This window comes from Massilia sp. Masssp94, assembly GCF_059491305.1.
Genome location: NZ_CP168501.1, coordinates 1,599,719 through 2,054,072 on the forward strand (window position 1 = coordinate 1,599,719; position 454,354 = coordinate 2,054,072).

At 65.2% G+C, this 454,354-nt stretch carries 402 protein-coding genes, 11 tRNA genes, 12 rRNA genes, 1 other RNA gene, 6 pseudogenes and 1 riboswitch (2 of these 433 cut by a window edge); of the genes and pseudogenes, 177 read left to right on the forward strand and 255 right to left on the reverse strand.

The annotated features are described in order from the left end of the window. Together ACEN9G_RS06870 and ACEN9G_RS06875 are read left to right on the forward strand one after the other, a co-directional pair. Positions 1-184, forward strand: partial view of a type II secretion system F family protein gene (locus ACEN9G_RS06870; protein ID WP_413340978.1) — the final stretch only. Its footprint begins 1,055 nt before the window's first position; only the last 184 of its 1,239 coding nucleotides appear in the window; its start codon lies beyond the left edge, outside the window; the stop codon is at positions 182-184. Between the two features lie 408 nt (positions 185-592). Further along, positions 593-751, forward strand: coding sequence for a hypothetical protein (locus ACEN9G_RS06875; RefSeq protein WP_413340982.1), 159 nt, complete (start codon positions 593-595; stop codon positions 749-751). Here ACEN9G_RS06875 and ACEN9G_RS06880 read toward each other — a convergent pair. Beyond that, entirely contained in the window at positions 714-1,622 is a 909-nt protein-coding gene (locus tag ACEN9G_RS06880; RefSeq protein ID WP_413340983.1) for a LysR family transcriptional regulator, read from the reverse strand. The two genes, ACEN9G_RS06875 and ACEN9G_RS06880, sit on opposite strands and share 38 nt — an antisense overlap. Positions 1,623-1,716: 94 nt before the next feature. On the opposite strand from ACEN9G_RS06880, the gene ACEN9G_RS06885 reads away from it, so the two are divergent. Genes ACEN9G_RS06885 through ACEN9G_RS06895 form a run of 3 tightly spaced genes read left to right on the forward strand, consistent with a single transcriptional unit; the run spans position 1,717 to position 4,667 of the window. Then, on the forward strand, positions 1,717-2,895 hold the full coding sequence (locus ACEN9G_RS06885) for an SGNH/GDSL hydrolase family protein (RefSeq protein WP_413340985.1): 1,179 nt from the start codon (positions 1,717-1,719) through the stop codon (positions 2,893-2,895). A 4-nt stretch (positions 2,896-2,899) separates the two neighbouring features. Beyond that, positions 2,900-3,736 (forward strand): AraC family transcriptional regulator, encoded by an 837-nt coding sequence (locus ACEN9G_RS06890; protein WP_483126520.1) that lies wholly within the window; start codon positions 2,900-2,902, stop codon positions 3,734-3,736. Between the two features lie 34 nt (positions 3,737-3,770). Further along, on the forward strand, positions 3,771-4,667 hold the full coding sequence (locus ACEN9G_RS06895) for a DMT family transporter (protein WP_483126521.1): 897 nt from the start codon (positions 3,771-3,773) through the stop codon (positions 4,665-4,667). On the opposite strand, the gene ACEN9G_RS06900 is transcribed toward ACEN9G_RS06895, so the two are convergent. After that, complete coding sequence (locus ACEN9G_RS06900; protein WP_413345570.1) at positions 4,637-4,942, reverse strand: signal protein; 306 nt, start codon at positions 4,940-4,942, stop codon at positions 4,637-4,639. The genes ACEN9G_RS06895 and ACEN9G_RS06900 overlap by 31 nt on opposite strands. A 137-nt stretch (positions 4,943-5,079) precedes the next feature. Here ACEN9G_RS06900 and ACEN9G_RS06905 point away from each other — a divergent pair, with 137 nt between their 5' ends. From ACEN9G_RS06905 to yidD, 6 genes are all read left to right on the forward strand, one after another. Continuing rightward, positions 5,080-7,251, forward strand: a complete 2,172-nt coding sequence (locus ACEN9G_RS06905) for a bifunctional diguanylate cyclase/phosphodiesterase (protein ID WP_483126522.1) — start codon at positions 5,080-5,082, stop codon at positions 7,249-7,251. Between the two features lie 96 nt (positions 7,252-7,347). Continuing rightward, entirely contained in the window at positions 7,348-8,211 is an 864-nt protein-coding gene (locus ACEN9G_RS06910) for a prepilin peptidase (RefSeq protein WP_413342476.1), read from the forward strand. Positions 8,212-8,235: 24 nt separating this feature from the next. Then, positions 8,236-8,877 (forward strand): dephospho-CoA kinase, encoded by a 642-nt coding sequence (coaE, locus tag ACEN9G_RS06915; protein WP_413342475.1) that lies wholly within the window; start codon positions 8,236-8,238, stop codon positions 8,875-8,877. A 73-nt stretch (positions 8,878-8,950) separates the two neighbouring features. Next, on the forward strand, positions 8,951-9,706 hold the full coding sequence (gene zapD, locus ACEN9G_RS06920; protein WP_413342473.1) for a cell division protein ZapD: 756 nt from the start codon (positions 8,951-8,953) through the stop codon (positions 9,704-9,706). A gap of 9 nt (positions 9,707-9,715) precedes the next feature. Then, complete coding sequence (gene yacG / locus ACEN9G_RS06925; RefSeq protein WP_413342471.1) at positions 9,716-9,898, forward strand: DNA gyrase inhibitor YacG; 183 nt, start codon at positions 9,716-9,718, stop codon at positions 9,896-9,898. A gap of 6 nt (positions 9,899-9,904) precedes the next feature. After that, on the forward strand, positions 9,905-10,462 hold the full coding sequence (gene yidD / locus ACEN9G_RS06930; RefSeq protein ID WP_413342469.1) for a membrane protein insertion efficiency factor YidD: 558 nt from the start codon (positions 9,905-9,907) through the stop codon (positions 10,460-10,462). Here the strand turns inward: yidD and ACEN9G_RS06935 are convergent. The 3 genes from ACEN9G_RS06935 to argJ are packed head-to-tail and all read right to left on the reverse strand — an operon-like array spanning position 10,383 to position 12,937. Further along, positions 10,383-10,796 carry an NUDIX domain-containing protein gene (locus ACEN9G_RS06935; RefSeq protein WP_413342467.1) on the reverse strand — a complete coding sequence of 138 codons (414 nt, stop codon included), beginning with the start codon at positions 10,794-10,796 and terminating at the stop codon, positions 10,383-10,385. The two genes, yidD and ACEN9G_RS06935, sit on opposite strands and share 80 nt — an antisense overlap. After that, positions 10,789-11,694: an ATP-binding protein gene (locus tag ACEN9G_RS06940; RefSeq protein ID WP_413342465.1), complete on the reverse strand. Its 906-nt coding sequence runs from the start codon at positions 11,692-11,694 to the stop codon at positions 10,789-10,791. Before ACEN9G_RS06940 ends, ACEN9G_RS06935 begins: the two co-directional genes overlap by 8 nt. Positions 11,695-11,698: 4 nt before the next feature. After that, positions 11,699-12,937: a bifunctional glutamate N-acetyltransferase/amino-acid acetyltransferase ArgJ gene (gene argJ, locus ACEN9G_RS06945; protein WP_413342463.1), complete on the reverse strand. Its 1,239-nt coding sequence runs from the start codon at positions 12,935-12,937 to the stop codon at positions 11,699-11,701. Positions 12,938-13,110: 173 nt separating this feature from the next. Between argJ and ACEN9G_RS06950 the strand changes: the two genes are divergently transcribed. From ACEN9G_RS06950 to ACEN9G_RS06960, 3 genes are all read left to right on the forward strand, one after another. After that, positions 13,111-14,172, forward strand: coding sequence for an AI-2E family transporter (locus ACEN9G_RS06950; RefSeq protein ID WP_483126523.1), 1,062 nt, complete (start codon positions 13,111-13,113; stop codon positions 14,170-14,172). 56 nt (positions 14,173-14,228) lie between these two features. Then, complete coding sequence (locus ACEN9G_RS06955) at positions 14,229-15,239, forward strand: MerR family transcriptional regulator (RefSeq protein WP_413345625.1); 1,011 nt, start codon at positions 14,229-14,231, stop codon at positions 15,237-15,239. A gap of 178 nt (positions 15,240-15,417) precedes the next feature. Beyond that, complete coding sequence (locus ACEN9G_RS06960) at positions 15,418-16,620, forward strand: ISL3 family transposase (RefSeq protein WP_413346200.1); 1,203 nt, start codon at positions 15,418-15,420, stop codon at positions 16,618-16,620. 27 nt (positions 16,621-16,647) lie between these two features. On the opposite strand, the gene secA is transcribed toward ACEN9G_RS06960, so the two are convergent. Continuing rightward, a complete protein-coding gene (gene secA, locus ACEN9G_RS06965) occupies positions 16,648-19,431 on the reverse strand; it encodes a preprotein translocase subunit SecA (RefSeq protein ID WP_413339109.1) in 2,784 nt (927 codons plus the stop codon). A 245-nt stretch (positions 19,432-19,676) separates the two neighbouring features. Between secA and ACEN9G_RS06970 the strand changes: the two genes are divergently transcribed. Beyond that, positions 19,677-20,177: a DciA family protein gene (locus tag ACEN9G_RS06970; protein ID WP_056122844.1), complete on the forward strand. Its 501-nt coding sequence runs from the start codon at positions 19,677-19,679 to the stop codon at positions 20,175-20,177. Positions 20,178-20,286: 109 nt separating this feature from the next. Here the strand turns inward: ACEN9G_RS06970 and lpxC are convergent, their stop codons facing one another. From lpxC to mraZ, 19 genes are all read right to left on the reverse strand, one after another. Further along, complete coding sequence (gene lpxC, locus ACEN9G_RS06975) at positions 20,287-21,222, reverse strand: UDP-3-O-acyl-N-acetylglucosamine deacetylase (RefSeq protein ID WP_413339107.1); 936 nt, start codon at positions 21,220-21,222, stop codon at positions 20,287-20,289. A gap of 71 nt (positions 21,223-21,293) precedes the next feature. Further along, positions 21,294-22,175: a DMT family transporter gene (locus ACEN9G_RS06980; protein ID WP_413339105.1), complete on the reverse strand. Its 882-nt coding sequence runs from the start codon at positions 22,173-22,175 to the stop codon at positions 21,294-21,296. 10 nt (positions 22,176-22,185) lie between these two features. Next, entirely contained in the window at positions 22,186-22,647 is a 462-nt protein-coding gene (locus tag ACEN9G_RS06985; protein ID WP_413339103.1) for a GNAT family N-acetyltransferase, read from the reverse strand. 7 nt (positions 22,648-22,654) lie between these two features. Next, positions 22,655-23,158 carry a peroxiredoxin gene (locus ACEN9G_RS06990; protein WP_413339101.1) on the reverse strand — a complete coding sequence of 168 codons (504 nt, stop codon included), beginning with the start codon at positions 23,156-23,158 and terminating at the stop codon, positions 22,655-22,657. Positions 23,159-23,369: 211 nt separating this feature from the next. Beyond that, positions 23,370-24,569, reverse strand: coding sequence for a cell division protein FtsZ (ftsZ, locus tag ACEN9G_RS06995; protein WP_056122832.1), 1,200 nt, complete (start codon positions 24,567-24,569; stop codon positions 23,370-23,372). A 217-nt stretch (positions 24,570-24,786) separates the two neighbouring features. Beyond that, the gene (gene ftsA, locus ACEN9G_RS07000; protein ID WP_056122830.1) at positions 24,787-26,019 is read right to left on the reverse strand and encodes a cell division protein FtsA; all 1,233 of its coding nucleotides are present in this window, start codon (positions 26,017-26,019) and stop codon (positions 24,787-24,789) included. 21 nt (positions 26,020-26,040) lie between these two features. After that, on the reverse strand, positions 26,041-26,868 hold the full coding sequence (locus ACEN9G_RS07005) for a cell division protein FtsQ/DivIB (RefSeq protein WP_413339099.1): 828 nt from the start codon (positions 26,866-26,868) through the stop codon (positions 26,041-26,043). A gap of 10 nt (positions 26,869-26,878) precedes the next feature. Then, positions 26,879-27,853 (reverse strand): D-alanine--D-alanine ligase, encoded by a 975-nt coding sequence (locus tag ACEN9G_RS07010; protein ID WP_413339097.1) that lies wholly within the window; start codon positions 27,851-27,853, stop codon positions 26,879-26,881. Next, the gene (gene murC, locus ACEN9G_RS07015) at positions 27,850-29,247 is read right to left on the reverse strand and encodes a UDP-N-acetylmuramate--L-alanine ligase (RefSeq protein ID WP_371768690.1); all 1,398 of its coding nucleotides are present in this window, start codon (positions 29,245-29,247) and stop codon (positions 27,850-27,852) included. The genes ACEN9G_RS07010 and murC overlap by 4 nt, the downstream gene beginning before the upstream one ends. Further along, positions 29,244-30,326: an undecaprenyldiphospho-muramoylpentapeptide beta-N-acetylglucosaminyltransferase gene (gene murG / locus ACEN9G_RS07020; RefSeq protein WP_413339094.1), complete on the reverse strand. Its 1,083-nt coding sequence runs from the start codon at positions 30,324-30,326 to the stop codon at positions 29,244-29,246. The genes murC and murG overlap by 4 nt, the downstream gene beginning before the upstream one ends. Continuing rightward, on the reverse strand, positions 30,323-31,549 hold the full coding sequence (ftsW, locus tag ACEN9G_RS07025) for a putative lipid II flippase FtsW (protein WP_413339092.1): 1,227 nt from the start codon (positions 31,547-31,549) through the stop codon (positions 30,323-30,325). The genes murG and ftsW overlap by 4 nt, the downstream gene beginning before the upstream one ends. Continuing rightward, positions 31,549-33,054: a UDP-N-acetylmuramoyl-L-alanine--D-glutamate ligase gene (gene murD, locus ACEN9G_RS07030; RefSeq protein WP_483126524.1), complete on the reverse strand. Its 1,506-nt coding sequence runs from the start codon at positions 33,052-33,054 to the stop codon at positions 31,549-31,551. Before murD ends, ftsW begins: the two co-directional genes overlap by 1 nt. A 16-nt stretch (positions 33,055-33,070) precedes the next feature. Continuing rightward, positions 33,071-34,240: a phospho-N-acetylmuramoyl-pentapeptide-transferase gene (mraY, locus tag ACEN9G_RS07035; RefSeq protein WP_056122815.1), complete on the reverse strand. Its 1,170-nt coding sequence runs from the start codon at positions 34,238-34,240 to the stop codon at positions 33,071-33,073. A 4-nt stretch (positions 34,241-34,244) separates the two neighbouring features. Next, a complete protein-coding gene (locus ACEN9G_RS07040) occupies positions 34,245-35,711 on the reverse strand; it encodes a UDP-N-acetylmuramoyl-tripeptide--D-alanyl-D-alanine ligase (RefSeq protein WP_413339742.1) in 1,467 nt (488 codons plus the stop codon). After that, entirely contained in the window at positions 35,711-37,276 is a 1,566-nt protein-coding gene (locus ACEN9G_RS07045; protein WP_413339740.1) for a UDP-N-acetylmuramoyl-L-alanyl-D-glutamate--2,6-diaminopimelate ligase, read from the reverse strand. The genes ACEN9G_RS07040 and ACEN9G_RS07045 overlap by 1 nt, the downstream gene beginning before the upstream one ends. After that, a complete protein-coding gene (locus tag ACEN9G_RS07050) occupies positions 37,276-39,045 on the reverse strand; it encodes a peptidoglycan D,D-transpeptidase FtsI family protein (RefSeq protein ID WP_413339739.1) in 1,770 nt (589 codons plus the stop codon). Before ACEN9G_RS07050 ends, ACEN9G_RS07045 begins: the two co-directional genes overlap by 1 nt. Beyond that, positions 39,042-39,314: a cell division protein FtsL gene (ftsL, locus tag ACEN9G_RS07055; RefSeq protein WP_413339737.1), complete on the reverse strand. Its 273-nt coding sequence runs from the start codon at positions 39,312-39,314 to the stop codon at positions 39,042-39,044. Before ftsL ends, ACEN9G_RS07050 begins: the two co-directional genes overlap by 4 nt. Next, the gene (rsmH, locus tag ACEN9G_RS07060; RefSeq protein ID WP_413339735.1) at positions 39,311-40,285 is read right to left on the reverse strand and encodes a 16S rRNA (cytosine(1402)-N(4))-methyltransferase RsmH; all 975 of its coding nucleotides are present in this window, start codon (positions 40,283-40,285) and stop codon (positions 39,311-39,313) included. Before rsmH ends, ftsL begins: the two co-directional genes overlap by 4 nt. Before the next feature lie 8 nt (positions 40,286-40,293). Next, positions 40,294-40,722, reverse strand: coding sequence for a division/cell wall cluster transcriptional repressor MraZ (gene mraZ, locus ACEN9G_RS07065; RefSeq protein ID WP_036229930.1), 429 nt, complete (start codon positions 40,720-40,722; stop codon positions 40,294-40,296). Positions 40,723-41,199: 477 nt separating this feature from the next. Here mraZ and ACEN9G_RS07070 point away from each other — a divergent pair, with 477 nt between their 5' ends. Continuing rightward, positions 41,200-42,150, forward strand: a complete 951-nt coding sequence (locus ACEN9G_RS07070; RefSeq protein WP_413339734.1) for an AAA family ATPase — start codon at positions 41,200-41,202, stop codon at positions 42,148-42,150. 7 nt (positions 42,151-42,157) lie between these two features. Here the strand turns inward: ACEN9G_RS07070 and ACEN9G_RS07075 are convergent, their stop codons facing one another. From ACEN9G_RS07075 to ACEN9G_RS07100, 6 genes are all read right to left on the reverse strand, one after another. Further along, positions 42,158-43,873 (reverse strand): methyl-accepting chemotaxis protein, encoded by a 1,716-nt coding sequence (locus ACEN9G_RS07075; RefSeq protein ID WP_413339733.1) that lies wholly within the window; start codon positions 43,871-43,873, stop codon positions 42,158-42,160. Positions 43,874-43,965: 92 nt separating this feature from the next. After that, positions 43,966-44,394, reverse strand: coding sequence for a YybH family protein (locus ACEN9G_RS07080; RefSeq protein WP_413339731.1), 429 nt, complete (start codon positions 44,392-44,394; stop codon positions 43,966-43,968). 20 nt (positions 44,395-44,414) lie between these two features. Next, positions 44,415-45,836 (reverse strand): MFS transporter, encoded by a 1,422-nt coding sequence (locus ACEN9G_RS07085; RefSeq protein WP_483126525.1) that lies wholly within the window; start codon positions 45,834-45,836, stop codon positions 44,415-44,417. Positions 45,837-45,935: 99 nt separating this feature from the next. Then, the gene (locus ACEN9G_RS07090) at positions 45,936-46,835 is read right to left on the reverse strand and encodes a LysR family transcriptional regulator (RefSeq protein WP_413344182.1); all 900 of its coding nucleotides are present in this window, start codon (positions 46,833-46,835) and stop codon (positions 45,936-45,938) included. Positions 46,836-46,846: 11 nt separating this feature from the next. Then, positions 46,847-47,203 carry a hypothetical protein gene (locus ACEN9G_RS07095; RefSeq protein WP_413344184.1) on the reverse strand — a complete coding sequence of 119 codons (357 nt, stop codon included), beginning with the start codon at positions 47,201-47,203 and terminating at the stop codon, positions 46,847-46,849. A 94-nt stretch (positions 47,204-47,297) separates the two neighbouring features. Then, on the reverse strand, positions 47,298-47,756 hold the full coding sequence (locus ACEN9G_RS07100) for a hypothetical protein (RefSeq protein WP_413344186.1): 459 nt from the start codon (positions 47,754-47,756) through the stop codon (positions 47,298-47,300). A gap of 204 nt (positions 47,757-47,960) precedes the next feature. Here ACEN9G_RS07100 and ACEN9G_RS07105 point away from each other — a divergent pair, with 204 nt between their 5' ends. Next, a complete protein-coding gene (locus ACEN9G_RS07105; protein ID WP_413344188.1) occupies positions 47,961-48,299 on the forward strand; it encodes a helix-turn-helix domain-containing protein in 339 nt (112 codons plus the stop codon). Further along, positions 48,283-49,530 (forward strand): type II toxin-antitoxin system HipA family toxin, encoded by a 1,248-nt coding sequence (locus ACEN9G_RS07110; RefSeq protein ID WP_413344190.1) that lies wholly within the window; start codon positions 48,283-48,285, stop codon positions 49,528-49,530. The genes ACEN9G_RS07105 and ACEN9G_RS07110 overlap by 17 nt, the downstream gene beginning before the upstream one ends. Before the next feature lie 2 nt (positions 49,531-49,532). On the opposite strand, the gene ACEN9G_RS07115 is transcribed toward ACEN9G_RS07110, so the two are convergent. The 3 genes from ACEN9G_RS07115 to rnpB all read right to left on the reverse strand — a co-directional run bounded on the left by ACEN9G_RS07115 (position 49,533) and on the right by rnpB (position 51,981). Next, complete coding sequence (locus tag ACEN9G_RS07115) at positions 49,533-50,036, reverse strand: hypothetical protein (RefSeq protein ID WP_483126526.1); 504 nt, start codon at positions 50,034-50,036, stop codon at positions 49,533-49,535. Positions 50,037-50,117: 81 nt separating this feature from the next. Next, positions 50,118-51,611 (reverse strand): glycerol kinase GlpK, encoded by a 1,494-nt coding sequence (glpK, locus tag ACEN9G_RS07120; RefSeq protein WP_483126527.1) that lies wholly within the window; start codon positions 51,609-51,611, stop codon positions 50,118-50,120. A gap of 30 nt (positions 51,612-51,641) precedes the next feature. Next, an RNA gene (gene rnpB / locus ACEN9G_RS07125) (RNase P RNA component class A) lies at positions 51,642-51,981 on the reverse strand. 125 nt (positions 51,982-52,106) lie between these two features. Between rnpB and ACEN9G_RS07130 the strand changes: the two genes are divergently transcribed. Beyond that, positions 52,107-53,807: a thiamine pyrophosphate-binding protein gene (locus ACEN9G_RS07130; protein WP_413337563.1), complete on the forward strand. Its 1,701-nt coding sequence runs from the start codon at positions 52,107-52,109 to the stop codon at positions 53,805-53,807. Positions 53,808-53,810: 3 nt separating this feature from the next. On the opposite strand, the gene ACEN9G_RS07135 is transcribed toward ACEN9G_RS07130, so the two are convergent. Both ACEN9G_RS07135 and ACEN9G_RS07140 read right to left on the reverse strand, forming a co-directional pair. After that, a complete protein-coding gene (locus tag ACEN9G_RS07135; protein ID WP_413337564.1) occupies positions 53,811-54,512 on the reverse strand; it encodes a YjjG family noncanonical pyrimidine nucleotidase in 702 nt (233 codons plus the stop codon). A 54-nt stretch (positions 54,513-54,566) separates the two neighbouring features. Next, on the reverse strand, positions 54,567-54,812 hold the full coding sequence (locus tag ACEN9G_RS07140; protein WP_483126528.1) for a hypothetical protein: 246 nt from the start codon (positions 54,810-54,812) through the stop codon (positions 54,567-54,569). Positions 54,813-54,979: 167 nt separating this feature from the next. Between ACEN9G_RS07140 and ftsY the strand changes: the two genes are divergently transcribed. The 5 genes from ftsY (at position 54,980) to rpoH (ending at position 59,908) form a co-directional block, all read left to right on the forward strand. After that, positions 54,980-56,134 (forward strand): signal recognition particle-docking protein FtsY, encoded by a 1,155-nt coding sequence (ftsY, locus tag ACEN9G_RS07145; RefSeq protein WP_413337566.1) that lies wholly within the window; start codon positions 54,980-54,982, stop codon positions 56,132-56,134. Between the two features lie 8 nt (positions 56,135-56,142). After that, positions 56,143-56,808 carry a cell division ATP-binding protein FtsE gene (locus ACEN9G_RS07150; protein ID WP_413337567.1) on the forward strand — a complete coding sequence of 222 codons (666 nt, stop codon included), beginning with the start codon at positions 56,143-56,145 and terminating at the stop codon, positions 56,806-56,808. Continuing rightward, positions 56,805-57,725, forward strand: coding sequence for a permease-like cell division protein FtsX (ftsX, locus tag ACEN9G_RS07155; RefSeq protein WP_413337568.1), 921 nt, complete (start codon positions 56,805-56,807; stop codon positions 57,723-57,725). The genes ACEN9G_RS07150 and ftsX overlap by 4 nt, the downstream gene beginning before the upstream one ends. Positions 57,726-57,918: 193 nt before the next feature. Continuing rightward, positions 57,919-58,563, forward strand: coding sequence for a hypothetical protein (locus ACEN9G_RS07160; protein WP_413337569.1), 645 nt, complete (start codon positions 57,919-57,921; stop codon positions 58,561-58,563). Between the two features lie 454 nt (positions 58,564-59,017). Then, entirely contained in the window at positions 59,018-59,908 is an 891-nt protein-coding gene (gene rpoH / locus ACEN9G_RS07165) for an RNA polymerase sigma factor RpoH (RefSeq protein WP_413337570.1), read from the forward strand. A gap of 61 nt (positions 59,909-59,969) precedes the next feature. On the opposite strand, the gene ACEN9G_RS07170 is transcribed toward rpoH, so the two are convergent. The 3 genes from ACEN9G_RS07170 to ACEN9G_RS07180 form a co-directional block, all read right to left on the reverse strand. Then, positions 59,970-60,902, reverse strand: a complete 933-nt coding sequence (locus ACEN9G_RS07170) for an FkbM family methyltransferase (protein ID WP_413337589.1) — start codon at positions 60,900-60,902, stop codon at positions 59,970-59,972. Between the two features lie 97 nt (positions 60,903-60,999). Further along, on the reverse strand, positions 61,000-61,884 hold the full coding sequence (locus tag ACEN9G_RS07175) for a dienelactone hydrolase family protein (RefSeq protein ID WP_483126529.1): 885 nt from the start codon (positions 61,882-61,884) through the stop codon (positions 61,000-61,002). 38 nt (positions 61,885-61,922) lie between these two features. Further along, positions 61,923-63,062 carry an acyltransferase family protein gene (locus tag ACEN9G_RS07180; RefSeq protein ID WP_413337572.1) on the reverse strand — a complete coding sequence of 380 codons (1,140 nt, stop codon included), beginning with the start codon at positions 63,060-63,062 and terminating at the stop codon, positions 61,923-61,925. Positions 63,063-63,195: 133 nt separating this feature from the next. Between ACEN9G_RS07180 and ACEN9G_RS07185 the strand changes: the two genes are divergently transcribed. The 3 genes from ACEN9G_RS07185 (at position 63,196) to ggt (ending at position 66,027) form a co-directional block, all read left to right on the forward strand. Next, a complete protein-coding gene (locus tag ACEN9G_RS07185; RefSeq protein WP_413337573.1) occupies positions 63,196-63,792 on the forward strand; it encodes a glutathione S-transferase in 597 nt (198 codons plus the stop codon). A gap of 79 nt (positions 63,793-63,871) precedes the next feature. Continuing rightward, a complete protein-coding gene (locus ACEN9G_RS07190) occupies positions 63,872-64,276 on the forward strand; it encodes a hypothetical protein (RefSeq protein WP_413337574.1) in 405 nt (134 codons plus the stop codon). Next, positions 64,273-66,027 carry a gamma-glutamyltransferase gene (gene ggt / locus ACEN9G_RS07195; RefSeq protein ID WP_413337575.1) on the forward strand — a complete coding sequence of 585 codons (1,755 nt, stop codon included), beginning with the start codon at positions 64,273-64,275 and terminating at the stop codon, positions 66,025-66,027. Before ACEN9G_RS07190 ends, ggt begins: the two co-directional genes overlap by 4 nt. Here ggt and ACEN9G_RS07200 read toward each other — a convergent pair whose 3' ends face one another. The 7 genes from ACEN9G_RS07200 to ACEN9G_RS07230 form a co-directional block, all read right to left on the reverse strand. After that, entirely contained in the window at positions 66,028-67,455 is a 1,428-nt protein-coding gene (locus tag ACEN9G_RS07200; RefSeq protein ID WP_413337576.1) for a hypothetical protein, read from the reverse strand. After that, on the reverse strand, positions 67,452-68,324 hold the full coding sequence (locus ACEN9G_RS07205; RefSeq protein ID WP_413337577.1) for an ABC transporter ATP-binding protein: 873 nt from the start codon (positions 68,322-68,324) through the stop codon (positions 67,452-67,454). The genes ACEN9G_RS07200 and ACEN9G_RS07205 overlap by 4 nt, the downstream gene beginning before the upstream one ends. After that, positions 68,321-68,713 carry a GntR family transcriptional regulator gene (locus ACEN9G_RS07210; RefSeq protein WP_413337578.1) on the reverse strand — a complete coding sequence of 131 codons (393 nt, stop codon included), beginning with the start codon at positions 68,711-68,713 and terminating at the stop codon, positions 68,321-68,323. Before ACEN9G_RS07210 ends, ACEN9G_RS07205 begins: the two co-directional genes overlap by 4 nt. 173 nt (positions 68,714-68,886) lie before the next feature. Continuing rightward, positions 68,887-69,468: a TerD family protein gene (locus ACEN9G_RS07215; protein WP_413337580.1), complete on the reverse strand. Its 582-nt coding sequence runs from the start codon at positions 69,466-69,468 to the stop codon at positions 68,887-68,889. A 20-nt stretch (positions 69,469-69,488) separates the two neighbouring features. Further along, positions 69,489-70,184 (reverse strand): TIGR00266 family protein, encoded by a 696-nt coding sequence (locus ACEN9G_RS07220; RefSeq protein WP_413337581.1) that lies wholly within the window; start codon positions 70,182-70,184, stop codon positions 69,489-69,491. Positions 70,185-70,215: 31 nt separating this feature from the next. Then, positions 70,216-70,791, reverse strand: coding sequence for a TerD family protein (locus ACEN9G_RS07225; RefSeq protein ID WP_413337582.1), 576 nt, complete (start codon positions 70,789-70,791; stop codon positions 70,216-70,218). Positions 70,792-70,834: 43 nt separating this feature from the next. Then, positions 70,835-71,905: a DUF475 domain-containing protein gene (locus tag ACEN9G_RS07230; protein WP_413337583.1), complete on the reverse strand. Its 1,071-nt coding sequence runs from the start codon at positions 71,903-71,905 to the stop codon at positions 70,835-70,837. Between the two features lie 122 nt (positions 71,906-72,027). Here ACEN9G_RS07230 and ACEN9G_RS07235 point away from each other — a divergent pair, with 122 nt between their 5' ends. Together ACEN9G_RS07235 and ACEN9G_RS07240 are read left to right on the forward strand one after the other, a co-directional pair. Continuing rightward, on the forward strand, positions 72,028-72,942 hold the full coding sequence (locus tag ACEN9G_RS07235) for a LysR family transcriptional regulator (protein ID WP_413337584.1): 915 nt from the start codon (positions 72,028-72,030) through the stop codon (positions 72,940-72,942). Between the two features lie 48 nt (positions 72,943-72,990). Beyond that, positions 72,991-74,337 carry a hemolysin family protein gene (locus ACEN9G_RS07240; protein WP_413337585.1) on the forward strand — a complete coding sequence of 449 codons (1,347 nt, stop codon included), beginning with the start codon at positions 72,991-72,993 and terminating at the stop codon, positions 74,335-74,337. Here the strand turns inward: ACEN9G_RS07240 and ACEN9G_RS07245 are convergent. After that, a complete protein-coding gene (locus ACEN9G_RS07245; protein ID WP_413337586.1) occupies positions 74,291-76,357 on the reverse strand; it encodes an acyltransferase family protein in 2,067 nt (688 codons plus the stop codon). The genes ACEN9G_RS07240 and ACEN9G_RS07245 overlap by 47 nt on opposite strands. A 185-nt stretch (positions 76,358-76,542) precedes the next feature. Next, positions 76,543-77,367, reverse strand: a complete 825-nt coding sequence (locus ACEN9G_RS07250; RefSeq protein WP_413337587.1) for a DUF6597 domain-containing transcriptional factor — start codon at positions 77,365-77,367, stop codon at positions 76,543-76,545. An 85-nt stretch (positions 77,368-77,452) separates the two neighbouring features. Between ACEN9G_RS07250 and ACEN9G_RS07255 the strand changes: the two genes are divergently transcribed. Then, entirely contained in the window at positions 77,453-78,070 is a 618-nt protein-coding gene (locus ACEN9G_RS07255; RefSeq protein ID WP_483126530.1) for a glutathione S-transferase family protein, read from the forward strand. Here ACEN9G_RS07255 and ACEN9G_RS07260 read toward each other — a convergent pair. After that, complete coding sequence (locus ACEN9G_RS07260) at positions 78,003-78,920, reverse strand: DMT family transporter (protein WP_483126531.1); 918 nt, start codon at positions 78,918-78,920, stop codon at positions 78,003-78,005. The genes ACEN9G_RS07255 and ACEN9G_RS07260 overlap by 68 nt on opposite strands. Then, on the reverse strand, positions 78,917-79,960 hold the full coding sequence (locus ACEN9G_RS07265; RefSeq protein WP_483126532.1) for a redoxin family protein: 1,044 nt from the start codon (positions 79,958-79,960) through the stop codon (positions 78,917-78,919). Before ACEN9G_RS07265 ends, ACEN9G_RS07260 begins: the two co-directional genes overlap by 4 nt. Positions 79,961-80,025: 65 nt before the next feature. On the opposite strand from ACEN9G_RS07265, the gene pdxR reads away from it, so the two are divergent. From pdxR to ACEN9G_RS07290, 5 genes are all read left to right on the forward strand, one after another. Continuing rightward, positions 80,026-81,399, forward strand: a complete 1,374-nt coding sequence (gene pdxR / locus ACEN9G_RS07270) for a MocR-like pyridoxine biosynthesis transcription factor PdxR (RefSeq protein ID WP_483126533.1) — start codon at positions 80,026-80,028, stop codon at positions 81,397-81,399. Positions 81,400-81,501: 102 nt separating this feature from the next. After that, a complete protein-coding gene (locus ACEN9G_RS07275; protein ID WP_413338827.1) occupies positions 81,502-81,972 on the forward strand; it encodes a nuclear transport factor 2 family protein in 471 nt (156 codons plus the stop codon). A gap of 11 nt (positions 81,973-81,983) precedes the next feature. After that, positions 81,984-83,048, forward strand: coding sequence for a sensor histidine kinase (locus ACEN9G_RS07280; protein ID WP_483126534.1), 1,065 nt, complete (start codon positions 81,984-81,986; stop codon positions 83,046-83,048). Continuing rightward, positions 83,045-83,773, forward strand: coding sequence for a LytR/AlgR family response regulator transcription factor (locus ACEN9G_RS07285; RefSeq protein ID WP_413338823.1), 729 nt, complete (start codon positions 83,045-83,047; stop codon positions 83,771-83,773). The genes ACEN9G_RS07280 and ACEN9G_RS07285 overlap by 4 nt, the downstream gene beginning before the upstream one ends. Beyond that, a complete protein-coding gene (locus tag ACEN9G_RS07290; RefSeq protein WP_413338821.1) occupies positions 83,770-84,906 on the forward strand; it encodes an acyltransferase family protein in 1,137 nt (378 codons plus the stop codon). The genes ACEN9G_RS07285 and ACEN9G_RS07290 overlap by 4 nt, the downstream gene beginning before the upstream one ends. Positions 84,907-84,994: 88 nt before the next feature. Here ACEN9G_RS07290 and ACEN9G_RS07295 read toward each other — a convergent pair whose 3' ends face one another. The 8 genes from ACEN9G_RS07295 to ACEN9G_RS07330 all read right to left on the reverse strand — a co-directional run bounded on the left by ACEN9G_RS07295 (position 84,995) and on the right by ACEN9G_RS07330 (position 93,367). Then, on the reverse strand, positions 84,995-85,615 hold the full coding sequence (locus ACEN9G_RS07295) for a PEP-CTERM sorting domain-containing protein (protein WP_413338819.1): 621 nt from the start codon (positions 85,613-85,615) through the stop codon (positions 84,995-84,997). A 28-nt stretch (positions 85,616-85,643) separates the two neighbouring features. Then, entirely contained in the window at positions 85,644-88,148 is a 2,505-nt protein-coding gene (locus ACEN9G_RS07300; RefSeq protein ID WP_413338817.1) for a cellulose binding domain-containing protein, read from the reverse strand. A gap of 101 nt (positions 88,149-88,249) precedes the next feature. Further along, positions 88,250-89,320 (reverse strand): AI-2E family transporter, encoded by a 1,071-nt coding sequence (locus tag ACEN9G_RS07305; RefSeq protein ID WP_413338815.1) that lies wholly within the window; start codon positions 89,318-89,320, stop codon positions 88,250-88,252. Between the two features lie 28 nt (positions 89,321-89,348). After that, the gene (locus tag ACEN9G_RS07310; RefSeq protein ID WP_413338829.1) at positions 89,349-89,948 is read right to left on the reverse strand and encodes an SCO family protein; all 600 of its coding nucleotides are present in this window, start codon (positions 89,946-89,948) and stop codon (positions 89,349-89,351) included. Positions 89,949-89,950: 2 nt separating this feature from the next. Further along, positions 89,951-90,856, reverse strand: coding sequence for a heme o synthase (gene cyoE, locus ACEN9G_RS07315; protein ID WP_413338813.1), 906 nt, complete (start codon positions 90,854-90,856; stop codon positions 89,951-89,953). Next, entirely contained in the window at positions 90,853-92,010 is a 1,158-nt protein-coding gene (locus ACEN9G_RS07320; RefSeq protein ID WP_413338811.1) for a COX15/CtaA family protein, read from the reverse strand. The genes cyoE and ACEN9G_RS07320 overlap by 4 nt, the downstream gene beginning before the upstream one ends. Before the next feature lie 6 nt (positions 92,011-92,016). Continuing rightward, positions 92,017-92,646: an SCO family protein gene (locus ACEN9G_RS07325; protein WP_413338809.1), complete on the reverse strand. Its 630-nt coding sequence runs from the start codon at positions 92,644-92,646 to the stop codon at positions 92,017-92,019. Continuing rightward, positions 92,624-93,367: an SURF1 family protein gene (locus ACEN9G_RS07330; RefSeq protein WP_413338807.1), complete on the reverse strand. Its 744-nt coding sequence runs from the start codon at positions 93,365-93,367 to the stop codon at positions 92,624-92,626. Before ACEN9G_RS07330 ends, ACEN9G_RS07325 begins: the two co-directional genes overlap by 23 nt. 41 nt (positions 93,368-93,408) lie before the next feature. Between ACEN9G_RS07330 and ACEN9G_RS07335 the strand changes: the two genes are divergently transcribed. After that, positions 93,409-93,609, forward strand: a complete 201-nt coding sequence (locus ACEN9G_RS07335) for a twin transmembrane helix small protein (RefSeq protein ID WP_036230020.1) — start codon at positions 93,409-93,411, stop codon at positions 93,607-93,609. A gap of 148 nt (positions 93,610-93,757) precedes the next feature. Here the strand turns inward: ACEN9G_RS07335 and ACEN9G_RS07340 are convergent, their stop codons facing one another. The 7 genes from ACEN9G_RS07340 to ACEN9G_RS07370 all read right to left on the reverse strand — a co-directional run bounded on the left by ACEN9G_RS07340 (position 93,758) and on the right by ACEN9G_RS07370 (position 99,834). After that, entirely contained in the window at positions 93,758-94,615 is an 858-nt protein-coding gene (locus ACEN9G_RS07340; RefSeq protein WP_413338806.1) for a cytochrome c oxidase subunit 3, read from the reverse strand. Between the two features lie 76 nt (positions 94,616-94,691). Beyond that, positions 94,692-94,913 (reverse strand): DUF2970 domain-containing protein, encoded by a 222-nt coding sequence (locus ACEN9G_RS07345; RefSeq protein WP_413338804.1) that lies wholly within the window; start codon positions 94,911-94,913, stop codon positions 94,692-94,694. Continuing rightward, complete coding sequence (locus tag ACEN9G_RS07350) at positions 94,913-95,491, reverse strand: cytochrome c oxidase assembly protein (RefSeq protein ID WP_413338802.1); 579 nt, start codon at positions 95,489-95,491, stop codon at positions 94,913-94,915. Before ACEN9G_RS07350 ends, ACEN9G_RS07345 begins: the two co-directional genes overlap by 1 nt. A gap of 7 nt (positions 95,492-95,498) precedes the next feature. Then, positions 95,499-95,618 carry a cytochrome oxidase small assembly protein gene (locus ACEN9G_RS07355; protein WP_229411904.1) on the reverse strand — a complete coding sequence of 40 codons (120 nt, stop codon included), beginning with the start codon at positions 95,616-95,618 and terminating at the stop codon, positions 95,499-95,501. Between the two features lie 7 nt (positions 95,619-95,625). After that, on the reverse strand, positions 95,626-97,221 hold the full coding sequence (gene ctaD / locus ACEN9G_RS07360; RefSeq protein ID WP_413338800.1) for a cytochrome c oxidase subunit I: 1,596 nt from the start codon (positions 97,219-97,221) through the stop codon (positions 95,626-95,628). A 96-nt stretch (positions 97,222-97,317) separates the two neighbouring features. Further along, positions 97,318-98,511: a cytochrome c oxidase subunit II gene (gene coxB / locus ACEN9G_RS07365; RefSeq protein ID WP_413338798.1), complete on the reverse strand. Its 1,194-nt coding sequence runs from the start codon at positions 98,509-98,511 to the stop codon at positions 97,318-97,320. Between the two features lie 402 nt (positions 98,512-98,913). Then, complete coding sequence (locus ACEN9G_RS07370) at positions 98,914-99,834, reverse strand: methyltransferase domain-containing protein (RefSeq protein ID WP_483126535.1); 921 nt, start codon at positions 99,832-99,834, stop codon at positions 98,914-98,916. Between the two features lie 286 nt (positions 99,835-100,120). Here ACEN9G_RS07370 and ACEN9G_RS07375 point away from each other — a divergent pair, with 286 nt between their 5' ends. After that, a complete protein-coding gene (locus ACEN9G_RS07375) occupies positions 100,121-100,717 on the forward strand; it encodes a ComF family protein (protein WP_413337145.1) in 597 nt (198 codons plus the stop codon). A gap of 15 nt (positions 100,718-100,732) precedes the next feature. After that, positions 100,733-101,203, forward strand: coding sequence for a tRNA (uridine(34)/cytosine(34)/5-carboxymethylaminomethyluridine(34)-2'-O)-methyltransferase TrmL (trmL, locus tag ACEN9G_RS07380; RefSeq protein WP_413337144.1), 471 nt, complete (start codon positions 100,733-100,735; stop codon positions 101,201-101,203). Between the two features lie 52 nt (positions 101,204-101,255). Here the strand turns inward: trmL and ACEN9G_RS07385 are convergent, their stop codons facing one another. Then, entirely contained in the window at positions 101,256-101,519 is a 264-nt protein-coding gene (locus tag ACEN9G_RS07385) for a PAAR domain-containing protein (RefSeq protein ID WP_413337143.1), read from the reverse strand. Between the two features lie 45 nt (positions 101,520-101,564). Then, the gene (locus ACEN9G_RS07390) at positions 101,565-102,692 is read right to left on the reverse strand and encodes a hypothetical protein (protein WP_413337142.1); all 1,128 of its coding nucleotides are present in this window, start codon (positions 102,690-102,692) and stop codon (positions 101,565-101,567) included. A 244-nt stretch (positions 102,693-102,936) separates the two neighbouring features. On the opposite strand from ACEN9G_RS07390, the pseudogene ACEN9G_RS07395 reads away from it, so the two are divergent. Beyond that, a pseudogene (locus ACEN9G_RS07395) lies at positions 102,937-103,275 on the forward strand (integrase core domain-containing protein); the annotation flags it as partial. A 63-nt stretch (positions 103,276-103,338) separates the two neighbouring features. Here ACEN9G_RS07395 and ACEN9G_RS07400 read toward each other — a convergent pair. Further along, positions 103,339-104,463 (reverse strand): hypothetical protein, encoded by a 1,125-nt coding sequence (locus ACEN9G_RS07400; RefSeq protein ID WP_413337140.1) that lies wholly within the window; start codon positions 104,461-104,463, stop codon positions 103,339-103,341. A gap of 257 nt (positions 104,464-104,720) precedes the next feature. Between ACEN9G_RS07400 and ACEN9G_RS07405 the strand changes: the two are divergent. Continuing rightward, positions 104,721-105,047: pseudogene (locus tag ACEN9G_RS07405) on the forward strand (integrase core domain-containing protein); the annotation flags it as partial. A gap of 62 nt (positions 105,048-105,109) precedes the next feature. Here the strand turns inward: ACEN9G_RS07405 and ACEN9G_RS07410 are convergent. Then, a complete protein-coding gene (locus ACEN9G_RS07410; RefSeq protein ID WP_413337139.1) occupies positions 105,110-106,234 on the reverse strand; it encodes a hypothetical protein in 1,125 nt (374 codons plus the stop codon). Positions 106,235-106,491: 257 nt separating this feature from the next. On the opposite strand from ACEN9G_RS07410, the pseudogene ACEN9G_RS07415 reads away from it, so the two are divergent. Next, positions 106,492-106,818: pseudogene (locus ACEN9G_RS07415) on the forward strand (integrase core domain-containing protein); the annotation flags it as partial. Between the two features lie 62 nt (positions 106,819-106,880). On the opposite strand, the gene ACEN9G_RS07420 reads toward ACEN9G_RS07415, so the two are convergent. The 5 genes from ACEN9G_RS07420 to ACEN9G_RS07440 form a co-directional block, all read right to left on the reverse strand. After that, entirely contained in the window at positions 106,881-108,005 is a 1,125-nt protein-coding gene (locus ACEN9G_RS07420; RefSeq protein ID WP_413337138.1) for a hypothetical protein, read from the reverse strand. Continuing rightward, on the reverse strand, positions 108,002-109,630 hold the full coding sequence (locus tag ACEN9G_RS07425; RefSeq protein ID WP_413337137.1) for a hypothetical protein: 1,629 nt from the start codon (positions 109,628-109,630) through the stop codon (positions 108,002-108,004). Before ACEN9G_RS07425 ends, ACEN9G_RS07420 begins: the two co-directional genes overlap by 4 nt. Before the next feature lie 41 nt (positions 109,631-109,671). Next, complete coding sequence (locus ACEN9G_RS07430) at positions 109,672-112,476, reverse strand: type VI secretion system Vgr family protein (protein WP_413337136.1); 2,805 nt, start codon at positions 112,474-112,476, stop codon at positions 109,672-109,674. Between the two features lie 1,036 nt (positions 112,477-113,512). Continuing rightward, positions 113,513-113,992: a D-glycero-beta-D-manno-heptose 1-phosphate adenylyltransferase gene (rfaE2, locus tag ACEN9G_RS07435; RefSeq protein WP_413337135.1), complete on the reverse strand. Its 480-nt coding sequence runs from the start codon at positions 113,990-113,992 to the stop codon at positions 113,513-113,515. Between the two features lie 10 nt (positions 113,993-114,002). Further along, complete coding sequence (locus ACEN9G_RS07440) at positions 114,003-115,193, reverse strand: PilT/PilU family type 4a pilus ATPase (protein WP_413337134.1); 1,191 nt, start codon at positions 115,191-115,193, stop codon at positions 114,003-114,005. A 141-nt stretch (positions 115,194-115,334) separates the two neighbouring features. Between ACEN9G_RS07440 and ACEN9G_RS07445 the strand changes: the two genes are divergently transcribed. Next, complete coding sequence (locus ACEN9G_RS07445) at positions 115,335-116,279, forward strand: hydrogen peroxide-inducible genes activator (protein WP_413386827.1); 945 nt, start codon at positions 115,335-115,337, stop codon at positions 116,277-116,279. Here the strand turns inward: ACEN9G_RS07445 and ACEN9G_RS07450 are convergent. Continuing rightward, on the reverse strand, positions 116,257-116,778 hold the full coding sequence (locus ACEN9G_RS07450; RefSeq protein ID WP_483126537.1) for a hypothetical protein: 522 nt from the start codon (positions 116,776-116,778) through the stop codon (positions 116,257-116,259). The genes ACEN9G_RS07445 and ACEN9G_RS07450 overlap by 23 nt on opposite strands. A gap of 167 nt (positions 116,779-116,945) precedes the next feature. On the opposite strand from ACEN9G_RS07450, the gene ubiA reads away from it, so the two are divergent. The 4 genes from ubiA to ACEN9G_RS07470 are packed head-to-tail and all read left to right on the forward strand — an operon-like array spanning position 116,946 to position 118,841. Continuing rightward, positions 116,946-117,800, forward strand: coding sequence for a 4-hydroxybenzoate octaprenyltransferase (gene ubiA, locus ACEN9G_RS07455; protein WP_413337133.1), 855 nt, complete (start codon positions 116,946-116,948; stop codon positions 117,798-117,800). A gap of 39 nt (positions 117,801-117,839) precedes the next feature. Further along, positions 117,840-118,160: an ElaB/YgaM/YqjD family protein gene (locus ACEN9G_RS07460; protein ID WP_413337132.1), complete on the forward strand. Its 321-nt coding sequence runs from the start codon at positions 117,840-117,842 to the stop codon at positions 118,158-118,160. Beyond that, a complete protein-coding gene (locus ACEN9G_RS07465; protein ID WP_413337131.1) occupies positions 118,160-118,561 on the forward strand; it encodes a phage holin family protein in 402 nt (133 codons plus the stop codon). Before ACEN9G_RS07460 ends, ACEN9G_RS07465 begins: the two co-directional genes overlap by 1 nt. Beyond that, the gene (locus ACEN9G_RS07470; protein WP_413337130.1) at positions 118,548-118,841 is read left to right on the forward strand and encodes a hypothetical protein; all 294 of its coding nucleotides are present in this window, start codon (positions 118,548-118,550) and stop codon (positions 118,839-118,841) included. The genes ACEN9G_RS07465 and ACEN9G_RS07470 overlap by 14 nt, the downstream gene beginning before the upstream one ends. Here the strand turns inward: ACEN9G_RS07470 and ACEN9G_RS07475 are convergent. Beyond that, positions 118,838-119,473: a hypothetical protein gene (locus ACEN9G_RS07475; protein WP_413337129.1), complete on the reverse strand. Its 636-nt coding sequence runs from the start codon at positions 119,471-119,473 to the stop codon at positions 118,838-118,840. The genes ACEN9G_RS07470 and ACEN9G_RS07475 overlap by 4 nt on opposite strands. A 389-nt stretch (positions 119,474-119,862) precedes the next feature. Beyond that, a pseudogene (locus ACEN9G_RS07480) lies at positions 119,863-120,432 on the reverse strand (NUDIX domain-containing protein); the annotation flags it as partial. A 73-nt stretch (positions 120,433-120,505) separates the two neighbouring features. Here ACEN9G_RS07480 and ACEN9G_RS07485 point away from each other — a divergent pair. After that, complete coding sequence (locus tag ACEN9G_RS07485; protein WP_483126538.1) at positions 120,506-121,267, forward strand: DeoR/GlpR family DNA-binding transcription regulator; 762 nt, start codon at positions 120,506-120,508, stop codon at positions 121,265-121,267. Here the strand turns inward: ACEN9G_RS07485 and ACEN9G_RS07490 are convergent. Together ACEN9G_RS07490 and ACEN9G_RS07495 are read right to left on the reverse strand one after the other, a co-directional pair. Then, positions 121,264-121,797, reverse strand: a complete 534-nt coding sequence (locus ACEN9G_RS07490; protein WP_413337127.1) for a hypothetical protein — start codon at positions 121,795-121,797, stop codon at positions 121,264-121,266. The genes ACEN9G_RS07485 and ACEN9G_RS07490 overlap by 4 nt on opposite strands. Positions 121,798-121,849: 52 nt before the next feature. Next, entirely contained in the window at positions 121,850-122,257 is a 408-nt protein-coding gene (locus ACEN9G_RS07495; protein ID WP_413337126.1) for a DnaJ-like protein C-terminal domain-containing protein, read from the reverse strand. Between the two features lie 136 nt (positions 122,258-122,393). Between ACEN9G_RS07495 and ACEN9G_RS07500 the strand changes: the two genes are divergently transcribed. Next, positions 122,394-122,945: a DUF488 domain-containing protein gene (locus tag ACEN9G_RS07500; RefSeq protein ID WP_413337125.1), complete on the forward strand. Its 552-nt coding sequence runs from the start codon at positions 122,394-122,396 to the stop codon at positions 122,943-122,945. Here ACEN9G_RS07500 and ACEN9G_RS07505 read toward each other — a convergent pair. Beyond that, positions 122,942-124,282, reverse strand: a complete 1,341-nt coding sequence (locus tag ACEN9G_RS07505; RefSeq protein WP_413337124.1) for an MBL fold metallo-hydrolase — start codon at positions 124,280-124,282, stop codon at positions 122,942-122,944. The two genes, ACEN9G_RS07500 and ACEN9G_RS07505, sit on opposite strands and share 4 nt — an antisense overlap. Beyond that, entirely contained in the window at positions 124,282-124,509 is a 228-nt protein-coding gene (locus ACEN9G_RS07510; RefSeq protein WP_160409665.1) for a hypothetical protein, read from the reverse strand. The genes ACEN9G_RS07505 and ACEN9G_RS07510 overlap by 1 nt, the downstream gene beginning before the upstream one ends. 58 nt (positions 124,510-124,567) lie before the next feature. Here ACEN9G_RS07510 and ACEN9G_RS07515 point away from each other — a divergent pair, with 58 nt between their 5' ends. Further along, positions 124,568-124,951 (forward strand): type II toxin-antitoxin system PemK/MazF family toxin, encoded by a 384-nt coding sequence (locus tag ACEN9G_RS07515; RefSeq protein WP_413337123.1) that lies wholly within the window; start codon positions 124,568-124,570, stop codon positions 124,949-124,951. A gap of 8 nt (positions 124,952-124,959) precedes the next feature. On the opposite strand, the gene ACEN9G_RS07520 is transcribed toward ACEN9G_RS07515, so the two are convergent. Beyond that, a complete protein-coding gene (locus ACEN9G_RS07520) occupies positions 124,960-125,850 on the reverse strand; it encodes an alpha/beta hydrolase (RefSeq protein WP_413337122.1) in 891 nt (296 codons plus the stop codon). A 177-nt stretch (positions 125,851-126,027) separates the two neighbouring features. Here ACEN9G_RS07520 and ACEN9G_RS07525 point away from each other — a divergent pair, with 177 nt between their 5' ends. The 4 genes from ACEN9G_RS07525 to ACEN9G_RS07540 all read left to right on the forward strand — a co-directional run bounded on the left by ACEN9G_RS07525 (position 126,028) and on the right by ACEN9G_RS07540 (position 131,238). Then, on the forward strand, positions 126,028-128,940 hold the full coding sequence (locus ACEN9G_RS07525) for a TIM-barrel domain-containing protein (protein ID WP_413337121.1): 2,913 nt from the start codon (positions 126,028-126,030) through the stop codon (positions 128,938-128,940). A 16-nt stretch (positions 128,941-128,956) separates the two neighbouring features. After that, entirely contained in the window at positions 128,957-129,958 is a 1,002-nt protein-coding gene (locus tag ACEN9G_RS07530; protein WP_413337120.1) for a family 43 glycosylhydrolase, read from the forward strand. 69 nt (positions 129,959-130,027) lie between these two features. Next, positions 130,028-130,411 carry a hypothetical protein gene (locus tag ACEN9G_RS07535; protein WP_413337119.1) on the forward strand — a complete coding sequence of 128 codons (384 nt, stop codon included), beginning with the start codon at positions 130,028-130,030 and terminating at the stop codon, positions 130,409-130,411. After that, positions 130,408-131,238 carry an alpha/beta hydrolase gene (locus ACEN9G_RS07540; protein ID WP_413337118.1) on the forward strand — a complete coding sequence of 277 codons (831 nt, stop codon included), beginning with the start codon at positions 130,408-130,410 and terminating at the stop codon, positions 131,236-131,238. Before ACEN9G_RS07535 ends, ACEN9G_RS07540 begins: the two co-directional genes overlap by 4 nt. Here ACEN9G_RS07540 and ACEN9G_RS07545 read toward each other — a convergent pair. Genes ACEN9G_RS07545 through ACEN9G_RS07555 form a run of 3 tightly spaced genes read right to left on the reverse strand, consistent with a single transcriptional unit; the run spans position 131,235 to position 132,983 of the window. Next, on the reverse strand, positions 131,235-131,411 hold the full coding sequence (locus tag ACEN9G_RS07545) for a hypothetical protein (protein WP_413337117.1): 177 nt from the start codon (positions 131,409-131,411) through the stop codon (positions 131,235-131,237). The two genes, ACEN9G_RS07540 and ACEN9G_RS07545, sit on opposite strands and share 4 nt — an antisense overlap. A 9-nt stretch (positions 131,412-131,420) precedes the next feature. Then, on the reverse strand, positions 131,421-132,239 hold the full coding sequence (gene proC / locus ACEN9G_RS07550) for a pyrroline-5-carboxylate reductase (protein ID WP_413337116.1): 819 nt from the start codon (positions 132,237-132,239) through the stop codon (positions 131,421-131,423). Positions 132,240-132,281: 42 nt separating this feature from the next. Continuing rightward, a complete protein-coding gene (locus tag ACEN9G_RS07555; RefSeq protein ID WP_413337115.1) occupies positions 132,282-132,983 on the reverse strand; it encodes a YggS family pyridoxal phosphate-dependent enzyme in 702 nt (233 codons plus the stop codon). A 176-nt stretch (positions 132,984-133,159) separates the two neighbouring features. Here ACEN9G_RS07555 and ACEN9G_RS07560 point away from each other — a divergent pair, with 176 nt between their 5' ends. Further along, on the forward strand, positions 133,160-134,203 hold the full coding sequence (locus ACEN9G_RS07560) for a type IV pilus twitching motility protein PilT (RefSeq protein WP_056122528.1): 1,044 nt from the start codon (positions 133,160-133,162) through the stop codon (positions 134,201-134,203). Positions 134,204-134,212: 9 nt separating this feature from the next. Next, on the forward strand, positions 134,213-135,349 hold the full coding sequence (locus ACEN9G_RS07565) for a PilT/PilU family type 4a pilus ATPase (protein WP_413337114.1): 1,137 nt from the start codon (positions 134,213-134,215) through the stop codon (positions 135,347-135,349). A gap of 10 nt (positions 135,350-135,359) precedes the next feature. Here the strand turns inward: ACEN9G_RS07565 and ACEN9G_RS07570 are convergent, their stop codons facing one another. Continuing rightward, the gene (locus ACEN9G_RS07570; RefSeq protein ID WP_413337113.1) at positions 135,360-135,791 is read right to left on the reverse strand and encodes a hypothetical protein; all 432 of its coding nucleotides are present in this window, start codon (positions 135,789-135,791) and stop codon (positions 135,360-135,362) included. A gap of 61 nt (positions 135,792-135,852) precedes the next feature. Here ACEN9G_RS07570 and ACEN9G_RS07575 point away from each other — a divergent pair, with 61 nt between their 5' ends. Continuing rightward, positions 135,853-136,335 (forward strand): glutathione peroxidase, encoded by a 483-nt coding sequence (locus ACEN9G_RS07575; protein ID WP_413337112.1) that lies wholly within the window; start codon positions 135,853-135,855, stop codon positions 136,333-136,335. A gap of 10 nt (positions 136,336-136,345) precedes the next feature. Here the strand turns inward: ACEN9G_RS07575 and ACEN9G_RS07580 are convergent, their stop codons facing one another. The 3 genes from ACEN9G_RS07580 to ACEN9G_RS07590 all read right to left on the reverse strand — a co-directional run bounded on the left by ACEN9G_RS07580 (position 136,346) and on the right by ACEN9G_RS07590 (position 140,423). Continuing rightward, positions 136,346-137,341, reverse strand: a complete 996-nt coding sequence (locus tag ACEN9G_RS07580; protein ID WP_413337111.1) for an alpha/beta hydrolase family protein — start codon at positions 137,339-137,341, stop codon at positions 136,346-136,348. Between the two features lie 46 nt (positions 137,342-137,387). Beyond that, positions 137,388-139,430 (reverse strand): glycoside hydrolase family 97 protein, encoded by a 2,043-nt coding sequence (locus ACEN9G_RS07585; protein WP_413337110.1) that lies wholly within the window; start codon positions 139,428-139,430, stop codon positions 137,388-137,390. A gap of 63 nt (positions 139,431-139,493) precedes the next feature. Continuing rightward, positions 139,494-140,423: a LysR family transcriptional regulator gene (locus ACEN9G_RS07590; protein ID WP_413337109.1), complete on the reverse strand. Its 930-nt coding sequence runs from the start codon at positions 140,421-140,423 to the stop codon at positions 139,494-139,496. Positions 140,424-140,483: 60 nt separating this feature from the next. Here ACEN9G_RS07590 and ACEN9G_RS07595 point away from each other — a divergent pair, with 60 nt between their 5' ends. The 5 genes from ACEN9G_RS07595 to ACEN9G_RS07615 all read left to right on the forward strand — a co-directional run bounded on the left by ACEN9G_RS07595 (position 140,484) and on the right by ACEN9G_RS07615 (position 143,608). Further along, complete coding sequence (locus tag ACEN9G_RS07595; protein ID WP_413337108.1) at positions 140,484-141,377, forward strand: NmrA family NAD(P)-binding protein; 894 nt, start codon at positions 140,484-140,486, stop codon at positions 141,375-141,377. Between the two features lie 8 nt (positions 141,378-141,385). Continuing rightward, positions 141,386-141,622 (forward strand): hypothetical protein, encoded by a 237-nt coding sequence (locus ACEN9G_RS07600; RefSeq protein WP_413337107.1) that lies wholly within the window; start codon positions 141,386-141,388, stop codon positions 141,620-141,622. Further along, positions 141,619-142,293, forward strand: coding sequence for a uracil-DNA glycosylase family protein (locus ACEN9G_RS07605; RefSeq protein ID WP_413337106.1), 675 nt, complete (start codon positions 141,619-141,621; stop codon positions 142,291-142,293). The genes ACEN9G_RS07600 and ACEN9G_RS07605 overlap by 4 nt, the downstream gene beginning before the upstream one ends. A gap of 368 nt (positions 142,294-142,661) precedes the next feature. Continuing rightward, a complete protein-coding gene (locus ACEN9G_RS07610; RefSeq protein WP_413337105.1) occupies positions 142,662-143,156 on the forward strand; it encodes an Hcp family type VI secretion system effector in 495 nt (164 codons plus the stop codon). A gap of 26 nt (positions 143,157-143,182) precedes the next feature. Next, positions 143,183-143,608 (forward strand): hypothetical protein, encoded by a 426-nt coding sequence (locus ACEN9G_RS07615; RefSeq protein WP_413337104.1) that lies wholly within the window; start codon positions 143,183-143,185, stop codon positions 143,606-143,608. A 240-nt stretch (positions 143,609-143,848) separates the two neighbouring features. Here the strand turns inward: ACEN9G_RS07615 and ACEN9G_RS07620 are convergent, their stop codons facing one another. From ACEN9G_RS07620 to ACEN9G_RS07655, 8 genes are all read right to left on the reverse strand, one after another. Further along, positions 143,849-144,538: a pentapeptide repeat-containing protein gene (locus ACEN9G_RS07620; protein ID WP_413337103.1), complete on the reverse strand. Its 690-nt coding sequence runs from the start codon at positions 144,536-144,538 to the stop codon at positions 143,849-143,851. Positions 144,539-144,542: 4 nt separating this feature from the next. Then, positions 144,543-144,857: a hypothetical protein gene (locus tag ACEN9G_RS07625; protein WP_413337102.1), complete on the reverse strand. Its 315-nt coding sequence runs from the start codon at positions 144,855-144,857 to the stop codon at positions 144,543-144,545. Positions 144,858-144,913: 56 nt separating this feature from the next. Continuing rightward, positions 144,914-145,714, reverse strand: a complete 801-nt coding sequence (locus tag ACEN9G_RS07630; protein ID WP_440964438.1) for an STAS domain-containing protein — start codon at positions 145,712-145,714, stop codon at positions 144,914-144,916. Positions 145,715-145,811: 97 nt separating this feature from the next. Continuing rightward, positions 145,812-147,461: an ATP-binding protein gene (locus ACEN9G_RS07635; protein ID WP_413339599.1), complete on the reverse strand. Its 1,650-nt coding sequence runs from the start codon at positions 147,459-147,461 to the stop codon at positions 145,812-145,814. Further along, a complete protein-coding gene (locus ACEN9G_RS07640; protein WP_413339601.1) occupies positions 147,454-148,968 on the reverse strand; it encodes an ATPase domain-containing protein in 1,515 nt (504 codons plus the stop codon). Before ACEN9G_RS07640 ends, ACEN9G_RS07635 begins: the two co-directional genes overlap by 8 nt. A 63-nt stretch (positions 148,969-149,031) precedes the next feature. Further along, entirely contained in the window at positions 149,032-150,264 is a 1,233-nt protein-coding gene (glcF, locus tag ACEN9G_RS07645; RefSeq protein ID WP_413339603.1) for a glycolate oxidase subunit GlcF, read from the reverse strand. Positions 150,265-150,270: 6 nt separating this feature from the next. Beyond that, positions 150,271-151,320: a glycolate oxidase subunit GlcE gene (gene glcE, locus ACEN9G_RS07650; protein WP_413339605.1), complete on the reverse strand. Its 1,050-nt coding sequence runs from the start codon at positions 151,318-151,320 to the stop codon at positions 150,271-150,273. A gap of 2 nt (positions 151,321-151,322) precedes the next feature. Then, complete coding sequence (locus tag ACEN9G_RS07655; RefSeq protein ID WP_413339607.1) at positions 151,323-152,804, reverse strand: FAD-linked oxidase C-terminal domain-containing protein; 1,482 nt, start codon at positions 152,802-152,804, stop codon at positions 151,323-151,325. Positions 152,805-152,878: 74 nt separating this feature from the next. Between ACEN9G_RS07655 and ACEN9G_RS07660 the strand changes: the two genes are divergently transcribed. The 3 genes from ACEN9G_RS07660 to ACEN9G_RS07670 are packed head-to-tail and all read left to right on the forward strand — an operon-like array spanning position 152,879 to position 155,149. Next, entirely contained in the window at positions 152,879-153,433 is a 555-nt protein-coding gene (locus ACEN9G_RS07660) for a cob(I)yrinic acid a,c-diamide adenosyltransferase (protein ID WP_413339609.1), read from the forward strand. 10 nt (positions 153,434-153,443) lie between these two features. Next, positions 153,444-154,457, forward strand: a complete 1,014-nt coding sequence (locus ACEN9G_RS07665) for a rhomboid family intramembrane serine protease (protein ID WP_483126539.1) — start codon at positions 153,444-153,446, stop codon at positions 154,455-154,457. Continuing rightward, complete coding sequence (locus ACEN9G_RS07670; RefSeq protein WP_413339615.1) at positions 154,454-155,149, forward strand: 2OG-Fe(II) oxygenase; 696 nt, start codon at positions 154,454-154,456, stop codon at positions 155,147-155,149. The genes ACEN9G_RS07665 and ACEN9G_RS07670 overlap by 4 nt, the downstream gene beginning before the upstream one ends. Here ACEN9G_RS07670 and ACEN9G_RS07675 read toward each other — a convergent pair. From ACEN9G_RS07675 to ACEN9G_RS07690, 4 genes are all read right to left on the reverse strand, one after another. Next, on the reverse strand, positions 155,142-157,061 hold the full coding sequence (locus ACEN9G_RS07675) for a PAS domain-containing hybrid sensor histidine kinase/response regulator (RefSeq protein WP_413339617.1): 1,920 nt from the start codon (positions 157,059-157,061) through the stop codon (positions 155,142-155,144). The genes ACEN9G_RS07670 and ACEN9G_RS07675 overlap by 8 nt on opposite strands. Before the next feature lie 137 nt (positions 157,062-157,198). Next, positions 157,199-159,067 (reverse strand): 1-deoxy-D-xylulose-5-phosphate synthase, encoded by a 1,869-nt coding sequence (gene dxs / locus ACEN9G_RS07680; RefSeq protein WP_413339619.1) that lies wholly within the window; start codon positions 159,065-159,067, stop codon positions 157,199-157,201. After that, positions 159,068-159,964, reverse strand: coding sequence for a polyprenyl synthetase family protein (locus tag ACEN9G_RS07685; protein WP_483126540.1), 897 nt, complete (start codon positions 159,962-159,964; stop codon positions 159,068-159,070). Further along, on the reverse strand, positions 159,961-160,158 hold the full coding sequence (locus tag ACEN9G_RS07690; RefSeq protein ID WP_495605552.1) for an exodeoxyribonuclease VII small subunit: 198 nt from the start codon (positions 160,156-160,158) through the stop codon (positions 159,961-159,963). Before ACEN9G_RS07690 ends, ACEN9G_RS07685 begins: the two co-directional genes overlap by 4 nt. Before the next feature lie 558 nt (positions 160,159-160,716). Between ACEN9G_RS07690 and ACEN9G_RS07695 the strand changes: the two genes are divergently transcribed. The 3 genes from ACEN9G_RS07695 to ACEN9G_RS07705 are packed head-to-tail and all read left to right on the forward strand — an operon-like array spanning position 160,717 to position 163,630. Next, positions 160,717-161,832, forward strand: coding sequence for an aromatic ring-hydroxylating oxygenase subunit alpha (locus ACEN9G_RS07695; protein ID WP_413344744.1), 1,116 nt, complete (start codon positions 160,717-160,719; stop codon positions 161,830-161,832). Positions 161,833-161,845: 13 nt separating this feature from the next. Next, positions 161,846-162,757: a DMT family transporter gene (locus tag ACEN9G_RS07700; RefSeq protein ID WP_413344745.1), complete on the forward strand. Its 912-nt coding sequence runs from the start codon at positions 161,846-161,848 to the stop codon at positions 162,755-162,757. 9 nt (positions 162,758-162,766) lie between these two features. Further along, on the forward strand, positions 162,767-163,630 hold the full coding sequence (locus ACEN9G_RS07705) for a sulfurtransferase (RefSeq protein ID WP_483126541.1): 864 nt from the start codon (positions 162,767-162,769) through the stop codon (positions 163,628-163,630). Positions 163,631-163,636: 6 nt separating this feature from the next. On the opposite strand, the gene ACEN9G_RS07710 is transcribed toward ACEN9G_RS07705, so the two are convergent. From ACEN9G_RS07710 to ACEN9G_RS07725, 4 genes are all read right to left on the reverse strand, one after another. After that, the gene (locus tag ACEN9G_RS07710; RefSeq protein WP_156403652.1) at positions 163,637-163,780 is read right to left on the reverse strand and encodes a hypothetical protein; all 144 of its coding nucleotides are present in this window, start codon (positions 163,778-163,780) and stop codon (positions 163,637-163,639) included. Positions 163,781-163,860: 80 nt separating this feature from the next. Continuing rightward, positions 163,861-164,562 (reverse strand): ZIP family metal transporter, encoded by a 702-nt coding sequence (locus tag ACEN9G_RS07715; protein WP_229411932.1) that lies wholly within the window; start codon positions 164,560-164,562, stop codon positions 163,861-163,863. Between the two features lie 159 nt (positions 164,563-164,721). Next, positions 164,722-165,528 (reverse strand): dienelactone hydrolase family protein, encoded by an 807-nt coding sequence (locus ACEN9G_RS07720; protein ID WP_413339748.1) that lies wholly within the window; start codon positions 165,526-165,528, stop codon positions 164,722-164,724. A gap of 64 nt (positions 165,529-165,592) precedes the next feature. Next, positions 165,593-166,798, reverse strand: a complete 1,206-nt coding sequence (locus tag ACEN9G_RS07725; RefSeq protein WP_413339750.1) for a DUF4382 domain-containing protein — start codon at positions 166,796-166,798, stop codon at positions 165,593-165,595. 212 nt (positions 166,799-167,010) lie between these two features. Here ACEN9G_RS07725 and ACEN9G_RS07730 point away from each other — a divergent pair, with 212 nt between their 5' ends. Continuing rightward, positions 167,011-167,790: an alpha/beta fold hydrolase gene (locus ACEN9G_RS07730; RefSeq protein ID WP_413339752.1), complete on the forward strand. Its 780-nt coding sequence runs from the start codon at positions 167,011-167,013 to the stop codon at positions 167,788-167,790. Here the strand turns inward: ACEN9G_RS07730 and polA are convergent. Next, positions 167,784-170,546 carry a DNA polymerase I gene (gene polA, locus ACEN9G_RS07735; RefSeq protein ID WP_413339753.1) on the reverse strand — a complete coding sequence of 921 codons (2,763 nt, stop codon included), beginning with the start codon at positions 170,544-170,546 and terminating at the stop codon, positions 167,784-167,786. The two genes, ACEN9G_RS07730 and polA, sit on opposite strands and share 7 nt — an antisense overlap. 174 nt (positions 170,547-170,720) lie before the next feature. On the opposite strand from polA, the gene ACEN9G_RS07740 reads away from it, so the two are divergent. From ACEN9G_RS07740 to ACEN9G_RS07750, 3 genes are read left to right on the forward strand one after another with little or no spacing between them, the layout of a single operon-like run. Beyond that, positions 170,721-171,164 carry a DUF2782 domain-containing protein gene (locus ACEN9G_RS07740; RefSeq protein ID WP_413339755.1) on the forward strand — a complete coding sequence of 148 codons (444 nt, stop codon included), beginning with the start codon at positions 170,721-170,723 and terminating at the stop codon, positions 171,162-171,164. 51 nt (positions 171,165-171,215) lie between these two features. Beyond that, the gene (locus ACEN9G_RS07745) at positions 171,216-172,175 is read left to right on the forward strand and encodes a homoserine kinase (protein ID WP_413339757.1); all 960 of its coding nucleotides are present in this window, start codon (positions 171,216-171,218) and stop codon (positions 172,173-172,175) included. Next, the gene (locus tag ACEN9G_RS07750; RefSeq protein ID WP_413339759.1) at positions 172,172-172,939 is read left to right on the forward strand and encodes a BPSS1780 family membrane protein; all 768 of its coding nucleotides are present in this window, start codon (positions 172,172-172,174) and stop codon (positions 172,937-172,939) included. Before ACEN9G_RS07745 ends, ACEN9G_RS07750 begins: the two co-directional genes overlap by 4 nt. A gap of 46 nt (positions 172,940-172,985) precedes the next feature. On the opposite strand, the gene ACEN9G_RS07755 is transcribed toward ACEN9G_RS07750, so the two are convergent. Continuing rightward, entirely contained in the window at positions 172,986-175,304 is a 2,319-nt protein-coding gene (locus ACEN9G_RS07755) for a UvrD-helicase domain-containing protein (protein ID WP_413339761.1), read from the reverse strand. A gap of 213 nt (positions 175,305-175,517) precedes the next feature. Here ACEN9G_RS07755 and ACEN9G_RS07760 point away from each other — a divergent pair, with 213 nt between their 5' ends. Next, on the forward strand, positions 175,518-176,060 hold the full coding sequence (locus ACEN9G_RS07760) for an SRPBCC family protein (protein ID WP_413339763.1): 543 nt from the start codon (positions 175,518-175,520) through the stop codon (positions 176,058-176,060). A gap of 171 nt (positions 176,061-176,231) precedes the next feature. Then, a complete protein-coding gene (locus ACEN9G_RS07765) occupies positions 176,232-176,744 on the forward strand; it encodes a hemerythrin domain-containing protein (protein WP_413339765.1) in 513 nt (170 codons plus the stop codon). Positions 176,745-176,785: 41 nt separating this feature from the next. On the opposite strand, the gene ACEN9G_RS07770 is transcribed toward ACEN9G_RS07765, so the two are convergent. The 5 genes from ACEN9G_RS07770 to ACEN9G_RS07790 are packed head-to-tail and all read right to left on the reverse strand — an operon-like array spanning position 176,786 to position 181,545. Beyond that, positions 176,786-178,858 (reverse strand): M13 family metallopeptidase, encoded by a 2,073-nt coding sequence (locus tag ACEN9G_RS07770; RefSeq protein WP_413344309.1) that lies wholly within the window; start codon positions 178,856-178,858, stop codon positions 176,786-176,788. Between the two features lie 44 nt (positions 178,859-178,902). After that, positions 178,903-179,664: a hypothetical protein gene (locus ACEN9G_RS07775; protein WP_413344311.1), complete on the reverse strand. Its 762-nt coding sequence runs from the start codon at positions 179,662-179,664 to the stop codon at positions 178,903-178,905. A 25-nt stretch (positions 179,665-179,689) separates the two neighbouring features. Further along, positions 179,690-180,451, reverse strand: a complete 762-nt coding sequence (locus ACEN9G_RS07780) for a hypothetical protein (protein WP_413344313.1) — start codon at positions 180,449-180,451, stop codon at positions 179,690-179,692. A 21-nt stretch (positions 180,452-180,472) separates the two neighbouring features. Continuing rightward, a complete protein-coding gene (locus ACEN9G_RS07785; protein WP_483126542.1) occupies positions 180,473-180,967 on the reverse strand; it encodes a hypothetical protein in 495 nt (164 codons plus the stop codon). After that, on the reverse strand, positions 180,964-181,545 hold the full coding sequence (locus ACEN9G_RS07790) for an RNA polymerase sigma factor (RefSeq protein ID WP_483126543.1): 582 nt from the start codon (positions 181,543-181,545) through the stop codon (positions 180,964-180,966). Before ACEN9G_RS07790 ends, ACEN9G_RS07785 begins: the two co-directional genes overlap by 4 nt. Positions 181,546-181,694: 149 nt before the next feature. On the opposite strand from ACEN9G_RS07790, the gene ACEN9G_RS07795 reads away from it, so the two are divergent. Next, a complete protein-coding gene (locus tag ACEN9G_RS07795) occupies positions 181,695-183,302 on the forward strand; it encodes an alpha-amylase family glycosyl hydrolase (RefSeq protein ID WP_483126544.1) in 1,608 nt (535 codons plus the stop codon). A 124-nt stretch (positions 183,303-183,426) separates the two neighbouring features. On the opposite strand, the gene ACEN9G_RS07800 is transcribed toward ACEN9G_RS07795, so the two are convergent. Further along, positions 183,427-184,533: an S-(hydroxymethyl)glutathione dehydrogenase/class III alcohol dehydrogenase gene (locus tag ACEN9G_RS07800; RefSeq protein WP_371766092.1), complete on the reverse strand. Its 1,107-nt coding sequence runs from the start codon at positions 184,531-184,533 to the stop codon at positions 183,427-183,429. 61 nt (positions 184,534-184,594) lie between these two features. Beyond that, a complete protein-coding gene (locus ACEN9G_RS07805) occupies positions 184,595-185,233 on the reverse strand; it encodes an ANTAR domain-containing response regulator (protein ID WP_413341407.1) in 639 nt (212 codons plus the stop codon). A gap of 290 nt (positions 185,234-185,523) precedes the next feature. On the opposite strand from ACEN9G_RS07805, the gene ACEN9G_RS07810 reads away from it, so the two are divergent. The 3 genes from ACEN9G_RS07810 (at position 185,524) to ACEN9G_RS07820 (ending at position 190,633) form a co-directional block, all read left to right on the forward strand. Continuing rightward, entirely contained in the window at positions 185,524-187,098 is a 1,575-nt protein-coding gene (locus tag ACEN9G_RS07810; protein WP_413341409.1) for a S8 family serine peptidase, read from the forward strand. A gap of 122 nt (positions 187,099-187,220) precedes the next feature. Beyond that, positions 187,221-190,031, forward strand: coding sequence for a valine--tRNA ligase (locus ACEN9G_RS07815; protein WP_413341411.1), 2,811 nt, complete (start codon positions 187,221-187,223; stop codon positions 190,029-190,031). Between the two features lie 68 nt (positions 190,032-190,099). Next, on the forward strand, positions 190,100-190,633 hold the full coding sequence (locus ACEN9G_RS07820; protein WP_413341413.1) for a DinB family protein: 534 nt from the start codon (positions 190,100-190,102) through the stop codon (positions 190,631-190,633). A gap of 64 nt (positions 190,634-190,697) precedes the next feature. Here ACEN9G_RS07820 and ACEN9G_RS07825 read toward each other — a convergent pair whose 3' ends face one another. Genes ACEN9G_RS07825 through carA form a run of 3 tightly spaced genes read right to left on the reverse strand, consistent with a single transcriptional unit; the run spans position 190,698 to position 197,451 of the window. Beyond that, on the reverse strand, positions 190,698-192,425 hold the full coding sequence (locus tag ACEN9G_RS07825; RefSeq protein ID WP_413341415.1) for a methyl-accepting chemotaxis protein: 1,728 nt from the start codon (positions 192,423-192,425) through the stop codon (positions 190,698-190,700). Between the two features lie 30 nt (positions 192,426-192,455). Then, positions 192,456-196,289, reverse strand: a complete 3,834-nt coding sequence (gene carB, locus ACEN9G_RS07830) for a carbamoyl-phosphate synthase large subunit (RefSeq protein ID WP_483126545.1) — start codon at positions 196,287-196,289, stop codon at positions 192,456-192,458. Next, a complete protein-coding gene (gene carA, locus ACEN9G_RS07835; RefSeq protein WP_413338747.1) occupies positions 196,273-197,451 on the reverse strand; it encodes a glutamine-hydrolyzing carbamoyl-phosphate synthase small subunit in 1,179 nt (392 codons plus the stop codon). The genes carB and carA overlap by 17 nt, the downstream gene beginning before the upstream one ends. A gap of 297 nt (positions 197,452-197,748) precedes the next feature. On the opposite strand from carA, the gene ACEN9G_RS07840 reads away from it, so the two are divergent. The 3 genes from ACEN9G_RS07840 (at position 197,749) to ACEN9G_RS07850 (ending at position 199,214) form a co-directional block, all read left to right on the forward strand. Continuing rightward, complete coding sequence (locus ACEN9G_RS07840) at positions 197,749-198,180, forward strand: hypothetical protein (protein ID WP_413338749.1); 432 nt, start codon at positions 197,749-197,751, stop codon at positions 198,178-198,180. A gap of 80 nt (positions 198,181-198,260) precedes the next feature. Continuing rightward, complete coding sequence (locus ACEN9G_RS07845; RefSeq protein WP_413338751.1) at positions 198,261-198,713, forward strand: DUF2147 domain-containing protein; 453 nt, start codon at positions 198,261-198,263, stop codon at positions 198,711-198,713. 96 nt (positions 198,714-198,809) lie between these two features. Next, entirely contained in the window at positions 198,810-199,214 is a 405-nt protein-coding gene (locus ACEN9G_RS07850; RefSeq protein WP_413338753.1) for a hypothetical protein, read from the forward strand. A gap of 6 nt (positions 199,215-199,220) precedes the next feature. On the opposite strand, the gene ruvB is transcribed toward ACEN9G_RS07850, so the two are convergent. From ruvB to tyrS, 10 genes are all read right to left on the reverse strand, one after another. After that, positions 199,221-200,288 (reverse strand): Holliday junction branch migration DNA helicase RuvB, encoded by a 1,068-nt coding sequence (gene ruvB / locus ACEN9G_RS07855; RefSeq protein ID WP_413338755.1) that lies wholly within the window; start codon positions 200,286-200,288, stop codon positions 199,221-199,223. A 16-nt stretch (positions 200,289-200,304) separates the two neighbouring features. Continuing rightward, the gene (gene ruvA, locus ACEN9G_RS07860) at positions 200,305-200,883 is read right to left on the reverse strand and encodes a Holliday junction branch migration protein RuvA (RefSeq protein ID WP_036235449.1); all 579 of its coding nucleotides are present in this window, start codon (positions 200,881-200,883) and stop codon (positions 200,305-200,307) included. A gap of 16 nt (positions 200,884-200,899) precedes the next feature. Next, positions 200,900-201,445, reverse strand: a complete 546-nt coding sequence (gene ruvC / locus ACEN9G_RS07865) for a crossover junction endodeoxyribonuclease RuvC (RefSeq protein ID WP_413338757.1) — start codon at positions 201,443-201,445, stop codon at positions 200,900-200,902. Between the two features lie 93 nt (positions 201,446-201,538). Next, positions 201,539-203,125 carry a bifunctional phosphoribosylaminoimidazolecarboxamide formyltransferase/IMP cyclohydrolase gene (purH, locus tag ACEN9G_RS07870; protein ID WP_413338759.1) on the reverse strand — a complete coding sequence of 529 codons (1,587 nt, stop codon included), beginning with the start codon at positions 203,123-203,125 and terminating at the stop codon, positions 201,539-201,541. A gap of 94 nt (positions 203,126-203,219) precedes the next feature. Beyond that, positions 203,220-203,453 carry a helix-turn-helix domain-containing protein gene (locus ACEN9G_RS07875; RefSeq protein WP_036235444.1) on the reverse strand — a complete coding sequence of 78 codons (234 nt, stop codon included), beginning with the start codon at positions 203,451-203,453 and terminating at the stop codon, positions 203,220-203,222. A 194-nt stretch (positions 203,454-203,647) separates the two neighbouring features. Then, positions 203,648-204,673, reverse strand: a complete 1,026-nt coding sequence (gene dusB / locus ACEN9G_RS07880) for a tRNA dihydrouridine synthase DusB (protein ID WP_413338761.1) — start codon at positions 204,671-204,673, stop codon at positions 203,648-203,650. Between the two features lie 132 nt (positions 204,674-204,805). Beyond that, positions 204,806-205,480 carry a histidine phosphatase family protein gene (locus ACEN9G_RS07885; RefSeq protein ID WP_413338763.1) on the reverse strand — a complete coding sequence of 225 codons (675 nt, stop codon included), beginning with the start codon at positions 205,478-205,480 and terminating at the stop codon, positions 204,806-204,808. A 57-nt stretch (positions 205,481-205,537) separates the two neighbouring features. Further along, complete coding sequence (locus ACEN9G_RS07890; protein WP_056122360.1) at positions 205,538-206,212, reverse strand: YbhB/YbcL family Raf kinase inhibitor-like protein; 675 nt, start codon at positions 206,210-206,212, stop codon at positions 205,538-205,540. Positions 206,213-206,270: 58 nt separating this feature from the next. Continuing rightward, positions 206,271-206,729, reverse strand: coding sequence for a D-aminoacyl-tRNA deacylase (gene dtd, locus ACEN9G_RS07895; protein ID WP_413338765.1), 459 nt, complete (start codon positions 206,727-206,729; stop codon positions 206,271-206,273). After that, complete coding sequence (tyrS, locus tag ACEN9G_RS07900) at positions 206,726-208,000, reverse strand: tyrosine--tRNA ligase (protein WP_413338766.1); 1,275 nt, start codon at positions 207,998-208,000, stop codon at positions 206,726-206,728. The genes dtd and tyrS overlap by 4 nt, the downstream gene beginning before the upstream one ends. Positions 208,001-208,169: 169 nt before the next feature. Between tyrS and ACEN9G_RS07905 the strand changes: the two genes are divergently transcribed. Next, positions 208,170-209,528: a M23 family metallopeptidase gene (locus ACEN9G_RS07905; RefSeq protein WP_413338768.1), complete on the forward strand. Its 1,359-nt coding sequence runs from the start codon at positions 208,170-208,172 to the stop codon at positions 209,526-209,528. A 73-nt stretch (positions 209,529-209,601) separates the two neighbouring features. Further along, the gene (locus ACEN9G_RS07910; protein ID WP_483126546.1) at positions 209,602-210,693 is read left to right on the forward strand and encodes an anhydro-N-acetylmuramic acid kinase; all 1,092 of its coding nucleotides are present in this window, start codon (positions 209,602-209,604) and stop codon (positions 210,691-210,693) included. Between the two features lie 4 nt (positions 210,694-210,697). Here the strand turns inward: ACEN9G_RS07910 and ACEN9G_RS07915 are convergent, their stop codons facing one another. Continuing rightward, positions 210,698-211,633, reverse strand: a complete 936-nt coding sequence (locus ACEN9G_RS07915; protein ID WP_413340731.1) for a LysR family transcriptional regulator — start codon at positions 211,631-211,633, stop codon at positions 210,698-210,700. Between the two features lie 73 nt (positions 211,634-211,706). Between ACEN9G_RS07915 and ACEN9G_RS07920 the strand changes: the two genes are divergently transcribed. The 4 genes and pseudogenes from ACEN9G_RS07920 (at position 211,707) to ACEN9G_RS07935 (ending at position 214,175) form a co-directional block, all read left to right on the forward strand. Continuing rightward, entirely contained in the window at positions 211,707-212,342 is a 636-nt protein-coding gene (locus tag ACEN9G_RS07920; protein WP_413340729.1) for an NAD(P)H-dependent oxidoreductase, read from the forward strand. Positions 212,343-212,446: 104 nt separating this feature from the next. Continuing rightward, positions 212,447-212,929, forward strand: coding sequence for a hypothetical protein (locus tag ACEN9G_RS07925; RefSeq protein WP_413340727.1), 483 nt, complete (start codon positions 212,447-212,449; stop codon positions 212,927-212,929). Beyond that, positions 212,929-213,826, forward strand: a pseudogene (locus ACEN9G_RS07930) (DUF2145 domain-containing protein). The gene ACEN9G_RS07925 and the pseudogene ACEN9G_RS07930 overlap by 1 nt, the downstream one beginning before the upstream one ends. 37 nt (positions 213,827-213,863) lie before the next feature. Then, on the forward strand, positions 213,864-214,175 hold the full coding sequence (locus ACEN9G_RS07935; protein ID WP_413340723.1) for a Dabb family protein: 312 nt from the start codon (positions 213,864-213,866) through the stop codon (positions 214,173-214,175). Positions 214,176-214,225: 50 nt separating this feature from the next. Here ACEN9G_RS07935 and ACEN9G_RS07940 read toward each other — a convergent pair whose 3' ends face one another. The 7 genes from ACEN9G_RS07940 to rplM all read right to left on the reverse strand — a co-directional run bounded on the left by ACEN9G_RS07940 (position 214,226) and on the right by rplM (position 221,330). Beyond that, positions 214,226-216,466, reverse strand: coding sequence for a beta-glucosidase family protein (locus tag ACEN9G_RS07940; RefSeq protein ID WP_413340721.1), 2,241 nt, complete (start codon positions 216,464-216,466; stop codon positions 214,226-214,228). Positions 216,467-216,479: 13 nt separating this feature from the next. Continuing rightward, positions 216,480-217,934, reverse strand: a complete 1,455-nt coding sequence (locus tag ACEN9G_RS07945) for a family 8 glycosyl hydrolase (protein ID WP_413340719.1) — start codon at positions 217,932-217,934, stop codon at positions 216,480-216,482. A gap of 194 nt (positions 217,935-218,128) precedes the next feature. Further along, positions 218,129-218,500: an iron-sulfur cluster insertion protein ErpA gene (gene erpA, locus ACEN9G_RS07950; protein ID WP_056122323.1), complete on the reverse strand. Its 372-nt coding sequence runs from the start codon at positions 218,498-218,500 to the stop codon at positions 218,129-218,131. A 54-nt stretch (positions 218,501-218,554) separates the two neighbouring features. Beyond that, positions 218,555-218,968, reverse strand: a complete 414-nt coding sequence (locus ACEN9G_RS07955; RefSeq protein WP_413340718.1) for a bactofilin family protein — start codon at positions 218,966-218,968, stop codon at positions 218,555-218,557. A 108-nt stretch (positions 218,969-219,076) separates the two neighbouring features. Continuing rightward, positions 219,077-220,114, reverse strand: coding sequence for an N-acetyl-gamma-glutamyl-phosphate reductase (argC, locus tag ACEN9G_RS07960; protein ID WP_413340716.1), 1,038 nt, complete (start codon positions 220,112-220,114; stop codon positions 219,077-219,079). A 381-nt stretch (positions 220,115-220,495) separates the two neighbouring features. Next, positions 220,496-220,888, reverse strand: coding sequence for a 30S ribosomal protein S9 (gene rpsI / locus ACEN9G_RS07965; RefSeq protein WP_028102305.1), 393 nt, complete (start codon positions 220,886-220,888; stop codon positions 220,496-220,498). 13 nt (positions 220,889-220,901) lie between these two features. Next, positions 220,902-221,330, reverse strand: a complete 429-nt coding sequence (gene rplM, locus ACEN9G_RS07970; RefSeq protein WP_036235400.1) for a 50S ribosomal protein L13 — start codon at positions 221,328-221,330, stop codon at positions 220,902-220,904. Positions 221,331-221,601: 271 nt separating this feature from the next. Here rplM and ACEN9G_RS07975 point away from each other — a divergent pair, with 271 nt between their 5' ends. The 4 genes from ACEN9G_RS07975 (at position 221,602) to ACEN9G_RS07990 (ending at position 225,466) form a co-directional block, all read left to right on the forward strand. Next, positions 221,602-223,026, forward strand: coding sequence for an alpha/beta hydrolase (locus ACEN9G_RS07975; protein WP_483126547.1), 1,425 nt, complete (start codon positions 221,602-221,604; stop codon positions 223,024-223,026). A gap of 16 nt (positions 223,027-223,042) precedes the next feature. Beyond that, positions 223,043-223,777, forward strand: a complete 735-nt coding sequence (locus ACEN9G_RS07980) for an ABC transporter ATP-binding protein (protein ID WP_413337612.1) — start codon at positions 223,043-223,045, stop codon at positions 223,775-223,777. After that, entirely contained in the window at positions 223,774-224,970 is a 1,197-nt protein-coding gene (locus ACEN9G_RS07985) for an ABC transporter permease (protein ID WP_413337613.1), read from the forward strand. Before ACEN9G_RS07980 ends, ACEN9G_RS07985 begins: the two co-directional genes overlap by 4 nt. Before the next feature lie 73 nt (positions 224,971-225,043). Beyond that, positions 225,044-225,466, forward strand: a complete 423-nt coding sequence (locus tag ACEN9G_RS07990) for an OsmC family protein (protein ID WP_036235392.1) — start codon at positions 225,044-225,046, stop codon at positions 225,464-225,466. 4 nt (positions 225,467-225,470) lie between these two features. Here ACEN9G_RS07990 and coq7 read toward each other — a convergent pair whose 3' ends face one another. Together coq7 and ACEN9G_RS08000 are read right to left on the reverse strand one after the other, a co-directional pair. After that, entirely contained in the window at positions 225,471-226,112 is a 642-nt protein-coding gene (coq7, locus tag ACEN9G_RS07995) for a 2-polyprenyl-3-methyl-6-methoxy-1,4-benzoquinone monooxygenase (protein WP_413337614.1), read from the reverse strand. A gap of 37 nt (positions 226,113-226,149) precedes the next feature. Then, positions 226,150-226,578, reverse strand: a complete 429-nt coding sequence (locus ACEN9G_RS08000) for a hypothetical protein (RefSeq protein ID WP_413337615.1) — start codon at positions 226,576-226,578, stop codon at positions 226,150-226,152. 226 nt (positions 226,579-226,804) lie between these two features. On the opposite strand from ACEN9G_RS08000, the gene ACEN9G_RS08005 reads away from it, so the two are divergent. Genes ACEN9G_RS08005 through ACEN9G_RS08015 form a run of 3 tightly spaced genes read left to right on the forward strand, consistent with a single transcriptional unit; the run spans position 226,805 to position 231,535 of the window. Next, positions 226,805-227,698 (forward strand): ABC transporter ATP-binding protein, encoded by an 894-nt coding sequence (locus tag ACEN9G_RS08005; protein ID WP_413337616.1) that lies wholly within the window; start codon positions 226,805-226,807, stop codon positions 227,696-227,698. Between the two features lie 3 nt (positions 227,699-227,701). Next, positions 227,702-231,283 carry a M1 family aminopeptidase gene (locus ACEN9G_RS08010; RefSeq protein WP_413337617.1) on the forward strand — a complete coding sequence of 1,194 codons (3,582 nt, stop codon included), beginning with the start codon at positions 227,702-227,704 and terminating at the stop codon, positions 231,281-231,283. Between the two features lie 45 nt (positions 231,284-231,328). Next, entirely contained in the window at positions 231,329-231,535 is a 207-nt protein-coding gene (locus ACEN9G_RS08015) for an addiction module protein (protein WP_056122293.1), read from the forward strand. A 182-nt stretch (positions 231,536-231,717) separates the two neighbouring features. Here the strand turns inward: ACEN9G_RS08015 and ACEN9G_RS08020 are convergent, their stop codons facing one another. The 4 genes from ACEN9G_RS08020 to ACEN9G_RS08035 form a co-directional block, all read right to left on the reverse strand. Then, positions 231,718-234,393, reverse strand: a complete 2,676-nt coding sequence (locus ACEN9G_RS08020) for a DNA topoisomerase III (RefSeq protein ID WP_413337618.1) — start codon at positions 234,391-234,393, stop codon at positions 231,718-231,720. A 232-nt stretch (positions 234,394-234,625) separates the two neighbouring features. Further along, complete coding sequence (locus ACEN9G_RS08025; protein WP_413337619.1) at positions 234,626-235,090, reverse strand: Smg family protein; 465 nt, start codon at positions 235,088-235,090, stop codon at positions 234,626-234,628. Positions 235,091-235,162: 72 nt separating this feature from the next. Then, entirely contained in the window at positions 235,163-236,383 is a 1,221-nt protein-coding gene (gene dprA, locus ACEN9G_RS08030; RefSeq protein ID WP_413337620.1) for a DNA-processing protein DprA, read from the reverse strand. A gap of 7 nt (positions 236,384-236,390) precedes the next feature. Beyond that, positions 236,391-237,506 (reverse strand): LysM peptidoglycan-binding domain-containing protein, encoded by a 1,116-nt coding sequence (locus ACEN9G_RS08035; protein WP_413337621.1) that lies wholly within the window; start codon positions 237,504-237,506, stop codon positions 236,391-236,393. 252 nt (positions 237,507-237,758) lie between these two features. Between ACEN9G_RS08035 and def the strand changes: the two genes are divergently transcribed. After that, complete coding sequence (gene def / locus ACEN9G_RS08040; RefSeq protein WP_413337622.1) at positions 237,759-238,286, forward strand: peptide deformylase; 528 nt, start codon at positions 237,759-237,761, stop codon at positions 238,284-238,286. 11 nt (positions 238,287-238,297) lie between these two features. Then, positions 238,298-239,245: a methionyl-tRNA formyltransferase gene (gene fmt, locus ACEN9G_RS08045; protein ID WP_413337629.1), complete on the forward strand. Its 948-nt coding sequence runs from the start codon at positions 238,298-238,300 to the stop codon at positions 239,243-239,245. Between the two features lie 145 nt (positions 239,246-239,390). On the opposite strand, the gene ACEN9G_RS08050 is transcribed toward fmt, so the two are convergent. Continuing rightward, positions 239,391-239,624 (reverse strand): BrnA antitoxin family protein, encoded by a 234-nt coding sequence (locus ACEN9G_RS08050; RefSeq protein ID WP_413337623.1) that lies wholly within the window; start codon positions 239,622-239,624, stop codon positions 239,391-239,393. A gap of 350 nt (positions 239,625-239,974) precedes the next feature. Between ACEN9G_RS08050 and metH the strand changes: the two genes are divergently transcribed. After that, positions 239,975-243,730: a methionine synthase gene (gene metH / locus ACEN9G_RS08055; protein WP_413337630.1), complete on the forward strand. Its 3,756-nt coding sequence runs from the start codon at positions 239,975-239,977 to the stop codon at positions 243,728-243,730. Positions 243,731-243,799: 69 nt separating this feature from the next. Here the strand turns inward: metH and ACEN9G_RS08060 are convergent, their stop codons facing one another. The 8 genes from ACEN9G_RS08060 to rsmB form a co-directional block, all read right to left on the reverse strand. Next, on the reverse strand, positions 243,800-245,080 hold the full coding sequence (locus ACEN9G_RS08060; protein ID WP_413337624.1) for an EAL and HDOD domain-containing protein: 1,281 nt from the start codon (positions 245,078-245,080) through the stop codon (positions 243,800-243,802). A gap of 90 nt (positions 245,081-245,170) precedes the next feature. Next, entirely contained in the window at positions 245,171-245,938 is a 768-nt protein-coding gene (locus ACEN9G_RS08065) for a class II glutamine amidotransferase (protein ID WP_413337625.1), read from the reverse strand. Between the two features lie 152 nt (positions 245,939-246,090). Further along, positions 246,091-246,348, reverse strand: a complete 258-nt coding sequence (locus ACEN9G_RS08070; protein WP_036235350.1) for a BTH_I0359 family protein — start codon at positions 246,346-246,348, stop codon at positions 246,091-246,093. A 169-nt stretch (positions 246,349-246,517) separates the two neighbouring features. After that, positions 246,518-246,925, reverse strand: coding sequence for a GTPase (locus tag ACEN9G_RS08075; RefSeq protein ID WP_413337626.1), 408 nt, complete (start codon positions 246,923-246,925; stop codon positions 246,518-246,520). Next, complete coding sequence (locus ACEN9G_RS08080; protein ID WP_413337627.1) at positions 246,915-247,667, reverse strand: response regulator; 753 nt, start codon at positions 247,665-247,667, stop codon at positions 246,915-246,917. Before ACEN9G_RS08080 ends, ACEN9G_RS08075 begins: the two co-directional genes overlap by 11 nt. 178 nt (positions 247,668-247,845) lie before the next feature. Beyond that, complete coding sequence (locus ACEN9G_RS08085; RefSeq protein WP_483126548.1) at positions 247,846-250,134, reverse strand: sensor histidine kinase; 2,289 nt, start codon at positions 250,132-250,134, stop codon at positions 247,846-247,848. A 3-nt stretch (positions 250,135-250,137) separates the two neighbouring features. Further along, on the reverse strand, positions 250,138-250,701 hold the full coding sequence (locus ACEN9G_RS08090; protein ID WP_413344664.1) for a DUF4390 domain-containing protein: 564 nt from the start codon (positions 250,699-250,701) through the stop codon (positions 250,138-250,140). Positions 250,702-250,737: 36 nt separating this feature from the next. Further along, the gene (rsmB, locus tag ACEN9G_RS08095; RefSeq protein WP_483126549.1) at positions 250,738-252,306 is read right to left on the reverse strand and encodes a 16S rRNA (cytosine(967)-C(5))-methyltransferase RsmB; all 1,569 of its coding nucleotides are present in this window, start codon (positions 252,304-252,306) and stop codon (positions 250,738-250,740) included. 198 nt (positions 252,307-252,504) lie between these two features. Here rsmB and argS point away from each other — a divergent pair, with 198 nt between their 5' ends. Genes argS through ACEN9G_RS08130 form a run of 7 tightly spaced genes read left to right on the forward strand, consistent with a single transcriptional unit; the run spans position 252,505 to position 258,727 of the window. Continuing rightward, a complete protein-coding gene (gene argS, locus ACEN9G_RS08100) occupies positions 252,505-254,232 on the forward strand; it encodes an arginine--tRNA ligase (RefSeq protein ID WP_413345362.1) in 1,728 nt (575 codons plus the stop codon). Between the two features lie 23 nt (positions 254,233-254,255). Next, positions 254,256-254,957 carry an SPOR domain-containing protein gene (locus ACEN9G_RS08105; protein ID WP_483126550.1) on the forward strand — a complete coding sequence of 234 codons (702 nt, stop codon included), beginning with the start codon at positions 254,256-254,258 and terminating at the stop codon, positions 254,955-254,957. Between the two features lie 9 nt (positions 254,958-254,966). Further along, a complete protein-coding gene (locus tag ACEN9G_RS08110) occupies positions 254,967-255,644 on the forward strand; it encodes a thiol:disulfide interchange protein DsbA/DsbL (RefSeq protein ID WP_413346372.1) in 678 nt (225 codons plus the stop codon). Then, a complete protein-coding gene (locus ACEN9G_RS08115; RefSeq protein WP_483126551.1) occupies positions 255,641-256,435 on the forward strand; it encodes an SDR family oxidoreductase in 795 nt (264 codons plus the stop codon). The genes ACEN9G_RS08110 and ACEN9G_RS08115 overlap by 4 nt, the downstream gene beginning before the upstream one ends. Beyond that, the gene (locus ACEN9G_RS08120; protein WP_483126552.1) at positions 256,432-257,196 is read left to right on the forward strand and encodes a biotin--[acetyl-CoA-carboxylase] ligase; all 765 of its coding nucleotides are present in this window, start codon (positions 256,432-256,434) and stop codon (positions 257,194-257,196) included. The genes ACEN9G_RS08115 and ACEN9G_RS08120 overlap by 4 nt, the downstream gene beginning before the upstream one ends. A gap of 15 nt (positions 257,197-257,211) precedes the next feature. After that, entirely contained in the window at positions 257,212-257,964 is a 753-nt protein-coding gene (locus ACEN9G_RS08125; RefSeq protein WP_483126553.1) for a type III pantothenate kinase, read from the forward strand. A gap of 10 nt (positions 257,965-257,974) precedes the next feature. After that, entirely contained in the window at positions 257,975-258,727 is a 753-nt protein-coding gene (locus ACEN9G_RS08130; RefSeq protein ID WP_483126554.1) for an SPOR domain-containing protein, read from the forward strand. On the opposite strand, the gene lpxD is transcribed toward ACEN9G_RS08130, so the two are convergent. The 8 genes from lpxD to ACEN9G_RS08170 all read right to left on the reverse strand — a co-directional run bounded on the left by lpxD (position 258,711) and on the right by ACEN9G_RS08170 (position 270,592). Beyond that, positions 258,711-259,802 carry a UDP-3-O-(3-hydroxymyristoyl)glucosamine N-acyltransferase gene (lpxD, locus tag ACEN9G_RS08135; RefSeq protein WP_413343363.1) on the reverse strand — a complete coding sequence of 364 codons (1,092 nt, stop codon included), beginning with the start codon at positions 259,800-259,802 and terminating at the stop codon, positions 258,711-258,713. The two genes, ACEN9G_RS08130 and lpxD, sit on opposite strands and share 17 nt — an antisense overlap. A 189-nt stretch (positions 259,803-259,991) precedes the next feature. Further along, positions 259,992-263,069 (reverse strand): TonB-dependent receptor, encoded by a 3,078-nt coding sequence (locus ACEN9G_RS08140; protein WP_413343365.1) that lies wholly within the window; start codon positions 263,067-263,069, stop codon positions 259,992-259,994. Between the two features lie 423 nt (positions 263,070-263,492). After that, positions 263,493-264,503 (reverse strand): septal ring lytic transglycosylase RlpA family protein, encoded by a 1,011-nt coding sequence (locus ACEN9G_RS08145; RefSeq protein WP_483126555.1) that lies wholly within the window; start codon positions 264,501-264,503, stop codon positions 263,493-263,495. 52 nt (positions 264,504-264,555) lie between these two features. Beyond that, positions 264,556-265,671, reverse strand: coding sequence for a rod shape-determining protein RodA (gene rodA / locus ACEN9G_RS08150; RefSeq protein WP_413344055.1), 1,116 nt, complete (start codon positions 265,669-265,671; stop codon positions 264,556-264,558). Between the two features lie 3 nt (positions 265,672-265,674). Continuing rightward, positions 265,675-267,654 (reverse strand): penicillin-binding protein 2, encoded by a 1,980-nt coding sequence (mrdA, locus tag ACEN9G_RS08155; protein WP_413344057.1) that lies wholly within the window; start codon positions 267,652-267,654, stop codon positions 265,675-265,677. 24 nt (positions 267,655-267,678) lie between these two features. After that, positions 267,679-268,200, reverse strand: a complete 522-nt coding sequence (gene mreD, locus ACEN9G_RS08160; RefSeq protein WP_413344059.1) for a rod shape-determining protein MreD — start codon at positions 268,198-268,200, stop codon at positions 267,679-267,681. Further along, positions 268,200-269,396: a rod shape-determining protein MreC gene (gene mreC / locus ACEN9G_RS08165; RefSeq protein ID WP_495605534.1), complete on the reverse strand. Its 1,197-nt coding sequence runs from the start codon at positions 269,394-269,396 to the stop codon at positions 268,200-268,202. The genes mreD and mreC overlap by 1 nt, the downstream gene beginning before the upstream one ends. Positions 269,397-269,548: 152 nt before the next feature. Next, positions 269,549-270,592 (reverse strand): rod shape-determining protein, encoded by a 1,044-nt coding sequence (locus tag ACEN9G_RS08170; RefSeq protein WP_025511657.1) that lies wholly within the window; start codon positions 270,590-270,592, stop codon positions 269,549-269,551. A 308-nt stretch (positions 270,593-270,900) separates the two neighbouring features. On the opposite strand from ACEN9G_RS08170, the gene gatC reads away from it, so the two are divergent. The 3 genes from gatC to gatB are packed head-to-tail and all read left to right on the forward strand — an operon-like array spanning position 270,901 to position 274,206. Beyond that, complete coding sequence (gene gatC, locus ACEN9G_RS08175; protein WP_371765932.1) at positions 270,901-271,206, forward strand: Asp-tRNA(Asn)/Glu-tRNA(Gln) amidotransferase subunit GatC; 306 nt, start codon at positions 270,901-270,903, stop codon at positions 271,204-271,206. 25 nt (positions 271,207-271,231) lie between these two features. Beyond that, positions 271,232-272,719 (forward strand): Asp-tRNA(Asn)/Glu-tRNA(Gln) amidotransferase subunit GatA, encoded by a 1,488-nt coding sequence (gene gatA, locus ACEN9G_RS08180; protein WP_483127732.1) that lies wholly within the window; start codon positions 271,232-271,234, stop codon positions 272,717-272,719. A gap of 26 nt (positions 272,720-272,745) precedes the next feature. Then, the gene (gatB, locus tag ACEN9G_RS08185; RefSeq protein WP_413338662.1) at positions 272,746-274,206 is read left to right on the forward strand and encodes an Asp-tRNA(Asn)/Glu-tRNA(Gln) amidotransferase subunit GatB; all 1,461 of its coding nucleotides are present in this window, start codon (positions 272,746-272,748) and stop codon (positions 274,204-274,206) included. Between the two features lie 135 nt (positions 274,207-274,341). Here the strand turns inward: gatB and ACEN9G_RS08190 are convergent, their stop codons facing one another. From ACEN9G_RS08190 to ACEN9G_RS08210, 5 genes are all read right to left on the reverse strand, one after another. Further along, positions 274,342-275,562 carry an ABC transporter permease gene (locus ACEN9G_RS08190; RefSeq protein WP_413338664.1) on the reverse strand — a complete coding sequence of 407 codons (1,221 nt, stop codon included), beginning with the start codon at positions 275,560-275,562 and terminating at the stop codon, positions 274,342-274,344. Then, positions 275,559-276,251 (reverse strand): ABC transporter ATP-binding protein, encoded by a 693-nt coding sequence (locus ACEN9G_RS08195; RefSeq protein WP_413338666.1) that lies wholly within the window; start codon positions 276,249-276,251, stop codon positions 275,559-275,561. The genes ACEN9G_RS08190 and ACEN9G_RS08195 overlap by 4 nt, the downstream gene beginning before the upstream one ends. Next, positions 276,248-277,456 (reverse strand): efflux RND transporter periplasmic adaptor subunit, encoded by a 1,209-nt coding sequence (locus ACEN9G_RS08200; RefSeq protein ID WP_413338668.1) that lies wholly within the window; start codon positions 277,454-277,456, stop codon positions 276,248-276,250. The genes ACEN9G_RS08195 and ACEN9G_RS08200 overlap by 4 nt, the downstream gene beginning before the upstream one ends. 4 nt (positions 277,457-277,460) lie before the next feature. Then, positions 277,461-278,156 (reverse strand): YIP1 family protein, encoded by a 696-nt coding sequence (locus ACEN9G_RS08205; RefSeq protein ID WP_413338670.1) that lies wholly within the window; start codon positions 278,154-278,156, stop codon positions 277,461-277,463. A gap of 131 nt (positions 278,157-278,287) precedes the next feature. Then, positions 278,288-278,869: a TetR/AcrR family transcriptional regulator gene (locus ACEN9G_RS08210; protein ID WP_413338672.1), complete on the reverse strand. Its 582-nt coding sequence runs from the start codon at positions 278,867-278,869 to the stop codon at positions 278,288-278,290. A gap of 106 nt (positions 278,870-278,975) precedes the next feature. Between ACEN9G_RS08210 and ACEN9G_RS08215 the strand changes: the two genes are divergently transcribed. Beyond that, positions 278,976-279,626, forward strand: a complete 651-nt coding sequence (locus ACEN9G_RS08215) for a glutathione S-transferase family protein (RefSeq protein WP_413338674.1) — start codon at positions 278,976-278,978, stop codon at positions 279,624-279,626. A gap of 1 nt (position 279,627) precedes the next feature. Here ACEN9G_RS08215 and ACEN9G_RS08220 read toward each other — a convergent pair whose 3' ends face one another. From ACEN9G_RS08220 to ACEN9G_RS08245, 6 genes and pseudogenes are all read right to left on the reverse strand, one after another. Continuing rightward, a complete protein-coding gene (locus ACEN9G_RS08220; RefSeq protein ID WP_483126557.1) occupies positions 279,628-281,097 on the reverse strand; it encodes a radical SAM protein in 1,470 nt (489 codons plus the stop codon). Beyond that, on the reverse strand, positions 281,094-281,894 hold the full coding sequence (locus tag ACEN9G_RS08225) for a hypothetical protein (RefSeq protein ID WP_483126558.1): 801 nt from the start codon (positions 281,892-281,894) through the stop codon (positions 281,094-281,096). Before ACEN9G_RS08225 ends, ACEN9G_RS08220 begins: the two co-directional genes overlap by 4 nt. Beyond that, complete coding sequence (locus ACEN9G_RS08230; protein WP_413338680.1) at positions 281,891-282,643, reverse strand: prolipoprotein diacylglyceryl transferase; 753 nt, start codon at positions 282,641-282,643, stop codon at positions 281,891-281,893. Before ACEN9G_RS08230 ends, ACEN9G_RS08225 begins: the two co-directional genes overlap by 4 nt. Then, positions 282,640-282,873 carry a hypothetical protein gene (locus tag ACEN9G_RS08235; protein ID WP_413338682.1) on the reverse strand — a complete coding sequence of 78 codons (234 nt, stop codon included), beginning with the start codon at positions 282,871-282,873 and terminating at the stop codon, positions 282,640-282,642. Before ACEN9G_RS08235 ends, ACEN9G_RS08230 begins: the two co-directional genes overlap by 4 nt. Positions 282,874-282,918: 45 nt before the next feature. After that, positions 282,919-283,575 carry an orotate phosphoribosyltransferase gene (pyrE, locus tag ACEN9G_RS08240; protein ID WP_371765968.1) on the reverse strand — a complete coding sequence of 219 codons (657 nt, stop codon included), beginning with the start codon at positions 283,573-283,575 and terminating at the stop codon, positions 282,919-282,921. Between the two features lie 231 nt (positions 283,576-283,806). After that, positions 283,807-284,799 (reverse strand): annotated as a pseudogene (locus ACEN9G_RS08245) (MEDS domain-containing protein); the annotation flags it as partial. A gap of 267 nt (positions 284,800-285,066) precedes the next feature. Between ACEN9G_RS08245 and ACEN9G_RS08250 the strand changes: the two are divergent. Further along, the gene (locus tag ACEN9G_RS08250; RefSeq protein ID WP_413338684.1) at positions 285,067-285,837 is read left to right on the forward strand and encodes an exodeoxyribonuclease III; all 771 of its coding nucleotides are present in this window, start codon (positions 285,067-285,069) and stop codon (positions 285,835-285,837) included. 152 nt (positions 285,838-285,989) lie between these two features. Then, positions 285,990-292,370, forward strand: coding sequence for an Ig-like domain-containing protein (locus tag ACEN9G_RS08255; protein WP_483126559.1), 6,381 nt, complete (start codon positions 285,990-285,992; stop codon positions 292,368-292,370). Positions 292,371-292,377: 7 nt separating this feature from the next. Here the strand turns inward: ACEN9G_RS08255 and ACEN9G_RS08260 are convergent, their stop codons facing one another. The 8 genes from ACEN9G_RS08260 to gshB all read right to left on the reverse strand — a co-directional run bounded on the left by ACEN9G_RS08260 (position 292,378) and on the right by gshB (position 299,584). Further along, positions 292,378-293,319: an RluA family pseudouridine synthase gene (locus ACEN9G_RS08260; RefSeq protein WP_413344407.1), complete on the reverse strand. Its 942-nt coding sequence runs from the start codon at positions 293,317-293,319 to the stop codon at positions 292,378-292,380. Between the two features lie 18 nt (positions 293,320-293,337). After that, positions 293,338-294,267, reverse strand: coding sequence for a M48 family metallopeptidase (locus tag ACEN9G_RS08265; protein ID WP_483126560.1), 930 nt, complete (start codon positions 294,265-294,267; stop codon positions 293,338-293,340). An 86-nt stretch (positions 294,268-294,353) separates the two neighbouring features. Then, positions 294,354-294,971, reverse strand: a complete 618-nt coding sequence (gene metW, locus ACEN9G_RS08270; RefSeq protein ID WP_413343123.1) for a methionine biosynthesis protein MetW — start codon at positions 294,969-294,971, stop codon at positions 294,354-294,356. Then, on the reverse strand, positions 294,968-296,083 hold the full coding sequence (gene metX / locus ACEN9G_RS08275; RefSeq protein ID WP_495605553.1) for a homoserine O-succinyltransferase MetX: 1,116 nt from the start codon (positions 296,081-296,083) through the stop codon (positions 294,968-294,970). Before metX ends, metW begins: the two co-directional genes overlap by 4 nt. 52 nt (positions 296,084-296,135) lie before the next feature. Then, positions 296,136-297,887, reverse strand: a complete 1,752-nt coding sequence (gene ptsP / locus ACEN9G_RS08280; protein ID WP_413343127.1) for a phosphoenolpyruvate--protein phosphotransferase — start codon at positions 297,885-297,887, stop codon at positions 296,136-296,138. Positions 297,888-297,922: 35 nt separating this feature from the next. Further along, positions 297,923-298,192 (reverse strand): HPr family phosphocarrier protein, encoded by a 270-nt coding sequence (locus tag ACEN9G_RS08285; RefSeq protein ID WP_258853052.1) that lies wholly within the window; start codon positions 298,190-298,192, stop codon positions 297,923-297,925. Between the two features lie 35 nt (positions 298,193-298,227). Continuing rightward, complete coding sequence (locus tag ACEN9G_RS08290; RefSeq protein WP_371765950.1) at positions 298,228-298,632, reverse strand: PTS sugar transporter subunit IIA; 405 nt, start codon at positions 298,630-298,632, stop codon at positions 298,228-298,230. Positions 298,633-298,636: 4 nt separating this feature from the next. Beyond that, positions 298,637-299,584, reverse strand: a complete 948-nt coding sequence (gene gshB / locus ACEN9G_RS08295) for a glutathione synthase (protein WP_413343129.1) — start codon at positions 299,582-299,584, stop codon at positions 298,637-298,639. 190 nt (positions 299,585-299,774) lie between these two features. On the opposite strand from gshB, the gene ACEN9G_RS08300 reads away from it, so the two are divergent. Further along, a complete protein-coding gene (locus tag ACEN9G_RS08300; RefSeq protein ID WP_483126561.1) occupies positions 299,775-300,491 on the forward strand; it encodes a class I SAM-dependent methyltransferase in 717 nt (238 codons plus the stop codon). Here ACEN9G_RS08300 and gshA read toward each other — a convergent pair. The 4 genes from gshA to ACEN9G_RS08320 form a co-directional block, all read right to left on the reverse strand. Beyond that, on the reverse strand, positions 300,488-301,789 hold the full coding sequence (gene gshA, locus ACEN9G_RS08305; protein WP_036235279.1) for a glutamate--cysteine ligase: 1,302 nt from the start codon (positions 301,787-301,789) through the stop codon (positions 300,488-300,490). The two genes, ACEN9G_RS08300 and gshA, sit on opposite strands and share 4 nt — an antisense overlap. A 139-nt stretch (positions 301,790-301,928) precedes the next feature. Then, positions 301,929-303,500, reverse strand: a complete 1,572-nt coding sequence (locus ACEN9G_RS08310) for an ammonium transporter (RefSeq protein ID WP_483126562.1) — start codon at positions 303,498-303,500, stop codon at positions 301,929-301,931. Between the two features lie 10 nt (positions 303,501-303,510). After that, entirely contained in the window at positions 303,511-303,849 is a 339-nt protein-coding gene (locus ACEN9G_RS08315) for a P-II family nitrogen regulator (RefSeq protein ID WP_025511601.1), read from the reverse strand. Positions 303,850-303,861: 12 nt separating this feature from the next. After that, complete coding sequence (locus tag ACEN9G_RS08320; protein WP_413342276.1) at positions 303,862-304,608, reverse strand: TorF family putative porin; 747 nt, start codon at positions 304,606-304,608, stop codon at positions 303,862-303,864. Between the two features lie 266 nt (positions 304,609-304,874). Here ACEN9G_RS08320 and ACEN9G_RS08325 point away from each other — a divergent pair, with 266 nt between their 5' ends. Further along, positions 304,875-305,123 (forward strand): accessory factor UbiK family protein, encoded by a 249-nt coding sequence (locus ACEN9G_RS08325; RefSeq protein WP_413342274.1) that lies wholly within the window; start codon positions 304,875-304,877, stop codon positions 305,121-305,123. A gap of 3 nt (positions 305,124-305,126) precedes the next feature. On the opposite strand, the gene ACEN9G_RS08330 is transcribed toward ACEN9G_RS08325, so the two are convergent. Next, positions 305,127-305,486 (reverse strand): hypothetical protein, encoded by a 360-nt coding sequence (locus ACEN9G_RS08330; RefSeq protein WP_413342272.1) that lies wholly within the window; start codon positions 305,484-305,486, stop codon positions 305,127-305,129. A gap of 108 nt (positions 305,487-305,594) precedes the next feature. Here ACEN9G_RS08330 and ACEN9G_RS08335 point away from each other — a divergent pair, with 108 nt between their 5' ends. Next, the gene (locus tag ACEN9G_RS08335; protein ID WP_413342270.1) at positions 305,595-307,121 is read left to right on the forward strand and encodes a YifB family Mg chelatase-like AAA ATPase; all 1,527 of its coding nucleotides are present in this window, start codon (positions 305,595-305,597) and stop codon (positions 307,119-307,121) included. On the opposite strand, the gene ACEN9G_RS08340 is transcribed toward ACEN9G_RS08335, so the two are convergent. After that, complete coding sequence (locus ACEN9G_RS08340) at positions 307,118-307,309, reverse strand: hypothetical protein (protein ID WP_413342268.1); 192 nt, start codon at positions 307,307-307,309, stop codon at positions 307,118-307,120. The genes ACEN9G_RS08335 and ACEN9G_RS08340 overlap by 4 nt on opposite strands. Before the next feature lie 200 nt (positions 307,310-307,509). Further along, complete coding sequence (locus ACEN9G_RS08345; RefSeq protein WP_413342266.1) at positions 307,510-308,469, reverse strand: GlxA family transcriptional regulator; 960 nt, start codon at positions 308,467-308,469, stop codon at positions 307,510-307,512. Positions 308,470-308,731: 262 nt separating this feature from the next. Here ACEN9G_RS08345 and ACEN9G_RS08350 point away from each other — a divergent pair, with 262 nt between their 5' ends. From ACEN9G_RS08350 to ACEN9G_RS08370, 5 genes are all read left to right on the forward strand, one after another. Next, on the forward strand, positions 308,732-309,493 hold the full coding sequence (locus ACEN9G_RS08350; protein ID WP_413342264.1) for an SDR family oxidoreductase: 762 nt from the start codon (positions 308,732-308,734) through the stop codon (positions 309,491-309,493). Between the two features lie 27 nt (positions 309,494-309,520). Continuing rightward, a complete protein-coding gene (locus tag ACEN9G_RS08355) occupies positions 309,521-310,036 on the forward strand; it encodes a hypothetical protein (protein WP_413342262.1) in 516 nt (171 codons plus the stop codon). Position 310,037: 1 nt separating this feature from the next. Then, positions 310,038-310,778, forward strand: a complete 741-nt coding sequence (locus tag ACEN9G_RS08360; protein ID WP_413342260.1) for an ABC transporter ATP-binding protein — start codon at positions 310,038-310,040, stop codon at positions 310,776-310,778. After that, complete coding sequence (locus ACEN9G_RS08365) at positions 310,775-312,310, forward strand: putative ABC transporter permease subunit (RefSeq protein WP_483126563.1); 1,536 nt, start codon at positions 310,775-310,777, stop codon at positions 312,308-312,310. The genes ACEN9G_RS08360 and ACEN9G_RS08365 overlap by 4 nt, the downstream gene beginning before the upstream one ends. 70 nt (positions 312,311-312,380) lie before the next feature. Beyond that, entirely contained in the window at positions 312,381-312,719 is a 339-nt protein-coding gene (locus ACEN9G_RS08370) for a DUF1840 domain-containing protein (RefSeq protein ID WP_413346153.1), read from the forward strand. Between the two features lie 9 nt (positions 312,720-312,728). Here the strand turns inward: ACEN9G_RS08370 and ACEN9G_RS08375 are convergent, their stop codons facing one another. The 10 genes from ACEN9G_RS08375 to ACEN9G_RS08420 form a co-directional block, all read right to left on the reverse strand. Further along, positions 312,729-312,899, reverse strand: a complete 171-nt coding sequence (locus tag ACEN9G_RS08375) for a hypothetical protein (RefSeq protein WP_483126564.1) — start codon at positions 312,897-312,899, stop codon at positions 312,729-312,731. 62 nt (positions 312,900-312,961) lie between these two features. Next, a 5S ribosomal RNA gene (gene rrf / locus ACEN9G_RS08380) occupies positions 312,962-313,074 on the reverse strand. 123 nt (positions 313,075-313,197) lie between these two features. Further along, a 23S ribosomal RNA gene (locus ACEN9G_RS08385) occupies positions 313,198-316,091 on the reverse strand. 206 nt (positions 316,092-316,297) lie between these two features. Beyond that, a tRNA-Ala gene (locus ACEN9G_RS08390) sits at positions 316,298-316,373 on the reverse strand. Positions 316,374-316,385: 12 nt separating this feature from the next. After that, positions 316,386-316,462 (reverse strand) — tRNA-Ile (locus tag ACEN9G_RS08395). A gap of 81 nt (positions 316,463-316,543) precedes the next feature. After that, positions 316,544-318,072 (reverse strand): 16S ribosomal RNA (locus ACEN9G_RS08400). The 16S, 23S and 5S rRNA genes sit together here with 2 tRNA genes alongside, the layout of an rRNA operon. A gap of 378 nt (positions 318,073-318,450) precedes the next feature. Then, entirely contained in the window at positions 318,451-319,296 is an 846-nt protein-coding gene (locus tag ACEN9G_RS08405) for an alpha/beta fold hydrolase (protein ID WP_413341044.1), read from the reverse strand. A gap of 8 nt (positions 319,297-319,304) precedes the next feature. Next, a complete protein-coding gene (locus tag ACEN9G_RS08410; protein WP_413341046.1) occupies positions 319,305-320,222 on the reverse strand; it encodes an AraC family transcriptional regulator in 918 nt (305 codons plus the stop codon). Then, on the reverse strand, positions 320,206-321,636 hold the full coding sequence (locus tag ACEN9G_RS08415; protein WP_413341048.1) for an aldehyde dehydrogenase family protein: 1,431 nt from the start codon (positions 321,634-321,636) through the stop codon (positions 320,206-320,208). Before ACEN9G_RS08415 ends, ACEN9G_RS08410 begins: the two co-directional genes overlap by 17 nt. Positions 321,637-321,741: 105 nt before the next feature. Further along, complete coding sequence (locus tag ACEN9G_RS08420; protein WP_413341049.1) at positions 321,742-322,623, reverse strand: LysR family transcriptional regulator; 882 nt, start codon at positions 322,621-322,623, stop codon at positions 321,742-321,744. A gap of 93 nt (positions 322,624-322,716) precedes the next feature. Between ACEN9G_RS08420 and ACEN9G_RS08425 the strand changes: the two genes are divergently transcribed. Next, positions 322,717-323,724, forward strand: coding sequence for a YeiH family protein (locus ACEN9G_RS08425; protein WP_413341051.1), 1,008 nt, complete (start codon positions 322,717-322,719; stop codon positions 323,722-323,724). Here the strand turns inward: ACEN9G_RS08425 and ACEN9G_RS08430 are convergent. Then, on the reverse strand, positions 323,687-326,602 hold the full coding sequence (locus ACEN9G_RS08430) for a glycosyl hydrolase 115 family protein (protein ID WP_413341053.1): 2,916 nt from the start codon (positions 326,600-326,602) through the stop codon (positions 323,687-323,689). The two genes, ACEN9G_RS08425 and ACEN9G_RS08430, sit on opposite strands and share 38 nt — an antisense overlap. Before the next feature lie 200 nt (positions 326,603-326,802). Between ACEN9G_RS08430 and ACEN9G_RS08435 the strand changes: the two genes are divergently transcribed. Genes ACEN9G_RS08435 through ACEN9G_RS08450 form a run of 4 tightly spaced genes read left to right on the forward strand, consistent with a single transcriptional unit; the run spans position 326,803 to position 329,501 of the window. After that, a complete protein-coding gene (locus ACEN9G_RS08435; RefSeq protein ID WP_413341054.1) occupies positions 326,803-327,249 on the forward strand; it encodes a VOC family protein in 447 nt (148 codons plus the stop codon). Positions 327,250-327,283: 34 nt separating this feature from the next. Further along, positions 327,284-328,141 (forward strand): hypothetical protein, encoded by an 858-nt coding sequence (locus ACEN9G_RS08440; protein WP_495605535.1) that lies wholly within the window; start codon positions 327,284-327,286, stop codon positions 328,139-328,141. Beyond that, the gene (locus ACEN9G_RS08445) at positions 328,138-328,380 is read left to right on the forward strand and encodes a hypothetical protein (protein WP_483126566.1); all 243 of its coding nucleotides are present in this window, start codon (positions 328,138-328,140) and stop codon (positions 328,378-328,380) included. Before ACEN9G_RS08440 ends, ACEN9G_RS08445 begins: the two co-directional genes overlap by 4 nt. Further along, positions 328,368-329,501, forward strand: coding sequence for a reverse transcriptase family protein (locus ACEN9G_RS08450; RefSeq protein ID WP_413342209.1), 1,134 nt, complete (start codon positions 328,368-328,370; stop codon positions 329,499-329,501). Before ACEN9G_RS08445 ends, ACEN9G_RS08450 begins: the two co-directional genes overlap by 13 nt. On the opposite strand, the gene ACEN9G_RS08455 is transcribed toward ACEN9G_RS08450, so the two are convergent. Both ACEN9G_RS08455 and ACEN9G_RS08460 read right to left on the reverse strand, forming a co-directional pair. Continuing rightward, positions 329,458-330,192, reverse strand: a complete 735-nt coding sequence (locus ACEN9G_RS08455) for an SDR family NAD(P)-dependent oxidoreductase (protein WP_413342211.1) — start codon at positions 330,190-330,192, stop codon at positions 329,458-329,460. The two genes, ACEN9G_RS08450 and ACEN9G_RS08455, sit on opposite strands and share 44 nt — an antisense overlap. Then, entirely contained in the window at positions 330,189-331,235 is a 1,047-nt protein-coding gene (locus ACEN9G_RS08460; protein ID WP_413342213.1) for a patatin-like phospholipase family protein, read from the reverse strand. The genes ACEN9G_RS08455 and ACEN9G_RS08460 overlap by 4 nt, the downstream gene beginning before the upstream one ends. A 96-nt stretch (positions 331,236-331,331) precedes the next feature. On the opposite strand from ACEN9G_RS08460, the gene ACEN9G_RS08465 reads away from it, so the two are divergent. Beyond that, entirely contained in the window at positions 331,332-332,489 is a 1,158-nt protein-coding gene (locus ACEN9G_RS08465) for a phosphatase PAP2 family protein (protein WP_495605536.1), read from the forward strand. After that, positions 332,465-333,082, forward strand: a complete 618-nt coding sequence (locus ACEN9G_RS08470) for a CDP-alcohol phosphatidyltransferase family protein (protein WP_413342216.1) — start codon at positions 332,465-332,467, stop codon at positions 333,080-333,082. The genes ACEN9G_RS08465 and ACEN9G_RS08470 overlap by 25 nt, the downstream gene beginning before the upstream one ends. On the opposite strand, the gene ACEN9G_RS08475 is transcribed toward ACEN9G_RS08470, so the two are convergent. From ACEN9G_RS08475 to ACEN9G_RS08505, 7 genes are all read right to left on the reverse strand, one after another. Continuing rightward, positions 333,033-334,826, reverse strand: coding sequence for a bifunctional alpha/beta hydrolase/class I SAM-dependent methyltransferase (locus ACEN9G_RS08475; protein WP_413342218.1), 1,794 nt, complete (start codon positions 334,824-334,826; stop codon positions 333,033-333,035). The genes ACEN9G_RS08470 and ACEN9G_RS08475 overlap by 50 nt on opposite strands. Positions 334,827-334,836: 10 nt before the next feature. Continuing rightward, positions 334,837-335,733: a phosphatidate cytidylyltransferase gene (locus ACEN9G_RS08480; RefSeq protein ID WP_413342220.1), complete on the reverse strand. Its 897-nt coding sequence runs from the start codon at positions 335,731-335,733 to the stop codon at positions 334,837-334,839. A 270-nt stretch (positions 335,734-336,003) separates the two neighbouring features. After that, a 5S ribosomal RNA gene (gene rrf / locus ACEN9G_RS08485) occupies positions 336,004-336,116 on the reverse strand. 125 nt (positions 336,117-336,241) lie between these two features. Further along, positions 336,242-339,134: ribosomal RNA gene (locus tag ACEN9G_RS08490) — 23S ribosomal RNA — on the reverse strand. A 206-nt stretch (positions 339,135-339,340) separates the two neighbouring features. Then, positions 339,341-339,416: transfer RNA gene (locus ACEN9G_RS08495), tRNA-Ala, on the reverse strand. Between the two features lie 9 nt (positions 339,417-339,425). Next, positions 339,426-339,502 (reverse strand) — tRNA-Ile (locus ACEN9G_RS08500). Between the two features lie 82 nt (positions 339,503-339,584). Next, positions 339,585-341,113, reverse strand: a 16S ribosomal RNA gene (locus ACEN9G_RS08505). 585 nt (positions 341,114-341,698) lie between these two features. On the opposite strand from ACEN9G_RS08505, the gene ACEN9G_RS08510 reads away from it, so the two are divergent. After that, positions 341,699-343,642, forward strand: a complete 1,944-nt coding sequence (locus tag ACEN9G_RS08510; RefSeq protein ID WP_413344252.1) for a sigma-54-dependent Fis family transcriptional regulator — start codon at positions 341,699-341,701, stop codon at positions 343,640-343,642. Here ACEN9G_RS08510 and ACEN9G_RS08515 read toward each other — a convergent pair. The 7 genes from ACEN9G_RS08515 to ACEN9G_RS08545 form a co-directional block, all read right to left on the reverse strand. Next, positions 343,639-344,610 (reverse strand): FAD:protein FMN transferase, encoded by a 972-nt coding sequence (locus ACEN9G_RS08515; protein WP_413344254.1) that lies wholly within the window; start codon positions 344,608-344,610, stop codon positions 343,639-343,641. The genes ACEN9G_RS08510 and ACEN9G_RS08515 overlap by 4 nt on opposite strands. Next, on the reverse strand, positions 344,610-346,685 hold the full coding sequence (locus tag ACEN9G_RS08520) for a 4Fe-4S binding protein (protein ID WP_483126568.1): 2,076 nt from the start codon (positions 346,683-346,685) through the stop codon (positions 344,610-344,612). The genes ACEN9G_RS08515 and ACEN9G_RS08520 overlap by 1 nt, the downstream gene beginning before the upstream one ends. Before the next feature lie 7 nt (positions 346,686-346,692). Next, positions 346,693-347,850: a porin gene (locus ACEN9G_RS08525; protein ID WP_413342554.1), complete on the reverse strand. Its 1,158-nt coding sequence runs from the start codon at positions 347,848-347,850 to the stop codon at positions 346,693-346,695. A 287-nt stretch (positions 347,851-348,137) separates the two neighbouring features. Continuing rightward, positions 348,138-349,883, reverse strand: coding sequence for a PQQ-dependent methanol/ethanol family dehydrogenase (locus ACEN9G_RS08530; protein ID WP_413342556.1), 1,746 nt, complete (start codon positions 349,881-349,883; stop codon positions 348,138-348,140). A 65-nt stretch (positions 349,884-349,948) separates the two neighbouring features. Continuing rightward, complete coding sequence (locus tag ACEN9G_RS08535; RefSeq protein WP_105381157.1) at positions 349,949-350,329, reverse strand: DUF779 domain-containing protein; 381 nt, start codon at positions 350,327-350,329, stop codon at positions 349,949-349,951. 16 nt (positions 350,330-350,345) lie between these two features. Beyond that, positions 350,346-351,866 (reverse strand): aldehyde dehydrogenase, encoded by a 1,521-nt coding sequence (gene adh, locus ACEN9G_RS08540; RefSeq protein ID WP_413342558.1) that lies wholly within the window; start codon positions 351,864-351,866, stop codon positions 350,346-350,348. A 166-nt stretch (positions 351,867-352,032) separates the two neighbouring features. Then, entirely contained in the window at positions 352,033-352,974 is a 942-nt protein-coding gene (locus ACEN9G_RS08545) for a beta-propeller fold lactonase family protein (RefSeq protein WP_483126569.1), read from the reverse strand. A gap of 143 nt (positions 352,975-353,117) precedes the next feature. Here ACEN9G_RS08545 and ACEN9G_RS08550 point away from each other — a divergent pair, with 143 nt between their 5' ends. The 3 genes from ACEN9G_RS08550 (at position 353,118) to ACEN9G_RS08560 (ending at position 356,220) form a co-directional block, all read left to right on the forward strand. Beyond that, positions 353,118-355,220: a TonB-dependent receptor family protein gene (locus ACEN9G_RS08550; RefSeq protein WP_413342431.1), complete on the forward strand. Its 2,103-nt coding sequence runs from the start codon at positions 353,118-353,120 to the stop codon at positions 355,218-355,220. Between the two features lie 72 nt (positions 355,221-355,292). After that, entirely contained in the window at positions 355,293-356,024 is a 732-nt protein-coding gene (locus ACEN9G_RS08555; protein WP_413342430.1) for a class II aldolase/adducin family protein, read from the forward strand. A 10-nt stretch (positions 356,025-356,034) separates the two neighbouring features. Continuing rightward, positions 356,035-356,220, forward strand: a complete 186-nt coding sequence (locus ACEN9G_RS08560; protein WP_413342428.1) for a 4-oxalocrotonate tautomerase — start codon at positions 356,035-356,037, stop codon at positions 356,218-356,220. Here ACEN9G_RS08560 and ACEN9G_RS08565 read toward each other — a convergent pair whose 3' ends face one another. From ACEN9G_RS08565 to ACEN9G_RS08620, 12 genes are all read right to left on the reverse strand, one after another. Then, positions 356,221-357,060, reverse strand: a complete 840-nt coding sequence (locus ACEN9G_RS08565; protein ID WP_413342426.1) for a substrate-binding periplasmic protein — start codon at positions 357,058-357,060, stop codon at positions 356,221-356,223. 7 nt (positions 357,061-357,067) lie between these two features. Continuing rightward, positions 357,068-357,541, reverse strand: a complete 474-nt coding sequence (pedF, locus tag ACEN9G_RS08570) for a cytochrome c-550 PedF (RefSeq protein ID WP_413342425.1) — start codon at positions 357,539-357,541, stop codon at positions 357,068-357,070. Between the two features lie 118 nt (positions 357,542-357,659). Next, positions 357,660-359,144: a DUF3482 domain-containing protein gene (locus tag ACEN9G_RS08575; protein ID WP_413342423.1), complete on the reverse strand. Its 1,485-nt coding sequence runs from the start codon at positions 359,142-359,144 to the stop codon at positions 357,660-357,662. After that, the gene (locus ACEN9G_RS08580) at positions 359,141-360,607 is read right to left on the reverse strand and encodes a DUF2868 domain-containing protein (RefSeq protein ID WP_483126572.1); all 1,467 of its coding nucleotides are present in this window, start codon (positions 360,605-360,607) and stop codon (positions 359,141-359,143) included. Before ACEN9G_RS08580 ends, ACEN9G_RS08575 begins: the two co-directional genes overlap by 4 nt. A 31-nt stretch (positions 360,608-360,638) precedes the next feature. Continuing rightward, positions 360,639-361,745 (reverse strand): acetyltransferase domain-containing protein, encoded by a 1,107-nt coding sequence (locus tag ACEN9G_RS08585; protein ID WP_413344160.1) that lies wholly within the window; start codon positions 361,743-361,745, stop codon positions 360,639-360,641. 9 nt (positions 361,746-361,754) lie between these two features. Continuing rightward, the gene (locus ACEN9G_RS08590; protein ID WP_413344159.1) at positions 361,755-363,812 is read right to left on the reverse strand and encodes a TonB-dependent siderophore receptor; all 2,058 of its coding nucleotides are present in this window, start codon (positions 363,810-363,812) and stop codon (positions 361,755-361,757) included. Positions 363,813-363,899: 87 nt separating this feature from the next. Beyond that, entirely contained in the window at positions 363,900-364,229 is a 330-nt protein-coding gene (locus ACEN9G_RS08595) for a DUF2946 family protein (RefSeq protein ID WP_413344158.1), read from the reverse strand. Between the two features lie 104 nt (positions 364,230-364,333). After that, positions 364,334-364,446: ribosomal RNA gene (gene rrf / locus ACEN9G_RS08600) — 5S ribosomal RNA — on the reverse strand. 126 nt (positions 364,447-364,572) lie between these two features. Further along, positions 364,573-367,465 (reverse strand): 23S ribosomal RNA (locus ACEN9G_RS08605). 207 nt (positions 367,466-367,672) lie between these two features. Next, a tRNA-Ala gene (locus ACEN9G_RS08610) sits at positions 367,673-367,748 on the reverse strand. 9 nt (positions 367,749-367,757) lie between these two features. After that, positions 367,758-367,834: transfer RNA gene (locus ACEN9G_RS08615), tRNA-Ile, on the reverse strand. Positions 367,835-367,915: 81 nt separating this feature from the next. Further along, positions 367,916-369,443: ribosomal RNA gene (locus tag ACEN9G_RS08620) — 16S ribosomal RNA — on the reverse strand. Between the two features lie 469 nt (positions 369,444-369,912). Here ACEN9G_RS08620 and cobT point away from each other — a divergent pair. The 14 genes from cobT to ACEN9G_RS08690 all read left to right on the forward strand — a co-directional run bounded on the left by cobT (position 369,913) and on the right by ACEN9G_RS08690 (position 383,519). Continuing rightward, positions 369,913-370,938: a nicotinate-nucleotide--dimethylbenzimidazole phosphoribosyltransferase gene (gene cobT / locus ACEN9G_RS08625; protein ID WP_413343747.1), complete on the forward strand. Its 1,026-nt coding sequence runs from the start codon at positions 369,913-369,915 to the stop codon at positions 370,936-370,938. Continuing rightward, complete coding sequence (locus tag ACEN9G_RS08630) at positions 370,938-371,720, forward strand: adenosylcobinamide-GDP ribazoletransferase (RefSeq protein ID WP_413343749.1); 783 nt, start codon at positions 370,938-370,940, stop codon at positions 371,718-371,720. The genes cobT and ACEN9G_RS08630 overlap by 1 nt, the downstream gene beginning before the upstream one ends. Further along, positions 371,717-372,244, forward strand: a complete 528-nt coding sequence (gene cobC, locus ACEN9G_RS08635; protein WP_413343751.1) for an alpha-ribazole phosphatase family protein — start codon at positions 371,717-371,719, stop codon at positions 372,242-372,244. Before ACEN9G_RS08630 ends, cobC begins: the two co-directional genes overlap by 4 nt. Continuing rightward, positions 372,239-372,472: riboswitch (cobalamin riboswitch) on the forward strand. It overlaps the preceding gene by 6 nt. Before the next feature lie 62 nt (positions 372,473-372,534). Next, entirely contained in the window at positions 372,535-374,379 is a 1,845-nt protein-coding gene (locus tag ACEN9G_RS08640; protein WP_413343753.1) for a TonB-dependent receptor domain-containing protein, read from the forward strand. 33 nt (positions 374,380-374,412) lie between these two features. Then, positions 374,413-375,435 carry a FecCD family ABC transporter permease gene (locus tag ACEN9G_RS08645; RefSeq protein WP_483126573.1) on the forward strand — a complete coding sequence of 341 codons (1,023 nt, stop codon included), beginning with the start codon at positions 374,413-374,415 and terminating at the stop codon, positions 375,433-375,435. Further along, positions 375,432-376,211, forward strand: coding sequence for an ABC transporter ATP-binding protein (locus ACEN9G_RS08650; protein WP_413344173.1), 780 nt, complete (start codon positions 375,432-375,434; stop codon positions 376,209-376,211). The genes ACEN9G_RS08645 and ACEN9G_RS08650 overlap by 4 nt, the downstream gene beginning before the upstream one ends. After that, positions 376,204-376,830, forward strand: a complete 627-nt coding sequence (cobO, locus tag ACEN9G_RS08655; RefSeq protein ID WP_413344175.1) for a cob(I)yrinic acid a,c-diamide adenosyltransferase — start codon at positions 376,204-376,206, stop codon at positions 376,828-376,830. Before ACEN9G_RS08650 ends, cobO begins: the two co-directional genes overlap by 8 nt. Beyond that, entirely contained in the window at positions 376,830-378,128 is a 1,299-nt protein-coding gene (locus ACEN9G_RS08660; protein WP_413344177.1) for a cobyrinic acid a,c-diamide synthase CobB, read from the forward strand. Before cobO ends, ACEN9G_RS08660 begins: the two co-directional genes overlap by 1 nt. After that, positions 378,125-378,685 (forward strand): bifunctional adenosylcobinamide kinase/adenosylcobinamide-phosphate guanylyltransferase, encoded by a 561-nt coding sequence (gene cobU / locus ACEN9G_RS08665; protein WP_413344179.1) that lies wholly within the window; start codon positions 378,125-378,127, stop codon positions 378,683-378,685. Before ACEN9G_RS08660 ends, cobU begins: the two co-directional genes overlap by 4 nt. Continuing rightward, the gene (locus ACEN9G_RS08670) at positions 378,679-379,620 is read left to right on the forward strand and encodes a CobD/CbiB family cobalamin biosynthesis protein (RefSeq protein WP_483126574.1); all 942 of its coding nucleotides are present in this window, start codon (positions 378,679-378,681) and stop codon (positions 379,618-379,620) included. The genes cobU and ACEN9G_RS08670 overlap by 7 nt, the downstream gene beginning before the upstream one ends. Beyond that, the gene (gene cobD, locus ACEN9G_RS08675) at positions 379,613-380,614 is read left to right on the forward strand and encodes a threonine-phosphate decarboxylase CobD (protein ID WP_483126575.1); all 1,002 of its coding nucleotides are present in this window, start codon (positions 379,613-379,615) and stop codon (positions 380,612-380,614) included. The genes ACEN9G_RS08670 and cobD overlap by 8 nt, the downstream gene beginning before the upstream one ends. Further along, positions 380,611-381,489, forward strand: a complete 879-nt coding sequence (locus ACEN9G_RS08680) for a cobalamin-binding protein (RefSeq protein WP_413341969.1) — start codon at positions 380,611-380,613, stop codon at positions 381,487-381,489. The genes cobD and ACEN9G_RS08680 overlap by 4 nt, the downstream gene beginning before the upstream one ends. Continuing rightward, on the forward strand, positions 381,486-382,943 hold the full coding sequence (locus ACEN9G_RS08685; protein WP_413341971.1) for a cobyric acid synthase: 1,458 nt from the start codon (positions 381,486-381,488) through the stop codon (positions 382,941-382,943). The genes ACEN9G_RS08680 and ACEN9G_RS08685 overlap by 4 nt, the downstream gene beginning before the upstream one ends. A gap of 174 nt (positions 382,944-383,117) precedes the next feature. Then, positions 383,118-383,519, forward strand: coding sequence for a DUF2061 domain-containing protein (locus ACEN9G_RS08690; protein WP_413341973.1), 402 nt, complete (start codon positions 383,118-383,120; stop codon positions 383,517-383,519). A gap of 3 nt (positions 383,520-383,522) precedes the next feature. Here ACEN9G_RS08690 and ACEN9G_RS08695 read toward each other — a convergent pair whose 3' ends face one another. From ACEN9G_RS08695 to ACEN9G_RS08735, 9 genes are all read right to left on the reverse strand, one after another. Then, entirely contained in the window at positions 383,523-384,746 is a 1,224-nt protein-coding gene (locus ACEN9G_RS08695; protein WP_483126576.1) for a glycoside hydrolase family 5 protein, read from the reverse strand. Between the two features lie 26 nt (positions 384,747-384,772). Next, positions 384,773-386,815: a beta-galactosidase gene (locus ACEN9G_RS08700; RefSeq protein WP_413341976.1), complete on the reverse strand. Its 2,043-nt coding sequence runs from the start codon at positions 386,813-386,815 to the stop codon at positions 384,773-384,775. A gap of 100 nt (positions 386,816-386,915) precedes the next feature. After that, entirely contained in the window at positions 386,916-388,094 is a 1,179-nt protein-coding gene (locus tag ACEN9G_RS08705) for a helix-turn-helix domain-containing protein (RefSeq protein WP_495605537.1), read from the reverse strand. Positions 388,095-388,285: 191 nt separating this feature from the next. Continuing rightward, positions 388,286-388,398 (reverse strand): 5S ribosomal RNA (rrf, locus tag ACEN9G_RS08710). 125 nt (positions 388,399-388,523) lie between these two features. Next, positions 388,524-391,401: ribosomal RNA gene (locus ACEN9G_RS08715) — 23S ribosomal RNA — on the reverse strand. 207 nt (positions 391,402-391,608) lie between these two features. Further along, positions 391,609-391,684, reverse strand: a tRNA-Ala gene (locus ACEN9G_RS08720). Positions 391,685-391,695: 11 nt separating this feature from the next. Beyond that, positions 391,696-391,772, reverse strand: a tRNA-Ile gene (locus tag ACEN9G_RS08725). A gap of 81 nt (positions 391,773-391,853) precedes the next feature. Further along, positions 391,854-393,381: ribosomal RNA gene (locus tag ACEN9G_RS08730) — 16S ribosomal RNA — on the reverse strand. 380 nt (positions 393,382-393,761) lie between these two features. Beyond that, positions 393,762-394,538 (reverse strand): enoyl-CoA hydratase, encoded by a 777-nt coding sequence (locus tag ACEN9G_RS08735; protein WP_160406459.1) that lies wholly within the window; start codon positions 394,536-394,538, stop codon positions 393,762-393,764. A gap of 91 nt (positions 394,539-394,629) precedes the next feature. Between ACEN9G_RS08735 and ACEN9G_RS08740 the strand changes: the two genes are divergently transcribed. Further along, positions 394,630-395,892: an MFS transporter gene (locus ACEN9G_RS08740; protein WP_413344705.1), complete on the forward strand. Its 1,263-nt coding sequence runs from the start codon at positions 394,630-394,632 to the stop codon at positions 395,890-395,892. A gap of 3 nt (positions 395,893-395,895) precedes the next feature. On the opposite strand, the gene mltA is transcribed toward ACEN9G_RS08740, so the two are convergent. Continuing rightward, on the reverse strand, positions 395,896-397,107 hold the full coding sequence (gene mltA / locus ACEN9G_RS08745; protein ID WP_413386514.1) for a murein transglycosylase A: 1,212 nt from the start codon (positions 397,105-397,107) through the stop codon (positions 395,896-395,898). Positions 397,108-397,129: 22 nt separating this feature from the next. On the opposite strand from mltA, the gene ACEN9G_RS08750 reads away from it, so the two are divergent. Further along, entirely contained in the window at positions 397,130-397,258 is a 129-nt protein-coding gene (locus tag ACEN9G_RS08750; protein WP_267873821.1) for a hypothetical protein, read from the forward strand. Here ACEN9G_RS08750 and apaG read toward each other — a convergent pair whose 3' ends face one another. Further along, positions 397,259-397,633, reverse strand: a complete 375-nt coding sequence (gene apaG / locus ACEN9G_RS08755; RefSeq protein ID WP_413340250.1) for a Co2+/Mg2+ efflux facilitator ApaG/CorD — start codon at positions 397,631-397,633, stop codon at positions 397,259-397,261. A 110-nt stretch (positions 397,634-397,743) separates the two neighbouring features. Between apaG and rpe the strand changes: the two genes are divergently transcribed. The 10 genes from rpe to ACEN9G_RS08805 all read left to right on the forward strand — a co-directional run bounded on the left by rpe (position 397,744) and on the right by ACEN9G_RS08805 (position 406,929). Then, a complete protein-coding gene (gene rpe / locus ACEN9G_RS08760) occupies positions 397,744-398,424 on the forward strand; it encodes a ribulose-phosphate 3-epimerase (protein WP_413340269.1) in 681 nt (226 codons plus the stop codon). Then, positions 398,424-399,122, forward strand: coding sequence for a phosphoglycolate phosphatase (locus tag ACEN9G_RS08765; RefSeq protein WP_413340252.1), 699 nt, complete (start codon positions 398,424-398,426; stop codon positions 399,120-399,122). Before rpe ends, ACEN9G_RS08765 begins: the two co-directional genes overlap by 1 nt. 205 nt (positions 399,123-399,327) lie before the next feature. Continuing rightward, positions 399,328-400,824 carry an anthranilate synthase component I gene (gene trpE, locus ACEN9G_RS08770; protein ID WP_056129359.1) on the forward strand — a complete coding sequence of 499 codons (1,497 nt, stop codon included), beginning with the start codon at positions 399,328-399,330 and terminating at the stop codon, positions 400,822-400,824. Position 400,825: 1 nt separating this feature from the next. Further along, positions 400,826-401,395, forward strand: coding sequence for an anthranilate synthase component II (locus ACEN9G_RS08775; protein ID WP_413340254.1), 570 nt, complete (start codon positions 400,826-400,828; stop codon positions 401,393-401,395). Positions 401,396-401,510: 115 nt separating this feature from the next. Then, positions 401,511-402,545 (forward strand): anthranilate phosphoribosyltransferase, encoded by a 1,035-nt coding sequence (gene trpD / locus ACEN9G_RS08780; protein ID WP_413340256.1) that lies wholly within the window; start codon positions 401,511-401,513, stop codon positions 402,543-402,545. 1 nt (position 402,546) lies between these two features. Continuing rightward, a complete protein-coding gene (locus ACEN9G_RS08785; protein ID WP_413340257.1) occupies positions 402,547-403,185 on the forward strand; it encodes a LysE family translocator in 639 nt (212 codons plus the stop codon). A gap of 8 nt (positions 403,186-403,193) precedes the next feature. Continuing rightward, a complete protein-coding gene (trpC, locus tag ACEN9G_RS08790) occupies positions 403,194-403,994 on the forward strand; it encodes an indole-3-glycerol phosphate synthase TrpC (RefSeq protein ID WP_413340259.1) in 801 nt (266 codons plus the stop codon). A 1-nt stretch (position 403,995) separates the two neighbouring features. Further along, positions 403,996-404,481, forward strand: coding sequence for a TonB family protein (locus ACEN9G_RS08795; protein WP_413340260.1), 486 nt, complete (start codon positions 403,996-403,998; stop codon positions 404,479-404,481). A gap of 76 nt (positions 404,482-404,557) precedes the next feature. Further along, a complete protein-coding gene (locus ACEN9G_RS08800) occupies positions 404,558-405,364 on the forward strand; it encodes an alpha/beta fold hydrolase (RefSeq protein ID WP_413340262.1) in 807 nt (268 codons plus the stop codon). 5 nt (positions 405,365-405,369) lie between these two features. Then, positions 405,370-406,929 (forward strand): hybrid sensor histidine kinase/response regulator, encoded by a 1,560-nt coding sequence (locus ACEN9G_RS08805; protein WP_413340264.1) that lies wholly within the window; start codon positions 405,370-405,372, stop codon positions 406,927-406,929. Here the strand turns inward: ACEN9G_RS08805 and ACEN9G_RS08810 are convergent. The 6 genes from ACEN9G_RS08810 to ACEN9G_RS08835 form a co-directional block, all read right to left on the reverse strand. After that, entirely contained in the window at positions 406,926-408,755 is a 1,830-nt protein-coding gene (locus tag ACEN9G_RS08810; protein WP_413340265.1) for a M61 family metallopeptidase, read from the reverse strand. The two genes, ACEN9G_RS08805 and ACEN9G_RS08810, sit on opposite strands and share 4 nt — an antisense overlap. Before the next feature lie 78 nt (positions 408,756-408,833). Next, positions 408,834-409,424, reverse strand: a complete 591-nt coding sequence (locus ACEN9G_RS08815) for a nucleotidyltransferase family protein (RefSeq protein WP_483127733.1) — start codon at positions 409,422-409,424, stop codon at positions 408,834-408,836. Between the two features lie 2 nt (positions 409,425-409,426). After that, positions 409,427-411,646 carry a xanthine dehydrogenase family protein molybdopterin-binding subunit gene (locus ACEN9G_RS08820; RefSeq protein WP_413338137.1) on the reverse strand — a complete coding sequence of 740 codons (2,220 nt, stop codon included), beginning with the start codon at positions 411,644-411,646 and terminating at the stop codon, positions 409,427-409,429. Positions 411,647-411,656: 10 nt separating this feature from the next. Continuing rightward, positions 411,657-412,115: a (2Fe-2S)-binding protein gene (locus ACEN9G_RS08825; RefSeq protein WP_413338139.1), complete on the reverse strand. Its 459-nt coding sequence runs from the start codon at positions 412,113-412,115 to the stop codon at positions 411,657-411,659. A gap of 66 nt (positions 412,116-412,181) precedes the next feature. Then, positions 412,182-412,904, reverse strand: coding sequence for a DsbC family protein (locus tag ACEN9G_RS08830; protein ID WP_371767897.1), 723 nt, complete (start codon positions 412,902-412,904; stop codon positions 412,182-412,184). A 27-nt stretch (positions 412,905-412,931) separates the two neighbouring features. Beyond that, on the reverse strand, positions 412,932-414,170 hold the full coding sequence (locus ACEN9G_RS08835; RefSeq protein ID WP_413338140.1) for an FAD-dependent monooxygenase: 1,239 nt from the start codon (positions 414,168-414,170) through the stop codon (positions 412,932-412,934). Positions 414,171-414,305: 135 nt separating this feature from the next. Between ACEN9G_RS08835 and ACEN9G_RS08840 the strand changes: the two genes are divergently transcribed. The 4 genes from ACEN9G_RS08840 (at position 414,306) to ACEN9G_RS08855 (ending at position 418,023) form a co-directional block, all read left to right on the forward strand. Beyond that, positions 414,306-414,381: transfer RNA gene (locus tag ACEN9G_RS08840), tRNA-Phe, on the forward strand. Positions 414,382-414,587: 206 nt separating this feature from the next. Continuing rightward, positions 414,588-417,431, forward strand: coding sequence for a UvrD-helicase domain-containing protein (locus tag ACEN9G_RS08845; RefSeq protein ID WP_413338142.1), 2,844 nt, complete (start codon positions 414,588-414,590; stop codon positions 417,429-417,431). Positions 417,432-417,451: 20 nt separating this feature from the next. After that, positions 417,452-417,937 (forward strand): hypothetical protein, encoded by a 486-nt coding sequence (locus tag ACEN9G_RS08850; RefSeq protein WP_413338143.1) that lies wholly within the window; start codon positions 417,452-417,454, stop codon positions 417,935-417,937. Between the two features lie 15 nt (positions 417,938-417,952). Then, positions 417,953-418,023, forward strand: a tRNA-Phe gene (locus tag ACEN9G_RS08855). Between the two features lie 102 nt (positions 418,024-418,125). Here the strand turns inward: ACEN9G_RS08855 and ACEN9G_RS08860 are convergent. Both ACEN9G_RS08860 and ACEN9G_RS08865 read right to left on the reverse strand, forming a co-directional pair. Next, positions 418,126-418,917, reverse strand: coding sequence for a PEP-CTERM sorting domain-containing protein (locus ACEN9G_RS08860; protein WP_413338145.1), 792 nt, complete (start codon positions 418,915-418,917; stop codon positions 418,126-418,128). A gap of 283 nt (positions 418,918-419,200) precedes the next feature. Next, a complete protein-coding gene (locus tag ACEN9G_RS08865) occupies positions 419,201-420,130 on the reverse strand; it encodes an alpha/beta fold hydrolase (RefSeq protein WP_413338147.1) in 930 nt (309 codons plus the stop codon). 137 nt (positions 420,131-420,267) lie between these two features. Between ACEN9G_RS08865 and ACEN9G_RS08870 the strand changes: the two genes are divergently transcribed. Then, positions 420,268-421,101, forward strand: coding sequence for a helix-turn-helix domain-containing protein (locus tag ACEN9G_RS08870; protein ID WP_413338148.1), 834 nt, complete (start codon positions 420,268-420,270; stop codon positions 421,099-421,101). 15 nt (positions 421,102-421,116) lie between these two features. On the opposite strand, the gene ACEN9G_RS08875 is transcribed toward ACEN9G_RS08870, so the two are convergent. Next, positions 421,117-421,989: a hypothetical protein gene (locus tag ACEN9G_RS08875; RefSeq protein ID WP_483126577.1), complete on the reverse strand. Its 873-nt coding sequence runs from the start codon at positions 421,987-421,989 to the stop codon at positions 421,117-421,119. 124 nt (positions 421,990-422,113) lie between these two features. After that, the gene (locus ACEN9G_RS08880; RefSeq protein WP_413338151.1) at positions 422,114-423,640 is read right to left on the reverse strand and encodes a carboxylesterase/lipase family protein; all 1,527 of its coding nucleotides are present in this window, start codon (positions 423,638-423,640) and stop codon (positions 422,114-422,116) included. Between the two features lie 199 nt (positions 423,641-423,839). Here ACEN9G_RS08880 and ACEN9G_RS08885 point away from each other — a divergent pair, with 199 nt between their 5' ends. Then, positions 423,840-424,832 (forward strand): alpha/beta fold hydrolase, encoded by a 993-nt coding sequence (locus ACEN9G_RS08885; RefSeq protein WP_413338153.1) that lies wholly within the window; start codon positions 423,840-423,842, stop codon positions 424,830-424,832. Between the two features lie 34 nt (positions 424,833-424,866). Further along, positions 424,867-425,289, forward strand: coding sequence for an organic hydroperoxide resistance protein (locus ACEN9G_RS08890; protein ID WP_413338155.1), 423 nt, complete (start codon positions 424,867-424,869; stop codon positions 425,287-425,289). A gap of 213 nt (positions 425,290-425,502) precedes the next feature. On the opposite strand, the gene ACEN9G_RS08895 is transcribed toward ACEN9G_RS08890, so the two are convergent. Beyond that, positions 425,503-428,769: a DEAD/DEAH box helicase gene (locus ACEN9G_RS08895; protein ID WP_483126578.1), complete on the reverse strand. Its 3,267-nt coding sequence runs from the start codon at positions 428,767-428,769 to the stop codon at positions 425,503-425,505. 80 nt (positions 428,770-428,849) lie between these two features. Continuing rightward, positions 428,850-429,365: a YgjV family protein gene (locus ACEN9G_RS08900; RefSeq protein ID WP_413338160.1), complete on the reverse strand. Its 516-nt coding sequence runs from the start codon at positions 429,363-429,365 to the stop codon at positions 428,850-428,852. Positions 429,366-429,459: 94 nt separating this feature from the next. On the opposite strand from ACEN9G_RS08900, the gene ACEN9G_RS08905 reads away from it, so the two are divergent. Beyond that, entirely contained in the window at positions 429,460-429,834 is a 375-nt protein-coding gene (locus tag ACEN9G_RS08905; protein WP_413338162.1) for a COG4315 family predicted lipoprotein, read from the forward strand. A 16-nt stretch (positions 429,835-429,850) separates the two neighbouring features. Here ACEN9G_RS08905 and ACEN9G_RS08910 read toward each other — a convergent pair whose 3' ends face one another. Together ACEN9G_RS08910 and ACEN9G_RS08915 are read right to left on the reverse strand one after the other, a co-directional pair. Beyond that, entirely contained in the window at positions 429,851-430,489 is a 639-nt protein-coding gene (locus ACEN9G_RS08910; protein ID WP_483126579.1) for a hypothetical protein, read from the reverse strand. A gap of 7 nt (positions 430,490-430,496) precedes the next feature. Then, positions 430,497-431,642 (reverse strand): branched-chain amino acid ABC transporter substrate-binding protein, encoded by a 1,146-nt coding sequence (locus ACEN9G_RS08915; RefSeq protein WP_413342417.1) that lies wholly within the window; start codon positions 431,640-431,642, stop codon positions 430,497-430,499. A gap of 152 nt (positions 431,643-431,794) precedes the next feature. Here ACEN9G_RS08915 and ACEN9G_RS08920 point away from each other — a divergent pair, with 152 nt between their 5' ends. Then, positions 431,795-432,238 (forward strand): nuclear transport factor 2 family protein, encoded by a 444-nt coding sequence (locus ACEN9G_RS08920; protein WP_413342415.1) that lies wholly within the window; start codon positions 431,795-431,797, stop codon positions 432,236-432,238. A gap of 10 nt (positions 432,239-432,248) precedes the next feature. On the opposite strand, the gene ACEN9G_RS08925 is transcribed toward ACEN9G_RS08920, so the two are convergent. Then, a complete protein-coding gene (locus ACEN9G_RS08925) occupies positions 432,249-432,458 on the reverse strand; it encodes a M13-type metalloendopeptidase (RefSeq protein ID WP_413342413.1) in 210 nt (69 codons plus the stop codon). On the opposite strand from ACEN9G_RS08925, the gene ACEN9G_RS08930 reads away from it, so the two are divergent. From ACEN9G_RS08930 to ACEN9G_RS08945, 4 genes are all read left to right on the forward strand, one after another. Next, positions 432,457-433,299 (forward strand): CAP domain-containing protein, encoded by an 843-nt coding sequence (locus ACEN9G_RS08930; protein WP_483126580.1) that lies wholly within the window; start codon positions 432,457-432,459, stop codon positions 433,297-433,299. The genes ACEN9G_RS08925 and ACEN9G_RS08930 overlap by 2 nt on opposite strands. 75 nt (positions 433,300-433,374) lie before the next feature. Beyond that, a complete protein-coding gene (locus ACEN9G_RS08935; RefSeq protein ID WP_413342409.1) occupies positions 433,375-433,824 on the forward strand; it encodes a MarR family winged helix-turn-helix transcriptional regulator in 450 nt (149 codons plus the stop codon). A gap of 46 nt (positions 433,825-433,870) precedes the next feature. Beyond that, entirely contained in the window at positions 433,871-434,299 is a 429-nt protein-coding gene (locus ACEN9G_RS08940) for an organic hydroperoxide resistance protein (RefSeq protein WP_413342407.1), read from the forward strand. 232 nt (positions 434,300-434,531) lie between these two features. Beyond that, positions 434,532-435,986 carry a catalase gene (locus ACEN9G_RS08945; protein WP_413342405.1) on the forward strand — a complete coding sequence of 485 codons (1,455 nt, stop codon included), beginning with the start codon at positions 434,532-434,534 and terminating at the stop codon, positions 435,984-435,986. Positions 435,987-435,989: 3 nt separating this feature from the next. On the opposite strand, the gene ACEN9G_RS08950 is transcribed toward ACEN9G_RS08945, so the two are convergent. Then, positions 435,990-436,685, reverse strand: coding sequence for an alpha/beta fold hydrolase (locus ACEN9G_RS08950; protein WP_413342403.1), 696 nt, complete (start codon positions 436,683-436,685; stop codon positions 435,990-435,992). A 135-nt stretch (positions 436,686-436,820) separates the two neighbouring features. Here ACEN9G_RS08950 and ACEN9G_RS08955 point away from each other — a divergent pair, with 135 nt between their 5' ends. The 6 genes from ACEN9G_RS08955 (at position 436,821) to ACEN9G_RS08980 (ending at position 442,433) form a co-directional block, all read left to right on the forward strand. Continuing rightward, positions 436,821-438,527, forward strand: a complete 1,707-nt coding sequence (locus tag ACEN9G_RS08955; RefSeq protein WP_483126581.1) for a methyl-accepting chemotaxis protein — start codon at positions 436,821-436,823, stop codon at positions 438,525-438,527. A 78-nt stretch (positions 438,528-438,605) separates the two neighbouring features. Beyond that, entirely contained in the window at positions 438,606-439,091 is a 486-nt protein-coding gene (locus ACEN9G_RS08960; RefSeq protein WP_413344496.1) for an acyl-CoA thioesterase, read from the forward strand. A gap of 36 nt (positions 439,092-439,127) precedes the next feature. Further along, positions 439,128-439,203, forward strand: a tRNA-Phe gene (locus tag ACEN9G_RS08965). A gap of 67 nt (positions 439,204-439,270) precedes the next feature. Further along, the gene (locus ACEN9G_RS08970) at positions 439,271-439,615 is read left to right on the forward strand and encodes a zinc ribbon domain-containing protein YjdM (RefSeq protein ID WP_105380867.1); all 345 of its coding nucleotides are present in this window, start codon (positions 439,271-439,273) and stop codon (positions 439,613-439,615) included. A gap of 105 nt (positions 439,616-439,720) precedes the next feature. Beyond that, positions 439,721-441,400: a GH39 family glycosyl hydrolase gene (locus tag ACEN9G_RS08975; RefSeq protein ID WP_483126582.1), complete on the forward strand. Its 1,680-nt coding sequence runs from the start codon at positions 439,721-439,723 to the stop codon at positions 441,398-441,400. Between the two features lie 301 nt (positions 441,401-441,701). Continuing rightward, a complete protein-coding gene (locus tag ACEN9G_RS08980) occupies positions 441,702-442,433 on the forward strand; it encodes an HAD family hydrolase (protein WP_413386449.1) in 732 nt (243 codons plus the stop codon). On the opposite strand, the gene ACEN9G_RS08985 is transcribed toward ACEN9G_RS08980, so the two are convergent. After that, positions 442,402-442,869: a hypothetical protein gene (locus ACEN9G_RS08985; protein ID WP_413341381.1), complete on the reverse strand. Its 468-nt coding sequence runs from the start codon at positions 442,867-442,869 to the stop codon at positions 442,402-442,404. The two genes, ACEN9G_RS08980 and ACEN9G_RS08985, sit on opposite strands and share 32 nt — an antisense overlap. Then, entirely contained in the window at positions 442,862-444,022 is a 1,161-nt protein-coding gene (locus tag ACEN9G_RS08990; RefSeq protein WP_483127734.1) for an MGDG synthase family glycosyltransferase, read from the reverse strand. Before ACEN9G_RS08990 ends, ACEN9G_RS08985 begins: the two co-directional genes overlap by 8 nt. A gap of 129 nt (positions 444,023-444,151) precedes the next feature. Between ACEN9G_RS08990 and ACEN9G_RS08995 the strand changes: the two genes are divergently transcribed. Further along, the gene (locus ACEN9G_RS08995; protein WP_413341383.1) at positions 444,152-444,592 is read left to right on the forward strand and encodes a hypothetical protein; all 441 of its coding nucleotides are present in this window, start codon (positions 444,152-444,154) and stop codon (positions 444,590-444,592) included. Positions 444,593-444,687: 95 nt separating this feature from the next. On the opposite strand, the gene ACEN9G_RS09000 is transcribed toward ACEN9G_RS08995, so the two are convergent. Continuing rightward, a complete protein-coding gene (locus tag ACEN9G_RS09000; RefSeq protein ID WP_413341386.1) occupies positions 444,688-447,840 on the reverse strand; it encodes a S8 family serine peptidase in 3,153 nt (1,050 codons plus the stop codon). A gap of 18 nt (positions 447,841-447,858) precedes the next feature. Further along, positions 447,859-448,641 (reverse strand): NF038120 family PEP-CTERM protein, encoded by a 783-nt coding sequence (locus tag ACEN9G_RS09005; RefSeq protein ID WP_413341388.1) that lies wholly within the window; start codon positions 448,639-448,641, stop codon positions 447,859-447,861. 494 nt (positions 448,642-449,135) lie between these two features. Here ACEN9G_RS09005 and ACEN9G_RS09010 point away from each other — a divergent pair, with 494 nt between their 5' ends. Beyond that, entirely contained in the window at positions 449,136-451,616 is a 2,481-nt protein-coding gene (locus ACEN9G_RS09010; RefSeq protein WP_483126583.1) for an O-linked N-acetylglucosamine transferase, SPINDLY family protein, read from the forward strand. Here the strand turns inward: ACEN9G_RS09010 and ACEN9G_RS09015 are convergent, their stop codons facing one another. Continuing rightward, positions 451,617-452,201, reverse strand: coding sequence for a GNAT family N-acetyltransferase (locus ACEN9G_RS09015; protein ID WP_413345299.1), 585 nt, complete (start codon positions 452,199-452,201; stop codon positions 451,617-451,619). It lies immediately after the preceding gene. A gap of 224 nt (positions 452,202-452,425) precedes the next feature. Between ACEN9G_RS09015 and ACEN9G_RS09020 the strand changes: the two genes are divergently transcribed. Beyond that, positions 452,426-453,730 carry a bifunctional glycosyltransferase/class I SAM-dependent methyltransferase gene (locus ACEN9G_RS09020; protein WP_483126584.1) on the forward strand — a complete coding sequence of 435 codons (1,305 nt, stop codon included), beginning with the start codon at positions 452,426-452,428 and terminating at the stop codon, positions 453,728-453,730. Between the two features lie 23 nt (positions 453,731-453,753). Next, positions 453,754-454,354: the 5' portion of a WxcM-like domain-containing protein gene (locus ACEN9G_RS09025; RefSeq protein WP_483126585.1), read on the forward strand. 296 nt of this gene lie beyond the right edge of the window; only the first 601 of its 897 coding nucleotides appear in the window; the start codon lies at positions 453,754-453,756; its stop codon lies beyond the right edge, outside the window.

The window sequence follows — 454,354 nt, forward strand, 5'->3', positions numbered from 1 at the left end:
ATCCGGCGCGCTGGACGGCATGCTGGGCAAGGTGGCCGACTTCTACGAGGAAGAAGTGGACGAGGCCGTCAAGACGCTGTCGTCGCTGATGGAGCCGATGATCATGGTCGTGCTGGGGGTGCTGATCGGCGGTCTCGTGATTGCCATGTATCTGCCGATCTTCAAGCTGGGGTCGGTGGTCTGATCGCGGTGCCGACCAGCGTCGTACGCCGCAACCGGACTCGCGTATGCGGCGTCCGGATGCCGGCCACGATGCCCCAGATGGCGGCCCAGCGCAACGCGCGGTCGGTGGACGGCCCGAGCGGCCGCGCCGCCGCCGCACGCTGCAGCGCGAGCGACATGCGTTTCATCGCATAGAGTTTTCGATCGGATACCGGGAGTGCCATGTTTGCAGGTTAGCAAGCGCAACGATGGCTGACCGTGATCTGCCTAACGCACCATGCGTGAGCGCGGATGTGTGCGCCACCGCACGGTCCAGCTCAGCCATGACTGGTATTTTAGTTGACGATTCTTCAACACTCACCGGTATCTCATGGCCTCTTGCCCCGAATGTGGTTCTTCCTACGTACGCCGGATCCCGCGTACGCCCCTCATGCGTATCCTGTGGAGCAGCCAGCACATCCTGTGCAGCGATTGCGGCGAACGCTCCGTCGTCTTCCCGAAGCTCACGACACTGGCCGCAAAGCACCGCGCATCGAGCCGGACCGCGCGCTTCATCCTGAACCGCCTGCAAAGCCAGCAGTCCCACTGAATTGCCCGACCGCGAAGTCGATGAACAGCCGCGTCCGCAGCGGCTGAAACTGCCGCGACGGATACAGCAGCGTTAAATCCTGCGGCCGCGCGGCCCACCCGTCCAGCACCCGCACCAGTTCTCCACTGTCCAGCAGATCCCGGACGAGCCAGTCCGGACACACGCCGATCCCGCCGCCCAGCACCAGCGCCTCCCGTATCGCCAGCGCATTGTTCACCCGGAAGCGGCTCGATGTCGGCACCCGTGCCCGCTCTTCGCCTCGGAACAATTCCACCGTGTTGCCCGGCGTCCAGGCGAAGCGGACGACGTCGTGCGCCGGCAAGTCGTCCGGCACCGACGGCACGCCCCGCCGCGCGAGATACATGGGTGCCGCCACCAGGAAGCGCGGCACGGTCGCCAGGTGCCGGCCGATGGCGTCCGGCGGCAGCGTGCCGCCCAGCCGGAACGCGACGTCGACGCCTTCCTCGACGAGGTCGACGAAGCGATCGTTGAGAATCAGTTCGACGTCGATGGCGGGGTGGTCGGCCAGGAAGCGCTGGACCATCGCATTGATGCGGAACTGGCCCAGCGCGACCGGCGCATTGATGCGCAAGAGTCCCGCCGCCTGCCCCGTCATGCCCTGCACGTCACCCACGGCCGCGTCGAATTGCTCGACGATGCGCTTGGCGTCGGCGTAGAAGCGCTGGCCCTGCTCCGTCGGCGACAGCCCGCGCGTGCTGCGTTCGACCAGGCGTACGCGCAGCTGCCGTTCCAGCTGGGCCAGCCACTTGCTGACGGTGGGCTGCGTGGTGCCGAATTCCCGGGCCGCCGCGGACAGGCTGCCCAGTTCGAGGGTGCGTACGAAGACGCGCAGCGCGTGGAGCGTATCCATCTATTCTAAATTGGAATGAGTGACCTGCGATCCTACCATCTTCATCGCCACTCCAGAATGACCTAACGTGGAGCCCTCAACCAAGGAGCCCACCATGTCCAAACCGATTGCCGCATTCACCCTCTCCCTGCTGCTCGCCGCACCCGACGCGCCGGCGGGCGAGCAGTGGGCCACCTCCTGGTACGCGGCCCCGCAACCCGCCTGGGACGCCAGTTTCACGCTGCCGATGAACGTCCCCACCAGGCTCGACAACGCGACGTTGCGCGAGACCGTCCGCCTGAGCGCGGGCGGGCAGCGCATCCGGCTGGTGTTCTCGAACCGCTACGGCCATGAACCTGTCAGGCTCGGCGCCGTGCGCGTCGGCCCCGCCGACGACCCGCACGCGGTCCGGGCGCTGACGTTTTCCGGGCAATCGGGCGCATCCATCCTGCCGGGCGCCACGGTGACGAGCGATCCGCTCGCCCTCCCCGTGCGGCCGCTGTCCCGGCTGGCCGTGACGACGCGGCTGCCCGCGCCGACGAACGTCGCCAGTTTCCATTGGGGCGCGCAGCAGACCGTGCAGATCGACAGCGCTGATGTCGGCGGCCGTTTGTTCCTGAGCGCCGTCCTGGTCGAGACCGCACAACCCGCGCGCACCATCGTCGCGCTCGGCGATTCGATCACGGACGGCAACGGCTCGACGCCGGACGCGGACCGCCGCTGGCCGGACATCCTGGCCGAACGACTGGCGCCGCACGGCGTCGCCGTCGCCAATGCCGGCATCTCGGGCGGACGGCTGGCGCGCGACGGCATGGGCACGAGCGCCCTCGCCCGCCTCGAGCAGGATGTATTGAGCCAGCCCGGCGTGTCGGATGTCATCGTACTGCTCGGCATTAACGACATCGGCTGGCCCGGCAGTCCGTTCGCGCCGGGCGAGCGTCCCGCCACGCTGGAGGAACTCACGGCCGCGTACCGGCAACTGGTCGCTGCAAGTCACGTCCGTGGCGTACGCGTGACGGCGGCGACATTGCCGCCGTTCGAAGGCGCCCTCGCCGGCACGCCGTACGCCGGCCACTACAGTCCCGCCAAGGAACGCCTGCGCCGGCAGTTGAACGACTGGATCCGCACGGCCGGCGCGTTCGATGCCGTCGTCGACTTCGACGCCGTCCTGCGCGACCCTGCCCGGCCGCGCCGCCTGCGGGCCGGTTTCGATTCGGGCGATCACCTGCATCCGGGGGATGCGGGCTACCGCGCCATGGCCGAGGCGATCGACATCGCTCGGCTGGTACACTGAGCGCATGCCCAAGTCCAGGAAGAGCGCCGATTTCAGGATCGTCCGTGCCGCAGTGCCGGGGGTGCAGGCCGTGGAAGCGCGCAGCGACCACGTCTTCGCACGCCACAGCCATGACCAGTACGGCGTCGGCCTCATGCTGGCCGGCGGCCAGACGTCGAGCAGCGGGCGCGGCCAGGTGGAGGCGCTGGCCGGCGACATCATCACGGTGAATCCGGGCGAAGTGCACGACGGCGCCCCGCTCGGCGGCGCGCCCCGCGCGTGGCGCATGCTGTACCTGCCGCCGCATCTCGCCGATACCGTCGCGGCCGACCTGAGCGAAGGCGCCCGCCGCGATTACGCGTTTCACCTGCCGGTCGCCCACCATGCCGCGCTGGCCGACTGTTTCCGGCGGCTGTACGCGGCCGTCACGGGCGACGCGACCGCCCTCTTGCGCGAGCAATTGCTTCTCGAATTGCTGCATGGCCTGCAAAGCGATGCACGGCCCGACCGGCCCACGTCGGTCACGGCCGCGATCGCGCGGGCGCGGGCGATGATCGACGACGCGCCGGCCGCCGCGCCCAGTCTCGCCGACCTGGCGGCAGCCTGTGGGCTCAGCCGCTTCCAGCTCGTGCGGCAGTTCGCGCGGGCGACGGGGCTGACGCCGCACGCCTACCTGATCCAGCGCCGCATCGACGCGGCCCGTGCATTGCTGGCGCGCGGGTCGACGCTGGCGGACGCGGCCGCCGCCAGCGGTTTTGCCGACCAGAGCCACATGACGCGCCTGTTCATCCGCACCTACGGCATCACGCCCGGCGCGTACGCCTGCAATTTCGTTCAATACCGGCGCGCACACGAGGACTAACCTGCGTTCCCATGTCGATGACGAGGAGAACGCCGTGTCCGCTAAAACCCTGGGTTACCTGTACCTGACGCTGGCCATGGTGCTCGTCGGCAGTACCGTCGTGGCCAGCAAGATCGCCGCCGCCGGCCTGCCGCCATTCACGGCCACCGCGCTGCGCTTCGCGCTCGCGTTGCCCTGTTTTCTCGTGCTGCTGCGCGTCTCCGGCCAGCGCCTGCCGCGGCCGGGCTGGCGCGACGGCGCCCTCCTGCTCGTGCAGGGGCTGGCCGGCACGGCCGGTTACACGGCGCTGCTGATGGCCGGGCTGCGCGCGACGTCGGCGCTCGATGCCGGCGTCATCCTCGGCACCCTGCCCGTCGTGTCGGCCGTCGTGGCCGTGCTCGTGCTCGGCGAGCGGCCGCGGCCCGCGCTGATGGCGACCGTGCTGCTCGCGGGCGTCGGCCTGTACGTGCTGCAGCCGGCGGCCCGCGGCGCGGGGTCGTTGACGGGCAATGCGCTCGTCTTCGGCGCCGTGCTGTGCGAAGCCCTGTTCATCCTGCTCAACAAGCGGGTGCGGATCGCGATGTCTCCGCTCTCCCTGTCGACGCTGATGAGCGCCATCGGCCTCGCCGCGTCGCTACCGTTCGCGTTGGCCGAACGCGGTTCGATGGCGGCCGTGACGCCGGCCGCGCTGCTCGCCGTCGGCTACTATGCGCTGCTGCCGACGGTCGGCGGGTTCCTGCTGTGGTATGCGGGCACGGCCCGCGCCGGCGGGACGGAGGCTGCATTGTTCACAGCGCTGGCACCGGTGGCCGCGCTGCTGCTGGCGGCCCTGCTGCTGGACGAGCCGGTGGGACCGCGGCAATTCGCCGGCATCGCGTTCGTGCTCGCGGCGGTGGGCGTATCGTCATGGCCCGCGACCCGTCAGCCGCAGGTCTTGCCGCCCACGCCGTGATAGCCCTTCGCCCTGGCGTCCGCTTCCGTCATGTACTCGCCCTTCCTGGTCTTGCCGTAGTACTTGCTGCCCTCGCAATGGTAGACCTTGCTGGCGCTGTTCGCCCACACCTTGCCCGCGCCGCCGCTGGACGCTTCTTTCTTCGGCGCGGGCTTGCTGGCCGCGGGCGCGGTCGGCGCGCCCTTGTCCGGTGCCAGCGGGTTCGGCACGGTGGTCTGGGCGAATGCGGTGGCGGCGGCAAGTGCGGCCAACAGCAGGACAAAATGGCGTTTCATGGTGGCTCCAATAGGCCGGATCGAACACCGGCATGTAACTTGCATTGTACGGGTTGGTCCAATACTACGATGGCAACCAGCCCGTTTCAGTGCAAATCGAAACCGCCCGTCCGGTTCTGGTGCACGCCTGACATTACATGCAAAACATCGACATCTCTCTCCTCCATGACGACGCGGGCGACCGCCTGGCCGGACTCGGCCGCTGGTGGGTCGACCGCGCGGGTGGCGGCATCACGCTGTCGGCCGTGGCCGCATCGTTCTTCGGCACCGGCCGGCATCCGGATTGCCTCGCGCGCATCGAGCCGGACGACCGCGCCGCCGTGCATACCACCCTCGACCGCATCAAGAAAGGCGACGCCGGCGCCGAATGCGAATTCCGCGTCCGCACCGATGGACTCGGCCTGCGCTGGCTGCGCCTGCAGCAGATCGACACGTCCGCCACCGGCATCCTCGTCGACGTGACGGCCGCCCGGCAGGCCGCCGCGCGCGAGCGGTTCAATTTCGCGCTCACGCAATACCTGGTGGGCACCGACAGCATCGACGACGCCGTCACCGGCATCCTGCAACTCGTGTGCGAGGAACTGGGCTGGGAATGGGGCGCATTCTGGGCCCTCGACGACCGCACCGGCACGCTGCGCTGCCGTTACGCGTGGCAGGCGCCGCGGCAGGCGCTGGCGCCGTTCCGGGCCGCGAGCGCGCGCCTGACGATGGCGCCCGGCGAAGGCCTGGTCGGCACCGTGTGGGACAGCGGCGAGGCCCGCTGGATCGAGGATGCGAGCGGCACGGCCGACCTGTTGCGGGCGGAGGCGGCGCGCGCGTGCGGCCTGCAGTCGGCGTACTTCTTCCCCGTGACGTTCGTCGCGTCGGACGCGTGCCTGATGCGGCCCGGCGTGCTCGAATTCTTCAGCGTCCAGCAGCGCCAGCCGGACGCGCAGTTGCCGGGCCTGGCGAAATCGATCTCCGCGATGATCGCCCAGGCCGTCGAGCGCATGACGCAGCAGGAGCGCATCCGCGTGCGTGCGCAAACGGACGAGATGACGGGCCTGGCCAACCGCGCCCATTTCTACGACCAGGTCGACCGCCAGTGCCGCGACGCGCGGGCGGGGCAGACATTCGGCGTGCTGTTCGTCGACCTCGACCAGTTCAAGCCCATCAACGACGCCTTCGGCCACGACGCCGGCAACGTCGTGCTGACGACGTTCGCGTCACGCCTGCGCGCGCTGGCGCCGGCCGGCTGGCGCATCGGCCGCCTGGGCGGCGACGAGTTCGCGCTGCTGTCGGCGCCCGGCGTCACGCCGCAGGAACTGGAACGCGTCGCCGAGTCCGTGCTGGACGCGGCGCGGCGCCGCTTCGTCTACGGCGAGCACCGGCTCGCCGTGTCGGCGAGCATCGGCATCAGCACGTATCCCGACCATGGCGGCTGCACGCGCGAACTGCTGCACGCGGCCGATGCCGCCATGTACACCAGCAAGCGGAACGGCCGCAACCTGGCCAGCCGCTTCAGCGGCGACGGCGCGCCGGCCGACGCGGGCCATCGCATCGGCCTGCTGACCGACCTGCATTCCGCGATCCGGCGCGGCGAATTCTTCCTCGAGTACCAGCCGATCCGCACGACCACCGACATGGACATCGAGGCCGTCGAGGCGCTGATCCGCTGGCGCCGGCCGAACGGCGAGATCGTCCCGCCGAACGTGTTCATTCCGCTGGCGGAGCAGAGCCGCCTGATCGTCGACATCGGCCGCTGGGTCGTACGCCAGGCCTGCCACGACCTCGCCCGCCTGCGCGCGGCCGGGCTGACCCGCGTGCGCGTGCACGTCAACATGGCGGCGCCGGAATTCATCGATGCCGAACTGCCGGACCGGCTCACGGCCATCGCCGCGGCGGCCGGCGTCGATCCCCGCGGCATCTGCCTCGAACTGACGGAAGGCGTCGTGATGAAGCATGCCGATAAATCGATCGCCATCATGCGCGAACTGCGCCGGCGCGGCTTCGGCATCGGCCTGGACGACTTCGGCATGGGCTATTCGTCGCTGTCCCTGCTGAAGAAGCTGCCGATCGGCTCGCTCAAGATCGACCGGCTGTTCATGGCCGGCGTGCCGTACGACCGGAACGATTGCGCCATCGTGCGTTCGCTCCTCGACCTCGGCCGGCACATGAAGCTGACGGTGGTCGCGGAAGGCGTCGAGACCGATGCCCAGCTGGGCTATCTGCGCCAGTTCGGCTGTCCCCTCGTGCAGGGCTGGCTGCCGGGCCGGCCGGTGCCGCTGGAGCGCCTGTTCGACCTGATCGCGCAGCCACAGGCGGCCTGAACGTGGCGGCGGCGCCTCATTGTGCTGCCCAAAGAGCGGGAAAACCCCTAGAATAGTTGATCCACGGAATCAGCCACCCACCGGATCATCGCACTCATGGAAACCCTGCTCTTCGCCGCCCCGGCGACCCTCGCCGCGACCCTCGCCGCCGCCTTGTTCGGCCTGTTGATCGGCAGCTTCCTGAATGTGGTCGTGTACCGCCTGCCCGTGATGGCGCAGCGCGAACTCGACAACTACATCGCGCACGAAGCGGGCAAGGACCTGCCGCACCCGGACCGCTTCAACCTGATGGTGCCCCGCTCCGCCTGCCCGCACTGCGGCCACCAGATCACGGCGCTGGAAAACATCCCCATCGTCAGCTGGCTGGCCCTACGAGGCAAATGCAGCGCGTGCAAGGCGCCGATTTCGCCCCGCTATCCGATCGTGGAAGCCGTCACGGGCCTGCTGTCGGCCGTGCTGGTCTGGCATTTCGGCAGCGGCTGGCTGGGCCTCGCGAGCCTCGCGTTCGCGTACTTCCTCATCGCGATGACCATGATCGACTACGACACGAAGACATTGCCGGACGACCTCACGTATCCGCTGCTCTGGCTGGGCCTGCTCGTGAACCTGAACGGCACCATCGTCCCGCTGCGCGACGCCGTGATCGGCGCCATGGCCGGCTACCTGGCGCTGTGGGCCGTGTACTGGCTGTTCAAGCTCGCCACCGGCAAGGAAGGCATGGGCTACGGCGACTTCAAGCTGCTCGCCGCGCTGGGCGCGTGGATGGGCTGGGCGATGCTGCCGACCATTATCATCCTGTCGTCCGTCGTCGGCGCCATCGTCGGCATCTCGCTGATCGTGTTCGCCCGCCGCGACCGCAACAATCCGATCCCCTTCGGACCGTATCTCGCCGCGGCTGGTATGATCGCACTCTTGTACGGAATACCACTCACCCGCTACGCGCAGGGTTTCTTGGTCTAGCCTCGCGCCGGGCCCGAGGATCGCATGGAGACAGCTTCACGTTTTGCGGTAGGGCTCACCGGTGGCATCGGCTGCGGCAAGACGACCGTGGCCGACCTGTTCGCCGCGCGCGGCGCCGCCGTCATCGACACCGACCAGATCGCCCACAGCCTCACGGCCCCGCACGGCGCCGCGATGCCCGCGCTGATCGAGGAATTCGGTCCCGACTACGCCACGCCGGACGGCGCCCTCGACCGCGCGAAAATGCGCGCGCTCGCGTTCTCCGACCCGTCCGCGCGCGCCCGCCTGGAGGGCATCCTGCATCCCCGCATCCGCGAAGCGACGGCCGCCGCCGCCCTGCTCGCGGATGGTCCTTACACGATCTTCGTCGTGCCGCTGCTGATCGAATCGGGCACCTGGCGCGAGCGCGTCGCGCGCGTGCTCGCGATCGACTGTTCGGAAGAAACGCAGGTCGCACGCGTGATGGCCCGCAACGGCATGGCGGAAGACCAGGTCCGTGCCATCATGGCGGCCCAGGTGACGCGGGCGCGCCGCCTGGAAGAAGCGCACGACGTGATCCTGAACGACGCCGGCATCGACGCCCTGTTGCCGCAAGTGGAACGCTTGCACCGCTTTTATCTTGACGAAGCGGCAAGATTAACAATGCCGCCAAGCCAGCGTTTGTAATTTTGTGCATCATGGTTCAGAATCACGAGGTTACCCGCCAGCCTACATTCAGGGGAATGAGAGGAATGACATTTTGATCGTCTATGAATACCCATTCAACGAGCGGATTCGCACGTTGTTGCGGCTGGAGGACCTGTACGAGAAGTTCAAATTCTTTGTAGCCCAGGAACATCCTCTGCAGCACCATGTCGCGCTCGCGACGATCTTCGACATGCTGGAAGTGGCGGGCCGCGCGGACCTCAAGTCCGACCTGCTGCAGGAACTCGAACGCCAGAAGCAGAGCCTGCTGGGCTACCGCAGCAATCCCGCTGTCGCCAGGGACATGCTCGACGCCGTGCTGGCCGAGCTCGACACGGTCAGCAACGCCCTCGTCAACGCCCAGGGCAAGACGGGCCAGAACGTGCGCGACAACGAATGGCTGATGAGCATCCGCGGCCGCACGATCATCCCCGGCGGCGCCTGCGAATTCGACCTGCCGTCCTACCACGCGTGGCAGCGGCGCCCGACCGAACAGCGCCACGCCGACATCATGGCGTGGTTCGCCCCGCTGGCCCCGCTGTTCGAGGCCCTGGCCCTCGTGCTGCGCCTGCTGCGCAATTCCGGCGGCCCCGTCAAGATGATCGCCTCGTCCGGCAGCTACCAGCAGATGCTGCAAGGCAAGGTGTACCAGATGCTGCGCCTGTCGGTGGACGAGTCGCTCGGCGCGATCCCGGAGATCTCCGCCAACAAGTACATGCTGTGGGTACGCTTCACGACCCAGGGCGGCGACCTGAAACCGAAGCCGCTGGAAGAAGACGTCCCGTTCGAACTCACACTCTGCAATTTTTAGAAGCACACCATGACCGTCGTATCCTGCCCCACCTGCGGCATGAAGGTCGAATGGAAGCCGGAAAACAAATTCCGCCCATTCTGTTCCGAACGCTGCAAGCAAATCGACCTGGGCGCCTGGGCCGAAGAGAAATACACGATCCCCGGCGCGCCGCCGGGCGATACCGACGACGACGCCGTCTCGAAAGAATAAGGTCGCGTGAAGGCCGCCGCACTGGCGCTGGCCGCCATCCGCTTCTACCAGCGTTTCATCTCTCCGTACAAGGGCTTTTCCTGCGCACTGCGCGTGGCGACGAGCGGTGACAGCTGCTCGGCGTATGGCTATGCGGTCATCGCGCGCTTCGGGCTCAGGCGCGGACTCGGGCTGCTCGACCGCCGCCTCGCGCTGTGCGGCCACGTGCACCGGCGGATGCCGCGTCCGCCCGCGCCCGTGCTCCATCCGCGCGTGCGACGCCAGCAGGGATTCTGCGACGCGCCGTGCGACGTGCCCTGCGACGGCCCCGGCCACTGCCATTTTCCGTGCGACGGCCACCACCACTGCGGCGGCGTGCCGCGGCATCTACCCTGCGACGCGTTCGATCTGTGCGATGTCTGCGACGGCTGCGATGCGTGGAAACGCTGGCGCGAGCGCCGCCGCCGGCACGACACGCGTGACCTGGATGCGGCGGCGGAACGGATCAGGCGCCGGAACGCCCCGCGTACCGCACCTGGTCCAGCCAGTCGAGCAGCGGAATCGTCGCCGGCAGCAGAGGACTGACGGCATACGCGCCCTGCCACGCGAACGCCTGCCCTTCCAGGCTTTGCGGCTCGCCTTCCCACTCGCGGCTGATGTAGAAATACAGCCGCACGTGCGCGTGCTCGTACACGTGTTCGACGCAGCACCACGGCTCGGCCGAGATCACCCTCACGCCCAGCTCTTCGACGAATTCGCGCTGCAGCGCGTGGAAGATGTCTTCCCCGGGTTCGACCTTCCCGCCCGGGAATTCCCAGTAGCCGGCATACGGCTTGCCGTCCGGGCGCTGGCCCAGCAGCACGTCGCCGTTCGGGCGCATCAGCACGCCCACGGCCACATCGACCGGCTTCTCAGACATCGACCTGTTCCTGTACCGGCGCGGGCGGCAGCTTGCCCGCGTAGTCCTTGGCGAACTGCCACGCGACGCGGCCCGAGCGCGAGCCGCGGCCCAGTGCCCAGCGCAGCGCATCGCCGCGCGCGCCTTCGATCTGCTCCGGCGTGCAGCCGAAGCTCGCCAGCCAGTGGCCGACGATGTCCAGGTAGTCGTCCTGCTTGAACGGATAGAACGACAGCCACAGGCCGAAGCGTTCGGACAGCGAGATCTTTTCCTCGACCGTCTCGGCCGGGTGCAGGTCGTCGTCGGCCACGTGCTTGTAGCCGGCGTTGTCCGAGAACTTTTCCGGCATCAGGTGGCGGCGGTTCGACGTCGCGTAGATCAGGACGTTGTCCGACTGCGCCGCAATGCTGCCATCGAGCGCCACCTTCAGCGCCTTGTAGCCCGCTTCGCCCTCTTCGAAACTGAGGTCGTCGCAAAAGATCACGAAGCGCTCCGGCCGGCCCGCGACGAGGTCGACGATGTCCGGCAGGTCGGCCAGGTCGGCCTTGTCCACTTCGATCAGGCGCAGGCCCTGCGGCGCGAACTGGTTCAGGCACGCCTTGATCAGCGACGATTTACCGGTGCCGCGCGCGCCCGTCAGCAACACGTTGTTGGCGGGGCGTTTGGTCACGAACTGGCGCGTATTCTGCTCGATCTGCTCTTTCTGCGGACCGATGTGCTGCAGGTCGTCCAGGCGGATGCAGGCCGTGTGCGCCACGGCCTGCAGGTACTTGACGTTGCCCGCGCCCGGGCGCTTGCGCCAGCGGTAGGCGTAACCGTGGCGGAAATCCGGATCGCGCGGCGCCGCGGGCGGCAATAAAGCCTCCACGCGCGCCAGCAGGGCTTCGGCGCGGTGCAGGAAATTCTCCAGCTGGTTCATCGGGTCAGGAACGGTAGTCGGCGTTGATCGAGACGTAGTCGTGCGACAGGTCGCAGGTCCACACGGTGGCATCCGCCTCGCCGCGCGCGAGGACGACGCGCACGAGGATCTCGGCCTTCTTCATCACGCGCTGGCCATCCTCTTCCTTGTACGCCGGATTGCGGCCGCCGGCCTTGGCGACGAGGACGTCGTCCAGGTACAGGTCGAGCTTCGCCGTATCGAGATCGTCGACGCCCGCGTAGCCGATGGCGGCCAGGATGCGGCCCAGGTTCGGGTCCGATGCGAAGAACGCGGTCTTCACAAGCGGCGAGTGGGCGATGGCGTAGGCGATCTTGCGGCATTCTTCCATGTCGCGGCCCTGCTCCACGGTGATCGTGATGAACTTGGTGGCGCCTTCGCCGTCGCGGATGATCTGCTGCGCCAGGTGGCGCGAGATGCCGGTGACGGCGTCGCGCAGCGCTGCGTAGTCCGGGCTGTCGGTCGAATCGACGACGAGCGAACCCGCGCCCGTGGCGACGAGGATGAACGAGTCGTTGGTCGACGTGTCGCCGTCGATCGTGATGCTGTTGAACGAGCGGTCGGCCGCGTACTTCACCAGTTCGTCCAGCACGGGTTGCGCGACCTTCGCGTCGAAGGCGAGATAGCCCAGCATCGTCGCCATGTTCGGCTTGATCATGCCGGCGCCCTTGCTGATGCCGGTCATCGTGACGGTGTGGCCGCCGATGGTGGTCGTCAGCGACGCCGCTTTCGGCTGCGTGTCCGTCGTCATGATGGCTTCGGCCGCGTTGAACCAGTTATCCGCCTTCAAATTCGCAATGGCGGCCGGCAGGCCCGCGACGATCTTTTGCACCGGCAGCGGCTCCAGGATCACGCCGGTGGAAAACGGCAGCACCTGCTGCGCGTCGAGACCGAGCAGACGCGCCACTTCGGCGCACGTGGCCTGCGCGTTCTGCAGGCCCGGCTCGCCGGTACCCGCGTTCGCGTTGCCCGTGTTGACGACCAACGCGCGGATCGGCTTTCCGCCCGATTTGACCGATTCGAGATTCGCCTTGCTGACCTGGACCGGCGCCGCGCAAAAGCGGTTCTTCGTGAACACGCCGGCGACGGTCGCCCCTTCGGCGAGCTTCATCACCAGCACATCCTTGCGGTTCGGCTTCTTGATGCCGGCTTCGGCGTAACCGAGTTCGATGCCGGCGACGGGTTTCAGTTCGGCGGCGACGGGCAGGGGGGAATTGACGGCCATGGCGTTCTCTAATGAAAAGATGGAAAGAAGGTCCGGTATTGTACCGCCTGCGGGCGACATGCACGGACGGGCAGCCGCTGTTAATACACGCTTAAGTTGACCACTTAATAATCGGCAACACTACTTACCCGGCGATGACGCTTTGGTAAGATGGCCCATCCACCGGAGGAGTAATGACCGACAACCAACGCGATGTAATGAGCGCCGGCTTTTCGCTGGCGATCGTCCTGTGTGCCCTGTTCGTGACGCAGCGCTTCATCCTGCCGCTGCTGTGGGCCGCGATCCTGTGCATCGCCACATGGCCGCTGTACGCGCGCGTCCGCACGGCGCTGGGCGGGCGCACGATCGTCGCGGCGGCCCTCGTCACCATCATCGTCGCCATCGTGTTCATCGCGCCGCTCGCGCTGGGCGTCACGTCGGCCGCGCGCCAGGCGCCCGCGCTGGCGCAACTGGTCGCGAGCGCCAATACGGAAGGCCTCGCGGCGCCCGAGTGGCTGCACCGCATCCCGTTCGCCGGCGACGCCATCTACAACTGGTGGCTGGCCACGCTCGGCCAGCCGCACGGCCTCGCGCACCTGCTGCAGGACGGCTCCGTGGGCCGCATGCAGACCGCCAGCGAAGTGCTGAAACGGGTCGGCAGCGGCGTCATGCACCGCCTCGTCGACATGCTGTTCGCCTTCCTGTGCCTGTTCTTCTTCTACAAGGACGGGGCCGCGCTGCAGCGCCAGACGGACGCCATCGGCGCCCACCTGATCGGCACGCGGCGCTGGACCTTGTTCTCGCTGAAGGTGCCCGTCGCGGTGCGCGCCACCGTCAACGGCCTCGTGCTCGTCGGCCTCGCGGAAGGCGTCCTGCTGGGCATCGGCTACCAGATCGCGGGCCTGCCGTCGGCCGTGCTGTGGGCCGCCGCGACGGGCGTCCTCGCCATCATCCCGTTCGGCGCCCCGCTCGCCTTCGGCGCCGCCGCCGCGCTGCTCGCGTACCAGGGCGCGACGATCGCGGCGATCGGGATCCTCGCCTGGGGCGCCATCATCCTGTTCATCGCGGATCACTTCGTGCGGCCGGCGATGATCGGCAATGCGACGCAGCTGCCGTTCGTCGCCGTCCTGCTGGGCATCCTCGGCGGCGTCGAGACGCTGGGTCTCATCGGGCTGTTCGTCGGGCCCGTCGTGATGACCTTGTTCGTCACGTTGTGGCACGAGGCGCGCGCGTTGCGCGAGGCGCGTACCGCTTGACCCTCACCTAACGTGAGGCCCGAGACTGTCCGCACGCTGAAAAACGGAGACGAACGATGCTGAAAGTAGGAGAGCTGGCCGCCCTGGCCAACCTGACGGTGCGCACCCTGCACCACTACGACAGCATCGGCCTGCTCCGTCCTTCGGCGCGTTCCGATGCCGGCTACCGGCTCTACGACCGCGACGACGTGGCCCGCCTGCACCGCATCCAGGCCCTGCGCGCGTTCGGCCTGAGCCTCGCCGACATCGCCCTCACGCTGGACAGTCCGGCCGGCTCGCCGCTGGCGATCGTCGACCGCCAGCTGGAAGCGCTCGAAACGCGCATGGCGGAAGCCAGGCGCCTGCGCGACCAGCTGCTGCGCGTGCGCGCGCAACTCGTGCAAGGCAGCGCGCCGGACCTGTCCACGTGGCTCACCACATTGGAGAACACCATGGACATGATCAACGTGTACGAACGCTATTTCACCAAGGAGGAACTGGAACGGCTGCCGATGGTCCGCAGCGACGCCGCCCAGGCGCAATGGCAGGCGATGGTCGAACAGGTGCGCGGCCTGATCGAATCGCAGGTGCCCCCGGGCTCGGATGCCGCCAAGGCCTTCGCGCTGCGCTGGCTGCAGACATTCGACCGCGACACCGGAGGCGACGCGGCGCTGCAGGCAAAGCTGAACGCGATGGTCGAGCGCGAAAAGGACGCCGTCGGCATGCCGGCGCAGATTTTCGACTACGTGAAGGCCGCCGTCGGCGAGCTGAAATTCGACACGTGGGCGAAATACCTGCGGCCGGAAGTCCTCGACCGCATGCGCCGCCACATCGCCGCGCGCGGCCACGAATGGACGCCGCTGATCGCGCAAGTACAGGCCGAGATCAAGGCCGATCCGGACGCAACGGGCCCGCGCGCGCGCGACCTGGGACGCCAATGGATGGCGCTGTTCCACGACATGGTCGGCACGGCCCCGCAAGACGTCGACGCCTTCCGCAAGGCCACCGCGACGGAACCCCTGCTGCGCATGGGGCCGGGCATCGGCGACGCGACGCTGGCCTGGCTGCGCAAGGCGCTAAGTACCTGAAGCAATTGCTTAAAACCGGGGTCAGAGCCCGGTTTTAAGCAACAAAAAAGGCACCCGCGGGTGCCTTTTTTTTGGTTCTTCACGGATTAGCGGGAAGTAACCGGTAAACAAAGAAAGCGGTAAAGAAGAGTTAGACTTGTTGTGCGACCAACAAAACCTGACTCAACTTACCGCTTTCATGACGAATCATAATCTCGAGCTCCCGTTCTGGGAAGGCTTCATCGCATCAAAATTGGAACGGCGTGCCGACGCCATATGGATCGATCTGCGGCGCTGTCCATCGGCTCCGATGGTTTGTAGTGGGTGTGGCCATCACTGCTATCGCGTGCACGAAGCAGGAGTAAGGCATATTCGAGAGCTGCCGATGTTCGGGCAACCGGTGTGGTTGCGAGTACCGATCAGGCGCCTTCGGTGCGGACAATGCGGCACACGAACCGAGCGCGTGAGCTGGCTTGATCGCCACGCTCGAGTAACCCGCTCGCTGGCCGATTTCGTGAGTCGATGGTGCGAAAAACTGCCTGTCGCTCACGTCTGCAAGCTCGCTGGTCTGCATTGGGAAACGGTGCGTACGATCGAGCGCGCCCGGCTGGAACGCCAACTGGCCGCACTGCCCGAGCCACAGCCAAAGCGGCTTGTGATGGATGAATTCGCCCTTTTCAAGGGCCATCGTTACGCAACCGTTGTGCTGGATGCCGATACCCGACGCGTCCTTTGGGTTGGAGAAGGTCGCAGCCGTGAGGCGATCCGGCCGTTTTTCGACTGGCTTGGCGTGCGGCGTTGTACCAATATCGAAGCCGTCGCGATGGACATGAACACGGCATTCGACCTGGAAGTACGGCAGCACTGTCCGAACGCCCGTGTCGTCTACGATCTGTTTCACGTCATCGCCAAGTACGGCCGTGAAGTAATCGACCGCGTACGTGTCGACGAGGCCAATCGTCTGCGCGACAACCGCCCTCAACGCAAGGTCGTGAAGCGAGCTCGCTGGCTCCTGCTGCGCAATCCGGAGAACGTGCCACCCGACCAGCGAACCACGCTCAACGAACTGCTCACGGCGAACCAGACTTTGATGACCGTCTACGTCATGAAGGCCAGTTTGAAAGAGCTATGGCAGCATGGCAGTGCCAGGTCGTGGCTTGCCTCCTGGCGTAACTGGCTCGCCATGGCACGAGACAGCGGTATCGAGGCGCTGCGTAAGTTCGCCGCCAAACTCCGACCATACTGGCGCGGCATCGTGTCCAGATTACGCTGGCCGATGCACACCGGCCAACTCGAGGGTATCAACAACCGCATCAAAGTAATGAAGCGGATGGCCTACGGCTACCGGGATAGCGCCTTCTTCTTCCTGAAGATCAAAGCCGCGTTTCCCGGAAATCCGTGAAGAACCTTTTTTTTGGGGGTTACGGCATCACGCCAGCTTGCCGTGGCAAGCCTTGAACTTCTTGCCGCTGCCGCACGGGCACGGGTCGTTGCGGCCGACCTTCACGCCCATGTAGGTGGTGGCCGGATCGTCCGCCATCGCCGTCGTGCCTGGAGTGACTGCGAGCGGTGCCATCAGTTCTTCCGGCGCCGCCGTCGGGTCGAAGTCGGCGTGCTGGTAGTTGACGTTTTCCAGGTGTGCAGCCGCTGCCTGCATCGCCGCTTCCGCCGCCTCGACTTCCTCGCGGGTCTGGATGCGGACGGTCATGATGGTGCGGATGACTTCGTTCTTGATCTGGTCGAGCATCGCGCCGAACAGTTCGAACGCTTCGCGCTTGTATTCCTGCTTCGGGTTCTTCTGCGCATAACCGCGCAGGTGGATGCCCTGGCGCAGGTGGTCCAGCGCGGCCAGGTGCTCGCGCCAGTGCGTGTCGATGTTCTGCAGCATGACGTTGCGCTCGAAGCCGCCGAACGCTTCCTTGCCGACGATGCCGACCTTCGCTTCGTACGAGCTCTCCGCGGCGGCCAGCACGCGTTCGAGGATGTCGTCGTCGTTCAGGTTCGGCTCTTCCTCCAGCATCTTCGCCAGCGGCACCGGCAGGGCCCATTCGTCGGCCAGCACGCGCTCCAGCGTCGGAATGTCCCACTGCTCTTCCACCGACTCCGCCGGCACATGGGTGCGCACGACGTCGGTGAACACGCCGATGCGCAAGCTGGCGATCAGCTCGGAGATGTCGGCCGCTTCCAGCAACTCGTTACGCTGGGTGTAGATCACCTTGCGCTGGTCGTTGGCGACGTCGTCGTATTCCAGCAGCTGCTTGCGGATGTCGAAGTTGCGGGCCTCGACCTTGCGCTGCGCGCCTTCGATCGAGCGCGTGACCATGCCCGCTTCGATCGGTTCGCCTTCCGGCATCTTGAGGCGGTCCATCACGGCGCGCACGCGGTCGCCCGCGAAGATGCGCAGCAACGGGTCGTCCAGCGACAGGTAGAAGCGCGACGAACCCGGGTCGCCCTGGCGGCCCGAACGGCCGCGCAGCTGGTTGTCGACGCGGCGCGACTCGTGGCGTTCGGTGCCGATGATGTGCAGGCCGCCCTGCGCGACGACGTGGTCGTGCAGCGATTGCCATTCCTCGCGCAGCTTGGCCGACTGCTCGGCCTTCTGTTCCGGCGACAGCGATTCGTCCGCTTCGATGAACTGGATCTGCTTCTCGACGTTGCCGCCCAGGACGATGTCAGTACCGCGGCCGGCCATGTTGGTGGCGATGGTGATCATCTTCGGACGACCGGCCTGCGCGATGATCTCCGCCTCGCGGGCGTGCTGCTTCGCGTTCAGCACGTTGTGCGGCAGCTTGGCCTGGTCCAGGATGCCCGACAGCAGTTCCGAGTTCTCGATCGACGTCGTACCGACGAGGACCGGCTGGCCGCGCTCGTAGCAGTCGCGGATGTCGTTCACCATCGCCTGGTATTTTTCCTGCGCCGTCTTGTACACCTGGTCCTGGCGGTCCTTGCGCTGCGACGGACGGTTCGGCGGGACGACGACGGTTTCCAGGCCGTAGATCTCCTGGAATTCGTACGCTTCCGTGTCCGCCGTACCCGTCATGCCCGACAGCTTGCTGTACATGCGGAAGTAGTTCTGGAACGTGATCGAGGCCAGCGTCTGGTTCTCGTTCTGGATGCGCACACCCTCTTTCGCTTCCACGGCCTGGTGCAGGCCGTCGGACCAGCGGCGGCCCGTCATCAGGCGGCCGGTGAATTCGTCGACGATCACGACCTCGTTGTTCTGCACGACGTAGTGCTGGTCCTTGTGGTACAGCACGTGCGCGCGCAGGGCGGCGTACAGGTGGTGGATCAGCGTGATGTTGGCGGCGTCGTACAGCGAGGCGCCTTCCGGCAGCAGGCCCATCTTCGTGAGGATGGCCTCGGCCTTTTCGTGGCCGGCCTCGGTCAGCAGCACGGTGTGCGCCTTCTCGTCCTTCGTGTAGTCGCCCGGGACTTCGATGTTGCCCTTGCCGTCCGGGGTCTCCTCGCCGATCTGCAGGGTCAGCAGCGGCGGGACTTCGTTGATCTTGTGGTACAGCTCGGTGTGGTTCTCGGCCTGCCCGGAAATGATCAGCGGCGTACGCGCTTCGTCGATCAGGATCGAGTCCACCTCGTCGACCACGGCGAAGTTCAGGCCACGCTGCACGCGCTCGCGCATCTCGTAGACCATGTTGTCGCGCAGGTAGTCGAAACCGTATTCGTTGTTGGTGCCGTAGGTGATGTCGGAACCGTAGGCCTTCTGCTTGCTGTCGTGATCCATCTGCGACAGGTTCACGCCCGTCGTCAAACCGAGCCAGCCGTACAGGCGGCCCATCTGCTCGGCGTCGCGCTGGGCCAGGTAATCGTTGACCGTCACGACGTGCACGCCCTTGCCGGACAGCGCGTTCAGGTACACGGGCAGGGTCGCCATCAGCGTTTTACCCTCGCCGGTGCCCATCTCGGCGATCTTGCCGTAGTGGAGGACCATGCCGCCGATCAGCTGCACGTCGAAGTGGCGCATCTTCATGACGCGCTTGGCGGCTTCGCGGCAGACGGCGAAGGCTTCCACGAGGATATCGTCCAGCGTGGCGCCCCCGGCCAGGCGTTGCTTGAATTCGTTTGTCTTTGCCTGGAGATCGGCATCGGACAGCGCTTCCATCTGCGGCTCGAGCGCGTTGATCTCGCGTACGGATTTTTGGTATTGCTTGAGCAGACGCTGGTTACGGCTGCCGAAAATCTTGGTCAGGAATGACATGCTGTGTTCTTCAAAAGTACGCCGCGAAAAAGGTCCGAGGAGCCCAGGATGATAGCAAAAACATATCTCCCCGAGAGCACCAATGGCAAAAAGCCACCGATTTTATCATGCGATCCGGCCACACTTGGGGGTCGCCCGGCGGATCACAAGTGCGGCTGGCAAAAAATGTTATCGAATTGCATTCGATTTCACACAAGGTGCACGATTCTTCGCGGCAGGGCCGGCGGCTGTGGTATGTTCCGAGCATGCAGTCTTCTTCGAACCAGCGTCCCTTCCACATCTACGGCACCCGCGACCGCAAGACGTCGTTCGTCGCGACCGACTTCCTGCGCGCCAACGACCGCCTCGCCGCCCTGATGCCGACCGCCCTGCGCGTGGGCAATTTGCAGCGTGACGTCAAGGTAATCCTGCCGCCGATGTACGCCGGCTGCGACGTGCTGTCGTTCCAGGATGCCGTGCTGACCCTCGCCGTGCCCTCTTCCGCCGTCGCGGCCAAGCTCAAGCAGCAGCTGCCCAAGTTGCAGGCGGGTTTGCAGAAAAAGGGATGGCAGGTGGAGAACGTGCGCATCAAGATCCAGATGCGGCCGAACGTGCCCGTGCGCGAGGAGCTGAAGCCGTCCTCGCTGACCTTGCCGCCGACGGCGGTGGATGCGTTCGAGCAGTTGGGGGAGACGTTGCCGGAAACGCCGCAGAACGCGGCGCTGATCGCGGCAATCAAGAGGCTGGCGGAGAGACGGAAGAAATAACAACGTCGTTCCCGCGGAAGCGGGAACCCATGCTGAGCCAGCGAGCACACGGCGTATGGAGGGAATAGTGCCAGTGGCACTATTCCCGCCTGAGCGGGAATGACGGCAGTTAGGTCAGCGCCCACTCCCTTTCCATCTGCGCGCCGTAGGACACCGGCGCCCGCTCCTGCGCATCGAACGTCACGATCTCGTACGAATCAGGATGCGCCAACAGCTCGCGCAGCAGCAGGTTGTTCAGGCCGTGGCCCGACTTGTGCGCCTCGTAGCTGGCCAGCAGCGGCGAGCCGACGAGATACAGGTCGCCGATCGCGTCGAGGATTTTATGGCGCACGAACTCGTCGTCGTAGCGCAGGCCGTCCGCATTCAGGATGCGGTACTCGTCCATCACGATCGCGTTTTCCAGCGAACCGCCGCGCGCCAGGCCCATGCCGCGCAGGCTTTCCACGTCCTGCATGAAGCCGAACGTGCGGGCACGCGCCACGTCGTGCACGTACGAGACCTTGCCGAAGTCGACGATCGCGCGCTGCGTCGTGCCGTCCACGGCCGGGTGGTTGAATTCGATGAAGAAGTCGAGCTTGAAGCCGTCGTACGGGGTCAGGCGCGCCCATTTCTCGTTGGCACCGCTGCCCTGGCGGACTTCCACGGGTTTCAGCACGCGGATGAACTTCTTGGGCGCGGCCTGCTCCTGCACACCCGCTTGCTGCAGCAGGAAGACGAACGACGACGCGGAACCGTCCATGATCGGAATCTCTTCGGCCGTGACGTCGACGTACAGGTTGTCGATGCCGAGGCCGGCGCAGGCCGACATCAGGTGCTCGACGGTCGAGACGCGCGCATTGCCCTGCGTGAGCACCGACGCCATGCGCGTATCGCCCACGATATCGGCATTCGACGGGAACTCGACGATGGGGTCGAGATCGACGCGGCGGAACACGATGCCCGTATCGGCGGCCGCCGGACGCAGGGTCAGCTCGACCTTGGTTCCGGAGTGCAAGCCGACACCTGTCGTGCGCACCAGTTGTTTGATGGTTCGTTGTTTGAGCATCGTTCGATTATATCGTAGCGTTTACAGCCTTGCCGGGACCCGCCTGCCCCGGTGGCAGGAACACCACGTTTTCAAGGATGCTCGGCTTCCGCGTGAGTGGTTTCGTGGCGGATCAGGTACAGGCCACTGCCAATGATGATGGCGGCGCCCAGTAAAGTGTATTCATCTGGCAAGGTTTTCCACATGAGCCAGTCGATGGCCACGCCCCAGGCCAGCGCCGTGTATTCGAACGGCGCCACCACGGACGCCTCGCCGTGGCTGAACGCCTCCGTCAGCGCCAGCTGGCCGAAAAAGCCGCTCACGGCCAGCATCAGGATCAGCAGCCAGTGCCCGGCCTGCACGGGCACCCACGCGGGCGCGGCCATGGGCGTTGCACCGATGGCCATCAGCACCATCAGCCAGAACATCATGTGCTCGCCTCGGTCCGTGCGCGCGAGCACGCGTCCGGCCACGGCCGACACGGCATAGCACACGGCCGCGGTCAGCACCGCGAGTCCGCCCAGCGAGAAAAAGCCGGCACCGGTCGGCCGCAGCACGACGAGCACGCCGGCCATGCCGACGCCGATCGCGATCCAGCGCGCGCCGTTCACGCGCTCGCCCAGCACGAACACGGACAGCACCGTGATCAGGATCGGGCCGATGAAAAAGATCGAATACGCTTCGGCCAGCGACAGCGTCTTGAGGCCGTACGTGAACAGCGCCAGCATCGCGATGCCGATCGCGCCGCGCAGCAGGTGCAGCGGCCAGCGGATCTGCAAGAGCGACCGCTGTCCGCCGCGCCAGAATAGATAAGCGCCGACGAGCGGCAGTGCGGACAACGCGCGGATCGACGCCACCTGCATCGCCGGGAAGTGCGCGGACAGGAGCTTCATCGTCATGTCCATAATGGAGAACATGGCGACGCAGACCAGCATCGCGCGGATGCTGCGCAGATTCCCGGCGAGGCGGCTCATGGGCGATCTCTCAAAGCGGCATCTCCATGAACAGCGACAGCGGATCCTCCCGGTAATCGCCGAACGGCGCGCGGCGCTCGAAGCCGAGACGCTCGTACAACCCGATGGCTTCCGGCTGGTGAATGCCGGTCTCCAGGCGCAGCACCGACAGGCCGGACATCCGCGCGAACATCACGAGGTGCTCGAGCAGCTTGCGCCCGGTGCCGAGGCCGCGCTTGCGCTCGTCCACGAACATGCGTTTGATCTCACCATAAACTGAGCCATACTCCTGCTGGTTGACGAGCGCCGCGCACCCGACCGCCGCACCGTCCACGTCGCGCGCGACCAGGAACAGCACGTCGCCCTGCATCAGCGACGCGACGTCCATCAGGTGGTTGCTCTCGGCCGGATACAGCGCGGCGCAGTACGCGTCGAGGCGCGCGAGCATGTCGCGCACCTCGGGCTGGTCCGGCGTTTCGGTGTTGATGATCAAGGGTCGATCAGCCCAGTTGCTTGAGCAGCGTCTCGGCCGACGACACGTCGAAGCCGCCGTTCTCGATGTTCAGCTGCTTGACGACGCCGTCCTGCACCAGCATCGAGTAGCGCTTCGAGCGCACGCCGAAGCCCTTGGCGACGAGGTCGAATTCCAGGCCCAGCGCCTTGGTGAACGTGGCGCTGCCGTCGGCCATCATGCGCACGATGCCGGTGGCCTTCTGGTCGCGGCCCCACGCGCCCATCACGAATGCGTCGTTCACGGAGATGCACCAGATCTCGTCGACGCCCTTGGCTTTCAGCTGGTCGGCCAGCTGGATGTAGCCGGGCAGGTGCTGCGCGGAGCAGGTCGGGGTGAAGGCGCCCGGCAGGCCGAAGATGGCGATGGTTTTACCTTTCACGAGGTCAGCCACGTTGAACGTGTTCGGACCGAGCGCGCAGCCTTCGGTTTCGACGTCGATGAATTCTTGCAGGGCGCCTTCCGGCAGGCGGTCGCCGATCTGGATCGTCATGGTGGTATTCCTTTCAAAGTTTCAGAACCCGCAAGTATGCCTGAACCAAATAGAACCGGGGTCAGAGCCCTTATTTTGGCAACTGCCCACGAGCCATTTCCAAAAATCGGGCTCTGACCCCGGTTCTCAAAAACGAAAGGCCAGGCTGCTTGGAACAGCCTGGCCCCGCATCATGGAGCGCCGGTGGTCAGCCGGCGTTGGAGTCTGCTACTTAGTCGGCTTGCTTGCGCAGGAACGCCGGGATGTCGTAGGTCTCGACACCGTTGTTCTGCATCGCGCGCACCTGCTCGGAGGCCTGCTCGCGGCGCCACACGGCCGGCTGCTTCATGCCGTCCATCGCGCCGGCGGTCGCCGTACCCATGGTCACGCCGGCCGTCACGCCCGGGGTGCCCGACATCATCGGCGCGCCGTACGTGCCGGTGCGCAGCACCTGCTGCGGCTGCACCAGCGAGATGTTGGCCTTGTTCTTGCCCAGGCCCGTCGCGACGACGGTCACGCGCAGTTCGTCGCCCATCTCGTCGTCGTAGGCGATGCCTTGTGCGATCGCGGCGTCCGGTGCCGCGAAGGCGCGCACGGCGGCCATGACTTCCTTGATCTCCTTGCCTTTCAGGCCGCGCGATGCGGTGACGTTCACCAGGACGCCCTTCGCGCCCGACAGGTCGATGCCGTCCAGCAGCGGCGAAGCGACGGCCTGCTCGGCGGCGATGCGCGCGCGGTCGACGCCCGACGCGGTCGCGGTACCCATCATGGCCTTGCCCTGCTCGCTCATGATGGTCTTCACGTCGTTGAAGTCGACGTTGATGTGGCCCGGGACGTTGATGATCTCGGCGATACCGGCGACGGCGTTGTTCAGCACATCGTCCGCATGCTTCATCCAGTCCAGCATCGATTCGTCTTCGTAGATGTCTTCCAGCTTCTCGTTCAGGATGACGATCAGCGAGTCGACGTGCTTGGTCAGTTCGTTCAGGCCGTTTTCGGCGACGTCCATGCACTTCTGGCCTTCGTACGAGAACGGCTTCGAGACGACGGCCACGGTCAGCGCGCCCAGGCTCTTGGCGACTTCCGCGACGATCGGCGCGGCGCCGGTGCCCGTGCCGCCGCCCATGCCGGCGGCGATGAAGACCATGTGCGCACCGCGCAGCGCGTCTTCGATGCGCATGCGCGATTGCTCGGCCAGCTGGCGGCCGATTTCCGGACGCATGCCCGCACCCAGGCCGGACTCGCCGATCTGGATGATGTTGTGGGCGCTGGATGCGGCCAGCGCCTGGGCGTCGGTATTCGCCGCGATGAACTCCACGCCGGCGACGCCCTTGTTGATCATATGCTGGACCGCATTGCCACCCGCGCCGCCAACGCCGACGACCTTGATGACCGTGCCCAATGCTGCGTTATCGACCATATCGAACTCCATGATGAACTCCTAATCTCGATGAGCCGTTTCCAAGCCCGAATCCTCGCACAAGAAGCCAGGACTCGAGATTGGAAACGCGCCACTATTTTAAAAATGTTTCGTGTCCGTTACCAAGCAAATCTGCTACTAGCTGTTACAACCACTCCGAAAAACCCGCCACGCGTTGCGTTTACGTTGTTCCCATCCTGGCTCACGCGCGCTGCGGTCCTCCGCCGCCTCAGAAATTCCCGAGGAACCACTCTTTCATTCGTTGCCACACTGCCTTCACCGACCCGTCCTGACGGGTGACGATATGACCGCGCAGGTACTGTTTTTTCGCTTCCAGCAGCAGACCGAGGACCGTCGCGTAGCGCGGGCTGCGCACGACGTCCGCCAGTTGGCCGCGGTATTCCGGCGTGCCGAGGCGCGCCGGCTTCAGGAAGATGTCTTCCGCCATTTCGATCATGCCCGGCATGATCGACGAACCGCCCGTCAGCACGATGCCCGACGAGAGCACGCCTTCGTAGCCGGACTCGCGCACGACCTGGTGCACCATCGCGAACAGTTCTTCCACGCGCGGCTCGATCACGGCAGCCAGCGCCTGGCGCGACAGCGAACGCGGACCGCGGTCGCCGAGGCCCGGCACTTCCAGCGACTCGCCCGGATCGGCCAGCACCTGCTTGGCCACGCCGTAGCGGATCTTGATCTCTTCCGCCTCGCCGGTCGGCGTGCGCAGCGCCATCGCGATGTCGCTCGTGATCTGGTCGCCGGCGATCGGCAGCACGGCCGTGTGGCGGATCGCGCCATCGCTGAACACCGCGATGTCGGTGGTGCCGCCGCCGATGTCGATCAGCACGACGCCCAGTTCCTTCTCGTCGTTCGTCAGCACGGAATCGGCCGACGCCATCGGCTGCAGGATCAGGTCCGACACCTCGAGGCCGCAGCGGCGCACGCACTTTACAATATTCTGGACCGCGGACACCGCACCGGTGACGATGTGCACGCGCACCTCGAGGCGGATGCCGCTCATGCCGATCGGCTCGCGCACGTCTTCCTGGTTGTCGACGATGAATTCCTGCGGCACCGTGTGCAGCAGCTGCTGGTCGGTCGGGATGTTCACGGCCTTCGCCGTCTCGATCACGCGCGCCACGTCCGTGGCCGTCACTTCCTTGTCCTTGATGGCGACCATGCCGCTCGAGTTGAACGAACGGATATGGCTGCCGGCGATCCCCGCATACACGTTGCGGATCTTGCAGTCGGCCATCAGCTCGGCTTCCTCGAGCGCGCGCTGGATGGATTCGACGGTCGCTTCGATGTTGACGACAACGCCCTTCTTCAAACCCTTGGATTCGTGCTGGCCCAGTCCGATCACCTCGTGGCGGCCATCGGCCATCACTTCGGCCACTACCGCCACCACCTTCGAGGTACCGATGTCGAGGCCGACGATCAGGTTCTTCGCGTCTTTTGTCATGTTTGCTGTCGCCTGCTTAAATTAGATCTGCTTTGTAGTTTTGGTATTTGTTTTTTTCTTCACTGCCGCCTTCACGGGCTTGGTCGCATCCGCCGGCACGGTCAATGCCGCCGAGGACAATGCGAGACCGTTCGGATAGCGCATGTCGATCGTATCGATGCGCCCCTCCTGCAGTCTAGCCACCAGCTGGGGGTAAATGCTCACCAGCCGCTGCACGCGCCCGTGCAGCGTGTCCTTGTCCTTCTCGCGCCCCAGCTCCACGCTCATGCCATTGTTCAGCTTCACGGTCCAGGCGTAGCGGTTCGACAGGCTGATCGACTCCGGCATCAGGCGGATCGGCGCGAACCAGCGGCGCAGTTCCGCGAAGCGCGTCAGCACTTCCTTCTCGCTGCCGGGAGGACCATCGAACGCAGGCAGTGCGTGGTCCTCGTCGGTCTCGGCCTCGCCCAGGTTGGCCGTGAACACGTCGCCTTTCACCGACAACAGCTTGCCGTCCTCGCCCCAGGTACCGAGCGCCTCGTGCTCTTCCACCTGCACGATCAGCTGGTTCGGCCACTCGCGGCGCACGCTGGCCTTGCGCACCCACGGCACGGCCTCGAAGGTCGTGCGCACCTGTTCGAGGTCGGTCGTGAAGAAGTTACCGCTGATCTTCCCGAGCACCCCGTTACGCACCGTCAGCTCGTTCACGTGCTGCAGGTCCAGCCCGTACATGCTCTCGACCCGCACCGCGCGCAACGTGAACATCGGGCGCTGCGACAGCCACCACACTCCCGACGCCACGCACGCGAGCACCGCCAGCGCGGTCAGCGCGCTGGCGGTTGCGTTCAGAGCTCGCACGTCATGCCACATCTTTGCTTCCTTATCCCTTCTTGGCCTGGCCAGCTTTCAGGCTGGCGGAGCGCAGGATGTCCACGCACAGGTCTTCGTAACTCGTGCCCTCGGCACGCGCCGCCATCGGCACGAGCGAGTGCGTCGTCATGCCCGGCGACGTGTTCACCTCCAGCAGGAACGGCTCGTTGTCCGACGCGCGCAGCAGCACGTCGATGCGGCTCCAGCCTTCGCAGCCGAGCGCGCGGTACGCGTTCACCACGTGCGCCTGGATCGCCTTGGTCGTGGCTTCGTCGAGCGGCGCCGGGCAGTGGTACTTGGTGTCGTCCGTGAAGTACTTGTTCTGGTAGTCGTAATTGCCCTCGGGTGCGACGATCTCCACGATCGGCAGCGCGCGCGCGGTGGGGCCGCTGCCCAGCACCGGCACGGAAAATTCGCGGCCCTGGATGAACTGCTCGACCAGCACCACCTTGTCGTACTGGCGCGCCAGGTCGACGGCGGCCTGCAGCGCTGCCGCGTCGACCACCTTGGTGATGCCGATCGTGGAACCTTCGAGCGGCGGCTTGACGATCAGCGGCAGGCCCAGTTCGGCGACGATGGCATCCGTGTCGACGTTCGCACCGGCCGCGATGGTGACGTAGCGCGGCGTCGGCACGCCGGCCGCCAGCCACACGATCTTGGTCGTGACCTTGTCCATGCCGACGGAGGACGCCATCACGCCGCTGCCCGTGTACGGGATGCCCAGCAGTTCCAGCGCGCCCTGCAGCGTGCCGTCCTCGCCGTAGCGGCCGTGCAGCGCGATGAACACGCGGTCGAATTTTTCCGCGGCCAGTTCGGCCAGCGAGCGCTCGGCCGGGTCGAACGCATGCGCGTCGATCCCCTTCGATTTCAGCGCCTGCAGCACGCCGCTGCCGGAGATCAGCGAAATCTCGCGCTCGGCGGACAGGCCGCCGAACAGCACGCCGACCTTGCCCAGGGCTTTTGCGTCGGTTTCCGTAATGCTCACGATGTTACCTTTTGATTCGATGTCAGTTGATGGGGAACGCCGCCGATGGAGCCGGCGCCCATGGTGAGCACGACGTCGCCGTCGCGCGCCACCTTGAGGATCGTCGCCGGCATGTCGGCGATCGCTTCCACGAAAATCGGTTCGACCTGGCCGCCCGCGCGCAGCGCGCGCGCGAGCGCGCGGCCGTCCGCCGCCACGATCGGGGCTTCGCCGGCCGGATACACCTCGGCCAGCAGCAGCACGTCCGGCGCGGCCAGCACCTTGACGAAGTCCTCGAACAGGTCGCGGGTGCGGCTATAGCGGTGCGGCTGGAACGCCAGCACGAGGCGGCGGCCCGGATACGCGGCGCGCGCGGCGGCCAGCGTGACCTGGGCTTCCACCGGGTGGTGGCCGTAGTCGTCGACGAGCGTGAAGCTGCCGCCCTGCGGCAGTTCGATCTCGCCGTAGCGCGTGAAGCGGCGGCCCACGCCGTTGAATTCGCGCAGGCCCTGCGCCGTCGCTTCGTCCGGCACGCCGATCTCGCGCGCGATCGCGATCGCGGAGCAGGCGTTCAGCACGTTGTGCATGCCCGGCTGGTTCAGCACGAAGTCCGTGTCCGGATAGCCCTGCTGGCGCACGGTGAAATGCATCTGGATGCCCTGGGCGCGCGCGTTCAGGGCGCGCACTTCGGCGTCTTCCGAAAAGCCGTACGTGGTCACGGGCTTCGTCACCTGCGGCAGGATAGCCCGCACGTTCGCGTCGTCGATGCACATCATCGCGCGGCCGTAGAACGGCAGGCGGTGCGTGAAGTTGACGAACGCGCCCTTCAGCTTCTCGAAGTCGTGTTCGTACGTGTCCATGTGGTCGGCGTCGATGTTGGTGATCACCTCGATCATCGGCGACAGGTTCAGGAACGACGCATCCGATTCGTCCGCCTCGGCCACGATGTAGTCGCCGGTGCCCAGCTTCGCGTTGGCGCCCGCGCTGTTCAGGCGCCCGCCGATGACGAACGTCGGGTCCAGGCCACCCTGCGCGAGCACGGACGCGACGAGGCTCGTCGTCGTCGTCTTGCCGTGCGTGCCGGCGATGGCGATGCCGCGCTTCAGGCGCATCAACTCACCCAGCATGATCGCGCGCGGGACGATGGGGACTTTCGCGGCGCGCGCGGCGACGACTTCCGGATTCGCTTCGTTGACGGCGGTCGACGTGACGACGGCGTCCGCGCCGGCGATGTTGTCCGCCGCGTGGCCGATGCGCACGTCCGCGCCCAGCTGCTGCAGGCGCTGGCTGGCCGCGTTCGACGCGAGGTCCGAGCCCGACACTTTATAGCCGAGGTTCAGCAGCACTTCCGCGATGCCGCTCATGCCGCTGCCGCCGATGCCGACGAAGTGAATGTGTTTGATCTTGTGTTTCATTGTCCGCCGTTCGCCAGTTCTTCAAGTACGCGCGCGATCGCCGCATTGGCGTCGCGCCGTCCCACGGCCTGCGCCGCCTCGGCCATCGCCAGGCAGTCGTCGCGCGTGGTGGTTTGCAGCAGCTTTGCCAGCTGCTGCGGATTCAGTTCGCCTTGCGGCAGGTGCACGGCCGCCTTCTGCCCCGCCATCCAGATCGCGTTGTCGCGCTGGTGGCTCGTCGTGCTGGCGACGAACGGCACGAGCACGCTCGCGACGCCGGCCGCCGTCAGTTCCGAGATCGTGATCGCGCCGGCGCGGCAGATCACGAGGTCCGCGTTCGCATATTCCGCCGCCATGTCGTCGATGAAGTCGACCACGTTCGCCTGCACGCCCGCCTGCGCGTACGCGGCACGCAACGCATCGATGTTCTTCTTGCCCGACTGGTGGGTCACGGTCGGACGCAGCCCTTCCGGGATCAGCGCCAGCGCGGCCGGCACGCTGTCGTTGAGCACCTTCGCACCGAGGCTGCCGCCCACGACGAGGATGTTCAGCGGGCCGGTGCGGCCGGCGAAGCGGTGGCCCGGCGAGGGCATCTCGAGGATTTCCTTGCGCACCGGGTTGCCGGTGACGACGGCTTTACCTGCCGCCTTGCCGAAATCGGCCGGGAAGCCGAACAGCACGCGCTGCGCGAGCGGGCTCAAGGTCTTGTTCGACAGGAGCAGGGCCGCATCCGCGTTCACGAGCGCCAACGGGATGCCGCGCGAGCGCGCCATCATCCCGCCCGGCACCGTCACGTAGCCGCCCATGCCCAGCACGACGTCCGGGCGGCGCAATGCGAGGTACTTGCGGATTGATGCAAAGCTGGCGACGAGCTTGAACGCGCCGGACACCGTGTGCGCGATGCCCTTGCCGCGCATGCCGGCGAAGTCGATGGAATCCATCGGGATGCCGTGCTTCGGCACGATATCCTTTTCCATGCCGTGCTGCGTGCCCAGCCACGAGACTTCCCAGCCGCGCTCGCGCATCGATTGCGCGATGGCGATGCCGGGAAAGATGTGGCCACCGGTGCCGGCGGCCATGATCATGAGCTTCCTGGTCATTGACGGCCTCCCCGCATCCGTACCCGGTTTTCGTAATCGATGCGCAGCAGGATCGCGAGACCCACGCAGTTGAACAGCACGCCGGAACCGCCATAGCTCATCAGCGGCAACGTCAGGCCCTTCGTGGGCAGCAGGCCCAGGTTCACGCCCATGTTGATGAACACCTGCACGCCGATCCAGATGCCGATGCCTTTCGCGGCGAGGCCGGCGAAGTGCTGTTCCAGCGCGATGGCCTGGCGGCCGATGTCGAACGCGCGCTTGACGAGCCAGTAGAACAGGCCGATCACGATGAGCACGCCGACGAGACCCAGTTCCTCGCCGATGACGGCCATGATGAAGTCGGTGTGCGCTTCCGGCAGGTAGTGCAGCTTCTCGACGGAACCGCCCAGGCCCACGCCGAAGAATTCGCCGCGGCCGAACGCGATCAGCGAATGCGTCAGCTGGTACGCCTTGTCCAGCGCATTGCCCTCTTCCCACGGGTTCATGTACGCGAACATGCGCGCGCGGCGGAACGGCGACAGCGCGATGATGGTCGAGAACACCAGCACGAGGATGGCGCCGATGCCGCCGAACCAGATCATGTTGAAGCCGCCGAGGAACAGGATGCCCATCGAGATGCAGACGACGACGCCGAACGCGCCGAGGTCGGGTTCGAGCATCAGCAGCGCGCCGACGAGCGCCATCGCGGCGGCCATCGGCATGAAGCCCTTCGTCAGCTTGTGCATGTACTGCTGCTTGCGCACCGTGAAGTCGGCCGCGTACAGCACGGACACCACCTTCATGATCTCGGACGGCTGCAAATTGAAAATCTTCAGCGACAGCCAGCGGCGCGCGCCGTTGACGACGACGCCGACGCCGGGGATCAGCACGAGCGCCAGCAGGACCAGCGTGGCGACGAACATCAGCGGCGCGAAGCGCTGCCACGTCGCGACGGGAATACGGAAGACGAACAGGCCCGTCACCATCGAGATCACGATGAACATGGCCTGGCGCACCAGGAAGTAGTTATTCTTGCCGGCGAGGTAGGCGAACTTGGGCGAGTCCGGCAGCGCGATCGACGCCGAGTACACCATCACCATCCCGAACAGCATCAGCAACAGCACGACCCACACGAGCGGCTGGTCGTATTCCATCATGCGCGACGGGCGTGCGCGCGTCGCGATCGCGCTGTTTCCCGCATCGCTGGAGCTGCCGCCGAACTTGAAGGGGATCTGGAAAGCCATCAGAGATCCTGTCCCTTCTCGAGCGCGATGTCGCGCACGGCGTCGACGAAGACCTGGGCGCGGTGCGCGTAGTTCGTGAACATGTCCAGGCTCGCGCACGCGGGCGACAGCAGCACGACGTCACCCGATTTCGCCAGGCCGCTCGCGCGGCGCACGGCTTCCGGCAATCCCGGCAGGTCGAAGCACGGCACGCCGGTGGGGGCCAATGCGGCGCCGATGGCGGGGCCGTCGCGGCCGATCAGCAGCACGGCGCGCACGTAGCGCGCGCACGGGCCCGCGAGCGGGCTGAAATCCTGGCCCTTGCCGTCGCCGCCCGCGATGAGCAGGATCTGGCGATCGGTCTTGCCGAACGTTTTACCGAGGCCTTCCAGCGCGGCGACCGTCGCGCCCACGTTCGTGCCCTTGGAATCGTCGTAGTACTCGACGTTGTCGATGCTGGTGACCAGTTCGACGCGGTGCGGCTCGCCCTGGTAGTCGCGCAGGCCGTGCAGCAGCGGCGCCAGCGGCAGGCCACAAGCGCGGCACAGCGCCAGCGCGGCCAGCGCGTTGGAGGCGTTGTGCAGGCCGCGGATGCGCAGCGCGTCGGCCGGCATCAATCGATTGATCGTGACTTCGACCGGCTCAGTTGATTGCGCCGGGTCGTTCTTCTTTTTCTTCTTCTCGGGTTCTTCCAGAGGATTCGCATTCGCAAGCCACAGCACGCCGCGCTCGTTCACGAGGCCGAAGCTGCCCGGCGCATCCGGTTCGCCCGTGCCGAACGTGGTGATCGTCGCGCCCGGCGCCGTCATGCCCATCACGACGCTGTCGTCGCGGTTCAGCACGCGCACCGTGTCGGCGCCGAAGATGCGGGCCTTGTCGGCGGCATAGGCGGCCATGCTGCCGTGCCAGTCGAGGTGGTCCTGCGTGATGTTCAGGACCGTCGCCGCGTCCGGGTTCAGGCTGTACGTCGTGTGCAGCTGGAAGCTGGAGAGTTCCAGCACCCAGGCCTGCGGGAGCTCGTCCGCATCAAGCACCTCGCGCAGCACGTCCAGTGCGGCGGGGCTGATGTTGCCTGCGACCTTCGTCGTGAGACCGGCGCGGCGGCACAGCAGGCCGGTGAGGCTCGTCACCGTCGTCTTGCCATTGGTGCCCGTGATGGCGATGACTTTCGGGGAATACCCCTGCTCCGCCTTCAGCGCCGACAGCGCCTGCGCGAACAACTCGATCTCGCCCCACAGCGGCACGTGACGTTCGACAGCCGCCGGCGCGATCTCCGCGAGTTCGCGGTTCGGGGCGAGGCCCGGGCTGACGGCGACGAAGTCCACGCCGTCCAGCAGGTTTGCGGCGAACGGGCCGGCGACGAAGTCCGCATCCGGCACCGCAGCGCGCAGCGCGGGCAGGCGCGCGGGTTCGGCCCGCGTGTCGGCCACGCGCACGCGGGCGCCGCAGCGCGCGAGCCACAGCGCAATCGCCAGGCCCGATTCGCCGAGTCCCAGTACCAGTGCGGTTTTGCCGTCGTAGTTCATCTCGGTTACCCCGTTATCAGCGCAGCTTGAGGGTTGAGAAACCGACGAGGACCAGGATCATCGTCACGATCCAGAACCGCACCACGACCTTGGTCTCCTTCCAGCCCTTCTGTTCGAAATGGTGGTGCAGCGGCGCCATGAGGAACACGCGGCGTCCCGTGCCATAGCGCTTCTTGGTGTACTTGAACCAGCTGACCTGGATGATCACGGACAGCGTCTCGGCGACGAACACGCCGCCCATGATGAACAGGACGATCTCCTGGCGCACGATGACGGCGATGGTGCCGAGCGCGCCGCCCAGCGCCAGCGCGCCCACGTCGCCCATGAACATCTGCGCGGGGTGCGCGTTATACCAGAGGAACGCGAGGCCCGCACCGGCCATCGCGCCGCAGAAGATCAGCAGTTCGCCGGCGCCCGGGATGTGCGGGATGAACAGGTATTTCGAATACGTCGCGTTACCGGTGAGATAAGCGAACAGGCCCAGCGCGCCGCCGACCATCACGGTCGGCATGATGGCGAGGCCGTCGAGACCATCGGTGAAATTGACGGCGTTGGAGGCACCCACGATCACGCAGTACGTGAGCGCGATGAAGCCCCACACGCCCAGCGGATAGCTGATGGTCTTGAAGAACGGGACGATCAGGTCGGCCTTCGGCGGCAGGTCCATCGAGAAGCCGGACTGCACCCATGCGAAGAACAGCTGCCACACTTCCCACGGCGTCGCGGCCGACACGGAGAACGCGAGGTACAGCGACGAGGTGATGCCGATCAGCGACATCCAGAAGTATTTTTCGCCCGAGCGCATGCCCTCGGGGTCCTTGTAGACGACCTTGCGGTAATCGTCGACCCAGCCGATGGCGCCGAAGCCCAGCGTGACGACGAGGACTGGCCAGATCAGGCGGTTCGAGAGGTCGCACCACAGCAGCGTCGAGACGCCGATCGCGATCAGCACGAGCACGCCGCCCATGGTCGGGGTGCCGTGCTTGGACAGGTGCGTCTGCGGACCGTACGTGCGCACGGCCTGGCCGACCTTCATCTCGGTGAGCTTGCGGATCACGGCCGGACCGCACAGCATGCCGATGCTGATCGCGGTGATGGTCGCGAAGACGGCGCGGAACGTGATGTAGTTAAAAACGCGCAGCGGACCCAGATAGTCCTGAAAATATTGTGCGAGCCAAAGCAGCATAAGTCTAGTGGGCTTCCTTGCCGGTGTTGGTTGATGCGGTCAGGTGTTGGACCACGCGTTCCATCTTCATGAAGCGCGAGCCCTTCACCAACACAGTTGCGTCAGATTTGCTGCCCAGTTTTTGATCCAGTGCTGCCAATAATTCGTCGAACTGCTCGTGGTGTTGCGCTCCCGATCCGGTCATGTGGCGAGCCAGTTCGCCGGTCGCGAGCACGGTGTCGATGCCGCGGCTTGCGGCATACGCACCGATTTCCTGGTGAAACTCAGGTCCTTGCGTGCCAACCTCGCCCATGTCGCCCAGCACGAGGATGCGCGGCGACGGGTACTGCGCGAGCACGTCGATGGCGGCGCGCACTGAGTCGGGGTTGGCGTTGTATGTATCGTCGATGATCGTGGCGCCGTTCGCGGCCTGCTTGCGCTGCAGGCGGCCGCTCACGGGCGCGAAGGCTTCCAGGCCGCGCACGACGGCATCGACGGGGATGCCCGCCGCGAGCGCGCAGGCGGTGGCGGCCAGCGCGTTGCGGACGTTGTGGACGCCGGCGGCGTTCAACTTGATCGTAAACTCAGCCGCGTCGCCCCCGTGAAAACGGGGGCCCATGCTGACGTCGGGTTGAGGCGCATGTTGCTGGTCCTGCGCGCCCGGCACGGGTTCCCGCTTCCGCGGGAACGACGTAACTTTGAGCTCGCTGCCGAAATCTGTCGTCGTGTACGTCGCGCGCACATCGCAATCGTCGGTCAGGCCGAACGTCAGCACTTCGCGCTCGCCCGCCAGTCCGCGCCACAGGTCGGTGTATTCGTCGTCGCCCGGGAACACGGCCACGCCGTCCGCCGGCAGCGCCTGCAGCACGGCGCCGTTCTCGCGCGCCACCGCTTCCACGGTGTGCATGAATTCCTGGTGCTCGCGCTGCGCGTTGTTGACGAGGGCGACGGTCGGCGCGGCGATGGCGGCCAGGCGCGCGATCTCGCCCGGGTGGTTCATGCCCAGTTCCACGACGGCGGCCTTGTGCGCTTCCGTCAGGCGCGTCACGGTCAGCGGCACGCCGATCTCGTTATTCAGGTTGCCCTGCGTGGCCAGGCGTCCCTCCGCGCCGAAGGCGGCCGTGAGGATGGACGCGATCATTTCCTTGACCGTCGTCTTGCCGTTGCTGCCGGTGACGCCGATGACGGGGATGGCGAAGCGGCGGCGCCAGAAGTTGCCGATGCGGCCCAGCGCGACGAGCGTGTCCGGCACGACGATGGCCGGCAGCGGATAGTGGTCGGGGAGCTTTTCGACGACGACGGCGGCGACGGGCTTGTCGACCAGCTGGCCGAGGAAGTCGTGCGCATCGAAGCGGTCGCCGCGCAGGGCGACGAACAGCGACCCCGGCATCACCTGCCGGCTGTCGGTCGACACACCCTGGAAGTACGCGTCGCGCGTGACGCGCGCGCCCTCGATGGACGACATCACTTGCTCGATCGAGCCACGAATCATCAGACAGTCCTCATCATGGTGAGCCGCGCGGTCAGCGCCAGCGCGGCGTGGTCGGCATCGGAAAACGGAATCTTCCGGCCCTTGATTTCCTGATACGGCTCATGGCCCTTCCCCGCCAGCAGGATCACGTCCGGCTTGGCGGCATGCTTCACGGCCGACAGGATCGCGGCGGCGCGGTCCTCGATGGCCTGGTGCGTCGAGGTCGGATGATGCGGGTCCATGCCGGCCACGATCTGCTCGATGATCGCGCGCGGCTCCTCGCTGCGCGGGTTGTCGCTCGTGACGAGCACGTGCTCGGCCATCTGGGCGATGCGGCCCATCTGCGGACGCTTGCCCGGATCGCGGTCGCCGCCGCAGCCGAACACGCACCACAGCTGGCCGCCCCGCTCCTGCGCGACCTGGCGCAGCGCTTCGAGCGTCTTTTCCAGCGCGTCCGGCGTGTGCGCATAATCGATCACGACCATCGGCGTATCCTGGCCGCCCAGCTGCTGCATGCGGCCCGGCGCCGGCACGAGCGCCTCGACGGCGTCGAGCGCGGCGCGCAAGTCGACGCCTTTCGCCAGCAGCGCGCCCAGCACGGCCAGCACGTTGCTCGCGTTGAAGTGGCCGACCATGTGCGTGCGCGCGACCGCGCTGCCATACGGCGACTCGATGTGGAATTCGCTGCCGTTCGAACGGCTGCGCAGGCTCGATGCGCGCAGCACGGCCACGCCGTCCAGCTCCGGTCGCATTTGCCCCCCCTTGTGCACCGCGCGCAGCGTGTAGCCGAGGACGGCGACATCGGGACGCGCGGAACGCAGGTGCCGCGCGATGCGCACGCCCGCTTCGTCGTCCAGGTTGACGACCGCCGTCTTCAGGCCCGGCCAGTCGAACAACTGGCGCTTCGCCGCTTCGTACGCCGCCATGTCGCCGTGATAGTCGAGGTGGTCGCGCGTGAGGTTCGTGAACACGGCCACGTCGAAGTGCATGCCCGCCGTGCGGTGTTCGACGAGGCCGATCGACGACACTTCGATCGCGAGCGACGTCGCGCCCGCGTCGCGCAGCCTGGCGAGTTCCGACGCGAGCAGCACGGCGTCCGGCGTCGTGTAACCGGTGACGTCGAATTCCGGGTCGGCGCGGCCGCGCACGAGGCCGACGCCCAGCGTGCCGATGACGGCCGTGGTCTCGTTCAAGTGAGCGAGCGCCTGCGCTGTCCACAGCGCGCACGACGTCTTGCCGTTCGTGCCCGTGACGCCGATGGTGAACATGGCTGCATCGGGCGCGCCGTAGACCGCATGCGCGATCGGGCCGGCGTTCTTTTTCAGGTCCCGCGCAGCGAGATGCGGCACATTCAGCGTTTTGTCGAACGCCTGCGCGTCCGACTCCCAGGCGAAATCGCGGTCGTCGAACACGACGGCGGCGGCGCCGTTCTCGATGGCGGAGCGGATGAAGCGGCGGCCGTCGGCAGCCTCGCCCGGATAGGCGAAGAACACGTCGCCGCCGCGCACGCGGCGCGAGTCGGAAACGAGACGGCCGCCTGGTGCGGCGGCCTTGATCCACTGGACGATGTTCGGCGTCTCGGCCATCAATTACTCTCCTCGAGCGGATGTTCCGGAATGATGATGTCGGTGACCGTGGAGTCGGGCGGCACGTTGGCGGCCCGTAGCGCATTCGCGGCCAGCGCCGCGAACGTCGGCGCCGCGACCGCGCCGCCGGTGTGGAACGGTCCGGACGGATCGTCGATCATCACGGCAATGACGAAGCGCGGGTTCGACATCGGCGCGATGCCGACGAAGTTGCCGACGTAGTGCGTCTGCGAATAGCGGCCGTTGATGACTTTCTGCGCCGTGCCGGTCTTGCCGCCGACGCGGTAGCCGGCGACCTGCGCCTGCGACGCCGTACCCTGCGGGCTCACCACCGATTCCACCATCGTGCGGACCTGGGCCGCGGTCTTCGGCGAGATGATCTGCTGGCCGACCGGCTTCTCGGTCACCTTCTGGAACGACAGCGGGATGACGTCGCCGTCGCGCGCGAAGATCAGCCAGGCATGCGCCAGCTGCAGCAGCGACATCGAGATGCCCTGGCCGAACGACATGTTGGCCTTGGCGACGGTCCGCCACGATTTGTAGGGACGCACGCGGCCGGCCGCGGCGCCCGGGAAACCGTAGCGCGGCGCCTGGCCGAAGCCGACCTTGGTGAACATCTCCCACATCTCCTGGGCCGACAGCATCTCCGAGATCTTGGTCGTGCCGATGTTGGACGACTTCTGGATGATCGTGGTGACGTCGATGACGCCGTGCGGGTGCGTGTCGCGGATCGTGTGGCCGCCGGTCTGGTAACGGCCGTTGCCCGTGTCGAACAGCGTGGTCGGCTTGATCAGGCCCTTGTCCAGCGCCAGCGCGACGGTGAACGGTTTCAAGGTGGAACCCGGCTCGAACGTGTCGGTGATGACGCGGTTGCGCAGCTGCTCGCCGGTCAGGCGCGAGCGGTCGTTCGGGTTATACGTGGGCCAGTTGGCCAGCGCCAGCACCTCGCCCGTGTGCACGTCCAGCACGAGGGCGGCGCCGGCCTTGGCGTGGAACTTCTCCACCGCGTCCTTGATGCTGTTGAAGGCGATGTACTGCAGCTTGGAATCGACGGACAGCGTGAGGTCCTTGCCGTCGTGCGGCTCGCGCGACAGGCCCACGTCCTCGACGATGCGGCCCAGGCGGTCCTTGATCACGCGCCGGCTGCCGGTCTTGCCCACGAGGTTCTTCTGCTGCGCGAGCTCGATGCCTTCCTGGCCCACGTCCTCGACGTTCGTGAAGCCGACGATGTGCGCCATCACCTCGCCCTGCGGGTAGTAACGCTTGTATTCCTTGCGGGTGTCGATGCCGTCGATGCCGAGCTTCTCGATTTTGGCGATGACGTCCATCTCCACCTGGCGCTTCAGGTAGACGAAGGTGCGGTCGGAATCGAGCTTCTTTAAGAGGTCGGCCTCCGGCAGGTCGAGCAGCTGCGCCAGTTCGCGCAGCTTCGGACGCGGCGAATTCAGCACGTCCTCGGGGATCGCCCACACGGCCTTCACGGGCAGCGACGACGCGAGCACGATGCCGTTGCGGTCGAAGATCTTGCCGCGCGTGGCCGGCAGTTCGAGCGTGCGCTCGTAGCGGCTCGCGCCCTGCTTCTGGAGGAACTGGTTGGAGACGCCTTGCAGCCACAGCGCGCGCCCGGCCAGCGCGAGGAACGCGGCGAACAGCACGAACAGGACGACGCGCGAGCGCCAGTCGGGCAGGCGCACGGCCAGCACGGGGCTCTTGGAAAACGCCACGCCCTTGGCGGCGGCGACGCGGGATCCGTTGGTGCCGGCCTTCATTTACCGCCTTCCGTCAGGTATTGGGTACGCGCCGGGGACAGCGGTGCCATGTCCAGCTGCGAGCGCGCGATCTGTTCGATGCGCTCGTTCTTGCCGAGGGTGGATTGGTCGAGCTGGAGCTGCGCCCAGTCGATCTCGAGCTGGCGCTGCTGCTGCAGCAGCTTTTCCTGGTCGATGAACAGGTGGCGCGCCTGGTAGCGCGCGTTCACGACCGACAGCGCGCAGCCGACGAGGAGCACCGTCAGCACGACGTTCAGCTTGCCGCTCATCGGGCTCCCTCCGGCGCGTCCACGCCCAGCCGCTCGGCCACGCGCAGCACCGCCGAACGGGCGCGCGGGTTGGCGCCGACTTCCACGTCGGACGGTTTCGTCTTGCTGATCAACTTCATCAAGGGCTTGGGCAAGTCGACGGCGCGGATCGGCAACCGGCGATCCGGTTGCTCGACCTTGGCCTTCGACGCCAGGAACTGCTTGACCATGCGGTCTTCCAGCGAGTGGAAGCTGATCACCGACAGGCGAGCGCCGGGCTTCAGCAGTTCGAAGGCGGCGTTCAGACCTGCTTCAAGGTCCTCAAGCTCTTGATTGATGAAAATCCGGATAGCCTGAAAGGTGCGGGTTGCCGGATCCTTGCCTTTCTCCCGGGTTTTGACCGCGTTTGCCACGATTGCGGCAAGCTGTCGTGTGGTTGAAATTGGTTCGACTGCCCGGCCAGCAACAATCGCCTTTGCAATCTGAAAAGCAAACCGTTCTTCTCCATAATCCCGAATCACCTTTTCCAGTTGTCTCTCCGGCACTTCGGCCAGCCAGGCGGCGGCGGAAATGCCCCGTGTCGTATCCATCCGCATGTCCAGGGGACCATCGTTGCGGAAGCTGAACCCGCGGCTCGCATCGTCGACCTGGGGCGAGGAGATGCCCAGGTCCAGCAGGATGCCGTCGACCTGGTGCACGCCCCGTGCCGCCAGCGCTTCGCGCATCGTCGCGAAGCTGTCGTGCACGATCGAGAAGCGCGGATCGTTCATCTGCTCGGCCGTCGCGATCGCCTGGGGATCCTTGTCGAAACCGATCAGGCGCCCCTCGGGCGCCAGTTTCGACAGGATCAGCCGGCTATGACCGCCGCGGCCGAACGTGCCATCTATATAAGTACCCGCAGCGCGCTCGCCTTCGAGGGCGAGTGCATCGACTGCTTCATCCAGCAGCACCGTACGATGCTGCAAACCGGGCACCGGCTGAGTCACATTCATGCGGCGCCTTAGAAGGAGAAATTGGAAAGGACATCGGGCATGCCACCCGCGACGGCTTGGGCCTCGTTTTCTGCCAGCTTGGCGGCGTCCCAGATCTCGAAATGGGTCCCCATCCCGAGCATCATCACTTCCTTCTCCAAACCAACTGCATTGCGCAGCTCGGGCGAAATGAGCACCCGACCCGCGCCGTCCATCTCGACATCGCAGGCGTTCCCCAGGAAAATGCGTTGCCACGCCCGCGCCGACATCGGCCAGGCGGCGATCTGTTCGCGATGCTCTTCCCACACCGGGCGCGGGAAGAACAACAAGCAACCATGTGGGTGTTTCGTGAGCGTCATACGGCCTTCACATTGCTGCATCAAGGCGTCGCGATGCTTGGCCGGTATTGACATCCGTCCTTTGGCATCGAGATTGATCGCTGACGCGCCCTGAAACACGTTGTACCTAGTTTTGGAGAGTTATCAGTCTGATTATTTTTAGGCGCCGGGAGATACACCGATCTCCCACAAAACTGCACTTTTTGCCACCGTTTCCCACTTTAGAGGAAGCGTTGTCTGTGGTCAAGCGAATTCACGTTTAGAAAACGGCGAAATTGCCAATGAAACCAATGACTTAGCGAACTTACTTGACGGAACCTCAAGTAAAAATGTTGAGCAAAATTAGGCACTTAGGTAAAACAATGCATGTGCCACCTCATCTGCACACATGTGTTTTACCCTTGATAAAGGACAAGACTTGACTGTCAGTAGGTTGCCATATGGCAACACAGACAGCACGGCAGAAAGCGCGATTCGATCACGTGCGCGTTAGAATGAAAGCGAGGCGATCACCCGGCCGTTTCCGGCTCGCTTGACGGTTTTTTCGGGGAGCCCAGTAGTATAAGTGAGTCCGTACTATCGCGCAGGAGTTTTGCCATGAGCCTTACCTTGGCCCGCAGCCGTGCCGTCTACGATCTCAATGAAGTACAGGGCGCGCTCGACCGTAGCCGCGGACGTTCGCCCGAGCTCGAAGCGTTCTACGAACGCATGCTCGAGACCGGCGCCGAACGTTTCGTCACCACCCCCTCTTCCATCGACGCCCTCGACCCGCTGTTCGAGGAATGTCCGAATTTCGACGAAGTGCTGGACGACCTCGCGCGCTATTTGCGCCTGGCCCATGCCGGCGATAAGGGTTTTAACGTCATGCCGATCCTGCTGCTGGGCGGCCCGGGCGTGGGCAAGACCCATTTCGCCAAGCGCCTGGCGAAGGTCATGCACACGGACTGTGAGCTGATCAGCATGAATGCGCTGTCGGCCGGCTTCGTCATCACGGGCAGCTCGGCCAGCTGGCGCGGGGCCAAGTGCGGCAAGGTGGCCGAACGCCTCGTGCGCGGCCAGTTCGCGAATCCGGTGATCGTGCTGGACGAGGTGGAAAAGGCGACGGGCTCCTCGCAATCCGACCCGCTCGCGGCGCTGTATCAGTTACTGGAACCGGAAACGGCCAGCGCCTTCCGCGACGAATTCATCGACGTCGACATCGACGCCTCGCAGATCTTCTGGGTGCTGACGGCGAATTCCACCGAAGGCATCCCGCACCCGCTGCTGAACCGGATGGCCGTCTATGAAGTCCCGGCACCGACGCCGGAACAGGCCGCCGGCATCGCCCAGCGCATGTATGCCGGGCTGCTGCGCGAGCTGAATTTGGCGGCGTTCGATCCGTTCCTGGGCGACGGCGTGCTGGACAAGCTCGCGGGCGTGTCGCCGCGCGACCTGCGCAAGACGTTACTGGATGGGCTTGGCTATGCGGTCGCGGATGGGCGCGCGCACGTGAAGGTGGACGACATCCGCCTCAAGCCCACGCCGGGCAAGGGGCGGATCGGGTTTTAATCAAAGATCAGAACTCTTCCCACTCGTCGCCCGCGCCGGCGCTGGCCAGATGCCTGGCACGCGGCCGCTCTGTCGACGCCTTGGCCGGCGCGGCCGGCTTCTTCCGCACCGGCGGCGCGATAGCCGGCGCCGCCTGTTTCGGCTGCACGGCGGGCACGGTCGCGGCCCGGTCAGGCGCACCGCCCAGCCGGAACACGGCGACGGTCTGCGACAGCTTGGATGCCTGCTCGCGCAGTTGCTCGGACGCGGCGGCCGCTTCCTCGACGAGCGCGGCATTCTGCTGCGTGGCCTGGTCCATCTGGGAAATCGCGAGCTGTACCTGCCCGATGCCGTCGGTCTGCTCCTGGCTCGCGGCGCTGATCTCGCCCATGATGTCCGCCACGCGGCGGATGCTCTCGACCACGTCGCGCATCGTCGTCCCGGCCTGGTCGACGAGCCTGCTGCCGTCGTCCGCCTTCTGGACAGAGTTGTCGATCAGCGCCTTGATTTCCTTCGCGGCGGCCGCGCTGCGCTGCGCCAGGCTGCGCACTTCCGACGCCACCACCGCAAAGCCCCGTCCCTGCTCGCCGGCGCGCGCCGCTTCGACGGCCGCGTTCAGCGCGAGGATATTGGTCTGGAAGGCGATGCCGTCGATGACCGCGATGATGTCGACGATCTTGCGCGCCGATTCGTTGATCGCGCCCATGGTGTCGACCACTTCCGCCATCACCGCGCCGCCCTTCTCCGCCACTTCCGATGCGGACACGGCGAACTGGTTCGCCTGGCGCGCATTGTCCGCATTCTGTTTCACCGTCGACGTCAGTTCTTCCATCGACGACGCCGTTTCTTCCAGCGACGACGCCTGCTCCTCGGTGCGCGACGACAGGTCGGCGTTGCCGGACGCGATCTGCTGCGACGCGGACGCGATGGTCTCCGTGCCGCTACGCACTTCTCCGACGATATTGACCAGCGCTTCGTTCATGTCGCGCAGGGCTTGCAGCAACTGGCCGGTTTCGTCCGCCGAGTGCACCTCGATCCGCGTGCTGAGGTCGCCAGTGGCCACGGTGCGCGCCACGTCGACGGCTTGCCGCAGCGGCCGCGTGATCGAACGCGTGATCCAGACCGCCACGATCGTGCCGAGCACGAGCGCGACGGCCGCCAATCCCATCAGCCACGCGATCGTCGACTGGTACGTCTCCTCGGCACGGTGGCCGCTGTCGAGCACGCGCCTATCCTGAAACTTGATCAATTCCCGCACGGCGTCGAAATAGCCGCGCTGGTCCTTGCGCACCTGGGTCAGCAGGAAGGTCGCGGCTTCCGGCTTTTTACCGGCATCCATCATGTCGAGAAAGGCCTGCTGCGACGTGCGGTACACCTCCCGCGCATCCTGCACGGCTTTCAGCTTGACCTTGCCTTCGTCGGATTTGATCAGTGCCGCCAGCTTGTCGAGATTGACAGTGTTTTCCTGCCTGTTCTGGAGCACGGTCTGCCGTTCCCGCGCCACTTCCTCCGGTTTGTCCCACAACAGCATGTTGCGCATGGCGCGGGCATTACGGTTCACGACATCGAGGCTTTCGTAGGCAACGACCGTTTTCGGATAATCCTCGTCGACGATCCTCGACGTCCCTTCGTTCAGCCGCTGCAGGCTGGCGATACCGAACCAGATGCATGCCGCCAGCAACCCGAGCAGCAGCGCAAAGGCGCCGCCCAGCCGAGTACCGATTTTCCAATGTTTGATATTCATGTCGCCTTCCATTCGTCGGGACCAGCCGGCAGCTTACGTGATTGCATCAAAGCATTGTTTGATGTCGGTCGACGTTGCCGACATGAAAATCCTCAGGCGCCATCCCTCAAGACCGCTTCCCCCGTCCTCGGATTCGTCAGCGTAACGTTCTCGAGCGCTTTGATGCGCCAGGCGCCGGCCTGCCGCGTCAGCACGGCAAGGATCAGCGTGTCGACGGCATGGGGACCGGCCGGATGCGCCGCACCGGCCGCGAGGCGGCTCCAGAAGTGCACGACCGCCGCATCGGCGCCGATCGGGATCACGTCGATCAACGCGTTGTCGAGCGTGGAATCGCTGTAGACGGTGGCGTGGATCGGCACGTGCATCTCGACGATCGCGTCGATGCCGCGTACGTAGCGGCCGAACCGGTTCACGAAGGTCGCATCGTCGTGGAACAAAGTGCGCAAGGCTTCCATGTCGTGGCGGTTCCAGGCGGCCTGGAACGCCAGGGGTGCATCCTCGGGGCGGGTCATGATCGTCATTGGGTCCTCATCGATATTTATTAGTGCATTTCAATGTCCAGCCGGACGGCCCGCCGGGCGGTTGGCCGCGGCCGCACCAGCAAGACCACGATCGCGATCATCGCGACGACGCCCAGCGCGGCCATTCCCTGCACCGCCGCCAGCGCAATGGCCATGTCCGGCCAGCGTTCGGACAGCGGCACGAGCAACGCGATGCCGACGGCACTCCCCAGCTGCTGGCAGGCCGAGGCTGCGCCGGACGCCACGCCTTGCCGGTGTGCCGGGACGCCCATCGTCGCCGTGGCAAACATGATCGTGAACGTCATGCCCATGCCCGCGCTGTACAGCAACAGGCCCGGCAGCAGACCGGCATAACCGCTTGCCGCCGCCATCGCCCAGGCCGTCAGCAGCATGCCGACGCCCCCGGACACCAGGCCGATCAGCAGACCGTGCCGCGGTCCGAGACGGCCCGCAACGCGGCCTCCCAGCGATGACATCACGATGATGACGCAATACAGCGGTACGTAGGCAAGGCCCGCCTGCCAGACCGGAAAATGCAGCACCGACTGAAAATACATGGTCAGGAAATACAGCAGCGAGCCGAACGTGGCACTGAACAGCAGGATCACGGCGAGGCCCGGCGCCAGGCCCGGGGCCGCGAACAGGGACGGCGGCAGCAGCGGGTCGCGGACGCGCTGTTCGATGGCGACGAATCCCGCCAGCAGCAGCACGCTCGCCAGACCCGCCGCGACGATGGGTGCCGCGCCCCAGCCATGTTCGGGACCACGCACGAGCACGTAGACGAGCAGCGTCATGCCGAGCGTACCCGCGAGCGCCCCGGCCGCATCAACGTCGCGCGGTCCGGTGCGCGCCGGATCCGGTGCGATCACGAACCATGCGGCGAGCGTCCCGGCAACGACGAGCGGCACGTTGACGAGGAACACGGCACTCCAGCCGAATGCCTCCGTCAGCAGGCCGCCAGCCAACGCGCCGAGCGCCATGCCGCTGCCGCCCACGCCGGCCCAGACGGACAGGGCGAAGTGTCGTTCGTGTCCCTCCGCGAAGTTGACGGTAATGAGCGACAGCGTGGCCGGAAACAGCAAGGCCGCGCCGGCACCCTGCACGGCGCGCGCCGCCAGCAACAGCCCGGGGCCCGCCGCGAGGCCGCCCGCGAGCGACGCGAGTCCGAACAACGCGAAGCCGGCGACGAGCATCCTGCGCCGGCCGAACAGGTCGCACGCGCGGCCGCCGAGCAGCAACAGCCCGCCATACGGAACGATGTACGCGCTGACCACCCATTGCAACGTCTGCGGCGTGAAGCCGAGGGCCGTGCGGATCGACGGCAGCGCCACGAAGACGATCGTATAGTCGAGCGAGATGATGAGGTGGGCAAAGGCCAGCAAGGCGAGCGCGGCGAGGTGGCGCCCGCGCGGCGCGGACGTCGATGATGTCGTGTCGGTCATGGGTTCCTCCTGTTGACACGGGCATTATCGAAGCGGCGCCGGCGCCTCCGCCATCATCGATTTTGCATGCCCTGGCCACGGGCGTACAGGGCGGGCGCGTCAGGACGCCGTGCACTCCAGCCGGGTCGGCAATTCCGCCGCCAGGAAATCGACGAGCGCGCGCAAGCGGACGTTCTCGCGCATGTCGGCGTGGAAGCCGAGGCGCAGGTCGAGTGCCGGATCGGACGCCGGAACAACGAGGCGGTGCAACTGCGCGAACGATTCGCCCAGCGGACGGGGCACGTGTCCGATCGCCTCCCCGGCCAACGTCGCGGCCACGACCGTATGCATGTCGCCGGCGCGCAGTATGACGTGCGCATCGGGCAGCACCGCGCGGATCCATGCGTCGTGCAGGAATACGTCCTCCTGCGGTTCGATCAACACCAGGCGGTGGCCGCGCCCCTGCTGCGCCGGGTCCGGCAGACCGTGGCGTTCGATGTAGCCGGGAGCGGCGAACAGGCTGTAGGGAACGGTGGCGAGGCGACGCTGGATGAGGTTGTCCTGTTCGATCCGGCGGAACGCAACGCTCAGGTCCGCCTCGCGGGCCGCCAGATTGAAATTGCGCTTTTCGTTGATGAGCCGCAGCGTCAACCCGGGGTGCTGCGCGCCGAAGCGTGCCAGCAGGGGCGCCACGAAGGCGGCGCCGAGCCAGTCGATGCTGGTAATCGTCAGCGCGCCTTCAAGGCCGTCCCCGGTCGCCGCCAGCTTACGCAGTACACCTTGTGCTTCGGCATCCATGCGCTCCAGGCCAGCGAGCAGTCCGGCACAGGCGGCGGTCGGCACCATGCCGTACATGTCGCGGTCGAACAGCTGGATGGCGAGACGCCCTTCGATGGCGGCCACGCGGCGGCTCACGGTCGGCTGGGTCAGGCCGAGGACGCGCGCAGCACCGTTGAGCGAACCATGCCGCGCAACCGCGAGCAGGACGCGCAGGTCATCCCAGCCGGGACCGATCGTCATGTGTGCCATCCTCAGAAAATCGACGCCAGCAGCAAGCCTCCGCAGACCGCCACGTTGCTGAAAAAACCGTTCGCGGCGCCAAAGCGCTCCCGGCCCGACAGGCGCCAGAAGTCGAGCAGGGTTACGCTGGCGCAAGTCGTAAATGCGAGCAATGCAATCGCGCTGGCGTGGCGCGACGGCTGCCAGAGCAACCCCAGGCCGGCCACGATCTGCACGGCCGACCCGGCGGCAAGCATCGCCCGGGGCGCGGGCCAGCCGCGGACGGCCAGCATACTGCACATTTCGCGGAAACGGAGAAAGTGAGCACAGCCCGCGCGTACGAAATTCAGGGCGATACACGCGAGCGCAACCATCGATACTGCGGACATGAGCATTCTCGAGAATGAGGAAAACCCGATTCTCGGGTCCGCCGCGCCCTGATGCCATCATCGATTTTGCATGCCCGGTCTGCGTGGTGCGCGTTCACACTGTCGCCATGTCCTCGACCCGCAAATAATTGACGAGTTCATCGCGCTCGAACGATCCATCCCACTGTTTTTCGCCTAGCAGTTGCGGCAATGCGCTGTGGGCCAGCAGCGCGTGGAATCTATCCTTGATGAGTTGCGGCCGGATGTCGCGGACGCGCACCCGCGACACCTTGCGCGATAAATCCATCACGATCCCGAACAGGATCCAGTCGAGCTGCAACAGCAGCATGCTGGCCGACTGGATCGCCCGCGGCGCAATGCTCGTTTCGTACAGCCGGGCCACCGACGATTGCCGCGCCTCGGCGTCGTCGCCGGCATCTCCCGTCAATTCCTCCGGCCACCAGGCGAGTACCTGGTTCAGCAGGCACGCGAAATCGGCATGGTCGGGAAGGATGATTTGCCCATCAAACATAAAAGAAAGGTAAGAAATATTACCGGGCAGTATATCGATCAAAGTGAACGAAAAGCTCTCACAATTTCACCATTAAAAGGAATCGCACTGTTCAGATTGCATACGGGTCTGCGAACGTTGCTCATGGCATTCATAGATAACGGTTTATAGTCCATAAAACGCTATCTATGAAACCATTTCGTAGAAAAAGCCTTTATAGATAATCGCTTACTTGCTGTAAGACGCGTTCTTTGATAGCCTCGAAACATGCCCAAAAAACTTTCAAATGCCGACATGTGGCCGACGCTCGTGCAGGAGCGCCTGGTCGAATGGGGCCGCTGCGTCAATGTGCAGCGTATGCAGCAGCGCATCACGGCGGCCGACCTGTGCCGCCGGCTGGGCATTTCGGAAGCCACGCTGCGGCGCCTGGAACGGGGTGATCCCGGCGTCGGTGCCGGGGCCTACCTGAATGCGCTGCTGACCCTGGGCATGGCGGATGAAGCCACGCCAGCCTTGAAACCCGAACTCTGGCGCAAGGCCCCGGGCAAGCGGGTCCGGCCGACGCGACAGGAGCAAGGGGCCACATCCGATGCCGATTATTTCTAAGCCGTTGTACGTGTACCTGCAGCGCCCGGACGACGGCGCATGGGTCACCGTGGGCCGCTACGTGGCCAGCGCGCCCGGCGAAGGCACGTTCATGTATGCGCCGTCGTATGTCGACAGCGGACTTGCGTGGGCGATCGATCCCGTGAACCTGCCGTTCGTACCCGGCACCCAGTACAGGACCCGGCATTACCGGGGATTGCACGACGTCCTGCGCGACGCGTGTCCGGATGCCTGGGGCCAGGCCTTGTTGCGGCGCGAATACAACCTGCCCGCCGACGCCCCGCCGTTGCAATACCTGATCAAGGCCGGCAATATCGATCGCTGGGGCGCGCTCGCCGTCGGGTCGACACCCCGGTTTTCCGGCGCGGCGCTGAACAGTCCTCCCTTGCCCCTGCTCGACCAGCTGGTCGAGGAACTGGCCGCGCTGGCGGAACACCGGCCACCGGTCCGGCCCGCCATCCGGCGGCGGCTGGTGCAGACGGCCAGCGTCGGCGGCGCGCGTCCGAAGACGACCGTACGCGATGACGCCGGCGCCTTCTGGCTGGTCAAGCCGCGGATGCTCATGGACCCGGCCGACATCCCACGCCTCGAACACTTCGCCCTCGAATGGGGCGCGGCGAGCGGGCTGGATGTGGCGGAAACCGTCCTGCATCCAGGGCCGGGAGGCCGCAGCGTCCTGCGCGTGCGCCGCTTCGATCGCGACGGCGGCCGGCGCTTCATGTGCGTCAGCGCGGCGTCCCTGCTGCAGGCGGAATATCCGGACAATCCGGCCCACACCGACCGCTGGAGTTACCCGCGCCTGGCCGAAGAACTGCGCCGGGTCGGCGCACCGCCGGAGGATGGTATCGAACTGTTCGGCCGCATGGTCTTCAACGCCGTCTGCGGCAACGACGACGACCATGTGCGCAACCACGCGATCGTCCATGGGCAAGGCCGCAAGGGCTGGCGCCTCGCGCCGGCGTTCGACGTCGTGCCGAATCCGGCAGAAACGCCGCGTCGCCTGGTCATGCAACTGTCCAGGGGGCGCTTCGACATCGCGCGGGACGCCGTCCTCGGCGACGCCGTCCGCTTCGGTTTCACGGGGCGCGACGCCTGCGCGGCGTATCTCGACGCGCTGCTGGCGCGCATCGAGGCGGCGTTTCCGCTGGCCGCCGCGTGGCTCACGGACGACTGGCGCGCGACGCTGCACGCGCGGATGACGGCGAACCTCGCGATCCTGCGCGGCACGTAGCCCTACTCGTCCACCTTCGCATCCTCGCTCTTGGCCGCTTCCATCGCCTCCGGCTCGAGCATTTCCGCCGATTTGTTCATGCGGATGAACACGCCCCAGCCGGCCATCAGCAGCCCCGCCGCGACGAGCACCGACGCCGCGTGCGGCAGCAGTTCCGGTTCCTCGTGCAAGGCCTTGAACGTGCCGACCAGCCCCTCGATCGACAGCGCGACCACGACGACGACCATGAAGCGCGACAGGTAGCGGCGCACGCGCGTGGGCGCGCTGATGTGGGCGTCGCGCACGACTTCTTCCTCGGTGATGGTCTGCGCGATCTGCAGCGAGACGACGGCGATGGCCAGCAGGCCGATCGCCTCGATGGCCATTTCGGCGCTCTCCTCGGCCTCGGCACCGACCGCCTGCCAGCCGGTCTGCACGGCCAATACCGTGATCAGCACGGACACGAGCACGAACAGGAAGCCGAGCACCGCGTGCGCGGTCGAAAAGAAAAACTTCAGGAATTTCAAAGACGCCTCCGGTCGCAACGCATCGATGACAAGGTTGCATCGATTGTGCCCGAACCGCGCCGGCGCGGCCGCACGCGAGCGTCAGTGGTGTTCCGGCACCGCCCACGCGCGCGCATGCGCGACCGCGCGCGACCAGCGCGCCATCATCTCGTCGCGCCGCGCGGCCGGCAGCTGCGGCTCGAACCGGCGCTCGCTCTTCCACTGCGCCGCGATCTCGTCGCGCGACGCCCAGAAGCCGACGGCGAGACCGGCGAGGCAGGCGGCGCCGAGGGCCGTCGTCTCGGTCACCTGCGGCCGCACGACGGGCACGCCCAGCAGGTCGGCCTGGAACTGCATCAGGAGGTCGTTGCGCGCGGCGCCGCCGTCGGCGCGCACTTCGTGCACGACGCAGGCGGCGTCCTTCTGCATGGCGGCCAGCAGTTCCGCGCTCTGGTAGGCGATGGCTTCGACGGCGGCACGGGCGATGTGCGCGGCCGTCGTCCCGCGCGTCATGCCGACGATGGTGCCGCGCGCATACGGGTCCCAGTGCGGTGCACCGAGGCCGACGAAGGCCGGCACGAGCATCACGCCGCCGCTGTCCGGCACCGACAAGGCGAGCGCCTCGACGTCGGCCGACTGCTTGATGATGCCGAGGCCGTCGCGCAGCCATTGCACGGTGGCGCCGCCCATGAACACGCTGCCTTCGAGCAGGTAGTCGGTGTGGTTGCCCACGGTCCAGCCGACGGTGGCGAGCAGGCGGTTGTGCGACTGCGGCGGCGTGTCGCCCGCGTGCATCAGCATGAAACAGCCGGTGCCATACGTGTTCTTGACCATGCCGCGCCGGTGGCAGGCCTGGCCGAACGTGGCCGCCTGCTGGTCGCCCGCGATGCCCGCGATGGGGATGGCGCGGCCGAACCAGGCCGCGTCGGCCTCCGCGACGATGCCGGAACTGGGCACGACTTCCGGCAGCATCGACGCCGGCACGCCGCACAGGGACAGCAGTTCCGGGTCCCAGCGCAGGCTGTTGATATTGAAGAGCATAGTGCGCGCCGCGTTGCTCGTGTCCGTGACGTGGCGTCCCGTCAATTTATACGTGAGCCAGCTGTCGACGGTGCCGAACGCCAGTTCGCCCCGCTCCGCGCGCGCACGTGCGCCCGGCACGTGCGTGAGCAGCCATTGCAGCTTGGTCGCGGAAAAATAGGCATCCAGTTCGAGACCCGTCTTGCGCTGGATGAGGGGGGCCTTGCCCGCGGCGCGCAGGTCGTCGCAGAGTTCGGCCGTGCGCCGGTCCTGCCAGACGATGGCGTGGCACAGCGGTTCGCCCGTGCGGCGGTCCCACACGACGGTCGTCTCCCGCTGGTTCGTGATGCCGATGGCCGCGACGTCGCCCGCATCGATGCCGGCCTCCGCCAGCACCTGGCGCGCGCATGCGAGCTGGCTGTTCCAGATGTCGAGCGGGTCGTGTTCGACCCAGCCGGGCTGCGGGAAATGCTGGGGATATTCCTGCTGGGCGATGCGCACGACCTGGCCCTGGCGGTCGAACAGGATGGCGCGCGAACTGGTGGTGCCCTGGTCGAGGGCGAGGATGTAACGCATCGTCGTCGAGCTCCCCGGACCGTGAATCATGTGTAAAGCAGGCCGATAGGCCGGATTCTGTGTAACGCCCTTGCGGACGCTATGACAGCCATTCCTCTAGGCGCCGAATTACTCCGGCGCTCAAGCTTCCTACCCGCACGCTCCGCGAGCAACATCAACGCGTGCCTATTTGGAATTGCTCCGAGTGGAGGTTACCGCGTTTCACCGTAACTTAATACGCTCGTCTCTGTGGCCCTATTCCTCGCCTTATACCCGGCTTGCGCCGGGCTTTCGGCGGACGGCCGTTAACCGTCACCCCGCTCTGTGGAGTCCGGACCTTCCTCCCGTCCACGACCTTGCGGCGTGGACCAGCGGCTGTCTGGCCTGCTTCACGGGCTGCATTGTACAGGATTACGTAGCTGCCATTTGTGAAAGGTCGTGTCGCTATTTGAAAAGCCAGCCCAGGGCGAGTTGCATAGAATGCCCGGATTCCATCGTGATAAGGATGACCTCACCATGACGCACCCCTCCCGCAGCGGCGGCCAGATCCTGGTCGATGCGCTCCAGGTCCACGGCGTGGACACTGCCTTCGGCGTGCCCGGCGAAAGCTACCTCGACGTGCTCGACGCGCTGCACGACTCGAACATCCGCTTCGTCATCAATCGCCAGGAAGGCGGCGCGGCGTTCATGGCCGAGGCCTACGGCAAGCTGACGGGCAAGCCCGGCATCTGCTTCGTCACGCGCGGCCCCGGCGCAACGAACGCCTCCATCGGCGTGCACACCGCGTACCAGGACTCCACCCCGATGATCCTGTTCATCGGCCAGGTCGGCACCGACTTCATGGACCGCGAAGCGTTCCAGGAAATCGACTACCGCCGCATGTACGGCCAGATGGCGAAATGGGTCGCGCAGATCGACCGCGCCGAACGCATCCCCGAATACATGGCGCGCGCGTTCCAGGTGGCGACGAGCGGCCGTCCTGGCCCGGTCGTCCTCGCGTTGCCGGAAGACATGCTCGTGGCGCGCGCGGAAGTCGCGGATACGCGCGGCTACCAGCCGACGCAGGGCGCGCCGTCTGCCGCGCAGATCGCACGACTACGCACGCTGCTGGCACAAGCGAAAAAGCCCCTGCTGCTGCTGGGCGGGGGCACGTGGACGGATGCGGCGTGCGCCGACGTGCAGAAATTCGCCGAGGCGAACGCCCTGCCCGTCGCGTGCGCGTTCCGCTTCCAGGATCTGCTGGACAACGAGCACCCGCACTACGCGGGCGACGTCGGCATCGGCATCAATCCGAAGCTGGCCGCACGTGTAAAAGAGGCCGACGTGCTGATCGCGTTCGGCCCGCGCCTGGGCGAGATGACGACGAGCGGCTACTCGCTGCTGGCATCGCCCGTGCCGCGCCAGCGCCTCGTGCACATCCATCCCGATCCGGAAGAACTGGGCAGCGTCTACCAGGCCGAATTGATGATCGCGAGCGGCGCGCCGCAGGCGGCATCGATGCTGGCGGCGATGGAGCCGGTCGATGCAGCGGCATGGCGTCACACGGTCGAGGAAGCGAAGGCCGAGCTGCGCGCGTGGCAGGAGCAGCCGCCGATCTTCAAGGACGGCACCGCGCCGCTGGACCTGTGGCAGATGGTGCAGGACCTGCAAGCCGCCCTCCCGCGCGACACGATCATCACGAACGGCGCGGGCAACTACGCGACGTGGGCGCACCGCTTCTGGCGCTACGGCGCGATGCGCACGCAGCTCGCCCCGACGAGCGGCGCGATGGGATATGCCGTTCCCGCCGGCGTGGCGGCCAAGATCGTGAGGCCGGAGCGCACCGTCGTCACCTTCGCGGGCGACGGCGAATTCATGATGACGGGCCAGGAACTGGCGACCGCGGTGCAGTACGGCGCCGGCGTCATCTTCCTGGTCTTCAACAACGGCATGTTCGGCACGATCCGCATGCACCAGGAACGCGAATACCCGGGCCGCGTGTCGGGCACGCAGCTGCACAATCCGGATTTCGCCGCGCTGGCGCAAGCGTACGGCGGGCACGGCGAGGCGGTCGAGACGACGGCCGGTTTCGGCCCGGCGCTCGAACGCGCCATCGCGTTCACGCGCACGCACAGGCTGCCGGCGCTGATCGAGCTGCGCTACGACGGCAACCTGATCACGCCGGGCGCCACCCTGGACACCATCCGCCGCAACGCGCAGGCGGCCAAGGCGGGCTGATCCTCAAGCCACGGCCAGGCCACGCAGGGCCGGGACGACGTCATGCAGGCGCGCCACTTCGAAGGTGGGCAGCGCATGCGTGTCGTTGGCGAGGCCGCCGGGATTGAACCAGCAGCTTTCGATGCCGAAGCGGTTGGCGCCGAGGATGTCGGCATCGAGGCGGTCGCCGACGATGATCGTTTCCGCATGCGTGAACGCGCGCGCCATTTTGACGGTGTAGTCGAAGAAGCGGCTGTCCGGCTTCGCATGGCCGCACGCCTCCGACGTCGCCACGAACGACACATGGTCGCGCAGCCCGGCACTGGCGATGCGGCGGTGCTGGATCTGCTCGACACCGTTCGTGATGATGCCCACCTCGCCGATGGCGGCCAGGGTCGCGCAGAGTTCCCGCGCGCCGTCGATGAGGACAACCGTGTCCGACAGCGATTCGAGGTACAGGCGGCTGGCCGCTTCCGGATCGAGGTCGAGACCGCTCTTGGCGAAGGTCTGGCGGAAGCGTTCCACCTTCAGGAAATCCTTGGAGACAGTGCCCGTCTCGAAGCTTCGCCACAGTGCCGTATTGATGGCCTGGTAGCGGGCAAACAGCCCGTCGGGAAGCGCGGCCAGGCCCAGTGCACGCATCGTGCGGTCGAACGACAATTGTTCGGAAGCTTTGAAGTCGAGCAGGGTGTCGTCGAGGTCGAAAAGAAAAAGTCTGTGTTTCATGGCGCTGCAACCGCAAGGTGTCCTTCGGAAATAACAGGATACCAGCAGCGCAGATTACATGCCGAGGTTGCCGTCGAGTCCCAGTTCGGCCGGCCACGGCACGGGCGCGTCGAAGGCGCTGGCGGGACTGGATGGATGAGTCAGGAACAGGGCGACAAGGGCAATGAAGAGCCAGACGATGACATTGCGCAGCGATGGCGCCGAACTGCCCACCACGTGATCGCCGGCGATGAGTCTCTTGATAAACCTGGATACGTTCACGATCGTCCCTCGGTGACGCGTCTTCTTATCGATGGTCACAATTTACACCCGTTACGTACTAAATTCCAGCACGGTGAGCGGAGTGGTATTGTTGAGCTGTATTCTAGCCACATTATGGTCGAGCAGGCGCACCTCAGAAGTGTGTTCCCGCTCTGGTAGAATACGCGCGACCCTATCCGGCATTCCGCCGCCCTCCCGAATACACAATGTTTAGTTTCTTCAAAAAGAAAAAACCTGAAGCCGAGACGCCGGCTGCGGTCGAACCCGCGGTGCCCGTGGCCCCGGAGGCTGAAGCGCCGGGCGTCGCCGCGCCAGCCGAGCAGCCGGGTTTCCTGCGCCGCCTGTTCGGCGGTGGCGATGACGCACCCGCCGCGCCCGAGGAAGTTGTTGCGGGCGCTTCGACGGCCTACGAAGGCCAGTTGTTCCCCGAAACCGCCGAACGTCCCGTCAGCGAAGCGGAAGCCAGGCGTTCCTGGATGTCGCGCCTGAAGGCCGGCCTGGCCAAGACGTCGAGCAACCTGTCGCTGCTGTTCGTCGGCGCGCGCATCGACGAAGACCTGTACGAGGAACTCGAATCCGCCCTGCTGATGTCCGACGCCGGCATGGACGCCACGCAATTCCTGCTGGACAACCTGCGCCGCAAGGTGAAGGAAGACAAGCTGCTCGACGCGGCCGCCGTCAAGGTGGCGCTGAAGGGGCTGCTGGTCGACCTGCTGCGTCCGCTGGAAAAGCCGCTCGAACTGGGCCGCCATGAGCCGCTCGTGATGATGATCGCGGGCGTCAACGGCGCCGGCAAGACGACGACCATCGGCAAGCTGGCCAAGCACATGCAGCGCCATGAACAATCCGTGCTGCTGGCCGCCGGCGACACGTTCCGCGCCGCCGCGCGCGAGCAGCTGATGGTGTGGGGCCAGAGAAATAACGTCACCGTGATCTCGCAGCAGTCGGGCGACCCGGCCGCCGTCGCGTTCGACGCCGTCCAGTCGGGCAAGGCGCGCGGCGTCGACGTCGTCATGGTCGACACCGCCGGCCGCCTGCCCACGCAGCTGCACCTGATGGAAGAGCTCAAGAAGATCAGGCGCGTGATCGGCAAGGGCATGGAAGACGCGCCGCACGAAATCCTGCTCGTCATCGACGGCAACACGGGCCAGAATGCGCTGGCGCAGGTAAAGGCGTTCGACGACGCGCTGCAGCTGACCGGCCTCGTGATCACGAAGCTGGACGGCACGGCCAAGGGCGGCATCCTGGCCGCCATCGCACGCACCCGTCCGGTGCCGGTGTACTTCATCGGCGTGGGCGAAAAGCTGGAGGACCTGCAACCCTTCAGCGCCGACGAATTCGCCGAGGCGCTGCTGGGATAATACGCACGATGATCGAATTCCAGTCCGTCTCCAAGAAGTACTCGGATTCCGCCGACACGCTCGCGCTGTCCGACGTATCCCTGAACATCGCCAAGGGCGAGCTGGTGTACCTGGCCGGCCCGTCCGGCGCCGGCAAGTCCACGTTGATGAAAATGGTGGCCGCCATCGAGCGTCCCACGTCCGGCCGCGTGATCGTGAACGGGCAGGACGTCGGCCGCATCCGCAAGGCCGGCATCCCCTTCCTGCGCCGCAACCTCGGCCTGATCTTCCAGAACCAGCGCCTGCTGAACGACCGTCACCTGCTGGCCAACGTGATGCTGCCGCTGATCGTCACCGGCGCGCCCAGGGCGCAAGCCGAACAGCGTGCCCGCGCGGCGCTGGACAAGGTCGGCCTGCTCGACCGCGCCTTCGCCCTGCCGCTGGAACTGTCCGGCGGCGAACAGCAGCGCGTGGCGATCGCCCGCGCCATCGTCAACCGCCCGCAGATCATCCTGGCCGACGAACCGACCGCGAACCTCGACCGCGCCGCGGCCGACAAGGTCATCGACGCGCTGCACGCATTCCACGCCGTGGGCGTCACGTGCGTCATCTCGACCCACGACGACCAGATCCTGGACAGCGCCGCGCGCGTGATCCGCCTCGAACACGGCCATGTGACGGGAGGTGGCGCATGAACATCTGGTTCCGCCAGCACCGCTTCGCCCTCGGCGCCGCGCTGTCCCACGTGCGCAAGGCGCCGGGCAGCTTTTTGTTCAACGTGCTCGTCGTCGCCGTCGCGCTGGCCCTGCCCTTCGCCGGCGTCACCCTGCTCGACAATGTGCGCCCGTTATCGCAAGAACTGTCCGTCGATCCGGAAATCAGCCTGTTCCTCAAGACCGACACCCCGCGCGACCAGGCCCTGGCCCTCGCGCCGCAGCTGCAGCAGATCCTGCACGGCAGCCATGCGAAGGTCAGCTTCGTGCCGCGCGAACAGGCGCTGGCGAGCCTGAAGGAAAAGAGCGGTCTCACGGACGTGATCGAGACGCTGGGCGACAACCCGCTGCCGGACAGCTATGTGATGAAGCTGGAAGGCTTCGCCAGCGGCGCCGACGCCGCGCGCGTGGACGGCCTGGCCGATCAAATGCGCGCCCTGCCGGACGTCGACTCCGTGCAGATCGACTCGGCCTGGGTGAAGCGCCTCGCAGCCCTGCTGGGCATACTGCGCCTGGCGCTGCTGCTGCTCGCGATCACGCTGGGCGTCGTCGTGATCGCCGTCGTGTTCAACACGATCCGTTTGCAGGTACTGACGCAGCGCGAGGAAATCGCCGTGTCGAAACTGCTGGGCGCGACCGACAACTTCATCCACCGCCCGTTCTACTACACGGGCGCCCTGCTGGGCCTGTGCGCGGGTGCGGTGGCGCTGGGTGCCGTTACGCTGGCGCTGCGTCCGCTGAACACGGCAATCGCCGAGTTCGCCCGGCTGTACGCATCGGAATTCCAGCTGGCGCCCCTGCCGCCGCTGGGCATGGCGGCCTTGCTGGCGATCAGTGCCGGGCTCGGCCTCGTTGGGGCCATGTTGTCGGTGCAGAGGCATCTGGCGCGGCTGAAATAATTCGTCGACGCTGAGCCAAAAACAACAAACCCGCCACGAAGGCGGGTTTTGTTTTGAATTCGGGGTGGTCCCGCGGAACGGGACCGAAAACTGACCTAGCGTCATCACCAGTATGGAGGCTGGGAGAGGACAAAACCTAGGGCTGCGTTCAGAGTATATCATCGTGAGCATGCCTGATCAAAAATGATGCGCGATGGACTGGAGCGACCTCGAAAAGCACTTTTCCGCAGCACGGTTGGGCCGTTATCGGGCCTCGTGCAATGGCGACGTCGCCAGGGCAGCAAAAGCATATGTGAACAACATGCTTCTGGCAGAAGCGACAATGCCGATGTTGAACGTGCTTGAAATCGCGCTGAAAAATGGCGTACACCAACGCCTGATTACCCTGTACAACCGATCCGACTGGTGGGAGTCTTGGGTGAGCGACCCGTCGTTTACCTGGCAGGTCCGAGAGGTAGTCGGTGCGAAAGCAAAACTGCAACGCCGAGCCGAAGCGCTTACTCCGGACAAGATTATTGCCGAACTACCCTTTGGCTTCTGGAGTTCGTTATTCAACGTCCAGTTCCAGACCGTCCTTTGGAAAGACCTGCGTCTGGTTTTCCCACGCTGCCCAAAGCCACAGCGTCAGCGCCATACTGTTTCATCGGCACTTAACCAGATCCGGGAACTGCGCAACCGTGTTTTCCATCACGAGCAATTACTTTGGCTAAGCCCTTCTCTCATTGACTTGCACGGTAAAGCTATCGAGGTCATCGGGTGGCTCGATCCAAAGCTACCGCCGTGGCTTGCCAGTTATGATCGTCTTCCCACCACCTGGGCCGCCATCCAGCCGATTTAAGTCAAGGATCCAGGAATATCGAGGCCGTCCCGTGAACCCGTCCGCTGCTGGCCAGTCAAATCCGGCAGCGGACGCGAGGCATCCACCTACATGGCAACGTGCGCCAGCCAACAGAAAGCGCAGCACGCGTCGCCTAACCTGTCTTCTACCGATTTCAAACGATACGAGCGTCACATTTGAGCCGTATCAACTGAACCGCGCGTACCTGCTCTACAGTTGAATCGAACCGTTTTTTTGATTCCTGCGGGCAATACTTTAATGAAACTTAAACCCATCGTAAGGGATATGGTGGCGCCTAGCACTCACCTCAAGAGAGTGCTAATATTACGTCAGACTATCGCGGGAAATGGTTTTGATAGCACCGTCAGCATCCCGACTACAAGCCAGCCAGCTGCGCCTTCGGGGCTCTGGAGATGGCGAGACGATGCAGCAGTTTATCTACGAGGGAGTGACTATGTCCGCACAATCCGCATTGGTTCCGGCCGGCAGTCATGCACTGGGACTGGGTTTCAGTGGCAATCTCGGTAATATCGACGCCTATATCTCGGCAGTGAACCGCCTGCCGATGCTGTCCCACGAGGAAGAAGTTTCCCTGGCTAAGAGCCTGCAGGAAAAGAATGACCTGGACGCGGCCCAGAAACTGGTGCTGTCGCACCTGCGCCTGGTCGTGTCGATCGCACGCGGCTACCTGGGCTATGGCCTGCCGCACGCCGACCTGATCCAGGAAGGTAATATCGGCCTGATGAAGGCAGTCAAGCGTTTCGACCCGAACCAGGGCGTCCGCCTGGTGTCCTACGCCATGCACTGGATCAAGGCCGAGATGCACGAATACATCTTGAAGAACTGGCGTCTGGTCAAGGTTGCAACGACCAAGGCGCAGCGCAAGCTGTTCTTCAACCTGCGCAGCAACAAGCAGGGCCTGGACGCCATGTCGCCGCAACAAGTCGACGACCTGGCGAAGATGCTCGACGTGAAGCGCGAAGAAGTGATCGAGATGGAAACGCGTCTCTCCGGCCGCGACATCGCGCTGGAAGCGCCGACCGACGACGAAGACGACAAGTTCTCGCCTATCGCCTACCTGTCCTCGGACCAGCAGGAACCGACCAAGGTCCTGGAAGCCGAAGAAGTGGTGCGCCTGCAATCGGAAGGCCTGGAAACGGCCCTGTCGAAACTCGACCCGCGCTCGCGCCGCATCGTGGAAGCGCGCTGGCTGGCCAACGACGACGGCTCGGGCGCCACGCTGCACACGCTGGCCGAGGAATTCGGCGTGTCGGCCGAGCGTATCCGCCAGATCGAATCGGCCGCGCTGAAGAAGATGAAAACCGCGCTGGCGGCTTACGTGTAAGCCGTTTGCTGCCCAACGACAAAGGCACCCCAGGGTGCCTTTTGTTTTTTGGGCATGCCGTCTACGAAATCGTGCGCCCGAATTTGCCGGCGAATGCCTGGAGCCTGGCAGGGTCGAAGGCGCCCACGATGTTCGGATACCTGAAGCCCCCGACGACGTGGTGGTACATGACGTGGTAGGCATCGTCGGCATTGTGGAGGTCGCGGATGTCGTCCATGTCGACCGCGTACAGGTAAGGAAAGACGCCCCGCAGGAAATCGAAGAAATCGGGGATGGGGATGCGCTGGAATACGTTCAGGCACCAATGGTTCAGTTCGAGGGTGACCGTCGGCTTGCAGGTCGACAGCGTGTCGCGCAGGCCTTCGATGACGTCGCGCTCGAATCCTTCGACATCGATCTTGATGAAATCGACGCCGTCCAGGTTGGCGCCCTGGATGAACGTATCGCCCTGGGCAATCTCGATCGCCTCGACCTGGTGCCCCGCCGATGCCTGCATCTTGTTCGATACGAATCCACCTGAACGGTTATTGGCGGAAAACGTCAGCTCGAAACGCCCTTCGGTCTTGCCCAGCCCGAGGTTCAGCGCGGTCACGTTGTGCAATCCCGATGCGTCCAGGTTCTTTTTCAGGAACCCGAACGTGGTCGGGGACGGTTCGAAGCTGATGACCTGGCGCGCGCGGCTGCCGAACAGGATCGACGTGCAACCGATATTGGCCCCGATGTCGAGGACGGTGTCGGACGGTGCCACCAATGAATCGAACAGTTGGACCATGTGGGGTTCGAATACCCCGCGGATGTGGTCGAGGTAGTTGTCGTCGGACTCGATACGGTAGTGCTTGCCACCAATGTCCGTCGTCACGTGACCGGGACCATCGGCGTCGGGCGCGTCGGTCACCTCGGGCGCCTCGGACGCTTCCATGGCAGGTTCGGGAGCGTCGGCTGCCTCGTCTTTGTTCGACACCGGGGATGGGCGCTTGAAATAGCTCAGCAACATCTTCAACGTTCTCTCCACAAGTCATTAACGATAGGATGCGGAGGGCACGATAGCACGGCCGGACGAGCGCAAGACTCACCAATTATCAAACGCGCCGCTACGCCAGCTTCGCCTTGAAGAACGTCATCGTCCGGCCCCACGCCAGTGTCGCGGCCGCTTCGTCGTAGCGCGGCGTCGTGTCGTTATTAAAACCGTGCTCCACGCCCGGGTAGACGAAGTGCTGGTAGTCGACGCGGTTCGCCTTCAGCGCGGCCTCGTACGCGGGCCAGCCGGCCAGGATGCGCTCGTCCTTGCCGGCGTCATGGATCAGCAGGGGCGCGCGGATGCGGGCGACGTCGGCCGCGGGCGGCTGCATGCCGTAGAACGGCACGGCGGCGGCCAGGTCCGGCAGCTGCGTCGCGAGGTAGTTGGCGATGCCGCCACCATAGCAGAAGCCCACCACGCCCACCTTGCCCGTGCCCTGCGGCAGCGCGGCCAGCGCGTGGGCGGCGGCGATGAAGTCGGCGCGCGTCTTCGCCTGGTCGAGCTTGGGGAAGAGTTCGCGGGCCTTGTCCTCGTCGCCCGGATAGCCGCCCAGCGGGGTCAGCGCGTCCGGGGCGAAGGCGACATAGCCGTCGAGCGCGACGCGGCGGGTAACGTCCTCGATGTGCGGATTCAGGCCGCGGTTTTCGTGCACGACGAGGATCGTCGGCAGCTTTCCTTTCGCATTGGCCGGCTCGGCCAGGTAGCCGTGCACCTTGCCGTAGCCCTGCGGCGACGGGAAGTCGACGTACCGCGTCTTCAGGCGCGCGTCCGCGGGCGCGACGAGCGGCGCGGCGAACGACGGCGACAGCTGCGCCAGCAACGCGGCGGCCGTCGTGCCGCCGGCGGCATAGCGGCTGGCACGCGACAGGAAATCGCGGCGCGACACGCGGCCGTGCACATAGCCGTCGAACAGTTTCAGTACCTCGGGGTCGAAATCCGCTGCGGTCAAACGTGTCATGTCCAGCCTCCTGTCGGGTTCAAGAGCGCCAGCATACTTCAGATCCGGATGACGATGCGCCTCTTGAACAGCTGCCACAGCCCTGCCCCCAGCACGAGCAGCAGCAACGCCGAATACGCGGCCGAGGCCACCCGCGCTTCGGGAATCGCCTGCGCCAGCCACGCGGCCAGCAGGTCGTGCAGGCTGCCGGCACCGAGCGGCAGCTGCATCACCGTATCGATCAGCGTGATGCCGACGAAGGCCAGCGTCGCATTGGTGCCGAAGGCGAGGACCGGCCGGGTCCACGCGGGCGCCTCCTGGCCGGGCGGCACGAGGCGCATCAGCACGAGCAGCGACAGCAGCGTGAACCCGCCGGACGCCAGCGCAAAGCTGGGCGTCCACAGTTTTTTCACCATGGGCACGAGTGGATCGAGCAGGAAGCCGGCCAGCAGGCAGGCCACGCCGGCGATCGCGAGGGCCGTCAGCGTGGCGCGCTTGTGCGACCGCATCAACAGCAGCGACGCCGCCACGCCGAACAGCACGTTGACGAGTGCGCCCAGGGTGGACACGAGGCCTTCCGGGTCGAAGGTGACGACGTCGCCGGTCTTCCCCCACGGCCACAGGTGCGGGACGCCGAACACGGCGCGGTCGACGACGGCCGGCAGCGCGTGCATGGAGTCGAAGCACGCGCGCCCGCAGCCGGGCGCATCCCACGCGAGCAGCAGCGCGGCATAGCCCACCAGCAGCGCGACGCTGGCCGCCACCGGCACCGAGACGCGCAGTCCGTCGCGCCGCAACGCCAGCACGCACCCCGTACCCACGATGGCATGGCACAGCCCGATGCGCTGCAGGATGCCCGGCAGGCGGACGTGGGCGAAGTCGAAGCCGGGCAGCAGGTTCAGCACGACGCCGAGCGCGACGAGCACGGCCGAGCGGCGCAGCACGTGGCCGACGAGGGCCGCCCTCCCCTGGCCCGCGCGCCGCGCGAGCGCAAAGGGCAGCGCCGCCCCTGCACAGAACAGGAAGGCGGGAAAGATCATGTCGGCGATGGCGAAGCCGCGCCAGTCGGCATGCGTCAGGAACGTGAAGCGCCGGTCCCAGCCGCCCGCGTACGCGACCATGATCATGCCCATCACGGCGAGGCCGCGCAGCAGGTCGATGGCGGTCACGCGCGGCGTGGAAGGTGCCGGCTTTTCCATGCTGTTCCCCATGTATGAAATCGATTTCAAATATGCGCCGCGGACGTGCCATCGTCAAGTCATGATGCATAACGCACATCATTGTCCAGAAGGAAATAGAATGGAAGACCACCGCAACCCACCAGGAGGTTCCATGCAACTCATCGGCATGCTCGATTCACCGTTCGTCCGCCGCGTCGCCATCTCGTTCGACCTGCAGAACATTCCGTTCGAGCACAAGGCGCTGTCCGTGTTCCGCAACTTCGACGAATTCTCCGCCATCAATCCGACAGTCAAGGCGCCGACGCTCGTGCTGGACGACGGTTCCTTCCTGATCGATTCCACGCTGATGCTCGAATACGGCGACGCGCTGGCGGGCAACTCCCTGCTGCCGGCCGCCCCGGCGGCGCGTGCGCAGGCGCTGCGTGCCATCGGCCCGGCGCTGGCGGCCTGCGAAAAGACGGCGCAAATCGTCTACGAGTACCAGTTGCGGCCGCAGGAAAAACAGCACCAGCCGTGGCTCGACCGCGTGCAGCAGCAATTGCTCGCGGCGCTCGGGCTGCTGGAAGCGGAGACGGACGCGTTCGACATCGACGCACTCGACCAGGCCGCCGTCACGGCCGCCGTCACGTGGTCGTTCGTCCGCTTGATGGTGCCGCAAATCGTGTCGCCCGACCACTTCCCGCGCCTGGCCGCGTGGACCTCGCGTGCGGAGGCGCTGCCGGTCTTCCAGCGCTATCCGCTCGTCTGAGCGCCACTGAACGGCAAGCGCGCCGGCCTGGACTGGCGATTTTGCTATGATTGGTTTCACACCAACAACCGGACGCCCAATGAAACTGCCGTCCCTGGCCGCCCTCGCGGCGGCCGTGTCGATGCCGATCCTGGCCGGCTGCGCCTCCCCTCCGCCGCAGGACGCCGTGTACCCGCTCCGGCCCGAGCAAAGCGTCGTCCTCGCGCGCGGCACCGTGCTCACGTACGACAGTTACAGCGACAGCCGCTGTCCCGCGAACACGCGCTGCGTCTGGGCTGGACGGCTGATTTTCCGCTTCCTCATCGACGGCCCGAACGGCGCCGAAGAATTCACGCTCGGTCCCGACCAGCCGACGGCCACGCCCGCGTCGCTGCACGGGGCCCGCGTCACGCTCGACACGTCCGCGATCCCGCCCGCGCGCGCGGCCGGTACGCTGCGCCCCAACGACATCATTCCCGTCACGCTCAAGATCTCCGCCAAATGAACCAACCCGTCAAAACCCTCGCCTGCGGCCTGATCCTCTCCATCGTCCTGACACCGCCGCTCGCGCTGGCCAAGACCCCGGTCGCGACGGGCACCGGCGGCGCCGTCGCCACGATCAGCGAAAAGGCGTCGGCCTCCGCGCTCGCGATCCTCAACAAGGGCGGCAATGCCATCGACGCGGCCGTCGCGGCGGCGGCCACGCTGGGCGTCACCGATCCGTTCAGCTGCGGCATCGGCGGCGGCGGCTTCATGGTCGTGTACCTCGCCAAGGACAAGCGCGTCGTCACCATCGACCACCGCGAGACCGCGCCCGCGTCGTTCAGTCCTTCCGTCTTCCAGGAAAACGGCAAGGCGATCGATTTCGACACGGCCGTCGCCAGCGGCGCATCGGTCGGCGTACCGGGCACCGTGCGCGGCTGGCACGAGGCGCTGGATCGCTACGGCACGATGTCGTTCAAGCAGGTGCTGGCGCCCGCGATCCAGGTCGCGACGAACGGCTTCCCCGTCAGCGACACGATGCACGGCCTGATCGTCGAGAACGAGAAAAAATTCGGCATGTTCGAGACGACGAGCAAGCTGTATCTCAAGAACGGCAAGGCCCTGCCGGCCGGCACCGTCGTCAAGAACCCGGACCTCGCCAGGGCCTACCGCGAGCTGGCGGCGAAAGGCTACAAGGTGTTCTACGAAGGCCCGCTGGCGCAGGCCGTCGTCGCCGCGGTCAACCGCCCGCCCGTCACGGCGGGCGTCCAGGTCCGCCCCGGCACGATGAGCCTCGCGGACATGGCCAACTACGAGGCGCGCATCCGCCAGCCGATCCGCTCCACCTACCGCGGCTACGACATCTACGGCATGCCGCCACCCAGCAGCGGCGGCGCGACGGTGGCCGAAGCCCTCAACATCCTCGAAGGCTTCGACCTGAAGTCGATGCCGCGCGCGAACGTCGAACACCTGTACCTGGAAGCGAGCCGCCTCGCTTTTGCCGACCGCAACGCCTTCCTCGGCGACCCGGAATATGTCGACGCGCCCATCGAAGGCGTGCTGTCGAAGCAGTTCGCCGCGCAGCGCCGTTCGCTGATCCGGCCCGACCGCGCGGCGGGCGTCGTTCCCGCCGGCGACGCGTTCCTGTACGAGAACGACCAGAGCTTCCCGCTGCGTCCGCAGCAGAACCTGATCATGAAAGAAGGCACGCACACGACGCACCTGACGGTGTCGGACAAATGGGGCAACGTCGTGGCCTACACGTTCACGATCGAGTCGTGGGGCGGCAGCGGCATCGTCGTGCCGGGCTACGGCTTCCTGCTGAATAACGAGATGACCGACTTCGATTTCACGGGTCCGGCGCCGAACATTCCCGAAGCCGGCAAGCGCCCGCGCAGCAGCATGGCGCCGACGATCGCCTTCAAGGACGGCAAGCCCGCCTTCACCATCGGCAGCCCGGGCGGCGCGACGATCATCACGACGGTGCTGCAGACGATCGTCAACTACATCGACCTCGGCATGACTATGGACCAGGCGATCGACGCGCCCCGCCTATCGCAGCGCAACGCGAAAGAGACGTCGGTCGAACCGGGTTTTGCGGGCACCCCGCAGGCCCAGGCGCTGGAACAGTTCGGCCACAAGTGGGAAGCGAAGCCCGAGGAGATCGGCGCCGCGAACGCGATCGTGTTCAATCCCGACGGCACCGTGACGGCGGTCAGCGAAGGCCACCGCCACGGCATCGGCACGGCGCTCGTGCAGAAGCGCGGGCACTGATCAACCCAGCCGGCCTGCCGGGAAGGCCGGCGGCGCGGCGAGCATACGCTTCCAGTCGAGCCGTAATTGCACGAGGCAGACGGCCAGCGAGAGTTCGATCAGCCACGGCCAGGCCGTGGTGCCGGTCAGCTTGCCGAGGGCCACGGCCACGAGCGCCTGCACGAGGGCATACGCGCCAGCGCGCAGGCCCAGGGCCAGGTTCCAGCCGCCGCGGACGCTCGCGTAATCGCCCAGCAGCCCCATCATCGCCACCTGCCCGGCCAGGCTGCACAGGCCGAGCTGGCGCAGCAGCCCATCCGGTCCCATGCCTGCCATGAACGACGCGCCCGTCAAGGCTGCCGTCAACAACATCCATACCGCGAGCGCCTGACGCAGCAGCCGCGTGGCGAGGCGCCGGTTCAGCAGCGCGGCATTGCCGGCCAGCGGCGTCAGGCGCAGCAAGGCCTGCTCGCCCTGCGTGCGGCGCAGCTGCTGGCCATACTGGGCCGTGCTGAATGCGACGACGAGCGCCATCATGGCCGGCCCGGCGTCCAGTAACACGCCGGCGAACGATTGCGCCGCGGCGCCGCGCGGCACGGCCAGCACGATGTGCACGACGACGCTGACGACCATGACCACGACGATGGCGCCGCCCCAGGAAGTCCAGTGCGCCATCGGTCCCAGCGCATGCATCAGCATCGTGCCCGGATCGGCGCGCCGGCGCTCGCAACGCAGCGCGACGCGGTACAACGACAAGTTGCCTTGCCACGCCATACCGTCGGGCATGGGCTGTCGTTGTTCCGTGCGGAAGGCGAAGTGGTTCAGGCGCCTGATCTGGTCGCCGCGCCGCGCCAGGAAAGCATCGCCGCCGGCCGGATACATCCAGCGCAGGCCCCACACCGCGGCGGGCAGGACCAGGATGCTCATGACCCAGAAGGCGGCGTTGCCCGTCATCACTTCCACCCACGCGGGCGGCAGTATGAAGTGCACCAGCCACGGTCCGTTGCCGCCCAACACGAGCAACACCACGACGTACTTGTTCCCCGCCATCATCAACGCCAGGCACAGCGTGCCGAGCGCGACGATCGGCAGCACGGCCCAGTTGCCGAGGCCGTACGCAATGCCGAGCGTGGCGATGCACAAGTACGCGGCCGTCATCTGCAGCAGGCGGCGGCGCTGGCGGGGCAGCAGCCATGCGTTCATGGGCGAATTCAGGCGGATGGAACCGGGTACGAACAGGAAGGTCCAGATGAACGCCAGCGCCATGAAGACGACGGCGATGGCAAAGCGCAGCGCCTGCAAGGGAGACAGGTCGCCCAGCACGGCCACGATGATGCCGCATGAGGCGATGGCGCCGGCCACCAGATAAACGCCGCGCAGCGACCCCGGTTCGCGCTGCGCCGCCGCCGCGCGCCAGATCGCCCGACAATCCTGCAGCGCGGCGTTCATTGCGTCACCTCGATGAACAGGTCTTCCAGCGTCAGCGGTTCCACGCGCACGCCCGGCTCGCGCGCGAGGCGCGCGACGTCGTCGCCCTGCGCCTGCACGATCACGCTCGTCATCGCGCCCTCCCGGCGCCGCCGCACCTCGCCCGCCAGCGGCGAGCCAGGCAACGTGGCGGCCGGCACGACGACGCGGCGCGCACCTTCCAGCAGCGCATCCGTCTGGCCCTGCAGCGCGATGCGGCCATCTTTCAAAAACGCGAGGTCGAACGCGACGCGCTCCAGGTCGGACAGGATGTGCGTGGAGAACACGACGGTCGTCCCCCGCTCGATCACCTGGTCGACCAGCTCGCGCAGGAATTCGCGCCGGCCGACCGGGTCCAGTGCGGACACGGGTTCGTCGAGGATCAGCAGTTCCGGCTCGTGCGCCAGCGCGCGGATGATGGCGAGCCTCTGCTGCTCGCCCCCGGACAACCGCTTGATCGGCTTGTTGCGCAGTTCGGGGCCGACGTCCCAGCGCGACAGCAGGCCGTCGACCTTGCCGGTGTTCCAGCGCGGGTACATCGCGCGGAAGTAATCGAACATCTGCACGGGCGTCAGCCAGTCGAACAAATCGGTGCGCTGCGGGACATAGCCGATGCGACCGCGCGCATCGTCGGAGAGCGCGGCCACGCCTTCGCCGAACAGCGCAACGCTGCCGCCGTCGGCCTCGCGCAATCCGAGCATGCATTCGAGCAGCGTGGACTTGCCGGCGCCGTTGCGGCCCAGCAGGCCAACCACCTGGCCGGGTGCGATCTGCCAGTCGAGATCGGCAAGCACCCGCTGGCTGCCGAAATACTTGCTGACCGAGGACATGCGAACGATGGCGGCACTCATTTTGTTTCCTTCAGAATAGTTGCGAACAGGGACAGGACGGTTTCTGGATCGAGCTCGAGCTGGCGCGCCTCGACGGCGGCGCGCTCGAGCGTGGGACGGAGCAGATCGGCGCGGTCGGCCGGCTGCGTGGATGCGGACTCGGCGACCACCATGCCGAGGCCGCGCCGGCGCGCCAGCACGCCTTCCATCTCCAGCAGGCTGTAGGCCTTGGAGACGGTCATCGGATTGAGCGCCAGCGCCTGCGCGATCTCGCGCACGGACGGCATCTCGTCGCCGGGACGAAGCTGGCCGCTGGCGGACAGGCGGCGCACCTGCTCGACGAGCTGGCGGTAGATCGGTTCGGACGAGCCGGTCGCGATCGAAAACAGGTTGGCGGTGTGTGTGGGCATGGTGTCTACTGTATTAATTGAGTAATACAGTACGCCCGAGGTGTATCGCCGTCAAGCGATATTTACAAAAAAAGACGGCTCCACGAGGGAGCCGTTAAAGGGCGTGGGCGCCAAGCCGCCCACGTTGGATCTGCGGACGGAGACTGGTCCGCAGGGACGACAAAAAATTTACATCAGAGGTGCGGGACGATCAGCGGCATCAGGTCGTCGAAGGTGCGGCCGGTGCCGTTCTCGCCGATCGCATGCATCTTCCATTCGCCGTTATGGCGGTACAGCTTGGCCATGATCTGGGCCGTGTGCGTGCCCTGCACCGACAGGTCGTAGCGCGCGATTTCCTTGCCGTTGCTCGTGTCGAACAGGCGGCAGAACGCGTTCTGGACCGTCGAAAAATTCTGGCCCGTGAAGCTGTTGACGGTGAAGACGAGCGACCTCACGTTCTCCGGCACCGTGCGCAGGTCGACGACGATCTGCTCGTCGTCGCCGTCGCCGGCCCCCGTGCGGTTGTCGCCGGTGTGCGTGATGCTGCCGTCACGGCTTTTCAGCTGGCGGAACCAGACCACGTCGACCGGGCGGTTCGATTCGTCGAACATCACGACCGACGCGTCGAGGTCGACCGTCTGGCTCTTTGCGCCGAAGCCGAAGAAACCGCCGGACTTCGCGACGTCCCAGCCGAGGCCCATCGTCACTCGGGACAGGGCGCCGCCGGCTTCCTTCTCCAGCGAGATCTTCTGGCCCTTCTGCAGGTTGACTGCCATAGTTAATACTCCTTTGATTGTCAGCGTCCGGGCGCCTGCATCCACGCCTTGAACGTGGTGCGATTGCGCGAACAGACATAAATCTTGCCGCGACCGGAGAAGCGCAGGACGAGGCCCTCGCCGCTGGTCTGGCTGTTGATCAGGTTACCCAGGAAGCCGCCGCTGGTGCCGGTCGTGATCGAGACCTCGTAGTGCAGGGTGCTATCCCAGGCGACGACGTGCGAGTTGTCGATGATCGCGTCCTTGCCCGGTTCCACATCGAGCACGTTCATCGAGCCGAAGCCGGAGACGACCACCTGGCCGCTGCCCGACGTCTCGGTCACGAAGAAGCCGCCGCTCTGGGCGAACAGCGCGTTGCCGAGACTCTGGGTGCGCACGCGCAGGTCGACGCTGGAACTGGCCGCGACGAACGCGCCGTCGCTGATGATGAACTGGTTCGGGCCGCAGTCGACCACCTGCATCGCGCCCGGCAACGTGGGAGACAGCAGGCAGTCGCCGTCGCCGCGGGTCGCTTCGATGTGCTGCTGGAAGAACGACTCGCCGTTGGCGAAGGTGCGCATCAGCGCGCTGCCCAGGCCACCCTTCATCTTGCCCTTGAGGTCGAGGGTCGATTCCATCATGACCATCGCATCCGATTCGCAGTAGATGGTCTCACCGCGCTTCAGCGATACATGCAGGAAGGGATCGACGTCCCCGGTCACGGTAAACACTGGCATTTCTAGCTTCCTTTCAGGCCGGCGTTTTAGATTAGACGCTCACGCCATAGTTCTTGGCGAGGGGGCCGAGGCCGCCGTTGAAACCCTGGCCCACTGCGCGGAACTTCCAGTCCGCGCCGTTACGATACACCTCGCCGAAGATCATGGCCGATTCGGTCGAACCGTCTTCGGACAGGTCGTAGCGGGCGATCTCGCTGTTGTTGGCCGCGTTGATGCAGCGGATGAACGCCTTGCCGACCATGCCGAAATTCTGGCGGCGCGTATCGCCCTCGTGGATCGTCGCGGCCAGCACGATGCGGTCGACGTCGGCCGGGACTTTCGTGAGGTCGATGTTGAGGGTCTCGTCATCGCCTTCGCCAGCGCCGGTGCGGTTGTCGCCCGAGTGGGTCACCGAGCCGTCGGACGACTTGGCGTTGTTGTAGAAGATGAAGTCGGCATCCGAGCGGACCTTGCCCGACTGGTTCAGCAGGAACGCGACGCCGTCCAGGTCGAACGCGGCGCCATCGGTGGCGCGCACGTCCCAGCCGAGGCCCAGTTTGAGGCTGGACAGGCCCGGTGCTTCCTTCGACAGGTTGACGTTACCGCCTTTTTGCAAGCTGATTGCCATGATGATTCTCCTTCAGGTTGATAGGTACTGCCTTGTTCACGTTTCATTCGGCGTGGGCCAGCGCTTTGCCGCCCACACCCAACGCTTCCTGCTTCTTGCGATACCGGATCGACGACCACACCGAGGCACCGATGAAGGCGACACCCGCCAGGCCCGTGACCAGTTCCGGCACGTGGAACTTCATACTCGCCAGCATGATCAAGGCCAGGATGCCGATCGCGTAGTGAGCGCCGTGCTCCAGGTACACAAACTGGTCGAGCGTGCCCTTTTCCACCAGGTACACCGTCAGCGAACGCACGAACATCGCACCGATCGCCAGGCCCAGCATGATGATCACGACGTCGTTGGTGATGGCGAACGCGCCGATCACGCCGTCGAAGCTGAACGATGCATCCAGCACTTCCAGGTACAGGAAGCCGCCGATACCGCCGCGCTTGACCATCTCGCCGACGTCGCCGCCACCCTCTTCCGACTTCTCGAGCAGGTTCGACAGCACGTCCACGCCGACGTAGATCAGGATGCCCCACAGGCCCGAGATCAGCACGACCATCTTCTGGGCTTCCGGCACCAGCGACAGGCTGGCCATCAGCGCGCCGATCGAGATCATCACGGCGATCGACGACACCTTGCCGAGCGAGCCGAGCTTGGCTTCGAAGTGGCCAAGCCAGTGGTGTTCCTTCTCTTCATCGAACAGGAAGTTCAGGAAGACCAGCAGCAGGAACATGCCGCCGAATGCCGCCACTTCCGCGTGGTGGTTCGTCAGGTGCATCGAGTACTGCTTCGGATCCTGCAAGGCCATGTTCCACACGTCCATCAGGCCCAGGTCGGCCGCCACCGCGACGATCACGAGCGGGAACAGCAGGCGCATACCGAACACGGCGATGATGATGCCGACGCCCAGGAACAGCTTTTTCCAGAACTCGTCCCAGGTCTTCAGCACGGAGGCGTTGACCACCGCGTTGTCGAACGACAGCGAGACTTCCATGACCGCGAGAATCGCGGCGATACCCATCGCCGTCAGCGCGCCGGCCACGCCGGCATGCTCGTAGCCCCACCATGCCGAGCCCAGCAGGCACAGCGCCGTGACGATGAATGACACCCTAAAATGCTTCATTCTTATGTCCCTTCTTGGGATATGAGTTGTTGACAAGGCGCAGTGTAGAGGCGATGATCCAATCGAAAAAGCGAAGATAACAAGAGAATCACTTCGAAAAAACCTGCGTTATTCACGTGATAATGAAATCCGACATCAATTTCCGCCACCTGTACTACTTCTGGGTCGTGGCCAACGAAGGGGGCATCACGCGTGCCGCCGAACGGCTGGGCCTCGCCGTGCAGACGGTCAGTTCGCAATTGACGCTGCTCGAGCAATCGTTGGGCAAGACGCTGTTCAAGCAGCAGGGCCGGCGCCTCGTGCTGACGGAAGCGGGCCGGCTGGCGCTGGGCTATGCCGACCAGATCTTCCTGCTGGGCGAGCAGATGCAGGAGGCGCTGAACGAGTTCGACAGCGGCCGCACGCGCCTCACGGTGGGCATCTCGGACTCGCTGCCGAAGCTGTCGGCCTACCGCATGCTGGAAGCCGTCACGCGCATGGACCGCCCCGTGCGCATCGTCTGCTACGAAGACCAGTTCGAGGCGCTGCTGGCCGACCTCGCGCTGCACAAGCTGGACGTCGTGCTGACCGACCGCGAAGTGCGCGCCGGCGCGACCCTGAAAGTGTTCAGCCACCAGCTGTTCGACAGCGAGATGGTGGTCGTGGGCACGCCCGCGCTCGCGCAGCGCTACGGCGGCGCGGACGACGAGTTCCCGAAGAATCTGAACGGCGCGCCGTTCCTGCTGCCGGCACGTAATAATGCCCTGCGGGGCAAGATCGACGAGTGGTTCGTACAGCACCACGTGCGGCCGGACGTGGTCGGGGAGTTCGAGGACAACGCGCTGCTCAACACGTTCGGCCGGCGCGGCCTGGGCCTGTTCTTCGCGCCGGCCGCGCTGGCGGACGACGTCGCCGAACAGTTCGGCGCCGTGCGGGTCGGGCTTGTTCCGACGGTGCGCGAACAGTTCTACATGATCTCGAGCGACCGCAAGATCATGCATCCGGCGGTCGAGGCCATCCTGGCGGGATCGCAAAAAGCGACGCTCCCGGCGGCCTGACCGTTACAATGCAGCTCGGCTTTTGCCTTTCGAGTAAACTTACCTTCTATGCAAAACGTATTGCTCGTCGTTCTCTCGCTGCTGCTGGTGGCGCTGAACGGCTTCTTCGTGGCGGCCGAATTCGGCATCGTCACGCTGCGCAAGACCCGCGTGCGCGCCATCGCCAAAACGGGCGGCCTGCGCGGACGCATCCTCTACAAGGTCCACAGCCAGCTCGACGCTTATCTATCGGCGTGCCAGCTGGGCATCACGCTCGCGTCGCTGGGCCTGGGCTGGGTCGGCGAACCCGCGTTCGCGAACCTGCTGGAACCGGTGTTCTCGCTGGTCGGCGTCACGAGCCCGCAGATCATCCACGGCGTGTCGTTCGTCGTGGCGTTCAGCGTGATCTCGTTCCTGCACATCGTCGTGGGCGAGCTGGCGCCGAAGTCGCTGGCGATCCGCGTGCCGGAAGCCGTGGGCCTGTGGAGCGCCGTGCCGCTGTACGGCTTCTACTGGTCGATGTATCCGGCCATCTGGCTGCTGAACGAAAGCGCCAACCTCGTGCTGCGCGTCGCGGGCCTCTCGGGCGTGGGCGGCCACGAAACGCATTACTCGAACGACGAACTCAAACTGATCCTGCGCACCAACACGGGCACGCCGGCCGAACGCTTCACGCACGACGAGCGCCACATCCTCGCGCAGTCGCTGGAGTTCGCCCAGCACACGGTGGCTGACCTCATGCGCCCCATTAACGAGGTGAGCGCGCTGTACGCGAGCCGCTCGCTCGAGCAGAACCTCGACACGATGCGCCGCAACCGCTTTTCGCGCTACCCGTATTTCGACGAGGACGGCGAGGAAGTGCTGGGCGTGATCCACCTGAAGGACCTGTTTTTCGCCGAGCAGTCCGGTAAGGACGTCGATGACCTGACGGATTACCTGCGTCCCGTCGACCTGATCTCGGCGCGCACGCCGGCCATCGAGCTGTTCCGCCGGTTCCGCAGCGGCGCCCCGCACTTCGCGCTGATCGGAGAGAAAGGCAAGCGTCCGGTCGGCTTCATCACGCTGGACAACCTGCTGGGCGCCATCGTCGGCGAGATCCGCGACGAGTTCCGCCTCAACGAAAACGACTGGCTGCCGCAGGGCGACGGCACCTACATCGGCAAGGCGAGCCTGCCGATCGTCTCGCTCGAACGCGTGCTCGGCATCGACATCAACAACGAAGAGATGGGGCTCGATGAAGTCGAATCCGTCGGCGGGCTGTTGATGGCCAAGCTGGGGGATATTCCCAAGCAGGGGCAGCGCATCGAGTTTCCGAAGTTCGATGTCGTGGTCAAGAAGACCAATGGGCCGCGCATCCTGCTCGTCAAAGTCATTCCGCAGCTGGAGCGGGGGGCGGATGACGATGATCTGGACTGAGAGAAGCAGTTCCTGATCTGTTCGCGTCGAGGAATGCGTTGAGATCTTTGCCGATCAGCCCGGCGGCATAGTCCGATATGTGGTCCGTATGGCCGTACAGGAAACGGCCGTCCTTGCGCATGCCGCAATAACCGGTCACGTCGTCGCACAGATATTTCGCCGTCTCGAACAGCGCCACGTCGTCGGTAAATACTGCGCGCACATCCTCCAGGACGGAACGGTATTTCTGCGACAACTGCAGTTGCCGATCCAGCGAAATCCTGCAGTTCTCATTTTCTGCGACAAACAGCTTGTTCACGACAGGAATCGACGCGATGCGGCCAAGGCAATCCTCCGGATGGGCCAATGTCGGGTTGTCGACGACGAGCACGACTTTCTTGCGGGCGCGAACGATCTTTTCTACGGTGTTACGCAAGCCTGCCGCGACCGCATCGCCATTGTTATTCGTAGGCAGGTCTTCGATGGTGTAGTCGTGCTCCAGCGAAAACATTGCGCGCGCGGATGTCGCAATGACGACTACCTGGATGTCCGGATTCGCCGCCGCCGCGTTCACCATGGACGCTGCAACAGTCCGGTAGGGACTGAAGATACGGTTGTCGGACAAGATCGGCACGGAACCGCCGCCGGGTCCGTTATCGCCGATCAAGAGCCAGCGCCCGGCGGCGCTCGAGGTACGTACGACGCCGGGCCACAGCGCGCCTGCCTTGCTGTCGCCCAGCAACGCGTACTTGACGGGGCCGCGCGGATCCTTGAAGCAGCCGAAGAACAAGGCTTTGTCGGTCTCGCTCATTCCACAATCATGCACGAGTTCCACGCCCGGACCGCCGTCGTTGCCCGTAGCGATCGAAGTATTGATCTTCACGACCTCGCGGAAAGCGAGCCCGTACCTGACAAACGTGTCGTAGCCCACCACGCCGACGACCGGCATCAGGGCCACCAGCGCTGCCACCTTGAACCCGGCGCGGCGGCCCAGCCGTACGGGCCTTTCGACCAGCCGGTAAGTCAGCCAGGCAAGGACGATGGACGCCAGCACGATCGCGCCGCGCACCGGAGCAGCCGGGACTTTGCTGTGGATAATGCGGGCATACGTCAGCAACGGCCAATGCCAAAGGTACAGCGGGAAACTGATCAGCCCGATCCATACCGCGATCCGGTTCGACAGGATCACGCGATTGACCCAGGCGCCAGGACCCGCGAAGATCAGCAGCACCGCGCTCAGTACGGGGACGAGCGCCCATTTGCCTGGAAAGCCGAGGCGTTTGTCGATGTGCCAGAAACCGAATGCCAGCAGCAGGGCCGCAACCACGGACATGGTGCTGGACCATCGTTCCGGCCGAGGCGCGTTCGCGGCCGTGAAGTTGGGCTTGTACAGCGTCACCCAGGCGAGAATACTTCCCAGCATCAGCTCCCAGAAACGCGTTTGCGGCGAATAGAAATCCGCAATGGCGTCTACCTTGACCTGGTGCAGATTCAAGCCGAAGGACACGAGGGCAACCAGTATGCCGATACCGGGCAGGTTAAGGCGTACGCGGTAGGCGAACCACAGCAACAGTGGCCAGAAGATGTAGAACTGCTCCTCGACACCCAGGCTCCACAGGTGCAGTAGCAGCTTGGTGTCGGCCGCGTTATCGAAATAACCGGATTCGCTCCATAGCACGAGGTTGGAAACGAAGCCGGCGCCGCCGGCGATATGCTTGCCGAGTTGCATGTATTCGTCGTCCAGCAGGGAAAACCAGCCGAACGCGTAACAGGACACCAGGACGAGCAGCAGCGCCGGGAAAATGCGCTTGACGCGACGGAGATAAAACTCGGTGAAACTGAATGTCCCGCGGTCGAGGTTTTCATAGACAATCGTCGAGATCAAATAACCCGATATCACGAAAAACACGTCGACGCCGATGAATCCGCCTTTGATCCATTCCGGGAAGGCGTGGAAGGCGACCACCGACAGGACCGCGACGGCGCGCAAACCGTCGATGTCGCGCCGGTACTTGGGATGCGAAAGGTGAGGGAGTGACATGTTTGCGGCCGCGCGAGCGACAATTAACAATGCAAACCATCCAGCAAAGCAGTTAGCCTAGCCGGAAAAGTCACTGATATTCACGACGTGCATCAATCGACGCCGAGTGTCGTCTTTTTTGTATTAGCTACGCATTGGCGGTACGCGGATGCAGTCTGGACACTGCTCCATGCGTCTTGAACAGGTCACGCGCCGAGTGCCTGCCGCGCTTCCTCGCGATACCGCCCCGGCGACTTGCCCACGAGCCGCCGGAAATCCGACGTGAAGTGCGCCTGGTCGAAATACCCGAGCCCCTGCGCCAGCGCGGCCAGGTCGACGTCCGCGCCTTGCGCCAGGCGATCCGCCGCCTCGTGCAACCGAAACCGCCGGATCACCCATTTCGGGCTCACGCCCACGTACTCGCTGAACAGCTGCTGCAGGCTGCGCACGCCCATCTGCGCGGCGGCTGCCAGCTCCTCCACCTGCGTCAATCCGGGCGTCGATTCCACCGCGCGCAGGATCGCGGCGATCCGGTCGACCTGCGGATCGGGTGCCGGCAGTACGGAGCGCAGCAGCGCCCCCGCCGCCTCGATCATCGCGGCATCGTCCGTCGTATTCAAAACCGCACTCTGCGCGGCCCCCTCGTCCCACGGGAACACGTCGCCGAGCACCAGCACCTTGTCCGTGATCGTGTGCAGCGGCCGGCCGAGAAACGCGCGAAAAGCGCCCGCCCGGAAACGCAGCCCGCAGACCTTCCCCGCGTCCTTCAATTCGTAATCGAACGAGCCCGTCGTCAGGCCCCAGATGCCCGTGCGGGCGCGGTCGAACACGATGTGCACGCACGGATACGGCAAGGTGCGCTGCGTGTGCGGCAGGCGGCCCTGCAAGTCCCACTCGACGATCCAGTAATGATCGAGGAACGGCGCCAGATCCGGCGGCGGCAGGTAGCGGCCGAGCCGGAACATCTTGCCGGCGAGCGCCGGCGCGACGACGCCCTTGGCGCGGTCGGTGACAGTGGGAAGATGGCTCATCGGGGCATTCTAGCATTCGCGTTTTTCCAAGACGGCAGCGGCGGGCAAGCCTACTCTGTCCGCTCACCGCCATCACGAGGACCCGATGAACCTGACCCTGTTCCACGCTCCGAATTCGCGCTCCGGCGCGGCCCGCATCCTGCTCGAAGAACTCGGCGCGTCCTACCACCTGCACGTGCTGAACCTCAAAAAGAACGAGCAGCGCGCGCCGGCGTACCTGGCCATCAACCCGATGGGCAAGGTTCCCGCCATCCGCCACGGCGATGCCCTCGTCACGGAGCAGCCGGCCGTCTTCATCTACCTGGCCGACCTGTTCCCGCAAGCGGGGCTCGCGCCCACGCTGGACGATCCGCTGCGCGGTCCCTATCTGCGCTGGCTCGCGTTCTACGGCTCGTCGTTCGAGCCGGCCATTACCGACCTCGCGATGAAGCGCGAGCCCACGCCGCCGATGATGTGCCCATACGGCGACTTCGACACGATGCTGGCCACGTTGACGGCCCAGCTGCGCGCGGGTCCGTACCTGCTGGGCGAACGCTTCTGCGCCGCCGACGTCCTGTGGGGCATCTCGCTCGGCTGGGCCACGATGTTCAAGCTGGTGCCGGAACTGCCCGAGATCATGGCCTATATCGATCGCGTCAGTTCGCGTCCGGCCGCGCGCCGGGCCGCGGAAGCGGATGCGCTGCTCGCGGCCGCGCAGGGTTGATCAGGCTAGTGGCCAGCGCCGTCCCCAGCACGATCAGGGCGCTGCCGGCCGCCATCGCGGTCGTAACAGTCTCGCCGAGGAACAGCACGCCCCACAGCACGCCGAACGCGGGCACGAGGAACGGCACGGCCATCGTCTTCGCCGCGCCCACGCGGGCGATCAGGCGGAAGAACAGCAGGTACGCGAGCGCCGTGCAGAGCGCGCCGAGGCACAGCAGCGCGCCCCACGCATGGGCCGACGGCAGCGTCGCCGGATGCAGGGCCAGTGCAGCCGGCGCCAGCATGAGCGCGGCGGCCAGCTGGCTGCCGGCGGCGACGGCCAGCGGCGGCACGGTCGCGAGATAACGCTTGCTGAAATGGGCGGAGAACGCGTACAGCATCGTGGCCGCCACGCATGCCGGCACGGCCCATCCCGTCGCCCCCGGCTTGAAACCGGCGTTGTCCGCCACGAGCCACACCACGCCGCAGAACCCGAGCGCCAGCCCGGCGGCGCGTGTACGGCCGATCGTCTCGCCCAGCCACGCGCGCCCGATGACGGCCGCGTACAGCGGCGTGGCCGCGTTGAAGATGGCGGACAGGCTCGCGTTGATGCCCAACGCCGCGAGCGCGAACAGCACGAACGGCAGCGCGGAATTCGTCAGGCCCACGAGCAGCACCGGTTTCCAGTGCCGGCGCAACGCACGCCAGTCGCCGCCGAGCAGCGGCAGCAGCAGCACGGCGGCGATGGCGGCGCGGGCACCGGCCAAGGTCAGCGCGCCGAACTCGCCGGCGCACACGCGCATGAACGGATACGATGCGCCCCACAGCGCGGCCAGCGCCGTCAGGCAGGCAATGTCGCTCTTCTTCATCATTGCCCCCTCGCCGCGTGCAGCGCGGCATCGAGCCCCCGCTCCTCCGGTCCCAGCACGCGCGCCACGCGGCCCTGCGCATCGAGCAGCACGACGCTCGGAATCGCGCGGATGCCGAAGGCGGCGAACGCGGCGCCTTCGCGATCGAGCGCGACCGGCGGCGTGCCGGGATGCGCCTTCGCGTAGGCCGCCAGTTCGGCGGCCGACGTCCACAGCGGCGCGGCGACGGCAAGCCAGTCCACGCCGCCCCGTTTCATCAGGCGCGTCGCGTCCTCGCGCACGCGCCGGCAGGCCTGTGCGGTGGCGGGACGGGTCTCGCGCAGATACGTCTCGCACCACGGCGAAAAGAACACGAGCGCGCGCGGCTTGCCGGCCGCGCCGGCAGGCAGGTCGACACCTTCGACCTTGTCGCCGACATGGAATACGCGTGCGGCCTGCGCCTGCGGTGCCAGCGCGACCGGTTGCGCCGGCGCCGGCGCCACCCGGCCTTGCGCGGCCCGATCCAGCGCCGCATGCAGGGCCGCATCGTCGAGATGGCCCACGTACGCGATGCGGCCGTCGGCGCCGATCAGCACGTGCTGCGGCGTCACGCGCAGGTTCAGGCGGCGCCCCAGGGTGCCGTCGTCGAGCGCGATCGGCATCGTGAGGCCGTGGCGGGCGCGGTAGGCGCGCACGTCGGCCTCGGTGTCGCTGAAGCCCGCATTGACGGCGATGACGTCGATGCGCTTGCCGTACTGCCGGTGGATGCGTTCGAAGCCCGGCATCTGCTGCAGGCACGGCGCGCACCACGTGGCCCAGAATTTCAGGTAGACGGGCTTCCTGCCGTAGCGGGTGGCGAGGTCGATGGTGCCGCCGTCGAGCGTGCGCAGGACGGCGGCCGGTGCCGGCTGGCCGATCAGCGGCTGGCCGGCGTGCGCGGCGCGGCTGGCGCCGTCGTCCGCGGCCCCGCAGGTCGCGCAGGCGAACAGCGCGGTGGCCAGGGCGGCGATGAAGTGGATGAGGGTCATGGGATTCTTCATGGTGACGGTGGATGAGGCTTTCATCGTAGTCGCCACTTGGATCAGGCCAAAGACGCAAGAATTGCATGAATCCCTGTACCATTCACCGCATGGACCTTTCGATCAACATCGACCGCGGCGCACGCACACCCGTCGCCGGCCAGATCGCCGCCGCGATCGGTGCCGCCATCCACGACGGCCGTCTCTCTCCCGGCGCCCGGCTGCCGTCCTGGCACGACCTGGCCGTGCAGCTGGGCGTCGCGCGCGGCACCGTGCGCGCCGCCTACGACAGCCTGCGCGACCAACAGCTCATCGTCACCGCCGGCGCGGCCGGCACGCGCGTGGCGCGGCAGGCGGTGCGTGCGGGCACCGCGCCCGAACGCCCGGCTACACCGCCGCCGCGCCTCGCCGCACCGGTCCCGTTCCAGGTCGGCGTGCCGGGCCAGGACGTGTTCCCCTTCAAGACGTGGTCGCGCATCATGGGCCGTGCCGCGCGCGCCGCGGCCGCGCAGCCGCTGGGGTATCCCGATCCGCGCGGCGAACCGGTGCTGCGCGCCGCCATCGCGGCCTACCTCGGCATCGCGCGCGGCGTCGCATGCCACCCGTCGCAGGTGTTCGTCGCGAACGGCCATGCCGCCGCGCTCGGCCTCGCCCTGCGCGCGCTGCGGCTGGAAGGACGCACCGCGTGGGTCGAGGATCCCGGCTACGCGTCGGCGCGTACCGTGCTCGCGCAATATGGCGTGACGCCGTCTCCGGTGCCTGTCGATGCGGAGGGACTCGACGTAGCGGCGGGCATCGCATCCTCTCCGAAGGCGGCACTGGCGGTCGTCACGCCGGGCCAGCAGGCGCCGTTGGGCATGACCCTGTCGCTGGCGCGCCGGCATGCGCTGCTCGACTGGGCCGCGGCGCGCGGCGCGTGGATCGTCGAGGACGACTACCTGGGCGAGCTGCAGCTGCAAGCCCGCGCCACGCCGGCGCTCGCCGCGCGCGACCATGCCGGCCGCGTGCTGCACATCGGGACCTTCAGCAAGACGATCGCCCCGGCGCTGCGCGTCGCCTTCCTCGTCGTGCCGCCCGCGCTGGCGCCCGCGGTCGCCGGCGTGGCCGATGTCGCCGCGGCGGCGCCGGCACCCGCGATCCAGTTCGCCATCGAGGAATTCCTGCGCGACGGCCACTACCTGCGCCACCTGCGCCACATGAAGCGCGTGTACGCCGAGCGCCGCGCCGCGCTGTGCGCCTGCCTGCGCGATCTCGGCCTGGCGCATGCCGAGGCCGGCCTGTCCGTGCTGCTGCCGCTGGCGGACGGCGTCGACGATGCCGCGCTGGCGGCGCGAGCGCGCACGGTCGGCCTCGCGCCGTCCGCCCTGTCGTGGTGGCGCGCGCAAGAAGACGATGCGCCCGGCGGCCTGCTGCTGGGCGTGACGAACGTGCCGCCCGAGCGCGCGCAGGCCGCGTGCGCCGCGCTGGCCGCGCTGCTGCGCTGAGCCGCTACCGGTTCGCCGCACGGCGCGCACGGTCCAGCGCAGCGTGCTGGCCCGCGCGCGCGGACACGCCTATCGTGGTGTCTTTCCATATCGGGAGCCGCCATGCGCGCCTTGTTTTCTCTCTTCCTCGCCCTCTGCCTCGCCGGTCCGGCGCACGCGGCCAATGCCGAAGACGCGGCCATCCGCCAGCTCGTGCAGCAATTCCAGACCGCCATCGTCGCGCGCGACGGCAAGACCCTCGGGTCGCTGTTCGTGCAGGAAGGCGGTAGCTGGTGGTCCGTGCTGGACGAACCGACGTATGCGGCGGCAAAGGCGCGCAATCCGGCCGCGCGGCGCCTGGAGCCATCCACGTGGCAGGAGTTCGCCGAATTCGTCTCGCACAGCGCCAGGCCGATCGAGGAGCGCTTCTACGACGTGCGCGTCCGCACGAACGGCACCGTCGCCTCCGTGTGGTTCGATTTCGACTTCCTCGCCGACGGCAAGGTGACGAACCGCGGCAGCGAAACGTGGCAGCTCGTGCGCACGGACGATGGCTGGAAAATTGTCGCGATGCTGTATTCCGTCCACCAGTGACGCGGGCTAGAATGGCCGATCCGTCCATACGCCACGCCGCCGTGAAAGAAGACACTCCCCTCCTCGTCCCCGTCCTCGCCGCCCTGCCGGTGTTCACGTGCATGGCCATCCTCGGCCTGCCCGCGCTCGGCCACGGCTACGCGGTCGCGTTCCGCACGCTGTTCTTCGTCGCGTGCGCCGTCTGGACCGTGCCGCTGGTCCTGCTGCAGCGCGCGCTATGGCGCCAGGGCCGCGCGTGGTGGGCGATGACGCTGGTCCTGCTCGCGGCGTCGTATGCGATGGCGGTCGCGAACTCGCTGCTGGGCCAGTGGCTGTCGATCGCGCTCGGGCTGGAGACGGGCTACCACTGGGACGACCTCCTGCGCGGCCTGGACGGCTGCTGGCTCGCGCTGGTCGCGTTCTGCGCGATGCATGCGGTGGCCGTGTACTACCTGTCGCTGCAACGCACCCGGCTGCGCCTCGCGCAGGCGCTCGCGGATGCGCGCGACGCGGAACTGCGCGCGCTGCGCCTGCAGGTCAATCCGCACTTCCTGTTCAACACGCTGAACGCGGTGTCGGCCCTCGTCGCGGCCGGCGCCAACCGCGACGCGAACCGCATGCTCGCCCGCGTGTCCGATTTTCTCCGCGCCACGCTGGCGCACGACGGCCGCCACGAGCACACACTGGCCGAGGAACTGGCGCTGACGGAAGCCTATCTCGACATCGAAAAAGCGCGCCTCGGCGAGCGCCTGCAACTGGCGATGCATGCGGGGCCCGACCTGCTCGATGCCGCCGTGCCCTATTTGATGCTGCAGCCGCTCGTCGAGAACGCGGTCCGTCACGGTATTGCGCCGCTCGCCGCGCCGGGCCGCATCGACATCCGCATCGACCGCGCGGACGACCGCCTGTGCGTGGACGTGCGCAACGACGGCGCCCAGCCGACGCAAGGCGGCGGCGGCATCGGCCTCGCCAACGTCGCGAACCGCCTGCGCCATTTGTACGGCGATGCCCAGCGGGTCGATGCGGGCTGGCGCGACGGCCGCTTCCACGTGTCGCTGACGTTGCCCCTCAGGGTGAGCACTGGGGTGGCGGCATGATGCGCGTGGCGATCGTCGACGACGAACCGCTGGCCCGGCTCGCCGTGAAGGCGCGACTGGCGCGCCACGCGGACCTGGAACTGGTGGCGGAATACGGCGATGGCGACACGGCCGCCGCCGGCCTCGCCGCGAGCCGGCCCGACCTCGTGTTCGTCGACGTCGAGATGCCCGGCAAGAACGGCCTCGACATGCTGGCCGCCCTGCCCCGCGCCACGCGTCCGCTGGCGATCCTGCTCACGGCCCACGACACCTTCGCCGTGCGCGCCTTCGACCTGGCCGCCCTCGACTACCTGTTGAAACCCGTCGACGACGACCGCTTGGACGAAGCACTGGACCGCGCCCGCACGGCCATGACGCACATGCGTCCCGCGCCAACGCCCGCATGGACGCGCAACTTCACGGTGCGCGTGGGCACCCGCACGGTGCTCGTCGACGCGGCCGACGTCGAGCGCATCGAGGCCGATGGCGACTACGCCACGCTGCACGCGGGCGGCAAGACCTACCTCGTGCGCGAACCGCTGCAAGAATTGGCCCGGCGCCTCGATCCGGCCCGGTTCCAGCGCGTGCACCGGTCCAGCATCGTGCGCCTGGACGTCGTCGCCGAACTGCGTGCGCTGACGAACCGCGACGCCATGCTGCGCCTGCGCGACGGCACCTTGCTGCGCGCGAGCCGAACGTACATGCCTGCGCTGACACAGGCGCTGACCCTTCTTGCGCATCCATGATCCAATCTGCCATCACTGCCCGCCTGCGCGGCCTCGACCTGCTGCGCGCCGCCGCCATCCTGCTCGTCCTGATGAGCCACTACATGGGTTTCGTCAGCCACGCGCCCACCTTCGGCGTCGTCGGCCAGGTCGGCTGGGCCGGCGTCGACCTGTTCTTCGTGCTGAGCGGCTACCTGATCGGTAACCAGCTGCTGGCCCCGGCCGCGCGCGGGGAATCCCTGTCGCTGAAGACCTTCTTCATGAGGCGCCTGCTACGGACGCTGCCCAATTACTACGTGGTATTGGCGGTGTACTGGTTGTTTCCGGGCGCGCCGCTCGGCGGTTCCAGCATGGCGGACCCATGGCGCTTCCTGACGTTCACGCAGAACTTCGGACTCGCCTACGGCCAGACGTTTACACACTCCTGGTCGCTGTGCATCGAGGAGCAGTTTTATGTGCTGCTGCCCCTCGTCGTGCTGGCCCTCGCGCGCATCGGCTTTCCCGTGCGGTTCGCGTGGGGCCTGCTCGTGGGCGGCATCGTCGCGGGCATGGCCACGCGCGCCGCGGCGTATGCGCTGCACGGGCACGATGCGTTCATGGCCGAGGTCTATTACTCGAGCTTCTGCCGCGCCGACGAACTGCTGCCCGGCGTCGCCATCGCCCTGCTGCGCAACTTCCATCCGCACGCCTTCACTCGCCTGCTGCGCCACGCGAACGCGCTGTGCGCGGCGGGCCTCGCGCTGGGCGCCGGCATCCTGACCTGCATCCACCTCGACTGGCCAACGACAGCCATGACGTCGACGTTCGGATTCTCGCTGCTGGCGATCGGCTGCGCGCTGATGACGTGCGCGGCGCTGTCCCCGGCGTGCATCCTGAACCGCATCGACATCCCCGGCGCGTCGCAACTGGCGCTGTGGTCGTACGCCGTCTACCTCGTGCACAAGCCCGTGTTCATGGCGCTGCGGCCGCACATCGAGCGCCTGCACATCGATGCGGGCGCACCGCTCACCGTCGTCGCCGTCATGGGCGCGGGCTGCGCCGGCGGCTGGGTGCTGTACCGCTGCGTGGAGACGCCGTTCATGCGGCTGCGCGCGCGCCTGACCACCGCTCATATCGCCGACAGCGCATTCCATCGCACGGCCGGCGTACGCTGATCTTCCATGGCAATGCTACGCTCATGTCGAGCCTCGCGTGGGCGGGACTCGGTGGAACAGACGCGCCCAGCCAGCCTGACGATTTAATTCACGCCGCCGCGCCAGGCGCCTTGCGGCGGCGCGCGCGGCCCAGGATCAGGGCGAACGCGCCCAGGCCGAGCACCAGCGGGCTGGCCGGCTCGGGCACCGTGCCGCTGGGGGGAACGGAAGCGGCGGTGGTGAAGTCGTCCATGACGAACCAGCCGGTATCGCGCGTGATGGTCAGCGACGACACGTTGTCGAATGCCGCGGCCGCCCACGTGTAGCTGCTGCCGATCGCGACCGGACCGGTCGTGCCGATGAGGTTATTGAAGGCGTCATAGGCGGAGATGGCGATCCACGACGCCTTGTCCGCGGCGCCAATCGGCGCCGCGAACCACGCGCCGGCAAAGCTGAACGGCGTGGCGCTGCCGATGGTGGCGCCGTCGGAGCCGAAGCCGTTCACGGCGAAATGCGTGCCGCCGTGGGCGCCGTTGCCGTAGCCGTCGATGCCGGTGTCGCCGGCATACCAGTCGTCGCTGAAGGTCAGGCCGGCATACGGATTGATGTCGCCCAGGCTGGCGAAGTCGCCGTCCGTGGCCACGTTCTCGAAACCGACGATACCGGCGTTGGCGGCGCCGGCCAGCATCAGGCTGGCGCTGGCGATCAATGCGAACAGAGTCTTTTTCATGGGAATACCTTTGCTGTATCGGGGTTCGTTATTTGCAGATGTCGCCGGTCACTTGCGGGACATTCGCGTTCAGCGCGTCCTGGCCCGCGATGACGAAGCCGAGCGCGGCCGTGCCGCCCGGCGCGATGTCCTTGTTCCAGCCGCCGCCGTCCGACGCGGTGAATGTCGGCGCGCTGCCCGTCACGACCCCGTTCCACGCGCTGCCCGACACATACGTGCCGTCGCTGTAGGTCCAGGACACCTCCCAGCCATGCAAGGTCTCCGTACCCTGGTTGGTGATCGAGACCGTGGCCATGCCGCCGCCCCACCAGGTGCTGGAGAGTTCGTACTTGCACACGGCGGTGGGCGCCGGCTTGACCGGAACCTGCGGAACCACTTGCACATCGCCGGTCGGATCGATCTTGCCGTAGGCGATGCCGCGACCGTTGGTGCTCATGTAGACCAGGCCATACGTGTTCATGTCGCCGGTGACCCAGCGTCCCAGCGTGCCGCCGTATTGATGGGCGTCGTCGTTGACGCGGTCCCAGTGAGCGCCCTTGTCGATCGAGCGCAACAGGCCGCGCGACGTGCCCACCGTACCCCACATGTAGAGGGTCGGATAGCTGGCGCCAGGCGCTTCCTTGCCCAGGCCCATGGTGCCGCAGGAGCTGATCCCGCCGACGCTGGTGAACGTGGCGCCCGAATCGGTCGAATGGGAGATGCCCTTCGAACCCACGCAGGCCCACACGTCGCCCTCGATGCCGGGCGTGGCGCGCACGAGGCTGTTACCGCCGGCCGGCAGGGTGGCCGTGGCGTTGAACGACACGCCGCCGTCGGTGCTGACCAGCATCTTGCCCGTGCTAATGTCGTAGACGTAGAACTTGGCCGGGTTGACCCGGTCGGCGACCGGATAGGCGTCCTTCACGGACAGGCCGGCCACCGGCGTCCAGTTGGCGCCGAAGTCGGTCGAGCGATACGTGGTGGGCGAACCTTCCGGGCTGTGCAGCAGCACGGCGCCGTCGGCCGACAGCGCCAGGTTGCCGAACTTGCCGTTCATGGTCGGCGCCTTTTGCCAGCTCGCGCCCGTATTGGTGGAGATGTACATGGCGTTCGAGCCGACCCGCGCCATCACGTGCGTCGCCTGCGGCGCCACGGCCAGGCCGGTCGTCGTGCCGACGCCCGGCGAATGGCGCAGGGCGTACTGGGACGGATCGGGCTGGGTGAAGCCGTCGTAGTCGCCGATGACGGACACGAACGGGCCGCCCGGGATGGCCTCGGCGGCGAACGAACCGGTTTCTTCCATGCCTTTCACGTCGAACTTCCAGACGCTCGTCGTTGCGTCGAGATCGGTGGTCCTGAACACGCCGTTACCCGAGATCACCCACGCGGTCTTCGGATCGAACGGGTCGAACTCGACGTCGCCGGCCCAGTGGATCGAGGATTCCTTGACCCAGTCGATACCGTTCGGGTCGATCTCCATGCCGCGTTGCATCAGGTCGACCCAGGAGCGGCCGGCGTCGTAGGAGGTGAAGATGTGGTCGCCGTACCCGTCCGGGTTCCTGTGCTGCAGCCAGTACATGTTGGTGGTCGACGCGATCAGGTGCTTCGGATTGCTCGGGTCGACGCTGATGCCGGCAAACGCATTGGTCATGCCGGCCGGCGTGACGTTGGTCCAGGCGCCGCCGACCATGTTGTATTCCCAGACCTGGCCCGCGGTCATCGGTTCGCTGTCGTTCTGGCCGTGCGGTCCGGCGCCGTTGGCATAGGTCAGGTACAGGCGGCCCTTGTTCGTCAATGCCGCGCGCTGCGGCATCAGGTTCGCCGGCGCACCCGCGACCGGGGCGAAGGTGATGCCGCCGTCCTTGCTCATGTACAGGTTCGGTCCGACCGAGCCGTAACGCGATACGCCGACGAAAATGCGCTTGGCCGTCCCGCCGCTGACGCTGGTCGGATCGAGCAGCACGAAGCTGATGCCGTTGCCGTTGGGCGTCGAGGCCACGTTCAGCCCGTTCACGTGAGTCCAGGTCGCGCCTGAATCGACGCTCTTGAACAGGCCGTTGTCGCGCGTACCGACGAACAGGACGTTGCTCGAACCCGGGTCGACCTGCAGTCGTTCGCCGTTCGAGCGGCCCATGCCATTGCCGTGGGCCTTGAACTGGGCCGTCACATCGACCAGGTCGAAATGCTGGCCGTAGTCGGTGGAGCGCATGATCACGGTCTTGCCGTTGCTGAAGTAGCTGGTGCCGGCCAGCATGTAGACGGTGCCCGGGTTGCGCGGGTCGACCGCGATCGACTCGACGCCCATCAGGCCGGTATCGCTTTCGCTGATCCAGTCCGTCAGCGCGACCCAGCGTTCGTTATGGGCATCCCAACGGTAGGAACCGCCCACGTCGGTGCGGGCGTAGATCACGCCGCGCTCGAGTTTACTTGGGATGATTCCGCTGACAAAACCGCCGCTGCCCATTGCAACGTTGTCCCAGCGGTAGGTCTCGGCGTTCGCGCCGAGCGAGACCAGCAGACCCAGCGTCAGGGCCAGCGTTTTTTTCAATTGCATCGTCGTCTCCGTTTTTGTTCGTAGTGGATCGAACAATTGTGCATTCAGGAGACGAACGTTAATAGTCCATTAATCACCAAAGAAACTAACGAAATATCACTTTAGACGCCATTGCCGTTCTGCCTGACGATCGGATCCTTCGTATGGGTCCACCCGCTCATCAGCGAATAGCCCACCGCAAGCAGCGTGGGGCCGATGAACATGCCGACGAAGCCGAACGCGATCACGCCGCCCAGCACGCCCAACAAGGTCAGCAGGAACGGCAGGCTGGAGCCGCGGCTGATCAGCATCGGGCGCACGACGTTGTCGACGCCGCTGATCAGGAAGAAGCCCCACACGAGCATGAAGATGGCCCATCCCGTCTCGCCCTGCGCGAACAGCCAGATGGCCGCCCCGCCCCACACGATCGGCGGCCCGACGGGAATCAGCGACGACACGAACACGAGCACGGACAGCAGCGGCACCGCGGGCACGCCCGCGATGAAGAAGCCCAGCGCGGCGACGAGCGCCTGCGCCAGCGCCGTGCCGAGCAGGCCGTACATCACGCCGCGCACGGTCTGGCTGACGATCTCCGCGACCGATTCCGCCTCCTCGTCCATGATGCGGTGCATGGCGGCCCTGATGACGGCCATCAGCGCTTCGCCGTCGCGATAGAAAAAGAAGCTGACGAATGCCGCAAGGCTCATCTGCGCGACGCCCGCCCCCAGCATCATCCCGCCGGACAGCAGCGCGTGGCGTGCCGGTTCGACCATGCGCCGCGCGAGTTCCATCATGCGGTCGCGACTGGCGACGAGCTGGCGCAGGTAGTTGTCGAGCTGGTCGCCGACGAGCGGGATGTCGCGGATCCACTTGGGCGGCAGCAGCTCGCCCTGGTTCAAAGCGGCGCGGATCTGGTCGAACGACGACGCGACGTTGTCCGCGAGGTTGTACGCGACGAGCGCCAGCGGGATGATCACGAGCAGCGTGAGGGAGAGCGTCATCGTCAGCGCGGTGAGCGTGCGCCGGCCGCGCAGGCGCAGCAGCAGGCGCTGGTACAGGGGCCAGGACGAGATGACGACGGCGGCCGCGAACAGGATCGCGGCCAGGAAGGGTTGCAGGACGTAGAGGCAGCCGAGCGTCAGCAGGATGACGACGGCGGCGCGCGTGTAGTTTCTACCTGGTCGTTTGTCCATTCAGCCTGATCATCGGGTGTTTACGATGTCAGGATAATAACTCACGCAGATCGTGCACGATAGGATCGGGACCCTGGCCGTGGCGAATGAACAGGCGCAGGCGGCCGGCGCGGTCGAAGACGTAGCTGCCGGCCGTGTGGTCGATCGTGTAGCTGCCCGGGTCCGTGCCCGGCACCTTCGAGTAGAACACCTTGAATTCCTTGGCGGTCTTCGCCGTCTGCTCGGGCGTGCCGCGCAGGCCGAGGAAGCGCTTGTCGAACGCGGGCACGTAGTTGGCCAGCAGTTCCTGCGTGTCGCGCTCGGGGTCGAGGGTGACGAACAGCACCTGCACCTGGTCGGCCAGCGGCCCGAGTTTCTGCATCACGGCGGCCATTTCCGCCATCGTGGTCGGGCACACGTCCGGGCATTGCGTGTAGCCGAAGAAGACGACGACGGCCTTGCCCTTGAAGTCGGCCAGCGTGCGCGGCTTGCCGGTGTGGTCGGTCAGCGTGAAGCCTTTCGCGTAATCGAGGCCGGTGACGTCGGTGTTCTGGAACGATTCCTTCTGCTTGCCCGGCAGCTTGTCGCATGCGACGAGGGAGACGGTCAGCGCGCAGGCGGCGACGAGGACGGGCAGCAGTTTTTTCATCATCAGATCGGCAGGTATTGTTTGACGTAGTGGTCGACGAGCAGCGCCGCGAACAGCAGCGACAGGTAGACGATGGACCAGGCGAAGGCCTTGCGCGCGACCTGGTCGCTGTAGTGCTTGTGGATCAGCCAGCCATGGCGCAGGAAGATCGCGTTCAGCACGATGGCCGCTGCCAGGTACACGACGCCGCTCATGCCGACGGCGAACGGGAACAGCGTGCAGGCCGCCAGCGCGACGGAGTACAGCCACACCTGCTGGCCCGTGTACTGCATGCCGTGCGTGACGGGCAGCATCGGCAGGCCGGAACGCACGTAGTCGTCGCGGCGGTACATCGCCAGGGCCCAGAAATGCGGCGGGGTCCAGACGAAGATGATCAATACGAGCAGCCAGGCTTCCATCGGCACCGTATTCGCGACGGCGGCCCAGCCGAGGGCCGGCGGCATCGCGCCCGACAGGCCGCCGATGACGATGTTCTGCGGCGTGTTCGGTTTCAGCAGGACCGTGTAGATCAGCGCATAGCCGACGAAGGTGACGAATGTCAGCCACATCGTCAGCGGATTGATCATCGTGTACAGGATGCCCATGCCGGCACCGCCGATGATCGCGGAAAAGATCAGGACCTGCGTGGTCGACAGCTCGCCCATCGCGGTGGCGCGGCGCGCCGTGCGGGCCATGCGGGCATCGACTTCCGCCTCGATCAGGCAGTTGACGGCGAACGCGGCGCCGGCCAGCAGCCAGATGCCGATCGTGCCCCAGACGAGCACGTGCCAGCCCGGAAAGCCGTCGGTGGCGAGGAACATGCCGATCACGGCGCAGAAGACGGCCAGCTGCGTGACGCGCGGCTTGGTCAGCGCCCAATATTGCGTGACGCGGCTGGGCGGTTTGTGGATGGCGGTTTGCGTAATCATGGGTGGCTCGCGGACGTCGCCGCCTCACGTCGTGGACTGCGCAGCGCCAGCTCGAGTTGATACTGTACCTTGTAGTTTAACATGGTCACCAGAAGGACGAGGCCAGCCGCCCCCGCGTTGTGGAGCACGGCAATCGGCAACGGAAAGTTCAGGAACACCGTCGCGATGCCGGTCGTTGCCTGGGCGACAAGCACCAGCGCCAGGTTGCGCGCCGTGCCGTGCAGGCCCGGCAAACGCCAGGTGCGCCACGCCGTATAGCCCAGTACGAGGACGACGACGAGTGCGAAGTTGCGGTGCACCCAGTGGATCGCCGTCAGCGCGGAAAACGGCAGGTAATGCCCGGCCGCCGTCTTGCCCAGCTCGCGCCACAAGGTGAAACCATGTTGCCAATCCATCTCTGGGACAATTTGTCCATTACAAAGCGGGAAATCGCTGCACGCGAGTGTCGCGTAATTGGTACTCACCCACCCGCCCAATGCCAATTGGACAAGCAGCACGGCGCCCGACAGCCAGGCCAGCGGACGCAGCTTGCGTAGCACGGTGGGCGGGACGGCCGGCGGCGGGGCCAGCAGGTTGTCTTCGCGTCCGGCCAGCCACACGGCCAGCGCCAGCAGGGTCAGGCCGAACAGCAGGTGCAGCGTGACGATGACCGGCTGCAGTTTCAGGGTGACGGTCCACGCGCCGAACGCGCCCTGCACGCACACCCACAGGAAAAGGAGTGTCGGCAACGCCGGGCCATGCGTGGGCCGCACACCGCGTGCCCGCGCACGGCGCCATTCCAGCCACGACGCCACCATCAACCCGATGATCAGGAAGCCGATGCCCATCGCGAGGAAGCGGTGGATCATCTCGATCCAGGCCTTCACCTTCGTCACGGGTCCAGTGGGCATCAGCGCCTCGGCCGCGGCGATGTGTTCATGCGCGAGGAACGGGTTCGCTTCGCCGTAGCAGCCGGGCCAGTCGGGGCAGCCGAGGCCGGAGTCCGTCAGGCGCGTAAAACCGCCGAACACGATCAGGTCGAACGTGAAGAACGCGATCACCCACGCCAGCTTGCGGTATTTGTGGGTGCCCGTCGCCGTCCACACGAGCGCGAGCGGCACGCTGGCCGCCAGGATGCCGGTCAGGGCCAGCAGGATGAAATTCGAGACTTCCATTGCGCGTTACCCGACGGCCGATGCCTTCAACAACTTGTTGATGTCCTTGTACACCTTGCGCACTTCCTGCAGCTGCGGATCCTTCGGGAAACGCATCATCAGGTGGCCCAGCGGGTCGATCAGGTAGATGTGGTCGGCCGGCGTCGTGCCGCCATCGACCGGCAGCCACTGCGTCACCGTCGCGGCGTCGGCGCGCAGCATGTGCGTGCCGTCGTATTCGCGGATGATCAGCGTGTCCAGCGGTTCCTGGTCGGTGATGAGCCAGACGCGCTCGATGCGGTCCGCTTCCTTCCCCTGCATCAGGCGCAGCTGGCGCAGCGCGAACAGCTGCTTCCGGCAAGAGTCCGGGCATGCACCCGGCCCGACCATCAACATGACCCACTTGCCCTTGAACTGTTTCAGCGCCTGCGGACGGCCGTCCAGCGTGGTCGTCGCCATCGCGGGGACCGGATGGGCGCGCTGGTCGATCAGGGTGCCGTAGTTGTTGCGCTTTTCGGGCTTGATGACGTAATAGGTGAAGTACGACGCGATCATCGGCGACGCGCACACGAGCAGCACCAGCCACAGCATCCAGCGGCCGCGCTTGCGGGCGCTCTTCGGGTCGATTGCCGGTTCAGCCAGCTTGTTTGGTTCCACTTCGAAATCCTGTTATCACAAAAAATAGAAAGGCCATCGCCGCCAGCGCATACCACTGGAATGCATAGCCCTTGTTGCGGTCGACATCGACCGCGGGGGCAGGCCATTTGCGGATGAGCCCGGCGGCTCCGGTGTCGTCCGCACTCGTCTGCTCGACCAGCACGGGCAGCGTGCGCAGGCCGCTGGCCTGGGCGAAGCCCGCCGGATCGACATTCTGGACGATGGCGCCGGGCCGGGGCGGCGGCGCCTTGCCGAGTTCCATCACGCGCGCCGGATGCAGGATCGCCAGGCCTTCGATGGTCGTGCGGCCGCTTGGCGTCGCTACCTGCGGTACGCGATCGTGCACGGCCGGATCGCGCGGGACCCAGCCGCGCGCGACGAGGACAACATCGCTTGCACCCGCGTCGGCACCCGCTATTCTAAACGGCATCAGCAAAACGAATCCGGTACGGCCTTCGAATGGCCGGTTGTCGAGGAACAGCGGCCAGTGGGTGACGAATTCCCCGGTCACCATGACACGGCGATATTCGACAGCGGCGGGATCGACCGGCTTCCCGTCCAGCACGAGCGGCGGCAACGCAGCGCGCTGCGTGAGCCGGGCCTGCAGCGCGGTCTTCTCCGCGGCGCGGCGCACCTGCCAGTTACCGAGCAGGATGCCGACCGCGACCAGCACGAGCGTCGCGAGGAAAGGAATGGTTCTGAAACGGAAGCGCAGTCGCATACAATGATCGTACAACCCAAACAACTCTCTACCGGACGCCCATGAAAACCGTCGTCGCCATCGCCTTCGTGCTCATCATCGGCAGCCTCGCGTCCGCCCTGTTCTTCCTGATGCGCGACAAGGGCCGCAGCAACCGCACCGTGCAGGCGCTGGCGATGCGGGTCGGGCTGTCGATCACGCTGTTCCTGTTGGTGCTGTTCTCGTACAAGATGGGGTGGATCCAGCCTAAAGGACTGCACTAACAAAAACGTCGTTCCCGCGCAGGCGGGAACCCATGCTGAAGGCCCGGAGTCGGTTTGCTGGAAACACCGCGGTGCATCCAACTGACGGGGTTCTGTTGTTCAGTATGGGTTCCCGCTTTCGCGGGAACGACGGTTTTAGAGATAACGATTACAGCCAGTACACGACGACGTACAGGCCCAGCCACACCACGTCGACGAAGTGCCAGTACCACGCCGCACCTTCGAACGCGAAGTGATGTTCCGGCGTGAAGTGGCCGCGCAGCACGCGGTACAGCACGACCGACAGCATGATCGCGCCCATCGTCACGTGGAAGCCGTGGAAGCCCGTGAGCATGAAGAACGTCGAGCCGTAGATGCCCGAGGTCAGCTTCAGGTTCAGTTCGCTGTACGCGTGGTGGTATTCGTAGGCCTGGAAGCCCATGAAGATGGCGCCCAGCAGGATCGTCGCGAACAGGAACAGCGCGGTGCGGGCACGGTGGCCGGCGCGCAGGGCGTGGTGGGCGATCGTCAGCGTCACGCCCGAGGTCAGCAGCAGTGCCGTGTTGATGGTCGGGATCGGGAACGGGCCCATGGTGCTGAACTGCTCCACGGTGCCGGCCGGGCCGATGTTGCCCCAGTGGCCCGAATAATCCGGCCAGATGACCTTGTGGTCGAGGTCGGACAGCCACGGCATCGAGATCGCACGTGCGTAGAACAGCGCGCCGAAGAAGGCGCCGAAGAACATCACCTCGGAAAAGATGAACCAGCTCATCGACCAGCGGTAGGACAGGTCGATGCGCTCGCCGTACTTGCCGGATTCCGACTCGCCGATGGCGTCGCCGAACCAGTTGTACAGCACGATCAGCATCGCGACGATGCCGGCCGTGCACACGCCGGGTCCCCAGGCGGCCCCGTTGACCCAGCCGGACGCGCCGGCCATCGTGACCAGCATCGAGACGCCGGCTGCCAGCGGCCACCTGGAGGGACCGGGGACAAAATAGTACGGCGCGGTATGGGGTGAACTCATGTATATCTCCTCAATCAAGCATTGTTTCGAATTCCGGGGTACTGCGCTTCCCTGCTTTCGTGTTGCTTATATAGTTTTAACTCTTGGCGACGACCATGCGCACGACGAACACCAGGATGCCGATGAACAGCGCCACCCCGATCAGCCCGCCCACGATCACGTGGATCGGGTTCAGGTTGGCCGCGTCGTGCTCGTAGTCGCGGCGCTTGCGCACGCCGAAGAACGACCAGAACACGGCCTTCATCGTGGCGCCGAACGACGCGGTTTTTACGGGTTCGCGTGGATCGTCGTTGGCCATTATTTTTGCGCCGTCACGGCGCCACCGATTTCAAAAAACGTGTACGACAGCGTGATGTTCTTCACTTCGCGCGGCAGCTCCGGGTCGATGAAGAACACGACCGGCATCTGCCGCGCCTCGTGCGGCTTCAGGATCTGTTCCTTGAAGCAGAAGCACTCGACCTTTTTAAAATGCGGCGTCGCGGACTGCGGCGCGTAGCTCGGGATGGCCTGCGCCTTCACCGTGCGGTCCTGTGTATTCACCACTTCGTAGACGACGGTCGCCATCTCGCCCGGGTGCACGTCGATGCTGCGCTGCGTCGGGCGGAAGCGCCATGGGCCCTGGGCGTTGCCGTCCAGTTCCACCGTGATCGTGCGCGCGAGGTCGACCTGGGTGTTGGCAGGCCGAGCCACCGTGCCGTCCTTCTGCGTGAGCACGTTGATGCCGAGCGCCTCGCACACCTGGCGGTAGATCGGCACCAGCGCATAGCCGAAGCCGAACATGATGCAGGCGACGACGATCAGCTTGATCAGCGTGGTGCGATTCAGACGCAGGCGGCCACTGTCCTCGTGGCGGCCCGCATTCGTTTCCGCTTGCATGGCAGCCTCAGTTCAGCCACAGGCGCTTGACGAACAGCACGACGAAGAAGAACAGCGCGAGCCCGGCCAGCCACAGGGCCGTGCGCCGGTTGTTCTTCCTGATCTGCTGCGAACGATCATCGTTCATCGCGCTCTCACTTCACCAGCGGCGGCGTTTCGAAGGTGTGGAACGGCGCCGGGCTCGGCACGGTCCACTCCAGGCCTTCGGCGCCTTCCCACGGCTTGGCTTCGGCCGGCTTGCCGCCACGGATGGTCGGCAGCACGACGAAGAACAGGAAGTACACCTGCGACAGGCCGAAGCCGAACGCGCCGATCGACACGATCTGGTTGAAGTCCGTGAACTGCACGGCATAGTCAGCGTAACGACGCGGCATGCCGGCCAGGCCCAGGAAGTGCATCGGGAAGAAGGTCAGGTTGAACCAGAACAGCGAGTTCCAGAAGTGGATCTTGCCGCGCAGTTCCGGATACATGTGGCCGGTCCACTTCGGTGCCCAGTAGTAGAAGCCGGCGAACAGGGCGAACAGCGAGCCGGCGACCAGCACGTAGTGGAAGTGCGCGACGACGTAATAGGTGTCCTGCACCTGGATGTCGATCGGGGTCACGGCCAGGATCAGGCCCGTGAAGCCGCCCATCGTGAACACGAAGATGAAGCCGACGGCGAACAGCATCGGGGTCTCGAACGTCATCGAGCCCTTCCACATCGTGGCGACCCAGTTAAAGACCTTCACGCCGGTGGGCACCGCGATCAGCATCGTCGCGTACATGAAGAACAGCTGGCTCGTCACCGGCATGCCGGTGGTGAACATGTGGTGCGCCCACACGATGAACGACAGGATCGCGATGGAAGCGGTTGCATACACCATCGATGCGTAGCCGAACAGCGGCTTGCGGGCGAAGGCCGGGATGATCTGCGAGACGATGCCGAAGGCCGGCAGGATCATGATGTAGACCTCGGGGTGGCCGAAGAACCAGAAGATGTGCTGGTACATGACCGGGTCGCCGCCGCCGGCCGCGTTGAAGAACGAGGTGCCGAAGTGACGGTCGGTCAGGGTCATCGTGATGGCGCCCGCGAGAACCGGCATCACGGCGATCAGCAGGTAGGCGGTGATCAGCCAGGTCCAGCAGAACATCGGCATCTTCATCAGCGTCAGGCCCGGCGCGCGCATGTTCAGGATCGTGACGATGATGTTGATGGAACCCATGATCGACGAGGCGCCCATGATGTGCAGGGCGAAGATCGCCATGTCCATGCCCGGGCCCATCTGCGTCGACAGCGGCGCGTACAGCGTCCAGCCGGCGGCGGTGGCGCCGCCCGGGACGAAGAACGACGTCGCCAGCAGGATCGCGGCCGGCGGCAGCAGCCAGAACGAGAAGTTGTTCATGCGCGCGAACGCCATGTCGGATGCGCCGATCTGCAGCGGGATCATCCAGTTGGCGAAGCCGACGAAGGCCGGCATGATCGCGCCGAACACCATCACGATGCCGTGCATGGTGGTCAGCTGGTTGAAGAATTCAGGGCGGAAGAACTGCAGGCCGGGCTGGAACAGCTCGGTGCGGATCATCAGCGCCAGCACGCCGCCCGAGAGCAGCATGATGAACGCGAACCACATGTACAGCGTACCGATGTCCTTGTGGTTGGTGGCAAAGAGCCAGCGGCGCGCGCCGACCGGATGGTCGTGCGCGTGGTCGTGGCCGTGATCGTGAGTGTGATCGATAGTGCTGGAAGTCATGTCAGTATCCTAGTCGTGCGGGACAGCAAGGCCGTGGTGCGGTGACGCGGTGACGGCCCGGTCCCTGTGATCCAAACGCTTGTTGCTTGTCTTGTCTTATTTGCCGCGGGCAGCCAGGACTTCGGAAGGCTGGACGATGTTCTCGTCGGCCTTGTTGGTCCAGTTGTTGCGGGTATAAGTGATGACGGAAGCGATCTCGGAATCCGACAGCTGCTTCCACGACGGCATTGCCGACGGATACTTACCGCTGTGCTTACCATTCAGCAGCACGGCGATCTGTTCGGCCTTGTGGCCGAGTACGACAGGTGAACCGACCAGCGGTGCGAATGCGCTCGGCACGCCCTGGCCGTTGGCCTGGTGGCAGGCCACGCAGTTGGCCGCGTAGACTTTCTCGCCCTTCGTCTTGAGCTCGTCGATGGTCCAGACCTTGTTCGGGTCGTCGGCCAGCGCGGCCATGCGGGTCTTCTCGCCCTTGACCCATGCGGTGTAGTCTTCAGCGGAGACGACTTTCACGACGATCGGCATGAACGCGTGTTCCTTGCCGCACAGCTCGACGCAGTTGCCGCGGTACGTGCCGATCTGCTCGGCCTTGAACCACGTGTCGCGCACGAAGCCGGGGATGGCATCCTGCTTGACGGCGAAGGCGGGAATCGTCCACGAGTGGATCACGTCGTTGGCGGTCAGCACGAGGCGGACCTTCTTGCCGACCGGGACGACGACGGGATTGTCGACCTCGAGCAGGTAGTTCTCGGTGCGCTTCTCGGTCGGTGCGATGCCCGGCTCGCCCACCTGCGTGCGCGGCGTGGCCAGGTTCGACAGGAACGAGATGCCTTCGCCCTCGCCCTTCAGGTAGTCATAACCCCATTTCCACTGCATGCCGGTGACCTTGATGGTCAGGTCCGGGTTGGAAGTGTCCTTCATCTGCACCACGGCGTGCGTGGCCGGCAGGGCCATGCCGATGACGATCAGGAACGGTATGACGGTCCAAGCGATCTCGACCGTGGTGGATTCGTGGAAGGTGGCCGGTTTGTGGCCGAGGGACTTGCGGTGCTTGAACACCGAATAGAACATGACGCCGAACACGCCGATGAAGATGACCAGGCAGACCACCATCATCCAGTTATGCAGGCTATAGATATAGGCCGCAATGCCCGTCACGGGCGCCTGCATGTTGAGCTGATGTTCCACCGGACGACCGGTAATGACGGGCTCGGTAGCCGCCATCGCCGGGATGCTGGCCGCTACTGCGAGACCGAGCATCAACGCTTTGAATCGTTTTGCATATGTCATGTTGTCCCCAACCACCTTTAGAAGAGAAATTTCTAGAACGGAAGCGGCCCTCCTCTGGCTCGCCATGGAGGAACCACGGAAGACAACTTCCGTTCTGAAATCCTTTTTAAACTAAACGCAACCACTTCCCGTCGCGCCGGCGGGCGCTTCGGGACTCGACACCGTCCAGCCGGATGCCGTCTGGCATCCTCGATGAACGATGTCTTCAAACCTTGCTTGCGGGGGATACCCGATACGCTGCCTTGTATCCCCGGGTGATGCTCCAACCCTCGACTTGACGCCTTTATGCTTAATTTTTTAGCGCTTTTTTGATCCAGTCGAAAAAAGTGTGTTTGATTATACTGAAAGCGGTAATTTTTATTCAAGGAAAATTACCGCGATCGTATACAGGATGCATGGGTCTTACCGCGGCTTGGGCGGCTGGAAGCGGACGATCGCCTCGCCCGCGGCCGTCGTCTTCGGTGCCGGCCGGAACGCGTGGCCGTAGATGACCTCGAACGTCAGCGCCAGCTTGCCGTCCGCGCGGCGCCCTGCTTCCAGCGCGTCGCGCATGCGTTGCCACGCGGCCCGGCCGACGAGGCCGCGGCGGCGCGTGGCCAGCGGGTTACCGCCGAACGCGCGCACGTCGGCCAGCAGCTTGTCGGCCGTGTCGTACGTCACCGTGATCTGTTCCATGTCCATGACGGGCGTCGTGAACCCCGCTTCCACGAGCTGGTCGCCGAAGTCGTGCATGTCGACGAACGGCAACGTGTGCGGCGTCTCGTCCATCGCCGCGAACGCGGCGCGCAGTTCGCGGAACGTGTCCGGACCGAAATTCGAGAACATCAGCAGACCATCCACGCGCAGCACGCGACGCCACTCGGCGAACACGCGGTCGGGTTGGGGATGCCAGTGCAATGCCAGGTTCGACCAGACCAGGTCGAGCGAGTTCGGGCCGAACGGCAGGTTGCCGAAGTCGCCGCAAACGAGATCGATGCCGGCTTTGGCCGGCAGCAAACGACTCAACAAGGAGCGCGGCGCCGACGTGGCGGCCGTGGCGGCCGTGGCGGTCGCCAGCATGGCCGGCACGGCGTCCAGGCCGAGCACCTGCGCAGCCGGATAGCGTTTCTGCAATTCGGCGATATCGACGCCGGCGCCGCAGCCGGCGTCGAGCACCTGGCGCGGCGCCGTCTTGACGAGCGTCAGGCGGTCGAACATGCGGGTGGCGATCTCCCGCCGCAGGAAATCGGAAGGGGCGACCCGGGCGGGGTCGGCGAACAGCTGGCGCACGCGGACCGGATCGATCGGGGCGCTCATCTTCGACGGGGCTTGGGGTGAAACCATGATGGGGCTGCGGTGAATGGGATAATGGCGGGAGTGTACATGATGGGTGGAACTTACGATGACGGCCCGTTATTTGTCCCTGCGGCATTGGCTGCGCGTGCTGATGCCATCGATGTGCGCCCTGTGCGGGAGCGGGTGCGATGATGTCGTATGTACTGCGTGCCGGGATGCGTATGCGGGGGTGCGGCGGGTGCGTTGCGGGCAGTGTGCGAACCCGTTAGCAGCCCTACCGTCGCTCCCGCGCAGGCGGGAGCCCAATTTCGCGCTGCCGACGACGCATGAAAAATTGGATCCCCGCCTGCGCGGGGACGACGTTGATAAGCGCGAGCACGACGATAACATTTGCGGCTCCTGCCTGCGCGACCCACCCGCCTTCGACGCCACCGTCGTCGCCGTCGATTACGCAATTCCCCTCGACCAGCTCGTGCTTCAATTAAAATTCGGCGCCCGCCTCGCGCTCGCGCCGTGGTTCGCGCGCCAGATCCGCGATGCCGTGCTCGCCCGCCCCGGCCTGCCGCTGCCCGATTTGCTGTGCCCGGTCCCGCTGGGGCCGAACCGGCTCGTCGAACGCGGCTTCAACCAGGCGCTGGAAATCGCGCGGCCCCTGGCGGCGGCGCTCGGGGTAGCATGTCATCCGGCGCTGGCGCTGCGCACGCTCGACACGCCGGCGCAGTCGGGCGTCGCGCCGAGCGTGCGGGCGAAGAATGTGCGTGGCGCGTTCGCCGTGGAGGACCCGGACCTCGTCGAAGGCCGCCACGTCGGCCTCGTCGACGACGTCATGACGAGCGGCCACACGCTGGGCGAACTGGCCGCCACTTTTAAACGGTTCGGCGCGGCGCGCGTGACGAATTTTGTATTTGCGCGCACGCCGCCCCACCCGTAACCCAAGGAGATAGCTTTGTTTCACGTCGTACTGGTCGAACCCGAGATCCCGCCCAACACGGGCAACATCATCCGCCTGTGCGCGAACACGGGGGCGCAGCTGCACCTGGTCGAGCCGCTCGGCTTCCCGCTGGACGATGCCAAGATGCGCCGCGCCGGTCTCGACTACCACGATTACGCCACGATGAAGGTCCACAAGAACTGGGACGCCTTCCTGGCCGACGCACAGCCGGACCGCACGCGCATGTTCGCGATGACGACGCACGGTTCGTCGCCGTTCGCGGATGCCGCGTTCCGCCCGGGCGACATATTCGTGTTCGGCGCCGAGTCGCGCGGCCTGGACCCGGCCTTGCGCGAATCGTTCCCGCCGGCCCAGCGCATCCGCCTGCCGATGATGCCGGGCAACCGCAGCCTGAACCTGTCGAATACGGTGGCCGTGGTCGTCTACGAAGCGTGGCGCCAGAACGGGTACGCCGGCGGGGGCTAAGGCGGCTTGGTCGCCGGGCCGTCTTTACCCGACACTCTCCCATACGCGTGATTTATGGTGTTCCCGAGGTGAAGGCGGAAGAGATAAGGCTTGCACCGCATGACGTCCTGTGGCCGTGAAAGGCAACCGGAACCCCGCCGATCAACACGGACGGGTCACCCTCAATGATCACGCATATCGAATGCCCGGGGATGGGGCAGACACATGCGTCACCTTGCCGTGCAACGGCAAGGCCATTGACCGAAGAGGTGGCGGATGCGATCACAACCTTGCCACCGTGACTGGTCAGATCACCCAATCGAATCACGCCTTTCATGGACGTTCTCCTGTGCAGTTTAGTAGGTCTTTGTCGTAAATACTTTTACATCTGATTCTCGTCCCACTGCCAGAACGTAACGCCGTAATCCGTGCCGAAGGCCGGCATCATTTCACCGTCCTTGAAGTAACGACGTGATCCTGCTTTTGCTGGCGTGAACCAATATCCGGCACGCACACAGGCATGACCTCCTTCGACGCGCAAACCTTCTTGGGCGTTCATGGTGAGGCTATCATCTTCGCTGACAACGGCGATGTCTTCGAATTCGTCATTGATGATTTCGACGAAATACCAATTCGAAGGGATTTCAGTAAAGGCGGAACGTGCCACCAGTGAGGGGGCGAGGTATGGATCCGGCTTGCCAGGAATAATCATCTTGCCTGCGAAGAACGATGCATATTTCTGCGATTGAACAAACGCGAACATTTTCGCGCCATCAAACCAAAGGTTCTTTCGACCAACTTGCTGGAGGGCGTCGAGGCCGATCTCGTTGAGCGTGGATGCAGGACGCAGTTTTCCACCGCCACCACCGGTCCACGCAAATTGTAACGCGGCATTGGGATCATCTGATGAAACGTAAACTCCAGTGCGTGGCGGCGTCTTGGAACTTTCCGCCGTCACATCTGTACGAACTCGAAACTTCGGAATGCGTGGAAACTGCGCCGAAAATTCAGGATAGTTATATGCAAAGCCGTGATCGTCCCACCGGCTACTAGGCCAATCATCCATAGTATAGTTTATATTCCTAGCATAACGACTTATCACTTGCAATATTGCCTGAATTCTCTCCTCTTCATCCGGTGTCGCCCAGTTCATTGAGAATTCATCCAGGCCACGTAGGCACTGATTGGCGCCAGTTATTTTATATTGATCTATGGTGCGCAAAGCGATGTCTCTTGTGAGCGATTGTTGAAAATCTATTAAAAAAGGCCACGCGCTGTTTGCCCAGTTCTGCACAGTATTCCTTTCGCCCCACCGTGCATCCCTCAATACGGCATCCCGTCCCTGCTGCTCCCTCGCCAGATTTATTAATGGATCAATCTCGCCATCCATTAGTTCGCTCACCATTTGATGCAAGCCTTTCAAGTAGTCCAGCGAGGCGTAATGATAGAGCATGGCCGCCTGAACCTTGTGCCATGCCGATAATGAAAGTTGATTTCCTGGTGTGCTCATATCGCCCCCTTTGCAATTGCTGTCACTTGCCCAGGCAGCGCTGGCAAGCTTATTTTGTCCGACCTTCAGACTTCGTAAAATTCTGTGTAACTCCATCCGGTATCAAACACAACCCCGAAAGTCCGGCAGGAAATCAAGTACTCTGGCCTGTCGGATCGTCATGCGGAGAGGTCTTCGGCATCATGTGGACGACGGACGCGAAGTGACTCAAGCGCGAAGACATGTCGCCCTTGGATCGGTAGACAACAGGACGTTGACCGATGACAGCTCGCTAGTCACCGACTGTTTCTCCACCGAAGACAAGAAACCCAGCGGCAAGCACGCCTTCGACGAGGCTGCGCCTCGATCGCCGTCGAACGCAGCTTGGCATTGCCGTCATCCACAAACGGACGGTATGGTTGAACGCCTTGATGGTCGCATCAACGAACTGCTACAGCAGACCCGCTTCGACAGCGAGGCCGACCTGGAAGCGATCTTGATGAACTATTTGAAGCCGTACTACCACCACATTCCGCACCGTAATCTCGACGCAAAAACGCCTACTCCGCCCCTCAAAGAATGGCAGAAACAGCGCACAGAATGATTGGTCAATCGCATTTCCGATCAAATGGGACTAACATTTAACACGCTCTAGTGACGAATAACTTTATAGCTGATTCTCGTCCCACTGCCAGAATGTAACGCCGTAATCCGTGCCGAAGGCTGGCATGATTTCACCGTCCTTGAAGTAACGACGTGATCCTGCTTTTGCTGGCGTGAACCAATATCCCGCACGCACACAGGCATGACCTCCTTCGACGCGCAAACGTTCTTGGGTGTTCATGGTGCGGCTATCATCTTCGCTGACAACGGCGATGTCTTCGAATTCGTCGTTGATGATTTCGACGAAATACCAATTCGAAGGGATTTCAGTAAAGGCGGAGCGTGCCACGAGTGAGGGAGCGAGGTATGGATCCGGCTTACCAGGAATAATCATCTTGCCTGCGAAGAACGATGCATATTTCTGCGATTGAACAAACGCGAGCATCTTCGCGCCATCAAACCAAAGGTCCTTTCGACCAACTTGCTGGAGGGCATCGAGGCCGATCTCGTTGAGCGTGGATGCAGGACGCAGTTTTCCACCGCCACCGCCGGTCCACGCAAATTGTAACGCGGCATTGGGATCGTCAGATGAGACGTAAACTCCAGTACGGGGGGGAGCTTTGGAACTTTCTGCCGTCACGTCGGTACGCACCCGAAATTTCGGGATGCATGGAAACCGTTTCGAAAATTCAGGATAGTTATATGCAAAGTTAAAATCAGTCCATCGACTGCGCGACCGATCATCCATTGTGTAGTCTATGTTTCTAGCGTAATTAATTATCTTTTTTAATACTGCCTGAATTTTCTCTTCTTCATCCGACGTTGCCCAATTCATTGAGAATTCATTCAAACCACGCAGGCACTCATTGGCGCCAGTGACTTCATAATGTTCCATAGTGCGTAAGGCGATGTCTCTTGTGAGCGATTGTTGAAAATCCCTTAAAAAAGGCCACGCGCTGTTTGCCCAGTTCTGCACGGTATTCCTGTCGCCCCACCGTGCATCCCTCAATACGGCATCCCGTCCCTGCGCCCTCGCTAGATTTATTAATGGATCAATCTCACCATCCATTAATTCGCTCACCATTTGATGCAAGCCTTTCAAGTAGTCCAGCGAGGCATAATGATAAAGCATTGCCGCCTGAACCTTGTGCCATGCCGATAACGAAAATTGATTTCCTGGTGTGCTCACATCGCCCCCTTTGCAATTGCTGTCACTTGCCCAAGCAGCGCTGGGAAGCTTATTTTGTCCGACCTCCAGACTTCGTCAAATTCTGTGTAACTCCATCCGGTATCAAACACAACCCCGAAAGTCCGGCAGGAAATCAAGTACTCTGGCCTGTCGGATCGTCATGCGGAAAAGGTCTTCGGTATCATGCGGACGACGGACGCGAAGTGACTCAAGCGCGAAGACATGTCGCCCTTGGATCGGTAGACAACAGGATGTCGACCGATGACGGCTCGCAAGTCACCAACTGTTTCTCCACCGAAGACAAGAAACCCAGCGGCAAGCACGCCTTCGACGAGGCTGCGCCTCAATCACCGTCGAACGCCGCTTGACATTGCCGTCATCCACAAACGGACGGTATGGTTGAACGCCTTGATGGTCGCATCAACGAACTGCTACAGCAGACCCGCTTCGACAGCAAGGCCGACCTGGAAGCCACCTTGATGAACTATTTGAAGCCGTACCACCACCACATTCCGCACCGTGCGCTCGACGCAAAAACGCCTATCCCGGCCCTCAAGGAATGGCAGAAGCAGCGCACAGAATGATTAATTAACGCATTCCCGATCAAATGGGACTAACATTTAACACGCTCTAGTGACGAATAACTTTATTGCTGATTCTCGTCCCATTGCCAGAATGTAACGCCGTAATCCGTGCCGAAGACTGGCATGATTTCACCGTCCTTGAAGTAACGACGTGATCCTGCTTTTGCTGGCGTGAACCAATATCCGGCACGCGCACAGGCATGACCTCCTTCGACGCGCAAACGTTCTGGAGTGTTTATGGTGCGGCTATCATCTTCGCTGACAACGGCGATGTCTTCGAATTCGTCATTGATGATTTCGACGAAATACCAATGCGAAGGGGCCGCGGTAAAAGCGGACCGTGCTACTGCCGGTGAAGCAAGGGATGGGGCCGGCTTGCCGTCAATCACTATCTCGTTTGCGAATAACGGTGCATATTTCTGCGATTGGACAAACGCGAGCATCTTCCCTTCATCGAACCAAAGATCTCTTCGGCCGACCTGCTGGAGAGCATCCAGACCGATCTGATTGAACGTAGACGCTGGACGAAGTTTTCCACCCCCGCCTCCGTTCCACGCAAATTGTAACGCGGCATTGGGATCATCTGATGAAACGTAAACTCCAGTGCGTGGCGGCGTCTTGGAACTTTCCGCCGTCACATCCGTACGAACGCGAAACTTCGGAATGCGTGGAAACTGCGCCGAAAATTCTGAATAATAATATGCAAAGTTGAAATCGCGCCATCGACTGGTTGGCCAATCATTTAACGTATCGTCAATTTTATTTGCGTAACGGCCTATTTTTTGCAATATTGACTGAACCTTCGCCTCTTCATCTGATGTTGCCCAATTCATTGAGAACTCATTCAAGCCGCGTAAGCACTGGTTGGCACCAGTGATTTTATATTGGTCCGTGGTGCGCATCGCGATGTCTCTTGTAAGCGATTGTCGAAAATCGCTTAAAAAAGGCCACGCACTGTTTACCCAATTCTGCACGGTATTCCTGTCACCCCACCGCGCATCCATCAATACGGCATCCCGTCCCTGCGCCCTCGCTAGATTGATTAACGGATCAATCTCGCCATCCATTAATTCACTCACCATTTGGTGCAAGCCTTTCAAGTAGTCCAGCGAGGCGTAATGATAAAGCATTGCCGCCTGAACCTTGTGCCATGCCGATAACGAAAATTGATTTCCTGGTGTGCTCACATCGCCCCCTTTGCAATTGCTGTCACTTGCCCAAGCAGCGCTGGGAAGCTTATTTTGTCCGACCTTCAGACTTCGTCAAATTCTGTGTAACGCCATCCGGTATCAAACACAACCCCGAAAGTCCGGCAGGAAATCAAGTACTCTGGCCTGTCGGATCGTCATGCGGAAAAGGTCTTCGGTATCATGCGGACGACGGACGCGAAGTGACTCAAGCGCGAAGACATGTCGCCCTTGGATCGGTAGACAACAGGATGTCGACCGATGACGGCTCGCAAGTCACCGACTGTTTCGCCACCGAAGACAAGAAACCCAGCGGCAAGCACGCCTTCGACGAGGCTGCGCCTCAATCACCGTCGAACGCCGCTTGACATTGCCGTCATCCACAAACGGACGGTATGGTTGAACGCCTTGATGGTCGCATCAACGAACTGCTACAGCAGACCCGCTTCGACAGCAAGGCCGACCTGGAAGCGACCTTGATGAACTATTTGAAGCCGCACTACCACCACATTCCGCACCGTGCGCTCGACGCAAAAACGCCTATCCCGGCCCTCAAGGAATGGCAGAAGCAGCGCACAGAATGATTAATTAACGCATTCCCGATCAAATGGGACTAACATTTAACACGCTCTAGTGACGAATAACTTTATTGCTGATTCTCGTCCCATTGCCAGAATGTAACGCCGTAATCCGTACCGAAGGCTGGCATGATTTCACCGTCCTTGAAGTAACGACGTGATCCTGCTTTTGCTGGCGTGAACCAATATCCTGCACGCACACAGGTATGACCTCCTTCGACGCGCAAACGTTCTGGAGTGTTTATGGTGCGGCTATCATCTTCGCTGACAACGGCGATGTCTTCGAATTCGTCATTGATGATTTCAACGAAATACCAATTCGAAGGGATATCAGTAAAGGCGGAACATGCCACCGCTGAGGGAGCAAGGTATGGATTCGGCTTGCCATCAATCACCACCTCACGGGCAAGCAACGCCGCGTACTTTTGCGATTGGACAAATGCCAGCATCTTTGCTTGATCAAACCAAAGATCCTTTCGACCAACGTACTGGAGGGCATCAAGGCCGATCTCGTTGAACGTGGATGCGGGACGAAGTTTGCCGCCCCCGCCACCGGTCCATGCAAATTGCAACGCGGCATGGGGATCATCTGAAGAGACGTAAACTCCAGTACGGGGGGGAGCTTTGGAACTTTCTGCCGTCACGTCGGTACGCACCCGAAATTTCGGGATGCGTGGAAACTGAACCGAAAATTCAGGATAGTTATATGCAAAGCCGTAATCGTCCCACCGGCTTTTTGGCCAATCATCCATGGTATAGTCTATATTCATTGCATAACGACTTATCTCTTTTAATACTGACTGAATTTTCTCTTCTTCATCCGGTGTTGCCCAGTTCATTGAGAATTCATCCAGGCCACGTAGGCACTGATTGGCGCCAGTGATTTTATATTGATCTATGGTGCGCAAAGCGATGTCTCTTGTGAGCGATTGTTGAAAATCTCTTAAAAAAGGCCACGCGCTGTTTGCCCAGTTCTGCACGGTATTCCTGTCGCCCCACCGTGCATCCCTCAATACGGCATCCCGTCCCTGCGCCCTCGCCAGATTTATTAATGGATCAATTTCGCCATCCATTAGTTCGCTCACCATTCGATGCAAGCCTTTCAAGTAATCCAACGAGGCGTAATGATAGAGCATGGCCGCCTGAACCTTATCCCATGCCGATAACGAAAATTTATTTCCTGGTGTGCTCATATCGCCCCCTTTGCAATCGCAGTTGCCTGCCCAGGCAGCGCTGGCAGGCCTATTTTGTCGGACGTCCAGACTCCGTCAAATTCTGTGTAACCCCATCCGGTATCGAACGGTCCACTAATGTTTGGGTGATTAATTTGCTGGCGCAGTCCAATGTGTCGGGCCAAAAAGCCCGCTTTTTGAGATTGATCCATCAATGCCGTAACGTGATCGAGGTGAGCTTGATCCAATGGCGGGCCCAGCGTCGTTCCTTTCGAACTTTTCATTAACTCATAATAAGTTAACGTATCGTTGCGCGGATCGGTACGTTCGATCTTAAAAACAATCTGCTCCCAACCGCCCTCGAGAAAGTTGCCTGTGAGCCCATCCTTTTTTTGACTGGAAGCCGGACCACGCCACACATTCAATGATTCGCCTGATTTTACATCGTAGATTACGAATTGCCCGTTGACGTTCCAATCCGGCCAGACGGCCAAATATCTGCGCCAAGCTTCTTTGGGATTAGGAGAGTTCTGCAATTTATTGAAAATTTCTTCCGACACCCAACAATCGCTCATACCGCGGCTGTTCGGGGCAAGGATGCGATACAGACGAGCGGGACCTTTGATTGTATGTGCCTGTAGAGTATGGAAGGACTCGATATTTTGATTGGTTAAGTGAGGGAAAATATCTCCTTGCGGCCGAGGATTGCCAGCTGCGTCAAGTTTCGCGGAAAGCATATCCACTTTAGGTCGATGACGTGTGGCGTTTGCTGGCGCAAGGAACTTATCCCCGGTTTTACTTAACCATGGCGGCTGATGTTGCCGCATCAAGGTAATCGCATCCGCTTCCGGAAGCGCACCACAAAAGTGAATATTGCTCGCATTTAAGATCGCACGCTCTCTCTCAAGAGTTCGGCGCTCCAGGTTCAATATAATCGTGGTCAATATATCGTGGACAGGTTTCAGCGTCTCTTCCATGTGCTGGTTAGCCGCCAACCGTATCGCTTTGGCCTGCTCCAACGCGGCCTTGGCCTTGCGATAGATGGTCGGTACAAGCCTGACCTTGTTAACCATCCCCTCAAGCGCAGAAATTCCCGTATCAAATGCGGCGAGCAGCGCCTTGGTATTTATCCGGCCACGAAGTTCTTTAACGCCAGTTGCAAGCCATGCAAACAGGCGATCGATTTTGCGGGCCTTGATGTATTTTTGAACCTCTTCCCTTCGCAAATATACGATCACCCACGACATTCCCCTTTCGACAGCCTTTGCCGCCTGGTCGATGCCGGCACGCCTGACGTGCGCAAAGATGATTTTGAGTACACCCTTGAGCAATGAGCCGAGTGTCGGGAACAGGCCAATAAGGGTCAGGGCCAAAGCCAGCCATGCCGCCTTGTCCTTGTAATCATGACTGAGCTTTTTGCAATTTGCTATGAGATCGCGTAGGTCGCAAATTTGATCGACTAACGGAATCATCGAAATTGCCGCGTCGGTGAGCAGTTGGGCGGTCGACCGATCTTCGTTGAAGTCGCCCTCGATCGCTTCCCAGAACCATACGATTGGATTCGTACTCGGTTCCTTGGCTTTTTCCCGGTCATTTGTCGCCCATGCCAAGGCGTCGCGCATTTGTGTTGTATTGACTTCAGCCATTCAGTATGCTCGCTACCAATATTGTCGATATTCGTTATGCTTTATTCTTGCAACAAATCGCTCAGCGGTGCTGCTGGCTTATCCGTTCCGGCCGTGCGCGGCTTATAAATCACTTTTTTCACGGGCTTGTTGGCGACGTTTTCCCGTCGGGTCTTGCCATTTGCGTCCAGCGTTCCATTCAAGACGGGTCCCTTGTCGAAATGGATTTCGTATTCCGCTCCATCGACTCCCTCTCCGGTGTCGGCATCCCGATAGTCCAGACCGATCCATTGTGCCGGCGGTTTTCCTTCACCAGAGAAGTGCGGTAGATCGAACGACATCCGGCCTGGGCCATCCCATTTGTGCATGCCTGCCTTGACAGTGAAATCGCCACTGCAACCCAGTTCGATTTTGCCGTCCGCTATCTTGATGTATGCGCCACCACAAATCAGACTGATGCTCTTTTGGGCAGCAATCGTAATCTCGCCTTCACTCGCGGTAATCGTCATGTCGTTTCCCGCGGCAATACCAATGCTGTCGTGTTGTGCCTGGATGTCGACTTTTCCGGTGTGCGCGATGTACTTCATCCCGTTCTTCTGCGAGAAGAGTGAGATACCCTGTCGAGCATTAATGTTGACGCGCTCACCCGCGACCGCCTGGATGTTCTGTTGTGCGATCACATTGTGCTGTTGGCCGCTATAGCTAACGGAAGAATAAGGGGTTGCGCTGAGGAAACCGCCGTGTGCGTATTGCGCGATAAGCGGCGAAGCGGTGTCGACTTCCCCGCCGCTCTGCGTGTTGGTGCCTTTCTCGGCATTCCGCAAGTTCTCGTTCAGGTCCTTGTGTGGTTCCTGGTCCACGGCCATGGCCTGATTCTGTTCAGCAAACTCCCCCAACTCCTTCAGGAGTGCCTGCGAGCTCTCAAGCAGTCCTTGAAGCATGCCGCGTTCCAGTTGATCGCCCTGTGCTCGCAGCATGGCCTGCGTCGTCAACAGCAACATCTGGGCCGAGCGGATGACGACCGAGTTATCACTGCGCAGTTCTGCTCCTTCACCTCGGGGACGGGCTTTGCCGCCCTGCCGTGGGTGTGTCAGCCAGCCCAGGTTCAACTCGCTGTAGCCGTGCTCGCTCGCAAGCTGTGCGCTGATTTGCTCGGGCGTATCGTCCAGACGAAGCTGGTTCAGGCGGCCCCCTTGCACTTCCTTGCTCTTGATACCGGATAGATATCTGTTCTCCGGTAGGGTGCCGGTATGGTTGAATTTGGGCGGCAATGCCGCGCCGTTGTAGACCTGGCCAACAATAAGCGGCTTGTCAGGATCGCCACCGAGGAAATCGACGATCACTTCATCGCCAACCCGCGGCAGTGTGAATGCACCGCGCTGACCACCCGCCCACGTGCTGACGACCCGCACCCAGGCGGAATCGCTGTCGGTGTCGCTCGCGCCGGCGCCTGCGTGGTCTTGTTGCCGGGTTGCCGGAAAGCGGATCTTGACCCGACCCATCGTGTCGCAATGCACTTCCTCGCCGTCCGGACCGACAACCAACGCGCTCTGTAACGTTGCTACCGGCAGATCGGTGCGAGGATCGAACGACGGCACAATCGGAATGCCGCGACGTACGCACGTGAACCGATTGCTGTAGCGTACTTCGCGTTCTTCATTGGCCTTGAGCAGAGTAGAGGTTGACAGTTCCGTTTGCCATCCATTGGCTGAGAACAGCCGTTGGATTTTCTCGTCGACCGCTTTGGGCAAGTTACTGTCAGCCAGGACCGAGAGCTCGGTAATCACGAACTGTCTCTCATCGCTCGGATGCGTGTCGATTTCCGGGTGGCCGGACAGTCCAATCCATTCGCCGACGCACAGGTCACGTACGCCGCTTTCGCCGTGGAAGCACTTCGCTTCGTACTCGTGTCGACGCATGCGAAGGTCGCCCAAACGGCGGTAATCTTTCATGTCGTCGCCAGCGTGAGGCACATCGACCACGTATTCGTCGATGCCGGCAGCGAGCTGGTCCCCCATCGGTCCTTGCTGCATGGTCGTCAGCGCCTGCGTTTCCATGAGACGGACGCTTGCGTAGTCCCAGCTGTGGCGCGTAACGCCTCCGGGTTTCAGGCTACGCATGGCGGTCCAGGTAGTGATACTGTCCCGTGATTCGGTAGCGTGATCGCGGTGGTAGCGCACGATGCCGGCGGAATTCTGAGCCAGCCCGGTTGCGTCGTCGAATAACACCAGCGTGTGGGCTGGCATGTCGTTGCTGTCGTCCTGGCTTGCCCGCCCCGGCCGCATGAACCACGCAATGCCTTGGCGCTTCCACAAACGACGCAGAAAGGCAGCGTCCGATTCATTGTGCTGCATGATGAATTCGCGGGCCGGGTAACTCCCCCGTAACTGGGCCGTGTCAACATCGAATGCTTTCGCGAGGACAGCGTTCGTCTGCTTCCATTCGTCGAGAATCGCCAGTGCAACGTCTACTTCGTTCTTGTTTCGGAAAACTCGTGTGTTGACGCGTTGTTCCATGATTGCGAGCGCATCACGTGCAACCAGCTGATACGTGGCCAGCCCGCCGTCGCTTTGTCCCGCGAACGCATGCGTGACGACGCCGCAGACAGAGCGCAATTCACCCCGGTCGGTGACCAGTTGCAGTTCAATCGGCAGTGCGATGAAATCCTTCAATGCCAGTCCGGACTCGGCTGATACGCATTGCAGGCGATATTCGAGGCCCCCACACATGGACTCGTTCCCGACAACGCGCTTGACCAGCAGTACATCATCCAGGAGCTTTCGCTCGCCTGCCAGACGAAGACGAATCGGACGGTTGGTTTGGGTGAGCGCACTTAGGAAGGCTCCGGCGAGATCGCGCGAGTTCATGTCAACGGTATCGATTGGTAGGATTGGAGGCAACGCAGGTAAAGCGCGTAAAGGTCAGCATCGGGGGGCGATATCTCAATCATTCTGCTAGTTAGTCCATTATTCAGCAGCTTGCTCTGCATTCCCTTCAGAGCGATATTAGGATCGTCAGACAGTAACTCGACACCGCACTCGAAATCGCATGACAGTTATTCTGTGCCCCATGCTTATTGGGCATGAATTGAGCTTTTGCGCCGTCGTCACGAGAAAATAACCGCGAATACTGCGGTGAGATCGAGGAGTCGAACAAGACGCCATATGCCCCTGCCGAAACGCGGCGCCCTGCCTTTTCGCATTGAAGTAATTTAAACTAATGTTGCAAAATTTCTCTATTTATTGCAATCTGAAAACTCAAATTAACTAATTGCCGGCAATGGTAGGCAGTCTGTAACCAGGTCGAATATTCGTCCTCGCAATTTGATTTTTTCAGGTCATATAAATTTAACGGCGGAAAGTTTAACAACAGCATCTGTGTCTTGTCCAGTAGCGCACGATAAACATCAGCATAAAAATCTTGGTGAAAAAAGCGATCAAGCAGTTACATTGCGTTAGAAATCGGGGACGAGAATTATCAATATTTTTAATGCTTGGGCCGATCGATAAAACAGCGAACGCAGATTGCCGGATCAAATTAATGATGCACAGCGAAACCCAGCCGGGAAATGCCGAAGAGGCGCCAGAACGCCAGAACTATTGGTAATTAGGAGGAAGTTGAATGACATCGGCAGACCTGTAGCCCGTAGGGCTCTGCCTCTCGATCCATTGCCGCGCGATTTACAGCCCGGCGGGCGTCGATGATTGTTGGTTTACTCGGAAATTATCTGGCCGTTTCATCGGCGCGATGGATAGTGCCGCTGGTCGCAACAACCCGGCGCATCCGCCTGCCGATGATGCCCATCAGTGACACATCTGCTGCATCATTTGTAGATGCCGATCGTCGTCATGAGTATCCCGTCGGAATACTCATTCGACCATGCGGGACGCGGCTAATTCCCGATCAGCCGTATTGACGGATCTTCGCGACGAGCTTCGTCGTCGAGCGGTCGTGCGCGAAATCGATCGCGACGGCCTTGCCGCCGTAGGCGATCACTTCCTTCCCTTCCGGGATGGCGCTCATCACGTAGTCGCCGCCCTTGGCATAGATGTCGGGGCGGGCTTCCTGGACGACTTCCAGCGCCGTGTCCTCGTCGAATTCCACGACGAGGCTGACGGATTCAAGCGCGGCCAGCACGGCCATGCGGTCGGCCAGCGTGTTCAGCGGGCGGTCGTCGCCCTTGCCCAGGCGTTTCACGGACGCGTCCGTGTTGACGGCGACGACGAGCGACGCGCCCAGTTCGCGGGCCTGGGCCAGGTACGTCACGTGGCCGCGGTGCAGGATGTCGAACACGCCGTTCGTCAGCACGACGGGTTTCGGCAGGTCAGCGATGCGTTGCGGCAAGGTGGCGCGGGTGCAGAGTTTTTGTTCGAAGGTAGCCATGGCGTGCATTTTAACTTGCGGCCGGCGGTTCCTCTTCCGGCTCGTCGATCAACATGGACAGCTCGGCCGGCTTCGCGGCACCGCCGCCCTCCCCCGGCGCTTTTCTTTCTCCCGACAGCTTGATCTGCAGACGCAGGCCGTTCGCGGAATCGGCGTTGCGGATGGCTTCGTCGTAGCTGATGTAGCCCTTGTTGTAGAGCTCGAAGAGCGCCTGGTCGAACGTGCACATGCCCAGCTCGCGCGACTTGTGCATGATCTCCTTGATGCTCTGGAAGCTGCCCTTCAGGATCATCTCGCCGATCGTCGGCGTGTTCAGCAGGATCTCGATGGCGGCCTTGCGCCCCTTGCCGTCTTCCGTGCGGACCAGGCGCTGCGAGACGATGGCGCGCAGGTTCGACGACAAGTCCATCAGCAATTGATTCCTCCGCTCTTCCGGGAAGAAGTTAATGATGCGGTCCATCGTCTGGTTCGCATTGTTCGCGTGCAGGGTCCCCAGGCACAGGTGACCCGTTTCGGCGAACGCGATCGCGTGTTCCATCGTTTCCGTGTCGCGGATCTCACCGATCAGGATCACGTCCGGCGCCTGGCGTAGCGTGTTCTTCAGCGCGTTGTGCCACGACAGCGTGTCGACGCCCACCTCGCGGTGCGTGATCAGGCAGCTCTTGTTCTTGTGGACGTATTCGACGGGATCCTCGACCGTGATGATGTGGCCGGCCGAGTTGCTGTTGCGGTAATCGATCATCGCCGCCAAGGTCGTCGACTTGCCGGAACCCGTGCCGCCGACGACGAGCACGAGACCCCGCTTCGTCATCACGACATCTTTCAAGACCTCGGGCAGGTCGAGCTTTTCGAAGTTCGGGATTTCGGATGCGATGGTCCGCACGACCATGCCTACGCTCTGCTGCTGCACGAACACGTTCACGCGGAACCGGCACACGCCCGGCAGGGAAATCGCGAAATTGCATTCCATCTCGGCTTCGAACTCGGCCCGCTGCCGCTCGTTCATGAGGGAGAGGGACAGCGCGCGCGTGATGTCGCCCGTCAGGCGCTGCTGGCTCAGGGGTTTCATGGCGCCCTGGTGCTTCATGCTGGGCGGGAAGTCGGCCGAGATGAACAGGTCGGAGCCGCTCTGCTGGTGCATGACCGTGAGCAGCTTGTGCATATAGGCCTGGGCTTCCGCCGGGCCGAAGGTCGAGGACATGGATGTCTTCCTATTAACGCAAGGCAACATCGCCTGCCCGGCCATTATATCCATGGCTTTACCGGTAAAATAGTGACAGACTGCTTAAAAGGCAGGCAAACGTGTCTTCGAGAACACGGCCGTTCAATAAACTCCGATCCCATGACACTGACCGAACTGAAATACATCGTCGCCGTCGCACGCGCCCGCCATTTCGGGCATGCGGCCGAAGCCTGCTTCGTCGCCCAGCCCACGCTGTCCGTCGCCATCAAGAAACTCGAGGACGAACTCGGCGTCACGCTGTTCGAACGGGGCGGCTCGGAAGTGTCCGTGACGCCGCTGGGCGCGCAGATCGTCGCCCAGGCCGAGCGCGTGCTCGAGCAGACGGCCGCCATCAAGGAATTGGCCAAGCAGAACAAGGATCCGCTGTCCGGCCCGCTGCGCCTCGGTGTGATCTACACCATCGGCCCGTACCTGCTGCCGCCGCTCGTGAAAAACCTGATCGCGAACGTGCCGCAGATGCCGCTCGTGCTGCAGGAGAATTTCACGGTGAAACTGCTCGACCTGCTGCGCCAGGGCGAGCTGGACGCCGCGATCATGGCCCTGCCGCTGCCGGAACACGGCATGGCCGTGCAGGCGCTGTACGACGAACCGTTCGTCGTCGCGATGCCGAAGAACCACCCGTGGTCGACGCGCACCGAGATCGCGGCCGAGGACCTCAAGAGCGAGACGATGCTGCTGCTGGGCGCCGGCCACTGCTTCCGCGACCAGGTGCTCGAAGTCTGCCCGGAGATGGCGCGCTTTTCTTCGTCGCCGGGCAACGGCATGCAGCGCACCTTCGAGGGCTCGTCGCTGGAGACGATCCGGCACATGGTCGCGAGCGGCATCGGCCTGACCGTGCTGCCGCGCGCGTCCGTGCCGGACATGAAGGATCCGAACGGCATGCTGACCTTCGTCCCGTTCCAGGATCCGGTCCCGTCGCGCCGCGTCGTGATCGTATGGCGCAAGAGTTTTACGCGCCGCGCCGCCATCGATGCCGTCGTCAAGGCCGTGGCCGACTGCGGGCTGCCCGGCGTCGAGATGGTCACGCTCCAGGCCGCGGCCTGACGCGCGCGGGCAGGACCGGCGCGGCCGCGGTGGGTGCCGCGTCCGCATCGTCCGTCCGGACGCCGATGCCGCCGCAGGGCCCCGCCTGCTTTCCGGACAGCGCGCCGACCAGTTCCGCGCCCCGCTGCGGCACCGACACCAGCGGCGCGCACCGCACCGCGTCCCACGTGCTGCCTTCCTGTTTGAATTCGACGGCGCGCACGGCATAGACGCGGCCGCCCTGCTCCAGCGCGATCAGCGCCGTGCCGCCGTTCACGACCCCAAGCACGAAGCGGCGGCGCGGCATGCTGTCGTCGCTGGCGTCGGTCTCGCTGAAATCGCCGCCCCGGTCGGCGATGCCCGCGAGCCCGAGTCCCACGCCCAGCAGCGCCTGGATGCCTGCCGGGAGCTCGCGCAGCGACCGCGCCTCAATCCACGCGCCCTGTTCCTGCCCGCCAGCCTGCGCGAGCAGGCAGCTTCCAAGTCCGATTCCGGCCACCACCATGGTTACGAACCGCATATGCATTCTCCTTGATCCGAAGCCGGCATCGTAGAGCGCGCGCGTGCGCCATGCCTTGTGCATCGTCGACGTGCGCATGATCGCCGCGTATCGTCCTGCGCCGTACAGCCGGGCGCGCCCCGACAGGCTACAATCCTGACCTTGCAGATTTTCAATTCGAACGCACAATGAACAAGCTGGCGCTTTATTTCCGCCTGGTCCGGGGCCACAAGCCCATCGGCATCCTGCTGCTGCTGTGGCCCACGCTGTGGGCGTTGTGGATGGCATCGAACGGCCATCCCGATCCGATGATCCTCGCCATCTTCATCGTGGGCACGGCGCTGATGCGATCAAGCGGCTGCGCGATCAACGACTACGCCGACCGCGACTTCGACCGCCACGTCAAGCGCACGGTCGACCGCCCGCTGACGAGCGGACGCATCAAGGGCTGGGAAGCGCTGATGGTGGCGGCCGTGCTCGCGATCGTCTCGTTCCTGCTGATCCTGCCGCTGAACACGCTGACGAAGCGGCTCTCCGTCGTGGCCGTGATCGTCGCGGGCAGCTATCCGTATTTCAAGCGCTTCTTCGCGCTGCCGCAGGCCTACCTCGGCATCGCGTTCGGCTTCGGCATCCCGATGGCGTTCGCAGCCGTGCAGGACCACGTCCCGGCCGTCGCGTGGTGGCTGCTGGTCGCCAACGTGTTCTGGTCGCTGGCCTACGACACCGAATACGCCATGGTCGACCGCGACGACGACCTCGTCATCGGCATCCGCACGTCCGCCATCACGTTCGGCCGCTACGACGTCGCCGCGATCATGGTGTGCTACGCGGCCACGCTCCTCATCGACCTCGTGTGCGGCTGGTCGCTGGGCCTGCGCTGGTGGTTCGTGGCGGGCATCGCCGTCGCGGCCGGGATGGCCGTCTACCACTACACCCTGATCCGCGGCCGCGACCGCATGAAGTGTTTTGCCGCGTTCAACCACAACAATTGGTTGGGTGCGGCCGTGTTTGCTGGCGTCGCGTTAGACTATGCATTAGGATAATATTGTCCCTTGAATAACCCATAACGAGAGGTTCCCCCCATGATGGAAAAAATCCCGACCCAGTCCGGCGCCCGCGACCAGTTGCTGTCCGACCTGAAGACCGTCGTCCAGGACGCGGAAGCGTGGCTGCGCCACAGCGGCCACCTGACCGGCGAAGAATTCAAGGCCGCCAAGGTCAAGTTCGAGCGCACCCTGGTCAAGGCCAAGGAAGACATCGTCCGTCTGGAAGAAGCCGCGGTCGAAAAAGCCAAGGTCGCCGCCAAGGCCACCGACGAATACGTCAAGGAGAATCCGTGGAAGGCCGTCGGCCTGGGCACTGCCGTCGGTGTCGTGATCGGCATGCTGATCGCCCGTAAGTAATGGGGATCCTGGCGGCGGCAGGCCGGATCGGCGCGACGCTCGTCGCGATGGCGGGCACGCGGCTGGAACTGGCCGCGGTCGAATTCCAGGAAGACGCACGCCGCCTGCTGGGCCACCTCGCGTGGACCCTGCTGGCCGTGTTCCTCGCGGCCGGCGCCCTCCTGCTGGCCGCGCTGTTCGTCATCGCCATCTTCTGGGACACGTACCGCCTGCAGGCCGTCGGCGGCATGGCCGTCCTGTTCGGCGCGCTGGCCGGCATCATCCTCATGAAAGTCCGCGCCAGCATGACCGCGGAAGCGCCGCTGCTCTCGGCCACGCTGGCCGAACTGCGCAACGACGTCGACTACCTGCGCCATGGCCTGGCCCAACATCATGCGGAGGCAACCGATGAACAAGCCTGATCTCGCCACCCGCCGCGCGGCCCTGATCGAACAATGCGCCGAACAGCGCGTGGGCCTCGCCTACGAGCTGAAGGCGCTGCGTCCGTCGAATGCACTGACCGGGCATCCGGTCATGGGCTATGTCGCCGCCAACCGCAAGCTCGTGCTGGGCGCGGCCGGTGCCGTGCTGGGAGTCGTCCTCATGCGCCGCAAGCGCCTGGCCGGGCTCGTCACGTCGGCCCTGTCGGCGGTGAAGATGGCGCGCGGCGCGCTGGGCATCCTCGCGCAGCTGCGCCGCTAGTCGTTGAGGCCGAGCGCTTCCCAGCCATTCGGCGTCAGCTTGACGTACAGTTTTTCCTTCTGGGAGCGCTCGCCGTCGACGTTCCGCCCGACTTCGGGGAACGCTTCCTTGACCTGCGGCTTCCGGGCCCAGTCGGCCACGTTCGACAGCTGATAGGTGTAGATCACGCTGCTCTCCTCGTGGTCGCCCACCTTGGCCGGGTCCGCCCAGCGGAGCACCTTGCTCAGCGACTTGCGGCCCCAGCAGATGCGCGGCTGCTTCCCGGCCTTCGCGTGCAGGTAGGGCTTCGCGGCATCGGCCATCGTGTAGCGCTTGACCTTCACCCCGCTCGCCTTGCCATTGACGACGGCGCCGGGTAATTCCACGTCCTCGCTCCTGGCGAGGCCGACGGATTCCAGCGCCGACATCTGGCCGGCCACGCCGTCCGGGTACATCTTCTGCTGGCGGATGTCGGTTTCATACACGTCGACCGGCCATTTGATGGGATCCAGGCACAGGTCGCCCTTCTTGTCGAAATACTGGGAGACGGTGAGGCCGAAGTTCTTTTCGTTGGCCGACGTCTTGCTGCTGCAGGCGGACAGCGATGCGACCAGCGTCGCGCCCAGCACGAGGGAGATGGCAGTCTTGTTCATGGTGATGTGATTGTACCAAGGCTGGGCGCGGGTGGAATCTCTTCCATAGCCTCGTACACGCGCTTGCCCAGCTTCTGCGCCGTCGCCACCATCAGGTCCGCCCCTTCCGACGCGCCCCCGATACGCAGGACGGCGTCGCACCGCTCCAGCAGGCGCTGCGCATGCGGGTGGAACAGGGCGTCGAACACGGCGTCCCCCGGCGCCTGCGATCCGGCCAGGCGCACCGTCGGCAACGCGAGCCATTCGCCCAGCACGGGCAGGTGCCCGGCCTCGTACAGCGGCATCACGCACGCTTCCATCGCCGCGACGTTGGCCGCGATACGGTCCGGATCACCGTCCGTGCCCGACCGGTACGGGCCCGCGACCAGGATCATCATCCCGCGCGGCGCGAACAGGTACAAGCGCGCGTACTGCAGCAGCATGATCGTCTTGCCGTCGACGATGCCCGTGCCGATCATGGCCAGCGCCGCGTCGATGTCCAGTTCCAGCACGTCCAGCCGCTCGCCCTCGGCCGCCACGCCGCCGCCGGGTCCCACGCGGTCGCGCGCCTCGTACTCGGCCACGAAGAAGTGCAGGCGCTCCGTCACGCTGCCGGGACTCATGAACGCATCCCACAAGCGCGTGACGTTGCCGACGCGGTAGCCCGTCTCCTCTTCGACCTCGGCACGGATGCGTTCTTCCGGACTCGCGCCATCGAGCAGGCCGGCCGCTGCCTCGACGAGGAAGCCGTCGTGGCCGTTCACATAGGCCGGCAGGCGGAACTGGCGCGTCAGCACGACGGTGCGGCGCGCGCGGTTGACCAGCAGCAGCGTCGCGCCATTGCCCCGGTCATAGGTTTCCCGGGTCTGCACGTCCCAGCCGCCATCTGCCGTGCGCAGCGCGAACGTCGTCTTGTTCAGGATGCCCCAGTCGTCCGAGAGCAGCTCGACCTGCCTGATTTCCACACGATCCTGCACGATATTCTCCAGTCATTGAAGTTCGTGTAAACTATCGTGCAGTATCGTGCAATGTCAAGCACGACGAAAGGACGGCATGCTGACGAGCCAGCGAAAACAGTATCTAATGGATGTGTTGCGGCGCGACGGCCAGATCGTCGCCACGAAGATGAGCGCGGAACTGGGCGTGTCGGAAGACACGGTCCGGCGCGACCTGCGCGAGCTGGCGAAGGAAGGCCTGCTGCAGCGGGTGCACGGCGGCGCCCTGCCCGCCAGCCCGGCGCTGGCGGACTTCGCGACGCGCCACAACATCGCCACCGACGACAAGGCCGCCATCGGCCGCGCCGCCGCCGCGCTCGTGCAGCCGGGCCAGGTCGTGTTCGTCGACGGCGGCACGACGTGCGCGCAACTCGTGCGCGCGCTGCCGCGGCGCCTGGGAGCGACGGTCGTCACGCACAGCCCGTCCATCGCGATGGAGCTGATGGACCATCCGGACATCGAGGTCATCATGCTCGGCGGCCGCCTGTTCCGCCACTCGGCCGTCGGCGTGGGTGCGGCGACGCTGGAAGCCATCGCGCAAATCCGCGCCGACACGTATTTCATGGGCGTGACGAGCGTGCATCCCGAGAGCGGACTGTCGACCGGCGATTACGAGGAAGCGTGCATCAAGCGGGCGCTGTGCCATGCGGCGGCGGAGACCGTCGTGCTGGCGTCGTCGGAGAAGCTGGCCACCGCGTCGCCGTACCGGATCGTCGGGCTGGCCGAGATCAGTGGGCTCGTGGTGCCGGCGGGTACCGGTGAAGAGGTGTTGCGGCCGTATCGGGAGATGGGGATTGCGCTGACGCTTGCGGCGCACTAGCGGCAGGTCGGCTCCACGTCGTATCCGAGATAGTAGTAATAGCTCGCGTACGGCTTCCGGTCGGCCAGCCGGTGGTACAGCCGCACCCGCAGCCCTTCGCCCGAGTAGCAGGTGCGGACGAACACCGGGTCGCCGGCCTGCAGCGTGACCTGGTAGGTGTCGCGACCTTTCTTCGTTACCGTTTGCATGCCTTCGAAGCCGTAGGCCTGTTCCAGCTCGGGCTTCTTTGCGCTGCTGAACTGGACGGCGTGGCTGAAGATGGGCTTGTCGTCGTCTGCCACGAACCTGGCCATGTCGTCATCCCCTTTGCGGGCGGGCTTGCGTCCGGTCGCCCTGAAACAGCATCCCATGCCGACCTGCTCGACCAGCGCATACGACAGGTCGCCCTTCGGTGCGGTTTGGGACTCGCTGTACAGGACGGCCTTGCCCGTGTTGGTAATGTCGATGAAGTAGAAGGGCGCCTCGGCCGCGTTCGCGATCGAGGTGGCCAGCAGCAGGGACAGGCCGAGGGGCCGCAAGATACTCGTCATGGTGGTACGCAATGGTGTCAATGTTGCAACATTGTACACCGGGCGCACCCACTCAGCGCCTGCAGCTCAACCGCACCGTCTCATTCTCGCGCGCAACGACGCGGGCGGCCTCGCTGTCACCGCACCGATACACGATGCGCAACCGCTTCGGCTCCCCGCGCGCCGGATCGCCGCACAGCTGGTTGTCCGCGCGGACGGCGCCGCGATTGCGTTCGACCTGATAGCGCACGGCGCGGCGTGCGTCGCAGGACGCGAAATGCGTGCCGTATTCCGCGTCTTCGACGAAGATGCGCGAGCCGCGGCCTTCACCGCGACCGCCGCCGGCTTCGCGCAGGCCGGCGGCATAGCCGTCGTCATAGCCGCGGCGATATTCGGCGCTCTGCGCGAACGCGGATGTGGTGGCGGCGCTCAAGGCCAGGATGGCGGCGATGCGCAGGAGGGGGCGATTATTGAGTGTCATTTTGTTCTCCCGATTGAAGTGGATGACTTCATCGTAGCGCGCGCGCTCGAAACGCTCTGTTCGGTCGCTGTAAGAGACGTTTCAGTCTGTAAGGAAGCGGGCGCCCCGCCCCGCGCGGCCGTGCCAGAATAGCGTCATGACACCCGCACCCGTCTGCACCATCGGGCATTCGAACCGTACGATCGAGGAGTTCATCGGACTGCTCTGGCAGAACGGCATCGCCTGCCTGCTCGATATCCGGACCGTCCCCAAATCGCGCCACAATCCGCAATTCGGGCAGGATGAACTCGCGGCCTCGCTGCTCGATGCCGGCATCGAATACCGATACATGAAAGGCCTCGGCGGCCTGCGCCGCCCACTCAAGGATTCACCGAATGCCGCCTGGCGCAACACGTCGTTCCGCGGCTACGCGGACTACATGCAGACCGACGAATTCGCGGCCAACGTCGATGCGGTCATCGAACTCGCGCAGACCCGGCCCTGCGCGCTGATGTGCGCGGAAGCGGTGCCGTGGCGCTGCCACCGCTCGCTCGTCGCCGATGCGCTGCTGGTGCGCGGCGTGCCCGTCGACGACATCATCGATGCGCGCCAGCGCAAGCCGCACAAGCTGACGCCCTTCGCGCACGTCGAGGGCCTGCACATCACGTATCCGCCGGAACAATCGCAACTGGACTTCGGGCCGGGCTAGCGCGCGAGCAACCGCCGCAACTGCGCCCGCTGGTAGGCGCCGAAGCCCTCGCTGAACAGGCAGCGGATCAGCGGATCCTCGACCACGTCGGCCTGCGCCAGGGCACGCTCCGTGTCCGCATCGAACACGGCATCGTTGATGCGCATGTACAGCGACGTCAGCGACTCGCCCAGTTCCAGCGCCGCGTACAGTTTCGCGGCCGGGATCCCGGTGGTCCAGCCCAGCGGTCCATCATCGTCGACAGGTTCCGCGCTGCCTGGCGACAGCCGGTAGCGGAAGCGCGTCACCTCGCCCGCATGATCGTGGATCGACAACTGCCAGATGCGCGGGCTGTCGAAATACTCGCTCTCGTCATCCAGCGCGGCATACCGGTCCGCCAGGCCGGTGCGGCAAAAGTCCAGCACGCACGTCCACTGGTCCGCCGTCAGCGCAGGGAAGTGGCGGGCGATGTCGGCCGTGGGCGGCGCGTCGGCATTGCCCTCATAAATGTAGTCGACGTCCTGTGCGCCGACGGGAATGACCCAGTCCAGCGGCGGCGCCGCGCGCAATCCGTCCGCATCGAGCCGCATCGAGACCGACGGATCCATGCGCACGACGCGCGCCCGCGGCAGCACCGCCTGCACCTCGGCGGTGAAACGGGCATACGAGATCGGGAAGAACGCGCGGTTGTACCACGACCAGGGTTCGAGCTGGAACTGGCATGAACTCGGCACGACGAAGCGCGGGTCCAGGGCCTGCAACTGCTCCAGCCATTCCTCCGGCAGCGCCGGCGGCGCGGGTTCGGCGCGCGTCGGGGCCAGCACCTCGATCTCGCGCATCGTCTGGAACGGAAACAGCACGAGATCCCATGGCTTTTCGGCGACGAGGCGTGCGAGCGCCGCATCGTCGATCCACGAGTCGACCACGTTCAGGACGTTCAGCCCGGCGGCACGGACCTGGAACATCGAGTCGACCTCGGCATCCATCGCTTCGCGCGGCACGACCTGGAACGGGCCGACGTCCACGGGCACGTCCAGCTGCAGCGCGTGGACGCGCGTAAAACCCAGTTCGCGCACCATGTCGAACAGCTCGTCGAACAGGCAGTAGATGTACAGCGGCGTCGCGCGGTCCAGCAGGTCCAGGCTCTCGAGCGAGCAGTGGTCGTCGTGGAAGTGGGAGATGAAAACGGCGTCGAAGCGCTGGCGCCGGATCAGCGCTGCGTCGAAGCGCACGTCCGGGAACGCGTGGCAGTTGCGGCTGAACGGGTTTTCGAAGATGGTGTCGAAGGCGATGCGCGTACCCTCGCATGCGAACACGTAGCCCGCATGCAGGATCCGCGAGACCGTCAACGCGGTCATCAGTCCAGCCGCTTCAAGCGCTGGCCCAGGATGCCCCAGCGGCAAGCGACGCCGTCAAGTTGAGCGCACAGCGCCCAGCCGGTGCCGATCTTCTCGACCGTGACGGGCGTCTCGATTTCCCTGGCCAGCTTCTCGGCCCAGCCGCGCGCCGCGCCCTGGCCCTTGAACAGCTCGTTGCCTTCGTAGATGACGGTGGCGTCGAATACGGGCATGGCGAATATGGTCATGGCTTCCTCTGGATGGTGCGTAAAGCGCTATCCTATCATTTCACTGATTGGAAACCACATGGACAACGACCACACGCCCGCGCGGCGCATCGACAGGGGTGAGCTCTACTGGGTGGCGCCGGACGGCACGCGCGGCTCGGTGCCCGGGTATCCCCATCCGCACCTCGTCGTGCAGGACGACCTGTTCAATCATTCGCGCATCGACACCGTAATCGTCTGCGCCCTGACGACGAACCTCAGGCGGGCAAGCGAGCCCGGTTGCGTGCCGCTGGAACCCGGCGAGGGCGGACTCGAGAAACGCAGCGTCGTCCTGCCTTCGCAGATCAGCGCAATCCCGAAAGCACGGCTGGGGACACGCATCGGCCGGCTGTCCAGCGAACGCGTGGACCAGGTACTCGCCGGCCTGCGCTTCCTGCAGGCGTCGCACTTCCGCGGACGCTGACCGGCGCCCTACTCGCCCTGCTGCTGCATCGCCTTCGTCAGCCCGCTCGGCCCGGCCGGCTTCTTCGGTTTCCACACCCACATCAGGCCGCGCACGTAGCCGTCGCCTTTCACGGCCGTGTGGTCGAGCCCTTCCATCGTCCACGTCTGCAGCGCCAGGCCCTGGTAGTTGCGGTTGCCCAGCTGCTTCTGGAACGCCACGATGGGCTGCTGGAATGCGGGATATTCGATGCTGCCGTGCGAGATGAACATGCGCGCGGGCAGCGCCTTGTGGTCGCGGGCGTAGGCGGCATCGAGCTTGCCGAGCGCGCCGTGGTCCCAGCCGGCCGCGGGGCTGATCGCGATATGGCCCGCGAAGAAGCCCGGCGCCTTGTACGCGGCCGCGATGGCGAACAGGCCGCCCAGCGAGCTGCCGGCGATCACGCGGTCCGTCTTCTCGGCGCGGAAGCGGCTCTCGATCAGCGGCGCGACTTCCTTCGTGATGAAGCCGAGGAAGGCGTCGGCCTTGCCGGAATCGGCGTCCGTCGCGGTGATGGTGTAGTCGCGGCGGCGCTCGACGTCGTAGTTGGCGCCGGATGGATACGACAGGCCCACCATGATGAACTCGGGGACCTGGTTATCGTAGATCAGGTTGCCGTAGGTGGCGGTCAGCAGCGGCGTGTCCCAGTACGCGTCGAGGTAGTACAGCACGGGATAGCGCTTTTCCGGATGCGCCGCGTAGCTGGACGGCAGCACGACGACCAGCTCGTGCGCCCTGCCTGTGGACTCCGACTGCACGGGGATGATCTGCGTGTTCTCCAGCACGAAGTGGCGTTCGGCCGCCGGGGCGGCGGGCTGCTGTGCCGAGGCGGGGACGACGACGCCGAGCGCGACGGCGCATGCTGCCAACAGTGTCTTCATGAGGTCTCCTTGATTGTGATCACACGATGATAGCGCTATCTCAGCGCGTCGGGGTACATACGCGACCTTTGCGATACTGTTTTCATTATCGATATCGTAAAAATTAGTATTATTCCCGAACAAATTATTCTGCTAACGTCCCGCGTTGATCCCAGCCATCCATCGACCAGGAACGTCATGAAAACACATACCGCGCTGCCGACGCTCACGCTGCTCGCAACTCTCGCCGCGAGCGCGCACGCGGCGCCGCTCGCCGGCCTCGACGCCAACGGCCATCTGCTGCCGGTCGCCGCCGCGACGTCGGCCTTTTCATATGCGCCCATCGCGCACGGCGTGCAAGTCCGCGTCGGCGGCGTGACCAAGAACGTGATCTTCTACGGCCCGGCGACGGTGCGCGTGAACACGACGCTCGGCGAAAACTACTGGCGCCATCCGAGCATCGTCGTGACGCACCCGCCCGCGGCCGTCGCCTTCACCACGCGCGACGGCGCCGACTCTCTCACGCTGGAAAGCAAACGGCTGCGCATCGTGATCGACAAGTCGACCGGCGCCATCACGTTCCAGGATGCGCAGGGCAAGGTCTATACGCAGGAAAAGCGCAGCGCGCCGCAGACGCTGAAGAAAATCGAGCTGGCCGGCGCGCCGACCTATGAAGCGCGCAACACGTTCACCCTGAAGCCCGGCGAGGGCATCTACGGGTTCGGCTTCGTGGGCGAAGGCGACATCAACCGCCGCAACAAGGACCTGCTGCTGGTGCAGACGAACATCGGCATCATCATCCCCGTCATGGTGTCGACGGAACGCTACGGCATCCTGTGGGACACGTATTCGAAGATGCGCTTCACGGATAACGCCGACGGCGCGTCGCTGTGGGCGGAGAGCGCGCCGGGCGGCGTCGATTATTACTTCATGGCCGGCGCCACGCTGGACGACGTCGTGGCCGGCTACCGCGACCTCACCGGCGCGGCGCCGATGGTGCCGAAGCAGGCGTTCGGCCTGTTCATGAGCAAGGAGCGCTACCAGACGCAGGACCGCCTCGTCGAGGTGGCACGCACCTTCCGCAAGGAGCAGTTCCCGCTCGACTACATCGTGCAGGACTGGCAGTACTGGGGCAGCGACAAGGACGGCACCTGGAGCGGCATGACGTGGAACCGCGAGCGCTTCCCCGATCCGAAAGGCATGACGAAGGCCATCCACGACATGCACCTGAAGCTGATGGTGTCGATCTGGCCGTCGATCGGCAACGACACCGCGCTGGCGCACGAGCTCGACGAACACAAGCTGCGCTTCGAGCCGCTGCACTGGATTTCGAAAAAGGCGCGCATCTACGACGCGTACAGCCCCGAAGGCCGGAAGATCTACTTCAAGCATGTCAAGCAGGGCCTGCTCGACGTGGGCGTGGACGCGCTGTGGATGGACGGCACCGAGGTCGAAGTCGGCACGGCCGCGCACAACGCCGCCGACAACGAGCGCGACATCAAGGGACTCGGCAACAACGCGATGGGCGACTTCGCCCGCTACCTCAATCCATACTCGCTGATGACGACGCTCGGCACGTACGAGGGACAACGAGCCACCAGCAACAAGCGCGTGTTCACGCTGACGCGCTCGGCCTGGGCCGGCGCGCAACGGACGGCGGCGGCCTCGTGGTCCGGCGACACGCGGGCGAGCTGGAAAACCCTGCTCGAGCAGATCAACGGCGGCGTCAACGTCACCATCACGGGCAACCCGTACTGGACGCAGGATACCGCCGGTTTCTTCATCGGCGGTGGATTCCCGGGCGGCGAAAAGAATGCGTCGTACCGCGAACTGTACGCCCGCTGGCTGCAATACGCCGCCTTCAATCCGCTGATGCGCATCCACGGCACCGACATCGAGCGCGAGCCTTACCTCTTCAAGCAGTCGGATCCCGAGATGTACAAGGCGCTGTACGATGCCGTGCGCCTGCGCTACCGCCTGCTGCCCTACACGTACAGCCTGGCCGGCAAAGTCACGCGTGACGGCTACACGCTGATGCGCGCGCTGCCGATGGATTTCCCGGACGACCCGCGCGTGCGCGACATCAACGACGCCTTCCAGTTCGGCCCGTCCCTCCTCGTCCATCCGGTCACGCGCCAGATGTACCGCTTCCAGCCGCCGCCGCCCGCCACCATCCCGGCGACCGCCCTGCGCACGCCCGACGGCAAGCCCGGACTGGCCGGCCAATACTTCGCGGGCACCAATTTCGAGACGCCGCACGGCAAGACCGTCGATGCCACCATCGACTTCCAGTGGCCCGGCCCGCCGCTGGCCGACATGCCGGCCGGCCTGGCGAGCCTCGACAACTTCTCCGCGCGCTGGACGGGCGCCGTCGTGGCGCCGGAAGACGGCGAATACGAGCTGGGTGCGGAAGGCGACGACGGCTACCGCCTGTACGTCGACGGCAAGCTCGCCGTCGAGGACTGGAAAAACGGCGGCAAACGCTACGCCGGCACCAAGGTCGTCCTGAAAAAGGGCCAGAGCCTCCCCATCACCCTCGAGTATTACAACGCCACGTCGGAGCGCAGCCTGCGCCTGGCATGGCGCACGCCGTCGCAGCTGGCCGCGCAGGCGCAACCGTCGGGCAAGCCGGATACGACGATGCAGACCTACCTGCCCGCGGGCACCGACTGGTACGACTTCTGGACGCACGAGCGCTTCAAAGGCGGCACCACGGTCGCCAAGGACGTGCCGCTCGACGTCTTCCCGCTGTACGTGCGCGCCGGTGCGATCGTGCCGATGGGTCCCGTCGTCCAGTACGCGACCGAGCGGCCGGATGCACCCTACGAGATCCGCGTCTATCCGGGCGCCGACGGCAAGTTCACGGTCTATGAAGACGACAACGAAACGTACGACTACGAAAAGGGCAAGTACGCCACCTACGACCTGGCGTGGAACGACGCCGCGCGCACCCTGACCATCGGCGCCCGCAAGGGCACGTTCAAGGGCCTGGTCGGGACGCGCAAGCTGAATGTCGTCGTCGTCGGCCGGGACAACGCGACCGCCATCGAACCGGCGGGCGCGACGAAGTCGGTCACGTATGCCGGCAAACCGCTATCGATCAAGTTCTGAGTCCACCGGAGACCCCATGAAATCGTTCCTCGCCACCCTGGCCCTTGTGCTGCCGCTGGCGGCCAGCGCCGCCGACGTCGCACCGAAACCGGTGTTCCGCGACCCCGTGTACGACGGCGCGGCGGATGTGTCCATCGTCTACGACCGCGCCGCCAAGCTGTGGAAAATGTTTTATACCAATCGCCGGGCGACGATGAAGCTGCCCGACCCGCAGGACGTCGCATGGGTGCACGGCACGCCCATCGGCATCGCCGCTTCCGACGACGGCGTGCACTGGCGCTACCAGGGCACGGCCGAGTTTCCCAAGGCGTGTACGGACGTGACGCTCTGGGCGCCCGAGATCTACTATGAAAATGGCACGTACCACATGTGGCTCACGATCGTGCCGGGTATCTTCCACCGGTGGGGCGGCCCCGGCGCGGAAGGCCGCATCGAGCACCTGACCAGCACCGACCTGTCCAAATGGCAGTGCGAAGGCACCGTGAAGCTGGACACCGGCCGCATGATCGACCCGACGGTCATCAAGCTCGGACAGGGTTATCGGATGTGGTACAAGGACGAGCGCGCCGGCAGCAAGATCCTGGCCGCCGACAGCCAGGACCTGCGTACGTGGAAGAAGGTGAGCGACGAGCCGGTCAATCCGACCACGGGCGAGGGACCGAAGGTGTTCCGCTTCAAGGGGTATTACTGGATGGTCGTCGACGTGTGGAAGGGCCTGATGGTGCTGCGGTCCGACGATGCGCGTACCTGGACGGAACAGAAAGGCTACATCCTCGGCGAGCCGGGCCACAAGGCCACCGACCGGGCCAAGGGGCAGCATGCGGACGTCGTCGTCGATGGCGACCGCGCGTTCATCTACTACTTCGTCCATCAGGAAAACGAACCGGAAGCGGCGACGGATGCGCGCTGGCACCAGCGCACGGTCATCCAGGTGGCGGAACTGGTGTTCAAGGATGGCCGGCTCGAAGTCGACCGCGACCGGGATGTCGCGTTCCGGCTGAAGGCGCCAACGCCCTGAGGTGACTTTGTGCGTATTTATGCGGGGTGAAAACGAAATACACTAAGCGCCTTTATCAATGGGCACGCCATGGACATTCACACCCGCATTACCGCCGCGCTTCACATCGTCATCGGCGTGCTGGGCGCCGGCATGATGCTGATCTTCGCACTCGGCACCAACTGGATCGGCCACTTCATCGCCGACTCGGCCGGCAGCGACGGCGCCGTGGCGAACTTCTTCTTCGGCTTCGGCGCGGTAGTGGCGGGATTCTTCGCGCTGCTGCTGGCGGCGGAAGCCATCGCCGGGATCGCGCTGCTGAAAGGATCGCCGACGGGACGGGTGTTCACGATCATATTCAGCGTGCTCGGGCTGCTCAACTTCCCGTTCGGTACCGCGATCGGCGTCTATTCGCTCTGGGCGCTGCTGGGCAAGCGGCCGGCACAACCACCGCAACTCGAAGGGCGTCCGTGAAAAAAACGCTGCTCGTCCTGCTGCTGTCCGTTGGCCTGGCGTCCGCCGCACTCGCCGAGCCAACGTCGAAGAAATTCGTGTTCGGTAATTCGGACATCGTGTCCGTGAAGTCGGCCTATACCGGCCAGACCCACGAACTGATCATCGTCTACCCTGACAGCTACTGGAGCAATCCGAACAAGAAATATCCGGTCCTGTATTTCACGGACGGCTACTGGGACACGCCGCTGCTCGCCGGCGCCTACGGCAACCTGGTGTACGACAAGATGGCGCCGGAGTTCATCATGGTCGGCCTGTCGTACCCGGACGGCACGGACTACGGCAGCGCCCGCGTGCGCGATTACACCTATACGTCGATGTGGATGGCGCCCGGCTCGGGCAAAGGCGATCAATTCCTGAATTTCCTGGAAAAGGAAGTCGCGCCGCTGATCGGATCGAAGTACCACGGCGACAAGGACAACCGCACACTGGCCGGCGCCTCGCTGGGCGGCCTGTTCACGCTGGGCGCCGCCATGAAGACGCCGGACTTTTTCACGGGATATATCGCGCTGAGTCCCACGGTCGTCTGGGACGGCGGTGCCGTGTTCAAACTCGAGGAAGCGCTGGCCAGGCAGAACCGGCCCCTGAAGGCGCGCATGTTCATTTCCGTCGGCTCGATCGAACAGGCCCAGTATCGCGGCGCGATCGAGCAATTCGAAAAGCAGCTGGCATCGCACCAGTACCAGGGCTTGCAACTGCAGAGTGTGACGATCGAGGGAATGGGCCACGGCACCAGCAAGGCCGAAGGCTATATGCGCGGCTTGAAGTGGGTCTGGCAAAACCGCTAGTTCGCCGGCGCAACGTCGCAGTACTGGGGCTGCCCGAGCATCGACGACACCGTATGCGGCCCATTGCCGCCGCGGTGCGGGCGCGACTGGGCCATGCACGGCACCGGCGCGCCCGCCATCAGGCTCGCGGCAAGCATCAGGACGAGCGACGGGCGCGGGATCGCACGCATCATCGTCGGTTGTCAGGCGTCCTTGCCCAGTTCCGCGCCGAGCTCCCGCCCGCGCGCCGCCGCCGCCTTCATGGCCTCGACGATGGCCTGCTTGACGCCGGCCGCCTCCATGCTCGTGATGGCCGCATGCGTGGTGCCGCCCTTCGAGGTCACGCGCTGGCGCAGCACGTCGACGGGTTCGTCCGACTGCGCCGCCAGCTGGGCCGCGCCCGTGAACGTGGCCAGCGCGAGCGCCTTGCCCTGCTCCACCGACAGCCCCATTTCCGCAGCCGCCTGCTGCATCGCTTCGAGGAAGTAGAACACGTAGGCGGGGCCGCTGCCCGACACCGCCGTCACCGGATCGATCAGGCCTTCTTCATCGAGCCAGACGGTCTGGCCGACGGCGCGCATGATGCTGTCGGCGGCGTCCTTTTGCGCGGCGCCGACGCCGGCCATCGCCACCATGCCCGTGATGCCCTGCCCGATCAGTGCGGGCGTATTCGGCATCGTGCGCACGATGGCGCCGTAGCCGCCGAGCCAGCGCGACAGATCGGCGCCGCGGATGCCCGCCGCGATCGACAGCAGCAGCGGCTTGTTCGCGAGCTGCGACTGCAAGTGCACGGTCACGTCGCGCATCTGCTGCGGCTTCACCGCGAGCACGATGACGTCGCTGGCGGCGACGGCCGCGCCGATGTCCGGCGACGTCGTCACGCCGTATTGCGTGCGCAGGCGCTCGAGCGCGTCCGCGTTCGGGTCGACGACGTGGATGTCCGCCGCCTGCGCGACCTTGCCGGCCAGGCCGGCGATGAGGGCGGTGGCCATGTTGCCGCCGCCGATGAAACTGATTTTCATGAGAGTCCCGGGGTTAGGCGCGCGTGATGCGCGCTTTTTCATTCACTCATAATGGCGCGCGCCGAAAATCGCGCTGCCGATGCGTACGATGGTCGCGCCTTCCAGCACGGCCGATTGCAGGTCGCCGGACATGCCCATCGACAGCGTGTCGAGGTGGATACCGGCTTTGACGATGTCTTGCGCGAGCGCGCGCAGGCGTGCGAACGGGGCGCGTTGCAGGGCCGGGTCGGCCTGCGGTTCCGGGATCGCCATCAGCCCGCGCAGGCGCAGGTTCGGCAGCTGGACGACGGCCTTCGCCAGGTCCAGCAACTCCTCCGGCTTGACGCCACTTTTGGTGGCCTCGCCGCTGATGTTCACTTGCAGGCAGATGTCCAGCGGGCCCAGTTCGGCCGGGCGCTGTTCCGACAGCCGCTGCGCGATCTTTAAACGTTCGACCGTGTGCACCCACTGGAAGCTGGTCGCGATGGGCCGCGTCTTGTTGCTCTGGATCGGGCCGATGAAATGCCATTCCAGCATCAGGCCGGGTCGCGCTTTTGCCACAGCGGCGATCTTGTCGACGCCTTCCTGCACATAGTTTTCGCCGAACGCGCGCTGGCCCGCTTCGATCGCTTCCAGCACGGCTTCCGCCGGAAACGTCTTCGAAACGGCCAGCAACTGGACCGTCGAACGGGGCCGGTTCGCGGCCTCGCAAGCGGCCTGGATTGTCGCTTCGACAGCTTGCAAGTTGGCTGCGATTGTGGACATAATGGTTTTCTGTAGGAAATATTTTCAGACATACGTGTCGCAAAGGGGCCTCGAAAACCGTAGCGAGCGGAAGGAGTTTCGTTCGAGAAGCGCAGCCGTACTTACGGTACGGCGAGCATCGCAGGACGAAAATCCGACGCGCAGTAGGTTTGCGAGGCCCCACCACAGGATTATAAATGGACATCTCCGAACTGCTCGCTTTCTCGGTCAAGAACAAAGCCTCCGACCTGCACCTGTCGGCCGGCCTGCCGCCGATGATCCGCGTGCATGGCGACGTACGCCGCATCAACCTGCCGCCGCTGGAGCACAAGGACGTGCACGGCATGATCTATGACATCATGAACGACGGCCAGCGCAAGCAGTACGAAGAGATGCTGGAATGCGACTTCTCGTTCGCGATTCCCGGCCTCGCGCGCTTCCGCGTCAACGCGTACAACCAGGAACGGGGTGCGTCCGCCGTGCTGCGGACGATTCCGTCCAAGATCCTGTCGCTGGAAGAACTGAACGCGCCGAAGATCTTCGCCGACCTCGCATTGAAGCCGCGCGGCCTCGTGCTCGTGACGGGTCCGACGGGCTCCGGCAAGTCGACGACCCTCGCCGCGATGGTCAACCACCTGAACGAGAACGAGTACGGTCACATCCTCACCATCGAGGACCCGATCGAGTTCGTGCACGACTCGAAGAAGTGCCTGATCAACCAGCGCGAAGTCGGTCCGCACACGCTGTCGTTCAACAATGCGCTGCGCTCGGCGCTGCGCGAAGACCCGGACGCGATCCTCGTCGGCGAGCTGCGCGACCTGGAGACGATCCGCCTCGCACTGTCCGCCGCCGAGACGGGCCACCTCGTGTTCGGCACCCTGCACACGTCGTCGGCCGCGAAGACCATTGACCGTATCGTCGACGTGTTCCCGGCGGAGGAAAAGGAGATGGTGCGCGCGATGCTGTCGGAATCGCTGCAGGCCGTGATCTCGCAGACCCTGCTGAAAACGAAGGACGGCGCCGGCCGCGTGGCCGCGCACGAGATCATGATCGGCACGCCGGCCATCCGCAACCTGATCCGCGAAGCGAAGATCGCGCAGATGTATTCCGCGATCCAGACCGGCTCCAACGTCGGCATGCAGACGCTGGACCAGAACCTGACGGACCTCGTGCGCCGCAACGTGATCTCGTCCGCGGCCGCGCGCGCCGCCGCCAAGATCCCCGAAAACTTCCCAGGTTAAGGACAGCGCATGGAACGCGACCAGGCCTCCAAATTCATGTTCGACCTGCTGCGCCTGATGGTCAGCAAGGGCGGTTCCGACCTGTTCATCACGTCCGGGTTCCCGCCCGCGATGAAGATCGACGGCCGCATGACGCCCGTGTCCAGCCAGGCCCTCACGGCCTCGCACACGGCCGACCTGGCGCGCGCCATCATGAACGACAAGCAGGCCGCCGGCTTCGAGCTCTCGAAGGAAGCCAACTTCGCCATCAGCCCCGGCGACCTGGGACGTTTCCGTGTCTCCGCCTTCATGCAGATGGGCGCCGTGGGCATGGTGCTGCGCGTGATCACGACGACGATCCCGAAGTTCGAGGACCTCGACCTGCCGGAGGTGCTGAAGGACGTGATCATGACCAAGCGCGGCCTCGTGATCATGGTGGGCGCCACGGGTTCCGGCAAGTCGACGACGCTGGCGACGATGGTCGGCTACCGCAACGAAAACAGCTACGGCCACATCATCACGATCGAGGATCCCGTCGAATTCGTCCATCCGCACAAGAACTGCGTGATCACGCAGCGCGAGGTCGGCGTCGACACGGACAGCTTCGAGGCAGCGCTGAAGAACTCCCTGCGCCAGGCGCCGGACGTGATCCAGATCGGAGAAATCCGCGACCGCGAGACGATGGAACACGCGATCGCGTTCGCCGAAACGGGCCACCTGTGCCTCGCCACCCTGCACGCGAACAGCTCCAACCAGGCGCTGGACCGTATCATCAACTTCTTCCCCGAAGAGCGCCGCCAGCAGCTGCTGATGGACCTGTCGCTGAACATGAAGGGCCTGATCTCGCAGCGCCTCATTCCGAAGAAGGAAGCGAAGGGCCGCGTGGTCGCGATGGAGATCATGCTGAATTCGCCGCTGATCTCGGACCTGATCTTCAAGGGCGAGGTCCACGAGATCAAGGAGATCATGAAGAAGTCGCGCGAGCTGGGCATGCAGACCTTTGACCAGGCCCTGTTCGACCTGTACGAGGCGGACAAGATCACCTACGAGGATGCGCTGCGCAACGCGGACTCCGTGAACGACCTGCGCCTGAACATCAAGCTCAATAGCAAGCACGCGAAGAACCGCGATTTCTCCGCGGGCACCGAGACGCTCGGTCTCATCTGATCCGCTTCGGCTACAGCGCCGCCCAGCGCTGCACGAGACCGACGAGGTGCACCACCCCGTAGCCGAAGCAGATCACCGAACTCCACACGACGAACGGCGTGATCGCGCCGCCCCTGGCGAGAACGAGCGGCGCGAACGCCGCCCCGCGCACGAGATAGACGGCCGTGATGGCGACCAGCGCCGCCTTCAGGAACGGCAGCCCGCCAATGATGCCCGCCCCCGCCAGCGCATACGCGGACCACGTGAACAGCACGGCGGCGATCCCCAGCGTGACGAGGGTCGGATACCGGCGCCCTTGCGCGGCCGCCCGCGCGAACCGCTCGCCCGCGCCGAAGAAGCGGTACCACGCCGGACCGCCCGCGATGATGCCCAGGTGGAGCAACGCGGCGACGGCGCTGAGCAGCGCGCCGGCGGCCAGGGGAATGTTCACGGTGGACTGCATCGATGTCTCCTTTGCCTTACACTGTTGCCTTCGAATCAACCCAAGCATACAGGAGCCCACGATGAACGTGTTCGACTTCCAGGCCACCTCCCTCGACGGCAAGCCGGTCGACCTGGCCCAGTACCGCGGCAAGGTCCTCCTCATCGTCAACACCGCCAGCAAATGCGGCTTCACGCCGCAATACCAGGGCCTCGAGACCCTGTACCGCGAACTGCACGCGCGCGGCCTGGAAGTGCTGGGCTTCCCCTGCAACCAGTTCGGCAGCCAGGAGCCGGGCACGGAATCGGAGATCGGCGCGTTCTGCGAAAAGAACTACGGCGTGTCGTTCCCGCTGTTCGCCAAGGTCGACGTCAACGGCGATGCGGCGCACCCGCTGTGGAAATACCTGAAGAACGCGGCACCGGGCGTGCTGGGCACCGAGGGCATCAAGTGGAACTTCACCAAGTTCCTCGTCGGCCGCGACGGCACCGTGCTGCATCGCTACGCGCCGCAGACCAAGCCGGAAGAGATCGCGGGCGATATCGAGAAGGCGCTGCAGCCGTAAGCGCCAACGCTCAGCGGCGGTCGAACCAGGCCATGATGGCGTCGTACTCCTTCTGCACGTCCGCCATCGAGCCCCCTTCCGCCATCAGGTTGTGGCCCGCGCGCGGCAGGCGCCGGAACGTGACGTCGCGCCCGAGCGCGCGCAGGCGCGCGTACGCGACCTCGGTCGACAGGACCGGTACGCTGTCGTCGCGCATGCCGCTGGCCAGCCAGACCCGCGCCTTCGACTGGACCAGGTTCTCGCCGGGCGCCTGCGCGAAGAAGGAACTCCAGCGCAGATAGGTGTGCCCCCACGCGAATTTCACGCTGCTGCGCGGGTCCGCGTTGATGGCGTCGACGGTCGCGTCGATGTCGCGCAGGCGCGCGAGCGTGTCGTCGTCGTTCGTCCCCGCACGATAGGCGTTGGCGGCGAAGTCGAACAACTGGCTCGTGCCGGTGCCGCCGATCAGCGCCACGTGCGTCACCTCGGGCAACGCGCGCGCGAGGCCCGCTGCCATCACGGCGCCTTCCGACACGCCGAACACCAGCACGCGGCTGCCGTCGACCCACGGCAAGGCCAGCGCATGGCGCAGCGCGCCGCGCAGCGTGTCCAGCCAGCTGTCGTAGGAAAAGTTGGCGTTGAACGCGGCCGGACATCCCGTCGCCACGCCCGGCGGCGCTTGGGGCGGGGCCTCCGGCTGGTACGGCTTGTCGACCACCATCACGGCGTAGTCGCCCCGCTGCGCCAGCGGCACGAAATTGAAGACGGTCGAGTAACGGTTCGGCGTGCCCAGGCCGACGAACGGCGGCGTGCAGCCGGAACCCTGCACGAACAGCACGAGCGGCGCCTTGTGCGCGGGTTGCGAGATGACGTAGCGGATGGCGGGCGCGCCGTCGCGCTGCACCGTGAAGCGCGTGGCGGCGGCCTTGCCGAGTTCCAGCGGTTCCTGCTGCACTACGGGCGCGGCGTGGGCCGCCGAGGCGGCGAGCAGGATGCCGCCGAAGAATGCGAGTAAGCGTTTGTTCATGGACGCGATCATCCCACGAACGGCGCCCTCGCAGGCTATCGAAAAATCACTGCTTCGGCACGATCCGCACCGCCAGCCCGCCGCCCGGCGCCAGCCGCACGTCGAGTACGTCCTTCGCCGTCACGGTCCTCGTCTCCGTCACGAGATCGAACCGGTGCTCGTTGCGGTAATCGGCCTGCTCGCCGTCGCGGTAGATCTCGGCCACGTACCGCCTGCCCGGGTCGAGGAAGGCCAGCGGCACGGCCACCGTGCGCGCCATGCCGTCCGTGACGGCGCCCACGTACCAGGCGTCCGAACGGCGGTCCTTGCGCGCGATGGTCGCGTACTCGCCGACGGCGCCGTTCAGCACGCGCGTGTCGGCCCAGTCGGTCGGCACGTCGCGGATGAACTTGAAGGCGGCCGGATACTTCGCGTAGTTCTCCGGCAGGTCGGCCGCCATCGCGAGCGGCGAATAGATCACGACGTAGTTGGCGAGCTGCTTGGCCTGCGTCGAATTGAACGTCTTGCCGCCCGCGCCGACGAGGCTGGGCACGCCGGGCGTGTAATCCATCGGGCCGCTCAGCATGCGCGTGAACACGAGCTTCGCTTCATGGTCGGCGGCGTTCGGCGGCTCGCCCCACGCGTTGTACTCGACGCCCCGTGCGCCCTCGCGCGCGAGCCAGTTCGGGTAGGTGCGGCGCAGGCCCGTGTCCTTCACGGGTTCGTGCGTGTCGATGGCGATGCGGTAGCGCGCCGCCTCCGTCACGGCCTTCACGAAATGCCGCACGCCTTCCTGCGAATCGTAGTTCCCGTAGTGGACCTTGCCGTCCGGGCCGGGGAACTGCATCGTGCCCGCTTCGTGCACATAGCCCGACTTGACGCTGTCCACGCCCAGCTTCGCATACAGTTTATAGGCCGCATCCATCTGCTTTTCGTAGGCCGCGACGTTGCCGCCCGTCTCGTGGTGGCCGATCAGGCGCACGCCCTTCTGCTTCGCGTACGCGGCGAGCGCGGGCAGGTCGAAGTCGGGGTAAGGCTGCGTAAAACTGAAGTCCGCGCCGCCGTGGCCCCAGTCGCTTTCCCAGCCGCGGTTCCAGCCCTCCACCAGCACGCCGCGGAAGCCGTTCGCGGCCGCGAAGTCGATGTAGCGCTTGACGTTGGCCGTGTTCGCGGCATGCTTCGGCCCCGCGTTCCACGTTCCTTTGTTCAGGTGCATTTCCCACCACACGCCGACGAATTTCGACGGGTGGACCCACGACACGTCGCCCAGCTTGTTCGGCTCGTTCAGGTTCAGCTCGAGGTCCGACATGTACAGGCCAGGCGCATCGTCCGCGATGCGCAGGGTGCGCCACGGCGTCGTGAACGCGCCATGGCGCACGACGGCCGCCCCGGTCGTGGACGGCGCCAGCTGCGCGCGCAGCTTCTGGCCCGCGACCTTGCGCACCCACATCGTCGCGTAGTCGACCAGCGCCGCTTCGTGGAGGGCGATGTGCGTGCCGTCGTCCAGGCGCAGCGTCAGCGGCGTGTTGGCCGTACCGATCTCGGTCAAGGGCGCCTTCTCGACGATCTGCTCGAGGCCCGACAACTCGCCCGCCGGGATCCACCACGCCGTCGCGGGCCGGGCGACGACGAATTCCGTCAGCTCGTCCGTGATGGCGACGTCGCGCAGCTGCGGCTGGTCGGGGAATTCGTAGCGGAAACCGATGCCGTCGTCGTAGATGCGGAAGACGATGGCGAGCCGGCGGTTCGAGCGGTTCGTCTGCTCGACGTCGACGCGCAGCTCGCGGTAATGGTTGCGCACGTAGCGGCGCTCGCCCCACGGCTGTTCCCATGTGTCGTCATGCTCGCTGACGCGCTTGTCCTTCACCGTGAAACCGTCGTCCATCTTGGGCGCATTGGCGAGGTTGAAGCCGAGATGCGACGGGGCGATGATCTCCTTGCCCTTGCGCTTGATGTCGTAGGCCAGCTTGCCCATGTTGTCGAGCTGGACGTCGACCGTCAGCACGCCGCCCGGCGAGCTGGCCGTGGCCACGACGGTTTGCGCCCAGACGGCCGGCGCCGCCATGTAGCTTGTAAACATCGCGGCAAGCGCGAGCAGACGGAGACGCATCTTTACACTCCCGAATAGCCGGACGACGCAGCGATCCGGCTGGATGATGGAAGTGTAATATTACTACACGAACGCCGCCACGATGTCCGCAAGTTGTTGCCTGACCCAAACATGGGCGGGGTCGCCGTGGCAGCGCTCATGCCAGATCATGGCCGGCGAGAAAGGGGCGACCTCCAGCGGCACATCCAGGAGCGCAATCGGGAGCTTGTCCGCCAGCCGGCGCGCGAGGCGGCCCGGCAGCGTGAGGATCATGTCGCTGTCCGCCACCAGCAGCGCAGCGGCGATGAAATGGGGGACGCGCAGCGCGACGCGGCGCGTGAGGCCCAGTGCGGAGAGCGCGGCGTCGACCGCACTTTCACCCAGCCCGGAAATGGTCACGGTCACGTGGCGCAGCGCCACATACTGTTCCAGGCCGAGTCCCCGCGTCACGCCGGGGTGGCCGGACCGCACTACGCATACGAAGCGGTCGGTGTACAGCCCGCGTCGATAAAGACTACCCGGCAGGCTGTCGAACGTACCCATGGCCAGATCCGCCATCCCCTGCTCGACGAGCCGCATATTGTCCCCGGCAGGTTGTGCGATGTGCAGACTTAATCCGGGCGCCTGTCGTTCAAAACGGGCGATCAATTCACCCAGGATCACCAGGCTCAGGTGATCGTGCGCGGCAATCGTGATCCGCCCCGTTGCGGCGGCCGGATCGAAGACGGCAGGCGCGACGATGCCCCGGGCGTCGTCCAGCAACCGGGTCACCCGGCCTGCCAAGGCCTCGCCGCGCGGCGTCAATTCGAGACCGGACGTGCCGCGGACGACGAGGCGATCGCCCAGCATCGTACGCAGTCGTCCCAGTGCGCGGCTGGCGGCCGGTTGACTCAGGCCCAGCCGGAGGCCCGCCCGGGTGACGCTGCGCTCCCGGACGAGTGCTTCGAACAGTTTCAACAGGTTGAGGTCGGCCCCGGACAAATCCACTTGGCGCATTTTCACTATGCCTTTCATGTCATTGATGCATGTCCCGCAATCATGCACGCTTCCGGTTCAACTTCACAGGAGATTTCCATGACTGCAGCCCCCTCTCTTCCTTACGCCGTGTCCGGCGTGACCGGCCGCACCGGTGCCGCCGCGGCCGATGCGCTGTTGCGCGCCGGCCAGTTTGTCCGCGTCATCGTGCGCGACCCGGCCCAGGGTCGCCACTGGGCTGAACGCGGTGCGGAGGTCGCGATCGCCGACCTGACGGATCTGGTCTCGCTGACCAGGGCGCTCAGTGGCGTCCGCGGCGCCTACGTCGTCAGTCCTCAACAATACGGCCGCGACGACCTGTTCGAGCACGCCGACCTGATTGCCGCCACCACGGCGCGCGCGGCGGCGGCGGCGCGCGTGCCCAGGCTCGTGGCCCTGTCCTCGGTGGGCGCCGACCGCGAGAACGGCACGGGCTGGATCGGCATGAACCGGATGTTCGAGCAGCGCCTGGGCGAATCCGGCGTGCCGGCCGCCTTCCTGCGCGCGGCCTATTTCATGGAAAACTGGATGCCCATGGTCGGCCAGGCCGTGCGCAGCGGCACCCTGCCGACGTTCCTGGCACCGCCGCAGCGCGCCATCCCGATGGTGGCCACCGCGGACGTCGGCAACGCCGCGGCCGCCTTGCTGCAGGAAGCATGGCCGGGCCACCGCATCGTCACGCTCGCGGGGCCCGCGGACTACGCCCCGATCGACGTCGCCGCCAGCGTTGCGGCCACGCTCGGGAAGCCGGTCGACGTGGTGGTCCTGCCGGACGCTCAGTGGCCCGACGCGCTGGCCGATGCGGGCTTTTCGCCGGCAGCACTCGCCGGTTTCACGGAAATGACGCGGGGCCTCAATGGCCCGCATATCGACATCAGGAGCGATCCCGACGCCGTCGAATGGGCGGGGGCCACGCCGCTGCAGCACGTCATCACCGGGCTGGCAACGCGCTAGAATAAGGCATGGACCAGCCCTACATCCCGATCAATTGCGAGCGCCATGACGAACTGCTGGCGCTGGCCACCTTGCGCCGCCCGTGCACGCTGGACGTGGAACGTCCCGATGGCACGCTCGACAACCTGGCGGGCGTGATCGAGGATGTCTACGCCGACACCGGCGTCGAATACCTGCGGCTGCGTGGCGGCCCGACCGTGCGGCTCGATCGGATTCGTGCACTGAACGGCCGCCCCTTTCCATGACCAGAGACTATCCCTCCGCAGCAAGGGATCTTTTTTCGAGATGGCGCGCCAGCAGTCCGGATTTTCAGGACCACTTCGTCGAGGACGGTATCGTCGATCCGGCCCGGTGGCTCCAGGCCGGCACGCAGATTCTTTTCGTACTCCGAGAAACCAACGGCTACCGCGGCAACATCGCAGCGCTGATTCATAAAGCGTGCACGACACATCCATCCAGCAAGCTATGGGATCGCCCGACCTTCCACAATGTCGGGCGTTGGGCACATGGACTCGTCCACGCCGCGGAGGCCAGTTTTCCGACCTTCGAGGACGCGCACAAGAACAGGAAGACTGCACTACTCGCATGCGCGTTCATCAATTTAAAAAAGACAATGGGAGGTGCCAGAGCGACCAACGCTGTGGAGCACGCCGCCGCACGCGATGCCATCTTCCTGCGCGAACAGATCGAGTTGATCGATCCCCGGATCGTCGTGTGCGGTGGGACCTATCGAGCGATCAAACAACACGTTTATCCTGCAATCCGACGCGTCGGCCCACGCGTGCACGAGGCAGGCGGACGGATCTTCATCAACGCCAATCATCCGTCGTACTTGAAGAAAACTGTGGAAATGTATGATGATGTGGTGGGAAACTATCAGCGGTATCAGGCTACATCGAAGACGATGACAGTCTGAAAGATGCACCGGTCATCCTAACCAAGCCACGTTCAACCCCAGCCCCCGCACCAGTGCCGCCGCCTGCCGCGTGGAGATCGGCGCGACAGCTCCGCGCCGCTCAGCGGTAACAGTGGTGCGGGACATGAGATCAGTGCGTCTCGACACGCGCCGACGCGTGGATCGTGCAACCGCGGTGCACGTTTATTTATGATCGCCGGGCCATCGCGATCTCGCCTCATAAATCCCGTACGGCCGTATTACACCGCTGTAGCTGCGACATGCCAGCGCTGTTGATCTTTCCCCTTTGATGTACTGACGATCACCAACGTTGCTGATAGGAGGCCAAGCCAGAATGCATCACTTGCTCAATCGACAACGGAGGCATCATGGCAGTGGACGCTTATCTTCATATCGAAGGCATCAAGGGTGAGTCCCAGGACTCAGCCCACAAAGACTGGATTGAGTGCTTGAATGTGCACTTCGGTGTAGATCAACCACGGAGCCCCGTGACCTCGACCAGCGGCGGCCATACATCGGCTCGTGCCGATTTCGATGATGTCGTAGTCGCCAAGCTGGCCGACCTTTCTACACCGCTCCTGCTGCAACACTGCGCCATGGGGAAAACTATCCCAAAAGCAAAGTTCGAGTTCTTCCGGGCCGACAGTAACGGCGAGCGGGTCAAGTATTTCGAGATGAACCTCGAACATGTGTTAATCGGTTCCATCAAGCCGGGACTGACGGCGACAGGCGGGATGCAGGAACACTTTCAACTGAAATTCGCCAAGATGACCTGGAAGTACACGCAACAAAAAATCTCTGGCGGTGCCGGTGGGTCGACTGCGGGAGGCTGGGACTTGTCGGCCAATAAGGTCGTTGCATAGCGCACAGCACAACCGGGAGCCATCCAATGTCGGACTTCTACAAATATTTCAAAGAGAACATGGATGCGCTCAATTTACCTGCGCCCGAAAATCTCTATGGATCGGTTGCAACCGCGCAGGCCAGCATATCCGGCATGCTCGCCTATATCGACAAGTACGGGACCAAAGTAACCGTTCTGGAGATGATCGGTGCAGGAACGAACCTGGAACGCCTTGCCACTGTGGCCGCAGTTCAGGCAGCGTACTACATAGGGGCGGCAATAGGCAGCTTGGCAGTAGCAACGGGCCGAACGCTGGCGGGTGGCACGTCGTTGAGCGACGTGCTGTTCGAGGCGTCCCGCTGGAATTTGAAACGGGATTGGCTGTTGCCGCTTCTCCATCGCAATCCGGGCATCTACGACGCAAGCGTAGCGGGGCGAAAGTACCACAAGCTCTACGAGAACTTCAAATGAAAGACTCGCTATTATTGCTCGCTACAGGGCTGGGTCTGGCCCTGACCTCATGGGCATTCTGGAAGTTCGGCAGCAATGATGCCCTATCCGTGTTTGCGACTGTCGGGTTCGTGTGCGCAGTGGCAGACAATGTGAAGCTTCGCCGTCAGTTACGGGAAACGCGAGCGAAAGGTTGAGGCCCTGTAATGAGTTGATGGTACGGGTGCCGGATCCGCGACAACGTCCGCTTATGCTTCCGCGCTAAGCCACGTGTAATCCCAGCCCCCGCACCAGCTCCGCCGCCTGCCGCGTGGAGATCGTCGCGCCCGCAAACTGCTTCGCATTCGACAGCTTCAGGCCACCCAGATCCGCCTCGCGCAGATCGGCCGCATCGAAGCGCGTGTCCTTGATGTGGGCCTCGCGCAGGCTGCAGCCTTCTTCGAACACGGCCTCGCGGAAATCGCAGCCCGACAGATCGGCATCGGCGAAATCCAGCCCGCGCAGCACCGCCTTGCGGAACGACATCCGGCGCAGGTCGGCGCCGACCAGCAGGCAGTCTTCGAACGAGAGACCCAGCTGGCTCACCTCCTCGAAGCGCGCGCCCGTCAGCTTGCAGCTGCGGAACGCGACCGATGCCAGCTTGGTGCGGCGCCATCCGGCGTTGTTCAAGTCGCAGCCGTCGAACTTCGCATCGACCAGGTCGGCCGATTCGAAATCCGCATGGCCGCCGCGGCAGCGCTGCCAGCGCGTGCGCGCCAGGTTCGCGGCATAGAACGACGTCTCGGATACGGCACAGCGGATGAATGCGCAATCCTGCAGGTTCAGGCGCGACAGGTCCGCCCCGGCGAGGTCGCAGTCTTCGAGGACGAGCAGCGTGTCTTCCGCCAGCAGCGCGTCGATGCGTGCGCGGTCGACCTGCTCGCCGCCCAGGGTAACGGTGGTCCGGGACATGGAATCAGCGCGTCTCGACACGCGCCGACACGTGGATCGTGCAGCCGCGGTGCACGTTTTCCAGGAAGCGCAGCGCTTCCTCCTGGCGGCACGAGGACGGCAGCATGCGGCCCAGCGATTCGTCGCCGGCGATACGGTCGACGCCGTACGCGATCGCGCGCGAGATGTCGCGGGCCTCGCGGCCGTCGCTGTTGTACAAGGCGTCGTACACGCCGACCTCTTCCCACAGCGGGACGTAGCCGGGACTGATGCTGTCCTGGAAGGCGACGGACGGCGCCGCATCCTCGTCCTGGGATATCAGCCGAAACACGAAACTCACCGGGTCCTCCATCGATCACTGAAACAGGGCGCCGATGCTACCACGGCCCGCCTTTTTCAGTCGGCCGCCGTCCCGGTCGCGTGGAGAAACGCGTCGGCCAGCGTCGCTTTCGTGACGACGCCGGCGAGGTTCACGCCGAGATGCACGATGGTCTGGGCGATCTGCGGCCGGATGCCGCTGAGGATGCAGTCGGCGCCCATCAGGCGGGCCGCCGCGATGGTCTTCATCAGGTGTTGCGCGACCATCGTGTCCACGGTGGGGACGCCCGTGATGTCGATGATGGCCGTATGGACGTGGGTCGCGGCGATCCGGTCGAGCAGGCTTTCCATCACGACTTGCGCGCGGACGCTGTCGAGCGTGCCGATCAGGGGCAGGGCCAGCACGCCCTCCCACAGGCTGATGACCGGCGTCGACAGCTCCAGCAATTCCCGTTGCTGGCGCGCGATGATCTGCTCGCGGCTGCGCTGGAAGGCGTCGAGCGCATACATGCCCATCTGGTCCACCCACGTGTCGACGGCCCGCAGCGCCGCGGGCGCGGCAGCGTGGTGCGTCCGCAGCAGGTCGGCCAGCGGCTGCTTGACCGCGAACACGAAGGCCACGGCCGCGGCCGCCGTCGAGCCGCGGCCGGCCCGGGCCGTCGTGATGTCGTCGAGCGTGTCGCGCATGGCGCGCCAGGCGCGGCCTTCGATGTTGCCGGCCTGCGGATCGTCGACCGCCTCGGCGAAGGCCTGCAGGAAGCGCTCGCAGTGCGCAGGGACGGACGGCGCGCCGGCGCGTTCCAGCCACGCGGCGCACAACGCCGCCTGGTGGTCGCGCACCAACTGGCCGAGATGGACGGCATGGGATTGGGGAATCATCGGTGGCTCCTGGTCGGGTCGGGCTATGAAAGTCTTGCGCCGACCGAGAGGCATCGGAGATTAACTGCGTGGTCGATGGACTATACCACCGATTGCGCTAGCCCAGATTGGCCACGCGGGCGACGGCCGCGCCCAGCTCGGCGAGCTGGAACGGCTTGCGCAGCACGGCGTCGCTGCCGATCGCGTGTTCGATCGCGCCCATGTCCGCGTACCCCGTCGCCACCAGCACGGGCAGGCTCGGGAACAGCGCGCGGGCGCGCACCGCCAGGTCGACGCCCGTCATGTCCGGCATCAGGTAGTCCGTCAGCAGCAGGCCGGGCCGGCCTCCCTCCAGTGCCGCCAACCCTTCCCCGCCGTCGCCCGCCTGCGACACGTTGCAGCCGAGGGCCAGCAGGGCATCGACGATCCCCGCGCGCACAGATTCGTCGTCCTCGACGACGAGCACGCGCAGGCCGGCCAGCTTGCGGCGGTCGACCGCGGCGGGCCGCTCCGACGCCGTGGCGTCATGCGCGGCGGGCATCCAGATCTCGATCGTCGCGCCCTCGCCCGGGACGCTGTGCACGAACGCCGCGCCGCCCGATTGCTGGGCCATGCCATACACCTGGCTGAGGCCCAGGCCCGTGCCCTTGCCCACGGCCTTGGTCGTGAAGAACGGCTCGAAGACTTTCGCCGCCACTTCCGGCGACATGCCAGGGCCGTTGTCGGACACCGCGACGCGGACGTAGTCGCCCGTCGCCAGCGTCCCGGCGGGCGGTCGTGCGCACGACGCCTGCAGGCGGATACGTCCCCGTCCGCTCATGGCGTCGCGCGCGTTGATCATCAGGTTGAGCAGGGCCATTTCCATCTGGCTCGCGTCGGCCAGCACGCTGTCCACGTCGTCGTCGACCGACAGCACGAGCTCGACACCCGCCCCCAGCACCGGCCGCGCGAGCTCCTCGACGCTCTCGAACAGTGTCCGCACCAGCAGCGGGCGCAGGTCCAGCGACTGGTCGCGCGCGAACGTCAGCAGCTGGCCCGTGAGCTTGGCGCCGCGCCGGCACGCCGCCTGCGCCGTCTTCGCGCGGGCCAGCGTCGATTCCTCGCGCGAGAACATGCCGATGAGCTCCATGTTCCCCTGGATAACGTTCAGCAGGTTGTTGAAGTCGTGCGCGACGCCGCCGGTGAAGCGTCCGAGGAATTCGAGTTTCTGCGCCTGCGCCATCGCCTGCTGCGCGCGTTCGCGCTCCATGATTTCGGCCGTGAGCCGGTCGTTGGCCTGCGCCAGCGCCCGCGTGCGCTCCTCGACGCGCGCCTCGAGGTTCGCGTTCAGCGACTCGAGCTGCGCCAGCACCTCGCGCGCCTCGTACTGGCGCCGGCGCGCGCGCAGCGCGGCCCCTGCCGCCGTGGCCAGCGTGTCCGCGCTCAACGGCCGTTCGAGCAGGAGGACGTTGCCGAGGGCGGCGAAGGTCGCCTTCAGTTGCGCCGGCGCGGCGCCGTACCGTTTGGCCAGCAGGACGACGAACGGAAAATCCGACCACGGTTCCTGTTGCGCGAGCCACTCGGCGATGCGCGCCAGGGTGCGCGCCGACAGCGCCTCTTCCGCCACGATGGCCGCCGCCGCGCCCTGCCCGATCGCTTCGACCAGCGCATCGGCACCGGGAACGACTTCGCACCCGACGCCGTCGCGCTCGACGACCCCGGCGATCACGTCGGCGTCGCGCCCGTGCGGGGCGAGGACCAGGACGCGTTGTTCGCGATGATCAGGCATTGGCGTCGGATACGGCCATCATGGGCGTCGAGCCGCGGTAGGTGGGCAAGCCCGTCAACACGCCTTCGAAGCCTTCGAGCGCGGCACCCACGTCGACGCCGTCAGGACCGAGCTGGAGCTCGTGGATGGTCAGCGCATGGTGCGCCGTCCGGCTCTTGGACACGGTGATCGCACGGCGCAGCTTGCCGCTGGATTCGAAGTAACGCAGCAGGATCGCCGCATCGCTCAGGTAGCTGAGATCGACGTCGCGCGCGCCCTCGCCGACGACGCCATGCTCGGCGAGGATCAGCGCCGTCGTGACGCCCTGCTGGTTGAGGTAGGCGAGCAGCTCGTGCATCTGCAGCAGCAGGAATTGCTCGCCGGGCATCGCCTGCAGGTAGGCGTTGAGGCTGTCGATGGCGATGAAGGCGGCACCGTCGATTTCCACGGCGTCGCGCAGCATCTGGGCGAACTGGCCCGGCGCCAGCTCGGCCGGATCGACATGGCGCACCGTCAGCAGCCCGGACTCCAGGTGCGGCGCCAGGTCCAGCCCGAGGGTGGCCGCGCGCGTGAAGAACGTCCCCATGCCTTCGTCGAAGAGGTAGTACGAGGCTTTCTCGCCCCGCTCCAGCGCCGCCAGCATGCAGCGGACCACGACGGTCGTCTTGCCGACGCCCGACGGCCCGACGAACAGCGTATTGGTCCCGGCAACGAGGCCGCCGCCCAGCAGCATGTCGAGTCCATCCGATCCCGTGGAGCGCGTCACGGGCGTGAACGCCGCCGAGTGTTCCGCCGCGACGAGCCGGGGGAAGATGCGGAGGCCGCCCGTGTCGAGGATGTAGTCGTGGTAACCGCCGCGGAACTTGATGCCCCGCATCTTCATGATATTGACGCGGCGGCGTTCCTTGCCGAATTCCTTCGCGATCTGTTCCAGGCTGACGACGCCATGTGCGATGCTGTGCAGGTGCTGGTCCGACTGGTTGGTCTTGTCGTCCAGCATCAGCACAGTGCACGCGCGCGACGCAAAAAATTGTTTGAGTGCAAGGATCTGGCGCCGGTAACGCAGTGGATTCTGCGCCAGCAGGCGCATTTCCGACAGGCTGTCGAACACGACGCGCACCGGATTGATGCGGTCGACTTCTTCCATCACGCCCCGCGCCGTCTCGCCCAGCTCGATCTCGGCCGGGTGCAGGATCGACTGCTGCGCCTCAGGATCGAGCGCCCCGTCGCTGGCCAGTTCGAAGATCGCCAGCTGGTCCAGCGACCAGCCATGGCTTTCCGCGACGGCATCGAGCTCATCGGCAGTTTCCGACAGGGTGATGTACAGCCCGGCTTCCCCCTTGGCAACGCCGTCGAGCAGGAATTGCATGCCCAGGGTCGTCTTGCCCGTGCCAGGGGTGCCTTCGACGAGGTACACCCGCTCCCCGGTCAGGCCGCCGCCGAGGATGTCGTCCAGCCCCGGCACGCCGGTGGAGACGCGGTAAGCGGGTTTGCGTGAAGTGCGGCGGGAGGCAAGCGGCTCGGTCATGCAAGTACGTCCTGAAAGAATGCGCTCTGGATGAACGCAACGGCAAGATCATTATAGGACGAATCAACCGCTCGTCAGCGCGCGGTCGACGAGCTCGATCCAGTGCGTCACCGGCGTCGCCGTCCCGGACTGCAGGTGCGCGATGCAGCCGACGTTGGCCGAGACGTATTGCTGCGCGCCCGTCGCTTCCAGGTTGGCGAGCTTGCGGTCGCGCAGGGCGTGCGCAAGCTCGGGATGCAGCACGGAATACGTGCCGGCCGAGCCGCAGCACAGATGGCTTTCCGCGCACAGCACGACATCGACGCCGGCCGCGCGCAGCACGCCCTCGACCTTGCCGCGGATCTGCTGGCCGTGCTGCAGGGTGCACGGCGGGTGGAACGCGACGCGCTCATGGATGCGGCCCGAAAGAAGCCGCGCGATCTCGCCCTCGAAGTCGCACATGATCTCGGACAGGTCCTTCGTCAGCGCCGAGATGCGCGCCGCCTTTGCCGCATACGCCGCGTCGTGCGCGAGCAGGTGGCCGTAGTCCTTGACCGTCACGCCGCAGCCGGATGCCGTCATCACGATGGCCTCGACGCCGCCCTGCTCCACGTACGGCCACCACGCGTCGACGTTGCGGCGCATGTCGGCGAGTCCCCCGTCCTGGTCGTTCAGGTGGAAGCGCACGGCGCCGCAGCAGCCGGCTTGCGGCGCTTCGATGAGCTGGATGCCGAGCGCGTCGAGCACGCGCGCCGTCGCGGCATTGACGTTCGGCGCCATCGCCGGCTGCACGCAGCCCGCCAGCACGAGCATCCTGCGCGCGTGGTCGCGCACGGGCCAGCGGCCGGGCGCGCGCGCCGGCTGCAGCTTGTCCTGCAACGCGGACGGCAGCAGCGGGCGCACCACCTGTCCCGCCCTGAACGCGGGCTTGAACAGACCGGTACGCGGCAGGAATTCCTTCAGCGTCGTGCGTTTCACCCTGTCCGCCAACGGACGCGCCACGCGTTCCTCGACCACCTTGCGGCCGATGTCGACGAGGCGCCCGTACTTCACGCCGGACGGGCACGTGGTCTCGCAGTTGCGGCACGTGAGGCAGCGGTCGAGGTGCAGCTGCGTCTTGCGCGTGGGCGTCTCGCCTTCCAGCACCTGCTTGATCAGGTAGATGCGGCCGCGCGGGCCATCCAGCTCGTCGCCCAGCAGTTGATAGGTCGGACACGTGGCGGTGCAGAAGCCGCAGTGCACGCAGGCGCGCAGGATCGCGTCGGCCTCGATGCCCTCGGGCGTGCCCTTGATGAAATCGGCGAGATTCGTTTGCATGGTCCCTCAATACATCCGGCCGGGATTGAAGATGCCGGCCGGGTCGAACCCGGCTTTCAGGCGCTCGTGGATGCGGGCGATGGCCGGCGCCAGCGGCTGGAACACGCCGACGCCTTTTTCCCCGCCGCGGAACAGCGTCGCGTGGCCGCCGCACGCTGCTACGGTCGCGCGGATGCGTTCCGCCGTCGCCGCGTCACCCGGCGCGCGCAGCCAGCGTTGCGCCCCGCCCCACTCGATCAGTTGCGGGCTGCCCGGCACGATGGCGCCGACCGTGGACGGCACGGACAGGCGCCACAACGGCATGTCCCCTGCGAAGAACGGATGCTGCTGTTCGCGCAGGCCGGCCCAGAAGCGGGCACAGTCGGGCATCACGTCGCCGCCGAGCGTGCGGATGGCATTGTCGACGGCGGCATTCGCGCCGGACAGCCGCAGCGCCAGCATGCCGTCGTGCCAGCAGCTGGCGGAGACCGGAAGCGGCTGGCCGGCCCATTCGTTCAGGTTGCGGATCGCATCGACCTCGTTCACGCCCTCGAACACGAGCGTCGCTTCGCGCGGTGCGCGCGGCAGCACTTTTATCGACACTTCCAGCAGCAGGCCCAGGGTGCCGAGCGACCCGGCCAGCAGGCGCGACACGTCGTAGCCGGCCACGTTCTTCATCACCTGGCCGCCGAACGACAGCACGTCGCCCTTGCCGTCCAGGAGCTTGCAGCCGAGGACGAAGTCGCGCACGGCGCCGCTGTTCGCGCGGCGCGGTCCCGATAAACCGCTCGCGATCGCGCCGCCCAATGTGGCTTGCGAGCCGAAATGCGGCGGCTCGAACGCCAGCATCTGCCCACGCTCCGCAAGGGCCGCTTCGATCTCCGCCAGCGGCGTGCCGCAGCGCGCCGTGATCACGAGTTCCGTCGGCTCGTAGTCGACGATGCCGGTGTAGTCGCGCGTATCGAGGACGTCGCCTTCGAGCCGCTGCCCGTACCAGTCCTTGGTGCCGCCGCCGCGGATGCGCAAGGGGCGCCCGTTGCGCACAAGTTCCTGAAAGTGTACGACGAGATTCTGCATGGTCAAAAGCGCGGCAGATCAGAAAACGGCAGCACGCCGCCGCTGACGCGCATGCGGCCCAGTTCCGCGCAGCGGTGGAGTGTCGGAATGGCCTTGTTGGGATTGAGGAGCATGCCCGGATCGAACGCGCGCTTCACCGTGAAGAATGCGTCGAGCTCCCTGGCGCCGAACTGCACGCACATCGAATCGATCTTCTCGACGCCGACGCCGTGTTCGCCCGTGATGGTGCCGCCCACTTCCACGCACAGCGCGAGGATGGCGGCGCCGAAGGCTTCCGCGCGATCGAGCTCGCCCGGCAGGTTGGCGTCGAACAGGATCAGCGGGTGCATGTTGCCGTCGCCCGCATGAAAGACGTTCGCGCAGCGCAGGCCGAACGTCGTCTCCATCTCCTCGATGCGCGCCAGCACGTGCGCGAGCTGCTTGCGCGGGATCGTCCCGTCCATGCAGTAGTAGTCGGGCGAGATGCGGCCGGCGGCCGGGAACGCGTTCTTGCGGCCGGACCAGAAGCGCAGGCGCTCGGACTCGGTCTGCGACACCGTGATCGCGCTGGCGCCGGCCTCGCGCAGCACCTCCGCCATGCGCGCGATTTCTTCCGCCACTTCGAGCGCCGTGCCGTCCGCCTCGCACAGCAGGATGGCCGCCGCGTCCAGGTCGTAGCCCGCCTTCACGAACGGCTCGACCATGCGCGAGGACGTCCGGTCCATCATCTCCAGGCCGGCCGGGATGATGCCGGCCGCGATCACGCTGGCGACCGCGTTGCCGCCCGTCGCCACGTCGTCGAACGACGCCATGATCACCTGCGCCTGCGCCGGCTTCGGCACGAGTTTCACGGTCACTTCGGTGACGATGCCCAGCATGCCTTCCGAGCCGATGAACACGGCCAGCAGGTCGAGGCCGGGCGCATCGAGGGATGCGCCACCGAGCTCGATGACGTCGCCTTCGATCGTACAGACGCGCACGCGCAGCACGTTGTGCACGGTGAGGCCGTATTTGAGGCAGTGCACGCCGCCCGAGTTCTCGGCCACGTTGCCGCCGATGGTGCAGGCGATCTGCGACGACGGGTCCGGCGCGTAGTACAGGTTGAACGGCGCGGCCGCTTCCGAGATGGCGAGATTGCGTACGCCCGGCTGCACGACGGCCGTGCGCGCATACGGCTCCACGCGCAGGATGCGGTTGAGCCGCGCCGTCGAGATCACGACGCCGTCCGCCAGCGGCTGCGCACCGCCGGACAGGCCCGTGCCCGCGCCGCGCGGAACGATGGGCACGCCCAGGTCGCGGCATACCTTCAGGATCGCGAGCACCTGCGCCTCGTCGTCCGGCAGGGTCACGACCATCGGCAGCTGGCGGTAGGCGGCCAGGCCATCGCATTCGTAAGGACGGGTGTCCTCGGGATCGGCGAGGACGGCGCGTGCGGGAAGGACGGCGCGCAGTGCGGCGGCCACCTGCCGCCTCCGCCCGGGGTCGACTGGAATCGAGGGAATCATGGAACGATTGTAAGCACAATCCCAAGGATTTGGCGTATGCTCCGGCTATCTTTTTTCGTGGGCAGGATATCAGCATGGGCAATCGACTTTCGAAGATCGCGACCCGCACGGGCGACGACGGCAGCACCGGCCTCGGCGACGGCAGCCGCACCGGTAAAGACAGCGCGCGCATCGCGGCGCTGGGCGACGTCGACGAGCTGAATTCCTTCGTCGGCCTGCTGCTGTGCGAGGAAATGCCGGGCGAGCTGCGCGAGGAACTCGTCACGATCCAGCACGACCTGTTCGACCTGGGCGGCGAGCTGTGCATCCCCGGCTACCAGCTGATCAAGGACGAGCAGGTGGCGCGCCTGGACGCGCTGCTGGAAAAGTACAACGCGGACCTGCCGGTCCTGAAGGAATTCATCCTGCCGGCCGGCTCGCGCGCCGCGTCGCTCGCGCACGTGTGTCGCACCGTGTGCCGCCGCGCCGAGCGCGCCATCGTGACGCTGTCGAAGCTCGAAACGATCAACGCGCAGCCACGCCAGTACGTGAACCGCCTGTCGGACCTGATGTTCGTGCTGGCGCGCGTGCTGAACCGCCACGCGGGCGGCAGCGACGTGCTGTGGCAGCACGAACGCAAGCGCACCTGACGGAGTGCGGATGACGACAACCTTCGACGTCCGCTTCCACGCGAATTCGTTCCACTTCCGGGGCAAGGGCCGGGTCGTCGTCGAACCCGACTTCGTGCTCGTGCGCGGCAAGATCCACAGATCGTTCCGCCTGGCCAAGCGTGCGGAACACCGGCTGCGCATGGTCGACATCGTCAACGTCCAGACGGACGGCGAAAACGTGATGTTCCACGTGCTGGGCGTGCGCGAGAATCTCGTCATCGGCTTTGCCATGAAGGACGCCGCGGCGGCGGTGCAGCTCGCCGCCCTGCTGCCGCAACGTCGCACCGAGGACTTCGCCATCGCCCACGCCGAGCGCGAGGAATTCCACGACCGGATCGATTACTGGAGTCCGTCGACGCCCGTGATCTGGACCTTGCTGGCGCTGAACATCGGCATCTACTTCCTCATGTGGCTCGTGCGCAGCAGCCTGCCCGGTGGCGTGATGGGATCGATGCTGGGCTGGGGCTGGAATTCGAACTACGATGCGGTCCTGCGCTCGGCCCAACTCGTCAACTGGGGCTCGAACCTGGGCGACAGGACGCTGCACGGCGAACCGTGGCGCCTCTTCACGTCGCTGTTCCTGCACGGGAGCCTGCTGCACCTGGCCTTCAACATGATCGCGCTGTGGCAGGTGGGCCAGCTCGTCGAGCGCCTGTTCGGCAGCCTGCGCTTCAGCGCGCTGTACCTGGTCGCCGGCCTGTGCGGCGGCATCGCCAGCGTGGTGTGGAATCCGCACGTGAACAGCGTGGGCGCGTCCGGCGCCATCTTCGGCATCGTCGGCGGCCTGTTCGCGTTCATGCGGCGCGAGAACAGCGGCATCCCGCCCACCGTCGTCAACGACCTGCGCGGCACGCTGCTGCCGTTCCTGGCGTTCAACCTGGCGGCAGGCTTTTTGTATCCGCACACTGACAACGCGGCCCACATCGGCGGCCTGATCGGCGGCTGGCTGGCCGGCCACCTGCTGGCCCGGTCGCTGCACGTGCCGGCGGAGCAAGCCACATGAGCGACGATTTCATCGGCATCTACGACGGCGCCCTCACGCCCGGGCAATGCGCCCACATCCTCGACCGCTTCGAGGCCAGCGACAAGCACCAGCGCGGCCGCACGGGCATGGGCGTGGACGTGGCAAAGAAGGACAGCTGGGACATCACCATCAGCCAGCACAAGGAATGGCACGACGTGTGCAACCTGATGGCGACGGCCGTGCGGCGCCACCTGGTCGAGTACATGGACCGCTACCGCGCTCTGCTGCTGGGCGCCCTCGCGCCGACCGTCGCGCATCCCGCCACGGGCCAGCCGGTGGCGCTCTCGCTGGACAACTTCGACGAATGCGGCCGCCCGCACCTCGATGCGCTGGTCCAGGCGATGTACCGTCTCGGCGCCATCAACCTGCAGAAGTACCTGCGCGGCAGCGGCGGCTACCACCACTGGCATTCCGAGATCTATCCGCAGAACGCGAGCTGCGAGACCCTGCACCGCGTGCTGCTGTTCCAGTTCTACCTGAACGACGTGGCGGAGGGCGGCGAGACGGCATTCCTGTACCAGGGCCGCAAGGTCGAGGCGCGCCAGGGCCGGCTGGTCATCGCCCCGGCCGGCTTTACCCACACGCACAAGGGCCACGTCGCGACGAGCGGCGACAAGTACGTGGCCACGTCGTGGATCCTGTACCGCCGCGCCGAGGACCTGTTCAAGTAGGGCGGGACGCGCCGGCCAGCGCGTCCCGCAGCGACTCGAGATCGATCGGCTTGACGAGGTGCCTGTCGAAACCTGCCTCCGCGGCGAGCCGGCGGTCGCTGTCCTGGCCGTAGCCGGTGATGGCGACGAGGAACGCGTGCGCGGTGGAAGCTTGCGCGCGCAGCTGCCGCGCCAGTTCGTAGCCATCCATGCCCGGCAGGCCGATGTCGAGCAGGCATACCTGCGGCGCCTCCGTGCGCGACCGCTCCAGCGCGTGCAGCGGATCGTGCTCGATGCTCACGCGGTGTCCGGACGCTTCCAGCAGCAGGCCGAGCGTCTCGGCCGCGTCGACGTTGTCGTCCACGACCATGATCGACAGGCCGCGTTCCTGCGCCGCCAGCGCCTCGTCGCACGGCGCGGCCGGCGCGGCGCCTGCCGCGAGGAGCGGCAGGGTCACGGTGAACCGGCTGCCCTGGCCCGGCCCCGCACTCGCGCACGAGACGGTGCCGCCGTGCAGCTCGACGAGGCTCCGCACGAGCGCCAGGCCCAGTCCCAGGCCACCGGAGGCGCGGTCCGACGTGCGCTCGGCCTGGGCGAACAGGTCGAACGCGCGCGCCGCCAGTTCCGGTGCCATGCCGATGCCGTTGTCGACGACGTCCACCACGACCTCGTTGCCCCGCACCCTGGCCGCGAGCCGCAGCCGGCCGCCCTCCTGCGTGTACTTGGCGGCGTTGTTGAGCAGGTTGGCGAGGATCTGCACGAGGCGTTTCGCATCGCCCATCACCGGCATGGCGTGCGCGGGGACGTCCACGTCCAGCTGCTGGTGCCGGGTACGGACGAGCGGCATCGCCTGCTCCACCGCGTCGGCCACGATGGCGCGCATGTCCAGCGCTGCCTCGTCCAGCTCGACCTGCCCGCGGGTGACGCGCGACACGTCCAGCAGGTCGTCGACCAGCTCCGTCATGTGGGCGACCTGGCGGCCGATGATCTCGCTCGTCTTGCGCACGAGACCCTCGTCCAGCCGCGCGCGCTGCAGCAGCGCGGCGGCCGCGCCGATGGGCGCCAGCGGGTTCCTGAGCTCGTGCGCCAGCATCGCGAGGAACTCGTCCTTGCGGCGGTCGGATTCCTTCAGCTTTTCCTCGGCCAGCTTGCGCTCCGTGATGTCGCTGGCGGCGCCGATCCATTCCTCGATGTCGCCGCGCGCGTCGAGCATCGGCACCGCGCGCGAATACGTCCAGCCCACGCTGCCGTCCAGGCGGCGCACGCGGTGTTCCAGCTCGAACGTGGACTTGGCGCGGGTCGCCGCGGCGATCGCCAGGTGGATGCGCTCCTGGTCTTCCGCCGGGATGTAGTCGTCGATCCAGTAGCGGCTCGCGTCGGCCGTGTCCTTCAGGAACCCGCGGCCATCGAGCTGGCGCAGCTGGCTCCAGTCGGGGCTCATGCGGTACACGACGTCCGCCGTCGCATTCGTCAATGCCCGGTAGCGTGCTTCGCTCTCGCGGAGTGCGGCTTCCGAACGCACCTGCTCCGTCACGTCGTTGGTCGTGTGCGAGATGCACAGGATGGCGCCGTCCGTGCCGAAGACCGGCGTGCTGACAGCGGTCCAGAACCGCTCCTCGTAGCCCGTCGCGCCGTTCGGCAGGACGACGGGAATCGGGTAGCGCTGGGCCGGCAGCCGGTCCGGCTGCCCCGTCGCCACGACGCGGGCGAGCGAACGGCGCAAGACCGTTTCGCCGGTGTCGGCCGGGTCGTCGGGGTTGCGCGGGAAGGCTTCGAACAGGCTGACGCCGACCAGCTCCTCGCGTGTGCGCCCCGACGCTTTCAAAAACGCGTCGTTGACGGCGAGGATGGTCGCCTCCGGCGTGGGCGACAGCAGGTAATGCCCGATCGGGGAGTGAGTGAAGACGGCTTCGAACAGGGCGGGGGAAAGCATGAACGGTGCTTTCGATAGTCGATGAAGCGGGATTATAGGCTTCCCGCAACGGACGCGTCGGCCGATTCGCCATAGCAAAAAACGCCACCGCCGGACGGGCCGGGATGGCGTTTTTCGGAGGGGCAAACTGCGCAGGGTCAGGTGTTGTTGACGACCAGGCGCGGTTCGCCGATGCCGAAACGTTCGCGGATCGACAAGGCTATGCCGTGCGCATCCAGGCCGACGGACGCCAGCAGCAGCGCCGGGTCGCCGTGGTCGATGAAACGGTCGGGCAGGCCCAGGATCAGCAGCGGCTTGGCGATGCCCGCCTCCGCCAGCGCCTCGGCCACGGCGGAACCGGCGCCGCCCATCGTGCAGCCCTCTTCCACCGTCACCAGGTAGTCGTGGTTCTGCGCCAGCTGCTTCACCAGTTCCACGTCCAGCGGCTTCACGAAGCGCATGTCGGCGACGGTCGCGTTCAGGCCGTCGGCCGCTTTGATGCTCGGCGCCACCATCGAACCGAAGGCCAGGATCGCGACGCCCTTGCCTTCGCGCTTGACGATGCCCTTGCCGATCTCGATGACGTCCAGCGCCGGCTCGATGACCGCGCCGATACCCGCACCGCGCGGATAGCGCACGGCGGCCGGGCCGTCGAAACGGTAGGCCGTCGTCAGCATCTTGCGGCATTCGTTCTCGTCCGACGGCGCCATCACGACCATGTTCGGGATGCAGCGCAGGTAGGCGATGTCGTAGTTGCCCGCGTGCGTGGCGCCGTCGGCGCCGACGAGGCCCGCGCGGTCCAGCGCGAACGTCACGTCCAGGTTCTGCAGCGCCACGTCGTGGATCAACTGGTCGTAGGCGCGCTGCAGGAACGTCGAGTAGATCGCGACGACGGGCTTCATGCCTTCCGTTGCCAGGCCGCCCGCGAACGTCACCGAATGCTGCTCGGCGATGCCGACGTCGAAGTAGCGGTCCGGGTATTCCTGGTTGAAGCGGACCATGCCCGAGCCTTCGCGCATCGCCGGCGTGATGCCGACCAGGCGCTTGTCGACATGCGCCATGTCGCACAGCCAGTTGCCGAACACCTCGGTGTACGTGATCCTGGTCGCCTTGGCGGGCTTGATGCCTTCGCTCGGATTGAATTTACCCGTGCCGTGGTACAGGATCGGCTCGGCCTCGGCCAGCTTGTAGCCCTGCCCCTTCTTCGTCACGACGTGCAGGAATTGCGGGCCCTTGAGCTTCTTGATGTTTTCCAGCGTCGGGATCAGGGAATCGAGGTCATGGCCGTCGATCGGGCCGATGTAATTGAAACCGAATTCCTCGAACATCGTGGCCGGGACGACCATGCCCTTCGCGTGTTCTTCCAGCTTCTTCGCCAGTTCCAGCATCGGCGCGGGCAGCATCGTCTTGCCGACGTTTTTCGCGGCCGCGTAGAACTGGCCCGACATCAGGCGCGCCAGGTAGCGGTTCAATGCGCCGACCGGCGGCGAGATCGACATGTCGTTGTCGTTCAGGACGACGAGCAGGTCGACGTCGTCCTCGACGCCCGCGTTGTTCAGCGCCTCGAACGCCATGCCGGCGGTCATGGAGCCGTCGCCGATGACGGCGATCGCCTTGCGTTTCTCGCCCTTGATCTTCGCGGCCGTCGCCATGCCCAGGGCCGCCGAGATCGACGTCGACGAGTGCGCGGTGCCGAAGGTGTCGTACTCGCTTTCGTCGCGCTTGGGGAAGCCGGACAGGCCGTTCAGCTGGCGCAGGCTCGGCATGCGCTCGCGCCGGCCCGTGAGGATCTTGTGCGAGTAGGTCTGGTGGCCGACGTCCCACACGATGCGGTCTTCCGGCGTGTTGAACACGTAGTGCAGCGCGATCGTCAGCTCGACGGTGCCGAGGTTGGACGACAAATGGCCGCCCGTCTTCGACACGGAATCGAGCAGGAACTGGCGCAGTTCATGGGCCAGCGGCGTGAGCTGGGTGCGCGGCAGCTTGCGCAGGTCGGCCGGGTCGTTGATGGTATCTAGCAGTTTCATTTATGCCTTCCGCTGCACGATCAGGTCCGCGATCTCGCGCAGCCGCAGTGCTTGTTCTCCGAACGGCGCGAGCGCGTCGTGCGCCCGCTGCCGCAATTGTTCCGCCAGCGCCTTCGACGGCGCCAGCCCAAGGATCGACACATAGGTCGGCTTGTTGTCGGCGGCGTCCTTGCCGGCCGTCTTGCCCAGCGTGGCCGAGTCGGCGGTCGCGTCGAGGATGTCGTCCACGACCTGGAACGCGAGGCCGATGGCGCGCGAGTACGCGGCCAGCGCTTCCTGCTCGTGCGATGCGAGGTCGCGGCCGGCCAGGGCGCCCAACAGCACGGACACGCGCAGCATGGCGCCCGTCTTGAGCTGGTGCATGCGTTCCAGTTGCTCGAGCGTGAGGCTGAGGCCGACGCTGTCCAGGTCGATCGCCTGGCCGCCGCACATGCCCTTGCTGCCGGCCGCCTCGGCCAGCAGGCGCAGCATCGTGACGGTGCGCGCGGCCGGGACGGTCGTCGTGCCGGCCAGCACCTCGAAGGCCTGCGCCTGCAGCGCGTCGCCCACGAGCAGCGCCGTCGCTTCGTCGTACGCCACGTGCACCGTCGGCTTGCCGCGGCGCAGGGCGTCGTCGTCCATGCACGGCATGTCGTCGTGCACGAGGGAATACACGTGGATCATCTCGACGGCGCTGGCGGCGCGCGCGAGCGCATCCGCATCCGCGCCGAACAGCGCGCCGCTCGCATGCACGAGCAGCGGACGCACGCGCTTGCCGCCGCCCAGCGCCGTGTAGCGCATCGCTTCGTGCAGCTTGGCCGGCACCTGGCTCTCAGCCGGCAAGAAGCGGTCGAGGGCAGACTCCGCGTCGGCCTGCACGGCCTTCACCCAGGCCTGGAAATCCTGCGGCGCGCTCATACGTCGTCCTCGCCGTCGGCACTGAACGGCTTGAGCATCTCGCCTTCCAGGACCTTCACCTGGGATTCGACTTTTTCCAGCTGGGCCGCGCAATAGCGCACGAGCTCGGACCCGCGTGCATACGCGGCGACCGAGGCTTCCAGGGGCAATTGCCCACTTTCCATTTGCGTCACGAGTTGGGCCAGTTCGGACATCGCCTGCTCGAAGGATTCGGGCGGTGCGGACGCCGCTGCGCTCGCGGCTGCCGGTGGTGCGGCGCTCTCCGCGTTTGTTTTATTTGGCATAATGAGTTTGATCGATTCGGGGCTGGGCGACACCATACGCAACCCGTGCGCGGCATGCCAGTCTAATCGCTTATTCTAAACAATCCTGTTTCGACATGAACGGTGCGCCTGTCGCCGCCAACTTGCAAGCAAGGATACATTTTATCGCAAAGCGCCCCGGGATTCATGAAAACGATGCCGTTTAGGCAATTTTTGAACACCCACGTACCACAACCACGAGCCGGCCCGGGACTGGAGGGGCATTTACAGGCTATAATCTCCGGTTCTGTCTCCGAAATACCGTATTCCGCTCTTTAAAGGAGCGAGAACTCCGAATTTGCGGCAGCACTGTTGGTCGGGATGCGACGCCTCGAGCGCGCCCGCTCGACCACGTTGCTGCTCGCCCTGGAAATCTCGATGCTCCCCTAAAAATACTGGTTCTCGGATTCTTTCTCTTCTTTGGCTGAAATTCTGTAAAGGGGGGTTGGGATGTCCGATCTGGCTACCCACGCCAAGCTGGCGCGTTCGCTCGCCCAGCTTCCGGTAAATGTCTACTTCGACGACGCGCTGTTGCAGCGTGAATTGCAGCAATTGTTTCTCAAGGGGCCCCGCTACGTCGGGCACGAGTTGATGGTTCCCGAGAAGGGCGATTTCGCGACCCTGAAATCGGAGAGCGAGGGTCGCATGCTGGTGCGCAACGCACAGGGCATCGAGTTGATGTCGAACGTCTGCCGCCACCGCCAGGCGCTGATGTTCAATGGCCGGGGGAACGCCAAGAACATCGTCTGCCCGTTGCACCGCTGGACCTATGACCTCAAGGGCGAGCTGATCGGCGCACCGCATTTCGCGGACACGCCCTGCCTGAACCTGTCCAGGACGCCGCTGCAGAACTGGAACGGCCTGCTGTTCGAACAGAACGGCTACGACGTGATGGACAAGCTGAAGCACATGTCCGTGACGAAGGACCTGGATTTCTCGGGCTATATGTTCGACCACGTCGAGGTGCACGACTGCGACTACAACTGGAAGACCTTCATCGAGGTCTACCTGGAGGATTACCACGTCGAGCCGTTCCACCCTGGCCTGGGCAACTTCGTCAGCTGCGACGACCTGCGCTGGGAATTCGGTCCGGACTACAGCGTCCAGACCGTGGGCGTGCACCGCGGCCTGCAGAAGTCCGGCTCGCCGGCCTACAAGGCATGGCAGGAACAGGTCCTGAAGTTCAACAACGGCCAGGCACCGAAATACGGCGCGATCTGGCTGACCCTGTATCCGAACATCATGGTCGAGTGGTATCCGAACGTGCTGGTCGTGTCGACCCTGTGGCCGCTGGGTCCGCAGAAGACGCGCAACGTCGTCGAGTTCTACTACCCGGAAGAATTCGTGCTGTTCGAGCGCGGCTTCGTGGACGCGGAACGCGCCGCCTACATGGAGACGTGCGTCGAGGACGACGAGATCGCCCTGCGCATGGACGCCGGCCGCAAGGCGCTGATGGAGCGCGGCGTGACCGAGGCGGGCCCGTACCAGTCGCCGATGGAAGACGGCATGCAGCACTTCCACGAGTGGTATCGCAGCAAGATCGACAATATTCCCCCGGGGATGTGATGGTTAGTCGCTGATGGCCCCACTCTGGATGTTGTTCGCCAGCTTCCTGTTCGCCGCCATGGGCGCGGCAGTGAAGCTGGCCTCCTCGCTCTACTCGACCTCGGAAATCGTGATGTACCGGGGTCTCATCGGCGCCCTGCTGCTGTTCCCGATGATCCGCCTGCAGGGCGGTTCGTTCAAGACCCACTTCCCGAAAGAACACCTGTGGCGCAGCGTCGTCGGCGTGGTCTCGCTGTGGATGTGGTTCTACGCGATCGCCAAGCTGCCGCTGGCGACCGCCGTGACCCTCAACTACATGGCGCCGATCTGGCTCGCCGCCTACATGTTCGTCACCGGCTGGTGGCGCGGCAAGGGCTTGCCCGAATGGCCGCTGGCCCTCGCCATCGCCATGAGCTTCGTCGGCGTGACGCTCGTGCTGCGGCCGGCCGTCGAGACGCATGAATGGGTCGGCGGCCTCGTCGCCATCGGCTCGTCCGTGATCGCCGCGATGGCCTATATGCAGGTGCGCCGCCTCGGCCAGATGGGCGAGCCGGAATACCGCGTCGTGTTCTATTTTTCCGTCACGATGGGCCTGGCGGGCCTCGTCGGCTCGCTGCTCGGCAACGGCATGAATACGTTCCGCCCGCAATCGTGGCACGGCATGGGCCTGCTGCTGGCGATCGCCGCCAGCGGCCTGGGCGCCCAGATCGCGATGACGCGCGCCTACCGCATCGGCAAGGTGCTCGTCGTCGCCAACCTGCAGTACACGGGCATCGTCTTTTCCAGCCTGTGGGGCATGATGCTGTGGGGCGACGTGTTCGACTGGCATGTCTGGCTGGGCATGGGCGTGATCCTCGTCTCGGGAATCGCCGCGACGTTCTACAATACGACGCGCACGGCGCGCGGCGCCGTCGTCAAGGAAACCGATCCCATCGCCAGCGAATAAAGGAGTGCCATGTCCAGCTTCACGACCCTGATCGAACCCGCCGCACTGGCCGCACACATGAACGACTCGAAGTGGGTCGTCGTCGACTGCCGCCACGACTTGATGAACCTCGCCGCCGGCCGGGACGCCTATGCGGCCGGCCACATCCCGGGCGCCGTCTTCGCCGACATGGAGACGCAACTGTCGGGCGCCAGGCGCGACGCCGCCGGCAATTTCCGTGGCCGCCATCCGCTACCGGAGCAGGACGCGTTCATCGAGCTGCTGCGGGGCTGGGGCGTGGACGACGACACGCAGGTCGTCGCGTACGACGCGCACGGCGGCATGTACGCCGCGCGCCTGTGGTGGATGCTGCGCTGGGTCGGCCATGGCGCCGTCGCCGTGCTGGATGGCGGCCTGCCCGCCTGGCAGGCGGCGGGCCAGCCCGTCGTCACCGACGCGCCGGCCCCGCGCGCCCGCGGCAGCATCGCTTCCCGTCCGACCCTCGTGACGACGGTCGACGTGAACGCGATCCTGCACAACGTGGAACACGGCGGCAAGACCATCGTCGACGCGCGCGCGCCCGACCGCTTCCGCGGCGAGAACGAAACGATCGACCCGGTGGGCGGCCACATCCCGGGCGCGAAGAACCGCTTCTTCAAGGACAACCTGCAGGCGGACGGCCGCTTCAAGGCGCCGGACCAGCTGAAAGCGGAATTGAAAGTGGCGGTGGGCGATCCGCAGGACGCCATCATGCAATGCGGTTCCGGCGTGACCGCGTGCCACAACCTGCTCGCGCTGGAAGTGGCCGGGATGCCGGGTGCGGCGCTGTATCCGGGATCGTGGAGCGAGTGGACGGCGGATCCGCGGCGCGCCGTGGCGACGGGCGCCGCGTAAACATCGTCAGTGACTGAAGTCGTACGGCGCCGGCAAGAAATCCGCCAGCGTGAACAGCACGACCGACAGCACGAGGGCCACGACCACGTAGGCGAAGCGCGACGGCTTGTCGCGCAATGCTGCAATCCATTCACTCAAGAGCTTCGCCATACCGGCCTCCGTTCAGCTAACGGCCCAGCATAGGTCGCAAGGAATCGCCCTGTCAACCGCAGGGCGCAGCGTTTAGTATCTTAATGGCCGTGCGTCAGGACCAGCACGATGACGACGCCGAGGCCGATCAGCAGGACTTGCGGAATGGATTCGCGCACGGTGGCCCGGCGCTGCATCTGCGGCATCAGGTCGCTCACGGCGATGTAGATGAAGCCGGACGACGCGAACACCAGCACGTACGGAATCAGGTCGCTGGCGCGGTCCAGCGTCGCATACCCGAGTATCCCGCCCAGCACGGCCAGCAGGCTGCACAACAGGTTGAACACGTAGGCGCGCACGCGCGAGAAGCCGGCGTTCAGCAGCACGATGAAGTCGCCGATCTCCTGCGGGATCTCGTGGGCGATGATGGCCACGCCCGTGACGATGCCCAGTTGCGGATTGGCGAGGAAGGCGGCCGCGATCAGGATGCCGTCCGTGAAGTTGTGCATGCCGTCGCCGATCAGGATCATCCAGCCCGCGCGCCCGGCCTGGCGCGCGTCGTGGCCATGCGCGTGATGGTGCCCGTCGCCCTCGTGGTGGTGCGAATGGCGCAGCAGCGCCACCTTCTCCAGCAGGAAGAACGCGAGCAGGCCGCCCAGCAGGGTGGCGAACAGCGCATGCGTGTCGGCCTTCGACTCGAACGCTTCCGGCAACGCATGCAGCAGCGACGTCGACAGCATGATGCCGACCGACAGGCTGACCATGCGTTCGACGACCTTCGACAGCAGCGTAAAGGAAAACACCGCGGCGGCCGTGATGCTGACCACGCCCGCCAGGCCGGTGGCCAGCAGGATGGAGATGAGAATCGGGTCGATCTGAAAGCCTCTTCTTTTTCTGGGGGCGTGCGGACGCACACGCCCCGGGCGCAAACCGTTGATTGTAACCCGACGGGCGTGCCGCCGTCAGCCGACGCCGTGTTCGCGGAACCAGGCCAGCGCGCGCGCGAAGCCGTCGCGGGCATCCTTCGCGTTGTAGCTCGGGCGGTAGTCGGCGTAGAAGGCGTGGCCCGCGTCCGGGTAGACGACGATCGCGGAATCGCTCGTCCCCTCGCCCAGCGCGGCCGTCATCCGTTCGACCGTGGCGACCGGGATGCCCGTGTCCTTCGCGCCGTACAGGCCGAGCACGGGCACGGTGAGCGTGGACGCGACGTGGATCGGGTGCGCCGGCTGGCCCGGCGGATTCGGATCGGCCACCAGCTTGCCGTACCACGCCACGGCCGCCGTCACGCGCGGGTTGTGCGCCGCGTACAGCCACGTGATGCGCCCACCCCAGCAAAAGCCGTTGACGCCGAGCCGGTCGATATCGCCGCCGTTCTCGCCGGCCCACGCGACGCAGGCGTCGATGTCGCCCATCACCTGGGCGTCCGTCACCTTGCGGATGATTTTTGCCAGGATCGTGGCCATGTCGGGGAGCGTGGACGGATCGCCCTGGCGGATGAAGAAGTCGGGCGCTAGCGCGAGATAGCCCTGTTTGGCAAAGCGGCGCGCGACGTCGGCGATGTGTTCGTGCAGGCCGAAGATCTCGGACACGACGATCATCACCGGGAGCTTGTCCCGCCCCGCCGGACGGGCGACATAGACGGGCACTTCCTGGCCGCCGACGGCCAGGCGAATGGTGCCGACGGCCAGGCCGTCGGACTCGGTGTGGATCACGGACTGCGCCGCGATGGGTTGGGCGGCCGCCGCGAAGCCGCTTGCGTTGTCGTTCATCGCCTTCCTTCGTTGGGTCTTGAAAGGCTTGCTATCTTAGCAGCGGCGGCGGCGGCGCGCTTGTTCAGGGTGCCAGCGTGAAATCGACCTTGGTTGCATTGGCCGTCGAGATGTCGACGAGGTCGATGGCCTTCGTCGTGTAGCCCGTGCCGGCCGCCTCGACGCGGTACTTGCCCACGCCCGGCAGCACCGTCGTCGCTGCCGTGAAGGTCAGCGGCAGGGTCGCGCTGTAGACGGCGTACCGCGGCGCCGTCACCGGCAGGTTCGCGATCACGTACGCACCGGTGGAAATATCGGCGCCGGCATACTTGACGGTCACCGTCGGGCCGGCGGCGAACGTCTGCTTCGCCGACACATAGGCCGCTTCGGTGGCGTTCGCCGGCAGGGTCACGGTGCCCGCAATAGCTCCCGTTGCGCCGGCAGGCAGGTCGAGCGGTGCGCCCGTGGTGCTCAGCACCGTGCTGCCGCTGGCCGCCACCGGCACGGCGCCGACCACGCCCGCCGCGTGGCCGTCGGCCGTGATCACCACGTCGTAGTTGCCGGTCGCAAGGTGCGACAGGAAGAATTCGCCCGTCGTCGCATTCGGCACGGTGGACGCGATCACGACGCCGTTCTGCTGCGCCGACACGGTCACGTGGCTGCCCAGCAGCGACGCGGCGACGACGCCGGAGATGCCGACGGCGGCCGTCGGCACGACCTTCACGACGGGTTTCAACAGGTAGCGGCCCTTCCCTTGCGTGACCACCGATTTGCAGGCGTCGAAGTCGAGCACGAGGTCGACCTGCTGGCCGGCCGCGACATCGAATTCCCTGGTCAGCTTGATGCCGCTCTGGGTGGCGCTCGGCGTCACCAGCGCCTGTTCGGTGCCGCCCGTCGGCACGACGGTATTCGCGTTCGCGTCCAGCACGAGGCGCAGCTGCGAATAGTGGCCGGCGGGCAGCGGCGTCTGGCCCAGCGTGTCGAGCACGCCGTTGGTCAGGTTCAGCAGGTTGATCTTCCGGGCCGGGTCGAGGGTGATGTCGGTCCAGCCCGCGTCCGTATCGCCCGCGCTGGCGCTGGCATTGACGCGGACCTTGCTGACCGTGACGTTGACGGCATCGAAACCGCAGGCCGGCGCATCGGTCAGCGCGACGCTCAGGGTGCCCGTGGACGCGGTCGTCGCCGGTCCCGGCGTACCCGAACCGCCGCCTCCGCCGCCGCAGGCGACGAGAGTGGTTGCGATCAGAGCGCTGCCTGCCAGCAGCCCGGCTTGGTGGAATGTCTTGTTCATGGTGTGTGCCTTGTATGGATGCCCGCCTCATCACGGACGGTACATACAATCTACATTCCGGTCGGAAATTTTTATGTTAAGCAACGCACATTGAAACGTCTGCTTACACCTGAAGCATCTTGTAGCCGGGAAAACATACTGAACAAGATATGTTTGACAACATAATATGGCTGAGTATTCTGCATGGCACTCACCCACTTGCGAGGACCACCATGAATACTTCCATCACCGTCAACGGCATGCAGATCCACGTGGAAGAACACGGCAGCGGCAAGCCGCTCGTGCTGCTGCACGGCGGGATCATGGCCAGCGAAGCGTTCGGCCCGAACATCGCCGCGCTGGCCGAGGGCCGCCGCGTGATCGCCATCCACCTGCAAGGCCACGGCCACACGCCGGACGTGGACCGCCCGCTGCGTTTCGAAACGCTGGCGGACGACGTCGCGGGCGTGATCCGGGAACTCGGCCTGGGCAAGGCCGACCTGCTGGGGTATTCGTTCGGCGGCGGCGTCGCGCTGCAGACGGCGATCCGGCATCCGGACGTCGTCGACCGGCTGATCGTCGTGTCGGCGGCAGCCGGCCGGGACGGTTTTTATCCGGAAGTGCGCATGGCCTTCGACCACATGGACACGCAGGCCGCGCAGATCGGCGCGCACGTTGCGCAGTCGCCGCTGGGCAAGCTGTATCCGGCCGTGAACTGGGAAACGGCTTTCCGCAAGATGGGAGAATTGCAGAGCCACGACTACGACTGGATGCCGCAGGTGAGTGCCATCCAGGCGCGGACGATGCTGGTGTTCGCGGATGCGGATGCGATCACGCTGGAACACATCGCCGGGTTCTACAAGGCGCTCGGCGGCGGGCAGCGCGACGCGGGGCTGGATGGGTCATTGCGCGCCGCCGCCCGGCTGGCCATCGTGCCGGGGACGACGCATTACAATTTGCTGGCGACGACGGAAGTCGCGCGGTTGGCCGGGGAGTTTTTACAGGCTCAGTGAGCCTCCTCCCAGTTCGTTCCAACACCGGTTTCGGCCACCAGCGGCACCTTCAGCGTGGCCACGCCGCCCATCAGTTCCGGCAGCTTCCGCTTGACGAGTTCCAGCTCCTCCTGCGGCACTTCCAGCACCAGTTCGTCGTGCACCTGCATCACCATGCGGGTGCGCAGGCCGTCTTTCTCGATCCAGTCCTGCACGGCGATCATCGCAAGCTTGATCAGGTCCGCCGCGGTGCCCTGCATCGGCGCATTGATCGCGGCCCGTTCGGCGCCGGCGCGGCGCGGGCCGTTCGGCGAGTTGATCTCCGGGAGCCACAGGCGGCGGCCGAACACCGTCTCGACAAAGCCCCGCTCCTTCGCGAGCAGACGGGTCTCGTCCATGTAGCGCTTGACACCAGCGAAGCGCTGGAAGTAGCGCTCGATGTAGTTGCTCGCGGCGCCCCGTTCGATGCCCAGGTTCTGCGCGAGGCCGAACGCGCTCATGCCGTAGATGAGGCCGAAGTTGATGACCTTCGCGTAGCGCCGCTGCTCGCTCTGCACTTCTTCCGGCGGCAGGCCGAAGATCTCGGCGGCGGTGGCGCGGTGGATGTCCTCGCCGGCCGCGAACGCGCGCAGCATCGCCTCGTCTTCCGAGATGTGGGCCATGATGCGCAGCTCGATCTGCGAATAGTCGGCCGACACGATCACGCTGCCCGCCGGCGCCACGAACGCTTCGCGGATGCGCCGGCCTTCGCTCGTGCGCACGGGGATGTTCTGCAGGTTCGGATCGTTCGACGCGAGGCGGCCCGTGATGGCGACGGCCTGCGCGTAGTTCGTGTGCACGCGGCCCGTCTTCGGGTTCACCATCTTCGGCAGCTTGTCGGTGTACGTCGACTTCAGCTTGGAGAGGCCGCGGTGCTCCAGCAGGATCTTTGGCAGCGGATAGTCTTCCGCCAGCTTTTGCAGCACTTCTTCGTCGGTGGACGGCGCGCCGGTCGCCGTTTTCTTGATGACGGGGAGCTGCAGCTTGCCGAAGAAGATCTCGCCGATCTGCTTGGGCGAGCCGAGGTTGAACGGGCCGCCGGCCAGTTCGTAGGCCTGCTGCTCCAGTTCCATGATGCGCGCGGCCAGCTCGTTCGACTGCGCCGCCAGTTTATCCGCGTCGACCAGCACGCCGTTGCGCTCGATCTTCTGCAGCACGACGGACGTCGGCAGCTCGATGCTGCGGTAGATATAGTCCAGGCCCTTGTCGCTTTCCACGTGGCCGATCATCGCGTGGTGCAGGCGCAGGGTGATGTCCGAGTCCTCGGCCGCGTACTCCGTCGCGCGGCCCAGCTCCACCTGGTCGAAGCAGATCTGGTTCACGCCCTTGCCGCACACGTCGACGAAGGGAATCGTCGTGTAGCCCAGGTGGCGCAGCGCCATCGTATCCATGTCGTGCGGCTTGTGCGATTCGAACACGTACGACTGCAGCAAGGTGTCGTGCACGATGCCGCGCAGTTTCACCCCGTGGTTTTCGAAGATGTGGCTGTCGTACTTGAGGTTCTGGCCCAGCTTCGGCTTGTCCGGATTTTCCAGCCACGGCTTCATGCGCTCGAGGACCTCTTCGCGGTTCAGCTGCTCCGGCACGCCGGCGTAGCGGTGCGCGAGAGGGATGTACGCACCCTTGCCCGCCTCCACCGACAGCGAGATGCCGACCATCTCCGCCGTCATCGGGTCGAGCGACGTCGTCTCCGTGTCGACCGACGTCAGCTCGGCTTTATCGATCAGCGCCAGCCAGCGCTCGAACTGCTCCTGCGTGGTCACCGTCTCGTACTCGCCTTTGATAATCGGCATGCCCGGTTGCGTACCCGCCGCGCCTTCCGGCGAATTCAGCGCGGGCGCACCGGACGCGCCGGGCATGCCGTACTTGCCCGCGTTGCCGGGGCCGATCTCGCGCAGCATCGTTTTGAAACCGTAGCGCTGGAAGAAGTCACGCAGCGCGTCCTTGTCCTCGGGACGGCCGATGAGGGTCTCTTCGATCGACACCACGTGACCCGCCAGGTCGCAGTCCGTCTTCACGGTGATCAGTTCGCGGCCCTTCGGCAGCCAGTCCAGCGCGGCGCGCAGGTTCTCGCCGACGGCGCCCGTGATCGACGCCGCGTTCTCGATGACGCCGTCCAGCGAGCCGTGCAGGGTCAGCCACTTGAGGGCCGTCTTCGGGCCGCACTTGGTGACGCCGGGGACGTTGTCGACGGTGTCGCCGATGAGGGTCAGGTAGTCGATGATGCGGTTCGGCGGCACGCCGAACTTGGCCAGCACGCCCGCTTCGTCGAGCTTTTCGTTGCTCATCGTGTTGATCAGCATGACCTTGTCGTTGACGAGCTGGGCGAGATCCTTGTCGCCCGTCGAGACGACGGTGTTCAGGCCGCGCGCCGTCGCCTGCGCCGCGAGCGTGCCGATGACGTCGTCCGCTTCGACGCCCTCCACCATCAGGATCGGCCAGCCCATGTGGCGCACGACTTCGTGGATCGGCTCGATCTGCCTGGCCAGGTCTTCCGGCATCGAGGCGCGCGTCGCCTTGTATTCGGGATACAGGTCGTCGCGGAACGTCTTGCCCTTCGCGTCGAACACACAGGCAATGTACGCGGCCGGGAAGTCCGCGCGCAGGCGGCGCAGCATGTTGACCATGCCGTGCATCGCGCCGGTCGGGTAGCCGTCCGGGCTGCGCAGGTCGGGCAGTGCGTGGAAAGCGCGGTATAGATAGCTGGAACCGTCGACGAGAAGCAGGGTGTTGTCCATAGGGCAGAGTAAAAAGTGGGCCGCGGCGGCACGGCAAAACGTGCGCCATTATCGCAGAATCGGGAATGGAGAAAAGCTGGGCAGGCGATGTCATCCAGATGGGGACGAAGCCACACTTTTCACAGCGAAGTGGCGCCGTTTGTTACAATGAACTAAACGACAAAGGTGATCATCATGCCGCGTACCCCTATCCGCCTCGCCACTTTCGCGCTGTTCCTGACTTGCCAGGCAGGATTGGCCGTGGCCCAGCAGCAGACCGCGCAGCCGACCCCGAGCCCGGCGCCGCCGAAACTCGAGCGTATCGAGCCGGGCAGCGACGTCCCCGCGACCACGATTCCGCCGAAGCGCGGCACCCAGATCAAGGAAACGCGCGACGGCGGCCAGGTCACCGAAGTCGAAGTCACCACGCCCGGTGGCAGCCATTACTACATGAAACCGAACACCCAGCCCGGCAACGCGCAGACGAATTCGATCCGCGCGCCGCAGTGGAAGGTGGGTGAATTCGACCTGTCGGGCAAGCGGAAAGCCACGAGCGAATCCGGTACCAACGCCCCGACGACGGCCGACGCGCCGCCTCCTCCTCCCATGCCGGCTACCGCCGAGCCAGAGAAGAAGTAACCAGCCCGGTCGCCTGAGGCGACCGCACCCGCGACTTTTCCTACTTACACAATGGCAGTCTTCACCCCGGTCACGCTGGATGACCTCTCCCAGTGGATCAAGCAATTTCCTCTTGGCAAAGCACTCGCGCTCAAGGGCATCGCGAGCGGTATCGAAAACAGTAATTTCTTCCTGACGACGGAACGCGGCGAGTACGTCCTCACCATCTTCGAAAACCTGAGCTTCGAGCAACTGCCCTTCTACGTGCAGCTGATGCGCCACCTGGCCGAGCGCGGCGTTCCCGTGCCGGCGCCGGTGGCGAACGACGCCGGCGAGCTCGTCGTGGCATTGCACGGCAAGCCGGCCGCCATCGTCAGCAAGCTCGACGGTAGCTCGCAGATGGATCCGCAGCCGGTCCACTGCGCCGAAGTGGGCACGATCCTCGCGAAGATGCACCTGGCCGGCCGCGACTTTGCGCTGCGCCAGCCGAACCTGCGCGGGCTGGACTGGTGGGTCGAGACGGTGCCGAAGGTCCTGCCGTTCCTCGACGCGGAGACGGCCGCGCTGTTGCAATCCGAACTCGCATTCCAGCGCGACTTCGCGGCTGGCTCGACGTATGCCGAGCTCGAGCGCGGCCCCGTCCATGCCGACCTGTTCCGCAACAACGTGATGTTCGTCGGCGAACGCCTGTCCGGCTGCTTCGACTTTTATTTTGCCGGCTGGGACACCTGGCTGTTCGACCTGGCCGTCACCGTCAACGACTGGTGCATCGACCTGGACACCGGCCGCCTCGACGAGGCACGCGTCGTGGCGCTGACACGCGCGTACCACGCGGTCCGTCCATTCACGGCGGCCGACCACGCGGCATGGCTGCCGATGCTGCGCGCGGCGGCGCTGCGCTTCTGGCTGTCGCGCCTGTATGATTATCACCGTCCGCGCGAAGCCGAAATGCTCACGCCGCACGATCCGACCCACTTCGAACGCGTCCTGCGCGAGCGCATCGCGCAAGGCGCCCCCGACCTCACAGCATGAACGATTTACCCGCACGTACCGGATGGGAGTGGCTGAAACAAGGCATGGGCCTGTTCCGCAAACAGCCTGCCGCCCTGACGACGCTTCTCTTCGCCAATATCCTGTTCAGCATCGGCCTGTCGGCCGTGCCGATCCTGGGTTCGGTACTTGCGGTCGTATTGATTCCGTCGTTCACGATGGCGTTCATGCAGGCGTGCCTGATGATCGAGAACGGCGACCGGGTCACCCCGGCCGTGCTGCTGACGGGCTTCCGCCAGCCGGCGCTGGCCGCGCTGTGCAAGCTGGGGCTCGTCTACCTGGCCGTGTCGCTGCTGATGATGGTGATCACCCGGCTGGCGATTCCGCCCGAGGTGATCATGCAGATGATGCCGCGGCCGGACGCCAAGACGCCGCCCAACGTGCAGACGTCGCACATGCTGGCCCTGTTCGGCGTCTTTTTGCTGGACGTGGCCGTGCTGGTGACGCTGTGCTTCGCCGCCCCGCTCACCTACTGGAAGCACATGGGACCAGGCAAGGCCACGTTCTACAGCTTCTTCGCCGTCATCCGCACGGCGCGCCCGTTCCTCGTGCTGCTGGCGGCGTGGTTCGGCATCTTCTTCGGCGTGTGCATCTTGGCCGCGCTGGTGTTCGGCGACGCGGCGCTGGGCCGCGTCGTGCTGATGTGGCTGATCTTCCTGTTCATGCTGCTGCTGCAGTGCGCGATGTATGCCGGCTACCGCACCATCTTCGGCAAGCCGATGGAGAAGGCACCGCAGCCGATATGACGTCGGCGTAATGGTGGGCACAGGGCCCACCATTACGCGTACATGCTCATCGGCCGATCCGTTCCAGCTTGGCCACCGACAGGTCGAGCACCTTCATCCCCGCCGCGCCAAAATTGATCTGCGCGCGCGCGTTGCTGCCGCCGCCTTCGATGTTGACGATCACGCCCTCGCCGAAACGCGCGTGGCTGACCGATTCGCCGATGCGCCAGCCGGTGCCGTTGCCGCCGGCCGACTTTTGCGCGATCTGCCTGGCGATATGATTGTCGCTGCCGCCTTCGCGGAACTCGGCATCGTCCCACGCCGTCGTCGACTTGCGGCCCGCGAACCAGTTCGTCTGCACGCGCGGCGTCAGCCATTTCAGCGCGTGCTCCGGCAGCTCGTCGAAAAAGCGCGACTTCATGTTGAAGCGCGTCTGGCCGTGCAGCATGCGCTGCTGCGTAAAGCTCATGTACAGGCGCCGGCGCGCGCGCGTGATCGCCACGTACATCAGGCGGCGTTCCTCGTCCACGCCATCCATCTCGCGGGCGCTGCTCTCGTGCGGGAACAGGCCCTCTTCCAGGCCCGTGATGAACACGGCGTCGAATTCCAGACCCTTCGCCGAGTGCACGGTCATCAGCTGGATCGCTTCCTGGCCGGCCTGCGCCTGGGCATCACCGGCTTCCAGCGATGCGTGCGCGAGGAAGGCGGACAGCGGCGACATCACGGTCGACAGCGCGGCATCCGCGTCGAGCACTTCCACGCCGTCGCCGTCCACGATCGCCGTGCCGGTGGCAGCCTGCGCCTGCGGGCCGAGGTGGGCCGGCGCATGCGTGCCGAAGCCCTCTTCCTGCACGAACTGGGTGGCCGCACCGACCATCTGTTGCAAGTTCTCGATGCGTTCCTGGCCCTCTTTCTCGTTGCCGTAGTGCGCGAGCAGCGTGCTGCGCTCGAGCACGACGCGCACCATTTCCGGCAACGGCAATTGCTGGGTCTCGAAACGCGCGCTCTCGATCAGCTTCACGAAATTGCCTAGCGCCGTGCCGGCCTTGCCCGTCATGTACGGGACCGCCGCGTACAGCGACACGCGGTACGACTCCGCCGCCATCTGCAGCTGCTCGATCGAGCGGGCGCCGATGCCGCGCGTGGGGAAGTTCACGACGCGCAGGAATGCCGAGTCGTTGTGCGGGTTGTCCATCAACTGCAGGTAGGCGATGGCGTGCTTGACCTCGGCACGCTGGAAGTAGCGCAGGCCGCCGTACACGGTGTACGGGAGGCCGGCCGCGAACAGCGCGTGCTCGATCACGCGGCTCTGCGCGTTGGAGCGGTACAGCACGGCGATCTCGCTTTTCGACACGCCTTCGGCCATCAGGCTCTTGGCTTCGTCGATGATCCACTGCGCCTCTTCCAGGTCGGACGACGCTTCGTAGATGCGCACCGGCTCGCCCAGCCCCGCGTCCGTGCGCAGGTTCTTGCCGAGGCGTTTCGCGTTGTTCGAGATGAGGTGGTTGGCGCTGTCGAGGATATTGCCGTGCGAGCGGTAGTTCTGCTCCAGCTTGATCAGGTTCTTCACCTCGAAGTCGCGTTCGAACGCCTGCATGTTGCCCACGTTCGCACCGCGGAATGCGTAGATGCTCTGGTCGTCGTCGCCGACGGCGAACAGGGCGCCGCCGCGCTGCTCGCCGTGGCCCGCCAGCAGCTTCAGCAGGTTGTACTGCAGGTCGTTGGTATCCTGGAACTCGTCGACGAGGATGTGGCGGAAGCGCATCTGGTAATGCTGGCGCAGCGGGTGATTGCGCTGCAGCAGCTCATACGCGCGCAGCAGCAGCTCGGCGAAGTCGACGACGCCTTCGCGCTGGCATTGCTGGTCGTACAAGTCGTACAGCTCGGCCATGCGCTTCTGCACGTGGTCGTACGCCTCGACCTCGTGCGCGCGCTGGCCCCGGTCCTTGGCGTTGTTGATGAAGTACATCAGGTCCTTGGCCGGATACTTCTCGTCGTCCACGTTCAGCGCCTTCAGCATTCGCTTGATCATCGACAGCTGGTCTTGCGAATCGAGGATCTGGAACGTCTGCGGCAGCGCGGCGTCGCGGTGGTGCGTGCGCAGCAGGCGGTTGCACAGGCCGTGGAACGTGCCGATCCACATGCCGCGCGTATTCACCGGCAGCATCGCCGAGAGGCGCGTGAGCATCTCCTTGGCGGCCTTGTTCGTGAAGGTCACGGCCATGATGCCGGCCTGGGACACCTGCCCGGTCTGGATCAGCCAGGCGATGCGGGTGGTCAACACCCGCGTCTTGCCGGACCCGGCGCCCGCGAGAATGAGGGCGCTCTGGGACGGCAGCGTGACGGCCGCCAGTTGTTCGGGGTTCAGATTGTCGAGGAGATTCATGCGGACATTATAAAACGTCGGGACGCCCTCGGCATCGCCGCGGCAGGATTTTTACTGATGATATATACAGTATCACTGTTTCCGCAAGGCTCGCGAGCGCCGTGTTCATCACTTTTGACGTACTTTTGACGACAGATGCGGTCCAGCTCCGGATGCGGGCATGGACCGGTTTTGTGTAACGCAAGCGAACGCTATGGCATAAGGAGGTAACAAATGCTGAACCGTGTAGTGACGGTCGCCGCGCTGGCCGTCGGCGGCATGATGCTGTCCAAAAAACTCAAAGGCAATAAATCGGGCATGGGCTCGTCGATCATCGAAACCATCGAGGTCAACGTCCCCGTGCGTACCGCCTACAACCAGTGGACCCAGTTCGAGGACTTCCCGCAGTTCATGGGCAGCGTCCACGAGATCCGCCAGCTGGACGACAAGCGCCTGCACTGGAAGGCCAACGTGGCCGGCGAGGAAAAGGAATGGGATGCCGAAATCACGGAACAGATCCCGGACAAGCGCATCGCCTGGCGCAGCACGAGCGGCGTGCCGAACGGCGGCGTGGTGACCTTCCACAAGCTGTCCGACGACGCCACACGCATCACCCTGCAGATGGATTATGAGCCGGAAGGTCCGATCGAGAAGATCGGCGACGCCCTCGGCGCCGTCCGCCTGGAAGCCCGCGGCAACCTGCAGAAGTTCAAGGACCTGCTCGAGAAGCGCGGCAAGGAAACGGGCGCATGGCGCGGCAGCATCGCGCAGCACTGAGCACGACGCCTCTCATGAGCGCCGCCCGCCGGGCGGCGCTTTTTTTGGCAGGCGGACGTTGCGGACACGACCGACGGTGCGTTACCTAACACGGTACATGGGCGACCGGGGAGTAGGATGAAACCCTGACGGCATATCGGAATATGCCGGGCAACCGTTGAGGAGAAACCCATGGCAACGACAGACGACCCCGTACGGTCGAGGACGCAGGATGCGTTCCCCGTCGACAATCCCGTTCAGGCCCTGCTGCGCGACCACGACCTGGTGCGCAAGCTCGCCGACGCGTACCGGAACACGCAAAGCGCCGACGTCCGGAAGCAGGCGGCGACCCAGCTGATCCATGCGATCCACATGCACTCGCGCCTCGAGGAAGGCGTGTTCTATCCCGGCGTGCGCCGGGTGGACCCGAACCTGATCGCCCGCTTCGAGGAAGACCACCTCGCCGTCGACGACCTGCTGGCCACGCTGCAAGGCATGTCGCTGGACGAAGCCCGCACCGAGCCGCTGGTACGCGAACTCATCGATGCCGTCCTGAGCCATATCCGCCAGGAAGAAGAACAGCTGTTCCCCGAACTCAAGCAGGCGGCGCTCGACCTGACGTCGATCGGGCTGGAGATGCAGGCCTTCGAGGCCAATCTCGTGCATATGCAGGCCCAGCTGAGCGATCAGGCCTCGCGGCGCTAGCGTCGTCGTCCCCGCCTTCGCGGGGACGACGCTGATTCATTTCACCACACGCGGCAGCGCTTTTCCTTCACCATCGGCTGCCCCGCCTTGCACTGGAACGCCTGCTGGAACTGCGGCATATTGACCATCAGCCCGTTGACGCGGTAACGCCCCGGCGAGTGCGGGTCCGTCATCGCGCTCACGCGCAGGTTTTCCGGACGATTGTTTTCGCAAGCCCATTGCGCGTAGCCGACAAAAAAGCGCTGCTCCGGCGTGAGGCCATCACGCGGCGGCTGGGGTTGCGCCTTCTGCGGCATCGCCGCCATCTCCGTTCGCCACGCCATCCAGCCGAGGATCAGCCCGCCCAGGTCGGCGACATCCTCGCCCAGCGTGAGCTTGCTGTTGATCTTGATGTCGTCGACGACCGTGTACCGCGCGTACTGGTCGACGATGCACTGGGCCCGCTCCTCGAACGCCTTGGCATCCTTCTTCGTCCACCAGTCCTTCAGGTTGCCGTCGGCGTCGAACTGGCGGCCTTCGTCGTCGAAGGCGTGCGTCAGTTCATGGCCGATGGTGCCGCCCGTGTTGCCGTAGTTCGGTGCGTCGTCCATCTTCGGATCGAACAGCGGCGGCTGCAGCACGCCGGCCGGGAAGTTGATGTCGTTCATCTGCGGATCGAAGTACGCGTTCACCGTCGGCGGCGTCATGCCCCACTCCGAACGGTCGAGCGGCTTGCCGATCTTGGCCAGCTGGCGCCGTGCCTCGAACCGGTTGCCGCGCTCGACGTTGCCGGCGAAATCGCCCGCCTTCACGACGTAGGCGCTGTAGTCGCGCCATTTATCCGGGTAGCCGATCTTGTTGACGATCGCGGCCAGTTTATTCTGCGCCTGCTGTTTCGTCTCCGCGCTCATCCAGTCGAGTTCGTCGATGTCCTTCTTCATCGCGTCTTCGATCTGGCGCGTCATGTGCAGCGCCTTGTCCTTCAGCTCGGGCGAGAATGCGCGGCCGACGAATTCCTGGCCCAGCGCCTCGCCCAGCTGGTGGTCGACGAGCGCCACGCAGCGCTTCCAGCGCGGTTGCTGCTGCTGCACGCCGCGCAGCGTCCTGCTGAAGAAATCGAAGTGCTCGTTGTCGAAGTTCGACGCCAGCACCGGCGACATGTTGCGCGCCACGTGCCAGCGCAGGTAGGTGCGGGTGGCGTCCGCGCCGTTCGTCTTCCACATCTTGCCGAGCGCCTTGAAGAACGCGGGTTCGGTGACGTTGAACGTGCCCAGGCTGCCCTCGCCCAGCTCGTCGAGGTAGGCGTGCCAGTCGAAGCCCGGCGTCAACGCCTGCAGGCCTTGCGCGTCGACCTTGTGGAACAGTTTATGCGGGTCGCGCTTGTCGACGGCCGACAGCGATGCCTTCGCCAGCGTCGTCTCCATCTGCATCACGCGCGCCGCGTTGCGTTGCGCCGCCGCGGGCGTATCGCCCAGCAGCTTGAACGTGTTCGCGATGTGCGCGACATATTTGGCGCGGATTTCCTTCGACTTGGCGTCGGTCTTGAGGTAAGAGTCGCGGTCCGGCAGGCCCAGGCCGCCTGCGACGGCGAACGCGATCACGCGCGAGGAGTCCGCGAAATCCTGGCTCGACGAGAAACCGAAGAACAGGGCCGGATCCGCGAGCGCCAGTTGCAGGCGCGCGAGCACGCGCGGCAGGTCGCGGTTCGACTGGATGGTCGCGATCTCGTCGAAATACGGCGTCAGCGGCGCGGCGCCGCGCGCTTCGATCGCCTTCTCGTCCATGCAGGCGCCGAAGTAATCGCCGATCTTTTGCTGGTTCGCGTTACGGCCATCCTGGCGCTGCGCGAGGTCTTCGAGGATGCCCCACAGGTAGCGGCGGTTGTCCAGCGCCAGCTTGCCGTACACGGACCAGCGCGCCTGGTCGGCCGGGATCGGATTGTTCCTGATCCAGCCGCCGCACGCGTACTGGTAAAAATCGACGCAGGGGTCGGCGCTGCGGTCCATCGAGTTCACGTCCAGGCCCGGCGTGTACGGGAACGACGTGGCGGGACGCTCGGCCGGCGTCTGGGCGGTGGCGACGGAGGCGCATCCGGCCAGGACGGCACAGACGGCAAGACGAAGGGACAAGCGCATGAATATTCCTGGTAAGAATGACCCCTCATGCTGCCATGCTGTGGTCATTCATGCAATGCGATATCGCGGATCGCGTAGCCCTCCGGCAAGGCGAACGTGGACGCCGGGACATCGCCGAACTTGAGGTTGTCGACATGCGAGACGATGTCGCCAAACTCCGGCATGTTCAACTGGAGGTACACGACGGTCGCCAGATCGGCCGAAAACCACGTTTCCACCTTGTGCACCAGGGGCTTCTCGTTGCCCTGGGCGCCGGCGGGCACGGTGAATTCCGAACGGCTGCCGTTCGCCTTGACGCCGGCGATCACCTTCTCGCCCAGGTCGGTCGTCGCGCCCGACGGAACGGGCGGCTGTACGGGCGCCGCTTCGTCCAGCGCGGCCCCCTGCAGGCGCAGGACTTCCTTGCGCTCCGGGCAGACGAGGTAGACCGCATGTTGCGTCGGATCGGCGATGACGATGCGCTCCAGCCCGAACGACGACGACACCGTACGCGAGCGGCCATCCTTGTCGTAAGCATACGACGTCTTCGTTTGCGACTTTTGCGCATTGCCGCCGGCGAGCGCGATGCTCGTGTCCGTCACGTAATCGTAGGTGTACGCCAGCGGCTTGCCGGCGCCGGCAAGGATCCTGAGCCTGGCGACGGCAGCGTTGTACTCGACGCGGAGGCGTTGGGGGCTGAATTGATCGGCATGATGCGCCTGCATGATGCCGGTGACGTCGGGCCGCGTCATGTCGCCGGTCTGGGCGGCGGCGGGCAGGATCTGGCACGCGACCAGCAGGCTGAACAGGATTGCGGAAACTTTCATGGTCTTCCCTTTCGTTGGTAAGCAATCAGCGGCGCACGATTTCGCGCACCGTATAGTCGGCCGGCACGGCAAACAGGGCCGTCGGCGGTTCGAGGCGGTAGAGGTTCCGCACGCGCATCACACTGTCCCCCATGAACGGGTTGGACATCCTCATCTCGAGGGGAATCCACAGGTCGCGCGCGATCCACACTTCCGTCGTGCTGATCATCGGCTTGACGTTGCCGCTCGCCCCCGCCGGCACGGTCACGGTCGTGTGGGTGCCGGTGGCCGTCAATCCCTCGATCTGCTTCGTGCCGAGCGAACGCGACTGGGCTACGGTGCCCGCCGCGTCGACGTTCAGCGCCGGCGCCAGTTGCTCGGCCACCTTCGCGGCACCGGGCGCGGATGCCGCCGGACCGGCGGGCGCCGCGATGGCCATCCGGTAGCCCGTCTTCGTGTCCGGATACAGGCGGTAGCTCATGCCCCCGACCGGATCCTGGATCTGCACGAGCGGCTTGCCATTCCATTCCGATTCCACCCGGGTGCGTCCATCGCTGTCGCGGTACAGCTTTTCCGTGTTGCGCTGGACGATGCGGTTGCCGTCGGCCAGCACCTTGACCGTTTCCGTCACGCGCTCGGCGGAATACGGCAGGCTGCGCACCGTGCAATCGTCGGTACAGCGGGTCGACGCGCTGGTCCGCAGCAGCATCAATTCCAGCGCTTCATTCGCCGCCCCGCCCTGCTGCGCATGGGCCAGCGGCGCCAGCGCAAGCAAAGCGAGGCCGGCGGACAAGAAAGTCCGTTTCATCACTCCTCCTTGGAAAAAACTTCAGTTCACGGCCAGCCGTATCGCCAGCGGTTCGCCCGTCCCCGCCACCAGCAGTTCCGCGTGGACCAGTTCCTGCGGTGCGTCCGCCACGATCGGAATCCCCATCTGCACGAGGGCCGCGCGCGGCAGGTTCGCCTGCTTCAATTGCGGATTCGGTGCGGCCGCCATGCGCTCCGGCGGCACGAGCGGCACGAACCCGACGTCGGCCGCCGCCAGCACGCGCACCACGCGGGGCGATGGCGCTGCCGTGGGCAGCAAACTCATGCCGGCAATGGCCAGCGCACACGCCGCCGCGCCGATGCCGGCCCAGGACGCGACCGCATCGGCGCTCCATCGGCGATACCACGGCCGCGGCGCGTGGCGTTGCCTGAAAGCGCGCAGCAGCGCCTGTTCCACACGGTCCGGCGGCGCCGCCTGCGCGAGCACGCGGCGCGCGTCCCGCCATGCCGGCGCCGGGGCGTTGCCATTCCCGTCTTCGAATTCCAACCTGTTCATGCGATGTCCTTTGCGATGGCCCGGTACGGCGCGAGCGCCTGCGCCAGCGCGGCACGGCCGCGCGCCAGGCGTGATCTCACGGTGCCGATCTCCAGCTGGCAGATCTGGGCAATTTCCTGGTACGACTTTTCGTGCAGCTCGAACAAGATCACCACGTCGCGGTAATGCGGCGCCAGCACGGCCAGTCCGCGCCGCAGCTGCTCGACCGCTTCGTCGTCGAGCAGCTTGCCCAGCGGCCCCGCCGCCGGATCGGCCACCTCCCAGCCGTCGTCCTCGTCGTCGTCGCCCGCGGCCTGCACCCAACGGCTGTTCTGGCGCGCATGGCTCAGCACGAGGTTGCGGGCCACGCCGTACAGGAAATTGGCGAGCATGCCTTTCAACGGATCGAAGCCATAAATGTCGTTCAGGAGGCCCATGAACACGTCCTGCACGACGTCCGCCGCCACGTCCGGCGCGCCGCTGTGCAGCAGCGCGAAACTGTACAAGCCGCTGCGGTGGCGCCGGTACAGGGTCTGGAATGCGGCCTCGTCGCCCTGCCGGATCGCGCGCAGCAGTTGTAAGTCGTCGGTCTCGTTCACGTCGGGTTCGTTCGTTCTTTTCTTTTATTTGAACGGGGCGCGGGAAAAGTTCCAGAATATTTACAGGAAATGAAAATGTAGTATTGCTACTGTTTACTAAGCGATAATTTTGTAGTTCAATAACAAAAAACAACACCAAGGATGCCCAGATGCACATCGCCCGCGACGCCGATCCCGCCCTGCTCCCCGCTCTCGCCGCCGGCGGCGTGCGCTTCGTCTTCGATGGCCCGTCAGACTTGCGCACCGTCGCGCTGGCCGGCACCTTCAACAGCTGGGTGGGCGATGCCTGCATGCTCGAACGCGTGACGCCGACCCGCTGGACCTGCACCCTGCCGCTGCCGCCCGGCCGCCACCTGTACAAATTCGTGCTGGACGATACGCACTGGATCGCCGATCCCGCCAACCCGTGGATGTCCGAAGATGGCCAGGGCAATTCCTGCGTCACCGTCTGCCTGGACGGCACCGTGTTCCTGCGCCGGCGCGGCCTGCGTGCGGAAGCGCCGGGCGCGCTGTACCGGAATCATCAAGCGTTGACGAGCCCCGCGTGGCTGCCCGACGCCGTCGTCTACCAGTTGTCGGTACGCGCGTTCGGCGGCGACTTCGACGGCGTGCGTGCGCGCCTCGGCCACCTTGCCGACCTGGGCGTGAACACGATCTGGATGATGCCGATCCAACCGATCGGCGTGGCCGGCCGGCGCGGCACCCTGGGCGACCCGTACGCGGTGCGCGACTTCGAGGCCATCGACCCGGCACTCGGCGACGAAGACGGCCTGCGGCGGCTGGTGGACGCGATCCACGCGCGCGGCATGCGCATCGTGTTCGACTGGACGCTGAACCGCAGCAGCGTCGACCATCCGCTGACGGTGACTCACCCCGGCTGGTTCCAGCGCGACCGCGCCGGCAAGGTGATGTATGCCGTGCCGCACCGCGAGTATTTCGCCGGCTTCGATTTCAGCAATCGCGAGCTGCGCCGCTACCTGGTCGATGCGATGTGCCGCTGGGTCGAACGCTTCGGCCTGGACGGCATGCGCTTCGACGATTCCGACATCACGCCGACGGATTTCCTGGACGAGATCCGCGCCGCGCTGGCCGCGGTGAAGCCCGACATCGCACTGGTCTCGCAGGCCTACGACGAATTCCACCACCTCGCGGCCTGCGACCTCACCTACGAAGGCGGCACGCGCGAGATGCTGCGCCGCGTGGCGCACGGGGAAGCGGGCGCGCGCGAATTCGCGCAGTACTGGAACGAATCGACGTACGGCTTCCCGCGCGGCGCGCTGCGCCTGCGCTGGCTGGAAGACAAGGAACAGCCGCGCGCCGACGCCGTGTTCGGCCACGACGCGCACCTGGCCGCGGCATGCGTGCTGCTGACGATGGATGGCGTGCCGCACATCCTGATGGGCCAGGAATTCGGAGACAGCGGCTGGCGCGACTGGACCGTGTTGTTCGACGACTGGCGCCTCGACTGGTCGAGGTTCGACCACGCCGCATTCGCCCACTTCAGCGCCCTGGTCAAGCTGCGCCGGCGCCACCCTGCCCTGCGCCGCGGCGCGACCGTCTTCATCGACGGCTTGCCGGACGGCGTGATCGGCATGGTGCGCAGCCTGGACGGCGAGCGCATTGGCGTCTATGCGAACCTGGCGCCGACGACGGCCGCCCTGCCGGACGGCATGGGCGTGCCGCTGTACGCCCGCGGCTGGGACCAGGACGCCGGCAGCCTGGATGCCCACGGCTGCCTCGTCGCGCCGCTGCGCTGATCGATTGCACTTGCGGCGCCGGCTGCGCCAGCACGGCGGGATCCCGCACGACATACCGACCGCACGAAACGCGGAACAGACGGAAGAAACGTGGGCGCTGCCGCCCACGCGGACGTTGGTGGGATCAGAACACCACGACCGACCGGATCGACTCGCCCTTCTTCATCAGGTCGAAGCCATCGTTGATCTGGTCGAGCGTCAGGTGATGGGTGATGAGATCATCGATATTGATCTTGTTTTCCATGTACCAGTCGACGATCTTCGGCACGTCCGTACGACCGCGCGCGCCGCCGAACGCGGAGCCTTTCCACACGCGGCCCGTAACGAGCTGGAATGGACGCGTCGCGATTTCCTTGCCCGCTTCCGCCACGCCGATGATGATCGATTGGCCCCAGCCCTTGTGGCAGCACTCCAGCGCCTGGCGCATCGTCGTGACGTTGCCGATGCATTCGAACGAGTAGTCCGCGCCGCCGTCCGTCAGCTGGACGATGGTGTCGACGACGTTCTCGACTTCCTTCGGATTGACGAAGTGCGTCATGCCGAATTTACGGGCCATCTCTTCGCGGCCCGGGTTGAGGTCCACGCCGATGATTTTATCGGCGCCGACCATCTTCGCCGCCTGGATCACGTTCAGGCCGATGCCGCCCAGGCCGAACACGACGACGTTCGCGCCCGCCTCGACCTTCGCCGTGAAGATCACGGCGCCGATGCCCGTCGTGACGCCGCAGCCGATGTAGCAGATCTTGTCGAACGGGGCGTCCGAACGGACTTTCGCCAGCGCGATTTCCGGCACCACGATGTAGTTCGAGAAGGTGGACGTGCCCATGTAGTGGTAGATCGGCTTGCCGTCCAGCGAGAAGCGCGACGTCGCATCCGGCATCAGGCCGCGGCCCTGCGTCGAGCGGATGGCCTGGCACAGGTTCGTCTTTTGCGACAGGCAGAATTTGCACTGGCGGCATTCCGGCGTGTACAGCGGGATGACGTGGTCGTCTTTACGGAGGCTCGTCACGCCCGGGCCGACGTCGACGACGACGCCCGCGCCCTCATGGCCCAGGATGGCCGGGAAGATGCCTTCCGGGTCGGCGCCGGACAGTGTGTAGTAGTCGGTATGGCAGATGCCCGTCGCCTTGACTTCGACGAGCACCTCGCCCGCCTTCGGGCCCTCGAGTTCGACCTCTTCGATCGTCAGCGGTTTCCCTGCCTGCCATGCAATCGCGGCCCTGGTTTTCATGTTTACGGTCCCTGGAAGATGATGAAAGAATGTTCGGCATGATACCAAGCCGGCACAAAACCTACTTTGCCTTCAACCGTCCCGCGAACGCCCCGTGCAGGCCGTTAAGTAATTCCTCCGCCGCCACGAGCTGCTCCGCCACTTCGTTGATCTTGCGCCGGCTCGAGCGCGCATGGTCGCGCAGCACCTCGAACGCCGTGTTGCGGTCCGTCTGGTAGCGCGCCATCAGCAGCCCCACCGCCAGGCTCGTCTCGCGGCCCGCCGCCAGCGCGGCGTTCAGGTTCGCTTCGGTGCGGCGCAACTGGCGGATCTCGTCGGCGCGGGCCAGCGCGGATTCGAACGCGGGAATCAGGCGCGCGGCATCGACCGGCTTCACGACGAAGCCGACGGCCCCGTGGCTGGCGGCCTGGCGCGCCGTCTCGGCATCGTCGACCGACGACAGGAACATGAACGCGACCGACGTGTGCTCCCTGAGGCGGCGCGCCAGGTCGAGGCCGGACATGCCGGGCATGCTGATGTCGAGCAGGGCCAGCGCGATGTCGGCTTCGCGCTCGGCCACGCGCTGCAGCGCTTCGACGCCCGATTCGGCCGTCATCGTCTCGTAACCGGAATGGTCCAGTACGGTTTTCAGGTAATCGAGCAGGAGGGGATCGTCGTCGACCAGCAAGATCAGCCGGCGGGGAGGCAGGTACGCGCTCATTGTTATGGTTCTCGCAGCGAGAGGTTGCACGCGACCGTTGCGGCGCGCGGTCGCATGGGCGCCTGCGGCGCGCCAAAAATATAGCACGTTGACAAGCCGTCTCGTCAAAGAAATTCACAATCTCTGCGCTTACGCAACAACTGTTGCGCACGATTGAAATCCGATTGCATATGTATAACTTCTCAAAATAAACTGATTTTCGCTGCCCAATACGGGTAGCGGACAACCAAAAAGCATGCGGTCCACAAGGCCAGCTGCAATACATATTTTCTTAGACGGAGAAAACACCGATGAATCAGAAATACACTCGCGCATCGAAGATGGTCCCGGTCCTCGGGCTGTGCATGGCGGCCCTGGCCGTCGCGTTCTCGGGAAGTGTGTCGGCCGCGCCCGGCACGACCCGCGTGATCGTCGCCTTCAAACCCGGCTCGGCTGCCAACATCAAGTCCGCCGTCGCGGCCGCCCGGGGCACGGTCAAGCAGGACATCTTCAACATGAACGCGATGGCCATCGAAGTGCCGACGGCCGCGCTGCAGGGCCTGCAGCACAATCCGAACGTCGAGTACGTCGAGGAAGACGTGATCCGCAAACCGTTCGCGCTGACGACACCGTCGACCGGCGTACCGTACACGTCCGGCCAGCTGGTGCCATACGGCATCAAGCAGGTGCAGGCCGACCAGCTGTCCGATGCGAACACGAGCAACCGCAAGATCTGCATCATCGACTCCGGTGTCGATTTCAGCCATGAAGACCTGAAGGACAACGGCGCCAACGTCACCGGCGAATACGATTCCGGCACGGGCTGGTGGTACACGGACGAAACCCACCACGGCACCCACGTGTTCGGCACCATCGCGGGCGTGAACAACGGCCTGGGTGTCGTCGGCGTGAACCCGAACAAGCAGCTCAAGCTGCACATCGTGAAAGTGTTCGGCAAGGATGGCGCGTGGACGTATTCGTCGACCCTGGCCAATGCCGCCAACAAGTGCGGCGCGGCGGGCGCGAACGTCATCACGATGTCGCTGGGCGGCGGCGCCAGGAGCATCACCGAACAGCGCGCCTTCGACAACCTGCAGACCAAGGGCGTCCTCTCGATCGCGGCGGCGGGCAACGACGGCAATTCGACGACGTCGTACCCGGCCGGCTACACGAGCGTGATGTCGGTGGCGGCCGTGGACGAGAACAAGGTCGTCGCCTCGTTCTCGCAATACAACAAGGATGTCGAGATCGCCGGTCCCGGTGTGGCCGTGCTGTCGACCGTCCCGATGGGCACCGGCGTCGACACGGCACTGACGGTCGGCTCGGCGAACTACGCCTCGTCGGCGATGGAAGGCTCGCCCGTCAAGACCGCGACGGCACCGCTGGCCGACTTCGGCATCGGCGACACCGTCAACTCGTCCGTCTCCGGCAAGGTCTGCCTGATCCAGCGCGGCACCGTCGACTTCGCGACCAAGGTCGCCAACTGCCAGAACAGCGGCGGCGTGGGCGCGATCGTCTACAACAACGTGGCGGGCGCATTCGGCGGCACGCTGGGCACGACCGTCACGACGATCCCGTCGCTGACCGCCTCCGACACGGACGGCGCCGCGATGAAGGCCCAGCTGGGCCAGAGCGCGACGGTGGCCGTGAAGGCATCGAACTACGCCTACTTCGACGGCACCTCGATGGCCACGCCGCACGTGTCGGCCGTCGCCGCACTGGTGTGGAGCTACTTCCCGACCTGCACGGGCGCCCAGATCCGTACGTCGCTGGACAACAGCGCGCTCGACCTGGGTACGGCCGGCCGCGACACGAAGTACGGCTACGGTCTGGTGCAGGCCAAGGCGGCGTACGATCGCATCAAGGCGCTGGGCTGCGGTAAATAATCCGTCGCTTTGCAGCACGACAAAAGGGGCGCCACGAGCGTCCCTTTTCGTTAACGGCCGCGTAATCCATCTATAATGGTCGTTTTCGCATTTTCAGCCCATACAGCCTATACAGCCACATCATGGAATTAGCCAAGTCTTTCGAGCCAGTCGACATCGAACAATTCTGGCGCACGGAATGGGAACAGCGCGGTTACTTCGCCGCGTCGATGGACGACGGCAAGCCGTCGTTCAGCATCCAGCTGCCGCCGCCGAACGTGACGGGCACCCTGCACATGGGCCACGCCTTCAACCAGACCGTCATGGATGGCCTGACCCGCTACTACCGCATGCGTGGCTTCAACACGGCGTGGATCCCGGGCACCGACCACGCCGGCATCGCCACCCAGATCGTCGTGGAGCGCCAGCTCGACGCGCAGAAGATCTCGCGCCACGACCTGGGCCGCGAAGCCTTCGTCGAGAAGGTCTGGGAGTGGAAGGAAAAATCGGGCAGCACCATCACGGGCCAGATGCGCCGCCTGGGCGCCTCGGCCGACTGGAACCGCGAATACTTCACGATGGACGAGCCGCGCTCGAAGACCGTCACCGAAGTGTTCGTGCGCCTGTTCGAACAGGGCCTGATCTACCGCGGCAAGCGCCTCGTCAACTGGGACCCGGTGCTGGGCACGGCCGTCTCCGACCTCGAAGTGGTGTCGGAAGAAGAAGACGGTTCGATGTGGTACATCCAGTACCCGCTGGCGGACGGCAGCGGCCACCTGACGGTCGCGACGACGCGTCCGGAAACGATGCTGGGCGACGTCGCCGTCGCCGTCGACCCGACCGACGAACGCTACACGCACCTGCACGGCAAGATGCTCAAGCTGCCGCTCGTCGGCCGCGAGATCCCCGTCATCGCCGATTCCTACGTGGATAAAGCGTTCGGCACCGGCTGCGTGAAGATCACGCCGGCGCACGACTTCAACGACTACGCCGTCGGCCAGCGCCATAACCTGCCGATGCCGTCGATCATGACGCTCGAGGCGAAGATCACGGACGACGCGCCGGCAGCCTACCGCGGCCTGGACCGCTTCGAAGCGCGCAAGAAGATCGTCGCCGACCTCGAAGCGCAAGGCCTGCTGGAACAGGTCAAACCGCACAAGCTGCAGGTGCCGCGCGGCGACCGCACGGGCGTCGTCATCGAGCCGATGCTGACGGACCAGTGGTTCGTCGCGATGAGCAAGCCGGCGCCGGAAGGCACGCACAACCCGGGCAAGTCGATCACCGACGTGGCGCTGGAAAAGGTCGCGAGCGGCGAGATCAAGTTCGTTCCGGAGAACTGGACGACCACGTACAACCAGTGGCTGAACAACATCCAGGACTGGTGCATCTCGCGCCAGCTGTGGTGGGGCCACCGCATCCCGGCCTGGTACGGTCCGAACGGCGAAGTCGTCGTCGCCCGCAACCAGGAAGAGGCGCAGCAGAAGGCGCTTGCCGCCGGCGTCCAGGGTGAACTGAAACGCGACGACGACGTGCTGGACACGTGGTTCTCGTCGGCGCTCGTTCCGTTCTCGACGGTCGGCTGGCCGGAGCAGACGAAGGACATGGAGATGTTCCTGCCCTCCTCCGTGCTCGTCACCGGCTTCGACATCATCTTCTTCTGGGTCGCACGCATGGTCATGATGACGGCGCACTTCACCGGCAAGGTCCCGTTCAAGACCGTGTACGTGCACGGCCTCGTGCGCGATTCGTCGGGCCAGAAGATGTCGAAATCGAAAGGCAACACGCTCGATCCGATCGACCTGATCGATGGCATCGACGTGGAATCGCTCGTCGCCAAGCGCACGACGGGCCTGATGAATCCGAAGGCCGCCGAGAAGATCGCCAAGGCGACGCGCAAGGAATTCCCGGACGGGATCCCGGCCTTCGGCACGGACGCCGTGCGCTTCACGATGGCGAGCTACGCGTCCCTCGGCCGCAACATCAACTTCGACCTGGGCCGCTGCGAAGGCTATCGCAACTTCTGCAACAAGCTGTGGAACGCGACCCGCTTCGTGCTGATGAACACCGAAGGAAAGGACTGCGGCAAGCCGGACGTCGCCGACTACTCGCAGGCCGACCGCTGGATCATCTCGCGCCTGAACCGCGTCGAGCTGGACGTCGCGAAGGGCTTCGAGGACTACCGCTTCGACAACATCGCCAATTCGATTTACAGCTTCGTCTGGGACGAGTACTGCGACTGGTACCTGGAACTGGCGAAGGTGCAGGTCCAGCAGGGCACGGAAGCGCAGCAGCGCGCCACCCGCCACACCTTGCTGCGCGTGCTGGAAGTCGTGCTGCGCCTCGCGCATCCGATCATCCCGTTCGTCACGGAAGCGCTGTGGCAGGCCGTCGCGCCGCTGGCGGGCAAAGGATCGGGCGAAAATCGCGACACCATCATGCTGCAGCCGTACCCGATCGCCGACGAGTCGCTGATCGACGCGGATGCGGAAAGCTGGATGGAGCAGTTCAAGAAGGTCACCGACGCGACCCGCAACCTGCGCGGTGAAATGAAGCTGTCGCCGTCCGTGCGCGTGCCGCTGATCGTCGAACCGGCGAACGATGCCGACCGCGCGGCCGCACAAGGCTTCGCGCCGTACGTCGCGCTGCTGGCCAAGCTGTCGGAAGTGCAGATCGTCGATACGCTGCCGGATTCGCCGGCCGCCGTCGCCATCGTCGGCACGACCAAGCTGATGCTGAAGGTGGAGATCGACGTCGCCGCCGAACGCGAGCGCCTGAAAAAGGAGATCGCGCGCATCGAAGGCGAGATCGCCAAGGCTACGGCCAAGCTGTCCAGCGAAAGCTTCGTCGCCCGCGCACCGGCGGCCGTCGTCGCGCAGGAACGCGAGCGCCTGGACAACTTCAGCGCCACCCTGGCCAAGCTGAACGAGCAGTTCGCCAAGCTGCCGCCGGCCTGATGTCGCACGTTCTCCCATGAACGACGCGCCGGCTCGACACCGGCGCGTTTTTTTTATCGGTCACATTCATGACGACTTCCCACTTCGCACAACTGGCCGCCTACAACGAATGGATGAACCGGAAGCTGTACGGCGCGGCCGCCGCGCTGCCGGCGGAGCGCCTGCATGAAGATCGGGGCGCGTTCTTCGGGTCGGTCTTCGGCACGCTGAACCACCTCGTGATCGCGGACCTCATCTGGTTCAAGCGCATCGCGGCCGGCGTGCCGGGCCTGGCATCGCTGCAGTGCCTGGAGGAGCTGCCCCGGCCGGCGTCGCTGGACGCGCGCCTATGCGCGGCCTTGCCCGAACTGAACGCGTTGCGCAGGCAACTGGACGCCGCCATCCTCGCGTTCAGCGCCGAAGTGACGCCCGCCCACCTGGACGGCGCGTTCACGTGGACGTCGATGAAGGGCATCGCCAGCACGAAGCGGCTGGGCGACGTCCTGCTGCACGTGTTCAACCACCAGACGCATCACCGGGGCCAGGCCACGACGCTGTTCTCGCAGATGGGCATCGACGTCGGTCCGACGGACATCCTTCTGCTGTTGCCGGACGTGGCTTGACGCGGATGGCGCTTACGCGGCGGCATATTGATGCGCGCCGCATAACCCGCGCGCACCTACGCCATCAGAACGTTTCCCACGCCTCGTCCTCCACCGCGGTTGTCCGCTTCACGGCGGACGGCGCACCCGCGCCGGTCGCGCGCCGCGCGGGCGCGGACAGTGCGCGCACCGGGGCGTCCGGCTTCGTTCCCGGACGCGTGACGGACGCACGATGAAGTTCCCGCTGGCCCGGCACCTCGTCCAGCACGAACACGTCGACGACGCCGCTCAGCGCACCGACCTGGTCCAGCAGCGAAGTGGCGGCGGCAGTGGCTTCCTCGACCAGGGCCACGTTCTGCTGCGTGATCGAATCCATCTGGCCGATCGCCTCGTTGATCTGGTCGAGCCCGGAAGTCTGTTCCTGGCTCGCCTGGGTGATTTCGCCCATGATGTCCGTCACGCGCTGGATGCCGCTGACGATCTCTTTCATGGTGACACCGGCCTCGTCGACCAGGCGCGCGCCGCTGTCCACCTTGCTGACGGAATCGCCGATCAGTTGTTTGATTTCCTTCGCGGCGCCGGCCGAGCGCTGGGCCAGGTTGCGCACCTCCGACGCGACGACGGCGAAGCCACGGCCCTGCTCGCCGGCCCGGGCCGCCTCCACCGCCGCGTTCAGCGCGAGGATATTGGTCTGGAACGCGATCCCGTCGATGACGCCGATGATGTCCACGATCTTGCGCGAGGACTCGTTGATCGAACCCATCGTGTCGACCACTTGCGCCACGAGGCCGCCGCCGCGCACCGCCACTTCCGACGCCGATACCGCCAACTGGTTGGCCTGGCGCGCGTTGTCGGCGTTCTGGCGTACCGTGCCGGTCAGCTCTTCCATCGACGCGGCGGTCTGTTCCAGCGAACTGGCCTGGCCGCAAGTACGTTCCGACAGGTCCATGTTGCCGGCCGCGATCTGGGAGGAGGCGCTGGAAATGGTCTGGGTACTGGTGCGCACTTCCGCCACGATACCGGCCAGGTTGGCTTTCATCTGGGATAGCGCCGCCAGCAAGGTGCCGATTTCGTTGTTGCCACGCACCTCGATCCGTCCGGTCAGGTCGCCCGCGGCAACGCGGGACGCGATGGCTGTCGCTTCGCCGAGCGGCGCCGAGATCCCGCGGATCATCGCCGCGCCCACGGCGACGCCGACCAGCGCGGCCAGCAACAGCACGCCGCCCGCAAAATACGCGGTGTGGCGCAGGCTGTCGGCGACGTCCGCCTCGTTGGCGGCCGCGCGCTCCTTCGACGCGCGCGTGAGCGCCGCCATGGCTTCGTCACCGACCCGGTACGACGGATTGATCTTCTTGATCAGGATGGCTTCCGCACCGTCCCAGTCACCCGCCCGGATCGCGTCGGCCGCCGCCTTGATATGCGCCACGCCCAGATTATCGCTCTTGGCGAACCATTCGTCGGCCAGGCGCTTTTCCGCGGCATTGCCGATCGACCCGCTGTACTTCGTCCACTTCTCGTTCGTGGCGTTCGCCAGGGCGTCGATCTGGGTGAAATGCACGGTCAGCGCGTGGTCATGCAGCTGCGACCAGGACAGCGTCGGGTTATGCTGCAAGGCCTGGAGGATCTGGCTGCGCGCCAGCTCCATGTCGAGGCGGATCGACTTTTGGTCGTACGCGCTTTTCTGGTCCGCCAGGATCACGTGGCGGATCAGGCCGACCGACCGGTCCGCGCCGTACAAGCCCATGGCACCAATCACCAGCATCATCGCGACGAGCAAGCTCAATGCCGTCACGACGAGCGTCTTAATCTTCATATTATTTAACATTTTCATTCCTCGGCGTTCTTAATCGTTTAGCGCGCGGCTCGATACGCCATCGAAGCGGCGGCTGTTGAAAAACTGGTGGATGGACGCGCGCAGCTCCTCCACCTCGTCGAATTCGACGTACGTCACGTCGACCAGGTCCTCGAGTTCGCGGATCAGGGTCGTCTTGATCGGTGCGCCTTTCCACACAAGGAACAGCACCGGGGTGCGCCGTCCCTTGAAGATGTGGTAACTCAGTTCGAAGGCACTGCTTTCGCTCATGCCGACGCGGATGTTGATCATCACGTCCGCGTGGTCCAGCAATCCCAGGCGGTGGTTGCGGAAGTTCCGGGGCGTGAACGGCATGTGCTGCTCGCGTTCGAAGGAGTGCTTGAACGTGAGGGCGCTTTCGGCCTGCGTGCCGGTCAGGTAATCGAACGCATACGGTGCCCCGTTGGCGCTGTCGATCAGGTGCATGATGTCGCTGATCATGCGCTGCTGCCGCGCGTCCGATTCGGTGAACGGCTGGCGGATGAACACCTTCAGCGGCTCGGCACCCGCCACGCGCTTGCGCTCGTGCCGGCGGCGCTCGGGAATCGTGGCCGCGGCCGCCGCCACGTCGGCCTCGGTCGGCGCCAGGCGGCCGCGCGCGGACGGCGTCGCGGGGGTCTCGCCGTGCAGCGTACGCAAGGAATACAGGCCATAGTTGTCGATGTGGCGGATTCCCTCCAGCGCCGCTTCGGCGCCGGCGATGGTGGTGTAGCACGGCGCACCGCATGCCAGCGCGGCCACGCGCAGCGCGCTCGACGCGTAGATGGCGGCGCGCTTCTCGTCCACGGTCAACACGACCAGGGCGATCTCGCGAGCGCGCATCAGATCGAGCACCTCGGCGTCGTCCACGGTCGCGACCGGAATGTCGGCCGCCGCGATCACGGTCGCGGTGACGTGGCTGGCGCACAGCGTGAAACCGGCCGCGTGCAACTGACGGGCCAGCGCCACGGCGCGCGCCTGGTCGCCGCGCTTGACGCGCATGAAGACCCGGCCTGCGCGCGGGAGGCGTACGTTGGCCGCCAGTTGCGCCTTGTGGAACGCTTCACCGAACGTGGCTCCCACGCCCATCACTTCGCCGGTCGATTTCATTTCCGGGCCGAGGATGGTATCGACGCCGGGGAATTTCGCGAACGGGAACACGGATTCCTTGACGCAGAAGCGGGACGGGACAGCTTCTGCCGTCACGCCCTGGCTCGCCAGCGACTGCCCCGCCATGCAGCGCGCCGCGATCTTGGCCAGTTGCAGTCCCGTGGCCTTCGACACGAACGGCACCGTGCGCGAGGCGCGCGGGTTCACTTCCAGGACGTAGACATGGTCGCGCAGCCTGCCGTCCACCTTGACCTGCTGGATCGCGAACTGCACGTTCATCAGGCCGACGACGTTCAGGCCGCGCGCCATCCGGGAGGTCTGGCGCTTGAGTTCCGCGATCGTCTCCGGCGCCAGGGAATACGGCGGCAGCGAACAGGCCGAGTCGCCCGAATGGATGCCCGCCTGCTCGATATGTTCCATCACGCCGCCGATCACGACGTCGGTGCCGTCCGCGACGCAGTCGACGTCGCACTCGATGGCGTCGTTCAGGAAGCGGTCCAGCAACACCGGCGAATCATGCGACACCTTGACGGCTTCGCGCATGTAGCGTTCGAGGTCGGCCTGTTCATGCACGATCTCCATCGCGCGCCCGCCCAGCACGTACGATGGGCGCACCACCAGCGGATAGCCGATTTCCTCCGCCATGCGCACGGCGTCAAGCTCGGTACGCGCGGTGCGGTTCAGCGGCTGGCGCAGTTCCAGCCTGTTCAGCAGCTGCTGGAAGCGCTCGCGGTCTTCGGCCGCGTCGATCATGTCGGGCGACGTGCCGATGATCGGCACGCCGTTGGCCTCCAGCGCCAGTGCCAGCTTCAGCGGCGTCTGCCCGCCGTACTGGACGATCACGCCTTCCGGCTTTTCCAGGGCAACGATTTCCAGCACGTCTTCCAGGGTGAGCGATTCGAAGTACAGGCGGTCCGACGTATCGTAGTCGGTCGAGACGGTCTCCGGATTGCAGTTGACCATGATGGTCTCGTAACCGTCCTCGCGCAGCGCCATGGCGGCATGGACGCAGCAGTAGTCGAATTCGATGCCTTGGCCGATGCGGTTCGGGCCGCCGCCCAGCACCATGATCTTGCGCTTGTCGGTGGGTTCGGCTTCGCACTCGTCGTCGTAGGTCGAATACAGGTACGCGGTGCGGGTGGCGAATTCGGCGGCGCAGGTGTCGACGCGCTTGTACACGGGGCGCACGCCCAGCTGGTGGCGGCGCGCCCGGACCTCGTCTTCGTGGGTCTTCAGCAGCGCCGCCAGGCGGCGATCCGAGAAACCCTGTTGCTTCAACCTGCGCAGGATGGGTTCGTCCAGGGCGCCGAGGCGCTGGGTCTCCAGCCACAGTTCGACCTCGACCAGGTCCTGGATCTGCGCCAGGAACCACGGATCGATGCGCGACAGACGATGCACGTCGTCCAGCGAATATCCCTGGGCGAACGCGTCGCCGACGAACCAGATTCGCTCCGGACCGGGCGCCGCGAGTTCCGCATCGATCACCTCGGTGTACGATTTCCTGCGCCGCAGCCCATCGACGCCGATGTCCAGGCCGCGCAACGCTTTCTGGAACGACTCCTGGAAGGTGCGGCCCATCGCCATCACTTCGCCCACGGATTTCATCTGCGTGGTCAGGCCTGTGTCGGCACCGGGGAATTTTTCGAAAGCGAAGCGCGGAATCTTGGTGACGACGTAATCGATAGCCGGCTCGAACGAGGCCGGGGTCGCGCCGCCGGTGATCTCGTTGCGCAGTTCGTCGAGCGTGAAGCCAACGGCCAGCTTGGCCGCCACGCGGGCGATCGGAAAGCCGGTGGCCTTGGAAGCGAGCGCGGACGAACGCGACACGCGCGGATTCATCTCGATGACGATCATGCGGCCATCGGCCGGGTTGACCGCGAACTGCACGTTCGAGCCGCCCGTGTCGACGCCGATCTCGCGCAGCACGGCGAGCGACGCGTTGCGCATGATCTGGTATTCCTTGTCCGTCAGCGTCTGCGCCGGCGCGACGGTGATCGAGTCGCCCGTGTGCACGCCCATCGGGTCCAGGTTCTCGATCGAGCAAACGATGATGCAGTTGTCCTTCTTGTCGCGGACGACCTCCATCTCGTATTCCTTCCAGCCGACGAGCGATTCCTCGATCAGCAGTTCGGAGGTGGGCGACAGTTCCAGGCCGCGCGCGCAGATGGCGTTGAATTCACGCGCGTCGTGCGCGATGCCGCCGCCGCTTCCTCCCATCGTGAACGACGGGCGGATGATGACGGGGAAGCCCAGCTTGGCCTGCTCGGCCCAGGCCTCGGCCATGTCGTGGGCCACGCCCGAACGGGCCGAGCCCAGGCCGATCTTCGTCATCGCCTCCTTGAACCGGGAGCGATCCTCGGCCTTGTCGATGGCGTCAGGCGTCGCGCCGATCAGTTCCACGCCATGTTCGGCCAGCACGCCGTGGCGATGCAGGTCGAGCGCGCAGTTGAGCGCCGTCTGGCCGCCCATCGTGGGCAGGACGGCGTCCGGTCTTTCGGTGGCGATGATGCGCGCCACGACTTCCCACTGGATCGGCTCGATGTACGTGACGTCGGCCATGTCCGGGTCGGTCATGATCGTGGCGGGATTGCTGTTGACCAGGATGACCTTGTAGCCCTCCTCGCGCAAGGCCTTGCAGGCCTGGGCGCCCGAGTAGTCGAATTCGCACGCCTGGCCGATCACGATCGGACCGGCGCCGATGATCAGGATGCTGTTGATATCAGTGCGCTTGGGCATTGCCTGCCTCCATCAGCGAGATGAAACGGTCGAAAAGGGTGCCCAGGTCGTGCGGACCGGGCGAGGCCTCGGGGTGGCCCTGGAAACAGAAGGCCGGCCTGTCGGTGCGCTCGAAGCCTTGCAACGAACCGTCGAACAGCGACACGTGGGTTACCCGGCAATTGGGCGGCAGCGTGGCCGCGTCGACCGCGAAACCGTGGTTCTGGGAGGTGATCATGACCCGGCCGCTGGCCAGGTCCTGCACGGGGTGATTGGCGCCGTGGTGGCCGAACTTCATCTTGACGGTCTGCGCGCCCGAAGCGAGCGCCATGATCTGGTGGCCGAGGCAGATGCCGAAGGTCGGCACGCCCCGCTCGATGATGTCGCGCGACGCGGCGATCGCATAGTCGCACGGGGCCGGATCGCCGGGGCCGTTCGACAGGAACACGCCGTCCGGATCGAGCGCCAATACCTCCGCGGCACCGGTTTGCGCCGGCACCACCGTCACGCGGCAGCCGCGTTGGGCCAGCATGCGCAGGATGTTGGCCTTGATGCCGAAGTCGTACGCCACCACGTGGAAGCGCGGCGCATCCTGGACACCATGACCTGCGCCAAGGCGCCATTCCGTTTCGCGCCACTCGTAGCGCTCACGGACACTGGCGACCCTGGCCAGGTCCATGCCCCCCAGGCCTTCGAAGCCGCGGGCCAGCGCGACCGTTTCCTCGGCGGACAAGCCGACGGCGATGGCGCCGTTCTGCGCCCCCTTGCTGCGCAGGATGCGCGTGAGCTTGCGGGTGTCGATGCCGGCGATGGCGACGACGCCCTGGGCCTTCAGGTAATCCGAGAGTGCCTGGGTCGAGCGAAAGTTCGATGCCAGCAGCGGCAGATCCTTGATGACCAGGCCCGCGGCGTGGACCCGCGCTGCGGGACCATCGGACGATTCACCGTCTTCCGGATTGACGCCGGTGTTGCCGATGTGCGGATAGGTCAGCGTGACGATCTGGCGCATGTAGCTGGGATCGGTCAAGATTTCCTGGTAGCCAGTCATCGCGGTGTTGAAGACGACCTCGCCAGTGGTGTGACCGGTTGCGCCGATGCCATATCCGCGAAAGATGCTGCCGTCCGCGAGGGCGAGTATCGCCCGGGTTTCCGTGCCTGGCGCTCGGTCGAGAGGGTGTTTCATGGAGACTCCTCGCAATACGATGTAGTGAAGCGCGCGATGGAAAACCCGCTGCGCATGTGTAGCCTGATGCCAGTTTCCTGCTTTGCAGAAACGACGAGAATCGGAACATTAGCGCACTTTTTTTAGTGCCGCACAGAAATTTTTTTGTGAAACGAAAAAAACGACACTTCGCATATCGATTTACAAGCGTCCTTACGGAACCGTCCGGCTGCCGTTGCCGTCCGATGTGACAATGTGAGTCAATACAGCGCACGCGCTTCGCTATACTCGTCCGGACTTCATCCATCGAGAGGACGCATGAAACGCCGGATCCCGCTGTTGTTCGCCTTTGCATGGCATGTGTCCGCCCACGCGGCCGATCGCCTGCCTGCCCACGTCGCCGGGAGCTGGGGCTCGGCGCAAACCGTCATGTACCTGCAGGCCGACGGCGATGGCCTGATGGCCGGCTCCGCACCGCCGGCCACCGAGGCAGGCAACGCGCGCCCCATCATTGGCTTCCCGGTCCGCGCGGCGCTGGACGGCGACACGCTGCTGCTGCGGCCCTACCTGCCGAAAGGCGCGCCGGCGACGGACGTCGCGATGACCTGCCGCTACGACGCGTCCGCGCCCTCCTTCACGTGCACGGGCCCGGACAAGACGCCGTTCGTCCTGCGCCGCCTCGGCGCGGCACTGCCGCCCGAAGCCACCTCGACGATCGCCGGCCTGAAAGCCCGGCAAAACGGCTCCTGAGGCCAGGCCGTCGTTTACCGAACGACCGTGCAGTTTGCTACACTGGCAGAGCACGCAACCATATTCCAACAGGAGACACAATGCGCCATCTCGCCCACGCCGCCATCCTTACGTTTGCCGCCGCTCTCGCCGCCCCGCTCGCCTGGGCCCAGGACGCTTCGCCCGTCGGACTGTGGAAGACCATCGACGATGCCTCCGGCAAGCCGACCGCCCTGATCCGCATCACGGACAACCAGGGCGAACTGCAGGGGAAGATCGAAAAACTGTTCCGCACGCCGGAAGAGGACCAGAACCCGAAATGCACGCTGTGCCAGGGCGCACGCAAGGACCAGCCGATCGTCGGCATGACCATCGTGTCGGGCCTGCGCAAGAACGGCGACGAGTACACGGGCGGCGAGATCCTCGACCCGAAGAACGGCAAGGTCTACAGGAGCAAGCTGAGCGTCCACGAAGGGGGCAAGAAGCTCGAAGTGCGGGGCTACGTGGGCGTGCCGATGTTCGGGCGGTCGCAGGTCTGGCTGCGCCAGGAATAACGACATTCGTAAATACAACAGGACGTGTCGTGCGCGCCACGGCCGGTGCCGCTATGCTAATCTGATGAATGTTTCATTCAACCAATTGGCATTCACATGATCTTCCTGCGGCTCCTGTCGTTCCTGATCAGCATTGTCATCCCGATGGCGCTGCCCCTCGTGCTCTCCGATGTCAGCACCCGCGGCATGCCCGGCTGGCCCGTGCTGGGCGGCCTGTTCGGCATGAGCCTCGTTTCCGGCAGCTTCCTGTACATCGCCCTGCTGGGGTCGCGCATGCGCCGGTCCATCATCCTGCGCATCCTGGGCGGCCTGCTGCTGCTGCTGCCGATGGCCGCCAGCATTGCCGTCCTGCTGACGCGTACCCAGGAAGAGATGCTGTTGGCCGGCGGCGCGCTGCTCGCGGCCTCGGTGCTGATGTTCATCAGCTTCGTCTTCCCGGGCTTCCCTGAAAGCCAGCGCCCCATGCGCAAGCGCGACCGCCAGGAGCCGGCGGTGCCCTGACGTGAACTAGGCAGGCGGGAGGTTGTCCCACAGGTCACCGGTCGGGCTGATGCGCGGCGCGGCGACGCCGAAATGCCGGTAGGCCAGCGGCGTGGCGATGCGCCCGCGCGGTGTGCGCTGCAGATAACCCTGCTGGATCAGGAACGGTTCCAGCACGTCCTCGATGGTATCCGCCGCTTCGCCGATGGCGGCCGCCAGGTTGCCGATGCCCACCGGGCCGCCGGCGAACTTGAACAGCACCGCTTCCAGCAGCTTCCGGTCCATCACGTCGAAGCCGACCGTATCCACGTCGAGCATGCGCAGCGCGCGGTCGGCCATCTCGCGCGTGATCTCGCCATTACCCTTCACTTCCGCATAATCGCGCACGCGGCGCAGCAGGCGGTTGGCGATGCGGGGCGTGCCGCGGGCGCGCTTGGCGACTTCGCGCGCGCCCTCTTCGTCGGTCGGCGCCTCCAGCAGCGCGGCGCTGCGGGCGACGATCTTCGTCAATTCCTCGACGTTGTAGAACTCCAGCCGGGCGACGATGCCGAAGCGGTCGCGCAGCGGATTCGTCAGCATGCCCGCGCGCGTCGTGGCACCGACGAGCGTGAACGGCTGCAGGTCGAGCTTCACGGAACGCGCGGCCGGGCCTTCGCCGATCATGATGTCGATCTGGTAGTCTTCCAGCGCCGGGTACAGGATCTCCTCGACCACGGGCGACAGGCGGTGAATCTCGTCGATGAACAGGACGTCGTTCGCCTCCAGGTTCGTCAGCAGCGCGGCCAGGTCGCCGGGGCGCTCCAGCACGGGGCCGGACGTCTGGCGCAGGTTGACGCCCATCTCGCGCGCGATGATGTGCGCCAGCGTCGTCTTGCCGAGGCCCGGCGGGCCGAACAGCAGCGTGTGGTCGAGCGCTTCGCGGCGCTTCCTGGCCGCGTGGATGAAGATTTCGAGCTGGTCGCGGATCTTTTGCTGGCCGACGTATTCGTCCAGATGCTTGGGACGCAACGCGCGCTCGATCGCCTCCTCGTTGGGCGAGGCCGGCGCGGCGTCGATGATGCGCTGCTCGGTGAAATTGTCGGTCTGGATGCTCATCGTGGACTTCTAAAAATTACGCCTTGGACAACGCCTTCAACGCCAGCTTGATGCCGTCGGACACGCTGGTCCCGGCCGGCATGTTCTTGATGGCGATGAGGGCTTCCTTGTCAGAATACCCCAAAGCCAGCAGCGCATTGAGCACGTCTGCCTGCGCATCGTCGTGCGGCGTGCCGGCCGCGACGCCAATGTCGGCGCCCAGCTTGCCCTTCAGTTCCAGCAGCAGGCGCTCGGCCGTCTTCTTGCCGATGCCCGGCACCTTGACCAGGCGCCCCGCTTCCTGCAACGTCACGGCCTGGGCGAGATCGTTCACAGTCATGCCGGACAGGATGGACAATGCCGTGCGCGCGCCGACGCCGGTGATCTTGATCAGCTGGCGGAACACGGCGCGCTCGTTCGCCGACCCGAAGCCGAACAGCAGGTGCGCATCCTCGCGCACGACGTAGTGCGTGAACAGCGTGACCTTCTCGCCCGTGTGCGGCAGGTTGTAGAACGTGCTCATCGGTACGTCGACTTCATAGCCGACGCCCTGGCAATCGACGAGCACCTGCGGCGGGTTCTTTTCCAGCAGGACTCCGGAGAGACGACCGATCATGGTGACCTTTCAATAATTAGACGAGGCGGCCGCGCTTCATGTGCAGCGTCGGCTTTTTCGGATTGCCAGGTGCGAGCGTGCCGATCAGTGCCAGCGCATCCTGGCTGTTGGCATGGCAGATGGCAATGCCGAGCGCGTCGGCCGCATCCGCGCCCGGCAGGCCCGGCAGCTTGAGCAGGCGCGCGACCATGTCCTGCACCTGCGCCTTGACGGCCTTGCCCGTGCCGACAACAGCTTGCTTGACCTGCGTGGGCGTGTACTCCGCCACGTCGAGGTCGGCGCCGACGAGGGCCGTGATCGCGGCGCCGCGCGCCTGGCCGAGCAGCAGGGTCGACTGCGGATTGACGTTGACGAAGACTTTTTCGATGGCCGCGCAGGCCGGCTGGTAGGTGGCGACGATTTCGCTGACGCCGGTCAGGATGACTTTCAGCCGCGGCGGCAGCGCGCCTTCGGTGCCCGTCTTGATGGTGCCGGACGCGATGTAGCGCAACCGGTTGCCTTGCTTTTCAATGACGCCGAACCCTGTCGTACGCAGGCCCGGGTCGATGCCGAGAATAATCATTATCGAATGTTATACCGGCGCGGGTGTTTCGTGGGAAAAATACTGTGCAAAAACACAGGTCGAGGCAACAACGTTGCCTCGACCATTCGCCAATTAATGGCGGAAGTGACGCGTACCAGTATAGAGCATGACCACGCCACGTTCATCCGCCGCGTCGATCACTTCCTGGTCGCGCATCGAGCCGCCCGGGTGGATGACGCAGGTCGCGCCCGCGTCGGCGACGACATCGAGACCGTCGCGGAACGGGAAGAACGCATCCGACGCCACGGCCGAGCCCACCAGCGACAGCCCGGCGTTCTGCGCCTTGATCGAGGCGATGCGCGCGGAGTCGATGCGGCTCATCTGGCCGGCGCCCACGCCGAGGGTCATGCCGCCGGCGCAGAACACGATCGCGTTCGATTTGACGTACTTGGCCACGCGCCAGGCGAACATCAGGTCCTGCAGCTGCTGCGGGGTCGGCTGCTTTTTCGACACGACGCGCAGGTCGCCCATGCCGACGTTCTTCGCGTCCGGCGACTGCACGAGCAGGCCGCCACCCACGCGCTTGACGTCGTACACGTTCTGGCCGTCGCCCAGGGCGATTTCCAGCAGGCGCACGTTCTGCTTGGCCGACATGATCTGCAGCGCTTCGGCCGTGAACGCCGGGGCGATCAGGACTTCCACGAACAGCTTGGCGATGGCTTCCGCCGCCGGGCCGTCGACCGGCACGTTGAAGGCGATGATGCCGCCGAAGGCCGAGGTCGGGTCGGTCTTGAGGGCGCGCTGGTAGGCGTCCAGCGCGTCGGCGCCGATCGCGACGCCGCACGGGTTCGCGTGCTTGATGATCACGCAGCCGGCCGGCATGTTGAAGCCGCCCAGCGACTTGACGCATTCCCAGGCCGCGTCCGCATCGGCGATATTGTTGTACGACAGTTCCTTGCCCTGCAGCTGGCGGTAGTTGGCCAGGCTGCCGGTGGCCGGCACGAGGTCGCGGTAGAACGCGGCCGTCTGGTGCGGGTTTTCGCCGTAGCGCATGTCCTGGACTTTTTCGAAGTGCAGGTTCAGCGTCTGCGGGTAGGCGGCGCGGTTCGTGTGATCCTTGTCCGGGCCAAGGCTCGTCAGGTAGTTCGTGATGGCGGCGTCGTATTGCGCCGTGTGCGCGAACACTTTCTTGGCCAGGCGGAATTTCGTCTCGTAGCCGACGCTGCCGGCCGCTTCGCCGGTACCTTTCATCTCGGCCAGCACCGGACCGTAGTCGGCCGGGTCGACGATGACGACGACGTCGCGGTGGTTCTTGGCCGCCGAGCGCAGCATGGTCGGGCCGCCGATATCGATGTTCTCGATCGCGTCTTCCAGCGAGCATTGCTCCTTGGCGACGGTGGCCTGGAACGGGTACAGGTTGACCACCACCATGTCGATCTGCGGGATGCCGTGCTCTTCCAGCTTGGCAACGTGTTCCGGGAAGTCGCGGCGGGCCAGGATGCCGCCGTGGACCTTCGGATGCAGCGTCTTCACGCGGCCATCGAGCATTTCCGGGAAGCCAGTGTAGTCGGCGACTTCGGTGACCGGCACGCCATTGTCCTGCAACAGTTTGGCGGTACCGCCAGTGGACAGGATGTTCACGCCGAGGGCGGACAGCGCACGCGCGAAATCGAGGACGCCGGTTTTGTCGGAAACGGAGATGAGTGCTTGTTTGATCATGGGAGTGGCCTGTTGAAAAAAATCTGGACGGGCTCGCGCACGCCGGACAAAGGGCCCGACGCACGCCTGCACGCCCCGGCCCCTCCGCCGGCGCTTACAGCAGCCCGTGCTCCTGCAACTTCTTGCGTAATGTATTGCGATTAATGCCCAGCATCTGGGCGGCATGCGACTGATTGCCCTCCGCCCGCGTCATCACCACTTGCAGGATCGGTTTTTCGACGGTCAGGAGCATCATGTCGTAGATGTTCGTCGGTTTCTGCTCGCCCAGGTCGTTGAAATAGTCTTCGAGGCTTTTTTGAACGACTTCCTGGATACTTTCTTTGCTCATGGTTTACAGCTTCATCCTGGTTAAATGCTGCTTTTGGCAGCGTTTGTCTCCGACGTTCTTCTAATTGTTGTTTAAAGGAGTCTCGGAAACCGTCGCGAGCGGCAGTAATTTTGTTCGAGAAGCACAGCTGTACGCTAGTACAGCGAGCATCGCAGGACAAAATGGCAACGCGCAGCAGGTTTACGGGCCTCCTTTTAGGCGGCAATCGCGTCATCGTCAGGATGCGCGGGCCGGTATTGTAACCGGTCGCCATACCGGTGTTGCGATTTAAAAAACTCATCGACGGCGGATAATTGTTCAGCGGTCGATTCCAAACGGTTCATGCGCTGGCGGAATTCTTCGCCGCCGGGCAGGTCTTCGACATACCAGCCGATGTGCTTGCGCGCCGTGCGCACGCCCAGGTATTCGCCGTAAAAGGCGTAGTGGGCCGGCAGGTGTTCGTGCATCAGCTCACGCACCTCGTCCACCAGCGGCGGCGGCAGGTACGCCCCCGTGCGCAGGAAGTAATCGATTTCGCGACAGATCCAGGGACGGCCCTGGGCGGCGCGGCCGATCATCACCGCATCGGCGCCGGTGTAATCCAGCACGAACTTCGCCTTGTCCGGCGTCGTGATGTCGCCGTTCGCCACGACGGGTATCTTCACGGCGGCCTTGACGGCGGCGATGGTGTCGTACTCCGCATCGCCCTTGTAGCCGTCGGCGCGGGTGCGGCCGTGCAGGGTCAGCATCGCGATGCCGGCCTCCTCGGCCATGCGGGCGATCGTCAGCGCGTTCTTGTTTTGGCGATCCCAGCCGGTGCGGAATTTCAGGGTGACGGGGACATCGACGGCGTTCACGACGGCGTCCAGGATGCGCTGCACGAGGTCTTCGTGCTGCAGCAGCGCCGAACCGCACCAGTTATTGCACACCTTCTTGACCGGACACCCCATATTGATGTCGATGATCTGGGCGCCGCGCTCGACGTTGAACCTGGCGCATTCGGCCAGGTCGTGCGGGTCGGCACCGGCGATTTGCACGGCCTTCGGCTCCATCTCGCCCGCATGGTCCGTGCGCCGCGACGATTTCTCGCTGGCCCACAGGCGCGGATTCGACGCGGCCATCTCGGACACCGCATAGCCCGCGCCCAGCGTCTTGCACAGCTGGCGGAACGGACGATCGGTCACCCCGGCCATCGGGGCGACGAAGACATTGTTACGCAGCGTATAAGGACCAATTTGCACGGCAGAAAATTCACGGGAAGCGACGGGAACTCGCTATTTTACCCGAAGCGCTGCTCAATTTATCAGCACATTTTTTTATGGGATTGTTGCGCACGCGCCAGAAAACGCTTGCCAACCCCACCAGCATGCCTTTTAGGGAAGCTCGTCGAGCACGGCCGGACGCAGGTGATCGACCTCGCCCCAGCTACCCAGGACGAGGCTGCGATCGGCCGGGTCGAAGCGGAAACGGTTGATGCTGGCGTTGTAGACCTTGAAGTCGCGCGGCGTCTCCAGCGGCAGCCCGCGCGCCAGGCGGTAGGCACATTCCAGCACGCCGCCATGCGCGACGAGCGCGATCGTCTTGCCGGGATGGTCCGCCGCCAGCGCGAGGATGGCGCCGGTCGCGCGGTCGAAGAACGACCGGAAGCTCTCGCCCACGTTGCGGCCCGGCGGCAGTTGCGCATCGACGTCGCGCGCCTGCCAGGCGGCGAATTCACGTGGGAAACGTTCTTCGATCTCGCTGTACAGCAAGCCTTCGAAGCCGCCATAGCCGCGCTCGCGCAGCGCCGGGTCGATGGCCACCGTCAGTCCGCGGCGGTCAGCCACGGCCTGGGCGGTCTGGTGGGCCCGGCGCAAGTCGCTCGCGACGATGAGGTCGAGAGGCTCGCCCGCGAGCGCGCCCGCCAGCAGTGCGGCCTGGCGCTCGCCTTCGTCGTTCAGTGGAATGTCCAGGTGGCCTTGCAGGCGGCGTTCGGCGTTCCAGGCCGTTTCGCCGTGACGGATCAGGAGGATGTCGGTGGGTGCTGCGGATGCGTTCGTTGTCGTCATGCGGATGCGCCGCTCCGCACCGCGGAGCGATCATTCAAGCGTAGCTTGTCAAAAAAATCAGGAAGGCTGGCCGATCAGGTTGCCCGTCACGTCCGGGTTCAGCGAGTACACGCCGAAGATCTTCGCCTCGTCCAGGATGTGCCCCGTGATGGCCAGGCGCACTTCCTTGCCCGTGAAGCGGCCCGCCAGCGGCAGGCGCGGGATGTCGAGGGCGTACAGCGTAAAGACATAGGTGTGCACGCGTTCGTCGTTCCATGGGGGGCACGGGCCGTCGTAGCCATAGTATTCGCCGGCCATGTCCGGGTCGTTCGCGAACCAGCCCGTGTAATCGTTGATGCCGTGGCGGAGCTGGTGTTCCGTGCCGTTCTTGATCGTGAACGGCACCAGCGGCCCGCTCTTGCCGCCCGGCGTGACCATGTCCGAGAACTTGCCCTCGGCGAAGGATTTCAGGCACACGGGAATGTCGACGAGGGACCAGTGATAGAAGTCCGTGCGCGGCAGCGCATCGGGCACGGTCCGGCCCTCCTTGTTCACGTCCGTGCCGTCCGTCGGCACGTCGATGTCGTGCACGAGCAGGACCAGCGACTGCGTACCGGCCGGCACGTCGTCCCAGGCGATGTGCGGGCTGCGGTTGGTCGACAGCTTGATGTGGTTGCCGGGATCCATCTCGGCGAACGCACATCTGGGCGGAATCATGTCGCCCTCGGTAAAGGAATCGCTCCAGATCTTCATGTTCTTTCTCCCTGCATCCTTAGCCTCAGACTCTCGCCGCGGCGCGCGGTTTCCGGTTTCAGTGCGCGACACGGGGTGGATCAATGCGCAGCCAGAACGTCACCGGTCCGTCATTGATCAGCGCCACCTTCATGTCGGCGCCGAAACGACCCGTTTCGACGATACCGTGACGCTCGCGCGCCTGGCGCACGACATGGTCGAACAGCCGGCGTCCGTCCTCGGGTGCGGCGGCAGGCGAAAACGACGGGCGGGTGCCGGAGCGGGTGTCCGCCGCCAGCGTAAACTGCGGCACGAGCAGCAGGCCGCCCGCCACGTCCGTCAAGCTGCGGTTCATCTTGCCGGCGTCGTCGGCAAACACGCGGTAGGTCAGGAGTTTCGCGAGCAGCGCGTCGGCTTCCCGCTCGGTGTCGCCCTTTTCCGCGCACACGAGCACCATCAGGCCGCGCCCGATCGCACCCGTGACCTCGCCGTCGACCGTGACGCTGGCCTCGCCGACCCGTTGCAGCAGGCCGATCATGCGCTCAAAGTCACGCGGGCGAACTTGCGCTTGCCGACCTGTAGCACGAACGTGCCGGCCTGCACCTGCAGCGCCTTGTCGGAGACGACCGTGCCGTCGATGCGCACGCCGCCCTGGTCGATCATGCGCATCGCTTCCGAGCTGGAGGCGCACAAGGCCGTCTGGCGCAGCAGTTGCGGCAGGCCCAGCGGTGCGCCCGAGACGGCCACTTCCGGCACGTCGTCCGGAATGCCGCCCTTGGAGCGGTTGACGAAGTCGGCCAGCGCATCCTCGGCCGCCTGCTGCGAGTGGAAGCGGGCGACGATTTCCTGGGCCAGCGCCACCTTCGCATCGCGCGGGTTGCCGCCGCCCGCCACCTCGGCTTTCAGAGCGGCCAGGTCCTGGATCGAACGGAACGACAGCAGCTCGTAGTACTTCCACATCATCACGTCCGAGATGCTCATCAGCTTGCCGAACATCGTGTTGGCCGGTTCCGTGATGCCGATGTAGTTGTTCTTGGACTTGGACATCTTCTCGACGCCGTCCAGGCCTTCCAGCAGCGGCATCGTCAGGATGCACTGAGGTTCCTGGCCGTAATCTTTCTGCAGTTCACGGCCGACCAGCAGATTAAATTTCTGGTCCGTTCCACCCAGCTCAAGATCCGCTTTCAAAGCGACGGAATCATAGCCTTGCATCAAAGGATAGAGGAACTCATGGACCGAGATCGGAGTCCCACTCTTGTAGCGCTTGGTAAAGTCGTCGCGCTCCATCATGCGGGCCACGGTGTAGCGCGAGGCGAGCTGGATCATGCCGCGCGCGCCGAGGGCGTCGCACCATTCGGAGTTGTAGCGGATTTCCGTGCGCGCCGGGTCGAGCACAAGCGACGCCTGCTTGAAATAGGTGGTGGCGTTCGCTTCGATCTGCTCGCGGGTCAGCGGCGGACGGGTCGCGTTGCGGCCCGACGGGTCGCCGATCATCGACGTGAAATCGCCGATCAGGAAGATCACCTGATGGCCCAGGTCCTGCAGCTGGCGCAGCTTGTTCAGCACCACCGTGTGGCCCAGGTGCAGGTCGGGCGCCGTCGGGTCCAGGCCCAGCTTGATGCGCAGCGGGGTGCCGCTCTGTTCCGAACGGGCCAGTTTCTGGGCAAATTCGCTCTCGATCAGCAGCTCGTCCACACCGCGCTTGGTGATGGCGAGGGCTTCCTGGACGGCGTCGCTCAGGGGCAGAGGAGCCGGACCGGCTGCTGGCGTTGCAATTTTTGCATTACCAGAAATTTCTGGAGAAGTCATAAAAAATTTGTAGGAAAAGGACTAAAGCGGTTGTAAGACCCGGTATTTTGATATAATTCGCGATCCCGTCAATCTTGCCGCACGAAAAGTTTCAACGACAACACTAATAACAACGACAAAAAAATCACGGTGTCTTGGGCTGTTCAAGCGGTAAATTTTAACTGATTGCATGAACCCATTACAGAAAATCGCCGGCAAGCGCTGGTTTGGCCTGGCTGAAACGAGCCGCAAAACCCGCATCGTCGCCGGGGGTGCCGCAGCCCTGGCACTGTGCGCCTTCGGCGCCACCGCAGTCGCCCCGATCGCTCCGGACGCGTCGGACATGCCGGTCAAATCAGTCGCGCAAGACCTGCAACTGCCGAACCTGGCAGACCAGATCGCCGCCCTCCAGCAAGACCAGCAGCAATTCATCCACGAAGAACGCATCCGTGCCGGCGACTCGCTCGGCACCGTGTTCAACCGCCTCGGCATCGAAGACCAGCAAGCCCAGGCCTTCGTCCGCAGCGACAAGACCGCCCGCTCCATCCTCTCGCTCAAGACCGGCAAGCGCATCCAGGCCGAGACCGACGAGAACGGCCTGCTGCTGACCCTGCACGCGACGATCGCCGACAAGGACCAGTTCAAGACCGTCACCATCACGCGCAAGGGCGACAAATTCGTATCGAATTCCGCGCCTGCACAGCTCGAGCGCCGCGTTGAGATGCGTTCGCGCAACATCAACAGCTCGCTGTACGCCGCCACCGACGATGCCGTCGACGGCAGCCAGATCCCCGATTCCGTCGTCAACCAGATCATCGAGATGTTCTCGACGAGCATCGACTTCCGCTCGGACCTGAAGCGCGGCGACCGTTTCAACGTCGTCTACGAAACCTTCTGGCTGGATGGCGAGATGGTGCGCACGGGCCGCATCCTGGCCGGCGAATTCGTCAACCGCGGCGTCGCCTACCAGTCCGTCTGGTACGAAGACCCCGTCACCCACCAGGGCGGTTACTACAGCCTGGACGGCAAGTCGCTGAAGAAGGCATTCCTGAAGTCGCCGGTGGCGTTCAACCGCATCTCGTCGGGCTTCTCGATGCGCGTGCACCCGGTGTTCGGCACCTGGAAGAAGCACGAAGGCGTCGACATGGCCGCACCGATGGGTACCCCGATCAAGGCATCGGGCGACGGCGTCGTCGAATTCGTCGGCACCCAGAACGGCTACGGCAACTTTGTCGTGCTCAAGCACTGGTCCAACTACAGTACCGCGTACGGCCACATGAGCCGCTTCGCCAGCGGCCTGCACCGCGGCCAGAAAGTGTCGCAGGGCGACGTGATCGGCTACGTGGGCACGACGGGCTGGGCAACGGGCCCGCACCTGCACTACGAATTCCGCATCGGCGGCCGCGCCACCGACCCGATGGCAATGAAGAACCTGCAGCAGCAGCCGCTGACGCCGGGCGAAATGACCCGCTTCAAGATGGCCGCGGCCGAGATGTCGCACCGCTTCTCGCTGCTGTCGCCGGCCGGTAACGCGATGGCTGCGCGCTGATCCTTCAGCGTCGTTCAACGAACGCCTTGCACGTCGACATGCGTGCAAGGCGTTTTGCTTTCAGGAGTCGATAATGGCATCCACTCTCTACATCGGGCTGATGTCCGGCACCAGCCTGGACGGCGTCGACGGCGTGCTGGCCGATTTCAACGGCCGCGGCATCCGCACGCTGGACGCTGCCTTCACGCCCTTCCCGGCCGACCTGCGCGCCGAACTGATGGCCTTGCAGGCCGCCAGCGCCAACGAACTGGAGCGTGAAGCGCTGGCCGCCAACGCGCTGGCCCGTTGCTACGCCGAGTGCGTCAAGACGTTGGCCGCCGCGGCGCCGGGCCCGGTCCGCGCCGTCGCCGTGCACGGCCAGACGATCCGCCACCGCCCCGAACTGGGTTTTACCCGCCAGACCAATAATCCGGCGCTGCTGGCGGAACTGGCCGGCATCGACGTCATCGCCGACTTCCGCAGCCGCGACGTCGCCGCCGGCGGCCAGGGCGCCCCGCTCGTCCCCGCGTTCCACGAAGCCCGGTTCGGCAAGCGCAACCAGGTGCGCGCCGTCGTCAACATCGGCGGCATCGGCAACATCAGCGTGTTGCACGGCGACGGCCGCGTGACCGGCTACGACACCGGCCCCGGCAACGTGCTGATGGACCTGTGGATCGCACGCCACCAGGGCAAGGCCTACGACCAGGACGGCGCCTGGGCCGCGACGGGCACCGTCGACGCGCCCCTGCTCGACCTGCTGTTGGATGAACCCTATTTCCGCCAGCCGCCGCCCAAGAGCACGGGCCGCGACCTGTTCCACGCGGACTGGCTCGATGGGAAGCTGGCGCAGCGGCCGGGAGTCTCACCCGCCGACGTGCAGGCCACCCTGACGCGCCTGACGGCGGTGACGATCGCCCACGCCATCCAGGCGGAGGCCGACGCGCAAGCCGTCTACGTGTGCGGCGGCGGTGCCTATAACGGCGTGCTGCTGCGCGACCTCGCCGACGCGCTCGGCGGTACTATCCCGGTCGCGTCGACGGCGACGCTGGGCGTCGCGCCGAACCGCGTGGAAGCCCTCGCGTTCGCGTGGCTCGGCTATCGCTTCCTGCGCCGCCAGCCGGGCAACCTGCCGGCCGTGACGGGCGCCGCCGGGCCGCGCATCCTCGGCGCGCTGTATCCGGCCTGATCCCTCAAGAAATTCCTGCGTGGCCCGCCGCCAGCATGTCGATCAGCGCGCGCGAGGCGGCCGACAGGCTGCGGTGGGCCGGATAGATCAGAGAGAATGTCCGCGTGCGCCCGCCCAGGCCGGGCAACACCTCGGTCAGGCGGCCAGCGGCCAGGCTATCCTCGGCAAAGATGCGCGGGCACAGCGCGATGCCCATCCCCTGCTCCGCGAACCACACGACGCCCATGACGTCCGTCGCCACCGTGACGGCGGCCGGCGGCATCCAGTCGATGTCGCGCCCGTCGTCGCGCAAATGCCACGGGATCACGCGTCCGGTGCTGGGACGGATGAAGGCGATGCAGCGCTGGCGCGCCAGGTCGGCGAGGCCGCACAACGGTCCCGCCGCCTCCAGGTAGTCCGGCGCGGCGACCAGGCACAGCGGCGACACTTCGAGCGGACGCGCCACCATGCTGCTGCTGGGGAGCGGGCCGGAACGGATGGCCAGGTCGAACCCTTCCGCCACCAGGTCGACGTTGCGGTTACTGATGTCGACCTCCAGTTCGACCAGCGGATAGGCGCGCGCATAGGCGGCGAGCAGCGCGGGCAGGCGTTGCCTGCCGTAGCTGGTGGGCACGCTCATGCGCACCTTGCCGCTCAGTTGCACCGTCGTGCTGCGGATCGTGCGTTCCGCCTGCTCGATCTGCGCGAACGCGCCGCGCACCTCCTCGGCGTAGCGGCGTCCGGCATCGGTCAGGCTCAGGCTGCGCGTGCTACGCCGCAGCAACTGCGCGCCCAGGCGGGTTTCCAGCCGCGAGATGGCGCGGCTCAGTACCGACGCCGTGGTCGACAGCACCACGGCAGCGGCGCTGAATGACCCGTGTTCGATCACGCTGAGCAACACCTCCACATCCGACAAGTGATCGAACTTGCGGGCCATCTTCACCTTTCGCGAACAAATCATTTGCTGATCGCCTAGTTTATTGCACCGCGAGGAGAAAATACAATGTCACCACTCACCACTCATAAGGTCACTCATGGAATTACTGAATAAATTGCAATGGCGCTACGCCACCAAGGCAATGGATCCGACCCGTCCGGTCGCCCAGGACAAGATCGACCGCATCATCGAGGCCGCCCGCCTGGCGCCGACGTCGTCCGGCCTGCAGCCCTACGAGATCCTGGTCATCAAGAATCCGGCACTGCGCGCGCAGATCCGTGAAGTGGCATGGAACCAGGCACAGGTCACGGATGCGTCGCACCTGCTGGTGTTCGCCGCCTGGGACGACTACACGCCGGAACGCATCAACCACATGTTCGACCTGACCAACGAAGTGCGCGGCTTCCGCAACGAAGGCTGGGAAGCGTACCGCCAGCAACTGCTGTCGACCTATCCGGGCCGCGGCGCGCAGGTGAACTTCGAGCATGCCGCACGCCAGGCCTACATCGGCTTCGGCGCGGCCGTCATCGCGGCCGCGTTCGAGGAAGTCGACGCGACGCCGATGGAAGGCTTCGACCCGGCCGCCGTCGACGCCATCCTGAAGCTGCGCGAGCAACACCTGCGCAGCGTCGTCATGCTGCCGCTGGGCTACCGCAAGGCCGAGCAGGACTGGCTGGTCAACCTGCCGAAGGTGCGCCGCCCGCTCGACCAGTTCGTCACCGAAATCGACTGATCCCGCGGCGGCGGGTCGTTTGTAACAAAACCACGTTCGCCTTCTCAGCGGCACACGGCACTTGTACCATTGCGTTATCCAATGTGCTTAAGAAAGATTTCGCAATGACCTACACGAATTTCACCCGTGCGCTCGCCCTGGCGCTGGCCGCCGCCGCCGCCGTGGTGTCCGTACCCGCTCAAGCCGACAGCTTCGCGTCGTCCGCGTCCAGCGCGGGTTCCGCATCGTCGGGCAGCATCTCCGATTCGATCGGCGGCTCCAGCAACAGCTCGAGCGGCGACAACAAGCGCGCGGAGACCGGCCCGTACCGCGTGATCGACGTCGCCGTGGCACCGGCCAAGGCGGGCAAGGAAGCAAAAACGCGTATCACGCTGCGCGCCGTCGCGGGCGATGCCGCCACCCAGTTCTGGGTCGACGTGCCCGACCGCGCACTGGCCGAGCGCCGCGTCGCCAAGGATGAAGTCGTGCAGGTGAACGAGCGCGTGTACGGCTACGAATTCGCGTACGGCGACACGAAGCAGCCATTCTTCCTCGCGCTGCAGGACGACTGGTACCGCGACCTCGCGTCGCGCAAAGTGACGATCTGATGTTCCGGAGGCTCCTCGCGGCCGCGCTGCTGCTGTGCGCGAGCGCGGGGGCATCGGCCGGCATCCCGGCCTTCTGCGACCGCGCCGGCAAGGTCACGGCCGCGGACCAGGATCGCGTGCTGCGTTTCGCCGCCGCGGTGAAGGACGAATTGACGCGTTCCGGCAGCAGTCTCGCCCTCGTCGCGCGCGCGGGCCTGGACCTCTCCCGCTTCGGCCTGCTGTATTCGCACGCGGGCATCGCGCTGAAAAACAATCCCGGTGGACCGTGGGCCGTGCGCCAGCTGTATTACGCGTGCGACGAATCGCGTCCGCGCCTGTTCGACCAGGGCATGTCCGGCTTCGTGCTCGGCGCCGACGCGCCCACGCATGGCCACGTCGCCCTGCTGTTCCCGCCCGAGCAGGACAGCGCGCTGCTTGAACGGGCCGCGCTCGACAAGCCGCTGGCCCTCGCGCTGCTGGGCACACGCTACAGCGCCAACGCGTACGCGTTCGGCACGCGCTACCAGAACTGCAACCAGTGGGTGGCGGAGCTGATCGCATTCGCGTGGGGCCGCCTCGATCCGGCCGATCCCGCGCGCGCGCGCGCAGGCGTGGCTGCGCGCGCAAGGCTATGCGGACACGCCCGTCCGCATCCCGTCGCACTGGCTGATGTTCGCCGGCCAGTTCGTGCCCCTCGTGCACGTGGGCGACCATCCGCTCGACGACATCCACGCGCTCGCGCTGCACATCAGCGTGCCGACGGCGATCGAGGATTTCGTACGGCGGGAGTCCCCGCATACGCGCCGCGTGGAACTATGCCACGACGAGCGCCACATCGTCGTGCACCGCGACTGGGAGCCACTGGGGCCGGGCTGCGAGCCGCTGCCGGGCGACGATGTGATCGCCCTCGCGCCCTGATGTAAGATGACGTCTCGTCAACTTATCCGACCGCCCCATGTCCAGCCAACTGCTCCGCCACGTCGTCCTGTTCGCGTTCAAGGACGACGCCTCGTACGACGACGTCGACGCCATCGTGACCGGCTTCGCCGCCCTGCCCGCGGCCATCCCCGGCATCACGGCCTACGAATGGGGCACGAACGTGAGCCCGGAAGGCCTGAACGACGGCTTCACGCACTGCTTCACGTTGACGTTCGCTCAAGCCGAAGACCGCGACGCCTATCTCGTGCATCCGGCGCACCAGCGCTTTGTCGAGATGCTCAAGCCTTCTCTCGCCAAATCGCTGGTGCTGGATTACTGGGCCAGATAACGCGTATGTCCGCGTGGGCACGTGGTGCCCACCCTACGCGAAATAATGCCTCAGTCCTTGTGGACGGCGCTCCAGGTCATCTCCGGCAGTGTCACGTCCACCGAGACCGGCAGGTCGTCCGCCGCCTGCCCGAACAGCACGCGGTACGTGCCCGCGCGCACGCGCCAGCTGTTGTCCGCGACCTCGTACGTCGCCAGCAGGCGCGGATCGACGGCCTGCGTGAACGTGTTCGCGCCGCCTGCCTTCAGATCGAGCTTGTGGAACGCGACGAGACGCTTCGGCGCTTCCCAGCCCGACGCTTTCACATCCGCCGGTGCCACGTACACCTGCACGACACCCTTGCCCGCGAGCTTGCCCGTGTTGCGCAGCGCCGCGCCGACCGTCAGCGCGCCATTGGCGACGTTCGCCTTCGGCTCCGCGACGGCGAAGCTCGTATAACTGAGGCCGTGGCCGAACGCGAATAACGGTTTATACCCTTTCGCGTCGTACCACTTGTAGCCGATCGCCGCGCCTTCGTGATACGTGATGTGGACGGGGATGCCGTCCGGCTTGCCGAAGCCCGGGATCTCGGCATGCGCCAGCTGCGCGTTCGATGCGGGGAAGCTGATCGGCAGGTGCCCGGACGGATTCACTTTACCGGTCAGGATGCGCGCGATCGCCTGGCCGCCGCGGATGCCCGGATAGAACGCCTCCAGCACGGCCGGCACCTGCGGCAGCCACGGCATCAGGATCGCACCGCCCGATTCCACGACGACGATTGTCTTCGGATTGGCGCGCGCGACGGCGGCGACCAGCGCATCCTGGTTGCCGTCCAGTTCCAGCTTGCCGTCGAAGCCCTCGCCCATCCACTGCGTCACGAACACGACGGCGACCTCGGACTGCTTCGCCAGCGCGACGGCCGCGTCGATGTCCTTGCCGCTCGCGTACGCAACCTTCGCCTTCGGCAGTTCGGCTTTCAACGCCGCCAGCGGCGCCGACGGCATGTAGATCACGGGGCCGGGCCACTTCGTCGGCTCCAGGTTCGGCACGGCATTGCCGCCGACGGGCGTCACGCCGGACGAACCGCCGCCCGCCAGCACGCCCTTGTCCGCATGGCCGCCGATGACGGCCACCGACTTCACGTTCGCCAGCGGCAGCAGGTTGCCCTCGTTCTTCAGCAGCACGAGCGATTCCTCGGCGGCGCGCTGCGCGACGTTGGCATTCGCCGCGAAATCGATCTTGCCGACTTTCGGCGGATCGTCGAACACGCCGGTCTGGAACAGCGGCCACAGGATGCGCTGCGCCATGTCGTCGAGGCGGCGCATCGAGACGTCGCCCTTGTTCATCGCCTCCTTGAAATTCTTCGCCGAGTAGAACGGGCCGTGGTGGTTGCAGCACGGGTAGCCCGTGAACTGGTCGAGGCCATAGTTGGCGGCGTCCGCCGTCGAGTGGACGGCGCCCCAGTCGGCCATCACATAACCCTTGAACTTCCAGTCCTGCTTCAGCGTCTTGTTCAGCAGGTATTCGTTCTCGCATGCCCAGCGGCCGTTCACGAGGTTGTACGAGCACATGACGGAGCCCGGCTTCGACAGCTCGTTGACGATCTCGAACGCGAGCAGGTCCGACTGGCGCATCGCTTCGGGCGAGATCGTGACGTCGACCGTCGTGCGCTGGCTTTCGTGGTCGTTGACGGCGAAGTGCTTCATCGTCGACACCACGTGGCGCGCCTGGATGCCGTTGATGAGACCTGCCGCCATGCGGCCGGCCAGCAGCGGGTCCTCGCCCACGTATTCGAAGTTGCGGCCATTGCGCGGCTCGCGCGCCAGGTTCGCGCCGCCGGCCAGGAAGGTGTTGAAACCGGAGGCGCGCGCCTCGTCCGCGATCATGCGGCCGCCCGCCTCGGAGACGGCCGGGTCGAAGCTGGCCGCCGTCGCCAGCGAGGACGGCAGCGCGGTGCGCTCCATGCCGCCCACGCGCACGCCGATCGACGCGTCGGTCTGCCACTGCGGCGGAATGCCCAGGCGCGGGATGCCCGGCACGTAGCCGGCCGAGCCCTCGATGTGGTGTGCCGCGACGTCGGCCTTGATTGCCGGCGGCACGATATCGTCCGGCTGCTTCGCCAGGTCTTTCTTGTCCGTGTAGCTGACGATCAGCAGCAGCTTTTCGTCGAGCGTCATCGCGGCGACGGCGGCGCGGGCGCGTTCGTCGGCGGATTTCGATTTGTCGAGCCACGCGCGGTCCTGTGCCTGCGCCCCCATCGCCGCGCAGGCGAGAAGGACCGCGACCGCGGTTTGTTTCCTCTGTTTCATCATGCTTGTCTCCTTGTTATTTGTGGGGCGCGTCGATCACGCGGAATTCGCCGCCGAGATGCATCATGCTCATCAGGTACAGCATGCCGTCGAAGTAGCGCTGCTCGCCGCTGGGCACGGGCGTGTCCCACAGCGCGCGCAGGAAGTCGTCGGATGCCTGCCCCGGCGTGGCCGCCAGGCTGCCGACGGCCGCTGCCGCCAGCATGCCGGTCGAGTGGCGGTCGGACAGCGGCTTGCCGTCCAGCGTGTAGCGGTCGGCGAAACGGTCGATTCCCTGGCCCGCGAGGAACGTCTGGACGCGGTCGGAAAGCGCCTGCTGGCGCGGATCCTTGTTCCACCAGCTGCGGTCGACGGACCAGTTGCTGATCGTGCGCCAGCTGTCGTAGCCGAACGACCCCGGGCTGCCGTCCCAATTCTTCAGCGGCGTGCCGTCGAAGTCGGCGCGGTCGGGGCCGAGGCCCGTCGCGGGGTCGGCCGTCTTCACGAAGAAATCGCGACTGACGCTGGCGGCGCGCGCCCAGAACGCGCGGTCCTCGCGCGGGCCCCAGCGTGCCCACAGCTCGTAGAACGCGGGCAGGTGGTACGACGGGTCGGTGCCGGGGATGAACGTCTCCGGCACGAAACGGACCATCGCGTGGGCCTCGTCGACCATCGTCCCGACGGTGACGGCACGCGGCGCGCGGTGCGGACGCTGCGGCGGCCACGGCTTGCCCGCTTTCTGCGCCTGTTCCTGTTCGCGGCGGTTGTTGGGGCTGGGCCAGGGCGTGGCCGGCTCGACGAACGGCTGATCGCCGGGGTGGATGCGGAACGGCGGCGTGGCCGTCATGACGGGATGGTGGCGCATGCCGCGCAGGATAGTATCCGCTTCCTTCTGATAGTCGTAGATGCCCTTCCCGTTACCCCAGCGCCGCGCCGCGAAGTACAACGCCATCGCATAGTATTCCTCGCCGTCCGGCGCGGCCCCGGTGGCGCGCGGCGTGCCGTCCGTGCCCATCGACCACGCGAAATAGCCGCGCGACGGGTTGGCGGGATCGGTCGTGAGCATGTACGTCTTCGACCAGTTCCACAGCGCGTCGAACTCGCGCTTCTTGCCGAGCTGGACAGCGATCATCATGCCGTAGCTCATGCCCTCCGTGCGGGCGTCGTTGTTGGCCCAGTCCGTGATGTACGCGAGCGTGCCGTTGGCGTTGGCGCCCGTCTCGAAGTAGACGCGCTCCTCCTGGCCGTCGCCATGGAACAGCTTCTGGTAGGCGCGCTCGATTTTCGCGTGTGTCTCCTGCGGGCTGCGCCCCAGGCGTTCGGCGAACAGGTTGCGGTAGCGCTGCGTGCGGTAGGCGCCGGTGCCGTCGTCGGTCGCTGCCGTGGTGGTGGTGGCGGCTTTGTCGGTGGATGGTGCTTGCGCCTGGGCGGCACCGGCCCAGGCGAGGATGATAGCGGTAACACCGCAGAGTAAAGTTGGTGCCCTCGACATTGTTTTTTCTCTCGTTACAGGGGTTATGTGTCTCCTTGCCGCCACGTTCGTGGAGCGTGGTCAGTGTACTACGCGCGTGACTGTTAGCAATGTTAATGGATTGTCATTACGGCGGCATCCAACACTTCGTACGGACGAAAAAAAAACCGCCCCGGCAATGCCGAGGCGGCTTTCGATGTCGAGTCTGGTATCGCTTACATCGAGAACGACGAACCGCAACCGCAGGTCGACTGGGCGTTCGGGTTCTTGATGACGAACTGGGCGCCTTCGAGGTCGTCCTTGTAGTCGATCTCGGCGCCGACCAGGTACTGGTAGCTCATCGAGTCGATCAACAGCTGAACGCCGTTCTTTTCCATCGTCGTGTCGTCTTCGTTCACGATTTCGTCGAAGGTGAAGCCGTACTGGAAGCCCGAGCAACCGCCGCCCTGCACGAACACGCGCAGTTTCAGGTCTGGATTGCCTTCTTCCTCGATCAGTTGAGCAACCTTCTGGGCAGCGCTGTCGGTGAAATTGATGGGCGTGGGGATCGTGTCTTGTGCGTTTTGCACTTCGGCGACTGCATTCATGGATAAACTCCTGATTGGATTCGGATTTCGTCCATTATAGACCGTTGGCGCCAGTCATGCTGAAGCCCCTTCGGCCGCCACGCCGAGGTGGAAGACGGGTTCGGCAGCCGCCACCGGCTCGGCGTGATGGGTCAGCTTGCCGGTGACGAGGGCACCGCCGTGCATTTCCAGCAGGCGGTAATGGACATCCCCATGTATGCGGCCTTTCGGCTGCAATTCAAGGAGTTCGGACGAATACACCGTGCCCGCGATATACCCGTTGACGACGAGGTTGGAGCAGCGCACCTCGCCTTCGATGCGCGCGTGTTCGGACACGATCAGCACGCTGTCGTTGCCGTCCGCGGCCATCACGTTGCCGTGTACCTCGCCGTCGATGCGCAGCCCGCCGGTGAATACGAGATCCCCTTCGATGCGTGCGGAAATGCCGATCAGGCTATCGATTTCGCTTTTTGCGTTACGACCGAACATGATTGTCCCCTGTGCTTGGCGTTGGTTCTGTCCAACAGTCAATGTACCGTTGCCAACACAGGTCGCCTTGATCTGTGTCTTGTGACCAAGCCTTGCGAGAGGACGTGTTTACGGCAGCAGCGCGATCTGCTTCAGGCCGGTGCTTTCCGGCAGGCCGAACATCAGGTTCATGCACTGCACGGCCTGGCCGGACGCGCCCTTGACCAGGTTGTCCTGCACGACGAGGATGACGACCGTGTTGCCGTTGTCCGGACGGTGCAGCGCGATGCGCAGCATGTTCGAACCGCGCGTCGAGCGGGTTTCCGGGTGCGAGCCGAACGGCATGACGTCGACGAATTCCGCATCCTTGTACTGCTCTTCGAACAGGGCTTGCAGGGCTTCGTTCGTGATGTCCTGCGTGAGGCGCGCGTACAGCGTCGAATGCATGCCGCGGATCATCGGCACGAGATGCGGCGTGAAGATCAGGCCGACCTTCTGGTCCGTGTAGCGCTGCAGCTGGGCCGACGTCTCCGGCGTGTGGCGGTGGCCATGCACGCCATAGGCCTTGAAGTTGTCGCTCGCTTCCGAGAACAACGTGCCGATCTCGGCCTTGCGGCCGGCGCCGGACACGCCCGACTTGGCGTCGGCGATCAGGTTGCTTGCGTCGATGATGCCCGCCTTCAGCAGCGGATAAAAGCCCAGTTGCATCGTCGTCGGATAGCAGCCCGGATTGGCGATCAGGCGCGCCTTGCTGATATCTTCGCGATTCAGTTCCGGCAGGCCATACACGGCCTCTTCCAGCAGGTCCGGCGCGCTGTGCGGGATCTTGTACCACTTCTCGAACGTGGCCTGGTCCTTCAGGCGGAAGTCGGCGGCGAGGTCGATCACCTTCACGCCGGCGGCGATCAACTCGGGCGCCTGGGCCATGGCGACGCCGTGCGGGGTCGCGAAGAACACGACGTCGCACTGCTTCAGGTCGGCCTTGTCCGGGCTCGAGAACGCGATGTCGACGTGGCCGCGCAGCGAGGGAAACATGTCGGCGACGGGCAGGCCGTCTTCCTTGCGCGAAGTGATGGCGGTCAGCTGCGCCTCGGGGTGGGCAGCGAGCAGGCGCAGCAATTCCACGCCCGTGTAGCCGGTGCCGCCAACGATGCCAACTTTGATCATGTCTGTTTCCCCTTGATAAATGGATACGTTCCGTACGAGCCCGCAATTTTAGCAGGCTGTCCTCGCATGTGCTGCATTGCCGCATGGCTAAAGTCTACATTCGGGGTCAGAGCACATTATTTTAAAGATTCGGGGTCAGAGCACATTTCCTGACAATTGCATCAGGGATAATGAATTTTTCTCCCGCAGAGGAGAAACGATCGGGTGACGACATCCGCCGAGGCGCAGAGACCTCGTTCCAACACGGCGAAAAAATGTGCTCTGACCCCGAATTTAAAGAAAAATGGGACCTGACCCCGAATTTGGGAAACAAAAAAGCCGCCGGCTTTGCAGCGGGCGGCTTTTCGTTTCGGCAGCAGCGCAAAAGCGCTGCAGATCCGATTAACGCTTCGAGAATTGCTTTGCGCGACGTGCTTTGCGCAGACCAACTTTCTTACGCTCGACTTCACGGGCGTCACGGGTGACGAAACCGGCACGTGCCAGGTCGCCCTTCAGGCCTGCGTCGTAGTCGATCAGTGCACGGGTGATGCCGTGGCGCACTGCACCTGCCTGGCCGGACTCGCCGCCGCCATGCACGTTGACCTTGATGTCGAAACGCTCGACGTTGCCGGTCAGTTCCAGCGGTTGACGGATGACCATCAGGCCGGTTTCGCGCGAGAAGTATTCGGCGGCCGGTTTGCCGTTCACGATGATCTGGCCGGTGCCAGCCTTGATGAACACACGGGCCACTGCACTCTTGCGACGGCCGGTGCCGTAGTTGTAGTTACCGATCATGTCAGTTCCTTACTTAGATTTCGAGTGCTTTGGGTTGCTGGGCAGCGTGCGGGTGCGTAGCTTCCGCATACACTTTCAGCTTCTTGATCATTGCGTAGCCCAGCGGGCCCTTCGGCAGCATGCCTTTGACGGCTTTTTCCAGGGCGCGGCCCGGGAAACGCTGTTGCATTTTCAGGAAGTTGGTTTCGTAGATACCGCCCGGGTAGCCCGAGTGACGGTAGTACTTCTTGTCGTTGGCTTTGGTGCCGGTCACGCGCAGTTTGCCTGCGTTGACGACGACGATGAAATCACCGGTATCGACGTGCGGAGTAAATTCCGGCTTGTGCTTGCCGCGCAGTCGGAGTGCCACTTCGCTGGCAACACGTCCGAGGACTTTGTCCGTCGCGTCAATCACGTACCAATCGCGCTGGACTTCATGGCCCTTAGCGGAAAAAGTTTTCATGTTGACTTCCTATGTATAGGGAATTAATGCTCGAATGGTGGTTCCGCGGGCGATGCTACATCGCGGACTCTGCCTTATTGTCTTTTCCCGAGCAAATGGAAAGCCCACGACTATAGCCGATTCCTCACCCGACAGTCAAGCCGCACCAGGCTGGAGCCAACGCAAAGACATCCGCGCTGAATCATGCAATTTTGCAACTCTTATTTGCAAGAAATATTTGACCACGAAATCGATGTCAAATTAGTATGACCCGCATCGAAGAGGAGACTACTTGTTGAAATCGATCCTGCTCCTGGGCGCATGGCTGGCGGCCACGATCCCGGCCGCGGCGACGCCCGCCACGCCGGCACCAACGCGCAGCTGCCACCTGCCCGGCGTCGAGGAAGCCCTGCGCTGCCTGACCCTGCCCGTCCCGCTCGAACCCGGCAAACCCGCCACCCTGAACCTGCACGTGACGATCGCCCCCGCCCTGCGCCAGGGTGCGCGGCCGGATCCGCTGTTCGTGCTGGCCGGCGGTCCCGGCGAAGCGGGCAGCGACGTGCTCCCCCTGTTGTCCACCGCCTTCAAGCGCGTGCGCGCCACGCGCGACATCGTGTTCGTCGACCAGCGCGGCACGGGGTTGTCCGGCAAGCTGGAATGCCCGTCCGACGCCGACGCGGATGCGCAGCTGAGCGATGCCGACGCCGACGCCGCCCTGCGCCGCTGCATCGCGGCCAGCAAGGCGCCGTTCGCCGCGTACACGACGGCCGCCGCCGCGCGCGACATCGAATCCGTGCGCCGCGCGCTGGGCTATGACAGGATCAACCTGTGGGGCGGCTCGTACGGCACCCGCCTCGCGCAGGCGTATGCCCGCGCCTACCCCGCGGGCACGCGCGCCCTGCTGCTCGACGCCGTCGCCGCGCCCGACCAGGTGATCCCGGCCGGGGGCCGCGACAGCCAGGCCGCGCTCGACCAGCTGTTCGCCCAGTGCGCCAGGGATGCCGCCTGCGCCCGCGCCTATCCGAACCTGCGCGGCGAATTCGACGCCCTCGTCGGCAAGCTCGATGCCGCGCCGTTGACACTCAACCTGCCGGACCCGCGCACGGCGCGCCAGATCGACGTCACGATGACGAGCGCGCGCCTGCTCGACACCGTGCGCAACATGCTCTATGCGCCGGCCGACGCGCGCCGCCTGCCGTTTCTCGTGCACAGCGCCAGCGCGGGCCGCTGGCAGCCGTTCGTCGCGCGCCGCAACCTGGCCGCCGACTTTTCCCCCGACGGCTCGCCGGCCACGCTGCTGCACCTGGCCGTCGTCTGCGCCGAAGACATGCCGCGCTTTACGCCCGCGCTGGCCGCGAGCGATGCGAGTCCGCTGACGCGCACCCTGGCCGACCGCCTGCGCGGCCTGTGCCGCGCCATGAACGTGCCGGCGGTGCCGGAGACGCCCCCCACGCGCATCGCCGCGCCCGTGCTGCTGCTGTCCGGCGCACTGGACCCGGTCACGCCGCCGCGCCGCGCCCAGGACGCCGCCCGTTTCATGGACCATGCGCAGCTGCTGACGGCGCCGAACGTCGGCCACGGCGTGTCGCAACTGGGCTGCGCCCCGCGCCTGTTGCGCACCTTCCTCGACCGGCCCGACGCGAAAGTCGACGGCGCCTGCCTGAACGAGATCCCGGCCCCGACCTTCCAGCTCGGCAGCGCCGGACCACAACCCTGAACACAGGCCTCTCCTTATGATCGAAGCACAAGAAGTCCGCAAGCACTTTGGCGCCGTGCAGGCGCTGGGAGGCGTCAGCTTCACGGCGCGCGACGGTCACATCACCGCGCTGCTGGGTCCCAACGGCGCCGGCAAGACGACCCTGCTGCGCACGCTCGTCGGGATGCTCAAGCGCGACCACGGAACGATTGCCATCGACGGCATCGACCCGGAACGCGACCCGCTCGCCGTGCGCGCCAACATCGGCTTCCTGACCGACCAGTTCGGGCTGTACGAGCGCCTGTCCACGCGCGAATACCTCACCTATTTCGGCGAATTGAACGGCATGGACGAACGCGCGCTCGCCGCACGCATCGACGAGGTCGCGGAAATGCTCGCGATGGACGACATCCTGGAACGCCGCAGCAAAGGATTTTCGCAGGGCCAGCGCATCAAGGTGGCCCTCGCGCGCGCGCTGCTGCACCGTCCGCGCCACCTGCTGCTGGACGAGCCCACGCGCGGCCTGGACGTGATGAGCACGCGCGCCGTGCGCCATGCGCTGTCCACGCTGCGCAAGGAAGGATGCTGCGTCGTGATGGCCACGCACGTGATGCAGGAGGTGAGTCATCTCTGCGACGACGTGATCGTCATCGCCAAGGGCCATACCGTGGCCCAGGGCACGCCGGACGACCTGTGCCGCCGCACCGGCATCGCCAACCTGGAAGACGCGTTCGTCCGCCTGGTCGGCACCGACGAAGGGATCGTCTCATGAACCGCCCGCATCAAAAACTCAAATTCCTGGTCGTCTTCAAGAAAGAACTCCGCGAATCACTGCGCGACAAGCGCTCGCTCGGCCTCCTCGCCCTGTTCACGCTGATGTACCCGGTGCTGCTGGGCGTCCTGCTGCACCAGTGGATCGACCGCGCGACGAAACCCGAGCGCGAAGGCATCGTGCTGGCCGTGATCGGCGGCGCGCAGGCGCCCACGTTGATGGCCCAGCTGAAGCAGAAGAACGTCACCGTGCGCGACACGCCGCCCATGGACGAAGCCGCGATCGGCGACTTGCTGCGCGCCCACAAGGCCGCCGCCGTGCTGCGCCTGCCCGGCAAGTACGCGAGCGACTACGCCGCGATGCGGCCCGCGCGCATCGAGCTGTGGTTCGACTCGTCGACCGAGCAGGATGGCCGGCGCGACGTCGAGGACGTGCTGAACGCCTACGGCGCCAACATCGCCAGCGCGCGCCTGCTGGCGCACGGCGTGTCGCCGGCCGCGCTGTCGCCCGTGCAGGTGCAGCGCTACGACACGGGCACGACGGCCGCGCGCTCGGCCGGCGTCATCGGCGGCATCCTCGGCTTCCTGTTCTTCCCCGCGTTCATTTGCGGCCTGTCCGCGGCTGTGGATTCCACGGCGGGCGAACGCGAACGGCGCTCGCTCGAAGTGCTGATGGCGCAACCCGTGCGCACGTGGGAGCTCGTCGCCGGCAAGTGGCTCGCCGCCGCGGCGCTGGCCGTCATCGGCATCACGCTGGAGCTGATGCTGGCGCATGCGATCCTGTCGTGGATGCCGCTGGAAGAAATCGGCATGAGCTGGCGCGTGGGCTGGGGACGGCTGCTGCTCGTCTGCCTCGCCTCCGTGCCGCTGTCGCTGTTCGCGGCCGCCATGCAGATCGCGGTGGCGATGAACGCGCGCTCGTTCAAGGAGGCACAGAGCGTGCTGTCGATCGTGATGCTGGTGCCGATGCTGCCGGGGCTCGCCGTGTCGATGCTGGAGCTCAAAACGGCATCCTGGATGTACCTCGTGCCGATGCTGTCGAACCAGACCCTGCTGCGCGAGACGGCGAAGGGCGGCGACATCGGCCTGCTGCCGTTCGTGCTGACGTTCCTGTGCTCCGCCCTCGCGGCGTGGGCGGCCGTCGCATTCGCCGCGTGGCGCATGAAGAGCGAGCGTTACGTGCTGGCCGTCTGAAGCCGCGTCAGCACGGACCGCCGCGCTGGCTTAGAATGGTCGTCTTTACCTGTCAAACGAAGCGGAGAAATCGATGGAAGTCAAAGTCAGCTGGAACGGACCCTCCGGGATGAGCTTCCGGGCCGAAACCGGCTCCGGCCACCTGGTGAACATGGATGGCGCCCCCGAGGGCGGCGGCCACAACCTGGCACCGCGCCCGATGGAAATGGTGCTGCTGGGTACCGGCGGCTGCACCGCCTACGACGTCGTGCTGATCCTCAAGCGCAGCCGGGAAGACGTGCGCGGCTGCGACGTCACGCTGAAGGCCGAGCGCGCCGAGACGGATCCGAAGGTGTTCACGAAGATCCACTTCCACTTCACCGTCACGGGCCGCAACCTCAAGGAGGCGACCGTCGAACGCGCGGTCAACCTGTCGCACGACAAATACTGCTCGGCGTCGATCATGCTGGCCAAGACGGCCGAAATCACGCACTCGTTCGAGATCGTCGAGGGCTGAAGCCTTAGATGTAGTACGCCGTCGTGGTCATCACCTTGGCCATGGCGCGCATCGCGGCCTTGACCGGCAACGGCATCTCGGCCGCGCCCATTTCCTGCGCCTTCGCACCGTGTTCGATCTCGTCGTCGCGCATCTGCGTGACGATCGCGCGCGACTTCGCGTCTTGCGGCGGCAGCTCGTCGAGGTGGCTGTTCAGGTGCGCCTCGACCTGGCGCTCCGTCTCCACGACGAAGCCGAGGCTGACGGCGTCGCCCAGGCGCGACGCGGCCAATCCCAGCGCATAGGCGCCGGCATACCACAGCGGATTGAGGAGGCTCGGCTGCGAACCCAGTTCGGCCAGGCGTTCGGCCGTCCAGGCCAGGTGGTCTTCTTCCTCGCGTCCGGATTTGGCGAACTGCGCGCGCATGGCCTGCGTCGACGCGCGGCGGCCCTGGGCGTCGTACAGCGCCTGGGCGCACACTTCGCCCACGTGGTTCACGCGCATCAGGCCGGCGCTGTGGCGCTGTTCCTGGGCATTCAGTTCGCAGTCCGGGGCCGCGACACCGGGATTCGGCCGCGCGGCCTTCGCCACGCCGCCCACGACGCGCAGGGCCTTGTCGAAGCCGACGATCAGGTGGTCAAGGGGGTTGATGGTGCGGGTTGTCATGAGGGACCTTTTCCAGCTTGTTGTTCGATAACCCGAATTATATGCCCTCGCCCGTACGCTTCCGCGCCTCCAGCCAGTCGTGCACGGGCCCGTCCACCTCCAGCTTCGAGATGTTCTTCGCGACGCCCAGGTTCAGTTCCAGCAGGAACGGGATCGAATCCGGCGGCACGTCGGTGCACGTCGTCGTGAAGGCCTTCATGAAACGCTCGGATTGCACGACCGGCAACACATCCTTGCCGCTCATGAATTGCAGGACGCTCGTGATCGTGTGTCCGCCGCCGATCGTGTGGTAGATGAACCGGTTGAACTCGCGGTCCACGGTCTTGAAATCGATGGTTTCCTTCGTCATCAGGTTGGCCAGGTAGTACAGGCCGACGGCGACGCGGAACCAGTCCGTCGACTCGGCCCGGGTGCGGCCCTGGCGCGTCACGGCCAGGATGTTGTCCTTGTTGATGAGAGTATCCATAAGGCCATTATGCATGTTCTTGCCCGGCCGGGATATCACCGACAATGTTGCCAGAATAGACATGAGTCATTCCACGTTGTATGCTGGCCTGCATCCTGCTCCCGCTTTTCTGCACTCTGGACTTGTGAAAACGCCGTGTGTCGCACCGCTGCTGCCGGGTCGGCTCCTTTTTAATACAATGCAACAGTCATGAAATACGTGCATTGTCACGAGCAATGGAGTCTCCATGGAATTACAAATCCGCAACTTGTCCAAGACCTATGCCAATGGCGTGGTCGCGCTGGACAGGGTCTCGCTGAGCATCCCGCCCGGGATGTTCGGCCTGCTCGGTCCCAACGGCGCCGGCAAGTCGACCCTGATGCGGATCCTCGCCACGCTGCAGGAATGCGACAGCGGCTCCGTGTTCCTGGACGACATCGACGTGCTCGACGAAAAGGATGAAGTGCGCCGCCTGCTGGGCTATCTGCCGCAGGACTTCGGCGTGTACCCGAAAGTGAGCGCGTACGAACTGCTCGACCATTTCGCGCAACTGAAAGGCCTGTCGCAGCGCCACCGCCGGCGCGAAGTCGTCGACGCGCTGCTGCAGCAGACCAATCTGTTCGAGGTGCGCAACCAGAAAATGGGCACCTTCTCCGGCGGCATGCGCCAGCGCTTCGGCATCGCCCAGGCCCTGCTCGGCGACCCGCAGCTGATCATCGTCGACGAGCCGACGGCCGGCCTCGACCCGCAGGAACGGGTGCGCTTCCACAACCTGCTGTCCGACATCGGCGAGGACAAGACCGTGATCCTGTCCACGCACATCGTGTCCGACGTGGCCGACCTGTGCGCCAACATGGCGATCATCAACAAGGGCCACGTGCTGCTGTGCGGCGAGCCGGTGCGCCTCATCGAAGGCATCGAGGGCAAGATCTGGGCGCGGGTCGTCAGCAAGGCGGACCTGCCCGCGTTCCAGAAGCGCCACACCGTCATCTCCACGCGCCTGCTGTCCGGCCGCACGCTGATCCACGTGTACGCCGACCGCTATCCCGGCGACGACTTCGAGCCGATCCACCCGACCCTGGAAGACGTCTACTTCGCCACCATTGCCGGCCGCCACAACGACATGGCCGGGAACTGCTGATTCATGGGCGCGCTCCTCGCCATCGCCGGCTTCGAGGCCCGGCAGCGCCTGAAGCTGCTGTCGACCTGGGTGTATTTCCTTGCCTTCTTCGCGCTGGCCCTGCTGTGGATGGCCGCCGCGGGCGGCGTGTTCAAGGAAGCCTTCGTCTCGTTCGGCGGCCGCGTGCTGATCAACGCGCCGCGCCAGATCGCGCTGAGCGCCGCGTTCCTCGGCTCCCTCGGCGTCATCGTCGTCGCCGCGATGATGGGCCGCTCGGTGCAGCAGGACTTCGAATACGAGATGCACCACTTCTTCTTCAGCGCCCCGATCCCGAAGTACGCGTACGTGTTCGGACGCTTCCTCGGCGCGCTGGCGACGCTCGCCGTCGTGTTCTCGGCCATCCTGTTCGGCACCCTGCTGGGGGCCGCGCTGCCCGGCATCGATCCCGATCGCCTCGGGCCGTATTCCGTCGCGGGCTACCTGCTGCCCTACTTCCTTACCCTGCTGCCGAACCTGTTCATCTTCGGCGCCATCTTCTTCGTGCTCGCGGCGCTCACGCGGCGCATGCTGCCTGTCTACGTCGCCAGCGTCGTCATGCTGATCGGGTACATCGTCGCCCCGTCGCTGGCACGCGACCTCGATTACAAGACGCTCGCCGCGCTGATCGACCCATTCGGCACGACGGCGCTGATCCGCCTCACCGAGTACTGGAACCTCACGGAGCGCAACACGCTGCAGGTCCCGTTCGCAGGCGTCTATCTGATCAATCGCGCCATCTGGTCGCTGTTTTCGCTCGTCGTCCTGCTGCTCGGCTACTGGCGCTTCAGCTTCGTGTCCACGCCGGCCGGCAGGCGCGGCCAGGCGCGGCTCGAACCGGAAAGCGCGCCGCAAACGCCGGCCGGCATGGCCGGCATGCACGAGCCGCCCGACTTCGCCGCGCGCAACCTCGCCGTGCTGCTGGCCAGGTCGAGCTGGATGAATCTGCGCGAGGCGGTCAAGAACGTCTACTTCGCCGTGATCGTCCTGGCCGGCATGCTGACCCTCGTCGTCAGCTCGCTGGACCTGGGCGCGATCTACGGCACCAAGACCTACCCCGTCACCTACATGGTGCTGGAACTCATACGCGACGTGTTCGCGCTGTTCGTCCTCATCGTGACGACGTTCTATGCGGGAGAGATGGTGTGGCGCGAGCGCGAGGCGCGCATGGCGCAGATCATGGATGCGCTGCCCGTCCCGAGCTGGCTGCCGCTGGCCGCCAAGACCATCGCCCTCGTCGGCCTGCAGGCCCTGCTGCTGCTGGCCGCGATGGTGTGCGGCATGGGCATCCAGCTGGCGCACGGCTACCTGACGCTGGAACCGGGCCTGTACCTGACGACGCTGTTCGGCATCCTGCTGCCCCGCTACGTGCTGCTGGCCGTGCTGGCGATTGCCGCCCAGGCCATCCTGAACCATAAATACCTCGCGTACTTCGCGCTGGTCACCTATTACGTCGTCACGCTGTTCCTCGGCGGCTTCGGCCTCGACCACCCGATGCTCGTGTACGGCGCGCTGCCGGACATCACGTATTCCGCGATGAACGGCTTCGGCCACTCCCTGCCGCTGCAGCGCACCCTGCAAATCTACTGGGGCGGCGCAGCGATCGTCCTGTTCACCATCGCGCTCGTGCTGTGGCCGCGCGGCGTCAGCGACAGCTTCGCCGAACGCCTGCAGCTCGCCCGCCAGCGCCTGACGCCGGGCGTGCTCGCCGGCTTCGCGGCCGGCATCCTCGTGTTCGCGGCCAGCGGCGGCCTGCTGTGGTACAGCCTCGTCCACCTCGGCACCTACCAGACTGCATGGCACAAGGAACAGGTACGCGCCGACTACGAGCTGCGCTACAAACGATTCGCGAAACTGCCGCAGCCGCGCATCACCGACGTCGGCCTGCAGGTCGACATCCATCCCGACACGCGCACGCTGAAGGTGCACGGCTTCTATCAACTGGAAAACCGGACGGCTTCTCCGATCCGCGACGTCATCCTGTTCCAGAAGCCCGGTCCCGACTTCCGTCCGCGCTTCGCGCAGGCGGCGCGGCTGCTGCGCGCCGATCCGCAGCACGGCTTCTATCACTACCTGCTGGCGTCTCCCCTGCTGCCGGGCGCGCGCACGGCGCTGGAATTCGACCTGCTGGACGCGCCGGGCGGCGTGCTGGGCCTGGGCCGCGACACGGCTGTCGTCGGCAACGGCACCTTCTTCAGCAATGAGGTGCTGCCGCACGTGGGCTACCAGCGCACGGTCGAGCTGGAAGATGACCGCGACCGCAAGCGCCACGGCCTCGCGCCGCGCGAGCGCATGGCCGCGCACGAGAACGAAGCGGCGCGCGCGAACAGCTACGTCGCCAACGACGCCGACTGGATCCGCTTCGACGCCGTCGTCAGCACGAGCCCGGACCAGACCGTGGTCGCGCCGGGCATGCTGGAGCAGGAATGGATGAGCGGCGGCCGGCGCTGGTTCCATTACAAGGCCGACAAACCCGTACTGAATTTTTATACGTTCCAGTCGGCCCGCTACGACGTGCGCCACGACCGCTGGCAGGACGTGACGATCGACGTCTACTACCACCCCGGCCACGAATTCAATGTCGACCGCATGATCCGCGGCGCCAAGGCGGCGCTTGAATACGGCACGAAGCACTTCAGCCCCTACCAGAACCGCGAGCTGCGCATCGCGGAATTCCCCCGCTACGCGTCGTACGCGCAGGCGGCGCCGGGCACGATCCCGTTCTCGGAAAGCGTCGGCTTCATCGCCAAGGTCGATCCGGACTCGCGCAAGGACATCGATTACCCGTATTACGTGAGCGCGCACGAGGTGGGCCACCAGTGGTGGGCGCACCAGATCGTCGGCGCCGACATGCGCGGCGCGACCGTGCTGTCGGAAAGCCTGGCCGAATACACGGCGCTGATGTCGATGAAGAACACGCTGGGCTCCAGCAAGATGCGGCGCTTCCTGCGCTACGACCTCGAGGAATACCTGATGGGCCGCGCGCGCGAGAACAAGAAGGAGCTGCCGCTCGCGCAGAACGAGAACCAGAGCTACATCCACTACCACAAGGGCAGCCTCGCGATGTATCTGCTGCAGGACCTGGTCGGCGAGGATGCCGTCAACGGCGTGCTGCACGGCCTGCTGCTGGAGTATGCGTACAAGGGGCCGCCGTATCCGACCGTGGCGACGCTCGTCGAGCGCCTGCGCGGCATCACGCCGCCGGACAAGGCCTACCTGATCGACGACCTGTTCGAGTCCATCGTCCTGTACGAAAACCATGTCGACGGCGCGATGGCGCGCCGCCGCCCGGACGGCAAATACGAGGTCGAGATCCGCGCCACGGCCGGCAAGGTGCGCGCCGGCGACCAGGGCGAGGAACAGCCGCAACAGCTGCGCGACTACATCGAATTCGGCGTCGACGACGAAGCGGGCAACCCGCTCGCGCGCGAGCGCAGGCTCGTGACGCAGGCCGACCAGCGGGTCGTCCTGGTGGTCGCCGGCCGGCCCGCACGGGCCGGTATCGACCCCGACAACAAGCTGATTGACAGGAAACCGACAGACAACATGCAGCCTGTCGACATGCACTGAACTTCACGTTATGATCTGGTCACAATATCCTGCTAGGAGACCTTCATGCCTATCGTCGCCGAACTGGCCGCCCAGATCCAGCAACTGTCCGCGCAGGACAGGCACGAGCTGTTGCGTCTGCTGATGGTGGACAGCGACGACGGCGACCAGGATGCCGACGAAGCGTGGCGCAACGAGATCGTGCGCCGCGTGAAGGCGATCCGCAACGGCGAAGCGGCCATCCGCGCACTGCAGGACGACTGGCGCGAGTAACGCCGGCGCTGAAGATAAAAAAAACCGCGATGCCGGATGGGTCGCGGTTTTTTTACGTCGTCATTCCCGCGCAAGCGGGAAACCATACTGAGTTCCGGAACTCGATGCATTGGCAATAAAGCAGATGCTTCGAATTCTGTACGTCAGCATGGGTCCCCGCTTTCGCGGGGACGACGTGAGGTCTATTCGCCGGCGACCGCCTTCTTGGACGCCGTCGCACGCTTCGCCGGCGCCTTGCGGGCCGCGGCCGTCTTGGCCGGGGCCTTGGTCGCAGCAGCCTTGGCCGCCGGCTTTGCCGCCGCCTTGCGCGCGGCCGGCTTGGCGGCCGCCGTCTCCGCGCCGCTGTCGGCACCGTCACCCTCGTCCTTCGCCTTCGCGCCCGGCTTGGCCTTGCGCTCCTCGAACTCGAAGCTGATCTTGCCGTCCTTGCCACGCACGAGGAAGGCCTTGAACGAGCGGCGGGTGCGCTGCGACACGAAGCCCGGCAGCAGATCGGTCTTGCCGTCGTTCAGCAGCTTGGCCATCTGCTCCGGCAGGATTTCCTGCTGCAGGATGATGCGGCTGCTGCGGAAATCGCAGGTCTTCGGCTTGGCCACCGTGTGCTCGCAGACGTACGCGAGGCCCATCTCGTAGACGTTGCCGGTGCATTTCGGACACGGGCCGAGCGGCGTCTGGCCGGTGAAGTCGACGCCCTCGCCGTCCTCGCCCTCGTCCTGGTCCTGGCCGAAGTCGAATTCCAGCTTGTAGTTGTGGATGTCCTCGTCGCGCACGATGCGCAGGATCGCGGCGAACGGCCGGCCCATCTTCGAGCGGAAGCCCTGCAGCGGGCCGATCGTGCGGTTGGCCAGCAGTTCCTCGACTTCCTCGATCTCGAACTGGCGTCCGCCCGGCACCTTGCTCATCGAGAAATCGCACTTGGTGCACGCGAAGCGGCGGTAGTTTTCCTTGACGACGCCACCGCAGTTCGGGCACGGCGTGCGCAACGTCGCGTACTCGCCCGGGATCGTGTCGTTGTTGTACTCCTTGGCGCGCTTGACGATGATCTCGGTCATCTCGGCGATCTCGCGCATGAATTCTTCGCGCGAAATCTGGCCCTTTTCCATCTGCGACAGCTTGTATTCCCACTCGCCCGTCAGTTCCGGCGCCGTGAGTTCGTTGACGCCGAGGCCGCGCAGCAGGGTCATCAGCTGGAACGCCTTGGCGGTCGGGATCAGCTCGCGCCCTTCACGCAGCAGGTATTTTTCCGTCAACAGCCCTTCGATGATCGCCGCGCGCGTGGCCGGCGTGCCGAGGCCCTTGCCGGCCATCGCGTCGCGCAGTTCGTCGGAATCGACCAGCTTGCCGGCACCTTCCATCGCCGACAGCAGCGTCGCTTCGTTGTAGCGTGCAGGCGGCTTGGTGACGAGGCCGTTGGCGTTGACCTTTTCGGTGAGCACCTTCTCGCCCTTCGCCACCGGCACGAGGCTGGCGCCGTCCTTGTCGTCGCCCGTCGTGTCCTTGCCGTACACGGCCAGCCAGCCGGGGTTCGTCATGACCTTGCCCTCGGTCTTGAACTGGTGGCCTTCCACTTCCGTGTAGCGGGTCGTGACGAGGAATTCCGCGGCCGGGAAGAACACGGCCATGAAGCGGCGGGTGACGAGGTCGTACAGCTTCTGTTCCGGCTCGGACAGGTTCTTCGGCACGACGCCGGTCGGGATGATCGCGAAGTGGTCCGAGATCTTGCTGTTGTCGAAGATGCGCTTGTTCGGCTTGACCCAGCCCTTGTCCAGGATCTGCTTGGCGAACTGGTGGTAGTTCGAATTGCCTTTCAACACTTCCAGGGTCGACTTGACGGTGTCCAGGTAGTCTTCCGGCAGCGCGCGCGCATCGGTACGGGGATAGGTCAGCACCTTGTGCTTTTCGTACAGCGCCTGGGCCAGGCCCAGCGTGTTCTTGGCCGAGAAGCCGAAGCGGCCGTTGGCCTCGCGCTGCAGCGACGTCAGGTCGAACAGCGCCGGCGCCATCGACGTGGTCGGTTTCGATTCCTCGGTGACATTACCCTGCTTGCCCATGCAAGCGGCGACGATCGCTTCCGCGTCGACCTTCGACCACAGGCGCTCGGCGCGCTTTTCCGGGTCGGCGTCGTCCTTCTTGAACTTCGTGTCGAGCCAGCGGCCTTCGTACATGCCGGCCCCGGCGCGGAATTCCGCGCGCACTTCCCAGTAATCGCGCGGGACGAATTTCTTGATCTTCTCTTCGCGCTCGACGACGATCGACAGGGTCGGCGTCTGCACGCGGCCCACGGTCGTCAGGTAGAAGCCGCCTTCCTTCGAGTTGAACGCGGTCATCGCGCGGGTGCCGTTGATGCCGATCAGCCAGTCCGCTTCCGAGCGGCAACGTGCGGCATCGGCGAGCGGCAGCATTTCCTTGTCGCTACGCAGGTGCGCGAAGCCGTCGCGGATCGCGGTCGGCGTCATCGACTGCAGCCACAGGCGCTTGACGGTCTGCTTGGCCTTGGCGTTCTGGGCGATCAGGCGGAAGATCAGTTCACCTTCGCGGCCCGCGTCGCATGCGTTGATCAGGGTATCGACATCCTTGCGCTTGATCAGCTTGTTCAGCACTTTGAGGCGCGACTCGGTCTTCGCGATGGGATTCAGCGCGAAGTACGGCGGAATCATCGGCAGGTGCGTAAAACTCCATTTGCCGCGCTTGACGTCGTATTCCTCGGGCACCGCGATTTCCAGCAGGTGGCCGACGGCGGACGACAGGACGTATTCGTCGGATTCGAAATACTCATCGTGCTTGGTAAAGCCGCCGAGCGCCTTGGCGATGTCGTTCGCCACGGAGGGCTTTTCGGCAATGATGAGGGCTTTGGTCATAGGGTTCCTAAGTCGGGCGGCAATGTAAGCCGGCCGTTTGATAGCTTATTAGTAACAACTGGCAGATAGCGGCCAATGATAAGCGGGTTGCCGCGCAATCCGCAAGTAGACTCTGCCTGCGTGCGCCTTGATGCAACCCGGTCATGCCGCCTTGAAAAATACGCTTGATCTTGCTTTGCCGCAAGAAAAAACGGGGCCGCAGCCCCGTTTCACTATGTAGATGATAGCACCGTCAATGCAGCAGGCGCGGCGCCGCATCTTCCTCGTCCGACCCGAACAGGTCGTCGAACATCAGCGCGTCCGGCTCCTTGCCCTGGCTCCACAGGAGCATCAGGACGATGATCTTCAGCTTGCCCAGCGTGACAGGCGATTCGTCCAGCGCGAGCGCGCGTTCGATGACGATCTCGCGCTGCGACGCGGTCAACAGGCCGGCCAGCTCCAGGAACTGGATGAAGCCGACGGCGGCACTGCCGAGCGCATCGACTTCCTGGGCGATATAAAAGCGGGTACCGCTCGATTCGAGGGCAGGGTTGGTGGTCCCGGCCATTTCTGTCAGGCCATTCAGCCAGTCCAGTGCCTCGGAAATTTCGACATCGTCGAAACCGACGGCAGACAGCTTGCGTGCCAGGGCAGCCGGCTCAGGGCAGGCATCGGGACGATAATACGTCTCGTAAAGATAGACTAGGATGTCGAACATGGTGACGCTACTGTAGCAGCTAAGCTCCGTGCGGCACAAGTGCGTCACGTGCTCCACTGCCGTGCGGAAACATCAGCGTTGTTTATCGGCCTTATCGCCTTCGCCACCATATTTTCCGTGCATTATCGTCTGGATGAGGCCTCCCGGCAGCCGTTCGAGACGCCCCGACAACTCCAGCACGAGCAGGCGCGCGGCCAGTTCTCCGGGGCTACAGCCGAGGCGCGCCAGCAATATGTCGGGTTCGACGGGGTCGTGGCCGAGGGCGTCCAGCAGCGCGGCGTCCGCCGGTGCGCTGGGATGCCCGGCGGCACTGTTATCGATCTTGGTATCTGTTAACGACATATCTGGCGGGGGTATCCGGGCCGCTTGCCGGGCCACCAGCGGCGACAGCGCGAGCGCTTCCAGCACGTCCCGCGCCGTGTCGACGAGCTTCGCGCCTTCGCGGATCAGCATGTGGCAGCCCTTGGCCAGCGCGGCGTGAATCGAGCCGGGAATCGCGAACACGTCGCGCCCCTGCTCGGCCGCCTGGCGCGCCGTGATCAGCGAGCCGGACTGTACCGCCGCCTCGACGACAAGCACGCCGGCCGCGAGGCCGCTGATGATCCTGTTCCGTTTCGGGAAATTGCCCGGCAGGGGCGGCGTGCCGACCGGATACTCGCTGACGATGCAGCCTTCGTGCGCGATGCGCTCGCACAGGTCGCGGTTACGGGCGGGATAGGCAATGTCCGCCCCGGTGCCGACGACGGCGATCGTCCCGCCGCAACGGCGCAACGCGCCCTCGTGCGCGGCCGCGTCGATGCCGAGCGCGAGGCCGGACACGATGCACAGGCCGGCACCGGACAACGCTTCCGCGAACGCCAGCGCATTCGCCCTGCCCTGCGCGCTGGCATTGCGGCTGCCGACGATCGCCAGGCACGGTCCATCCAGCACCTGGGGCAGCCCTCTAATATAAAGAAGCAAAGGCGGATCGGGGATCCGGGCCAGCAGGTCGGGATAGCCGGGCTCGCCCAGCGCGACGACGTAGCGGCCGGGCTGCGCAAGCCAGTCCAGCGTGGCATCCAGCAGTTTGCGGGTGGCATCGGACGGCGGTTGCAGCAGCGCGTGCGCCTGGGCCGGGTGCACGCGGGCGGCCAGTGCCGAATAGTCGGCGGCGAACACGGCGTCCGGGCTGCCGAACGCGTCCAGCAGCGCGGCGGCCGTGCGCGGTCCGATGCCGGCGGTGCGCTCCAGGCGGAGCCAGGCTGCCAGGGAAGAGGATCGTGCAGGCGCTGCGGAAAGGTCCGTGTCCTGCACGGTGGATTCACTCCGGTGATCGTGCGACGTCGCCGACCTGCACCGGCTGCGTCACCTGCATGACCAGTCCGTAAGAGACGTGGTCGAAAACCCGGAAGATGAACAGGTCGCCGTATTGCTCGTCCGGGAGCCTCAGTTTCGCCTTGCCGAGCCCAAGGAAACCTTTGCTTTCCGGGTCCGTCACGGTCTGCCCGAGATGATAAAGCTGCAGCACGGCGCCGACATCGAGTCCGTCAAGCGTGCCCCGGTTGACAGTCACCACCTGGTTCTGCGAGGCGTAATTCGATTCGGACGCGAGCGCCATCACGCGCGCCGCCACCGGCCGCGCGGGCGCGTGCGGGACATAGTTGCGCACCGGCGTGGGCGGCGTGGGCAACAGACGATCGCCGACGCCCATTTCCTTCACGGAGCGGGTGACGGCGAACGTGTGGACGTCCGTGCCCGGCCCCGCTTCCTTCACGAGGCGGGCCGTGCCGACATACGCCGCTTCGTGGGCAACGACCTTGCCGGACTCCGGATCGACCAGTTCCTTGCCCGGCCGGAAGACCTGGAAACTGGTTGCGCCGTCGAGCGCGCCGCGCACATAGACGCGGTCGCCCTCGCCCAGGTACAGCCGGTCTTCCTGCGCGGCGACAATGCGCGCGGCATTCGCCAGTGCCTGCGCCTCGACGACGAGCGGCTGGGTCAGGAACGGTTCGATCGCGCCGGCGGGAATCGCGGGCACGGCATTATCCTCGCCAAGGTTTTCCGTGCGCAATTGCGGTGAGAGACGCACGAGGGGCGGCTGGCCGGCATCCGTGTCGCTGCCCGGCTTGTTCAGGGTCAGGCGGCCGCGGGCGCGGTCGAAATAGACGACCTGGCCCGGATAGATCCAGTGCGGATTGCGGATTTCGTCGCGGTTCATGCCCCACACCTGGGGCCAGCACCATGGGTGCTCGAGGAAGGCGCCGGAAATATCCCACAAGGTATCGCCCTTGACGACGACGTGCTGGTCCGGGGCATTCGGGCGGAACGCGCAGTTCGTGGCGGCCTGGGCGGAAACGGCGGCGCTGGAGACGAAAAGGGCCGCGGCGGCGGCGCGGATCGCGAGCGACCGGGCAACGCCTGTGCTAAAATTTTTCATTGGAGAGTCCGTAAAGTGCCGTATCGACACGGGTGCTGCGCCACCTCGGCCGGCAACAACGCAGGAACCAGACGACTCTTCGACCGCGCAGCGGATCATGAAGGGTCGCAATAGTTGCCTTACTGAATCAAATTCTGCCGAGAAATCCCTGAACTAGCAAGACAAACCGCACCCGGCAGCGGGGGCGGCGTGTTGCGTTTATGCCCGCGCGGCCCAATATACCGATTACTGATTGATTTCGAATACACAGCCATGGCCTTACTGAACATTCTCCGCTACCCCGACCCGCGCCTGCACAAGGTTGCCAAGCCGGTCACCGAATTCGGCGACCGCCTCCACACGCTGGTGGCGGACATGGCCGAGACCATGTACGACGCCCCGGGCGTGGGCCTGGCCGCCACGCAGGTCGACGTGCACGAGCGCGTCGTCGTCATCGACGTGACCGAGACCAAGGACAACCTGCTGGTCTTCGTCAACCCGGAAATCGTCTGGTCCAGCCCGGACAAGCAGGTCTATGACGAAGGCTGCCTGTCCGTGCCGGGCATCTATGACGGCGTCGAGCGTCCGTCGCGCGTAAAAGTGCGCGCCGTCGACCAGTTCAACAAGCCGTTCGAGCTCGAGGCCGACGGCCTGCTGGCCGTGTGCATCCAGCACGAACTGGACCACTTGATGGGCAAGGTCTTCGTGGAATACCTGTCGCCGCTGAAGCGCAACCGCATCAAGACGAAGCTGCAGAAGGAAGAACGCGACATGCAGCGCTCGTCCGCCCGCCGCGCATGAGCAGGGAGAAAATGCGGGTCGTCTTCGCCGGCACGCCGGAATTCGCCGCCGTCGCCCTGCGCGCCCTGCTCGACGCGGGATTCAATGTCCCGCTCGTGCTGACCCAGCCGGACCGCCCGGCCGGCCGCGGCATGCAGTTGCAGGCGTCCGCCGTGAAGCAGGTCGCCGTCGCGCACTCTATCTCCGTGTTGCAGCCGCTGTCGCTGCGCATGGATGCGAAGGATCCGCAACGCGCGGCCGAAGCGAAGGCCGCGCACGAGCGCCTGCTGGCGACGGAGTACGACGTGATGGTCGTGGCGGCCTACGGCCTGATCCTGCCCCGCTCCACGCTGGACATCAAGCCGTGTATCAATATCCACGGCTCAATCCTGCCCCGCTGGCGCGGCGCCGCCCCGATCCACCGCGCGATCGAAGCGGGCGATGCCGAGACGGGCGTCACGATCATGGAAATGGAAGAAGGCCTGGACACGGGCCCGATGCTGCTGATCGAACGCATCGACATCGGCGCTACCGACACGACCGGCGGCCTGCACGACAAGCTGGCCGCGCTCGGTGGCCGCATGATCGTCGAAGCTCTGCAGAAAATGGCGCAGGGACAACTGGAAGCCGTCCCCCAGCCGGAAGACGGCGTGACCTATGCGGCCAAGATCGGCAAGGAAGAAGCGAAGCTGGACTGGACGCTGCCCGCCGTCGAGCTGGCGCGCAAGGTGCGTGCGTTCAACCCGTTCCCAGGCGCGCATGGCCAGGCGGGCGCGACCACGATCAAGATCTGGAACGCCCAACCGGCGGACGGTCACGGCCAGCCGGGCCAGGTGCTGCAGGCGGATGCGCAGGGCATCGTCGTCGCGTGCGGTACCGGTGCGCTGCGCCTGACTGAGTTGCAAAAGCCGGGCGGCAAGCGCCTGGCGGCGGGCGAGTTCCTGAAAGGCTTTTCGTTCGACGGGCTCGCGTTCGCGTGACAACCTGCAGCAATAATGAAGAAGGGCATCAACCGGTTCGCGCCGGGTGATGCCCTTTTGCTATCTGTCGGATGGCATGCCGTTCCGGCATCAGGTCTGCAGTTCAGCGGGGCGCTGTGCCCCGACCATCAGGACATGAAAGGAATCAGTGCTGCTCGCCCTGAGCACGCACGCGATTCGCTTCCATGTATTCACGCAGGACCTGGTTGATGCGGGTCTGGTAGCCGGGGCCAGCCGACTTGAACCATTCCAGCATGTCCACATCCAGGCGGATGGTGACGATTTGTTTCACGCCGGCGACAGCGTGGGTCTTGGCCGGGGTGTTGTCTTCGTTGCGGACTGCCGACTGGTCCCACTCAGGCTCATATTCTTTATTCATTTGCAATTCTTCCCATTTTGGCGGCGGAGCGACGGTCCGCACTTTCCGTTGATTGGACTGATACAGATCAATGAAACCGCGCCAGCGGCGGTCTCAATGGGATTTATTGTCACCTCTGTATGTATCCGGGAAATTGCTAATATGGGGCAATTTGTATCCCAATGTAACAATACGACAGTTGAAACAATACGTTACAAGCGTCTTTACATTCGCGTCCGATTTCGAGCGAACCGTGGCCCTTGGGCCGCACCAGAAACAAACTCGGCCAGTAACGGTATAATCACAGACCCGCCTCATATTTATCCAGCCGCTCTCAGGAAAGCCCTACGATGAACACCGCCGTCCACGCCATGTCCCCCGTCGAAGCCCAGCTGCGCGAAGCCCTCGCCCAACGCATCATGATCCTGGACGGCGCGATGGGCACGATCATCCAGCAATACAAGCTCGACGAACAGGCCTACCGCGGTGGCCCGACGGGCCGCTTCATCGATTTCGCCGCACCGGCCGACAGTGGAGCACGCGAGCTGTTCGTCAAGGGCAATAACGAATTGCTGAACCTGACGCAGCCGCAGATCATCCAGGAAATCCACGAACGCTACCTGGCCGCCGGCGCCGACATCATCGAGACGAACACATTCGGCGCCACCAGCGTCGCCCAGGACGACTACCACATGGCCCACCTCGTGCGCGAGATGAACGTGGCAGCCGCGAAGCTCGCCCGTGCCGCCTGCGTGAAATACTCGACGCCGGACAAGCCCCGCTACGCCGCCGGCGCCCTCGGCCCGACGCCGAAGACGGCCTCCATTTCGCCGGACGTGAACGACCCGGCCGCGCGCAACGTGACGTTCGACCAGCTCGTGACGGCGTATTACGAACAGGTCGATGCGCTCGTCGAGGGCGGCGTCGACCTGCTGCTCGTCGAGACCATCTTCGACACGCTGAACTGCAAGGCCGCGCTGTTCGCCATCGACCAGTACTTCACCGAGCATCCGGAAACGCCGCGCGTGCCGCTGATGATCTCCGGCACCGTCACCGACGCGTCGGGCCGCATCCTGTCCGGCCAGACCGTGTCTGCGTTCTGGAATTCCGTGCGCCACGCGAAGCCGCTGACGATCGGCCTGAACTGCGCGCTGGGCGCCGCCCTGATGCGCCCGTACGCCGAAGAACTCTCCCAGATTGCCGAGACGTTCGTCTGCATCTACCCGAACGCCGGCCTGCCCAACCCGATGAGCGACACGGGCTTCGACGAACTGCCGTCCGACACCTCGGCCCTGCTGCGCGAATTCGCCGACGCCGGCTTCGTCAACATCGCCGGCGGCTGCTGCGGCACGACGCCGGAACACATCCAGGCCATCGGCGAGCTGCTGAAGGACTGCCCGCCGCGCACCGTGCCCGAGATCCCCGTCGCGCTGCGCCTGTCCGGCCTGGAGCCGTTCGTCGTCGACGACACCTCGCTGTTCGTCAACGTCGGCGAGCGCACCAACGTCACGGGCTCGAAGGCGTTCGCGCGCATGATCCTGAACGAGCAGTTCGACGAGGCCCTGTCCGTCGCGCGCCAGCAGGTCGAGAACGGCGCCCAGGTCATCGACATCAACATGGACGAGGCGATGCTCGATTCGCAGGCCGCGATGACGCGCTTCCTGAACCTGATCGCGTCGGAACCGGACATCTCGCGCGTGCCGATCATGATCGACTCGTCGAAGTGGTCCGTGATCGAAGCGGGCCTGAAATGCGTGCAGGGCAAGGCCATCGTGAACTCGATCTCGATGAAGGAAGGCGAAGAAGAATTCCTGCGCCAGGCCTCGCTGTGCCGGCGCTACGGCGCCGCCGTCATCGTGATGGCCTTCGACGAGAAGGGCCAGGCCGACACGTTCGAGCGCAAGATCGAGATCTGCGCGCGCGCGTACAAGGTATTGACAGAGCGAGTGGGCTTCCCGCCGGAAGACATCATCTTCGACCCGAACATCTTCGCGATCGCCACCGGCATCGAGGAGCACGACAACTACGCCGTCGACTTCATCAACGCCACGCGCTGGATCCGCGAGCACCTGCCGTACGCGAAGGTGTCGGGCGGGGTCTCCAACGTGTCGTTCTCGTTCCGCGGCAACGACCCGGCCCGTGAAGCGATCCACACGGTGTTCCTGTACCACGCCATCAAGGCCGGCATGACGATGGGTATCGTCAACGCGGGCATGGTCGGCGTGTACGACGACCTCGATCCGATACTCCGCGAGCGCGTGGAAGACGTGGTGCTGAACCGCCGTCCAGATGCCACCGAGCGCATGATCGAATTCGCCGGCACCCTGAAGGCCGGCGGCGCGAAGCAGGAACAGAACCTCGAGTGGCGCAACGCGCCCGTCGGCAAGCGCCTGTCGCACGCGCTCGTGCACGGCATCACGCAGTGGATCGTCGAGGACACCGAAGAAGCGCGCCAGCAGATCGCCGCGGGAGGCGGCCGTCCGATCCAGGTGATCGAAGGCCCGCTGATGGACGGCATGAACGTCGTCGGCGACCTGTTCGGCCAGGGCAAGATGTTCCTGCCGCAGGTCGTGAAATCGGCGCGCGTGATGAAGCAGGCCGTGGCCCACCTGATCCCGTTCATCGAGGAAGAAAAGGCGGCCGAAGAAGCGCGCACCGGCATCGTCGCGAAGCCGAAGGGCAAGATGGTGATCGCCACGGTGAAAGGCGACGTGCACGACATCGGCAAGAACATCGTCTCCGTGGTCCTGCAATGTAATAACTTCGAGATCGTCAACATGGGCGTCATGGTGCCCGCGTCCGAGATCCTCGCGAAAGCGAAGGCAGAGAACGCGGACATCATCGGCCTGTCCGGCCTGATCACGCCGTCGCTCGAAGAGATGGCCCACGTCGCGCGCGAGATGCAGCGCGACCCGTGGTTCCGCGACCGCCGCATTCCGCTGCTGATCGGCGGCGCGACGACGAGCCGCGCGCACACCGCCGTCAAGATCGCGCCGCACTACGAAGGCCCGGTCGTGTACGTGCCGGACGCATCGCGCTCCGTCTCCGTCGGCCAGTCGCTCGTGACGGCGGATACGCGCGACGGCTACGTCGCCGAGATCGCCGAGGACTACCAACGCATCCGCGAACAGCACGCGAACAAGAAGGCGCTGCCGATGGTGAGCCTGGAGCAGGCGCGCGCCAACAAGGCGCAGCTCGCGTTTTCGCCCGCGAAGCCGAAGTTCGTCGGCCGCCGCGTCTTCAAGAACGTCGACCTGGGTACCCTCGCACGCTACATCGACTGGGGCCCGTTCTTCCAGACGTGGGACCTGGCCGGCCCGTACCCCGCGATCCTGACGGACGAGGTGGTGGGCGAAGCGGCGGCGAAGGTGTTCGAGGAAGGCCAGGCGATGCTGAAGAAGATCATCGACGGCCGCTGGCTCACCGCGAACGGCGCCATCGCGCTGCTCCCGGCGAACACCGTGGGCGACGACGACATCGAGATCTACACGGACGACACCCGCAGCGAAGTCGCCTTCACGTACTACGGCCTGCGCCAGCAGGGCGTCAAGCCCGTCGTCGACGGCGTGCAGCGTCCGAACCAGTGCCTGGCCGACTTCATCGCGCCGAAATCGTCCGGCATCGCCGACTACATCGGCATGTTCGCCGTAACCGCGGGCATCGGTGCCGAGAAGATCGAGAAGCGCTTCGAGGCCGAGGGCGACGACTACTCGTCGATCATGGTCAAGGCCCTGGCCGACCGCCTGGCCGAAGCCTTCGCCGAATACATGCACGAGCGCGTCCGCACGGACCTGTGGGGTTATGTCGCGGACGAGAAGCTGTCGAACGAGGCCCTGATCAAGGAAGAATACGTGGGCATCCGTCCGGCGCCGGGCTATCCGGCATGCCCGGAGCACACCGTCAAGGCGGACCTGTTCAAGACCCTGCAGGCCGACGAGATCGGGATGCAGCTGACGGAATCGTTCGCGATGTATCCGGGAGCCGCCGTGTCGGGCTTCTACTTCTCGCATCCGGAATCGAAGTATTTCGTGGTCGGCAAGATCGGGCAGGATCAGCTCGAGGACATGGCGAAGCGCCGCGGCATGGCCAAGGACGAGTTGGAGCGCTATCTCGCGCCGAATCTCTGATCGAACTGCGCGTGGGCACGGGGTGCCCACGCGTATTCAGCCGCGACGGTGCGGCTACATCAAGCTGGTTCAGATGGCGTAACGCACCACGGAATCACTCCACTGGAATGCGGACATCTCCAGCTCGATCATGTCGTCACCCGAGATCTGCAGCTCCTTCAAGGTGGGCAGCACGAGTTCCGTGTTTTCGTCGGCCTGCTCGATGCTCTCTGAGAGCTTGAGCAGCTCGCCGAAGAAACCGGCGCGGCCCACGAGGGCTTGCCGCACTTCGTCGCTGACGGGGATTTGTTCGACGATCTCGGTCATCGGGATGCCGAACAGGACGTCCATCAGCGACATGATGCCGACCGTGAACGCGATGTCCGCGACGGCCCGCTGGCCGGGACGCAGGCGCTGGGCCAGCAGCTCCATCAGGCGGCCGCGCGTCGTGGCCAGCATCAGCAACGGCGTCTGGTTGTGGCCGCGCGTGGCCGGCTCCGCGTACAGCATGATCTGCAGCCAGCGCTGCAGCTGGCGCCGGCCCAGCACGAGCAGGGCCTGGCTGACGGAATCGATGCGCTGCGTCGCGCCCACGGCCGGCGTGTTCACGAGGCGCAGCAGGTTCAGCGCGAGCGTCACGTCGCGCTTGACGGCCTTTTCGATGTCGGCATTGTCCGCGTCCGACATCACGAGGTTCATCAGGTCGACGACGGCCAGCTGCGACGGCGACAGCTTGCGGCCGCCCAGCACGGACGGACGCGCGAAATAATAGCCCTGGAAGTAGTCGAAGCCGAGGTTCATCGCGGCCTGGTAGGTGTCGCGCGTCTCGACCTTTTCCGCGACCACGGTCTTTTCCATGCCGTGCAGGCGGCGCACGAGGTTCGGCAGCTGCGCGGGCGGCACGCTGCGCAGGTCCAGCTTGACGAAGGCGGCCAGCGGCAGCAGGCGTTGCAGGCGCAGGCTGTCGCCGTCGACGCCGTCCAGCGCGAAGCGGAAGCCGTGGCCCTCGAGCGCGCGCATGCGCGCCAGCAGGTCGTCGTCGGGCACGACGTCGGACACGATCTCGAGGATCGTCCGGTCGCGCGGCAGGAAGGCGAAGATGTCGCTCGCGAGGACTTCGGCGTCCACGTTCAGGAAGCAGGTGGCGTCGCCGATCGCGCGCGCGAGGCCCAGTTGCGCCGCATGGGCGATCACGGCGGCCGTCGCGGACAGGCCGGTCTCGTCGGCCTCGCCCTGGCGCGCGCTGCGGAACAGCAGCTCGTAGCCGTACAGGGCCTGGTTGCGGTCGAGAACGGGCTGGCGCCCCAGGTAGAAGTCACGCACGCGCAGGGGATAGTTCGCGTGGTCCAGGCTCGCGGCGGTATCGGTCATCATGGACTCTTGTAGCAAGGGAACGTAGCTACTTTAACGCATTCCGCCGCCCGGTGACTATGTGAAAATGATTTCCTGTAAAAAACTTTGTCAGGATTGCGGCAGGCCGTCCACGAAAACCTTCAGTTCACCCGGCGCGAATTCCGTCCACGTTTCGTTGGTCGTGAGTGGCGTCGTGACGATGATGGCCACGCGGTCGTTCGGCGTCGTCACCTGTGAAAAATCGACGGACAGGTCTTCGTCGGCGAGGCAGGCGGCCGTGAACGGATACTTGCGCACGACGTAGCACAGCTTCGTCGAGCAGTGCGCGAACAGCGCCGTGCCGTCGGACAGCATCATGTTGAACGTGCCGTAGCGGGCAATGATGGCGACGAGGTCGGCGATGGCGGCGCGCAGCACGGGCATGGCGGGGGGCGTGGCGCCGAAGCGGTCGCGCAATTGCTGCAGCAGGAAGCAGAAGGCCCGCTCGCTGTCGGTATTGCCGACCGGACGGTACGGCCCGTCGAGGACGGGCTCGAACCCCTTGAGGTCGCCGTTGTGGGCGAACACCCAGTAGCGGCCCCACATCTCGCGCACGAACGGATGGCAGTTTTCCAGCGCCACCTGGCCCTGCGTGGCCTTGCGGATGTGGGCGATGACGTTCAGCGACTTGATCGGGTAATGCTTGATCAGTTCCGCGATCGGCGACGCGATGGCGGCCTGGTGATCGACGAAATGGCGCACGCCGGATCCCTCGAAGAACGCAATGCCCCAGCCGTCGTGGTGCGTGTCCGTGCGTCCGCCCCGATGGGCGAAGCCGGTGAAACTAAACACGATGTCCGTCGGGACATTGCAATTCATGGCGAGTAGCTGACACATGGGTCAAGCTTACCATGCGCGAACACAAAGCCGGTATGGGGAAAATGTGATTGGAATGCGGATGGTGCCCTGCGTCGCCGGCCCGAACAAGGCTGCGTAACGCAGGTGCGGCAGAGCAGTGGCCGGACGTCCTGTCCGGCCCGGGGAGAGACTCAGTGCAGGACGACGGGCTGGCTCATGAGGGTATCGTACGAACCCAGGAAATCGTCGATTTCCTCCATGGTCGGCTCGCTCGCGATCAGGTTGTTGACATCTCGCCGGAACGCTTGCGCCAGTTTGCCGCCGATGAACGCCTCGCGCCGGCCGGACTTGTCGACGATCTCGTAGCCGCCGAAGCGCAGGGCCTCGAGGTTGTGATCGACGCCAAATTCGACAACGCTGTACTGTTCGCTGTTATAGATCATGTTCATGATGACTCCTTCACTCGATCAGATGGGTGCAAGGGCCGCCCGGCGGCGGACGGCTCTTTGCTGGCCTTTCCACTTTCGTTCCACTTCAACTACGAGGTGGGGCCACGACGAACCGAATTCAAGAACCTCTACAACTTGTTACGAATGCCATCAACACGCTGCGGAAGATTCAGGCCTTCAGGTCGGAAGTCAGCCGTAACAGCTGATCGTATGGCTCGGACTGCAGCCACGATCGCAACTGATCAAGATGCCCGCTGTCCGCGACACCGATGAAGATACGGCGGGGTCGTTGGCGCAGCAGTCGATTCAATGTTACACGCAAAACGAGATTGCCGGTGCAGCACAGGCAACCGGGCGCGATCCGCGCAAGCGTCTGCCCGGGAGGAAGGTCGTCGAGGGGGGAACTGCCGGACGCGAGGCCTTCAAGGACGATGGCCTGCGAGATGGGATGCACCCGGTCCTCATGCAGATCGGAAAGGTGGGCGGCGATGGCCGCTTCGCGCGCGGCGGCGCCCGGACCGGTGACGAGCGTCAGGACGGTGCGCGCATCGTCCTGGTCTCCGGGATTACTGTGCACTCTTCTTGCCCAACTTGCCCGGTTCGACGCCGAGCTGCTTGAGCTTGCGATACAGGTGGGTCCGTTCCAGGCCCGTCTTTTCGGCCACGCGCGTCATGGACCCGCCTTCGCGGCCCAGGTGGTGTTCGAAGTACATACGCTCGAACGCGTCGCGCGCCTCGCGCAGCGGCAGGTCGAACGACAGCGTGTAGCCGTGCGCATGCGCCTCGCCGTTGCTGACCGGACGGGCCATGCCCATCGACGCCCCCATCGCCCCGCCCTGCGGCTGCGGTGCATACATCGGCTGCGCGACGGCGCTCGGCTCCGGCACGGGCGCGGAGACGGAGGCGACGGTCGCCATCGGACGCGGCGCGATCGCCGGGGCGCGCGCCACTTCCTGGCCGCGCTGCAGGCCCTGCTGCACCGCTTTCAACAGTTTTTGCAGGGCGATCGGTTTTTCCAGGAAATTCAGGGCGCCGATGCGGGTCGCTTCCACGGCGGTGTCGATGGTGGCGTGGCCGGACATCATGATGACCGGCATCGTCAACAGGCCGTCGCGCTGCCACTCCTTGAGGAGGGTGACGCCGTCGGTATCGGGCATCCAGATGTCGAGCAGCACCAGGTCGGGGGTGCCCTGCTGGCGCGCCTGGCGGGCCTGCTGCGCGTTTTCCGCCAGCTGGACCGCGTGTCCCTCGTCGCCAAGGATTTCCGAGAGCAGCTCGCGGATGCCCATTTCATCGTCAACTACGAGTATGTTCGCCATCTTGTTATGCCTTTTATGATCTGACTCTCTCCGTGCACGTCGAAAAACCTACTGCGCGTTGCACTGCGGTCCTGCGATGCTCGCTGTACTTTCGTACAGCTGCGCTTCTCGAACCGCATTGCGGCCGCTCGCGACGGTTTTTCGAGGCGCCCGTTCCAGCCAAGATTTTATGCGCGATTCACGCTTCGGCCAAGTTCGCCTCTGGCGCTAACTTTAACAGCAAAATCGATACCGAAGCGCCACTTCCGTCGGCGCGGTTGGCGACGTCGATCCGGCCGCCATGTTCGTCGACGATCTTCTTGACCATCGGCAGGCCCAGGCCGGTGCCGCGCGCCTTCGACGTGACGTACGGTTCGAAGGCCCGCGACAGGATCTTCGGCGCGAAACCGGGCCCGTTGTCGACGATCGCCAGGCGCACCGCGGTGCCCGTGCCGCCGTCGGCGCCGACATAGTGGATGGCTTCCGTCACGATGTCGATACGGGGCGGGTCGTCCCGCCCCGGACGGTCGGCCAGCGCGTCCTGCGCGTTCTGCAGCAGGTTGTGGATCACCTGGCGCAGCTGGGTCGCGTCGCCCATCACGCGCGGCAGGCCGGGGGCGAGCGACGGGTGGATCACGTCCGAGCCATCCTCGGACAGGTACAGGTTCAGGATCTCGTCGATCAGGTCGTTCAGGTCCAGCGGGTGCAGCACGGCCGGCGGCGTGCGCGCGTAGTCGCGGAAGTCGTCGACCATGCGCTTCATCGCGGCCACCTGGCTCACGATGGTGTCGGTGGCCTTGTTGAGGAGTGCCGCCGCATCCGGGTCGACGCGGTCGGCCAGCTTCATCTGCAGGCGTTCGGCCGACAGCTGGATCGGCGTGAGCGGGTTCTTGATCTCGTGCGCGAGGCGGCGCGCGACCTCGCCCCAGGCGACCGAGCGCTGGGCCGAGATCACGTCGGAGATGTCGTCGAACACGACGATGAAGCCGCTGCCCGCCCCCACCGGCAGGCGCGAGCCGCGCGCGAGCAGGGTGAGGTCGTGGTCGTCGTCGGTGCCGGGGCGGCGCGGGATCTCGATCTGCTGCTGCCAGTGCGCCCGTCCGCGCCCGCGGCCCGCGGCCGATTGCGCGCTCTGCGCCGAGAAGGCGCGGGTGACGGCGCCCGCGAACACTTCCAGCCCCTCGATGACGTCGAGCGGACGGCCGGCCAGCGACGCGACGTCGACCGGCAGGATGCGGTGCGCGGCATCGTTCGAGTTGACGACGACGCCATCGGCATCCATCACGATCACGCCCGCCGACATGTTGGCCAGCACGGATTCCAGGTGGGCCTTGGCGCTTTCCAGCGCGGCGCGGTTGCGTTCGACGGCGGAGCGCGCTTCGAACAGCTGGCCCGTCATCGCATTGAACGATTGCGTGAGCGTGCCCAGTTCGTCGTTCGTCTCGACGATCGGGCGCGGCGACAGGTCGCCTTCCGCGACGGCGCGCGTGCCCTCGGCCAGCACGAGCAGCGGCTGCGCGAGGTTGCCGGCGATGAGGAACGACGCGCCGATGGCGGAAAAGATCGCGAGCAGCAGTGTCAGGGTGAGCTCGCCGACATACATCTTGTTCAGGCCGCGGCGCGCCGCGAAGCGCTCCTGGTATTCGCGGTAGGCGGTGCGCAGCACGGTGGAATTGGACGCCAGGTTGACGGGCACGGACTGCGTCAATTGCAGGTAGCGCGGTTCCATGCCGGGCGGCTCCGGCACGGCCACCACGACGCGCAAGCGCAGGTCGGTGGCCGCATCGAGGGCGTTGGGCGACTCGTCGTGCGCGTCACGGAAGTCGTCGTCGATACCGCCTTCCGGACGCGCATAGCCGCCCGGCATCGCGGCCTGCTTGAGCATCTGCGGCGTGGGCAGGTCGGCGGACTCGACGGCACGGCGGTCCTCGGTGGCGCTGGCGACCGGCTTGCCGGCCGCATTCAACAGCAGCGCGCTCTGCATGCCGTCGCTGTCGTCGAGCGCACGCATGAGGATCGTCTGGGCCTCCTGTTCGCCCTGCCCCGCCAGCGTGGCGGCAACGGTGCCCGCGTTGGCGTTCAGGTCGGCCAGCGCCTCGTCGAGGGCGGCGCGCGACAGATTCAGGCCGGAGTCGAGCGCGGCCTCGATCTTGACGTCGAACCACGATTCGATCGAGTGCGAAACGAACTGCACCGACACCATGAACACGACGACCCCGGGCAGGATGCCGATCCCCCCGAACAGCACCATCAATCGCACCATCAGCCGCGAGCCGAACTTGCCGGCCCTGTAGCGCGAATAAAGGCGCCAGAACGCGACCAGCACGAGCACGAACAGCGCGCCGGCGACGACGACGATCAGGCCGAACAGCCAGGCGAAATTGCGGGCGAAGAAGCCCGTGTTGCTGGATGCGGAGGCGAGAAGAAAAACGAGGATCGACGCGATCGCGCTGCCGATCACGAGGGCATAGCGCAGGGCCCGGATCACGGCTTACTCCGCACGGTAGGTGAAGGTCTTCTTGTGCGAGGCCAGGCGCCAGTCGGAATTATTCAGGGCATCGACCTGGAGCGGTTTCAACAGGTATTCGCGGTCCATGAACATGCGCACGGTAACGTTATAGGTCTCGCCCGGCTTCAGCGCCCCCGGCTTGGCGATCAGCCAGCGGGTCGGCCGGCGGATCGCGAGCAACGCTTCGTCGAGCGTGTCGAAATTCTGTTGGATGCTGCCGAGGGCGGACAAGTGATAGACCCGGAACAGCGGGTCGTAGTTCAGCTTGACCGTGCGGCGCGAGGAGACGGCGTGGTCGTCGGTCCACCACCAGCGCGGCCGGGTCAGTTCGATCTCGGTGGTGAACGACAGCGGCACGCCGTGCTGGATGGCCTGCTCGAGGCCGGGCGTCAGGTCGAACGAATAAGCGGCCTTCAGGCGATAGCCGTCGTCGGACGCTTCGATGCTGGCAAAGGTGATTTCGATCCCGTCGGCCGCCTGCGCCGTTGCGCATGCGAATGCCAGCAAGAGCTGGCAGGCGATGAGGCGGAAAAATCGTACAGTCACTAGGGCCAGAGCCTTAAAAAGCGTTGTCGGGATTGCTCACGCTCCGGCCTTCTGGAACAAGGCGTAGAACAGACCGTCATGATCCTGCCCGGCGCCACTTCGAGGAAGCAGTTGGCCCGGCGCGTCGAGACGGACCGCACCGTGGCGCGCCGCGAAGGCGGCGGCCTGCGCTTCCGATTCCTGCGGCCAGAGCGAACATGTCACGAACAGCAATTTACCATCGGGCCGCAGCATCTGCCAAAGATTGTCGAGTATTTTGCCGGAAAGTGTTGCAAGTTGGTGGGTGTCACTCTTGCGTCGTAACCAGCGGATATCCGGGTGACGGCGGACGATGCCGGACGCCGTGCACGGCACGTCGGCGAGGATACGATCGTATTGACGGCCATCCCACCAATCCGTCGCTTCCGCCGCCCCCGCCTTGACGGTCGCGGACAGCCCCAGGCGCTGCAGGTTCTGGTCCACGCGCACGAGGCGGCGCGCGTCGGCATCCAGCGCCGTCAGGTCGACGTCGGCCGTCTCCAGGATGTGTCCGCTCTTGCCGCCCGGCGCCGCGCACGCATCCAGCACGCGCATGCCGTCGTGGAGGTCGAGCAGCGGCGCGGCCAGCTGGGCACCGGCATCCTGCACGGACACGAGGCCGTCGGCAAAGCCGGGGATCTGCGCCACGTTCACGGCCTGCGCCAGGCGTACGGCGCTTGGCCCCACCTGCTCCGCGCGCATGCCGGCCGCAGCCAGCGTTTTCAGATAGGTGTCGACGTCCGTCTTGCGGCGGTTGACGCGCAGAGTCAGCGGCGGCTGGCGGTTGCCCGCCTGGAGGATCGCCTGCCAGTCGTCCGGGTACGCCGTACGCACCGAGTCGATCCACCATTGCGGGTAATTCCACTGGGCGACCTGGTCGCGCAGCGCGGCGCCGACCAGTTGCTCGCGCTCGCGCAGGAAGCGGCGCAGCACGGCGTTCACCATCGCCCTCGCGTGCGCGAAATCCGGGTGGGCGGAGCTGGCGAAGACGGCCTGGTCGACGACCGTGAAGGCTTCATAAGGCGGCTCGCTGCCTTCGGGCGGGTCGAGCAACGCCAACGCGCATTCCAGCAGGCCGGCCAACATGGCGGGCTCGGGTGCCTTGCTCGTCATCAGGCTCAGCAGGATCTCGTTGCGCCCCAGCTGGCGCATGGCGCGGTAGGCGATGTCCTGGATGGCGCCGCGCGCCTGCGGCGGGGCGTCATACGCCTGGAACACCTCGGCCAGCGCGTGGGGGAGCGCCGTGCCGGCACGCACGCGCGCGAGGCTGCTCGCCGCGCCCAGCAGGGCGAACGCGAGGGAATCGGTGCGCAGGTCGGGACTGTAATCGAGCTGGACGTGGGCCTTGACCTCGTGGCTGTGACGCAGGCGCGCGCCCTCGTCCTTGGGACGGGACGACGCGTAGCCGGCGTCGCGCGGGGCCGGTTCGACCTGTTGCGGGCCGCGCGGCGGCGTGCCGCCGGGGCCGCGCGGGGCGGTCTGCCCCTTGCCCGGTGCGCCACCCGGCCGGGCCGGGCCGGCCTTTTTGCCGCCGTTGCGGCCGCCGGCCTTGGGTTTGAGAGTGAGCGTCGAGCGCTTTTCGGTCATGGCAAATCGATCAATGCATAAAGACGCTCATTGTAACGGTTACGCGTTGCGCAGGCTTAAGCGAGGCTTGTGTCCGTGCCCCCGGATGGTTTGCGCGTTGCGGCAAACCAGTATAATGATCGCTTAGCCTGCCAGTGGCACCGCCACCGCGCCGCACCGACCACGCCGCACTGACCATTATTTTTTCGACCACAGTTCATGCTCGCCCAACAAAAACAAGAGATCGTTGCCCTGTTCCAGGCCGCATTGGCCCCAATCGTCGCCGGCAGCGACCTCTCGCCTACTGACGTTAATCCGAAAGTTGTACTCGAACGCCCGCGCGATCCGAGTCACGGCGACATCGCCTGCAACATCGCCATGCAGCTGGCCAAGCCGCTGAAAACGAACCCGCGCGAACTGGCCACCCGCCTCGTCGCCGCGCTGCTGGCCGATCCGAAGGCAGCGGGTCTCGTGGAATCGGCCGACGTGGCCGGCCCGGGCTTCATCAACCTGCGCGTGGCAGCCAGCGCCAAGCAGTCGGTCGTGAAGACCGTCCTGCAGCAGGGCGACGCCTTCGGCCGCGGCGACTCGGGCCATGACCACCACGTGATCATCGAATTCGTGTCCGCCAACCCGACCGGCCCCCTGCACGTGGGCCACGGCCGCCAGGCGGCACTTGGCGACGCGCTGTCGTCGCTGTTCGAATCGCAGGGCCACCAGGTCACGCGCGAGTTCTATTACAACGACGCCGGCGTGCAGATCCTGACCCTGGCCAACTCGGTCCAGGCCCGTGCGCGCGGTTTCCGTCCGGGCGATATCGAATGGCCGGAATCGGCCTACAACGGCGATTACATCCAGGACATCGCCGACGACTTCCTCGCGAAGAAGACCGTGTCGGCCAGCGACGGCCAGCCCGCCACCGCCAGCGGCGACACGAACGACATCGAATCGATCCGTCGCTTCGCCGTCACCTACCTGCGCAACGAGCAGGACCAGGATTTACAAGCGTTCGGGGTCAGGTTCGACAACTATTATCTCGAGTCCTCGCTGTACACGGACGGCAAGGTCGAGGCGGCCGTGCAGGCCCTGGTCGACGCCGGCGTGACGTACGAGCAGGACGGCGCGCTGTGGCTCAAGACGACGGACTACGGCGACGACAAGGACCGCGTGATGCGCAAGTCCGACGGCACCTACACGTACTTCGTGCCGGACGTGGCGTACCACATCCAGAAATTCAAGCGCGGCTTCGACCAGGCCATCAACATCCAGGGCAGCGACCACCACGGCACCATCGCCCGCGTGCGCGCCGGCCTGCAGGCCGTGAACATCGGCATCCCGCAGGGCTATCCCGACTACGTGCTGCACAAGATGGTCACCGTCATGAAGAACGGCGAGGAGGTCAAGATCTCCAAGCGCGCCGGTTCGTACGTGACGGTGCGCGACCTGATCGAATGGTCGGGCAACGGCGACGTGACCCGCGGCCGCGACGCCGTGCGCTTCTTCCTCATCTCGCGCAAGGCCGACACGGAATTCGTGTTCGACGTCGACGTCGCCCTCGCCACCAACGACGAGAACCCCGTCTACTACGTGCAGTACGCCCACGCGCGCATCTGCTCGGCCCTCGCGAACTGGGGCGGCGACGTGGCGCAACTGGCCAACGTCGATCTCTCCCCGCTGACGAATGCGCACGAATCCGGCCTGCTGGCCAAGCTGTCGTCGTACCCGGAGATGCTGCAGCGCGCGCTCGTCGAGCTGGGCCCGCACCAGGTCGCGTTCTACCTGCGCGAACTGGCCGGCGAACTGCACAGCTATTACTTCGCGCACAAGTGGCTGCTCGACGACGACGAGCCGACCAAGCTCGCGCGCCTCGCGCTGGCGGCCGCCATCCGCCAGGTGCTGCGCAACGGCCTGGCCCTGATCGGCGTCTCGGCGCCGGAGAAAATGTAAGCGTTTTAACCATACCGTACTACATGATCGCTTTCCGTAATCGCTCGCAATCCTCCTTCACGCGCCAGCGGGGCAGTACGCTCACTGGCCTCATCATCGGCCTGATCGTCGGTCTGGGCATCGCGGTCGCGGTCGCGCTGACGATCACCAAGGGCGCCTCGCCGTTCACCGACAAGACGGTCAAGGCGGGCCGCCCGGCCGATCCGGCGCCGGGCCAGGCCCAGGACCCGAACAAGCCGATGTACGCCAACCGCGACGCCGCGCGCGTAGCGAACAAGGAGATCACGGAAAAGGCGGCCGCGCGTTCCGGCGGCACCGATGCCGCACCGGCACCGAGCGCCAAACCGGCCGACGTCGATCCGCTGGGCCAGGCGATCGCCGCGATGAAAGAGCCGGCACCGGCCAGGGTCGAGCCGAAACCGGAGACACGCGTCGCATCGGCGGCCCCCGCGGCACCGGCCGCCGCCCCTGCCGCTGCCGCCGCCGGCGAGTACATCTACTATCTGCAGGCGGGCGCGTTCCGCGACCTGTCGGATGCGGAAGCGACCCGCGCCAGGCTCGCGCTGCTCGGCTTCGAAGCGGCGATCAGCGACCGCACGAGCGACAGCGGCGTGCTGCACCGCGTGCGCCTCGGCCCGTACAACCAGGTCGAAGCCATGAACAAGGCGCGTGCCAAGCTGCTCGACAGCGGCGTCGACGTCGCCATCGTGCGTAACCAACGATAAGGGGTCGCGATGTCTCTGACGCGCCGTCTGTTCTGCACCGCCCTCCTCGGCCTCGCGGCCGGATCCGCCACGCTGTCGGCATCGGCCGCCGAGCCGCAGGCAGGGTCGCAATACCTCGTGCTGCCTTCCGTGCAGCCGACCGATACCGGCGCAAAAGTCGAAGTCATCGAGTTCTTCGCCTACTACTGCCCGCACTGCTACGCGTTCGAACCTGCGCTCGAAGCGTGGGTCAAGAAGCAGGGCGACAACATCGTGTTCAAGCGCGTCCACATCCAGGGCGGCGCCAGCGTGCTGCCGCAGCAGCGCCTGTTCTACACGCTGGATGCGATGGGCCTGCTGAACCAGTACCACCAGAAGGTGTTCGACGCCATGCACCAGCAGCACCTGCGCCTGTCCAGCGACGAGCAGGTGTTCGACTGGGTGGCGCAAAATGGCATCGACCGCGCGAAGTTCGTCGACACGTACCGCTCGTTCGGCATCCAGGCGAAGCTGCGCCGCGCTGGCGCGATGATGGATTCGTATGGCGTGGACCGCTGGCCGCTCGTCGTCGTCGACGGCCGCTTCGTCACGTCGCCGTCGCACGCGGGCGCGGGCGCGCCCGAGGGCACGACGGAAGCCCAGCAACAGCAGGCGGCCCTGCAGGTGATGGACTTCCTCGTCGCGAAAGCGAAAGCGGACAGGAAATGACCGCGGCGCGGAGCCGCCGGCTGCGCGTATTCATCACGGGCGCGTCCAGCGGCATCGGGGCCGCCCTGGCGCGCGAGTACGCGGCGCGCGGTGCCGTCCTCGGCCTGCTGGGCCGCCGCGCGGATGCCCTGCACGCGCTGCCCTTCTCCGCCGGTCACCACATCTACACCGTCGACGTGACGGACCATGCGGCACTGGCCGCGGCCGCCTTTGATTTCATCGCGCGTGAAGGCGGCGCCGACGTCGTCATCGCCAGCGCCGGGGTCTCGGCCGGGACGCTGACGGAACGGCCGGATGACCTTGCCGACTTTGCTCGCATCTTCGCCATCAACGTGACGGCCACCGTCGCCACGTTTGCGCCGTTCGTCGAGACGATGAAACGCAGGGAAGTCAACGACCGCGGCCCGCGCCGCCTCGTCGCCATCGGCAGCGTGGCCGGCATCCGCGGCATGAAAGGCGCCGGCGCCTACTGCGCGTCGAAGTCCGCCGTGCACACCTATGCGGAATCGCTCCGCCTCGAATTGCAACCCCACGGTATCCGGGTCGTGACCATCGCGCCCGGCTACATCGACACACCGATGACCCGCCAGAACCGTTTTCCCATGCCCTTCCTGATGCCCGTGGACCGCTTCGCGGCCGCGGCCGCCCGCGCCATCGACGCCGGCACGAGCTACCGCGTGATCCCGTGGCCGATGGGCGTCGTCGCCAAGGTCCTGCGCCTGCTGCCCAACGTCCTGTTCGACGCGCTGTTCGCGCACGCGCCGACCAAATCCGGCAAGGTGGCGCCATGAACGCCGACCGCATCATGGCGCTGTCGCGCGCCGGCGTCGCCGTCGAGGTGGTGGCGGAAACGGGATCGACGAATGCCGACCTGCTGGCGCGCGCGCCGCGGCTGACGGCACCCGTGCTGCTCGTCGCCGAACACCAGACGGCGGGACGCGGCCGCGCGGGCCGCAGCTGGCTGTCCGAACCGGGTCACTCGCTGACGTTCTCGCTCGCGTGGCGCTTCGCCGGGGGGCTGCGCGGCCTGGCCGGCCTGCCGCTCGCGATCGGTGTCGCGCTGGCGGAAACGCTCGGCCAACTCGGCCAGAGCGTGCAGCTGAAATGGCCGAACGACGTGCTCAAGGACGGCGACAAGCTGGCCGGCATCCTCGTCGAGACGCAGGTGGCGGCGGACGGCGCCGCGTGGACCGTCGTCGGCATCGGCGTGAACCTCGTGATGCCGGACGCACTCGAAGACAGGATCGGCCGCAGCGCCGCCGCGATGCCGTGGCTCGCGCGCATGGACCGCGACGCGCTGATGGCCACGCTGCTCGACGGCCTGGCCGAGGCGCTGGCGCTGTTCGCGCACGCCGGGTTCGCCGCCTTCGTCGCGCGCTGGAATACGCTGCACGCGTGGCAGGGCCGGCCGGTCGTCCTGCTCGACCGTGGCGAGGTGCGGCACGAGGGCCTTGCTGCCGGCGTGGACGACACGGGGCGGCTGCTGCTCGACACCGCGGCCGGTCGTGTGACGATCGTGGCGGGCGACGTGTCGCTGCGCACGAAGGATTGATGTCCGGGAGGTCAAATGCTGCTGCTCGTCGATGCTGGAAACACGAGGATCAAATGGGCCATCGCGGCCCCTGACGCCGCGCCGGGCGACTGGACCGCGCATGGCGCCGTGCCGCATGCGGAACTGGAGCGCCTGCAGGCCGCGTGGGCGGGCCAGGGTCTTGCGCGCGCGATCGTCTCGAGCGTGGCGGGCCACGCGATGGCGGCCCAGCTGACGGCCCTGCTCGCCCCGCTGCTGCCCGCCCCGCCCACATGGTTCACGTCGCGCGCTGAATTGCAAGGCATGCGCAACCGCTACCGCAATGCCACGCAGCTGGGCAGCGACCGCTTCGCCGCCGCCCTCGGCGCACGCTGCGTCGCCCCCGGCAAGAACCTCGTCGTGGCCACGTGCGGCACGGCGACGACGGTGGACGCCGTCAGCGCCGCCGGCGACTTCCTCGGCGGGATGATCCTGCCGGGCCTGGGCCTGATGCTGGGCGCGCTGGCACGCGGCACGGCCCAGCTGCCGCAGGTCGCGCCGGGTGCCACTCCGCCGACCTTCGCGGACCACACGAGCGACGCCATCCTGTCCGGCTGCCTGGCCGCGCAGGCAGGCGCGATCGAACGCGCCTGCGCGGCGCTGCCGGCCGACCTGTGCATCGTCTCCGGCGGCGCGGCGGCCAGCGTGGCCCCGCTCCTGTCCGTCCCGCACTGGATGCTGGATAATATTGTGCTGGTGGGCCTGCATGCGGCCGCACCCTTCCTTGCTACCGACTCCGCTCCCGCTTGAGGACATGCTCGTGCTACGACTCGCCTTCTGGTCCCTGCTGTTCCTGAACGCCGCCCTGTTCGCGTATGCCCAAGGCCTGCTCGGCACGGCCAGGAGCAACGAGCACGAACCGACGCGCCTGAAGCGGCAGTTCAACACGGCCAAGATGACCCTGCTGACGCGCGACCAGGCCGAGGCCGCCGCAAAGGCCGCTGCGCCGCCGGCGGGTGGCGATGCGGCGGACGTCGCTGCGCCGGCAAGCGCTGCGGCAAGCGCACCCGCACCTGCCGGCGCGCCGTCGGTCCCCGCTCCCGTCCCGGCCTTCGCGTGCACGGAAATCGGCCCGTTCAATTCCACCGACGCCCGCCGCTTCGAAGCGCGCCTGGCCGCGCTGGACCTCGGCGACCGCCAGTCGCGCCAGACCATCCAGGCCCAGGACGTCAGCAGCTGGCTCGTGCACATCCCGGCGCAAGGCAGCAAGGAAGCGGCCGACCGCAAGGCCGCCGAACTACGCAGCCTGGGCGTGACCAATTTCTACGTCCTGCAGGGCGACTCGCCTTTGAAATACGCGATCTCGCTGGGTGTGTTCAAGACCGAGAGCGGCGCCCAGGCGATGCTCGCGCAACTGGGCAAGCAGGGCGTGCACACGGCGCGCATCGCACCGCGCGGGCCGCAGACGACTCACTACGTCTACCGCGTACGCAGCCTCGATGCCGCGACCCGCAAGCGCATCGAAGGCTATGCCGAGCGTTATGACGGGGCGGACGTCAAGAGCTGCGGGTAAGCGCGGACGCATCGCGGGATGACTGTCCCGCCTGCTCGCCACCCAGCACCTTCACCGCCCGCTCGAGCATCTTGATCTTTTCCCGCATCGCCGACAGGTTGCGCAGCAGCGCCGCGTTGCGTTCCCATTCCGCATTCGGCGCCATCGGATAAAACCCCGTGTAGCGCCCCGGTGCCGTGATCGAGTTCGGCACCAGCGTACCGGCCGTCACGTGGACGTTGTCGACGATGTCGATGTGGCCGTTGATCATCGCGGCGCCGCCGAACGTGCAGTGCCGGCCGATGGTGGCGCTGCCCGCGACGCCCACGCAACCGGCCATCGCCGTGTGCGCGCCGATGCGGCAGTTGTGACCGATCTGGATCAGGTTGTCGAGTTTTACGCCGTCCTCGATCACCGTGTCGTCCAGCGCGCCGCGGTCGACCGCCGTGTTCGAGCCGATGTCGACGTCGTCTCCGATGACGACGCGGCCCGTCTGCGGAATCTTGATGTAGACGCCGCCGTCCACCGCGAAGCCGAAGCCGTCGCCCCCGATCACGGCGCCGGAGTGGACGATGCCGCGCGCGCCGATGACGCAGCGCGCGTGGAAGGTCACGTTGGCGAAGAAATGCGTGCCCTCGCCCACGCTGGCGTCGCGGCCGATGTAGCAGCCCGCGTCGATCACGGCGCCGGGCCCGACGGCCGCGCCCTCCTCCACCGTGACGTGCGGACCGAGGAAGGCAGTCGGGTCCACGCGCGCGCCCGGGTGCACGGCGGCTGTCGGGTGGATGCCCGGCACGGGCGTATGTCCGGGCGCGCACAGGTATTGCGCCGTGCGCGCGAAATACGCGTACGGGTTGTTCGTGACGATGCGCGCGCCCGCGTACGTGGCCGCAACCTCCGGCTCGTCGAGCGGCGCCAGGATCAGCGCCGCCGCGCGGCTGTGCGCGGCCACGGCGCGCAACCGGCTGTTACTGAGAAAGCTGATGTCCGTGGCGCCCGCGCGGTCCAGCGGGGCGATGCGCGCCACTTCGATGTCCGGGTCGCCTTCCAGCCGGCCGCCGAAGCGCGTGACCAGCTCCACGAGTCGTGCCCCCATCCCCTGCCTCCTGTCGCGTCGTTGCGTCGATATGCGGTTCGACAGGGACGCCAGGCCGGCAGTTCCGGATCCCGGGGGGAAAACGGAAGCGGTGTGAGCTACCGCAAAAGAAAAAGCCCCGCTCGCAACCGGCGCGTTGCATGCCGGTCGAAAGCGGGGACAGGGGACGTAAAAGGTACTGCCGTGCGATCAGAACTTGCCGCGGATGCCCAGCTGGAAGGTGCGGCCCGGATCGAACGACGTGAACTGTGCGTTCGGGAACTGGAAGTAGCCTTCGCGCTTGGCCTTGTTCAGGTTGACGATGTCGAACGTGATCGTCGGCCAGTTGTCGCGGTTCAGCACTTCTTCCAGGTCCACGCTGGACGAGAAGTCGGCCTGCTTGTACGAGCGGCCGTACAGTGCCGCCAGCGTCACGCCGCTCTGGTTCGCGTTGGCGCTCTGGCTGCCCTGCTGGTACTGGTGCGAGATGCGCGCCATGTAGCCGTGGTTCTCGTAGTAGAAGCCGAAGTTGTTGCTCTTCTTCGGCACGTTCAGCGCCACGAAGCCGTTGGTGCCCTCGCCGCTCGCGCTCTGGTTGATCAGGGTCGCGGTCTCGCTGAAGCCGAAGCCCTTGATCGGCAGCAGCTTGTCGAGCGGCTGGACCCAGCCGATCTCGAGGCCGCGCACGGTCAGGATGCCGCCGGCGTTGCGTTCCTGGCTCATCACGACGGTGGCCACGTCCGGACCGCCGCGCGAGTTGATCGCCACCTGCTGCGTCGGGATCAGGTTGTTGTACGTGATGCCGTAGGCGGCCAGGGCGGAGAACGGCATCGTCAGGTTGTCGATGACGGTGAAGCCCTTCACCTTCTTCTGGAACACGGTCAGGCTCACATAGCCTTCGCGGCCGGTGTACCAGTCGATGCCCAGGTCGATGTTGTTCGACAGGTAGGGCTTCAGTTCCGGGCTGCCGATCGTGCCGACGTCGGCCGACGTGCCGCTGAAGTTGATGCCCGGACGCAGCGAGTTCGGATTCGCACGGGTCATCGTCTTCGACGCCGCGATGCGGGCCACGATGTCGCTGCGCAGCGTGATGGCCGCGGTGGCCGACGGCAGCGTGTTGTTGTAGGTCGTGTCCTGGTAGACCCACTCGGTCTGGTTCGGGTACTTCGAACCGTTCAGCGTCAGGTTGGCGTTGCGCGGGTCGCTGAACGAGTTCAGGGAGCCCACTTCCTGCTTGGTGCGGACATAGCGTACGCCGGCGTTGTAGCGGACCGGGAAGCTGAACAGCTTGGTTTCGCCGTTGAGCTCGGTGTAGAAGCCGGTGGAGCGCTCGCGCACATAACCCGAGCTGGCGCCCGTCGACGAGCTCGTGGAATCCGGCGCGCTCGAGTTGTACGCGTCGTAGTTCGAATCCTTGCGGAAGCGGTCCCAGTCGACGACGAGGCGGTCGTGCGGGCCCTGCACCAGGTAGGAGGCCAGCTTGTTCAGCGGGATCAGCGAACCCTGGTAGGTGAGCGGTGCCGTCTGGCCGGCCGTGTAGCCGGTGCCGTAGCCCGGGTACAGCGCGGCGGCGCTGGCGCCCGGCGTGCTGGCGCCGTCGCACGGCGGCGCGCCGTTCGGTCCCTGGATGAAGACGCTCGGATTGTTGCCGCAGACGGCGGCCTGCCACGCGGCCGAGTTGTCCTGGCCGCGGATGCGGCGGTCGATGTCGTCGTAGGCGAGACCGGCCTTGACGCTCAGCTTCGAATCGCCCCAGGTCAGGTCGGTGTGGAAGCCCTTCGTGCTCGTTTCGCGCAGCTCGTTCTGGATGTTGACGCGGCCGCCGGCCCAGACGAAGTTCGCCGGGTCGTTGACGTCCTTGTTGAACGAAATGCTCGGCACGCCGCCGTTGTTCTGGAACGTGGTGACGAGGCCGCTGCCGGCTGCCGTGATCGGCATGATGGTCGGTGCTTCGTGCGAGAACGTCGACTTGGTGGCGTTGGCCTGGGCTTCCAGTTTCAGGGTCGGGGTGATCTTCCACTCCATGCCCGGGTTGATGCCCTTCAGGTCGGTACGGTCGCGGCGCGGGCCGAATTCGATGAAGTAGGTCGAGTTGGCGTACGTGCCCGACGTGACCGTGCAACCCGTGGTGCAGTCGCTCTTGTCGACCTGCATGTTCAGCGGGATCGCTGCATTGTTCCGGACCGCCCAGGTGTAGGCGATGCGCTGCATGTCGTCGTCCTTCTTGCTGTACAGCGTGTCGACGTAGAAGTGCAGGTTTTCCAGCGGACGCCATTCGGCGCTGAGGATGGCCGAGCCCTTGTCGCGCGTGCCGAAGTAATCCATGAAGCGGCCCAGGCGCGGCACGAGGGCGTTGTCGATCTGGTCGATCGTCAGGCCCGGGTTGTGCGCCAGCAGGAACGCCTGGTCGATCGGCGTGCCCGCCACGAGGCCGGCGCCGGCGCCGGCCGGAACGGTGGCCGGAATCGTCCAGTTGCCGCCGCCGGTGCTGTTGCGGGTCGGCGAGGAGCTCTGGGCTGCCGTCAGGTTCGGGTTCGTCAGGCCGACGGTCTCGTAACCGGTCGTGCGCGACTTCTGGCGGTTAACGGCGATGCCGGCCAGGATACCGAACTTGTCGCCCCAGGTCTTGCTGGCCACGATGGAGCCGCGGCCGCCGACGCCGTCGGCGATCTGCTGCTTCTGCGCCGTGCCGCTGTACGAAACGTGGGTGCCCGGGTTGTCGAACGGGCGCGCGCTGCGCATGTTGACGACGCCGGCGGCGCCGCCTTCGATCAGGCCGGCCGTCGGGCTCTTGCTGACGGTCAGCTTGGTAAACAGGTCGGTCGGCAGCAGGTCGAGGTCGACTTCGCGGTTGGTGCTCGCGCCGTCGATCGGGCCGGACGACGCCACGGCGATCTGCGCATTGTTCAGCAGGATCTTGGTGAAGCTCGACCCCAGGCCGCGGATCTGGATGTTCATGCCCTCGCCCGTCACGTCGCGCGCGATTTGCACGCCCGGCACACGGCTCAGAGATTCAGCGATATTCTTGTCGGGGAATTTACCGATGTCTTCGGCGCTGATGGTGTCCGTGAAACCGACGGACTCCTTTTTATCCTTCGCCGACGAAAGCAGACTGGCGCGGTAGCCGGTCACCTTGACGACGTTGGTATCGGCCTGGACGACCGGCGCGGGCTGGGCCGGCGCCGCGGTATCTTGCGCATATGCTTGCTGGATAAGGCCTGCGAGCACGCTCAGGCCAAGCACGACTTGCCGGCGCTGGCGGCGCCGTTGTACGGACTTCTCGATCATTGCTGTCTCCTGTGTTTTTCTATGCCTGGGACGTCCCGATGGGCCGTCTTTATGGCTGGCAAAATCAGTGTAGGAGCACAATGTTAACGGTGTCAATCGCGCAAACATAAATGTTATGCGCAAACATCGACAGGAGCTTTGCATTTATCAGGCAGTTTTCGACAAAGCTCCTTTTTATGTTTGGAAAGATCAAGAATCGCTTGCGCAAAAAATGGTAGCGTATAGCAAAACAAAAAACGTTGTAGATGTCTGACATCTGATGATAAAACATGCAGAAAGCATCGTTTTAGGCCATTCACGCACAAAAATACACCATGTGACATGAGAAATTGTCGGGATTACGGGAAGAACTGCCATCAACATTGATCAGACGTCTGATGTCTATGGAAGGTGGCAGTAGACGCGTGCGGCCTACCCTGCCGCTCAGCGCCGTACGACGATGGGTTTCAGGCCGAGTCCGGCCGGCAGCGCACGCGCCGCTTCCTGCGCGAGGGCGCGGGATTCGAAGGGGCCGCCGTACAGGCGGTTGACGCTGCCCGAACGGACGACTTCGACCGCCAGGTCGACGCCGGCCTGCTTGAGTTTTTCGCCCATTTCCTCGGCCTTGCCGTCGCGTCCGTAAGCGCCCAGTTGCAGATAGAAACCTGGCGCCAACGCAGCCTTGTCGGCCGACGCCGAGGCCGAGGCCGATGTCGAGGCGGCAGGCGCCTGTGCGCGCGCGACGGCGGCGCTGTCCATGTCGACACGGTCTTCCAGCATGAGGGCGGCGATGGCGGGCGGTGCCGGCACGGCCTGCGCCTCGGATGCGGCGGCGCGGCGCGCGGACGCGAGCTGCATTACGTCGCCCGGGAACAGACGCTCGACCTGGACCTGGTGGCTGCCCTTCCCCAGCAGCCCCAGCTTGAGGGCGGCCGTGTACGAGACGTCGATCACGCGGTCGGAGTGGAACGGTCCGCGGTCGTTGATGCGCACGACGACGGACTTGCCGCTCTCCAGGCTCGTGACGCGCGCGTACGAGGGGATCGGCAGGGTCGGATGCGCGGCCGTCATCTTGTACATGTCGTAGGCTTCGCCCGACGACGTGCGCTGGCCGTGGAACTTGACGCCATACCAACTGGCCACGCCGCGCTGGGTGAACGGTTCGTCGTTGATGAGCGGGGTGTATGTCTGGCCGAACACGGAGTACGGCTTGTTGGCGAACTTGGCGTAGGGCTCGTACTTGACGACGGCGTCGGGGGTGTCCAGCAGGCCCGGCGGCGGATTCGCGCCGGGGCCGTCGTCCTGGTAGTAGCCGCCGCGGCCGGAACCGGCCGGCGGCAGGTTCGGAAGCTTCGGATCCACGCGGGTGACCTTGTGCTTCCACGGCAGGGGGATCAGGCTTTTGTGTTCGCCGTTCTGGTCCGTGGTACTGCACCCCGCCATCATTGCCAACATCGCAATGACCGCTGGGAGCGACCTCGGAACGGCCTTCGCGTTCTCTTGCATATCAGGTCTGCACCAGTTTGCGGTGTCGTTGAATACTCATCAATATACCACTGCAGAGGCCCAAAGTAATCAGCGCGGTTCCGCCATAGCTCATGAAAGGAAGCGGAACTCCGACCACGGGCAGGATGCCGCTGACCATGCCCATGTTGACAAAGGCATACACAAAAAACATCATCGCGACCGATCCGCCCAGCAGGCGCGTGAACAGGTTCGGTGCATTGGCCGCGATCATCATCGCGCGCCCGATCAGCAGCAGGTACAGGAACAGCAACAGGAGGTTGCCGACCAGACCAAACTCTTCGGAATATACCGAAAAAATGAAGTCGGTGGTACGTTCCGGAATGAATTCCAGATACGCCTGCGTCCCTTTCATATAGCCTTTGCCGGTCACGCCGCCCGAGCCGATCGCGATGGTCGACTGGATGATGTGGAAGCCCTTGCCGAGCGGATCGGACGTGGGATCGATCAGCGTCATCACGCGTTCGCGCTGGTAGTCGTGCATCATCGACCACGCCACCGGCAGGCCCGCGCAGCCGGCCGCGAACAGCGCGCCGAGCGCCTTCCACGACAGGCCGGCCAGGAAGATCACGAAGAAGCCGGAGCCGCCCACGAGCAGCGCCGTGCCGAGGTCGGGCTGCTTGGCGATGAGGCCGAAGGGTATCAGGAGCAGCACGGCCGCCACCGCGAATGACTTCCAGTTGAGGATGCCCGCCCGGGTCTGGAAATACCAGGCCAGCATCAGCGGCGTGGCGATCTTCATGATTTCGGACGGCTGGATGTCCACGCCCACGTGCAGCCAGCGCCGCGCGCCCTTCTTGATGATGCCGACGGTCGCCACCGCGAGCAGCAGCGCGACGCCGAACGTATAGATCGGCACGGCGAGACGCAACAGGGTCTGCGGGGGTACGATCGCGGCGGCCCACATGAACACGAAGGCCGCGATGATGTTGCGGATCTGCCCTTCCAGGCGGCCGGGGAAGTCGTGGCCGGCCGAGGACAGCGTGACGAGGCCCGTGCACAGCAGCAGGAACAGGATCAGCGACAGGGCCGGATCGAAGACGGTGAAATACGGTTTGAGGCGCCGGCTGAGCGAGCGGCGTTCGGGAAAATGCGCCATGGTTCAGTCCTTGTTGCCGGGGGTCTCGCCGCCCGGCCTGAAATCGGCGCCGGCCGTGGGCGCCACCTGGTCTTCGTCGGCCGGGACCGGGTCGACGGGTTTCGGCGCCGGCTTGTCCGCGTCGCCCGGACGCTTGCCGAGCAGGTAGTAATCGAGCGCCTTGCGTGCGATCGGTGCCGCCACCGCCGCGCCGAAGCCGGCGTTTTCCACGACCAGCGCGAGCGCGATGCGCGGATGGTCGGCCGGCGCGTAAGCGATGAACAGCGCGTTGTCGCGCAGGCGTTCCGGGGTCGCGGCGGCATTGTACTTCTGGCCCTTCAGGCCCACGACCTGCGCGGTACCCGTCTTGCCGGCCACGGTGTACTGCACGTTGCGGAACGGGATGAAGGCGGTGCCGCTCTGGTCGGCCGTCACGCCGACCATGGCGCGCTTGACGACGTCGATGTTCTCCTGCTTGAGCGGGATGCGGCCGGATTGCTTCGCCACCGTCGGCGTGCGTGCATGGTTGCCGCCGTCCTCGAGCAGCTTGACGAGGTGCGGCCGCATGATGACGCCGTCGTTGGCGAGCGTCGCCACCGCGTGCGCCATCTGCAGCGGCGTATAGCTGTTGAAGCCGTTGCCGATCGAGATCGAGATCGTGTCGCCGCCGACCCACTTCTGCGCCGCGCGGTTGCGCTTGAAGCGCTCGCGCTTCCATTGCTGCGACGGCAGCACGCCCGTCTTCTCGTGTTCGAGGTCGATGCCGGTCTTTTCGCCGAAGCCGAACGGCTGCATGAAGTCGTGCAGGCGGTCGATGCCCATCTCGTTGCCGAGCTGGTAGTAGTAGGTGTCGCACGACATCACGATCGACCGGTACATGTCGATGTAGCCGTGGCCGCCGCGCTTGTCGTCGTTGAAGCGGTGCCCGCCCAGCATGAAGAAGCCGGGGTCGTTGATGCCGTACTCGGGGCGGCGCAGGCCCAGCTCCAGCGCGGCCAGCGCCATGTACGGCTTGAACGTGGAGCCGGGCGGGTACGTGCCCGACAGCGGACGGTTCATCAGCGGCTTGTCGAGCGACGTGTTCAGCTCCGTCCAGCTCTGGGTGTCGATGCCGTCGACGAACAGGTTCGGGTCGAAGCCGGGCCGCGACACGTACGCGAGCACGTCGCCCGTCGCGGGCTCGATGGCGACCAGCGCGCCGCGGTAATCGCCGAACGCCTGCTCGACGACTTTCTGCAGCTCGATGTCGATCGACAGGATCAGGTTGTTGCCCGGCGTCGGCGGCGTGCGCGACAGGGTGCGGATCGCGCGGCCGCCGGCCGAACGCTCCACTTCCTCGTAGCCCGTCTGGCCGTGCAGCTGGCGCTCGTAGCTCTTTTCCAGGCCTTCCTTGCCGATATGGTCCGTGCCGTTGTAGTTGGCGGCATCGTCGCTGGCGTCGATGATCTTGGCCTCGGCCTGGTTGATGCGGCCGATGTAGCCCAGCACGTGCGAAGCGACTTCGCCCAGCGGATACTGGCGGAACAGGCGCGCCTGCACTTCGACGCCGGGGAAGCGGAAGCGCTGCGCGGTGAAGCGCGCCACCTCGTCGTCGGTCAGGCGGGTGCGGATCGGGACGCTGGAAAAATTCCTCGACTCTTCCATCAATCGCTTGAAGCGTTTGCGGTCTTTCGGTTCGATCGTGACGAGCTTCGCGAGTTCGTCGATGACGGAATCGAGGTTCGCTTCCAGCTTCGACGGCGTGATCTCGAGCGTGTAGGCGGAGTAGTTGCTGGCCAGGACGACACCGTTGCGGTCGACGATCAGGCCGCGGTTCGGCACGATGGGAACCAGCGCGATGCGGTTGTCCTCGGCCTGCGCCATGTACTGGTTGTGCTTGAAGACCTGCAGCCAGACGAAGCGCGCGACGAGCAGGCCGAAGCAGATGAAGACGAACAGTACCATCGCCGTCAGGCGCATCCGGAACAGGTGGATCTCGCGATCGCTGTCTTTAATCTCGGTCATTCGGGGAGGCGATGAATGAATGCTTCAGATCGGACGCGTATGGTCCTTGTCGACCGCGCGGCGCTGCGGCGCCAGCAGCAGCCACGTGATGACGGGCCACAGGGCGACGGCGATCACGCTTTCGATGAACACGAGCGCGCCGGGGAAACGGCCCGTGACAAAGAAGCGCACCATCACCTGGATCGCCTGCGTGAGCAGCAGCAGCGGGAACACGTGCATCGCCTGCGTGACGAGCGGGAACCACAGCACGCGGCGGTGGATCATGATCGCCAGGTACGACAGCAACGTGTACGCGAGGGCGTTCTCGCCCAGCAGCGTGGCGTCGTGCACGTCCATCAGGAGGCCCATGCAGAACGCGATGCCGATGCCGACCTTGCGCGGCTGGTGGATGCCCCAGAACACGAGCACCAGCGCGACGAAGTCCGGCGCGCCGACCCAGCGGCCCCACGGCAGCAGGTTGAGCATGAACGCGCAGACCAGGCTGAACGTGATGAACAGCGGGCTGACCGGCAGCAGGATGTAGTGCGGACGGTTCGTCGTCGGCATCAGGTGCCCTCCTTCGGCCGGGCTGCGGTGTTGGCTGCGGCCGGCGCTCCGGCGGCCGGCACAGGCGCGGCCTGGGTCGGCGCGGCGGTGGCCGGCGCCCGCGGGGCGGCCGGTGCGGTCGCAGCCGGGCTGCGCGTCGCGGATGCCGCGGCAGCGGGGTTCGCACGCGCGGGCGCGGCCGGGTTCTGGTTCGCAGGCGCCGTGGCCGGACGCGCACCGGCGGCCGCGGGCGGCGCGACGGCAGGCGCCAGCGGTTGCGGCGGCAGCGGCAGCGGCGGCACGGGTTCCATGCGCGGCAGATTCTTGCGGGACGTGGTGTTGGCGTTGGCCTTCGGCACTTCCGCGGCCGGGCGCGGCGGCAGCGGCTGGTCGGACATCACGATCAGCAACTGGCGGTGGCGGTCGATGCCGGCCAGCGGCTGGCACACGACGCGGCCGAAGGCACCCTGCGCCAGGTTCTCGACCTGGATGACTTTCGCGACCGCGAGGCCGGCCGGGTAGATGCCGTCCAGGCCGGACGTCACGAGCACGTCGCCGACCTGGATGTCGGCATTCGGCGCGACGAAGCGCAGGTCGAGAAGGCCCGACTGGCCGCGGCCGTAGGCCACGCTGCGCAGGCCGTTGCGCAGCACCTGCACGGGGATCGCCTGTTCCTTGTCGGTGAGGAGCGTGACTTCGGACGTGAACGGGAACACGCGCGTGACCTGGCCGACGACGCCGGCGTTGTCGATCACGGGCAGGCCGAGCTTGACGCCGCTGCGGGTGCCGCGGTCGAGCACCACGCGGCGCGTGGACGGGTCGCGCGCGTCGTACAGGATCTCGCTCATCTGGGAGCGTACGGGGAGGTGCTCGCGCGCGTCCATCAGGCGGCGCAGTTGCGCGTTCTCGGCCATCTGGAGCTGCGCCTGCTGCATGACCTGGGCCATCGCGACCTGCTGGCTCTTCAGGTCGCGCACTTCCTTCTGCAGCGCGGAGATCGAGGAAAAATACGTGCCCATGTTGGCCAGCGCGTCGCGCGGGGCCAGTGCGGCCATCTGGAACGGGTACAGGACCGTTGCCGCCACCTGGCGCACGGCGGTGAGCGCGTGCAGGCGGGCGTCGACCACGAGCAGCGCGATCGACAGGAGAGCGAACACGGTCACCTTGACCCTTGCGGGGGCGCCTTGCTTGAACAGCGGCGGAGGACTGTATTCCATGACTTCCAATAATGCGGGGCCTGCGGCGCCCGCGTCAATCCAGACGCCCGCAGCGGGATGGCGACAAACGGGCGACACCAAACGCGGACGGCGCGTGCCATCCCGGGATCGCCGGAACGGTCACACGCCCTGTCCGCGCAGCCACGGCCGGGTTACTCGTACGAGAAGATCGAGCCCAGCTTGTCCATGCGCTCGAGCGCCATGCCCGAACCGCGCACGACGCACGTCAGCGGATCCTCGGCCACCAGCACCGGCAGGCCGGTCTCTTCCATCAGCAGGCGGTCCAGGTCGCGCAGCAGTGCGCCGCCGCCGGTCAGCATCATGCCCTTCTCGGCGATGTCCGCGCCCAGTTCCGGCGGGGTCTGCTCGAGGGCGTTCTTGACGGCCGAGACGATGTTGTTCAGCGGGTCGGTCAGCGCTTCCAGGATCTCGTTGCTCGAGATGGTGAAGGAACGCGGTATACCTTCCGACAGGTTGCGGCCCTTGACCTCCATCTCCTTGACTTCGGAGCCCGGGAAGGCCGAACCTATTGCCTTCTTGATCGACTCGGCGGTCTGTTCGCCGATCAGCATGCCGTAGTTGCGGCGGATGTAGTTGACGATGGCTTCGTCGAACTTGTCGCCGCCCACGCGCACGGAGCCTTTATAGACCATGCCGCCCAGCGAGATGATGCCGACTTCCGTCGTGCCGCCGCCGATGTCGACGACCATCGAGCCGGTCGCCTCGGACACCGGCAGGCCCGCGCCGATCGCGGCCGCCATCGGCTCTTCGATCAGGTAGACCTGCGACGCACCGGCGCCCAGCGCCGATTCGCGGATCGCGCGACGCTCGACCTGGGTCGAACCGCACGGCACGCAGATGATGATGCGCGGCGAGGGACGGAAGAACTTCGAGTCGTGCACCATGCGGATGAACTGCTTGAGCATCTGCTCGGTGACGGTGAAGTCGGCGATCACGCCATCCTTCATCGGACGGATCGCTTCGATGTTGCCGGGAACCTTGCCGAGCATTTGCTTGGCTTCCTTGCCGACCGCCTGGATCGTCTTCTTGCCGTTCGGACCGCCTTCCTGGCGGATCGCGACGACCGAAGGCTCATCCAGCACGATGCCCAGGCCGCGCACATAGATCAGCGTGTTGGCGGTACCCAGGTCGATGGCCAGGTCGTTCGAGAAATAGCTACGTAAAAAACCAAACATGTGTGTCCTGATATGCGCAATAAGGTGCGCCTAACATTAATCGGGGAATCCTCGCCGCGACTGCCGAATCCGCCTCGCGGGCTTTTCATGCGTGGAAGCGGGGCTGGTTTCGCCCGGAGAACGCATTAGCCCGCCATTCTACCTTATAATTTACCGATTAAACGCTGAAAAACGGGTGGTTTCGTGCCCATATCAGCCTGTGAGATCGACGGTATTAGAAAGCTTTTATCAGCTTTAGCGCGCCGTTGTCCAAATTTCATTATCTACACACTCATCTTTTAACGCGGTGCCGAGCCGCGCCTTTTGCCATGTCCCTGACACTTTCAGACGTAAAACGGATCGCCAACCTGGCCCAGCTCGATATGGACGAGGCCCATGCCGAAATCGCCTTGAACGAGCTGAACGGGATCTTCGCCCTGGCCGACCAGTTGCAGGCTGTCGACACCACGGGTGTTGCGCCGTTGTCGCAACCGCTGGCCAGCGTGCTCGCCCTGCCCCTGCGCCTGCGCGAGGACGTGGTGACGGAAGACAACCACCGCGACGATTACCAGGCCCCGGCCCCGAAGACCCAGGACGGCCTGTACCTGGTGCCGAAAGTCATCGCCACCGAATAACCCGCAGCGAACGTCGACCATCATGATGCATCAAAAAACCATCAAGGAGCTGTCCGCGCTCCTGCACTCGAAACAAGTCTCGGCGACCGAGCTGACCCGGCACTACCTCGACCGCATCGCCGCCAGCCAGCATAACGCGTTCCTGGACGTGAATCCGGACCTGTCGCTCGCGCAGGCGCAGGCCGCCGACGCCCGCATCGCGGCAGGCAACGCCGGCCCGCTGACCGGTATTCCGATTGCCCACAAGGATATCTTCGTCACGCAAGGCTGGCGCTCGACTGCCGCCTCGAAGATGCTGGGCAACTACGTCAGCCCGTTCGACGCCACCGTCGTCACGAAATTCGCGGACGCCGGCATGGTCACGCTGGGCAAACTCAACTGCGACGAATTCGCGATGGGCTCGTCGAACGAGAACTCCGCGTTCGGCGCCGTGAAAAACCCGTGGGACGCGCTGGCCGTGCCGGGCGGTTCGTCGGGCGGCTCGGCCGCCGCCATCGCCGCGCGCCTCGCGCCGGCCGCGACCGGCACCGACACCGGCGGCTCGATCCGCCAGCCGGCCGCGTTCTGCGGCATCACCGGCATCAAGCCGACGTACGGCCGCGTGTCGCGCTTCGGCATGATCGCGTTCGCCTCGTCGCTCGACCAGGGCGGCCCGATGGCCCGCACGGCGGAAGATTGCGCCCTGCTGCTGAACGAGATGGTCGGTTTCGACGAGCGCGATTCGACGAGCCTCACGCCGGAACAGGGCAATGCGCGCGAAGACTTTACGCGCGACCTGAACCAGCCCCTGACCGGCCTGCGCATCGGCGTGCCGAAGGAATACTTCGGTGAAGGCCTGGCCGCGGACGTCGAGCAGGCCGTGCGCGCCGCGCTGGACGAATTCGTGAAGCTGGGCGCGACGCTGGTCGAGATCTCGCTGCCGAAGACGTCGCTGTCGATTCCCGTGTACTACATCATCGCGCCGGCGGAAGCGTCGTCGAACCTGTCGCGCTTCGACGGCGTGCGCTACGGCTACCGCGCCCCGGAATACACCGACCTGCAGGACATGTACAAGAAGACGCGTGCGCAAGGCTTCGGCAAGGAAGTCCAGCGCCGCATCATGGTCGGCACGTACGTGCTGTGCCACGGCTACTACGACGCCTATTACGTGCAGGCGCAGAAGATCCGCCGCCTGATCGCCGACGATTTCCAGGCCGCGTTCCGCGACAAGTGCGACGTGATCATGGGCCCGGTGGCCCCGAGCGTCGCGTGGGACCTGGGTTCCAAGGCGAACGACCCGGTGGCGAACTACCTGGCCGATATCTTCACCTTGTCGACGAGCCTCGCCGGCCTGCCCGGCATGTCGATCCCTTGCGGTTTCGGCCAAGGCAAGGAGGGAGCAATGCGGAATGCAAAGCGCCCGGTGGGCCTGCAAATCATCGGCAATTATTTCGCCGAGGCGAAGCTGCTGAACATCGCGCACCAGTACCAGCAAGCCACGGATTGGCATACCCGCGCGCCCGAAGGCGTTTGACGCACTGACATACAAGAGAGAACACCATGCAATGGGAAGTCGTCATCGGTCTTGAGAACCACGTCCAGCTCACGACCAACTCCAAAATCTTCAGCGGCAGCTCGATCAAGTTCGGCGCCGAGCCGAACACGCAGGCGAGCCCCGTCGACCTGGCGCTGCCGGGCGTGTTGCCCGTGATGAACAAGGGCGCCGTCGAACGCGCCATCTGCTTCGGCCTCGCGGTCGGTGCGAAGATCGCGCCGCAATCCGTCTTCGCGCGCAAGAACTACTTTTATCCCGACCTGCCGAAGGGTTACCAGATCAGCCAGTTCGAAGACCCGGTCGTGCAAGGCGGCAGCCTCACGTTCGCGTTCGAGAAGGACGGCAAGCTGGAGACGAAGACCGTCAACCTGACCCGCGCCCACCTCGAGGAAGACGCCGGCAAGTCGCTGCACGAGGATTACCACGGCATGAGCGGCATCGACCTGAACCGCGCCGGCACGCCGCTGCTGGAGATCGTTTCCGAGCCGGAAATCCGCAGCGCCGCCGAAGCCGTGGCCTATGCGAAGGCGCTGCACGGACTCGTGATGTGGCTGGGCGTCTGCGACGGCAACATGCAGGAAGGTTCGTTCCGCTGCGACGTCAACGTGTCCGTGCGCCCCGTTGGCCAGAAGGAATTCGGCACCCGCTGCGAGATCAAGAACCTGAACTCGTTCCGCTTCATGGAAGAAGCGATCCACTACGAAGTACGCCGCCAGATCGAGCTGATCGAGGACGGCGGCAAGGTCGTGCAGGCCACGCGCCTGTGGGATCCGGACCGCAAGGAAACGCGCGAGATGCGCACCAAGGAAGACGCGCAGGATTACCGCTACTTCCCGGACCCCGACCTGCCGCCGCTCGCGATCTCGCAGGACTGGATCGACCGCGTGAAAGCCGGCATGCCGGAACTGCCGGCCGCGATGCGCGAACGCTTCATCGGCGACTACGGCCTGCCGGAATACGACGCGCTGATCCTGACGTCGTCGCAGGCGATGGCCACGTATTACGAAGCCGTCGTCGCCAAGGCCGGCAAGGAAAGCGCCAAGGCGGCCGCGAACTGGCTGATGGGCGACGTGTCGTCCGCGCTGAACCGCGCCGACGTCGCGATCGAGAACTCGCCGGTCGAAGCATCGCAACTGGCCCTGCTGCTGAAGCGCATCGCCGACGGCACGATCTCGAACAACGCGGGCAAGAAGGTGTTCAGCCTGATGTGGGAAGCGCAGTCGGAAGACGAGCACCTGGCCGACACGATCATCGAGCGCGAAGGCCTGAAGCAGATCTCGGACACGGGCGCGCTGGAAGCGATCGTCGACGAAGTCCTCGCCAACAATGCCAAGTCGGTCGAGCAGTACAAGGCCGGCAAGGAAGCGGCGATCAACGCGCTGATCGGCCAGTGCATGAAGGCGTCGAAGGGCAAGGCGAATCCGGCACAGGTGACCGAGCTGCTGAAGAAGAAGCTGGCGGCCTGATCCTTTTCCGCCAACGAAAAACCGGAGCACGCTCCGGTTTTTTTACGTCCGCCAATTGCCTAAAACCGGGGTCAGAGCCCGGTTTTGGGCAAAGTTTGCCGGGAAATTGCCCAAAAAAGGACTCTGACCCCGGTTTTATTCGTAGCGAAGCGCGTCGATCGGATCGAGCCGCGCCGCCTGGCTCGCCGGTACCACGCCGAACACGACGCCCACGCCGCCCGAGAACAGCACGGACAGCGCCACCGCCCACCACGGCACGACGGCCGGCGGGAAGTCCGGGATCATCGCGGCAATGCCGACGCCCAGCGCGTAGCCGATCACGAGGCCCAGCAGCCCGCCCAGCAGCGACAGGGTGACGGCCTCGATCAGGAACTGCAGCAGGATGTCGCGGCTGCGCGCGCCGATCGCCTTGCAGATGCCGATCTCGCGCGTGCGCTCCTTCACCGACACCAGCATGATGTTCATGATGCCGATGCCGCCCACCAGCAGCGCGATGCCGACCACGCCGCTCATCACGAGCGTGACGGTACCGCTCAGCTTCTCGAACGATTTCGCGATCTGGTCGGCCGATTCGATCTCGAAATCGTCCGTGTCGTCGGGCTTCAGGCGGTGCGCCTGGCGCATCACCATGCGGATGTGGCTGCGGGTCGCGTCCAGCCGGCCCAGGTCGCGCACGGCCACGGTGATCTGCAGCTGCGGGCGCGTGTTGTTGCCGATGATGCTCTGCCCCGTCTTGAACGGGATGATCATGTAGTTGTCCTGCGACATACCGAAGATCTCGCCCCGCTTTTCCATCACGCCGACGATCTTGAACCACTCGTTCGCGTACAGGACGAATTGCCCGACCGGGTTCGGCGGCAGGTGCAGGTCCTCGATCAGCTTCTCGCCGATGACGGCCACGCGGCGCGCGCCGGCGTCGTCGGACGCGCTGAGGAACCGCCCCAGCCGCGCGTAGCGGCCGTTTACTTCCTGGTAGCTGGCCGTCGTGGCGAACACCTGCGCCGTCGCCGACATCCCCGTGAAGCGCACCTCGGAAAAGCCGGGCGTGAACACGGGGCTGAGGTTGCGGATGCCGTCCACGCGCAGGCGCAGCTGCTCCACGTCGTCGAAGCGCAGGTAGTTCACCTTGCCGCGCATGACCTCCTTGAACTCGTTGTGCGGCCGCACCGTCAGGCCGTTGCCGCCCAGCCCCTCGAACTGGTCGGTGACGCTTTTCGACAGGCCCTGGATCAGCGAGATCACGGTGATCACCGACGCCACCCCGATGATGATGCCGAGCGACGTGAGGAAGCTGCGCAGCCGGTGCGCGCGGATCGATGCCAGCGCCGAGCGCAGGCTTTCGAGAAACAGGTTCATGCCGCGTTCTCCGCATCATTCCTCGTGTCCGACACGATCCGCCCGTCGCGCAGCCGCACGACGCGCCGGCACTGCGCCGCGATCTCGGGCTCGTGCGTCACCATGACGACCGTCTGCCCGCCCGCATGCAGTTCGCGGATCAGCGCCAGGATCTCTTCGCTGGTGGCGGAATCGAGGTTACCCGTCGGTTCGTCGGCCAGCAGGATCGACGGCTTGCCCACGAGCGCACGGGCGATCGCGACGCGCTGCCGCTGGCCGCCCGACAATTCGTTGGGCCGGTGATGCAGCCGTCCGCCGAGGCCCACGCGCTGCAAGGCCTGTTCCGCCAGCGCGAGGCGTTCGCGCAGCGCGATGCCGCGGTAGATCAGCGGCTGTGCCACGTTGTCGAGCGCACTCGCGCGGGGCAGCAGGTGAAAGCTCTGGAAGATGAAGCCGATCTCCTGGTTGCGCACGCGCGCCAGCTCGTCGCCGGACATCGTCGCGACCTCGCGGCCGTTGAGCCAGTACGCGCCGCTGCTGGGGCGATCGAGGCACCCGACGATGTTCATCATGGTCGACTTGCCGGAGCCGGACGCGCCGATGAACGCGACGAATTCATTGGCCCGGATGTGCAGGTCGACGCCCTGCAGCGCATGTACGGTCTGGTCGCCCATCGTGTACTGCCGCGTCACGCCTTCCAGCCGGATCACGGATGCGCTCCTTCCGCAACCTTCACGTCGGCCTTCTTCGCGACCACGGCATCGCCGTCGTGCAGCTCGCGCAGCAGGCGCGCGGGGCCCACGGCGATCGTCTGGCCGGCCGCCACGCCCTTCGTCACTTCCTGGTTGGCGTCGTCCGACAGGCCCAGTTCCACCGTCGTCTTTTTCACTTTCCCGTCCTGCACGACGAACACGTAGCTGGTGTTCTTCACCTTGTCCTTCGCGCCCGGGATTTCCTCGCTCAGCACGGCCTGGATCGGCACCGCGGCGCGCGCGGCACCGTTGCCGACGACGATCTCGACGCGGCACGTCATGCCGGAGCGCAGCGCGAGCTTCGCGTCGTCGAGGCGCAGCTTGACGACGTAGCTGCGGCCCTGCGTCTGCGCGCCGAGGACGGTCTTCGGCGCCATCGCCACGCTTTCCACGCGGCCCGTCACGGGCTGGTCGGGGAACGCGGCCGGGAACACCTTCGCCTGCTGGCCGACGCCCACGCGCGCGATGTCCGCTTCGTCCACGTTCACCTCGGCCATGATGGAGCCGACGTCGGCGATCGTCATCAGCGACGATCCCGCGATGCCGGTGGCGCTGGCGACGGCCGTCTCGCCGATCTTGATCGGCACGGCCGTCACGGTGCCGTCGATGGGCGCGCGCACTTCCGTCTTGGCCAGGTGCTCGCGCGCCTGCGACAGCAGCGCGCTGGCCTGCTCGAGCGTCTCGCGGCTGGCGCGCAGCTCGACCTTGGCGAGATCGACCTGGTGCACGGCGTCGTCGTACTTGGAGATGTCGATGTACTTCGCCTTGTACAGCTGGCCCATGCGGTCCAGGTTGCGCTGCTGGTTTGCGAGGTTGATCTGGGCGCGTTCGATCGCGATCGCGGCGTTGCGGCGGTTCGCTTCCTGCTGCGCCACCTCGGCCAGGTATACGGTCGGATCGAGCCGCAGCAGGGTATCGCCGCGGTTCACCTGGTCGCCCTCCTTCACGAGCACGCCGGCCACCTTGCCGATGACCTCCGCCGACAGCTGCACCTCCTGGCGGAACACGAGGTTGCCGGTCGCGAGGATGGCCGGGTGGATGGCCAGCTTCTGCACGGTCGCCAGCTCGGCCTCGCGGCGCGTCTGCTTGCCCGCGAACTTCACCACCACGGGGACGATGAAGAACGCCGCGACGATGGCCGCGCCTATCAGTTTCTTCTTCATGCGCTTATCCGAGGAAGGCGATCTTCGCGGCCCAGATGCCGTAGACGACCGCGTACGGCAGCACGGCGACCGTCACGCAGGCGGCGGTCGAGCGTCCCGTCCACGCCTTCAGGCCGAGCACGGCCAGCGCGATGGACCACACCGACGTCAGGTCGAGATTGGTGGCGAAGCCGAACCAGGGGCTGGACATGGGCACGTGCAGCAGCAGGTAGTTGAGCGACACCATGTTCATGTCTTCCGGCGCCAGGCGGCCGCCCGACGTCAGGATCTGCAGCACCGACAGGGGCACCGTCAGCAGGCGCGGGATACTGGTCCAGACGGCGAAGCCGAACCACTTGCCGTAGCCGATGCCGGTGCCCATCACCTTGCCCGCCAACAGGTAGTACAGCGCCACGACGGCGCAGATGAGCGGCGTGCCCACCACGGCGCCGATGCCGGAGCTCCACATCATCGTCTTCGGCGTCATGAACTGCGCCATCGCGGCACGCGCTTCCGGTTTCATGGGTCCCTGCGCCGCCAGCATGTGCTCGCGGAACCAGGCGAAATCGAGCGACGAGACGTACCAGCAGCTCACGGCCAGCGTCAGCAGGATCAGGACGAGCAGGGGGATGAAGGGGCGAGGCTTGTCCTTCAGCCGTGCGAAGGTGGGCGAAGGCGCGAGGATGACGTTTCCGATGTCGAAGAGCGGCTGCGTGGCCATGTGTTGACTCCCTAGTTATTGTGATCGGGTAGCACCTGCTACCCGGTGCCAAGCAGTCTAGGGTGTTTACGCCGCGAAAAACTCACCAATTGTCATGACACCGGGGGCACGCCCGAATTTATACGCGGCGTTTACATCGCTTCCAGCAGCGCCAGCGCCTGCGTCCTTGCCGCCGCCCGCAGCGAGCGGCGCAGCGCCGCATCGTCCGTGGTCCGCGCCAGCACCATCCCGCCCACGCACAGCGCGACGATGGCCTGCGCGCGCTGCTCGCCGTCGGTTTCGTGCTTGAGCGCGCCCGCGTACACGTGCACGAGATTGCGGATCAGCTGCGTGTACGCCTTCTGCGGCGACAGCCCCGCGCGCGCCACGTCGCCCGGCAATGCGTACAACGGACAATGCGCCTCGATGTTGTCGAACACCTCGTCGCTCAGGTAGATGTCGACCAGCATGCGCGCCAGCTCGCGCGGCGCGGGCGGCGGCGAGTCCTTGAAATCGGGCTTGAACGGATTGCACGTGCTGAAGCTGGCGACGGCCGCCGCGTACAAATCGTCCTTGCTGTCGAAGTGGTGATAAAAGCCGCCGCGCGTGAGGCCGGCCTCGGACATCACGCGGTCGATCGACACTTGTTCGAAGCCATGGCGGTTGAACAGCCGGCGCGCCGCATGCACGATGCGTTCGCGGGTCTGGGCCTTGTGTTCGCTACTGTAGGGCATTCGCGTCTCCTTTCGAGAACGGCATTATGCGCGTATTCACATTATGTTCTTGAACATATTATGTGGCCGCGTATTCTGGTTTCCATTCACCACAAGGAGACGACACATGTACACGCTGACCACCTTCCGTTCGGTTCCCTCGTTTGCCGTGGGCCACGTGCGCGACCTGCGCGTGCGCTGGGCCCTCGAGGAAGCCGGCCAGTCCTACGACCTGCGCCTGATCGGCTTCGAGGAGAAGGAAGCGCCCGCCTACCGCCGCGAGCAGCCGTTCGCCCAGGTGCCCGTTCTGCACGACGGCGACCTGGCGCTGTTCGAAACCGGCGCGATCCTGCTGCACCTGGGCGAGCGCCATCCCGTCCTGCTGCCGCGCGATCCGGCCGCGCGTGCGCAGGCGACGATGTGGATGTTCGCCGCACTGAATTCGGTCGAGCCCTACGTGGGCAACCTCGCCAACCTCGTCGCGTTTTCCATGGACCAGCCATGGGCCGAGGCGCAGCGCCCCGTGCTCGAAGAGATCGCGCTGAAGCGCCTGGGCCAGGTGGACGACTGGCTGGAAGGCCGCACCAGTCTCGCCGGCGAATTCGGCGCGGCCGACATCCTCATGACGACCGTCGTGCGCCTGCTCGACGGTATGGGCTACGTCGAACGCTTCGCCCGCCTCGCGGCCTGGCGCGACCGCTGCACGGCGCGCCCCGCCTACCGCAAGGCGCTGGCCGCCCAGGTGGCGCAGTACGTCGTGGAACCCGCGGTCGCCTGATTCAATCGGTCACGGGTACCAGCGGTATCGTGGCCGGCCCGCGCCGGCGCGCGAAGTCCGACGCGATGCCGGCGCGGATCGCTTCGAGCCGGCGGCCGTCGCGGTACAGCAGGTTGTAGCTTTCGAACGGAACGAGGCGGCCGTCCGGCAGCGCGAAGTGGATGCACGATTTCTTCAGCGCGCGCACGTCCAGCGAATACGCGTCCATGAACTGCACGATCAATACGCGGAACACGTTGTCGTAGCGGAGCGCGGATGGCGCCCTGACGAGCGGCAGGCAGCACATCAGCTCCGACAGGCAATTGGCCTGCGATTCCGGCGAGTGGTTCGTCGAGAACAGTTCAAAGATGCGGTCCTTCACGGCGCCGTGCAGCGCGGGGTCGCGTTCGAACACGATCGTGTTGCCGCTGCCTTCGACGAGCGTCTGCGGATCCAGCCAGCGCGTCAGCGGCACGGTGCCCTCCTTCGTCTTGATCGCGTACGCCATCGCCAGCGTGTCCGGATTGCACGGCACGGGCACCACGTCCTCCAGCGTGAACAAGCCGCTTTGCTCGGCGATGCGGCGCCGGATCTCCGACACCGTCAGGCGGTGCAGGCGCGGATCGTAGTCTTCGACGCGGCCGGCATCCTGGATCGGCTGCAAGGTCACGCCGCGCACGCAGGGCTGCTGCAGCGCGAAGTCGATGATCTCGCCGATCTCGCCGTCGTTCAGGCCTTTCTTGAGCGTGACGACGAGCGTCGTCGACAGGCCTGCTTCATTGAGGTTGTCGAGCGCCTGGCGGCGGATGCGCGTGAGGTCGGCGCCGCGCAATTCGCGATGCACCTCCGCGCGCAGCGAATCGAATTGCAGGTAGACCTCGACGCCGGGCGCGTAGCCGGCGAGGCGCTGCACGAAGCCCTTGTCCTGCGCGAGCACGACGCCGTTCGTGTTGATCATCACGTGCTTGATGGGGCGCGCTTTCGCGGCGTCGAGGATGTCCCAGAACTCCGGATGCAGGGTGGGCTCGCCGCCGGACAGCTGCATCACGTCCGCCTCGCCTTCGTTGGCGACGACGGCGTCGAGCATGCGGATCACTTCCGCCAACGGACGATGCCGCTCGCGGTGCGTGCCGCTCTCCGCATAGCACACGGGGCAGTTCAGGTTGCAGTTGTCCGTGATCTCGACGACGGACAGGCACGAGTGCTGCATGTGGTCCGGGCACAGGCCGCAGTCGTACGGACAGCCGTACTCCATCTTCGTGTTGAACCGCTGCGGCATCTCCGGGTGCTTGACGAAGACTTCGCGGCACAGGCGGTAGTACGCGACGTCGTCGCTGACGAGCACGCGCTCGGTGCCATGCGCGCCGCACCATTTGTCCATGTAGACCTTGTCGTCCTTGAACACGATCTTCGCTTCGACCGGGTGCAGGCAGGTCGAGCAGACGGAGGTCGTCGTGTCGTAGAACAGATAGGGGCGGGACTTGCGGGTCATGGGAGCTCCTTGCGCGGCGGCGCGGGATAGTCGCGTTCGGACGCCGCGACCTGGCGGCGCAGGTCGTCGGCCAGGCGGTCGGCGGCAGCGACCATATCTGCAGGAAGCATGGCTTTGGCGCCTGCGATGGCCGCGGCGTTGCCGGTCAACGTCAGCAGCGCCAGCGCATCGATGCGCTCTGCGGGGGAAGCGCGATCTGCTTTCACCTCCCACGACAGATACTTCACGTCTCCGCCGCCGCAATGCAGGATGTTGCGCGCCCGCCAGAGCCGGGACTCGTCGGAGTGGCCGGCACGGGCCAGCAGCTGCGCGGCCCGCAGCGCGGGCTCGACGCGAAACACGTCCGGTCCGGGCTGGACCACGCAAATTTTGGTGGCGGCACGCTGCAGCAGGACAATGCCGCGCGCTCGATCCCGTGGGTTGGCACCGAAAGGTTCGTAGCCTCCCCACGACCTCGTACCGCCCAACATCTCCCCCAACAGCGCCTGGGCCGGAGCGTAGTCCTGCGCGCTCGCCTGCTCCAGCAGGCCCAGCGCACGCGGCACGTCCGCCTGTTTCCGGTCCGACGTGGACACCAGGGTATACGCGAGCGAGGTGCGCGCTGCCGGGTTGCCGGCCGCGGCAGCGCCCGCCAGCTCGGCGATGCGGCGCCGGCGGGCTGCTTCCGCGTCGCGCTGCTGACGCTCATAGCGGTTCTTGTTGACCGCATCGATCGCGACGCAGCCGGTGCCGCCGATGAAAGCGAGAGCCAGGACCAGCATCCCGCCGCGTGCGCGGGAATCAGCGAAAAGAGTCATGTACGAGCCAGCTCCCTGGATTGAAGGATTACGAACGGCAGATAACAGGCCAGCGCCACGATGCACACCCACTGGATGCCCGACAGCCCGAACACGTACGCATACGGCACCGGCTTGATGCCATCGACGACGAGCCGCCAGACCAGGTAGGACGCGAGATACAGCTTGAACGCGAGCCCGGAACTGCGCGCGAGCGGCGCGCGCCAGCGCCACAGCAAGCTGCCCACACCCAGCACGAACAGCATGTCGTAGACCTGCGTGGGATGGCGGGCGATGCCGTCGCCAAAGTCGACGCCCCACGGCAGCGCGGTCGGTACGCCGTACGTCCCGTCATGCAGGCCCGCGAGGAAGCAGCCGATGCGGCCCACGACCGTGCCGGCGACGAGGGGCAGGATGAACTGGTCGCCCGTCGAGCGGCGGATACCCGTGCGCTTCTTGGCGATCTCCACGCCGATGAGGCCGCCCAGCAGCCCGCCGACGATCGACTGGCCCGACGCGATCAGGCGCCAATCCGGCACCGTGCCCTGCCACAGGTGCGGCATCTCGATCCAGAACACGAGCTTGTTGCCGATGGCGGCACCGAGGATGCTGCCGACGACGACGGCGAAGGAGCCCGGCTGCAGCAGCGCGGGTTGACGGGCGCGTCGGCGCTGCCAGCGGTACAGCTGCACGCCGCCGGCGAGGGCCAGCCATTCGAATACGAGGTGAACCCATTGCGCGGTCGCAGCGGGCAGGACGGCGCCCTTCATGCTCCGCCGGGCGGACGCTTGCGCCACAACCTGATGACAATCCAGCCGCACACGAAGGCGATGCCGAGCCCGATCAGGCCGAAAACGAGCGCGACCGACGAGAAGTTCTCGGGCCCGGGCGAGGACAGGCCGGCAAGCCCGCTGAAAGTGCCGACGGCGCCGCACAGGCCGAAGCCCGCGAGCGCCAACGAGAGAATGGCAGTCAGAAAACCGCGCGCGACGTTGTTCATGGCAGCTCCCAAATAGTTGCCGCCATTACATCACATTCCGCAGGCTCAGGCCACGCCGTATTGCTGGCGATACGCCGCGACGGCGTCCTTGTGCTGGGCCAGCGACGGATCGGCTTCCAGGTAGCCGAACAGGTCGGCCAGGCTGGCGATCGAGATCACGGGGATGCCGTAGGTCTGGCTGACTTCCTGCACGGCCGACAGCGGCGACAGCACGCCGTCCTTGCCGCCCCGTTCCATGCGGTCGAGCGCGATCAGCACGGCGGCCGGTTCGGCGCCGGCGGCGCGGATCATCGCCACCGATTCGCGCACCGAGGTGCCGGCCGAGATCACGTCGTCGATGATGACGACCTTGCCCGCCAATTTGGCGCCGACGATGGTGCCGCCTTCGCCGTGGTCCTTGGCTTCCTTGCGGTTATAGGCGAACGAGGTGTTGCGGCCTTTCGCGGCCAGCGCCACGGCGGTCGCGGAGGCGAGCGTGATGCCTTTATAGGCCGGGCCGAACAGCATGTCGAATTCGAGGCCGGAATCGAGCAGGGTCTGGGCGTAGAAATCGGCCAGCTTGCCGAGCGTGGCGCCGTCGTGGAACAGGCCCGCGTTGAAGAAGTACGGCGACTGGCGGCCCGCCTTGGTGATGAACTGGCCGAACTTCAAGACTTCGGCTTCGACTGAAAACGCAATGAACTGTTGGCGCAGATTGTCCACGACACGACCCTCGAACTGTGAAAACCGGTATTGTAATCCGCCCCGCCCCCGCCCGCGAAGCCGGTGTTCCACCACCCGCGTGAGACGGTGCAGGCGCCGTTCCGTGCGCGGCGCCCGCAGCGCCCGGCCGACCATGGCGAGGAATGCGTCCTCGGCGCGGTGGACGCCCTCCAGTTCGGCCTGCATGCGCACGTGTTCGGTCGTGTCGCGCACGAAGCAGCGGGTGTAGCGCAGGCGGCCGTCCTCGAAACAGGCGTTCGCGCGGATGACCACGTGCCGGATCGAACCGTCCTTGGAGCGCAGGCGCGCCGGCTGGTCCACCACCGTTTCGCCGGCCGCCAGCCGCGCCAACATATCGGCGGCGACGGCCGGATCGGCGTGGAACCGGGCGGCATGGTGCCCGACGTATTCTTCCCAGCGGTAGCCGAGCATCTGCAGCTCGGCCTTGTTGGCCCACAGGATCGTGCCGTCGGCGCCGACCTGGTGCAGTCCTTCGGCCGCGTTCTCGACCATGTCGGCGAACTCGCGTTCGCGCCGCAGCAGGTCGCGCTCCGCCTGGCGCCGCCGCGCCGCCTCCGCGTGCAGCGCATGCACTTTCTGCTCGAGCCGGACCAGGTTGATGTCGACGGGTTGCCCGGACGGCAGCGGCGCCGCCACGTCGGCGCAGGCGTGGTCGTGCCCCGCGCAGACCTGGCGGAACACGTGCGCCGCGTCGGACGTTGGAAACAGGGTCCAGGGATAAGCGCAGAACAGCGAGAAGTCGAGCTTGCGCGCCAGCTCGTTCCACAGCCGCTCCAGGTGCAGGGCCGCGTCGTAGCGGCCGCGCGCGCACAGCAGCGCCACCATCTCGCCGAACGCGTGGACGGGTGCGCCGCCGGCGCAGGCTTCGGCCACCACGCGACCGACCTCGTACTCGAAACGGGCGCGGTCGGGCCAGCCGTCGACCATCAGGCGCGCCAGCGTCGTCTCGGCGTCGAACCACGCGACGTCGCGCGACGGCGGCGCGGAACGCCCTTCCGCGCGCGCCAGTTCGTCCAGGCGCCGTTGCAGCGCATCGGTGTGTGCGCCGGTGGCGATGACGATGGCCCGTCCCCGCGTCCGCAATGCCCGCTCGATGAAGGACGCGACCTCGTCGAGCAGCGTGTCGCTGTCGTCGTAAAAGCGCACGAAATGCCCCGTCTTGCCGTGTTTGCCGGACAACAGGTCCTCGCTCTTGATCAGCATGGGGGTTTTCTAATGGATGAAAGATGCAATTCTATCCACATCAGGCGCGCTCAAGACGGCGGCGGCCGTTCAGGTCGCCGTTGTATTGACATAAATCAAAACGTCAGAGGTTTAGTCGGTGCCCGCAGCCAACCGCACGACGAGATCGGAATTGACCGGTATACCGGGCCGGGCGTTTAACGTTTGTTTAACCGCCATGGATGTGTTGATGGAAGTCAAAACGAGCTACACTATCGCCCTTGGCCCACCGCACTTTTGTCCAGATCCATGCCACGAATTATCTCCGCCAACTTGAACGGCATCCGTTCCGCCCACAAGAAGGGTTTCTTCAACTGGATGGCCAGCCAGGACGCCGATTTCATCTGCGTCCAGGAGCTGAAAGCCCAGCAGGCCGACATGACCGAGGAATTCCTCGCGCCGCACGGTTACCACGGCCATTTCCACTATGCCGAGAAAAAAGGTTACTCGGGCACGGGCGTCTACAGCCGCACGAAGCCGGATGCCGTCAGGACGGGCTTCGGCTGCGTCGAATTCGACAACGAAGGCCGCTACACCCGCGCCGACGTGGGCAACCTGACCGTCATTTCCGTGTACTGCCCGTCCGGCTCCTCGTCGCCGGAGCGCCAGGAAGCCAAGTTCCGCTTCATGGAAGTGTTCCTGCCGCACCTGCAGGAGCTCAAGGCCGAGGGCCGCGAGATCGTGATCTGCGGCGACTGGAACATCGCGCACAAGGAAATCGACCTCAAGAACTGGAAGGGCAACCAGAAGAATTCCGGCTTCCTGCCGGAAGAACGCGCCTGGATGACCCGGATCTTCGACGAACTGGGCCTCGTGGACGTGCACCGCGGCATCGACCAGCGCCCCGAGCAATATACGTGGTGGAGCAACCGCGGCCAGGCGTGGGCGAAGAACGTCGGGTGGCGCATCGATTACCACGTCGCCACCCCGGGCATCGCCGCCAAGGCGCACGCCGTGTCGATCTACAAGGACGAACGGTTTTCGGACCATGCGCCGCTGATCATCGATTACCACCTCTGATAATTCCCCCCGGCAAGGGGGAATTCCAGCCAGATATGTCGTAAAAACATCAACTTACCCACTTCCCAGGTGGGTTTGTTGATATGATCGTTCACTAAGTTTTCCTTGTGGAATCTTTTTTCCACGACGTCAAACACTCTCCGCGAACGATCATGCCCATCCAGACCTCTACCTCCTCCGCGCCCAAGTTGTTACTTGCGGCCCAGCCGATCTTCACGCCGGGCCACATGAGTATTACCCTGGATTTCAGCACCGACATGGCGGCTGGGAGCGGGTCGGTCATCATCACGGACGGTGCCATACAGACCGTGATCGACCGCGTCACGGGGGAGCCCACGCTGCGGGTGGTCGGCGCGACCGACACGCACACGATATCGGCATCCAGCCTGGACATCCAGGGCACCCAGGTCAAGCTGGACGTGGCCGGCCTGCTGCCCGGTCACACGTACAGCCTGGTCATGAGCGCGGATGCGCTGCAGTCGACAGCCCATGCGGCATTCGGCGGCGTACGCTCGACTTCGCAGGTGCCGATCGTCACGCCGGACGCGCCGGACACGCTCGGCCCGCAGTTACTCAAGATCGGCACCGACGGCAGCGTCCTGAATGCGGGAGGCAGCATCGTCGTCACGTTGACGTTCTCCGAAGCCGTCGACGACCTGCCGGCGGATGCGTTGAGCGCGCAGCACGCGGAGATCACCAGCCTGACCAGGAGCGACGGCGGTCTCACGTGGACAGTGCTTCTGACCGCGCCGAAAGACGCCACCACGGCGCTCGGCAACGTCCTGAGCCTGGACATGACCAAGGTGTTCGACGCGGCCGGCAACCACGGCAGCGGCACGAGCAACCTCGCCAGCTACACGGTCGACACGCAGGCCCCCACAGCCACCGTCACGCTGGACAACGCCCTGCTCGGCGGCAGCCACGATGCCGTCGCGACCATCACGTTTTCCGAAGCCGTCACGGGCCTCACGTCCGCCGCGCTGAACGCCGGCCACGCGACCGTCTCGAACCTGCATACGACGGACGGCGGCACGACCTGGACCGCCACGCTGAGCGGCACCGCGGCCACCAGCGCGGGAGGCGACGTCCTCGCCGTCGACCTGGGCCAGGTGAAGGACCTGGCCGGCAACGCGGGCAGCGGCAGCGCGGTGTCGGCGGCCTACACGGTCGATACGCAGGGACCGAACGCCGTCGCCATCGCCCTCGACGGCGCCACGCTCGCTGCCGGCAAGCCCGTCCATGCCACGTTCACATTCGCGGAACGCGTGCAGAACCTGACGCCGGACGCGATCACGGCACCGCATGCGACGGTGTCCAATCTCGCCAGCAGCGACGGCGGCAAGACCTGGACCGCAACGCTTTCCGCGGACGGCACCGGCACCTGGACCGGCAACGCCGTCAGCGTCGACCTGGCCAAGGTGGCCGACCTCGCCGGCAACGCGGGCAGCGGCACGATCGCAAGCAGCGCCTACGCCGTCGACACGCAGGGGCCGACCGCTACCTTGGCACTGGACGGAACGGCCGTGCACACGGGCGGCACCCTGGGCCTGACGCTGCATTTCAGCGAGGCCGTGAAAGACCTGACGGCGGCCGCGCTGCAGGCACCCAATGCGGCGCTCGCCAACCTGCAGCACTCCGGCGACTACCTGACGTGGACGGCCACGCTCACCCCGCAGGGCGGCGTCACCGACGCGACCAATGCCGTCATCCTCGATCTCGCGAAGGTGCACGATGTCGCGGGCAATGCCGGCAGCGGCAGCACGGCCTCCGGCAACTACGCCATCGACACGCACGGCCCCGGCGCCGTCGCCATCGCGCTGGACGGCGCCACGCTCGCCGGCGGCAACAGCATCCACGCCACGTTCACGTTCGACGAAGCCGTGCAGGACCTGCCGCTCGCCGCGATCGGCGCGCCGCACGCGCACGTGACCGGCCTCGCGAAGGCCGACGGCGGCAAGACCTGGACCGCGACCCTGACCGCGGACGGCAGCGGCACCTGGACCGGCAACGCCGTCTCCGTCGACCTGACGCAGGTGAAGGACCTGGCCGGCAACACGGGCAGCGGCACCTTCACCGGCGCGGCCTACGCCGTCGACACGGAAGGCCCGACCGCCACGCTGGCGCTGGACAGCACGACCCTGCACGGCGGGAGCAGCGCCACGCTGACGATCCGGTTCAGCGAAGCGGTGACGGACCTGACCGCGGCCGCGCTGCAGGCCCCGAACGCGACGCTCACGAACCTGCAGCCGTCGGGCGACGGGCTGACGTGGACGGCCACGCTGACGCCGGCGAGCGGCATCGAGAATGCGGTCAATACCGTGACCCTCGACCTCGCGAAGGTGCACGACGCGCTCGGCAACGCGGGCAGCGCCAAGGCGACCTCCGGCAACTACGCCGTCGACACGCAGGGCCCGACCGCTACGCTGGCGCTGGACAGCACCGTGCTGCACAGCGGCGGCGGCGCCACCCTGACGATCCGGTTCAGCGAAGCCGTGACGGACCTGACGGCGGGCGCCCTGCAAACACCCAACGCAACGCTCACGAACCTGAAGCATTCGAGCGACGGATTGACGTGGACGGCCACGCTCACCCCGCAGGGCGGCCTGACCGAGGCGGACAATGCGGTCAAGCTCGACCTCACGAAGGTGCACGATGCGCTCGGCAACGCCGGCCGCGACAGCGCCCTCTCGACCTCCTACAAGGTCGACACGGTGGCGCCGACCATGACCCGCATCGAGCTCGACAACACGAACCTGGACGCCACCCACGGCGCCACGCTGACCATCCGCTTCAGCGAAGCCGTGGCCGACCTGGACACGGACGCCATCAGCGCGCCGCACGCGGCCGTCAGCGGCCTGCACATGGCGGACGGCGGCCTGACGTGGACCGGCACGCTGGCCAGCAACGACCTGGCGCCCAGCAGCGGCAACGTGCTGTCCGTCGACCTGACCAGGGTGCACGACCTGGCAGGCAACGCGGGCAGCGGCAGCGCCCAGTCGGAGGGCTATGCGGTCGCGGGCATCGCCAACACGCTCGCCATCGCCCTCGACGGGACGAGCCTCGACGCGGCCCACACGATCCAGGCCACGTTCACGTTTACGCAGGCCGTGCCGAACCTGTCCCTCGCCGCGATCTCGGCGCCGCATGCGAGCGTCTCGAACCTGGTGGGCAGCGCAGACGGCAAGACCTGGACCGCGACGCTGTCGGCCAACGGCAGCGGCGACTGGACCGGCAACGTCGTCGGCGTGGACATGAGCAAGGTGCTGGACGCGAACGGCCATGCCGGCACCGGCAGCGCGTGGAGCGCCCCATACGCGGTCGACACGATCGGCCCCGCCGGCGCGACGATCCTGCTTGCCGCCGGCATGCTGAACGCGGGCGGCACGATGGACGTGACCTTCGCGTTCGCCGAGAGCGTGGGCACGCTGCCGGCAACCGCGATCAGCGCGCCCGGTGCCATCGTGAGCAACGTGCACACGGCCGACGGCGGCAAGACGTGGATGGCGACGCTGACGGCCCAACCCGGCGTGGAGACGGGCGGCCTGCACGTCGTGCTCGACCTGGCCCAGGTCGTCGACGCCCACGGCAACCACGGCGGCGGCTTCGCGGCCAGCACGGCCGCGTACGCGATCGACAGCAAGCCGCCCGTCGTGGCGGACATCCTGTTCGACGACACGACGATCGGCCCGTCGCACGGCATCGGCTTTTCGGTCACGTTCTCGGAAAGCGTGAGCGGCCTCACGGCCGCCGCGCTGCAGGCCCCGCACGCGACCGTGAGCGGCCTGGCAACGGCGGACGGCGGCAGGACGTGGACCGGCACCCTGAACGCCGAGGCCGGCGCCGGCAGCAGCACGGGCAACCAGCTGCGCGTGGACCTGACCCAGGTGCACGACGCGGCCGGCAACGCGGGCAGCGGCAGCGCGGCGTCGCTGTCGCACTACAGCGTGAACACGGATGCGCTCACCGCCACCGTCGCGCTGGACGGCGGCGCGCTGGTCAGCGGCGGCAGCGTCGGTCTCACGGTGCGCTTCTCCGCGGCGGTGACGGCGCTCGACGCCGCGGCCCTCGACACGCCGCACGCCGCGCTCACGAACCTGCACCACTCGGACGACTACCGGACGTGGTATGCGACCCTGTCCGCGGCCGACGCGGGCATCGTCGACAACACCAACACCGTCGGCGTCGATCTGACGAAAGTGCACGACACGCTCGGCAACGCGGGCAACGGCACGGCCAGCTCCGGCAACTACACGTACGATACGACGGTGGCCGCCTACATCTCGGGGCTCTTCGTCAGCGACGAAGGTCCGTATGCCGACGACGGCATCACGAACAGCGGCGGCGAATACGCCTACGGCTATTTCATCGGCACCCTGGCCGGCAACCAGCAGCTGAAGGTGATGATCGACGGACAGGAAGTGGACCCGTACGGCCTGCACGTGTACTCGGCGGAAGGCGGCAGCACGTACTGGAATTACGCGGGCGAAGCGTACCTGCCCCCGGGCGTGCACACGTACACCGCGAGCATCGTCGACGACGCCGGCCATGCCAGCGCCACGGTGTCGAAGCAGTTCACGATCGACCTGACGGCGCCGAACGTGACCGGCTCTCCCGACGGCAGCACGGCGTTCGACGTCGCGGGCGACCTCGTCCTCACGTTCGACAAACCCGTGTACTGGACGAGCGGGGAAAGCAGCTACGACGGCCTGCAGCTGTACGACTTCGACGACGCCAGCATCGACATCCCCCTGACGGAAGCGAACTTCTCGGCCGACCACAAGACCATCACGCTCACGGCCGACGAGCTGCACCTCGGCTCGGGCAACGACTATTCCCTCTACCTGCCCTACGCGCTGACCGACCTGGCCGGCAACCAGGTGGCGGAGCACAGCATCGTCTTCCACACGGCCGGCACCTACGTCGACGTGACGGCGCCGCGGGCGATGAACCTCCGGGCCGACGTGAGCGGAGGCGACTACGGCGTCGGCGCAACCATCGGGATCCGCGTGACGTTCAGCGAACCGGTCGACGTGCGCGGCGACCCCGGCCTCGAACTCAACAACGGCGCCTTGGCCAGGTTCCGCGGCATGAGCGACGACCACCGCAGCGCGCTGTTCGAGTACACGGTGGCGGCCGGCGACAACGACGTGGGCAGCCTGAACTTCGTCACCAGGGGCGATCTGACGGACCATTTCGCGGACGGCGCCGGCAACGTGCTCGACCTCGCGCACATCACGTACGGCTCCCTCGGCGACTCCGACGGCTACGGCGGCACGATCCGGATCGACACGCACGCCCCGGGCGCCCTGCCCGCGCCGACGCTCGCCGCCGCATCCGACACCGGCACCGCCGGCGACAACGTCACGAGCGTCGTGGCGCCCACCATCGCGGGCAGCGGCGCCGAACCGTGGGCCGAGATCGCGCTGTACGTGGGCGACCGCCTCGCGGCCAGCGGCTGGGCCGACGGCGACGGCCACTGGAGCATCGACAACGTCCTGCTGGGCACCAACGGCACCTACGCGGTCAAGACCGTCCAGTACGACGCCGCGCATAATGCGAGCGCGCCGTCGCAGCCGCTGACGATCACCGTCGCCGGCTCGACCGCCGCGGGTGCGACGTTCGCGCCGGGCTCCGACAACGGCCTGTCCTCCAGCGACACCATCACGAGCATCGCCGCGCCGGAACTGACGGGCACCGTGGCCGCCGGCACCCAGGTGACCGTGTGGGACGGCGACACGAGCCTGGGTTCCACCACCGCCGGCGACAACGGCGTATGGCATTTCTCGCCCCTGTGGAACCTCGCGAACGGCCAGCACACGATCACGCTGGAACTGCAGGATACCGGGGGCAACGTGACGCCGCGCGACCTGTCGGTCCCGTTCACCTTCACGGTCGACGCCATCGAACCGGACGCCCCGGGCCAGCCGGTGCTGGCGGCGGCGAGCGACACGGGCGTCTCGTCCTCGGACGGCATCACGAACGACACGACGCCCACGCTGACCGGCCTTGCTGCGGAAAGCGGCGGCCGGATGCTGGTCTACGACGGCGCGGCCCTCGTGGGCGGGGCCGACGTCGGCAATAACCGGAGCTGGACGGTCACGCTCGGCGGCGGCGGGCCGCTCACGGACGGCGTGCACACGTTCACCGTGGTCCAGGAAGATGCGGCCGGCAACCAGGGCGCCGCATCCGCGCCGTTGTCGGTCACGATCGACACGACGGCACCGACGGTGGCATTGACCCAGTCGACCAGCAAGGCGGGGGCGAACTGGCACAGCCTGACGTTCAGCGAAAAGATCGTGTTCGCGCAGAACGGCACGGTCGACGTGCTCGACAGCGGCAATCACGGGCGCTCGCACCATGCGTGGGACGTGTTGACCAACTGGGACATCGCGAACGGGAACACGCTGGAACTCAACCTGGGCACGCTGAACGGCGTCTACCACCTCACGGTGAACGGCAGCGCGATCGAGGACGTGGCGGGGAACGTCGCCATCGTCGGCAGCGACACCTTCGGCGTCGGGCCGACGGCCTGACGGACGATCAGGGCGCGGGCCACTCCAGCGCGCGGCCGCTTGCGAAGCTGCGCGCTGCTCCCGTGAGCGGATCGTCGAACGCGATGGACCGCGCCAGCAGTTGCAGCGGCGCGGAGAAATCGTCGCCCTTGCACGGCAGCGCGACGGGATAGAAGGCGTCGTTCAGGATCGGCACGCCCAGCGACGCCATGTGCAGGCGCAGCTGGTGCTTGCGGCCCGTGTGCGGATGCAGGCGGTAGCGCGCGACGTCGCCGCGCGTTTCCAGCAGCTCGACGAACGTCTCGGAATTCGGCTCGCCCTCTTCTTCGCGCATCACGAAGAACTTGTCGCCGTCGACCATGCGGCTCCGGTAGGTGAACGGGAAGTCGCGCCCGTGCAGCACCGGTGCCAGCGCCTCGTACACCTTGCGGATGCTGCGCTTCTGGAACATCGACTGGTACGTCCCGCGCGTGGCCAGGTTGTGCGAGAAGATGACGACGCCGGCCGTCTCGCGGTCGAGGCGGTGGATCGGCGTCAGGTGCGGCAGGTCGAACTTCTGTTTCAGGCGCACGAGCAGGGTCTCGCGCAGGAAGCGCCCCGTCGGAATCATCGGCAGGAAATGCGGCTTGTCGACGACGAGCAGGTGCTCGTCCTGGAAGATCACGCTTTCCTCGAACGGAATCGGCGTCTCGTGTTCCAGCTCGCGGTAATACCAGATGCGCATGCCCTGGCGTACGTGGCTTTCCGCCTGCAGCGGCGTGCCCTGCGCGTCGACGACGTCGCCGCGGACGAGGCGCTCGGCCCAGGACGGGCCGGCGATGGCGGGAAAACGCGCCTCGAGGAAGGCCAGCATGCCGCCGGTCCGGGTTTCCGTGATCCACAAATAGCTGGGCGCCACGCCGTCCCGCACCGGCAGCGGCACGACGGCGTTGGCCGCGGCCTGGTGGCCCTTCCTGACGAAACGTGCCATCGATTCCTTATTTATTCATCAGCGTTGCGCAACGTTGGAACGGTAAGGCGGCAACCGGTTGACCGACACGCCCTTGCTGCGCGCGTACAGCGGCAGCAGCACGTTCATGTGGCTATCGATCTGCTCGATGCGCTCGCTGCCGCCCGGGTGCGTGGACAGCAGCTCGATCGGCGCGCCGCTCTGGTTCAGCGCCGCCATCTTGTTCCACAGCGCGATGCCGGCACGCGGGTCGTAGCCGGAGCGCGCGGCGATGTCGAGGCCCACGAGGTCGGCCTCGCGCTCCTCGTCGCGCGAGAATTTCAGCACGAGGAGCTGGCCGGCCGCGTTGGTCGCGCCGCGCACGTCCACGCCGAGCCAGGCCGACAGCGCGGCGCCGCCCAGCTGGCTCGCGAGGCCCGTCGCCGCCGCCTTGCTCTGGCGGTCGCGCCCGTGCTCGCGCAGCGCGTGCGCGATCTCGTGGCCCATCACGGCCGCGATCTCGTCGTCCGTGAGGCGCAACTTGTCGATGATGCCCGTGTAGAACGCGATGCGCCCGCCCGGCATGCAGAACGCGTTCACCTCGCCGGACTGCAGCAGGTTGACCTGCCACTTCCACTGCTGCGCATCCGGGTTCCAGCGCGCCGTGTTCGGGATGATGCGTTTCGCGATGGCGCGCAGGCGCTGCACGCGCGGGTCGGATTCCGGCACGAGCGCGCCTTCCTGCTTCGCCTTGCTCATCAGCGCCAGGTATTGCTGGGCCGACTGCTGGTTGATGGCTTCCTCGGGCGCCGCGATGTCGCGCCACACGCCGCCGATCGAATTGCGTTTCAGTGGCTTGACGGCGATGCCGTCCTGCACGACCTGGTCCTGGTTCGGGCGGTCGTCCTGCGCGCGCGCGGCGTACGCGCCGGGCGTGGCGACGCTCAGGGCAAGCAGCACGGCCGCGCCATGCTTGAAGAGTCGATTCATGGTGTTCTCCTGCTGGGTTCCGGACACATGATGCCCGCGTCGCGCCCGTAAGTACAACACGATACGCATAAGCGGGCGGTGGCGCGTCAGGCCTTGCTCACGAGATCGCGCTTGCGCAGGCGGAACACCGCCAGGCTGCCGCGCAGGTTCGGCAGGAACGACACCGGCTTGCCCTCGGCCAGCGCGACGTATTCCAGCACTTCCAGGCCGCATTTCTCGGCCAGTTCCTTGAAATCGTAGATCGTCGCGTAGCGCAGGTTGGGCGTGTCGAACCACTGGTAAGGCAGGGTGCGCGACACCGGCATGCGGCCTTTCAGCAGCGCGGCGCGGTGCGGCCAGTACGCGAAGTTCGGGAACGACACGATCGCTTCCTTGCCCACGCGAACGATGTCGCGCAGGCGCGCCTCCACGTGCTGCATCATCTGCAGCGACGACAGGCACAGGACCATGTCGAACGCGTCGTCCGCGAACAGGCCGAGGCCCTGCTCCATGTCGTGCTGGATCACGCTGATGCCGCGCTGTGTGCTTTCCAGGACCTTGTCGTCGGCGATCTCGACGCCATAGCCGGTGCAGCGCTTGGCCTGCTCCAGGTAGCGCAGCATGGCGCCGTCGCCGCAGCCGACGTCCAGCACGTGCGCGCCGTCGCCCACCCAGTGGGCAATGAACGCGAGGTCGGACCGCAGGGTCAGGTCTTCGTATTTCATGCCGCCTCCTTCTTCTCGCCGGCGATGCGTTCGAAGTAGGCACGGACGATGTTCATGTAGCGCACGTCTTCGAGCAGGAAGGCGTCGTGGCCGTGCGGCGCGTCGATCTCGGCATAGGTCACCTTGCGGCGATTGGCCAGCAGCGCTTCCACGATCTCGCGGCTGCGCTCCGGCGAGAAGCGCCAGTCCGTCGAGAACGACGCGACGAGATATTGAGCCTGCGTGTTTTCCAGCGCCTTGGCGAGGTTGCCGCCATGCTCGCGCGCCGGATCGAAATAGTCGAGCGCCTTGGTGATCAGGAGGTACGTGTTGGCGTCGAAGTATTCCGAGAACTTGTCGCCCTGGTAGCGCAGGTACGATTCGATCTCGAAGTCGATGCCGAAGTCGAATTTGTAGTCGTTCCTCTCGGCCGCGTTGCGCAGCTTGCGGCCGAATTTCTCCGCCATGTCGTCGTTCGACAGGTACGTGATGTGGCCGACCATGCGCGCCACCTTCAGGCCGTTCTTCGGCACGACGCCGTGTTCGTAGAAGTCGCCGCCGCGGTAGTCCGGATCGGTGAGGATCGCCTGGCGCGCCACGTCGTTGAACGCGATGTTCTGCGCCGAGAGTTTCGGCGTGGACGCGATCACGATGCAGTGGCGCAGGCGCTCGGGGAACATGATGCTCCACGCGAGGGCCTGCATGCCGCCCAGCGAACCGCCCATCACGGCCGCGAATTGCCGGATGCCGAGGCGGTCGGCCAGCAGCGCCTGCGCGGCGACCCAGTCTTCCACCGTCACGACGGGGAACGTGGCGCCGTACGGTTTTCCCGTGGCCGGATTCGTGTGCATCGGGCCCGTGGACCCGAAGCAGGAGCCGAGGTTGTTGACGCCGATGACGAAGAAGCGGTCGGTGTCGACCGGCTTGCCCGGCCCCACCATGTTGTCCCACCAGCCCGCGCTCTTCGGCTGGTCGGCGTAGTGGCCGGCGACGTGGTGCGACGCGTTCAGCGCGTGGCAGATCAGCACCGCGTTCGATTTGTCGGCATTCAGCGTGCCGTACGTTTCATACATCAGCGTGTAGTCGCCGATCGCCGCGCCGCTTTGCAGGCGCAACGGTTCGGCGAAGTGCATCGCCTGGGGGGAGACAATTCCGATCGATCCCATGAAGACTCTTAAGTTGTAACTAGACGGACTGCAGCTGCTCCACCGCTTCGGCGATGGCCGCCGGTTCCATCGCGCGCAGGATGCGCTTGGTGCGCGGCACGAGCCGCGCCAGGTCGCTGGACAGGATTTCCTGCTTGACGGCCAGGAGCTGGGCCGGATGCATCGAGAACTCGCGCAGGCCCATGCCCAGCAGCAGGCGCGTGAGCTTGACGTCGCCCGCCATCTCCCCGCACACGGCGACGTCGATGCCGGCCTTGTGCCCGGCCTCGATCGTCATCGCGATCAGGTTCAATACCGCCGGGTGTAGCGGATTGTACAGGTGCGCCACCTCGTAGTCGACGCGGTCGATCGCCAGCGTGTATTGAATCAGGTCGTTGGTGCCGATGGACAGGAAGTCCAAACGCTTGACGAACATCGGCAGCGCCAGCGCGGCGGCCGGGATTTCGATCATCGCGCCGACTTCCACCGCCTCGTCGTACTTGATGTTCTGCTCGCGCAGCTGGGCCTTGGCCTGCTCGATCATGCTGAGCGTCTGGTCGATCTCGAACGCATGCGCCAGCATCGGGACCAGGATGCGCACCTTGCCGAATGCCGACGCGCGCAGGATGGCGCGCAGCTGCGCGAGGAACATCTGCGGCTCGGCGAGGCAGTAGCGGATCGCGCGCAGGCCGAGCGCCGGATTCAGCGCCGTGTGTTCGGTCTGGTCGAGCGGCTTGTCCGCGCCCACGTCGAGCGTGCGGATCGTGACCGGACGGCCCTTCATCGCCAGCACGGCCTTGCGGTACTGCTCGAACTGCTCGTCCTCGCCCGGCACTTTCAAACCCTGCGCGCCGCGGCCCATGAACAGGAATTCGGAACGGAACAGGCCCACGCCGACGGCGCCCGCTTCCAGCGCCGGGCCGCAATCGTCCGGCAGCTCGATGTTGGCGAGCAGCGTGATCGGCGTGCCGTCCTTCGTCACGGCCGGCGTCTTCTTGAGCTTGAGGAGGCGTTTTCGCGCCTTCATCAAATTGGCCTGGCGCGCGCGGTACTGCTCCATCACGAGCGCGCTCGGATTGCAGATCACGACGCCGGCATCGCCGTCGACGATCACCCAGTCGTCCTGCTCGATCAGGCGCGACGCCTGGCTCATGCCGACGGCGGCCGGGATGTCCAGGCTGCGCGCGACGATCGCCGTGTGCGAGTTCTGGCCGCCCACGTCCGTGACGAAGCCGACGAACGAGCGGTCGCGGAACGCGAGCATGTCGGCCGGCGAGATGTCGTGCGCGACGACGATCATCTGCGGCTGGAAGTGGTCTTCCTCGGGCACCGGCGGGGCCGGCAGCGCGGTCCCCATCAGCACCTTCAGCACGCGCTCGGCCACCTGCTGGATGTCCTGCTTGCGCTCGCGCAGGTACTCGTCCTCGATCTCGTCGAACTGCGCGGACAGCTCGTCGATCTGCGTGACGAGCGCCCATTCCGCGTTGTAGTGGCGCGAACGGATGATGTCAAGGGGCGCCTCCGAGATCATCGGGTCGGACAGGATCAGCACGTGCACGTCGATGAACGCGCCCAGTTCCGTCGGCGCTTCCTTCGGCAGCTCGGTCCACAGCTCCTGCAGGTTGCGGTGCACTTCGGCGATCGCATCCTGCAGGCGCTTCACTTCCGCCTCGACCTGCTCTTCCGGCACGAGGTAGTGCTTGACGTCGAGCGCGGCCGGCGTGAGCAGGTGCGCACGCCCGATCGAGATCCCGCGCGAGACCGGAATGCCGTGCAGTGTGAACGATGCCATGGAATTTCCCAAATGACGGCCTCGGCTATCCGGCATTACTCGCCTTCGCCGAATTTATCGTTGATGAGGCCGGTGAGCGCGGCGATGCAGTCCTGTTCGTCGGGGCCGTCCGCTTCCAGCGTCACCTTGGCGCCCTTGCCAGCGGCCAGCATCATGACGCCCATGATCGACTTGGCGTTGATGCGGCGGCCGTTGCGGGTGAGCCAGACGTCGCTCTGGAACTTGGCGGCCAGCTGGGTGAATTTGGCGGATGCGCGGGCGTGAAGGCCCAGCTTGTTGATGATCTCGAGTTCCTGTTGAATCATATTTTAATTGTCGTTTCTCTCGTTCATCTGTCCGGTCAGGTGCCGACCCGGATGCGGTTGTCGACCCGGACGGCGCCGTTCTGCGCGCCGGCCAGGGCCATCTCGACCACGACGTCCAGCGTGTCGCGCCGGTACGTGATCGCGCGCAGCAGCATCGGCAGGCTGATGCCCGCGATGACTTCCACGCGCCCGGCCTCGGCCAGCGTGTTGCAGCAGTTCGACGGCGTGCCGCCCTTGATGTCGGTGATGACCAGCACGCCATCGCCTTCGTCCAGGCGCTGGATCGCACTCTTGGCCAGTGCGTGGATCTCGTTCGTGTCCTGGTCCGCCGTCACGTCGATCGCTTCGAAGCGCTCGGTGGGGCCGCGGAACACGTGCGCGACCGCGGCGATGAATGCCTGGCCCAGTGGAGCGTGGGTCATCAGCAGGATGCCTACCATGTTGTCAGTTTCCTGTTACCCGTTTCTCGACGGCGTCGATGAACATCGCCGCGACGTCGAAACCGGTCTGGTCGGTGATCTCCTGGAAACACGTGGGGCTGGTGACATTCACCTCGGTCAGGAAATCGCCGATCACGTCCAATCCTACCAGCAACAGGCCACGGGCCGCCAGAATCGGACCCAGACTTTCGGCGATCTCGCGGTCGCGCTCGGTCAGCGGCTGCGCGACGCCGGTGCCGCCGGCCGCCAGGTTGCCGCGCACTTCTCCGGCCTGCGGGATGCGCGCCAGCGAGAACGGGACCGGCTTGCCGTCGATGACGAGCACGCGCTTGTCGCCCTTGACGATGGCGGGAATGTATTTCTGCGCCATGATCGTGCGCGCGCCGTTGTCCGTCAGCGTCTCGATGATGGAACCGAGGTTCAGGCCATCGTCCTTGACGCGGAAGATGCCGGCGCCGCCCATGCCGTCCAGCGGCTTGAAGATCACGTCGCCGTGTTCGGCGTGGAAGGCGCGCAGGCGCGTGCCGGACGACGACACGAGCGTGGGCGACGTGAACTGGCTGAACTGGGCGATGGTCAGCTTTTCGTTGTGGTCGCGGATCGCCGAGGGTTTGTTGAACACGCGCGCGCCCTGGCGCTCGGCCAGTTCCAGCAGATACGTGCCGTACACGTATTCCATGTCGAACGGCGGGTCCTTGCGCTCGATGACGGCGTCGAACGCGGACAGGGGCACGGTATCGGTGTCGCCTTCGCGGTACCAGTCGTCCGGGTCGCCGGTCAGCTGGATCTCGGTGGCCTCGGCCGTCACGACGCCCTCTTCCAGCACCAGGTGGCGCTGTTCGAAGGCATAGATCCGATGGCCGCGCCGCGCCGCTTCGCGCATCATCGCGAACGTCGAGTCCTTGTAGATTTTGAAGCCGGACAGCGGATCGGCGAGAAAAGCGATTTTCATGATGGTCCCAATGAAGGCAATGCCACGATTTTAGCCGGAAACGCGGATGTTCGCGGAAAGGCGGCCGCGTCCGGCGGACGAGTTATCGGGGCATCTTCCTGTTGGCAAAACGTCATCTATTCAATCTGCATTTGCGAACCGTCAAACGTGCCGCCGGACCAGTTGGGAAGATGCGACGCAGGAGGGCACTATGAGCGACCAAGCCGAGCAGGAACGCATCAACCAGGTCTATCGCCAATGGACTGGCGGCGCCGCGTTGGCGAAGCACGCCTGGCACCGGCCCGACATCGTTCGCCAGGCCGCGGCGCGGGCGCGCGTGCTGGCCGACCTGCTGCCGCTGACGGTGGGCCGCGACCTGTCCGCCGTGCGCGCGCTGGACGTCGGCTGCGGCGGCGGCGGCTTCCTGCGCCAGCTGATCGACTGGGGCGCCACGCCGTCCCACCTCGCCGGCACGGAGCTGCAGCCCGACCGCCTGGAGCAGGCCCGGGCCCGCACGGCGCCCGGCGTGCGCTGGCACCTGGGCCAGCTCGACATCTTTCCCGACGCGAGCATGGACCTCGTGAGCGCGCACTCGGTGTTTTCGGCGCTCCTGGACGAAGACCTGCGGCGGGGCCTGGCCGCCGAAATGTGGCGCGTGCTGCGTCCGGGCGGCTGGACGATGATCTTCGATTGTCGCTACGGCAGCGCGCGCAACGCCCACGTGCGCAAGGTGACGGACGTCGAACTGCTGCGCTTCTGGCCCGCCGCCAGCCGCCACTACCGCACGCTGGTACTCGCTCCGGCGCTGGGCCGCCCCCTGGCCGCCCTGCCCTGGCTGATTCCGGAAGCGCTGGCGACGGTGCTGCCGCCGCTGCGCTCCCACTTCATCTACATGGCGCGCAAGCCGGAGACGGATCGGATGGATTAATAAATCTCCGGATCCGGGTCGGTCCGCTCCAGCTCCAGCGACGCCGCCAGCAACGCAAGACGCGCCACCACGCCGTACACATAGAACCGGTTCGGCGCGGCGGTGCCCGGCTTGGCCTTCAGGTCCGGCACGGCATGCTGCTGCGCGAACGCGAGCGGCACGTATTGCGAGCCCGGCGCGTTCAGGTTCTGGTCGACGCCGCGCTCGGCATGCACGCGGTAGAAGCCGCCGACGACGTAGCGGTCGATCATGTACACGACCGGCTCCGCCACCGCGTCGTTGATCGACTCGAACGTGGGCACGCCTTCCTGGATCATCACGTCGGTGACGGTGACGCCATCCTTGATGACCGACATCTTGTTGCGCTGCTTGCGGTTCAGGTCCTTGACCTCGCTCGCATCCTTGACGGTCATGATGCCCATGCCGTACGTGCCGGCATCCGGCTTGACGATGACGAAGGGTTTCTGGTCCTTCATCCCGTATTCCTTGTACTTCTTCTTGATCTTCGACAGCAGCGCCGACACGTTATCGGCCAGGCATTCCATGCCCACGTCTTCCTGGAAATCGACCTCGCCGCATTTGCTGTGCAGCGGGTTCACGAGCCACGGGTCGATGTCGATCAGCTTGCCGAACTTCTTGGCGACCTCGTCGAACGCCTTGAAGTGGTTGCTCTTGCGGCGTACGGCCCAGCCGGCGTGCAGCGGCGGCAGCAGCGACTGCTCGTGGACGTTTTCCAGGATGCTCGGGATGCCGGCGGACAGGTCGTTGTTCAGCAGGATCGTGCACGGATCGAAGTCGGCCAGGCCGACGCGGCGGCCGTTGGGCGAGCGCACGAGCGGTTCCACAACCAGCATGTTGCCGTCCGGGAGCGCGAGCGGCGTCGGCTCCGTCACCTCGGGCGACAGCGAGCCCAGGCGCACGTGCAGGCCCGTCTGGCGGAAGATCTGCATCAGGCGCTGCACGTTCTGCAGATAATAGGGATTGCGCGTATGGCTTTCCGGGATCAGGAGCAGGTTGCGGGCGTCCGGGCAATACTTGTCGATCGCGGCCATGGCGGCCTGTACCGTCAGCGGCAGCATCTCCGTCGACAGGTTGTTGAAGCCGCCCGGGAAGAGGTTCGTGTCCACCGGCGCCAGCTTGTAGCCGGCATTGCGCAGGTCCACCGAGCAATAGAACGGCGGCGTGTGCTCCTGCCACTCGAGGCGGAACCAGCGTTCGATGGCGGGCGTGGCTTCGAGGATCTTCTTTTCCAGGTCCAGCAGGGGACCGGTCACGGCGGTGGCGAGGTGGGGAACCATAAAAATGACGTCCTTCGGGCTTCTTGGCGATATGGTAAGCCGAGATTGGGGTGTTAGAACGTTTTTTAAAGACCTTTATGCACTTTAGAAATAAAAAAAGCGCCCCGGAGGGCGCTTTCGCATATTGCTAGCCTGACAATCAGGAGTGATAAGCCTGCTCGCCGTGGCTCGTGATGTCCAGGCCTTCGCGTTCCTCTTCCTCCGGGACACGCAGGCCGACGACGACGTCGACGATCTTGTAGGCGATGAACGAGACGACGGCCGACCACACGATGGTGGTGCCGACGGCTTCCGCCTGCACGAGGACCTGGTGGCCGATCGAGTACGGGTCGGCGGACATCTTGTTGGTGACGTAGTCGAAGATGCCCTGGCCGCCCAGTTGCGGTGCCGCGAACACGCCGGTCAGCAGCGCGCCCAGGATACCGCCCACGCCGTGGACGCCGAACACGTCCAGCGAGTCGTCGGCGCCGATCATGCGCTTCAGGCCGTTCACGCCCCACAGGCAGACGATGCCGGCGACGAGACCGATGACCAGGCCGCCCATCGGACCGACGAAGCCGCAGGCCGGGGTGATGGCGACGAGGCCGGCGACGGCACCCGAGGCGCCACCCAGCATCGACGGCTTGCCCTTGGTGATCCACTCGCCGAAGACCCACGACACGGTGGCGGCGGCGGTGGCCAGCAGGGTGTTGACGAAGGCCAGCGCGGCGACGTCGCCCGCTTCCAGTGCCGAACCGGCGTTGAAGCCGAACCAGCCCACCCACAGCAGCGAGGCGCCGATCATGGTCATGGTCAGCGAGTGCGGGGCCATCGATTCACGGCCGTAGCCGACGCGCTTGCCGATCAGGATCGCACCGACGAGGCCGGCGATAGCGGCATTGATGTGCACCACGGTGCCGCCCGCGAAGTCGAGGGCGCCCTTCTGCCACAGCCAGCCGGCCTTGGCGGTCTCGGCGTCGAGGGTCGCGGCGGTGATGGCATCCGGACCGGTCCAGAACCAGACCATGTGGGCGACCGGCAGGTAGCCGAACGTGAACCACAGCACGACGAACAGCAGCACCGCGGAGAAGCGGACGCGCTCGGCGAAGGCGCCGACGATCAGGCCGCAGGTGATGGCCGCGAACGTGCCCTGGAACGCCACGAAGACGAACTCGGGGATGACGACGCCCTTGCTGAACGTGGCTGCGGTCGAGAACGCTCCCTTGACCGGATCCCAGATCCCGTTCAGGAACAGGCGGTCGAAGCCGCCGATGAACGCGGTCTTCTCGGTGAACGCCAGCGAGTAGCCGTAGATGCACCACAGGACGATGATGACCGCGAAGATCATGAACACCTGCAGCAGCACGGACAGCATGTTCTTGGAACGGACCAGGCCGCCGTAGAACAGGGCCAGGCCCGGGATCGTCATCATGATCACCAGCAGCGTGGCGACCATCATCCAGGCGGTGTCGCCCTTCTGCGGAGTGGGAGCGGCGGCGGGTGCGGCGGCGGGTGCGGCGGCCGGGGCTTCCGGTGCGGCGGCAGCGGCGGCTGCCGGCGCGGCCGGGGCAGCGGCGACCGGTGCGCTGGCGGCCGGTGCGGCTGCGGGTGCTGCAGCTTCGGCAGCAGCGGCTGCCGGCTTGGCGGCATCCTGGGCCATGGCCGGGGCGGCTGCGGCCAGCGCCACGGCGACGGATACGCCTGCGATCAGTTTTGTAATGGTGTGGATCATCGGATTCCCCTTACAGCGCTTCGTTGCCGGTCTCGCCGGTACGGATACGGACTACCTGCTCCAGGTTGGAGACGAAAATTTTGCCGTCACCGATCTTGCCGGTGCGGGCGGCGCTCTGGATGGTGTCGATCACCTGGTCGACGATGGCATCGTCGACCGCTGCCTCGATCTTGGTCTTCGGCAGGAAATCGACGACATATTCCGCGCCACGGTAGAGCTCGGTATGGCCCTTCTGGCGACCGAAACCCTTCACTTCCGTCACGGTGATACCCTGGACGTTGATTTCCGAGAGGGCTTCACGCACCTCGTCGAGCTTGAAGGGTTTGATGATGGCGGTGATCATTTTCATGTGATTGCCTCTTCAGAAAGTTTTTGAAACAGTGAGCAGGGCCGCGGACTTGCCCAGGTTTTCCGCGGACGGGCTCAGGTACGCGCTGGTGTCGGCCTTGATCCAGGACAGGGCCACGGAGCAGATGCCCAGGTCCTTCGTGACGCCGAGCTTGTAGTCGGTGTACGAGAACGAACCGTTGTGGCGCACGTTCTGGCGGCCGGCGTGCAGGTTCAGCGTGAAGCCGCTGCCGACGTCGACGTTGGCGCCGATGTCCAGGTAGCCGCTGCCCTTGCTGTCGGCCGTGCCGAACAGGTTCGTCAGCGAATGCGAGTACTTGACGTACGCCGGGCCGAAACCGAGCTGGCCGTACAGTTCGAACGTGTTGGCATTCGGATGCAGGCCATTGCTCGGGTAGAAGTAGTACAGGCCGCCGACGTCATAGGTGATGTCGCCCGTGAGGTTGCCGCGCTTGCCGCCGTACAGATCCCACTCGACGTCGCCGCTGCCGCCCAGGTCCTTGGTCCACTTGATGGTGGACAGCCAGGTGCCCGCGTACAGGCCGGTCGGGTTGTGCGTGTAGTCGGCGCCGCCCTGCAGTGCGGGGTCGAGACGGGACTGGGAAATGCCGCGGTAGCGATAATCGCTCGTGACCGCCGCGTTGAAACTCACTTCATTGTCCGGCTTCTGCTCTTCGGCGCCGGCCAGCCCGATGTGAAGGCTCCACAGGCTTGCTGCGAGTACTGCGGCGTGGGACCAGTTGCTGTTACGACGCTTCATACGACACTCCCTTTAGTTGAACATATTCTTGGGTTGCGGTTTACAATCCGGGATTGCGACCTCTTATGGTTAATGGTTGATTAGCAGGATGCGTGCCACCCCCATGCCGGGCGGGTTCCCGCTTGTTTTTCACCCCTTCCGCCCCCAGTTTTTTACTTTCAAAATACAAACGGGACCAGGGCGCGTGCGCCGTCGCGGTGCACGCACCAAATCAGGTATGTACGCACCTTCTTGGTGCGGCATGCCGACTCAAGGACTAGTGTGAAATGAACAATTTTTTCAATGATTTGCAGGGCAAGATCAATCAGGCGATCGAAAACTCGCCCGCCAAGGACATCGAGCGCAACGTCAAGGCGATGATGACCCAGGGCTTTTCGAAGCTGGACCTGGTGACGCGCGAAGAGTTCGATATCCAGGCCCAGGTGCTGGCCAAGACGCGCGCCAAGCTGGAGGCGCTGGAACTGCGCGTGGCGGAACTGGAAGCGAAGCTGGCCGCCTCCGACGCCAAGGCTTGACGCCTACGGGCGGCCGCGCACCCTCATCCGCACCTTCGCCCGAGCCATCACCCGCCACAGCGCGAACAAGGCCGCCCCGCCCAGGCTGACCGCAAACACGATCGCCACCATCCAGCCCATCGGATTGGTCAGCCCGAGACTGTCCGCGCCGAAGACGAGCGCGGACGCCAGCGCCACCTGCGCGATCCACACGGCCCGCAGCGGCCGGAACGCGTCGAGATCCCCACGCTTCCACAGGCGCAGCGCAACCCACGCGACGGGTCCGCACAGCAGGCAGAACAGCACCGCGAGGGCGAGCAGGGTCAGGATCAGTCGGGGCATGCGTGGGCAGGAGAAGGCGGAGCCCGCTACATTACCAGACACCGCGCAGACCCGACGCGAAAAAAGTTCGGCATACAGGCCTGTCCCCTCTCAACAGGCATCGTCTCCGCTTGCCTAAGATGAGGCCTCGCCCACCGTCGAAGGAGTCCGATGAGCCTCGCCGTCCTCAGAAGCCGCGCCCTGGCCGGCATGGAAGCACCGGCCGTCAGCGTCGAAGTTCACCTGGCCAATGGACTACCGGCGATGAATATCGTGGGGTTGGCGGACGCCGAGGTGCGCGAATCGAAAGACCGCGTGCGCGCCGCGCTGCAGAACTCGGGCTTCGAGGTTCCCAGCCGGCGCATCACCATCAATCTTGCGCCGGCCGAGCTGCCAAAAGAATCCGGACGGTTCGACCTGCCGATCGCACTGGGCATCCTCGCGGCGTCCGACCAGATCCCATCCGGCGCGCTGGACGGCTACGAATTCGCCGGCGAGCTGTCGCTGTCGGGAGAATTGCGCCCCGTGCGCGGTGCGCTGGCGATGAGCTTTGCCATGCTGCGCCAGCACGCCGACGAGGACACGTCCGCGCGCGCCTTCGTGCTGCCGTGGGCGAACGCGGACGAGGCGGCCCTCGTGACGGACGCCGTCATCTACCCTGCCCGCTCGCTGCTGGACGTGTGCGCGCACTTCGCCGCGACGTCGGACGAGGCGCGGCTCGCGCGCTACCGCCCCGTGCCGTCGGCCGATCCGCCCGTGTACCCGGACTTCGCCGACGTCAAGGGCCAGCAGCAGGTCAAGCGCGCGCTCGAGGTAGCGGCCGCGGGCCTGCACTCCGTGCTGCTGATCGGACCGCCGGGCGCCGGCAAGAGCATGCTCGCGTCGCGCTTCCCCGGCCTGCTGCCGCCGCTGCGCGAGGAGGAAGCGCTGGAGACGGCCGCGCTCCAGTCGCTCGCGGGCAGCTTCGCCATCGAGCGCTGGAAAAAACGGCCGTTCCGCAGTCCGCATCACACGAGTTCCGGCGTGGCCCTCGTCGGCGGCGGCCAGGGGCCGCGTCCCGGAGAAATTTCGCTCGCCCACCACGGCGTGCTGTTCCTCGACGAGTTGCCGGAGTTCGACCGCAAAGTCCTGGAAGTCTTGCGCGAGCCGCTGGAAACGGGCGCCATCACGATCTCGCGCGCCGCGCGCCAGGCCGACTTCCCCGCCAGTTTCCAGTTGATCGCGGCGATGAATCCATGTCCGTGCGGCTGGCTCGGCCACCCGTCGAGCAAGTGCCGCTGCACGCCGGACGCCGTGCAGCGCTACCAGGACCGCATCTCCGGTCCCCTCCTCGACCGCATCGACATCCAGGTACCCGTGGCCGCGATGACGCCGGATACGATGGCGCAACTGGCCGACGGCGAACCGAGCGCCGCCATCGCCGCGCGCGTCACGCAGGCGCACGCGCGCCAGTTGTCTCGCCAGGGCAAGGCCAACCGGAAGCTGACGACGCGCGAGATCGACCACCACTGCCACCTGGACACCGCCACCGCGCGCCTGCTGGGCGACGCCATGCAGCACCTGCACTGGTCGGCGCGCGCCTATCACCGCGTGCTGAAGGTGGCGCGCACGATCGCCGATCTCGCCGGCGTCGATACGGTCAACGCCCAGCACGTGGCCGAGGCGATCCAGTACCGGCGCGGCTTATGTGACCATTAAGCGGCGACCACTAATCCACGCGCCTGCCGGCGCCGCTCGATGACGAACACGAGCAGCAAGGCCAGCACCTCGAAACTGCCGCCGACCCAGCCCACGACCCCGGGCGACGCATGCGCCACCGTGAACCCGCCCGCCAGCGCGCCCAGCGAGAAACCGGCGTACTGGAACGATGCGTTCAGCCACAGCACGACACCCGGCAACAGCAGGCCGAGCGGCCAGTGGCCGAAGCCGGCGATCGCGGCGAGAGAAGGCCTCTGGGCAGGGAGGTGGGCTCGGTGGACATCGTCGACTCCGTTCTGGTTGCCTGATGCAGGCGTCTTTTCAGAACGGAGGACGACGCGTGAGACCAATCGGCCTCGAATCAGGCCATCGCTTCCCTGTCGAAGGATCAGGTGAGGCCCGTGGTCTGCTGTTCGCGCGCCGCGCGCTTGATGGCCTGGGGCGGCTGGCCGAAGGCGCGCAGGAAGGCACGGCGCATGCGCTCGGGATCGGAAAAACCGGTCTCGCGCGCGACGACGTCGATCGAGTGGTTGCTGCCCTCGATCATGGCGCGCGCCGCTTCCACGCGCAGCACCTCGATCGCACGGGCCGGCGACTGGCCCGTCTCGATGCGGAACGTGCGGCTGAACTGGCGCGTGCTCAGGTTGGCCGCCTCGGCCAGCTCGTCCACGGACAGCGGCTTGCGCAGGTGGCGCTTGGCGTACGACAGCGCCTGCTGGATGCGGTCGGACTTCGGCTCCAGTTCCAGCAGCGCGGAGAACTGCGACTGGCCGCCGCTGCGGCGGTGGTAGACGACGAGCTTGCGGGCGATGTTGCGCGACAGCTCGATGCCGTGGTCGCTCTCGACGAGGGCCAGGCACAGGTCGACGCAAGCCGTCATGCCGGCCGACGACCACACCTTGCCCTCGTTGATGAAGATGCGGTCTTCCTCGACGCGCACCTTCGGGTACATGCGCTGCAGGTCGCGCGCCAGCGACCAGTGGGTGGTGGCACGCTTGCCGTCCAGCAGGCCCGCCTCGGCCAGCAGGAAGGCGCCCGTGCAGATGCTGCCCACGCGGCGCGACTGCACGCCGGCCTGGCGCAGGATCTCGACGAAGCCCGGCGACGACGGACGCCGCGGCGCCATCTGCCCCGCCACGAGCAAGGTGTCGTAGTCGTAGCGCGTGACGGCTTCCGTGAGCACGCTGATGCCCGAGGAACTGGTCATCGCGCCCCCATGCTCCGACAGCATCGTGACCTCGTACATGGATTCTTCCAGCAAGGTATTGGCCAGTTCGTAGACCGTTGTCGCCATGAGATCCAGGACCTGGAAGCCGGGTGGCAGCAAGAGTCCGATTCTGCGTTTCATGTTGTCCTCAGTGATGATCAGGTTCGCCGGAGAGTCCGGCGCCACAGCGTCTGCTGCAGTGCATGATGGTAATCATACGACAACCGCTCCGGTCCAACCAAAAACAACTGACAAAGTAGATAGGCTTCCGAATATATGTGCATACGCACACTTTGTCCTGATTCGAGGGTTCTTTGTCATTCAGGGCAGACATGTTTGCGCCAACATTGATCCCAGAAGACAACATCTTCCACACCCCTGATAACCAGAACGGAGAATCACCATGCAACTCACGAACAATACCATCTTCATCACCGGCGGTACCTCGGGCATCGGCCGCGGCCTGGCGGAAGCGTTTCATAAACTGGGCAACCAGGTCATCATCGGCGGCCGCCGCAAGGCCCTGCTCGACGAGGTGACGCGCGCCAACCCGGGCATGCGCGCCGTCGAGCTGGACATCGCCGATCCGGCCAGCATCGAACGCGCCGCCGCGGCCCTGATCGCCGAGTGTCCCGCGCTGAACGTCCTGGTCAACAACGCCGGCATCATGCCGTTCGACGATCCGTCCGGCACGATCGACGACGCCACGGCCGTGTCCACCATCGAGACGAATCTGCTCGGCCCGGTCCGCATGACGTCCGCCCTCGTCGGCCACCTCAAGAAGCAGCCGCGCGCGACGATCATCAACAACACGTCGGTACTGGCCTACGTGCCGATCGCCACGAACGCGGTGTATTCGGCCACCAAGGCCGCGCTGCACTCGTACACGCTGTCGCTGCGCTTCATGCTGCGCGCTACCGGCGTGACGGTGCAGGAAATCGCGCCGCCGTGGGTCAACACCGACCTGATCCACAAAGGCGACGACCCACGCGCCATGCCGCTGGACGCCTTCATTGCCCAGACCATGCAGGCCCTGGCCACGGACCGCGAAGAAGCGCTGGTCGACATCGCCGTCCCGCTGCGCAACAACGCCGGGCCGGACGAGCACAAGCTGGTCCACGAGTTCAACGCCCACATCGCGGAGAACCCGATCCCGGTCGCCTGAACCGTCCGGCCCTGTTACCATGTCGTCATGACAAGACGACGCTTCGCGGCCCTCGTGGCCGCGCTCGGCCTGCTTCTGGCGGCCTGTTCCCCCAAGTACAACTGGCGCGACTATGCAAGTCCGGACGCGCCCTACCGCGTCATGTTCCCAGCGAAACCGGCAACGTTCACGCGCACCATCGACCTCGACGGCATGCAGGTCGCGATGACGATGACGGCGGCCGAGGTCGATGGCGCGACGTTCGCCGTCGGCGCGGCCGAAGCGCCGGACGCGGCGCGTGCCCAGGCCGCGCTGGAAGCGATGCAGCTCGCGCTGGTGCGCAACATCGGCGCCACCGTCACCAGCCAGAAGGCGACCGCGGACACGGACCGCGCCACGCGCGACGTCGACGCCAGCGGCACCCGCAACGGCGAGACCATGCACCTCGTCGGCCACTTCGAGGCGCGCGGCAAGCGCTTCTACCAGGTGATCGCGATCGGCAAGAAGGATGCGCTGCCCGCCGAACAGGTCGAACAATTCATCACCTCTTTCAAACTGCCCTGAGATGAACAGCGAGTCCCCTGCCCTGCGCCTGTCCGGCCTGCGCAAATCCTTCGGCCGGCCCGCCGTCGACGGCCTCGACCTGACCGTGCGGCGCGGCCAACTGTACGCGCTGCTGGGCCCCAACGGCGCCGGCAAGACGACGACCTTGCGCATGGTCACCGGCCTGCTGGCCCCCGATGCCGGCGACGTGCAAGTGCTCGGCATCGACCTCGCGCGCGATCCCGCGGGCGCGAAGCGCGGCATGGCCTATCTGCCGGACGACCCGCTGCTGTACGGGAAACTGCGGCCGACCGAATACCTGGAATTCGTCGCCGGCCTGTGGGGCATCCGCGCGCAGGACGCCGAACCGCGCGCGCGCCGCCTGCTCGACTGGCTCGACCTCACGAAGCACGCGCACGAGCTGACGGAAGGGTTTTCGCGGGGGATGAAGCAGAAGCTGGCGCTGGCCGGGGCGCTGATCCACGAGCCCGAGCTCCTGATCCTGGACGAACCGCTGACCGGCCTCGATGCGGCCGCCGCGCGCCAGGTGAAGGACCTGCTCGTGTCGCACGTCGAACAGGGCGGCACCGTGATCCTGACGACACACATCCTCGAGGTGGCGGAACGTCTCGCGCAGCGCATCGGCATCATCCGCCAGGGCCGCCTGATCGCCGAAGGCACGCTGGCCGAACTCCGCGAGCGCACCCAGGGCGGCAGCCTGGAAGACGTATTCCTGCACCTGACCGAAGGACAGCCAGGGTGAGTGCCGCGCCCGGAAGCATTCGCTGGCTGCTGGGCCACGAGCTGCGCCTGGCCTGGTATGGCGCGACCATCAACAAGGGCGGCAGGCGGCGTCCGGGCTGGCCCGCCATCGCCGTGTTCGTGATCGGGTTCATCGGATTGCACCTGATCGCGTTCGCGCTGCTGCGCGCACTGGGCCGCGACGGCATGGGCGACGCGCTGCTCGCGATCCCTATCAGCCTGCTGGTGGTCGTGTGCTCGACCTTCATGCTGTCGAGCGGCCTGCGGGCCTGCGTGCTGGCGCTGTTCGAGCGCGGCGACCTCGATCTGCTGCTGTCGTCGCCCCTGCCCTCGCGCAGCATCTTCGCGGTGCGTCTGCTCGGCATCGCGGCCGCCACCGCCCTGCCCTACGTGTACCTGGCCGGCCCGTTCGCCAACGTCGCGTTGGTGCTGGGCCATCCCGGCTGGCTCGGCCTGTACGTGACAATCGCCGCCTGCGCGACGCTGACGGCCTGCGCAGGCATGCTGCTGACGCTGGGCCTCGTGCGCGTGCTGGGCGCGCGCCGCACGCGCGTGGTGGCGCAGGTGCTGGGCGCCATCGCGGGCGCGCTGATCTTCCTGCTGTCGCAGGCATATAACTTCACGCGCCATGACGGGACCGTGGGGCCGCGCATCATGGAGATGATGACGCACCAGTCCCTGTTCGGGCCGGACAGCGTGTTGTGGCTACCCGGCCACGCCGTCCTCGGTGCGCCGCTGCCGCTGCTGGGCGCCGTCCTGCTGGCGGGGCTCGCGTTCATGCTGACCCTGGCCCGCACGCACCGCTTCTTCGTCCATGGCCTGCAGCAGGCCGCCGGCATGGGCCGCGTCCGCGCCCGCCCGGCCGGCGCGCTGCGCTTCGGTTTCCGCGCCAGCCTGTTCGACACGGTCGTCATCAAGGAATGGCGCCTGATCGCGCGCGACCCGCACCTGATCGCGCAGGTGCTGCTGCAGCTGGTCTACCTCGTGCCGCTGCTGTTCCTGATCCTACGCGGCGACTCGGCCGGCCCCGCGCTGGGCGCCGGCCTCACGCTGCTGTGCAGTTCGTTGACGGGTAGCCTGGCGTGGATCGTGATCTCGGCCGAAGATGCGCCCGACCTGCTGCTGTCGGCTCCGGCGCCGCGCCGCACGCTGCAACTGGCCAAGCTGGCGGCGGCGACGATGCCGGCCCTGCTGCTCGTCGCGCTGCCGCTGCTATGGCTCGTCGTGCGCACGCCGCTGACGGGCCTGCTCGTCGCGTTCCCGGTCAGCGCGGCCGTGCTGAGCGCCGGCCTGATCGTGCAGTGGACGGGTCGCCCCGCTCCCCGCAGCGATTTCAAGACGCGCGGCAAGGAAAATTTCCTGTGCACGATGCTGGAACTGGTCAGCAGCCTGTGCTGGGGCGGGCTCGGCTGGCTCCTCGTCGCGCTGGCGGCGGGCGGACCGGCCTGGATGCTGCCGGCCGCGGCGGCGGTGCTGGCGGCGGGGCTGCTCGTGCTGCTACTGGCCCGCGCAATGCGGCGGCGCCCGGTGTGAGAGGTAGCCCACTGACCTCCAGGCCCGACTCGTGATATCGTTGGGCTACTCACAATAGAATGAGACAACTATGTTAATCACCTTTAAATCCAAGGCTTACCCGAACGTCATGATGTACCAGGACCACGCCAAGCGGATCCTGGACCTCCTGCACAAGGACAGTGAACGCGGTGTCATCACCGCCGAAGAAGCGACGCAAGCCGTCAGACTGCTGGAAAACGAGATCGAAGAAAGCCGGAAGCACCAGGCCACCGACGAGATGGAACAGGACGTCAAGGCCCATCAAGGCGAAGAGGACGCGGAACACCAGCCGTTCGAGACCGTGACGTTCTCGACCCGCGCGTTCCCGCTGCTGGAAATGCTGCGCGCCTCGCGCGACCAGCAGACCGACGTGCTCTGGGGCGTCTGACCCGCCCGATCAGGACGTTTTCCGCTCGATCGCTTCCGCCACCGGGTGGACAGGGTCCTGCAGTTCATACGGCAACTGCAGGGCCACGCCGATGCTCGCTTCTATCTGCACGTTCCCGCTCGCCAGTTTGTACGGACGTACCAGCTGGGTCGAGCAGGAGATGCGCTTAATCCTCGGCATTTTTGCCGTAGAAAAGCAAAAAGCCCGCTCAGTGCATACTGAGCGGGCTTTTCTAATAACTAGCCTGACGATAACCTACTTTCACACTGGTTGCAGCACTATCATCGGCGCAGAGTCTTTTCACGGTCCTGTTCGGGATGGGAAGGGGTGGTACAGACTTGCTATGGTCATCAGGCATAACTTGTACGAGTGCCGCAGCTTATGCATGCGTCACTCTGAATCCGGAAGAAGCAGTTTTCGTAATCTGTTGTCTCAACAAACAGCCGAACCCTTGCGTTGGCATGACTGCCAATGTTATAGGGACAAGCCGTACGGGCAATTAGTATCAGTTAGCTTAATGCATTACTGCACTTCCACACCTGACCTATCAACGTCCTGGTCTCGAACGACCCTTCAAGGAGCTCAAGGCTCCGGGAAATCTCATCTCAAGGCGAGTTTCCCGCTTAGATGCTTTCAGCGGTTATCTCTTCCGAACTTAGCTACCCGGCAATGCCACTGGCGTGACAACCGGTACACCAGAGGTTCGTCCACTCCGGTCCTCTCGTACTAGGAGCAGCCCCCTTCAAATTTCCAACGCCCACGGCAGATAGGGACCAAACTGTCTCACGACGTTTTAAACCCAGCTCACGTACCACTTTAAATGGCGAACAGCCATACCCTTGGGACCGGCTACAGCCCCAGGATGTGATGAGCCGACATCGAGGTGCCAAACTCCCCCGTCGATATGAACTCTTGGGAGGAATCAGCCTGTTATCCCCAGAGTACCTTTTATCCGTTGAGCGATGGCCCTTCCATACAGAACCACCGGATCACTATGTCCTACTTTCGTACCTGCTCGACTTGTCGGTCTCGCAGTTAAGCACGCTTATGCCATTGCACTATTAGCACGATGTCCGACCGTACCTAGCGTACCTTCGAACTCCTCCGTTACACTTTAGGAGGAGACCGCCCCAGTCAAACTGCCTACCATGCACTGTCCCCGACCCGGATCACGGGCCAAGGTTAGAACCTCAAACGAACCAGGGTGGTATTTCAAGGTTGGCTCCACGAGAACTGGCGTCCCCGCTTCAAAGCCTCCCACCTATCCTACACAGATTGGTTCAAAGTCCAATGCAAAGCTACAGTAAAGGTTCATGGGGTCTTTCCGTCTAGCCGCGGGTAGATTGCATCATCACAAACATTTCAACTTCGCTGAGTCTCGGGAGGAGACAGTGTGGCCATCGTTACGCCATTCGTGCAGGTCGGAACTTACCCGACAAGGAATTTCGCTACCTTAGGACCGTTATAGTTACGGCCGCCGTTTACTGGGACTTCAATCAAGAGCTTGCACCCCATCATTTAATCTTCCAGCACCGGGCAGGCGTCACACCCTATACGTCCACTTTCGTGTTTGCAGAGTGCTGTGTTTTTATTAAACAGTCGCAGCCACCAGTTTATTGCAACCCTTTCACCCTCATGGAGTAAAACCATTCAAGCTACCGGGGCGTACCTTATCCCGAAGTTACGGTACCAATTTGCCGAGTTCCTTCTCCCGAGTTCTCTCAAGCGCCTTAGAATACTCATCTCGCCCACCTGTGTCGGTTTGCGGTACGGTCTCGTATGACTGAAGCTTAGAGGCTTTTCTTGGAACCACTTCCGATTGCTTCGTGTCACAAGGACACACGTCTCGACCCCTTGAATTACGCGCCCGGATTTGCCTAAGCGCCTTCTATGAGTCAAGAACCAACTATTCCAACAGTTGGACAACCTTCCGCGATCCGTCCCCCCATCGCATCATACGACGGTGCAGGAATATTAACCTGCTTCCCATCAGCTACGCATCTCTGCCTCGCCTTAGGGGCCGACTCACCCTGCTCCGATGAACGTTGAACAGGAAACCTTGGGCTTTCGGCGAGAGGGCTTTTCACCCTCTTTATCGCTACTCATGTCAGCATTCGCACTTCCGATACCTCCAGCATCCTTTACAAGACACCTTCTCAGGCTTACGGAACGCTCTCCTACCATATGGATCAAAGTATAAATACTAAGAAACATATCCGCAGCTTCGGTGACTGGCTTAGCCCCGTTACATCTTCCGCGCAGGACGACTCGATCAGTGAGCTATTACGCTTTCTTTAAATGATGGCTGCTTCTAAGCCAACATCCTGACTGTTTTAGCCTTCCCACTTCGTTTTCCACTTAGCCAATCTTTGGGACCTTAGCTGGCGGTCTGGGTTGTTTCCCTCTTGACGCCGGACGTTAGCACCCGACGTCTGTCTCCCAAGCTCGCACTCATCGGTATTCGGAGTTTGCAATGGTTTGGTAAGTCGCAATGACCCCCTAGCCATAACAGTGCTCTACCCCCGATGGTGATACTTGAGGCACTACCTAAATAGTTTTCGGAGAGAACCAGCTATTTCCAGGTTTGTTTAGCCTTTCACCCCTACCCACAGCTCATCCCCTAATTTTTCAACATTAGTGGGTTCGGACCTCCAGGGCGTGTTACCGCACCTTCATCCTGGCCATGGGTAGATCACCTGGTTTCGGGTCTACACCCAGCGACTGTCGCCCTGTTCGGACTCGATTTCTCTACGGCTCCCCTATTCGGTTAACCTCGCCACTGAATGTAAGTCGCTGACCCATTATACAAAAGGTACGCCGTCACCCCACGAAGAGGCTCCGACTGTTTGTATGCACACGGTTTCAGGATCTATTTCACTCCCCTCCCGGGGTTCTTTTCGCCTTTCCCTCACGGTACTGGTTCACTATCGGTCGATTACGAGTATTTAGCCTTGGAGGATGGTCCCCCCATCTTCAGACAGGATTTCTCGTGTCCCGCCCTACTTGTCGTACGCTTAGTACCACCGTTCGAATTTCGTGTAAGGGGCTATCACCCTCTATGGCCAGCATTTCCAGGCTGTTCCACTATTCGATCGACTATCACGTACAAGGCTCATCCCATTTCGCTCGCCACTACTTTGGGAATCTCGGTTGATTTCTTTTCCTGCAGCTACTTAGATGTTTCAGTTCGCCGCGTTCGCTTTGCATACCTATGTATTCAGTATGCAATGACCTAAAAGGCCGGGTTTCCCCATTCGGAAATCTGCGGATCAAAGTGTGTTTGCTCACTCCCCGCAGCTTATCGCAAGCTACTACGTCCTTCATCGCCTGTAATCGCCAAGGCATCCACCATGTGCACTTATTCACTTGTCCCTATAACGTTGGCCCCTGCATGAGTATCAGGGAACGTCATAACAACAAGAGTTCAGCTTACTATGTTTGTTGATACATACAGATTACTACCCTAAGTGTGCATCCAACTTTCGTTAGCTACACGCTTAAAGAAAACTTTACTTCTTCCAGATTGTTAAAGAACGAGAACTACACTTACCTAAAACCAGCGTCTTACGTAAAGGTAGTGGTGGAGGATGACGGGATCGAACCGACGACCCCCTGCTTGCAAAGCAGGTGCTCTCCCAGCTGAGCTAATCCCCCATTTTGGTAACGTGGTAGGGCTGGTTGGACTCGAACCAACGACCCCCGCGTTATCAACACGGTGCTCTAACCAGCTGAGCTACAGCCCCGAAAACTCTTCTCGTTTAACTTTGAACAGTCGATAAGCGTGGGCGCTTGATGATGGAGCGTAAGCTCCCGTGCCACTCTAGAAAGGAGGTGATCCAGCCGCACCTTCCGATACGGCTACCTTGTTACGACTTCACCCCAGTCACGAATCCTACCGTGGTAAGCGCCCTCCTTGCGGTTAAGCTACCTACTTCTGGTAAAACCCGCTCCCATGGTGTGACGGGCGGTGTGTACAAGACCCGGGAACGTATTCACCGCGGCATGCTGATCCGCGATTACTAGCGATTCCAACTTCACGCAGTCGAGTTGCAGACTGCGATCCGGACTACGATACACTTTCTGGGATTAGCTCCCCCTCGCGGGTTGGCGGCCCTCTGTATGTACCATTGTATGACGTGTGAAGCCCTACCCATAAGGGCCATGAGGACTTGACGTCATCCCCACCTTCCTCCGGTTTGTCACCGGCAGTCTCATTAGAGTGCCCTTTCGTAGCAACTAATGACAAGGGTTGCGCTCGTTGCGGGACTTAACCCAACATCTCACGACACGAGCTGACGACAGCCATGCAGCACCTGTGTTCAGGCTCCCTTTCGGGCACCCCTCAATCTCTCGAGGGTTCCTGACATGTCAAGGGTAGGTAAGGTTTTTCGCGTTGCATCGAATTAATCCACATCATCCACCGCTTGTGCGGGTCCCCGTCAATTCCTTTGAGTTTTAATCTTGCGACCGTACTCCCCAGGCGGTCTACTTCACGCGTTAGCTGCGTTACCAAGTCAATTAAGACCCGACAACTAGTAGACATCGTTTAGGGCGTGGACTACCAGGGTATCTAATCCTGTTTGCTCCCCACGCTTTCGTGCATGAGCGTCAATCTTGACCCAGGGGGCTGCCTTCGCCATCGGTGTTCCTCCACATCTCTACGCATTTCACTGCTACACGTGGAATTCTACCCCCCTCTGCCAGATTCAAGCCTTGCAGTCTCCATCGCAATTCCCAGGTTAAGCCCGGGGCTTTCACGACAGACTTACAAAACCGCCTGCGCACGCTTTACGCCCAGTAATTCCGATTAACGCTTGCACCCTACGTATTACCGCGGCTGCTGGCACGTAGTTAGCCGGTGCTTATTCTTCAGGTACCGTCATTAGCCCAGGATATTAGCCTGAACCGTTTCTTCCCTGACAAAAGAGCTTTACAACCCGAAGGCCTTCTTCACTCACGCGGCATTGCTGGATCAGGCTTGCGCCCATTGTCCAAAATTCCCCACTGCTGCCTCCCGTAGGAGTCTGGGCCGTGTCTCAGTCCCAGTGTGGCTGGTCGTCCTCTCAGACCAGCTACTGATCGTCGCCTTGGTGAGCCTTTACCTCACCAACTAGCTAATCAGATATCGGCCGCTCCAGGAGCATGAGGCCCGAAGGTCCCCCACTTTCATCCTTGGATCGTATGCGGTATTAGCGTAACTTTCGCTACGTTATCCCCCACTCTTGGGTACGTTCCGATATATTACTCACCCGTTCGCCACTCGCCGCCAGGTTGCCCCGCGCTGCCGTTCGACTTGCATGTGTAAAGCATGCCGCCAGCGTTCAATCTGAGCCAGGATCAAACTCTTCAGTTTAATCTCTGTTTTTGCTACTTTCGTAGCATGTCGCTCACTCAAAATACTGACCGTCACTCATTGCTGAGCAACGTATTTCTTTTGCGTGAACATTTGATAATTTAAGCATTCAGTATCACCGAAGCGATACTGGCACTTCATCAAACGCCCACACTTATCGACTGTTGATTGTTAAAGAACTGTGTTCGGTACTGCCTTGCTGCGCTTGCGAATCGTTTTGTTCGTCAGCAGCAGAGAAGCGAGATTATGCAGTGTTTCGCGATGTTCGTCAACTTCTTTTTCCCGCTTCGTGGCGTCGATTTCCTCTGGATTTCGACCGTGCCGTGAAGCGGACGCGCAGTATAGCAACCGCCCAGCAACCTTGCAAGCTCAGCCGTATCAAATAGCTGGCGCCGCGGCATGCTGTTTCAGCCACGCCAGCGCACGCGGTGCCGCACTCAATATAGAGATATGACCATCTTCGAGCTGCAGCCACGACACGGCCGAAGGACAGTGACGCGCCAGCCATTCGGCATGCGACGTCGGCACCATCCGGTCCTGCCCGCCGTGCAGCAGGAGCACCGGCCGCGTAATACACGCGCAATCAAAACCCCACGGCGAGACATACGCGACGTCGTCATCGATCAGGCCATCGGACCCGGCCGCCAGCGCCGGCCCGACGACACGATCGAACCACGACCACGGTCCCGCCAACGCATTCCAGTCGGCCTCGATGAACGATTCCCGATCGAATTCCGGGGACGCAGCTTCGTACGCGGCCTTCTCCGCCCTGCCCGCCCGCGCGGCGCGCAGGCCCGCGATGCCGGATGGCCGCATCCCGGCGAACCAGTCGAGTCCCGCGGCGTCGAAGGGCGCCAGCCCGGCGATGCTGACGGCAGCCAGAACGCGGTCCGGCAACAGCGCGGCACAGGCAAGCGCGTGCGGACCGCCGCCCGAGTGGCCGACAACAGCGAATTGGCCGATGCCGAGCCGGTCGGCGATCCGCGCGACGTCGAGGGCAGCCGACGCGACATCGCGCCCCGGTCGCGGCGTCGAGCCGCCATAGCCAGGGCGGTCGTAGCCGATCCAGCGCAGCCCCAGACGGGCAGCGTCGGCAAACAGCGGCTCGGGCGGCAGACCGATGTTCGGCGTCCCGTGCAGCCAGAAAACCGCCAGGCGGCCACTCCCCTGCTCGTAAAAGTGCAGCGTGCGCCCGTCATCCAGTGCCAGGTCTGTTTCCGTCATCTCGGCTCCTACGGTTGTGCGCCGACGGGCTGCCGCCGCAACTGCTCCGCATCCTTCAACGGCGGCGCGCCGAACAGGCGGCGGTACTCGCGGCTGAACTGCGACGGGCTTTCATAGCCCACCTCGTAGGCGACACTGGCCGCCTCGACGTCGCCGCTCATCAGCATCTTGCGCGCCTCGAGCAGCCGCACCTGCTTCTGGTACTGCAAAGGGCTCATCACCGTGGCGGCCTTGAAGCGGCGGTGCAGTACCGAAGGACTCATGTGCACCGTGCGCGCCAGCGCGTCGATGCTGAGCGGCTCGTTGTAATGCGTGCGGATCCATTGTATGGCCTCGCCCACCGCGCGCTCGCGCTGGCTGCCGACGACGCCCCGACTCAGCGTCGCCCCGCCCGGCGCCGTTACGAGGTGATAAATCAGCTCCTGCTTGAGCAGGCGGCCCAGCACGGGCAGGTCGCGCGGCCGGTCGAGCAGACGGAGAAGCCGCACGAACACGTCCAGCATCGCATCGTCCGCACGTTCGACCGTGATCGCGGGCGGGTCGGCGTCCGCCAGCGGCAGCTGCAGTTGCATCTCCAGCACGAACGCCGCCACCTCCTTCGGATCGATGTCGACGCGGATGCCGTAGTACGGCGCCGCATCGGTTGCGCGTATGACCTGGCCGGACACGGGCATCGCCAGACCCGCCTGCACATAACACCCGGGGCCGTAGCGCAGCACCTGCGAGCCGACCAGCATCTCCTTCTCGCCCTGCACGAGCAGGCAGACGGACGGCGTCAGGATGCCGCGCCCGGCGGGCGTCGGCGCCGGCCGGCGTATGAGCCAGAGCCAGGGCAGCCCCGTCGCCAGGTCGAGGTTGCCCACGCCCGCGCCGCGCATCGCCTGCCCGACGAGGTCCAGGAGCCGGGTTTCAGAGTGCCTTGTCATGACCCATGATGGCTTTCGGTTCGAGATAGGTCTCCAGGCCGAAGACACCGAACTCGCGTCCCAGGCCGGACTGCTTGAAGCCGCCGAACGGGGCTTCCGGTGCATCATACAATCCATTCACGAACACGCGCCCTGCCTGAATGCCGGCCGCCACGCGGTTCGCGTGCGCCAGGTCCGCGCCGAACACGTACGCGTGCAAACCATATGGCGTGTCGTTGGCGATGGCGATCGCCTCGTCGTCGTCGCGGTACGGGATGATGGACAGGACGGGCCCGAAGATCTCGTCGCGGGCGATGGCCATGTCGTTGCGGACGTCGCCGAACACGGTCGGCCGCACGAAATAGCCCCGTTCCAGCCGGTCCGGACGCCCCGGCCCGCCCGCCAGCAGGGTCGCGCCCTCCTCGATCCCCTTGCGGATATAGTCCTGCACGCGCTCGTACTGCTTGCGCGTGACCATCGGCCCCACGTTCACGCGCGGGTCGCTCGTCGGGCCGACGACCAGGTCCTCGAACGCGCGCACCGCCAACGCATGCGCCTCGGCGACGCGGCTCGCAGGCACCAGCAGCCGCGTGCCCGCGATGCACGCCTGGCCGCTGTTCATCACGGCGGCCAGCGCCGCCAGCGGCATCGCCTTCGCGAAGTCGGCATCGTCGAGCAGGACGGTCGGCGATTTGCCGCCCAGTTCCAGCGTCACCCGTTTCATGGTGTCGACGGCGCCGCGCGCGATCGCCTTGCCGACGCTCGTGGACCCCGTGAACGAGATCTTGGCGATGTCGGGGTGGCGCGTGATCTCCGCGCCGACGACGTCGCCGCGGCCCGTGACGATATTGAAGACCCCCGGCGGCAGTCCCGCGCCGTGCATCACGCGGGTGATGAGCTCCGTCTGCGCGGCACTCAGTTCGCTGGGCTTGACGACGGCCGTGCTGCCGGCGGCGATCGCCATCGACAGCTTGGTCGCGATGAAGCCGATGTTCGCATTCCACGGCGTGATCAGCCCGACGACGCCATGCGGCACCATCGTCACGCGCGCGCCGCCGACCTCGCGCTCGAAGGCATATTCACCCAGCAGCCGGCGCGCGATCGCGAACGATGCGGCGGCGCGGCGCGCGGTCCCCGTCGCCATCGCCGTCGTGCCGCCGTATTCGGCGACCATGACGTCGACGATGTCCTGTTCGGCGGCGCCGACGGCGTCGTGCAGGCGCTGCAGCCAGTCCATGCGTTCTTCCCGCGTCGTGCGCGCCACGGCCGGCAACGCCGCCTTCGCCGCCGCGATCGCGCGCTGCGCGTCGACCTCGTCGGCCAGGATCACGGTCGTCGTTTCGCGCTCGGTGACGGGATCGAGCAGGACGAGCGGCTCGCGCCCGTGCGGGGCAACGAACGCGCCGTTGATATAAATGGTATCGATGGTTTTCATGGCAGGGCTCCTCGTGAACGATGGATTCATCATAGGAGTCCGGGCCCGCCCGGCGGTAGCAGGATACTGACGAAGGATTGCCCGATCCTGCCGATCTGGCGCGGATCAGGCAGTGCGCACCAGCGCCTCGAACGCCTGCGCCGCGCGGCTGCGATAGCGTTCGCGGTGGCGCAGCAGGAAGAAGTCGCGCGGCGGCAGGTCCACGCGCACCTTGGCGAGCAAACCCGCCGCGATGTACGGCGCCGCGACCAGTTCCGACAAGACGGCCACGAAGCCCGCGCTCATCACGGCCGCGCGCACGGCCTCGTTGGACGGCAGGGTCAGCGCGACCTGCAGCGCGGCCAGGTCGACGCCCTGCGCCGCCAGCATCTCTTCGAGCGCGGACCGCGTGCCCGATCCCGGCTCGCGCATGATCCAGCGGGCAGCCTGCAGGTCGGCGGCGGCGAGCCTGCGCTTGCGTGCCCACGGATGGCCGGGCGCGACGACGATGGCCATGTGATCCTGGCCGATGCGCTCCGCGACCAGCGCCGCATCGTCGATGCCGCCCTCCACGAGTCCGAGATCGGCCTCGCCCTCGCGCACCGCGTCCGCCACGGACTGCGTATTGCCGACGTCCAGCCGCACGTCGATCTGCGGATGCGTCTCGCGAAAGCGCACGAGCAGCGGCGGCAGCCAGTAGCTGGCGATCGTCTGGCTGGCCTGCAGCGCGAGTACACCGCGCGCCAGTCCGGCCAGTTCGACGAGCACGCGTTCGGCGCCGGCCGCGCGGGCCAGCGTGGCGCGCGCCTCGTCGAGGAAGATGCGGCCGGCGGCATTGACTTCGATGCGCCGCCCGACCCGGTCGAACAACGGCGTGCCGTAACGCTCTTCCAGCGCGCGCAGCGATGCGCTGACGGCGGACGGTGTCAGCGCGAGGACATTCGCCGCCTGCGTCAGATGCTGGCGTTCGGCGACGGCGACGAAGATGCGGAGCTGGTCGAGGGTCATCGTTCGATTGAAGTGAATGATCTGTGCGGAATTTTAAGATGGACCGAACGATCTTGTCGAGCCGATACTGCGGGCTCGAACCAGGAGAACACCATGAACGATAAGATCTTCACGCTCATTCCGGGCATCGCGCTGAGTGCCGCCGTCACGGGCGCCGCCGTCCTGCTGGAGCGCGGCGAGACCGCCCTCTTCGGCCGCGCATGGCTCGAAAGCCTCGTCCTGGCGATCCTGCTGGGGAGCCTGGTCCGCACCGTCGCGACCGTCCCCGCCGCGTGCGAAGCCGGCGTGCGCTTTTCCGCCAAGGTCGTCCTCGAACTGGCCGTGATGCTGCTCGGTGCATCCATCAGCGCCGGCGCGATCGCCGCGCACGGGCTGCCGCTGCTGGGCGGGATCGCGCTGTCGGTCGTCCTCGCGATCGCATTCAGCTACACCGTCGGCCGGCTGCTGCGGCTGCCGCACGAGATGGCCGTGCTGGTCGCGTGCGGGAATTCGATCTGCGGGAACTCGGCCATCGCCGCCGTCGCGCCGGTCATCGATGCGCAGGGCAAGGACGTCGCGTCGTCGATCGCGTTCACGGCCGTGCTGGGCGTCGTCGTCGTGCTCGTGCTGCCGCTGCTCGACCGGGTCCTCGGACTGACGCCCCTCCAGTACGGCATCTTCGCCGGCATGACCGTGTATGCCGTGCCGCAGGTGCTGGCCGCGGCGGCGCCCGTGTCGCAGGCGAGCGTGCACATCGGGACGCTGGTAAAACTGGTGCGGGTGCTGATGCTGGGACCCGTCGTGCTCGGGCTGTCGCTGTTCCGGCGCGACGGCGCGCGCCGCGCCTCGCTGCCGCTGGCGCAACTCGTCCCGTGGTTCATCGTCGGCTTTCTCGCGCTGATGGCGCTACGGTCCGTCGATGCCCTGCCGGCCGTCGTACTCGAACCGGCGCACGTGGCCTCGGGCTGGCTGACCAGCATGTCGATGGCGGCCCTCGGCCTCGGCGTCGACGCCCGCGCCGTACTGCGCGCGGGCGGCAAGGTGACGGCGACCGTCGTCGTGTCGCTGGTCGGGCTGGGCGCGATCAGTTGGGGGCTGATTGCGCTGCTGGGGATCCGGTGACCGGATAGTACGGGCTTTCGAGCGGCCCGAGATAACTGGGCCGCAGCCCGCCCGCATCGATGACAAGGCGTTGCAGCACGAGACCCGGATCGAGCGCCCAGAACTTCACCGTGTGGCGGCCGGGGCGTGCGACACGATGCGTGGTGACGAACTGCGCGACGCCGTCCGAGACGATCTTGCTCCAGTGGCGTTCGGAACCGTCCGCATGGACGTTGACCACCTGCGGCGCCTCGTCGTCGATCGAGACGGCGTAGCGGAAGCCCTCGCCCGGCTGGAACTTGAGCGTCGGTCCGAGGACGGCCTGCAGTTTCAGCTCACCGGCGGTGAACAGGTGCACCTCGTACTCGAGCCGCATGCCATCCGCGACCTTCAGCGCGTCCGCCGCGACCGGCAAAGTGGTCATGCCGGACAGCGTGCGGCCATAGCCGGGAATCCTCAGCCACTGCCGGCCGGATGGCGCCAGCGCGCGGGTGTAATGCTCCGCCTCGATCGCGACGACGCCCTGCGTTTCCACGTGACCCCGCGCCGTGTCGGGCGCCAGGCCGGCCGGTTTGTGCACGGGCACCTTGACCTCGACCTGCGCCTTGGCCGGACCGCTGATCGTCAGCGATGCCACCGTGGTGCCGGCGGGGACCGCGCTCCAGTCCACGTCGACGACGATGCGCTGGTCCTTGCTCACGCGGCCGGCCTTGTGACTCAGGCGGATCCACGGATGGCTCGTCGTGATGGCATAGTCGAACGGCTGGGCGCTCCGGTTGAACAGCTCCAGATGACGCGGCTGCTTTTCGAAGACGTCCAGCGGCGGCAACACGAGCTGGCGGATCGGGAAGACGGGCCAGGCGATGGCGTCGCCCTGCACCGCGACGCCCATCTGGTCGGACGGGTGAATGCCGTTCGGCGCCGCCAGCTGGCCGGGCGCGGGAACGCGCAGCTCCGACACGGCCGGCATCACGTCGCGGTAGGGCTGGTCCCAGTTGGTGTAGCCGAAACGCGTCTGCGACATCATGTGATTCCATTTGCCGCCGCTGATCTCGCGCTGGTATTTATTCGCGAGATCAGCGTCGCGCTGGAACAGCTGGCGCACGCGCGCCGCCATGTCGTTCGTCGTCACGCGGCCCTGGCGTGCGTACAGGCGATTGAGGCCGGTCGACACGTACATGTCGAGCGCATTCGCGGACGCGCGCACGGGATATTCCACGAGCTGGAAGTAGGCGTCGCGCATGTTCGCGGGCAGCGTGCGGCCGACGCGCACCGCTTCGTCGGCGAGCGCGTTGTAGTCCGCGACGACGCGCTCCGCCTCATCGTAGTTGGTGAGGCTGTAGGTCTCGGGCTCCAGCTGTTCCGGACGGCGCCGCGCGTTGTAGCGCGTGTACTTGTCGACGATGGACGCGATGTCTTCCGCATGCGCCGCGCCGAATTCACGGGTGGCCCAGGCACGCAGGTACTCGGGCAGCCGCTCCGCCGGCCACGCTTGCGGGTTCCACGCATACGCCATGAAGAATTCGGTCGGCACCTCCATCGGCTTCAGGTCGCCCACGTTGACGACCCACAGCCGGTTCGCGCCGTACTCGTTTGCGAGGTTCATCTGCTCCCACACCTTGGCGATCTGGGTCACGTTCAACCATTTGTACGAGCGGGGACCGCCGACATAATCGAAATGGTAGTAAACGCCGGCACCGCCGCTGCGCTTGCGTTCCTCGGCGGTAGGCAGGCGGCGGATATTGCCCCAGTTGTCGTCGCACCAGAGCAGCAGCATGTCGTCCGGGACGCGCATGCCCTTCTCGTAATAGTCCTGCACTTCCTTGTAGAGGGCCCACAACTGCGGCACCTTCTCCGGTTCCTGGCCGAGCTCCTTCCTGATGATCGCGCGCTGGTCGCGGACGATCTGCTGCAGCAGGTCGACGTTGGCGTCTTCCGACATCGGCTCGTCGCCGTCGCCGCGCATCGCCATCGTGATCACCTTTTCGTAATCGCGCGTATTGCGCAGGCCCTGCGCCCAGAAGTCGCGCAGCACCTCGCCGTTGCGGTGGTAATCCCACGGCCCCTTGCCGTAGCGCTTCCACTCCTGCTGCGCCCTCATCATCGGTTCGTGGTGGGACGTGCCCATCACGATGCCCATCGTGTCGGCGAGCTTGCCGTTTTCCTTGTCGTCGTCATAGAACGACGAGTACCACATGGCCGGCCACAGGTAATTGGCGCGCATGCGGAGCATCAGTTCGAACAGCTTTTCGTAGAACTTGTGATTGAAGCCGCCGAAGCGCTCCTTCGCCCAATTGGTCAGCACTGGCGCCTCGTCGTTGAGGAACAGGCCGCGGTACTGGACGGTCGGTTTTTCCATGATGCGCGTGTCGAGCGGCACGCTGAGCGAGCGGTGATGCACGACCGGCACGTCGGCCCACCAGTACCAGGGCGAGACGCCGATCTGTTCCGACAGCGTATAGATCCCGTAGATCGTGCCGCGCTTGTCGCTGCCGGCGATGACCAGGGCGCGCTGCACACCGGGCATCGGGTCCGCGACCGCCTGGATGACGAAGCCTTCCCACTGGCCGGCCAGCGCACGCGTGTCGATCTTGCCCTGTTGCGCGAGGCGGTCGATCAGGCCATGGCGCCCGAGCGTGCCCACGATGATCACGTCGCCCGACGCCGCCGGACGGTCGACCTGCCATTGCGGCGTCTTGCCCGTCACGCTGCCGATGTCGCGCTGCAGGTCGCGTGCCGCGCGCAGCACGCCGGGATACTCGTCCGTGCCGACGACGATGGGCGCGGCACGTCCGGCCTGGACCAGCGCAACGCCGGCCTTGCCCTCCGTGTCGACGAACCGCGCCGTGCCGATGGCGTGGACCTGGCCTGCGATCAGCAATCCCGCCACTGCCGTCACAAGGCGTAGCCATAAATCCCTACTTGTACTTCGCTGCATGAACGTCTCCTCCGTTGAATGACCGACGGTCCCCGGATGTTATAAAACATTGCTTTATCATTATTTTTGGTAGCGCAATCATTTGAGTCTACCGACAGCCGGGGTGCCGGTCAAACGGCTGCTACACTTCTATTTAGCCAATAAACAACAAAGGGGTTCCTATGCGCCAAGCCATCGTCCACATCGCCCTGGTCGTGCGCGACTACGACGAAGCCATCGATTTCTACGTCGGCAAACTCGGTTTCGAGCTGCTGGACGACACGTACCAGCCGGCGCAGGACAAGCGCTGGGTCGTGGTGGCGCCCCCCGGCGGCGCCGGCACCACCCTGCTGCTGGCCAAGGCATCGAAGCCGGAACAGGTGCCGTTCGTCGGCAACCAGGCCGGTGGCCGCGTCTTCCTGTTCCTGAACACCGACGACTTCTGGCGCGATTACGAACGTCTGCGCGGGCATGGCGTGCACTTCGTGCGCGATCCGAAGGAAGAGGACTACGGCACCGTGGCCGTGTTCGCGGACCTGTACGGCAACCTGTGGGACCTGCTGCAGCTGCGGCCGGACCATCCCATCGCCGCACGTCTGCGCGTTTACCAGCAGAGCGACGATGCATAGAGTGCAAGATTCCACATGACCCCGAGGGCGATGCGTGAAACTGATCAGAACGGCGAGCCTGGTCCGGCGACAAAAAGACTGCATCGTCCATTGTGAAATCGAGTTGTGCCTGGCCCCGGGCGCATCCGGCCGCTACCTGGTCAATCTGCGCCAGGGCCGCATGGGCGAGGAATGGCGCGAAACGACGCGCACCCCGCAACCCGTCGCCCTCGCCGACGCCGACACGCTGTTCCACCTCACCGTCACCGAATGCATGGCGCAGGGCTTCGTCGATCCGGCGGATCTCGCACCGGCAGCCATCCCCGCCGCGCCGCCGCCCATCCGTGTATCGACCGAGGCCGACCGCATCCTGCTCCATCGCCTAGACCATCGGCCGCTGCGGCGACGCCGGCGCGGCCGAGGCGATGCAGCAGTTGGCGGAACGCGGCGCCAGCGATGCCGTGCGCCGCGTCGCGCTGCACGCCTGGCTGATTCTGGCCGGCTCCGATGCGCGCCGCGACCATGCGCGCGCGCTCGTTGCAGACTGGCCGCACGTCCTGCGCGAGACATGGGCACAGGGGGAGATCGATGCGACGGCTGGCGCAACGTGCCGCTCGACGCCTGGCTGGAACAGCTCGACCAGGTTGCACAGGCCGACGACCAGCCGCTGGCGCGCCGCGTGCTGCTGGCCGCGCTGCGCGCCGTGCCGCTCGCCGCCGGCAGCTTTCGCGCCGTGCGCCACCTCTTCAAGATGGCGGAGATGCGGGCCGACGGTGAACTCTTCGGCCTGCTGCAGCGCCGCTTCGAAACGACGGCGCATACCGCGCGGCGTTACGTCCACACGCGCAGGGGCTACCGCTCCTTCGCCGAGGAAGCGGCGCGGCCCGACAGCACGGTAGCCTACGGGTCGTGACCCGCCATTACCTGCTGCGGCGCGGCTGGCGCACGTTGCGGCGCCTGGGCGAGGACGCGTCGCCCGACTTCATCCCGCTGGCGCTCGGCATCCTGGCCACCTACGACGACCGCGACGCAAGCCGGGGCAACAGCGTCCGCACCGCCGGCCGCATCGTCGACCGCTACGGCCACTGGTCCCTGTTCAACCACCTGCTGCGCGCGGCGTACGCATCATCTCGGCGCCGATGCCGCGCCTGAAGCGGGCGCAGTACTGGGTCCTCGACAACGTTCTTTCACGCGCACCCGTGCACCCGGCCGCGCACGGCTTCCTGGCCGGCCGCTCCATCGTCAGCAACGCCGCGCCGCACGTCGGCCAGGCGGTTGTCATCAACGTCGACCTGAAGGACTTCTTCCCGTCGATCGCGCTGCCGCGCGTGCGCGGCGTGTTCCGCCAGCTCGGCTACGGCAAGCAGGTCGCGACGACGCTGGCGCTGCTGTGCACCGAATCCGCGACGGAGACCGTGCAGGTCGACGGCGAGACGTTCCATGTCGCGCACGGCCCGCGCGTCCTGCCGCAGGGCGCGCCGACGAGTCCCGCGCTGACCAATATCCTGTGCCGGCGCCTGGACGCGCGGCTGCAGGGTGCGGCGGCACGGCTCGGTTTCCGCTACACGCGCTACGCGGACGACCTGACATTTTCGGGCGACGAGTCGGTGCGCAAGCTGGCGGCCAAGCTGCTGTGGCGCGTGCGGCAGATCGTGGTCGACGAAGGCTTCACGCCGCATCCGGACAAGCAGGAGGTGATGCGCAGCCATGCGCGCCAGAGCGTGACGGGCATCGTCGACAACGAGAAGCCCGCCGTGGACCGCGACACGCTGCGGTGCTTCCGCGCGGTGCTGTTCCAGGTCGAGAAGGATGGGCCGGCCGGCAAGCAGTGGAACGGCAACGACAATGTGCTGGCGGCGCTGGAAGGCTATGCGCACTTCATCCGGATGGTCGATGCCGACAAGGGCACGCCGCTGCTGGCGCGCGCGCGTGCGGCGCGTGCGAAGTGGAACGGTGACGCGGCTGCGCCGGATGCGGTCGCGCAGCGCGCCGAACGGACCGCTCGGCGCAATCCCCTGCTCATCGGCGGCGGGCGCATGACGTGGTATGCGGTCGCGCAGCAGGGCGTCGTTGCGCTGCTGCTGAGCCGTAAACTCGACAGCAATGTGCCCGTTCTCGCCATGCTGGCGTTGTACTGGCTGTCGGTGCGGGTTCGCCGGATGCTCTGGATTCCGTTTATCGTCGTGATGGTGCTGATCTGGGCGGCGCCGGGTCGCTGTTACGGAGCGGTTACTTCTTGCGTATCCGACGCAACCGCAGTGGCAGCAGATTGAAGAGCCGCACCAGCATATGGAGCTGCCATGGGAAGACACAACAGTCGGCACGCGCGTCGATCGCGGCTGCCATGCGCCGGACAGCATTCGCTTCCGTTTGCAGGAACAGCTTCGCACTCGCGTCGCCTCCGTTCAGTTCGCGCAGGCGCGCCGTGTCGACATAGCCCGGCACAAGCGTCGTCACCGCAATCCCGTACGGCACCAGCGCCTTGCGGTAAGTGGCGCAGATGGCGATGGCGGCGCGCTTGCTGGCACTGTACAACGAGCCTCCGGGATAGTCTATCAACAGGCCGGCGATCGACGCTACTGTCACCACCTGGCCACGCCCCTGGGCACGCATTAACGAGGTAGCGGCTTCGAAAGCGTGGACCAGACCCGCAATATTGGTCTGAACGAGCGCGGGACCAAGGCCCGGATCGGCGGCGAGGCCGGCCGCATCTGCATACTGGCCTGCCGTCACGACGATTATGTCGAGACCCCCGGCCCCGAAATCACGTACGACGTCTCCCACCGCCAAACGGTCGGCGATATCCAGCGTGTAGGTACGCACGCGCGCATCCCGCATGATCGGGTGGCCATCCAGGCGGTCAGGATCGCGCCCGCACAGCGCCAGCTCGGCACCGCGTGCGTGGTAGTGAACGGCCAGTGCCAAGCCGATGCCACTCGTACCACCAATGATCAGGATCTTCATCGTTTGCATCCCGCGAACGCCGCCATCCCTTTCAGGTACCCATAATCCCATTGTGCATGTACCTGGGCGGCGTACGCGTCCTGCGTCGAGGGCACGTCGAGGCCGATGCGGTTATGGCACCAGTCGATCCGCTTGCCGATACCTTGCGCGCGCAGCATACCTTTGGCGTCGCGAGTATCGACCCACGTATCGGCATGCTGCGCATGTACATGCTGCAAGCGCGCGGCGCCGTCGATGCCGAACACCGCGCGCAACGCGGGCAGTGCGAGCCAGCGGTTAAATGGCATTTTGCGTTCCATGACCACCTCGCGCGCGAGACGCTGCGCCAGCTCGATGGGTAACAGATCTATCACGCCACCGCTGTAGTGTCGGCCCGCGACTTCGTGGCTGCGGAAATAAAACATGTCGGCGATCGAGATGCGCGCGGCGTCCGCGGGCGCGATGCCCAGCTCGACCCGTAGCACGGGATCCACGGCGCCGGCGCTCCAGCGCGGGTCCGCCGCTGGCGCCGGACTGCCATCCAGCAGAGCTGCAACACGCTGCGGGCCGAACACGACTTCAGAAAACAGCGGCTGCGTTCTGCGTCGTGCTCCCGTCTGTTCCGGTTCGTACAACAGTCTGGCACCGACGATGGCCAACGCCGGCGCATCCGGTGCGACCCGCTCCGGCAGCGGCAACGGCAGTGCGGCTGGAAGCTCGAACAGATAATCGCGCTGCAGATCAACGATGCGCGCGGACCGAGCACGCCGCAGCCAGCGCAACCCCGCTGCACCGAGCGTACGCAGCGGCGTCGCACGTTGCGTGGAGCGGATCGAACGCAGGAACGCGTACATCGCAGAGCCGGCAATCCAGTCTCGCCGTGCACCGGCGTCGGGCAGAGCCGCAATAGCTGCAGCCGCAATTGCTCCGCCGCAGCTAGCCAGCAGCACATCGGGTCGGCGTCCGCAGTCTTCTGCTGCCGCGTGCACGCCGAGATAATAGGAGAACCGGAAGCCCCCTCCAGCCAGCACGAGGCAGCGTCGATACTGTTCATGCGTGTTCATTGCATGCATAATGCCCAAATGAAAAAATTATCACAAGCACAACGAAAGCGTTCGCCGGACGGACACGTGCTTGTGCGTACGCGCCTCGTGCACCTGATGCTGAACTGGCTTGCATTCAGTGTGTGCTACCCGCTGTGCAATCTGCTCGCCGCGCAGCAGGTGCAACGCAGCCTGGCCATCGAGCTTGATGCCGCGATCCCCTTCCTGCCCTGGATGGCCGTGCCGTATGCCAGCTCGGGCCTGTTGTTCACCCTTGTCTTCTTTCTCGTCCGCGACAACGAACAGTTGCTCGTAGTGAGCCGGCGCCTGCTGCTGGTCACGGTCGCCGGCTGCCTCGTCTTCGCCGCCGTGCCCGCGCAATTCGGCGCCGTACGTCCCGACGTTGCGGACGGCATACCCGCCACGCTGTACCAGTGGCTCGACATTGTCGATCGGCCCTACAACCAATGCCCTTCGCTGCACGTCGCGTACTGCGTGATCATCTGGCTCGCCTTGCGGTCCCTGTGCCGCGACACCGTACGCGCCCTGCTGGGTGCCTGGCTCATGCTCGTCGCTGCGAGCACGCTGTTCACCTGGCAACATCACGTAGTTGACGTCGTCAGTGGCCTGCTGCTGGGCGCCGCCGCCGCGTGGGCGATCAGGCCGGGCGCCGCGCGCCGTACGACCGTCAGTTTTTACTATGCGATCGCGGCGGGCCTCGTCGTACTGGTTGGTGTGGTCCCCCTGCACAGCTGGATCGCGGCTTATGCAGCGGTCAGCCTGTTATTGGTGGCGGCGGCCTATGCCACACGCCGTTCCGATTTCCTCGCCAAGCGCCTGGGTCGACATCCACTTCGCGCCTGGTTGCTCTTCTGGCCTTATCTCGCCGGCTACCGGCTGACGTGGGCCCTCGTGCGCATTCGCGAGCGCGGCCGCCCTGCGTTCGTGCAACATGCGCCCGGATTCTGGTCGGGCCGACGCCTCACTAACGTGGAAGCCCGTGCCCTGCCGCGCGGTTGCCACGTCATCGACCTATCGGGCGAATTGCCCGAGACCGCCCTGCTGCGTCACACGCATTATCTACATTTCCCCCTGCTCGACCTGCAAGCGCCGCGCCCCAGTCAGTTGCGTGTGGTACTGGCCGCACTGGCTCGGCTGCGCGACGCGGGACACCCTGTGTACATCCACTGCGCCATGGGTTACAGCCGCAGCCGACTCATATCGCGACTTCACTTGCGAAGGAAACAACGATGTCCGTCTCGATCTATCAGCTGAAACCGCGCTTCCAGCAATTGCTGCGTCCCCTGATCGGCGCGCTGCACCGGGCAGGCGTGACACCGAACCAGGTGACGCTCGGTGCGATGGCGCTGTCGGTGGCGTACGGCGCGGCGCTGGCCGCTGCACCGGGAACGGCTGGCCTATGGTTCGGACTGCCTCTGTTTCTTCTGCTGCGAATGGCCTTCAACGCGATCGACGGCATGCTCGCTTCCGCGACCGACAACAAGACCAGGCTGGGCGCTCTGCTCAACGAAATCTGCGACCAGGTGTCGGACGTGGCGCTGTATCTTCCGTTCGCGCTAGTGCCCGGCATTGTGGCGCCGCTCGTGGTACTGGTCGTCGTCGGCGCGCTACTGGCCGAATTCGCCGGAGTTCTGGCACTGGCTGTCGGCGCACCACGGGGCTTCGAGGGGCCGATGGGCAAAAGCGACCGCGCCTTCGCCTTCGGTCTCATCGCTCTGTTGATCGGTCTGGGCTCCGGGTCGGCCGGGAGCAACGGTATTCTGGGTGCCATGCTGCTGCTGTCGGGGCTGACCGTCTTCAACCGTCTGCGCCGGGCGCTGCAGGCCGACGCGCCACTGATACAGTAAAGATCCCCTCCACACCAATTGCAGTCGCGATTTTGTGTCCACCGGCCAGTGAGACAAGTGCATCCATCTCCGCCTGCGGACGTGGACGCATCTTCCACAGCTGGCCGCGGTGGTTGATCAACGTATAAGCAATCATGTCGAGCTGAGGGTGCCACGGCTGAGCGGTATAGATCAGGTACCCGCCCGGCTTCAGGCTACTCATCACGCCACGCAACGATGCCAACACCTTGTCGTTATCGCTGAACAGTTCGTACAGGCCGGACACCACGGCGATATCGTAATCCTCCTCTTGTCCTGCATAGCTGGCAGCATCGAATGCGTCGCACCGTTCGACAGTCACCGGGATCGTCAATTGCAGGTCCGCAGCCAGACGGCGCGCGTTGTCGACGTTGTGTTGTATGTAGTCACGCAGCGTGATCTCGAGCGGACTGTCCTGGAACCGCTTGGCGGTCTCGAGGACGTACCGTGCGGAACCGGCGGCGATGTCGAGGATGCGCACCGTTTTCCCTTGCGGCTGCGCGGCAATGCAGTCGGCCAGCATGCGTTGCAACTGCATCTTACGCACGCGGATACCGCGCCAGCCGACGGCGTCCAGGTAACCGCGATCGATGATCTTGCCGATGCCGAGACGGCCGCAAGCTTCGTTGCGGTAGACATAGTCAAGCGACTCGCCGGAATCAAAACCGTAGGTCAGGCCGATGCGCATGCCTTCACTGAGCGGACCTAACACGCCCAGCATGCGGCGCTGCAAGCCGAACCAGGCGCGCGCTGCGGCGCTGCCGCTCTCATTGCGCTCGATAGCGGCGTAGCGGTGCGCCGCGTGGCCGTCGCGGTCCGCGCGCACATAATGCGTTGGAGGCAATGGTGCAGCAGCCCAGCAGTCGCGAATGAAATCGCGACTCGCGTGCAGGGCGGCTGTGGTGTCGCGCTCGTAGAACACGGCGTGGTAGCAGTCGTCGATCCGCACAAAGCGCTTCAAGCGAGAGCTAAGGCGCTCGAAGAACAAACGCTGGGGCTCTTCCTTGACGACATAATCCTTGTCAGCAGCGAGCATCAGCACTGGTACATCGATCGCCGCGGCGTCGGCGACGAGACGCTCTGCCGTATCGCCCAGTTCAAGTAGGATTTTCGCGGAAATACTTTTCGCGATCAGAGGGTCGGCCGCATAAGCCTGCGCCTCGTCGGCGGAATGCGTGAGCATGCCGGGACGGATGTAGCTCGTGACGAAAAGCTCGGGTTTGAATCGCCGCGCGAAACGCAGCGCCGGATTTGCCAGTGGGACGTACAGCTTGATCTGGAACGCGGCGGCTGCCATCACGAGCCCGCGAATGCGCGGAGCGTAGTCGTGCACCCAGGTTGCCGCGACCACCGCACCGACGCTGTTGGCTACGACGATTACGTCCTCGATTGCGATTCCGTAGCGTTCAATGACGTGGCGAACGAAGGCAGCTAGGTCGTTCACCAACGTAGCGAAGTCCGGAGCGTCGCCGCGGGCACCAGGTGAGTAGCCGTGACCGCGCGCATCGTAGGCGAATGCCCAGTCCCGGTGCTCGCCGAAACGCTCGACGAGTGTCGCGATTCGGCCTGAGTGTTCATGACCGCGATGGAGGAAGATCAGTGCGCGCGGCGCACGGTTGGTTGCCGGTGCGACGGGCTGCCACGCACGAAAGAACAGCCGTGTGCCGTCGTCACCGGCAAAACCGGATTCGAAGGTGGTCCAGGCAATGGAATGGTCGATCTTCATGGCAGTGTCCTTAGTCGATGCTGCGGAGCAGGCAGTACAAGAGCGGAGCGGTGAGGACCAGGCTATCCACCCGGTCAAGGATGCCGCCGTGGCCAGGGATCAGTTGGGAAAAATCCTTAATTGACAAACAGCGCTTGGCTGCGGAAAACATCAGATCGCCGGCGAATCCTGCCAGCGACAACAGCAAACCCCACAGTGCCAGCTGCGACGGCGTCGCCAATGATAGATACGTACCGAGCACGAGGCTCACAATCTGCGACATGACGACACCGCCGGCCAAGCCTTGCCAAGTCTTGTTGGGACTGATCGTCGGCGCGATTTTGTGACGACCGAAAAGCTTGCCGGCAACGAACTGACCGATGTCGTTCAACGCCGTCAGAATGAACAGGTAAAACAGCCAGGCGAGATTGGTGCGGGTAGTGAATGGCAGAGAGGCGAAGGCAACGAGCAGTTGCATCGCCGCAGCCGTTGCCACAATCGACGACCACGTGATGGCGGGCCCGGCGGTACCTATCTGACGGCAACGCATCGATAAAACGGAAATGGCGCCACATAGAAGCGCGGCAGCGAGGACCGGCATCCAGCTGTTCAAGATGCCCGTCACCAGGACGATCATCGCAGCCCCTAACCGGAAACGGGTGCGCCCTCCCGGGTAATACGACTCAAGTTCGAGCGTCGCGAAAGCGCAGATGAGATAAGCCAGCACATGCAAGCCTGTCGGATAGGTCACTAATGCCAGGCTAACGATGGGGAAAATTCGCCACCACGCATTGACTTGGTAGCTCAACATGCCAGGCGCTGCACCGCGAGCGGCGAATTTCACAGACAGTGAAGCGACGGCAAGCAGACCGTACAGCGCTGTCATGGCGCGGACGATGGACATCCCGGCGTCGATGAAAGGGAACATGGCAAGCAGTTAAATACCGATTACTTAATCGTATTTGTTTTAACTGTTCGCAATGTCTAAGCTGCAATTTTATTGAGCCAAGTCAATAAAACATAGATGGGAGGAAGCGAGTGCACAGTTTGCAGTGACAACCCGACTAAAGACTGGACCCACAAAGCAAAAAGCCCGCTCAGTGCGAGGATTGGCAGTGCGAATCCGAGCGAGCGGGCTTCGTTTTTCCAAAACGAAAAACCCCGTCGAGATCACTCGACGGGGTTTTCTTAATAACTAGCCTGACGATAACCTACTTTCACACTGGTTGCAGCACTATCATCGGCGCAGAGTCTTTTCACGGTCCTGTTCGGGATGGGAAGGGGTGGTACAGACTTGCTATGGTCATCAGGCATAACTTGTACGAGTGCCGCAGCTTGGTGCATGCGTCACTCTGAATCCGGAAGAAGCAGTTTTCGTAATCTGTTGTCTCAACAAACAGCTGAACCCTTGCGTTGGCAATGACTGCCAAGGTTATAGGGACAAGCCGTACGGGCAATTAGTATCAGTTAGCTTAATGCATTACTGCACTTCCACACCTGACCTATCAACGTCCTGGTCTCGAACGACCCTTCAAGGAGCTCAAGGCTCCGGGAAATCTCATCTCAAGGCGAGTTTCCCGCTTAGATGCTTTCAGCGGTTATCTCTTCCGAACTTAGCTACCCGGCAATGCCACTGGCGTGACAACCGGTACACCAGAGGTTCGTCCACTCCGGTCCTCTCGTACTAGGAGCAGCCCCCTTCAAATTTCCAACGCCCACGGCAGATAGGGACCAAACTGTCTCACGACGTTTTAAACCCAGCTCACGTACCACTTTAAATGGCGAACAGCCATACCCTTGGGACCGGCTACAGCCCCAGGATGTGATGAGCCGACATCGAGGTGCCAAACTCCCCCGTCGATATGAACTCTTGGGAGGAATCAGCCTGTTATCCCCAGAGTACCTTTTATCCGTTGAGCGATGGCCCTTCCATACAGAACCACCGGATCACTATGTCCTACTTTCGTACCTGCTCGACTTGTCGGTCTCGCAGTTAAGCACGCTTATGCCATTGCACTATTAGCACGATGTCCGACCGTACCTAGCGTACCTTCGAACTCCTCCGTTACACTTTAGGAGGAGACCGCCCCAGTCAAACTGCCTACCATGCACTGTCCCCGACCCGGATCACGGGCCAAGGTTAGAACCTCAAACGAACCAGGGTGGTATTTCAAGGTTGGCTCCACGAGAACTGGCGTCCCCGCTTCAAAGCCTCCCACCTATCCTACACAGATTGGTTCAAAGTCCAATGCAAAGCTACAGTAAAGGTTCATGGGGTCTTTCCGTCTAGCCGCGGGTAGATTGCATCATCACAAACATTTCAACTTCGCTGAGTCTCGGGAGGAGACAGTGTGGCCATCGTTACGCCATTCGTGCAGGTCGGAACTTACCCGACAAGGAATTTCGCTACCTTAGGACCGTTATAGTTACGGCCGCCGTTTACTGGGACTTCAATCAAGAGCTTGCACCCCATCATTTAATCTTCCAGCACCGGGCAGGCGTCACACCCTATACGTCCACTTTCGTGTTTGCAGAGTGCTGTGTTTTTATTAAACAGTCGCAGCCACCAGTTTATTGCAACCCTTTCACCCTCATGGAGTAAACCATTCAAGCTACCGGGGCGTACCTTATCCCGAAGTTACGGTACCAATTTGCCGAGTTCCTTCTCCCGAGTTCTCTCAAGCGCCTTAGAATACTCATCTCGCCCACCTGTGTCGGTTTGCGGTACGGTCTCGTATGACTGAAGCTTAGAGGCTTTTCTTGGAACCACTTCCGATTGCTTCGTGCCACAAGGGCACACGTCTCGACCCCTTGAATTACGCGCCCGGATTTGCCTAAGCGCCTTCTATGAGTCAAGAACCAACTATTCCAACAGTTGGACAACCTTCCGCGATCCGTCCCCCCATCGCATCATACGACGGTGCAGGAATATTAACCTGCTTCCCATCAGCTACGCATCTCTGCCTCGCCTTAGGGGCCGACTCACCCTGCTCCGATGAACGTTGAACAGGAAACCTTGGGCTTTCGGCGAGAGGGCTTTTCACCCTCTTTATCGCTACTCATGTCAGCATTCGCACTTCCGATACCTCCAGCATCCTTTACAAGACACCTTCTCAGGCTTACGGAACGCTCTCCTACCATATGGATCAAAGTATAAATACTAAGAAACATATCCGCAGCTTCGGTGACTGGCTTAGCCCCGTTACATCTTCCGCGCAGGACGACTCGATCAGTGAGCTATTACGCTTTCTTTAAATGATGGCTGCTTCTAAGCCAACATCCTGACTGTTTTAGCCTTCCCACTTCGTTTTCCACTTAGCCAATCTTTGGGACCTTAGCTGGCGGTCTGGGTTGTTTCCCTCTTGACGCCGGACGTTAGCACCCGACGTCTGTCTCCCAAGCTCGCACTCATCGGTATTCGGAGTTTGCAATGGTTTGGTAAGTCGCAATGACCCCCTAGCCATAACAGTGCTCTACCCCCGATGGTGATACTTGAGGCACTACCTAAATAGTTTTCGGAGAGAACCAGCTATTTCCAGGTTTGTTTAGCCTTTCACCCCTACCCACAGCTCATCCCCTAATTTTTCAACATTAGTGGGTTCGGACCTCCAGGGCGTGTTACCGCACCTTCATCCTGGCCATGGGTAGATCACCTGGTTTCGGGTCTACACCCAGCGACTGTCGCCCTGTTCGGACTCGATTTCTCTACGGCTCCCCTATCCGGTTAACCTCGCCACTGAATGTAAGTCGCTGACCCATTATACAAAAGGTACGCCGTCACCCCACGAAGAGGCTCCGACTGTTTGTATGCACACGGTTTCAGGATCTATTTCACTCCCCTCCCGGGGTTCTTTTCGCCTTTCCCTCACGGTACTGGTTCACTATCGGTCGATTACGAGTATTTAGCCTTGGAGGATGGTCCCCCCATCTTCAGACAGGATTTCTCGTGTCCCGCCCTACTTGTCGTACGCTTAGTACCACCGTTCGAATTTCGTGTAAGGGGCTATCACCCTCTATGGCCAGCATTTCCAGGCTGTTCCACTATTCGATCGACTATCACGTACAAGGCTCATCCCATTTCGCTCGCCACTACTTTGGGAATCTCGGTTGATTTCTTTTCCTGCAGCTACTTAGATGTTTCAGTTCGCCGCGTTCGCTTTGCATACCTATGTATTCAGTATGCAATGACCTAAAAGGCCGGGTTTCCCCATTCGGAAATCTGCGGATCAAAGTGTGTTTGCTCACTCCCCGCAGCTTATCGCAAGCTACTACGTCCTTCATCGCCTGTAATCGCCAAGGCATCCACCATGTGCACTTATTCACTTGTCCCTATAACGTTGGCCCCTGCATGAGTATCAGGGAACGTCATAACAACAAGAGTTCAGCTTACTATGTTTGTTGATACATACAGATTACTACCCTAAGTGTGCATCTAACTTTCGTTAGCTACACGCTTAAAGAAAACTTTACTTCTTCCAGATTGTTAAAGAACGAGAACTACACTTACCTAAAACCAGCGTCTTACGTAAAGATAGTGGTGGAGGATGACGGGATCGAACCGACGACCCCCTGCTTGCAAAGCAGGTGCTCTCCCAGCTGAGCTAATCCCCCAGTGTAACGTGGTAGGGCTGGTTGGACTCGAACCAACGACCCCCGCGTTATCAACACGGTGCTCTAACCAGCTGAGCTACAGCCCCGAAAACTCTTCTCGTTTAACTTTGAACAGTCGATAAGCGTAGGCGCTTGATGATGGAGCGTAAGCTCCCAGTGCCACTCTAGAAAGGAGGTGATCCAGCCGCACCTTCCGATACGGCTACCTTGTTACGACTTCACCCCAGTCACGAATCCTACCGTGGTAAGCGCCCTCCTTGCGGTTAAGCTACCTACTTCTGGTAAAACCCGCTCCCATGGTGTGACGGGCGGTGTGTACAAGACCCGGGAACGTATTCACCGCGGCATGCTGATCCGCGATTACTAGCGATTCCAACTTCACGCAGTCGAGTTGCAGACTGCGATCCGGACTACGATACACTTTCTGGGATTAGCTCCCCCTCGCGGGTTGGCGGCCCTCTGTATGTACCATTGTATGACGTGTGAAGCCCTACCCATAAGGGCCATGAGGACTTGACGTCATCCCCACCTTCCTCCGGTTTGTCACCGGCAGTCTCATTAGAGTGCCCTTTCGTAGCAACTAATGACAAGGGTTGCGCTCGTTGCGGGACTTAACCCAACATCTCACGACACGAGCTGACGACAGCCATGCAGCACCTGTGTTCAGGTTCCCTTTCGGGCACCCTCCAATCTCTCGGAGGTTCCTGACATGTCAAGGGTAGGTAAGGTTTTTCGCGTTGCATCGAATTAATCCACATCATCCACCGCTTGTGCGGGTCCCCGTCAATTCCTTTGAGTTTTAATCTTGCGACCGTACTCCCCAGGCGGTCTACTTCACGCGTTAGCTGCGTTACCAAGTCAATTAAGACCCGACAACTAGTAGACATCGTTTAGGGCGTGGACTACCAGGGTATCTAATCCTGTTTGCTCCCCACGCTTTCGTGCATGAGCGTCAATCTTGACCCAGGGGGCTGCCTTCGCCATCGGTGTTCCTCCACATCTCTACGCATTTCACTGCTACACGTGGAATTCTACCCCCCTCTGCCAGATTCAAGCCTTGCAGTCTCCATCGCAATTCCCAGGTTAAGCCCGGGGCTTTCACGACAGACTTACAAAACCGCCTGCGCACGCTTTACGCCCAGTAATTCCGATTAACGCTTGCACCCTACGTATTACCGCGGCTGCTGGCACGTAGTTAGCCGGTGCTTATTCTTCAGGTACCGTCATTAGCCCAGGATATTAGCCTGAACCGTTTCTTCCCTGACAAAAGAGCTTTACAACCCGAAGGCCTTCTTCACTCACGCGGCATTGCTGGATCAGGCTTGCGCCCATTGTCCAAAATTCCCCACTGCTGCCTCCCGTAGGAGTCTGGGCCGTGTCTCAGTCCCAGTGTGGCTGGTCGTCCTCTCAGACCAGCTACTGATCGTCGCCTTGGTGAGCCTTTACCTCACCAACTAGCTAATCAGATATCGGCCGCTCCAGGAGCATGAGGTCCGAAGATCCCCCACTTTCATCCTTGGATCGTATGCGGTATTAGCGTAACTTTCGCTACGTTATCCCCCACTCTTGGGTACGTTCCGATATATTACTCACCCGTTCGCCACTCGCCGCCAGGTTGCCCCGCGCTGCCGTTCGACTTGCATGTGTAAAGCATGCCGCCAGCGTTCAATCTGAGCCAGGATCAAACTCTTCAGTTTAATCTCTGTTTTTGCTACTTTCGTAGCAGATCGCTCACTCAAAATACTGACCGTCACTCATTGCTGAGCAACGTATTTCTTTTGTGTGAACATTTGATAATTTAAGCATTCAGCACCCCGAAGGATGCTGGCACTTCATCAAACGCCCACACTTATCGACTGTTGATTGTTAAAGAACTGTATTCGGTACTGCCTTGCTGCGCTTGCGAATCGTTTTGTTCGTCAGCAGCAGAGAAGTGAGATTATGCAGTGCTTCGCTTAACTCGTCAACCCCTCGTCTATTTCTGCAACACACTCGATGTAATCGATCTGACAAGTTTAACGTGTGATTCAGTTAAACTTTTTGTGCGCTGCAGAAGCAGGACGCGAACTATAGCAAACGCGCGGGCACCTGCGCAAGGCCTGTCTTGCAGTGCCTAAAAAGCTGGCATCCAGCTTGCTTACTGTGTGTTGCATAAAACAAAGCATCAATAAAACGGAGCATATTTACACGCCTGATTGTTCCGTTCCGGTACAGGTGCTACATTTATGAACAGTCGATTCCCAATATAGAGCCGCGGTCCAGGGCCAACCAGGAGACTTGGAATGACTTATCAACACGCAGGCTTGCTCGCCCCCGGCGACGACATGGCAACGATGATCGCGATCTCGCACCGACGCTCCGAACAATTCGGCCTGAGTCCCGATTCACGGCCCGATTTCACCCCCGTATCCGGCACCGACCTGTCCTATCTGGTCGAACAGAATCGCCTGCTGTACAGCCACGCGGTGCCCGCGATGGAAACGCTGTACCAGCAGATCGCCAACACCCACAACATGGTCCTGCTGACGGATGCGCAGGGCGTGATCGTGCATTCGCTGGGCGACGCCGACTTCCTCGAAAAGGCCAACCGCGTCGCGCTGACGGCGGGCGTCGCCTGGTCCGAGGAGAGCAAGGGCACGAACGCGATCGGCACCGCGATCGCGGAACGGGTGCCGACGACGATCCATGCGGACCAGCACTTCCTCTCCGCGAACCACTTCCTGACCTGCTCCGCGGCACCGATCACCGACCACCGCGGCAACGTGGTCGGCGTGCTGGACGTCAGCGGAGACCGGCGCAGCTTTCACAAGCACACGATGGCCCTCGTGCGCATGTCCGCGCTGATGATCGAGAACCAGCTGTTCGCGGCGACGTTCGAAAACGCGATCACCCTGCACTTCCACACGCGCCCCGAATTCATCGGCACGCTGATGGAAGGGATCGCGTCGTTCAGCCCGGGCGGCCGCTTCCTCGCCGCCAACCGCAACGGCCTGTTCCAGCTGGGCCTTTCGTATCCCGCACTGCAGGCCCATACGTTCAGCTCCCTGTTCGGCCTTCCCGTCTCCGCCCTGTACGATCACTACCGCACCGCGGCGCCCGGCCTGCTCGACCTGTGCATGCACAACGGCGTGCGCGTGCGCGGCCGGGCGGAACTGCGGCTGACGAACGGCGTGCACGTGCTCACCGGCGCGTTCGACGATGCGACGCAGATGGCGCCCATCGCACAGGTGCCCGCGAAGGCACCCACGCGGCGCCTGTCCGGCCTGCGCTACCTGAACACGGGCGACCCGCAGCTCGAACAGGTCATCGACAAGGTCAACCGCGTGCTCGGGCGCGACGTGCCGATCATGATCATGGGCGAGACGGGCACCGGCAAGGAATTGCTGGCCCAGGCCATCCACAACGATTCGCCGCGCGCGCAAGGGCCGTTCGTCGCCGTGAACTGCGCGTCGATTCCCGAGACGCTGATCGAATCGGAGCTGTTCGGCTACGAGGACGGCGCGTTCACCGGCGCGCGCAAGAAGGGGGCGGTCGGCAAGATCCTGCAGGCGAACGGCGGCACGCTGTTCCTCGATGAGATCGGCGACATGCCCTATCCGCTGCAGGCCCGCCTGCTGCGCGTGCTGCAGGAACGGATGGTCACGCCGCTCGGCAGCGGCAAGTCGATCCCGGTGAACGTGGAAGTGATCTGCGCGACGAACCACAACCTGCGCCGCCGCATCGCCGAGGGCCTGTTCCGCGAAGACCTGTATTACCGCCTGAACGGCCTCGTGGTGAAACTGCCGCCGCTGCGCGAGCGCACCGACCTCGAAACGGTGGTGCGAAAAATCCTCTCTGTGGAGAACGAAACGGGCGGCACGCACACGATCTCGGACGAGGTACTGCGGCTGTTCAAGCGCCACAAATGGCCGGGCAACTTCCGCCAGCTGACGAACCTCCTGCGCACCGCCGCGATCATGGCCGGCGACGAGGAAGAAATCGGCCTGCGCCACATGCCGGACGACTTCCTGGACGACATCGCGGAGCCGCCCGAAGCCGCACCCGCGAGCGCGCCCGCCGCCCAGCAGATGATCGCGTCCGGCGCCAATCTCGAAGAGATGGAACTGGCCGCGATCCTCAAGTCGCTCGAGGCGAACGGCGGCAACGTGTCGGCGACGGCGCGCGCGCTGGGCGTCTCGCGCAACACCATTTACCGCAAGCTGCCGCATCTGAAGACCTCCCCCTAGACAGCCGGGAAGCCGGACGACTTCCAGCGCGCGCCGTCCTTGCCGATCGTGAGCAGGTCCACGCCCGGCAGGTGCGCGGCCAGCGCATGCGCGCGGCGTGCGCCCATCACCATGAATGCGGTCGACAGGCCGTCGGCCTCCAGCCCGGTGGGCGCGAGCACCGTGACGCTGGCCAGCTCCGTCGGCGAATCGCCGCTGGCCGGATCGAAGATGTGGTGGTGGCGCAGGTCCGACGTGAACGCCGACGCGTAATCGCCCGACGTGGCGGCGCAGCGCCCGTCCAGCACGAGGCTCGCGGCCACCGCGTCCTCGTTGCGCGGATCGCGGATGCCCAGGTGCCATGGCCGCCCGCCGGTGCGGCCCAGCGCACCGTATTCGCCCGTGTCGACGAGCGCGTGGCGGATGCCGTGCCGGCGCAGCGCGGCCAGCGCGAGGTCCGTCGCATAGCCTTGCGCGAGGCCGTTCAGCGTGATCGCCATCCCCTTCCGTGCCAGCACGACGCGTTCCGGCCCCGCCTGCACCTGCGTCCAGCCGACGAGGCGTTGCGCGCGCATGCGCTCGGGCTCGGGCGGCACGCCGTGCGCCGAATCGAACGCGCGCCACAGCGGCTGCACCGTGATGTCGAACGCGCCCTGCGTCAGGCGCGACAAGGTGCGCGCATGCTCCAGCACCGTCAGGAGATGCGGATCGGGGCCGTGCAGCACCTTGTCGCGGTTCAGCCGGAACACCTGGCTGGGCGGCTGGTGGAGGCTCATCAGCGCATCCACGCGGCGCGCCTCGCCCAATGCGGCGGCGATGGCCTGCTGCGCGGCTTCCGGGTCCGCATGGCGCACGGCGACGCTGATCGTCGTCCCGAATGCCAGCGCGGCGCCGCTGTGCAGTGGCAGTTCGTCGGCTGCGGCCGCGTCGGCCACCGCGGCGCCGGCCATGCCGCCCAGGGTGGCGGCGATGAAGGTCCTTCTGTGCATCATGCTCTCCTGTCGATGACGTCCGGGGCCGGGACGATCGGAATCGTCCGGCTGCGCTTCCGCTCCAAGATCCGCGGCGCGCACTGTTCGTCGCTTGCGTGGATAACGACACATTCCATACATTGAAAACACTCCTCGTAGTCGACCTTCCCGCTCGGGGCGATCGCGTTGTAGCCGCAGCGGTGGCGGCACGTTTGACACGGCGTGCCGCATTCGGCGCGCCGCGGGATCCAGTCGAGCAGGCGCACGCGGCCCAGCAGCGCGAGCGCCGCGCCGAGCGGACAGAGATAACGGCAGAATGCCTTGTTGACGACCATGACGGCCAGCAGCAGGCCGGCGGCATACGCGACGAACGGCCAGGCGCGCACGAAATTCAGCGTGATCGCGGTCTTGAACGGTTCCAGTTCGACGAGCCGGTCTGCCTGCGCCGGCGCCCACACGGCCGCCAGCAGGATCGCCGCCAGCACGCCGTACTTCACGCGCTTCAGGCGCGCATCGAGCACGCGCCGCACGGCGACCTGCGGCAGCCGCAGCGCCTGTCCCGCGAGACCCGCGAATTCCTGCAACGCGCCGAAGGGACACAGCCAGCCGCAGAACGTGCCGCGCCCCCAGATGAACAGGGAGACGAGCACGAACGCCCACAGCGCCACGGTCAGCGGATCGAACAGCAGGTAATCCAGGCCCCGCCCCGCCCGGAGGGCCTGCACGATGCCGGTGAGATTGACGATGGACAGCTGCGCCTGCGCCGCATAGCCGATGAAGCCGATGGTGAACAGCAGCCACGCGCGGCGCAGCCAGGCGAAGCGGCGTGCGTGCGCCACCAGCCGGCGCTGCTGCCACAGCGCGGCCGCGAGCAGCGCGAGCGCGACGCCCAGCACGATCAACTCCACGCGGCGCGCCTTCCAGCTGGCCTGCCACGCCGGGGCGGCGCCCTCCGGCGCAATGTAGTACGCCTCCGGCAGGCGGTACGAGAACGCGATCTCGCGCGTGATCCGCTCCGGATAGACGATCCCTTTGCTGCGCGTGACGGGCAGCGCGAAGTCGAGCGCGCGCGCCGGATCGAGTCCAGCCTGGCCGATGACGCGCATGAGCAGCATCTCGTCGGCCGGCAGGTGCACGCCGTCGGCCAGGCGCGGTTCGAGATCGAGGTCGCGCATCTCCACCGGCAGGCGGTCCTGGCGCAGCACGATGCCGCGCGGGACGCTGCCGCGCACGAAGTCCGCGCCGGTAAGCGTATGCGGACCGGCCGTCAGCACGAGCAGCGCGTGGTCGCCCGGTTCCAGCCTGCCCTGCAGCCGGTTCCACGTGCGCGGCGCCAGCAGGTTGCGGCCGACGGCCGGCACCGACGCCCACGCGACCCACAGGTCGATGAAGACGTCGTCGGGCTGCGCGAGCGCCTGCGCATCCAGTCCGGCGCCGCTACTCCCCGCGAACAGCCGCTCGACGTCGCCCCGGCGCACGCGGACATGCCGCACGAGGCCCGCATCGAGCATGTCCTGCAGCGACAGCGGCGCGAAGACATCCATGCGGATCCGGCCGATGCGGCCCGGATCGCGCCCCTGCGCAAAACCGAGCTTGGCGCGCGCCACCTTCAGCGCGGCCGACAGGACGCTCTGGTTGATGATGCGGACGGATGCCGTCGCCTTCGACACCCCGTCCAGGCTGCCCTTCGCGCCACCGACCGTGATGCCCTGCCCCAGCGACCGCCCGCGGTACTGCTGCAGGAACTCCCGCAGCGGCGCTTCCCCGAGACCTTCCAGGAACACCGGTTCGTGCTGTGACAGCACCGCCACGTCGAGGAAGGTGCCTTTCGGGTCCATGACGACGAGGAGATTCGGCGGCACGCCGGCGAAGCCCGGCACCGGCGCCAGGTCGGCCGATTCGAACGCATAGCCGACCAGCTCCGTCACCGTGCCGTTCTGCTTGAACAGCGGCCAGGCCGGGATGTCGGCCGATTTTTCGCCGACGACCAGCGGCGCCGGGAAGCGCCGCGCCAGCTCCGCCTGCGTCAGCGTCCCGGCGTGCGCCGCGGCGCAAAGCAGGAGCCAGCAGATGACGAGGCGGAGCAGGTTCATGGCCGCATCAGAAGAAGATGATGCCGCCGACCGAACCGCCGTTCATGCGCGCGGTGGCGCCGCCGAAGCCCTTCGAGCGCGTCTGCCCGATCTCGGCCACCAGCGTGATCGCGCTGTTCAGCGCATAGTAGGCCCCGGCCGTCAGGTTGGCGTTCGACTTCAGGCCGCCGGTGCCGACGGTGTTGTCGTCGTTGGCGCTGCGGCCCCACGACAGGCCCAGTTTCAGGGCATCGGTCGTCTTGAACGTGCCCTGCACGAGGAAGTTCCTGGAGCGCACGTCGCCTTGGTCGGCGTCGGACAGGATGCCCAGCGCGCGGCCCGTCTGCGCGTTGACGAGCAGGCCCGCGGCGCCCAGCTGGTACGATGCGCCGGCTTCGAAGCCGTTCATCGTGAGGTCGCTCGCGCCCGGCGTCTGCGTTTCGAAGCGCTGGGTCTTGGCGCCGAGCCAGGCCTTGAAACCGTCCTGCGCGAACGAGAGGCGCGCCTGCACCTGCGGGCTCGAACGGGTGGAGTAACGCGGACCGGCGATGACCGGCGTGTCGGACACGGGACTCATCACGCCGAAGTCGAAGCCGATGCCCGCGTCGTTTTTCGGCGTGCTGTAGACGATCTGGCCATACGTGCCCAGGTAGCTGTAGCCGGCACCGATGTGGCCCAGCGTCACGCGGCCGCGCTGCGTGGCCTGCACCGGCGCGCCTGCGCCGACGAGGGTCATGTCGTTCAGGATCGCGTTGGCGCCGAAGATGCCGTAGTCGCGGCCCAGCTTGAAGGTGCCGAGGTCCGCACGGCCGAACGTGAAGAAGGCCTGGCGCACGTCGACCGTGCTGTTTTGCGCGATCGCGCTGTCCGTCGCCGTGGCGACGTAGATGCCGATCTTGGCGGTGACGTCGAAGCCGCCCTGCGTCGACGATACGGACGTCACGAGACCGCTGGGCAGCAGGCCGTTGCCGATGGTAGTGCGGTGATCCTCGCCGCCGCAGCCGAGCGCGCGGCCGCCCAGCGCCAGCCCGCCGACGGCGTCGCCGCTGCACGAGACGCCCGTGTAATATGCGTTGACGATGCCGCCGACGTTGACCGTCCAGTCGCCGGCCTTCAGGTCGACCGCGGAAGCTTGCGTGCAGGCGCCGATCGAGGCCATGACGGCCAATGCGTGAACCTTCTTCATTTGTCTCCTCGCTTTCTTGTTTGTAGTGGGATACATCGTTGAGATGTACCGACAGTGATGGCAAGTTGCGTGCCCGGTCGCTCACCCGGGGAAAAGCGAAGAAACAGCGTATTTTTCTGTGGCGAATCGGATCAGGTGTTGCAGTTTTGACCGTCCGCACACAAAAACGAACTAAACGGTATAAATAAAAAAAACCGCGGCCGAAGCCGCGGCAAAACAGGGTCTTGACGCCGGCCGCCGCCGCAGCCGATGCATAACCCTCCCTGACCACTTACCTGGAGTTCAAATCAAATCTTGGTTGCGAGCTTGAAGACCCAGACCGAGCCGCCCTGCTCCAGGAAGTTCACCTTCTTCGCAACCTCGCCGCCCCACAGCGGCACGGCACCGCCCCAACCGGAGACGACGGCCACGTATTGCACGCCGCCGTCTTCCCACGTCACCGGCGGCGCGACGACGCCCGAACCGGTCTGGAACTTCCACAGTTCCTTGCCCGACTTCGCATCGACCGCCTTCAGGAAGCCCTCGGGCGTGCCGTAGAACACGAGCCCGCCGGCCGTCGTCATCACGCCGCCCCACAACGGTGCCGTGTTCTTGTTCTCCCAGACGATCTTGCCCGTCTTGGGATCCACCGCGCGCAGCGCGCCGATGTAGTCGTCGTTCAGCGGCTTGATCGTGAAGCCGGCACCGAGGTAAGCGCCACCCTTCTTGTACGTGATCGGTTCGTTCCAGATCTCCATGCCCCACTCGTTGGCGGGCACGTAGAACAGGCCGGTCTGCGGGCTGTACGCCATCGGCATCTGGTTCTTCGCGCCGAGGAAGGCCGGCGCGGCGAACACGGTCGAACCCTTCTTGCCGTCGCCCTTCGTCGGATCGCTGGGACGGTTGGCGGCGATGAAGTTCGGACGGCCCGTCTTGAGGTCGATGCCGCTCGCCCACGTGATCTTGTTCACGAACGGGAAGGCATTCTGCAGCTGGCCCGTCTTCGCGTCGATCACGTAGAAGAAGCCGTTGCGGTCGGCCTTGCCGCCGTAGCGCTTGCCGTTCATGTCGAACGTGACGAACTCGTTGGCGCCGTCGAAGTCCCACGAATCGTTCGGCGTGCTCTGGTAGGCCCACTTGATCTGGCCCGTCGTCGGATCGAGCGCGAGCGTCGACGACGAATACAGGTTGTCGCCAGGGCGCAGGTGGCTGTTCCACGGTGCCGGGTTGCCGGTGCCGACGTACGCGAGGCCCGTGGCCGGGTCGTACGTGCCGCCCATCCAGGTCGACGCGCCGCCCGTCTTCCACAGCTCGCCCGGCCAGCTCTTGTTGACCGTGCCGGTGACGCCCGCATCAATCGCCTTGCCGTCCTTGTCGTAACGGTAGCCCATATGGCCTTCGACGGTCGGGCGCGACCACAGCAGCTCGCCCGTCAGCGGGTTGCGGCCTTCCACGCGGCCCACGATGCCGAACTCGCCGCCCGAGACGCCCGTGATCAGGACGCCCTTGGCGATCAGCGGCGCGGCCGTCATGGAGTAGCCGGCCGCATAGTCGTCGACCTTTTCCTTCCACACGACCTTGCCGGTGTTCTGGTCGAGGGCGACCAGTTGCGCATCCAGCGTGCCGAAGATGACGAGGTTGCCGTACACGGCGGCGCCGCGGTTGACGACGTCGCAGCACGGCATGATCGCTTCCGGCAGGCGGTGCTCGTACTTCCACAGTTTATTCCCCGTCTTCAGGTCGATCGCATAGATGCGCGAATACGACGCGGTGACGAACATCTTGCCGTTGGCGATGATGGGCTGCGACTCCTGCCCGCGCTGTTTCTCGCCGCCGAACGAGAACGACCAGGCCGGGACCAGCTGGCCGACGGTCTTCGTGTTGATCTGGGTGAGCGTCGAAAATCGCTGGCCCTGCGTACCCATGCCGAAGGACAGCACGTTCTTCGTGTCCTTGGCCGCGTTTTCGATCATCGCGTTGGTGATGTCGGCCGCCTGGGCGATGAACGCCAGCGGGGCGAGTCCTGCGAGCAGGATGGTCATTCTCGTCTTCATGCTTGTCTCCTTTGTTGTCGTTGTATGGTGGGCACGTGGTGCCCACCCTACTGCTTTGTCGTCGCTTAAGGTCCCGGCGCCTGGCTGCGCAGCTGGCCGTTTTCCTCGTCCGTGAACAGGCGCGAGCGCGTGAGGAAGCGCCGGCCCGTGCCGTTATCGAGCGAGAACATGCCGCCGTTGCCTTCCACCACGTCGATGATCAGCTGGGTGTGTTCCCAGTAACCGAACTGCTCCAGCCCGATGTAGAACGGCGCGCCGTCCAGGTTGCCCAGGTAGACGTCCGTGTCGGACAGGTCGAACTCCCCGGCGGCGTAGCACATCGGCGTGCTGCCGTCGCAGCAGCCGCCGGACTGGAAAAACATCAGCGGCCCGTGGCGCCGCCGCAGCTCGCCGATGAAGGCCAGCGCGGCGGGAGTCGCCATCACGCGTTCGATATTGGCTGTCATGGCGCCTCTCTGCCAGTTAAAAGAAGCCCAGCGCTTTCGGGCTGTAGCTCACCAGCAGATTCTTGGTCTGCTGGTAGTGGTCGAGCATCATCTTGTGATTCTCGCGGCCGATGCCCGACTGCTTGTAGCCGCCGAATGCGGCGTGTGCCGGGTACAGGTGATAGCAGTTGGTCCACACGCGGCCCGCCTGGATCGCGCGGCCGACGCGGAAGGCGCGGCTGCCGTCGCGCGTCCACAGGCCGGCGCCCAGGCCGTACAGCGTGTCGTTGGCGATGCGCAGCGCATCCGCCTCGTCCTTGAACGTCGTCACCGACACGACCGGGCCGAAGATCTCTTCCTGGAAGATGCGCATGCTGTTGTCGCCCTTGAACACGGTCGGACGCACGTAGTAGCCGCCGGACAGGTCGCCGTCATGCTTCGCCTGCTCGCCGCCGGCCAGCACCTGCGCGCCTTCCTGGCGGCCGATGTCGAGGTAGGACAGGATCTTTTCCAGCTGCTCCTTCGACGCCTGGGCGCCGATCATCGTGCCCTCGTCGAGCGGGTTGCCGGCCTTGATTTGCGCCACGCGTGCCAGCGCGCGCTCGATGAACTTCTCGTAGATCGATTCCTGAATCAGCACGCGCGACGGGCAGGTGCACACCTCGCCCTGGTTCAACGCGAACATCGCGAAGCCTTCCAGGCACTTGTCGAAGAAGTCGTCGTCCGCGTCCATCACGTCCGCGAAGAAGATGTTGGGCGACTTGCCGCCCAGTTCCAGCGTTACCGGAATCAGGTTTTGTGCGGCGTACTGCATGATCAGGCGGCCGGTGCCGGTTTCGCCGGTGAAGGCGATCTTGGCGATGCGCTTGCTCGATGCGAGCGGCTTGCCCGCTTCCAGGCCGAAGCCGTTGACGATGTTCAGCACACCCGCCGGCAGCAGGTCGGCGATCAGTTCGACCAGCACCATGATCGAGGCCGGGGTCTGCTCGGCCGGTTTCAGCACGACGCAGTTGCCGGCGGCGAGGGCCGGGGCCAGCTTCCACACGGCCATCAGGATCGGGAAGTTCCACGGGATGATCTGGCCGACGACGCCCAGCGGCTCATGGAAGTGGTACGCGTAGGTCTGGTCGTCGATGGTCGAGATGGCGCCTTCCTGCGTGCGGATGCAGCTCGCGAAATAGCGGAAGTGGTCGATCGCCAGCGGGATGTCGGCCGCCATCGTTTCGCGGATCGGCTTGCCGTTGTCGATGGTCTCGGCGGTCGCGATCAGGCGCAGGTTCTGCTCCATGCGGTCGGCGATGCGGTTCAGGATGTTGGCGCGTTCGGCCGGCGACGTCTTCGCCCAGGCGTCCTTGGCGGCGTGGGCGGCGTCCAGCGCCAGCTCCACGTCTTCGGCCGTCGAACGGGCCACTTCGCAGAACGGCTGGCCGCTGATCGGCGTGACGTTGGCGAAGTACTCGCCCTTGACCGGCGCGACGAATTTGCCGCCGATGAAGTTGTCGTAGCGTTGGCGGAACGGATTGGCGACGCCGAGTTTGCTGATGTCTGCGAGATTCATGTCATCCTCTTTCGTTGTGGGTTGGGTGGCCGTTGCGGGCACTGGTGTTTGCTCGGTACATCCCTTCTTTCGCAAACCCCGTGCCAGCCCGCTTTCCCCTGTTTTTGCCGTGTTGGACCGCCTGGCGCCGGCTGTTTCTGGTACAGGTGTTCCAAACTTGAACAGGTCAGCGGATCACCACGCCCCACGGCAACTGGCCCACAGCGATGTCGCCCGTCTTGCTGCCCGCGGCCGTGTCGATCACGGACACGCTGTCCGAGCGCCCGTTCGCCACGTACAGCCGGCTGCCGTCCGGCGTCAGCGCCATGTTCCAGGGCCGCTTGCCGACGGCGATGGTGGCGTCCACCGCATTGCGCGCCGCGTCGATGCGCATCACGCTGCCGTCCGCGCCGTTCGACACGAATACCGTCTTCCCGTCGGGCGACACGACGATGCCGGCCGGGTTCTTCCCCGCCGGGATCGTGGCGATGCTGCGGCGCTTGTCGATATCCAGCACGTACACCGCGCCCGCGAGCTCGCACGCGACGTAGGCCCGCGTACCGTCCGGCGCGAAGCCGATGCCGCGCGGGCGCAGGCCCACCGCGATCGAACCGACCTGGCGGCGTGCGGCCACGTCGATCACGTCGACCTGCTCCGCGTTCTCGGCCGAGACGAGCAACCAGCGCCCGTCCGGGCTGAACACGGCGTGCTCGGGGTTCTTGCCCTGGACGGGAATGTCGGCGACGAGCTTGCGCGCGGCCGCGTCGACGAGCGCCACGCTGTTGGAATCCTCGACGGCGACGGCGACCCAGCGGCCGTCGCGCGACGCGTTCACGCCCTCGGGCGAGCTGCCGAGCGGGATCGTGGCCAGCGTCGCGCCGCTGGCGGCATCCAGCACGAGCAGCGCGCTGCCGGCGGCGTCCGTGACGTACAGCCGGCTGCCTGCCGGATCGGCCGCGATGCCGCGCGGGCGCTTGCCGGCCGCGATCTGGCGCACGGCCGCGCCGGTGGCGGTGTCGATCACGCTGACGCTGCCGGATTTTTCGTTGGGGACGTAGGCGAAGGGGGCGGCCTGCGCGGCGCCGAAGCTGCAGGCCAGCAGGACGATGAGGGAACGAAGACGTGACATGATGGTCCTTTGAGTGTGGTCGGTACTCTCCGGATTGCAAGCGCCATGCCATGCGGGCAGCACGTTTCCGGGCTGGCAGGTATATTGCATGCGCTCATGGTCAGCGCCCGGATGACAAGGGCGACCATTCGACAGGAGACAAGATGAATCACCGTTTGAATTTCGTGGCGGCACTGTTCGCCGCCGCCCCGCTGGCCGCCGTCGCCGCCCCCGATGCGCCGATGAGCGTGGTCGTCGTCAGCGCCACGCGCGCCGAGCACACGAGCTTCGACCTGCCGGCCGCGATCGACGTCGTCGACGCGGACCGCATCGGCGCCGCACAGCCGCGCGTCAACGCGTCCGAGGCGCTGGCCACGGTGCCGGGGCTCGTCGTGCAGAACCGCCAGAACTATGCGCAAGACCTGCAGATTTCCTCGCGCGGCTTCGGCGCCCGGTCCGCGTTCGGCGTGCGCGGCGTGCGCCTCGTCGCGGACGGCATCCCGGCCACCATGCCGGACGGCCAGGGCCAGGCCGCGACGTTCAACCTCGACATGGCCGAGCGCATCGAAGTCCTGCGCGGCCCCTTCTCCACCTTGTACGGCAACCACGCCGGCGGCGTGATACAACTGTTCACCCGTGATCCACGCGGCGCACCCTATATCGAAACGAATGTCTCGGCCGGCAGCGACGGCATGCGCAAAACGGACGTCAATACGGGCGGCAAGCAGGGCGCGTTCGGCTGGCTGCTCGACGGCTCGCGTTTCGAAACGGACGGCTACCGCGCCCACAGCGCCGCCACGCGCGACCAGGCTTATGCCAAGCTGACGTTCGACACGTCCGCGACCGGCAAGCTGACGGTGACCGCCAGCGGCCTGCGCCAGGACGACACGCAGGACCCGCTCGGCGTGACGTGGGCCACGTTCCAGCGCGACCCGCGCGCCGGCGAGATCGATGCGACGGACCCGCAGACGCCCAAGCGCACCTTGGCCGACCGCTACGACACCCGTAAAAGCATCCACCACACGCAGGTCGGCCTCGCGTGGGACGAGAAGTTCGGCCAGGATCGCCTGCACGTTGCAGTCTATGGCGGCAACCGCAGCGTGATCCAGTACCAGTCGTTCTCGAAGGCGTTCCAGGCACCGGCCAGCCATTCCGGCGGCGTCGTCGACTTCGACCGCGATTTCTACGGCATCGATGCGAACTGGCAGATGGCGCGCCCGCTCGGCGATGGGATTCTCCGCGCGACCGTCGGCCTGGAAGCCGGCAAATCGAACGATGCGCGCAAGGGGTACGAGAACTACGTCGGCACCACGTTCGGCGTGAAGGGCAACCTGCGCCGCGACGAGGAAGACGACGTGCGCAACGTCGATCCTTACCTGCAGCTGGAATGGGAGCGCGGCCAATGGGTGTTCACGGGCGGCCTGCGCCACAGCCGCGTGAGCTTCGACGTGGACGACCACTATCTCGCCAACGGCAACGACGGCGGCAGCGTCGACTACCGCCACACGACGCCGCTCCTGGGCGCGCTGTACAAGGTGACGCCCACGCTGAACGTCTACGCGAGCGCGGCGCGCGGCTTCGAGACGCCGACGCTGAACGAAGTGTTCTACTCGGGCACGGGCAACGGCTTCAATTACCGCCTCGGCGCGGCCACGAGCACGCAGCTGGAGGCCGGTGCGAAAGCCCTGGTCGGCCAGGACGTGCGCGTCAACGCGGCCGTCTTCCAGGTGCGCACGCACGACGAGCTGGTCGTCGACAGTTCCAGCGGCGGCCGCACGAGCTACCGCAACGCGAGCGCCACCCTGCGCCAGGGCCTGGAACTGTCGCTCGACGCCGACCTGCGCGCGGGCTTCTCCACCCGCGTGGCGGCCACGGTGCTGCGTGCGATCTACGACGAGGCATTCACCGGCGTCGCCGAGGGCAACCGCCTGCCGGGCGTGCCGAGAACGAGCCTGTTCGGCGAGCTGGCGTGGAAGGATGCGGACGGCCGCCTGCAGGCGGCGCTGGAAACCATCGCCAGCGGCAAGGTCAATCCGGACGACGCCAACGCGGCGACGCCGGCGCCGGGCTATGCGATCGTCAACGCGCGCGTGCAGGCCAGCCAGCCGCTGGGCGCGTGGCGCGTGCGCGAGTACGCGCGCGTGAACAACGTGTTCGACCGTACGTACGTCGGCTCCGTCATCGTCGGCGACAGCAACAAGCGGTATTACGAGCCGGCGCCGGGCCGCAACTGGGTGCTGGGCGCAAGCGTCCAGTACCAGTTCTGAATACGCGAGGCGCATAACATTCATGCACGCCGGCATATGACCGGCGTGCGCGTTGCCTGTTACGCTCGCGTGATGGACAAACTCTCGGAATGGCAAACACGCGTCGACCTCGCCGCGTGCTACCGGTTATGCGCGCTGTACGGCTGGGCCGACGGCATCTACACCCACATCTCGGCCGCCGTGCCCGGCGAGCCGGGTCACTACCTGATCAACGCGTTCGGCCTGTGCTTCGATGAAGTGACGGCGTCGAACCTCGTCAAGGTCGACAGCGCCGGCAACGTGATCGGCGCATTGCCTGCGCCGGTGAACCGGTCCGGCTTCCGCCTGCACGCGGCCGTGCACGAGGCGCGGCCGGATGCCGCCTGCGTCATGCATCTGCATAACGTGGCCGGCATCGCCGTCGGCATGCAGCAGGACGGCCTGCTGCCGCTGTCGCCGTACGCGCTGCGCTTTCACGGCGAGCTCGCGTACCACGACTACGAAGGCATCGCGATGACGCTTGACGAGCAGGCACGCCTCGTGGACAACCTGGGCCACCGCCCCGCCATGCTGCTGCGGAACCACGGCAGCCTGACCGTGGGCCGCACGATCGCGGAAGCCTTCGTGCTGATGGAAACCCTGGACCGCGCCTGCGAGGCGCAGCTGCGCGCACAGGCGGCCGGCGTGCCGCTCGTGCAACCGCCCGCTGCCATGTGCGCGACGGCGCATGCGCAGCTCGTGGGCGACGGCTCGCCCGAAGGCGTGCTCGAATGGCCGTCGCTGCTGCGCCGCCTGGACGCCGCCAGTCCCCGATACCGAACCTGAAGGAACCCCTATGCCGACCATTAACGTTCAACTGTTCGAAGGCCGTACGCCGGAACAAAAGCGCGCCTTCGTAAAGGCCGTCACGGAAGCCACCGCCAGGACGCTGGAGTGCTCGCCCGACGCCGTGGACATCCTGATCCACGAAGTCAAGCGCGAGCACTGGGCCACGGGCGGTAAACTATGGTCCGACGAATGATCACGGCCTGACGACCTGCACCCCGTACTTCGCGAAGAGCGTCTTCAGTTCGCCGCTGGCCGCCAGGTCGTTCAGCGCGGCCTGCAACTGGCGCGCGAGACCGAGGTTATCCTTCTTCACCGCCATGCCGACCGCCCAGCCGCCGCGCGGCAGGCGGTCGAACGGCACCTCCTGCAGCGGGAATGCGGGATCGCCCTTCATCACCGACTCGATCTGGGCCCGCGTGGCCAGCACCGCATCCAGGGCACCGGCCTTCAACTGTTCCAGTGCTTCGATCGCGGTCGGGTAGATGTGCACCTGCTCGCGGAAGCGCCCCCCACCCTCGCCCAGCATCACCATGCCGGAGATCGACACCTTCTCCACGCCGATGCGCTTGCCCGCCAGCGCCTCCACGCCGCCGACCTGCGGGATCGCCTGCGCGCTGCGCACGAGCCGCACGGTCTCCACATAGTACGGCGCGAAGATCTCGACCTGCGGATTCGCGTTCATCAGCATGCGGTCCACGGGCACGTGCAGCATCACGTCGGCCGGTCCGTAGCCGAGGTAGTGGCCCTTCCACACCATGTTGCGCAGGTCGTCGTTGAGATCGTCGCCGGCGTTGAACGGCAACAGCGTCAGCTTCAGACCGAGCTTGCCGGCCAGCGCGGCGCCGAGGTCGGCGTCGATGCCCTGGCCCTTGTCGGAAAACGGCGCGAGATCGTTGTAGACGGCCACCTTCAGATGGCCCGCCTCGCGCAGCACGGGATTGTCTGCCGCGAGAGCGGGTGCGGCGATGCCCGCACCCAGCAGCAGGCCGGCCGCAAGCATCCGGCGGCGCGACGGCGAAGTCAGGGTCGACATGACGGCCTCAGTCGGCGGCGCGGCGGGATTCGAGGTAGGTCTTGATGGCCCACATCGCTTCCTGGTTGAACACGCCTTCGAACGGCGGCATGTAGACGGCCCCGTTGCGCACCTTGCCGTGGCGGATGCTGGTCAGGAAGTAGTTGTCGATCTCCTTGTAGCAGGCATCCTTCTTCTTCTCGTTCTTGATGCCGGTGCAGTCGCGATCGAGCAGGCGCAGGTCCGGTGCGATCCCGCCCGACACCGCTTCCAGCCCGTGGCAGCGGGCGCAGTTCTGCCCGTAGGCCGACGCGCCGATCTTCAGCGCCAGCTTGTTGGTGCGGTACGGATTCTCGTCGCGCCATTTGTCGCCCAGGGCGGGCAGGCCCGTCGTGTCGACGGCTTGCGGGACCACGTTGCCGTGCGCGTTGGCCCAGAGCGAGGTGAGTGCGGCGGCGGCAACGGCGACTGCGCCGGCGGCGATGCGGAATTTGTGCTTCATGGTGATGTCTCCTGTAGGTTTATCGGTCTATCCCTACATGAGCAATCGGCGTGCCATGCTTCATACGCCCTGGATGGCGGCGTTCGCGGCCCGCGCCTGTCCCAATTTGCAACAGGTGTCACATGTCCGCGCGTGCCAGCGCGCGTGCCGCCGCCTCCGGATACAGGCGTTCGAGCGTTTCCGCCATCACGCGGCCGAGCAGCGCCTGCACGGGCGCCGCGGCCGCCGCAGCATCGGGCGCGCCACGCACGGCCTTCCACAATGACGCCAGTTCCGCCTCGTGCGCGGCGACGCTGCGTTCGACCTCGGCCTGCCAGAACGGCGGCGCCTCCCCTTCGACGAAGTTGCCGCGTCCGCGCCCAAAATGGGCGACCGCCAGGTAGCGCAGCACGCTGCCGACGAGGAGCGTGCGCAGGAACGGATCCGCGAACTGCACGGTCGGCCGGTCGCGGTCCGTCGTGGTATTGAAACCCCAGGCCGCGCCAGCCATCGTGAGCGCGCCGACGATCGCACCGAGCAGCGCGCCGCCACCCAGCGTGAGGCCGCCGGCCATCAGGTCGGCCGAGAGGCCCGTCGCAGCGCCGGAAACGACGGCACCGAGCAGCCCCGCCTGCGCCTTGTCGATGGGCGCGCGCACGGCGAAGTTCTCGCGCACGCGGGCATTGATGCGGCCCGCGTCGCCCGGGTCGAGCCGGTGCAGGCGCAGGAGGCCGACCGTCGTGTCGCCGATGCGCCGCTCCAGCCGCTCGACGAGGCCGGCCATCGCCGCCTCCTGGCGCTTCTGTTCATCCTTGCCGAGACCGACGGCCTTCAGCGCCGACTTGAACAAATTCGCCTTGCCCTCCTGCTCGATGGACTGGCTGTCGCGCGCGGCGCCGGCCAGCATCTGCGCGCCGAGTGCCACGGCCTCGCGGAAGCGCTGCACATTGTTGGCCTGCCAAGCCGCGAGCAGCCGCGCATAGCCGTCGCGTTTCGACGCGTCGATCAACTTGCCGACGCGTTCGTAGAACACGTCCTCGTGCACCCAGCAGCGCGCGAACGCGTCGAGCGCAAGCACGTCGCGTACGATCGAGAACTGGTCGAGGTGCGCTTTCCAGCGCGCCTGCTCCGCCTGCTCCTGCTCGTCCGGCCGCGGTGGCCCCAGCTGGTTGAGCAGCACGACGACCGGTTTGCCGAGCCATTCGAGGATCCGCATCTCGGCCGGCAGGTAGCCGGCATCGCGCGGGTCCTCGGACGAATTCACGAGGTACAGCACCACGTCGGCCGCGTCCTTCGCCGCGCGCAGCGCCTGCTGGCTGAGCCAGAACGGCCGGTCGCGGTAGCGGTCGAATACCTCGCGCATGAACCAGCCGATCGGATTGCCGGCCTGCGCGAGGCGCTTGAGCAGCCGGACGGAATCGCCGAAGCCGGGCGTATCCCACAACAGCAGGCGGTCGCCCGCGCCGCTGGTCTGCAAGGTATGCGCTTCGGCGAACACGGTCACGTGGGCGGCGTCGCGCACCTCGCCCACGTCCATGCCCACCAGGGTGCGTGCGAGGGTCGTCTTGCCGTTGTTCGTGTGCGAGACGAGCGCGAACTGGATATCGACGGGTTGCGCGCTCATGCGCCCCCCGACACCGGAAGGCCGCTGCCGAGATCGAGCGGATGGCGCTCCGGATGCAGCAGGTCGACGACGGTCCCCTGGATATGATGATACTGGCAGAACTGGTGCCACAACGCGACGCGCTCGACGAGGCGAGCGTCGGCGGCGCCGCGCTCCACGAGCCCCGATTCGTCCAGCAGCACGGCGATGCCGCGCGGCGTGTTCCGCGCCAGGTACTCGAGAAACGCGCCGTGGTTTTCCCGTTCCGGCGTGGCGGCGAGGCTGAACAGGACGGCCGTGATGGCGACGCCGGCATCGTCGAGGCGCGCATCGCGCAGCAGCTCCTTCGGCTCCTCGCCGTACGGGCACGATGGGCGCAGCATCAACTGCGCCTGTTCGCCGAGCACCATCGCCGCGACGGCCGCGAGGCCTTTATGACGCGGCTCGTCGACGGTGAAGCTGTACGGGATCACGCGCAGCACGGCCGGACCGGACGCGCCGACGCGGTCGGCCAGCAGCCGGTAATACGGCTGGCCGAGGTCGAGCGGGAAGCGGTGCGCGAGGCGGCGCGCGCGCAGTCCGGACACGAGCGCCAGCACGAGGCGCGGCAGCACGACGAGCAGGAACAGCGTCGCCGCATACAGGTGCACCCAGCGTGCGCCACCGGCGGGCGACGGCTCCTGCACGAAGCGCAGCGCCTGGACGTCGGCCAAGGTAAAACCCTGCAGCGGGAACACGGCCAGCGCGGGTGCGAACAGGACCGACAGCAGCATGTGCACCTGCTGGGCATCGAGGAACGTGCTCTCCCACCCGGCCGCGTATTGCGTCAGCACGCCGCGCGCGTACAACGACGCGATCGCACCGAGCGCGAACGCGGCGGCCGCGAGGTGGATGGTGCGGCCGAGGCGCAAATGCGTGAGCTTGGCCGTCAGCGCCGACCAGTCCGTGAAGTATTGGGCGATGCCGGCGGCGAGCGGCGCCGGCAGTTTGCGCGGCAGCGCGGCCTTGCCGACGGACAGGCGGCGCAGCAGCCGCGGGCTCGCCCAGCCGGTGCGCTTCGACGGCACGAGCGCCCACACGATCAGCGCGACGTAGACCAGCAGGTTCCACGCGAGGATCGCGAGCAGCGGCGCCGACAGCAGGTCGACGCGATGCGGATTGCCGATGCGGTCCAGCCCCGCGCCGGCCGCGAAGCCGATGATGGGCAGCAGCACGGCCAGCATGGGCAGCAGGCTGCGCCGCTGGCGGAACGCGGCAAACGCGGGCGTGCGCTCGGCCAGCCGCTTGAGGATGAGTTCCGCGCGCTGGCCGAGGAAGTGGTCGAGCCGCGGCTCGCTCTTGCCTTCGGCCGCCTGCCAGTGCGCCAGCTCGCGCGCGCTGCGGCTGGCGTAGACGCGGTCGTCTTCGGTCAGGATCTCGCGCTTCGTGTCGGCGGTTTCGATGGCGCGCATCAGGACGACATCGCGTGCGGTCCGCTCGTTCATGGGCTCCTCTCTGGATGAGTTGACAAGCTTATCAGAAATACTTCACCCATCGTTTCCCGCTCGTGCGCTTGTACGCGCCGAACAGCCGCGTCGGCAGATACAGGACGACAGCCAGCAGCGCGGCGATCGCCCACACCTGCCAGACGTGCGCCACGTCCGCGCGCGGCACGCCCAGCGCGGCGGCGGCGAGCTTCTGCAGCGCCAGTAGCGCATACAGGTGCAGCAGGTAGTAGAACAGCGGCGCCCCGCCGAACACCGCCGCCGCGCGGGTCGCTACCGTGTCCACGCGCTCGATCCACGCGAGCGCGACGCACCCCACGCCGAGCGTCAACAGGAGGAAGTCGAGCGAGGGCGGATATTTCGTGAAGTTGAGGAGGGACATCGCGGCGCGCACGGGGTCAGCCTGCGGCGTCCACGGCACGGGCTCGCCGTACGCGTTCACGCTGCGCAGGACGACGAGCGACGCGAGACAGGCGATGCCAACGAGGGTCAGCCAGCGCGTGCGCAGCGCGGGCGCGGCCGTCCTGGCATACAAGGGGCCGCACGCATAGCCCAGCAGGATCACGCCGATCCAGGCCAGCACGGGATAGCTGACCTTGATGCGGACCGGGTCGAGCGCGAGGAAGCCGCGCTGTTCGAGGATCGTCCACGCCGCCGGGGCCAACGTCCCCTGTTCCAGCGCATTGTGCCCGCCCACGATGATCAGGCCCAGCACACCGGGCAGCGCGAGCGGCAGGCGGTGCAGCAGCGCCAGCGCGAGCATGGCGAGGCCGATGGCCCAGATCACCTGCAGGTAAATGGTGGACTGCGGCGCCCCCGACCAGGCGGCATTCACGACCGTCACCTCGAGCGCGAGCAGCAACAGGCCGCGCTTGACGAGGAACCCCGTCGCGCTGCGCCGGCCGCCGGGCGGATGCGCATACAGCCACGCCGACAGGCCGGTCAGGAACACGAACATCGGCGCGCAGAAATGCGCCGCCAGGCGGGTGAAGAACAGCGCGGGCGGCGTCGCGCCCACGTCCATCGGATCGCCGACCTGGTGCTGGAGATAGAACGTCTCGCGCACGTGGTCGACCGTCATCAGGAGCATGACGAGGCCGCGCATCACGTCGATCGAGAGAATACGTCGGGTGTTCATGGCGGTTCCTCAGTAGCGGTAAGACAGGGTTGCCGTCGCCGTGCGCGTGCTGCCCGGCGCGACCCACAACCGGCTGTACGAACTGGCGTAGTAGCGGCGGTCGAACAGGTTGTCGACGTTCAGCGCGATGCGCCAGCGTTTGTCCGGCGCATACGCCGCCATGACGCGGGCCGTCGTGTAGCCGGGCAGCGTGAAGCCACTGGGCGCCGCCACGTCGCCGAAGCGCTCACCCACGTACGCGAGTCCGGCGCCGGCCGACAGCCGTGCATCGCCCGCGACCAGCAGCACGTTGGCGCTGTGGCGCGGCACGTTGGGAACGCGGTTGCCGGTACGTATGGTGTTGTCGCCACGGGTTACGCGCGCGTCCGTGTACGCGTACGACGCCGACAGCTTCAGGTCGCGCCGCAGCCGGCCCGACACGTCCAGTTCCACGCCCCGGCTCGCGACCTCGCCTGCCGGAATGGAGTAATCCGTGTTCGCCGGATTCGTCGTCAGGACGTTCTTCTTGCGGATCCGGTAGAGCGCGAGGGTGCCCGCCAGCCCGCCCGGCATGTCGAGCTTCGCACCCACCTCGTCGGCGCGGCTCTCTTCCGCGGGGAACGCCTGGTTGTCGATGCCGATGCCGCTGTTCGGGCGAAAGCCGCGCGCGGTGCTCGCGTACAGCGCGACCGTGGCAGCCGGCTGGTAGACCAGTCCGGCGCGCGGGCTGGTGGCGCCCACGCGGTGGTGGTTGACGGCCGCCGTGCGATGGTTGATCACGGTCTGGCGGTACCGGTCATGGCGCACGCCGACGAGCGCTTTCCAGCGCGCCGTCAGGTCCAACTGGTCCTGCACGTAGAGCCCCGTGGCGCGCTGGTGTTCGAGCGTATCGATCGACAGGGCGAGCGGCGCGGCCGTGCCGCCGTACACGGGGTCGAAGATGTCGAGCGCGTACGGATTCGCGGCCGACGGATTGCGGCGCAGCTGCACGCGCCGGTCATCGAACCGGTAGGTGTCGACGCCGACCAGCACGGCGTGGTTTGCGAGCCTGCCCAGCAGCTCAACGCGGGCGGAACGGTCGATGGCCGCGAAGTCGCGATGCCGCCGCTGGCGGCGCAGCGTCCGGCCATCCGCCGCGAGGTCGCTGGCTTCCGTCGAATAGCCGGCGAGCGCACTGTCGCGATAGGATGCGCCACCCTGCACCGACCAGCCTGCGCCCAGCGCGCGCTGGACGAACAGCTGCTGTCCCACCGACTGCACGATGACCGGACCGTCGGCAGGCTCGCCGAGGAAACGCGAGACTGGCAACCGGCCCGGGATCGCGACGACGCCACGGTCGAACGGCGTGCGTTGGCGCGTCGCCTCGATCTCGTACGACACCGTCGTGTCTTCGCCCGCGTGCCACAGGATGGACGGCGCGACGTAGGTGCGCTCCGTGTGCACCAGGTCGCGGAAGCTGCCGCCCGCCTGGTGCGCCAGGTTGAACCGGTACGCGACGCTGTCCGACAACGGCCCGGTCAGGTCGGCGGCGGCGCGCCGCGTGCCATGGCTCGCAAGCGCGGCGTCGATGCCGTATTGCGGCGCGAAGCGCGGCTTCTTCGTCACGATGTTGACCGTGCCGCCCGGCTCGCCGCGGCCATACAGCGCCGATGCGGGTCCCTTCAAAATCTCGATGAACTGGGTACCCGCGACGTCGCGCAGGCCGTTGTAGCCACGGCTCGAACTGAAGCCGTTGACCATGTAGTCGGACCCGAAGTTCGGATCGCCCGTGAAGCCACGCATCGCGTAGCTGTCCCACAGGCCGCCCAGGTCGCTCTGGCGGGCGATGCCGCTGGCCAGTTCCAGGGCACCGGCCAGGTTGGTGACGCCCGCGTCGCGCAGCAGGTCGGCCTCCAGCGTCCGGGTGCTTTGCGGCAGGTCGAGCGGCTGCGCATCGGTTTTCGTGGCGCCGGCCACGGTAAGGGCATGGTAGGCCGTGCGCTGGCCGGTGACGAGCACGGTGCCGGCCGGCGGTTCGGCCATGGCGTGGAAAGACAGCGTACCGGCGAGCAGCGGCACGCACCGCAGATGGGTGTTCTTGATCTTCATGTTTCCAAATCCTGTTCAGCGAATAACGCGCAACGCCGCCCGGGCGCAGGCGCCATGGCGGTACGATGCATCGATTGGAGGAACTGATCAGGCTTGGGGTGGACCGCGCGGCTGGTAGACGTGGACCGGCTGCGGACGGATGCCGGTGCGAATCGGGTCGACGGGGCCCTCGTCCGCCAGCGCGAGCGGCACGAAGACATGCACCGATGGCGGCGCCGCGAATGCCAGCTGGGCGCCGTCGAGGCACAGTGCGCAGAGATCGCGCAATGCCGGCTTGCCGTCGGCGCCCCGCTCCACCTGCGCTGCCGCTTGCGGAGTGGCAGCCTCCGCGACGTGCGTCGCCGCATGCTGCAACGACATCTGCTGCGTGATGAGCAGCAGCAGCGACAGCAGTACGTGGACGAAGGAGCGTGACATTCGGGGTAATGGAAAGACAACAGCGGGGCATTGTAGCTGAAGTCGGGGCGCTGAAAAGCAAAAAGCCCGCTCAGTGCATACTGAGCGGGCTTTTCTAATAACTAGCCTGACGATAACCTACTTTCACACTGGTTGCAGCACTATCATCGGCGCAGAGTCTTTTCACGGTCCTGTTCGGGATGGGAAGGGGTGGTACAGACTTGCTATGGTCATCAGGCATAACTTGTACGAGTGCCGCTTGCATAGTGCATGCGTCACTCTGAATCCGGAAGAAGCAGTTTTCGTAATCTGTTGTCTCAACAAACAGCTGAACCCTTGCGTTGGCAATGACTGCCAAGGTTATAGGGACAAGCCGTACGGGCAATTAGTATCAGTTAGCTTAATGCATTACTGCACTTCCACACCTGACCTATCAACGTCCTGGTCTCGAACGACCCTTCAAGGAGCTCAAGGCTCCGGGAAATCTCATCTCAAGGCGAGTTTCCCGCTTAGATGCTTTCAGCGGTTATCTCTTCCGAACTTAGCTACCCGGCAATGCCACTGGCGTGACAACCGGTACACCAGAGGTTCGTCCACTCCGGTCCTCTCGTACTAGGAGCAGCCCCCTTCAAATTTCCAACGCCCACGGCAGATAGGGACCAAACTGTCTCACGACGTTTTAAACCCAGCTCACGTACCACTTTAAATGGCGAACAGCCATACCCTTGGGACCGGCTACAGCCCCAGGATGTGATGAGCCGACATCGAGGTGCCAAACTCCCCCGTCGATATGAACTCTTGGGAGGAATCAGCCTGTTATCCCCAGAGTACCTTTTATCCGTTGAGCGATGGCCCTTCCATACAGAACCACCGGATCACTATGTCCTACTTTCGTACCTGCTCGACTTGTCGGTCTCGCAGTTAAGCACGCTTATGCCATTGCACTATTAGCACGATGTCCGACCGTACCTAGCGTACCTTCGAACTCCTCCGTTACACTTTAGGAGGAGACCGCCCCAGTCAAACTGCCTACCATGCACTGTCCCCGACCCGGATCACGGGCCAAGGTTAGAACCTCAAACGAACCAGGGTGGTATTTCAAGGTTGGCTCCACGAGAACTGGCGTCCCCGCTTCAAAGCCTCCCACCTATCCTACACAGATTGGTTCAAAGTCCAATGCAAAGCTACAGTAAAGGTTCATGGGGTCTTTCCGTCTAGCCGCGGGTAGATTGCATCATCACAAACATTTCAACTTCGCTGAGTCTCGGGAGGAGACAGTGTGGCCATCGTTACGCCATTCGTGCAGGTCGGAACTTACCCGACAAGGAATTTCGCTACCTTAGGACCGTTATAGTTACGGCCGCCGTTTACTGGGACTTCAATCAAGAGCTTGCACCCCATCATTTAATCTTCCAGCACCGGGCAGGCGTCACACCCTATACGTCCACTTTCGTGTTTGCAGAGTGCTGTGTTTTTATTAAACAGTCGCAGCCACCAGTTTATTGCAACCCTTTCACCCTCATGGAGTAAACCATTCAAGCTACCGGGGCGTACCTTATCCCGAAGTTACGGTACCAATTTGCCGAGTTCCTTCTCCCGAGTTCTCTCAAGCGCCTTAGAATACTCATCTCGCCCACCTGTGTCGGTTTGCGGTACGGTCTCGTATGACTGAAGCTTAGAGGCTTTTCTTGGAACCACTTCCGATTGCTTCGTGCCACAAGGGCACACGTCTCGACCCCTTGAATTACGCGCCCGGATTTGCCTAAGCGCCTTCTATGAGTCAAGAACCAACTATTCCAACAGTTGGACAACCTTCCGCGATCCGTCCCCCCATCGCATCATACGACGGTGCAGGAATATTAACCTGCTTCCCATCAGCTACGCATCTCTGCCTCGCCTTAGGGGCCGACTCACCCTGCTCCGATGAACGTTGAACAGGAAACCTTGGGCTTTCGGCGAGAGGGCTTTTCACCCTCTTTATCGCTACTCATGTCAGCATTCGCACTTCCGATACCTCCAGCATCCTTTACAAGACACCTTCTCAGGCTTACGGAACGCTCTCCTACCATATGGATCAAAGTATAAATACTAAGAAACATATCCGCAGCTTCGGTGACTGGCTTAGCCCCGTTACATCTTCCGCGCAGGACGACTCGATCAGTGAGCTATTACGCTTTCTTTAAATGATGGCTGCTTCTAAGCCAACATCCTGACTGTTTTAGCCTTCCCACTTCGTTTTCCACTTAGCCAATCTTTGGGACCTTAGCTGGCGGTCTGGGTTGTTTCCCTCTTGACGCCGGACGTTAGCACCCGACGTCTGTCTCCCAAGCTCGCACTCATCGGTATTCGGAGTTTGCAATGGTTTGGTAAGTCGCAATGACCCCCTAGCCATAACAGTGCTCTACCCCCGATGGTGATACTTGAGGCACTACCTAAATAGTTTTCGGAGAGAACCAGCTATTTCCAGGTTTGTTTAGCCTTTCACCCCTACCCACAGCTCATCCCCTAATTTTTCAACATTAGTGGGTTCGGACCTCCAGGGCGTGTTACCGCACCTTCATCCTGGCCATGGGTAGATCACCTGGTTTCGGGTCTACACCCAGCGACTGTCGCCCTGTTCGGACTCGATTTCTCTACGGCTCCCCTATCCGGTTAACCTCGCCACTGAATGTAAGTCGCTGACCCATTATACAAAAGGTACGCCGTCACCCCACGAAGAGGCTCCGACTGTTTGTATGCACACGGTTTCAGGATCTATTTCACTCCCCTCCCGGGGTTCTTTTCGCCTTTCCCTCACGGTACTGGTTCACTATCGGTCGATTACGAGTATTTAGCCTTGGAGGATGGTCCCCCCATCTTCAGACAGGATTTCTCGTGTCCCGCCCTACTTGTCGTACGCTTAGTACCACCGTTCGAATTTCGTGTAAGGGGCTATCACCCTCTATGGCCAGCATTTCCAGGCTGTTCCACTATTCGATCGACTATCACGTACAAGGCTCATCCCATTTCGCTCGCCACTACTTTGGGAATCTCGGTTGATTTCTTTTCCTGCAGCTACTTAGATGTTTCAGTTCGCCGCGTTCGCTTTGCATACCTATGTATTCAGTATGCAATGACCTAAAAGGCCGGGTTTCCCCATTCGGAAATCTGCGGATCAAAGTGTGTTTGCTCACTCCCCGCAGCTTATCGCAAGCTACTACGTCCTTCATCGCCTGTAATCGCCAAGGCATCCACCATGTGCACTTATTCACTTGTCCCTATAACGTTGGCCCCTGCATGAGTATCAGGGAACGTCATATCGACAAGAGTTCAGCTTACTATGTTTGTTGATACATACAGATTTTCTACCCTAAGTGTGCATCCAACTTTCGTTAGCTACACGCTTAAAGAAAACTTTACTTCTTCCAGATTGTTAAAGAACGAGAACTACACTTACCTAAAACCAGCGTCTTACGTAAAGATAGTGGTGGAGGATGACGGGATCGAACCGACGACCCCCTGCTTGCAAAGCAGGTGCTCTCCCAGCTGAGCTAATCCCCCAGTGTAACGTGGTAGGGCTGGTTGGACTCGAACCAACGACCCCCGCGTTATCAACACGGTGCTCTAACCAGCTGAGCTACAGCCCCGAAAACTCTTCTCGTTTAACTTTGAACAGCCGATAAGCGTGGGCGCTTGATGATGGAGCGTAAGCTCCCGTGCCACTCTAGAAAGGAGGTGATCCAGCCGCACCTTCCGATACGGCTACCTTGTTACGACTTCACCCCAGTCACGAATCCTACCGTGGTAAGCGCCCTCCTTGCGGTTAAGCTACCTACTTCTGGTAAAACCCGCTCCCATGGTGTGACGGGCGGTGTGTACAAGACCCGGGAACGTATTCACCGCGGCATGCTGATCCGCGATTACTAGCGATTCCAACTTCACGCAGTCGAGTTGCAGACTGCGATCCGGACTACGATACACTTTCTGGGATTAGCTCCCCCTCGCGGGTTGGCGGCCCTCTGTATGTACCATTGTATGACGTGTGAAGCCCTACCCATAAGGGCCATGAGGACTTGACGTCATCCCCACCTTCCTCCGGTTTGTCACCGGCAGTCTCATTAGAGTGCCCTTTCGTAGCAACTAATGACAAGGGTTGCGCTCGTTGCGGGACTTAACCCAACATCTCACGACACGAGCTGACGACAGCCATGCAGCACCTGTGTTCAGGCTCCCTTTCGGGCACCCCTCAATCTCTCGAGGGTTCCTGACATGTCAAGGGTAGGTAAGGTTTTTCGCGTTGCATCGAATTAATCCACATCATCCACCGCTTGTGCGGGTCCCCGTCAATTCCTTTGAGTTTTAATCTTGCGACCGTACTCCCCAGGCGGTCTACTTCACGCGTTAGCTGCGTTACCAAGTCAATTAAGACCCGACAACTAGTAGACATCGTTTAGGGCGTGGACTACCAGGGTATCTAATCCTGTTTGCTCCCCACGCTTTCGTGCATGAGCGTCAATCTTGACCCAGGGGGCTGCCTTCGCCATCGGTGTTCCTCCACATCTCTACGCATTTCACTGCTACACGTGGAATTCTACCCCCTCTGCCAGATTCAAGCCTTGCAGTCTCCATCGCAATTCCCAGGTTAAGCCCGGGGCTTTCACGACAGACTTACAAAACCGCCTGCGCACGCTTTACGCCCAGTAATTCCGATTAACGCTTGCACCCTACGTATTACCGCGGCTGCTGGCACGTAGTTAGCCGGTGCTTATTCTTCAGGTACCGTCATTAGCCCAGGATATTAGCCTGAACCGTTTCTTCCCTGACAAAAGAGCTTTACAACCCGAAGGCCTTCTTCACTCACGCGGCATTGCTGGATCAGGCTTGCGCCCATTGTCCAAAATTCCCCACTGCTGCCTCCCGTAGGAGTCTGGGCCGTGTCTCAGTCCCAGTGTGGCTGGTCGTCCTCTCAGACCAGCTACTGATCGTCGCCTTGGTGAGCCTTTACCTCACCAACTAGCTAATCAGATATCGGCCGCTCCAGGAGCATGAGGCCCGAAGGTCCCCCACTTTCATCCTTGGATCGTATGCGGTATTAGCGTAACTTTCGCTACGTTATCCCCCACTCTTGGGTACGTTCCGATATATTACTCACCCGTTCGCCACTCGCCGCCAGGTTGCCCCGCGCTGCCGTTCGACTTGCATGTGTAAAGCATGCCGCCAGCGTTCAATCTGAGCCAGGATCAAACTCTTCAGTTTAATCTCTGTTTTTGCTACTTTCGTAGCATGTCGCTCACTCAAAATACTGACCGTCACTCATTGCTGAGCAACGTATTTCTTTTGTGTGAACATTTGATAATTTAAGCATTCAGCACCCCGAAGGATGCTGGCACTTCATCAAACGCCCACACTTATCGACTGTTGATTGTTAAAGAGCTGTATTCGGTACTGCCTTGCTGCGTTTGCGAATCGTTTTGTTCGTCAGCAGCAGAGGAACGAGATTATGCAGTGTTTCGTTTAACTCGTCAACTCATCTTTTTCGTCAGCGCAAGCGGCGTTGTCAAACCACCTAGCTCAACTGTTTGATTTCGCTGAACTTTTCTTGCACTGCCGAAGCAGGAGGCGAACTATAGCAAACCAGATCGGAGGTATGCAAGGGGCTTACCGTAAGAATTTTCGAGTTGCTTCTGTGCTATCTTTGCCGGCTTCATCCCCCCATGGAGTCCCCATGCGCATCGCCCCCACGACGAATCCCGATCTGTCCGCCGCCCTCACCGCCGCCATCAATAACAAGACGAAGCCGCTCGGCAGCCTCGGCGCCCTCGAACGGCTGGCCGGCCGCCTCGGCCTGATCCAGAATACGGTCGCGCCGACGATCCGGCAGCCGGCCATTCTCGTGTTCGCGGGCGACCATGGCGTCGTCGCGGAAGGCATCTCCGTCTACCCGCAGGACGTCACGTGGCAGATGGTCGAGAACTTCCTCGCCCAGGGCGCCGCCATCAACGTGTTCGCGCGCCAGAACGGTATAGCCCTGCACGTCGTGGATGCGGGCGTCAATCACGATTTCGGCGCACGCCCCGGCCTCGTCGACCGCAAGGTGGCAAACGGCACGCGCAACTTCGCGGTCGAACCGGCGATGACGCCGGCGCAATGCGCCACCGCGCTGGAACATGGCGCGGCCCTCGCGGCCGACCTGCCCGGCAACGTGGTCGGCTTCGGCGAGATGGGTATCGGGAATACGACGGCGGCCGCCGCGCTGATGCACAAGCTGACGGGGATTCCCGTCGCGGACTGCGTCGGCGCCGGCACCGGCCTGTCGCCGGACGGCGTGCTGCGCAAGCAGCGCGTGATCGAAGCGGCGGCCGAGCGCCATGCCGGCGTCGACGATCCCCGCGCCGTGCTGGCCACGTTCGGCGGCTTCGAGATTGCGATGATGGCCGGCGCCATGCTGAAGGCGGCCGCGCTGCGCAAGGTCCTGCTGATCGACGGCTTCATCGTCACGAGTGCCCTGCTCGTCGCGGCGCGCATCGAACCCGCGATCCTGGATTACTGCGTGTTCGCGCACTGTTCGGACGAATCTGGCCACCGCCGCATGCTGGACGCGCTCGGCGCCGAGCCGCTGCTGCACCTGAACCTGCGCCTCGGCGAAGGCACGGGCGCCGCGCTCGCCCTGCCGCTGCTGCACGCGGCCGCGAACTTCCTGAACGAGATGGCGACCTTCGAGTCGGCCAGCGTCAGCGAAAAATCCGCCTGATGCATCAAGTCCGCCTGTTCTTCATCGCGCTGCAGTTCTTCACGCGGCTGCCGATCCCGGGCTGGGTCGGCTTCGAGGCCGCGTGGCTGCAGCATGCGTCGCGCTACTTCCCGCTCGTCGGCGTCGTCGTCGCGGCGGTTGCGGCCGGCGTCTATTACGCGGCCGCGCTCGTGCTGCCCGCGCCCGTGGCGGCCGTGCTGTCGACCGCGGCGTCGATCTATATCACGGGCGCATTCCACGAAGACGGCTTCGCCGACACGTGCGACGGCCTCGGTGGCGGCATGACGAAGGAACGGGCGCTGGAGATCATGAAGGATTCGCGCGTCGGCGCGTACGGCGCGATTGGCATCGTGTGCATGCTGGCGACCAAGCTGTCCGCGCTGGCGATGCTGCCGCCGCACGTGGCCGTGGCCGCGTTGTTCGTCGCGCATCCGCTCTCGCGCCTTGCCGCCACGGCGCTGATCTGGAAGCTGGACTACGTGCGCGGCGAAGGCAAGGCCAAGCCGCTGGCGCAGCAAATGACGACGGCCGAATTCGCGATCGCGACGATCACCTGCACGCTGCCGGCCGCGTACGTTCTGGCCACGAAAGCGATGACGCCGGCCGCCATGCTGGCCGCGATCATCGCAGCGGCACTCGCCGCGCTATGGCTGGGCCGTTTATTCGTGCGCCGCCTCGGCGGCTACACGGGCGACTGCCTCGGCGCCGTCCAGCAGCTGGCCGAAGCGCTCATCCATGTCGCCGTGCTGGCCACGCTGGGCCACGGCGCCTGGAACGCATGACGCTGTACCTGGTCCGCCATCCGCAACCGGACGTTGCGCCCGGCCTGTGCTACGGCGCCAGCGACGTGCCGGTCACCGAAACGGAACTCGCACGCGTGCAATCCGGGCTCGCCCTGCCGCGCGACCTGCCCGTCTACGCAAGCCCATTGCGACGCTGCGCCTTGCTGGCCGAGCGGCTGGCGCCGGGCCGCGTGACGCTCGACGCGCGCCTGGCCGAGATGGATTTCGGCGCGTGGGAGTTGCGCCCATGGTCGGACATCCCGCGCGCCGACGTCGACGCCTGGTCCGCCGACCTGCTCCACTACCGCCCCGGCGGCGCGGAAAACGTGCTCGACGTGGCGCGTCGCGTGCAGGCATTCGTCGCCGATCTGCGTGGGCCGTCCGCGCTCATCGTCTGCCACGCCGGCACGATCCGCCTGCTGGCGGCGCTGCATGGCGGCGTGCCGCTGGAACAGGCGGCACTGAACGCGGCGCAGACGCCGCATCGCATCGGCTACGGCCAGCTGGTCGTGCTGGGCGTATAATGTCGGGGTTTTGGTGCTCGCGCTCCTCTCTGGGGCGCAGTTAAACGGGAAACACGAAGCGCTCTTCAGACAGGCGCCAACGTGTGCTGCCCCCGCAACGGTAAGCAAGTGCCGGCACGCTCTCACGCGTGCGCGGCAACCGTCCCCACATACCACTGTGCATCCGCATGGGAAGGTCGGACGGCCATACTCGCCAGCCCGGATACCGGCCAAAAGGTGGAAGCGCCCTGCGCTTCTGTTCACCTGGCTGACGGGGACGTCGGCCGGTTGTCCATCACAATAAAAACGTCATGTCCTTTCCTGTTTTCCGGCAGGCAGCCGCGCTTTCGCTCGCATTCGCTGCCGCCGCATCGGCCCACGCCGATCCCATTCCCGACACCGTCATCGTCACCGCGAATCGCACGCCGCAGCGCGCCGAAGACGTCATCCCCGACACCGTCGTCATCTCCAGCGACGACATCGCCCGCGCGGGCGCCGGCTCCGTCGCCGACGTGCTGCGCCGCCAGCGCGGCATCGAAATCTCGCGCAATGGCGGCGCCGGTACCAACACCACCGTGTTCCTGCGCGGCGCCAACAGCAACCAGGTCGTCGTCCTCGTCGACGGCGTACGCATCGGCTCCGCGACCACGGGCGCGGCGTCGTGGAATGCGATCCCGCTGTCGGCCATCGACCACATCGAGATCGTCTACGGCCCCCTGAGCTCCCTGTACGGCGCGGATGCCATCGGCGGCGTCGTGCAGATCTTCACGAAGAAGAGCGAAGGCGCGCCGATGTTCAGCGCCAGCGCGGGCGGCGGCACCTACGGCACCAACCAGTACGACGCCAGCGTACACGGCTCGACGGGCGGTGCGCACGGCGTGACGTATGCCCTCTCCGGCGCGCACGAAGAATCGGACGGCTTCTCGTCCACGCGTCCCGGCTCGTCGAGCTACAACGCGGACGATGACGGCTACACGCGCAACAGCGTCAACGCACGACTCGCACTGCGCCTGGCCGAGGGTCACGAGATCGGCGCGCAATTCATGCAGAGCCGCCTGAGCGCGCAATACGACAGCGGCAAGTCAGCCTTCGACACCCACAACATCCAGGAACTCGACAGCTACAGCGTCTTCCTGAACGACCGCTTCCTCCCGAACTGGCGCAGCAGCGTCCAGGCGGCGCGCTCGGAAGATAAACTGGGCAGCTTCACGAGCACGACGCCGTCCGGCACCACGCAGCTGAACACGCGCCAGGACGAGTTCACGTGGCAGAACACGTTCGACATCGCCGGCGACACGCTGCAGGTGCTGGCCGGCCACCGCAAGGAACAAGTCCTGTCCAGCGCCATCAAGGACATCAACCGCACGCGCATCACGAATTCCCTCGCGGCCTCGTACGACCTGCGCCGCGGCAGCCACCTGCTGGACGTCAGCGCGCGCAACGACCATTCCGAATACGGCGGCAAGACGACGGGCGCCCTCGGCTACGGCTACGAGTTCACGCAGGACCTGCGCGCCACGGCGAGCTACGGCACGAGCTTCCGCGCCCCCACGTTCAACGAGTTGTACTACCCGGGCTATGGCCTGACGTCGAACAAGCCGGAACGGGGCCGCAATGCGGAAGTGGGCGTGCAGTACCGCGTGGCCGGCGTCGACCTGCAGGCGAACTACTACCGCAACCGGCTGACCGACATGATCGTGTCCGTCACGCCGTGCCCGGACCGTCCGAACGGCAGCTGCGCGTACAACGTCGACCACGCCCTGCTGGAAGGCCTGACGCTGGCGGCCGTCACCCGCATCGGCAACCTGGACCTGCGCGCCAGCGCCGACCTGCAGGATCCGCGCGACGAGACGACCGGCAAGCAGCTGGCCCGGCGCGCGCGCCGCCACGCCAGCGTCGCGGCCGACTACACCGTGGGTGCCGTGGAAACCGGCGTCGAGCTGCAGGCCTCCGGCCGCCGCTTCGACGATGCCGCCAACGCCAACCGCCTCGGCGGCTACGGCCTGCTGAACCTGTACACTACCTGGCACATGACGCGCGACTGGTCGCTGCTGGTCCGCCTCGACAACGCGGCCGACAAGCACTACGACCTGGCGCGCAACTATGGCACCTCTGGGCGCACCTGGTTCGCGGGTTTCCAATATGGTAGCCACTGAGGGAGTTCGCTAACCACCATGTTCCGACGAGCCATGCACCCAGTACCACCGCCCCTGCGCCAGCGCGCCATTCCGATCATCGTCACGCTGCTGTGCGTGGCGGTCGCCAGCCTGCTCGTCGCGGGCATGAGCGGATCGATTGCGGTCGCGCCGGCCGAGCTGCCGGACGCGGTGGCGCAGGTGCTGCGCGGCCGGCCGGAATCGCTGGCCGCGTCGCTCGTCGAGCTGCGCGCCGGCCGCGCGCTGATGGCCTTCGTCACCGGCGGCGCGCTCGCGCTGGCCGGCGTCATGATGCAGGCGCTGCTGCGCAATCCGCTCGCCGACCCGTACGTGCTCGGCATCTCGGCCGGCGCGTCGGTCGGCGCGCTGTTCGCGCTCCTGATGATGTGCGCGGCGGCCACCGTGGACGGCGCGGCGATGGCCGGCGCGGTGACGATCGCCCTGCTGCTCTACCTGCTCGCGCGGCGCGACATGCGTAGCGGGGTTGCGGTGGAAGGCGGCACGTCGATGCTGCTGCTGACGGGCACGATCATGCAGGCGGCCAGCATGGCGCTCGTCACGCTGATGCTGTCGATCGCGCCGGAAGGGCGCCTGCGCAGCATGGTGTTCTGGATGATCGGCGACCTGGCCGGCGCGCCGCTGCGCATCCTGCCCTGGATCGTGCTGGCCGCGGCGCTCGTGTACGCGCTGCGCAACGCGCGGGCGATGAACATGCTCGCGCTGCACGCGGAAGCCGCCGCCACGCTGGGTGTGCGCGTGGGCGCCGTGCGCAAGGGCCTGTTTTTCGTATCGGCCGTGCTGACGGCGAGCGCGGTGACGAGCGCCGGCGCCATCGGTTTCGTCGGTCTGATCGTGCCGCACGCGTGCCGCTTCGCGTTCGGCCCGGACCACCGCGTGCTCATCCCGGCCGCCGTGCTGGGCGGCGGCAGCCTGCTCGTGCTGTGCGATACGGTCGCGCGCACGGTCGTCGCACCGACCCAGCTGCCAGTCGGCGCCATCACGGCGCTGATCGGCGCGCCCGTCTTCCTGTATCAACTGCACCGCATGCACAAATGACGATCGCGACCCGACAACTGGAATTGCGCGCCGGCGATCGCGTACTCGTGCACGGCCTGGACTGGGTCGTGCGCGCCGGCGAATGCTGGTCCATCATCGGCCGCAACGGCGCCGGCAAGAGCACCCTGCTGCGCACCGTGGCCGGCCTGCGCGCGCCCGATGCCGGCACCGTCGCGCTGCACGACCGTCCGCTGTCCGCCTGGCCGCTGGAAGCGCTGGCACATGAACGCGCGTACCTGCCGCAGTCGCGCAGCGACGCGTTCGCGTACAGCGTGATGGAAACCGTGCTGTCCGCGCGCCATCCTTACCACGCCAACCATTACTGGGAACAGAGCGACGACCACCACGCGGCCGTGAACGCGCTCGTGGCGATGGAAGTCGACCACCTCGCCACGCGCGACGTGCGCACGCTGTCCGGCGGCGAGCGCCAGCGCGTGGCCATTGCCGCGCTGCTCGCGCAGGACACGCCGCTGCTGCTACTGGACGAGCCGGCGAACGCGCTCGACCTGGCGCACCAGGTGCGCACGATGTCGCTGCTGTCGCGCCTGTGCCGGCAAAGCGGCAAGACCATCGTGATGATCGGCCACGACCTGAACCTGGCACACAGTATTTCCACCCACGCCCTGCTGCTGATGGGCGACGGCCGCTGGCATGCCGGCACCGTCGACGACGCACTGCAGGCACCGCTGCTGAGCAGCTTTCTCGGCCACCCGATCGACGCAATCGAGAACAAGGGCCGTCGTATTTTCATTCCCCTGGAGGCCCCTCATGACTGAAATGACCCCTGAACAAACCGCGGAACTGAACGAGCGCCACCGCGCGCGCATGGAGCGCAAGAAGGCCGTCATCGACGCCAAGATCGCCGCGGCCGACAAGAAGATCGGCATCATCATCGTCAACACCGGCAACGGCAAGGGCAAGAGCTCGAGCGCGTTCGGCATGGTCGCGCGCGCGCTGGGCCACGGCATGAAGGTCGGCGTCGTCCAGTTCATCAAGGGCGCGATGTCCACCGGCGAAGAGATGTTCCTGCGCCGCTTCCCCGACGACGTCAGCTTCCACGCGATGGGCGAAGGCTATACGTGGGAGACGCAGAACCGCGAGCGCGACATCGCCAAGGCCGAGGAAGCCTGGGAGCAGGCGCGCCGCTTCCTGGCCGATCCCGCCTGCGGCCTCGTCGTGCTGGACGAATTGAACATCGCGCTGAAGTATCGCTACCTGGACGTGCACACGGTGATCGCCGACCTGCTCGACCGCCCGGAGATGCAGCACGTCGTCGTGACGGGCCGCGCCGCGCCGCCGGAACTCATCGCCATCGCGGACACCGTGACCGAAATGAACGTCGTCAAGCACGCCTTCAAGGCGGGCATCGCGGCGCAGGCCGGGACGGAGTGGTGATGGCCTCCGGCGCCCGCATGCTGCTGGTCGCGGCCATCGCGTCCGGCCAGGGCAAGACGACGGTCACGGCCGCGCTCGCGCGGCGCCTGCGCCGCATGGGCCAGCGCGTGCACGTCTTCAAATGCGGGCCCGACTTCATCGACCCGATGGTCCTCGAACACGCGAGCCGCGCGAAGGTCCACACGCTCGACCTGTGGATGGTCGGGCTGGAGCAGAGCCGCCGGCGCCTGGCGCGCGCCGCGCGCGACGCGGACGTCGTATTGGTGGAAGGCGTGATGGGCCTGTACGACGGCGATCCGTCCGCCGCCGACCTCGCGCGCGCATTCGATCTGCCCGTGCTGGCCGTGATCGATGCGTCGGCAATGGCGCAGACGGCCGGCGCGGTCGTCATGGGCCTGCGCGACTACGGGCCCGTGCGGATGGCCGGCGTCGTCGCCAACCGCGTCGCGAGCGAAGGTCATGCACGCATGGTCGCGGCGTCGCTGCGCGACATCCCGCTGCTCGCGACCCTGCCGAAGCAGGCGCGCCGGCTGCCGGAACGCCATCTCGGCCTCGTCGTGCCGGGCGAAGTCGCCGACATCGACGCCATCCTCGACGAACTGGCCGACCAGTTGCAGCTGGACGAGGCGCAGTGGAATGCGCTGGCGCCGCAGCTCCCGGACGAAGCCTTGCCGGAAGAACCGGTCGCGCCGCTGCTGTCCGGGCTCACGGTGGCGATCGCGCGCGACGCCGCGTTCTGCTTCCTGTACCCGGCCAACGTCGACACGCTGGAAGCGCTGGGCGCGCGCGTCACGTGGTTCTCGCCGCTGGCGGACGAACCGGTGCCCGAGGATGCCGACGCCGTCTACCTGCCGGGTGGCTACCCGGAACTGCACGGCGAAGCGCTGGCGCAGGCCGGGCGCTGGCGCGAATCGATCCGCGCGGCGCATGCGGCCGGCCTGACTATCCTCGCGGAATGCGGCGGCATGATGGTGCTGGCCGAGTCGCTCGTAGACAAGGAGGGCCGCGACTGGCCGATGGCCGGCCTGCTGCCGGGCCGCGTGCTGATGCAGCCGCGTTTGGCCGGACTGGGATCGCAGGGACTCGCGACGAACGCCGGGCAGATGCGCGGCCACACCTTCCACTATTCGCGCCTGGAGACGCCGCTTGCGCCAGCCGCGTGGACGGTCAAGCATCCGTCCGGCACGCAGGGCGAGGCCGTCTACCGCGTCGGGTCGCTGACGGCGTCGTACTTCCACGCGTTCTTTGCCTCCAACCCGGCCGCCGTCGCGAGCCTGTTGCAGGGAGAGCTGGAATGAGCCGCACCCTTCTCCTCGGCGGCGCGCGGTCCGGCAAGAGCGGACTGGCCGAGCGGCTCGCGCGCGAGTCCGGCAAGGACGTCGTGTATGTCGCGACGTCGTATGCGGGCGATACGGAGATGTCGGCGCGGATCGACCATCATCGCGCGCGCCGGCCGGCGGAGTGGAAAACAGTGGAAGAGCCGACGGCGCTCGCGGCCACGTTGCGAATCCTGTGTGCGCCGGAGCGCATCGTGCTCGTCGACTGCCTGACGTTGTGGCTCACGAACCTGATGTTCTCCACGCGGCAGGAATTTCCCGAGGTCGGCCCCATCGACCTGCCGCCGCTGTTCGTTGACGAACGCGCCGCGCTGCTCGACTGGCTGGACGCGACACCCGCCGGCGACGTCGTCTTCGTATCGAACGAAACCGGCATGGGCATCGTGCCCTACGGCGCCGTCTCGCGCGCGTTCGTGGACGAAGCGGGCCGCCTGAACCAGGACGTCGCGGCGCGCTGTGACCGCGTGCTGTTCGTCGCGGCCGGCCTGCCGCTCGTGCTGAAGGGCGCGCCATGCTGAGCGGACTGGCGCCCACGACGCTTGCGCTGGCGCTCGTCGCCGGCGTTCTGCTCGACCTGTTGCTGGGCGAGGCGCGGCGCTGGCATCCGCTCGTCGGCTTCGGCCGGCTGGCGTCCGCGCTGGAACGCCGGCTCAACGGGGGGCGCTCGCGCATCGCACGCGGCCTGCTCGCGTGGATGCTCGCCGTGCTGCCGTTATGCGCGCTGGCGTGGCTCGCGTGCGCGTACGCCGGCGCGGCCGGCCATGCCGTACTGCTGTACCTGGGCATCGGCCTGCGCAGCCTGCGCGACCATACGTTGCCGATCCATGCGGCGCTCGTGCGCGGCGACCTCGATGCGGCGCGCGGCCTGACGTCGCGCATCGTCAGCCGCGACACGGAGCAGGCCGGCGAATCCGACCTCGCCAAGGCCGGCGCCGAATCGCTGCTCGAAAACGGCAACGACGCCGTGTTCGGCACGCTGTTCTGGTTCCTCGTCGGCGGCGGCGCCGGCGTCGTGCTGTTCCGTCTCGCGAACACGCTGGATGCCATGTGGGGCTACCGCAATGCGCGCTTCAACCTGTTCGGCCGCGTGGCCGCGCGCATCGACGATGCGCTGAACTATGTGCCGGCGCGCCTGACTGCCCTGTCGTACGTGCTGCTGGCGGAGCGGGGACGGCTGCGCGCGTGGCGCTGCTGGCGCACGCAAGCGCCCGCGTGGAGCAGCCCGAACGCGGGCCCCGTGATGGCCAGCGGCGCCGGCGCGCTGGGCGTGCAGCTTGGTGGCGCGGCCGTGTACGACGGCGTGACGGAACAGCGGCCCCCGCTCGGCACCGGTCCGGACGCGTGCGCGCACGACATCCTGCGTGCCTGGCGCCTCGTGTGGCGTACCACGCTGCTATGGGTCGTCGTGGCCGGCGCCGCGCTATTCGTATTGGATGGAGCGATCCATGCTTGAACACGGCGGCAACCTGCGCGCGGCGCAACAACGCTACGGCGGCACGGACTGGATCGACCTCTCCACCGGCATCAATCCGCACGGCTATCCTGCGCCCGCGCCGACGCCGGATGCGTGGCACCGCCTGCCGGAACGGGATCCGGAGCTCCTGCGCGCCGCATGCGCGTACTACGGCGCACCGCACCTGCTGCCGGTGGCCGGCACGCAGGCCGCGATCCAGGCCTTGCCGCGCCTGCGCGCCGAACTGGCCGGGCCGGCGCGCGTGACGGTGTCCGCGCCCTCGTATGCGGAACACGCGCATCACTGGGGCCGTCATGGCCACGTCATGCATCAGGTGGCGTACGACGCGCTCGACGACGCGGTGGACGGCAGCGACGTGGTCGTCGTCATCAACCCGAACAATCCGACCGGCGCGACGGTGGCGCCGGCACGCCTGCTGCACTGGGCGGAACGGCTCGCGGCGCGCGGCGGCTGGCTCGTCGTGGACGAGGCGTTCGCGGACACGGCTCGGGCGCTCAGCGTGGCCGCTCACGCCGGCCGGCCCGGCCCCTTGGGTCTGATTGTGCTGCGCTCGGTCGGCAAATTCTTCGGCCTGGCCGGACTACGGCTCGGCTTCGTCGGTGCGGATACGACCCTGCTGACGGCGCTGGACGACCTGCTCGGGCCATGGGCCGTCAGCGGCCCGGCGCAGGAGATCGCGATCGCGGCCTTGCGCGACCACGGCTGGCAACAGGCCACGCAAACGCGCCTCGCACGCGACGGCGCGCGCATGCACGCGCTGCTTGCACACTACGGCATCGACGCCCACGGCACCCCGCTGTTCCATTGGTGGGCGGAGCCGCGCGCCGAGGCTTTTCATGAACACATGGCGCGGCGCGCGATCTGGGTACGGCTGTTCCCGGGCGCGGCGCGCGGCATCCGCGTCGGCCTGCCGGGGAACGAATCCGCATGGCGGCGCATCGAACAAGCACTCCGGGAATGGAACGACACATGAAACGATCGATCATCGCAGCCGCGCTCCTGTGCGCGGCCAGCCTGCAGGCGCAGGCCGCCGTCAGCGTCAGGGACGACGCCGGCGCCACCGTCACCGTCGCGAAACCGGCCCAGCGCGTGATCTCGCTGGCGCCGCACGTCACCGAGCTGCTGTTCGCGGCGGGCGGCGGCAGCCATGTCGTGGGCGTCGTCTCGTACAGCGACTTTCCCGAGGAAGCGAAGAAGATCCAGCAGATCGGCTCGAACCGCGAAGTCGACCTGGAACGCATCATGGCCTTGAAACCCGACCTGGTCGTCGTCTGGCGCCACGGCAGTTCCGAGCGCCAGATCGAAATGGTGCAGAAGCTCGGCATCCCGATGTTCCACAGCGAGCCGCAGAAGCTGGAAGACATCGCGGACAACGTGCAGAAGCTCGGCCAGCTGATGGGCACCGACGCCGTCGCCGGCCCTGCGGCAGCAAGCCTGCGCGGCAGGATCGCCGACCTGCGCGCCCGGTATGCGAAGCGCCCCGTCGTGCGCAGTTTTTACCAGGTGTGGGACAAGCCGCTGTACACGCTGAACGGCCGCCACATCGTCAGCGACGCGCTGCGCCTGTGCGGCGGCGAGAACATCTTCGACAAGCTGCCCGTGACGGCGCCCGTCGTGTCGATCGAAGCCGTGCTGCAGGAGAATCCGGAAGCGATCTTCGCCACCGCGGAAAAGAACTACGGCGGCGTGAGCCTCTGGAAGCCCTACGGGACACTCACCGCCGTCCGCAACAACAACCTGTTCACCATCGACGGCAACCTGCTCAACCGCTCCGGCCCGCGCATGATCGCCGGTGCCGCGCAGCTGTGCGAAAAGCTCGAACTGGCGCGCAGCCATCGCCCGAAATGACCCGCTTCCCGTATCCAACCCTGATGGTGCAAGGCACGACGTCGGACGCCGGCAAGAGCACGCTCGTCGCCGCGCTGTGCCGGCTGCTGGTGCGGCGCGGCGTGCGCGTGGCGCCGTTCAAGCCGCAGAACATGGCCCTGAACAGCGCCGTCACGAGCGACGGCGGCGAGATCGGCCGCGCACAGGCGCTGCAGGCCGTCGCCGCGGGACTCGAACCGCACACGGACATGAACCCGGTGCTGCTGAAACCATCGAGCGACACGGGTGCGCAAGTCGTCATCCACGGCCGCGTGCGCGCCGAGATGAATGCGCGCGACTACCACCAGTACAAGACGGTGGCGATGCAGGCCGTGCTGGAATCGCATGCGCGGCTGCGTGCGCAATACGACGCCGTGATCGTGGAAGGCGCCGGCAGCCCGGCCGAGATCAACCTGCGCGACCGCGACATCGCCAACATGGGGTTCGCAGAGGCGGTCGACTGCCCGGTGATCCTCGTCGCGGACATCGACCGCGGCGGCGTGTTCGCCCACATCGTCGGCACGCTGGCCTGCCTGTCGGACAGCGAACGCGCGCGCATCAAGGGCTTCGTCATCAACCGCTTCCGCGGCGACATCAAGCTGCTCGAGCCGGGCCTGGACTGGCTGGAAGAACAGACGGGCAAGCCGGTGCTGGCCGTGCTGCCTTATCTGCACGGGCTGTATCTCGATGCGGAAGACGCCGTGCAGGCCGTGGCGCCCGGGACCGGCGCGTTCCGCGTGGTCGTGCCCAGCTATCCGCGCATGAGCAACCACACGGATTTCGATGCGCTGCGCGTCCATCCCGACGTCGACCTGCGCTTCGTGCGCGAAGGCGAGCCGGTGCCGGACGCGGACCTCATCATCCTCCCCGGCAGCAAGAACACGCGCGGCGACCTGGCCTGGCTGCACGCGCAGGGCTGGCCGGAGCGCATCCGCCGCCACCTGCGCTATGGCGGCAGGGTGATCGGCATCTGCGGCGGCTTCCAGATGCTGGGATCCTGCGTCGACGATCCGCACGGCGTGGAAGGCGCGGCCGGCCACTCGAAAGGCCTCGGCCTGCTGGGCCTGGGCACGACGCTGACGCGCCAGAAGCGCCTCGCGCAGGTGACGGGCCGCTGCGTGTTCGCGCCCGATGCGCTGGAGGCGGCGGTTACCGGCTACGAGATCCACATGGGCGTGTCGACGGGCGACGCGTTGGCGCGGCCCGCGTTCGAGATCGACGGCCGCCCGGAAGGTGCGTGCTCGGACGACGGCCAGGTGCTGGGCACCTATCTGCACGGGCTGTTCGACCATGCCGATGCGTGCGCGGCGCTGCTGCGCTGGGCGGGGCTGCACAGCGCGCATGTCGTCGACACGGCCGCGCTGCGGGAGGCGAGCCTGGACCGGATCGCGGATGCGGCGGCGCCGCTCCTCGACCGGCTGCTGGCGCTCGCCTAGCCGCCGTGCCCGGCGCCGACATCGGGTAAATCTGCAGGCCGAGCGACAGGTCCGTCACGGGGTCTCTTCGATGGTCGATAAAGCCATCCTATCGCCGGCTTTACATCATCCGATTGGCCCGCTCAAATGAGAGTCGATATCATTTGAGCGAGCTGGACGATAAAGGAGTATCTCATGGCAGCGGCACGCAAAGGCAGTCAGGTCATCACGCACATGGCGATCGGTTTCGCGATCGCCTATGCGTTCACGGGGTCGATCGCGCTCGGCGGACTCGCCGTGCTGGTCGAACCCGTGCTGAACGTGCTGCTGCTGCCGTTCCACGAACGGGCGTGGGCGCGCCGCGTGCATGCGGCCAGCGGGCGGCGCCGCTACCTGCTGGCCAGCCTCGAAAAGATCAGCCAGGCCACGATGCACGGTGGCGTGGCGTTCGGCGTCCTGTACCTGGCCACCGGGTCGGTGGCCTTCGGCGGCATGGCGGCGCTGCTCGAACCGGTCTGCAACGTGATCCTGATGCCGCTGCACGACCGGTTGTGGGACAACGCGATCGGCCGCGGCGTCAGTACGTCCCCGACTTGACAATCACTCCCCGGACGCACCCTCGCGCAGCGCGTCGAGCGTCTGCCGGTCGAAGACCGTACCGTTCTGCCGGTCGAACAGGCCGAAGCTGTTCCGACCGAGATCGCCCGTGTCCCAGTAAAACGGGATCATGCCGTTCTTCAGGGCGGTCTTGACGACGTACTTGTGATAGTAGGCGCGGCTGGCGAGGTGCCGCTTGAGATCGTCGCCCGTCAGTTGCGAGCGGCGGATCGCGCCGAATTCGCCGAGGAGGACGGGGATGCCCTTGTCCACGAACTGCGCTTTCATGCGGCCGAACAGGTCGTCGACCAGTGCCTCCTCGCCCGCGGTCGCATTGTGGGCGGTGTCGGTCCTGGAGTGATACGCCGCGCCCCAGTAATAGGCTTGCTTGCCCCACGCTTCGTCCTTCGTCATGAGGGCGAAGTTGAACGGGGTATAGAAGTGGACTTCCGCCATCAGGCGGCCGGGGACGGTATCGGTCGGCATGGCCGTCATCAGCTTGTTGGTCTTCTCGATGTCGGTGCCTGGCCCCTGGACCACCAGCACGCGGTAGGCGTTGCGGCCGCCGGTCGAGCGCACGGCATCGACGAAGGTCTGGTGGTACGACGCCAGGATGGCCATCTGGCCGGCGTCCTTGACGTCCGGTTCGTTGGCGCTGGCGAAGAGCACGCGGCCATCGAAGTCGCGCAGCAGCGTGGCGATCTGTTCCCAGTACGCCTTCTGTTTCGCGTTGACGGCGGCCTGCCTGTCGGCCGTGAAGTTCTCCTGGAGCCAGCCGCCGTCCCAGTGGATGTTCACCAGCACGACCATGTCGTTGTCGACGCAGTACTGCACCACCTGCTTCACACGGGCCAGCCAGGTGTCGCTGATCTTGCCCGTCCTCGGGTCGGCATACTGGTCCCACGCCACGGGGAGGCGGATGGCATCGAAGCCGCTCTGCCTGACCAGCCGGATCAGGCTGTTGCTGACGAGCGGATTGCCCCAGTTGGTCTCGCCGCCGATGGCTTCCATCGTATTCCCGACGTTCCAGCCCAGGCGCATCCTGCCCGCCATCTGCACCGCGTCGTCGCGCATGCCCGACATGTCGGCGGGCAGCGGGTTCGAATTGTAGCTGGGGTAGTGTACCGGTACCGGCGCAGGTGTCCGGGCGCGCAGCGCGGCGAGCGCCAACCCCAGCACCAGCAGCGCGGCGCAGGCAAGACCGATCTTCTTCATGAAACGATTCATTCCGTCTTCCCGAACATGGTCGGCGCTTATTTGCGCAGCAGCTCCGCGCCGAAGGGCTCGAGCCGCAGCGTGCCGTCCCACGCGCGGCCACCGAGCACGCCGGTGGCAGTACCGTCGAACTTCACGTCCTGCGGTTGCGTCGTCGTGTTGACGTACAGCGTGCGGCCATCGACCTCGCGGGCATAGACGCCTTCCGGTGTCGCGGGGCCTGGCTTGATGCCAAGTTCGCCGTACAGGCTGCGGTACAACGCCTGCATGACGGGGCGCTGCGCGGCCGTGGCGACGTAGATCGCCCTGCCTTTGCCGTAGCGGTTTTCGGTGATCGCGGGCGGCGCATCCGGCACGTTCGTCAGGCGCGCGACGACCTTCGCGGTGGACGGCTCCAGCACTTCGTAGAACTTCGTCGTCGTCTTCACGGTCTTGCCGTCGAAGCCGACGTCGAGCGGCGCGTCGGCGTTGTAGTACTCGCTGGTGCGCAGGCCGAACACGTCGCTGAGGCGGCCCGGCAACGGCGTGTCGAACACCTGGCCCGTCTCGCTGACCTTCGCCGAGAACGCCGTCATCACGACCGTGCCGCCGTCCTGGACGTAGCGGCGCAGCGCGTCGGCACTCGCCTTGTCCATCACGAGGTCGGCCGCCACCACGACCATCTTGTAGCGCCGCAGGTCGTCATGGCCCACGTGGATGACGGCCGTGTCGATGTTGTCGTTGAAGACGGGCGCGAACGCATTGTGGAGCTGGTCCATGTACGGGATCGTGAAGTACTGGCGCATCGTGTTCGACGGACCCGGCGGCGTGGAGGCATTACGGCTGTCGAACGAGTACGCGAACGCGACCTGCGGTTCCGTGTGGCGCGGGAAGCCCAGCGCCTGCAGCGTCTTGAACTCGCGCGCGATCGTGCCGAATTCCCACAGCTTCCACGACGGCTTGCTGTCATGATCGAGAAGACCCATTATCATCTGTTCCTCGCCGCCGAGGTGGGAATTGTAGGTCCACGCCATCACGGATTGGGCGCCGAGCAGCAGGCCGAAGTGAGCCCACATCCGCGAGCGCCCTTTGGTCCCGTAGTAGCCGCCGCCGCCCGCCGTGAACTCGTTGAACCAGATGGGCGTGTCCAGGCCAGCCTTCATCATCAATGCTTCAAAGCCGGACCCGACCGGCTCGCCCGGATAAAAGCCCATCGCACCGTAATGCGCGTACTGGCGATACGTCGACAGATAGTCGAAGCCCTTGCGCCCGGCGCTGTCCCACAGGTTCGAGATCGCCGGCTTGTCCGGCGCATACTTCACGCGGACGGCTTCGAGGTCCTTCAGCACGGCGATCGTGTTGTCGGACCAGAAGCGGCGCAGGTCGAGGTTGCGCTCGGCCGGGCCGGGACCGTCCGCATACGGCAGTTCCACTTCGTCCCACGACGACAGGTGGCGCGACCAGCGCTGGGTCGCCCACGCCTGGTTCAGCGCATCCAGCGTACCGTATTTTCGTTTGAGCCAGGCGACGAAGCGGGTCCGGTCGGCCTTCGAATACGACATGAACGTGTTGCCGATCTCGTTGTCGAAGCCGATCGCGATCACGGCCGGATGCTTGCCGTAGCGCTGCGTCAGCTTCTCGGCCAGACGGACGGCGTGACGGCGGTAATCCGGGTCGCTGATGTCGAGCATGTAGCGCTCGGCCGGTTGCACGGTCGCGCCCTGTGCATTCACGAGGTTCACGCCGGGGTATTTGCGATGCAGCCACAGGGGCGCAGGCGTGCCGGGAATATCCACGATCACCTTGATGCCGTTCGCCTGCATCGCGTCGACGATGCGGTCGAATTCCTCGAATTTGAACTTGCCGTCTTCGGGTTCGAAGTAATCCCAGGACAGGTCGCCCATCCGGACGACGTTGAACCCGGCCTTCTTCATCAGGGCGATGTCGCGCTGGATCTGGTCGGGTGTGCGGTCGACGGGCTGGTAGCACGTCCCGACGAACAGTTGTCCCGGGCCGGGCCAGCCCACGGGGGCGGCGAGCGGGAGCGAGGCAGGCCCGGCCAGCGTGGCCAGAGCGAAGGCGATCTTTGCAATGAGTTTCATTTTGGATCTTTGAAGGTTTCTCGACCACAAAAGAATAAAGGTGCCCGGCGGCGCCTCGCTAACGCCAATGCGGAAGATTTAGCAAAAAATGCAGGATTTGTTATGAGTCGTGCTGCTCCTGCTGCGCGGCGCTCGCCACGCTCTTGAAAACCTTGGGCGTGCAGCCGTATTCTTCCTTGAACAGCTTGTTGAAATACGAGACGTTGGCGTAACCGACGGAGTAGGCGACCTCGGCCACGGTCACGGCGGGCGCCTCGGTGAGCAGCCGGGCCGATTCCGTCAGCCGCAGTTTTTTCAGGTAGGCCGTGAACGTCATGCCGAGTTCCGCCTTCAGTACTTCATTGACCTTGTTGCGGTTGGCGCCCGTTCCCGCGACGACGCGGTCCAGGTCCAGGTCGGGATTCGTGTAATTCGTCGCGATGAAACGCAGGACGGCCGCTTTTTCCTTGTCCTTGAACGGTTCGAGCGTCAGCTGCCGATAGGCGACGAGCGGCAAATCCTTCCTGAGCTTGCTGTCCAGGCTGGCCGCCAGTTCGCGCGCATGGGCCCGGAAAAACCAGAACGCGAACGCGCACCAACTGCCCACGAGGACGATCGCCAGCGCGACGAGATAGCGATAATCGCGACCATGCAACGTCACATGACTGATTTCCACGCGGCTGTCGCGGTCGCGCGGGGTCTGCTGGCTGACACCGAAGACGAATTTCGCCACCTGGTTCAGTTGATAAGACTGGTGCGACAGGTCGAGATGCATCCTGTCGTACCACCACTGGGGAATGGTCAGCCGCGTCAGGTCCAGCGATACGGGCGTACCCCGCTCATTGCAGGAGAAAAACGTGAGCGGCGACGGGTAGGTCAGGTAGTCGCCCGGCTTCGAGATGGCCGCGTCGAATGTCGGCAGGGCGAATATGAGGGCATTCATCGGATTGCATTTGGCCGTGAACGTGATGGTGTCGAATCTCGACAAATCCACCGGCACGGCATTGCCCTCGCCGTCCTCGAACAACATGTCGGCCGAGACGAACGGATACGTCGTCGCCCGCGTGAGCCGGAAGTCGAAACGAAGCGATCGCTGGGCGGTCTCGATGACGCGTATGGTCGAGGTACCGCCCTCCGGCGCGTCCGTCTTCGTGACCGGGCGCCAGTACAGGCCCCCGCCTCCCGGCGGCATCAGCGCGGCGGATGGGTAACTTTGGTACACGCACAGGCAGGCGATCAAAGCGTCCGCGACCAGCAACAAAAGGAGCGCATAAAGCGCTTTTTTATAGAAATTTTGCATCTTGGCTACATCGGGTGTCTCGTCAAGGAAGCTTAACGCCACCAGGCTTCAATATCGTATCAACGCTGCAGTTTTTTCTATGACGATGCGAAAATTTTCGTTTGCGAGGCTGAATTTGATATCCATTGTGGACAGCTGAAATGCAAAAAAGCCCGCTCAGTATCAACTGAACGGGCTTCTGCATATAACTAGCCTGACGATAACCTACTTTCACACTGGTTGCAGCACTATCATCGGCGCAGAGTCTTTTCACGGTCCTGTTCGGGATGGGAAGGGGTGGTACAGACTTGCTATGGTCATCAGGCATAACTTGTACGAGTGCCGCTTGCATAGTGCATGCGTCACTCTGAATCCGGAAGAAGCAGTTTTCGTAATCTGTTGTCTCAACAAACAGCTGAACCCTTGCACTGGCATGACTGCCAAGGTTATAGGGACAAGCCGTACGGGCAATTAGTATCAGTTAGCTTAATGCATTACTGCACTTCCACACCTGACCTATCAACGTCCTGGTCTCGAACGACCCTTCAAGGAGCTCAAGGCTCCGGGAAATCTCATCTCAAGGCGAGTTTCCCGCTTAGATGCTTTCAGCGGTTATCTCTTCCGAACTTAGCTACCCGGCAATGCCACTGGCGTGACAACCGGTACACCAGAGGTTCGTCCACTCCGGTCCTCTCGTACTAGGAGCAGCCCCCTTCAAATTTCCAACGCCCACGGCAGATAGGGACCAAACTGTCTCACGACGTTTTAAACCCAGCTCACGTACCACTTTAAATGGCGAACAGCCATACCCTTGGGACCGGCTACAGCCCCAGGATGTGATGAGCCGACATCGAGGTGCCAAACTCCCCCGTCGATATGAACTCTTGGGAGGAATCAGCCTGTTATCCCCAGAGTACCTTTTATCCGTTGAGCGATGGCCCTTCCATACAGAACCACCGGATCACTATGTCCTACTTTCGTACCTGCTCGACTTGTCGGTCTCGCAGTTAAGCACGCTTATGCCATTGCACTATTAGCACGATGTCCGACCGTACCTAGCGTACCTTCGAACTCCTCCGTTACACTTTAGGAGGAGACCGCCCCAGTCAAACTGCCTACCATGCACTGTCCCCGACCCGGATTACGGGCCAAGGTTAGAACCTCAAACGAACCAGGGTGGTATTTCAAGGTTGGCTCCACGAGAACTGGCGTCCCCGCTTCAAAGCCTCCCACCTATCCTACACAGATTGGTTCAAAGTCCAATGCAAAGCTACAGTAAAGGTTCATGGGGTCTTTCCGTCTAGCCGCGGGTAGATTGCATCATCACAAACATTTCAACTTCGCTGAGTCTCGGGAGGAGACAGTGTGGCCATCGTTACGCCATTCGTGCAGGTCGGAACTTACCCGACAAGGAATTTCGCTACCTTAGGACCGTTATAGTTACGGCCGCCGTTTACTGGGACTTCAATCAAGAGCTTGCACCCCATCATTTAATCTTCCAGCACCGGGCAGGCGTCACACCCTATACGTCCACTTTCGTGTTTGCAGAGTGCTGTGTTTTTATTAAACAGTCGCAGCCACCAGTTTATTGCAACCCTTTCACCCTCATGGAGTAAAACCATTCAAGCTACCGGGGCGTACCTTATCCCGAAGTTACGGTACCAATTTGCCGAGTTCCTTCTCCCGAGTTCTCTCAAGCGCCTTAGAATACTCATCTCGCCCACCTGTGTCGGTTTGCGGTACGGTCTCGTATGACTGAAGCTTAGAGGCTTTTCTTGGAACCACTTCCGATTGCTTCGTGTCACAAGGACACACGTCTCGACCCCTTGAATTACGCGCCCGGATTTGCCTAAGCGCCTTCTATGAGTCAAGAACCAACTATTCCAACAGTTGGACAACCTTCCGCGATCCGTCCCCCCATCGCATCATACGACGGTGCAGGAATATTAACCTGCTTCCCATCAGCTACGCATCTCTGCCTCGCCTTAGGGGCCGACTCACCCTGCTCCGATGAACGTTGAACAGGAAACCTTGGGCTTTCGGCGAGAGGGCTTTTCACCCTCTTTATCGCTACTCATGTCAGCATTCGCACTTCCGATACCTCCAGCATCCTTTACAAGACACCTTCTCAGGCTTACGGAACGCTCTCCTACCATATGTGCAAGCACATATCCGCAGCTTCGGTGACTGGCTTAGCCCCGTTACATCTTCCGCGCAGGACGACTCGATCAGTGAGCTATTACGCTTTCTTTAAATGATGGCTGCTTCTAAGCCAACATCCTGACTGTTTTAGCCTTCCCACTTCGTTTTCCACTTAGCCAATCTTTGGGACCTTAGCTGGCGGTCTGGGTTGTTTCCCTCTTGACGCCGGACGTTAGCACCCGACGTCTGTCTCCCAAGCTCGCACTCATCGGTATTCGGAGTTTGCAATGGTTTGGTAAGTCGCAATGACCCCCTAGCCATAACAGTGCTCTACCCCCGATGGTGATACTTGAGGCACTACCTAAATAGTTTTCGGAGAGAACCAGCTATTTCCAGGTTTGTTTAGCCTTTCACCCCTACCCACAGCTCATCCCCTAATTTTTCAACATTAGTGGGTTCGGACCTCCAGGGCGTGTTACCGCACCTTCATCCTGGCCATGGGTAGATCACCTGGTTTCGGGTCTACACCCAGCGACTGTCGCCCTGTTCGGACTCGATTTCTCTACGGCTCCCCTATTCGGTTAACCTCGCCACTGAATGTAAGTCGCTGACCCATTATACAAAAGGTACGCCGTCACCCCACGAAGAGGCTCCGACTGTTTGTATGCACACGGTTTCAGGATCTATTTCACTCCCCTCCCGGGGTTCTTTTCGCCTTTCCCTCACGGTACTGGTTCACTATCGGTCGATTACGAGTATTTAGCCTTGGAGGATGGTCCCCCCATCTTCAGACAGGATTTCTCGTGTCCCGCCCTACTTGTCGTACGCTTAGTACCACCGTTCGAATTTCGTGTAAGGGGCTATCACCCTCTATGGCCAGCATTTCCAGGCTGTTCCACTATTCGATCGACTATCACGTACAAGGCTCATCCCATTTCGCTCGCCACTACTTTGGGAATCTCGGTTGATTTCTTTTCCTGCAGCTACTTAGATGTTTCAGTTCGCCGCGTTCGCTTTGCATACCTATGTATTCAGTATGCAATGACCTAAAAGGCCGGGTTTCCCCATTCGGAAATCTGCGGATCAAAGTGTGTTTGCTCACTCCCCGCAGCTTATCGCAAGCTACTACGTCCTTCATCGCCTGTAATCGCCAAGGCATCCACCATGTGCACTTATTCACTTGTCCCTATAACGTTGGCCCCTGCATGAGTATCAGGGAACGTCATATCGACAAGAGTTCAGCTTACTATGTTTGTTGATACATACAGATTTTCTACCCTAAGTGTGCATCTGACTTTCGCCAGCTACACGCTTAAAGAAAACTTTACTTCTTCCAGATTGTTAAAGAACGAGAACTACGCTTACCTAAAACTAGCGTCTTACGTAAAGGTAGTGGTGGAGGATGACGGGATCGAACCGACGACCCCCTGCTTGCAAAGCAGGTGCTCTCCCAGCTGAGCTAATCCCCCGACGCATAACGTGGTAGGGCTGGTTGGACTCGAACCAACGACCCCCGCGTTATCAACACGGTGCTCTAACCAGCTGAGCTACAGCCCCGAAAACTCTTCTCGTTTAACTTTGAACAGTCGATAAGCGTGGGCGCTTGATGATGGAGCGTAAGCTCCCGTGCCACTCTAGAAAGGAGGTGATCCAGCCGCACCTTCCGATACGGCTACCTTGTTACGACTTCACCCCAGTCACGAATCCTACCGTGGTAAGCGCCCTCCTTGCGGTTAAGCTACCTACTTCTGGTAAAACCCGCTCCCATGGTGTGACGGGCGGTGTGTACAAGACCCGGGAACGTATTCACCGCGGCATGCTGATCCGCGATTACTAGCGATTCCAACTTCACGCAGTCGAGTTGCAGACTGCGATCCGGACTACGATACACTTTCTGGGATTAGCTCCCCCTCGCGGGTTGGCGGCCCTCTGTATGTACCATTGTATGACGTGTGAAGCCCTACCCATAAGGGCCATGAGGACTTGACGTCATCCCCACCTTCCTCCGGTTTGTCACCGGCAGTCTCATTAGAGTGCCCTTTCGTAGCAACTAATGACAAGGGTTGCGCTCGTTGCGGGACTTAACCCAACATCTCACGACACGAGCTGACGACAGCCATGCAGCACCTGTGTTCAGGTTCCCTTTCGGGCACCCCTCAATCTCTCGAGGGTTCCTGACATGTCAAGGGTAGGTAAGGTTTTTCGCGTTGCATCGAATTAATCCACATCATCCACCGCTTGTGCGGGTCCCCGTCAATTCCTTTGAGTTTTAATCTTGCGACCGTACTCCCCAGGCGGTCTACTTCACGCGTTAGCTGCGTTACCAAGTCAATTAAGACCCGACAACTAGTAGACATCGTTTAGGGCGTGGACTACCAGGGTATCTAATCCTGTTTGCTCCCCACGCTTTCGTGCATGAGCGTCAATCTTGACCCAGGGGGCTGCCTTCGCCATCGGTGTTCCTCCACATCTCTACGCATTTCACTGCTACACGTGGAATTCTACCCCCTCTGCCAGATTCAAGCCTTGCAGTCTCCATCGCAATTCCCAGGTTAAGCCCGGGGCTTTCACGACAGACTTACAAAACCGCCTGCGCACGCTTTACGCCCAGTAATTCCGATTAACGCTTGCACCCTACGTATTACCGCGGCTGCTGGCACGTAGTTAGCCGGTGCTTATTCTTCAGGTACCGTCATTAGCCCAGGATATTAGCCTGAACCGTTTCTTCCCTGACAAAAGAGCTTTACAACCCGAAGGCCTTCTTCACTCACGCGGCATTGCTGGATCAGGCTTGCGCCCATTGTCCAAAATTCCCCACTGCTGCCTCCCGTAGGAGTCTGGGCCGTGTCTCAGTCCCAGTGTGGCTGGTCGTCCTCTCAGACCAGCTACTGATCGTCGCCTTGGTGAGCCTTTACCTCACCAACTAGCTAATCAGATATCGGCCGCTCCAGGAGCATGAGGCCCGAAGGTCCCCCACTTTCATCCTTGGATCGTATGCGGTATTAGCGTAACTTTCGCTACGTTATCCCCCACTCTTGGGTACGTTCCGATATATTACTCACCCGTTCGCCACTCGCCGCCAGGTTGCCCCGCGCTGCCGTTCGACTTGCATGTGTAAAGCATGCCGCCAGCGTTCAATCTGAGCCAGGATCAAACTCTTCAGTTTAATCTCTGTTTTTGCTACTTTCGTAGCATGTCGCTCACTCAAAATACTGACCGTCACTCATTGCTGAGCAACGTATTTCTTTTGCGTGAACATTTGATAATTTAAGCATTCAGTATCACCGAAGCGATACTGGCACCTCATCAAACGCCCACACTTATCGACTGTTGATTGTTAAAGAGCTGTATTCGGTACTGCCTTGCTGCGCTTGCGAATCGTTTTGTTCGTCAGCAGCAGAGAAGTGAGATTATGCAGTGCTTCGCTTAACTCGTCAACCCCTCGCTGTTTCTGCAACACACTGAATTCGTTCGATTTCATGCGCTGCAGAAGCAGGACGCGAACTATAGCAAACCCGCCCGCATCCGTGCAAGGGGTGTTGGGAATTACATACCCTCGAAATTCGGCTTGCGCTTCTCCAGGAACGCCGCCATCCCCTCCTTCTGCGCCGGCGTACCGAAGCCCGCATGGAAGAAGCGGCGCTCATAACGTACGCCTTCGGTCAGGGTCGTCTCGAACGCGCGGTTGACCGCATCCTTGATCTGCATGGCCACCGACACCGGCATCGCGGCGATCGTCTCCGCCACTTCCAGCGCCACCGTCATCACGAGGTCGGCCGGCACGACGCGGGACACGAGACCCGTGCGCTCAGCTTCCGCCGCATCGATCATGCGCGCCGTCAGCAGCATGTCCATGGCTTTCGACTTGCCGATCGCGCGCGGGAGGCGCTGCGTACCGCCCGCGCCCGGGGTCACGCCGACCTTGATCTCCGGCTGGCCGAACTTGGCCGTCTCCGACGCGATCAGGAAGTCGCACATCATCGCCAGTTCGCAGCCGCCACCCAGCGCATAGCCGGCGACGACGCCGATCACCGGCTTGCGCACATTGAGGATGTGTTCCCAGTTGCGGCCGATGTAATTACCCGGATACGTATCGGCATACGTGTAATTGGCCATCGCGGCGATGTCGGCGCCCGCGGCGAACACCTTGTCGCTGCCGGTCAGGATGATGACGTTGACGGCCGGATCGGCGTCGAATTTGTAGAGCGCGTCGCCCAGCTCGTTCATCATGTTGTCGTTGAGGGCGTTCAGCGCCTTCGGACGGTTCAGGCGGATCACGACCACCTTGTCGTGGTGTTCGATCAGCAGGTCAGAATATTCCATGGGACACCCCTTAATAAGATGAGCCCAGATTGTAGCGCCTGAACGACGCATGTGACGTATACGGCAATCATGCGTTTGTTATCATCTACCCGTGCCCCCTCTCTCCCTCCTCAGCCGCCTGTCGACCGACCGCCAGCTGCGCAACGCCGACTTTCGCCGTTTCTGGTTCAGCAGCACGCTGACCAACTTCGGCGCCCAGATCACGCTGCTGGCCCTCCCGATCTGCGCGGCCCTGCTGCTGCACGCGACGCCAGCCCAGATGGGTACCCTGGCCGCCGTCGGCTCCCTGCCGTTCCTGCTGTTCTCGCTGCCGACGGGCGTCCTGCTCGACCGCAGCCGGCGCCTGCCCGTCATGCTGGCCAGCGATGCGATGGTCGCGCTGAGCCTCGCCAGCGTGCCGTTCGCATGGTGGCAGGGGTGGCTCAGCGTGCACTGGCTGTACGCCGTGCAGTTCATGTTGGGGACGGGATTCGTCGTGGGCGGCAGCGCGGAGCAGATCTTCCTGACGTTCCTCGTGGGCCGCGATGGCCTCATCGATGCGCAATCGAAGCTGGGCGCGACCGAATCCGCCTCGCGCCTGCTCGGTCCCGGCATCGCGGGCCTGCTCGTGCAGGCACTGGGGGCGCCTGTCGCGATCCTGTGCAACGTGGCCGGCTTTACGGTCTCGCTGTGGAATCTGCGCCGGATCCGCACGCGCGAGCCGCAACCGCAGCCGCCCCAATCGCACGTACTGCGCGACGTGGCCGAAGGATTGAAATTCGTGTGGAGCCAGCCGGTGCTGCGCCTGCTGGCGTGGACGTCCGCCTGCTGGCACCTGCTGTTCTATGGCTACACGGCGCTGTACGTGCTGTTCGCCACGCGCGTGCTGGGGATGTCGCCGGGCCTGATGGGCACCTCGCAGATGCTGGGCGGCGCCGGCGTCTTGTTGAGCTCTCTGCTATTGAAACCGCTGACGCGCCGCTTCGGCTCCGGCGGCGCCATCGCCACGGGCCTGTGCATCTCGTGCCTCGGCTTCATGCTGATGCCGACGATCCCGCGCGACCTGCTGGGCAGCCGCGCCGCCACGGCGGCCGCCTATGCCGGCGTCGTGTTCTGCCTCGATTGCGGCGGCACCCTGTTCTTCCTGCCCTATCTCGCGCTGCGCCAGCGCGTCACGCCCGATGCGCTGCTGGGGCGGATGACGTCGACGATGCGCTTCATGACGGTGGCCGTGGCGCCCATCGGCGCGGCCGGTGCCGGTGCGCTGGCCGAGCGGCTCGGCGTGCGCGGCGGCCTGACGGTCGTCGCGGCGGGCGCCCTGCTGCTGACGTTCACCACGCTGTTCGGCACCCGCCTGCACCGGATACGGCAATAAGCCTCAGTTACCCGGTCGCGGCAGCAGCGCCCAGATCTGCCCGCGCTGCTTCATGCGGCCCGCGTTGTCGGCCGCCTGGCCGCCGAAGCCGAAGAAGAAGTCCGCGCGCACGGCGCCCTTGATGGCGCCGCCCGTGTCCTGCGCCATCACGAGGCGCCGCAGCGGCACGTCGCCCGCCGGTTCCGTCGTCGACAGGAACAGCGGCGCGCCGAGCGGGATGAAGGCCGGGTCGACGGCGACGGAGCGCGTGGGCGTCAACGGCACGCCCAGGGCGCCCTTCGGGCCGACGTTCGGATCGGGCAGGCGCTCCTCGCGGAAGAACACGTAGCTCGGGTTGACGTTGAGGAGTTCCTGGCGGCGCTCCGGATGCGCGGCGATCCACGCCTTGATGCCCTGCGCCGTCGCCTCGCCCGGCGCCAACTCTCCCTGGTCGATCAGCCAGCGGCCGATCGCCTTGTACGGATGGCCGTTCTGGTCGGCGTAGGCGATGCGCACGGTGTCGCCGTCGTCCAGCTGCACGCGGCCGGAGCCCTGCACTTCGAGGAAGAACGCCTCCACGGGATCGTCGACCCACACCAGTTCCTTGCCCGGGATGCGCGCGCGCTCGATGTCGGCGCGCGTGGCGTACGGGACGACGGTCTTGCCGACGAGGCGTCCGCGCAGCCGCATGCCCTTCAGGCTCGGGTAGACGCTCGCCAGGTTCACGGTGATCAGGTCGTCCGGTACTTTATAGAGAGGCGTCTGGTATGCGCCGCCGCGCTTGCGGGCGCCGCGCAGCATCGGCTCATAGTAGCCCGTGATCAGGCCCGCGTCCGCGCCGTCGGGCGTGCGCACGAGATTCGGCACGAAATACGTCTCGAAGAACTGGCGGATGGCCGTGCCGTCGTCGGGGTCGACCGATTTGCCGGCCGCGCACGGCGCCTTCCAGTCCGGCTTCGCGCCCAGCGCGCGGCAGGAAGCCTGGAACGCAGGCCAGGCCTGGCGCAGGTCGTCCTGCTGCCAGCCCGGCAACGCATCGAACGAGACCGGCGTGAACAGGGGCGCGGGCGGCGGCGGTTGTTGCGGCTGCGCCGGCGGCTGGGTCGGCGGCACCGGCACGGGCCCGACGGGCGGCGGCAGCCTGACCGGCGGCTGCGGGGGCGGCGTCGTGGTACATGCCGCCAGCAAGGCGACGAGGGTCAATAAAGCGGGTACACTGCGGCGTGTCGAAAACATATGGGATGACAACGGAATGTGGATGCTGATGTTGGAGGCCGGCGTGGCCTTGTTCCTGCTGGTGTTCATCGTCTGGTGGACGATGTTCTCGGGCCGCAAGCCCGAGCAGAAGCCGTCCTCGACCAGGAAGAACGATACGCCCGAGATCTGATCAGTGCAATGCGTGCGGCAGCGACAGCACGAATTCGGGAATCTTGACTTCGAAACGGTGGCCGTCCTCGGCGACGAAGAAATACTCGCCGACCATCGAACCCTGCGGCGTTTCCATCTGGGTGCCGCTCGTGTATTCGAATTGCTCGCCCGGCTGCAGCAGAGGCTGGTGGCCGACGACGCCCAGGCCCCGCACTTCCTGCACCTTGTTGTTGGCGTCCGTGATCACCCAGTGACGCGAGATCAGCTGGGCCGCCACGGTGCCCGTGTTCCTGATCGTGATCGTGTAGGTGAACACGTGCTGCGTCCGCTCCGGGTGGGATTGCTCCGGCAGGTATTGGGTCCTGACGGTGATCTCGAAATCGTAGGCGGGCATGGTGTTCCTTGTTGAAATGGCAAAAGAGCGCTTGGCCCACATGATACAACGTCGGCCGAAAGCACGGCGTCGGCGTACAATGCTGGCTTTGTCTTAAGCAACCCCGGCCCATCATGACCTACCGCATCGCTCCCAGCATCCTGTCCGCCGACTTCGCCCGCCTGGGCGAGGAAGTGCGCAATGTCGTCGCCGCCGGCGCCGACATCATCCACTTCGACGTGATGGACAACCATTATGTTCCCAACCTGACGATCGGCCCGCTGGTATGCCAGGCCATCCGTCCGCACGTGCAGGTGCCGATCGACGTCCACCTGATGGTCAAGCCGGTCGACCGCATCATTCCCGATTTCGCCAAGGCCGGTGCCGACATCATCACCTTCCACCCGGAAGCGTCGGAACACATCGACCGCACGCTGCAGCTCATCCGCGACAACGGCTGCAAGGCCGGCCTCGTGTTCAACCCGGGCACCCCGCTGCACCACCTGGAACACGTGATGGACAAGATCGACATGATCCTCATCATGTCCGTCAACCCGGGCTTCGGCGGCCAGTCGTTCATCCCGGAAGCGCTGAAGAAGATCGCGCTCGCGCGCCGCATGATCGATGAATCGGGCCGCGACATCCTGCTGGAGGTCGACGGCGGCATCAAGGCCGACAACATCGCCGCCGCCGCCGCAGCCGGCGCCGACACGTTCGTGGCCGGTTCCGCCATCTTCGGCAAGCCGGACTACAAGGCCGTCATCGACGCGATGCGCGCCGAACTGGCCACCGTCTCGAAAAAGGCCGCCTGATGAAAGCCGGCGCTGCGGCGATCCGGGCCGCCATCATCGACCTGGACGGCACGATGCTGCACACCGTGCCGGATTTCGAGCTTGCGCTGAACGGCATGCGCGCGGAATTCGGCCTGGCGCCGATCACCCAGCAGATCATCGAACCGATGGTCGGCAAGGGATCGGAAAAGCTGATCCGCGACGTGCTGGCCCGCGACTACGACACGGACCGCATCGACGCCGTGTTCGACGACGCGATGGCCGCCTACCAGCGCCACTACCTCGCCATCAACGGCGAACGCGCGACCTTGTATCCGCACGTGATCGAAGGCCTGCAGGCCCTGAAGGACCTGGGCCTGCGCCTCGCATGCGTGACCAATAAACCCGTCGCGTTCACCCAGCCGCTCCTCGCGAAGAAGGGCCTCACACCCTACTTCGAGCTGGTCTACGGCGGCGACTCGTTCCCGCGCAAGAAGCCGGATCCGATGCCGCTGCTGCAGGTCTGCCGCGACTTCGACGTGGAGCCGGCGCGCGTGGTCGCGATCGGCGACTCCAGCAACGACGCCGAAGCCGCGCGCGCGGCCGGGTGCTTCGTGCTGTCGGTCCCGTATGGCTACAACCACGGAAAACCTGTGCAAAGTATTAATTCCGATGGTATAGTTGGTTCGCTACTTGAAGCGGCTGAACTGATCAGCGCTCATAACAAAGCCAACTCCTAAACCATCTACTCCATGTTTTTCGCCAAAAAACACATCGTCAACCCAACCGGTGCCCATGAGGCCTGGCTGTGGCGACGCTGGCAATCCTGGTCCATCTGACCCAAGCTGATTGCTGCCGGTGCACGCCCTGTGCACATAGATACCGGCAGGTTTTTTGAAGAAATCGCCGCCCGTTCCCCTTCCTGCGGGCGGCCCGGAGAAAAGCATGACCGAACTCGAATTCAAATCGCTCGCCACGCAAGGCTATAACCGTATTCCCCTGATCGCGGAAGCATTTGCTGATCTCGAAACCCCGCTCACCTTGTACCTGAAGCTGGCCCAGAGCCAGGACGCCGGCAAGAACACGTTCCTGCTCGAGTCCGTGGTCGGCGGCGAGCGCTTCGGCCGCTACTCCTTCATCGGCCTGCCGGCCAGGACGCTGCTGCGCACGCGCGGCAATGTCACGACGGTCGAGAAGAACGGGGAAGTCATCGAGACGCACGAAGGCAATCCGCTCGACTTCATCGAGGCCTATCAATCCCGCTTCAAGGTCGCGCTGCGCCCGGGCCTGCCCCGCTTCTGCGGCGGCCTGGCCGGCTACTTCGGCTACGACACCGTGCGCCACATCGAGAAGAAGCTGGCGCACACGGCGCCGCGCGACGAACTGGACCTGCCGGAAATCCAGCTGATGGTGACGGAAGAGCTGGCGGTGATCGACAACCTGTCGGGCAAACTGTATCTCATCGTATATGCCGATCCGTCCCAGCCCGAAGCCTACAACAAGGCCCGCCAGCGCCTGAAGGACTTGCGCGTGATGCTGCGCCGGAGCGTGGACGCGCCGGTGACGTCGAGCTCCGTACGCACCGAGGCCGTGCGCGACTTCAGCAAGGAAGACTACCTGAAGGCCGTCGCCGTCGCGAAGGAATACGTGATGGCGGGCGACCTGATGCAGGTGCAGATCGGCCAGCGCATCCGCAAGCCGTACGTGGATTCGCCGCTGTCGCTGTACCGTTCGCTGCGCTCGCTGAATCCGTCGCCGTACATGTACTACTACAACTTCGGCGACATGCAGATCGTGGGTTCGTCGCCCGAAATCCTGGTGCGCAACGAGAAGGACGCCGACGGCGGCCGCAAGGTGACGCTGCGCCCGATCGCCGGCACGCGCCCGCGCGGTTCGACGCCGGAACGCGACGCCGAACTGGCGCACGAACTGCTGAACGATCCGAAGGAAGTGGCGGAACACGTGATGCTGATCGACCTGGCGCGCAACGACATCGGCCGCATCGCCACGACCGGCAGCGTGAAAGTCACGGACCAGATGGTCATCGAGAAGTACTCGCACGTGCAGCACATCGTCTCCAACGTGGAAGGCACGCTCAAGGACGGCATGTCGAACCTGGACGTGCTGCGCGCCACCTTCCCGGCCGGCACGCTGACGGGTGCGCCGAAAGTGCGCGCGATGGAAATCATCGACGAACTCGAACCCGTGATGCGCGGCATCTACGGCGGCGCCTGCGGTTATCTCTCCTTCGGCGGCGAGATGGACGTGGCGATCGCGATCCGCACGGGCGTGATCAAGGACGGCAACCTGTACGTGCAGGCGTCGGCGGGCATCGTCGCGGATTCCATCCCCGAGATGGAATGGCTGGAAACGGAACACAAGGCGCGCGCCGTGCTGCGCGCGGCCGAGCAAGTGCAAGACGGACTGGATGGGGAGATCTGACATGCTGCTCATGATCGACAACTACGACTCGTTCACCTACAACATCGTGCAGTACTTCGGTGAGCTGGGCGAGGAAGTGCGCACCGTGCGCAACGACGAGATCACCCTCGAACAAATCGCGGACCTGGACCCGGACCGCATCTGCATCTCGCCGGGCCCGAAATCGCCGAAGGATGCCGGCGTGTCGGTGGACGTGCTGCGCGAATTCAAAGGGAAGAAGCCGATCCTCGGCGTGTGCCTGGGCCACCAGGCCATCGGCGAAGCGTTCGGCGGCAGGATCATCCGCGCCAAGCAGGTCATGCACGGCAAGACGTCGAAGATCGCGCACATCGGCGAAGGCGTGTTCAAGGGCCTGCCGAGCCCCTTCACGGTGATCCGCTACCACTCGCTGGCGATCGAGCGCGCGTCGCTGCCCGCGTGCCTGGAAGTGACGGCGTGGACGGACGACGGCGAAATCATGGGCGTGCGCCACAAGGAATTCGACATCGAGGGCGTGCAGTTCCACCCCGAGTCGATCCTGTCGGAGCACGGGCATGCGATGCTGAAGAACTTCCTCGAACGCACCGCCTGAGCAAGAACGACGTCGTTCCCGCGAAGGCGGGAACCCAAGTTGCTTGCACGCCGCACAGCAATTGGGCCCCCGCCTGCGCGGGGGCGACGAGGTGTATATTCATACTGGACCTGCCATGATCACCCCACAAGAAGCCCTCCTCCGCTGCATCGAGCACCGTGAAATCTTCCACGACGAGATGCTGCATCTGTTCCGCCAAATCATGTCCGGCGAAATCTCGCCGACGATGGTCGCCGCGCTGACCATGGGCCTGCGCGTGAAGAAGGAAACCATCGGCGAGATCACCGCCGCGGCGCAGGTGATGCGCGAATTCTCCACCAAGGTCCCGATGGCCGACACGACGCACCTCGTCGACATCGTCGGCACCGGCGGCGACGGCGCGCACACCTTCAATATCTCGACCGCGTCGATGTTCGTCGCAGCCGCCGCCGGCGCGCGCGTCGCGAAGCACGGCGGGCGCAGCGTGTCGTCGTCGTCCGGCAGCGCGGACGTCATCGAATCGCTGGGCGCGCACATCGACCTGAAACCCGAGCAGATCGCCCAGTCGATCGCGCAGACGGGCATCGGCTTCATGTTCGCCCCGAACCACCACGCGGCCATGAAGAACGTGGCCGCCGTCCGGCGCGAGATGGGCGTGCGCAGCATCTTCAACATCCTCGGCCCGCTGACGAATCCGGCGGGCGCGCCGAACATCCTGATGGGCGTGTTCCACCCGGACCTCGTCGGCATCCAGGTGCGCGTGCTGCAGCGCCTCGGCGCCCAGCATGCGCTCGTCGTCTGGGGCCGCGACAACATGGACGAAGTCTCGCTCGGCGCCGGCACGATGGTCGGTGAACTCGTCAACGGCGAAATCCGCGAATACGAGATCCACCCGGAAGACTACGGCCTCGCGATGATCGCCAGCCGCAACCTGAAAGTGGCCGACGCCACCGAATCGAAGGCGCGCATCATGGAAGCGCTGCGCGGCGAACCGGGTCCGGCCCACGACATCGTGGCGCTGAACGCGGGCACGGCGCTGTACGCGGCCGGCGTGGCGGCGTCCATCGAGGACGGCCTGCAGCGCGCCCGCACCGCCATCGCGTCGGGCGCGGCGCTGGCGAAGCTCGACCAGTTCGTGAGCGTCACGCGCCAGCTCGGCGCGGCGAGCTGACATGTTCGGCATCCACGACCTCGCGCTGTTCGTCGTGTCCGGCCTGCTGCTGAACATCATGCCGGGGCCGGACTCGCTGCTCATCATGACGCGCAGCGCGACGCAGGGCTGGCGCGCCGGCAGCGCGGCGGCCCTCGGCATCGGCACGGGCACCTTCGTGCACATCTTCGCTGCGGCGCTCGGCCTGTCGGCGATCCTGGCCACGTCGGCCGCCGCGTTCACCGTCGTCAAGCTGCTTGGCGCCGCGTACATCCTGTACCTGGCTGTCGGCATGCTGCTCAGCAAGCGCGGCGACGGTGCCGCCGCTCAGCCGCTCACCGTCGCCCCGCTGCCCCTGCGCCGCATCTACGCGCAAGGCATCCTGACGAACGTGCTGAACCCGAAGGTGGCGCTGTTCTTCCTCGCCTTCGTCCCGCAATTCATCGACGCGAACGCGCCGCACAAGGCGGCCGCCTTCCTGATCCTGGGCGCCATCTTCAACATCAACGGCATGTTGTGGTGCCATGCGCTGGCGCTGTTCACCGCGCAGGCACGCGCGCGCCTGAAACCGAATCCCGCCGTCGCGCAATGGCTCAACCGCGCCACCGGCGGCCTGTTCGTCTGGCTCGGCGTCAAGCTGGCGCTGGCGAAACAACACTGAATACCACCATGTCCGATATCCTGAACAAGATCCTCGACGTCAAAGCCACGGAAGTCGCCGCGGCCAAGCAGCAGCGCGATTTCAACAGCCTGCGCCGCGACGTCGAAAGCGATGCCGCCCTGCGCGCCGACCTGCGCGGCTTCGAGGCGAGCCTGCGCCGCAGCATTGACGCGGGCCGTGCGGGCGTGATCGCCGAAGTGAAAAAAGCGTCGCCGTCGAAAGGCGTGATCCGCGCCGACTTCCGTCCGGCCGAGATCGCCCGGAGCTATGCCGCGGGCGGCGCATCGTGCCTGTCCGTCCTGACCGACGTGCAATTCTTCCAGGGCTCGCCCGAGTACCTGAAGCAGGCGCGCGCCGCGTGCAACCTGCCCGTGATCCGCAAGGATTTCATCATCGACCCGTACCAGGTATACGAAGCCCGCGCGATGGGTGCGGACGCGATTCTGCTGATCGTCGCTGCGCTGGATCATGGCCTGATGGCGGATCTTGAGGCATGTGCCCAGGAACTCGGCATGGACGTGCTGGTCGAAGTCCATGACGGCGACGAACTGGATGCGGCCCTGAAGCTCAATACGCGCCTGCTGGGCATCAACAACCGCAACCTGCGCACTTTCGAGGTCACGCTCGACACGACCATCGGCCTGCTGCCGCGCATTCCGGCGGAACGGCTCGTGGTCACGGAGTCCGCGATCCTGGCGCCCGCCGACGTCAAGCGCATGCGCGACGCCAACGTGCATGCGTTCCTGGTGGGCGAAGCGTTCATGCGCGCGCCCGATCCCGGCACGGAACTCAAACGCTTATTCGACTGACATGAACACGATCATCCGCGCAGGCCTCGTTCTCGTTATCTCGATCGCAGGCCTGGGCGGATGCTCGAGCGTCAGGACGGCCACCGAGGCTGTCACCTCTTCCGTCGGACGTATCTTCCATCCCGCCTCGCCGACGGCCCCCGCGCCCGCTGGCCTGGACGACTACAAGACCCAGGTCGCGCACCACGTGGCCGACCACAATCCCGAACGCGCCTGGACGGGCACCTTGCCGCCCATGCTGCCGGCCATCGTCGTGCTCGAGATCACCGTCGACCGCGACGGCCAGCTGGCGGACGTGGCCGTGCAGCGCTCGCGCAATCCGGATGCGTCCGAGATCGCGCTGGCGTCCGTGCGGCGCAGTTCGCCGCTGCCGCCCCCGCCGGCGGGCCGGCTCACGTTCTCCGAAACCTTCCTGTTCGCGGACAGCGAGCGGTATCAGCTGCGCAGCCTGGCGGGGCCGCAGGCGTCGGAATCGCCGTCGCCGTGACCATGCGCGACGGGTGCGCCTGCTCGACAATATTCGGTCTATAATTATTTGTTACATTTTTACACATTTGATATTCATGTCGACAATACAGCGCAGGAACAATGTCCGGCTGGCGGGCACCGGCCCGGCGACGATGGTGTTTGCCCACGGCTTCGGCTGCGACCAGACCATGTGGCGGTTCCTGGCGCCGGCCTATGAGGATCGCTTCCGCACGATCGCGTTCGACCTGGTCGGCAGCGGCGGTTCCGACCTGTCCGCGTACGACCGCGACAAGTACGGCACCCTGCACGGCTACGCGGACGACCTGCTCGAGATCGTCGACGACTGCGCGACCGGTCCCGTCATCTTCGTCGGCCATTCCGTCAGCACGATGATCGGCCTGCTGGCCACGATCAAGGCGCCGGAAAAATTCGTCGCGCAGGTCATGGTGGGCCCGTCGCCCTGCTACATCAACGACGGCGACTACGTCGGCGGGTTCAGCCGGGAAGACATCGACGAGCTGCTCGAGACGATGGACGCCAATTACCTCGGCTGGTCGAGCAGCCTGGCGCCCGCAATCATGGGCGTGCCCGACCGTCCGGAACTGCGCAAGGAGCTGACCGAGAGCTTTTGCCGCAACGATCCCGAGATCGCCAAGCATTTCGCCCGCGTGACGTTCCTGTCCGACCACCGCGCGGACGTGCCCCGTTCGACCGTGCCGGCGTTGATCCTGCAATGCAGCGACGACCTCGTGGCGCCCCGTGCCGTCGGCGACTTCCTGCACCGGCACCTGCCGGGCAGCGTCCTGCACGTCATCGAGAACGTCGGTCATTGCCCGCACATGAGCGCGCCCACGGAAAGCTCGCGCGCCATCGACAACTTCCTCGCGCACGCACTGCGCTGACATCCGTGCCGACCGCGCCCTCCGGCGACATCCTGTTCGATCAAGCCGCCTGCGCATTGCTGCTGACGGAGGCCGACGGCGTGATCCTGAGGGCGAACAGCATGGCGTGCACGTGGCTCGGCTATGCGGAGGAGGAGCTCGTCGGCAAGGTGCGCATGCAGGATCTGCTGCCGGTGGGCGCCCGCCTGTTCTACCACACGCATTGCCAGCCGATCCTGCAGGTGCAGGGCTCCGTGGCCGAGATCCAGGTCGACCTGCGCAACAAGCGCCAGGAGCGCCTGCCCATGCTGATCAACATCAGCCGCCGCCAGGAAGCGGACGACATGATCGACCACTGGGCCCTGTTCAAGGCCTCCGACCGGCGCGCGTACGAACGCGAACTGCTGGCGGCCCGCAAGGCGGCGGAAGCGGCGCTGGACGCGCGCCGCAGCGCCGAGGAGGAGTTACAAAAGCTGAATGCGCAGCTGTCGGCCGCGGACCGGCGCAAGGACGAATTCCTCGCAACCCTGTCGCATGAACTGCGCAACCCGCTCGCGCCGATGCGCAGCGCGCTCGACGTCCTCAAGCTGAAGTTCGGCCACGGAACGGACAACCGCCTGCTCCAGGCGTTCGACCGGCAGATGCGCCACCTGACGCGCCTCGTCGACGACCTGATGGAAGTCTCGCGCATCACGCAGGGCCGCATGCAGCTGCAACGCGCGCCGGTGGAATTGTCCGCCCTCGTGCAGGGCGCGGCACACGACCTCGCCGCGACGATGGAAGCGGCGCGCCACACGCTGCGCCTGTCCATCGCGGCGCCGCCCGTGGTCGTGGACGGCGATGCGACGCGGCTCGCGCAGGTCGTCATCAACCTGCTCACCAACGCGGCCAAGTACACGCCGGATGGCGGCACGATCGAGCTGCGGCTGTCGTGCGACGACGGCACGGCCGAGATCAGCGTGCGCGACAACGGCATCGGCCTGCCCGCCTCGGCGCTCGCCACCGTCTTCAACATGTTCTCGCAACTCGAACCGGCGCTCGAACGGTCGAAAGGCGGCCTCGGGATCGGCCTGGCGCTCGTGCGCGGGATCGTCGAACTGCACGGCGGCAGCGTGCATGCGGACAGCCCGGGACCGGGCCTGGGCAGCACGTTCACGATCCGGCTGCCGCTGGCGCAAGGCAGCGTGTGGGCGCCGTCTTTGCAGGCACCGTCCGGAACGGCGGCGCCGGCCCAACTGCGCGTCCTCGTCGTGGACGACAACGAGGATGCCGCCGAGACGCTGGCGATGACGCTGGAGCTGCACGGCTGCGAGGTGAGAACGGCGGCGACGGCCGCCCGGGCGCTGGAGATGCTCCCCGGCTTCGCGCCGGCCGTGGCCCTGCTCGACATCGGCCTGCCGGACATGAACGGCTACGAACTGGCGCGCCGCGTGCGCCAGCTGTCTGCGGGGGCCGGCATCACGCTGATTGCGACGACCGGGTGGGGCCAGCAGAAGGACCGCGAGCGGGCGTTCGCGGCCGGGTTCGACCGTCACCTCACCAAGCCGATCGATTTCGATCTCTTGCGATCCTATCTGCCGAATTAACTTGCGCTCGGCCGCTTCACCGCCGGCCCCTTGCGCGTGCCCGGCGCCACCGAGATCTGCACGCACGGCACGCGGTCGCCCTGCAGGGTGACGTCGAACGCCATCAGCTCGTCGCGGCGGAACGCGTGCACGCTCACCGTGTCGCCCACGCGGTAGCGCGCGAGCAGCTGGTCCAGGTTGGACGGGTTGCCGTTCACGCGCAGGCTGTCGACGGCGATCAGGATGTCGCCGGCCGACAGGCCCGCCTGGTGCGCCGCGCCGCCTTCGTGCACCTGCGTCAGCTTGACGCCGGCGGCGTCGCGGCCGATGCCGGCGTCCAGCGACGGCTTGGCGTTCTTGCGCTCTTCCGTCACCTTCACGCTGAACGGCGCGTACAGCTTGGCCAGCGGGATGTCTTCCGTGCCGCGGATGTAGCGGTCGAAGATCGACTTCAACCGCACGCCGCTCACCTCGTCGAACAGGCTTTCCACCTCCTGCTCGGTGACCCCGCGCCCACCTCCTTCCTTGCCTTTGTAGAAGTCGCGGCCGTAGCGGTCCCACAAGGCGAGCATGATGTCGTCCAGCGACTTCGCGCCTTCCGTCTTCGCGCGGATCGTCAGGTCGAGCGCGAGGCCGACCAGCGAACCCTTGGTGTAATAGCTGATGATCGCGTTCGGCGCGTTCTCGTCCTGGCGGTAGTACTTGCTCCAGGCGTCGAAGCTGGACTCGGCAATGCTCTGCTTCGTGCGGCCCGTGCCGCGCAGGACGCTGCCGACCGTCTTGCCGAGCAGCTTGAAGTACGTGGCCTCGCTGATGATCCCGCTGCGCACGAGCATCAGGTCGTCGTAATAGCTCGTAAAGCCCTCGAACAGCCAGAGCAGCGGCGTGTAGTTCTCGACCTGCAGGTCATACGGCGCGAACACGGCCGGCTTGATGCGCTTGACGTTCCAGGTGTGGAAGTACTCGTGGCTGCACAGGCCCAGGAACTTGATGTAGCCCTCGTTCGGCTCGGCGGTCTTCGGCGCGGCCGTCGTCGGCAGGTCGGTGCGCGCGCAGATCAGCGCGGTCGACGCGCGGTGTTCCAGGCCGCCGTAGCCATCGCCGACGACCATCGTCAGGAACACGTAGCGGTCCATCGGCGCCTTCTTCGTCTTCGGCTCGAAGAACGCGATCTGCGTCTCGCAGATGGCTTTCAGGTCTTTTTCCAGGCGCGCCATGTCCAGGTTCGGCACGCGGCCCGTGATGACGATGTCGTGGCGTACGCCGTGCGCGGTAAAGCCGCCCAGCACGAAATCGCCCATCTCGACGGGGTGGTCGATCAGCTCATCGTAGTCGCGCGCGACATAGGTGCCGAAGCCGTAGCGCTTCGCGCCCCCTTCCGGCAGCGAGGTGGCCACGCGCCACGTGCGGGCGGCCGGGTCGCCCGGACGCTGGATGTCGACCTGGTGCGGCCGCGTCTCCTGGCCCACGACGCGCAGGAACACGCTCGTGCCGTTGAAGAAGCCGTGGGTCTGGTCCAGGTGGGCGGCGCGCACCGACAGGTCCCACGCATACACCTCGTAATGCAGCGTCAGCGGCCCGGCGACGGGCGCGGCCTGCCAGCTATGCTTGTCCAGCTTCGTGAGACGGACCGCTTCCCCCCGGGCCTCGGCGCGGATGCGCACGATGTTGCGCGCGAACTCTCGGATCATGTAGCTGCCCGGGATCCAGGCCGGCAGCGCGAACACCTGCCCGTCCGGATGCGGCTCCGCCACGGTGACGGTGACGTTGAACAGGTGCCCGGCGAGGTCCTTCGGGACGATGGTGTACTGGATGGCCGGCGGCTGCTTCTGGGGTGCTTTTTTCATATGACGTGAACAATCTCTCTCCGATGCGCCGTAGTGTAATCGGATTTTTCAAGAAAGAGCGTATTCAAACGGTTGGGATTACCCTTCCGTAAGATCTTCTGGCAAGTCGATGTCGCGGAAAATCCCCGGGTCGTCGACCGGCACCTCGGTCACGGTAAACGCCTGCAACAGCCGCCGCGCGCCCGCGTCCCCGCTTAACGCCAGCAACGCGTCCAGGTGCACGGCCCCGAAACCGACCGGATTGCCGCGCCGCCCATCCAGCACGGGTGCCGCGATGCCCGCCCCGGCCGCCAGCGCGTCGACGAGGCGGCGCAGGGTGGCCGGATCGACATACGGCATGTCGCCCAGCGCCACGAGCCAGGCCTGCGGGTTCGATGGCAGCGAATGGCGGATGGCATGCGTGAGCGATGCCGCCATGCCGCTGTCGGCATCCGGACACACGGTCACGTCGCAGCCGAGCGCGGCCAGTTGCCCACCCACGCCGGCGTCAAGCGGCGGCACGACGGCGACGACGCGCGGGACGGCGGCCAGCAGCTTGCGCGCGCTGGCCACGACGACGGGTTCGCCGGCCAGCGGCTCCAGCAGCTTGTTGCGCTGCCCGGCCGGATCGAAGCGGCGCCCCCGGCCGGCCGCGAGCAGGATGCCGACAACATGCGCGACCGGGGACACGCTCAAGCCGCCGCCAGGTCGAACGGCAGCTTGCGCAGGCGCTTGCCGGTCAGCTTGAACACGGCATTGGCCAGCGCCGGCGCCAGCGGCGGCAGGCCCGGCTCGCCCATGCCCGTCGGCGGATCCTGCGACGGCACGATGTGGACGTCCACCTGCGGCATGTCGTTCATGCGCGCCACCGTGTAGTCGCCGAAGTTCTGCTGCTCGACGACGCCATCCTTCAGCGTGATGCGCGCGCCCGGCAGCGTCGTGCCGAGGCCCATCAGCGCGGCGCCCTGCACTTGCGCCTCGATGGACATCGGGTTGACGGGCAGGTTGCAGTGCACGGCGGCCGTGACCTTGTGCACTTTCGGGCTGCCGTCGACGATCGACGCTTCGACGACGTAGGCGACGACCGTGTTGAACGACTCGTGCAGCGCGACGCCATATGCACGCCCTTTCGGCAGCGTCTTCTTGCCGTAGCCGGATTTCGCGACGGCGAGATCCAGCGCCGCGTGATGGCGCGCGTGCTTCGCGTCGATCAGCTTCTTGCGGTACGCGACCGGGTCCTGGCCGGCCGCATGGGCCGCCTCGTCGATCAGCGTCTCCATCACGAACGCCGTGTGGGTGGACCCGACGGAGCGCCACCACAGCACGGGCACGTTGGCTTTCACCGCATGCGCCGTCAGGTTCAGCGGCACGTCGTACGGCTCGCCCATGCCTTCGACCATCGTGGCGTCGACGCCGTTCTTGACCATCATCGGTTCGAACGCCGTGCCGGTGATGATCGACTGGCCGACGATCGTGTGGTCCCACGCGACGATGTTGCCGCCGGCGTCCAGGCCGATGTCCGCGCGGTGGATGTGCGACGGACGGTAGTAGCCGCCGCGGATGTCGTCCTCGCGGCTCCAGATCAGCTTCACCGGACCCGCATGGCCCGCCGCTTTGTACGCCTTGGCGATGTTGACGGCTTCCACGATGAAGTCCGACGTCGGCACCGCGCGGCGGCCGAAGCCGCCGCCCGCCATCATCGTGTTCAGGGTGACCTGCTCGGGCTTCAGGCCTGCCGTCGCGGCGGCAGCGGCCTGGTCGATGGTCTGGAATTGCGAGCCGACCCACAGGGTGCACGCGTCGTCCTTCAGGTCAACCGTGCAGTTGATCGGTTCCATCGGCGCGTGCGCCAGGTACGGGAATTCGTAGACGGCCGAAATCTTCCTGCTCGCGCCCGCGAGCTTGGACGTATCGGCCTTGCGGGCGACGGCGCCCGGCGTCTTCGCCAGTTCCGCGAACTGCGCCAGCTGCTTGCCGCTGTCGACTTTTTCGACGACGCTCGTGTCCCACTCGATGGCAAGCAGGTCGCGCGCCTGTTTCGCCGGCCAGAAGCCGTCGGCGACGACGGCCACGCCGCGGCCGCCCCGGTCCACCGGAATCTCCAGCACGGCGATCACGCCGCGCACGGCCCTGGCCTTGGCTGCATCGAACTTCGCCACCTTCGCGCCAAACACGGGTGGGTGCGCGACGACCGCGATCTTGGTGCCGGCCGGCTTGACGTCCAGGCCGAACTGCTGGCGGCCCGTCGACTTGGCGCGCGCGTCCAGGCGCGGCATGGGCTTGCCGATGTAGCGGAACGCCTTCTGGTCCTTCAACGTGACGGTCTGCGGCACCGGCAGGGCCATCGCCGCTTCGGCCAGCGAGCCATAAGTCGCCTTCTGGCCCGCCGGGCCGTAGACGACGCCCTTCGCCGTGCGGCACCGGGACGGATCCACCTTCCACTGCTGGGCGGCGGCCTGGACCAGCATCGCGCGGGCGCGGGCGCCCACTTCGCGGTATTGCGTGAACGAGTGGGCGATGGTGCCCGAGCCGCCCGTCATCTGGATGCCGAAGGCCGGATCCTTGTACACGTCGGCGGCCGGCGCGAGTTCGCCGCGCACCTGGCTCCAGTCGGCATCGAGTTCGTCCGCGATCACCATCGGCAGCGCCGTGTGCACGCCCTGGCCGAACTCGAGACGGTTGACCAGCACGGTCACCGTGTTGTCCGGCGCCACGCGCAGGAAGGCGTTCGGCGCGTAGACCGTCGGCTTGGCGGCATCGGCGGCGCGGGCGAAGCGGCCGCCAGTTGGCAGCACGAAGCCCAGCACGAGGCCACCGGTCGCCAGCGTGCCGGCTTTCAGGAAACCGCGGCGCGAGGTCGGGGCAAAGCGGCCGCCGGCGGGAGCCGCATTTTTCATCTGTTCGAATAGCATGCGGGCCTCCTTACGCCAGGGTTTTGGCGGCATCCTTGATGGCCGCGCGGATGCGTTGGTAGGTGCCGCAGCGGCAGATGTTGCCGCTCATGGCGTTGTCGATGTCGGTGTCGGTCGGCTTCTTGTTCACGCGCAGCAGGGCCGTGGCGCTCATCACCTGGCCGCTCTGGCAATAGCCGCACTGCGGGACGTCATGCTTGACCCAGGCGTCCTGCACGGCCTTGCCGACCTTGTCGGATTCCATCGCTTCGATGGTCGTGATCTTGTGGCCCGTGGCCGCGGAGATCGGCGTGACGCAGGAGCGGATCGCCTGCCCGTCCAGGTGCACCGTGCAGGCGCCGCACAGGGCGGCGCCGCAGCCGAACTTGGTGCCGGTCATGTTCAGGTTGTCGCGCAGCGTCCACAGGATGGGCGTGGAGGGATCGGCGTCGACCTGGACGTCGCGCCCGTTGATGTTCAATGTGAGCATGTCTTCTCCCTTGTTTTGGCTTGTTGGTGTAGTCGTAAAAAACCCGGCGGTGCCGGGCTTTTCGTTTTACTGCTTGAGGGCGGCCAGTTTGGCCTCGAGCGTCTTCTGGTCGACGGCGCCCGGAATCCGGCTGCCGTCCGAGAAGAAGATCGCCGGCGTGCCGGTGATGTGCAGCTTCTGGCCCAGCGCCAGCACCTTCTCGTTCGGCGACTCGCAGCTCGCCGGCGCGGCCGGTGCCGGCTTGTTGTTGATCATCCAGTCATCCCAGGCCTTGGCGCGGTCCGGGGCGCACCAGACATTCTTCGATTTCTCGAACGAGTCCGGCGACAGGATGTTGTACAGGAACGTGTAGATCGTCACGTTGTCCATGTTCTTCAGCGTCGTCTGGCGCAAGCGCTTGCAGTAGCCGCAGTTCGGGTCTTCGAACACGGCGATCACGCGCTTGCCGTCGCCCTTGACCTGCTTGATGGCGTCGTTCAGCGGCAGGTCGGAGAACTTGATCTTGTTGATGTCGTCGATGCGCTCGCGGGTCAGGTCGCGCGTCGTCTTGGCATCGTAGACGTGGCCGATGATGAGGTATTCACCTTTCTTGTCCGTGTACAGGATGTCGCCGGCGACGCGCAGTTCGTACAGGCCGGCGTACGGCGTTTCCTTGATCGACTCGATCTTGGCGCCGCCGAGGCGCGGTTCGATCGCCTTCTTGATGTTCGCCTCGACCGAATTCTGCGCGCCGACGCATGACGTGATCAGGCCGGTCGCCAGCAGGACGGCGAGCTTCGTTTTACCCATGAGTGAATTCCTTAAAGATGTGCCGCGTTACCTGCCCATCGCGTGGGCGATCAGCCGTCGCTTGACCAGAGGCAACTTATCCAGCAAGTTTAATCCTAAATTGCGAACCACGCGCACGGGCTCAAGATTTGCGCCGAACAAGCGCTCCAGGCCATCCGTGGCGAGTTGCATCAGCAATACGTCTTCCTTGCGCGCTCTCGCGTAGCGCGCCAGCAGGCGCTCGTCGCCGAGGCCCTGGTGGTCGTCGCGCGCGGCGAGCGTGTCGAGCAGCGCATTGATGTCGCCGAAGCCCAGGTTCATGCCGTGCCCGGCCAGCGGATGCACCGCGTGGGCCGCGTCGCCGATGAGCGCGACGCGCGGCGCCGTGATCGCGTGCGGGCGCACGAGCGCCAGCGGGATCGCCTTGACGTCTTCCGGCTGCAGCGGCTTCAGCAGGCCCAGCTTGTTCTCCGAATACTCGCCCAGGCGGATCGCCAGTTCGCCCAGCGATTCGTTCATGATCGTGTCCGCCAGCGTGTCCGGTGCGGACCACACGAGCGACACTTTATTCCCCGGCAGCGGCAGCAGCGCGACGATGCCTTCCTTGCACGTGAACCATTGATAGGCGACGTAGTGATGCGGCTTCTCACACGCAAAATTCGCCACGATGGCGCGCTGGTGGTACGAACGGTAATCGATGCCGATGTCGCACTGCCCGCGCACCCAGGAATCGCGGCCGTCGGCGCCGACCAGCAGCTGGGCCGCGAGCACCTTGCCGTCTTCCAGCTCGACCTCGACGTCTTCCGCGCTGCTCACGATGCGGCAGGCGCGTCCCGTGACGGTCTCGACGTTCTGGGCAAAGCGCAGCGCCGCGTCGAGCGCCTGGTTCAGGTTGCTGTCCTCGACGATCCACGCGAGCGAGCCCGCATGGGCGCCGAACGCATCGAACCCGAGATGGCCGCCCTGCTCCCCGTCGCCCTGCACGTCCATGGCGTCGACGGGCGCCACGCGCGCCATGTCGAGCGCGCCCCAGACTTTCAGCGACGACAATAACGTATGCGCCGTATGGTTGAGCGCGTACACGCGCACATCCCAGGGTTTTTCGGCGCCGGTCGACGCCTCCGGTGCATCCGGCCGCGCGGGCGGCACGAGCAAGGTGACGCTGTGCCCGGCCTGCGACAGGCCCAGGGCCGCCGTCTTGGCGATGGCGCCATTGCCGACGATGCAGATGTCGCTGCGGCGGGCGACGTTGCGATGATGTGCGGAGGAAGTGGTCTGTGTGCTCATGATGAACATTATAGACCGTCACCGTGGCCTGCTTCCTGCGAACGGGACGGGCATATCGTCCTGGCCGTTGCCAAAAAAACTGCTCGACAGGCCCTTGCAGCTTCGCAAACCCGTCGCTATAATCATGCCTCCTTTGGCCTGGTAGCTCAGTTGGTAGAGCAGAGGATTGAAAATCCTTGTGTCGGTGGTTCGATTCCGCCCCGGGCCACCAAAGTTTCAAGCGAAAACGCCGACCCCTAGAGGTCGGCGTTTTCGTTTCCGGCATCCGAAATCTTGCATCCGGTCTATTTCCGGTACAAAGCGGCGTTGAGGCGGCGGCATCAGACCCAATTGTCCAGGCTGGCTCATCCAATCTGACTAATCCACAGTATCGGTATCGATTAATTTTTATTCCGTATCAATACGTGACAGGCGTCCATGAAAATCCTCGAATACATCGAATTTTCCCCTCCGCGCAACAAAAACCAGTATGCCAGGGTACGAGAAGCGATCGAGCGCGACGACTTCCGCGCGGCCGATGTCAAGAAACTGACCAACCTTACGCAGGGCAAGTTTTATCGAGCAAAACTCGATTATGCCGACCGCTTGCTGTTCTCCATCGTCCGCTACGATGGCGAAACCTATGCCCTGATGCTGGAAGTGATCGAGCAGCACGCCTACGACAGGTCGCGCTTTCTCCGCGGGGCCAGTATCGACGATACCAAGATTCCGGCGGCCGATCTGGCCGAAGCCATCCGGGAAGCCGAGCCGGTGGGGTATGTGAACCCGAACCGGCCACAGGTGCACTGGCTCGACAAGGTCATTTCTTTCGACGATGCACAGCAGGCAGTCTATTTGCAAGCCACCCCCTTGATCATCGTCGGTAGCGCGGGAAGCGGCAAGACCGCGCTGACACTCGAGAAGATGAAGCAGGCGCAGGGCGATATCCTGTACGTGACACTGTCGGCCTACCTTGCCCAGTCGGCGCGCGACCTGTACTACGCGCATGGTTTCGAACGCGAAGGACAGGAAACGGATTTCCTGTCCTTCCGCGAGTTCCTCGAGTCGATCCGGATCCCGCAGGGCCGCGAAGCCAGCTGGCGCGATTTTTCCACTTGGTTCGCGCGCATGCGCCAGCAATTCAAGGGCATCGACGCCCACCAGGCATACGAAGAAATCCGGGGCGTGATCACCGCTGACGCCGCCGGCGTGCTGACGCGCGACCAGTATGCGGCGCTCGGCGCACGTCAATCGATCTTCTCGTCCGGCGATCGCACCGCGTTGTACGACCTGTTCGAAAAATACCGGGTCTGGCTGCAGGAGGCCCGGCTGTTCGACTCGAACCTGGTGTCGCACGACTGGCGGCGGCAAGTGCAGCCGCGCTACGATTTCGTGGTGATCGACGAGGTGCAGGACCTTACCCCGGTCCAGTTGGCGCTCGTGTTGCGCATGCTGAAGAAGCCGGGACAATTCTTGCTGTGCGGCGACTCGAACCAGATCGTCCACCCGAATTTCTTTTCATGGGGCAAAGTCAAGAGTCTGTTCTGGCACGATCCCGAACTGGCCGAACGACAGCAACTGCAAGTCCTGCGAGCCAATTTCAGGAACGGCAAGCAGGTCACGCGGATCGCCAACACGCTCCTGAAAATCAAGCACAGGCGCTTTGGCTCGATTGACCGCGAGAGCAATTTTCTGGTCGAAGCCGTCAAGCAGGATGAGGGCGCCGCCAGCCTGCTGACCGACAGCGATGCCGTGCGGCGCGACCTGAACGCGCAATCACGCCGCTCGACCCGCTTTGCGGTGCTGGTATTGCGCGACGAAGATAAGGCCGAGGCGAGAAAGCACTTCGACACCCCGTTGATCTTCTCGGTACATGAAGCGAAGGGCCTCGAGTACGACAGCATTGTCCTGTACCGCTTTGTTTCGGACAACCGCGCCCAGTTCGCCGCAATCGCGGAGGGAGTCGGGGAATCCGACCTTACCGGGGATGAACTGCAGTACGGCCGCGCCAGGGACAAGGGCGACAAATCGCTCGAAATCTACAAGTTTTACGTCAACGCGCTGTACGTGGCGCTGACGCGGGCTATCCACAATGTCTATCTGGTCGAATCGGATAAAGGACATCCGCTGCTGCGCCTGCTCGATATCGCAAACCTGGACGCCCCGGCGAAAACGGCCGCGCAAGCATCGAGCCTCGAGGATTGGCAGAAGGAAGCGCGCAGGCTGGCATTGCAGGGCAAGCAGGAACAGGCTGACGCGATCGAACGCATGATACTGAAGACGTCACCCGTCCCCTGGCCCGTGCTCGACGAGGCCAGGCTGCGTGAGACGCTGTCCAGGGTGTTCCGCGAACAGGTACCGGGCAGCAAAACCAAGACCCAGCTGTATGATTACGCAACCTGCTTCGACGAACCGATCCTCGCCTATTTCCTGGTGCACGACGCCGGCTTCGGCCAGGCACGCGGTTTTCCCATGCATGCCGTCACGTTTGGCCGGCGCCATTATCAGCCCTATTTCGCTCGCAATTTCAAGGACATCCTGAAATTATGCGATAAACATGGCGTCGAGCATCGGACGCCGATGAACCAGACGCCGCTCATGGCGGCAACGGCGGCCGGCAACGTTCCCCTGGTGACTGCATTGCTCGAACGCGGCGCCGATACCACGGCCGTCGACCACCTGGGCCGCAACGCGCTGCACTGGGCGATCGCGGCTGCGCTGCGCGACGATGAGTACGCCAAGGGGCCGTTCGGCGCGGTCTACCAGTTGGTGGCGCCAGCTCGCATCGACGTGATGGTCGGCGAGCGCCTCGTGCGCATCGACGCGCGCCAGTCCGAATACCTGATACTGCAAACGATGTGGGTGCTGTTCAAGTCGTGCTTCGGCAATGCGGACGCCAGCGACCGAGGCGGCTTCGACGCCGGGATGCTACTCGGCGCCTACGAACGGATGCCGGCTGCCGTACTGCCTCCCGAACGCAGGAAGCGGGCCTTCATCTCAGGCGTATTGGCCCGCAACGAGGTCGATCGCGACTACGCCTATAACCGGCACCTGTTCAAGCGCGTGGCAACCGGGGTCTACCAGTTGAATCCGGCATTGTCGCTGCGCAGTCGCGGTCCTGATGGCAGTGACGAATGGGTGCCGGTGTATTCAGCCCTCAACCTTCCTCTCGTCAAGGAACTGGCCGATCCGCGCTACGATCGGCATATCAATGATCTGCTCGGGCTTGCCGGACTGCCGCTCACGGCCGAGCCGATCATCCGACGCGCCGGACGGCAATGATCTTGTGCGTACCGACGTCCGTGAACGCCTCAAGCCCGGCCGCAACGGTCTTGATCGTCCACACAGGTGAGCGATACTGCGACGCTACAGTATTTTTTGACCAGATCCACCGCCAGCAAGCGGCTTACGACAACGAGGTAACTACAATGGACCCGAAGAATGATTTGCAACTCGGCATTTGCCAAGCCATCGAAACCCACCTGAGAGCCGAGTACGAAGCCATACCCGAACTGACTGATGCCTTGTGTATCGTGGGTCTCGACAATTCGATCATCGCAGTGAAACAAAAATTCGGCTTCGCGAAAAACGAGAGGGTGCTGAACCATCCAGCCATCGACGGCATCGTCGCCCACGTGGTCGAGATTGGCGTCCACAACATCGGCAAAGACAACGATCTCACGCTCAAGGATTATGTTGCCCTTATCACCTCGATCAAGAAATCGGTGATTCGCCATTCGTCCTTCGGGCCGTGCGCCTACTACGAGTTCATCAGGAACTTCGTCTGAGCTGTCACGCCAGGGGGCAGCGCAAGCGACCGCGCGCAGGAATGAAAATCCCTGTGTCGGTGGTTCGATTCCGCCCCGGGCCACCAAAGTTTCAAGCAAAAACGCCGCCCCGTGCAGGTCGGCGTTTTTGCTTTCAGGCTATCGATAATAAAACGTCATCCGTGGATGGCGTTTTATTCACCCCTGTTTTATTTAGCCTGCTTGCGACGACGCGAACGCAGCATTGCGCCGGCACCCAGCAACATCAGCGCGGCCGATGCCGGTTCCGGAACTTTCACCGGCGGGATAACCGCGCCAAATCCGTCGATATAGGCATAACCCGTGTGTGCGGACGGCTGGCAATCGGCAGCCAGAATCGACAGCGTGAAATCGTGGCCCGACAGCGACGAATCGATCGCGAGCTGTTCGATTTGCCAGGCCGACGTATAAAACAGGTCGCCATTCATGGTGAAACGGCTGTCGACGCCGCCGCCGCCGTCGCCGGCATTGTAGACGCGATTGATCAGGACCGTGCCCGTCGTATCGTCGGTCAGCGTGATCAGCAATTCGGCCGATTCATCGGCGGTGTGGCCGCCATTTTCCAGCACGGCTTTCCACGCGAAGAAGATGTTCGATTCGGTGTAATTCGTCACTTTCTGGCTGAGGACCGATGCATTACCGCCGTCCGAAGTGTCTTCGACACGATACGAGTACTGGCCCGAATAAACGGTCGAACCCAGCAACGAGCCCAGCAACGGATCGACCGTGCCAGCGGCGTTGACGGCCGAGCGGGTTGCCGGCCCCGTGTACTTGCTGCCGCCCGGCAGGAAAGTGGCGGGCGACAGGCTCGCATTCAGCGTATCCCAACGATACCCTTCCCCAGTCGTCCAGCCGTTTGCATTGCCATCTTCAAAACCACCATTGATAAAGGCGCCGGCGTGTGCGGTACCGGTAATGGCGGTGAATGCGAGGGCAGCGGCCAGCGCGAATTTTAATTTCATCTCTGTAGTCCTTTCAAGTCAATAAGAGTTATGGGTGCAACTAATGCACTGCGACACCTTAGCAATTCCTGTGCCACGCACTTATCTACTTGAAAGAAAATGGGTTTTTTAAAGCCGCATCGATATAGAACCTGTAACTGTTAAATACACCGACATTTAAATCGGGTAAATCGGCGATAGAATATAAAACATATGTATTCATTAAACCCGATACGGCTTCATATTATGTTCATCCTCTTATTTAATTAGGGAAAATCTCGATAATTTTAATCAACTCTTATATTCAACCAGCACGCCATAATCGCAATACCTCTTCCGCAATTACATCGGGAAATTCCTCCTGAAAAAATAATTTTCCTTTTGGAACTCGATATATTCCCTGCGAGCGCGGGAAAATACGGTCAAGATAAGCGGCATCCGCCAGCGGAAAGATCATGTCGCTGGCGCCCCATACCATCCGCACCGGCACCGTGGTGCGTTTGAGCGCCGCCTCGATGCCCGCCAGCGGATTCGGCGCGAGCGCGTCGTGGAATGCGTGATACTGCCTGCGCCGCAACGGCGTGCTCACCATCGGTGCCACGTAGTAGTCGATGATGTCGTCCGTGAGCAGCGCCGGATCGTGGTACGCGGCCGCGCCGAACGTCGCGCGCGCCAGGTTTCCGTCGGCCAGCCACTGCGCGGTGTCGTCGGCCAGCGTGCCCGCACGGGCCATGTCGAGCACCGGCTGGATCAGCGGCGGCGGGCTGTTGGGCTCCGTGTCGCAGTTCGTGAGCACCAGCGTGCGCACGCGCGCCGGAAAGCGAACCAGGAACAGCTGCGCGACCGCGCCGCCGCTGTCGGAAGCGACGATGTCGGCCTGGCCGACGCCCAGCGCATCCAGCAGCGCCGCCAGCATCGCCACCTGGGCGGCGGGCGCCACCGACTGGTCTGCGGGGATCTGCGAGTAGCCGAGGCCCATGAAATCGGGGGCGATGCAGCGCCGGTACGGGGCGAGGCGGTCGAGCGCCCCGCGCCACTGGAAGCCGTTGAGCGGCGCCCCGTGCAGGAACAGCGCCGCCGCCCCCGTGCCGCGCTCGACGTACGCGATCCGGCCGCACGGCAGGTCCACATGGCGCCGCGCGTGGCGATAGCGTTCCACCTCCGTCTGCGCCGCCTGCGCACGGCCGGCTACGACCGCTGCCGCGGTCACGTACAAGAAATCCCTGCGTTTCATGCTCGACTCTCCTTCGCTGCGTTGGACATGGAAGGATGCTAGCGACGCGGAGCAGGCCCGGCGCGCACCGGCGGCCGGCGGCGGACACAAACGGATGATTTCCTTGTACATTGGCGGGACGCGTACCGGAGGATCAGATGACCGACCGCCCATCTTGCTATCCCAGCCCAGCGACGGCCCCGCTGCCGCTCCTCGACGTGCTGACGTCGCCGGTGCCGTCGGGCCGGTTCGATTCGCCCGTGGACGAACGCCACGTGTTGTGCCTTCACCTGGGCGGGCCGGTGCCGGTGTCGTACCGGGCGGGCAAGGCCGAGCGGCAGGGCGTGCGGTTGCACGGCCAGTTCTGCGTCGTGCCGGGCGGCTCCAGCACGCGCTGGATCCTGGCGCAGCCGGCCACCTCGCTGCTGCTCCGGCTCGCGCCCGCGCACCTGCGCGCCACGGCCGACGACATGGGACGCGGCGCGCGCGCCTTCGACCTCGCGCCGGCGATCCACGTCCGCGATCCGCAGATCGAGCGCATCGGCTGGATGATGCAGGCCGAGGACCATGACGCCCACCCGGGCGGGCGGCTGTTCGCCGACAGTCTCGCGTCGGCGCTCGCCGTGCGCCTCGTCGCGCTGCAGTCGCGGTCGAGGACCGTGCAGGCACGGGCGCTGCCCGCCTGGCGCCTGCGCCACGTCATCGAATACATCGACGCCCACCTGGACCAGGACCTGACGCTCGCCGAACTGGCCGCCGTCGCGGGGTTCAGTCCTTCGCATTTCAAGGCCTTGTTCAGGCAGGCGACCAGTACGCCGGTCCACCGGTTCGTGCTCGAACGGCGCGTGGAACGGGCCCGCCTGCATCTGCTCGAGGGGCGGCTCAGCGTCACGGAAGTCGCGTTGGAAACCGGCTTCGCGCATCCGAGCCACATGGCGCGCTGGATGCGCCGCATCGTGGGATTGAGCCCGTCGCAGATCCGGGCCGGCTGAGGCGCGGCGAACGTCTTATGCGCTCAAGGGATCGACACGTCCCTCGGAAGTCATTTTTTCGATCACCCTGACAGCCGTCCCGCCGCCGGGAACGACCGCGCTGGCCAATTCCGATCCCAGTTCGAACAGCATTTCGCGGGTGGTGAACGCCTGCAGCGTTTCCTTGAACCACTGGCCGTTCTCGATGACTTCGCCGGTCAATCCATCGACTTCGATCACGCCGACCTTGTCCTCGGTCGTCCAGGCGAATTCGAAAGCGAACACGGGACGGTAGTACAGGTGGACCTTTTCTATCGTAATAAGATCTTCCTGAAACTCGTGCGCATGAATGGTCTCCGCGGCGAGCGTCTGGCGGATCTTCTGCAGCAGCATGGGCAAACGCAACTGCGGAACGACAGCTTCGGGCAGCTCGAGAACCGAGTGCTCCTGCACCTTGTATTTATTGATGTAGTTTGCCAGCGCCCCTTTTTTCGGATCGCGCGACAAACCGTCGAGGTGATCCTCGTACTTGATCTTCCTGTGCGAATATTCGACGGCCTGCATGCTGATCGTCCGCTTGTTCCCCTGCTCCGCGATCGAATATTCCTTCCCGTTGATGACGACCTTGTGCGCATAGGCGTTACCGATGTCGACCGGATAAATCAGCTCGCGCGAATAATCGACCGAACGGGTCGTCACCACGTGCCAGAACGGCTCATAGCGCAACACGTGCTTCGACAGCAGGACCGTTTCGTCCCTGGGGCGTTTGAACGGATTCAGCTTGGTCCAGAAGCCGAACGCATTCAGCTTTTTCTGGTTGGCCTGCTCGTTGGCGGCGCTTAATGGGTAGACCTGGTCGAAAACGAATACTTTTTCAGCATTGTCGATGTATTGCAGATGCTCCGTCATAGAAATCCCTGAAATTGTTGTCATGTTGAGCGATTGATTTCCCGATTCTGCCTGACGGAGCGGCACACTGTCGATACCGGGCAAGACGCGGCAGATACTGCGTCAAGGATCCGGCCACGCTGTTTCAATGCTTGCCGGTCTCCCCGAACAAGGAAAAATCCGGCAGCCTGCCCCGCGCCTGCAGGTCGGCCGCGTCGCCGATGCGCAGGATGGTCGCCGGCCGGCCGTCGAACGCGGGCCAGTCGGGCAAGCCCTTGCCGTTCGGCGTGCCCGTGCGCGCGAAACTTGCCCACGTGTCGGCCAGGCGCGCGGCCAGCTGGCGGTCGTATGCGGACCACGGCCGCGGATCCTGGCCGAGGTGATCGAACACGTACTGGATCTCCGCGCCATGCCCCGCTCCGCAGCCATAGCCGCACGGCGTCAGGGGTTCGGTCGGCCGGTGCGTGAAATAGTAGAGGTAGGGCCTGGCCTGGCCGTACTGCGCCTGCAGTGCCGCCCAGTACCACGTGCGCCAGCCCCACCAGTCGGTCGTGAGCCGGTCGATCGACGCCCTGGCTTCGGCATCCGTCGCACCGGGATACTTAGCCAGCACGGCGGTGGACGGCGCATGGCCCAGCAGCTTCGCCACGAGCGCCTTGTGGCTGGCGGCCGTGAACTTGTCGGTGCCGAGGATTTCCGGTGCGAGGTCCTTACCCTCTTCCGCATTCCAGCCCGCGAGCAAAGGCACGTCGTTCTGGCGATGGTTGCGGTACGTCGTCGTCAGGTCTTCGCGCAGCAGATGGCCGTCGACGATGGGATGCGGCGCCCATGCCGGTTTCTGCAGCGCGGCGACGGGCAGCGCGCGCAGGTCCGCCAGGCGCTTCGCGCCCACCGCCCTGGTGAACGCCACGCCCGCCTGTTCCGCGGCCGTGCGGTCGAACAAGGCGTTCTCGCTGGCGTCGATCGGCATCGCGAAGTTGCCGCTCTGCGAGATCGCGCGCTGGAACAGGCCCTTGGCCAGCGGTGACGCGACGAGCACGGCGACCGATTCGCCGCCCGCCGATTCGCCCATGATCGTGACGCGCGCCGGATCGCCGCCGAAGGCCGCGATGTTCTGCCGCACCCAGCGCAACGCCGCGACCTGGTCTTCCATGCCCTGGTTGCCCGACGCCTTGTCCGGCGACTCCGCCGTCAGCTCGGGATGGGCGAAGAAGCCGAAGATGCCGAGGCGGTAGTTGATGGTGACGACGACGACACCGCGCCGCGCCAGGTTGCCGCCGTCATAACCGGGCTGGGCGCCCGTGCCGCCGTAATAGCCGCCGCCGTGGATCCAGACGATGACGGGAAGCTTCTGCGCCTGCGCGGGCGCCCACACGTTCAGGTACAGGCAGTCTTCGCTTTTCGGATCCGGGATCCACGCCGCCGTCTGCGCGCAGGCCGGCGCGTAGGCCTGCGCGGTCTTCACGCCCTGCCACGGCACGACCGGCTGCGGCGCGCGCCAGCGCAGTTGGCCGACGGGCGGCGCCGCGAACGGCACGCCCTTGAATACGTTCACGCCGTCGGCCGCCGTGCCGACGATCCGTCCTCCCGTGACCTGCACCGGGTCCGTCACCTGGGCCGCCTGGGCCATTCCAACCAGCAGGCATCCGGCGACAACAGCCGCACCTTTCATGTCGTCTCCTCATATTTGTCGAAAAGACATTTTAGCGGCCTCGTTTTCTGGCAGGCCAGCGTGTCAAAAATAATTATCGAAATAATGGTTTTCGCGCTTGCAAACCGTCCGGCGCCGGGATAAAGTTATCGACATAATGATTATCGCGATAAGTAATTTACAGCGGCAGACCATCTGACCAGTTACCGGAGGAATCGAAATGAACCAGCCCATCGCCCGCACGCTGCGCAACGTCTTCGGCGCAGCCGCCCTCACCGTCGCCGCCCTCGGCCCGGCCCACGCCCAAACGTCCGACGCCTTCTCGTCCGTCAGGCAGATCGATGCGGGCGTGCTGAACGTCGGCTACGTCGACGCGGGGCCGGCCAACGGTCCCGTCGTGATCCTGCTGCACGGCTGGCCGTACGACATTCACAGCTATGTCGACGTCGTACCGCTGCTGACGAAGGCCGGGTACCGCGTGATCGTGCCGCACCTGCGCGGCTACGGCACGACCCGCTTCCTGGATCCGAAGGCCGTGCGCAACGGCGAACCGGCCGCGCTGGCGCAGGACGTCGTCGACCTGATGGATGCGCTGAAGATCGACAAGGCGATCCTGGCCGGCTACGACTGGGGTGCGCGCAGCGCCGACATCGTGGCCGCGCTGTGGCCCGAGCGTGTCAAAGGGCTGGTGTCCGTGAGCGGCTACCTGATCGGCAGCCAGGAAAGCGGCAAGCAGCCGCTGCCGCCGGCCGCCGAGCTGCAATGGTGGTACCAGTTCTACTTCGCCACCGACCGCGGCGCCGCCGGCTATGCGAAGAACCATCACGATTTCGCCAAGCTGATCTGGAAGACCGCGTCGCCGCAATGGCAGTTCGACGACCGCACGTTCGACCGCAGCGCGGCGTCGCTGGAGAACCCGGACCATGCCGCCATCACGATCTTCAACTACCGCTGGCGCCTCGGCCTGGTCCAGGGCGAAGCGAAATACGACAAATTGGAACAGCGCCTGGCCACCTTCCCGGCCATCACCGTGCCGACGATCACCCTGGAAGGCGACGCCAACGGCGCCCCGCACCCGGAACCGGCCGCGTACGCCAGGCGCTTCACCGGCAAGTACAAGCATGAACTCATCAAAGGGGGCATCGGCCACAACCTGCCGCAGGAAGCGCCGCGCGCGTTCGCCGCTGCCGTCATCGCCGTCGGCCACCTGTAATCCGCATTTCCTCATCTAATCGAAAGGACATACCATGAGCAAGATCGACAAGGTTCTCTACACTGGCAAGACCCGCACCACCGGCGGCCGCGAAGGCAGTGCAAAAAGCGACGACGGCCGCCTCGACATCACGCTGTCGCCGCCGGGCAGCCACGGCAAGGGCACGAACCCGGAACAGTTGTTTGCCGCCGGCTGGTCGGCCTGCTTCATCGGCGCGCTGGGCCACGCCGCGCGCGACCGGCACGTGACCCTGCCGGCAGACACGGCAGTCGATGCGGAAGTCGACCTCGGCACCGGCACCGGCACCGACGGCTATTCGCTGCAGGCGCGGCTGACCGTGAGCCTGCCCGGCGTGCCGCGCGACGTCGCGCTGGACCTGGTCCATGCCGCGCACCAGACGTGCCCGTATTCAAAAATGTCGCGTGGGAATATCGACGTGAACATCACCGTGGCGTAAGCCTGGAAACGACAACGCCACCGGTTGGTGGCGTTGTCATCAGTGGAAGAACAGGTACAGGATGACCAGCACGATGGCCGGTACGCCCATGATCCAGGCCAGGAAATATTTGCCCATGATCGTACTCCTTTCGTTTGCGATTGATCACGGGTTCAGGATGCCGCAGGCGGGCGCGGGCGTCCGTACGGTAATGCACGAAGCGCGCGTGCCGGCCTAGGGTTGCGCGAACAGCACCTGCAGGTCGTCCCGGCCGATGGCCGCCGCGAGCCCGCCTTCGGCATCGAGCACGGCATTGGCCAGTTCGCCCTTGCGGCGCTGCATGTCTTGGATTTTTTCTTCGAGCGTGCCCTGCGCGATCAGCTTGTAGACGAACACCGGCTGGTCCTGGCCGATGCGCCAGGCGCGATCGGTTGCCTGGTTCTCGCTCGCTGGATTCCACCATGGATCGTAATGAATGACGGTGTCGGCCGCGGTGAGGTTCAGGCCGACGCCCCCGGCCTTCAGGCTGACCAGGAACACGCTCACGTCACCCCGCTGGAACGCGCCGACGGGAGCGTCGCGATCGGCCGTGTCGCCTGTCAGTTGCACGAACGTGATACCGCGCGCGTCCAGCGCGGCGCCGATCAGCGCCAGCATGCTCGTGAACTGGGAAAACACGAGGACGCTGCGTCCCTCGCTCAGCAACGTGTCGAGCAGTTCCAGCAGCGTGTCCAGCTTGGCCGACCCCACCCTGGCGGCCGCGTCCAGCAGGCGCGGATCGCAGCAGACCTGGCGCAATTTCAACAAGGCATCGAGAATAATGATCTGGCTGCGCGCGAGGCCCTTGGCATCGATGGCGTCGCGGACCTTCCTGTCCATCGCCACGCGCACGGTCTCGTACAGGTCGCGCTGGGCGCCGTCGAGTTCGATGGGCAGCACGATCTCCGTCTTGGGCGGCAATTCGGTGGCAACCTTGTCCTTGGTCCGGCGCAGCATGAATGGTTTCACGCGGCGTGCCAGCAGGTTCTTGCGCTGGACGTCTCCGCGTTGCTCGATCGGCTTACGGAACACGGTATTGAACTGTTTGTCGTCACCCAGCAGACCCGGCATCAGGAAATGGAACTGCGACCACAATTCACCGAGGTGGTTCTGCACCGGCGTACCGGTCAGGCACAGGCGGTGGCGGGCATCGAGCAGGCGCACGGTCTGCGCCGCCTTCGAACGGCTATTCTTGATGTACTGGGCTTCGTCGAGGATGAGAAGGTGATAGCGGTGCCTGCGCAGCGCCGGCTCGTCGCGGCCCAGCAGGGCATACGTCGTGAGCACGAGGTCGGCGTCGCCGACCAGGTCGAACGATGCCTTCCTGTCCTTCCCGTGCAGGAGCAGCACGCGCAGGCCGGGCGCGAAGCGCGTCGCTTCGGCCTGCCAGTTGCCCATCAGGCTCGTCGGCGCCACGACGAGCGCCGGCGCATCGAGGCGGCCCGCCTCCTTTTCGGCGAGGATGTGGGCGAGCGTCTGGATGGTCTTGCCGAGTCCCATGTCGTCGGCCAGGATGCCGCCGAAGCCGTATTCGCGCAGGAACTGCATCCAGTCCAAGCCCGCGCGCTGGTAAGGGCGCAACTGCGCCGTCAGGCCGGCGGGCACGTCCACCGGCCGGATGCCGTCGAAATCGTGCAGCTTGCGGCCCAGTTCACGCAAGCGTTCGCCGCCCAGCCAGCGCAGGCGCGCGGCGCGCTCCAGTTCCGCCAGGCGTGCCGCATCCAGCGCCGGCAGCTGGATCTTCGCGCCGACGCGGTCGCCGAAATACAGCTCGCCCAGCGTGGCCAGGATGGGTTTCACACGGCCCCACGGCAGGGCCACGCGCGTACCGTCGGACAACGTCAGCGGCAAATCGTCGGTATCGGCACGGGCGGCCAGGGCGTCGATACCGAATTCGAGCGGCGTCTTGCGGATCATGTCCACCAGCAGCGGCAGCAGCGGATGGCGCGCGCCGCCGACGATGATGCCCAGTTCCAGGTCGAACCAGCCGTTGCCGTCGCCCTCGCGTTCATCGAGATCGGCATACCACTCGTCCACGTGCGCAAAGTCGTAGCGGAAATCCGGGTCGATCTCGATCGACCATCCCGCTTCGCGCAGGCGCGGCAGGCCGTCGCGCACGAAGGCCAGCCAGGCCGTCTCGTCTGGAAGGGACAAGGCGTCCGGCCAGTACTCGCGCATGGGCGAGTTCGCCGGCGCCGGCATGAAACCGAGCGCGGCCAGCATGTTGCCGGCCTCCGCTTCGGCCTTCCGGTCGCGCACGATCACGTCGACACCGTCCTCGCGCGCAATGCGCAGCACGGGCTCGGCGACGCCGTCCGTCGACATGCCGTCATAATCGAACGACAAGAACGCGAGGTCGCAGACGACCCAGTCGCGCCGCCCCGGAACGTCCTGGCTGTCGAGCACGAGACGCGGCACGGGCACGACGTCGTGCCGCTCGCGCACTGCCATCGTCGCGGGAACGGGCACGAATTCGTCCAGCCCCAGTTCGAGCAGGCGGCCCGCGACCCCGCCGCGCTGTTCCGCGATCAGCACCGGCGCCTGTTCCACGATGTCCATCAGGGCCGCCGACGGGACGCCGGCGAGCGCCTCCGGCACCGCCAGTTCGCCCACGACGAGATCGTCCATGTAGTACATGGGATCGGTCGGCAGGATCTGCACGCCCTTCTCGCCTCCGCTCATCTGCCAGCCCAGCAAGACGGCCTCGGGGTTGGCGGGATGCGCATGCCATGCAGTGCCGATGGCGCGCCGCGGCCCCGGCGTCATCCGCAGCAGTTCTCCGCGCGTGGCCTTGTGCTGGCTCGCCGCGCGCCACAGCCGGCCGGCGGCGGCGAGTTCGCCCAGCAGCCGTCCGCCGACCACCCCCGTCGGCCTGGGCGCGCCCTGGCCCATGCGCAGCGCGGCCAGCAGGAGCAGCGGCTCCTCGTCCTCGCGGCGGACGAACGGCAGCCGATGCGTCAGCAGGTACAACGGGTCGTTCACGATGGTGGCCGAGCCGAAGCGGCCGGCCTCGTCCAGGTGCACGATGTACGGGTGCAGGCTCAGCGCCTTGTCATGGCGATCGGGCACGAGCACGTACTCGATCCTGAAGGCCTGCACCGACGGATCGTGCGCGCCCCGCACGTGGTTCTTTACCCTGGCCAGCAGCGCCAGCCAGCGCTCGGCCGCGAGCGGCACGTCGGGCGCGGCGCGGTCCAGCAGCGTCAGCAACACGGCCACGACATGCTTGCAGTTGTAGCTCATCGGGCAATCGCAGTCGCCCTTGAACTGGACGCCGCGCTTGCCGGTCGTCACGCGGATGGCCTGCCCGTAGAATTTGCCGCCGCTGCCTTCGACTTCCCCATGGATCGTCGCGCCATCGACGTCGATCGCGACGACGCGGTCTTCGCTGCAATAGGCTTCGCCCCGGGCAAAGGTGCGGGGATCGAACTGGTGTTTGACGTCGTCGCGTGTGAATTCCATGTGCGGGTGAACGATGGTCGAATCGAGGCGACATTATCCGCGATCGCCGCGCCACGCTCCACGGGCGACGTTGACGGACCTCAGGCCGGCTGCGCCACCCGCGCCGCGCGCGCCATGCGCCAGATCGTCGTGCCGTTCACGACCGCCATCACGATCTCGAGCGCCGTGCCCCCGATCGAGCCGGCGATGATGTTGTTCGCGATCCATAGAAAGGTCCCGCACAGCATCGCGAGGCGCATCGGAACGCCGCGCAGGAGAAACAGCGCGAGCGTGCCGACGCAGGACGCGCCCAGGGGCAGCCAGTCCGTCATGCGCGTGGCGAGCGTCAGGCCCAGGGCGAGGTTCATCGCGACGACGCCGACCGCCACCCACACCGAACGCGTGTACAGCGCCAGCACGGAGCGCAGCAGCGACATGGTCGTGCTGGCGACAGGCGTCGGGTTCCCGAGCAGGGCGAAGTGGACGATGTAGGCCAGGCATTCGCCGGCCATGAACAGCTTGAAGCGGCGGTCGTCCTTCTGCATCGCGCAGGCGACGCCGAGGACGAACGCGATGTAGCCGACGCATTGCGCCGGCGCGAACCAGTCGAGGGACATGGGAAACTCTTCGGGAAGGAGCGGCATTATAGCCCGCATCCTGGACTAGAATGTCCGGGCAGTCCTGACAACCGATGTCTTCCAAGGAGCTACCATGAAAGCATTGAAATTCGGTATCGCCTGTCTGTCCGCCCTCCTCGCCCTGTCCGCCCACGCCGCCGATCCGGCACCGGTCAAGAAGATGAACGGCGTCCTCGTCGACGCCCACGGCATGACGGTCTACACGTTCGACAAGGACGTCGCCGGCAGCGGCAAGAGCGCCTGCAACGGCCCATGCGCGGAGAACTGGCCGCCGGTGAAGGCCGGCGACGCGGCCGTGTCCGCGCCGTACTCCACCGTCACGCGCGACGACGGCAGCAAGCAGCTCGCCTACCAGGGCAAGCCGCTGTACACGTTCGTGAAGGACAAGAAGGCGGGCGACCGCGCAGGCGACAAGAAGATGAACGTCTGGCACGTCGTGACGGATTGACGGCCGCGCCGCGGCATCAGGCGGCGGGATCGTGATCGTCGCGGCGCTGGTCCGGCGCCAGTCCGGCGCCCATGCCGCCGCCCCCGTCCATGCCGCCGCCTCCACCGCCCTTGCCGCCGCCGCCCTCCCCTTTGCCGCGGCTGCCCGCACCCTGCGCGCGCGTGGGGCCCTGCAGCGGGATCGCGACGCCGTCCGGGACCGGTCCCAGGTCGAGCGCTTCACGGATGAAGGCGCGCAGCGAGATCACCAGGTCGGCCGTGTGGATCGGCCGTCCCGCCGCGAGGTCGCTCGCGGCCTGGCCCGCGAGTCGGCAGTGTTCCTCCGTGCCGAGCAGCAGGATGTCGGCCAGCGCCGCCTCGACGGCGTCGCGGATGCGGCGCGCGCGGTCCGAACCGGCGTCGAGGCCGGCCGCGCGCAAGTCGCGCAGGTGCTTGGGATCGACCGTCAGCTCGCCCGTGAACGAGCCGCCCAGCGTGCGGTACGCGGCGATCAGGGTGCGCAGGCGCTCGTTGATCTGGCGGTTCATGCGCTCGCGCCGCTGCTGGATCGTCTGCATCATGAGCACGCGGATGCCCACGCCGATCAGGGTGAAGACGGCGAGACCGAAGAAGGTCGTCGCCAGCGCCTGCCACGAACTGAAGTCCAGGTAGCGCATCGTTCGCTCAGTTCACGCTGTCGCGCACCACCCGCAGCTTCGTCAGCTGGCCACGGCGGTAGGTGTACAGCGTGAGGGCCGCGTCGCGCAGGTCGCCGTTCGCATCGAAGGCGATGGTGCCCGTGATGCCCTGGTACCTGATCTTTGCGAGGGCCGGCAGGAACTTCGCCGGGTCGGACGATCCGGCCGCGCGCATGGCGGCGGCGAAGGTCATCGTCGCGTCGTACGCGTACGGCGCATACGTCTGGAAGCCCATGCCGTAGCGCTTCCTGTAGCGGTCCGAAAACGCGGCCATCCCCGCCTCCAGCGGCGCATCGACGCCGCCCGCCACGACGCACACCACCTTGTCGTCGCCGAGCGCGCTGCCTGCCAGCTGCGGCAGCTTTTCCGAGCACACGCCGTCGCCCGACACGAACTTCGCGGTGATGCCCAGCGCCTGCATCTGCTTGAGCATTGGGCCGGCCGTCGCGTCCATGCCGCCGTAGAAGATCACGTCCGGCCGGCGCGCGCGGATCTGCGTGAGGATCGCATTGAAATCCGTCGCGCGGTCGTTGGTGAACTGGCGGCTGACGATCTCGGCGCCCTTCAAACGCTTGACGTCTTTCGCGAACTGGTCGGCGAGGCCCTGGCCGAACGCGGTGCGGTCGTCGATGATGGCGATCTTCTTCGCCTTCAGCGTGTCGATGGCGTAGCTGGCCAGCACGCGGCCCACGAGGTCGTCGTTGGCGACGATGCGGAATGCCGTTTTATAGCCCTGGTGCGTGTACAGCGGCGTCGTTGCCGCCGGGGAGATTTGCGGGATGCCGGCGCTGTTGTAGATCTTCGAGGCAGGCACCGTCGTGCCGGAATTCAGGTGGCCGACGACCGCGACGACGCCGCCGTCGACGAGCTTTTGCGCGACGGCCGTGCCGAGCTTCGGATCGCTGCCGTCGTCTTCCGCCTGCAATACCCATTTGACCTTCTTGCCGGCTATCGTCGCGCCCTGCGCATTCAAATCGTCGATCGCGAGGCGCGCGCCGTTCTCGATGTCCTTGCCCTGGTGCGCGCTGGGACCGGACAGCGGCGAGGCGCTGCCGATCTTCACCTGCGATTGGGCGTGGGCGGCCGGCACGCAGGCCAGCGAAAACAGGGTGGCGAAGCAGATCAGACGCATGGGCTATTCCTTCAGGGTGATGTCCCGATTGTAATGCCCAGCGACCCCGCTTACGACAACCAGAAGTCACAGACTATTCTTGACTTCCCGCGCCGGGCGTCTAGGCTGCATGAAGCGGCCCCGCCGCACCACAATCACAAGGAGAAAGAGACATGGACGCACAAGACAACAAGCGGCTCGTCCTGGAAGGCTACCGGCTGTTCCAGGGCGGCGACATTCCCGGCATGATGGCCTACGCCCACGACGACGCCGAGTGGATCGGCCCCGACGCCGAAGCCGTGCCCTTCGCCGGCAGCTTCCACGGCAAGGCGGAAGTCGGGCGCTTCTTTTCGGAGCTGATCACGGCCATGCAGCCCACGCGCTTCGTCATCAAGGACGTCATCGCGGAAAACGACAAGGTCGTCGTCCTCGGCGAGGCCATGTGGATGGTCAGGTCCACCGGGCGCAGCTACGACAGCCAGTGGGTCCACGTGTTCACCATGCGTGACGATAAGTTCATCCGCGTCGAGTCGCTGTACGACACGGCGTCGGCCGAACGCGCGTTCCGCCCCGACCGGCCGGACGTGACGGCCGCGGCGACCGCGCTGCGTCACTGAACCGGACGCGTTACCAGAACACGACGCGGTCCTGTGGCGCCAGGTACATCCTGTCCCCCGGCTTGACGTCGAACGCGTCGTAGAAGCCCGGGTGGTTGCGCAGGCTGCCGTTGACGCGGCATGCCGACGGCGAGTGCGGATCGGATTTCACTTGCGCGATCGGCGCCGCGTCGCGCGCCTTGCCGCGGCGCGCCGGCGTCCCCATCTGGGTGAGGACCATGCCTGCCCTCACCCGCCTACTCCTGCTCGCCGCCACGCTGGCCGCCGCCGCGCCCGCGCGTGCGGACGAGCTCGCCAACCTGATCAATGCGTACCGTGCCGCGCCCGGTATCTGCGACGACGCCGCGGCAGCGCCGGTTGCGGCGCTGAACGTCGAACCGACCCTGTCCCGCATCCGCATCGGTCCAGGTACGTTCCTCGAATTCGCGCTGCAGCGCGCCGGCTACGAGGCCGCACATGCCGAGGCAATCACGGTCACTGGGCCGCCGGATGCGCGCGCCGCAATGGAGGCCATCGCACAAAAATACTGCCGCACCTTGCGCGCCGCGGACTTCGTGGCCGTCGGCACGGCGCACATCGGCGACGACTGGCAGGTCGTGCTGGCGCGGCCCATCGTCATTCCGCCGCTGCCCGAGTGGCCGGACGCGGGCCGGGACATCCTCGCGCTCGTGAACGCGGCGCGCGCGCAGCCGCGCACGTGCGGGACGCAGGCGTTCGGTCCGGCCGGTCCGCTGGTGTGGAACCCGCTGCTGGGCCAGGCCGCCCTCGTGCACAGCACGGACATGGCGCAGAAACACTACTTCAACCACAAGCAGCCGGATGGCAGCGTGCCGGCCGACCGGGCGACGCAAGCCGGCTACCGCTGGGCGCGGGTCGGGGAAAACATCGCATCGGGACAGCGCACGCCCGAGGAAGCCGTCGCGTCGTGGCTGGACAGTCCCGGCCACTGCGCCAACATCATGAATCCGGCGTTCACGGAGATGGGCGCGGCCTACGCGATCAATCCCCAGAACCGCAACCGCACCGCCTACTGGACGCAAGTCTTCGGCACGCCGCGTTGATCATAGCCCCAGGCTATGGGGTTCATAAAAACAAACATATTGCGCACAATTTAATTGCGCGCTATAGTTCCACCCATGGAAACGAACGACGCAAACGCAGCGCTCCTGCTCGACAACCAGTTGTGCTTCGCACTCCACTCGGCATCGCTGGCGATGACGAAGGTGTACAAGCCGCACCTGGACAAGCTGGGCGTGACGTACCCGCAGTACCTCGTGCTGCTGGTGCTGTGGGAGCGCGACGGCCTGAGCGTGTCGGACATCGGCGAGCGCCTGTACCTCGATTCCGGGACGTTGACCCCGTTGCTGAAGCGCCTGGAGGCGCAAGGCCTGGTCGACCGGTCCCGCGATCCGCAGGACGAGCGCCGCGTGGTGATCCGGCTGACGGCCGCGGCGCGAGCGCTGAAGGACGACGCGGCCGGCATCCCGGCTTGCATCCTGGGCGCCACCGGTTGCGACGTGCAGGATGTTGTAAGACTCGTCGGCGAAATTCAGGCGATGCGCGCCAGGCTCGCCGGCGCAATGTAAGACGATTTATGTGCAGTACGAACTCAACCACTGAAAGGATAACGCCATGACCACCAAACTCGATAAAGTCCTGTACACCGCCAAGGCCCACACCACCGGCGGCCGCGAAGGCGCCTCCCGCACCGACGACGGCCTGCTGGACGTCCGCCTGGCACCGCCGAAGGAAATGGGCGGCAAGGGTGACGCCACCAACCCGGAACAACTGTTCGCCGCCGGCTACTCGGCCTGCTTCATGGGCGCCATCAAGTTCGTCGCCGCCCAGAAGAAAGTGGTCGTCCCGGCCGATGCGTCGATCGACGCCAGCGTCTCGATCGGCCCGATCCCGAACGGTTTCGGCCTGGCCGTGGAACTGGCCGTGAGCCTGCCGGGCCTGGACCGCGCCGTGGCGCAGGACCTCGTCGACTCGGCCCACATCGTGTGCCCGTACTCGAACGCGACCCGCGGCAATATCGACGTCACGCTGAGCCTGATCTAAATCAAACCGGGGTCAGAGCCCTGATTTGGGAAATTTACCAAAATCGGGCTCTGACCCCGGTGTTCGAGCAATAGTCCGCTGCTACGAGGATGCTTTTAGTTAATTAATTTTATCTATTAGATCCATATAAACGGATAGTTTGCACGAATACCCCGCAAGCTCTACCATGGTTATGAATAGATCGCAGCTATCGCGGAAAAACCTTCGATAGCTTAACCATGAAAGAGCCGCCATGACCCAACTGACCACCGCCTCCGGCATTCCCGTCACCGACAACCAGAACTCGATCACGGCCGGTCCGCGCGGCCCCGTGCTGTTGCAGGATTTCCACCTGATCGAGAAACTGCAGCACTTTAACCGCGAGCGCATCCCCGAGCGCGTCGTGCACGCGAAGGGTTCGGGCGCATACGGCACCTTCACCGTCACCCATGACGTCAGCAAGTACACGAAGGCGAAACTGTTTTCGGCCGTCGGCAGGCAGACGGAAACGTTCCTGCGCTTCTCGACCGTCGGCGGCGAAAAAGGCTCGGCCGACACGGAACGCGATCCGCGCGGTTTCGCCGTGCGCTTCTACACCGAGGAAGGCAACTGGGACCTGGTCGGCAACAACACGCCGACGTTCTTCCTGAAGGACGGCATCAAGTTCCCGGACTTCATCCACACGCAGAAACGCGATCCGCAGACGAACCTGAAATCCGCGCAGAACGTGTGGGACTTCTGGAGCAAGACGCCGGAAAGCCTGCACCAGGTGACGATCCTGTTCTCGGACCGCGGCACGCCGGACGGCTACCGCCACATGGACGGCTTCGGCAGCCACACTTACAGCCTGATCAACGACGCGGGCGAGCGCGTGTGGGTCAAGTGGCACTTCAAGACGTTGCAGGGCATCAAGAACCTGAGCGCGGCGGAAGCCCAGCGCCTGGCCGGCGTCGACCCGGACTATGCGCAGCGCGACCTGTTCAACGCGATCGCAACAGGCGACTACCCGCGCTGGAGCGTGGAAATCCAGGTGATGGACGACGCCCGGCGCGCCGCCTGGGAAGCGCAGACCGGCTGGGATGCGTTCGACCTGACCAAGGTGTGGCCGCAGGGCGAATTCCCGCGCATCCCCGTCGGCGTCCTGGAACTGAACCGCAATCCGGACAACTACCACGCCGACGTCGAGCAGGCCGCCCTGTCGCCGTCGAACATCGTGCCGGGCCTGGGCTACAGCCCGGACAAGATGCTGCAGGCACGCCTGTTCGCCTACCACGACGCCCAGCTGTACCGCGTCGGCACGAACCACCAGCACCTGCCGGTGAACCGTCCGCGCTGCCCGTTCCACAACCAGCAGCGCGACGGCGCGATGGCCGTCGCCAACGGCGGCGCGGCGCCGAACTACGATCCGGTGCATGCGGACGTCCCGGCCGTCGGCGGCTTCGGCCACGGCGACGCCGGCTGGCCGGTGGAAGGCAACGCGGGCCGCTACGACACCCGCGCCACCGACGACCACTTCACGCAGGCGGGCAACCTGTTCCGCCTGCTCACGGAAGAAGGCAAGCGCAACCTGATCGCCAACATCGCCGGTTCGCTGTCCAATGCGGACGCCGCCACGCAGGATCGCCAGATCGGGCATTTCCTGAAAGCCGACACGGCGTACGGCCAAGGCGTGGCGGACGCGATCCGCGCGCTGCAGAACCAGGCGTAAGCGTCAGCCTTCCGCCTGCGCGGCCAGCCAGGGCACGATGACGTCGAGCAGGCGCTGCGGCGCCTCGAGCGGGATCATGTGCCCCGTGTCCGCGATGACGGCCAGCGTGGCGCCGGGAATGGCGGCCGTCATCTCCTGCGCTTCCGCCAGGCTGCGCAGCTGGTCGTTTTCCGCCGCCACGACGAGCGTCGGGCAGCGGATCTCGCTTGACCGTTCGAGGTCGGCCGGCCGGTCCAGCAGCGACTGGCGCCGGAACACGTCGCCGCCGAGGCGCATGCCCATCGCGCGGATCCGCTCGATCAGCGCGTCGTTGTCGCGCTGCTTCGGGTGCAGCGACGTGGCGACGGCCGTGCGACTGAGGCCGCTGAAGGCGATGGACGGCGCCGCGTTGCCGATCGCGCCCTTGCGCTGCTGCAGCGCGGCCGTGTCGCCGCGGGTGGACGTCGAGATCAGCACGAGCGCGCGCACGCGCTCGGGCGCCTGGCGCGCGATCGCGCGCGCGACGTAGCCGCCCATCGAAAAACCCACGAGCAGGAAAGTCGGCGGCGCTGTCGCGAGGACGCGGTGCGCCATCGCCTCGACCGACGTGTCGTGGCGCAGGTCGGCATGGACGACGGGACCGAAGCGCGCCAGCGCCGGCACCATGTCGTCCCATAACGTTTCATCGGCCATGAAGCCGGGGACAAGAAGGATAGCCATGCCGCCATCCTAGCCGATTTCACCCGCGCCGGATGGGCATGCCATCTATCCGGCACTGTCCTGAGTCGCCTCAAGGCGGACCGGCCCCGTTGCGATTTTCATTGACTCTTGTTGCCTGGAAACCCAAGGAGTCTTATGAAATCCATCGCCACCATCAGCGTGCGCAACCAGCTCAGGTTCGCGTTCGCCGTCGTCATCGTGCTGTCGTTCCTCGCGACGGCCATCGCCATCTGGCGCCTGCAGGTCCTGTCGGACGACACCCAGGCGCTCACGCAGCGTCCGCTCGTGAAGGAGCGGCTGATTTCCGGCTGGCTGCTGAACACGTCGATCGCCGCCAAGCGCACCGGGGCCATCGCCCGCTCCGCCGATCCGGAACTCGCGACCTGGTACGCTGCCGAAACGCAGGATTCGACGACGCGCACCACCGCGCTGCAGAAGCAGGTCGGCGACCTGCTCGGCACGCCGGAAGAACACGCCGTGTTCGAGCGGATCGGCACGGCGCGCCAGCGCTACATCGTCACGCGCGACCGCGTGATGGCGCTCAAGAAGGCGGGCAACGATGCCGAGGCCCGCAAGGTCTTCGACGACGAATTCGTGCCCGCCGTGACCGCATACCTCGGCCAGGTCAAGGCGCTGCTGGAGTTGCAGCAGAAAGAGATCGATACCCGCGTCGCCACCGTGCTCGCGTCCGCGGATCGCAGCAGCCACGTCCTCACCGCGCTGTGCCTCGCCACGCTCGTCTTCAGCATCGTCGCCGGCACGTTGTGCGCGCGCATCCTGTTCCGGCGCCTGGGCGGCGAACCGGCCCGCGCCGCGCAGGTGGCGGCCGAGATCGCGGGCGGCAACCTGTGCGTGGCCGTGCCGGTGGTCGCCGGCGACAAGGACAGCCTGATGGCCGCCCTCGAGCGCATGCGCGCGAGCCTCGCCGGCATCGTCGCGGACGTGCGCGCGGGCACCGGCACGATCGTCGCCGCCGCCACGACGATGGCCGGCGAGGCGCAGGACCTGTCGCACCGCACGGAAAGCCAGGCGCAGGCGCTGGAAGAGACGGCGTCGTCGATGGAAGAACTGACGCAGGCGGTCGGCCAGAACGCGACGAGCGCCGAGGAAGCCAACCGCATGGCCGGCGACGCCGCGCGCGTGGCGCGGCAGGGCGGCGCGATGGTCGGGCAACTGGTCGACACGATGGGCGCGATCAATGCATCGTCCGCGCGCATCGTCGACATCATCGCCGTCATCGACGGCATCGCCTTCCAGACCAATATCCTGGCCCTGAACGCCGCGGTGGAAGCTGCGCGCGCCGGCGAGCAGGGGCGCGGCTTTGCCGTCGTCGCCGCCGAGGTGCGTGCCCTCGCCCAGCGCTCGGGCGCCGCCGCGAAGGAGATCAAGGACCTGATCGACGCCTCCACCCAGCGCGTGGCCGACGGCGCGACCCTGGCGGGGCAAGCCGGCCAGACGATGCGCGACATCGTCGACAGCATCGGCCGCGTCACCGGCATCATGAACGAGATCGTCGCCTCCAGCCGCGAACAGGCCAGCGGGATCGGCCAGGTCAACCAGGCCATCGTGCAGATGGACGGCGTGACGCAGCAGACCGCGGCCCTCGTCGAGGAATCGGCGGCCGCGACGCGGGCGATGCATGAACAGGCGCAGGCGCTGGCCGGGCTGGTGGAAGTGTTCCGGGTCCAGGCGAAGTCCCAGGCGGCGCCGAAACCGGCGCTGCCGCCGGCACGCCGCGCGGCGCCCGCTGCCGCGCCCGCGCCCGCGGCCCGGCCGGCACGGAAACCCGCCACCGTCCGCAAGACCCCTGCCACGGTGGAGGCGGACTGGGAAGAGTTCTGACCAAAGGATAGGGGTTGTTGCCGCAACCGGGTTTCTCAGGCAACATCCTCCCTATTCTTCATCTTTACGCTCGACGCCATGACCCTGCCCGCCCACCAACTCACCATGACGGTCCTGATGACGCCGGATACCGCGAACTTTTCCGGTAACGTGCACGGCGGGAACATCCTGAAACTGCTCGACCAGGTGGCCTACGCCTGCGCCAGCCGCTATGCCGGCACCTATGTCGTGACGATGAGCGTCGACCAGGTGACGTTCCGCCAGCCCATCCACGTGGGCGAGCTGGTGACATTCCTGGCCGCCGTCAACTACACGGGCCGCACGTCGATGGAAATCGGCATCAAGGTCGTGGCCGAGGACATCCGCACGCAGCAGGTGCGCCACGTGAACAGCTGCTTCTTCACGATGGTGGCCGTGGGCGACGACAAGCAGCCCGTCCCCGTGCCGCCGCTGCGCCCGTTCGGGCCGGACGAACTGCGCCGCCACAAGGAAGCGAAGGCCCGCAAGGAGCTGCGCCTGGCGCTCGACCGCCAGCATGAGGAACGTGCCGCAGCAAAAAATTAGGGTTTTTTGTTAACCCGTGCTATACTGCGCCGCCTTGGCCTGGTAGCTCAGTTGGTAGAGCAGAGGATTGAAAATCCTTGTGTCGGTGGTTCGATTCCGCCCCGGGCCACCAAGAATTCCAGCAACGCCAACCCCTGCGGTTGGCGTTTTGCATTCCACTATCCCTTTCGCACACTGCCATGACGACCTTGCCTCCCTGCCCCACCTGCGGTTCCACGCTGACCTACGAAGACGGCATGGGCAACTACGTTTGCCCGGAATGCGCGCACGAATGGCCCGTCAAGGCCGACGCGGCGGCGGAAGAGACGGCCCGCGTGTGGCGCGATGCGGCCGGCAACGTGCTGCAGGACGGCGACACCGTCACCGTCATCAAGGACCTGAAACTGAAGGGCGGCGGCGGCGTCGTCAAGCAGGGCACCAAGGTCAAGAACATCCGCCTCGTCGACGGCGACCACGACATCGACTGCAAGATCGACGGCTTCGGCGCGATGAGCCTGAAGTCGGAATTTGTCCGCAAGAGCTGAGCGGGCGATATCCGATCCGGTATCGACACCGGAAAAACCGTCATTGGACGGCCATCGTGGATCGGCCTAGCATCATCCCATCGGACCGATCCCACGAGAACAACAATGAAGAGACACCTCGCCGCCCTCCTCCTCGCGGCCTGCGCGCCGCTGCACGCCGCCGAACCTTCCACGCCACAGCCGGTCAGGCTGGCCATCGACGCCACGCAGGCCAAGGGGCCCATGACGCCGATCTGGGCCTGGTTCGGCTACGACGAACCGAACTACACGACGGCGCCCAACGGTAAAAAGCTGCTGAGCGACATCGCCGCGCTGAGCCCCGTCCCCGTGTACGTCCGCGCGCACAACCTCATGACGTCGGGCGACGGCAGCTACGCGCTCAAGTGGGGCTCGACGAACATGTACACCGAAGACAAGGACGGCAAGCCGGTCTACGACTGGACCATCATCGACGGCATCTTCGACACGTACATCGAACGCGGCATGAAGCCGCTGGCGCAGATCGGCTTCATGCCGGAAGCGCTGTCGCAGCGCCCGCAGCCCTACCGCCACCACTGGAAGCCGGGCACGCCCTACAAGGAGATCATGACGGGCTGGGCCACGCCGCCGAAGGATTACGCCAAGTGGTCCGAGCTGGTCTACCAGTGGGTGAAGCACAGCGTGGCGCGCTACGGGCAGAAGGAAGTCGAGAGCTGGTACTGGGAAGTGTGGAACGAGCCGGACGGCCTCTACCTCATCGCGCCGGACACGAAGCGCGAGTACTTCAAGATGTACGACTACGCGGCCGACGCGGTGAAACGCGCGCTGCCGACGGCGCGCATCGGCGGGCCGCACACGGCCGGCGCGGGCCGCTTCATGGACGACTTCCTGCAGCACTGCCTGCACGAGACCAATTACGCGACCGGCAAGACCGGCACGCCGCTGGACTTCGTCGCGTTCCACGCCAAGGGCGCGCCGAAGGTCGTCGACGGCATCGTGCGGATGGGCATGGACGCGCACTTCCGTCACCTCGACGAAGGCTTCGCGCTCGTCGAAAAATACCCGGAGCTGAAGAACGTCCCCGTCATCATCGGCGAATCCGACCCGGAAGGCTGCGCCGCCTGCGGCATGCAGACCAACCCGGAAAACGCCTACCGCAACGGCACGCTGTACGCCAGCTACACGGCCGCGTCGATCGCGCGCGAGTACGACCTGGCCGCGCGGCGCGGCGTGAACCTGATCGGCGCGGTGAACTGGTCGTTCGAGTTCGAAGACCAGCCGTGGTTCGCGGGCTTCCGCGACCTGGCGACCAATGGCGTCAACAAGCCGGTGCTGAACGTGTTCCGCATGCTCGGCAAGATGCGCGGCGAGCGCGTGGCGGTGACGGGCGACCGCGCCTACGACGCGGCCCGCATCCAGGCCGCCGGCGTGCGCGGCGCGCGCACCGACATCGATGCACTGGCGGCGAAGGACGCGCACAGCGTGTCCGTCCTGGTCTGGAATTACCACGACGACGACATCATCGACGCCGGCTCGCCGGTCGAACTGCGGATCGCCGGCATTCCCGCCAAACGGGTGCAGATGCGCCACTACCGCATCGACCAGGAGCACAGCAATTCGTACGCCGCGTGGAAGCGCATGGGCTCGCCCGCGCATCCGACGGCGGCGCAGGTGGCCGATCTGCGGAAGGCGAGCGAACTCGCGGAGCTCGCGCCCGCGTCGACGCTGCAGACGACGGACGGCACGGCGACGGTCAGGATGCAGTTGCCGAGGCAGGCGGTGTCGCTGGTGACGCTGACTTACTGAATCACCGGCGCGGGACGGCGGGCACAGCGTCGGATCGCGCCCGCCGTGTCCGTAACACGCACTCGCGTACAGCGCCGTCGTCGACACGGCGAAACAATCGAATGACGCCACTTTGGCCGTACGAGCAGAACACCCAGCTCAGGATTGCGCGTGTTGAAAGCCTGGAACCGCACCGTCTACTACGCCTTCAAATGGTTCCTGTTCGGCGCGCTGGCGTTCGTGCTGTTCCGGCGCTGATCTGTCATACGCCGGTAACATGCCGGTGAGTATGATGAGGCAACGGAATCCGGCCACGACGCACATGTACAAATCCAGGAAACGCCTGCTGATCCTCGACGCGGACGGCACCACCATCGACGCCTTTTCCGCCATCGAAGCGGCCTTTTCGCGGCATGGGCTGGACATCGGCGACGAAGCCCGGTTCCAGAAGCGCCACAACCTGTTCAAGTACCTGGGCGGGCTGAAGGAATTCCCGTCGATCATCAAGAAGAACCTGCGCAAGAACAGCCGGGCCAGGCTCGTCGACAGCCTCACGGAGGTCTATCGCCAGGAAGCGACGATGTACGAAGGCATTCCCGACCTCGTGCGGGAACTGGTCGCCGCGCCGGACGTCGTCGTCGGCATGGTCACGCGCAACATCACGAACGAACCGCTGGAGACGCTGCGCCAGCTGTTCCAGCGCCACGACATCGACATCAATGCGCTCGACTTCCTCGTCCACATTCCGCTCTCGGAAAAGAAGACGAGCCAGTTCCGCGCCATCCGCGAACAATTCGGCATCAATCCGGCGCGCGCCTACGTGTGCGGCGACGAGCACAAGGATTTCACTGCCGCGATCGGCTCGGGCATGCACCCGTTCATGGTGTCGTACGGCTTCGAGGACTACGACCGGCTCACGGAGAAATTCGAGATTCCCCACGAGCTGATTTCGCGTACGTCCGGCGAACTGTGCCAGCGCATCCGTCATGCGCTCGACCTGGGCAAGGGCCGAGGCGGACCGGTCAGTACGCGTACCAGAACAGCAGCGCGCTGACGACGCCGAACATCCAGTAATCGACGGGCGCACCGGCGAACCAGCGCTTGTGCCAGGGAACCAGTTCGCGCTTGAAGCGGCGCCAGCCGAAAGCGGGATTGACGACGAACCACAGCCAGTCCTCGACGATCCAGAACAGCATCACGGCGCCCAGCGCGCGCGCTTCCAGCTGCAACGACCACTGGCCCATGAAGGCCAGCGGGAAGTGAAAAATGACGCCGATGAAGGAAAACATCCACGCGTGGTAGCCGGTCAACGCGCGGCCGCCCCAGAAGATGTCGAGCAGCGGATGCTCTTCGATGCGCCAGGTGGGCAGGTTCGCGGCCCAGCCGGCCTCGCCTTCGATCTCGACTTCGACGCGGGCAAAAAAATACGCGGCAACGACGATGGCGGCCAACGTCGCGACGAACTGGCCGGCATGGGAAAGTTCAAACACGGGCATCGATGGGTTCGGTCTGCTTCAGGATGGCCGCCAGCACGGCGCTCGCGGCATGGGGACGGCCCAGCGCGAGGGCGCGGGTACGCATGGTGTCGAGTTCGGCCGGATGGGCCATCAGGTAGCGCACGCGGTATTCCAGCGACGGCGCATCGAACGCTTTCATCGCGGCGCCATGTTCGAGCAGGAAATTGGCGTTGCGTTCTTCTTGCCCGGGAATCGACGCATTCACGATCATGGGCAGGCCCAGCGCCAGGCACTCCGCCGTCGTGGCGCCGCCCGGCTTCGTGATGGCCACGTTGGCGCAGGCCATCAGGCGCTCGACCTTGTCCGTAAAACCCTGCGGCACGAGCCGCCCCGGGTACGCGGCCGCCAGGCGTTGCAACGCCGCCAGTTCCGCGGCATTGCGACCCGCCAGTGCGATCAACTGAAACTGACCGGGGATCGCCAGCAGGCGCTGCGCCAGCGTGGACAGGCCGCCCAGCCCCGCGCCGCCGCCCATCAACAGGAAGGTCATGCGGCCGGGATCGATGCCGAGTTCGCGTGCACACGCGGCGCGGTCCGGCCGGCACATAAAAGCCGGCATGACCGGGATGCCGGTGACGTGGATGCCGTCGCGCGCGATGCCGTGTTTTTCCATCAGGAACGCCACTTCGTCGTTGCCCGCGAAATAGCCGGCCATGTGCCGGTGCACCCACATGCGGTGCAGGTCGAAGTCCGTCACCTGCACCCACACGGGGCAGCGCAGCATGCCATCGGCAACCTCGCGCGACAGGATCTCGGCCGGCAGGAAATGCGTGCAGACGATGGCATCCGGGCGCAGCTCGGCGATTTTCGCCAGCAGCGGCGCGCAATCGCGCCGTTCGATGCGGCGCCGCAGCCGGTGCGCCCAGCCGTCCGGCGCGGCCGTGTTGGTGGTGTCGTAGACCCAGCTCCACACGGCGGGTGCGCGCCGCACGAGCATGATGTAGAGGTCGGCGTAGACCTGGCGCAGGCGCGGCGTCGCGTAGGCGGTCGCGTCCAGGTGGATGACCTCGGCGATGCCGGGGACGGCGCACGCGGCGGCACGGATCGCCTCGGCGGCGCGCGTATGGCCGGCGCCCGCCGGCACGCTCAGCACGAGGATGCGCTTGCCCGCCCTGCCTTCGTCCATCCAACGCCCACCCATCGCGCTCGCCTTGCCGTGCATATTGATGAGGGCAATGTAGCGGTTGAATATGACGGTGCCGTGACGACGCGTGCGCCCCTTGCCAAGCGCGGCGGTGCACGCGATCATGGGCCCATGAACCCGCTCAACCTACCCCGCACCTTTGCCCGACTGGCCGGCCTGGCCCTGTTGCTCGCGAGCAGCGCCTGCCGCAGCGATGCGCCGCAGGTCCCCTCCACCGCCACGGGCAGCGCGCCCGTGCTGGCACGCATCGAGGCCGAGCGCGGCGCTGCCGCCTGCGATACGGACGATCAATGCCACACGATCGGCGTGGGCCACAAGGCCTGCGGCGGTCCCGAACGCTACCTCGCGTGGTCCAGCAAGAACAACGACGGCACGCGCCTGCGCGCGCTCGTGGCCGAACACGCGGCCGCGCGCCAGGCCGAGGACACCAAGAAGGGCATGATGTCGACCTGCTCCGTCGTCCCCGATCCAGGCGCGACGTGCGCCGCCGGCCAGTGCGTGCTGCGCGCCACGAACAACGGTCCCGGCGGGATGGCACCCGTCGCCCGCTGATACTTCATCACAAACGACAAAGGCCGCGGCATGCACCGCGACCTTTGTCTTTCGGGCCGCTTGTGGCGGCCCATGGTCGAGCTGTAACCCGACGATTACTCGACCTTCGCCTGCTTGTTGCCGGCGTTCTGGAACAGCGGGATCGGATCCGTCGTGTCGACTTCGACGATCGTCGTGCCGACCGTGGCGCCGCCGGTCACGTAGGCGACCGAACCCAAGTGACGCTTGCCGGTCGCGAGACCGGACCACGACAGCGCCACCGATGCCGTGCCGCCCAGGGCGACCTGGGACGGTGCGACGGCCCTGAAGTTGCCGCCGGTGACGCCCGGGCTCAGCACCCAGGTCGACAGCTTGTACGTGGCGCTGCCACCGACCGGATCGTAGCCGACGACGCACACCTTGTACTCGCCTGCCGGCGGGTTGGCCAGCGTGACCATTTCGTTGGCCGTCTGGCCGCCGCTGGTGCCGACGACGGTCGTGCCGCGTGCCACCACCAGGTCCAGGTCGGACAGGCCGTTGCCGGTGCCGACCGTGTCGCTGTCGTACAGCGCGAAGCGGGCGGTCGTCGTGCCGGCCGGGATGGTGACGGTATGCACGTTCACGCCCGTGCCGCCGCCGCCCGTGCAGACGCTGTTGGCCGTGTTCGTCGCCGTGACGACCGTCGAGCTGAACTGGGTGGCCGGGATCAGGCCGGCCTTGGCGAGGGACAGCGAGCCGGCGTAGCCGGTACCGATGGTGACGACCTTAGTGCCGGACGTCGCTTCGCTCTGCACCGTGGCCGGTACGGCGATCGTCGAGGCGCGCGCCGTCAGCGGGCTGCGCACGGTGTGCGTGCCGTCGCTCCAGGTCAGCTTGCCGTACACCCACGTGTTCATCGGCGCGCTGGTGCGGGTCAGCTTGACGGTGTACGTGGCGCTGGCGCCCGGCGCCAGGTTCAGCGTGGCCGGCTGCACGTCGACCGTATAGCCCGGCAGCGTGGTGCTGACGTTGTACGTCGCCGCGCTGCCGCCCACGTTCTTCACCGTGCGGGTCAGCGTCTGGATGCCCAGCACGTTGGCGGCCGTCAGCGACGGCAGGTTCAGGTTGTACGGCTGGATCGAGCCGACGGCCGGGCAGGTGCCCGGGCTGAACACGTTGGTGATGCCGAGGCCGCACAGGAAGCGCGCGTAGTCGATCGTGGCCAGGTCGTACACGAGGCCCGGATCGACGGCAGTGGACGGCGCCACGTGGCCGGCCCCCTGGCCCCACGGCAGTGTGCCGGTCGTGCGGGCCGTGCTGTCCCAGGATACCGAACCGTTCAGGCCATCGTCGAAGGTGTCGTACGCGGTCGTCATCAGGGCCGACTTGATCATCGCCGGCGTCCAGTCCGGATGACGCTGTTTCAGCAGCGCGGCGATGCCGGCCACGTGCGGCGACGCCATCGAGGTGCCGGTGTAGAACGCGAAGTCCTTCGACGGTGCGGGTGCGCCCGCGGCGACCGCGTCGCGCTGGGCCTTGGTCAGGTCGGCGCTGACGGCCGCCAGGATGTCCGTGCCCGGCGCGGTCACGTCCGGCTTCATGATGTTGGCGTTGGCCACGTTCGGGCCGCGCGACGAGCTGCTGTTCATCTGCGGTGCCACGATGTTCGGATCGACGATGCCGCGCAGGTTGTTCAGCGCCGCAGTGGCGCCCGGGGTCGAGGCATAGTAATCCTTGACCTTCTGGCCGTCCGCGGCCGTGATGTGCACGGTCGAGATCGAGTGCGCCTGGTTCAGGATCGTCGCCGCGCTGGTCGGCGTGTTGGCGATGATGACGCCGACGGCGCCGGCCGTCTTGCCGTTCGCGCTCTTGTTGACGAGCACGTTGCTGCCGCGGTCGCAGACGAGGATCTTGCCCGTCACCTTGGCCGGGTCGAGGTACGTGGTCGGACCGTCGGCCGGCCCGAAGCACAGGTTCAGGCTCGGGTCGGCCGGATCGACGCCCGCCAGGCCGGCATCCTTGGCGAGGATCAGCGGCGACGACGGCGTGTTGGCATTGCCGGACGCGCCGGTGACGGTCACGCCGTTGCCCAGCGCGACGTCGCCCGCATACGTGCGGTTATGCGTCGAGTTGCCGACCGTGGTGAGCCACGGGCTGATGTGGGCGACCGGTGCCGTCGCCGGACCGGAGTTGCCGGCCGATGCCGCCACGAACACGCCCGCCGCGGCCGCGCCGAGGAAGGCGACTTCGGTCGGTTCGTTGAACGCGCCGCCGCCGGCGTTCGGGCCGATCGAGAAGTTGATGACGTTCACGCCATCCTTCACCGCCTGCTCGATCGCGGCCACGCTGTTCGAGGTGGCGCAGCCGTTCAGGCCGGTGCCGCCGTCGGTCCAGCAGACTTTATAGGCGGCGATGCGGGCGCGCGGCGCCATGCCGGTGATCTTGCCGAGGGAGACGCCGCTGGCGCTGGCATTCACGTGCGCGTTGCCGCCGGCCGTGCTGGCCGTGTGGTCGCCGTGGCCGCCATGGCCTTCCGCGCCGGCGACGGAGTCGCGCGCCGACAAAAATTCGGTCCAGTGCAAGGTCTGCGTCGGCTGCTTGAAGTAGCGCGCGCCGATCAGCTTGTTGTTGCAATCGGTGACGGCGAAACCTTCGCCGACCTGGCAGATGCCCTTCCAGGACGCCGGCGGGGCATCGTAGGCGAGCTTGGTGCCGTCGCGGCTCGGATTGCCGTTCGCGTCGACGCGGTCGGCGAAGCTGTCGTGCTCCGGCCAGATGCCGCCGTCGACGATACCGATGATGATGCCTTCGCCGGCCTTGTCCTGGCCGCCGAGCTGGTCCCACAGGCCGCCCGGCTTGTCCAGGCCGAGGAACGTCGGGGTATAGCTCGTGTCGAGCTGCAGGATCGAGTCGGCCGAGATGCTGGCGACGCCCGGGTTCTTCTTCAGCGCGCGGACCTCGGCGTCGGTCAGCATGGCCGAGAAGCCGTTGAAGACGACCTTGTATTCGTTGGTGACCTGGGCCTTGTTGACGGTGGACAGGACATCCGCCTGCTTCGTCTCCAGGTAGGTGATGTAGTTCTGGACGCTCGTCGCGTCGACGTTCAGGCGCTGGCCGGTGGCGGGCTTGGTCGCCGTGAGGCCGCTGACGCCGCCGTCATAGGTGGCGACCGGCTTGTCGGCCAGCTGGACGATGTACGAGCGGCGGACTTCGCCGTCGGCATAGGCGTGGGTGGCCGCCGCGACGGTCAGCGCGAACAGGACGGCCGAAGTGATGGGACGCAGTTTCATGGTCGATACCTCGGCGGCTTAGGCGTTGTTGGACGAAGGAGCGGATTTGCGGCGGCGCGACAGGAGCGCGCCCATGCCCAGGCCGATCAGCGCGAGGCTGCCCGGCTCCGGCACTTCGGCCAGTGCGAGGTTGTCGATGGCGAACTGCGCCTGGTAGATCGACGGATCGGAATTGTCGGCCGCGACGGTGCAGCCGCCGATGCCGTCGAACAGGCAGGCGTGGATCGTCAGGCTGGTCAGCTCGGCGTAGCCGAAGCCGGCCGGCAGCGTGGCGGTGTCGAACAGCGGGTTGCCGTTGTTGTCGAGGCCCGGGAAGTCGAGCGCGTAGCCGAGCGTGCCGCCGTTCGCGAACGTGCCGGTCAGCAGCAGTTGGCCATACGAGAAATTCGGCAGGCCGCCGAACGGGGCAACGAAACCGAAGTCGAGGCGACGCAGGCTGAACTTGCCGCCGTCGTCCTTCTTGATCGTGACGCCGCCGTCGTTCAGGCCCAGGTAGGAATGGCTCGTGTTGTTGGTCGGACAGCCGCCCAGCCAGCAGGAGGTCGGGTCCATGCCGTTGACGAGCAGGCCGACGACGCCGCTCGTGCCGCCGTGGTTGTCGATGGCTTGCAGCGTGTAGCCGGCCTCGCCGAGCGTGTCGCCGTCCACGTAGATGCCGTCGGGGCTCAGGGATTCGAAGTTCACCACGGACGCCATGGCAGGTGCCGTGCCCAGCAGGGCAAGCGCGGCGGCTGCACCCAGGACCAGTTTATTCAGCCCGGATTGGGCAGGGGAAACGCAAGAAGTCGGATTGGTTGTCATGTCTCTCGCCTTGAAATGGAAGCACCGATGGGTATCGGGCCTACGTGTTTTTTTACCAACTACACGACTTTCCAATGTAGCAAGAAAACAATATTTATTCGTAAAAAATTATCCGAATTAACTATTGTGCTCAATGTTTGATATTGAACAAAATTTGGATTTCCCTATGAAAACAGCGATGTCGAAACGCAAGAAATTGTCGTTTTTTAATTACAATTCATTGCAAATAGAAAAATTGCTAGACATGCATTTTTGCTTGTGCTAACTATTTTACAATGTATCCGCGTGGAAATAGATTCTATATGTGCAACTGGATGTGGACGCGCCTTTGCCAAGAACCATTTCAGTCCTAGCAAATGTTCATGCTTGATTGAAAACTTGGGTACAAACGGTTGATACCAGTTGGTTGCTCACGGGCCACAAACGTTCGCTGGAGACACGCTGACAGAGTATGATTACGCTTCCCCGAAGCAGACTCGAGAGACCTATCCAGGATGAATGTTCCCGCGCACACCGATGCTTTGTTCCGTCAGGCCGAACGCGGCGTGCTGCCGCTCGGTGAACTGTTCCAGGGTGCGCAGACGCTGGTCGAACTGGGCATGCAGCAGGAAGCCATCCGGTTGTACGCTACCTGGATCGAGCACACGGCCTCCCCGGCCGCGTATGCCGCCTGCTTCAACCTCGCTGTCGCGCGCGGCAACGTGGGCGACGATGCGGGCGCCGCCCGCGATTACCTGAAGGCGATCGAACTCGCCCCCGGCTTCGTCGAGGCGCGCCTGAATCTCGGCACGCTGTACGAGCGCATGAACCGGCCCGATGACGCGCTCGCCGCATGGCAGGGCATCCTCGCCGACATCCCGGACCTGGCCGCGAAACCGGCGCTGCACGTGCAGGCCCTGAACAACCTGGGCCGCCTGTGCGAGATCCGCAAGCGCCTGCCGGAAGCGCTGGACTATCTCACGCGCAGCCTCGAACTCGCCCCGGACCAGCCCAAGGTCATCACCCACTGGGTGCACCTGCGCCAGAAGCTGTGCGTGTGGCCCGTCTACGAAGCGTTCGGCGCCGTCACGGTGGAAGAACAGCGCCGCCACACGTCGGCCCTCGCGATGCTGGGCGCGTCGCCGGATCCGGCCGAGCAGCTGGCCGCGTCGCTCAACTTCGTCGAGCGCAAGGTGCATGCGGCGCCCGAGCAGCTGGCGCCGCCCGAGGGCTATGCCCACAGGCGCATCCGCATCGGCTACCTGTCGTCCGACCTGTGCTCGCACGCGGTGTCGATCCTGACGGCCGAACTGTACGAGCTGCACGACCGCGCGCGCGTCGAGGTCTACGCGTTTTCCTGGAGCCGCGAAGACAATTCGCCGCTGCGCGCGCGCGTGGTCGGCGCGATGGACCACTACATCCGCATCGACAGCATGACGGACGAGGAAGCGGCGCGCTGCATCCGCTCGCACGAGATCGACATCCTTGTCGACCTCCACGGCCTCACGCTGGGCGCGCGCGCCGACATCCTCGGCTGGCGTCCCGCGCCCGTGCAACTGACGTGGCTGGGCTTTCCCGGCCCGACGGCGGTGCCCGGCATCGACTACGTGGTGGCCGACGACTTCGTGCTCCCGCCGGCGCTGGAACCGCATTTCACGGAACGGCCGCTGCGCATGCCGCACACGTTCCAGATCAACGACCGCCGCCGCGCCATCGGCCCCACGCCCACGCGCGCCGCGAACGGCCTGCCGGAAGGCGCGTTCGTGTTCTGCTCCTTCAACAGCAATTTCAAGGTCACGCCCGAGGTGTTCGACAGCTGGATGCGCATCCTGACGCAGGTGCCGGACAGCGTGCTGTGGATGGTGGCCGACAGCGACGCCACCCGCGCCAACCTCGTGCGCGAGGCCGAGGCGCGCGGCGTGGCAGGCAGCCGCCTGCTGTTCGCGGGGCGCGTGGCGCCGGCCGATTACCTGGCCCGCTTCCGCCTCGCCGACCTGTTCCTCGACACGAATCCGTTCAACGGCGGCACCACCGCGAGCGACGCCCTGTGGGCCGGCCTCCCGGTGCTGACGTGGGCCGGCCAGACCTTCTGCTCGCGCATGGCGGGCAGCCTGCTGTGCGCGGTCGGCCTGCCGGAACTCGTCACGCACGCGCTGGAAGACTACGAGGCGCTGGCCATCGCCCTCGGCAACGACCGCCCGCGCATGGACGCGCTGCGCGCGCGCCTCGCGGCCAACCGCGACGCGAGCCCGCTGTTCGACACGCCGCGCTTCGTGCGCGACTACGAAGACCTGCTGGCCACCGTCGTCCGGCGCCCGGCCGGCGTCGACCCCGTGGACGAGCCGACCATCGCCCGCCTGCAGGAAGTGCCGGCCCCCGCGCAACTGACCTTGCAGCAGGAAAGCATGCTGTCGCTGCTGCGTCCCGGCATGCACAGCATCGTCGAAGTGGGCGGCGCGACCCTGGCCCAGGCCTGGCGCGCACGCGCACCGAACTCGCACTATATCGCCATCAGCGCCGCCGGCGGCGCCTCCGGCGACTGGAGCACCGCCGCCATCGAGCGCGACGCCGAACGACTGACCGACGCCGACTGGCAGCAGCTGGCCGCGGCCCAGTGCTGGCTGTTCCCGGAAACGCTGGAACGCCTGCGCGACCCGTGGGCCTTCCTTGCGCGCCTGCGCCGCCAGGCGCTCGGCCCGGTGGAACTGGTCGCGTGCGTCAACAACGGCCAGCACTGGCTGCTGCAGACGCTGCTCGCCGCGGGCAACATGCCGGACCGGCGCAACCTGCACCTGCTCACGCGCGCATCGCTCGCGGCGCTGCTGGCCGAACACGGCTTCACGCTCATCGCCATGACGACGGTGAACGCGCAACAGCCGCCGCCGGCGGTGCTGGACGCGATCCGCGCCCTGGCCGCGGCCAGCGGCGCCGACCCTGAACTGGCCGTGCAGGACGCCCTGCCCTACCAATACCTGGTGCGTGCCATCGCCGCCTGATCAGCCGAGCCGCACGACGTCGATCGGGTCCGGCAGGAAGCGGGCATAACGCCCCATCGACGCGAGGATGGCATCGTGCGCCAGTTCGAACCGGTACTCGACGTCGTCTTCCGCCACCCGTTGCGCGCCGAAGCGCTCGTGGAACGTCCACACGCTGCGATTGTCCTTGCGGACCTCGAAATGCGCATTGCGAAAGCCGAGATGGTCGAGCGCATACCGGTAGACGATCAGCGCCGATTCGATCCCCACATAGGTAGGAGCACCGTCGGCGACGATCCAGCTCCCCCAAGAAAAGCTGTCGCCGACGGCGTTGTACAGCCGCACGGTGCCGACCGGCTGGCCGGCACCGCCCGCCTCGTCCTTCAGGCAGATGATGAAATAAGCCTGGCTGCCGTCCGTCTTGTAGCGCTCGATCCAGGCGGCCTGCCTGGCCACGTCGGCGTCGACCGCCGACAGGTACGCCGCCTTTTTGGGATCGAGCCGCAACGACAGGATATAGGCCGCATCGGCGACCTCGACCTCGCGCAGCACGAGCTTGTTGCCGACCAGGCGGGCGGCGGGTTGGATGGTTGGTTGTTCGCTCATGACTCCCCGTATGAACTTGATGGACGAAGGCATGATTACACACAACAATCGCCATAGGAATGACATGGTTGCAATCAAATTGCCCTTCTGAAAACCAATCGCAAAATTGTGCCAACTATTGGTTGCTCACGGGCCACAAAATTTCGCTGAAAACAGGTCAACAGAGTATGATTACGCTTCCTTTGCGATCGGCAGGACGACGTTCGGCCTCTTCGAAACACACCATGCAAACGAATCAAATTCCCGTCATCACGGTGTCGTACAACTCGCCCGACCTGATCGAGGCGCTGCTGCGCACCTTCCGCCAGTTCTATTCGAACAAAGTGTACGTGATCGACGGCTCGCGTCCCGAGGTCGCGACGCAGATCGGTGCCATCGCCGCACGTTTCCCGGACGTCGAGTTCATCCCGTTCGGCTACAACATCCACCACGGTCCCGGCATGACCTGGGCCGTGCACAACCTGAACCTGCAAGGCCAGGCGCTGTTCCTCGATTCGGACGTCGAGATCGTCAAGGACGGCTTCCTCGAAACCCTGCAGGCCGAGCTGGAGCCGGGCATGTGGGGCGTCGGCAGCACCCAGCGCGTCAACGAGCGCGGCTACGACGAGCCTGACGACGGGCCCATCCACTACCTGCACCCGGCCTGCATGCTGGTCAACCTGGACGTGATGCGTCAATGGCCGCTGCCGATCAAGCACGGCGCGCCGAACATCCAGACGATGCTGGCGCTGAACCACAGCGGCAACGCCCACCTGTACAAGCACGTGCAATGGGTCCGCGAAGATTTCGAAGGCCGCACGACGCCGCACTACATCAAGCACCCGTGGCAGGGTACGGTCAAGCGCACCGGCGGCTACCACTACGACATGCCGGCGCCCGACGGCAGCGTCGATCCCTATCTGCTGCATTTCGTGCCCACCGACGCCGCCAAGGTGATCGACGTCGGCTGCGGCAACGGCCTGTTCGCCAAGGCCTACCGCGCCCGCCATCCGATCTGCCAGTACCTCGGCGTGGAACTCGATCCGCAACTGGCCGACCAGGCACGTCCGCATTGCGATTTCGTGTTCAACATGGACATCACGAAGCCGACCAGGCAGTTCGACACCTACGCGGCCGGAGCCGATTGCTGGATTCTCGGCGACGTGCTGACCAGCCTGCCCGATCCGTGGGCCCTGCTGCGCGACATCCGCCGCCGGAGCGCGCCGGGCACCCGCGTCGTCGTCTCGGTGCGCAACGCCCAGCACTGGAGCGTGCAGGCCCGGCTCGCCGTCGGCGACCTGCATTACCGCGACGACACGCCCGTGCGCCCGCACGACCTGCGCCTGTTCACGCGCGCCACCTTGCTCGACCTGCTGCGCCAGACCGGCTTCGAACTGGCCACCGGCTCGCCCGAGGTGCGCGACGAGCCGGCGCGCGAGCAGTGGCTGCCGGCCATCCGGGCGCTCGCCGCGGCCGGCGGCAACGATCCGGAGCAGGCGGCGCAGGACGCGCTGGCGTGGCAGTATGTGTGCGTCGCGACGCTCGTCTGAATCCAAACATGCAGGAGAATTCCATGTCCCGTTCCCCCTCCGCCCACGTCCATGACGGCGCCACCGTCGCCGCCGATGCGCAACTGGGCGACTTCGTCGTGGTCTACGCCGGCGCCGCGATCGGCACCGGCTGCCGCGTGCGCGGCTTCACCCAGGTCTGGCCCGGCGTGCGGCTGCACGAGGGCGTCGACCTCGGTCCGGGCGTCACCATCGAGGCACCGGACGGGGACGGCAGCGACGTCGTGATCGGCGCCGGCACCCGCATCGGCGCCGGCGCCCTGCTGCACCGGGGCGTGCGCATCGGCCAGGGCGCCGAAGTCGTGGCCGGGGCCGTGGTCACCCATAACGTGCCGCCGTACGCGATCGTGGCCGGCGCGCCGGCACGCGTGGTCAACTACGTGCAGCAGGCCGAACGCAAGCCGGCGGCCGAGTGGCACACCATCACCACGCCGCCAAAAACGCCGTCGGCCGTGCGCCTCGGCGTCGGCGACGTGACCTTGCACCGCTTCAAATTCGTCGGCGACCCGCGCGGCGACCTGTCGGTCGGCGAGTTCATGCGTGAAATCCCGTTCATGCCGAAACGCTACTTCCTGGTCATGAACGTCCCCAACGACAAGACCCGCG

What these genes read in the sequence shown, in the direction of transcription:
- ACEN9G_RS06875 (WP_413340982.1), top strand. Translation starts at nt 593, where the DNA reads ATGCGTATCCTGTGGAGCAGCCAGCACATCCTGTGCAGCGATTGCGGC.
- ACEN9G_RS06880 (WP_413340983.1), bottom strand. Translation starts at nt 1,622, where the DNA reads ATGGATACGCTCCACGCGCTGCGCGTCTTCGTACGCACCCTCGAACTG.
- ACEN9G_RS06885 (WP_413340985.1), top strand. Translation starts at nt 1,717, where the DNA reads ATGTCCAAACCGATTGCCGCATTCACCCTCTCCCTGCTGCTCGCCGCA.
- ACEN9G_RS06890 (WP_483126520.1), top strand. Translation starts at nt 2,900, where the DNA reads ATGCCCAAGTCCAGGAAGAGCGCCGATTTCAGGATCGTCCGTGCCGCA.
- ACEN9G_RS06900 (WP_413345570.1), bottom strand. Translation starts at nt 4,942, where the DNA reads ATGAAACGCCATTTTGTCCTGCTGTTGGCCGCACTTGCCGCCGCCACC.
- ACEN9G_RS06905 (WP_483126522.1), top strand. Translation starts at nt 5,080, where the DNA reads ATGCAAAACATCGACATCTCTCTCCTCCATGACGACGCGGGCGACCGC.
- ACEN9G_RS06910 (WP_413342476.1), top strand. Translation starts at nt 7,348, where the DNA reads ATGGAAACCCTGCTCTTCGCCGCCCCGGCGACCCTCGCCGCGACCCTC.
- coaE (WP_413342475.1), top strand. Translation starts at nt 8,236, where the DNA reads ATGGAGACAGCTTCACGTTTTGCGGTAGGGCTCACCGGTGGCATCGGC.
- yacG (WP_413342471.1), top strand. Translation starts at nt 9,716, where the DNA reads ATGACCGTCGTATCCTGCCCCACCTGCGGCATGAAGGTCGAATGGAAG.
- ACEN9G_RS06935 (WP_413342467.1), bottom strand. Translation starts at nt 10,796, where the DNA reads ATGTCTGAGAAGCCGGTCGATGTGGCCGTGGGCGTGCTGATGCGCCCG.
- ACEN9G_RS06940 (WP_413342465.1), bottom strand. Translation starts at nt 11,694, where the DNA reads ATGAACCAGCTGGAGAATTTCCTGCACCGCGCCGAAGCCCTGCTGGCG.
- argJ (WP_413342463.1), bottom strand. Translation starts at nt 12,937, where the DNA reads ATGGCCGTCAATTCCCCCCTGCCCGTCGCCGCCGAACTGAAACCCGTC.
- ACEN9G_RS06950 (WP_483126523.1), top strand. Translation starts at nt 13,111, where the DNA reads ATGACCGACAACCAACGCGATGTAATGAGCGCCGGCTTTTCGCTGGCG.
- ACEN9G_RS06955 (WP_413345625.1), top strand. Translation starts at nt 14,229, where the DNA reads ATGCTGAAAGTAGGAGAGCTGGCCGCCCTGGCCAACCTGACGGTGCGC.
- ACEN9G_RS06960 (WP_413346200.1), top strand. Translation starts at nt 15,418, where the DNA reads ATGACGAATCATAATCTCGAGCTCCCGTTCTGGGAAGGCTTCATCGCA.
- secA (WP_413339109.1), bottom strand. Translation starts at nt 19,431, where the DNA reads ATGTCATTCCTGACCAAGATTTTCGGCAGCCGTAACCAGCGTCTGCTC.
- ACEN9G_RS06970 (WP_056122844.1), top strand. Translation starts at nt 19,677, where the DNA reads ATGCAGTCTTCTTCGAACCAGCGTCCCTTCCACATCTACGGCACCCGC.
- lpxC (WP_413339107.1), bottom strand. Translation starts at nt 21,222, where the DNA reads ATGCTCAAACAACGAACCATCAAACAACTGGTGCGCACGACAGGTGTC.
- ACEN9G_RS06980 (WP_413339105.1), bottom strand. Translation starts at nt 22,175, where the DNA reads ATGAGCCGCCTCGCCGGGAATCTGCGCAGCATCCGCGCGATGCTGGTC.
- ACEN9G_RS06990 (WP_413339101.1), bottom strand. Translation starts at nt 23,158, where the DNA reads ATGACGATCCAGATCGGCGACCGCCTGCCGGAAGGCGCCCTGCAAGAA.
- ftsZ (WP_056122832.1), bottom strand. Translation starts at nt 24,569, where the DNA reads ATGGAGTTCGATATGGTCGATAACGCAGCATTGGGCACGGTCATCAAG.
- ftsA (WP_056122830.1), bottom strand. Translation starts at nt 26,019, where the DNA reads ATGACAAAAGACGCGAAGAACCTGATCGTCGGCCTCGACATCGGTACC.
- ACEN9G_RS07005 (WP_413339099.1), bottom strand. Translation starts at nt 26,868, where the DNA reads ATGTGGCATGACGTGCGAGCTCTGAACGCAACCGCCAGCGCGCTGACC.
- murC (WP_371768690.1), bottom strand. Translation starts at nt 29,247, where the DNA reads ATGAAACACAAGATCAAACACATTCACTTCGTCGGCATCGGCGGCAGC.
- murG (WP_413339094.1), bottom strand. Translation starts at nt 30,326, where the DNA reads ATGACCAGGAAGCTCATGATCATGGCCGCCGGCACCGGTGGCCACATC.
- ftsW (WP_413339092.1), bottom strand. Translation starts at nt 31,549, where the DNA reads ATGGCTTTCCAGATCCCCTTCAAGTTCGGCGGCAGCTCCAGCGATGCG.
- murD (WP_483126524.1), bottom strand. Translation starts at nt 33,054, where the DNA reads ATGAACTACGACGGCAAAACCGCACTGGTACTGGGACTCGGCGAATCG.
- mraY (WP_056122815.1), bottom strand. Translation starts at nt 34,240, where the DNA reads ATGCTGCTTTGGCTCGCACAATATTTTCAGGACTATCTGGGTCCGCTG.
- ACEN9G_RS07040 (WP_413339742.1), bottom strand. Translation starts at nt 35,711, where the DNA reads ATGATTCGTGGCTCGATCGAGCAAGTGATGTCGTCCATCGAGGGCGCG.
- ACEN9G_RS07045 (WP_413339740.1), bottom strand. Translation starts at nt 37,276, where the DNA reads ATGGCCGAGACGCCGAACATCGTCCAGTGGATCAAGGCCGCCGCACCA.
- ACEN9G_RS07050 (WP_413339739.1), bottom strand. Translation starts at nt 39,045, where the DNA reads ATGAAGGCCGGCACCAACGGATCCCGCGTCGCCGCCGCCAAGGGCGTG.
- ftsL (WP_413339737.1), bottom strand. Translation starts at nt 39,314, where the DNA reads ATGAGCGGCAAGCTGAACGTCGTGCTGACGGTGCTCCTCGTCGGCTGC.
- rsmH (WP_413339735.1), bottom strand. Translation starts at nt 40,285, where the DNA reads ATGAATGTGACTCAGCCGGTGCCCGGTTTGCAGCATCGTACGGTGCTG.
- ACEN9G_RS07070 (WP_413339734.1), top strand. Translation starts at nt 41,200, where the DNA reads ATGAGCCTTACCTTGGCCCGCAGCCGTGCCGTCTACGATCTCAATGAA.
- ACEN9G_RS07075 (WP_413339733.1), bottom strand. Translation starts at nt 43,873, where the DNA reads ATGAATATCAAACATTGGAAAATCGGTACTCGGCTGGGCGGCGCCTTT.
- ACEN9G_RS07080 (WP_413339731.1), bottom strand. Translation starts at nt 44,394, where the DNA reads ATGACGATCATGACCCGCCCCGAGGATGCACCCCTGGCGTTCCAGGCC.
- ACEN9G_RS07085 (WP_483126525.1), bottom strand. Translation starts at nt 45,836, where the DNA reads ATGACCGACACGACATCATCGACGTCCGCGCCGCGCGGGCGCCACCTC.
- ACEN9G_RS07090 (WP_413344182.1), bottom strand. Translation starts at nt 46,835, where the DNA reads ATGACGATCGGTCCCGGCTGGGATGACCTGCGCGTCCTGCTCGCGGTT.
- ACEN9G_RS07095 (WP_413344184.1), bottom strand. Translation starts at nt 47,203, where the DNA reads ATGTCCGCAGTATCGATGGTTGCGCTCGCGTGTATCGCCCTGAATTTC.
- ACEN9G_RS07105 (WP_413344188.1), top strand. Translation starts at nt 47,961, where the DNA reads ATGCCCAAAAAACTTTCAAATGCCGACATGTGGCCGACGCTCGTGCAG.
- ACEN9G_RS07110 (WP_413344190.1), top strand. Translation starts at nt 48,283, where the DNA reads ATGCCGATTATTTCTAAGCCGTTGTACGTGTACCTGCAGCGCCCGGAC.
- glpK (WP_483126527.1), bottom strand. Translation starts at nt 51,611, where the DNA reads ATGCGTTACATCCTCGCCCTCGACCAGGGCACCACCAGTTCGCGCGCC.
- ACEN9G_RS07130 (WP_413337563.1), top strand. Translation starts at nt 52,107, where the DNA reads ATGACGCACCCCTCCCGCAGCGGCGGCCAGATCCTGGTCGATGCGCTC.
- ACEN9G_RS07135 (WP_413337564.1), bottom strand. Translation starts at nt 54,512, where the DNA reads ATGAAACACAGACTTTTTCTTTTCGACCTCGACGACACCCTGCTCGAC.
- ftsY (WP_413337566.1), top strand. Translation starts at nt 54,980, where the DNA reads ATGTTTAGTTTCTTCAAAAAGAAAAAACCTGAAGCCGAGACGCCGGCT.
- ACEN9G_RS07150 (WP_413337567.1), top strand. Translation starts at nt 56,143, where the DNA reads ATGATCGAATTCCAGTCCGTCTCCAAGAAGTACTCGGATTCCGCCGAC.
- ftsX (WP_413337568.1), top strand. Translation starts at nt 56,805, where the DNA reads ATGAACATCTGGTTCCGCCAGCACCGCTTCGCCCTCGGCGCCGCGCTG.
- ACEN9G_RS07160 (WP_413337569.1), top strand. Translation starts at nt 57,919, where the DNA reads ATGGACTGGAGCGACCTCGAAAAGCACTTTTCCGCAGCACGGTTGGGC.
- rpoH (WP_413337570.1), top strand. Translation starts at nt 59,018, where the DNA reads ATGTCCGCACAATCCGCATTGGTTCCGGCCGGCAGTCATGCACTGGGA.
- ACEN9G_RS07170 (WP_413337589.1), bottom strand. Translation starts at nt 60,902, where the DNA reads ATGTTGCTGAGCTATTTCAAGCGCCCATCCCCGGTGTCGAACAAAGAC.
- ACEN9G_RS07175 (WP_483126529.1), bottom strand. Translation starts at nt 61,884, where the DNA reads ATGACACGTTTGACCGCAGCGGATTTCGACCCCGAGGTACTGAAACTG.
- ACEN9G_RS07180 (WP_413337572.1), bottom strand. Translation starts at nt 63,062, where the DNA reads ATGGAAAAGCCGGCACCTTCCACGCCGCGCGTGACCGCCATCGACCTG.
- ACEN9G_RS07185 (WP_413337573.1), top strand. Translation starts at nt 63,196, where the DNA reads ATGCAACTCATCGGCATGCTCGATTCACCGTTCGTCCGCCGCGTCGCC.
- ACEN9G_RS07190 (WP_413337574.1), top strand. Translation starts at nt 63,872, where the DNA reads ATGAAACTGCCGTCCCTGGCCGCCCTCGCGGCGGCCGTGTCGATGCCG.
- ggt (WP_413337575.1), top strand. Translation starts at nt 64,273, where the DNA reads ATGAACCAACCCGTCAAAACCCTCGCCTGCGGCCTGATCCTCTCCATC.
- ACEN9G_RS07200 (WP_413337576.1), bottom strand. Translation starts at nt 67,455, where the DNA reads ATGAACGCCGCGCTGCAGGATTGTCGGGCGATCTGGCGCGCGGCGGCG.
- ACEN9G_RS07205 (WP_413337577.1), bottom strand. Translation starts at nt 68,324, where the DNA reads ATGAGTGCCGCCATCGTTCGCATGTCCTCGGTCAGCAAGTATTTCGGC.
- ACEN9G_RS07210 (WP_413337578.1), bottom strand. Translation starts at nt 68,713, where the DNA reads ATGCCCACACACACCGCCAACCTGTTTTCGATCGCGACCGGCTCGTCC.
- ACEN9G_RS07215 (WP_413337580.1), bottom strand. Translation starts at nt 69,468, where the DNA reads ATGGCAGTCAACCTGCAGAAGGGCCAGAAGATCTCGCTGGAGAAGGAA.
- ACEN9G_RS07220 (WP_413337581.1), bottom strand. Translation starts at nt 70,184, where the DNA reads ATGCCAGTGTTTACCGTGACCGGGGACGTCGATCCCTTCCTGCATGTA.
- ACEN9G_RS07225 (WP_413337582.1), bottom strand. Translation starts at nt 70,791, where the DNA reads ATGGCAATCAGCTTGCAAAAAGGCGGTAACGTCAACCTGTCGAAGGAA.
- ACEN9G_RS07230 (WP_413337583.1), bottom strand. Translation starts at nt 71,905, where the DNA reads ATGAAGCATTTTAGGGTGTCATTCATCGTCACGGCGCTGTGCCTGCTG.
- ACEN9G_RS07235 (WP_413337584.1), top strand. Translation starts at nt 72,028, where the DNA reads ATGAAATCCGACATCAATTTCCGCCACCTGTACTACTTCTGGGTCGTG.
- ACEN9G_RS07240 (WP_413337585.1), top strand. Translation starts at nt 72,991, where the DNA reads ATGCAAAACGTATTGCTCGTCGTTCTCTCGCTGCTGCTGGTGGCGCTG.
- ACEN9G_RS07245 (WP_413337586.1), bottom strand. Translation starts at nt 76,357, where the DNA reads ATGTCACTCCCTCACCTTTCGCATCCCAAGTACCGGCGCGACATCGAC.
- ACEN9G_RS07250 (WP_413337587.1), bottom strand. Translation starts at nt 77,367, where the DNA reads ATGAGCCATCTTCCCACTGTCACCGACCGCGCCAAGGGCGTCGTCGCG.
- ACEN9G_RS07255 (WP_483126530.1), top strand. Translation starts at nt 77,453, where the DNA reads ATGAACCTGACCCTGTTCCACGCTCCGAATTCGCGCTCCGGCGCGGCC.
- ACEN9G_RS07260 (WP_483126531.1), bottom strand. Translation starts at nt 78,920, where the DNA reads ATGATGAAGAAGAGCGACATTGCCTGCCTGACGGCGCTGGCCGCGCTG.
- ACEN9G_RS07265 (WP_483126532.1), bottom strand. Translation starts at nt 79,960, where the DNA reads ATGAAAGCCTCATCCACCGTCACCATGAAGAATCCCATGACCCTCATC.
- pdxR (WP_483126533.1), top strand. Translation starts at nt 80,026, where the DNA reads ATGGACCTTTCGATCAACATCGACCGCGGCGCACGCACACCCGTCGCC.
- ACEN9G_RS07275 (WP_413338827.1), top strand. Translation starts at nt 81,502, where the DNA reads ATGCGCGCCTTGTTTTCTCTCTTCCTCGCCCTCTGCCTCGCCGGTCCG.
- ACEN9G_RS07280 (WP_483126534.1), top strand. Translation starts at nt 81,984, where the DNA reads ATGGCCGATCCGTCCATACGCCACGCCGCCGTGAAAGAAGACACTCCC.
- ACEN9G_RS07285 (WP_413338823.1), top strand. Translation starts at nt 83,045, where the DNA reads ATGATGCGCGTGGCGATCGTCGACGACGAACCGCTGGCCCGGCTCGCC.
- ACEN9G_RS07290 (WP_413338821.1), top strand. Translation starts at nt 83,770, where the DNA reads ATGATCCAATCTGCCATCACTGCCCGCCTGCGCGGCCTCGACCTGCTG.
- ACEN9G_RS07295 (WP_413338819.1), bottom strand. Translation starts at nt 85,615, where the DNA reads ATGAAAAAGACTCTGTTCGCATTGATCGCCAGCGCCAGCCTGATGCTG.
- ACEN9G_RS07300 (WP_413338817.1), bottom strand. Translation starts at nt 88,148, where the DNA reads ATGCAATTGAAAAAAACGCTGGCCCTGACGCTGGGTCTGCTGGTCTCG.
- ACEN9G_RS07305 (WP_413338815.1), bottom strand. Translation starts at nt 89,320, where the DNA reads ATGGACAAACGACCAGGTAGAAACTACACGCGCGCCGCCGTCGTCATC.
- ACEN9G_RS07310 (WP_413338829.1), bottom strand. Translation starts at nt 89,948, where the DNA reads ATGAAAAAACTGCTGCCCGTCCTCGTCGCCGCCTGCGCGCTGACCGTC.
- cyoE (WP_413338813.1), bottom strand. Translation starts at nt 90,856, where the DNA reads ATGATTACGCAAACCGCCATCCACAAACCGCCCAGCCGCGTCACGCAA.
- ACEN9G_RS07320 (WP_413338811.1), bottom strand. Translation starts at nt 92,010, where the DNA reads ATGGAAGTCTCGAATTTCATCCTGCTGGCCCTGACCGGCATCCTGGCG.
- ACEN9G_RS07330 (WP_413338807.1), bottom strand. Translation starts at nt 93,367, where the DNA reads ATGCGACTGCGCTTCCGTTTCAGAACCATTCCTTTCCTCGCGACGCTC.
- ACEN9G_RS07335 (WP_036230020.1), top strand. Translation starts at nt 93,409, where the DNA reads ATGAAAACCGTCGTCGCCATCGCCTTCGTGCTCATCATCGGCAGCCTC.
- ACEN9G_RS07340 (WP_413338806.1), bottom strand. Translation starts at nt 94,615, where the DNA reads ATGAGTTCACCCCATACCGCGCCGTACTATTTTGTCCCCGGTCCCTCC.
- ACEN9G_RS07345 (WP_413338804.1), bottom strand. Translation starts at nt 94,913, where the DNA reads ATGGCCAACGACGATCCACGCGAACCCGTAAAAACCGCGTCGTTCGGC.
- ACEN9G_RS07350 (WP_413338802.1), bottom strand. Translation starts at nt 95,491, where the DNA reads ATGCAAGCGGAAACGAATGCGGGCCGCCACGAGGACAGTGGCCGCCTG.
- ACEN9G_RS07355 (WP_229411904.1), bottom strand. Translation starts at nt 95,618, where the DNA reads ATGAACGATGATCGTTCGCAGCAGATCAGGAAGAACAACCGGCGCACG.
- ctaD (WP_413338800.1), bottom strand. Translation starts at nt 97,221, where the DNA reads ATGACTTCCAGCACTATCGATCACACTCACGATCACGGCCACGACCAC.
- coxB (WP_413338798.1), bottom strand. Translation starts at nt 98,511, where the DNA reads ATGACATATGCAAAACGATTCAAAGCGTTGATGCTCGGTCTCGCAGTA.
- ACEN9G_RS07370 (WP_483126535.1), bottom strand. Translation starts at nt 99,834, where the DNA reads ATGGTTTCACCCCAAGCCCCGTCGAAGATGAGCGCCCCGATCGATCCG.
- ACEN9G_RS07385 (WP_413337143.1), bottom strand. Translation starts at nt 101,519, where the DNA reads ATGAAAGGCGTGATTCGATTGGGTGATCTGACCAGTCACGGTGGCAAG.
- ACEN9G_RS07390 (WP_413337142.1), bottom strand. Translation starts at nt 102,692, where the DNA reads ATGAGCACACCAGGAAATCAACTTTCATTATCGGCATGGCACAAGGTT.
- ACEN9G_RS07420 (WP_413337138.1), bottom strand. Translation starts at nt 108,005, where the DNA reads ATGAGCACACCAGGAAATAAATTTTCGTTATCGGCATGGGATAAGGTT.
- ACEN9G_RS07425 (WP_413337137.1), bottom strand. Translation starts at nt 109,630, where the DNA reads ATGGCTGAAGTCAATACAACACAAATGCGCGACGCCTTGGCATGGGCG.
- ACEN9G_RS07430 (WP_413337136.1), bottom strand. Translation starts at nt 112,476, where the DNA reads ATGAACTCGCGCGATCTCGCCGGAGCCTTCCTAAGTGCGCTCACCCAA.
- rfaE2 (WP_413337135.1), bottom strand. Translation starts at nt 113,992, where the DNA reads ATGGCTACCTTCGAACAAAAACTCTGCACCCGCGCCACCTTGCCGCAA.
- ACEN9G_RS07440 (WP_413337134.1), bottom strand. Translation starts at nt 115,193, where the DNA reads ATGTCCTCGACCTTCGGCCCGGCGGAAGCCCAGGCCTATATGCACAAG.
- ACEN9G_RS07445 (WP_413386827.1), top strand. Translation starts at nt 115,335, where the DNA reads ATGACACTGACCGAACTGAAATACATCGTCGCCGTCGCACGCGCCCGC.
- ACEN9G_RS07450 (WP_483126537.1), bottom strand. Translation starts at nt 116,778, where the DNA reads ATGCGGTTCGTAACCATGGTGGTGGCCGGAATCGGACTTGGAAGCTGC.
- ubiA (WP_413337133.1), top strand. Translation starts at nt 116,946, where the DNA reads ATGAACAAGCTGGCGCTTTATTTCCGCCTGGTCCGGGGCCACAAGCCC.
- ACEN9G_RS07460 (WP_413337132.1), top strand. Translation starts at nt 117,840, where the DNA reads ATGATGGAAAAAATCCCGACCCAGTCCGGCGCCCGCGACCAGTTGCTG.
- ACEN9G_RS07465 (WP_413337131.1), top strand. Translation starts at nt 118,160, where the DNA reads ATGGGGATCCTGGCGGCGGCAGGCCGGATCGGCGCGACGCTCGTCGCG.
- ACEN9G_RS07470 (WP_413337130.1), top strand. Translation starts at nt 118,548, where the DNA reads ATGAACAAGCCTGATCTCGCCACCCGCCGCGCGGCCCTGATCGAACAA.
- ACEN9G_RS07475 (WP_413337129.1), bottom strand. Translation starts at nt 119,473, where the DNA reads ATGAACAAGACTGCCATCTCCCTCGTGCTGGGCGCGACGCTGGTCGCA.
- ACEN9G_RS07485 (WP_483126538.1), top strand. Translation starts at nt 120,506, where the DNA reads ATGCTGACGAGCCAGCGAAAACAGTATCTAATGGATGTGTTGCGGCGC.
- ACEN9G_RS07490 (WP_413337127.1), bottom strand. Translation starts at nt 121,797, where the DNA reads ATGACGAGTATCTTGCGGCCCCTCGGCCTGTCCCTGCTGCTGGCCACC.
- ACEN9G_RS07495 (WP_413337126.1), bottom strand. Translation starts at nt 122,257, where the DNA reads ATGACACTCAATAATCGCCCCCTCCTGCGCATCGCCGCCATCCTGGCC.
- ACEN9G_RS07500 (WP_413337125.1), top strand. Translation starts at nt 122,394, where the DNA reads ATGACACCCGCACCCGTCTGCACCATCGGGCATTCGAACCGTACGATC.
- ACEN9G_RS07505 (WP_413337124.1), bottom strand. Translation starts at nt 124,282, where the DNA reads ATGACCGCGTTGACGGTCTCGCGGATCCTGCATGCGGGCTACGTGTTC.
- ACEN9G_RS07510 (WP_160409665.1), bottom strand. Translation starts at nt 124,509, where the DNA reads ATGACCATATTCGCCATGCCCGTATTCGACGCCACCGTCATCTACGAA.
- ACEN9G_RS07515 (WP_413337123.1), top strand. Translation starts at nt 124,568, where the DNA reads ATGGACAACGACCACACGCCCGCGCGGCGCATCGACAGGGGTGAGCTC.
- ACEN9G_RS07520 (WP_413337122.1), bottom strand. Translation starts at nt 125,850, where the DNA reads ATGAAGACACTGTTGGCAGCATGCGCCGTCGCGCTCGGCGTCGTCGTC.
- ACEN9G_RS07525 (WP_413337121.1), top strand. Translation starts at nt 126,028, where the DNA reads ATGAAAACACATACCGCGCTGCCGACGCTCACGCTGCTCGCAACTCTC.
- ACEN9G_RS07530 (WP_413337120.1), top strand. Translation starts at nt 128,957, where the DNA reads ATGAAATCGTTCCTCGCCACCCTGGCCCTTGTGCTGCCGCTGGCGGCC.
- ACEN9G_RS07535 (WP_413337119.1), top strand. Translation starts at nt 130,028, where the DNA reads ATGGACATTCACACCCGCATTACCGCCGCGCTTCACATCGTCATCGGC.
- ACEN9G_RS07545 (WP_413337117.1), bottom strand. Translation starts at nt 131,411, where the DNA reads ATGATGCGTGCGATCCCGCGCCCGTCGCTCGTCCTGATGCTTGCCGCG.
- proC (WP_413337116.1), bottom strand. Translation starts at nt 132,239, where the DNA reads ATGAAAATCAGTTTCATCGGCGGCGGCAACATGGCCACCGCCCTCATC.
- ACEN9G_RS07555 (WP_413337115.1), bottom strand. Translation starts at nt 132,983, where the DNA reads ATGTCCACAATCGCAGCCAACTTGCAAGCTGTCGAAGCGACAATCCAG.
- ACEN9G_RS07560 (WP_056122528.1), top strand. Translation starts at nt 133,160, where the DNA reads ATGGACATCTCCGAACTGCTCGCTTTCTCGGTCAAGAACAAAGCCTCC.
- ACEN9G_RS07565 (WP_413337114.1), top strand. Translation starts at nt 134,213, where the DNA reads ATGGAACGCGACCAGGCCTCCAAATTCATGTTCGACCTGCTGCGCCTG.
- ACEN9G_RS07570 (WP_413337113.1), bottom strand. Translation starts at nt 135,791, where the DNA reads ATGCAGTCCACCGTGAACATTCCCCTGGCCGCCGGCGCGCTGCTCAGC.
- ACEN9G_RS07575 (WP_413337112.1), top strand. Translation starts at nt 135,853, where the DNA reads ATGAACGTGTTCGACTTCCAGGCCACCTCCCTCGACGGCAAGCCGGTC.
- ACEN9G_RS07580 (WP_413337111.1), bottom strand. Translation starts at nt 137,341, where the DNA reads ATGAACAAACGCTTACTCGCATTCTTCGGCGGCATCCTGCTCGCCGCC.
- ACEN9G_RS07585 (WP_413337110.1), bottom strand. Translation starts at nt 139,430, where the DNA reads ATGCGTCTCCGTCTGCTCGCGCTTGCCGCGATGTTTACAAGCTACATG.
- ACEN9G_RS07590 (WP_413337109.1), bottom strand. Translation starts at nt 140,423, where the DNA reads ATGAAAGGCATAGTGAAAATGCGCCAAGTGGATTTGTCCGGGGCCGAC.
- ACEN9G_RS07595 (WP_413337108.1), top strand. Translation starts at nt 140,484, where the DNA reads ATGACTGCAGCCCCCTCTCTTCCTTACGCCGTGTCCGGCGTGACCGGC.
- ACEN9G_RS07600 (WP_413337107.1), top strand. Translation starts at nt 141,386, where the DNA reads ATGGACCAGCCCTACATCCCGATCAATTGCGAGCGCCATGACGAACTG.
- ACEN9G_RS07605 (WP_413337106.1), top strand. Translation starts at nt 141,619, where the DNA reads ATGACCAGAGACTATCCCTCCGCAGCAAGGGATCTTTTTTCGAGATGG.
- ACEN9G_RS07610 (WP_413337105.1), top strand. Translation starts at nt 142,662, where the DNA reads ATGGCAGTGGACGCTTATCTTCATATCGAAGGCATCAAGGGTGAGTCC.
- ACEN9G_RS07615 (WP_413337104.1), top strand. Translation starts at nt 143,183, where the DNA reads ATGTCGGACTTCTACAAATATTTCAAAGAGAACATGGATGCGCTCAAT.
- ACEN9G_RS07620 (WP_413337103.1), bottom strand. Translation starts at nt 144,538, where the DNA reads ATGTCCCGGACCACCGTTACCCTGGGCGGCGAGCAGGTCGACCGCGCA.
- ACEN9G_RS07630 (WP_440964438.1), bottom strand. Translation starts at nt 145,714, where the DNA reads ATGATTCCCCAATCCCATGCCGTCCATCTCGGCCAGTTGGTGCGCGAC.
- ACEN9G_RS07635 (WP_413339599.1), bottom strand. Translation starts at nt 147,461, where the DNA reads ATGCCTGATCATCGCGAACAACGCGTCCTGGTCCTCGCCCCGCACGGG.
- ACEN9G_RS07640 (WP_413339601.1), bottom strand. Translation starts at nt 148,968, where the DNA reads ATGACCGAGCCGCTTGCCTCCCGCCGCACTTCACGCAAACCCGCTTAC.
- glcF (WP_413339603.1), bottom strand. Translation starts at nt 150,264, where the DNA reads ATGCAAACGAATCTCGCCGATTTCATCAAGGGCACGCCCGAGGGCATC.
- glcE (WP_413339605.1), bottom strand. Translation starts at nt 151,320, where the DNA reads ATGCAGAATCTCGTCGTACACTTTCAGGAACTTGTGCGCAACGGGCGC.
- ACEN9G_RS07655 (WP_413339607.1), bottom strand. Translation starts at nt 152,804, where the DNA reads ATGATTCCCTCGATTCCAGTCGACCCCGGGCGGAGGCGGCAGGTGGCC.
- ACEN9G_RS07660 (WP_413339609.1), top strand. Translation starts at nt 152,879, where the DNA reads ATGGGCAATCGACTTTCGAAGATCGCGACCCGCACGGGCGACGACGGC.
- ACEN9G_RS07665 (WP_483126539.1), top strand. Translation starts at nt 153,444, where the DNA reads ATGACGACAACCTTCGACGTCCGCTTCCACGCGAATTCGTTCCACTTC.
- ACEN9G_RS07670 (WP_413339615.1), top strand. Translation starts at nt 154,454, where the DNA reads ATGAGCGACGATTTCATCGGCATCTACGACGGCGCCCTCACGCCCGGG.
- ACEN9G_RS07675 (WP_413339617.1), bottom strand. Translation starts at nt 157,061, where the DNA reads ATGCTTTCCCCCGCCCTGTTCGAAGCCGTCTTCACTCACTCCCCGATC.
- dxs (WP_413339619.1), bottom strand. Translation starts at nt 159,067, where the DNA reads ATGAAACTGCTAGATACCATCAACGACCCGGCCGACCTGCGCAAGCTG.
- ACEN9G_RS07685 (WP_483126540.1), bottom strand. Translation starts at nt 159,964, where the DNA reads ATGAGCGCGCCGCAGGATTTCCAGGCCTGGGTGAAGGCCGTGCAGGCC.
- ACEN9G_RS07690 (WP_495605552.1), bottom strand. Translation starts at nt 160,158, where the DNA reads ATGTCCGAACTGGCCCAACTCGTGACGCAAATGGAAAGTGGGCAATTG.
- ACEN9G_RS07695 (WP_413344744.1), top strand. Translation starts at nt 160,717, where the DNA reads ATGTCCGATCTGGCTACCCACGCCAAGCTGGCGCGTTCGCTCGCCCAG.
- ACEN9G_RS07700 (WP_413344745.1), top strand. Translation starts at nt 161,846, where the DNA reads ATGGCCCCACTCTGGATGTTGTTCGCCAGCTTCCTGTTCGCCGCCATG.
- ACEN9G_RS07705 (WP_483126541.1), top strand. Translation starts at nt 162,767, where the DNA reads ATGTCCAGCTTCACGACCCTGATCGAACCCGCCGCACTGGCCGCACAC.
- ACEN9G_RS07710 (WP_156403652.1), bottom strand. Translation starts at nt 163,780, where the DNA reads ATGGCGAAGCTCTTGAGTGAATGGATTGCAGCATTGCGCGACAAGCCG.
- ACEN9G_RS07720 (WP_413339748.1), bottom strand. Translation starts at nt 165,528, where the DNA reads ATGAACGACAACGCAAGCGGCTTCGCGGCGGCCGCCCAACCCATCGCG.
- ACEN9G_RS07725 (WP_413339750.1), bottom strand. Translation starts at nt 166,798, where the DNA reads ATGAACAAGACATTCCACCAAGCCGGGCTGCTGGCAGGCAGCGCTCTG.
- ACEN9G_RS07730 (WP_413339752.1), top strand. Translation starts at nt 167,011, where the DNA reads ATGAATACTTCCATCACCGTCAACGGCATGCAGATCCACGTGGAAGAA.
- polA (WP_413339753.1), bottom strand. Translation starts at nt 170,546, where the DNA reads ATGGACAACACCCTGCTTCTCGTCGACGGTTCCAGCTATCTATACCGC.
- ACEN9G_RS07740 (WP_413339755.1), top strand. Translation starts at nt 170,721, where the DNA reads ATGCCGCGTACCCCTATCCGCCTCGCCACTTTCGCGCTGTTCCTGACT.
- ACEN9G_RS07745 (WP_413339757.1), top strand. Translation starts at nt 171,216, where the DNA reads ATGGCAGTCTTCACCCCGGTCACGCTGGATGACCTCTCCCAGTGGATC.
- ACEN9G_RS07750 (WP_413339759.1), top strand. Translation starts at nt 172,172, where the DNA reads ATGAACGATTTACCCGCACGTACCGGATGGGAGTGGCTGAAACAAGGC.
- ACEN9G_RS07755 (WP_413339761.1), bottom strand. Translation starts at nt 175,304, where the DNA reads ATGAATCTCCTCGACAATCTGAACCCCGAACAACTGGCGGCCGTCACG.
- ACEN9G_RS07760 (WP_413339763.1), top strand. Translation starts at nt 175,518, where the DNA reads ATGCTGAACCGTGTAGTGACGGTCGCCGCGCTGGCCGTCGGCGGCATG.
- ACEN9G_RS07765 (WP_413339765.1), top strand. Translation starts at nt 176,232, where the DNA reads ATGGCAACGACAGACGACCCCGTACGGTCGAGGACGCAGGATGCGTTC.
- ACEN9G_RS07770 (WP_413344309.1), bottom strand. Translation starts at nt 178,858, where the DNA reads ATGCGCTTGTCCCTTCGTCTTGCCGTCTGTGCCGTCCTGGCCGGATGC.
- ACEN9G_RS07775 (WP_413344311.1), bottom strand. Translation starts at nt 179,664, where the DNA reads ATGAAAGTTTCCGCAATCCTGTTCAGCCTGCTGGTCGCGTGCCAGATC.
- ACEN9G_RS07780 (WP_413344313.1), bottom strand. Translation starts at nt 180,451, where the DNA reads ATGAAACGGACTTTCTTGTCCGCCGGCCTCGCTTTGCTTGCGCTGGCG.
- ACEN9G_RS07785 (WP_483126542.1), bottom strand. Translation starts at nt 180,967, where the DNA reads ATGAACAGGTTGGAATTCGAAGACGGGAATGGCAACGCCCCGGCGCCG.
- ACEN9G_RS07795 (WP_483126544.1), top strand. Translation starts at nt 181,695, where the DNA reads ATGCACATCGCCCGCGACGCCGATCCCGCCCTGCTCCCCGCTCTCGCC.
- ACEN9G_RS07800 (WP_371766092.1), bottom strand. Translation starts at nt 184,533, where the DNA reads ATGAAAACCAGGGCCGCGATTGCATGGCAGGCAGGGAAACCGCTGACG.
- ACEN9G_RS07805 (WP_413341407.1), bottom strand. Translation starts at nt 185,233, where the DNA reads ATGAGCGCGTACCTGCCTCCCCGCCGGCTGATCTTGCTGGTCGACGAC.
- ACEN9G_RS07810 (WP_413341409.1), top strand. Translation starts at nt 185,524, where the DNA reads ATGAATCAGAAATACACTCGCGCATCGAAGATGGTCCCGGTCCTCGGG.
- ACEN9G_RS07815 (WP_413341411.1), top strand. Translation starts at nt 187,221, where the DNA reads ATGGAATTAGCCAAGTCTTTCGAGCCAGTCGACATCGAACAATTCTGG.
- ACEN9G_RS07820 (WP_413341413.1), top strand. Translation starts at nt 190,100, where the DNA reads ATGACGACTTCCCACTTCGCACAACTGGCCGCCTACAACGAATGGATG.
- ACEN9G_RS07825 (WP_413341415.1), bottom strand. Translation starts at nt 192,425, where the DNA reads ATGAAGATTAAGACGCTCGTCGTGACGGCATTGAGCTTGCTCGTCGCG.
- carB (WP_483126545.1), bottom strand. Translation starts at nt 196,289, where the DNA reads ATGCCCAAGCGCACTGATATCAACAGCATCCTGATCATCGGCGCCGGT.
- carA (WP_413338747.1), bottom strand. Translation starts at nt 197,451, where the DNA reads ATGAAACACCCTCTCGACCGAGCGCCAGGCACGGAAACCCGGGCGATA.
- ACEN9G_RS07840 (WP_413338749.1), top strand. Translation starts at nt 197,749, where the DNA reads ATGAAACGCCGGATCCCGCTGTTGTTCGCCTTTGCATGGCATGTGTCC.
- ACEN9G_RS07845 (WP_413338751.1), top strand. Translation starts at nt 198,261, where the DNA reads ATGCGCCATCTCGCCCACGCCGCCATCCTTACGTTTGCCGCCGCTCTC.
- ACEN9G_RS07850 (WP_413338753.1), top strand. Translation starts at nt 198,810, where the DNA reads ATGATCTTCCTGCGGCTCCTGTCGTTCCTGATCAGCATTGTCATCCCG.
- ruvB (WP_413338755.1), bottom strand. Translation starts at nt 200,288, where the DNA reads ATGAGCATCCAGACCGACAATTTCACCGAGCAGCGCATCATCGACGCC.
- ruvA (WP_036235449.1), bottom strand. Translation starts at nt 200,883, where the DNA reads ATGATCGGTCGTCTCTCCGGAGTCCTGCTGGAAAAGAACCCGCCGCAG.
- ruvC (WP_413338757.1), bottom strand. Translation starts at nt 201,445, where the DNA reads ATGATTATTCTCGGCATCGACCCGGGCCTGCGTACGACAGGGTTCGGC.
- purH (WP_413338759.1), bottom strand. Translation starts at nt 203,125, where the DNA reads ATGATCAAACAAGCACTCATCTCCGTTTCCGACAAAACCGGCGTCCTC.
- ACEN9G_RS07875 (WP_036235444.1), bottom strand. Translation starts at nt 203,453, where the DNA reads ATGAGCAAAGAAAGTATCCAGGAAGTCGTTCAAAAAAGCCTCGAAGAC.
- ACEN9G_RS07885 (WP_413338763.1), bottom strand. Translation starts at nt 205,480, where the DNA reads ATGACGACAACGAACGCATCCGCAGCACCCACCGACATCCTCCTGATC.
- ACEN9G_RS07890 (WP_056122360.1), bottom strand. Translation starts at nt 206,212, where the DNA reads ATGAAGATCTGGAGCGATTCCTTTACCGAGGGCGACATGATTCCGCCC.
- dtd (WP_413338765.1), bottom strand. Translation starts at nt 206,729, where the DNA reads ATGATCGGCCTGCTGCAACGGGTCGGCGAGGCCAGCGTCACGGTCGAC.
- tyrS (WP_413338766.1), bottom strand. Translation starts at nt 208,000, where the DNA reads ATGACTTCTCCAGAAATTTCTGGTAATGCAAAAATTGCAACGCCAGCA.
- ACEN9G_RS07905 (WP_413338768.1), top strand. Translation starts at nt 208,170, where the DNA reads ATGAACCCATTACAGAAAATCGCCGGCAAGCGCTGGTTTGGCCTGGCT.
- ACEN9G_RS07910 (WP_483126546.1), top strand. Translation starts at nt 209,602, where the DNA reads ATGGCATCCACTCTCTACATCGGGCTGATGTCCGGCACCAGCCTGGAC.
- ACEN9G_RS07915 (WP_413340731.1), bottom strand. Translation starts at nt 211,633, where the DNA reads ATGATTTGTTCGCGAAAGGTGAAGATGGCCCGCAAGTTCGATCACTTG.
- ACEN9G_RS07920 (WP_413340729.1), top strand. Translation starts at nt 211,707, where the DNA reads ATGGAATTACTGAATAAATTGCAATGGCGCTACGCCACCAAGGCAATG.
- ACEN9G_RS07925 (WP_413340727.1), top strand. Translation starts at nt 212,447, where the DNA reads ATGACCTACACGAATTTCACCCGTGCGCTCGCCCTGGCGCTGGCCGCC.
- ACEN9G_RS07935 (WP_413340723.1), top strand. Translation starts at nt 213,864, where the DNA reads ATGTCCAGCCAACTGCTCCGCCACGTCGTCCTGTTCGCGTTCAAGGAC.
- ACEN9G_RS07940 (WP_413340721.1), bottom strand. Translation starts at nt 216,466, where the DNA reads ATGATGAAACAGAGGAAACAAACCGCGGTCGCGGTCCTTCTCGCCTGC.
- ACEN9G_RS07945 (WP_413340719.1), bottom strand. Translation starts at nt 217,934, where the DNA reads ATGTCGAGGGCACCAACTTTACTCTGCGGTGTTACCGCTATCATCCTC.
- erpA (WP_056122323.1), bottom strand. Translation starts at nt 218,500, where the DNA reads ATGAATGCAGTCGCCGAAGTGCAAAACGCACAAGACACGATCCCCACG.
- ACEN9G_RS07955 (WP_413340718.1), bottom strand. Translation starts at nt 218,968, where the DNA reads ATGTTCGGTCGTAACGCAAAAAGCGAAATCGATAGCCTGATCGGCATT.
- argC (WP_413340716.1), bottom strand. Translation starts at nt 220,114, where the DNA reads ATGATCAAAGTTGGCATCGTTGGCGGCACCGGCTACACGGGCGTGGAA.
- rpsI (WP_028102305.1), bottom strand. Translation starts at nt 220,888, where the DNA reads ATGATCGGTAACTACAACTACGGCACCGGCCGTCGCAAGAGTGCAGTG.
- rplM (WP_036235400.1), bottom strand. Translation starts at nt 221,330, where the DNA reads ATGAAAACTTTTTCCGCTAAGGGCCATGAAGTCCAGCGCGATTGGTAC.
- ACEN9G_RS07980 (WP_413337612.1), top strand. Translation starts at nt 223,043, where the DNA reads ATGATCGAAGCACAAGAAGTCCGCAAGCACTTTGGCGCCGTGCAGGCG.
- ACEN9G_RS07985 (WP_413337613.1), top strand. Translation starts at nt 223,774, where the DNA reads ATGAACCGCCCGCATCAAAAACTCAAATTCCTGGTCGTCTTCAAGAAA.
- ACEN9G_RS07990 (WP_036235392.1), top strand. Translation starts at nt 225,044, where the DNA reads ATGGAAGTCAAAGTCAGCTGGAACGGACCCTCCGGGATGAGCTTCCGG.
- coq7 (WP_413337614.1), bottom strand. Translation starts at nt 226,112, where the DNA reads ATGACAACCCGCACCATCAACCCCCTTGACCACCTGATCGTCGGCTTC.
- ACEN9G_RS08000 (WP_413337615.1), bottom strand. Translation starts at nt 226,578, where the DNA reads ATGGATACTCTCATCAACAAGGACAACATCCTGGCCGTGACGCGCCAG.
- ACEN9G_RS08005 (WP_413337616.1), top strand. Translation starts at nt 226,805, where the DNA reads ATGGAATTACAAATCCGCAACTTGTCCAAGACCTATGCCAATGGCGTG.
- ACEN9G_RS08010 (WP_413337617.1), top strand. Translation starts at nt 227,702, where the DNA reads ATGGGCGCGCTCCTCGCCATCGCCGGCTTCGAGGCCCGGCAGCGCCTG.
- ACEN9G_RS08015 (WP_056122293.1), top strand. Translation starts at nt 231,329, where the DNA reads ATGCCTATCGTCGCCGAACTGGCCGCCCAGATCCAGCAACTGTCCGCG.
- ACEN9G_RS08020 (WP_413337618.1), bottom strand. Translation starts at nt 234,393, where the DNA reads ATGACCAAAGCCCTCATCATTGCCGAAAAGCCCTCCGTGGCGAACGAC.
- ACEN9G_RS08025 (WP_413337619.1), bottom strand. Translation starts at nt 235,090, where the DNA reads ATGTTCGACATCCTAGTCTATCTTTACGAGACGTATTATCGTCCCGAT.
- ACEN9G_RS08035 (WP_413337621.1), bottom strand. Translation starts at nt 237,506, where the DNA reads ATGAAAAATTTTAGCACAGGCGTTGCCCGGTCGCTCGCGATCCGCGCC.
- def (WP_413337622.1), top strand. Translation starts at nt 237,759, where the DNA reads ATGGCCTTACTGAACATTCTCCGCTACCCCGACCCGCGCCTGCACAAG.
- fmt (WP_413337629.1), top strand. Translation starts at nt 238,298, where the DNA reads ATGCGGGTCGTCTTCGCCGGCACGCCGGAATTCGCCGCCGTCGCCCTG.
- ACEN9G_RS08050 (WP_413337623.1), bottom strand. Translation starts at nt 239,624, where the DNA reads ATGAATAAAGAATATGAGCCTGAGTGGGACCAGTCGGCAGTCCGCAAC.
- metH (WP_413337630.1), top strand. Translation starts at nt 239,975, where the DNA reads ATGTCCCCCGTCGAAGCCCAGCTGCGCGAAGCCCTCGCCCAACGCATC.
- ACEN9G_RS08060 (WP_413337624.1), bottom strand. Translation starts at nt 245,080, where the DNA reads ATGACCGATACCGCCGCGAGCCTGGACCACGCGAACTATCCCCTGCGC.
- ACEN9G_RS08065 (WP_413337625.1), bottom strand. Translation starts at nt 245,938, where the DNA reads ATGTGTCAGCTACTCGCCATGAATTGCAATGTCCCGACGGACATCGTG.
- ACEN9G_RS08070 (WP_036235350.1), bottom strand. Translation starts at nt 246,348, where the DNA reads ATGAACATGATCTATAACAGCGAACAGTACAGCGTTGTCGAATTTGGC.
- ACEN9G_RS08080 (WP_413337627.1), bottom strand. Translation starts at nt 247,667, where the DNA reads ATGGCGAACATACTCGTAGTTGACGATGAAATGGGCATCCGCGAGCTG.
- rsmB (WP_483126549.1), bottom strand. Translation starts at nt 252,306, where the DNA reads ATGACCGAAAAGCGCTCGACGCTCACTCTCAAACCCAAGGCCGGCGGC.
- argS (WP_413345362.1), top strand. Translation starts at nt 252,505, where the DNA reads ATGCTCGCCCAACAAAAACAAGAGATCGTTGCCCTGTTCCAGGCCGCA.
- ACEN9G_RS08105 (WP_483126550.1), top strand. Translation starts at nt 254,256, where the DNA reads ATGATCGCTTTCCGTAATCGCTCGCAATCCTCCTTCACGCGCCAGCGG.
- ACEN9G_RS08110 (WP_413346372.1), top strand. Translation starts at nt 254,967, where the DNA reads ATGTCTCTGACGCGCCGTCTGTTCTGCACCGCCCTCCTCGGCCTCGCG.
- ACEN9G_RS08115 (WP_483126551.1), top strand. Translation starts at nt 255,641, where the DNA reads ATGACCGCGGCGCGGAGCCGCCGGCTGCGCGTATTCATCACGGGCGCG.
- ACEN9G_RS08120 (WP_483126552.1), top strand. Translation starts at nt 256,432, where the DNA reads ATGAACGCCGACCGCATCATGGCGCTGTCGCGCGCCGGCGTCGCCGTC.
- ACEN9G_RS08125 (WP_483126553.1), top strand. Translation starts at nt 257,212, where the DNA reads ATGCTGCTGCTCGTCGATGCTGGAAACACGAGGATCAAATGGGCCATC.
- lpxD (WP_413343363.1), bottom strand. Translation starts at nt 259,802, where the DNA reads ATGGGGGCACGACTCGTGGAGCTGGTCACGCGCTTCGGCGGCCGGCTG.
- ACEN9G_RS08140 (WP_413343365.1), bottom strand. Translation starts at nt 263,069, where the DNA reads ATGATCGAGAAGTCCGTACAACGGCGCCGCCAGCGCCGGCAAGTCGTG.
- ACEN9G_RS08145 (WP_483126555.1), bottom strand. Translation starts at nt 264,503, where the DNA reads ATGTTGGCAATGATGGCGGGGTGCAGTACCACGGACCAGAACGGCGAA.
- rodA (WP_413344055.1), bottom strand. Translation starts at nt 265,671, where the DNA reads ATGGCGCATTTTCCCGAACGCCGCTCGCTCAGCCGGCGCCTCAAACCG.
- mrdA (WP_413344057.1), bottom strand. Translation starts at nt 267,654, where the DNA reads ATGACCGAGATTAAAGACAGCGATCGCGAGATCCACCTGTTCCGGATG.
- mreD (WP_413344059.1), bottom strand. Translation starts at nt 268,200, where the DNA reads ATGCCGACGACGAACCGTCCGCACTACATCCTGCTGCCGGTCAGCCCG.
- mreC (WP_495605534.1), bottom strand. Translation starts at nt 269,396, where the DNA reads ATGGAATACAGTCCTCCGCCGCTGTTCAAGCAAGGCGCCCCCGCAAGG.
- ACEN9G_RS08170 (WP_025511657.1), bottom strand. Translation starts at nt 270,592, where the DNA reads ATGTTTGGTTTTTTACGTAGCTATTTCTCGAACGACCTGGCCATCGAC.
- gatC (WP_371765932.1), top strand. Translation starts at nt 270,901, where the DNA reads ATGTCCCTGACACTTTCAGACGTAAAACGGATCGCCAACCTGGCCCAG.
- gatA (WP_483127732.1), top strand. Translation starts at nt 271,232, where the DNA reads ATGCATCAAAAAACCATCAAGGAGCTGTCCGCGCTCCTGCACTCGAAA.
- gatB (WP_413338662.1), top strand. Translation starts at nt 272,746, where the DNA reads ATGCAATGGGAAGTCGTCATCGGTCTTGAGAACCACGTCCAGCTCACG.
- ACEN9G_RS08190 (WP_413338664.1), bottom strand. Translation starts at nt 275,562, where the DNA reads ATGAACCTGTTTCTCGAAAGCCTGCGCTCGGCGCTGGCATCGATCCGC.
- ACEN9G_RS08200 (WP_413338668.1), bottom strand. Translation starts at nt 277,456, where the DNA reads ATGAAGAAGAAACTGATAGGCGCGGCCATCGTCGCGGCGTTCTTCATC.
- ACEN9G_RS08205 (WP_413338670.1), bottom strand. Translation starts at nt 278,156, where the DNA reads ATGGCCACGCAGCCGCTCTTCGACATCGGAAACGTCATCCTCGCGCCT.
- ACEN9G_RS08210 (WP_413338672.1), bottom strand. Translation starts at nt 278,869, where the DNA reads ATGCCCTACAGTAGCGAACACAAGGCCCAGACCCGCGAACGCATCGTG.
- ACEN9G_RS08215 (WP_413338674.1), top strand. Translation starts at nt 278,976, where the DNA reads ATGTACACGCTGACCACCTTCCGTTCGGTTCCCTCGTTTGCCGTGGGC.
- ACEN9G_RS08220 (WP_483126557.1), bottom strand. Translation starts at nt 281,097, where the DNA reads ATGACCCGCAAGTCCCGCCCCTATCTGTTCTACGACACGACGACCTCC.
- ACEN9G_RS08225 (WP_483126558.1), bottom strand. Translation starts at nt 281,894, where the DNA reads ATGACTCTTTTCGCTGATTCCCGCGCACGCGGCGGGATGCTGGTCCTG.
- ACEN9G_RS08230 (WP_413338680.1), bottom strand. Translation starts at nt 282,643, where the DNA reads ATGAAGGGCGCCGTCCTGCCCGCTGCGACCGCGCAATGGGTTCACCTC.
- ACEN9G_RS08235 (WP_413338682.1), bottom strand. Translation starts at nt 282,873, where the DNA reads ATGAACAACGTCGCGCGCGGTTTTCTGACTGCCATTCTCTCGTTGGCG.
- ACEN9G_RS08250 (WP_413338684.1), top strand. Translation starts at nt 285,067, where the DNA reads ATGCCACGAATTATCTCCGCCAACTTGAACGGCATCCGTTCCGCCCAC.
- ACEN9G_RS08255 (WP_483126559.1), top strand. Translation starts at nt 285,990, where the DNA reads ATGCCCATCCAGACCTCTACCTCCTCCGCGCCCAAGTTGTTACTTGCG.
- ACEN9G_RS08260 (WP_413344407.1), bottom strand. Translation starts at nt 293,319, where the DNA reads ATGGCACGTTTCGTCAGGAAGGGCCACCAGGCCGCGGCCAACGCCGTC.
- ACEN9G_RS08265 (WP_483126560.1), bottom strand. Translation starts at nt 294,267, where the DNA reads ATGAATCGACTCTTCAAGCATGGCGCGGCCGTGCTGCTTGCCCTGAGC.
- metW (WP_413343123.1), bottom strand. Translation starts at nt 294,971, where the DNA reads ATGAAATACGAAGACCTGACCCTGCGGTCCGACCTCGCGTTCATTGCC.
- metX (WP_495605553.1), bottom strand. Translation starts at nt 296,083, where the DNA reads ATGCACTTCGCCGAACCGTTGCGCCTGCAAAGCGGCGCGGCGATCGGC.
- ptsP (WP_413343127.1), bottom strand. Translation starts at nt 297,887, where the DNA reads ATGGCATCGTTCACACTGCACGGCATTCCGGTCTCGCGCGGGATCTCG.
- ACEN9G_RS08285 (WP_258853052.1), bottom strand. Translation starts at nt 298,192, where the DNA reads ATGATTCAACAGGAACTCGAGATCATCAACAAGCTGGGCCTTCACGCC.
- ACEN9G_RS08290 (WP_371765950.1), bottom strand. Translation starts at nt 298,632, where the DNA reads ATGGTAGGCATCCTGCTGATGACCCACGCTCCACTGGGCCAGGCATTC.
- gshB (WP_413343129.1), bottom strand. Translation starts at nt 299,584, where the DNA reads ATGAAAATCGCTTTTCTCGCCGATCCGCTGTCCGGCTTCAAAATCTAC.
- ACEN9G_RS08300 (WP_483126561.1), top strand. Translation starts at nt 299,775, where the DNA reads ATGAGCGACCAAGCCGAGCAGGAACGCATCAACCAGGTCTATCGCCAA.
- gshA (WP_036235279.1), bottom strand. Translation starts at nt 301,789, where the DNA reads ATGGTTCCCCACCTCGCCACCGCCGTGACCGGTCCCCTGCTGGACCTG.
- ACEN9G_RS08310 (WP_483126562.1), bottom strand. Translation starts at nt 303,500, where the DNA reads ATGATCCACACCATTACAAAACTGATCGCAGGCGTATCCGTCGCCGTG.
- ACEN9G_RS08315 (WP_025511601.1), bottom strand. Translation starts at nt 303,849, where the DNA reads ATGAAAATGATCACCGCCATCATCAAACCCTTCAAGCTCGACGAGGTG.
- ACEN9G_RS08320 (WP_413342276.1), bottom strand. Translation starts at nt 304,608, where the DNA reads ATGAAGCGTCGTAACAGCAACTGGTCCCACGCCGCAGTACTCGCAGCA.
- ACEN9G_RS08325 (WP_413342274.1), top strand. Translation starts at nt 304,875, where the DNA reads ATGAACAATTTTTTCAATGATTTGCAGGGCAAGATCAATCAGGCGATC.
- ACEN9G_RS08335 (WP_413342270.1), top strand. Translation starts at nt 305,595, where the DNA reads ATGAGCCTCGCCGTCCTCAGAAGCCGCGCCCTGGCCGGCATGGAAGCA.
- ACEN9G_RS08345 (WP_413342266.1), bottom strand. Translation starts at nt 308,469, where the DNA reads ATGAAACGCAGAATCGGACTCTTGCTGCCACCCGGCTTCCAGGTCCTG.
- ACEN9G_RS08350 (WP_413342264.1), top strand. Translation starts at nt 308,732, where the DNA reads ATGCAACTCACGAACAATACCATCTTCATCACCGGCGGTACCTCGGGC.
- ACEN9G_RS08355 (WP_413342262.1), top strand. Translation starts at nt 309,521, where the DNA reads ATGACAAGACGACGCTTCGCGGCCCTCGTGGCCGCGCTCGGCCTGCTT.
- ACEN9G_RS08360 (WP_413342260.1), top strand. Translation starts at nt 310,038, where the DNA reads ATGAACAGCGAGTCCCCTGCCCTGCGCCTGTCCGGCCTGCGCAAATCC.
- ACEN9G_RS08370 (WP_413346153.1), top strand. Translation starts at nt 312,381, where the DNA reads ATGTTAATCACCTTTAAATCCAAGGCTTACCCGAACGTCATGATGTAC.
- ACEN9G_RS08375 (WP_483126564.1), bottom strand. Translation starts at nt 312,899, where the DNA reads ATGCCGAGGATTAAGCGCATCTCCTGCTCGACCCAGCTGGTACGTCCG.
- ACEN9G_RS08405 (WP_413341044.1), bottom strand. Translation starts at nt 319,296, where the DNA reads ATGACGGAAACAGACCTGGCACTGGATGACGGGCGCACGCTGCACTTT.
- ACEN9G_RS08410 (WP_413341046.1), bottom strand. Translation starts at nt 320,222, where the DNA reads ATGACAAGGCACTCTGAAACCCGGCTCCTGGACCTCGTCGGGCAGGCG.
- ACEN9G_RS08415 (WP_413341048.1), bottom strand. Translation starts at nt 321,636, where the DNA reads ATGAAAACCATCGATACCATTTATATCAACGGCGCGTTCGTTGCCCCG.
- ACEN9G_RS08420 (WP_413341049.1), bottom strand. Translation starts at nt 322,623, where the DNA reads ATGACCCTCGACCAGCTCCGCATCTTCGTCGCCGTCGCCGAACGCCAG.
- ACEN9G_RS08425 (WP_413341051.1), top strand. Translation starts at nt 322,717, where the DNA reads ATGAACGATAAGATCTTCACGCTCATTCCGGGCATCGCGCTGAGTGCC.
- ACEN9G_RS08435 (WP_413341054.1), top strand. Translation starts at nt 326,803, where the DNA reads ATGCGCCAAGCCATCGTCCACATCGCCCTGGTCGTGCGCGACTACGAC.
- ACEN9G_RS08450 (WP_413342209.1), top strand. Translation starts at nt 328,368, where the DNA reads ATGCCGCGCCTGAAGCGGGCGCAGTACTGGGTCCTCGACAACGTTCTT.
- ACEN9G_RS08455 (WP_413342211.1), bottom strand. Translation starts at nt 330,192, where the DNA reads ATGAAGATCCTGATCATTGGTGGTACGAGTGGCATCGGCTTGGCACTG.
- ACEN9G_RS08460 (WP_413342213.1), bottom strand. Translation starts at nt 331,235, where the DNA reads ATGAACACGCATGAACAGTATCGACGCTGCCTCGTGCTGGCTGGAGGG.
- ACEN9G_RS08465 (WP_495605536.1), top strand. Translation starts at nt 331,332, where the DNA reads ATGCTGAACTGGCTTGCATTCAGTGTGTGCTACCCGCTGTGCAATCTG.
- ACEN9G_RS08470 (WP_413342216.1), top strand. Translation starts at nt 332,465, where the DNA reads ATGTCCGTCTCGATCTATCAGCTGAAACCGCGCTTCCAGCAATTGCTG.
- ACEN9G_RS08475 (WP_413342218.1), bottom strand. Translation starts at nt 334,826, where the DNA reads ATGAAGATCGACCATTCCATTGCCTGGACCACCTTCGAATCCGGTTTT.
- ACEN9G_RS08480 (WP_413342220.1), bottom strand. Translation starts at nt 335,733, where the DNA reads ATGTTCCCTTTCATCGACGCCGGGATGTCCATCGTCCGCGCCATGACA.
- ACEN9G_RS08510 (WP_413344252.1), top strand. Translation starts at nt 341,699, where the DNA reads ATGACTTATCAACACGCAGGCTTGCTCGCCCCCGGCGACGACATGGCA.
- ACEN9G_RS08515 (WP_413344254.1), bottom strand. Translation starts at nt 344,610, where the DNA reads ATGCACAGAAGGACCTTCATCGCCGCCACCCTGGGCGGCATGGCCGGC.
- ACEN9G_RS08520 (WP_483126568.1), bottom strand. Translation starts at nt 346,685, where the DNA reads ATGAACCTGCTCCGCCTCGTCATCTGCTGGCTCCTGCTTTGCGCCGCG.
- ACEN9G_RS08525 (WP_413342554.1), bottom strand. Translation starts at nt 347,850, where the DNA reads ATGAAGAAGGTTCACGCATTGGCCGTCATGGCCTCGATCGGCGCCTGC.
- ACEN9G_RS08530 (WP_413342556.1), bottom strand. Translation starts at nt 349,883, where the DNA reads ATGAAGACGAGAATGACCATCCTGCTCGCAGGACTCGCCCCGCTGGCG.
- ACEN9G_RS08535 (WP_105381157.1), bottom strand. Translation starts at nt 350,329, where the DNA reads ATGACAGCCAATATCGAACGCGTGATGGCGACTCCCGCCGCGCTGGCC.
- adh (WP_413342558.1), bottom strand. Translation starts at nt 351,866, where the DNA reads ATGAATCTCGCAGACATCAGCAAACTCGGCGTCGCCAATCCGTTCCGC.
- ACEN9G_RS08545 (WP_483126569.1), bottom strand. Translation starts at nt 352,974, where the DNA reads ATGTCACGTCTTCGTTCCCTCATCGTCCTGCTGGCCTGCAGCTTCGGC.
- ACEN9G_RS08550 (WP_413342431.1), top strand. Translation starts at nt 353,118, where the DNA reads ATGAATCACCGTTTGAATTTCGTGGCGGCACTGTTCGCCGCCGCCCCG.
- ACEN9G_RS08555 (WP_413342430.1), top strand. Translation starts at nt 355,293, where the DNA reads ATGGACAAACTCTCGGAATGGCAAACACGCGTCGACCTCGCCGCGTGC.
- ACEN9G_RS08560 (WP_413342428.1), top strand. Translation starts at nt 356,035, where the DNA reads ATGCCGACCATTAACGTTCAACTGTTCGAAGGCCGTACGCCGGAACAA.
- ACEN9G_RS08565 (WP_413342426.1), bottom strand. Translation starts at nt 357,060, where the DNA reads ATGTCGACCCTGACTTCGCCGTCGCGCCGCCGGATGCTTGCGGCCGGC.
- pedF (WP_413342425.1), bottom strand. Translation starts at nt 357,541, where the DNA reads ATGAAGCACAAATTCCGCATCGCCGCCGGCGCAGTCGCCGTTGCCGCC.
- ACEN9G_RS08575 (WP_413342423.1), bottom strand. Translation starts at nt 359,144, where the DNA reads ATGAGCGCGCAACCCGTCGATATCCAGTTCGCGCTCGTCTCGCACACG.
- ACEN9G_RS08580 (WP_483126572.1), bottom strand. Translation starts at nt 360,607, where the DNA reads ATGAACGAGCGGACCGCACGCGATGTCGTCCTGATGCGCGCCATCGAA.
- ACEN9G_RS08585 (WP_413344160.1), bottom strand. Translation starts at nt 361,745, where the DNA reads ATGAACACCCGACGTATTCTCTCGATCGACGTGATGCGCGGCCTCGTC.
- ACEN9G_RS08590 (WP_413344159.1), bottom strand. Translation starts at nt 363,812, where the DNA reads ATGAAGATCAAGAACACCCATCTGCGGTGCGTGCCGCTGCTCGCCGGT.
- ACEN9G_RS08595 (WP_413344158.1), bottom strand. Translation starts at nt 364,229, where the DNA reads ATGTCACGCTCCTTCGTCCACGTACTGCTGTCGCTGCTGCTGCTCATC.
- cobT (WP_413343747.1), top strand. Translation starts at nt 369,913, where the DNA reads ATGCGCATCGCCCCCACGACGAATCCCGATCTGTCCGCCGCCCTCACC.
- ACEN9G_RS08630 (WP_413343749.1), top strand. Translation starts at nt 370,938, where the DNA reads ATGCATCAAGTCCGCCTGTTCTTCATCGCGCTGCAGTTCTTCACGCGG.
- cobC (WP_413343751.1), top strand. Translation starts at nt 371,717, where the DNA reads ATGACGCTGTACCTGGTCCGCCATCCGCAACCGGACGTTGCGCCCGGC.
- ACEN9G_RS08640 (WP_413343753.1), top strand. Translation starts at nt 372,535, where the DNA reads ATGTCCTTTCCTGTTTTCCGGCAGGCAGCCGCGCTTTCGCTCGCATTC.
- ACEN9G_RS08645 (WP_483126573.1), top strand. Translation starts at nt 374,413, where the DNA reads ATGCACCCAGTACCACCGCCCCTGCGCCAGCGCGCCATTCCGATCATC.
- ACEN9G_RS08650 (WP_413344173.1), top strand. Translation starts at nt 375,432, where the DNA reads ATGACGATCGCGACCCGACAACTGGAATTGCGCGCCGGCGATCGCGTA.
- cobO (WP_413344175.1), top strand. Translation starts at nt 376,204, where the DNA reads ATGACTGAAATGACCCCTGAACAAACCGCGGAACTGAACGAGCGCCAC.
- ACEN9G_RS08660 (WP_413344177.1), top strand. Translation starts at nt 376,830, where the DNA reads ATGGCCTCCGGCGCCCGCATGCTGCTGGTCGCGGCCATCGCGTCCGGC.
- cobU (WP_413344179.1), top strand. Translation starts at nt 378,125, where the DNA reads ATGAGCCGCACCCTTCTCCTCGGCGGCGCGCGGTCCGGCAAGAGCGGA.
- ACEN9G_RS08670 (WP_483126574.1), top strand. Translation starts at nt 378,679, where the DNA reads ATGCTGAGCGGACTGGCGCCCACGACGCTTGCGCTGGCGCTCGTCGCC.
- cobD (WP_483126575.1), top strand. Translation starts at nt 379,613, where the DNA reads ATGCTTGAACACGGCGGCAACCTGCGCGCGGCGCAACAACGCTACGGC.
- ACEN9G_RS08680 (WP_413341969.1), top strand. Translation starts at nt 380,611, where the DNA reads ATGAAACGATCGATCATCGCAGCCGCGCTCCTGTGCGCGGCCAGCCTG.
- ACEN9G_RS08685 (WP_413341971.1), top strand. Translation starts at nt 381,486, where the DNA reads ATGACCCGCTTCCCGTATCCAACCCTGATGGTGCAAGGCACGACGTCG.
- ACEN9G_RS08690 (WP_413341973.1), top strand. Translation starts at nt 383,118, where the DNA reads ATGGCAGCGGCACGCAAAGGCAGTCAGGTCATCACGCACATGGCGATC.
- ACEN9G_RS08695 (WP_483126576.1), bottom strand. Translation starts at nt 384,746, where the DNA reads ATGAATCGTTTCATGAAGAAGATCGGTCTTGCCTGCGCCGCGCTGCTG.
- ACEN9G_RS08700 (WP_413341976.1), bottom strand. Translation starts at nt 386,815, where the DNA reads ATGAAACTCATTGCAAAGATCGCCTTCGCTCTGGCCACGCTGGCCGGG.
- ACEN9G_RS08705 (WP_495605537.1), bottom strand. Translation starts at nt 388,094, where the DNA reads ATGCAAAATTTCTATAAAAAAGCGCTTTATGCGCTCCTTTTGTTGCTG.
- ACEN9G_RS08735 (WP_160406459.1), bottom strand. Translation starts at nt 394,538, where the DNA reads ATGGAATATTCTGACCTGCTGATCGAACACCACGACAAGGTGGTCGTG.
- mltA (WP_413386514.1), bottom strand. Translation starts at nt 397,107, where the DNA reads ATGTTTTCGACACGCCGCAGTGTACCCGCTTTATTGACCCTCGTCGCC.
- ACEN9G_RS08750 (WP_267873821.1), top strand. Translation starts at nt 397,130, where the DNA reads ATGCTGATGTTGGAGGCCGGCGTGGCCTTGTTCCTGCTGGTGTTCATC.
- apaG (WP_413340250.1), bottom strand. Translation starts at nt 397,633, where the DNA reads ATGCCCGCCTACGATTTCGAGATCACCGTCAGGACCCAATACCTGCCG.
- ACEN9G_RS08765 (WP_413340252.1), top strand. Translation starts at nt 398,424, where the DNA reads ATGAAAGCCGGCGCTGCGGCGATCCGGGCCGCCATCATCGACCTGGAC.
- trpE (WP_056129359.1), top strand. Translation starts at nt 399,328, where the DNA reads ATGACCGAACTCGAATTCAAATCGCTCGCCACGCAAGGCTATAACCGT.
- ACEN9G_RS08775 (WP_413340254.1), top strand. Translation starts at nt 400,826, where the DNA reads ATGCTGCTCATGATCGACAACTACGACTCGTTCACCTACAACATCGTG.
- trpD (WP_413340256.1), top strand. Translation starts at nt 401,511, where the DNA reads ATGATCACCCCACAAGAAGCCCTCCTCCGCTGCATCGAGCACCGTGAA.
- ACEN9G_RS08785 (WP_413340257.1), top strand. Translation starts at nt 402,547, where the DNA reads ATGTTCGGCATCCACGACCTCGCGCTGTTCGTCGTGTCCGGCCTGCTG.
- trpC (WP_413340259.1), top strand. Translation starts at nt 403,194, where the DNA reads ATGTCCGATATCCTGAACAAGATCCTCGACGTCAAAGCCACGGAAGTC.
- ACEN9G_RS08795 (WP_413340260.1), top strand. Translation starts at nt 403,996, where the DNA reads ATGAACACGATCATCCGCGCAGGCCTCGTTCTCGTTATCTCGATCGCA.
- ACEN9G_RS08800 (WP_413340262.1), top strand. Translation starts at nt 404,558, where the DNA reads ATGTCGACAATACAGCGCAGGAACAATGTCCGGCTGGCGGGCACCGGC.
- ACEN9G_RS08810 (WP_413340265.1), bottom strand. Translation starts at nt 408,755, where the DNA reads ATGAAAAAAGCACCCCAGAAGCAGCCGCCGGCCATCCAGTACACCATC.
- ACEN9G_RS08820 (WP_413338137.1), bottom strand. Translation starts at nt 411,646, where the DNA reads ATGCTATTCGAACAGATGAAAAATGCGGCTCCCGCCGGCGGCCGCTTT.
- ACEN9G_RS08825 (WP_413338139.1), bottom strand. Translation starts at nt 412,115, where the DNA reads ATGCTCACATTGAACATCAACGGGCGCGACGTCCAGGTCGACGCCGAT.
- ACEN9G_RS08830 (WP_371767897.1), bottom strand. Translation starts at nt 412,904, where the DNA reads ATGGGTAAAACGAAGCTCGCCGTCCTGCTGGCGACCGGCCTGATCACG.
- ACEN9G_RS08835 (WP_413338140.1), bottom strand. Translation starts at nt 414,170, where the DNA reads ATGAGCACACAGACCACTTCCTCCGCACATCATCGCAACGTCGCCCGC.
- ACEN9G_RS08845 (WP_413338142.1), top strand. Translation starts at nt 414,588, where the DNA reads ATGAAAATCCTCGAATACATCGAATTTTCCCCTCCGCGCAACAAAAAC.
- ACEN9G_RS08860 (WP_413338145.1), bottom strand. Translation starts at nt 418,917, where the DNA reads ATGAAATTAAAATTCGCGCTGGCCGCTGCCCTCGCATTCACCGCCATT.
- ACEN9G_RS08865 (WP_413338147.1), bottom strand. Translation starts at nt 420,130, where the DNA reads ATGAAACGCAGGGATTTCTTGTACGTGACCGCGGCAGCGGTCGTAGCC.
- ACEN9G_RS08870 (WP_413338148.1), top strand. Translation starts at nt 420,268, where the DNA reads ATGACCGACCGCCCATCTTGCTATCCCAGCCCAGCGACGGCCCCGCTG.
- ACEN9G_RS08875 (WP_483126577.1), bottom strand. Translation starts at nt 421,989, where the DNA reads ATGACGGAGCATCTGCAATACATCGACAATGCTGAAAAAGTATTCGTT.
- ACEN9G_RS08880 (WP_413338151.1), bottom strand. Translation starts at nt 423,640, where the DNA reads ATGAAAGGTGCGGCTGTTGTCGCCGGATGCCTGCTGGTTGGAATGGCC.
- ACEN9G_RS08885 (WP_413338153.1), top strand. Translation starts at nt 423,840, where the DNA reads ATGAACCAGCCCATCGCCCGCACGCTGCGCAACGTCTTCGGCGCAGCC.
- ACEN9G_RS08890 (WP_413338155.1), top strand. Translation starts at nt 424,867, where the DNA reads ATGAGCAAGATCGACAAGGTTCTCTACACTGGCAAGACCCGCACCACC.
- ACEN9G_RS08895 (WP_483126578.1), bottom strand. Translation starts at nt 428,769, where the DNA reads ATGGAATTCACACGCGACGACGTCAAACACCAGTTCGATCCCCGCACC.
- ACEN9G_RS08900 (WP_413338160.1), bottom strand. Translation starts at nt 429,365, where the DNA reads ATGTCCCTCGACTGGTTCGCGCCGGCGCAATGCGTCGGCTACATCGCG.
- ACEN9G_RS08905 (WP_413338162.1), top strand. Translation starts at nt 429,460, where the DNA reads ATGAAAGCATTGAAATTCGGTATCGCCTGTCTGTCCGCCCTCCTCGCC.
- ACEN9G_RS08910 (WP_483126579.1), bottom strand. Translation starts at nt 430,489, where the DNA reads ATGCGCTACCTGGACTTCAGTTCGTGGCAGGCGCTGGCGACGACCTTC.
- ACEN9G_RS08915 (WP_413342417.1), bottom strand. Translation starts at nt 431,642, where the DNA reads ATGCGTCTGATCTGCTTCGCCACCCTGTTTTCGCTGGCCTGCGTGCCG.
- ACEN9G_RS08920 (WP_413342415.1), top strand. Translation starts at nt 431,795, where the DNA reads ATGGACGCACAAGACAACAAGCGGCTCGTCCTGGAAGGCTACCGGCTG.
- ACEN9G_RS08930 (WP_483126580.1), top strand. Translation starts at nt 432,457, where the DNA reads ATGCCTGCCCTCACCCGCCTACTCCTGCTCGCCGCCACGCTGGCCGCC.
- ACEN9G_RS08925 (WP_413342413.1), bottom strand. Translation starts at nt 432,458, where the DNA reads ATGGTCCTCACCCAGATGGGGACGCCGGCGCGCCGCGGCAAGGCGCGC.
- ACEN9G_RS08935 (WP_413342409.1), top strand. Translation starts at nt 433,375, where the DNA reads ATGGAAACGAACGACGCAAACGCAGCGCTCCTGCTCGACAACCAGTTG.
- ACEN9G_RS08940 (WP_413342407.1), top strand. Translation starts at nt 433,871, where the DNA reads ATGACCACCAAACTCGATAAAGTCCTGTACACCGCCAAGGCCCACACC.
- ACEN9G_RS08945 (WP_413342405.1), top strand. Translation starts at nt 434,532, where the DNA reads ATGACCCAACTGACCACCGCCTCCGGCATTCCCGTCACCGACAACCAG.
- ACEN9G_RS08950 (WP_413342403.1), bottom strand. Translation starts at nt 436,685, where the DNA reads ATGGCTATCCTTCTTGTCCCCGGCTTCATGGCCGATGAAACGTTATGG.
- ACEN9G_RS08955 (WP_483126581.1), top strand. Translation starts at nt 436,821, where the DNA reads ATGAAATCCATCGCCACCATCAGCGTGCGCAACCAGCTCAGGTTCGCG.
- ACEN9G_RS08960 (WP_413344496.1), top strand. Translation starts at nt 438,606, where the DNA reads ATGACCCTGCCCGCCCACCAACTCACCATGACGGTCCTGATGACGCCG.
- ACEN9G_RS08970 (WP_105380867.1), top strand. Translation starts at nt 439,271, where the DNA reads ATGACGACCTTGCCTCCCTGCCCCACCTGCGGTTCCACGCTGACCTAC.
- ACEN9G_RS08975 (WP_483126582.1), top strand. Translation starts at nt 439,721, where the DNA reads ATGAAGAGACACCTCGCCGCCCTCCTCCTCGCGGCCTGCGCGCCGCTG.
- ACEN9G_RS08980 (WP_413386449.1), top strand. Translation starts at nt 441,702, where the DNA reads ATGTACAAATCCAGGAAACGCCTGCTGATCCTCGACGCGGACGGCACC.
- ACEN9G_RS08990 (WP_483127734.1), bottom strand. Translation starts at nt 444,022, where the DNA reads ATGGACGAAGGCAGGGCGGGCAAGCGCATCCTCGTGCTGAGCGTGCCG.
- ACEN9G_RS08995 (WP_413341383.1), top strand. Translation starts at nt 444,152, where the DNA reads ATGAACCCGCTCAACCTACCCCGCACCTTTGCCCGACTGGCCGGCCTG.
- ACEN9G_RS09000 (WP_413341386.1), bottom strand. Translation starts at nt 447,840, where the DNA reads ATGAAACTGCGTCCCATCACTTCGGCCGTCCTGTTCGCGCTGACCGTC.
- ACEN9G_RS09005 (WP_413341388.1), bottom strand. Translation starts at nt 448,641, where the DNA reads ATGACAACCAATCCGACTTCTTGCGTTTCCCCTGCCCAATCCGGGCTG.
- ACEN9G_RS09010 (WP_483126583.1), top strand. Translation starts at nt 449,136, where the DNA reads ATGAATGTTCCCGCGCACACCGATGCTTTGTTCCGTCAGGCCGAACGC.
- ACEN9G_RS09015 (WP_413345299.1), bottom strand. Translation starts at nt 452,201, where the DNA reads ATGAGCGAACAACCAACCATCCAACCCGCCGCCCGCCTGGTCGGCAAC.
- ACEN9G_RS09020 (WP_483126584.1), top strand. Translation starts at nt 452,426, where the DNA reads ATGCAAACGAATCAAATTCCCGTCATCACGGTGTCGTACAACTCGCCC.